The sequence below is a fragment of the Janthinobacterium sp. MP5059B genome, from assembly GCF_001758645.1.
GTDB classification, from domain to species: Bacteria; Pseudomonadota; Gammaproteobacteria; order Burkholderiales; family Burkholderiaceae_D; genus Janthinobacterium; species Janthinobacterium lividum.
In genome coordinates this window covers 1-348,938 of sequence record NZ_LRHX01000020.1, presented here as the reverse complement: position 1 = coordinate 348,938, position 348,938 = coordinate 1, and the positions used below count along the sequence as shown (strand labels likewise).

General features: G+C 61.9%; 315 protein-coding genes, 5 tRNA genes, 5 pseudogenes and 2 riboswitches. Of the genes and pseudogenes, 94 read left to right on the top strand and 231 right to left on the bottom strand.

What is annotated here, in order from left to right:
* From JAB1_RS25485 to JAB1_RS25465, 5 genes are all read right to left on the bottom strand, one after another.
* Positions 1–1,017 (bottom strand): nitroreductase family protein (locus tag JAB1_RS25485; protein WP_070282236.1); only part of this gene is annotated, 1,017 nt, incomplete at its 3' end.
* On the bottom strand, positions 1,018–1,887 hold the full coding sequence (locus JAB1_RS25480) for a ThiF family adenylyltransferase (RefSeq protein WP_034779294.1): 870 nt from the start codon (positions 1,885–1,887) through the stop codon (positions 1,018–1,020). It abuts the gene before it with no gap.
* Between the two features lie 86 nt (positions 1,888–1,973).
* Positions 1,974–3,557, bottom strand: a complete 1,584-nt coding sequence (locus JAB1_RS25475; RefSeq protein ID WP_070282234.1) for a methyl-accepting chemotaxis protein — start codon at positions 3,555–3,557, stop codon at positions 1,974–1,976.
* A 144-nt stretch (positions 3,558–3,701) separates the two neighbouring features.
* Positions 3,702–3,899, bottom strand: a complete 198-nt coding sequence (locus JAB1_RS25470) for a hypothetical protein (RefSeq protein WP_010399555.1) — start codon at positions 3,897–3,899, stop codon at positions 3,702–3,704.
* A 93-nt stretch (positions 3,900–3,992) separates the two neighbouring features.
* Entirely contained in the window at positions 3,993–6,827 is a 2,835-nt protein-coding gene (locus JAB1_RS25465) for an insulinase family protein (protein WP_070282233.1), read from the bottom strand.
* A 185-nt stretch (positions 6,828–7,012) separates the two neighbouring features.
* Positions 7,013–7,163: riboswitch (FMN riboswitch) on the top strand.
* Between the two features lie 95 nt (positions 7,164–7,258).
* Between JAB1_RS25465 and ribB the strand changes: the two genes are divergently transcribed.
* Positions 7,259–7,906, top strand: coding sequence for a 3,4-dihydroxy-2-butanone-4-phosphate synthase (gene ribB / locus JAB1_RS25460; RefSeq protein WP_034779300.1), 648 nt, complete (start codon positions 7,259–7,261; stop codon positions 7,904–7,906).
* Position 7,907: 1 nt separating this feature from the next.
* Here the strand turns inward: ribB and JAB1_RS25455 are convergent, their stop codons facing one another.
* A complete protein-coding gene (locus JAB1_RS25455) occupies positions 7,908–9,284 on the bottom strand; it encodes an MFS transporter (RefSeq protein WP_083299973.1) in 1,377 nt (458 codons plus the stop codon).
* 134 nt (positions 9,285–9,418) lie between these two features.
* Between JAB1_RS25455 and JAB1_RS25450 the strand changes: the two genes are divergently transcribed.
* The 5 genes from JAB1_RS25450 (at position 9,419) to JAB1_RS25430 (ending at position 14,342) form a co-directional block, all read left to right on the top strand.
* Positions 9,419–10,294 carry a LysR family transcriptional regulator gene (locus JAB1_RS25450; RefSeq protein ID WP_070282232.1) on the top strand — a complete coding sequence of 292 codons (876 nt, stop codon included), beginning with the start codon at positions 9,419–9,421 and terminating at the stop codon, positions 10,292–10,294.
* A 64-nt stretch (positions 10,295–10,358) separates the two neighbouring features.
* Positions 10,359–11,174, top strand: coding sequence for an ABC transporter permease (locus JAB1_RS25445; RefSeq protein ID WP_034779673.1), 816 nt, complete (start codon positions 10,359–10,361; stop codon positions 11,172–11,174).
* Between the two features lie 55 nt (positions 11,175–11,229).
* Positions 11,230–12,261: an MlaD family protein gene (locus tag JAB1_RS25440; protein WP_034779304.1), complete on the top strand. Its 1,032-nt coding sequence runs from the start codon at positions 11,230–11,232 to the stop codon at positions 12,259–12,261.
* On the top strand, positions 12,258–12,929 hold the full coding sequence (locus JAB1_RS25435; protein ID WP_070282231.1) for a hypothetical protein: 672 nt from the start codon (positions 12,258–12,260) through the stop codon (positions 12,927–12,929). Before JAB1_RS25440 ends, JAB1_RS25435 begins: the two co-directional genes overlap by 4 nt.
* A gap of 87 nt (positions 12,930–13,016) precedes the next feature.
* The gene (locus tag JAB1_RS25430; protein ID WP_070282230.1) at positions 13,017–14,342 is read left to right on the top strand and encodes an ATP-binding protein; all 1,326 of its coding nucleotides are present in this window, start codon (positions 13,017–13,019) and stop codon (positions 14,340–14,342) included.
* On the opposite strand, the gene JAB1_RS25425 is transcribed toward JAB1_RS25430, so the two are convergent.
* From JAB1_RS25425 to JAB1_RS25390, 8 genes are all read right to left on the bottom strand, one after another.
* Complete coding sequence (locus JAB1_RS25425; RefSeq protein ID WP_083299984.1) at positions 14,339–15,664, bottom strand: HD domain-containing phosphohydrolase; 1,326 nt, start codon at positions 15,662–15,664, stop codon at positions 14,339–14,341. The two genes, JAB1_RS25430 and JAB1_RS25425, sit on opposite strands and share 4 nt — an antisense overlap.
* Positions 15,665–15,678: 14 nt before the next feature.
* Positions 15,679–17,142 carry an ATP-binding protein gene (locus tag JAB1_RS25420; protein WP_070282228.1) on the bottom strand — a complete coding sequence of 488 codons (1,464 nt, stop codon included), beginning with the start codon at positions 17,140–17,142 and terminating at the stop codon, positions 15,679–15,681.
* Positions 17,143–17,156: 14 nt separating this feature from the next.
* Positions 17,157–17,996, bottom strand: a complete 840-nt coding sequence (locus JAB1_RS25415; RefSeq protein ID WP_070282227.1) for an HDOD domain-containing protein — start codon at positions 17,994–17,996, stop codon at positions 17,157–17,159.
* Positions 17,993–18,337, bottom strand: a complete 345-nt coding sequence (locus JAB1_RS25410) for a hypothetical protein (RefSeq protein ID WP_139144674.1) — start codon at positions 18,335–18,337, stop codon at positions 17,993–17,995. The genes JAB1_RS25415 and JAB1_RS25410 overlap by 4 nt, the downstream gene beginning before the upstream one ends.
* 8 nt (positions 18,338–18,345) lie before the next feature.
* On the bottom strand, positions 18,346–19,194 hold the full coding sequence (locus JAB1_RS25405) for a response regulator (protein WP_083299971.1): 849 nt from the start codon (positions 19,192–19,194) through the stop codon (positions 18,346–18,348).
* A 148-nt stretch (positions 19,195–19,342) separates the two neighbouring features.
* Positions 19,343–19,807 (bottom strand): hypothetical protein, encoded by a 465-nt coding sequence (locus JAB1_RS25400; RefSeq protein ID WP_070255424.1) that lies wholly within the window; start codon positions 19,805–19,807, stop codon positions 19,343–19,345.
* An 82-nt stretch (positions 19,808–19,889) separates the two neighbouring features.
* Positions 19,890–21,152 (bottom strand): DEAD/DEAH box helicase, encoded by a 1,263-nt coding sequence (locus tag JAB1_RS25395; RefSeq protein WP_070255428.1) that lies wholly within the window; start codon positions 21,150–21,152, stop codon positions 19,890–19,892.
* Positions 21,153–21,237: 85 nt separating this feature from the next.
* Positions 21,238–22,296: a DUF4105 domain-containing protein gene (locus JAB1_RS25390; protein ID WP_070282224.1), complete on the bottom strand. Its 1,059-nt coding sequence runs from the start codon at positions 22,294–22,296 to the stop codon at positions 21,238–21,240.
* Between the two features lie 172 nt (positions 22,297–22,468).
* On the opposite strand from JAB1_RS25390, the gene JAB1_RS25385 reads away from it, so the two are divergent.
* A complete protein-coding gene (locus JAB1_RS25385; protein WP_070282223.1) occupies positions 22,469–23,173 on the top strand; it encodes a hypothetical protein in 705 nt (234 codons plus the stop codon).
* Positions 23,174–23,215: 42 nt separating this feature from the next.
* Positions 23,216–23,578, top strand: a complete 363-nt coding sequence (locus JAB1_RS25380) for a glyoxalase superfamily protein (protein ID WP_070282222.1) — start codon at positions 23,216–23,218, stop codon at positions 23,576–23,578.
* A gap of 3 nt (positions 23,579–23,581) precedes the next feature.
* Here JAB1_RS25380 and JAB1_RS25375 read toward each other — a convergent pair whose 3' ends face one another.
* Positions 23,582–24,751, bottom strand: a complete 1,170-nt coding sequence (locus JAB1_RS25375; protein WP_070282221.1) for a mandelate racemase/muconate lactonizing enzyme family protein — start codon at positions 24,749–24,751, stop codon at positions 23,582–23,584.
* A 99-nt stretch (positions 24,752–24,850) separates the two neighbouring features.
* Here JAB1_RS25375 and JAB1_RS25370 point away from each other — a divergent pair, with 99 nt between their 5' ends.
* Both JAB1_RS25370 and motA read left to right on the top strand, forming a co-directional pair.
* A complete protein-coding gene (locus JAB1_RS25370; RefSeq protein ID WP_070282220.1) occupies positions 24,851–25,771 on the top strand; it encodes a LysR family transcriptional regulator in 921 nt (306 codons plus the stop codon).
* A 42-nt stretch (positions 25,772–25,813) separates the two neighbouring features.
* Positions 25,814–26,677, top strand: coding sequence for a flagellar motor stator protein MotA (motA, locus tag JAB1_RS25365; protein ID WP_034779327.1), 864 nt, complete (start codon positions 25,814–25,816; stop codon positions 26,675–26,677).
* Between the two features lie 27 nt (positions 26,678–26,704).
* On the opposite strand, the gene JAB1_RS25360 is transcribed toward motA, so the two are convergent.
* The 5 genes from JAB1_RS25360 to JAB1_RS25340 form a co-directional block, all read right to left on the bottom strand.
* Positions 26,705–27,103 (bottom strand): VOC family protein, encoded by a 399-nt coding sequence (locus JAB1_RS25360; RefSeq protein WP_034779330.1) that lies wholly within the window; start codon positions 27,101–27,103, stop codon positions 26,705–26,707.
* A 139-nt stretch (positions 27,104–27,242) separates the two neighbouring features.
* Positions 27,243–28,709 (bottom strand): PLP-dependent aminotransferase family protein, encoded by a 1,467-nt coding sequence (locus tag JAB1_RS25355; protein WP_070282219.1) that lies wholly within the window; start codon positions 28,707–28,709, stop codon positions 27,243–27,245.
* Positions 28,710–28,719: 10 nt separating this feature from the next.
* A complete protein-coding gene (locus JAB1_RS25350; RefSeq protein ID WP_070282218.1) occupies positions 28,720–29,304 on the bottom strand; it encodes a LysE family translocator in 585 nt (194 codons plus the stop codon).
* A 596-nt stretch (positions 29,305–29,900) separates the two neighbouring features.
* On the bottom strand, positions 29,901–30,326 hold the full coding sequence (locus JAB1_RS25345) for a GNAT family N-acetyltransferase (RefSeq protein WP_343216003.1): 426 nt from the start codon (positions 30,324–30,326) through the stop codon (positions 29,901–29,903).
* 133 nt (positions 30,327–30,459) lie between these two features.
* The gene (locus tag JAB1_RS25340) at positions 30,460–31,455 is read right to left on the bottom strand and encodes an AraC family transcriptional regulator (RefSeq protein ID WP_070282217.1); all 996 of its coding nucleotides are present in this window, start codon (positions 31,453–31,455) and stop codon (positions 30,460–30,462) included.
* A 59-nt stretch (positions 31,456–31,514) separates the two neighbouring features.
* Between JAB1_RS25340 and JAB1_RS25335 the strand changes: the two genes are divergently transcribed.
* Positions 31,515–32,768: an MFS transporter gene (locus tag JAB1_RS25335; protein WP_070282216.1), complete on the top strand. Its 1,254-nt coding sequence runs from the start codon at positions 31,515–31,517 to the stop codon at positions 32,766–32,768.
* Between the two features lie 129 nt (positions 32,769–32,897).
* Here the strand turns inward: JAB1_RS25335 and JAB1_RS25330 are convergent, their stop codons facing one another.
* Together JAB1_RS25330 and JAB1_RS25325 are read right to left on the bottom strand one after the other, a co-directional pair.
* Complete coding sequence (locus tag JAB1_RS25330; protein ID WP_099388680.1) at positions 32,898–34,715, bottom strand: DUF4153 domain-containing protein; 1,818 nt, start codon at positions 34,713–34,715, stop codon at positions 32,898–32,900.
* Positions 34,716–34,816: 101 nt separating this feature from the next.
* Entirely contained in the window at positions 34,817–35,254 is a 438-nt protein-coding gene (locus JAB1_RS25325) for a hypothetical protein (protein ID WP_070282214.1), read from the bottom strand.
* A gap of 82 nt (positions 35,255–35,336) precedes the next feature.
* On the opposite strand from JAB1_RS25325, the gene JAB1_RS25320 reads away from it, so the two are divergent.
* Together JAB1_RS25320 and JAB1_RS25315 are read left to right on the top strand one after the other, a co-directional pair.
* Positions 35,337–35,726 carry a MerR family transcriptional regulator gene (locus tag JAB1_RS25320; protein ID WP_070282213.1) on the top strand — a complete coding sequence of 130 codons (390 nt, stop codon included), beginning with the start codon at positions 35,337–35,339 and terminating at the stop codon, positions 35,724–35,726.
* 97 nt (positions 35,727–35,823) lie between these two features.
* On the top strand, positions 35,824–36,792 hold the full coding sequence (locus JAB1_RS25315; RefSeq protein WP_070282212.1) for an IS1595 family transposase: 969 nt from the start codon (positions 35,824–35,826) through the stop codon (positions 36,790–36,792).
* A 61-nt stretch (positions 36,793–36,853) separates the two neighbouring features.
* On the opposite strand, the gene JAB1_RS25310 is transcribed toward JAB1_RS25315, so the two are convergent.
* The 3 genes from JAB1_RS25310 to JAB1_RS25300 all read right to left on the bottom strand — a co-directional run bounded on the left by JAB1_RS25310 (position 36,854) and on the right by JAB1_RS25300 (position 39,410).
* Positions 36,854–37,495, bottom strand: coding sequence for a choice-of-anchor C family protein (locus tag JAB1_RS25310; protein ID WP_070282211.1), 642 nt, complete (start codon positions 37,493–37,495; stop codon positions 36,854–36,856).
* A 137-nt stretch (positions 37,496–37,632) separates the two neighbouring features.
* Positions 37,633–38,127: a ribonuclease E activity regulator RraA gene (gene rraA, locus JAB1_RS25305; RefSeq protein ID WP_034779352.1), complete on the bottom strand. Its 495-nt coding sequence runs from the start codon at positions 38,125–38,127 to the stop codon at positions 37,633–37,635.
* Between the two features lie 32 nt (positions 38,128–38,159).
* The gene (locus JAB1_RS25300; RefSeq protein WP_240317580.1) at positions 38,160–39,410 is read right to left on the bottom strand and encodes an MFS transporter; all 1,251 of its coding nucleotides are present in this window, start codon (positions 39,408–39,410) and stop codon (positions 38,160–38,162) included.
* A gap of 100 nt (positions 39,411–39,510) precedes the next feature.
* Here JAB1_RS25300 and JAB1_RS25295 point away from each other — a divergent pair, with 100 nt between their 5' ends.
* On the top strand, positions 39,511–40,311 hold the full coding sequence (locus tag JAB1_RS25295; protein ID WP_070282210.1) for a helix-turn-helix transcriptional regulator: 801 nt from the start codon (positions 39,511–39,513) through the stop codon (positions 40,309–40,311).
* A gap of 112 nt (positions 40,312–40,423) precedes the next feature.
* Here JAB1_RS25295 and fliD read toward each other — a convergent pair whose 3' ends face one another.
* From fliD to alr, 4 genes are all read right to left on the bottom strand, one after another.
* Positions 40,424–41,809, bottom strand: coding sequence for a flagellar filament capping protein FliD (fliD, locus tag JAB1_RS25290; protein WP_070255482.1), 1,386 nt, complete (start codon positions 41,807–41,809; stop codon positions 40,424–40,426).
* A gap of 229 nt (positions 41,810–42,038) precedes the next feature.
* Positions 42,039–42,359, bottom strand: coding sequence for a PilZ domain-containing protein (locus JAB1_RS25285; RefSeq protein ID WP_071653418.1), 321 nt, complete (start codon positions 42,357–42,359; stop codon positions 42,039–42,041).
* Positions 42,360–42,490: 131 nt separating this feature from the next.
* Entirely contained in the window at positions 42,491–43,867 is a 1,377-nt protein-coding gene (gene radA / locus JAB1_RS25280) for a DNA repair protein RadA (protein WP_070255485.1), read from the bottom strand.
* 69 nt (positions 43,868–43,936) lie between these two features.
* Positions 43,937–45,034 (bottom strand): alanine racemase, encoded by a 1,098-nt coding sequence (gene alr / locus JAB1_RS25275; RefSeq protein WP_070282209.1) that lies wholly within the window; start codon positions 45,032–45,034, stop codon positions 43,937–43,939.
* A 257-nt stretch (positions 45,035–45,291) separates the two neighbouring features.
* Here alr and lplT point away from each other — a divergent pair, with 257 nt between their 5' ends.
* Positions 45,292–46,554 carry a lysophospholipid transporter LplT gene (gene lplT, locus JAB1_RS25270; protein WP_034779369.1) on the top strand — a complete coding sequence of 421 codons (1,263 nt, stop codon included), beginning with the start codon at positions 45,292–45,294 and terminating at the stop codon, positions 46,552–46,554.
* A gap of 35 nt (positions 46,555–46,589) precedes the next feature.
* Here the strand turns inward: lplT and JAB1_RS25265 are convergent, their stop codons facing one another.
* The 4 genes from JAB1_RS25265 to tsaB are packed head-to-tail and all read right to left on the bottom strand — an operon-like array spanning position 46,590 to position 49,669.
* On the bottom strand, positions 46,590–47,546 hold the full coding sequence (locus tag JAB1_RS25265; RefSeq protein ID WP_070282272.1) for a DUF1853 family protein: 957 nt from the start codon (positions 47,544–47,546) through the stop codon (positions 46,590–46,592).
* A complete protein-coding gene (locus JAB1_RS25260; RefSeq protein ID WP_070282208.1) occupies positions 47,530–48,441 on the bottom strand; it encodes a uracil-DNA glycosylase in 912 nt (303 codons plus the stop codon). The genes JAB1_RS25265 and JAB1_RS25260 overlap by 17 nt, the downstream gene beginning before the upstream one ends.
* Positions 48,438–48,947: a ribosomal protein S18-alanine N-acetyltransferase gene (gene rimI, locus JAB1_RS25255; protein ID WP_070255497.1), complete on the bottom strand. Its 510-nt coding sequence runs from the start codon at positions 48,945–48,947 to the stop codon at positions 48,438–48,440. The genes JAB1_RS25260 and rimI overlap by 4 nt, the downstream gene beginning before the upstream one ends.
* Positions 48,944–49,669 carry a tRNA (adenosine(37)-N6)-threonylcarbamoyltransferase complex dimerization subunit type 1 TsaB gene (tsaB, locus tag JAB1_RS25250; protein WP_070282207.1) on the bottom strand — a complete coding sequence of 242 codons (726 nt, stop codon included), beginning with the start codon at positions 49,667–49,669 and terminating at the stop codon, positions 48,944–48,946. Before tsaB ends, rimI begins: the two co-directional genes overlap by 4 nt.
* A 224-nt stretch (positions 49,670–49,893) precedes the next feature.
* Here tsaB and dapC point away from each other — a divergent pair, with 224 nt between their 5' ends.
* From dapC to JAB1_RS25215, 7 genes are all read left to right on the top strand, one after another.
* A complete protein-coding gene (gene dapC, locus JAB1_RS25245) occupies positions 49,894–51,126 on the top strand; it encodes a succinyldiaminopimelate transaminase (protein WP_070255503.1) in 1,233 nt (410 codons plus the stop codon).
* 13 nt (positions 51,127–51,139) lie between these two features.
* The gene (gene dapD / locus JAB1_RS25240) at positions 51,140–51,967 is read left to right on the top strand and encodes a 2,3,4,5-tetrahydropyridine-2,6-dicarboxylate N-succinyltransferase (protein ID WP_070282206.1); all 828 of its coding nucleotides are present in this window, start codon (positions 51,140–51,142) and stop codon (positions 51,965–51,967) included.
* Between the two features lie 122 nt (positions 51,968–52,089).
* On the top strand, positions 52,090–53,637 hold the full coding sequence (locus JAB1_RS25235) for an FAD-dependent oxidoreductase (protein WP_071653417.1): 1,548 nt from the start codon (positions 52,090–52,092) through the stop codon (positions 53,635–53,637).
* 133 nt (positions 53,638–53,770) lie between these two features.
* Complete coding sequence (locus tag JAB1_RS25230; RefSeq protein ID WP_070282205.1) at positions 53,771–54,127, top strand: ArsC family reductase; 357 nt, start codon at positions 53,771–53,773, stop codon at positions 54,125–54,127.
* Between the two features lie 48 nt (positions 54,128–54,175).
* Positions 54,176–55,312, top strand: a complete 1,137-nt coding sequence (gene dapE, locus JAB1_RS25225) for a succinyl-diaminopimelate desuccinylase (protein ID WP_070282204.1) — start codon at positions 54,176–54,178, stop codon at positions 55,310–55,312.
* A 56-nt stretch (positions 55,313–55,368) separates the two neighbouring features.
* Complete coding sequence (gene prmB, locus JAB1_RS25220; protein ID WP_070282203.1) at positions 55,369–56,259, top strand: 50S ribosomal protein L3 N(5)-glutamine methyltransferase; 891 nt, start codon at positions 55,369–55,371, stop codon at positions 56,257–56,259.
* 138 nt (positions 56,260–56,397) lie between these two features.
* Positions 56,398–58,395: an ATP-binding cassette domain-containing protein gene (locus tag JAB1_RS25215; RefSeq protein ID WP_034779392.1), complete on the top strand. Its 1,998-nt coding sequence runs from the start codon at positions 56,398–56,400 to the stop codon at positions 58,393–58,395.
* A gap of 37 nt (positions 58,396–58,432) precedes the next feature.
* Here JAB1_RS25215 and JAB1_RS25210 read toward each other — a convergent pair whose 3' ends face one another.
* Complete coding sequence (locus tag JAB1_RS25210) at positions 58,433–58,915, bottom strand: chemotaxis protein CheW (protein ID WP_034779394.1); 483 nt, start codon at positions 58,913–58,915, stop codon at positions 58,433–58,435.
* Positions 58,916–59,110: 195 nt separating this feature from the next.
* Here JAB1_RS25210 and arfB point away from each other — a divergent pair, with 195 nt between their 5' ends.
* Positions 59,111–59,509: an alternative ribosome rescue aminoacyl-tRNA hydrolase ArfB gene (arfB, locus tag JAB1_RS25205; protein WP_034779396.1), complete on the top strand. Its 399-nt coding sequence runs from the start codon at positions 59,111–59,113 to the stop codon at positions 59,507–59,509.
* Here the strand turns inward: arfB and JAB1_RS25200 are convergent, their stop codons facing one another.
* Together JAB1_RS25200 and JAB1_RS25195 are read right to left on the bottom strand one after the other, a co-directional pair.
* Positions 59,510–61,369 carry a flagellar assembly protein A gene (locus JAB1_RS25200; RefSeq protein ID WP_083299964.1) on the bottom strand — a complete coding sequence of 620 codons (1,860 nt, stop codon included), beginning with the start codon at positions 61,367–61,369 and terminating at the stop codon, positions 59,510–59,512.
* Between the two features lie 158 nt (positions 61,370–61,527).
* Complete coding sequence (locus JAB1_RS25195) at positions 61,528–61,917, bottom strand: hypothetical protein (protein ID WP_070255514.1); 390 nt, start codon at positions 61,915–61,917, stop codon at positions 61,528–61,530.
* A 263-nt stretch (positions 61,918–62,180) separates the two neighbouring features.
* On the opposite strand from JAB1_RS25195, the gene ompR reads away from it, so the two are divergent.
* The gene (gene ompR / locus JAB1_RS25190) at positions 62,181–62,882 is read left to right on the top strand and encodes a two-component system response regulator OmpR (RefSeq protein WP_223278807.1); all 702 of its coding nucleotides are present in this window, start codon (positions 62,181–62,183) and stop codon (positions 62,880–62,882) included.
* Positions 62,883–62,895: 13 nt separating this feature from the next.
* Positions 62,896–64,254 carry a sensor histidine kinase gene (locus JAB1_RS25185; protein WP_070282202.1) on the top strand — a complete coding sequence of 453 codons (1,359 nt, stop codon included), beginning with the start codon at positions 62,896–62,898 and terminating at the stop codon, positions 64,252–64,254.
* A 125-nt stretch (positions 64,255–64,379) separates the two neighbouring features.
* On the opposite strand, the gene JAB1_RS25180 is transcribed toward JAB1_RS25185, so the two are convergent.
* Both JAB1_RS25180 and JAB1_RS25175 read right to left on the bottom strand, forming a co-directional pair.
* Complete coding sequence (locus tag JAB1_RS25180; protein WP_070282201.1) at positions 64,380–64,859, bottom strand: Imm26 family immunity protein; 480 nt, start codon at positions 64,857–64,859, stop codon at positions 64,380–64,382.
* Positions 64,860–64,952: 93 nt separating this feature from the next.
* Positions 64,953–65,258: a hypothetical protein gene (locus tag JAB1_RS25175; RefSeq protein WP_070282200.1), complete on the bottom strand. Its 306-nt coding sequence runs from the start codon at positions 65,256–65,258 to the stop codon at positions 64,953–64,955.
* A gap of 142 nt (positions 65,259–65,400) precedes the next feature.
* On the opposite strand from JAB1_RS25175, the gene JAB1_RS25170 reads away from it, so the two are divergent.
* Together JAB1_RS25170 and JAB1_RS25165 are read left to right on the top strand one after the other, a co-directional pair.
* Complete coding sequence (locus JAB1_RS25170) at positions 65,401–66,558, top strand: iron-containing alcohol dehydrogenase (protein WP_034779411.1); 1,158 nt, start codon at positions 65,401–65,403, stop codon at positions 66,556–66,558.
* Positions 66,559–66,636: 78 nt separating this feature from the next.
* Positions 66,637–66,734, top strand: a riboswitch (TPP riboswitch).
* Between the two features lie 85 nt (positions 66,735–66,819).
* Positions 66,820–68,997: a TonB-dependent siderophore receptor gene (locus tag JAB1_RS25165; RefSeq protein ID WP_070282199.1), complete on the top strand. Its 2,178-nt coding sequence runs from the start codon at positions 66,820–66,822 to the stop codon at positions 68,995–68,997.
* Here the strand turns inward: JAB1_RS25165 and JAB1_RS25160 are convergent, their stop codons facing one another.
* From JAB1_RS25160 to JAB1_RS25150, 3 genes are all read right to left on the bottom strand, one after another.
* Positions 68,998–69,546: an ATP-binding protein gene (locus tag JAB1_RS25160; protein WP_070282198.1), complete on the bottom strand. Its 549-nt coding sequence runs from the start codon at positions 69,544–69,546 to the stop codon at positions 68,998–69,000. It abuts the gene before it with no gap.
* Positions 69,546–70,157 (bottom strand): nicotinamide riboside transporter PnuC, encoded by a 612-nt coding sequence (gene pnuC, locus JAB1_RS25155; protein WP_070282197.1) that lies wholly within the window; start codon positions 70,155–70,157, stop codon positions 69,546–69,548. Before pnuC ends, JAB1_RS25160 begins: the two co-directional genes overlap by 1 nt.
* Positions 70,158–70,243: 86 nt before the next feature.
* On the bottom strand, positions 70,244–70,762 hold the full coding sequence (locus JAB1_RS25150; protein WP_070282196.1) for a DUF2867 domain-containing protein: 519 nt from the start codon (positions 70,760–70,762) through the stop codon (positions 70,244–70,246).
* 67 nt (positions 70,763–70,829) lie between these two features.
* On the opposite strand from JAB1_RS25150, the gene JAB1_RS25145 reads away from it, so the two are divergent.
* Entirely contained in the window at positions 70,830–71,477 is a 648-nt protein-coding gene (locus JAB1_RS25145) for a TetR/AcrR family transcriptional regulator (protein ID WP_070282195.1), read from the top strand.
* A 36-nt stretch (positions 71,478–71,513) separates the two neighbouring features.
* A complete protein-coding gene (locus JAB1_RS25140; protein ID WP_070282194.1) occupies positions 71,514–72,005 on the top strand; it encodes a hypothetical protein in 492 nt (163 codons plus the stop codon).
* A 27-nt stretch (positions 72,006–72,032) separates the two neighbouring features.
* On the opposite strand, the gene JAB1_RS25135 is transcribed toward JAB1_RS25140, so the two are convergent.
* The 14 genes from JAB1_RS25135 to JAB1_RS25070 all read right to left on the bottom strand — a co-directional run bounded on the left by JAB1_RS25135 (position 72,033) and on the right by JAB1_RS25070 (position 96,878).
* On the bottom strand, positions 72,033–72,566 hold the full coding sequence (locus tag JAB1_RS25135) for a hypothetical protein (RefSeq protein ID WP_070282193.1): 534 nt from the start codon (positions 72,564–72,566) through the stop codon (positions 72,033–72,035).
* A 111-nt stretch (positions 72,567–72,677) separates the two neighbouring features.
* The gene (locus tag JAB1_RS25130) at positions 72,678–74,840 is read right to left on the bottom strand and encodes a S46 family peptidase (protein WP_070282192.1); all 2,163 of its coding nucleotides are present in this window, start codon (positions 74,838–74,840) and stop codon (positions 72,678–72,680) included.
* Positions 74,841–74,912: 72 nt separating this feature from the next.
* Complete coding sequence (locus JAB1_RS25125) at positions 74,913–77,042, bottom strand: PAS domain S-box protein (protein WP_225317375.1); 2,130 nt, start codon at positions 77,040–77,042, stop codon at positions 74,913–74,915.
* Positions 77,039–79,651 carry a chemotaxis protein CheB gene (locus tag JAB1_RS25120; protein WP_070282191.1) on the bottom strand — a complete coding sequence of 871 codons (2,613 nt, stop codon included), beginning with the start codon at positions 79,649–79,651 and terminating at the stop codon, positions 77,039–77,041. The genes JAB1_RS25125 and JAB1_RS25120 overlap by 4 nt, the downstream gene beginning before the upstream one ends.
* A gap of 141 nt (positions 79,652–79,792) precedes the next feature.
* A complete protein-coding gene (locus tag JAB1_RS25115; RefSeq protein ID WP_070282190.1) occupies positions 79,793–81,214 on the bottom strand; it encodes an efflux transporter outer membrane subunit in 1,422 nt (473 codons plus the stop codon).
* The gene (locus JAB1_RS25110; protein WP_070282189.1) at positions 81,211–84,471 is read right to left on the bottom strand and encodes an efflux RND transporter permease subunit; all 3,261 of its coding nucleotides are present in this window, start codon (positions 84,469–84,471) and stop codon (positions 81,211–81,213) included. The genes JAB1_RS25115 and JAB1_RS25110 overlap by 4 nt, the downstream gene beginning before the upstream one ends.
* Entirely contained in the window at positions 84,468–87,587 is a 3,120-nt protein-coding gene (locus JAB1_RS25105; RefSeq protein WP_070282188.1) for an efflux RND transporter permease subunit, read from the bottom strand. The genes JAB1_RS25110 and JAB1_RS25105 overlap by 4 nt, the downstream gene beginning before the upstream one ends.
* A complete protein-coding gene (locus JAB1_RS25100) occupies positions 87,584–88,954 on the bottom strand; it encodes an efflux RND transporter periplasmic adaptor subunit (RefSeq protein WP_070282187.1) in 1,371 nt (456 codons plus the stop codon). The genes JAB1_RS25105 and JAB1_RS25100 overlap by 4 nt, the downstream gene beginning before the upstream one ends.
* Before the next feature lie 408 nt (positions 88,955–89,362).
* Positions 89,363–89,902 (bottom strand): GNAT family N-acetyltransferase, encoded by a 540-nt coding sequence (locus JAB1_RS25095; protein ID WP_070282263.1) that lies wholly within the window; start codon positions 89,900–89,902, stop codon positions 89,363–89,365.
* A 209-nt stretch (positions 89,903–90,111) separates the two neighbouring features.
* On the bottom strand, positions 90,112–91,986 hold the full coding sequence (gene sppA, locus JAB1_RS25090; protein WP_070282186.1) for a signal peptide peptidase SppA: 1,875 nt from the start codon (positions 91,984–91,986) through the stop codon (positions 90,112–90,114).
* A 75-nt stretch (positions 91,987–92,061) separates the two neighbouring features.
* The gene (locus JAB1_RS25085; RefSeq protein ID WP_070282261.1) at positions 92,062–93,540 is read right to left on the bottom strand and encodes a sodium:solute symporter; all 1,479 of its coding nucleotides are present in this window, start codon (positions 93,538–93,540) and stop codon (positions 92,062–92,064) included.
* Positions 93,541–93,638: 98 nt separating this feature from the next.
* A complete protein-coding gene (locus JAB1_RS25080) occupies positions 93,639–94,292 on the bottom strand; it encodes an SMI1/KNR4 family protein (RefSeq protein WP_217494321.1) in 654 nt (217 codons plus the stop codon).
* A gap of 63 nt (positions 94,293–94,355) precedes the next feature.
* Positions 94,356–95,573 (bottom strand): YeeE/YedE family protein, encoded by a 1,218-nt coding sequence (locus JAB1_RS25075; RefSeq protein ID WP_070282184.1) that lies wholly within the window; start codon positions 95,571–95,573, stop codon positions 94,356–94,358.
* Between the two features lie 93 nt (positions 95,574–95,666).
* Positions 95,667–96,878, bottom strand: coding sequence for an MFS transporter (locus tag JAB1_RS25070; protein ID WP_070282183.1), 1,212 nt, complete (start codon positions 96,876–96,878; stop codon positions 95,667–95,669).
* A gap of 144 nt (positions 96,879–97,022) precedes the next feature.
* Between JAB1_RS25070 and JAB1_RS25065 the strand changes: the two genes are divergently transcribed.
* Complete coding sequence (locus tag JAB1_RS25065) at positions 97,023–97,259, top strand: DUF3820 family protein (protein WP_034749909.1); 237 nt, start codon at positions 97,023–97,025, stop codon at positions 97,257–97,259.
* A 6-nt stretch (positions 97,260–97,265) separates the two neighbouring features.
* Here the strand turns inward: JAB1_RS25065 and JAB1_RS25060 are convergent, their stop codons facing one another.
* Positions 97,266–97,649 (bottom strand): glutaredoxin domain-containing protein, encoded by a 384-nt coding sequence (locus tag JAB1_RS25060; RefSeq protein ID WP_070282182.1) that lies wholly within the window; start codon positions 97,647–97,649, stop codon positions 97,266–97,268.
* Positions 97,650–97,772: 123 nt separating this feature from the next.
* Here JAB1_RS25060 and JAB1_RS25055 point away from each other — a divergent pair, with 123 nt between their 5' ends.
* Positions 97,773–98,300, top strand: a complete 528-nt coding sequence (locus JAB1_RS25055; RefSeq protein ID WP_070282181.1) for a hypothetical protein — start codon at positions 97,773–97,775, stop codon at positions 98,298–98,300.
* Positions 98,301–98,351: 51 nt separating this feature from the next.
* On the opposite strand, the gene JAB1_RS25050 is transcribed toward JAB1_RS25055, so the two are convergent.
* The 3 genes from JAB1_RS25050 to JAB1_RS25040 all read right to left on the bottom strand — a co-directional run bounded on the left by JAB1_RS25050 (position 98,352) and on the right by JAB1_RS25040 (position 100,391).
* Positions 98,352–98,996 (bottom strand): GNAT family N-acetyltransferase, encoded by a 645-nt coding sequence (locus tag JAB1_RS25050; protein WP_070282259.1) that lies wholly within the window; start codon positions 98,994–98,996, stop codon positions 98,352–98,354.
* Between the two features lie 68 nt (positions 98,997–99,064).
* On the bottom strand, positions 99,065–99,886 hold the full coding sequence (locus tag JAB1_RS25045) for an APH(3')-I family aminoglycoside O-phosphotransferase (RefSeq protein ID WP_070282180.1): 822 nt from the start codon (positions 99,884–99,886) through the stop codon (positions 99,065–99,067).
* 16 nt (positions 99,887–99,902) lie between these two features.
* Positions 99,903–100,391, bottom strand: coding sequence for an Lrp/AsnC family transcriptional regulator (locus JAB1_RS25040; RefSeq protein ID WP_070255798.1), 489 nt, complete (start codon positions 100,389–100,391; stop codon positions 99,903–99,905).
* A 77-nt stretch (positions 100,392–100,468) separates the two neighbouring features.
* Between JAB1_RS25040 and JAB1_RS25035 the strand changes: the two genes are divergently transcribed.
* A complete protein-coding gene (locus JAB1_RS25035) occupies positions 100,469–101,356 on the top strand; it encodes a DMT family transporter (RefSeq protein ID WP_070282179.1) in 888 nt (295 codons plus the stop codon).
* 3 nt (positions 101,357–101,359) lie between these two features.
* On the opposite strand, the gene JAB1_RS25030 is transcribed toward JAB1_RS25035, so the two are convergent.
* Entirely contained in the window at positions 101,360–102,583 is a 1,224-nt protein-coding gene (locus JAB1_RS25030) for an MFS transporter (RefSeq protein WP_070282178.1), read from the bottom strand.
* A gap of 98 nt (positions 102,584–102,681) precedes the next feature.
* Here JAB1_RS25030 and JAB1_RS25025 point away from each other — a divergent pair, with 98 nt between their 5' ends.
* Together JAB1_RS25025 and JAB1_RS25020 are read left to right on the top strand one after the other, a co-directional pair.
* Positions 102,682–103,590 (top strand): LysR family transcriptional regulator, encoded by a 909-nt coding sequence (locus JAB1_RS25025; RefSeq protein WP_070282177.1) that lies wholly within the window; start codon positions 102,682–102,684, stop codon positions 103,588–103,590.
* A gap of 73 nt (positions 103,591–103,663) precedes the next feature.
* Positions 103,664–104,197 carry a DUF4256 domain-containing protein gene (locus JAB1_RS25020; protein ID WP_070282176.1) on the top strand — a complete coding sequence of 178 codons (534 nt, stop codon included), beginning with the start codon at positions 103,664–103,666 and terminating at the stop codon, positions 104,195–104,197.
* Between the two features lie 11 nt (positions 104,198–104,208).
* Here the strand turns inward: JAB1_RS25020 and JAB1_RS25015 are convergent, their stop codons facing one another.
* Positions 104,209–106,365, bottom strand: coding sequence for an EAL domain-containing protein (locus JAB1_RS25015; RefSeq protein WP_070255576.1), 2,157 nt, complete (start codon positions 106,363–106,365; stop codon positions 104,209–104,211).
* 154 nt (positions 106,366–106,519) lie between these two features.
* Positions 106,520–107,446, bottom strand: coding sequence for a LysR family transcriptional regulator (locus JAB1_RS25010; RefSeq protein ID WP_070282175.1), 927 nt, complete (start codon positions 107,444–107,446; stop codon positions 106,520–106,522).
* 167 nt (positions 107,447–107,613) lie between these two features.
* On the opposite strand from JAB1_RS25010, the gene JAB1_RS25005 reads away from it, so the two are divergent.
* From JAB1_RS25005 to JAB1_RS24980, 6 genes are all read left to right on the top strand, one after another.
* Complete coding sequence (locus tag JAB1_RS25005; protein ID WP_034779472.1) at positions 107,614–108,315, top strand: pirin family protein; 702 nt, start codon at positions 107,614–107,616, stop codon at positions 108,313–108,315.
* Between the two features lie 28 nt (positions 108,316–108,343).
* Positions 108,344–108,730 carry a DoxX family protein gene (locus JAB1_RS25000; RefSeq protein WP_070282174.1) on the top strand — a complete coding sequence of 129 codons (387 nt, stop codon included), beginning with the start codon at positions 108,344–108,346 and terminating at the stop codon, positions 108,728–108,730.
* 156 nt (positions 108,731–108,886) lie between these two features.
* Complete coding sequence (locus JAB1_RS24995) at positions 108,887–111,130, top strand: PhoX family phosphatase (protein WP_070282173.1); 2,244 nt, start codon at positions 108,887–108,889, stop codon at positions 111,128–111,130.
* Positions 111,131–111,350: 220 nt separating this feature from the next.
* Positions 111,351–112,004, top strand: coding sequence for a GTP cyclohydrolase II (ribA, locus tag JAB1_RS24990; protein ID WP_034749940.1), 654 nt, complete (start codon positions 111,351–111,353; stop codon positions 112,002–112,004).
* Positions 112,005–112,073: 69 nt separating this feature from the next.
* Complete coding sequence (locus JAB1_RS24985; protein ID WP_070282172.1) at positions 112,074–113,474, top strand: serine protease; 1,401 nt, start codon at positions 112,074–112,076, stop codon at positions 113,472–113,474.
* On the top strand, positions 113,471–114,451 hold the full coding sequence (locus JAB1_RS24980) for an FHA domain-containing protein (protein ID WP_070282171.1): 981 nt from the start codon (positions 113,471–113,473) through the stop codon (positions 114,449–114,451). Before JAB1_RS24985 ends, JAB1_RS24980 begins: the two co-directional genes overlap by 4 nt.
* A 94-nt stretch (positions 114,452–114,545) precedes the next feature.
* Here JAB1_RS24980 and JAB1_RS24975 read toward each other — a convergent pair whose 3' ends face one another.
* Positions 114,546–115,202 (bottom strand): CCXG family PEP-CTERM protein, encoded by a 657-nt coding sequence (locus JAB1_RS24975; protein ID WP_034779740.1) that lies wholly within the window; start codon positions 115,200–115,202, stop codon positions 114,546–114,548.
* Positions 115,203–115,674: 472 nt separating this feature from the next.
* Here JAB1_RS24975 and JAB1_RS24970 point away from each other — a divergent pair, with 472 nt between their 5' ends.
* Positions 115,675–116,055: an MmcQ/YjbR family DNA-binding protein gene (locus JAB1_RS24970; RefSeq protein WP_225317377.1), complete on the top strand. Its 381-nt coding sequence runs from the start codon at positions 115,675–115,677 to the stop codon at positions 116,053–116,055.
* On the opposite strand, the gene JAB1_RS24965 is transcribed toward JAB1_RS24970, so the two are convergent.
* A complete protein-coding gene (locus tag JAB1_RS24965) occupies positions 116,056–116,676 on the bottom strand; it encodes a TetR/AcrR family transcriptional regulator (RefSeq protein WP_034779484.1) in 621 nt (206 codons plus the stop codon).
* 91 nt (positions 116,677–116,767) lie between these two features.
* Here JAB1_RS24965 and JAB1_RS24960 point away from each other — a divergent pair, with 91 nt between their 5' ends.
* Positions 116,768–117,982, top strand: coding sequence for an MFS transporter (locus JAB1_RS24960; protein ID WP_070282170.1), 1,215 nt, complete (start codon positions 116,768–116,770; stop codon positions 117,980–117,982).
* A gap of 3 nt (positions 117,983–117,985) precedes the next feature.
* On the opposite strand, the gene JAB1_RS24955 is transcribed toward JAB1_RS24960, so the two are convergent.
* The 34 genes from JAB1_RS24955 to rpsO all read right to left on the bottom strand — a co-directional run bounded on the left by JAB1_RS24955 (position 117,986) and on the right by rpsO (position 149,899).
* Positions 117,986–118,288, bottom strand: a complete 303-nt coding sequence (locus JAB1_RS24955) for a hypothetical protein (protein ID WP_070282169.1) — start codon at positions 118,286–118,288, stop codon at positions 117,986–117,988.
* Between the two features lie 57 nt (positions 118,289–118,345).
* A complete protein-coding gene (locus tag JAB1_RS24950) occupies positions 118,346–119,521 on the bottom strand; it encodes a PQQ-dependent sugar dehydrogenase (protein ID WP_070282257.1) in 1,176 nt (391 codons plus the stop codon).
* 113 nt (positions 119,522–119,634) lie between these two features.
* Entirely contained in the window at positions 119,635–121,611 is a 1,977-nt protein-coding gene (locus JAB1_RS24945) for a hypothetical protein (RefSeq protein ID WP_034779489.1), read from the bottom strand.
* Positions 121,612–121,822: 211 nt separating this feature from the next.
* Positions 121,823–122,323, bottom strand: coding sequence for a 2-C-methyl-D-erythritol 2,4-cyclodiphosphate synthase (gene ispF, locus JAB1_RS24940; protein WP_034779491.1), 501 nt, complete (start codon positions 122,321–122,323; stop codon positions 121,823–121,825).
* Positions 122,324–122,340: 17 nt separating this feature from the next.
* Entirely contained in the window at positions 122,341–123,042 is a 702-nt protein-coding gene (gene ispD, locus JAB1_RS24935) for a 2-C-methyl-D-erythritol 4-phosphate cytidylyltransferase (RefSeq protein WP_034779494.1), read from the bottom strand.
* A 12-nt stretch (positions 123,043–123,054) separates the two neighbouring features.
* Positions 123,055–123,750, bottom strand: a complete 696-nt coding sequence (locus JAB1_RS24930; protein ID WP_034779497.1) for a membrane protein — start codon at positions 123,748–123,750, stop codon at positions 123,055–123,057.
* Positions 123,751–123,758: 8 nt separating this feature from the next.
* Entirely contained in the window at positions 123,759–124,316 is a 558-nt protein-coding gene (locus tag JAB1_RS24925) for an NUDIX hydrolase (protein ID WP_070255807.1), read from the bottom strand.
* Between the two features lie 74 nt (positions 124,317–124,390).
* A complete protein-coding gene (locus JAB1_RS24920; protein ID WP_070282168.1) occupies positions 124,391–124,714 on the bottom strand; it encodes a DUF2818 family protein in 324 nt (107 codons plus the stop codon).
* A 3-nt stretch (positions 124,715–124,717) separates the two neighbouring features.
* Positions 124,718–126,220 carry an NADH-quinone oxidoreductase subunit NuoN gene (gene nuoN, locus JAB1_RS24915; protein ID WP_034779502.1) on the bottom strand — a complete coding sequence of 501 codons (1,503 nt, stop codon included), beginning with the start codon at positions 126,218–126,220 and terminating at the stop codon, positions 124,718–124,720.
* A gap of 16 nt (positions 126,221–126,236) precedes the next feature.
* Entirely contained in the window at positions 126,237–127,736 is a 1,500-nt protein-coding gene (locus JAB1_RS24910) for an NADH-quinone oxidoreductase subunit M (protein WP_034749975.1), read from the bottom strand.
* A 29-nt stretch (positions 127,737–127,765) separates the two neighbouring features.
* Positions 127,766–129,868 (bottom strand): NADH-quinone oxidoreductase subunit L, encoded by a 2,103-nt coding sequence (gene nuoL, locus JAB1_RS24905; RefSeq protein ID WP_070255607.1) that lies wholly within the window; start codon positions 129,866–129,868, stop codon positions 127,766–127,768.
* Positions 129,869–129,914: 46 nt separating this feature from the next.
* A complete protein-coding gene (nuoK, locus tag JAB1_RS24900) occupies positions 129,915–130,223 on the bottom strand; it encodes an NADH-quinone oxidoreductase subunit NuoK (protein WP_010399724.1) in 309 nt (102 codons plus the stop codon).
* Complete coding sequence (locus JAB1_RS24895) at positions 130,220–130,852, bottom strand: NADH-quinone oxidoreductase subunit J (protein WP_034779507.1); 633 nt, start codon at positions 130,850–130,852, stop codon at positions 130,220–130,222. The genes nuoK and JAB1_RS24895 overlap by 4 nt, the downstream gene beginning before the upstream one ends.
* Before the next feature lie 66 nt (positions 130,853–130,918).
* Positions 130,919–131,407, bottom strand: a complete 489-nt coding sequence (nuoI, locus tag JAB1_RS24890) for an NADH-quinone oxidoreductase subunit NuoI (RefSeq protein ID WP_010399726.1) — start codon at positions 131,405–131,407, stop codon at positions 130,919–130,921.
* A gap of 14 nt (positions 131,408–131,421) precedes the next feature.
* Positions 131,422–132,504, bottom strand: a complete 1,083-nt coding sequence (gene nuoH / locus JAB1_RS24885; protein WP_034779509.1) for an NADH-quinone oxidoreductase subunit NuoH — start codon at positions 132,502–132,504, stop codon at positions 131,422–131,424.
* The gene (gene nuoG, locus JAB1_RS24880) at positions 132,504–134,837 is read right to left on the bottom strand and encodes an NADH-quinone oxidoreductase subunit NuoG (protein WP_070282167.1); all 2,334 of its coding nucleotides are present in this window, start codon (positions 134,835–134,837) and stop codon (positions 132,504–132,506) included. The genes nuoH and nuoG overlap by 1 nt, the downstream gene beginning before the upstream one ends.
* 22 nt (positions 134,838–134,859) lie before the next feature.
* Positions 134,860–136,155 (bottom strand): NADH-quinone oxidoreductase subunit NuoF, encoded by a 1,296-nt coding sequence (gene nuoF / locus JAB1_RS24875; protein ID WP_010399729.1) that lies wholly within the window; start codon positions 136,153–136,155, stop codon positions 134,860–134,862.
* Positions 136,152–136,631 carry an NADH-quinone oxidoreductase subunit NuoE gene (gene nuoE / locus JAB1_RS24870; protein WP_034779513.1) on the bottom strand — a complete coding sequence of 160 codons (480 nt, stop codon included), beginning with the start codon at positions 136,629–136,631 and terminating at the stop codon, positions 136,152–136,154. Before nuoE ends, nuoF begins: the two co-directional genes overlap by 4 nt.
* A gap of 12 nt (positions 136,632–136,643) precedes the next feature.
* Positions 136,644–137,897, bottom strand: coding sequence for an NADH-quinone oxidoreductase subunit D (locus JAB1_RS24865; RefSeq protein WP_034749992.1), 1,254 nt, complete (start codon positions 137,895–137,897; stop codon positions 136,644–136,646).
* Positions 137,897–138,490: an NADH-quinone oxidoreductase subunit C gene (locus JAB1_RS24860; RefSeq protein WP_034779526.1), complete on the bottom strand. Its 594-nt coding sequence runs from the start codon at positions 138,488–138,490 to the stop codon at positions 137,897–137,899. The genes JAB1_RS24865 and JAB1_RS24860 overlap by 1 nt, the downstream gene beginning before the upstream one ends.
* 17 nt (positions 138,491–138,507) lie before the next feature.
* Entirely contained in the window at positions 138,508–138,984 is a 477-nt protein-coding gene (locus tag JAB1_RS24855) for an NADH-quinone oxidoreductase subunit B (protein ID WP_010399733.1), read from the bottom strand.
* Between the two features lie 3 nt (positions 138,985–138,987).
* Complete coding sequence (locus JAB1_RS24850; RefSeq protein ID WP_010399734.1) at positions 138,988–139,347, bottom strand: NADH-quinone oxidoreductase subunit A; 360 nt, start codon at positions 139,345–139,347, stop codon at positions 138,988–138,990.
* A gap of 177 nt (positions 139,348–139,524) precedes the next feature.
* Positions 139,525–139,609, bottom strand: a tRNA-Leu gene (locus JAB1_RS24845).
* Between the two features lie 191 nt (positions 139,610–139,800).
* Entirely contained in the window at positions 139,801–140,211 is a 411-nt protein-coding gene (gene secG, locus JAB1_RS24840; protein ID WP_070255615.1) for a preprotein translocase subunit SecG, read from the bottom strand.
* 28 nt (positions 140,212–140,239) lie between these two features.
* Positions 140,240–140,989, bottom strand: coding sequence for a triose-phosphate isomerase (gene tpiA / locus JAB1_RS24835; protein WP_071653416.1), 750 nt, complete (start codon positions 140,987–140,989; stop codon positions 140,240–140,242).
* A 72-nt stretch (positions 140,990–141,061) separates the two neighbouring features.
* Positions 141,062–142,042 (bottom strand): NAD(P)H-quinone oxidoreductase, encoded by a 981-nt coding sequence (locus tag JAB1_RS24830; RefSeq protein WP_070282165.1) that lies wholly within the window; start codon positions 142,040–142,042, stop codon positions 141,062–141,064.
* Positions 142,043–142,113: 71 nt separating this feature from the next.
* On the bottom strand, positions 142,114–142,722 hold the full coding sequence (locus JAB1_RS24825) for a tetratricopeptide repeat protein (protein ID WP_070255624.1): 609 nt from the start codon (positions 142,720–142,722) through the stop codon (positions 142,114–142,116).
* Positions 142,723–142,777: 55 nt separating this feature from the next.
* Positions 142,778–143,539: a DUF2807 domain-containing protein gene (locus tag JAB1_RS24820; protein ID WP_070282256.1), complete on the bottom strand. Its 762-nt coding sequence runs from the start codon at positions 143,537–143,539 to the stop codon at positions 142,778–142,780.
* Positions 143,540–143,648: 109 nt separating this feature from the next.
* Positions 143,649–143,858: a hypothetical protein gene (locus tag JAB1_RS24815; protein WP_034779538.1), complete on the bottom strand. Its 210-nt coding sequence runs from the start codon at positions 143,856–143,858 to the stop codon at positions 143,649–143,651.
* A gap of 151 nt (positions 143,859–144,009) precedes the next feature.
* Positions 144,010–145,953 carry a methyl-accepting chemotaxis protein gene (locus JAB1_RS24810; protein WP_070282163.1) on the bottom strand — a complete coding sequence of 648 codons (1,944 nt, stop codon included), beginning with the start codon at positions 145,951–145,953 and terminating at the stop codon, positions 144,010–144,012.
* A 121-nt stretch (positions 145,954–146,074) separates the two neighbouring features.
* A complete protein-coding gene (locus JAB1_RS24805) occupies positions 146,075–146,371 on the bottom strand; it encodes a hypothetical protein (protein WP_070282162.1) in 297 nt (98 codons plus the stop codon).
* A gap of 9 nt (positions 146,372–146,380) precedes the next feature.
* Entirely contained in the window at positions 146,381–147,076 is a 696-nt protein-coding gene (locus JAB1_RS24800) for a hypothetical protein (protein WP_070282161.1), read from the bottom strand.
* 215 nt (positions 147,077–147,291) lie between these two features.
* Positions 147,292–149,409, bottom strand: coding sequence for a polyribonucleotide nucleotidyltransferase (pnp, locus tag JAB1_RS24795; protein WP_010399742.1), 2,118 nt, complete (start codon positions 149,407–149,409; stop codon positions 147,292–147,294).
* 220 nt (positions 149,410–149,629) lie between these two features.
* A complete protein-coding gene (rpsO, locus tag JAB1_RS24790; RefSeq protein ID WP_010399743.1) occupies positions 149,630–149,899 on the bottom strand; it encodes a 30S ribosomal protein S15 in 270 nt (89 codons plus the stop codon).
* 185 nt (positions 149,900–150,084) lie between these two features.
* Between rpsO and bamE the strand changes: the two genes are divergently transcribed.
* Positions 150,085–150,582 (top strand): outer membrane protein assembly factor BamE, encoded by a 498-nt coding sequence (gene bamE / locus JAB1_RS24785; RefSeq protein WP_070282160.1) that lies wholly within the window; start codon positions 150,085–150,087, stop codon positions 150,580–150,582.
* 19 nt (positions 150,583–150,601) lie between these two features.
* Here bamE and JAB1_RS24780 read toward each other — a convergent pair whose 3' ends face one another.
* The 9 genes from JAB1_RS24780 to JAB1_RS24740 all read right to left on the bottom strand — a co-directional run bounded on the left by JAB1_RS24780 (position 150,602) and on the right by JAB1_RS24740 (position 160,341).
* On the bottom strand, positions 150,602–152,146 hold the full coding sequence (locus JAB1_RS24780) for a 2-isopropylmalate synthase (RefSeq protein WP_070282159.1): 1,545 nt from the start codon (positions 152,144–152,146) through the stop codon (positions 150,602–150,604).
* Positions 152,147–152,194: 48 nt separating this feature from the next.
* The gene (gene pssA / locus JAB1_RS24775; RefSeq protein WP_034779546.1) at positions 152,195–153,046 is read right to left on the bottom strand and encodes a CDP-diacylglycerol--serine O-phosphatidyltransferase; all 852 of its coding nucleotides are present in this window, start codon (positions 153,044–153,046) and stop codon (positions 152,195–152,197) included.
* Positions 153,047–153,201: 155 nt separating this feature from the next.
* Complete coding sequence (locus JAB1_RS24770) at positions 153,202–153,960, bottom strand: SIMPL domain-containing protein (protein WP_070282158.1); 759 nt, start codon at positions 153,958–153,960, stop codon at positions 153,202–153,204.
* 111 nt (positions 153,961–154,071) lie between these two features.
* On the bottom strand, positions 154,072–154,827 hold the full coding sequence (locus tag JAB1_RS24765) for an SIMPL domain-containing protein (protein WP_034779548.1): 756 nt from the start codon (positions 154,825–154,827) through the stop codon (positions 154,072–154,074).
* Between the two features lie 206 nt (positions 154,828–155,033).
* Positions 155,034–156,272 carry an MFS transporter gene (locus JAB1_RS24760; RefSeq protein WP_083299956.1) on the bottom strand — a complete coding sequence of 413 codons (1,239 nt, stop codon included), beginning with the start codon at positions 156,270–156,272 and terminating at the stop codon, positions 155,034–155,036.
* A gap of 192 nt (positions 156,273–156,464) precedes the next feature.
* Positions 156,465–156,875, bottom strand: coding sequence for a hypothetical protein (locus JAB1_RS24755; RefSeq protein WP_070282156.1), 411 nt, complete (start codon positions 156,873–156,875; stop codon positions 156,465–156,467).
* 150 nt (positions 156,876–157,025) lie between these two features.
* Positions 157,026–158,042, bottom strand: coding sequence for a ketol-acid reductoisomerase (ilvC, locus tag JAB1_RS24750; protein WP_034750044.1), 1,017 nt, complete (start codon positions 158,040–158,042; stop codon positions 157,026–157,028).
* A 74-nt stretch (positions 158,043–158,116) separates the two neighbouring features.
* On the bottom strand, positions 158,117–158,608 hold the full coding sequence (gene ilvN / locus JAB1_RS24745; protein ID WP_010399754.1) for an acetolactate synthase small subunit: 492 nt from the start codon (positions 158,606–158,608) through the stop codon (positions 158,117–158,119).
* Positions 158,609–158,610: 2 nt separating this feature from the next.
* A complete protein-coding gene (locus tag JAB1_RS24740) occupies positions 158,611–160,341 on the bottom strand; it encodes an acetolactate synthase 3 catalytic subunit (protein ID WP_052139969.1) in 1,731 nt (576 codons plus the stop codon).
* A 497-nt stretch (positions 160,342–160,838) separates the two neighbouring features.
* On the opposite strand from JAB1_RS24740, the gene JAB1_RS24735 reads away from it, so the two are divergent.
* From JAB1_RS24735 to JAB1_RS24715, 5 genes are all read left to right on the top strand, one after another.
* Complete coding sequence (locus tag JAB1_RS24735) at positions 160,839–161,408, top strand: RNA polymerase sigma factor (protein WP_034779551.1); 570 nt, start codon at positions 160,839–160,841, stop codon at positions 161,406–161,408.
* The gene (locus JAB1_RS24730) at positions 161,405–161,809 is read left to right on the top strand and encodes a DUF3619 family protein (protein ID WP_070282155.1); all 405 of its coding nucleotides are present in this window, start codon (positions 161,405–161,407) and stop codon (positions 161,807–161,809) included. Before JAB1_RS24735 ends, JAB1_RS24730 begins: the two co-directional genes overlap by 4 nt.
* 2 nt (positions 161,810–161,811) lie before the next feature.
* Positions 161,812–162,564, top strand: a complete 753-nt coding sequence (locus tag JAB1_RS24725; protein WP_070282154.1) for a DUF3106 domain-containing protein — start codon at positions 161,812–161,814, stop codon at positions 162,562–162,564.
* Complete coding sequence (locus JAB1_RS24720; protein WP_070282153.1) at positions 162,554–163,090, top strand: RDD family protein; 537 nt, start codon at positions 162,554–162,556, stop codon at positions 163,088–163,090. Before JAB1_RS24725 ends, JAB1_RS24720 begins: the two co-directional genes overlap by 11 nt.
* A 63-nt stretch (positions 163,091–163,153) precedes the next feature.
* Positions 163,154–163,582 (top strand): group III truncated hemoglobin, encoded by a 429-nt coding sequence (locus tag JAB1_RS24715; protein ID WP_070282152.1) that lies wholly within the window; start codon positions 163,154–163,156, stop codon positions 163,580–163,582.
* Here JAB1_RS24715 and JAB1_RS24710 read toward each other — a convergent pair.
* The 15 genes from JAB1_RS24710 to JAB1_RS24640 form a co-directional block, all read right to left on the bottom strand.
* Positions 163,579–164,337, bottom strand: coding sequence for an rRNA pseudouridine synthase (locus JAB1_RS24710; protein ID WP_070282151.1), 759 nt, complete (start codon positions 164,335–164,337; stop codon positions 163,579–163,581). The genes JAB1_RS24715 and JAB1_RS24710 overlap by 4 nt on opposite strands.
* Positions 164,338–164,500: 163 nt before the next feature.
* A complete protein-coding gene (locus tag JAB1_RS24705; protein ID WP_070282150.1) occupies positions 164,501–165,418 on the bottom strand; it encodes an SAM-dependent methyltransferase in 918 nt (305 codons plus the stop codon).
* Complete coding sequence (gene iscX, locus JAB1_RS24700) at positions 165,405–165,599, bottom strand: Fe-S cluster assembly protein IscX (RefSeq protein ID WP_070255671.1); 195 nt, start codon at positions 165,597–165,599, stop codon at positions 165,405–165,407. The genes JAB1_RS24705 and iscX overlap by 14 nt, the downstream gene beginning before the upstream one ends.
* A 1-nt stretch (position 165,600) precedes the next feature.
* Positions 165,601–165,942 (bottom strand): ISC system 2Fe-2S type ferredoxin, encoded by a 342-nt coding sequence (fdx, locus tag JAB1_RS24695; RefSeq protein ID WP_034750070.1) that lies wholly within the window; start codon positions 165,940–165,942, stop codon positions 165,601–165,603.
* A gap of 71 nt (positions 165,943–166,013) precedes the next feature.
* Complete coding sequence (gene hscA, locus JAB1_RS24690; protein WP_034779560.1) at positions 166,014–167,894, bottom strand: Fe-S protein assembly chaperone HscA; 1,881 nt, start codon at positions 167,892–167,894, stop codon at positions 166,014–166,016.
* A gap of 108 nt (positions 167,895–168,002) precedes the next feature.
* Positions 168,003–168,518, bottom strand: coding sequence for a Fe-S protein assembly co-chaperone HscB (gene hscB, locus JAB1_RS24685; RefSeq protein WP_070255677.1), 516 nt, complete (start codon positions 168,516–168,518; stop codon positions 168,003–168,005).
* A gap of 66 nt (positions 168,519–168,584) precedes the next feature.
* The gene (gene iscA, locus JAB1_RS24680) at positions 168,585–168,905 is read right to left on the bottom strand and encodes an iron-sulfur cluster assembly protein IscA (RefSeq protein WP_010399774.1); all 321 of its coding nucleotides are present in this window, start codon (positions 168,903–168,905) and stop codon (positions 168,585–168,587) included.
* Positions 168,906–169,062: 157 nt separating this feature from the next.
* The gene (gene iscU, locus JAB1_RS24675; protein ID WP_034750082.1) at positions 169,063–169,449 is read right to left on the bottom strand and encodes a Fe-S cluster assembly scaffold IscU; all 387 of its coding nucleotides are present in this window, start codon (positions 169,447–169,449) and stop codon (positions 169,063–169,065) included.
* 55 nt (positions 169,450–169,504) lie between these two features.
* Complete coding sequence (locus tag JAB1_RS24670; protein WP_275041781.1) at positions 169,505–170,731, bottom strand: IscS subfamily cysteine desulfurase; 1,227 nt, start codon at positions 170,729–170,731, stop codon at positions 169,505–169,507.
* Positions 170,732–170,801: 70 nt separating this feature from the next.
* A complete protein-coding gene (gene iscR / locus JAB1_RS24665; protein ID WP_034779566.1) occupies positions 170,802–171,278 on the bottom strand; it encodes a Fe-S cluster assembly transcriptional regulator IscR in 477 nt (158 codons plus the stop codon).
* 204 nt (positions 171,279–171,482) lie between these two features.
* The gene (locus JAB1_RS24660; protein ID WP_070282149.1) at positions 171,483–172,034 is read right to left on the bottom strand and encodes an NADAR family protein; all 552 of its coding nucleotides are present in this window, start codon (positions 172,032–172,034) and stop codon (positions 171,483–171,485) included.
* 38 nt (positions 172,035–172,072) lie between these two features.
* Positions 172,073–172,852 (bottom strand): uracil-DNA glycosylase, encoded by a 780-nt coding sequence (locus tag JAB1_RS24655; protein WP_070282148.1) that lies wholly within the window; start codon positions 172,850–172,852, stop codon positions 172,073–172,075.
* A gap of 137 nt (positions 172,853–172,989) precedes the next feature.
* Complete coding sequence (gene maiA / locus JAB1_RS24650) at positions 172,990–173,640, bottom strand: maleylacetoacetate isomerase (protein WP_070282147.1); 651 nt, start codon at positions 173,638–173,640, stop codon at positions 172,990–172,992.
* A 14-nt stretch (positions 173,641–173,654) separates the two neighbouring features.
* Complete coding sequence (locus JAB1_RS24645) at positions 173,655–174,677, bottom strand: fumarylacetoacetate hydrolase family protein (RefSeq protein ID WP_070282146.1); 1,023 nt, start codon at positions 174,675–174,677, stop codon at positions 173,655–173,657.
* Between the two features lie 60 nt (positions 174,678–174,737).
* Positions 174,738–175,271, bottom strand: coding sequence for a VOC family protein (locus tag JAB1_RS24640; RefSeq protein WP_070282145.1), 534 nt, complete (start codon positions 175,269–175,271; stop codon positions 174,738–174,740).
* A gap of 126 nt (positions 175,272–175,397) precedes the next feature.
* On the opposite strand from JAB1_RS24640, the gene JAB1_RS24635 reads away from it, so the two are divergent.
* On the top strand, positions 175,398–176,366 hold the full coding sequence (locus tag JAB1_RS24635; protein WP_070282144.1) for a LysR family transcriptional regulator: 969 nt from the start codon (positions 175,398–175,400) through the stop codon (positions 176,364–176,366).
* A 61-nt stretch (positions 176,367–176,427) separates the two neighbouring features.
* Entirely contained in the window at positions 176,428–177,018 is a 591-nt protein-coding gene (locus JAB1_RS24630) for a gamma-glutamylcyclotransferase (RefSeq protein WP_139144676.1), read from the top strand.
* 208 nt (positions 177,019–177,226) lie between these two features.
* On the opposite strand, the pseudogene JAB1_RS24625 reads toward JAB1_RS24630, so the two are convergent.
* Positions 177,227–178,108: pseudogene (locus JAB1_RS24625) on the bottom strand (PA0069 family radical SAM protein); the annotation flags it as partial.
* A gap of 649 nt (positions 178,109–178,757) precedes the next feature.
* On the opposite strand from JAB1_RS24625, the gene JAB1_RS29035 reads away from it, so the two are divergent.
* From JAB1_RS29035 to JAB1_RS29025, 3 genes are read left to right on the top strand one after another with little or no spacing between them, the layout of a single operon-like run.
* The gene (locus JAB1_RS29035; RefSeq protein ID WP_071653415.1) at positions 178,758–180,728 is read left to right on the top strand and encodes an N-6 DNA methylase; all 1,971 of its coding nucleotides are present in this window, start codon (positions 178,758–178,760) and stop codon (positions 180,726–180,728) included.
* A 32-nt stretch (positions 180,729–180,760) separates the two neighbouring features.
* A complete protein-coding gene (locus JAB1_RS29750) occupies positions 180,761–182,749 on the top strand; it encodes an ATP-binding protein (RefSeq protein WP_139144672.1) in 1,989 nt (662 codons plus the stop codon).
* Positions 182,742–184,310 (top strand): hypothetical protein, encoded by a 1,569-nt coding sequence (locus JAB1_RS29025; protein ID WP_071653413.1) that lies wholly within the window; start codon positions 182,742–182,744, stop codon positions 184,308–184,310. The genes JAB1_RS29750 and JAB1_RS29025 overlap by 8 nt, the downstream gene beginning before the upstream one ends.
* 584 nt (positions 184,311–184,894) lie before the next feature.
* Here the strand turns inward: JAB1_RS29025 and JAB1_RS29020 are convergent.
* A pseudogene (locus tag JAB1_RS29020) lies at positions 184,895–185,032 on the bottom strand (transposase); the annotation flags it as partial.
* Positions 185,033–185,206: 174 nt separating this feature from the next.
* Between JAB1_RS29020 and JAB1_RS29010 the strand changes: the two are divergent.
* A protein-coding gene (locus JAB1_RS29010; protein ID WP_139144670.1) for an IS5 family transposase occupies positions 185,207–186,011 on the top strand; the annotation gives its coding sequence in 2 pieces (ribosomal slippage) (positions 185,207–185,545 and positions 185,547–186,011; 804 coding nt in all).
* 48 nt (positions 186,012–186,059) lie between these two features.
* Here JAB1_RS29010 and JAB1_RS29745 read toward each other — a convergent pair.
* Positions 186,060–186,953 carry an HNH endonuclease gene (locus JAB1_RS29745; protein WP_139144669.1) on the bottom strand — a complete coding sequence of 298 codons (894 nt, stop codon included), beginning with the start codon at positions 186,951–186,953 and terminating at the stop codon, positions 186,060–186,062.
* A complete protein-coding gene (locus JAB1_RS29320; RefSeq protein ID WP_083299950.1) occupies positions 186,950–188,419 on the bottom strand; it encodes an AAA family ATPase in 1,470 nt (489 codons plus the stop codon). The genes JAB1_RS29745 and JAB1_RS29320 overlap by 4 nt, the downstream gene beginning before the upstream one ends.
* Positions 188,420–189,128: 709 nt before the next feature.
* Here JAB1_RS29320 and JAB1_RS29000 point away from each other — a divergent pair.
* A pseudogene (locus JAB1_RS29000) lies at positions 189,129–189,353 on the top strand (IS110 family transposase); the annotation flags it as partial.
* A 125-nt stretch (positions 189,354–189,478) separates the two neighbouring features.
* Here the strand turns inward: JAB1_RS29000 and JAB1_RS24605 are convergent.
* From JAB1_RS24605 to JAB1_RS24585, 6 genes and pseudogenes are all read right to left on the bottom strand, one after another.
* A complete protein-coding gene (locus JAB1_RS24605) occupies positions 189,479–190,855 on the bottom strand; it encodes a hypothetical protein (RefSeq protein ID WP_139144668.1) in 1,377 nt (458 codons plus the stop codon).
* Positions 190,856–191,223: 368 nt separating this feature from the next.
* Positions 191,224–191,427 (bottom strand): annotated as a pseudogene (locus JAB1_RS29740) (IS5/IS1182 family transposase); the annotation flags it as partial.
* Between the two features lie 102 nt (positions 191,428–191,529).
* Positions 191,530–192,444, bottom strand: coding sequence for a HEPN domain-containing protein (locus tag JAB1_RS29735; RefSeq protein ID WP_139144666.1), 915 nt, complete (start codon positions 192,442–192,444; stop codon positions 191,530–191,532).
* 305 nt (positions 192,445–192,749) lie between these two features.
* Entirely contained in the window at positions 192,750–193,949 is a 1,200-nt protein-coding gene (locus tag JAB1_RS28995) for a restriction endonuclease (RefSeq protein WP_071653410.1), read from the bottom strand.
* Positions 193,950–194,751: 802 nt separating this feature from the next.
* The gene (locus tag JAB1_RS24590) at positions 194,752–197,034 is read right to left on the bottom strand and encodes a restriction endonuclease (RefSeq protein WP_070282136.1); all 2,283 of its coding nucleotides are present in this window, start codon (positions 197,032–197,034) and stop codon (positions 194,752–194,754) included.
* A 5-nt stretch (positions 197,035–197,039) separates the two neighbouring features.
* Positions 197,040–199,205: a phage infection protein gene (locus tag JAB1_RS24585; RefSeq protein ID WP_070282135.1), complete on the bottom strand. Its 2,166-nt coding sequence runs from the start codon at positions 199,203–199,205 to the stop codon at positions 197,040–197,042.
* An 840-nt stretch (positions 199,206–200,045) separates the two neighbouring features.
* On the opposite strand from JAB1_RS24585, the gene JAB1_RS24575 reads away from it, so the two are divergent.
* Complete coding sequence (locus JAB1_RS24575) at positions 200,046–200,537, top strand: helix-turn-helix transcriptional regulator (RefSeq protein WP_070282133.1); 492 nt, start codon at positions 200,046–200,048, stop codon at positions 200,535–200,537.
* A 46-nt stretch (positions 200,538–200,583) separates the two neighbouring features.
* Here JAB1_RS24575 and JAB1_RS29725 read toward each other — a convergent pair whose 3' ends face one another.
* From JAB1_RS29725 to JAB1_RS24505, 16 genes and pseudogenes are all read right to left on the bottom strand, one after another.
* Positions 200,584–201,072 (bottom strand): hypothetical protein, encoded by a 489-nt coding sequence (locus tag JAB1_RS29725; RefSeq protein WP_139144664.1) that lies wholly within the window; start codon positions 201,070–201,072, stop codon positions 200,584–200,586.
* Positions 201,065–203,074 carry a site-specific integrase gene (locus JAB1_RS24570; RefSeq protein ID WP_254672248.1) on the bottom strand — a complete coding sequence of 670 codons (2,010 nt, stop codon included), beginning with the start codon at positions 203,072–203,074 and terminating at the stop codon, positions 201,065–201,067. The genes JAB1_RS29725 and JAB1_RS24570 overlap by 8 nt, the downstream gene beginning before the upstream one ends.
* Positions 203,075–203,261: 187 nt before the next feature.
* Complete coding sequence (locus JAB1_RS29720) at positions 203,262–205,142, bottom strand: hypothetical protein (RefSeq protein WP_071653408.1); 1,881 nt, start codon at positions 205,140–205,142, stop codon at positions 203,262–203,264.
* A 29-nt stretch (positions 205,143–205,171) separates the two neighbouring features.
* The gene (locus JAB1_RS28975) at positions 205,172–206,368 is read right to left on the bottom strand and encodes a site-specific integrase (protein ID WP_071653407.1); all 1,197 of its coding nucleotides are present in this window, start codon (positions 206,366–206,368) and stop codon (positions 205,172–205,174) included.
* A 182-nt stretch (positions 206,369–206,550) separates the two neighbouring features.
* A pseudogene (locus JAB1_RS24560) lies at positions 206,551–206,823 on the bottom strand (radical SAM protein); the annotation flags it as partial.
* Between the two features lie 128 nt (positions 206,824–206,951).
* On the bottom strand, positions 206,952–207,659 hold the full coding sequence (locus JAB1_RS24555; protein ID WP_083299947.1) for a tRNA-uridine aminocarboxypropyltransferase: 708 nt from the start codon (positions 207,657–207,659) through the stop codon (positions 206,952–206,954).
* Positions 207,660–207,730: 71 nt separating this feature from the next.
* Complete coding sequence (locus JAB1_RS24550) at positions 207,731–209,494, bottom strand: methyl-accepting chemotaxis protein (RefSeq protein WP_070282129.1); 1,764 nt, start codon at positions 209,492–209,494, stop codon at positions 207,731–207,733.
* Positions 209,495–209,757: 263 nt separating this feature from the next.
* Positions 209,758–210,270, bottom strand: coding sequence for a lipocalin family protein (locus JAB1_RS24545; RefSeq protein WP_070282252.1), 513 nt, complete (start codon positions 210,268–210,270; stop codon positions 209,758–209,760).
* 35 nt (positions 210,271–210,305) lie between these two features.
* Positions 210,306–211,097: a transporter substrate-binding domain-containing protein gene (locus JAB1_RS24540; protein ID WP_254672247.1), complete on the bottom strand. Its 792-nt coding sequence runs from the start codon at positions 211,095–211,097 to the stop codon at positions 210,306–210,308.
* 42 nt (positions 211,098–211,139) lie between these two features.
* Positions 211,140–212,171: a type VI secretion system protein TssA gene (tssA, locus tag JAB1_RS24535; RefSeq protein ID WP_070282127.1), complete on the bottom strand. Its 1,032-nt coding sequence runs from the start codon at positions 212,169–212,171 to the stop codon at positions 211,140–211,142.
* A 20-nt stretch (positions 212,172–212,191) separates the two neighbouring features.
* Positions 212,192–214,834 (bottom strand): type VI secretion system ATPase TssH, encoded by a 2,643-nt coding sequence (gene tssH / locus JAB1_RS24530; protein WP_070282126.1) that lies wholly within the window; start codon positions 214,832–214,834, stop codon positions 212,192–212,194.
* The gene (tssE, locus tag JAB1_RS24525) at positions 214,831–215,304 is read right to left on the bottom strand and encodes a type VI secretion system baseplate subunit TssE (RefSeq protein ID WP_035820620.1); all 474 of its coding nucleotides are present in this window, start codon (positions 215,302–215,304) and stop codon (positions 214,831–214,833) included. Before tssE ends, tssH begins: the two co-directional genes overlap by 4 nt.
* A 66-nt stretch (positions 215,305–215,370) precedes the next feature.
* Positions 215,371–215,862 carry a type VI secretion system tube protein Hcp gene (locus JAB1_RS24520; protein ID WP_034779593.1) on the bottom strand — a complete coding sequence of 164 codons (492 nt, stop codon included), beginning with the start codon at positions 215,860–215,862 and terminating at the stop codon, positions 215,371–215,373.
* Positions 215,863–215,893: 31 nt separating this feature from the next.
* On the bottom strand, positions 215,894–217,393 hold the full coding sequence (gene tssC / locus JAB1_RS24515) for a type VI secretion system contractile sheath large subunit (protein WP_070282125.1): 1,500 nt from the start codon (positions 217,391–217,393) through the stop codon (positions 215,894–215,896).
* Between the two features lies 1 nt (position 217,394).
* Positions 217,395–217,904 (bottom strand): type VI secretion system contractile sheath small subunit, encoded by a 510-nt coding sequence (gene tssB / locus JAB1_RS24510; RefSeq protein ID WP_070255715.1) that lies wholly within the window; start codon positions 217,902–217,904, stop codon positions 217,395–217,397.
* Between the two features lie 37 nt (positions 217,905–217,941).
* Positions 217,942–218,538 (bottom strand): tetratricopeptide repeat protein, encoded by a 597-nt coding sequence (locus tag JAB1_RS24505; protein WP_070282124.1) that lies wholly within the window; start codon positions 218,536–218,538, stop codon positions 217,942–217,944.
* Between the two features lie 278 nt (positions 218,539–218,816).
* On the opposite strand from JAB1_RS24505, the gene tssJ reads away from it, so the two are divergent.
* Genes tssJ through icmH form a run of 3 tightly spaced genes read left to right on the top strand, consistent with a single transcriptional unit; the run spans position 218,817 to position 221,619 of the window.
* The gene (gene tssJ, locus JAB1_RS24500) at positions 218,817–219,416 is read left to right on the top strand and encodes a type VI secretion system lipoprotein TssJ (protein WP_070282123.1); all 600 of its coding nucleotides are present in this window, start codon (positions 218,817–218,819) and stop codon (positions 219,414–219,416) included.
* A gap of 50 nt (positions 219,417–219,466) precedes the next feature.
* Positions 219,467–220,837 carry a type VI secretion system baseplate subunit TssK gene (tssK, locus tag JAB1_RS24495; protein WP_034779601.1) on the top strand — a complete coding sequence of 457 codons (1,371 nt, stop codon included), beginning with the start codon at positions 219,467–219,469 and terminating at the stop codon, positions 220,835–220,837.
* Positions 220,834–221,619, top strand: a complete 786-nt coding sequence (gene icmH / locus JAB1_RS24490; RefSeq protein ID WP_070282122.1) for a type IVB secretion system protein IcmH/DotU — start codon at positions 220,834–220,836, stop codon at positions 221,617–221,619. Before tssK ends, icmH begins: the two co-directional genes overlap by 4 nt.
* A gap of 127 nt (positions 221,620–221,746) precedes the next feature.
* Here icmH and JAB1_RS24485 read toward each other — a convergent pair whose 3' ends face one another.
* The 4 genes from JAB1_RS24485 to JAB1_RS24470 form a co-directional block, all read right to left on the bottom strand.
* On the bottom strand, positions 221,747–222,526 hold the full coding sequence (locus tag JAB1_RS24485) for an OmpA family protein (protein ID WP_070282121.1): 780 nt from the start codon (positions 222,524–222,526) through the stop codon (positions 221,747–221,749).
* A gap of 9 nt (positions 222,527–222,535) precedes the next feature.
* The gene (gene tagF / locus JAB1_RS24480; protein ID WP_070282120.1) at positions 222,536–223,516 is read right to left on the bottom strand and encodes a type VI secretion system-associated protein TagF; all 981 of its coding nucleotides are present in this window, start codon (positions 223,514–223,516) and stop codon (positions 222,536–222,538) included.
* The gene (tssM, locus tag JAB1_RS24475) at positions 223,513–227,343 is read right to left on the bottom strand and encodes a type VI secretion system membrane subunit TssM (RefSeq protein ID WP_070282119.1); all 3,831 of its coding nucleotides are present in this window, start codon (positions 227,341–227,343) and stop codon (positions 223,513–223,515) included. Before tssM ends, tagF begins: the two co-directional genes overlap by 4 nt.
* A gap of 217 nt (positions 227,344–227,560) precedes the next feature.
* Positions 227,561–228,400, bottom strand: coding sequence for a M15 family metallopeptidase (locus tag JAB1_RS24470; RefSeq protein ID WP_070282118.1), 840 nt, complete (start codon positions 228,398–228,400; stop codon positions 227,561–227,563).
* A gap of 135 nt (positions 228,401–228,535) precedes the next feature.
* On the opposite strand from JAB1_RS24470, the gene JAB1_RS24465 reads away from it, so the two are divergent.
* The gene (locus JAB1_RS24465) at positions 228,536–229,219 is read left to right on the top strand and encodes a hypothetical protein (RefSeq protein ID WP_139144663.1); all 684 of its coding nucleotides are present in this window, start codon (positions 228,536–228,538) and stop codon (positions 229,217–229,219) included.
* Positions 229,220–229,245: 26 nt separating this feature from the next.
* Here the strand turns inward: JAB1_RS24465 and JAB1_RS24460 are convergent, their stop codons facing one another.
* A complete protein-coding gene (locus tag JAB1_RS24460) occupies positions 229,246–229,623 on the bottom strand; it encodes a VOC family protein (protein ID WP_034787247.1) in 378 nt (125 codons plus the stop codon).
* Positions 229,620–230,411: an alpha/beta hydrolase gene (locus JAB1_RS24455; protein WP_070255744.1), complete on the bottom strand. Its 792-nt coding sequence runs from the start codon at positions 230,409–230,411 to the stop codon at positions 229,620–229,622. Before JAB1_RS24455 ends, JAB1_RS24460 begins: the two co-directional genes overlap by 4 nt.
* A 325-nt stretch (positions 230,412–230,736) precedes the next feature.
* On the opposite strand from JAB1_RS24455, the gene JAB1_RS24450 reads away from it, so the two are divergent.
* The gene (locus tag JAB1_RS24450; RefSeq protein ID WP_225317379.1) at positions 230,737–231,120 is read left to right on the top strand and encodes a hypothetical protein; all 384 of its coding nucleotides are present in this window, start codon (positions 230,737–230,739) and stop codon (positions 231,118–231,120) included.
* 160 nt (positions 231,121–231,280) lie between these two features.
* Here JAB1_RS24450 and JAB1_RS24445 read toward each other — a convergent pair.
* Positions 231,281–231,356 (bottom strand) — tRNA-Asn (locus JAB1_RS24445).
* 260 nt (positions 231,357–231,616) lie between these two features.
* On the opposite strand from JAB1_RS24445, the gene JAB1_RS24440 reads away from it, so the two are divergent.
* Positions 231,617–232,324 (top strand): GntR family transcriptional regulator, encoded by a 708-nt coding sequence (locus tag JAB1_RS24440; RefSeq protein ID WP_052140687.1) that lies wholly within the window; start codon positions 231,617–231,619, stop codon positions 232,322–232,324.
* Between the two features lie 242 nt (positions 232,325–232,566).
* On the opposite strand, the gene JAB1_RS24435 is transcribed toward JAB1_RS24440, so the two are convergent.
* The 6 genes from JAB1_RS24435 to JAB1_RS24410 all read right to left on the bottom strand — a co-directional run bounded on the left by JAB1_RS24435 (position 232,567) and on the right by JAB1_RS24410 (position 239,536).
* Positions 232,567–233,865, bottom strand: coding sequence for an NCS2 family permease (locus JAB1_RS24435; RefSeq protein WP_070282116.1), 1,299 nt, complete (start codon positions 233,863–233,865; stop codon positions 232,567–232,569).
* 71 nt (positions 233,866–233,936) lie between these two features.
* Complete coding sequence (locus JAB1_RS24430; protein WP_070282115.1) at positions 233,937–234,338, bottom strand: GtrA family protein; 402 nt, start codon at positions 234,336–234,338, stop codon at positions 233,937–233,939.
* Positions 234,339–234,616: 278 nt separating this feature from the next.
* Positions 234,617–236,077 carry a c-type cytochrome gene (locus JAB1_RS24425; protein ID WP_070282114.1) on the bottom strand — a complete coding sequence of 487 codons (1,461 nt, stop codon included), beginning with the start codon at positions 236,075–236,077 and terminating at the stop codon, positions 234,617–234,619.
* Positions 236,074–237,732: a GMC family oxidoreductase gene (locus JAB1_RS24420; RefSeq protein WP_070282113.1), complete on the bottom strand. Its 1,659-nt coding sequence runs from the start codon at positions 237,730–237,732 to the stop codon at positions 236,074–236,076. The genes JAB1_RS24425 and JAB1_RS24420 overlap by 4 nt, the downstream gene beginning before the upstream one ends.
* Positions 237,729–238,388, bottom strand: a complete 660-nt coding sequence (locus JAB1_RS24415) for a sugar dehydrogenase complex small subunit (protein WP_070282112.1) — start codon at positions 238,386–238,388, stop codon at positions 237,729–237,731. The genes JAB1_RS24420 and JAB1_RS24415 overlap by 4 nt, the downstream gene beginning before the upstream one ends.
* Positions 238,389–238,507: 119 nt before the next feature.
* Positions 238,508–239,536, bottom strand: coding sequence for a hypothetical protein (locus JAB1_RS24410; protein ID WP_070282111.1), 1,029 nt, complete (start codon positions 239,534–239,536; stop codon positions 238,508–238,510).
* 148 nt (positions 239,537–239,684) lie between these two features.
* Here JAB1_RS24410 and JAB1_RS24405 point away from each other — a divergent pair, with 148 nt between their 5' ends.
* The 4 genes from JAB1_RS24405 to JAB1_RS24390 all read left to right on the top strand — a co-directional run bounded on the left by JAB1_RS24405 (position 239,685) and on the right by JAB1_RS24390 (position 243,074).
* A complete protein-coding gene (locus tag JAB1_RS24405; RefSeq protein WP_070282110.1) occupies positions 239,685–240,203 on the top strand; it encodes a GNAT family N-acetyltransferase in 519 nt (172 codons plus the stop codon).
* Positions 240,188–240,934, top strand: a complete 747-nt coding sequence (locus tag JAB1_RS24400) for an aspartyl/asparaginyl beta-hydroxylase domain-containing protein (protein WP_070282109.1) — start codon at positions 240,188–240,190, stop codon at positions 240,932–240,934. Before JAB1_RS24405 ends, JAB1_RS24400 begins: the two co-directional genes overlap by 16 nt.
* Complete coding sequence (locus JAB1_RS24395) at positions 240,931–241,974, top strand: hypothetical protein (protein WP_070282108.1); 1,044 nt, start codon at positions 240,931–240,933, stop codon at positions 241,972–241,974. Before JAB1_RS24400 ends, JAB1_RS24395 begins: the two co-directional genes overlap by 4 nt.
* 131 nt (positions 241,975–242,105) lie before the next feature.
* Entirely contained in the window at positions 242,106–243,074 is a 969-nt protein-coding gene (locus tag JAB1_RS24390) for an alpha/beta hydrolase (RefSeq protein WP_070282107.1), read from the top strand.
* A 248-nt stretch (positions 243,075–243,322) separates the two neighbouring features.
* On the opposite strand, the gene JAB1_RS24385 is transcribed toward JAB1_RS24390, so the two are convergent.
* The 5 genes from JAB1_RS24385 to JAB1_RS24365 all read right to left on the bottom strand — a co-directional run bounded on the left by JAB1_RS24385 (position 243,323) and on the right by JAB1_RS24365 (position 245,575).
* Positions 243,323–243,398: transfer RNA gene (locus JAB1_RS24385), tRNA-Asn, on the bottom strand.
* A gap of 93 nt (positions 243,399–243,491) precedes the next feature.
* Positions 243,492–243,818 carry a Dabb family protein gene (locus JAB1_RS24380; protein ID WP_083299945.1) on the bottom strand — a complete coding sequence of 109 codons (327 nt, stop codon included), beginning with the start codon at positions 243,816–243,818 and terminating at the stop codon, positions 243,492–243,494.
* A 123-nt stretch (positions 243,819–243,941) separates the two neighbouring features.
* Positions 243,942–244,017 (bottom strand) — tRNA-Asn (locus JAB1_RS24375).
* 136 nt (positions 244,018–244,153) lie between these two features.
* Positions 244,154–244,229 (bottom strand) — tRNA-Asn (locus tag JAB1_RS24370).
* Between the two features lie 131 nt (positions 244,230–244,360).
* The gene (locus JAB1_RS24365; protein WP_170846314.1) at positions 244,361–245,575 is read right to left on the bottom strand and encodes an amino acid aminotransferase; all 1,215 of its coding nucleotides are present in this window, start codon (positions 245,573–245,575) and stop codon (positions 244,361–244,363) included.
* Between the two features lie 112 nt (positions 245,576–245,687).
* On the opposite strand from JAB1_RS24365, the gene uvrB reads away from it, so the two are divergent.
* Positions 245,688–247,775 (top strand): excinuclease ABC subunit UvrB, encoded by a 2,088-nt coding sequence (uvrB, locus tag JAB1_RS24360; RefSeq protein ID WP_034788988.1) that lies wholly within the window; start codon positions 245,688–245,690, stop codon positions 247,773–247,775.
* A gap of 24 nt (positions 247,776–247,799) precedes the next feature.
* Here uvrB and JAB1_RS24355 read toward each other — a convergent pair whose 3' ends face one another.
* Entirely contained in the window at positions 247,800–248,297 is a 498-nt protein-coding gene (locus JAB1_RS24355; RefSeq protein WP_244965275.1) for a DUF3224 domain-containing protein, read from the bottom strand.
* Positions 248,298–248,353: 56 nt separating this feature from the next.
* On the opposite strand from JAB1_RS24355, the gene JAB1_RS24350 reads away from it, so the two are divergent.
* The gene (locus tag JAB1_RS24350; RefSeq protein WP_244965276.1) at positions 248,354–249,196 is read left to right on the top strand and encodes a helix-turn-helix domain-containing protein; all 843 of its coding nucleotides are present in this window, start codon (positions 248,354–248,356) and stop codon (positions 249,194–249,196) included.
* On the opposite strand, the gene denD is transcribed toward JAB1_RS24350, so the two are convergent.
* Genes denD through JAB1_RS24320 form a run of 6 tightly spaced genes read right to left on the bottom strand, consistent with a single transcriptional unit; the run spans position 249,193 to position 255,172 of the window.
* A complete protein-coding gene (gene denD, locus JAB1_RS24345) occupies positions 249,193–250,170 on the bottom strand; it encodes a D-erythronate dehydrogenase (RefSeq protein ID WP_070282106.1) in 978 nt (325 codons plus the stop codon). The genes JAB1_RS24350 and denD overlap by 4 nt on opposite strands.
* 2 nt (positions 250,171–250,172) lie before the next feature.
* Positions 250,173–250,964 carry a 2-oxo-tetronate isomerase gene (gene otnI, locus JAB1_RS24340; protein WP_070282105.1) on the bottom strand — a complete coding sequence of 264 codons (792 nt, stop codon included), beginning with the start codon at positions 250,962–250,964 and terminating at the stop codon, positions 250,173–250,175.
* A 20-nt stretch (positions 250,965–250,984) separates the two neighbouring features.
* Positions 250,985–251,629, bottom strand: coding sequence for a 3-oxo-tetronate 4-phosphate decarboxylase (gene otnC, locus JAB1_RS24335; protein WP_070282104.1), 645 nt, complete (start codon positions 251,627–251,629; stop codon positions 250,985–250,987).
* A complete protein-coding gene (otnK, locus tag JAB1_RS24330) occupies positions 251,626–252,927 on the bottom strand; it encodes a 3-oxo-tetronate kinase (protein ID WP_083299943.1) in 1,302 nt (433 codons plus the stop codon). Before otnK ends, otnC begins: the two co-directional genes overlap by 4 nt.
* 20 nt (positions 252,928–252,947) lie before the next feature.
* Positions 252,948–253,847, bottom strand: coding sequence for an L-threonate dehydrogenase (gene ltnD / locus JAB1_RS24325; protein WP_070282102.1), 900 nt, complete (start codon positions 253,845–253,847; stop codon positions 252,948–252,950).
* A gap of 14 nt (positions 253,848–253,861) precedes the next feature.
* On the bottom strand, positions 253,862–255,172 hold the full coding sequence (locus JAB1_RS24320) for an MFS transporter (RefSeq protein WP_034789170.1): 1,311 nt from the start codon (positions 255,170–255,172) through the stop codon (positions 253,862–253,864).
* 208 nt (positions 255,173–255,380) lie between these two features.
* On the opposite strand from JAB1_RS24320, the gene JAB1_RS24315 reads away from it, so the two are divergent.
* Positions 255,381–256,193 (top strand): FadR/GntR family transcriptional regulator, encoded by an 813-nt coding sequence (locus JAB1_RS24315; RefSeq protein ID WP_034789005.1) that lies wholly within the window; start codon positions 255,381–255,383, stop codon positions 256,191–256,193.
* A gap of 8 nt (positions 256,194–256,201) precedes the next feature.
* On the opposite strand, the gene JAB1_RS24310 is transcribed toward JAB1_RS24315, so the two are convergent.
* Complete coding sequence (locus JAB1_RS24310; protein WP_070282101.1) at positions 256,202–256,828, bottom strand: flavin reductase family protein; 627 nt, start codon at positions 256,826–256,828, stop codon at positions 256,202–256,204.
* 202 nt (positions 256,829–257,030) lie between these two features.
* Between JAB1_RS24310 and JAB1_RS24305 the strand changes: the two genes are divergently transcribed.
* The 4 genes from JAB1_RS24305 to JAB1_RS24290 all read left to right on the top strand — a co-directional run bounded on the left by JAB1_RS24305 (position 257,031) and on the right by JAB1_RS24290 (position 261,131).
* Entirely contained in the window at positions 257,031–258,092 is a 1,062-nt protein-coding gene (locus JAB1_RS24305) for an AI-2E family transporter (protein ID WP_034789010.1), read from the top strand.
* Between the two features lie 293 nt (positions 258,093–258,385).
* Complete coding sequence (locus JAB1_RS24300) at positions 258,386–258,850, top strand: hypothetical protein (RefSeq protein WP_139144070.1); 465 nt, start codon at positions 258,386–258,388, stop codon at positions 258,848–258,850.
* A gap of 74 nt (positions 258,851–258,924) precedes the next feature.
* Complete coding sequence (locus JAB1_RS24295) at positions 258,925–260,352, top strand: hypothetical protein (protein ID WP_070282100.1); 1,428 nt, start codon at positions 258,925–258,927, stop codon at positions 260,350–260,352.
* 119 nt (positions 260,353–260,471) lie between these two features.
* On the top strand, positions 260,472–261,131 hold the full coding sequence (locus JAB1_RS24290; RefSeq protein WP_070282099.1) for a glutathione S-transferase family protein: 660 nt from the start codon (positions 260,472–260,474) through the stop codon (positions 261,129–261,131).
* Positions 261,132–261,150: 19 nt separating this feature from the next.
* On the opposite strand, the gene JAB1_RS24285 is transcribed toward JAB1_RS24290, so the two are convergent.
* The 19 genes from JAB1_RS24285 to ndk all read right to left on the bottom strand — a co-directional run bounded on the left by JAB1_RS24285 (position 261,151) and on the right by ndk (position 279,868).
* Positions 261,151–261,456 carry an NIPSNAP family protein gene (locus JAB1_RS24285; RefSeq protein ID WP_034789018.1) on the bottom strand — a complete coding sequence of 102 codons (306 nt, stop codon included), beginning with the start codon at positions 261,454–261,456 and terminating at the stop codon, positions 261,151–261,153.
* Entirely contained in the window at positions 261,453–262,406 is a 954-nt protein-coding gene (locus JAB1_RS24280; protein WP_139144662.1) for a WD40 repeat domain-containing protein, read from the bottom strand. The genes JAB1_RS24285 and JAB1_RS24280 overlap by 4 nt, the downstream gene beginning before the upstream one ends.
* Positions 262,376–262,885 (bottom strand): GNAT family N-acetyltransferase, encoded by a 510-nt coding sequence (locus JAB1_RS24275; RefSeq protein WP_070282097.1) that lies wholly within the window; start codon positions 262,883–262,885, stop codon positions 262,376–262,378. Before JAB1_RS24275 ends, JAB1_RS24280 begins: the two co-directional genes overlap by 31 nt.
* A 65-nt stretch (positions 262,886–262,950) precedes the next feature.
* Positions 262,951–263,496: a phosphoribosyltransferase family protein gene (locus JAB1_RS24270; protein ID WP_034752020.1), complete on the bottom strand. Its 546-nt coding sequence runs from the start codon at positions 263,494–263,496 to the stop codon at positions 262,951–262,953.
* Between the two features lie 66 nt (positions 263,497–263,562).
* Positions 263,563–264,876 (bottom strand): adenylosuccinate synthase, encoded by a 1,314-nt coding sequence (locus JAB1_RS24265; RefSeq protein ID WP_034789024.1) that lies wholly within the window; start codon positions 264,874–264,876, stop codon positions 263,563–263,565.
* Positions 264,877–264,879: 3 nt separating this feature from the next.
* A complete protein-coding gene (locus JAB1_RS24260; protein WP_070254058.1) occupies positions 264,880–266,040 on the bottom strand; it encodes an ATP phosphoribosyltransferase regulatory subunit in 1,161 nt (386 codons plus the stop codon).
* A gap of 270 nt (positions 266,041–266,310) precedes the next feature.
* A complete protein-coding gene (gene hflC, locus JAB1_RS24255) occupies positions 266,311–267,198 on the bottom strand; it encodes a protease modulator HflC (protein ID WP_034789029.1) in 888 nt (295 codons plus the stop codon).
* Positions 267,198–268,490 (bottom strand): FtsH protease activity modulator HflK, encoded by a 1,293-nt coding sequence (hflK, locus tag JAB1_RS24250; protein WP_070254060.1) that lies wholly within the window; start codon positions 268,488–268,490, stop codon positions 267,198–267,200. The genes hflC and hflK overlap by 1 nt, the downstream gene beginning before the upstream one ends.
* A 2-nt stretch (positions 268,491–268,492) precedes the next feature.
* On the bottom strand, positions 268,493–269,716 hold the full coding sequence (hflX, locus tag JAB1_RS24245; protein ID WP_034789035.1) for a GTPase HflX: 1,224 nt from the start codon (positions 269,714–269,716) through the stop codon (positions 268,493–268,495).
* Positions 269,717–269,830: 114 nt separating this feature from the next.
* On the bottom strand, positions 269,831–270,067 hold the full coding sequence (hfq, locus tag JAB1_RS24240; RefSeq protein WP_008450615.1) for an RNA chaperone Hfq: 237 nt from the start codon (positions 270,065–270,067) through the stop codon (positions 269,831–269,833).
* A gap of 241 nt (positions 270,068–270,308) precedes the next feature.
* Entirely contained in the window at positions 270,309–271,655 is a 1,347-nt protein-coding gene (gene der, locus JAB1_RS24235; RefSeq protein ID WP_034752028.1) for a ribosome biogenesis GTPase Der, read from the bottom strand.
* 4 nt (positions 271,656–271,659) lie between these two features.
* Positions 271,660–272,805 carry an outer membrane protein assembly factor BamB gene (gene bamB / locus JAB1_RS24230; protein WP_070282096.1) on the bottom strand — a complete coding sequence of 382 codons (1,146 nt, stop codon included), beginning with the start codon at positions 272,803–272,805 and terminating at the stop codon, positions 271,660–271,662.
* 85 nt (positions 272,806–272,890) lie between these two features.
* Positions 272,891–273,559 carry a tetratricopeptide repeat protein gene (locus JAB1_RS24225; RefSeq protein ID WP_034789040.1) on the bottom strand — a complete coding sequence of 223 codons (669 nt, stop codon included), beginning with the start codon at positions 273,557–273,559 and terminating at the stop codon, positions 272,891–272,893.
* 54 nt (positions 273,560–273,613) lie between these two features.
* Positions 273,614–274,975 (bottom strand): histidine--tRNA ligase, encoded by a 1,362-nt coding sequence (gene hisS / locus JAB1_RS24220; protein ID WP_034789042.1) that lies wholly within the window; start codon positions 274,973–274,975, stop codon positions 273,614–273,616.
* An 83-nt stretch (positions 274,976–275,058) separates the two neighbouring features.
* Positions 275,059–276,333, bottom strand: a complete 1,275-nt coding sequence (gene ispG, locus JAB1_RS24215; RefSeq protein ID WP_034789045.1) for a flavodoxin-dependent (E)-4-hydroxy-3-methylbut-2-enyl-diphosphate synthase — start codon at positions 276,331–276,333, stop codon at positions 275,059–275,061.
* A gap of 38 nt (positions 276,334–276,371) precedes the next feature.
* Positions 276,372–277,280 carry a helix-turn-helix domain-containing protein gene (locus tag JAB1_RS24210; RefSeq protein ID WP_343216002.1) on the bottom strand — a complete coding sequence of 303 codons (909 nt, stop codon included), beginning with the start codon at positions 277,278–277,280 and terminating at the stop codon, positions 276,372–276,374.
* 82 nt (positions 277,281–277,362) lie between these two features.
* Positions 277,363–278,139 (bottom strand): type IV pilus biogenesis/stability protein PilW, encoded by a 777-nt coding sequence (gene pilW / locus JAB1_RS24205; protein WP_254672245.1) that lies wholly within the window; start codon positions 278,137–278,139, stop codon positions 277,363–277,365.
* An 11-nt stretch (positions 278,140–278,150) separates the two neighbouring features.
* On the bottom strand, positions 278,151–279,326 hold the full coding sequence (gene rlmN, locus JAB1_RS24200) for a 23S rRNA (adenine(2503)-C(2))-methyltransferase RlmN (RefSeq protein WP_034752035.1): 1,176 nt from the start codon (positions 279,324–279,326) through the stop codon (positions 278,151–278,153).
* 125 nt (positions 279,327–279,451) lie between these two features.
* The gene (gene ndk / locus JAB1_RS24195; RefSeq protein WP_034752036.1) at positions 279,452–279,868 is read right to left on the bottom strand and encodes a nucleoside-diphosphate kinase; all 417 of its coding nucleotides are present in this window, start codon (positions 279,866–279,868) and stop codon (positions 279,452–279,454) included.
* A 221-nt stretch (positions 279,869–280,089) separates the two neighbouring features.
* On the opposite strand from ndk, the gene JAB1_RS24190 reads away from it, so the two are divergent.
* Entirely contained in the window at positions 280,090–280,776 is a 687-nt protein-coding gene (locus tag JAB1_RS24190) for a Bax inhibitor-1/YccA family protein (protein WP_034752039.1), read from the top strand.
* A 160-nt stretch (positions 280,777–280,936) separates the two neighbouring features.
* On the opposite strand, the gene JAB1_RS24185 is transcribed toward JAB1_RS24190, so the two are convergent.
* The 20 genes from JAB1_RS24185 to JAB1_RS24090 all read right to left on the bottom strand — a co-directional run bounded on the left by JAB1_RS24185 (position 280,937) and on the right by JAB1_RS24090 (position 307,112).
* Positions 280,937–281,782 carry a LysR family transcriptional regulator gene (locus JAB1_RS24185; protein WP_070282093.1) on the bottom strand — a complete coding sequence of 282 codons (846 nt, stop codon included), beginning with the start codon at positions 281,780–281,782 and terminating at the stop codon, positions 280,937–280,939.
* Between the two features lie 28 nt (positions 281,783–281,810).
* Positions 281,811–282,956: a cyclopropane fatty acyl phospholipid synthase gene (gene cfa / locus JAB1_RS24180; protein WP_139144675.1), complete on the bottom strand. Its 1,146-nt coding sequence runs from the start codon at positions 282,954–282,956 to the stop codon at positions 281,811–281,813.
* Between the two features lie 287 nt (positions 282,957–283,243).
* Positions 283,244–284,290: a cupin-like domain-containing protein gene (locus JAB1_RS24175; protein ID WP_080753777.1), complete on the bottom strand. Its 1,047-nt coding sequence runs from the start codon at positions 284,288–284,290 to the stop codon at positions 283,244–283,246.
* Positions 284,291–284,368: 78 nt separating this feature from the next.
* A complete protein-coding gene (locus JAB1_RS24170) occupies positions 284,369–286,312 on the bottom strand; it encodes a glycosyl hydrolase family 18 protein (RefSeq protein ID WP_275527777.1) in 1,944 nt (647 codons plus the stop codon).
* A 396-nt stretch (positions 286,313–286,708) separates the two neighbouring features.
* Positions 286,709–288,052, bottom strand: coding sequence for a 23S rRNA (uracil(1939)-C(5))-methyltransferase RlmD (gene rlmD / locus JAB1_RS24165; protein ID WP_070282092.1), 1,344 nt, complete (start codon positions 288,050–288,052; stop codon positions 286,709–286,711).
* A 238-nt stretch (positions 288,053–288,290) separates the two neighbouring features.
* The gene (rpoS, locus tag JAB1_RS24160) at positions 288,291–289,322 is read right to left on the bottom strand and encodes an RNA polymerase sigma factor RpoS (protein WP_070282091.1); all 1,032 of its coding nucleotides are present in this window, start codon (positions 289,320–289,322) and stop codon (positions 288,291–288,293) included.
* An 8-nt stretch (positions 289,323–289,330) separates the two neighbouring features.
* Complete coding sequence (locus JAB1_RS24155; RefSeq protein ID WP_070282090.1) at positions 289,331–290,254, bottom strand: peptidoglycan DD-metalloendopeptidase family protein; 924 nt, start codon at positions 290,252–290,254, stop codon at positions 289,331–289,333.
* A 42-nt stretch (positions 290,255–290,296) separates the two neighbouring features.
* A complete protein-coding gene (locus tag JAB1_RS24150; RefSeq protein ID WP_034789070.1) occupies positions 290,297–291,187 on the bottom strand; it encodes a protein-L-isoaspartate(D-aspartate) O-methyltransferase in 891 nt (296 codons plus the stop codon).
* A gap of 9 nt (positions 291,188–291,196) precedes the next feature.
* Complete coding sequence (gene surE, locus JAB1_RS24145) at positions 291,197–291,934, bottom strand: 5'/3'-nucleotidase SurE (protein WP_070282089.1); 738 nt, start codon at positions 291,932–291,934, stop codon at positions 291,197–291,199.
* Between the two features lie 94 nt (positions 291,935–292,028).
* Complete coding sequence (locus JAB1_RS24140; RefSeq protein ID WP_175445116.1) at positions 292,029–294,509, bottom strand: tetratricopeptide repeat protein; 2,481 nt, start codon at positions 294,507–294,509, stop codon at positions 292,029–292,031.
* Between the two features lie 19 nt (positions 294,510–294,528).
* Positions 294,529–295,134, bottom strand: coding sequence for a toll/interleukin-1 receptor domain-containing protein (locus JAB1_RS24135; protein WP_034752049.1), 606 nt, complete (start codon positions 295,132–295,134; stop codon positions 294,529–294,531).
* 270 nt (positions 295,135–295,404) lie between these two features.
* Positions 295,405–297,351 (bottom strand): ATP-dependent DNA helicase, encoded by a 1,947-nt coding sequence (locus JAB1_RS24130; RefSeq protein WP_230522201.1) that lies wholly within the window; start codon positions 297,349–297,351, stop codon positions 295,405–295,407.
* Between the two features lie 151 nt (positions 297,352–297,502).
* Positions 297,503–297,703: a DUF465 domain-containing protein gene (locus JAB1_RS24125; protein WP_034752051.1), complete on the bottom strand. Its 201-nt coding sequence runs from the start codon at positions 297,701–297,703 to the stop codon at positions 297,503–297,505.
* A 139-nt stretch (positions 297,704–297,842) separates the two neighbouring features.
* Positions 297,843–298,562 (bottom strand): hypothetical protein, encoded by a 720-nt coding sequence (locus JAB1_RS24120; RefSeq protein ID WP_225317386.1) that lies wholly within the window; start codon positions 298,560–298,562, stop codon positions 297,843–297,845.
* A 19-nt stretch (positions 298,563–298,581) separates the two neighbouring features.
* Positions 298,582–299,679 (bottom strand): cell division protein ZapE, encoded by a 1,098-nt coding sequence (gene zapE / locus JAB1_RS24115; RefSeq protein ID WP_034789077.1) that lies wholly within the window; start codon positions 299,677–299,679, stop codon positions 298,582–298,584.
* Positions 299,680–299,749: 70 nt separating this feature from the next.
* Positions 299,750–301,180: a dihydrolipoyl dehydrogenase gene (lpdA, locus tag JAB1_RS24110; RefSeq protein ID WP_070282088.1), complete on the bottom strand. Its 1,431-nt coding sequence runs from the start codon at positions 301,178–301,180 to the stop codon at positions 299,750–299,752.
* Positions 301,170–301,559 carry a PspC domain-containing protein gene (locus JAB1_RS24105; RefSeq protein WP_070282087.1) on the bottom strand — a complete coding sequence of 130 codons (390 nt, stop codon included), beginning with the start codon at positions 301,557–301,559 and terminating at the stop codon, positions 301,170–301,172. The genes lpdA and JAB1_RS24105 overlap by 11 nt, the downstream gene beginning before the upstream one ends.
* A 94-nt stretch (positions 301,560–301,653) precedes the next feature.
* Positions 301,654–302,910 (bottom strand): 2-oxoglutarate dehydrogenase complex dihydrolipoyllysine-residue succinyltransferase, encoded by a 1,257-nt coding sequence (odhB, locus tag JAB1_RS24100; protein WP_034789085.1) that lies wholly within the window; start codon positions 302,908–302,910, stop codon positions 301,654–301,656.
* Positions 302,911–303,027: 117 nt separating this feature from the next.
* Positions 303,028–305,880: a 2-oxoglutarate dehydrogenase E1 component gene (locus JAB1_RS24095; protein ID WP_034789088.1), complete on the bottom strand. Its 2,853-nt coding sequence runs from the start codon at positions 305,878–305,880 to the stop codon at positions 303,028–303,030.
* Positions 305,881–306,137: 257 nt separating this feature from the next.
* A complete protein-coding gene (locus JAB1_RS24090) occupies positions 306,138–307,112 on the bottom strand; it encodes a LysR family transcriptional regulator (RefSeq protein WP_070282086.1) in 975 nt (324 codons plus the stop codon).
* A gap of 116 nt (positions 307,113–307,228) precedes the next feature.
* On the opposite strand from JAB1_RS24090, the gene JAB1_RS24085 reads away from it, so the two are divergent.
* Positions 307,229–307,684, top strand: a complete 456-nt coding sequence (locus JAB1_RS24085) for a hypothetical protein (RefSeq protein ID WP_070254085.1) — start codon at positions 307,229–307,231, stop codon at positions 307,682–307,684.
* Between the two features lie 17 nt (positions 307,685–307,701).
* Here JAB1_RS24085 and JAB1_RS24080 read toward each other — a convergent pair whose 3' ends face one another.
* From JAB1_RS24080 to JAB1_RS24040, 9 genes are all read right to left on the bottom strand, one after another.
* Positions 307,702–308,244 carry an NAD(P)H-dependent oxidoreductase gene (locus tag JAB1_RS24080; protein ID WP_070282244.1) on the bottom strand — a complete coding sequence of 181 codons (543 nt, stop codon included), beginning with the start codon at positions 308,242–308,244 and terminating at the stop codon, positions 307,702–307,704.
* A 223-nt stretch (positions 308,245–308,467) separates the two neighbouring features.
* Positions 308,468–308,809, bottom strand: a complete 342-nt coding sequence (locus tag JAB1_RS24075) for a helix-turn-helix domain-containing protein (RefSeq protein ID WP_070254087.1) — start codon at positions 308,807–308,809, stop codon at positions 308,468–308,470.
* 124 nt (positions 308,810–308,933) lie between these two features.
* A complete protein-coding gene (gene gltA, locus JAB1_RS24070; RefSeq protein ID WP_035820759.1) occupies positions 308,934–310,235 on the bottom strand; it encodes a citrate synthase in 1,302 nt (433 codons plus the stop codon).
* 122 nt (positions 310,236–310,357) lie between these two features.
* A complete protein-coding gene (locus tag JAB1_RS24065; protein WP_034752073.1) occupies positions 310,358–310,639 on the bottom strand; it encodes a succinate dehydrogenase assembly factor 2 in 282 nt (93 codons plus the stop codon).
* A 116-nt stretch (positions 310,640–310,755) separates the two neighbouring features.
* Positions 310,756–311,466: a succinate dehydrogenase iron-sulfur subunit gene (locus tag JAB1_RS24060; protein ID WP_034789099.1), complete on the bottom strand. Its 711-nt coding sequence runs from the start codon at positions 311,464–311,466 to the stop codon at positions 310,756–310,758.
* 10 nt (positions 311,467–311,476) lie between these two features.
* The gene (sdhA, locus tag JAB1_RS24055) at positions 311,477–313,258 is read right to left on the bottom strand and encodes a succinate dehydrogenase flavoprotein subunit (protein ID WP_034789101.1); all 1,782 of its coding nucleotides are present in this window, start codon (positions 313,256–313,258) and stop codon (positions 311,477–311,479) included.
* 2 nt (positions 313,259–313,260) lie between these two features.
* Complete coding sequence (sdhD, locus tag JAB1_RS24050; protein ID WP_034789102.1) at positions 313,261–313,626, bottom strand: succinate dehydrogenase, hydrophobic membrane anchor protein; 366 nt, start codon at positions 313,624–313,626, stop codon at positions 313,261–313,263.
* Positions 313,626–314,048: a succinate dehydrogenase, cytochrome b556 subunit gene (gene sdhC, locus JAB1_RS24045; RefSeq protein ID WP_034789105.1), complete on the bottom strand. Its 423-nt coding sequence runs from the start codon at positions 314,046–314,048 to the stop codon at positions 313,626–313,628. The genes sdhD and sdhC overlap by 1 nt, the downstream gene beginning before the upstream one ends.
* Before the next feature lie 306 nt (positions 314,049–314,354).
* The gene (locus JAB1_RS24040) at positions 314,355–315,242 is read right to left on the bottom strand and encodes a GntR family transcriptional regulator (RefSeq protein ID WP_081345455.1); all 888 of its coding nucleotides are present in this window, start codon (positions 315,240–315,242) and stop codon (positions 314,355–314,357) included.
* Between the two features lie 305 nt (positions 315,243–315,547).
* Between JAB1_RS24040 and JAB1_RS24035 the strand changes: the two genes are divergently transcribed.
* The 5 genes from JAB1_RS24035 to JAB1_RS24015 all read left to right on the top strand — a co-directional run bounded on the left by JAB1_RS24035 (position 315,548) and on the right by JAB1_RS24015 (position 322,497).
* On the top strand, positions 315,548–316,537 hold the full coding sequence (locus tag JAB1_RS24035; protein WP_034789110.1) for a malate dehydrogenase: 990 nt from the start codon (positions 315,548–315,550) through the stop codon (positions 316,535–316,537).
* A 111-nt stretch (positions 316,538–316,648) separates the two neighbouring features.
* Positions 316,649–317,647 carry an aldolase/citrate lyase family protein gene (locus tag JAB1_RS24030; RefSeq protein WP_034789112.1) on the top strand — a complete coding sequence of 333 codons (999 nt, stop codon included), beginning with the start codon at positions 316,649–316,651 and terminating at the stop codon, positions 317,645–317,647.
* A 13-nt stretch (positions 317,648–317,660) separates the two neighbouring features.
* Positions 317,661–318,221, top strand: coding sequence for a hypothetical protein (locus tag JAB1_RS24025; RefSeq protein ID WP_034789113.1), 561 nt, complete (start codon positions 317,661–317,663; stop codon positions 318,219–318,221).
* A gap of 88 nt (positions 318,222–318,309) precedes the next feature.
* Positions 318,310–321,030 (top strand): aconitate hydratase AcnA, encoded by a 2,721-nt coding sequence (acnA, locus tag JAB1_RS24020; protein ID WP_070254090.1) that lies wholly within the window; start codon positions 318,310–318,312, stop codon positions 321,028–321,030.
* Positions 321,031–321,243: 213 nt separating this feature from the next.
* Positions 321,244–322,497 carry a DUF2863 family protein gene (locus tag JAB1_RS24015; RefSeq protein ID WP_070282085.1) on the top strand — a complete coding sequence of 418 codons (1,254 nt, stop codon included), beginning with the start codon at positions 321,244–321,246 and terminating at the stop codon, positions 322,495–322,497.
* A 169-nt stretch (positions 322,498–322,666) separates the two neighbouring features.
* Here JAB1_RS24015 and JAB1_RS24010 read toward each other — a convergent pair whose 3' ends face one another.
* On the bottom strand, positions 322,667–323,131 hold the full coding sequence (locus tag JAB1_RS24010) for a CYTH domain-containing protein (RefSeq protein WP_070282242.1): 465 nt from the start codon (positions 323,129–323,131) through the stop codon (positions 322,667–322,669).
* A 12-nt stretch (positions 323,132–323,143) separates the two neighbouring features.
* Complete coding sequence (locus JAB1_RS24005) at positions 323,144–324,265, bottom strand: M14-type cytosolic carboxypeptidase (protein WP_034789119.1); 1,122 nt, start codon at positions 324,263–324,265, stop codon at positions 323,144–323,146.
* A 461-nt stretch (positions 324,266–324,726) separates the two neighbouring features.
* Between JAB1_RS24005 and JAB1_RS24000 the strand changes: the two genes are divergently transcribed.
* Together JAB1_RS24000 and JAB1_RS23995 are read left to right on the top strand one after the other, a co-directional pair.
* On the top strand, positions 324,727–325,389 hold the full coding sequence (locus tag JAB1_RS24000) for a TetR/AcrR family transcriptional regulator (protein ID WP_070282084.1): 663 nt from the start codon (positions 324,727–324,729) through the stop codon (positions 325,387–325,389).
* A gap of 96 nt (positions 325,390–325,485) precedes the next feature.
* Complete coding sequence (locus JAB1_RS23995) at positions 325,486–325,857, top strand: hypothetical protein (protein ID WP_070282083.1); 372 nt, start codon at positions 325,486–325,488, stop codon at positions 325,855–325,857.
* Positions 325,858–325,926: 69 nt separating this feature from the next.
* On the opposite strand, the gene JAB1_RS23990 is transcribed toward JAB1_RS23995, so the two are convergent.
* Positions 325,927–327,420 carry an acetyl-CoA hydrolase/transferase family protein gene (locus tag JAB1_RS23990; protein ID WP_034789193.1) on the bottom strand — a complete coding sequence of 498 codons (1,494 nt, stop codon included), beginning with the start codon at positions 327,418–327,420 and terminating at the stop codon, positions 325,927–325,929.
* 159 nt (positions 327,421–327,579) lie between these two features.
* Between JAB1_RS23990 and JAB1_RS23985 the strand changes: the two genes are divergently transcribed.
* Positions 327,580–328,473 carry a LysR substrate-binding domain-containing protein gene (locus JAB1_RS23985; RefSeq protein WP_070282082.1) on the top strand — a complete coding sequence of 298 codons (894 nt, stop codon included), beginning with the start codon at positions 327,580–327,582 and terminating at the stop codon, positions 328,471–328,473.
* A 51-nt stretch (positions 328,474–328,524) separates the two neighbouring features.
* On the opposite strand, the gene fucP is transcribed toward JAB1_RS23985, so the two are convergent.
* Complete coding sequence (fucP, locus tag JAB1_RS23980) at positions 328,525–329,829, bottom strand: L-fucose:H+ symporter permease (protein ID WP_070282239.1); 1,305 nt, start codon at positions 329,827–329,829, stop codon at positions 328,525–328,527.
* Between the two features lie 436 nt (positions 329,830–330,265).
* Here fucP and JAB1_RS23975 point away from each other — a divergent pair, with 436 nt between their 5' ends.
* Both JAB1_RS23975 and JAB1_RS23970 read left to right on the top strand, forming a co-directional pair.
* On the top strand, positions 330,266–330,499 hold the full coding sequence (locus JAB1_RS23975) for a DUF3563 family protein (RefSeq protein ID WP_080698581.1): 234 nt from the start codon (positions 330,266–330,268) through the stop codon (positions 330,497–330,499).
* 99 nt (positions 330,500–330,598) lie between these two features.
* A complete protein-coding gene (locus JAB1_RS23970; RefSeq protein ID WP_070282238.1) occupies positions 330,599–331,126 on the top strand; it encodes an NADPH-dependent FMN reductase in 528 nt (175 codons plus the stop codon).
* Between the two features lie 58 nt (positions 331,127–331,184).
* On the opposite strand, the gene JAB1_RS23965 is transcribed toward JAB1_RS23970, so the two are convergent.
* The 4 genes from JAB1_RS23965 to JAB1_RS23950 form a co-directional block, all read right to left on the bottom strand.
* Positions 331,185–332,888, bottom strand: coding sequence for a lactate permease LctP family transporter (locus tag JAB1_RS23965; RefSeq protein ID WP_070282081.1), 1,704 nt, complete (start codon positions 332,886–332,888; stop codon positions 331,185–331,187).
* Between the two features lie 86 nt (positions 332,889–332,974).
* A complete protein-coding gene (locus tag JAB1_RS23960; RefSeq protein WP_070282080.1) occupies positions 332,975–334,420 on the bottom strand; it encodes a LutB/LldF family L-lactate oxidation iron-sulfur protein in 1,446 nt (481 codons plus the stop codon).
* Positions 334,417–335,133, bottom strand: a complete 717-nt coding sequence (locus JAB1_RS23955) for an LUD domain-containing protein (RefSeq protein WP_070282079.1) — start codon at positions 335,131–335,133, stop codon at positions 334,417–334,419. The genes JAB1_RS23960 and JAB1_RS23955 overlap by 4 nt, the downstream gene beginning before the upstream one ends.
* Positions 335,130–335,939 (bottom strand): (Fe-S)-binding protein, encoded by an 810-nt coding sequence (locus JAB1_RS23950; protein ID WP_070282078.1) that lies wholly within the window; start codon positions 335,937–335,939, stop codon positions 335,130–335,132. The genes JAB1_RS23955 and JAB1_RS23950 overlap by 4 nt, the downstream gene beginning before the upstream one ends.
* Positions 335,940–336,091: 152 nt before the next feature.
* Here JAB1_RS23950 and JAB1_RS23945 point away from each other — a divergent pair, with 152 nt between their 5' ends.
* The 9 genes from JAB1_RS23945 to JAB1_RS23905 all read left to right on the top strand — a co-directional run bounded on the left by JAB1_RS23945 (position 336,092) and on the right by JAB1_RS23905 (position 344,493).
* Positions 336,092–336,793, top strand: coding sequence for a FadR/GntR family transcriptional regulator (locus JAB1_RS23945; protein WP_225317387.1), 702 nt, complete (start codon positions 336,092–336,094; stop codon positions 336,791–336,793).
* 81 nt (positions 336,794–336,874) lie between these two features.
* Positions 336,875–337,297 (top strand): hypothetical protein, encoded by a 423-nt coding sequence (locus JAB1_RS23940; protein WP_070282076.1) that lies wholly within the window; start codon positions 336,875–336,877, stop codon positions 337,295–337,297.
* Between the two features lie 228 nt (positions 337,298–337,525).
* Positions 337,526–338,317 carry a TorF family putative porin gene (locus JAB1_RS23935; RefSeq protein ID WP_254672243.1) on the top strand — a complete coding sequence of 264 codons (792 nt, stop codon included), beginning with the start codon at positions 337,526–337,528 and terminating at the stop codon, positions 338,315–338,317.
* A 57-nt stretch (positions 338,318–338,374) separates the two neighbouring features.
* A complete protein-coding gene (locus JAB1_RS23930) occupies positions 338,375–340,459 on the top strand; it encodes a methyl-accepting chemotaxis protein (RefSeq protein ID WP_070282074.1) in 2,085 nt (694 codons plus the stop codon).
* A gap of 61 nt (positions 340,460–340,520) precedes the next feature.
* Positions 340,521–341,207 (top strand): hypothetical protein, encoded by a 687-nt coding sequence (locus JAB1_RS23925; protein WP_139144661.1) that lies wholly within the window; start codon positions 340,521–340,523, stop codon positions 341,205–341,207.
* 131 nt (positions 341,208–341,338) lie between these two features.
* Positions 341,339–342,367, top strand: a complete 1,029-nt coding sequence (locus tag JAB1_RS23920; RefSeq protein WP_070282072.1) for an acyl-CoA dehydrogenase — start codon at positions 341,339–341,341, stop codon at positions 342,365–342,367.
* Between the two features lies 1 nt (position 342,368).
* Complete coding sequence (locus tag JAB1_RS23915) at positions 342,369–343,139, top strand: PIG-L family deacetylase (protein WP_070282071.1); 771 nt, start codon at positions 342,369–342,371, stop codon at positions 343,137–343,139.
* Positions 343,136–343,780 carry a class I SAM-dependent methyltransferase gene (locus JAB1_RS23910; protein WP_254672242.1) on the top strand — a complete coding sequence of 215 codons (645 nt, stop codon included), beginning with the start codon at positions 343,136–343,138 and terminating at the stop codon, positions 343,778–343,780. The genes JAB1_RS23915 and JAB1_RS23910 overlap by 4 nt, the downstream gene beginning before the upstream one ends.
* Positions 343,777–344,493 carry a glycosyltransferase gene (locus JAB1_RS23905; protein WP_070282070.1) on the top strand — a complete coding sequence of 239 codons (717 nt, stop codon included), beginning with the start codon at positions 343,777–343,779 and terminating at the stop codon, positions 344,491–344,493. Before JAB1_RS23910 ends, JAB1_RS23905 begins: the two co-directional genes overlap by 4 nt.
* 67 nt (positions 344,494–344,560) lie before the next feature.
* Here JAB1_RS23905 and JAB1_RS23900 read toward each other — a convergent pair.
* Positions 344,561–348,938, bottom strand: a 4,378-nt coding sequence (locus JAB1_RS23900; protein ID WP_070282069.1) for a putative Ig domain-containing protein, incomplete at its 5' end; no start/stop codon positions are given.

Genomic DNA, 348,938 nt, shown 5'->3' with positions numbered 1-348,938 from the left:
GCGCCCGAGAAACACGGCCCGCTCAACCGCCGTGGCGCCCAGCACGGCCTGGCATTGCGCGGCCAGCTCCTGCGCCAGCTCCTGCATGCCATCGGTGCGCGAAAAAGTGCGCCGTTCGCGCACATAGCGGGCAAAGATCAGCGGCGTCAATTCCGGCTGCAATTGCAGGCCCAGCTGCGTGGCCGTCAGCCAGAAGCGCTGCATGGCGCGGCCAGCCGCCACGTAATCGTCGATGTGGCGCGGCGGCGCATCGGCCAGCAGCATGAAATGCGCGGCGCAATACAGGCCCGGCAGCAAGTCCATCTGCAGGCGCGGCGCGACGGTGCCAGCCAGCCAGGTATTGAAAAAATCCACGCGGCGCCAGCTGTGCATGACCCAGCGCATCAGGCGCGCGGTCATCGGGTCGACGCCGAGCGCCTGCTCCGGGATGCGGTCGCTGCTGAAGCGCGCGCCCCATTCGATGACGTCGCGGTGCACCTTGTGCGCCTCGGGCATGGTCAGGCGCAGCTTCGCATTGTCGAACATCAGGCGGGCGCAGGCCAGGCGCGCACGCCCGCCTTCGAACCACTGCACGCCGTACCCGGGCGGCAAGCTGGCCGCCAGCGCCGCCTTTTCGCTGGCGCGCAAGCTGCGCGTGCTGAGCCGGCGCCGCTGCACACTGCGCTGCGGCAAGCAGGCCGCCAGCGGGTCGGGCTGCATGCCGGGACTGTCGACCAGGCGCACATCGAAGGTGGGTAGCGTGTCGGGCATGGACAGACGCCGGCGCGCTTCCATGCGCAAGCCATGGCTGCTGGCCGCCAGTGCCATGCTTTCGAGCAAGGCACCGAGCGATAGCTGGCTGGGATGGCCGTCGAGGTCATACACGCAATGGCTGCGCGTATCGAAGCCATGCACGACCACGTGCCGCGGGTCCACGACTTCAAAGCGCCACGGCTGCGTGTTGTCGCCGCTGGGCGCCCAGCGCGCCTGGTCGAGGATGTTTTCCAGTACGGGATCGATCTGCGGTGCTTGCGCCATTTATGCCCCCTGCGCCGCGCGGCGCCGCTTGATGATGGCCATCGTCAGGCGCTGCAGCGGATGACGGTTGCCGCCCGGACGCCAGGTATGCACGAGCTTATTGCGGTAGGCGTCGAAATGCATGCCGTGCGGCGCCGCCATCACCTTGCCCCGCTTTAACAATATCTTCAAGGCTTCCGTGGCGGCCGCGCCCGCGCACAGCTGGCAGCCCATGATGGTCGACGGCCCGCGCCGCTCCTTCAGGTTGATGGCGGACGGGTCGACCAGATAGGGGCCGTGCAAGCCGGCCGGCGCCAATCCGACCAGGAAGCGCAAGGCTTTCTCTTCTTCTGGCAAGTCGCCCCAACCAAAATACTCTTCGAACGTCATGCCACCCGGCATAAAGCTGAGCACGGCCGTGCCCATGCCCAGCGGCGCGGCCGTGATGGCGGGGATGCCCAGGCGGGCGCACGTGGCGAAGGTAGCCTGGCGCGCGGGAAAGGCGAAGAAATCCAGGCCGTCCACATACAGGTCGACACCGGCAAAAAACTCGGCCAGGTTGCTGTCGTGTATACCGTCTGGAAATTGTTTAATCTCAAGTTCGGGATTGATATCCCGCGCCATCTGCGCCAGCACGGCCACCTTGGGCTGCCCCAGGGTGGAGACCATGGCGCCGGCCTGGCGGTTGAAGTTGGCGATATCGAAGGTATCGAAATCGGCGATATGAAAAGCGCCGATACCGAGCCGCGCCAGGGTCAGCAAATGCACGCCACCGACGCCGCCCATGCCGGCGATGGCCACGCGCTTGCCGCGCAAGCTATCCTGCTCCGCCTGCGTGACCCAGCCCAGGTTGCGGGCGAACGCCGCGTGATAGGAAAAACCGTCTGTCATGCTCACCTCTTCTGTGCGTCCAGTGCGGACGAAAAAGTTTGGACAGGTGAGCCGGGGTTAAGTTCCCCAGTGACAGAAAAAAGCGCTTAGCGCGTCAGGCGCCGCGCCGCAGGCACGCTGCGCTGTAGTGCTGCCGCTGCCGGCGCCACTGCACCCACCTTGAACACGCTGACGATCTGCGCCAGCCCCGCCGCCTGCTCGTTCATCGCTTGCGCCGCCGCCGACGCCTGCTCGACGAGGGCCGAGTTTTGCTGCGTCATGTTGTCCATCTCGACGATGGCCTGATTGATCTGCTCGATGCCGGCGCTTTGCTCGGCGCTGGCAGAGGAAATCTCGGCCACGATATCGGTCACATGCTGCACGCTGGAGACGACTTTTTCCATCGTCTCGCCCGCCAGCGCCACCAGTTTTTCACCGGCGCCCACTTGCTCGGCGGAACTGTCGATCAATTGCTTGATCTCCTTGGCGGCCGCAGCCGAACGCTGCGCCAGGTTGCGCACCTCGCTGGCGACGACGGCGAAGCCACGGCCCTGCTCGCCCGCGCGCGCCGCTTCCACGGCCGCATTCAGGGCCAGGATATTCGTCTGGAAGGCGATGCCGTCGATGACGGCGATGATGTCGCCGATCTTCTTCGACGAGGCATTGATGGCACCCATGGTGTCGACCACCTGGCTCACCACGCCGCCCGCCTGCGTCGCCACTTGCGAGGCAGAAATAGCCAGCTGGTTCGCCTGGCGCGCATTGTCCGCATTCTGGCGCACGGTCGAAGTCATTTCTTCCATGGTCGAGGCCGTCTCTTCCAGCGATCCCGCCTGCTGTTCCGTGCGCGCCGACAGGTCGTGGTTGCCGGAAGCGATCTCGCCCGATGCCGTGGAAATGGATTCCGCATCGTTGCGCACCTGGCTCACCAGATGGGCCAGGTTATCGCGCATGGCCTTGATGGCCATCAACAGACTGGACGTATCGCCGGGACGCGTATCGATCTGCGTCGTCAGGTCGCCCTGGGCGATTTGCGCCACGATGGCCGCTGCATAGTCGGGTTCGCCACCGAGCTGGCCCAGGATGCGGCGCAGCATCAGGGCCGCCAGGGCGCCCACCACCAGCATCAGCGCGCCGCCGATGGCCAGCAGCACGCCCGCCTGGGCCCAGAATTTGTGGTTGATGTCATCGATATACGTGCCTGTGCCGATCAGCCAATCCCACGGCGCAAATTTCACCACGGCATACATCTTCGCCACCGGGTCCTTCACGCCCGGACGTGTGCCGTCCGCCTGCACCAGGCCGATGCGGCTGGTGGCCAGGGCCGCGCGGTAGCGGTCGCCTGACTGCTTCATGTTCTTTTGCGGCACGCCGATGCGCGACGCATTCGGGTGCACGTACAGCAAGTCCGTGCTGAAATCGCGCACGAAATAATACATCTCGTCCTTGACGAAGCTGCCGATGGCCAGCTTGGCCTGCTGCTGCGCCTGTTCACGCGTGAGCTTGCCCGACTGTTCCAGCGCATACGCCTTTTCCACCGAGGCATTCGCCAATTCCACCAGCACCGTCAGCTGCTCCACCCTTTCCGCCATCATGGTCTGGCGCAAGGAATACAGGGAAAACGAGGCGATGAGGACGATGCCCAGCAAGGTGCTGAAACACAGGAGGAGAATGCGCGAACGGAGTGTCATGGGTGCCTGGGTAAAGAATAAAATGTGGAATTATAAACAATTTCCATATGGAAATCTTTTCAGAAAAGCAAAGCGGGCGGCGCTACCAGGCTGATGCCCGGCAGGCACCGCCCGCATATGTCTTGCTGAAGTCTGACTGAAAGGTCAGGCCAAGGCTTCCTTGGCTGCCTCTTCCGGCGTCAAGCCGTCGTAGAACTGGTCGGTAAACCACTCGACCTGCTCTTCGATGTGGTCCTGCGCCTGCGCCACGGTGGCGCCGCCCGCCACGAGGAAGCCTTCGACCTCGATACACCAGTTGATCAACTCCAGGGTTTCCGGATCGAGTTCTTCTTTCTTAGCCATCGTATTTCCTTGCTTGTTAAATTGCGATCACATCAATAAGCAGCAGTTTAACAGCTTCGCTACACTGCCGCCCCTGCAGTTCAACAATGAAGCTTACTTGGCTGCAACGTTTTTACGTTCCGGATACAGCACTACCTGCACATAATTGTGCATGTCCAGGTAGCGCTGCGCCGCCAGTTTCACGGCTTGCGGCGTGATGGCGCGCACGCGCTGCTCGTAGCGCAGGATGTGCGCGGGGTCGCGCCCCTGCGTTACCGAACCCATCAATTGGTTCATCCAGTAATTGTTTTCCCGCAAGGATTTCTGCTGGCGCGTGATCCAGTTCAGCTTGACCTTTTCCAGGTCCGCCGCGGATGGCCCGTCCGTCTTCATCTTGTTGATTTCGGCAAACGCCGCGGCGATCACCTTGTCCACGTTTTCCGGTCCGGTGGGCAAGTTCAAGGCCACGGAATAATGGCCGTACGGATGCTGGCCCATCGAGGTTTCAAAGCCGCCGCCATAGATCATGCTCATCTTTTCGCGCAGCACTTCGATGACTTTCAGGTTCAGCACCTCGCCCAGCGCCTGCAGGGTCAGCTTTTGCTCGTCCGAATACGCCACGTCGCCATTGAAGGTGATGGAAATCGTGCTTTTGGGCTCGCTGCCCATGTAGATATCCTTCTTGACGATCCCGGTCACCGGGCGCATGCCCACGTCGCGGTAGGCGTGCGGCACGTCGGCCACGGGCAAGGTGCCCAGGTAGCTGGCGATCAGGGGCTTGATCTTGTCGAGCTCGAAGCTGCCCGTGAAGATGAAGGTCATGCCGCGCGCGCTGGAAAAACGCTGGCGGAAGATTTCCAGCGAACGGTCCAGGCCCACCTTGTCGAAGTCGGCCACGCGCGGCACGCCATCGACGCGCGGGTTGTCGCCAAACATGGCGTGCTGGATGGCATCGTAAAACACGGCCTCCGGCTGCGCCATGCTGTTTTTCGCCAGGTCCTGCTGCTTGCCGATGAAGGACTGGTACAGGCCCGCATCCTTGCGCACATCGTTGAAATACAGGTACACCAGTTGCAGCATGGCTTCCACGTCGGCGCTGCTGGCCGAGCCGCCAAAGCCTTCGCTCAGTTCGCCCAGCGAAGCGCCCACGTTGACCGTCTTGCCGGCCAACACTTTCTGCAAGTCCAGCGGCGCCAGGTCTTTCAGGCCCATGCTGCCGACCACGGCGCTCGCGTAGCGGGCGTTGTAGATGTCGGCATCGCCAAACAGCGACTGGCCGCCGAAGCGCGTCGAGCCCATCAGCACCTGGTCATTCTTGAAGTCCGTGGGTTTAAGCAGCACGCGCACGCCATTGCCCAGGGTCAGTTCCGTCACGCCGATGGCGCTATTCAACTTTTCCGAGGCGATGCTGCCGCCGGCCGGCGGGCCGTCCATCAGCTTGCTGGCCAGGACTTTTTCCGTGCGCGGCTCGATGGTTTGCTGCTCGGCCTTCGCCACCGCGTCGAGCAATTGCTGCTGCGTCGGCACGCTGGCACCCGCTTTCGGCTCGGCGCCCATGAAAACCACCAGTTTCTTCTGCTGGTCGGGAATCACCTTGGCCACCGTCTCGTTGATTTCCTGCAGAGTTACCTGCGGCAAGAGTTCCTGCGCGTACAGCAATTCATTGGCGATGCCGGGGATGGCTTCCTGCTCCAGGAAGTTACGCGAATACTCGGCCACGAAACCCGCCGAGTCGGACTTGTCGCGCTCGCTGTACGCGCGCTCGTAATTGCGCAGCATGTTCTTGCGCGCGCGGTCCAGCTCATCCTGGCTGAAACCGAAGCGGCGCGCCCGCTCATCTTCCTGCACCAGCGCATCGACGGCCGGCTGCACGCCGCCCTTGCCCAACAAGGCATACGCGCTGAACGATTCATAGCCGCGCACCAGCTTGCCCATGCTGCTGCCGCCCTGGATGAACGGGGGATTGGCTTGCTGCGTCAATTCCTGCATGCGCGCGCTGAGCATTTGCCCATACAGGTTTTCGATCATCTGGCGGCGGTAGTCGGCAATGGTGACGGGCTCCTGCGCGACGCGGATCGGGTAGCGGATGAAGACGGTGTCGTCCGGCGCTTCCTTGTCCGTGATCACCAGCGCTTCCGTTTGCGAGCGCTGCGGCACTTCCGCATACAGGCGCGGACGCGGTTTCACGGGATTTTTCAGTTTGCCGAAATGCTGCTGGATCAGCTTTTCAGCCTGTTTCGGTTCCACATCACCGACCACCATCACGGCCATCAGGTCGGGACGGTACCAATCCTTGTAGAAACGCTTGATGGCTTCCGGCTTGAACGTTTTCAAAACGGATTCCTTGCCGATCGGCATGCGTTCCGCATAGCGCGAACCGTTCAGCAGCTTCGGATACAGATTCTTGTTCATGCGGTCGCTGGCGCCCTTGCCCAGGCGCGCCTCTTCCAGCACGATGCCGCGCTCGCTGTTGATGTCGGCCGGATTGAATTTCAAGCCATGCGCCCAGTCTTCCAGCACGAGAAAACCCTTTTCCAGGTTTTCCTTCTTATTCGTCGGAATCGGCAGCACGTACACGGTTTCATCAAAGCTCGTGTAGGCATTCAGGTCGGCGCCGAACTTCACGCCGATCGATTGCAGATAGGAAATCAGTTCATTGCGCTTGAAATGCGTGGAGCCATTGAAGGCCATGTGTTCCGTGAAATGGGCCAGGCCTTGCTGGTCGTCATCTTCCAGAATGGAACCGGCTTTCACCACCAGGCGCAATTCCACTTTTTGCGCGGGACGGGCATTTTTCTTGATGTAATAGGTCAAGCCGTTCGGCAGTTTTCCGACGGTAACTTCTGGTGCCAGCGGCAGGGGATCGCTCAAACGGATTTCCGCCTGGGCCATGCAGGCGCACGCCAGCAAGACAGCGCCCGAGATCAGGCGTAATTTACTCAGCTTCATGTATTCTCAACGGTAAGATTCAGTAAGCGTACCTTACACTGAAATCGTCTTTCCGCCATTAAAAACAGCTTAGGAAGAACTGCTTTCCCCAGGCAACTTTGCCGAATGACAAACTCAACAGTGCCCTGCCAGCTTCTTTCAATTGTGCTAAAGTATTGCCGCCGGTCATGTGGACCGGCACAACAATACGTCTTCGGGGCGGGGTGCGATTCCCCACCGGCGGTAAGACCGGCAACGGTCAAGCCCGCGAGCGCTTGTCAGGTTTCGCCTGATAAGGTCAGCAGATCTGGTGTGACTCCAGAGCCGACGGTATAGTCCGGATGAAAGAAGATGTGCAGTAAACGCGATGTCCGATCGACCTGTCGATACGGCCGGCTGCGTCTATTCGCTTGCCCTGCAGCGTTTTTCGCCTATGCGAGGAGCGTTTCACCATGTTAGTCAACAGCTACACCCTGCTTTCCAACGACCTGGAAGGTCGCATCCAATCCGCCCTGGCCGCCATGCGCGCCGGCATTCCCGTCATCCTGCTCGACGATTTCGATCGTGAAAACGAAGCCGATTTGATCCTGTCGGCCGAGAAATTGACGAACGAAACCATGGCCCTGCTGATCCGCGAATGCAGCGGCATCGTCTGCCTGTGCCTGCCGACGGACGTCGTCAGCGCGCTGGAATTGCCGCCCATGTCGTCCGACAATGGCAGCCGCTACGGCACGCCGTTCACGGTCTCCATCGAGGCGCGCGACGGCGTCACGACGGGCGTGTCGGCCGCCGACCGCGTGACCACCATCCGCGCCGCCATCGCCAAGGATGCCAAGCCATCCGACCTGGTGCGCCCTGGCCACGTGTTTCCCCTGCGCGCCGCGCCCGGTGGCGTGCTCGAGCGCCGTGGCCACACGGAAGGCTCCGTCGACCTGTCGCGCATGGCGGGCCTGAACCCGGCCGCCGTGCTGTGCGAGCTGATGAACCCGGACGGCACCATGATGCGCGGTGACGATATCGAACGCTTCGCCGAATTGCACGGCATGCCGATCCTCACCATCGAGGAACTGGTGGAGTGGCGCAGCACGCGCGAACAGTAAGCTAGCTTAAGGCGGCCACGGCCTTGGGCAAATGTACATGCTTGTACACGAGGCCCGCCGCCAGGCCATACGCGGCGGCAATCGTCGCGTAGGCCAGCGGCAAGCGCAGCGACCAGTCCGGCACCATGTGCAGGATGCTGCCGATCAGGGCCACCCCCACCAGCGCGCCGATCTGGCGGTTCGCATTCAGGGCCGCCGCCGCGCTGTTCGCATGCAGCTTGCCGGCCACCCGCATCACGGTGGCCGTCATGGCGGGAATGGCGATGCCGATGGCCACGTTCATGACGGCCGTGCCCAGCGCCAGCAACACGTACGGCGTACCCGGATGCAAACCCATCAGCAACAGCGCCATGCCAGCGCCCACCAGCAAGCCGGCCAGCATCGGCAGCCGCGTGCCATGCCGGGCCGCGATACCGCCTGCCATAAAGTTTCCCACCGTATAGGCCGCCATCATGGGCAGCAGGCGCAAGCCCGACTGCAAGGCATCGGCGCCGCCCGACTGCTGCAGGAACAGGCTCAATAGGAACAGCTGGCCGAACACGCAGAAATTGATCAGGAAACCCACGCCATTGGCCGCGCCAAAGCTGCTGCTGTGGAACAGTGCGCGCGGCAACAGCGGATGGCTGCCGCTGCGTTCGCGCCGCAGCAATTGCCCGGCGGACAGCACCGTCAAGGCCCCCGCCGCCAGCACGCCCGGCGACAGCCAGCCCAGCACGGGACCTTCGATCAGCACGAAACTGAGGCCAGCCAGCGCCGCCACGCCCAAGGCATGGCTGAGCAGCGACAGATCGCGCGGCTGGCGCGCCGGCGCGGCCAGCAGCACTTGCGCCATGACGATGGCCAGCACGCCGAGCGGCACATTCACCCAGAACACGCTGCGCCAGCCGAACTGGTGCACAAGTATGCCGCCGATCAAGGGGCCGGACGCGCCGGCCACGCCCACCAGTGCCGACCAGGCGCCCAGCATGCGCGTGCGCTCGCGCTCGTCTTCAAAGCTGTGCGTGAGCAAGCTCAGGGAACTGGGCATGAACAGGGCCGCGCCCGCCCCTTGCAGCAGGCGCGCCGCCGTCAGGAAATGCCCGTCGGGCGCGGCGCCGCACAGGATCGACCCGAGGAGGAAGACGCCCAGGCCGCCCTGGTACACGGCTTTCGGGCCGTAGCGGTCGGCCAGCGCGCCGCCCGCCAGCAGCAGCGCGGCAAACGTCAGGGTGTAGCCGTCGACCACCCAGACCAGGCCCGTCAGCGGTATGGCCAGGTCCAGCGCGATATCGGACAGGGCCACGTTGACGGCCGTGACGTCGATCATCGCCATGACGAAGCCGAACGCCAGGGTCAACAGGATGAAGCCGCTGGCGCGGCTCGGTGTGGGGGCGGACATGGTATTTCCTTGCAGGGACAGCGGGGCAGCCATTATGCGAGCGTTGCATGATGCAGTAAACAGGCATAAAATCAGCACTATGATGCAAAAATGCATCAAGATAACGACAGGGAAACAAGTCATGGACTGGGCTTATGGACTGGGATAACGCGCGCATCTTTCTGGCCATCGGCCGGGCCGGCACCCTGCGAGGCGCGGCGGCCCTGCTGCACATCGACCAGGCCACGTGCGGGCGCCGCCTGGCCGCGCTGGAAAGCTCGCTGGGCGCCACCCTGTTCCTGCGCACGCCGTCGGGTTACGTGCCCACGCCGGCCGGCGAACTGGCGCTCACGGCGGCCGAAGCCATGGAACGGGCGGCCGACAAGCTGCAGCGCGAGATGCAGGGCGTCGACAATCGTTTAAGCGGCCTGGTGCGCGTGGCCACCACCGACACCATGGCCAGCCATTTCGTCATCCGCGCCATGCAGCAGCTGCATGCGGCGCACCCGGACATCCGCATCGTGCTCAACGTGGCGCCAGCGCTGGCCAGCCTGACGCGGCGCGAAGCGGACCTGGCCGTGCGCGGCGTGCGTCCCACCGACCCGGACCTGATCTCGCGCCACCTCGTCAAGCGCAGCCTGGGCCTGTACGCGTCGAAAAGCTACCTGGCCGAACGGGGCGAACCCGTGCGCGGCACGGCGCTGGCCGGCCACGATATCGTCATCTACCACCATTCCGTGACGCCCCGCCATGCGGAGAAAATCGCCGGCGAACCCGTCGCCAACGCCCGGGTCGCCATGGAAGTGAACTCGGCGGCGATGCTGCAGGACGCCACGCGCGCGGGCCTGGGCGTGGCCGAACTGGCCACGCACCTGGGCGACATCGACCCGCAGCTCGTGCGCATCTGGCCCGAGCGGGCGGAAAGCTACGACGTGTGGCTGGTCATGCATGCCGACCTGAACCGTTCTGCCCGCGTACGGGCGGCGGCCGACGCGATTATCCACAGCGTCGCCAGCGTGGCCGGCCAATAGCGGGCCTGCCGTGCACTGCTGGACAATCGCTTGTATCGAACGCATCCAATGTTAAGATGCCATGATGACCCTATCCGTCTCCCTCATCATCAGCCTGCGCCGCCTGCACCGGGCCACCATGGCCTGGCTGGTCAGCTGGTGGCGCATGCTGCATTTCGCCATCCTCGTGTTTTCGCTGGCCCTGTCGCCATCGAGCTATAACCGCGACAACCGCCCCATCCTCGCGCACCGCCTGGTGACGAATACGGCGCCGAACCTCGTGTGGTTCAGCGTCGCCTGCGCGCTGGTCAGCCTGGTGCTGATACGCATCGTCGTCGTCAGCGCGCAAAGCTACGGCCTGTCGCGCTATGCGCTGGAAATGGTGGTGCGCGTGCTGGTGCTGGAACTGATACCGCTGACGGCCGCCCTGTTCGTGGCGCTGCGCCTGACCTTGCCCGACGGCATTGCGTTCGCGCAAATGCGCTCGTCCGGCATGCTCGAGAAAATGCAGCGCCAGGGCGTCGACCTGCTGCGCCGCGAATACTTTCCGCGTGTCATGTCGGGCATCTTCGCCGTGTGGATGCTGGCCATCGTCAGCTGCGTCACTTCGCTCATCCTCGCCTATGTCACCATCTACGGTTTTACGCCGTGGGCGCTGCAAGGCTACACGCGCGTCGTGGGGCAGATATTCAATCCGGCCGTGGCCCTGATCCTGATGCTCAAGGTCATCTTCTTCAGCTTTGCCGTGGCCCTGATCCCGCTGGCCTCCTCCTATTATCCGGAAGAGCCGCACGGCCGGCGCAACCGCCTGTGGGCCGCGCACGGTCTGTCCGAAATGCTGCGCCTGTTTTCCGTCATCCTGCTGGTCGAAGTGGCTTCGCTGATGGGCAATTACTACTGATGCCCCGCCCGCCACCGCCAGCGATCCCGAACCACCCATACGAGAGCCAGAAGCCATGAGCCAGAGCCAACCCCCGAATCCCGACCAGGTCGACGTCACGGCGCCCGCCGGTCTCACGCAAGATTCCGTGCTGCCCGCCCCGCCGCCCGTGCGCCACGCCGAACTGAAGGCGGCCATCCTGCTCGTCTTCATGTTCGTGCTGGTGGTCGGCTCCGTCGTCTACCTGATGTATGCGCGCGGCGCCTTCGAAGCCACGCAGACCTTGGTGCTGACGGCCGACGATTCCGACGGCGTCGGCGTGGGCGCCGACCTGACCTTTTCCGGCTTTCCCATCGGCCGCGTGCAACGCATCGAGCTGGCGCCGGACGGCCGCGCGCGCGTCATCATCGACGTGCCGAGAAAAGACGCGCACTGGCTGCGCACCAGCTCCATCTTCACCCTGGAACGTGGCATCGTGGGCGGCGCCAAGCTGCGCGCCTACAGCGGCATCCTGACGGACCCGCCGCTGCCCGACGACGCCACGCGCGACTTGCTGGTGGGCGACATGGCGGCGGAAATCCCCCGCCTGCTGGCCGCCGCCAAGGACTTGCTGAACAACGTAGCCAGCCTGACGGGCACCGATTCCGCGCTCGACGGCACCTTGCGCAATGTGCAGGCCGTCACCGGCAAGCTGAGCGGCCCAGGCGGCGCCATGGGCTTGCTGACGGGCGACGACAAGCAGTCGCGCCTGCTGGTCGAGCGGGCCAACGCCCTGCTGATCACGGCGGACCAGCTGGCCCGCCGCACGGATGGCCTGGTGGCGAATGCCGATACGCGCGTCTTCGGCGACAAGGGCGTGATGACGGATGCGCAGGCGACCATCGTGCAGCTGAACGCCCTGCTGGCCGACACCCGCAACAGCCTGAAAAAAGTCGACGCCGTGCTGGTCGAGGCGCAAGCCGTGGGCGCCAATGCCAAGGCGGCGACAGCCGACCTGGGTCCGCTGCGCGCCGACGTGGAAAGCAATCTGCGCAAGGTCGAGCAGCTGGTCAATGAAATCAACCGCAAATGGCCGTTCAAGCGCAATCCGGAGATCAAACTGCCATGAAAATATCCCGCCCCGCCATCGCCGCCCTGCTGTGCACCTTGCTCGCCGCCTGCTCCAGCGGCCCGCCCGTGCCGGACTGGAAAATGAATGCGCAAAGTTCCGTCGATCGTTTCCAGGCGGCCTACCTGGGCGGCAACGCCCTGGTCGAGCAGACGGAATTCCGGCGTGCCCGCAGCCAGGTGGCCGGCACGGGCAAGCTTGAACTCGTGGCGCGCATCGAACTGCTGCGCTGCGCCACGCGCGTGGCCAGCCTGGCGTTCGAGGACTGCAGCGGCTTTGACGCCCTGCAAGCCGACGCGACAGCCGCCGACCGCGCGTATGCGGCCTGGCTGGCAGGCAAGGCGCAGGCGGCCGACGTCGCCCTGCTGCCGGAAGCGCAGCGGGCGGCAGCCAGCGCCAGCTCCGACACGGCCGCCGCCAGCGCCGTGGCGGCCATCAAGGACCCGCTGTCGCAACTGGTGGCGGCCGGCGTGCTGCTGCGTGCCAGCCGCGCCACGCCGGAACTGCTCGATACGGCCGTGGCCACCGCCTCGGACCAGGGCTGGCGCCGGCCGCTGCTGGCGTGGCTGGGCGTGCAGCGCCTGCGCGCCGAACAGGCGGGCGACACGCAGGCGGCGCAGCGCATCGCGCGGCGCATGGCAATCGTCGAGCAGCCGCTGGCCCCCTGAGCGCGCCGATGCCGGCCCAAGGCAGGCGGAATCAGGCATAATCGAAGCAGGACGACAGCTATGCCGTGCAGGCAGCGAGGTGTGACGATGCAGTTCGAGGATTTCGACCTTTCCACTCACGATACCGGCCGGCATGCCGGGGCGGCGCCTGGCGATGATGCACCGGCCGCCACGGCCGTGCGCCTGCAATACCTGCTCGACAATACTCCCTCCATCATCTATTGCACCGTGCCCAGCGGCGACTTCAAGATGACGTTTGTCAGCAACAATGCCCTGAATGTGCTGGGCTACCAGCCCGAGGAGATGGTGGCCGACCCCAATTTCTGGTTTGACCATATCCACCCCGACGATGCGCCCGGGATTTTTTCCAGCCTGGCGCAGATCTTCGTCGAAGGCGCGCGCGCCTACGAATACCGCTTCCGCGTGCGCGACGGCAGCTATCTGTGGATGCACGACAGCCTGCGCCTCGTGCGCGACGAGCATGGCGTGCCGTTCGAGGTGATCGGCTCGCTGACGGACATCACGGAACGCAAGGGCATGGAAGCGATGCTGCAGGCGCGTGGCGAAGAGCAGCAACTACTGATCAGCAAGCTGCAGGAAGCGCACGACCAGTTGCTGCAATCGGAAAAGATGGCGTCCATCGGCCAGCTGGCGGCCGGCATCGCGCATGAAATCAATAACCCGATCGGCTTCGTCAATTCGAACATGAGCTCGCTGCAAGCCTATGTCGGCACCCTGTTCGACGTCATCGCCCAGTATGAGGCGGTGATGCGCGAGCCGCTCGACGGCCCGGCCCTGGCCGCGCACGTGGTCCAGGTCCGCGGCCAGGCCGACCTGGCCTTCCTGCAGGACGACATCGGCGACCTGGTGCGCGAATCGATGGATGGCCTCAAACGCGTGCGCGACATCGTGCAGGCGCTGAAGGATTTTTCCCACGTGGGCGAGACGGACTGGCAAGTGGCCAGTCTGCATGCGGGCCTGGACAGCACCCTGAATATCGTCGCCAACGAATTGAAATACAAGGCGCGCATCGAGAAGCAGTATGGCGAACTGCCGCCGATACTGTGCCTCGCCTCGCAGCTGAACCAGGTCTTCATGAACCTGCTCGTCAACGCGGGCCAGGCCATCAGCAGCGACGGCGTGATCAGCATCCGCACCGGCCATGCGGACGACTGGGTCTGGGTGGAGATCGGCGACACGGGCGCCGGCATCGCGCCCGAGCACCTGAACCGCATCTTCGAACCGTTCTTCACCACCAAGGCCGTCGGCAGCGGCACGGGCCTGGGCCTGTCGCTCTCATACGGCATCGTCAACAAGCACGGCGGACGCATCGACGTGGCCTCGGAGGTGGGCCGCGGCACGCGCTTTACCGTGCACCTGCCGCTGCAGCCGCCGGGCGCCACGAACGCCTAGGCTTCCTTCACGGGCGCATACACGCGGATGCTGAGGCGGCCGCCATTCTTGCTTTCGAAGTCGAGCAGCTGGGCGATCACGCGGGCCGTCAGCACGTGCTCGGCCGCCAGCAGCATCAGGCCATCGCGGCTGATCAGGTCGCGCGACAGCACCATCCCCGGTTCCAGCTGGCCCGACAGCACGGTCAGGTCGCGCGCCGGCGGTTCCGTCTCTTCCATGATGCTGCGGAAAGCGGCCACCACGGCCGGGTCGTAGCGCTTGCCGACGCTGTCGTAGATCAGGGTGCGGGCCTCTTCGGCGCGCAGGCTGCGCTGCACCATGGCGCCGATCTGCAAGCCGTCGTAATCGGACGCCAGCGCGAGGATGCGCGCCCCCATCGGAATGGCCAGGCCCACCAGGCCATCGGGAAAGCCGCCGCCGTCGAAGCGCTCGAGCTGCGAGCGCAGGATCACGGAGACGGCGCGCAGCTCCTCGAGCGCCATCAATAATTGTTCGGCGCGCAGCGGATGCTTGCGGAACGCGGCCAGCTGCTCGCCCGTCCAGGCGCTGGCCGGCAACTCCAGCACATCGTCGCTCAAACTGAGCTTGCCGATATCCTTGAGCAGGGCCGCGATGAACACGTCGCGCGCCTCCTGCCCTTCCAGGCCCAGCGCCTGCGCCAGCTTGCGCGACAGCTCGGCCACCCGCCGCGCATGGCCGGCCAGCTTGCCGCCGCGCATCTCGATCAGGTTGGAAAACACCTTGATCGTCGTTACGAACGTGGCCTTCAGGCGCTCGTTGGCCGCCTGCACTTCGTCGTGCGACTGCTTCAGCTGCTGCGTGCGCGTGGCCACCTTCGCTTCCAGGCTGGCGTTGAGCGCCTGCAGCTCCACGTTCTGGCTGGCCGTCAGCGCTTCCAGGCGCAGTTTTTCCTGCTCCAGCGCGCGCCGTTCCAGCGCATGGCGCACCACCAGCACGATATCGTTCTCGTCCCACGGCTTGGTCACGTAGCGGTATATCTCGCCCTGGTTGATGGCGTCGAGGATGGACTGGATGTCGGCATAGCCGGTCAGCAGCAATCGTATGGTGCCGGGCCAGCGCTGGCGTACCTGGGCCAGGAACTGCGCGCCATCCATGTGCGGCATGCGCATGTCGGAAATGACCAGGTCCACCGTCTCGCTCTCGAGCAGGGCCAGGCCGGCCGCGCCGCCATCGGCCGTCAGTACGCGGTAGCCGTGCGGGCGGAACAGCCGGCGCAGCGACGAGAGGATATTCGGTTCGTCATCGACGCACAGGATGGTGGGCGGCGCGGCCGCGGTGCTGGCGCTGGTACTGGTGCTCATGCTGTCCTGTTCGGTCATGGTGCGACGGCCTGCGCCTGGCGCACGGGCAAGGTGATGCGGAAGGTGGTGCCGCGGCCGATGATGCTGCGCACGTCGATGCGGCCGTGATGTTTCTGCACCGTGGTGTAGGCCAGCGACAGGCCCAGCCCCGTGCCCTTGCCGATGGCCTTGGTGGTGAAGAACGGGTCGAAGATGCGCGACAGGTGTTCGGGCGCGATGCCGCCGCCCGTGTCCTCGACCTCGATCCACACTTCCGTCGCGTTGTCGCTGCCCGTGCGCAGCGTGATGCATCCGCGCGCCTCGCCCATGGCGTGGGCCGCGTTGACGACCAGGTTCATGATTACCTGGTTCAGTTCGGAAGGCTGGCATTCGATATCGGGAATGTCGGCGTACTCGCGCACCACGTCGGCCTTGTACTTGACCTCGTTATTCACGATATTGAGCGTGGTGTCGATGCCCTGGCGCAGGTCGGCCCAGACCCACTCCTGGTGCGCATCCGTGCGCGAAAAATCCTTCAGGTCCTGCACGATGCGGCGCACGCGCGCAATGCCTTCCTTCGACTCGCCCATCAGCAGCGGAATGTCGGTGCGCAGGAAGTCCAGGTCGACCTGTTCGCGCAGCGCCCGCAGGCGCGCCGCCACCACGGGGTCGGCGACGGCCGGTTCCGCTTCCTCATAGGCGTCGAGCATGCTGAACAGGTCGTCCAGATACCCTTCCAGCGTGCCGACATTGGAAAACACATAGCCGATGGGATTGTTGATCTCGTGCGCCACGCCGGCGGCCAGCTGGCCGATCGAGGCCAGTTTTTCCGACTGCAGCAGTTTTTGCTGGGCCAGCGACAGCTTGCTGTTCAATTCCGTCAGGGCCAGGTTACGCTCGCGCAATTCGAGATCGGCGATCTGGCGCTGGCGGATATCGTCGGCCAGGCGCTCGTTCATGTCGGCCAGCTGGGCCGTGCGCTTGGCCACCAGGTGTTCCAGGTTGTCGTGCGCCTTGCGCAGCGCCAGTTCCGCAAGGCGCCGCTCGCTCACGTCGCGCAGGGTTTCGATGGCGCCCACCAGGCGTCCCTGGCGGTCGCGCAGGGGCGCCGCCGTGAAATGCAGCCAGTGGCCTTCGGGGCCGATATCGGCAAAGAAATCCTCGGCCTCAAAGGCGCCCGGGATCACGGGAGAGCGCTTCAGCTTGCCGAGGTAGAGGTCATTTTCGCCGAGCGCGATATCGTCGGCCACCAGCAGGTCGGCCAGGCAAGCGCGCGGCTGCGGATAAAACGCCTTCCAGTGGTCGCGCGTGCCGACCATCTCGGCGGCCGTAAAGCCCGTCAACTGTTCGCAGGCGCTGTTCCAGTGCGTGATCACGTGGTCCGTGTCGATGGCGAAAGTGGCCACGGGATGGCCATCGAAAAACGCCGACAGCGCGATGGAATCGCCCTGGCGGCGTTCCGGCGTGGCGGACAGTGCCTGCCCTGCGTCTGTTTCCATGGCCTGTATCCTGTTCATGCCAGCATGATCCGCGACATTTCATCGAAGGTGTGTTCCGTTTGCCGCAGCAGCGCCAGCCAGGCCTGCTCATCCAGCGCGACGCTGCGCCAGCCCGCGGGCGACAGGGGCGGCACCAGCGCATCGTCGACGCCGGCCAGGTCGAGCGCCAGGGCAACGGCATTGGCCAGATGCACGGCCAGCGGCAAGCCGCCCGCCTCCAGCCGGTCGATGGCGTGGTGGTCGGCCACCGCCTGCTGTATCGCCTCGGGAAACTTCCAGTAGGCGGCCAGGGCGCTGCCCACCTGCGCGTGGTCGATGCCGATGACGGCCAGTTCCGCCTCGGCCATCTGGCAGTCATGCGCCTGGCGGTGGCTGCGCACAAGCGCGTGCTCGGCCGGGAAGCGCGTCACCAGCACCAGGGTGCCCAGGTCGTGCAGCAGGCCGGCCGTGAACGCCGTTTCGGGATTGACGCGCAGGTGCGGCGCCAGCAGGCGCGCGGCAATGGCCGTGGCCAGCGAATGGCGCCAGAACGCCTGGAAATCGAAGCCGCCGCTGACGGGCGCGAAACTGCCCGTCAGCGCGCAGGCCGTGACGACGGTGCGGATGCTGTGAAAACCCAGCACGGAAACGGCTTGCGGAATGCTGGTGACCTTCGATTGCATGCCGTAGAACGAGGAGTTGGCGATGCGCAGGGTCTTCGCCGCCAGGGCCTGGTCCAGCTCGATCTTTTGCGCCAGCACATGCACGTCCGTGTCGTCCTGGTCCATGCTCGACAGCAGTTCCAGCACCACCACCGGCAGCGAAGGCAGTTCCTGTATCTGGCGGATGATGTGTTCAAAACTGAGCCGTGTCATGCCGCGCCCCCTTGCCGGTAGCGCTGCAGCAGCGCCAGCAGTTCCGCCCCTGCGGAATCGGGCGGCGTGGCGCGGAACAGCACGGCCAGCCGTTCCAGGCGGCGCGCCCGTTCCTGCTCGGCATGCGCCTGCGCGGCGGGGTCAATCGCCTCGTCCATGACGACATGGCAGCGCTCCACATTGCGCCTGCGCAAGGCCGTCAGGTTCGCCGCCGTCAGGGTGGCGCCCTGGGCCAGCAGCACCGCGCCGCTGGCGTCGCTCAGCGCCTGCGCCAGCACCATGCCTTCCTGCGCCTGCTCCATGGAAATCTCGCGTCCGCTGTCACTCACGCTTGTACTCACGCTTATGCTCATGTACCCGCTCCATGACGGCTCAGGGTGACCAGGCTGCCGCGCGAACGCGAATGCATGCCCATCGGATGGATCGCCACGGCATACGGCTGGCCATCGATGGCGGCCAGGCAAGGTGCGCCCTGCCCGTCGAACAGCTGCGGCAAGACGATCGCCGCTTCGTTGCCCAGCAGGGCCGCGCCCCGCTCGAACAGATTGGCCGCCGCCGCGTTGATGAAGGCGATCATGCCATCCTCATCGAGCCCGATCACGGGCAGCGGCAGAAATTGCAGCAATTCGCGCGCGATGCCCAGGCTGACTTCGTCGCGGCTGATCTGGTGCTGCTGCTGGCTCACCAGCGCCTGCATGGCGGCATTGGCTGCCGCCAGCGCCAGGTTGACCTCGCGCAACTGCGCATTGAGCCGCACATTGTCGTCATCGATGCCCTTCAGGCGAAAGGCTTCGGCGATATGCTCGCGCAGTTGATGGTCTTCCCATGGTTTGGTGAGGAACTTGAAGATGGCGCCCTCGTTGACGGCATCCGTGACGGCCTGCAACTCGGTATAACCCGACAGCATGATGCGGATGGTTTGCGGACACAGCAGCTTGGCCTTGCGCAGGAAGTCGGCGCCCAGCATGCCGGGCATGCGCTGGTCCGACACGATCACGTCGACGGCATGGCTGGCAAGCACCTCCAGCCCTTCCTGGCCGCTGCCCGCCGTCAGGATATGGTAGCCATCGCGCCGCAGCAGGCGCTTGAGGGAAGCGAGGATATTCGGCTCGTCATCGACCAGCAGCAAGGTGCGCGGTGGCGCCACGGCGTCCGCCGCCACAATCCCTGGCATACCCTGTTCGTCGTGCAAATCCATCGGACCATCCTCTCATCGCCGCGGCGATATCGGAGCTTGCCTGGAGGGGGGAATCTGCTACGCGGAACAGTCTTGCGAATCTTGCGCGGCAGCCAGCTTGCGTTGAAATTATACGACTAAATATTCCTGTATGGCATTTATCAGCTACCTATCCGCGCCGTGCCGGGCAAGGCGTATCGCGGTAAAACACAAAACCGCCCAGGCCGATGGCCTTGGTATCGGCTTTCACCCCATACACCAGCGTGCTCTTGTCCGCCTCGATACGCAGCAGGTTCATGTGTTGCACGATTTGCGCGTGCGACAGTTCCAGCGATGGCGTCGGCGCCAGTTGCAAACGCAGCTCGGAGGTGGCGCTGTCATACGCCCAGCGGCCCGGATTATAGAAGGCGAAGCCGCCATCGAAACGCAGGCTGCCATCCTTGAACTGGGTCAGGCAAATGCCGGGAAATTCGCTGGGCGGGTTGTACCAGGTGGCGGCCACGGCGGCATCGGCAGGCGTCTTGCCCGGCATCTGCATGCCGCTGCCATCACTTTTGCCGCCCATGCCGGCACAGCCTGCCAGCGCCAGCGCGCAAGCCAGGGTGCCCGCGCGCGTGATGAATGTCATGTGCATCAACAGTCCCCTTGCTTTATAGAAACATCATCTTAAAGCGGGACGGCCAGCCGTTCAAGCGGCTAGCGCACATAAGGGCGATTTAATTGCCCTCGGCCGCCTTCGCCGCCAGGGCTGCCGCTTCGCGCAATTTATCCTTCTTGCTCTTGCGCGCCCCCTTCACGCCGCCGTTCACCGTGTCCGTCACGGTGCTCACGGGCGCGGGCAGTTCCGTCGGTTCGAAGCCGGCCACCACTTCGCGCACGATGCGCAAGTCGTTGCGGTTTTCGATCAGGCGGAAATGCGCTTCCGTGTCGGCCGTCACGAAGCTGATGGCCGTGCCGCTTTCGCCGGCGCGGCCCGTGCGGCCGATGCGGTGCGTGTAGTCGACGGCCGAGCGGGGCAAGTCGTAATTGACGACGGCAGGCAGGCCGGCGATGTCGATGCCGCGCGCTGCCACGTCGGTGGCCACCAGCACCTGCAAGCGGCACGCCTTGAAGTCGGCCAGCAGCTGGCTGCGCGTGCCCTGGCTGAATTCGCCGTGGAAGGCGCCCACGTGCAAGCCCGCGCGCTGCAGCTTGTCGGCCACGTGTTCGGCCGCGTACTTGGTGGCGACAAACACCAGCACGCGCTCCCACTGCTGCTGCAGGATCAGGTAGCGCAGCAGCTGCGTGCGGCGCGGCACGTCGACCGTGATGGCCCGCTGCACGATGTCGGGCTTGTCCTGCGGTTCGGACGCCACTTCGATGCGCACGGGCTCCTTGAGCAGGCTGTCGGCCAGCGCCTGCACGCTGTCGGGGAAGGTGGCGGAGAAGAACAGGTTTTGCCGCTGCTTGGGCAGCAGCGCCAGGATGGCGTTGATCTCCTCGCTGAAGCCCATGTCGAGCAAACGGTCGGCTTCATCCAGGACGAACAGCGACACGCCGCCCAATTTGACGGCATTCTGGCGCACCAGGTCCAGCAAGCGGCCCGGCGTGGCGACGACGATATCGGCGCCGCCGCGCAAGTCCATCATCTGCGGATTGATCGACACGCCGCCGAACAGCACGGAAATCTTCAGTTTGATCGGCAGCGGCTTGGCCAGCGCGTGCACCGTCTGCCCCACCTGCGCCGCCAGCTCGCGCGTAGGCACGAGGATCAGCGCGCGCACCTGGCGCGGGCCGGAAACGGGCGCCATCAGCGCCTGCAGCAGCGGCAGCGCGTAGGCGGCCGTCTTGCCGGAACCCGTCTGCGCCGCGCCCAGCACGTCGCTGCCGCGCAGGATGGCGGGAATGGCGGCCGCCTGGATGGCCGTCGGCGCGGCATAGCCGGCCTTGTCGACGGCGCGGACCAGGGAGGGAATCAGACCCAGTGAGGAAAATGGCATAGCGGGCCTTCTTATTATTTAGTCATGAAGTGAGACCGGCCGCAATGTGCGGCCGGTCGGAATAGCGACAGTATAAAGCAGGCGCTTACTGCTTGGGCATTTGCAGCTTCGGGAAGCCTGCTTCGTCGTAGCCCGGCATGCCGCGCCGGATCGCGTGCGAAAAATCCGCATCGTCGTTGGCGGCGCGCGCGCGCGCCGTGATGTGGCCCCCTGTGCGCAGCTGCTGGAAGGTCAAGCCGGGCACCAGGCCTTTCACGTCGAACAGGTAGCGGTCCAGGTAGCCCGAGGCCATCAGCCGGTAATCGAGCGGCAGGCCCGGCACGATGCGGCGCACCATCTCGAAGACGATGGTGGTGCAGTTGGCCGTCAGGGTGTTGTAGAACTGCGGCGTGTTTTTCAGCGCCTGCGCCTCGTCCAGGTAGGCGAGGAACAGCGAGCGCATGGCCGCTTTCGGCATCATCACGCGGTACAGATGCATGTCCTCGCCCCGCGCATTCGTGCGCACGCGCAGGATGTCGCGCTCGTCGGCGGCGATCAGGCTCATCTCGAAATGCTTGAAGAAGCCGCCGATGGCGGAAAAGCTCTCGCCTTTTTCCTTGCGGATCTCGATGGAAAACGTCAAAAAGCGCCCGTCGGCAAAGCCGAATGAGATCAGGGTATGCGCGATATAGGGCCCCGTCCAGTACGACAGCGCCGTGTCCACCGTGCGCAGTTCGTCGAGGTCGTAGCTGCGCTGCTCCCACTTGACCGTGTAGTCGTCATCGCTGCGCCAGTCGAAATTGCGCACATTGTCCAGGGTGACGAGATTGCCCTTGAGCGTGCCCGTCACATTGCGCGCCACATCGTCGGCCCACACGCGCTGCTGTTTCGGCGTGATCAGGCTCCACCACAGGAGCAGCAGGATAAAACCGGCCGCATACGGCAGCAGCACGCGCGCATCGCCGCGCATCCACCACAGCGCGATGCTGGCCACGCCCAGCGCGCCCCACAGCAGCGCGCCGATGGCTTGCGCCGCCGTGCCGCCGGACAGCTGGTACCACAGCGCCAGTGCGCCCCACAGTGCGGTCAGCAGGAGAATCAGGGAAACGGCCATTTTGCCGATACTGCCCAGCACGGAGCGGGCACGCAGTGATAAGAAAGTCATGCCATGATTATAGGGGCAAGTACGGCGAGAGGTGAGTTCGGACAAGTATTGGCAAAGCCAGCCAGGCATGAAATATTGCTTGCATGGCAATTTACCTCATGAGAATATGTTGCAAAATGTATAGACAAGGCGTCCCATCTCACAGGGCTGCCTTGTCCTCCAGGGAGACACCTTGCAATCCAGTTCACTGTACGCCCTCGCCGGCAGCCTCAACTCCCTCTTCATCGTCGTCAGCCTGCTTGGTTTATGGTCGCAGCTGCAGAAAATCTGGCGGCGCAAGCACGACGCCAGCCTGGGCGCAGGCCAGGCGACGGACATCCTGTCGCTCAACCAGTTCACCGTCAGCTTCCTCGCCTACTGCGCCTTCTTCGTGTACGGCTATTCGATCACGCCCTTCAACCACTACATCGTCTGGCCGCGCCTGATCGCCTCGCTGATCGCGCTGGGCATCCTGTATGAAATCGACCGCGACCGCCACAGCCGGGCATCGCGCAACGCGCTGCTGGCCTGCGCGCTGCTGCTGGGTGCGGGCGTGGCGGGATTGCTGTTCGGCCCCACCTTCACGGATGAAAAGCGCGCGATCTCGCAAAGCCTGATCGTTGCCGTCACCGTGCTGCTGGCGCAGGGCTACGCGCACCAGATCCGCTTGATCTGGCGCTCGGGCAAGACGGGTGCCGTGTCCCTGAAAATGAGCCAGTTCATCCTGGCGATGGATGTCAGCACCATCTTCTTTGCCTGCGTCATGGGGCTGGAAACCGGCTGGCCCTTGCTGCTGCTGGCCTGCGTCAGCGCCACGACCAAATTGATCATCATGTGGCTGTTCCGCTGGGAGAAGGCCAGCCCCGCCGCGCGCATGAAACGGCAGGCGCTGGCCTGACGCTAGAATAGGAATCTTGCCACTTTTGTTGAAAGGGCCGCCATGCAGCTGTCCCCCGCCATCCCCATCCTGCGCAGCTTTTCCGAAGAAAAAACGCGCGAGTTCTACCTCGGTTTTCTCGGTTTTACCCTGGACTGGGAACACCGCTTCGCGCCCACCGCGCCGCTGTACCTGCAGGTGACGCGCGGTGATCTCGTGCTGCATCTGTCCGAGCACTACGGCGACTCCACGCCAGGCACGGCGCTCTTGATCCCCGTCGACGATATCGCCGCCCTGCACGCGGAGCTGCGCGACAAGGATTACCCGTATGCGCGGCCCGGCATCCGCGACGAGGACTGGGGCCGCATCCTGGAAGTGGCGGACCCGTTCGGCAACCGGCTGCGCTTCTGGCAAAGAACGCCATAGCGCTTACTGGCCGCTCAGGGCGCGCATTTCCGCATACAGGTTGGCCTTGCCCTCGAAGCCGATGCCGACCAGATCCGGCATGGTGATATGGCCGTTTTCCACGCGCACGCCATCGGGAAAACCGCCGAACGGCTGGAACAGATCGGGATACGATTCATTGCCGCCCAGGCCCAGGCCGGCCGCGATATTCAAGGACATCTGGTGGCCGCCGTGCGGAATGCAGCGGCTGCGCGACCAGCCGTGCTGGTGCAGCATATCCAGCGTGCGTAAATATTCCACCAGGCCGTAGCTGAGGGCGCAATCGAACTGCAGCCAGTCGCGGTCGGCGCGCATGCCGCCGTAGCGGATCAGGTTGCGCGCATCCTGCATGGAAAACAGGTTTTCGCCCGTCGCCATCGGCTTGTCGTAATAGCTGCGCAAGGTCGATTGCAGCTCGAAGTCGAGCGGGTCGCCCGCCTCTTCATACCAGAACAGGTCGTACTGGCGCAGCGCCTTGGCGTAGGCGATCGAGGTGTCGAGGTCGAAACGGCCGTTGGCATCCACGCACAGCTTTTGCCCATCCTGCAGCACTTCCATGATGGCGTCGATGCGACGCAGATCCTCGTCCAGCGAGGCGCCGCCGATCTTTTTCTTGACCACCGTGTAGCCGCGGTCGATATAGCTGCGCATCTCGTCCTGCAGCGCCGTCAGGCTCTGGCCCGGGTAGTAATAGCCGCCGGCCGCATACACGAAGACTTTTTTGTCCGGCACGCCCGTGCCGTGGCGTTCGGCCAGCAGCTGGAACAGCGGCTTGTTCTCGATCTTCGCCACGGCGTCCCAGATGGCCATGTCGATGGTGCCGATGGCCACCGAACGTTCGCCGTGGCCGCCCGGCTTTTCATTCGTGTACATGCAGTCCCACACCTTGTGCGGATCGAAATTGCTGCCATCCGCCGTGACGAGCGAAGCGGGATCGGCGTCGAGGATGCGGGGAATGAAGCGCTCGCGCATCAGCATGCCCTGGCCATAGCGGCCATTCGAATTGAAGCCGTAGCCGACGACGGGCTTGCCGTCGCGCATCACATCCGTGACGACGGCCACCAGGCTTAACGTCATCTTGCTGAAATCGATATAGGCGTTGCGGATGGGGGAAGAGATGGGGATGGTCTTTTCGCGGATTTCAACGATTTTCATGCGGGTCTCCTGGAGGTGAAAACAAGGACGCCAGCTTAACCGCGATATGAAACCGTATAATCGATATTAATTTAAACCATTCTTCACTTGAAGTTAATAATGAAAAGCGACGCCACCACGGAAATGGCCTTCTTTGTGTTGCTGGCCAAGCTGGGCAGCCTGTCGGCCACGGCGCGCGAGCTGGGCATCACGCCGCCCGCCGTCAGCAAGCGATTGATGCTGATGGAGCAGCGCCTGGGGGTGCGCTTGCTGAACCGCAGCACGCGGCGCATCAGCCTGACGGGCGACGGCGAAAGCTATCTGCAGCAGGCGCGGCAAATCCTCGACGATATCCGCGCCATGGAAGAGTCCCTGGCCAGCGGCAGCGCGGAGCCGAAAGGCTTGCTGCGCGTGAATGCCACGCTGGGTTTCGGCCGCACGGTGATCGCCCCCCTGCTGTCGCAATTTGCCCTGCGCCACCCGCAGCTGGAAGTGCAGCTGCAACTGACGGACAGCCCCATCAACCTGGTCGAGCAGGCGTACGACCTGGGCATCCGCTTCGGCGACTTGCCCGACACGCGCCTGTCGGCGCGCAAGATCATGTCGAACCGGCGCTTCCTGTGCGCCTCACCCGCCTACCTGCAGGCGCATGGCACGCCGCACACCCCGGACGAGCTGGCGCAGCACCGCTGCATCGTGCACCGGCAGAATGACGACGCCTACGGCATCTGGCGCCTGAGTAAAGGCCGCGCCACGCACACGGTGAAAGTGCGCGGCACGGTGGCCAGCAATGATGGCGACGTGGTGCTGGGCTGGGCGCTGGACGGGCACGGTATCCTGCTGCGCTCGGAATGGGACCTGGCCCGCTACCTCGACAGCGGCCGCCTGCGCGTGGTGCTGGCCGACTACGCGCTGGCGCCGGCCGACCTGTACGCCTATTATCCGAGCCGCCACCAGTTGCCCGCCAAAGTGCGCGCTTTTATCAATTTTCTCATCCAGCAGTTGCAGCCGGAAGCGGCCACGGCGGCCAAATCAGGTTAAACTACAATATTGCGATATGGCAATATTATGAAGGAGTAGGTTTTGCTAGTCATACTCGGATTTCTCGTCGTGCTGTTTTCCGTCTTTGGCGGCTTCGCCATGCAGGGGGGCCACCTGGGCGCCCTGTTCCAGCCGCTGGAACTGCTGATGATCGGCGGCGCGGCGCTGGGCACCTTCTTTGTCGGCAACGACGCCAAGGCCATCCGCGCCACGTTCGCCGCCCTGCCCACCCTGTTCCACGGCTCGCAATACACGAAGGCGCGCTATATGGAACTGATGGGGCTGATGTATGAAATCCTCAGCAAGATCCGCAAGGAAGGCTTGATGTCGGTCGAGGACGATATCGACGACCCTTACCGCAGCCCCATCTTCGTGAAATACCCGTACACGCTTGGTGACGAGCACATCCTGGAATTCATCACCGACTACCTGCGCCTGATGGTATCGGGCAATATGGATGCTTACCAGATCGAAAACCTGATGGATAACGAGATCGAGACGCACCATGAAGATGCGGAAATGCCGATCCAGACGATTTCGCAGCTGGCCGACGCCATGCCCGCCTTCGGCATCGTGGCCGCCGTGATGGGCGTGGTGCACACGATGGCGTCCGTCGGCTTGCCGCCGGCCGAGCTGGGTGTGCTGATCGCGCAGGCGCTGGTGGGCACCTTCATCGGCATCTTGCTGGCCTACGGTTTCATCGCGCCGCTGGCCAGCTTGCTGCGCCGCAAGCACCATGAAACGGCAAAGATGTACCAGTGCGTGAAAGTGACCTTGTTGGCCAGCCTGAACGGCTACGCTCCGGCGCTGGCCGTGGAATTCGGCCGCAAGGTCATTTCCGCCACAGAACGCCCCTCGTTCAGCGAACTGGAAAACCACGTGCGCCAGGTGCGCACGAAGAACTGATACGGCCTGTTCCGCTGACTCGGCGCGTCAGGCTTCCGGCGCCGTCCAGACCAGGTTCCACAGGTGGCCATCGATATCCTCGAAGCCCTGGTCATACATGAAACCATGGTCCTCGGGCGGATGCGGTATGCGGCCACCTGCGGCCTTGGCCCTGGCGATCAGGCTGTCCACCTCTTCCCGGCTTTCGCAGCTGAGGCAAATGACGACTTCATTGGCTTGCTTCGCATTCGCCACCGGCTTGCCGATCAGCGACTGGAAAAAGGCTTCGGTCGTCAGCATGGCCTGGATGCTGCCGTCGACGATATTCATGAACGCCGCGTTTTCGCCGCTGAAGCGGGGATCGAAGGCAAAGCCGAGGGCGGAAAAGAAGGCCCTGGACTTCTCCAGGTCCTTCACGGGCAGGTTCAGGATGATCTGTTTGTTCATGGCGCTTCCCTGATAAAAGTGGAATGGGCAACCGGTGCATCCTCCCTGCAACGGGAGATGGCACACACAATCGACACGCTGGCGAAAAAAGAGCCCCTCCAGAATATCAACAAATGACAAGGAAAGGCGCAGACCATGCTCAGGACTTGCCGCCGATGCCGGCAACGCCGCTGGCGCGGGCCAGGCTTGAGCGCGCGCCAGCCACCGCCCGCAGGCGTTCTTCCAGGTAGGCGCTCACACGGGGATGCTGGCTGAAGGCGACGTTGAAGCGGATGTGCTGGTCGGGCGTGTCGTTGGCCGAGAACGCGGCGCCGCGCATCAGCAGGATCTTGTTGCGGTAGGCGTCCTGTACCAGCAAGTCCACGTCCAGCCCTTCGGGCATGCTGCCCCACAGGAAAATGCCGGCGTCGCCGGGCTGCTCGAACAGCACGCCGGCCGCGCTCAATTGCCGCGTGCTGGCGTTGCGCGCCACCATGATCTTGCGTTGCAGCCGCTCCAGGTGCTTGCGCAGGTTGCCGGCCTTGAGCACTTCCAGCAAAACGTATTCGTTCAGCGCAGGCAGAGTCATGATGGCGTGGATCTTGGTGCGCATCAGCAACTTGAGCAGGGCGGGCGCCGCGGCCAGGTAGCCCATGCGCAGGGCCGGGCTCAGCGCCTTGCACAGGCTCGAGTAGTAGATCACGCCGTCCAGCCCGGACAACGATGCCAGCCGCGTGCTGTGGCCCTGCTGGAAATGGCCGTGCACGTCGTCTTCGGCGATCAGGAAGCCATGCTGCTGCGCCATGATCAGCACCTTGTGCAGGTTGGCGGCGCTGCTGCTCCACCCGGTGGGATTGTGCAAAGCCGTCTGCACGAACAGCAGGCGCGGACGGTGCGCGCGGCAGGCCGCTTCCAGTTCGTCCAGGTCGAGGCCATCGGGGCGGCGCTTGATGGGTACCAGGCGCACGCCGTCCTGGCGCAGCCTGCCGAACATCAGGAAGTATCCGGGGTCTTCCACCAGCACCGTATCGCCGGGCTGCAGAAACGTGCGGCAGATCAGGTCGATTGCATGGGTGCCGCCGAAAGTGGTGAGGATGTGGCTGGCGTCCGCAGCGATGCCGATGCCGCGCAACAGCAGCGCGATCTGCTCGCGCAGTTCGGCCAGCCCTTGCGGCGGACAGCGGGAGGCCATGCCGGCCGTGCTGCGCGCCAGGCCACGTTGCACGGCAGCCGCCGGCAGCGCGTCCTGCAGCCAGGTGGGCGGCAAGGCGCCGCTGCTGGCCAGCAGCACGCCCGGCCGCTGGTCGTTCACTTGCTGGCTCAGCCAAACCGGCTCCTGCTCCTGGCCCGCTTCCAGCGCCACCTCGTCGGGAATGGCGCGGCTGGCATCCGTTAGTGCGCAGACGAAGAAACCCGTCGTGCCGTGCGTATCGATGACGCCTGCGGCCACCAGCCTGTCATACGCCACCACCACGGTGTTGGTGCTGACCGCGAGCTGCGTGGCAAGCTGGCGGATCGACGGCAGCCTGGTCCCGCCAGGCAGGACGCGTTGCGCGATCTGCAGGCGCAATGCGGCCTCGATCTGCTTGAACAGGGCGATGGGGGAGGAGCGGTCGATGGCGAACATGGGTGGCAGTCTAGCGTAAAAACATCAGGGCGAGGAGCAGCAGGATGGCCCCCATCGCCAGATTGAATAGGCGCTGGTTGCGGGGCGCTTTCAGCACGCTGCGGATCGAGACGCCGAACAGCGCCCACATGGCGTTGCACGGCGTGCCCACCACGGTGCCGGTCACGGACACCAGCAGCGCGCTGGCCAGCATATTTCCCTGCGCAGGCATGAAGACCGACGCCATGGTGACCGCCTTGAGCCAGCTCTTGGGATTCAGCGCCTGAAACAGGGCCGCCTGCGCAAACGACACGGCCTTCGGCGCGCTGCTTCCGGCCACCGAGGCGCCAGCCAGCTTCCAGGCCAGGAATATCAGGTACAGCGCGCCCGCGATCCGCAGCACCTGCTGCGCCATCGGATACGCGACAAACACGCTGCCCAGCCCCACGCACATGAGCACGGTCTGCACGAAGATGCCGGCCTGGATGCCGAGGATCACCGGCAGCGCACCGCGATAGCCGAAGTTGGCACCGGTGGTGGCCAGCATGACATTGTTCGGCCCCGGCGTGGCGGACATCACAAAGCAATAGCTCATCAGGGGCAGCAGTTCGGTCATGGCAGGCAGTCGCAGCGTGGAGAAGGCCCCAGTCTAGAAGCGCGGCACGGCAGGGACAAGACACAAGGCGACGCGTACAAGCACATGCTGTATCAGTCGGACGACTGCTACAGCGGCGATACAGGCAGCCCTGCCCGGACAAACTCCACCGCAGGCGCGCAACGCAACTGGCGGATTGACAATTCGACTCAAGCGAGTCGAATTGTCATTTCGAAGGGGCTTCCACATTGGCTGGGATACCACCCCTTCATCAATGCCTGTCGAATAGCGCGTTCCACGACTGAGGGCGTAATAGCACGCGTAAAATTACCCAGCCAAATATCCGGACGTGCGATATCTGTTCTCACCAGAAGAGTGGTTCGGCCACCGTTTTCAGATGCAACTGCGAAAGACACATTCGTTTCCCCCATGGCCTGTGTATAGGCAGGCAGGCTGACCGACCATCGATATGACAAAGAATCGACAGTAATCCGGCGGCTTCCTTTTCTTGCAATGGACATGACATTTCCCATGATTCGGTGGCAGTCTCCAGCCGGCCATCTTCGTTGGCAGTTTTCGCCACAAAACGGAGGCTCATCTTTATTATAAATGGCGCTCTACATTTGATCCGGGCGCCTGGTGTCCATTTCGCATGGACGAATGTAATAATTGTCAAAGTCTCCTTCCTCGATCAATATAAATCCGTGACGCACATAGAAACGGTTTGAGCCGCTACCGCGCAGGGCTCCCACTCGAACCGGCAAACCAAGAGCGTTTGCCTCTTCGATAATACGAGCGAGAACAACGGCCCCGATACCATTGCCCTGGTTGTCTGGATGAATATAGAGGTGGTCGAGCAGCATGGCCTTTGGTTGCTGTTTGAGAACAACAAAGCCGACCCGTTTGCCTTCTGTTTCAATATGGCGTGTGTGCTCCGGCAAGAAGCCTGACAGAAACCTCTCTCTCGCTCGAACCGGATCGAATCTCCCCACCTGCATCAAGGCTATCGCGCATCGCCTCAATGCGAAGTGCGACAAGTTCATCCGCGTCGTCTTCCTGCGTCGGTGTAAACGTTACAAACGGTCTTTTCAATAACATATCAAAAATAAACCTTCCAGTAGCGAGGTTTGAAAAGTGGCGCGCCAATCAATATTTGCTCCCCGAAAGCTATTCTCCTCACAGCACTTCCCGATCGCGACCCGGTGGCCTGCCGATGACGCGCTTAAAAGCACGACTGAACGCGGCTTGAGATGTATAGCCAAGGCGTTGGGCAACGGCGTCGATGGACACTCTTTCGTGAGTGAGCAATTGTTTAGCAAGACGCATCCGCAGTTCCGTGGCATACCGCAGGGGCGGTACCCCGATGGTGGTTTGAAAGCGTCGTGCGAAGACAGAACGAGAGACATGAGACTCCGCAGCCAACTGTGCAACTGTCCATTCCCGTCCTGGCTGGCGGTGCAGCGCCAATATGGCAAGAGCGAGGCGCGGATCACGCAATGCGGCGAGGAGACCGGAGGCGCTTTCACAACCGCATTCAATCCAGCCGCGCACGATCATTGCTGCAGCAACCTCTGCCAGTCGAGCCAGAATGCCTGCAAAGCCAATACGACCGGCGCAGATTTCACGCTTCATTGAATCCAGCACAGGCAGCAAGCCCGGATAATCTTGCGCTTGCGTGTCGGCCACCATGACGGTTGGCATCAACTTACCGCCCCCCTGCATCCCGCCGAGATCGAATTCCATGCAGCCGTAAAAAATAATTGCACTGGGCACGGAGGCCGTACTGGGACATGTGTCGACTCCGCTAACGGCGTCACCAAGGGGCGCGACATCGAACTTGTCGATGTCCTGAAATGCAACGCCCGCATCCGATAGCAGCTGGTGCCTCCTGCCGTGCGGCATGAACACCGCGCTACCGGCGGACAGCTCATGCAACTCGCCATCATCCGTACATAGATAGGCAGTGCCAACAGCCACGAAGTGGAAGTAGGCGTGGCCTGGCTTGTCTTCAAAGCCTATGCCGAAAGCTGGACCGGTCTGAATGCGGCGGTACTGGACGCCACGCAGGCGCATCCCCATCAACAGTTCACTGACGAGACCAGAGGACGGGAAAACTTGATTCTTCTTGGGCATTTCAGGAGTTTCGATCAAAACATCAAGACTTGTCATCATAGATCATCCTGGGCTTTAGCTCTAGACTTTCGACTCTGATCGTTTTAGGAATGTTAGAGATGAACAATGATGTTTTGGGTAATGGGCAAACGCCCAACGCGAGCGATGCGTCTGTTGCAGAGCCAGCGGCAGCAGCATGGATGGCAGTGTTTTCACTGGCAATGGGCGTTTTCGGCCTCCTGACGGCGGAGTACCTGCCAGCCAGCCTATTGACCCCGATGGCCTTCGATCTTGGTGTGTCGGAGGCGCTGGCTGGTCAGGCAGTGACGGTGACGGCCGTCGTGGCCATGGTCGCCGGGCTTTCAGTGCCGCGCCTGACGCGTAGTTTTGACCGACGTGTCGTCTTGTTAGCTTTCACAGTGCTGATGATCGCTTCGAACTTGCTGGTGGCGTTATCGTCAAGCCTGACAGTTTTGTTGGTGATGCGCATTCTGCTGGGTGTCGCCTTGGGAGGCTTTTGGAGTATGGCCGCAGCCGTGGCTATGCGACTGGTGCCAGCAAAGTCAGTGCCGCGAGCGCTATCCATAATCTTCAGCGGTATCGCCATCGGGACGGTTGTTTCCGTACCGTTGGGCAGCTACTTGGGGGGGATATATGGCTGGCGCAGTGCATTTATAGCAGCCGCAGCTGTCGGAGGGCTAACACTGTTGTTTCAATTGTTCACACTGCCCCGTATGGCACCGCGCACGATGATGCGTACCCCGTCTGTACTGGCACTGCTGCGTCGCCCGGGGATCGGGATCGGGATGCTGGGCTGTGTACTTGCCCATACGGGGCAATACGCATTGTTCACCTATATTCGCCCCGCGCTTGAAAGCGTTGCCCATATTGATGTAAACAGTTTGTCTCTGATGCTCCTGGGTTTTGGTGTCGCCAACTTCATTGGCACGCTGCTGGCCGGCTGGCTAATGGAGCGTAGCCTGCATGCTACTTTAGTGAGCATGCCTGCGCTGGTGGGCTTGGCGGCATTCGGCATGATTTTACTGCCAGTCCAGGGAACCGGCCTGATGCTTTTGGTGGCCCTCTGGGGCTTGGCGTTCGGCGGCGTACCTGTCGCCTGGTCCAACTGGGTAGCTCGTGCCGTTCCGGATCAAGCGGAGACGGCTGGCGGCATGGTCGTCGCTGCGGTGCAATCCTCAATAGCTGCCGGCGCGGCATTGGGTGGCATGATGTTCGGGTTTGGTGGCGTCACAGGCGTTTTCATTATTGCTGGCGTTGTGATGCTGTTCGCTTCTCTCGTCATCGCTTTCAGAGTTCAAGTCGAACTGCCACAGGAAGACGCGACACTACCCGACACCGGCTCAACGATTTGAACAGTGTGTTGCGTTGAGCGATTGAATCCGCAGCCGCTACCGGGCAGTCTGCAGATTCAGTGCACGAAGTTGCTGCCTTCGGAACCAGCAAGAGGCTTGGTCCCGTGCGCCAAGTCCTCTCACTGCCATTTACGGAGTCGGCGCCGTCTCATCGGGGCAGCTGACCTCGTCCTCTGGCGTATATAAAGTCATCGGCACGCGCTGGCCGTCGACTTCCAGTTCGCGCACTTTCGGCGGCACCAGCTGGAATTCGCCCGCCTGCAGCTTCTCGCGCAGGGGCTTGCAGCGCAGGGCATCCGTGGGGATTTGCCCGCGCGCCGACCAGCTGCCGTCTTCCTTTTCCGCGAGCAACACCGACGAGGCGCGCGGGTCATTGCTGATCAGCAGTACGTCCTGCTTGCCATCGCCATCGAAATCGAGCAGATACGCGTCGCACTGCGGCCCTGCCCGCTTCAAGCAGGCGGGCAGGCGCCAGGCCGGGCTCACTTGCGTCCAATCCTGGCGCAGGAAACTCTCCGGCAACTTCGCCGTGGCCGGGCGCAGGGTCAGGTTGATCGACACGTCGCTCAGCGCGCCCGTCTCGTCGAGGCGGTTCTGGCGCTTGAGCATGGCGTCGGCGCGAGCCCGCACGATGGCCGCGTCAGGCCCCGTCGTGCGTTTGCTCAACTCCTGCAAGGCCGCCTGGCCATAGCGGGCGCCCTGGAAGCGCAGGTATTCGAAATCGAACTTGTCCACGCCAACCTTGCCGCTGTTCAGGCGCGCCATCTGGCTGGCCACGGAAATGCGCGCCGGGTCCGCCAGCGGCGAGAACAGGGCAAACAGCACCAGCAGGGTGACGCCGGCGGTGGCCACGTTGACGTTGGCGATCAGGTGCAGCCAGTCGCCATACTTGCTGGCCGCCCAGGCATAGCCGGCGGCGTAGCAGGTGGCGACCAGCAGGCAGGCGGCCGCGATCAGGCGGTCGGATGTCCAGCCGTGCGACATCACGCGCAGGGTCAGCGCATAGATGGCGATGCCCACCACCCACGGCAGCAGCAGGCAGGCCAGGCGCGTGCCCAGGCGGATGCCGCGCGCCACGCCATGGCCCACTTCGCCATTCTGGAAGGCGGCATTGATCAGCACCACCAGCACGCCGGCCATGCCCAGCAGCACGGACGCCGCATGGCGCGTGGCCCACAGGCGCTCGAAACCGATGAATGGCAAGGTCAGCAGGAAGCCGGAGACCAGCACGGCGGCGATCGGCATCAGCCACGACAGCAGCACCAGCAGCAAGGTGCGGATGCCGCGCACGATGGATGGGCGCACGTCCGTGATATGGATGGCAAACGAAAACGCGAAGCAGATGACGGGAATCACGAACCAGGCCTGGCCCAGCAGTTTTTTCAGGAAACTCAGCTTGATGAGCAGGAACAGCTGCCCACCCAGCCACAGCACCAGCCACAGGCCCAGCACGAACAGCAGGGAAAACAGCAGCTGGATGCCGAGCTTCCAGGCGATTTCAAAGTAGGTGGGATAGCGGGCGATGCGCTGGCCATCCTGGGCGCTGGCCAGCACCAGCGCGTGGGCGATATAGAAGCCCACCACGCAAAAACCGAACAACTGGGCGGAAATGACGCGCAGGGGAGCGCCCGGCTTGTAGTTGCCCCAGATTACGTGCTCGGCACCGCGCGCCACGTCATGCCAGGCCAGCACGGCCAGTACGACGGCAGCGCCCGCCATCCACAGCACGATGCGCTTCGCCGACATATGGCCCAGGCTGGATACCAGCAGGATCGGTAGCAGCAAGCTGATCAACATCAACGGACCCAGCAGATAGGCTTCCGTGGCGGGCCACACCTTGTCCTGGGCCGTGCTGTACAGCCAGTACAGCAGCAAGCCTTGCAGCAGGCCCGTCACCAGGCGCGTCACCGCGATGCGCGGCGCCACCACCGGATCGAGCAACGCCATGTTTTTTCCAGCGGCATCCTGCTGCATATTCATTCCCTTAGAGTCGTTCATTGCAGTCATTGTTGCACTGCGAGCACGGCCATTATTGCATTTCGTTATCGTCATCTCAACAGCGATTCGCGTGGATGCCCTTCCCGTCCACCTTCGCTGCGGCGCAATGGCAAGCTTTGCGCGAGGCCCCAGGCCAGTTCCGGCACGAGGAACAGCCACAGCAGGGGCTGGCCCGTCACCAGCAAGGCCCACGCCATCCAGGTGGAAAACAGGTAGCGGGCCACCGCGTCGTAGCGGCCGAAGCGCGGCTGCGGATCCAGCATGCGCAGCACCGACCAGACCATTACCACGCTGCCCATCATGCTGCTGATGAGCAAATGCAAGGGTTCGAACACTGGCAGTGGCGCGCCGCTCAGGGCCAGGTTGAGGGCGTTCAAGTGCTCGCGCATGAGCAGGAACGTCCACGGCGTGACAAACGCGGCCGTCATGAGCACATCGTAAATGGCGCTGGCGCGCACCAGGCGGCGGAAAGCAACAACAGATAACATGGGAACTCCTGTGTATGGAAAGCATTCATTCTCAAGGCTGGAGTACACTCCATGGTCAAGCATTTTATGAAGGAATATTTCCATGCAGATCGGCGAGATGGCGCAGGCGACGGGCTTGAGCCGCGATACCCTGCGCTTCTATGAAAAGCGGGGCTTGCTGCGCGCGCGGCGCGGCGCGAATGGCTACCGCGACTATCCGCCCGAGGCGGCGGACTGGCTGCGCTACCTGCGCACGGCGCAGCAGCTGGGTTTTACGCTGGCGGAAATCGAGGCCGACATGCCGCTGCTGGCCGGTGCAGGCGATCCGGCCATGGCGGACCTGCTGCGCGCGGCGCTGGCGCGCAAGCTGGCCGACATCGATGCGCGCATAGCCGGCTTGACGCAGCTGCGCGGCGAACTGGCGCGGCGGATGGAGCCACAGGCGGCCGCCTGTCCGTTGCGGGGAGATGCCGATGCAGCAACAGCCCCCTGAAAAACAAGGCTCTGTCACCGGTAAATAGGGGAACTGCCGGAATCTTTCCTGGGCTGTGTTGTCTGACTCTGCATAGTCACCATGCAGGGAGCAGCTCATGCAGGCAGCCGAATGGATCAGCTTTATCGCGCAGTTTGCGCAATTGAACCGACGCCAGCGGCAGGCAGGAATGCTCCTGCTGCGTGGCAACGCGCCAGACGACACGACTATCGTGCTGCTGGAAAGTGTGGCGCAGCCGCGCTTGGCCTGTCCCGCCTGCCACTCGTCTCACCTGCACCTGCATGGCCATGCGCACGGCCTGCAGCGCTACCGCTGCGTGCCTTGCGGGCGCACCTTCAATGCCTTGACGGGCACGCCGCTGGCCCGCTTGCGCCACAAGGCGCTGTGGCTCGAGTATGCCGATTGCCTGCTGGAGTCCAGGTCGGTACGCCAGGCCGCTCAGCAGCTGGGATTGCACCGCAACACCACTTTTCGCTGGCGCCACCGCTTTCTCAGCGTAGCCAGGACGGACCGGCCGCACGGTTTGCATGGCATCGCCGAGGCCGATGAATTGTATGTACTGGAATCGGAAAAGGGATCCAGGCAGATGACGCGTCCGGCCCGCCGCCGGGGCGGCCATGCCCGCCAACGCGGCATTTCCAATGAACAGGTCTGCATCCTGGTGGCGCGCGACCGCACAGGCCAGACCCTCGATTTCGTCACGGGAAAAGGGGCGTTGACGAAGGCACAGCTGCACCGTTGTTTGTTGCCCGTCATCGACAAGGATATCTTGCTGGTAACGGATGGCCATGCCGCCTACCGGGCGTTTGCCAGGGAAGCGGGCATCAGCCACCAGGCCGTCAACTTGCGCGCCGGCATCCGTGTGCAGGGTGCCGCCCACGTGCAGAACGTCAATGCGTATCACAGCCGCTTGCGGCAATGGCTGGGTCCGTTTCACGGCGTGGCGACGCGCTACCTGCCGAACTACCTGGGATGGCGCTGGATACTCGACGCCAGGCGCATCCGTTCACCAGAAACGTTATTGAAAGCAACGCTGGGAGCATTCCCACATCTGACGGTGACATAGCCAAAAACAAAAACCGCCTGGGCATGGCCGCAGGCGGTTTTGACGTGGCGCAAAGCTGGAATTACTTGGCGGCCTTGCGGCGGCGCAGGAAACCCATCAGGCCCAGGCCAGCCAGCAGCATGGCGTAGGTTTCCGGTTCCGGCACGGCGGCCATCACGGAAACATTGTCGATCACGGCGCCCGAGTAATTGTCGAACGGCGTACCGGCCTTGGCGACGCTGGCAAACGACAGGGTCGCCAGGCCAGTGGCAGCGGCCGTGAAGCTCAGCGTGTTGCTGTACAAGGTATTCGAGGCGGCAGCCGTCGAGTAGAAATCCCCGGCCACGCCGCCGAAATTGACGCTCACGCCCTGGCCTGCCGGGCCGCCGGAATTGCGCGCCATGTCAAAGCTCAGGTTATATGTCTGGCCGGCAACGACACTGAAATTTTGCGACAGGAAACCCGGACCTGGCGTGCCCAGCAAATCGATGCTGTAGCCGTCGATGGCGTTATACGCATTGCGGATCAGGTCGACGGAACTGGCACCCACGGTCCAGCCCGTGATGGCCGATGAACCGCTGTTGACGACTTTAAAGCCGCTGTCGAAGGTGTAACCGGAAGCGACCGTTTCAAAATTGCCATTCGCGATCAGGTTGACGGGGCTGGCGCTGGCGCTGCCGGCGACGAACAGGGCGACAACTGCGGCGATGGTGGCGATTTTCATGATCTGATTTCCTTACTTTATTGACATTAAAGTTACCTTAAGTGAAATCATATCCCAGCCATGATAAAAATCAAAGAACTTTGCAAAAATATATTTAATGTAGACAATTTGCAACGTATCCTCCAGAGAGGAATGCCTCAATCAAGTTCCTGGCGCGCCACCAGGATGCCGTCCGCATCGGCGTAGATCCAGTCGCCCGGATGCACGGCCACGCCACTGATCTGCACGCGCACGTCGCGCTGGCCGGCGCCCGTCTTGTTGCTCTTGCGCGGGTGCGTGGCCAGGGCGCGCACGCCGATCTGGCAGACATTGATTTCCTCGCTGTCGCGGATGCAGCCATCGACGACGATGCCGGCCCAGCCGTTGCTTTCGGCCAGCACGCCCAGCTGGCCGCCCACCAGCGCGCGGCGCAGGCTGCCGCCGCCATCGATCACCAGCACATGGCCGTGGCCCGGCGTTTCCAGGGTGCTGCGCACGAGCGCGTTGTCTTCGAACACATGCAAGGTGGTGGCGGGGCCGCTGAAACGCACGCGCTGGCCAAAGGCGCGGTACACGGGCGGCAGCACGGCCAGGGTGCCATCATCCAGCATGGCTGCATAGTCGTCGCACAGGTCGGTGGTGGCAAAGGTCATGGGAATTCCTTGAGTGGCAGATGGCAACGATTCTATGCCTTTTGCAGCGCCGCGGCGCGGGTTTTGCCGCCCACGCCCACGGCCGTGGCAATCGCCAGCGCCTGGAACACGCCGATGAAGACAAACAGCAGGGCCGGATGGTTGCCATCCATCAGCGCGCCAAAGAACAGGGGACCGACGGCCAGGCCGCTGTCGAGGCCCGAATACACGACGCCATACACGCGCCCGGTGGCATTCTTCGGCGCCGCCGCGCGTATCATCAGGTCGCGCGATGGCCCCGCCACGCCCGACATCAAGCCGATGGCGCCCATCAGCACCACCGCGCCCCAGGCCGGCACGACGGCCATGGCCAGCAGCACGGCCAGCAGCGCGGCGGCGGAAAAGGCGATGGCGACGTTACGGTCCGGCTGCTTGCTGCGCGCGCCCACCACGCCGCCGGCCAGCATGCCCACGGCCGAGGCCAGCATATAGGCCGTGTAAGCGCTGGTGGCCAGCGCCAGGCTCATGCCATACAGCTTGACGAGGGCCACGCTGGCAAAGCTCTGGATGCCGCCCAGGGCGATGGCCGTAATGAAGAAGAAGGCAAAGCACATCCACACGGCTGGCAAACGCAGAAAGTCCAGCGTGCCTTCGCCGCCGGCCGCCTGGCCTGGCGCAACCATTTTCACGGGCTCGGGGCGGATGGCGTGGCGGTTCAGGAACAGGATCAGCAGCACGCCAAACGGCAGCACGGCCGCGCATTGCAGCGCCACTCGCCAGTCATAATGGGTGGCAACATACGTCATGAACAGGGGCGCCAGGGCCCAGCCGATGTTGCCGCTGATGCCATGCACGGAAAAGCCGTAGGCCACGCGGGCCGCCGAAACGCGCTGGTTGAGGATCGTGTAGTCGGCTGGATGAAACACGCTGTTGCCCATACCGGCCAGCATGGCGCCCAGCATCAGCGCCGCATAGCTGTGCGCGGTCGACAGGGCCAGCGCCGACACGCCCAGCAAGAAGATGCCAGAAAACAACACGGCGCGGGCGCCAAAACGGTCGACGACAAAGCCGGCCAGCGCCTGCCCCACGCCCGAGATGATGAAGAATACCGTCATCAGCAGGCCCAGTTCCGCATACGACAGGTCGAAGGCCGGTTTCAGCCAGACGAACAGGGCCGCGAGGATCAGATGGTAGAAGTGCGACACGCCATGCGCCAGCCCCACCAGGGCAATGACGCGCGCATCGTTGCGCAGAGTTGGCGGTGAGTGCGGTGGCAAGTCCATTGCCGAGTTAGTTGTTATCATGTCATACCCTGTCTTATACTGGTGAAGCTCAAGTGTATGCAAAATACCATCGTCTGTTTTCCGACAGAACGACATAATTTATCGAATTAAGGCCAAGCTGATGGGTGTACCTATCCTCCACCATACCCGCATGTGTCCGCCACGGGAAGCGCCCAGCGCGACCATCCCCGTGACGATGGTCGCGCGCGACCTGCAAACCGATGAATTTCTCTTGCCGCACAGCCATCCATGGGGTCAGGTGACCATGGCGCTCGAAGGCGTGCTGCGCATCACCGCCAACAACAGCAGCTGGGTACTGCCGCCCATGCGCGCCATCTGGATCGCGCCCAACGTGGAGCATGCCGTCACGATACTGGAAAAAACCCGCTTGCGCCCCCTGTGCATCCATGCCGCGCGCGCGCCATTCGCGGGCCGCGACTGCAAGGTACTGGAAGTGTCGAACCTGCTGCGCCAGCTGATCATGGCGCTGGAACAGCTGGATCCGGGCCAGGAACCGGCGCGCGAGGCGCTGCTGGCCGAACTGATCCTTGATGAGTTGAAACGCTCGGCCACGCGCCCCATCCGCGTGCCCTTGCCCAGCGACAAGCGCCTGAAAACCCTGTGCGACAGTCTGATCGAGAAACCGGGTTCGCACCAGACCCTGGAACACTGGGCGCAGCAAGTCGGCGCCTCGGAGCGTACCCTGGCGCGGCTGTTCGAACGGGAATTGGGCATGAGTTTTGGCCAGTGGCGCCAGCAAGTGCGCCTGGCGCACGCGGCGCCCCTGATCGCGCGCGGCGTGCCGCTGTCGCAGGTGGCCGAAGAACTGGGCTACGCCAGCCAGTCGGCCTTTTCCGCCATGTTCAAGAAGACTTTCGGCAGTTCACCGTCGGCCTTCTTTGCCCAGGGCGACAGAATCTAGCCAACTGGAAAGCGCGCCGATACAGCGCTCAGGGCAAGGCGCAGCGCCGCAGGCAGTACGCTGGTACGGCAAGGCGATGCAACGCCGCCATGGGCGCTTTAGCGGTGCGCTCTTAAGCCATGAAGTCGAACAAGGAATTCTTGCCGGTATAACCAGGCAAGGCCGAGTTCGTTCCCATCTGTTCCTGGGCCGAATATGCTTTCACCAGCGCCTGCGCCTGGGCCGTCAGCGCCTTGGCCAGCACGGCTTTCTTGTTGGTGAGCGTAGTGATGTCCTTGCCGACCGTCTGCACTTCCTTGCGGATGATGCTCGTTTCGCCTGTCAGCTCGCCGATCTTGCTGACGAACTGGTCCGCCACACCCTTGCCGTTATTGGTAAACATCTTGCTGACGGCGTCCGGATCGGCCGCGATGGCGGCCTTGAGCTTTTTATCGTCCAGCACCAGTTCGCCGCTCTTGCCCAAGGTCACGCCGGCGCTGCCCAGCACCGACGATGGCACGCCCGTGCTGGCCGTGCGCAGCACCTGCTCCATCTGCGAACGCACCTGGCCCAGGGCCGTGTCGGACTTCAAATCGCCCTGCTGCAGACTCTGCAGCTTGCTGTTGAGTTCATTGTAGGCCGTGACGAAGCTGGCCACGTTGCTGGCGATCTGGCTGCTGTCCTTGGCGATGACGAGGTCCGTCGTGCCTTTTTTCTTCAATTCGATGGTGGCGCCCTCGACGGCCGTCGTCAGGGTATTCGTGGCGCTCTTGATTTCCTTGCCGTCAACGGTCAGCAGCGCATCCTGCGCGGCGGCCGTCTGCTGCATGCCCTTGCCGGCGCCGGGCGCATAGCTGAGCAAATTACTGACGGCCGCGTCGCCAGCCACGCTGATGCGCATGCTGCTGTCGGCGCCGCTCTTGCCGTTCAAGGCCAGTGAGTAGCCATCGGGGCCCTTGACCACGCTGGCATCGATACCCTGCTGCTTGAGCGCGGCGGCGATGCCGTCGAGACTATTGTTGCTGCTGTCAATCGTCAGCGAAATGATCTTGCCGCTGCCTGGCGTAAATTGCTTTCCGTCGGCCGAGCCCACTTCGATCTTCACCAGCGCGGGCGCGCCCGTGCCGATCGCCGCGCTCGAGGATTTCTGCGCACCGCTGAGCAAAGTCTGTCCCTGCGCCAGTTGCTTGACGTTCAGTTCATGGCTGCCGCTGGCGGCCTTGTCGGTGGTAGTGGCGCTCAGCACATCCTTGCTGCTGGACGTGGCCGACGTGGCCAGGCCGCTGCCGGCCATGTTCTTGGCCACGGTCTGAAATTTCGCCAGCGCCGATTGCAGCTGGCCCAGGCCCGAGAACTTGGCCTGGTCGCGCGCCAGGCTGGCGTTGAGCTTGACGACGCCCGTGTTTTGCGACTGCATCTGGCGCTCCACCTTCGCATACACATCGGCCGAGATATTGCCCTGCGTCGTCTGCTGCGTATTGTTGGTGTAGGCCCTGCTGTTGATGGTCGAATTAAACATGGTAGGCATTCCCGTCGGATGTAAGGTCATGGCGCACGGTTCAGGTCGTGACCGTGCTGCGCGAGAGACGGACGGCAGGCGCGCGTGGCGCGGCAAGGCCCCTCTTCTGGTTGATAATTATGCAGTATTACTGGAATATCAAAACAGCGAACAGAACAGGTTTTTCCTGACTGCAAACCCATATGCACCATTTTAGCGCATTTCACCTGCAGCACCCTCCCGGCTTGCCTCAGCGCATGAATTTCGAGATGGCGCTGCTGACGGCCATGTCCAACTGCAGGAAAGTGAGTCCCACCTTGAAACCTGCGCTGCTGAAAATGCAGTGCGAGACGGACACGCGCGCCTCGATGATGTGCGCCGCGCCATCGTAAAACAATTCGAACAGCACCTTGCCCTTCTTGCCTGTCGGCACCGGTTCCGCGATGACGGCCGCCATCCCGCCCGGCCCCACATCGAGGGTGCGCGCCGCCACGGGGCCCGCGCCATCCATTACCAACATCGCCTTGGCACGCAATATCTTGCGTGCGCCCTGCCTTTGCTCAACTGACACTGTATTCCGCTTCTCTATCAATTCATTGTCGATGCGGATTCATGGGGAGAATCCATCGGATAAATATTATAGTTCTAAACGGAAATTCTGTTTGACTTGTCTCAAGCTTGGCATTTAAACCATACCAACTTTTACTCGTGGTCGCGCAGCTTGTTGAACGCTTCGTCGATACGCTCGACGCCGATGACCTTGAGGCCTTCGATGACTTGCTTGGGCAAGTTCGACTTGGGCACCACGGCCAGGGTAAAGCCCAGCTTGGCCGCTTCGCGCAAGCGCTCCTGGCCCCGTGGCGCGGGGCGGATCTCACCGGCCAGCCCCACCTCGCCAAACACCACCAATCCCCGCGGCAAGGGCTTGTTGCGCATCGACGAGTTAATCGCCAGCAACACGGCCAGGTCGGCCGCCGGTTCCGTAATTTTGACACCGCCGACGGCGTTGATGAACACATCCTGGTCGAAGGCGGCGATGCCCGCATGGCGGTGCGCCACGGCCAGCAGCATGGCCAGGCGGTTTTGCTCCAGGCCGACGGACAGGCGGCGCGCGTTAGGCAAGTGGCTCGTGTCAACGAGGGCCTGGATTTCCACCAGCAGCGGGCGCGTGCCTTCCTGCGTCACCATCACACAGGAACCGGGCACCTGATTGTCGTGCTGCGACAGGAACAGGGCGGACGGGTTCGATACTCCCTTCAGGCCCTTTTCCGTCATGGCGAACACGCCCAGCTCATTGACGGCGCCGAAACGGTTCTTGATGGCGCGCACCAGGCGGAAGCTGGAGTGCGCGTCACCCTCGAAATACAGCACCGTGTCGACGATGTGCTCGAGCACGCGGGGACCGGCCAGCGCGCCCTCTTTCGTCACGTGGCCGACCAGAATGATGGTCACGCCCGTCTGCTTGGCCGCGCGCGTCAGCTGGGCCGCGCATTCGCGCACTTGCGCCACGGAACCGGGAGCCGAGCTGAGCGCGTCCGAATACACGGTCTGGATCGAGTCGATCACCACCACTTCCGGCTTCAGGTCGTTCAAGGTGGACAGGATCTTTTCCAGCTGGATCTCGGCCTGCAATTTGAGTTCCTTGGCGTCGATGACGAGGCGCTTGGCGCGCAGGGCGATCTGCGCGCCCGATTCCTCGCCGCTGACGTACAGCACGCGCTTGTGGTGCGACATATTGGCCAGCGCCTGCAGCAGCAGGGTCGACTTGCCGATGCCGGGGTCGCCGCCGATCAGCACAACGCCGCCCGCCACCATGCCGCCGCCCAGCACGCGGTCGAATTCCTCGATGCCCGTGCCGAAGCGGGGTACGTCGATGGCGTCGATATCGTCGAGCGACAGCACGGGCGCCGTCTGCGCCAGCGACATGTGCTGCGGGTTCGAATAGCGATTGTTGCCGCCCGTCTCGGGCAGGGTTTCCACCATGGTATTCCACTGGTTGCACGAGGTGCACTGCCCCATCCATTTGTTGCTGATGGCGCCGCAATCGCTGCAGGTGTAGATGGTCTTGACTTTTGCCATGGTGTACTTTGCCCGGGTAAGGTGAAACTGCTGTCTATATATACAGTATATACAAACAGCAGGCCGCCGTCACTGTGTCGCTTCGACCACGGGCACACGCGGCGCCAGTGCGCACATCAGCTCGTAGCCGATGGTGCCGGCAGCCAGGGCCACCTCGTCGATCGGCATGCCCTGGCCCCACAAGGTCACGGCGCTGCCAACTTTTGCACCGGGCACGTGCGTCAGATCGACCATCAGCATGTCCATCGACACCCTGCCGATGAGGCCCGTGCGCACGCCTTCGACCAGCACGGGCGTGCCTTCGGGCGCGTGGCGCGGGTAGCCATCCGCATAGCCGCAGGCCACCACGCCCACCTTGATATTGCCGGCCGCTTCGTAGCGGCTGCCATAGCCCACCACTTCGCCGGCGGCGATATCCTGGATGCCGATAATGCGGCTGCGCAAGGTCATGGTGGGCAGCAAGCCGAATGCCTGCGCCGATGTGCCGCCGGGAGCGCCGCTAGGCGTGCCGCCGTACAGCATGATGCCGGGGCGCACCCAATCGCTGTCCAGGTGGTGCAGCAGCACGCCTGCCGAATTGCACAGGCTGCGCGGCAGCGGGGTGCCTATGCTGGCCGCGCCCGCTTCGAAACGCAGCATCTGCTGGGCCAAAGGCAAGCGCGTGGGCGCCGCCTCGTCCGCATTGGCGAAATGCGTCATCAAGGTGATCGCGCCGATATGCGGGATGGCGCGCAGGCGCGCATATGCACCCGCCACGGCCTGCGGTGTGAAACCCAGGCGGTTCATGCCTGTATTCATTTTCAAGTGCACATCAATACTGTGCGGCAAGTGCGCCGCTGCCAGCATGGCGATCTGTTCTTCGCAATGCACGCTACCGTTCAATCCATATTGCGCCATGACCGGCAAATCGCTGGCATCAAAAAACCCTTCCAGCAGCAAGATGGGCTTGGTCCACCCCAGTTCGCGCAAGCGCACGGCATAATCGACCTCGACCAGCGCGAGGCCGTCAGCGTCAGAAAAGCCCCGCATGGCCCGTTCCAGGCCGTGGCCATAGGCGTTCGCCTTGACGACGGCCCACACCTTGGCGCCACGGGCGCCGGCACGGGCGCGCGCCAGATTGTGTTGCATGGCATCGAGATGGATGGTGGCGATAAGGGGCCTGGGCATATGCGTCGTTCACGGCGGGTGGGAAAGCCGTATTTTACCGGATGGGCTGGATGCGGGTCGGCAAGCCGGCAAGGGAATGCCTGCGATGGTCACCCAGGACAGCATGTACAAAATGCTCACATGTATGTGTATTTTTCTACGGCAGAAAAATTAAGCTTCGCTTAGACAAGACTATGCAAAGCAGCCCCTTCCAAACTTGGGGTTTGCCGTTTTTTCGTGGTATAAAGCAAGCCAGATATGATTTCAGGCATTCCAGAATGAATCGTGGTTTTTATACCATCATGGCGGCGCAGTTCTTTTCCTCGCTGGCAGATAACGCCCTCTTTTTTGTCGCCGTCGATTTATTGGTGTCCATGAAATCACCGGCGTGGATCACGCCGCTGCTCAAACTGTCATTCGTCCTGTTTTACGTGCTGTTGGCCGCTTTTGTCGGCGCCTTCGCGGATGCTCTGCCAAAAGGCAAGGTCATGTTCATTGCCAACATGGTCAAGATCTTCGGCTGCGCCCTCGTCTTCTTCCACGTACACCCGCTGCTGGCCTACGCCGTCGTCGGTTTTGGCGCGGCCGTGTACTCGCCCGCCAAGTACGGCATCCTGACGGAACTGCTGCCGCCGGAAAAGCTGGTGGCGGCGAATGGCTGGATCGAAGGCTTGACCGTCACCTCCATCATCCTCGGCACCGTCATGGGCGGCGCGCTCGTCAGCGGCCACGTGTCCGACATGCTGCTGTCCTTCGACTTCCCCCTGATCGACACGGGCATCACCAACAAGACGGAAGCGGCCCTGTGCGTGGTGGTCGGCATCTATGTGCTGGCAACCCTGGCCAACCTGAAGATTCCCGACACGGGCTGCGTGTATCCGCACCAGGAACGCAATCCTATCAAACTCATTACCGATTTTGCCAATTGCTATTCCATCCTGTGGAAAGACAAGTTGGGCCAGATCACCCTGGCCGTGACGACCCTGTTCTGGGGCGCTGGCGCCACCTTGCAACTGATCGTGCTGGAATGGGCCAAGCAATCGCTGAACATGCCCTTCGACAAGGCGACCAGCCTGGTGGGCGTGGTCGCCATCGGCGTGGCCGCCGGCGCCGTGCTGTCGGCACGTTTCATTCCACTGCGCAAATCGCTGACCGTCATTCCGCTGGGCATCGCCATGGGCGTGATCGTCATGATGATGACGCAAGTGCACTCCGTGTGGATCGCCTACCCGCTGCTGATACTGATCGGCGCCCTGTCCGGCTTCTTCGTCGTGCCTATGAATGCCCTGCTGCAACACCGTGGCCACGTGCTGATGAGCGCGGGCCATTCCATCGCCGTGCAGAACTTCAATGAAAACCTGTCGATTCTGACCATGCTGGCCGTGTACTCGATCATGATCCGCCTGCACCTGCCGCTGAACATCATCATCACCCTGTTCGGCCTGTTCGTCGCCGGCACCATGTACATGATCATGCGCAAGCACAAGCTGAACCAGGCCGAGCACGACAATTTATCGCTGATCGGCGAGCAAAAGCATTAATTTCGGGGGCTGACCCAGCGGATCAGCCCCCGGCATTACACTGGCAGCATGCCAGCCAGCCGCCGCGCGGCAGCCTGCTCCGTCCAGTCAGGCGGCACGACAAAACCACGCGTGCGCTCCACTTCCCAGCCTTCGACATTATCCACCGTGGCCACCATCACGGGTTGCGCCAGATCAAACAACTGTGCGCGCAAGGCATCCACGTCCAGCACTTCCACGTCGCGCCCCTTGAATGGCGCCAGCCATTGCAGGCGCGGCAGCACGACATAGCGCCGCGCCGGCAATTGCGCCGGCGTGCACCAGAAGCCGTGTCCATGTTCCTGGGAAATGCCGTCCATGGCGGGCGTGGCGTCCGATGGATAGAACAGCCAGCCCTTGACCAGTGCCTGCGCCGCGCGCACAGGTTGCGCCAGCAGGCTTTGCGCGGCCGGATGACGGGACAAGGCCAATTGCTTGTCGAGAATCTTGCGCATCTTCAAGCCCAGGGTGTCGGCCAGGTTGGGGCCGATCAAGTGGTTGAAAATACCGGGATCGGGCGCGCCTTCCAGCAGGTAGAACTTGGTGGCGAATTCCCAGTGCAGCAACGCGTCACCCTGCACCCCATCACGCAGCAAAAAATCGAACTCGCCCACCGTGTCGTTGCGGTTGACCTGCACTTGCAAGCCATGCGCTTGCAATAGTCCATGCTGCTCAAAATAAAAGGCCAGCAGCTTTTCAGCATACAGGCCCAGGCGGGAATAGAATTTCGGCCCCAGCGCCGCATCGAGCGGCGACGGATCATCCTGCAGCGCCCCCAGCCAGGCCGCCACAGTTGGCGTGACGGGCGCGAGGCTGGCGATGCGCCCGCCCCAGTGGGGGCTGGCCGGGTCCAGCAAGTCGGGCGAGTCCAGCAGCCAGGCCAGCGCACGCACGCGGGGGTGCGTCAGATGCCCCCAGCGCTGCTCGAAGCGGGCCTGGAAGGTGACGACGGCCGCATCACTCACCGTGCGAATCACCGTGCGTGCTTTTCGCCAGGCACAGGTCGGCCCAGGCGCGCGCCTTGGCCTTGCCCGTCTCGTCCTGCAACAACATTTCCGGATGGAAGGTGGCCACGACCGAGGCATTGCCCAATTGGCGCACCTTGCCACGCACGGGTTTTTCGCCCGGATTGATGCCGGCGGCGGCCATCGACCCCAGGGTCACGATGGTGCGCGGCTGCAGCAGGGCCAGTTCGCGGTCAAAGTACGGACGGCAGGCGGCGGACTCGGATTCAGTCGGCAAGCGCTCCTGGCCCGCCTCGTCCAGCGGACGGCATTTCAGCAAATGCGTGATGTACACGTCGCGACCCGCATCGACTTCGATGGCTTTCAGCATATTGTCGAGCAACTTGCCCTGCTCGCCCGGCAAGGCGCGCCCTTCGCGTTCTTCCGTGCGCGAGGGACTGCTGGCCAGCATCAGCCAAGCGCCCTGGCGGTCGCCACGACCCATGACGACGCCCTTGCGCGTCTTGCACAAGTCGCAGCGCGCGCACTTGGCGACGGCAGCCGTCAAGCCTTCCCAGTCGAGGGCGGCGATATCCGTATCGCTCAGCTGTTTGGCAGGCGGTGGTGGCGGCGCATCGTCGAACCAGGCCGTGTCGTCCGGCTCGGCGACGGGAACCGGTGTAGCGGCAACGGTGACGGGTACCTCAGCCTTCACCTCGGCGACCACTTCGGCGACGACCGCAGCGGCCACCTCGGCAACCACCTCAGTCACGGCTTGAGCGGCTTCGGCCATGGGAGCCGCCACGGCAACTTGCACCGCCACGGGAGCTTCGACGACATCAACGGCTTCGGGTGCGGCGCCCTGGCGCAAGCGCCACAGGGGACCGACGCCCATTTCATCGAGGAAAACGGCGCTGCGGCTCATAAGGTATAACGCATCACGATGGCGTCCTCACGTTGCGAGTTGCTGGCCGGATAGTATCCCTTGCGCCGGCCGATCTGTTCAAATCCATAGCGCTGGTAAATATCGAGCGCGCGCACGTTCGACGGGCGCACTTCCAGCAGCATGGATTCCATGCCCAGCTGGCGCGCGCAGGCGCAGGACTGATTCAACAGGAAGCGGCCCAGTCCCTGGCCCTGGATGGCGCCTTCGACGGCCACGTTGAGCAAGTGCGCTTCATCGACAACCAGCATCAGCAAAAAGTAGCCGAGCAGGGTGCCATCCACGTCGCGCAGCACCCAGGCAGGGTAGCCGCTCTTCAGGGAGTCGACGAAGTTGCCATGCGTCCAGGGATGCGGATACACGCGCTGCTCCAGCGCCAGCACCTCAAGCAGGTCCGCTTCGACCATGGGCTGATAGTCGAGGCGCAGCAAGTCCCAGCCTGCCGCGCTGCCATCCTGCGTCACTGCGTCCTTGCCCGCCTCCATCATTGTGCCGGCTCCGCGGCGGCCTTGGCCTGTTGCATCTCGTGCCGTTCCGCGCTCGTGTAGGCGATCTTGTTGCGCAAGTACAAAGGCTGCGCCTCGGCCGCCGTCACGAAATGTCCGGCGGCAAAGGCGATGCGCGCCAGTTGCGCCACTTGCACGGCATGCGGCATGATGGCCGCGTCAGCAGTCGCAGCGCATGGCAGCGCGGCCAGTGCTTCGGCATAGGCACTAAAGCCGTTGCCACAGCCGGCAACATCGCCTTGCGGCGCCACGCCGGCGGGCGCGCTCAGTGCCGGTGGCGAAACGAGCTGCAAGCCATCCTGGTAATCATATTGCGCCCAGTACACTTCGCCCATGCGGGCGTCAAGCACGGTCACGATGCGTTGCGCGCCATGCTGCTGGTGGCATGCCAGCGCCATGGCGTCGAGGGTGACAACGGGCACGACGGGCAGGCTGGCGCCATAGGCCAGGCCTTGCGCGATGCCGCAGGCCGTGCGCACGCCCGTAAACGAGCCGGGACCGGAGCCATAGGCGATGGCATCGACGTCGGCCAGGGTCACGCCCGCTTCAGCCAGCAATTCCTGCACCATCGGCAAGATGGACTGGGAATGGGTGCGCACGCCCGACGACGCGCGGGACAGGACGACATCGCCGCGCAGCAAGGCGCAGGAGGCGAGTTCGGACGAAGTTTCAATAGCAAGCAGAGTGGGAAGTAAGGTAGACATAGCGTATTTTACCTTGCCGCGCCATGGCGCGGCACTCCCCGCTGCGGCATGCCGTGGCAAGCCGGGCAACGATCAGGCCGGCGCGGCCCGATGCGGCTTGCACAGCGGGCCCGCGAGGACGGCTATAATGAAAGACGCAGCTTATTATTTGACCGGCATCAAGTCTGCCGCGCCAGTTAGTCGCTTAGCAACATCGTCTTTCCACTCTTGCCCTGGTCCGTTCCGTGAATCCACTTCTTGCTAAACTGCAACCATATCCCTTTGAAAAGCTGCGCCAGCTGTTTGCCGGCGTGACGGTCAACCCCGAGTATGCGCCCATCAGCCTGGGCATGGGCGAACCCAAGCACCCGACGCCGGCCTTCATCGAACAGGCATTGACCGACAATATCCATGGCCTGGCCAGCTATCCGACCACCATCGGCTCGGAAGCCTTGCGCACGGCCATTGCTGGTTGGCTGGAACGCCGCTACGGCATCCCCAAGCTCAATCCTGCCACGCAAATCCTGCCCGTGAACGGTTCGCGCGAAGCGCTGTTTGCGCTGGCGCAAACGGTGATCGACCCGTCGGCCGGCTCGCTGGTGATCAGCCCGAATCCGTTTTACCAGATCTATGAAGGCGCGGCCTACCTGGCTGGCGCCGAACCGTATTTCGTCAATTCCGACCCGGCGCGCAATTTCGGCTGCGACTACGACAGCGTGCCCGCGTCCGTGTGGGAAAAGGTCAAACTGCTGTTCCTGTGTTCGCCCGGCAACCCGACCGGTGCCGTGCTGACCCTGACGGACTGGGAACACCTGTTCGCCCTGTCCGAGCGCTACGATTTCGTCATCGCCGCCGACGAGTGCTATTCCGAGATCTACCACGGCGACACGCCCCCGCTGGGCGCGCTGCAGGCGGCGCACATGCTGGGCCTGTCCACCATCGAGCGCCCGTATGCGCGCCTGGTGGTGTTTTCCAGCCTGTCGAAGCGTTCGAACGTGCCGGGCATGCGCTCGGGCTTTGTTGCCGGCGACGCGGAAGTCCTGAAAAAATTCCTGCTTTACCGAACCTACCACGGCGGCGCCATGAGCCCTGCCGTGCAGGCGGCCTCCGTCGCGGCCTGGAACGACGAAACCCATGTCGAGGAAAATCGCGCCAAGTACCGCGCCAAGTTCGACGCCATCACGCCGCTGCTGCAATCGGTGATGGACGTGCAATTGCCGGACGCCGGCTTCTACCTGTGGGCCGACGTCAGCCGCACGGGACTGTCCGACACGCAATTCGCGCAACGCCTGTACGCCGAATATAATGTCACGGTATTGCCTGGCAGCTACCTGGCGCGCGACGCGCACGGCATCAATCCGGGCCGCAACCGCATCCGTATGGCCCTCGTGGCCGAAACGGCTGAAGGGCTGGAAGCAGCGTTGCGCATAGTAAAATTCTGCCAGCAGCTTTCCGCATCCGCATCAACCCCTACATAAACAAGACATCATCATGAGCCAACAACTGCAAAACATCATCGACCAGGCCTGGGAAAACCGCGCCGAGATCAATCCGGGCAACGGCACGGCCGAATTGCGCGACGCCGTCTCCCACGTCATCAATGGCCTGGACAACGGCAGCATCCGCGTGGCGGAAAAAACCTCGGGCGACTGGGTCGTCAACCAGTGGGTCAAGAAAGCCGTGCTGCTGTCGTTCCGCCTGGAAGACAACGTCGTCCTGCCATCGGACGGCACGATGCAGTTCTACGACAAGGTCCCGACCAAGTTCGCCAACTACACGAAGGAAGACTTCGCCAAGGGCGGTTTCCGCGTGGTGCCGCCAGCCGTCGCCCGCCGCGGCAGCTTCATCGCCAAGAACGTCGTGCTGATGCCGTCCTACGTCAACATCGGCGCCTACGTCGATGAAGGCGCCATGGTCGACACCTGGGCCACCGTCGGTTCCTGCGCGCAAATCGGCAAGAACGTCCACCTGTCCGGCGGCGTCGGCATCGGCGGCGTGCTGGAGCCTATGCAAGCGAACCCGACCATCATCGAAGACAACTGCTTCATCGGCGCCCGCTCGGAAATCGTCGAAGGCGTGATCGTCGAGGAAAACTCGGTCATCTCGATGGGCGTCTACATCGGCCAGTCGACCAAGATCTACGACCGCGCCACGGGCGAAGTGACGTACGGCCGCGTGCCAGCCGGCTCCGTCGTGGTCTCGGGCAACCTGCCATCGGAAGACGGCAAGTACTCGCTGTACTGCGCCGTGATCGTCAAGCGCGTGGATGCGAAAACGCGCGCCAAGACCGGCATCAACGAGTTGCTGCGCGGTATCTGATGACTGCGCCGTAAGGCGCACGTAGCACCGTGAATGTCCCGCTCCGGCGGGACATTTTCATTTCCGACCAGCAACTTCAATCGTCGCGCAGCCATGCCCCATCCTGTCCTATACTGGATGGCATGAATACTCCTCCCGTCTTGATCGTCGGCGCCGGTCCTACCGGCCTCATGCTTGCCTTGCGCCTGGCGCGCCATGGCGTCGATTGCCGCATCATCGACAGGAATAGCGGACCGGGCCAGGCCTCGCGGGCCATGGCCGTGCATGCGCGCACGCTGGAGTTTTACCAGCAGCTGGGCTTTGCCGACGAGCTGGTGCACCTGGGCATCAAGATCAATGCCATGCATATCCACGAAGGCGGCGAGGAGCTGGTGAAACTGGCGCTGGGCGAGATCGGCGAAGGGCTGAGCCCCTATCCTTTCGTGCTGAGCCTGCCGCAGGACGAGCATGAACGCTTCCTGATCAGCAAGCTGGCGGCGGCCGGCGTGCACGTGGAATGGAACGTGGCGCTCGACCTGTGGACGCAGGACGATAGCGAAGTGCAAGCCATCCTGCTGAACAATGGCGAACGCCAATATTGCACGTTTAACTATATTTGCGGCTGCGACGGCGCCCGCAGCAAGGTGCGCGAGATCGCCGGCTTTGCGTTCTCCGGCGGCACCTACGACCACCTGTATTACGTGGCCGACGCGCAAGTGGCCGGCAAGAATACGGACTTGCACGCCCACCTGGGCGCGAACTCGTTTGCGCTGATGCTGCCCGTGCGCACCAGCGGCATGCAGCGCCTGATCGGCATCCTGCCCGACCGCCCCTATGGCGCGCCGGCGCCCGTCTTCGACGACGTGCGGGAGCAGGTGCAAGCCTTGCTTGGCATCGAGGTCGAACACGTGAACTGGTTTTCCACGTATAAGGTGCACCACCGGGTGGCCGGACAATTCCGCGAACGGCGCTGTTTCATCCTCGGCGACGCGGCCCACCTGCACAGCCCCGTGGGCGGCCAGGGCATGAACACGGGCCTGGGCGACGCCGTCAACCTGGCCTGGAAACTGGCGCAAAAACTGCGGGGACAAAGCAACGACGCCCTGCTCGACACCTATGAAAGCGAGCGCATCGTGTTTGCCCGCAAGCTCGTCGCCACCACCGACCGGGCCTTCCAGGCCATCGTCGCGCAAGGCATGGCCGGGCAATTCCTGCGCCGCTGGCTGGTGCCGCACGCGCTGCCCTTCCTCTCCGGCTTCGCGCGCGCGCGCCGGCTGCTGTTCCGGACCGTGTCGCAAATCCAGATCAGCTATGAAGACAGCGCCCTTTCCGCCGGCCATGCGGAATACCTGCGCGGCGGCGACCGCCTGCCATGGTTCTCGGACGGCACGCAAGACAATTTCACGGCCTTGCGCAGCATGGATTGGCAATTGCACATCTATGGCGAAGCAGCGCCCGAACTGCTCGACGAAGCGCGCGTGCTGAAACTGCCCGTGCATTGCTATACCTATAACGTGGCCGCCAAACTGGCCGGCCTGGGCCGCGACGCGGCCTATCTCGTGCGCCCCGACGGCCACATCGCGCTGGCCCTGCACCTGCAGGAAAGCGGCGCCCTGCGCGCCTTGGCCTTGCGCCTTGGCCTGCATTTCGGTCCGGCCGAATCGGGCAAGGCGGCGCCACGGCCTGTGTAGGGCAAATCACTGGGGCGTGTTGCACTGCCGCATCGACTGCGCATCGACTGTATAATGGCGGCTACCATCGCATTTTTCCCTGGCGCAAGCGCCACGGTCAAGCGAACCGCATTCATTCCCCTTAGCCCTACCCATGACGACCATTACACTCTACGGTATCCCCAACTGCGATACCGTCAAAAAGGCCCGCACCTGGCTGGCCGCGCAACAACTCGATTTCACCTTCCACGACTTCAAGAAGCAGGGCCTGGAACGCGCCACGGTCGAAGCGTGGCTGCAGCAATTGCCGTGGGATGTGCTGGTCAACAAGAAAGGCACGACCTGGCGCGCCCTGTCCGACGAGCGCAAGGCGTCCACCGTCGATGCGGCAAGTGCCCTGGACCTGATGCTGGAAAACCCGTCCATCATCAAGCGCCCCGTGCTGGACAAGGATGGCCAGTTCAGCGTGGCGTTTTCCGATGCGCAGTACAAGACCCTTTTCTCGCTGTAACCATACTTAGTTGACCACCGGAACGATGTTGCCGGCACGACCTTACCCATGACCACCTCCAAAACCCTCGCCCTGACCGAAAAACTGATCGCCCTGTCTTCGGTCACGCCCGACGACAAGGGCTGCCAGCAGCACCTGATCGATATCCTCACGCCGCTGGGCTTTGTCTGCGAGACGATACAGTCGAACGACGTCACCAATCTGTGGGCGCGCCGTGGCACGACATCGCCCGTCTTCGTCTTTGCCGGGCATACGGACGTGGTGCCGACCGGTCCCGTCGAGCAATGGCGCTCGCTGCCCTTCATTCCCACGCACCGCGACGGCAAGCTGTACGGCCGTGGCGCGGCCGACATGAAGACCTCGATCGCCGCCATGGTGGTGGCTTGTGAGGAATTCATCGCCGCCACGCCCGGGCACACGGGCTCGATCGCCTTTCTGATCACGAGCGACGAGGAAGGCCCGGCCACGGATGGCACCGTCATCGTCTGCGAGCAGCTGAAGGCGCGCGGCGAGCAGATCGACTATTGCCTGGTGGGCGAGCCGACGTCGAGCGCACAGCTGGGCGACATGATCAAGAACGGCCGCCGCGGTTCGCTGTCGGGCCGGCTGACGATCAAGGGCGTGCAAGGCCATATCGCCTACCCGCACCTGGCAAAAAACCCGATTCACGAAGCGGCGCAGGCGCTGGCCGACCTGGTCGAGGAAAAATGGGATGCCGGCAACGAGTACTATTTGCCGACCTCGTGGCAAATGTCCAACATCAACGCGGGCACGGGCGCCAATAACGTGATTCCCGGCGACATGGTGATCGATTTTAATTTCCGTTTTTCCACGGCCAGCACTGCGGAAAACCTGCAGGAACGGGTCCACGCCATCCTCGACAAGCATGATTTGCAATACGATTTGCAGTGGACCCTGAGCGGCCTGCCCTTCCTCACGCCGCGCGGCACCTTGAGCGATGCGCTGTCCGCCGCCATCCTGGAAGAAACGGGCCTCGCGACGGAGCTGTCGACCACGGGCGGCACCTCGGATGGCCGGTTTATCGCGCAAATCTGCCCCCAAGTGATAGAATTCGGGCCGCCCAATGCCAGTATTCACAAGATCGACGAGCACATCGAACTGCGCCACATCGATCCTCTGAAGAATATTTACCGGCGCACGCTGGAGCATTTGCTGCCCGTCTGAACCAGAATACCGAGGCCCGTCACGGCGGGCCAGAACACCGTCTTTTCGAGAATGCCATGACCCCGAACCCGTTTTCCACGCCACGCGACCTGCTGCGCTACGCCGTTACCCGCTTTAATACCGCCAAGCTGTTTTTCGGCCACGGCAGCGCCGAAGCGTTCGACGAAGCGGCCTATCTGATCCTGCACACCTTGAAGTTGCCGCTCGACAAGCTCGAACCCTTCCTCGACGCCAAGCTGCTGCCGTCGGAAGTGGCCAGCGTGATGAGCGTCATCGACCGCCGCAGCATCGACCGCGTGCCGGCCGCCTACATCACCAAGGAAGGCTGGCTGGGCACGTATAACTTCTACGTCGACGAGCGCGTGATCGTGCCCCGCTCCTTCATCGCCGAACTGATCCCTGAATACTTCTCGCCATGGGTGGCGGAACCGGAAGCCGTGGAAAACATCCTGGAACTGTGCACCGGTTCGGGCTGCCTGGCTATCATGATGGCCGATGCCTTCCCGAACGCCGCAGTCGACGCCGTGGACATTTCCGCCGACGCGCTGGCCGTGGCCAAGCGCAACGTCGACACGTACAAATTGCAGGACCGCGTCACCCTGATCGAATCGGACCTGTACGCCAACGTGCCGGCCAAGAAATATGATTTGATCATCAGCAATCCGCCATACGTGAATTCCGCCTCGATGGGCGCCCTGCCCCAGGAATACCTGGCTGAACCGCAAATCGCCCTCGACGGCGGCAGCGACGGCATGGACCTGGTGCGCAAGATCATCGCCGGCGCGGCCGAGCGCCTGACGGACGACGGCATCCTGATGATTGAAATCGGCAACGAACGCGCATACGCCGAAGCGGCCTTCGGCGAGCTGGGCCTGACCTGGCTGACGACGAGCGCCGGCGACGACATGGTCTTCCTGCTGACGGCCGAGCAGTTGAAGCTGGTTTAATGGAATTGGTAGGTCGGATTAGCGTAGCGTAATCCGACATGCCTGTGCGGCACCCGTCGGATTACGTCCTTCGGACTAATCCGACCTACACGATGTTTTTACGGCGGGGGTCAAAGCCCAGCCTTTACAAAGAAAAAAATGATACGTTTCCTACAAGTAAGCCTGATGCGCGGCATCAAACCGTTGCTCGAACAAGTTGATGTCACCCTCAATCCGGGCGACAAGATCGGCCTGATCGGCGCCAATGGCGCGGGCAAATCGAGCCTGTTCGCCATGATGCGTGGCGAATTGCACCCTGACCAGGGCGAGATCGATTTCCCGGCCAAATGGCGCGTGGCTTACGTGGCGCAGGAAACGCCGCCGCTGGACCGTGCCGCGCTCGACTATGCAATCGACGGCGACGTCACCCTGCGCAAACTGGAAGCGGAACTGGCGCGCCTGGAATCGGAGCCTGCCACGTCGGAAAACGGTATCGCCATCGGCGAAATCTACAGCGCCATGGCCGATGCCGACGCGTATACCGTGCAATCGCGCGGCGAGCAATTGCTGCTGGGCCTGGGCTTCACCCTGGACCAGATGCAGCAACCGGTGGCCAGTTTCTCCGGCGGCTGGCGCATGCGTTTGAACCTGGCGCAAGCGCTGATGTGCCCATCCGACCTGCTGCTGCTCGATGAACCGACCAACCATTTGGATCTGGACGCCATCATCTGGCTGGAAGACTGGCTCAAGCGCTACGCCGGCACCCTGCTGATCATTTCCCATGACCGCGACTTCCTCGATGAAGTCGTCAACGTGGTCGTGCATATCGACGAACGCAAGCTGAAGCGCTATTCGGGCAACTACTCGAGCTTCGAGCGCCAACGCGCGGCGCAGATGATCCTGGCCGCCGGCGCGCTGGAAAAGCAGCAGCGCAAACGTGCCCATCTGGAATCGTTCGTGAACCGCTTCAAGGCGCAAGCCTCGAAGGCCCGCCAGGCGCAAAGCCGCATGAAGGCGCTGGCGAAGATGGAAGAGCTGGCGCCATTGCGCGCCGCCGCCGAATTCTCGTTCGAATTCCGCGAGCCGCTGTCGGCACCAAATCCGCTGCTGGTGATGGAAGACGTCGATGCGGGCTACAAGATCGAGAACGAAGCGACGGGCGAAATCACGCATAAAACCATCGTCAACGGCATCAAGTTTTCGCTGCAGATCGGCCAGCGCATCGGCCTGCTGGGCCAGAACGGCGCCGGCAAGTCGACCCTGATCAAGACCATCGCCGGCGAACTGATGCCGCTGACGGGCGACGCCACCATGGGCAAGGGCCTCAACATCGGCTACTTCGCCCAGCACCAGGTGGAAATGCTGCGCCACGACGAATCGCCGCTGTGGCATCTGGCCAAGATCGCCCCGACCGTGCGCGAGCAGGAACTGCGCAACTTCCTGGGCGGCTTCAACTTCCCCGGCAACATGGTCACCGCGTCGATCGCACCGTTCTCGGGCGGCGAAAAAGCCCGCCTGGCGCTGGCCCTGATCGTCTGGCAGCGTCCTAACCTGCTGCTGCTCGATGAACCGACCAATCACCTGGATCTGGAAACGCGCGAAGCGCTGACGGAAGCGCTGGCCCAGTTCGAAGGCACCCTGGTCGTCGTTTCCCATGATCGCCACTTGCTGCGCGCCACCACGGACGAATTCATCATCGTTGCCGACGGCAAGCTGCAACCGTTCGACGGCGACCTGGACGACTACAAGGATTGGCTGTTCAAGACCAAGCTGGGCAAGGGCACGGACGTGCTGCCGGCCGCCGGCAAGGCCAACAAGACCGATTTCCCCGTGACGTCTTCCGTCCCTGCGCCGGTAGCCGCCGTCCCTGCCGCGCCCGTGCGCGACAAGCGCAAGGAAGCGGAAGAGCGCCAAAAAACGGCCGCCCTGCGCAAACCGATCGAAAACAAGATCAAGCGCCAGGAAGAGCAGATCGCCAAGCGCAATGCGCAAAAGGCGGAAACCGACGCCAAGCTGGGCGAGCCGACCATCTACGACGCGGCCAACAAGGCCAAGCTCAAGCAATTGCTGGCCGACCAGACCTTCTTCACCAAGGACCTGGCGCAGCTGGAAGCGGAATGGCTGGACTTGCAGGATCAGTTAGAGAAACTGGGCTAACGCAAAACACAAAGACGACTCCCGGGTCGTCTTTTTTTTAGGCTGCCTGCATGGGACTGGGGCTGCGGATCGCCATCAGGCGGTCGATGTCGACGAGGATCAATCGGCGTCCCGCCACCGTGCCCAGGCCCAGCAGGTAATCGGCTTCCGCCTCGCCCAGGCCGGGCACGGCGGCGATGTCGCTGGCGGCCAGGCTGACGATATCGGTGACGCCATCGACCACCATGCCCATCACGCCATTGCTCAGCTGCAAAATGATCACGTCGGTGGCCGGGTCGGGCGCGCCGTGGGCGCTGCCGAACGCGGCGCGCATGTCGACGATGGGGATGATTACGCCGCGCGAAACGGCCACGCTGTGCAGCACTTCCCCTTCCGAGGAAAAACGGTCGAGTTCCTTCAGAGGACGCAGTTCCCGCACGCAACGATAATCGAGGCCGTATTCCAGGCCGCCCAGCCGGAAACTCAAGTACTGCGTCAGGTATTGGGTCGTTGCGGCGCCAGGCGTGGTCGTGGGCTGCATGGTGTTCCTTTCATCCGGTAGGCGCTGCCAGGATGCGCAGTGGCGCAACGTTGGCCCCATGCTAACCAGCATCGCCGCAGGCGGCGTTGAGAAACATCAACTTTCCCGGAAGGCAGCCTGGCCTCAGCGCCCGGCCTTGCGCCGGCGCAGCCATCTTCCCTTACAATACCCCCATCATTCCCCAACAGGCAGGCCATGCAACACCTCGTCAACCCCGCTGAAGTTGAATTTTCCGCCATCCGCGCCCAAGGCCCGGGCGGGCAGAACGTCAACAAGGTGTCCAGCGCCATCCATTTGCGCTTCCCCATCGCCGCCTCGTCGCTGCCGGAAGCGTACAAGGAACGGCTGCTGGCCCTGCGCGACAGCCGCATCAGCAAGGATGGCGTGCTGGTGCTCAAGGCGCAGCAGTCGCGCAGCCAGGAACAGAACAAGGAAGAAGCCTTGCGGCGCTTGCAGGAAATCATCGACAGCGTGACCTTCCTGCCCGCCGTGCGCCGCGCCACCAAGCCCACGCGCAGCTCGCAGCGGCGCCGTCTCGACAGCAAGAGCACGCACAGCGTCCTCAAACAATCTCGCGGCAAGGTTATCGACTGATCAGAGTGGCGGCTGGTAGGTCCAGTCCAGGCTGCCCGTGCTGTCCGCAAACACGGGCTGCGTGGCCGGCGTGGCGCTGCGCAGCAAGGCCTTGATTTCCTTCGGCGGCCGGTCGTAGACCTTGGCCGGTCCGGGCGGCACGACGAGGGCGCGCACCGTCGTCTCGCCATCAATCAGGCTCAGGGTGCAGCGCGACTGGCCCGCCGTTGCCTGCCGCTCCTGACGCAATTGTTCCACCAGCGCCAGCATCTGCGCGTGCAGGATTTCCGACTGTTTTACCTCCACGCGCAGCCGCGCCACCTCTTTCAGGACGGGAGCGATGCGCGCGGCCAGCTTGTCGTACTGTATCTGCTGCGTTGATTGCAGTTGCAATTCGCCACGCCGCAGCTGGCCCGCCAGGGTCAGGTAATTGCGTACCTCGGGCAATTGCGCGATGGCATCGATTTCCTGCTGGCGCTTGTGCTGCACCTGCAGGAATTGCGCCGCCTTCGCCAGGCTCTCGGCGATCTTTTGTTCCAGCGCACTCAAATCGGGCACCAGCGGGAACAGCAGCATCTCCACCTGCTTGCGGGGACCGGCGCTGCCGATGCGGATGGTGCGCGCCGCCACGGCGCAGCCTTCGGCCAGTTCGATGACGACCTCGTCGGCGATGATCTCGCAATTGCTGGCGCTGTCGATCACCACGCGCGTGCCGGCGATGACACAGCTTTCCGCGCGCTTCACATGCACTTCGCCGCTCAGCGCCTGCAGCACGGAGCCGGAAGCGACGCCCTCGACGCGCACGTCGCCATGCTCGTTGAAGGCCGTGCCGCCCACCAGGTTGCGCTGTAGCCATATTAATCCGCCATGCGAGTGCAAGTGGCCGTAGACGTCGCCATGGATGGTGATGTCGCTGCCGTCGAGCTGGCGCTGCTCCTGCACTTCGCCGTACTCCTCGTAGGCGGCGCTCAGCTTCAAATTGCCCGTCGTACGGCTGCTGACGCCTTCGCGGCTGACGATCTTGTTTTCGATGGACATCTTGCCTTGCTCATCGACATTCACATAGCCATCTTGCGTGGCCACGACGAAATCCCCATCGCTGAAATGCTCGACCGCCGTGCCTGGCCCCGCCACGGTGGCCAGGTCCAGTTCCAGCGGCGCGGGCGGCGGCAGCGCCTTGCCGGCCAGGTCGTAGCCGGGCAAGCCGGGAGTCCCCGGCAGCAGACGCAGCAGGCGCGCGTGTTTTTTTACTTGCGGAAAGCGGTTCTTGAAGCTGAGCAAATCCAGGCGGCCATCGGAGCGTTCGCGCGGCGCATCGTCGCGGTGGATGCCTTGCGACACTTCGACCAGCTGGGCGTCGCGCCCCGGCTGTGGTGGCAGCACCCTCGCCACCGTGATGCGCTCGGCCTTGCCGCTGGCGAGAATGGCGCGCACGGCCGCGCTATCGATGCCGTAGTGCACGCCCTTGCACCACAGGTCGGCCACCAGCTCGTCGAATTCGCGGCGCGCCGGCACCTGGCCGTCCGCGTCCGCAGGCAAGGCTTCAAAGTAAAATTCGGCGCTGTCGCCACGGATCTTGATTTGTTTGTACAGCGCACGGCGCGCGGGCGGGAATGGCGCCACGCGCACGGCGATGCGCAGCAGGGCATCGCCCTTGGGCGCGGCGCGGGGAGTAGGGGCATGAAACAGGGTCAGCAGGAACAAACCGTAATCGAGGCCGGCCAGCAGCTGGCCCGACTGGAACAGCTGCTCGACGGCGGTGCGCAGCTGCGCCGGCGCCAGCGACAGGTCAAGGAACACGCCCTCGTCGCGCTGGACCAGGCCGTGCGGCAAGCCGCCTGCGGGGACCGCATCCGGAACGGGTGTGTCGTCGTCGCTCACGCCTTGCCTCCCCCAGCAGCCATTTCAAAGAATTGCCTCCGTGCACTAGAACAATATCACGGGGCGGGGCCGTGTGCCTGACTGAGCAACAATGCATGCGGCCAGATGCAAACAGGGCCATGTCTTGCGAGATGGCCCTGTCGGAGGGGGATGGCTGCCTAGCGGCGCGGGGGATTCGAGTAAATGTCCTGCCCCACTTCGTTGATCTGGCGGCGCAGGTCGCGCCGTTCGTCGGGCGTCATGCGGCCCGTGCGGCGCGAGGCGTCGGCGCCTTCGTTGGCGCGGCGCTGCTCTTCTGCGCGCGTGTCGAAACTGCGTGCGTCACGCTGTTCGCGCAGTCGCGTATCATTGCTGTTGCTGCGCTGTACCTGTTCATACCGCTGGGCCTGCATTTGCTGCTGGTCGTCACGGCGTGGCGGCGGCTGGTTTTGCGCTGCCGCCAGACTGGCGGCAAACACGGAACAAACGGCAAATGCGGACAGCACGGTCGTACGTGCAGCAATAGCTGCGCTGGGAGCGGCGTGAATTTTTTTAGTAAAGATATTCATTGAGTTCCTCTTCCGCGATGCCGTATAAACTAAAGCTGATTTCCACTGTGGCCCCAGTGTATGATGCTTTACACGGTGCAGTAAGAGTAATTGGGTAAAGTTTGTAACACTTTGTAATGGGTCGCCACAGCCCCTTGCCGACGCCGCGCGAGGCGTTACTATAGCAACTAATATAAGATAACACGACACCCTAAATGACCACAACCTCCACTTCCGGCAGCAATACAACAACGCAATCGATCCACGGCCACCAGGCAAAAATCATGGTAGTCGATGACGATGTGCGCCTGCGCGACCTGCTGCGGCGCTACCTGACCGAACAGGGCTTCAATGTCTTCACGGCAGAGAGCGCGACGGCCATGAACAAACTGTGGCTGCGCGAACGCTACGACCTGCTGGTACTCGACCTGATGCTTCCGGGCGAAGACGGCCTGTCGATCTGCCGCCGCCTGCGCGGCGCGGGCGACCAGACGCCGATCATCATGCTGACGGCCAAGGGCGAGGACGTGGACCGCATCGTGGGCCTGGAAATGGGTGCCGACGATTATCTGCCGAAACCATTCAATCCGCGTGAACTGGTGGCCCGCATCGGCGCCGTGCTGCGCCGCAAGGGTCCCGATGAAATCCCGGGCGCACCGTCGGAAACGCCGCAAACCTTCGAATTCGGCGACTTCGTGCTGGACCTGGGCACGCGTACCCTGAAAAAGAATGGCGAAACAGTGCCGCTGACGACCGGTGAATTTTCGGTGCTGAAAGTGTTTGCCCGCCATGCGCGCCAGCCGCTGTCGCGCGAGAAACTCATGGAACTGGCGCGCGGCCGCGAATACGAAGTGTTCGACCGCAGCCTGGACGTGCAAATCTCGCGCCTGCGCAAACTCATCGAACCTGATCCGTCGAGCCCGCTGTTCATCCAGACCGTGTGGGGCTTAGGTTACGTCTTCATCCCGGACGGACAGCCGCGCTGATCGCAGGCGAGGCATGATGAAGCTTTTTCCCGATATCAGCCTGGCGCGGCTGAAAAGCGGCTTGTTCTGGCGCACCTTTTTGCTGCTCGGCACCTTGACCACGGTCAGCATGATCGCCTGGTTCAGCATGATTTCCTTCATCCAGCGCGAGCCGCAGGCGCAGCAGATTTCCGCCCAGATCATTTCCGTCGTTACCATCACGCATGCGGCACTGACGCACTCGGCTCCCGAGCTGCGGCGCGAGCTGCTGTTCGACCTCGTCAGCAATGAAGGCATCCGCATCTTCTCGCTGGAAGAGGACGACCGCATCGAGCCGCCGCCCGACAATTACCTGATGCCCGACATCGAGGCGCTGGTGAAGGCCAAGCTGGGCAAGGACACGCGCTTTTCCGCGCGCGTCAACGGCGTGGCCGGCTTCTGGGTCAGCTTCAAGATCGACGACGACGAGTACTGGCTGATGCTGGACCGGGAGCGCCTGCGCGGCCTGACGGGCTTCCAGTGGCTGGGCTGGGCCAGCCTGGTGTCGCTGCTGTCCCTGCTGGGCGCAGCCATCATTTCCAGCCTGATCAATCTGCCGCTGTCGCGTTTGACGGCGGCCGCGCGCGACATCGCCAAGGGCAAGCAGCCGGCGCCGCTGCCGGAAAAGGGTCCGATCGAAATCATCGAGGCGAACCGCAGCTTCAACCAGATGGTCGATGACCTGAAACAGGTGGAATCGGACCGCGCCGTGATTTTGGCCGGCATTTCGCACGATTTGCGCACGCCGCTGGCGCGCATGCAGCTGGAAGTGGAAATGGCGAACCTGTCGGACGAGGCGCGCGAAGGCATCCAGTCCGATATCGGGCAGATGGACGCCATCATCGGCCAGTTCCTCGACTACGCCAAGCCGACGGAAGCGTCGAGCTTTACGAATGTCGACCTGAGCGGCCTGCTCAGCGACATGACGCGCGAAGCCATGCGCCTGCCGGATGTGAAGATCAACGCCAGCATCGCCGACGGCGCGCATGCGATGGGCAACCCCACTGACCTGCGCCGCGTGCTGAACAACCTGATCGAGAATGCGCGCCGCTATGGCAAGACGCCGGGCAGCGACGTGACGGAAATCGACATCGCCTGCCAGGTGCGCACCAGCCACGGCGCGAAAAAGGTCATCATCGAAGTGCAAGACCACGGCACGGGCGTGCCGGCAGAAAAGATCGAGCAACTGATGAAGCCGTTCACCCGCCTCGATACGGCGCGCGGGCAGGCAAACGGCGCCGGCCTGGGCCTGGCCATCGTCGACCGCGTGCTGCTGCGCCATGGCGCCGAATTGCAAGTGCGCAACCGCGAAGGCGGCGGCCTCGCGTTTCAGATCAGCTTGCCAGCGGCGTAGGTCGGATCAGCGAGGCCTTGCCTCGCGTAATCCGACAACATTGTTGGCTGTTCCTGTCGGATTACGCGCCAGGCGCTAATCCGACCTACGCTACCGGCTCCGGCGTTTCCGCCGCCCGACAACGGTCAAGCGGACGCCTGCTCCTGCGCCAGCAATTTATTCATCAGCAATTCCGTCGCCCCGTAGCCGTACAGGGAATCGCTCTCCATGCCCGGCGTATCGAAGGGGATCGATTCCTCGCGGTTCAGCTTGGCAGGGTCGGCGTCCGCATAGCTGGCGCGCCAGGCGCGCTGCAAGGATTCATTGCGGCGGATAAAGGCCGGCATGGGCCAGGCGTCGCGCTCCCAGTGGAGGCTGTCACCCAGCAGGGGCCAGCGCTCGTTGAGCAGGGCCATGTCGCCCGTGCGCAGGCGACGTACGGCCTGTTCCGGCCGCAAGCCTTCCAGCTCATTGAGCGTCGGCAAGCTGTCGCGCTTCGGCCCGAACATATACGCCAGCATGATGCGCCCGGCAGGCGCCCTGCGCGCCACCACGCCGACGGCATAGCCGCCGCCCGGCAAGGGCACGGCAAACCAGCTGCCTTCTCGGTATGGTAATGATCTCATCGTTGCAAACTCCCCCAAAATCGTGTCCGGGGCACAGTCTACGCGAAACGATGCGAAAGTGGCGCATGGTACGCCACAGCAACAAACCAATAGTTACAATATTTTCTCGTCATAGTGATACTGGGCAACAATCGGCCCCGCCTTGAACAGCGCTTCCTTCATGGCCGCGTCCAGGCGCGCATCGCGACGGCGCATCCATTCGAGCAGCATGGCCGCTTCCTTGCGGCTGGTGTCGCCCGCATGCGCGAGCACGCGGCGCAGTTCCGGGTCCGTGCACGCCTCGAAACGCTGGCTGTTCAAGTCCAGTGCCTGCAGCGCGGCGATGGTGGCGCCGATGGCGCGGTGCATGTCGAGCGCGGTGGCCGGCAAGCCGGATTCTTCCAGTGGGACGTTGGTCATGCGCATTCCTTTTCGCGTGGTGGTGACATCGGCTGCATTCTCCACCGCGCGGGCGAAAAGCTCAAGCGTCCACGACACGTTTCCACCCGTTCGGCCATAATCATGGCTCAGCAACAGCCTAAACCCCAGCGGCAGGAGCCCCATGTTCAATTTCGACTTTTACAATCCGACGCAAATCCTCTTCGGCCAGGGCCAGATCGCCGCCATCACGGCGCTGATCCCGCCGCATGCCAGAGTGCTCATGACGTATGGCGGCGGCAGCATCAAGCAGAACGGCGTCTACGATGAAGTCAAGGCGGCGCTGGCCGGCCATACCTTGCTGGAATTTGCCGGCATCGAACCCAATCCCAGCTATGAAACCCTGATGCAGGCCGTGGCCATGGTGAAAAGCGAGCGCATCGATTTCCTGCTGGCCGTCGGCGGCGGTTCCGTGGTCGATGGCACCAAATTCATCGCCGCGGCCGCCCTGCATGAAGGCGAGGCGTGGGACATCCTGGCCAAAGGCGGCAAGATCGTCGAGGCCGCCCTGCCCTTCGGCACGGTATTGACGTTACCGGCCACGGGTTCCGAAATGAATGGCTCGGCCGTGATCACGCGCAAGGCCACGCAGGAAAAGCGCTCGTTCATGAGCCGCAAGGTGTATCCGAAATTCTCCGTGCTGGACCCGTCGAAAACGTTCACCTTGCCGCTGCGCCAGGTGGGCAATGGCGTCGTCGATGCGTTTGCGCATGTCATGGAACAGTATTTGACCTACCCCGTGAACGCGTCCGTGCAAGACCGCTTCGCCGAAGGCATTTTATTGACCCTGATCGAGGAAGGCCCGAAAGCCCTGTCGCACCCGGACGACTACGACGTGCGCGCCAACGTGATGTGGAGCGCCACACTGGCCTTGAACGGCCTGATCGGCGTGGGCGTGCCGCAGGACTGGTCCACGCACGCCATCGGCCACGAATTGACGGCCTTGTACGAGCTCGACCATGCGCAAACCCTGGCCATCATCCTGCCCAGCATGCTGCGCGTGCGCAAGCAGGCCAAGCGCGCCAAGCTGCTGCAATACGCGGCCCGCGTGTGGGGACTCGACGGCGGCGACGAGGATGGCCGCATCGAGGCCGCCATCGCGCGCACGGAATTCTTCTTCCGCCACATGGGCGTCAAGACGCGCCTGGCCGACTACGGCCTGAACCACGCCAGCGTGGATGCCGTCGTGTCCGCCCTGGAAGCGCACGGCATGACGGCGCTGGGCGAGCAGCGCGAAGTGACGCCCGCCGTCAGCCGCAAGGTGCTGGAACTGAGTCTGTAGCGCAGTTTGCAAATTCCAGCCACACTGTTGTAAAACGGTCAGCCAGGGGGACAGCTGGCCGTGGTTCATGCTAAGCTGTCATTTCGCTAGGGGTCCTGGAGTCGTTATCCGGGTGAGAGATACCCTTCGTACCTGATCTGGATAATGCCAGCGAAGGAAAGCGCAAAGTACCTCCCTCCTTTGATTGCTCCTGCGTTGGCGCCAGCCGAACAAGCAGCCTGCCGTGCTCTTTACAGAGACGGCTTGAACCACGAGCAATCTATGTCCACACCGAATTTATCTGCGCATTTTTCCCGTCCTGTACTGACCCTGGCGATCCTGCACGCGTTTGCCGCGCCTGCCTTTGCTGCGAACGACACCGCCGAAGCCGCTGACCCGCAGGCCCAAAACATGGCCGAAGTCGTCGTCACGGCCAGCAAGGCGCCGGCCGCCAAGCGCGCCTCCGTGGGCGGCTTTGCCGACGCGCCGCTGCTGCAGACACCGGCGTCCGTCACCGTCATTTCGCAAAAAGACATGCAGGACTTGCAGATCCGCAATCTCAGCGATGCCGTCAAGCTCGACGCCAGCATCAACGAGTCGTACAACGCCGTCGGCTACGCGGAACAGTTCACCATCCGCGGCTTCAAGCTCGACACGAACTCCAGCTACCGCAAGGATGGCGTGGCCATCCCTGGCGACACGCAAATTCCGCTGGAAAACAAGGAACGCATCGAAGTCTTAAAAGGCCTGGCCGGCTTGCAGGCAGGCGTGGCCGCGCCTGGCGGCGTGATCGACTTCATCGTCAAGCGTCCCACCGCCGCACCGCTGCGCAGCGTCACCGTGGAAGCGCGCGAACGGGGCACCGTGTATGGCGCCGTCGATCTGGGCGGACGCCTGGAAGACACGCGCTTCGGTTACCGCGTCAACGTGGCGGCCGAGCGCCTGCGTTCCTACATCAAGGGCGCGGACGGCAACCGTCGGTTCATTTCCGGCGCCTTCGACTGGCAGATTTCCCCGCAAGCGCTGCTGCAGCTCGACGCCGACTACCAGGACAAGGCGCAGGTCACGGCGCCCGGCTTCCAGCTGCTGAGCAACGGCAGCCTGCCGGCCAACGTCAGCGCCGACACCATGCTCAACAAGCAGCCGTGGACGCATCCGGTGGAAACCGTCACCAGCAACCTCGGCCTGCGCTTCCAGTACGCCTTCAATGATGACTGGCACGCCACCCTGTCCGCCAACCAGCACTCGTTCAAGCGCGACGACTACACGGCGTATCCGTATGGCTGCAGCCCGGAAAGCTGGGCGCCCGTCTTTTGCAGCAATGGCGATTTCTCCGTATGGGACTTCCGCAGCCTGGGCGAAACGAAAAAGCCGCTGAGCGCGCAAGCCATGATCCAGGGCAAGTTCGCCACCGGCAGCCTGCGCCACGAATTCACTGCCGGCGTGTCGTACTTCAACCGCAAGGACCGGGCCGGCAAGTACGTGTACGACGAAGTGGGCATCAGCAACATTTATCGCCCCGTCATCGTCGCGCCATCCGACGGCGTCACGGGCCCCGTGCGCCTGGTACGCAACGACAAGGAAAAATCCGTCTTCGTGCAAGACATCGTCAGCCTGGCGCCCAACTGGAAGCTGCATGGCGGCCTGCGCCACATCAATGTGGATGGCTACCAGTATGTGCTCAAGGCCGACACGGAAATCCGCGCCAAGCACGACTTCCTGTTGCCGAACGTGGCGCTGGTGTACAACCCGCAAGACAATATCGCCGTGTATGCATCGTATTCGCAGGGCATGGAGCACGGCGGCACGGCCGACCGCTACGCGGAAAACGCCAATGTGGAACTGACGCCGAGCCGCTCGAAGCAGGTCGAATTGGGCGTGAAGGCGGACCTGACGCAGGACTTCATGGTGGCCGCCACCCTGTTCCAGATCCGCAAGGGCCTGGAATTCAACCAGTACCTCGACAGCAGCATGAGCACCTACAACTTCGTGCGCGCGGGCCAGGCCCAGCACCGTGGCCTGGAATTGTCTGCCCAGGGCAAGGCATCGGCCAACCTGAACCTGGGCGCGTCCATCACGGCCCTGAACAGCCAGCAATCAGGCACGGGCAGTGCGGACTACGATGGCAAGCGCGTGCCCAACGTGCCGGCCTTCAAGGCGGCCGTGCACGCGGACTACGCCGTGCAGCAGGTGGCGGGCTTGAGCGTGAATGGCAGCTGGGAATATGCGGGCAAAAAGGCGTTTGAAAACAACAACACCACCTTCGTGCCTTCGTACAGCGTGTTCAACCTGGGCGCCGCCTGGGCCACGCGCCTGGCCGGCACGCCAGCCGTGCTGCGCGCCACCGTCAACAACGTGACGGACAAGTTCTACTGGCGCGATGTGACTCCGGAAGCAGGCGGCTACCTGTTCCCGGGTGCAAGCCGCACCTTGAAGGTGTCGGCGCAATTCGACTTTTAATTAAGTTGACGTAGAGGCAGGCGCCGCATCGAGCGCCTGCTGCAGCAAGGGCGCCGCCTGTTCCAGGCGCGCCTCCAGGCTGTCGTGCAGCACGTGGTAGGCGATGCCGCGCGCATCGAGCTCGTCGAGCAGATAGCGGTAGATCAGCTGGCGCACGGCTTCCGACTCGCGCTGCAAGCCGTCGGCTACCCACGGGCTGTCGGGCGCAGTCACCAACGTCAGATCGTACTGCGTGGCATCGGCCAGCGCCGCCAGCGGCGCATCGGCGCCATTGAAATAATGGCGGCTGTAGACCACCGTCATCAACGGCGTCGTATCGCAAAACAGGAAGTGGCGCGCCTGCGCGGTGGCGGCCGCTTCGCGTTCGACTTGCGTTCGCGCAATGCCAAACTGGTCGGCCGCGATGGGCACCCTGCCCTGCTTCTCGACAAATTCGCGCAAGTATTCCGGCACCCAGACGGTGCCGTAGCGTTCGGCCAGGGCGGCTGCCAGGGTCGACTTGCCCGACGATTCCGCGCCCAGGATGGCCACGCGCACGCAACGCTCCATCACTTGAGGACCATCGCGCTCGGCGCGGCCGGGGCCGACTTTCTCCACGCCAGCAAGCCGATGATGGCCATCACGACGAAGAAGGCATACAGCACGGCCGTCAGGGTCAGCCCCTTGTGCAGGTATAGCCAGACATACAGCACGTCGACGATGATCCAGGCGATCCAGTTTTCCAGTTTCTTGCGCGACAGCAGGAATTGCCCCACCAGGCTGCCTGCCGTGAGGAAACCGTCCGCGTGGGGCACGTCCGTATCCGTCGTCGTCAGCAGCCAGGCGATCAGCAGGAAACCGACCAGCCAGCCGGCGGCGCACGCCATCCAGCCGCGTCCATCGAGGCGCGTGACGGGCAAGGTCTTGCCGCCGCTGGCCGGGTGCAGCCACTGGTACCAGCCCCAGAACGAGACGCTGATAAACAGCAGTTGCAAGGCCATGTCGCCATACAGGCGCGATTCGAAAAACACGAAACCGTAGGCGGCCGAGGAAATGATGGCGAACAGCCACGCCCAGTGATTCTGGCGGATGTTCAGCGCAACGGTTGTCAATGCCAGGACAAAGGAAATCAGTTCAAGCGGCGTGGTGGCAAAACCCAGCAGGAGAAGCGTATCGTTCATGGGAATCGTGATGAGGCTGGTGGTGCAGTATGCAATACCAGCCATGAATAAGCAAGATTGCCCGCACCGCCGCAGCCCTTCCCTACTCAGGCAAAGCCCCCCTTGACGGCGCGCGCCAGCGTACGCCGCACGATCAGCTTGTGAAATGGCCGAATCACCAGGATGTAGGTACGCCCTATCCAGTTATGGCAATGCACGACGGTGGAAAAGGTAACGCTGCCATGCAGCCCCGCGTCCCGGTTGCGCAGCACGGACAAACGGAAGTCCAGGTGGCTATCGTCCTCGCCCACGATGATTTCATCATCGCTGACGGCAAAGATGCGGAAGATGCCGATGCGTCCATCAGGCTTGGCCGCCAGCTGTCTTGCCGTCTTGATGCCGAAGGGTGAGACTATCGTATCGCGCACCGCCAGCAGCCACTGCGCCCAGCGCGGCTGGCTGCATAGCACCACACGCGCCAGGGCCTGCATATCCATCTGCCGTACACCAGCGCTGGGCAGGCCGACGGCATACGCGTCGGCCAGGTTGCTGCCCGGATACAAGGGGGCGATGCTGGCGCCTGGCGGCAAGGCCACGGCGCATACCACGTTGCTTATCTCTTGCATGTGCTCTCCATGTGTTCAGTGATAACATGGCCATCATACACGACAATGTGAACAGCGATAACATAGAATGACAAGCACAAGTACTTACCATCACGGCAACCTGCGCGACACCCTGGTCGCCGCCACCATCGCCCAACTGGCGCAGCAAAGCGACGCCACCCTTTCCCTGCGCGAACTGGCGCGCACGGTGGGCGTGTCGATCGCCGCCGTGTACCGCCACTTCCCCAGCAAGGAAGCCTTGCTGGCCGACGTGGCGGCAGCCGGCTTCGCCAGCCTGATCGCCAAATGGGAGGCAGAACTGCCGCCGCAGGGCAGCCTGCCCTCCGAACAGCGTTTTCAGCTGCTGGGCCAGCAATACATCGAATTTGCCCTGGCCGCGCCAGCCCACTACCGGCTGATGTTCGAACACCAGGACGTGCGCCAGTTCCCCGCCCTGATGGAAGCGGCGCAAGCATGCTTCCAGTACGTGCTGCAGACGGCCGGCGCGGCCGTGCGCGAAGCGGGCCTCGACCCGCGCTGGGACAAGGCCGCCGCCAGCGCCGGCTGGTCGCTGGGCCATGGCTACGTGATGCTGCTGCTCAGTGGCCGCCTGGCCATGACGGACGGCGGCGACAATTTGTCGCCGGTGATGGTGCCGCGCTTTTTCCAGTTGCCGGTGGAGGCGTTGCGGCAGGCTGCCTTGCCAGGCGGGACAACCGCAATCAAGTCAGATTGACCCAGTGATCGGCGAGTGCCAACGTCAGGAACTTTCATGCGCAACATATCGATAGACACGCTCTCGGTGACCGCCAGGCAATGCATTGCCGTAAGCTGCCTGCAACGCTTTTGCCAGCGCTTTGACATTCACCATCCGGCGCTGTCCGCATTCGCCGGGCACGTGTGGAAGGTGGCGCAGCTCGCGCCTGGGGATTTTGCGGCATGGGAGCATGGTTTTGCTTCCCTGGCGGTGACCGGCATGGGCGACCCCTGGCCGGATGACATCCGCCTGGCCATGCCCGGGCACCTGCTCGGCACGCTGGAGCAGCTTGTCGGGCATGTACTGGAAACGAGCGCCTGCACCTGGTATGGCGATGACCTTCCGGCAAGCCGGAGGCAGCTGGAAGCCGTGCTTGATATCTGTGCCAGGCACGGCGTGGCGGCGCCACCGCTTGCGCACTATGTGCAGCACGATGCGGCGCTGCGCGGCGGCTGGGGGCCGATGCTGACGGACGGGGAAGTCAGGCGCTGGCAGGCCCTGCTATAGCGCGCGGCCTGCAATGGCGGCGGAGGCTCACGCCGGCAGGCCCTGGCGCACCTGGTCGAGCAGCCGCTCCTCTTCCTCCGTATCGGCGTCGATTTGCGTGACCACGGTCCAGAATTGCGGGCAGGTCCTGATCTGCTCGAACGCATGGCGCGTTTCAAGCCGCACCATGGTTTTTCTCAGGCTGTGCAGATAGCCCTCCTCGATGGCATCGAGCAGTTCGTCATCGGCAGCGTCGATCAGATCGAGCAGCGCGCCTTCGATCCTTGCATACCCCTCCTCCCACAGCTGGCCGATTTCCGGCACGTCGACTTCGATGCACTCGTTCGACCAGTCCGGAGGATAGTAATCGCGCTCCCGGTTGGCGGGATTGGTGTCAAGGCTCAGCGAAAGGGATGGGAACGATACGGCGTTGAAGGCAAAGGCGGAAAATGCCTGATCCTTGAACGCGGATGCGCCCAGCAAGGCCAGCGACGCGCTGGCCAGCTTGAAGCAGGTTTCTTCCACGTCGTAGGCAGTTTCAAATGTCTGCCAATCAAGGGGCAAAGCGGGAGTCGGGGGCATGGCGGGCCTGTCGGAAATGAATAAGGGTGAATGGGAATTATACGTGGCGCCGCCGCAAAAAAGCCGCATCGGCCCTGCGGCGGATGCGGCTTTTATCCCAGCTGGGAAAAATTACTTCTTGGCAGCCTTCGGATACTTGATGGTCATTTCCTGCAGCAAATTATCCGCATGGTCCACTTCCTTCATCACCCACAGCATGTAGCGGATGTCGAGGTGGATGGCGCGCGTGATGGCCGTGTCGAAGTACCAGTCCTTGGTGATCGATTCATACGTCGAATCGAAGTTCAGGCCGATCAATTCGCCGCGCTTGTTCATCACGGCCGAGCCGGAATTGCCGCCCGTGGTGTCGGCGCTGGTGAGGAAGTTGACGGGTACGGTGCCCAGCGCCGGATCGCGGAACTGGCCATAGCGTTTTTCCTTGACGGCGTCGAGCAGCGCTTGCGGTGCTTCGAACGGCGCCTTGCCCGTGACTTTCTCGACGATGCCTTCCACGGTCGTGAATGGACCCTTGGTGATGCCGTCGCGGGGCGAGTATGGCGAGACCGTGCCATACGTCACGCGCAGGGTCGAGTTGGCGTCAGGATAGACCGGCTTGCCTTGCGACTGTTTCCAGGCGATCACGGCTTGCATGTATTGCGGAATCACGCGCTCGAGGTTGCCGTCGATTTCCTTGCGGCGGTCTTCCAGCGCCATTTCCACGGGCTGCAGTTTGATGGCCAGCTGCATGAAGGCGTCGTCGGACTGGGCAACGGCAGCCTGGTCCTTGTCCAGCCAGGCCAGGCGCTTGGCCGTGTCGGCCAGCTGCGTCTGCTGGTACAGGGCCGCCACGGCGGCTGGCGCCGGCAGCAGCGCGTCCAGGCCTTGCGGATGGCTCTTCGCCGCCAGTTGCGCGTAGCGCTTCAGGCCCGCCTCAAAACGCGCCTGGTCGACCTTGTTGACATACGACTGTTCCAGGCGGGCCAGACGGGCCTTGATGAAAGCCAGGTCGCGCTGCTGGAAGCCCGATTCGCGCTCTGCGTCCGCCTTCTGGCGCTCCAGCGACAAACGGTAGAGGGTGCGCGCGCTTTTCAGCAAGTCGCTGTTGGTGGCCACGCTCCAGGCGAACTCTTCTTCGCTCAAGGCCATGTCGCTGGCGATCGCCGCGTCCAGTTCGGCCAGCAGGGTCGGCGACACGTTCGGCTGTTTCGCGTACCAGGTGCGGAACTCGGCATCCTGCACGTCCTTGATGGCGGCGATGTCCTTGCGCGCGAAACCATCGAGCAAGCCCTGGGTTTTCTTCAGCACATTGTTGATGCTTTTCACGACGCTCGCATAGCGCACGGCAGCGGCAGCGTCGCCATTCGTGGCGTCAGCCATCACGGCCAGGTCGGCTTGCAGTTCCGACACTTTCAAAGGGAAGGCCGTATCGCGCGCGAAGCGGATTTCCGCCGGCAGCTTGTAGCGGCTGGTGCGGCCGGGGTAGCCCGCCAGCAAGATACCGTCACCGGCTTTCAAGCCTTCGGCCGAGACCACCAGGAAATCCTTCGATTTGTACGGCACGTTGTCGGGCGACGGGTCGGCCGGACGGCCATCCTTGCCCACGTAGGCGCGCAGGAACGAATAATCGCCCGTGTGGCGCGGCCATTCGTAGTTGTCGATATCGCCGCCGAAGTTGCCGATCTTGTCCGATGGCGCGTACACGAGGCGCACGTCGCGTATCATCATCTGGCGGATGCGGTAGTACTCGAGGCCGCGGTGGAAGGCGGGCACGGAGCAGCGGTACATCTTGTCCGTTTCGCATTCCGCGATCAGGTCCTTGATGCGCTTTTCCACGGCTTCGTGGCGCGCGCGGCCGCTCATGTCGGCCGTCAAGCCTTTCAAGACGCGGTCGCTGACGTTCTCCACCTTGTCCGTCACATACACGAGGCTGTTCGGACCGCCCGGCAGCTCTGCGGCGCGCGTCTTGGCCAGGAAGCCGTTGGTGATGTAATTGTGTTCCGGCGTGGAATTGCGCTGCACGGCGCCATACGCGCAATGGTGGTTCGTCACCACCAGGCCGGCGTCGGAAACGAAAGCGGCCGAGCAGCCGCCCAGCGACACAATGGCGCTCATCGGGTGCTTGCTCAGGTCTGCCAGTTTTTCTGCAGGAATTTCGATGCCGACCCGTTTCAGTTCGGCTTTCAGCTGTGGCAGCTGGTGTGGTTGCCACTGCCCTTCGTCGGCGTGTGCGCCGGCGAACGCGCCCAACAAGGCGACTGGTAAAACGATTGTTTTGAACAAGATATGCCCCTCCATAAATAGCAGGCGAAAGTATAGCCTGTCCAGGCGGCATGAGTCGGCAAAAATTAACCCATTGCAATTTCTGTATCAGGCGGCCGGCCGCCCCGTCCCCTGCAAGGGAATCTGCAGGGCCAGGCGGCAACCGGCGCCCGATGCCGGCATGCCGACCTCGAATTGCCCGCCCAGCGCCGTCACCCGCTCGGCGATGCCGATCAGGCCGAAGCACTGTTTCTTGCGCTGCTGCTGCGGCGTGATGCCGATGCCGTTGTCGCTGATGACCATATACACGGCGCAGGCATCCGAGCTGAGTTCGATCTCCACCTGGCTGGCCTGGGCATGGCGCATGACGTTGCTGAGCGCTTCCTGCACGATGCGGAACAGCACGATCTCGACCTGGCTGCCGATGGAGGAAAACAATGCCTCGTCGCGTATCAGCAGCTGGCAAGCGATGCCGCTACGCTTGCGGAAGTCGCCCACCTGCCACTCGATGGCCGCTTGCAAGCCAAGGTCCAGCGCCATCGGGCGCAGCTCGTTCATGATGCCGCGCACGCTCTTGATGGTGGTGTCGACATTGCTGAGCACGGCGCCGACGCGGCGGTGCAGGCGCGGATGGGAACCTTCCGTGCGTGCGCTGAGCATGGAAATATCGATGCGCAGCGCCAGCAGGTTTTGCCCCAGCTCATCGTGGATATCGCGCGAGATGCGCTTGCGCTCGTCCTCCTTGGCCGTTTCCAGGTGCAGCGCCAGCTGGCGCAGCTGCGCATGCGACTGGCGCAGGGCGCCATCCATCAGCTTGCGTTCGGTGATATCCGTATGCGCCACCACCACGCGCAGCGGCCCTTCGCCGAGAAAGCGGCTGATCCTGGCCTGCGACCAGCGGGGGCCGGCGCGCGTGGCAAACTCATACTCGAGCGCAAACGTGTCCGCATTGCCGGCAATGACGGCGCGGATGCCGGCGGCCAGCTCGCGCCCGGCGCTGCGCTGCCAGCGCGGGTCCAGCTCGCAAAACTCCAGGTAATTCTGCGGTTTTTGCATCTGCCCGACAAAATCCAGGCACGCCTGGTTGGCATGCGCGACGCGGCCCGCCCGGTCCAGCACCAGCACGCGGTCAGTCAATGAATCGATGGTGGCGTGAAAGAAGCGCTCGGCATCGCGCAAGGCTTCCTGCGCCCGCTCGCGCTGGTGTACTTCCAGCTGCAGATGCTGGTTGGCCCGCAGCAATTCGGCCGTGCGGTCGACCACCCGCTGGTCCAGCTCGCGGTGCAGCTCGCGCAAGTCCGCCTCGGCCAGCTTGCGCTCGGTGATGTCGGAAAACACGCCGACAAAATGGCTGATCGCGCCATCCGGGCTGCGCATGGGCGTGATCGACAGCGACTCGACGAAGCGCTCGCCATTCTTGCGGCGGTTCACCAGTTCGCCATACCAGCTGCCATCCTGGTGCAGGCTGCGCCACATGGCTTCATAGAAATGCGGCAAATGCGTGCCGCCGCCGAGGAAGGACGGATCGCGGCCGATGGCTTCCTCCGCCTGGTAGCCGGTAATGGTGGTGAAAGCGGGATTGACGGAAATGATGCGGTTGGCACTGTCCGTCACCAGCACGCCTTCGCGGATACTGTCGAGTATCACAAAAGCGCGCCGCAAGGCCGATTCGCGCGCGTGCTCGTCGCCCAGGTCCGTCACCACCATGCGCGCCGTGGCGCTGTCCGCATCGTAATTGGCTTCGATGCGCACCATGCCGCTCATGCCACCCGCTTCGCCTTCGAACAATTGCGCTTCAAGCACCTGGCGCGCACCGTTGGTAAAGACCGCATCAAGGAAGCGGCGGAAGTCCCCTTGCGCCTGCGGCGCGACGAATTGCTCGAAACGCCGTCCCAACAGCCGGTTCTTGTCGCGCTGCAGCAAGCCGCAGGCCGCTACGTTGACGCGTGTGATGACACCCCCGCGCGCCAGCGAGAAATAGCTGACGGGCGCCTGCTCATACAGCTGCGCATAACGGTCGCGGCTGCTTTCAAATTCATTCTTCAGCTGCTCCAGTTCGGCCAGGGCCGCGCTCTGCATTTCCAGCTCGATCTGGCTGACCTGCAGCTCATGCAGCTGACGCATCACGTCTTCATTCGACTGCGGCGGGGCTACGGGCTGGCGCTGCTGCGCCGCCAATTGCCCGGCCTGCTCTCGCAATCTGGCCGGCCCGCTCTCCTCGTCGAATGGTTCGCTCATGACGCGCTCTCTCCTGCTTTCCCGTCTGCCACGGCGCCGGCCTGGATCTGGCGCAGCTGGGCTTCCAGTACCTTTGACTCGGTAATGTTAATAAAGGTCACGACCACGCCATCAATGACATTTTCCACCGTGCGGTACGGCATGATGCGCACGTTGTACCAGCGCCCGTTCTTGGTCTGCACCTGCCGCTCGCAAAACACCAGGCTGCGGATGACCTCCAGCGCGTCCACTTCCAGGTTCGGGTAGGCGAGGTCGTTGACGATGTCGCTGAGCGGACGGCGCAGGTCCGTCTGGATCAGCTTGTAGATTTGCGTGGCCGGCGCCGTGAAGCGGCGGATGCGCAGCTCGCTGTCGAGGAAAATGGTGGCGATATCGGTACTATTGAGCAGATTTTTCATGTCGCTGTTGACCAGCGACAAATCGTCGACCTTCGATTGCAGCTCCGCATTAACCGTGTACAGTTCTTCGTTCAACGACTGCATTTCTTCCTTCGAGGTAGTCAGCTCTTCGTTCGCCGATTGCAGCTCTTCATTGGTCGATTGCAATTCCTCGTTGGCCGATTTCAATTCTTCGCGCGAGGTCTGCATTTCATCGCGCACGGCCTGGATTTCATTGCGTGCCTGGATCAGCTGCTGTTCCAGTTCCAGCACCTTGGGATTCAGCGAGCGGCCCCGGCGCGGGGTGGCGGCCAGCGGCACGCTGGCAAACGTCACGAAGACCATGCCGCGCAGCGCTTCGGGCTGGCGCAAGGCTTCCGCCGTCAAATCCACGCCCTGCGCCTGCCCTGCGTGATCATTGAGCAGCAAGCCTTTCAGGCGTACCAGGCTGTCGCTTTGCAGCGCCTGCTTGATCAGGCCCGCCAGCTCGTAACGCAGGCCATCGCGCGCCATGGCGTGGATATTCCAGTTGGCCTTGCCTGCCGCCGGCTCCAGGAAGGCGCCCGTGCGCCCGTTGATATACAGGATGTCCCCATCCTGGTTCAGCAGCACGGCCGCAGGCGAATATTTCTGGAGCAATAATTGCTCGACATGGGATTGGATTTTTCCAGTCATGCTGACTTCTCTCGTGTCGCTGGGGGTAGGAGGAGTGGCCGACGATACCTTCGTGGGGAAGTACGTCAGCAAGCGCTGGCGCGCCAGGTTGTCGAGCCGGCGGTACAGCCGGGTCGACGTCGTCAGCGGCGCGAACAGCTCGGAAAAATGTCCGGGCGTGTCGGCGCTGCCCAACAGCAAAACGCCGTCGCGGTTCAAGGCGTAATGAAACAAGGGAATCAAACGCTGCTGCAACTTGGCATTGAGGTAGATCAACAGGTTGCGGCAGCACAGGATATCGAGCTTGGTAAACGGCGGATCGGAAATGATGTTTTGCTGGGCAAAGATGATCATGTTGCGGATCTCTTTCCTGACCAGGTAATCAGTCTTGTCCTGCAAGAAAAACCGTTCCAGGCGCTCGGCCGACACATCGCTGCTGATCGTTGGCGGAAACCGGCCCTGGCGCGCGCGGTCGATGGCGTCGGCCGACAGGTCGGTGGCAAAAATCTGCAGGCTGTACTTCGATGGCGGGTTGCTGCCGGCCACCACTTCATGGAAGACCATGGCCAGCGAATACGCTTCCTCTCCCGTGGAACAGGCAGGAATCCAGGCCTTGAACGCGCGCCCTTCCGGGTGGGCCGCCAGCATTTGCGGCAAGACCACCATTTTCAGGTATTCCCACACTTTCGGATCGCGGAAAAAATTCGTCACGCCGATCAGCAATTCCTTAAACAGCAAGTCGATTTCCACGCGATTGTTGCGCAGATAGGGAATGTACTCTTCCATCGATGTCATCTGGTACAAGCTCATGCGGCGCTCGATGCGGCGCAGGACCGTATTGACCTTGTAGTCCGAGAAGCTGTTGCCCGTATGTTCGGCCAGCAAGGCGACAATTTCCTGCAAAGAATTGCGTCCGCTCGGCTCCTTGCCCGGCAATTCCAGGAAACTGCTGCGAAACAGGTAACTGATGATCTTTTCCGGCATCTTGTCGGGAAAATCGACGAGGTCCACGGCGTCGGCGGCAATGGCGCTTTGCGGCATCATGTCGAACTTGGCCGTATCGGGATGCTGGGCCAGGGTCAGGCCACCGGCCTGCTTGATGGCCTGCAAGCCGCGCGTGCCGTCGCTGCCCATGCCCGACAGGATCACGCCCACGGCCAGTTCGCCCAGCTCGACCGCCAGACTCTCAAAGAAGGCGTTGATGGGCAAGCGGTGTCCGCGCAACTGCAGCGGTTCGCTGAGCAGGAAACGGCCCTTCGACAGGCCCAGGTCGGCATTCGACGGAATCACATAGATATGGTTGGGCCGCAATGACGCCTGGTGCGTGATTTCCGTGACGGGTATGCTGGTGGCCCGCTGCAGCAGTTCCGGCAACAGGGCTTTTTGCGTGGGATCAAGGTGCTGGATCACCACATAGGCGATGCCGCTTTCCAGCGGCACATGGGTCAGGAAAGCGACAATAGGGTCGAGTCCGCCAGCGGAAGCGCCAATGGCCACCACGGGAAAACCGATGGTGGGCGCTTCAGGAACAGTAGGCAGGCTGACCAGACTGGTTTTGCTGCGTTTGCGGGTTATCATCGTCTGCTAGAAACCAGCCTCGGCAAACCTTGCCATGGCCAGCAATTGATAATCTTGCATTCTAGCACTCAAGATGCGCGGCAAAACGCAAATTTGGCGCAGGGATTTGCCCTGCGCCAGCCTGCCCTTTACTCCCGCCCTCTACTGCGTCTGCGGCACATGCCAGCCGCCGCCCAGCGACTGGATCAGGGCCACGGCCGTCGTCTGGCGGTCCGCCTGCGCCTGCACCAGCGAACGGCGCGCCGACAGGGCCGTCACTTGCGCCGTCACCACGTCCGTATAGCCGACCTGGCCCGCGTTGTAGCGGTTCAGCATCTGCTGCTCGACCTGGTCGGCCGCCGATGACGCCTGCTGGCGCAAGGCCAGCTGCTCGGCCAGCGCGCGCGTGGCCGACAACTGGTCTTCCACGGCGCCAAAGGCGGACAGCACCGTCTGGCGGTAGCGCGCCACGGCCGCCTCATGCCCCGCCTTGGCCGCGTCCACGCTGGCCGTCGTGGCGCCCGCGTTGAACAGGGTTTGCGCGGCCGACACGCCCAGCGACCACAGGCTCGACGATGCATTGAACAGGTCGCCCACCTTGCTGGCGCCGGAACCGTAGGAACCCGTCAGGTTCAGGCTCGGATAGTAGGCGGAACGGGCGATGCCGATCTGCTCGTTGGCCACGGCCACCCTGCGCTCGGCGGCGGCGATGTCGGGACGGCGCTGCAGCAGGGTCGATGGCACGCCCAGCGGCACGTCCGGCACGGTCAGGGTCCACGGTGCCACGGCCAGACTGAAGTCGGATGGTGCGCGGCCCAAAAGGATGGCAATCGCGTGTTCGAGCTGGGCGCGCGCGCGCGTCTGGCTGGACAGGTCGATCTGCGCATTGGCCAGCTGCGTCTGCGCCTGCAGCAGGTCGGACTTGGCGGCGATGCCGGAATTGAAGCGGTTGCCGGTAATCTCGAGCACGCGCTTGTAGCCGTCGATCGTGGAATTGAGCAGCGCGATCTGCGCATCGCTCTGGCGCAGCGAAAAATAATTGGTGGCCAGCTCGCCCTGCGCCGACAGGCGGGCGGCGGCCAGGTCCGCCGCGCTGGCCGCGGCACTGGCGTCCGCCCCCGATACGCCCGCGCGCAGGCGGCCCCAGATATCCGGTTCCCACGAGGCGCCGATGGCGGCCTTGAAGTTGTTGTTCGTCTGCTGCTCGCCCCCGCCGCCGGAGCGGGCGCCGCTGCCCGTCAGGTTCACGGTGGGGAACAGCGAGGCGCGCTGTTCGCGCACCAGCGCGCGCGCCTGCTCGTAGGAAGCGATGGCGGCCGCCACGTTCTGGTTCGATACTTCAATGCTGTCGGCCAGCTGGTTCAGCTGCGCATCGCCGAACAGGGTCCACCACGGACCCCGTTCCAGCGTGTCGGCCGGCACGGCCGGCTGCCAGCCTGCCGCCTCCTTGAACGTTTGCGGCGCGGCGGCCGTCGGCGTTTCATACGCGGGGCTGACGGCGCAGCCGGCCAGCAGGACGGCAGCGGCCAGCGCCAGCAGGTGGCGCGCGGGAACGGTCGATACGATAGGTTTTACTTGCTTCATGATTGTGTGCTCGGGTTATCTGGCCCAGGAATGCGGCTCAATTGCTGCTCGTCGGCGCTGCGCGTGCGCAGCTTGTCGAGCAGGATGTAGACCACCGGGGTGGTCAGCAATGTGAGTAACTGGCTGGCAATCAGGCCACCGATGATGGCGACCCCCAAGGGCTGGCGTAGCTCTGACCCCTCGCCGAAACCGATCGCCAGCGGCAAGGCGCCAAGCGCCGCCGCCAGGGTGGTCATCAGAATGGGGCGGAAACGCAGCAAACATGCCTCGCGCACCGCCTCCACAGCTGTCAGCCCGCGCGAACGCTCGGCCTCCAGCGCGAAGTCGATGATCAATATAGCATTTTTCTTGACGATACCGATCAACAAAAACACGCCGATCAGGGCGATGATGGAAAACTCCATGCGGAACATCAGCAATGCCAGCACGGCGCCCACCCCTGCCGACGGCAAGGTAGACAGCACGGTGATCGGGTGGATCAGGCTTTCGTACAGGATGCCCAGCACGATATAGATCACCACGATGGCGGCCAGGATCAGCAGCGGCTGCTCCTTGTTGCTGTCCTGCGCGCTCTTCGCCGAGCCCTGGAAGCTGCCGCGCACATTCACGGGCATGCCGATTTCCGACTCCGCCTGGGCCACGGCAGCCTGCCCGTCGCTGAGCGGATAGCCGTCGGCCAGGTTGAACGACACGGTGGTGGCCAGCTCCCCTCCCTGGTGGTTGATCGACGTGGCCGTCGAGCTTTCGGCGAAGCTGCTGAACGACGACAGCGGCACCATGCGCGCCAGAGTCGTGGACAGGGCCGAACCGCTGGACGGGTCGCGCGCCGCCGTCGTGTTGGACGTCGTCGCGGCAACGCTGGTGGTGGCCGCAGCGGCGCTGGCGGCCGTCGTGCCGGTGGCGGCGACGGCGACGGCGGCCGCATTCGACGCCGGCACGTACACGGAGCGCAGCGCTTCCGGGCTTTGCGCATAGCGGGGCGCCACTTCCATGATCACGTGGTACTGGTTCAGCTCATCGTAGATGGTCGCCACCTGGCGCTGGCCGAAGCTGTTGTACAGCGCATTGTCGATATCCTTGACTTGCACGCCCAGCTGCGTGGCACGGTCCTTGTCGATGCTGACAAAGGTTTCCACGCCGTTTTCCGCCTGGTCCGTGTCCACGTCGATCAGGGCCGGCTGCATCTTCATCTGGTCGGCCAGCTTGGCCGCCCATTTCTTCAGGTCCGCCTGGTTGTCGCTGATCAGGGTGTACTGGTAGGTCGAATTGCTGGAACGCCCGCCCATGCGCAAATCCTGCACGGGGTTGAGGAATAGCGAGATGCCCGTCACCTTGGCCAGCTGCGGACGCAGGCGGGCGATCACGGCTTGCCCCTTGTCCGTGCGCTGCGACGCGGGTTTCAGGTCGATGAACATGAAGCCGCCCCCTGCCCTGCCGCCGCCCGTAAACCCCACGACGGTGGCGACGGCCGGATCGTCCTTGATGATGTCGACCAGCTGGCGCAATTTACTCTGCATGGCCTGGAACGAGATACTCTGGTCGGCGCGCATGCCGCCATTGATCTGGCCCGTATCCTGCTGCGGGAAGAAGCCCTTGGGCGCGGCCGCGAACAGGTACACGTTCAAGCCGACGACGAACACGAGGATGGTCATCACGAGCGCGGCACTGGACAGGGCCCAGTCCAGGCAATGCTCGTACACTTTCAGCATGCGCTCGAAGCCGCGTTCGAACCAGCGCGCGACAAGGCCCGGTGGCTTGTGCTGCTCACCGCTTTTCAGCAGCCAGGCGCACATCATCGGCGTGGTCGTCAGCGAAATGACCAGCGAAATCATCACGGCGGCCGACAGGGTCACGGCAAATTCGCGGAACAGGCGCCCCACCTGCCCGCCCATGAACAGCAGCGGGATGAAGACGGCCACCAGCGACAGGCTGATCGACAGCACCGTAAAGCCCACTTCGCGCGCGCCCAGCAGGGCCGCCTTGAGGCGGTCCATGCCCGCCTCGATGTGGCGCTGCGTGTTTTCCAGCACCACGATGGCATCGTCGACAACAAAGCCCGTGGCCACCGTGAGCGCCATCAGGGACAGATTGTTCAGGGAAAAGCCCAGCATGTACATCACGCCGAAGGTGCCCAGCAAGGAGACGATGGTGGCCACGGCCGGGATGATGGTGGCGCGCACGCTGCGCAAAAAGGCGCTGACCACCAGCACGACCAGCACGATGGAGAGGATCAGGGTGAACTCGATCTCGTGCAGGGACGAGCGGATGGAATTGGTGCTATCGGACGCCACCTGCAGCTTGATGTCGCCCGGCAGCTGCGCCTGCAGTTGCGGCAGCAGCGCGCGCACGCCGTCCACCGTGGCGATGACGTTGGCGCCCGGCTGGCGCGTGATCAGCACGATGACGGCCGGGTCGCCATTGAACAGGCCCAGGGTATTGTTGTTCTCCACGCCGTCGACCACCTCGGCCACGTCGTCGAGGCGGATGGCGGCGCCGTCGCGCCAGGCCACCACCAGGCTGCGGTAATCGGCGGCGCTGCGCCCGCCCGAAGCCGTCGTCGCACCCGAATAGATCTGCAGGCTGCGCTCGTCGCCGGAAATCGCCCCTTTCGGGCGGTTGGCGTTGCTGGCCTGGATGGCCGCGCGCACGTCTTCCATCGACACGGCATAGTGATTGAGCTGGTACGGCAACAGTTCCACGCGCACGGCCGGCAGCGAGCCGCCGCCCAGTTCCACGTCGCCCACGCCTTTGACTTGCGCCACCTTCTGCTGCACCAGGTTCGACACGGCATCGTAGATCTGGCCCGGCGTGCGCGTTTTCGACGTCAGCGCCAGGATGATCACGGGCGCGTCGGACGGATTGGCCTTGCGGTAGGTCGGGTTGCTGCGCAAGGTTGCTGGCAAGTCCACGCGCGAGGCGGCAATCGCGGCCTGCACTTCGCGCGCGGCCGAATCGATCTTGCGGTTCAAGTCAAACTGCAGGTTGATGCGCGCCGAGCCCGTGCCCGACGACGACGTCATCTCGTTCACGCCGGAGATCACGCCCAGGCGCCGTTCCAGCGGCGTGGCCACCGACGTGGCCATGGTCGCGGGACTGGCGCCGGGCAGGCTGGCGCTGACGGAAATGGTCGGATAATCGACCTGCGGCAGCGGCGAGACGGGCAGCACGAAAAAGGCGCCGATACCCGCCAGCGCGATGCCGATGGTCAGCAGCACGGTGGCGATGGGGCGCTTGACGAACGGTTCGGACAGGTTCACGCGGCGCTCCCCGCGTTATCGGCCGGCTTGTCCAGGCTCACGCCACGTGTCTTTGAAGCGAAACGCTGGCCCAGGCGGTCGAAGCCCAGGTAGATGACGGGCGTGGTAAACAGGGTGAGCACCTGGCTGACGATCAGGCCGCCGAAGATGGCCAGGCCCAGCGGACGGCGCAACTCGGCCCCTTCGCCCCAGCCCAGCATCAGCGGCACGGCCGCGAACAGCGCCGCCAGGGTCGTCATCAGGATGGGGCGGAAGCGCAGCAGCGCCGCCTGGTGAATGGCTTCCTGCGGGCTCTTGCCCTCGTCGCGCTCGGCCTCGATGGCGAAGTCGATCATCATGATGGCGTTCTTCTTGACGATGCCGATCAGGAGGATGATGCCGATGATGCCGATCACGCCCAGGTCCTGCCCGGAGAGCATCAGCGCCAGCAAGGCGCCCACGCCGGCCGAAGGCAGGGTCGACAGGATCGTCAGCGGGTGGATGTAGCTTTCATACAGCACGCCCAGCACGATGTACACGCAGACGACGGCGGCGAGAATCAGCCACAGCTGGTTCGACAGCGAGTTTTCATACGCGCCGGCCGCGCCGAGGAACGTCAACGTCACCGATGGCGGCAAGGCGATATCCTTTGCGGCCTGGCGGATGGCGTCGACGGCACTGCCCAGCGCCACGCCCTGCGTCGTATCGAAACCGAGGGTCGTGGCCGGGTATTGCGCCACGTGCGTGATCTGCAGCGGCGCCTGTTTTTCGCTGACGCTGGCAAAGGCGGACAGCGGCGTCGACTTGCCGGAACCCGTGCGCACGTGCAGGTCCGACAGGTCGGACGGCGTGGTGACAATGCCAGGCTGCGCTTCGAGGATCACGCGGTACTGGTTGGTTTCCGTGAAAATCGTCGAGATGATGCGCTGGCCGAAGGCGTTGTACAGCGCGTCGTCGACGGTAGCCGTGGTGACGGACATGCGCGCGGCGCTGTCGCGGTCAATCCCCACGGTGACGGCGGCGCCCGTGGCGCCCGCATCCGTGACGACGTTGCGCAGCTGCGATTTTTCGCGCATGCGCGCGGCCAGCTTGCCGGCCCACTCGGTGACGGTGGCCGTGTCGGCTCCTTCGAGCGACACGCGGTACTGCGTCGGGCCCGATTCCGCATCGATGGTCAGATCCTGCGTCGGCTGCAGATACAGGGTCACGCCGGCCACCTTGGCCACGCGGTTGCGCAGGCGCTCCATGATGTCATCCTGGTTGCCGCTGCGCGGACGCTTCAGGTTGATCAGCATGCTACCCGTATGCAGCATGGTGTTGTTGGCCGCATCCACGCCCACCAGGGAACTCAGGGTATCGACAGCGGGATCTTCCAGCAGCGCGCTGGCGGCAGCCTGCTGCAAGGCAGCCATGCGCTCGTACGAGACGGCTTGCGAAGTTTCGATGCGCGCCTTCAGCTGCCCCGTGTCCTGCGTGGGGAACAGGCCTTTCGGGATGGTGATATACAGGACGACGGTCAGCAGCAAGGTGGCCAGGGCCACCAGCAGGGTCAAGCCCTGGCGTTTCAGCACCCACACGAGCGCATGGTCGTACTGCACGATGACGCGGTCGAGAAAGGCCTGGATGCGCTGGCCCGTGGCGCTGACCTTTTCATCGGCGCGGCTTTTCAGCCAGCGCGCCGACATCATCGGCACCAGCGTGAGCGAGACCACGGCGGAAATCAGGATCGTGATGGCCAGGGTCATGGCAAATTCGCGGAACAGCCGGCCCACCACGTCGCCCATGAACAGCAGGGGAATCAGCACGGCGATCAGCGAGACCGTCAGCGAAATGATGGTAAAGCCGATCTGCGACGCGCCCTTCAGGGCGGCGGCCATCGGCGTTTCGCCCTCTTCGATGTAGCGGGCGATGTTTTCGATCATGACGATGGCGTCATCGACGACAAAGCCCGTGGCGATGGTCAGCGCCATCAGCGACAGGTTGTTCAGGCTGTAGCCGAGCAGATACATCACGCCGCAGGCGCCGATCAGCGAGATCGGCACGGACAGGCTGGCGATCACCGTGGCGCGCATGCTGTGCAAAAAAGCAAAGATCACCAGCACCACCAGCAGCACGGACAACAGCAGTTCCATTTCCACGTGTTCGACGGAAGCGCGGATGCCCGTCGTTCGGTCGCTCAGCACATCGAGCTTCATGGCCGCCGGCAGGCTGGCCTGCAAGTCCGGCAGCAGGGCCTTGATGGCGTCGACCGTCTTGATGACGTTGGCGCCGGGCTGGCGCTGCACGTTCAGGATGATGGCCGGCTGCTTGCCGGACCAGGCGCCCAGGCGCGTGTTTTCCGCACTGTCGACGACATTCGCCACGTCGGACAGGCGCACGGGCGCGCCATTTTTATAGGTGATGATCAGGCGCTTGTAGTCGTCCGCCGTGACCAGCTGGTCGTTGGCGTTGATGGTAAACGAGCGCGTGGGGCCGTCGAAACTGCCCTTGGCGCTGTTGACGTTGGCCGCCGCGATGGCCGTGCGCAGGCTGTCGAGGCCCAGGCCGTACGAGGCCAGCAATTTGGTGTCGCCCTGGATGCGCACGGCCGGACGCTGGCCGCCCGACAGCGAGACGAGGCCCACGCCATTGACCTGGCTGATCTTCAGCGCCAGGCGCGTGTTGACGATGTTCTGCACCTGCGTCAGCGGCATCGTGTCGGACGTGATGGCCAGGGTCAGCACGGGCGCGTCGGCCGGGTTGATCTTGGCGTACACGGGCGGCGCCGGCAAGTCCGTCGGCAGCAGCGAGCCGCCCGCGTTGATGGCCGCCTGCACTTCCTGCTCCGCCACGTCCAGGGTCTGGCCCAGGGTGAATTGCAGGGTGATGATGGAAACGCCGGCCGCGCTGGTGGAACTCATGCGCTGCAAGCCCGACATCTGCCCGAACTGGCGCTCCAGAGGCGCCGTCACCGTCTGCCCCATCACTTCCGGGCTCGCGCCCGGATACAGGGTCTGCACCTGGATGGTGGGGAAGTCCACCTGCGGCAAGGCGGCCAGCGGCAGGAACTTGAAGCCGACCAGCCCCGCCAGCACGATGGCCAGCATCAGCAGCGCCGTGGCGACGGGGCGCTGGATGAATGGCGTCGATGGACTCATTGCGCTGCGCCCTTCGCGGGGGTTGCAGCCGGTGCACTGGCCGGCGCAGATGCCGAGGCCGATGCGCTGGCCGCGCCGTCAGCGTGCTGGCGGCGGTGGCGGCGTTCGCCGTTGGCGGTTCCCGCGCCCCCTGCGCCGCCCATGGCAGGCTTGTCGCCCGCCAGGGTGACTTTCGCGCCTTCCTTCAGGCGGTCTGCGCCTTCCGTGATGACTTGTTCTCCCGCTTCCAGGCCGGCGCGGATTTCCACCATGTCGGTGGTGGCCTGGCCGCGCGTGACCATGCGCACGGTGACGGTTTTATCCGCTTTCAGCACGTAGACGAAGTCGCCATTATTGCTGTGACGCAGGGCCGTCACGGGCACCAGCACGGCGCCCGTGATATTGCCCAGCTCCAGGCGCACGTTGACGAACTGGCTGGGGAACAGGGCCATCTTGTCATTCGTGTAGCGGGCCTTGGCGCGCACGGTGCCCGTCTGTACGTCGACCTGGTTGTCCAGCGCGCTCAAGCTGCCCTTGTCCAGGGTATGCGTGCGCGTGCGGTCCAGCGCCAGCGCCGCCAGGGCCGAACCCGAATTCAGGCGCTCCTGGATGGTCTGCACCTTATCCTGCGGCACGGAGAATTCCACGTCGATGGGCGAGAGCTGCGTCACCACCACCACGCCGCCCGTATCGCCGGTGCTCACCAGGTTGCCGATGTCGACCACCTTCAGGCCCGCGCGCCCGCCGATCGGCGACACCACCTTGGTGTAGCCCAGGTTCAGCCGCGCCGTGCCTTCGGCCGCGCGGTCCGTCATGACGGTGCCTTCCAGCTGTTTCACCAGGGCGGCCTGCGTATCGACGTCCTGGCGCGCGATGGAATCCTGGCCCAGCAGGGTTTGATAGCGCTTCAGGGTCAGGCGCGCGTTTTCCAATTGCGCTTCATCGCGCTGGCGCTGGCCCGTGGCCTGCATCAGCGCCATCTCGAACTGGGCCGGGTCGATCTGCGCCACCACCTGGCCCGCCTTGACCATGCCGCCTTCCTTGAATTTCAATTCCTTCAAGATGCCCGACACTTGCGGGCGCACCGTCACGGTGGAGGCGGCCGTCACGGTGCCCAGCGCATCGAGCACCACGGGCAGGTCGGACTTGACAGCCGTGGCCACGCCCACGGTGGTCGAAGGGCCGCCGCGGCGCCCGCCCGGGCCGCCGGGCCCGCCGGCACCGCCGGGACCGCCCATGCCGGGGCCGCCCTGGGCGCTGGTGCCGGAGTGGGTCAGGTACCAGGCACCGCCCCCCAGCGCAGCCATCACGGCCAGCGCGATGACCGTGCCGACGATTTTCGAACGGCGGCTGCGCCGCGGGGTGTTGGGTGTTGTCTGCGAATCCATCGCTTATCCTTGTAGTGGCCGCTGGCACGGCGAGTCTGTGGCGCCGGCCGAGGTGGGACACACTCAGGCCGGACGACCGTTTTTCGGGGTTGTTTCGGTACAAAGCCGGGGGAGTCAAGAGCTGAAAGTCAGCTGAAAAAACATCGCTCCCTAGCGTGAAACGACTCTAGCATAGTCATGTAACTGTTTCATTTCTACTTGAAACAATTACACACAGCCTGGCAGGCATGGGAGGATCAGGCGGGCCGGCAGGCATGCCGCCCCTGTGGGGGAACGGTGGAAAAATCAGGCTTGCGGGGCGCCGCAGGCGGGCAACCGCGTGGCGAGGGCGACTCGCATGCAGATACAAACTCGCTACAAATCTCCCGCCAGCCGGCTTGACCTGGCGCCGCGCGGGGACGTTTGCGCTTACAGCGCCATGCCGAGGATGACATCCTGATAGTCGGTGCGGCCCACGCGGAAGGTGCGCCGGCCCACCTGCGCAAAGCCGCAGCGCATATAGAATGCCAGCGCATCGTGGTTTTCCGCGTACACGCCCAGCAGCACCCGCCCTGCCCCGCTGGCGCGTGCTTGGCTCAGCGCCGCCTGCATCAGGCGCTGGCCCACGCGCTGGCCCTGGAAGCGGTGCATCAGGTAGATGCGCTTGATTTCCAGGTCGTCCGGCCGCGGGTCGGCCACCGGCAAGCCGGCGGGGCTGAGCACCAGGTAGCCGACGGGCGCCCCGCCAGGCGTGGCCTCGGCCAGCCACAGGCGCATGGCCGGCAGCGCCAGCCAGTCGCGGTACAGCTGCGCGTCGTGCTGGCGCTGGCAATGGGCGATAACGTCGGCGCCATCGAGGATGCCCGCGAAGGCTTCCAGGAAGGTGGCCTGCCCCACCAGCGCCAGCGCCTGTTCATCACCCTTGGCGCACGGTCGGATGGTGATCGCCGTGTCAATTTCTCCGCTCATGTCGCTTGCCATGCCTTGCTCCTCATCGCTGTCCTGCATATGAAACAAGCCGGGCGAAGCCGGCTTGGGTATGTCATCTATATTGCCGTGTAACGCCTGACAAAATCGTAGCGAGCGAAGATGAGTTGTGACCGAGAAGCGGAGCTGTGCTTGAGCACAGTGAGCATCGCAGGCCGCAAATCATCGAGCGCAGTAGATTTGGTCAGGTGTTACTTGCCGCCGAGTGGCACTTCGCACAGGCAGTGCGTGAGGGCCATGAACGGTTTGTGCTCGCGCGTGATGCCCGACAGCCAGCTCAGCTCCTGCGCCATGCCCAGCGCCGCGTCGGCCGGCAAGCCGGTCGTGGCCAGGCCCAGTTTCACGTGCTCGCCCAGCCCCAGCGAGGCCATGGCCTTGGAGCCGAACATGCCGATCAGGCGGTCCACGTTCGACGTTTCCTGCTCCAGGTACGTCACGCGGTAGTCGGTACCCAGGTTGGCGCGCTTGGCCGCCGAGGCCAGCGCATCGCCATAGCTGCCAATGCGGTCGACCAGGTTGCGCTCCTTCGCCTGCAAGCCCGTCCAGACGCGGCCCTGCGCCACTTCATCGATCTTTTCCGGCGTCGTCTTGCGCGCCTTGGCGGCCAGGTTCAGGAAGTCGCCATACACGTGGTTGATCGAACCCTGGATCACTTGCGCAAAGCGGGGGTCCAGCGGACGCAACGGGTTGCCCGCGTCGGCCAGCCAGGTGGTCGGCGAGCCGGCCGTGTGGATGCCCAGCTTTTCCACCACCTTGTCGGCCGTCGGCAGAATCGCGAACACGCCGATGGAACCCGTGATGGTGGCCGCGTCGGCGATCACTTCATCGGACGAGGTGCTGATCCAGTAGCCGCCCGAAGCGGCCACGTTGCCCATCGAGACGACCACCGGTTTGCCGGCGGCGCGCGTCAGCTCCAGTTCGCGGCGGATCAATTCCGAGCCGAAGGCGCTGCCGCCCGGCGAATCGACGCGCAGCACGACGGCCTTGATCGACTTGTCTTCGCGTGCCTGGCGGATCAGGCGCGAGGTGGACAGGCCGCCGATGGAACCCGGTGCCGCGATGCCGTCGCCGATTTCACCGGAGGCGATGACCACGCCGACGGCGTCGCCGATGTGCACGGGGCGCAGGCGCGCCAGGTAATCGGCATAGTTCACTTGGCGGAAATTCGTGCCTTCCGTGTTCTTGGCGCCGCGCGCCATCATGAACTGGCGCAGTTCATCGCGCGTTTTCAGGCCGTCGACCAGCTTGGCGTCCAGCGACAGCTTGCCCAGGTCACCGCCGGCGGCCGTCATCAGCGCTGGCAGCGCATCGATCGATTGCATGATGGCGCCGGCCGGCAGCTTGCGCGCCTTTTCCACGTCCGTCGTATAGGTGGTCCACAGGCCATTGTTCAGGTAGCGGTCCGCTTCGGCCGCCGCTTCGGACGGGCCATTGGCGATGAAAGGCTCTGCCGCGCTTTTATACGTGCCCACTTTCAGCAGGTTCACCGTCACGCCCACTTTGTCGAGCGCGTCGCGGTAGTAATTGCGGTAGCGGCCAAAGCCTTCCAGCATGACGCCGCCCATCGGGTGCAGGAATACCTCGTCGGCCTTGGCCGCCACCAGGTACTGGCGCTGGTTGTAGCTCGAACCCCAGGCCGTGACTTTCTTGCCCGTGGCGCGGAAACGTTCCACGCCGGCCGCCACTTCGCGCAGCGAAGCGAGGCCTCCGCCCTGCAACTCGTCGAGCAGGATCACCATGGAGCCGATGTTCTTGTCCTTCGATGCCGTCTCGAGCACGGCCAGCACATCGCGCAGCTGCACGTTTTTCTTGACTTCGCCGCTGACATTGGCCAGCACCGCCTCGCGCACGCCGCCCGGGGTTTCCTCGACCAGCGGGCCTTGCAAGTCCAGCACCAGGGTGGTCTTTTCCGCCAGGGGCTTGGCGCCGCCGCCAAAGATGGCGATCAGGATGGCGATGACGATCAGCAGGAAAATCAGGTTGATGACCGCGCGGCGGGTGGCGTCCAGCGCGCGCCAGAATGCGCCAAAGCCGCGGCGCAGCGGCGGGAAGGGGTTGAGTGACATTGATGCTCCGTGAGGTTATGTACCTAAAGGAAATCAATATAGCTGAAAATGGCTGCGATCGTCTTGGGATTCGTCTTATTTTGACAAGTATTGCGCGCTTTGGGCGCCCTGCCCTGGCGGCGTGGAAATGAGGAACAGGCCGCCCAGCACGAGGGAACCATTCAGTATCAGCAATTCCAGGCCGATGCGGTAATGCTCGAACAGCAGCGCCTGCTCCCCTTCGATCAGCGCGCACAGCAGCGGCCCGGCCACAGCCACCAAAGGCACCCAGCGGTCGCGCACGCCACGCCGGCTGAGCAGGCCAAAAGCGAACAAGCCCAGCAGCGGACCATAGGTATAGCTGGCCAGCTTCAGGATCACGACTATCATGCTGGGATCATCGAGCCATTTGAAGGCCATGATCAGGATCAAAAACAGTGCGGCAAACCCCAGGTGCACGCGGCGGCGCCAGCGCATCTGCGCCGCCGGGCTCAAATCCCGCCTGCGCTGCACGCCGAGGATATCGATGCAGAAGGTGGACGTCAGCGCCGTCAACGCCCCGTCCACGCTGGGAAACAGGGCGGAAATGAGGGCGATGAAGAAGATCAGCTGCACCACGGCGGGGAAATGCCCGAGTACCACGGCGGGAAACAGTTTATCCCCTGTCGCGGTGACACCCGCCAGCGGCGCATACAGGTGCAGCAAGCCGCCGAGGAAGAGGAACAGCAGCAGCACGCCGGTCAGCACCACGGTCAGGCTGAGCATGTTCTTTTGCGAATCGCGCAAGGTCCGCACGGAAATGTTCTTTTGCATCATCTCCTGGTCCATGCCCGTCATGGCGATGGTGATGAACATGCCGGCAAGGATATGCTTCCAGACATAGGCGGGACTGTCCGGGTCGGTGGTGAAGATGCGCGTGAGGCCTTGCGCGCGCATGCGCTCGAGGCTGTCGATGAGCGACAGGTCCATCTCGCGCAGCAGGAACACGCTGCAAATCACGAGGCCCGCCAGCATGCACGCCGTTTGCAGGGTATCGGTCCAGACGATGGTCTTGACGCCGCCTTCATACGTGTACAGCAGGATCAGCAGCAGCACGACGCACGACGTCAGCCAGAATGGCACGCCCAGGCTATCGAGAATGGTCGCTTGCAGGATATTGACCACCAGATACAGCCGCGCCGTGGCGCCCAGCAGCCGCGACAGGATAAAAAACGCCGCCCCGCTCTGGTAGGAACGCCGCCCCAGGCGCAGTTCCAGGTAGCGGTAAATCGACGTGAGCTGCAGCCGGTAGTACAGCGGCAGCAAGATGAAGGTGATGGCCAGATAGCCCAGCACATAGCCGATCATCAGCTGGACATAGCCGAAACCATTGCTCCCCACGGCGCCGGGCACGCTGATGAAGGTCACGCCCGTAAGCGTCGTGCCCACCATGCCGAAGGCCACCAGCATCCAGTTGCTGTCCTTGTTGCCGATGAAAAAACTGTCGTTGGTGGCATGGCGCGACGTGCGCCACGCCACGGCCAGCAGGATCAGGAAATACGCGAGGACAACGGCAAACAGGATGAGGGGGGACATGGAGGATACGGCGATGAACAAGGTGGGCGGCAATATACACTGGATTGCCGCGCCTGTTGCTGGCGGGCGCCTAAAAACCGCGTCCGCTAACTGACCCGCTAGCCACCTGAGGCGGCCCGCACGGCATGCAAAGCGGCCAGCGCCGTTCTGAAATGCACATTCGGCGTTTCCTGGCAAAAGTTGTCTGCTGTGCCGCCACCACCCAGCAACGGGCTCGACAGCGGCGCATAATGCATGCCCTGGCGCAGTGGTCCCTGCCGGCTTTCCAGCGCCAGCAAGCGCCGCGCATCGACCAGGGCAAAGGGGTCCGTCAGCACCTGTTCAAACAATTCCTGTGCGCTATGCGCAATCACGAACGCCTCAAAGGTATCAATGGCGAACAGCACATAGAGCACACTGTTGCCGTCGTAGCGATAGCCGAGTTGATCGCCAAAACAGGTCTCGGCAAAGAACACGGGACCGCCCTCTGCAGGACAGGGGAAAATATCCGGCCAGAAATCTTTACGATTCCAGTCCTGAAACGAATCACGCGGCGCGGGTCCATCGCCATCACCAAAAACATACAGGTCATTACTGCCGAAATAGCCACCACCCACCTGCCGCAAGACTGCCGCAAGTTCTTCGGGCAAAGCCGCACCCAGCGCCTGCTCCGTAAAGGCGGCCATCTTGCCGGCATCGGCCGTCACCCGCTGCGCTGGGGGAAATGCGTGTAAAAACGCCTGGTACCTTACATCCATCCGTGCTGCTCCCATTCATGCATGCATCGCCCTCGCTGGCACTGGCCGGCGACGGACATTCAATCGGCAATTATAGAATCAGCAGCCGGTCGGTTTGACTTTCTCCACTTCCAGGCCGAACCACGGGCGCAAGCGCGTGCCGATGACGTTGCCCAGGAAGGCGCAGACCAGCCACAGCCAGCCGTGCAGGCTGCCCGAGACGATGCCGCTGAAATACGCGCCGATATTGCAGCCGTAGGCCAGGCGCGCGCCATAGCCGAGCAGCAAGCCGCCGACAACGGCGGCGATGATCGAGCGGCGCGGGATGCGCCATACGGGCGCGTAACGGCCGGCCAGCGCCGCCGCCAGCATGGCGCCCAGCACGATACCGATGTCCATCACGGAAGTCTTGTCTTGCGTCAACGGAGCGACCAGGGCGGCGGCATTCGCCTTGGTCGACCAGTAAGCCCAGCTGGTCGTGTCGATGCCGACCACGGAGGCGGCCTTGGCGCCCCACAGGGCGAACGCGGACGTCACGCCCCACGGCTTGCCCGACAGCGCCAGGGTGGCGAAGTTCAGCACAACGAGCGCAACGGCGCCCGCCACCAGCGGCCACGGGCCGTGCAGCCAGGGCGACGCCTGTGCCGGACGCAGTGGCGTGGCGACAAGCTTGCCATGGCGGCGCTTTTCCACCAGCACCGTGATGCCGGCGATCAGCGCGAAGACGATCCAGTTCAGCGCCAACGCGGGCGCCAGGCCCAGGGTCGTCACGAGGGAAATCGGCTGGAGCTGCGGCAGCGCCGTCCAGAACGGCATGTGCGCCGTGCCGATCACGGAGCCGACGATGAAGGCGGCCAGGGTGATGAGCATGCGCGTGCTGCCGCCCCCAACCGTGTACAGGGTGCCGGACGCGCAACCGCCGCCCAGCTGCATGCCGATGCCGAAGATGAAGGCGCCGAAGATGACGGAAGTGCCGGCGGGAGAAACGAGGCCCGCGACGGGCGTGCCGAACAGGGTGCCGGCCGACAGCGCGGGAAAGAACAGCGCCACGCCCACGGCCAGCATCAGCATTTGCGCGCGCAAGCCGTCGCCGCGGCCATCGGCGATGAAGACGCGCCAGGCGGACGTAAAACCGAAGGCCGCGTGATACAGGGTGATGCCGAGCAAGGCGCCCACCACATACAGCGCGGCCTGGTTGATGCCGACCGTGTGCGCCAGGTACCACGCGCCGAGCAGGATGAGCACAAGCGCAACGCCCAGCGGTTTCGGATTGATGGCGGCGCGCAAGCGCAGGGGTGACGTTGCTGTATCGGACATGGGGAGAATGGGCCAGAGGAAGGTAAGCCCTATTCTCGCCCGTTTTGATGTTTTCTGCCAGAAACTTACTGTACAGGCCGGGCCGCCAGAAATTTAATGCCCCACCGCATGGATCGACTTTTCACCGCCAGCACGCACGGGGATGGGATAGCGCCTATCCATCCGGCCGCTCAAGGCCGTCAAGCCGAACGCGCCCAGCACGACGAGGGCACCGATCCAGCCCGTGTGCACGAGACCCAGGTGTTCGACGATCAAGCCGCCGCCCCAGGCGCCGCCGGCGATGCCCAGGTTGAAAGCGGCAATATTCAGGCCCGAAGCCACATCGACGGCGCGGGGCGTGAAGTGCTCGGCTTGCTGCACGACATACACTTGCAGGCCCGCCACGTTACCGAAGGCCACGGCGCCCCACAGCAGCACGGTGATGACGACGAGCACGGGATGCGGCGCCGTGAAGGTCAACAGCAGCAAGACGGCCGCCAGCAGTAAAAAGATCAGTTTCAGGGCACTGACAGGGCCTTTCTTGTCGGCCAGCTTGCCGCCCCAGATATTGCCGAACGCCACGGACACGCCATACACGAGCATCACCACGCCCACGGCGCCCGCGCTGAAACCCGATACTTGCTGCAAAATCGGCGCCAAGTAGGTAAAGGCGATGAAGGAGCCGCCATAACCGACGGCCGTCATCGCATACACCAACAGCAGGCGCGGCTGGCCCAATACCTGCACTTGCTGCAGCAAGGACGCCGGTTTGCTGTGGGCGATATTCGATGGCACGTACAGCAGGCTGCCGATGAACGCCACGAGGCCCAGGGCCGAGACGGCGAGGAAGGTTTCGCGCCAGCCGAAATGCTGGCCGATGAAGGTGCCCAGCGGCACGCCCGTCACCAGGGCCACGGTCAGGCCCGTAAACATGATGGCAATTGCGCTTGCCGCCTTGTCCTTCGGCACCAGGGACGTGGCGATGGTCGAGCCGATGGAAAAGAACACGCCATGTGCCAGACCCGTCAGGATGCGGGCGATGACGAGGGTTTCGTAGCCGGGCGATTTCCACGCCAGCAAATTACCCAAAGTAAACAAGACCATCAGGGACAATAACAATGTTTTGCGCGGGATCTTGCCCGTCAGGGCCGTCAGCACGGGCGCGCCGACGGCGACGCCCAGCGCATACAGGCTGACCAGCAAGCCGGCCGATGGCAGGTTGACGCCCAGGTCCGCGGCGATGGTGGGCAACAGCCCGACGATGACAAACTCGGTGGTTCCGATGGCAAATGCGCTGAGGGTCAGCGCGAGCAAGGCAATGGGCATGGCAAACTCCGATAAATGATGTTGGCATGCAGTATCGGGGTTTTCTTTGTTTCGAAAAACACCTCATCAGGCAGAAGATAGTTGCGCACAAATCAACAATAGAGCGGTCTGCTACACTGGCCGCATCCACACGGGATCACCACCATGAATTCAGAAAAACTGGCGCTGCTGGTCACGCGCGAAATGCCATATGGGAAATATCAGGGACGCTTGCTGGCCGACTTGCCGGGCCACTACCTGGGCTGGTTCGCGCGCGAGGGCTTCCCCTCGGGCGAACTGGGCAGCTTGATTGCGCTGATGTACGAGCTCGATCACAACGATTTGCGCAGCTTGCTCGACCCCTTGCGCACGCGCAAATCGCCGTGGCGGCCTGGGGAATAAGGCAGGCTAAAACTGGCGCACCTTCTTTGCCAGCATGGCGCTGAACTCGCCATTTTCCACCAGCTTTTGCAGCTCGCTGGCGCCACCGATGAGCACACCGTTGACAAAGACCATGGGAAACGTGGGCCAGCCCGTCCACATCTTGAGGGCATTGCGGCGATGCCACTGGTTCAAATAGCTGCCGTATTGCAGGTACTGGTAGGGCGTGCCCAGCACGTCGAGGATCTTGCGCGCCTTGCGCGGAAACGGATTGAGCGCCATGCCGACCACCACCACCTGGTGCGCGGCGATGGCCGCCTGCACCTCGCGCACGATGTCCTTGTGTTTGCTGCCGATCAAGGGGCGGGCGGCGGGATGGATCTGGGCTTCGTCAAGGATGGCGCGGGTCATGAAAGTCCTGGGATGAGGGCACGTGGCGTGCGGATCACGCATTGTGCCATGCGCACTGCGTGGCGTGCGCTACACTGCGCCTCTTCTCTTCTTCACGTGAAATGTATGCCAGCAATCCATCCCATGCTTGAATGGCGCCGCACCCGCCGCCTGATCGGCTCGTTTCTGCTGGCGGCCAGCTGCGCCAGCGCCTTCGCCGCGGCCGATCCAGGCCTTGAAAGCGGTCTGATCCATGCGCTGCACCTGAAAAAAGGCACCACGGAAAGAGTCGGCACCTCGGGCAAGGCCATCGCCGCCTACATGCGCGAAGGCTACATCGGCAAGCACCCCGACCAGCGCGCCGACTACACCGATTACTACCTGCTGAAAAAGCCCGCCAGCTTCATGGGGCATGAATTGGTGCTCATCGAGGAAGAATACATCACGCAATACATCGGCTGCTGTGTCAGCCCCGGGGCCGGCGTGACGGTGAAGGTGCGCGGCAACACGCAGAAGCTGCAAGCGTTCGCCCGCGCCCAGCGCTGCACCTTGACCGACCCTGTCGATGTGCAACATGCGCTGAACGACGTCGCCATCAAGACCCGGATGCCGAAAGGCCATTACGCGTCATTGAGCTGCCGGGAACGCGATGCCGAGCGCGACGAGCCGTGAGCTGGGACCTGGCCTGCCAGCATCCACGTGCGGAAGGGCAATATCCTGGCCTTACATGATGGTTGCCGTCGAATACGGCGACTGAGTATGCCAACCCAGGCTCGCATACAATTTCGACCCATCTTCCGTTGCCACCAGCACCCGGCGCGCACCGCCCGACCTTTGCCTGGCAGCCAGCGCGGCCATCAGCGCCCGCCCCAGCCCCCGACGCCGGTGGCCGGCTTCGGTGACGATGCGGTCAAACACAAAAACGCCCGCATATTCGACGGCATGGCCACTGGCGACAACAGCGCCATCGCCGGTCAGAATGCGCGCCGTCGTGATGGCCTGCGACGTCGTGACGTCAAGCAGGTACCCGACCGGCAGAGCTGGCGCCTGCAACCTGCCTTCATGCGTCATGAAGAACCCTCCGGGTAGCAATTGCCATCGCTCCGGCAAGAGGCGGAGCAATTGTTCTCCAGAGCCACACATCTTGATGAAAATATGCGGATGCTCAATCGAGGCTGCCAGCACGCTGATGCCTGGCACAGGTCCCGAAAAAACATGGCGCCGGATTTCACCTGGCAAGCCCGTATCGACGCGCCACCCGCCGTGATCCGGCACGGGCAACGCCAAGCCACGGGCAATGGAACGTGCAGCCAGCCAGGCAGCAAGAAGGCCAGGCTCAAGCAGACGCGAATTTTCTTGCTCACCCATCATTCGGCTCCCACATTCATCCTGCTGATTCTCCCGGAACGCAGGCGGCGGCTACCCGCGGATCGCATTCAAAACAGCTCGTCGAGCAGCAAGTGATATTGCAGCTTGCCTTGATCGGCATCAAGGATCCCATATTGCCGCAACAACCTTTGCTGTAGCGAGGTGTCCAACTCACCGAGACCACGCCAGGCGATGGCCAGGTCCTGATAGCGGTCGGCAACGCCTGCCCGTCCCACATCGATGCAGCCGACGACGGCGCCTTCGTGCAGGAGGATATTGTCCAGCGAGAAATCGCCATGCGTGACGACGAGGTCGGGTGCGAGGGGTAGACACTCCTGCAGCGCCAGCCACACTTGCTCCGTTGTCCAGCCTGCCCGCCCGGCATCGAAATCGCCGGCATCGACCAGGCCCGCATCGATGCGCTGGCGCGCCTGGGGCAGCCGGGCAGCATGGCCGGCGTCGAACGGGCAGTCGCTCACGGGCAGCGCGTGCAGGCGGCGCAGGAAGGCCGCCAGCGCGTCGACCACGGCGAAGCCCAGCGCAGGGTTCGCTTCCAGCAGCGCTGACGCCGTTGTGCCTGGGATGGCCGTCATCAACAGCCATGCCTGCTCCGGGTCTGCCACGCGGGCGAACTCGACCACGGCAGGCACGGGCAGGTATTGCGCCAGCCAGCGCAGGCGCGCCAGTTCGTCGGCGATGTCGGTGGCGGCACAACCCCTGCCGTGCTTCAGGTAAAGGTCCGGCACACCGTCCCTGCCATGCAGGCGGTAGACGGCAGCGTCCGACTCGCCGCCGCTGTCGCGCGCCCATTGATAAGCAGCTACGGCGGCGGACAGGCTGGCGGGCATGGCTGCCGTCACGGCGGCTTGCTTGCTTTTGGATAGCTTCATCTGCCTGGCCTTTTCTCTATCCCAGCGGCACGTACAAGCCCATCTTGAGACAGGTCAAGGCCACCGAGGTGCGGTAGCGCCGGATATTGTCGTCGCCGCCGAACAGGCGTTCCGTCAGCGCTTCGTATTCGGCCATGCTGCTGGCGGTTATGATCAGCAGGTAGTCCGCCTCGCCCGTGATCCCGTAGCACTGCTGTATGGCAGGCTCGGCCATGATGCGCGCGCGCATGCCGGCCGTGCGCTGCGGGTGCTCGTCGTGCAAATGCACTTCCACCGTCAGGATCAGGGGGCGGCCCAGGCGGCTCGCGTCGAGCACGGCCACTTCATGACGGATCACGCCGCTCTCGCGCAGGCGGCGGATGCGCCGCTGCACGGCCGGTGCGGACAGGTGCACGGCCTGGGCGATTTCGCGCTGCGAGGTCGTGTTATCGCGCTGCAAGATGTCGAGGATCGCCAGGTCGAAGGTATCGAGGGCAAGGGAAGGCGTGAGCGAAAGTTGCGTCATGAAGGTCAAAATGCAGTGCAAATATCGGAGCAGACACAATAAACTTTCGCTATTCCGATATCAAGCCTTTTATCACCATGCCATTACGCCGCTATTCCTCGTTGATTCCCCTGCTGGCCATCCTCGGCTCAGTCACCTGCCTGGGACTAGGCACGTCATGGGCCAAGCACAGCCTGTTCCCGCTGGTGGGCGCACAGGGCACGACGGCCGTGCGCGTGGGCTTTTCCGCCTTGCTGCTGTTGCTGTTCTGGCGCCCGTGGCGCTGGCAGCTGAGCCGCGCCGACCTGCGCACCGTGGCCCTGTACGGCGCGGCGCTGGGCTTGACGAACCTGTGCTTCTACATGGCCTTGCGCACGATTCCGTTCGGTATCGCCGTGGCGATCGAGTTTTCCGGCCCGCTGGCCGTGGCCCTGCTCGCCTCGCGCCGCTCCATCGACTTCGTCTGGGTGGGCCTGGCCGTGGCGGGACTGGCGCTGCTGCTGCCGCTCGGCCACGACGTCAGCAACCTCGATCCTACCGGCGTGCTGTTCGCACTGGGCGCCGCCGTCTGCTGGGCCTCGTATATCGTCTTCGGCAAGCGCGCCAGCCATTTGCATGCGGGCCACTCCGTGTCGCTGGGCCTGGCCATGGCTGCCCTGGTGGTCGTGCCCGTCGGCGTGATGCACAGCGGCGCCGCCCTGCTCTCGCCTGTCGTGCTGGCCGTGGGGCTGGGCGTGGCCCTCATTTCCAGCGCCATCCCGATCTCGCTGGAAATGGTGGCCCTGAAGCGGCTGACGCCGCAAGCGTTCGGCATCATGAGCAGCATGGAACCGGCCGTGGCAGCCATGCTGGCGTACATCCTGCTCGACGAGCGCCTCGGTGCCCCGCAATGGCTGGCCATCGCCATGATCATGGCGGCATCGATGGGCAGCTCTTATATGGCGCAGCGCCAGAAACGGGCGCCGGCCGCCGCCGTGCATACCTGAACCTCAGTGCGCGGCAGCACCCGCCACATGGGCGGCCAGGTTCTTGCGCGCCAGCCACGCCAGCGGCAGCAAGGCGAGCAATGCGGCAGCCACGCCGGCCCACGGCGACGAGGCCATCAACTGGCGCGAGACCATCAGCGCCCCCAGCATGGAGCCGAAGGAAATGCCCAGATTGAACGCGGAAATGTTCAGGCCCGAAGCGAAATCGACGGCTTGCGGCGTATAGCGCTCGGCCGTGGCCAGCATGCCGGCCTGCAGGGCGGGCGACAGGCCGAAGGCGAACACGCCCCAGACGAACAGCATCGCCGTCATCATCCATGGCGAGCTGATGCTCAAGGCAACGCCCGCTTGCGTGACGGCCAGCAACAGCAGCATCGCACGCAAGGCCTTTTGCCAGCCCAGGTGGCTGGTCAGGTAGCCGCCCGCCAGGTTGCCGGCAAAGGTGGCGGCACCAAACACGATCAGCAAGGCGCTGGCCATGGTGGCGGAAAACCCCGTCACATCCGTCAGGATGGGCGTAATGAACGTGAACGCGGCAAAGCTGCTGCCAAAGCCAAACGTCGTCACCGCCATCATGGTCAGGATGGGGCCGCTGCCGAGGGCCGCCAGCTGCGTCATGGCCTTGCCGCCCTTGCCCTGCTGTAAGCCGGCCGGCAGCCAGCGCGCCATTGCCGCCAGACCCAGCGCAGCCAGTACGGCGACGGCAAAAAAGGGCAAGCGCCAGCCCATCAGGTTGCCGAGGAAGCTGCCGAACGGCACGCCGATCACCATGGCCAACGTCAGGCCCGCAAACATCACGGAAATCGCCCTGCCCGCCTGCGCCTTCTCCACCAGGCTGGCGGCCACGGTGGCGCCGATGGCAAAGTAGGTGCCGTGCGCCACGGCCGTGATGACCCGTCCCAGCAACAACAGTTCGAACGTGTGCGAAAAGGCGGCCAGCAGGTTGCCGGCCAGGAACACGCTCATCAGCCCCAGCAAGGCCGCCTTGCGCGGCAGGCGCGACATCAGCAGCACCAGCAGCGGCGTGCCGATGGCCAGCGCCAGCGCATACAGGCTCACCAGCGAGCCGGCCGATTCGATGGAAATGTGCAAATCCTTGGCAATGGTCGGCAGGATGCCGACGACGATGAATTCGGTGACGCCGATGGCAAAGGCGCCGACGGCCAGCGCCAGCACGCCGGGCGGCATCTTGCTGGCTGAAGGGGAAACAGGGCTTGCGGTGGTCATGGTATTTCTCCGGCAGAGTTCAAGCCAGCCAGTGTATCGATGGAAACGCTTTTGATATAGACTCCAATAATGGAAACACCTGTGAAATGGATTCAATAATGGCCAGGCAAGACATCAACCGCGCGTTCGAGATGGCCGTGTTTGTGGCCGTGGTGGAAACGGGCGCCTTTTCCGCCGCCGCGCGCCGCCTGGCCTTGACGCCGTCGGCCGTCAGCAAACTCGTCAATCGCCTGGAAGCGCGGCTCGGCGCCCGCTTGCTCCAGCGCAGCACGCGCCAGCTGCACACGACGCCCGAGGGCGACGCCTTCTTCGTGCAGTGCAAGCGCATCCTCGACGATATCAATGGCGCCGAGCGCGAAGCGGCCCAGGGCGCGGCGCCGCGCGGGCGCCTGCGCATCAACTGCTTCGTGCCGTTCGGCGTGCGCCATCTGCTGCCCATCCTGCCCGAATTCGCGCAGCGCTATCCCGACATCGTGCTTGACGTGGTGGTCAGCGATGCCATCGTCGACTTGCTGGAAGACCGCACGGACATCGCCATCCGCACGGGCAAGCTGAAGGAATCGAACCTGGTGGCGCGCAAGCTGGGTGAAGACGCGATGGTCGTGGTGGCGTCGCCTGCCTACGCGGCACGGCACGGCCTGCCGCGCACGCCGCAGGACTTATCCACGCACAATCTGCTGGCCTTCAATTTCCGCTGTCAGAACGAAACCTGGCCCTTTCTCGATGAGGCGGGCAACACCGTGCAGGTGGCGCCGCAGGGCAATACCTGCGTCAGCGATGGCGAAAGCATGCGCCAGCTGGTGCTGGCAGGCATGGGACTGGGACGCTTTTCGCGCCAGCACGTGCTGCGCGATATCGAGCAAGGCGATTTGATACCCGTGCTGCAGGACTACAATCCGGGCGACAAGGAACTCGTGCACGCCGTCTTCGTGGGACCGGGCTTGCAAGTGCCGGCCAGGGTGCGCGTGATGCTCGATTATCTGCTGGAAAAAGTGCAGCTGGGATGAGCGCCGCCCGGCCGCATCGCGTCTTATAATCGGCCCTATCGTTGATATCGTTAAAACTTCAGGGAGCCGCGTCATGCACGATGACTTGATCCACACCTTGCAAACCCGCTTCAGCCAGCACATGCACCGCCATGCGGACTTGACGTGGGACAGCGTGCTGGCGCGCTTGAAGGCCGCTCCCGCCAGCCTGGCGGTATTGCGGCAAATGGAAGACACGGGCGGCGAACCGGACGTCATCGGGCATGCCGGCGACACGGGCGCCGTCACGTTTTGCGATTGCTCCGCAGAAAGTCCCATCGGCCGGCGCAGCCTGTGTTTCGATGCCGCGGCCCTGGCCGCGCGCAAGGCCAACAAGCCGTGCGGCAGCGCCATGGCCATGGCGCAAGCGATGGGTATCGCATTGCTGACGCAGGCACAATACCGCCAGTTGCAGGAACTGGAACCGTTCGACCGCAAAACCTCGAGCTGGATCGCGACGCCGGACAGCATCCGGGCGCTGGGCGGCGCCCTGTTTTGCGACCGCCGCTATGAACAGGTCTTCGTCTACCACAATGGCGCCGAATCGTATTATGCGAGCCGGGGTTTCCGTGGACGACTCAAGGTCTGACAATCGCTGGCTCAGGCCAGCTCTTCCAGCCGCAACTGCCGGCCTTCATCGAACATCAGCTCGAACTCGGCCGCCGGCACGGCCGGGCTGAACAGATAGCCTTGCAACTGGTCGCAACCGAGTTCGCGCAGGAAGCGCATCTGTTCGGCCGTTTCCACCCCTTCGGCGACGATTTCCTGGCGCAACTGCTGCGCCATGGTGACGATGGCGCGGGCGATGGCGCAATCGTTTTCCTCGAAGGGCAAGCCGATGACGAAGGAGCGGTCGATTTTCAAGGTACTGATGGGAAATTTCTTCAGGTAGGCCAGGCTGGAATAGCCGGTGCCGAAGTCGTCCAGCGCCAGCGCCAGGCCCATGGCCACCAGCTGGTTCATGATGTCGATCACCTTGTCGGCGCCGCGCATCAACAGGCTTTCCGTGATTTCCAGCATGATCTGGTCGGGCCGCACGCCATAGCGTTCCAGCACGGCCGCTATGCGCGCGGGCAATTGTTCATCGAACTGGCGCGCCGACAGGTTGACGGCGATGGCCGGCATGTGCAGGCCCCGGTCTTCCCAGCTGCGGATCTGGCGGCACGCCTCGTCCAGCACCCAGGTGCCCAGCTCCAGGATCAAACTGGTTTCCTCGGCGACGGGGATGAAGACGCCGGGCGAGACCATGCCGCGCATCGGATGCTTCCAACGCAGCAAGGCTTCCGCGCCGACGATGCGCCCGCTCGCCAGGCTCACTTTCGGCTGGTAGTGCAATTCCAGCTCCTTGTCGCCCAAGGCCAGGCGCATTTCGCTTTCCAGCCGCAAATGTTCCTTGGCCCGGCGGTTCATGTCTTCGCGGTAAAACAGGAAGGTCGATTCGATGGTCTGGCTTGCCTTGGACACGGCCACGTCGGCAAAGCGGAACAGGGCCGGCGCTTCCAGGCCGTCTTCCGGATACACGGTGATGCCGATGCTGGCTCCCACGTGCAGGGCGTGCGTATCGATATTGATCGGCGCTTCGAGCAAATTGAGCAGCTTTTGCGCCACATTCGCCGCGTGTTCGCGCTTTTCGATATGCAGCAGGGCCACGACGAACTTGCTGTTGTCGACCCGCGCCAGGATGTCCGCGTCGCGCAGGGCGCCACGGAACAGCTGGCCGATGGCGATCACCAGCTGGTCGCCCACTTCATGGCCCAGCGTGTCGCTGATGGAACCGATGCGGCTGATGTCGATGACCATCAGCGCGCCATGCGTGCCCTGCCGTTTCGCTTCGGCCAGGCCCTGGTCGACCAATTGGTTCAGCAGGCAGCGGTTGGGCAAGCCCGTCAGGCTGTCATAGTTGGCCATGCGCTGCATGCGCGCTTCGGCATCCTTGTGCACCGAGATATCGGAAAACAGGGAAAACACGTGGCTGATCTCGCCGAATTCGTCGCGCACGACGCTGATGGTGACGTCTTGCGGGAACAGTTCGCCATTCTTGCGCTTGCCGATGATTTCGCCGCGCCAGGAGCCGTGTCCCCGCATGGCGGCGCGCACCTTGGCGCGGAAATCGGGGTCGTGCACGCCAGAACGCAGCAAGTCCGGCGTGCGGCCGATGGCTTCTGCCGGCGAATAGCCGGTGATGCGGCTGAAGGAACTGTTGATCGAGACGATGCGCTCTTCCGCATCCGTGATCAGCACGGCTTGCTCGCTGTCTTCGATGATGCGCGCGTGTAACCTGACCTTGTCCACGTCGGACAGCGGCTCGCTCATGGCCGACAGGCGCACGGCCATGCCGCACGCCTTGCCGGCCTGGTCGTGGATCACGTGGCGGTGCATGCGCAACCACGTCACCATGCCCGACTTCTTGCGCCGGCGCACATCGGTGGCCACGTCGCCCTGGGTGAAATGCAGTTCCAGCACGCTCGCTTCCGCGTCGTCTTCAGGATACAAAAACAGGATGTGCTGGCCCAGCGCTTCCAGTTCGGAATAGCCGAACATCTGTTCGGCCCCATGGTTCCAGCCGATCAAAAAGCCATCGGGATCGATTTCCAGCAAGGCGTCGGCCGGCGCCACGCGCACCACGGGGCGGCTGGCGCCGCGCAGCCGCTCCAGTTCTTCCTCCAGCCGCGCCATGGTGGCGGCCTGCTGCGGCCCCGCCTGTTCACGGGCATCCTGGGCCAGGCGCAGGCACAGCGCAACCTTCGCCTCAAGCATGGCAACCCCACTCTAGAGCCAGGTCAGGGGAACATATCAGGGGCGCTGCGGTGTGTGTAATCATCAAAATCCCACTATGGGGCATGGAGGTCGGGCGGGAAATACTGTGAATATGGTAACTTAAAAGTGTTGGCGTATGTCAACATTTTAAGGCCTACGCCGAATGGCCCGGCAGATGCTGCGCCAGGCGGGCAAACACATCCGGTTCGCGCATGCGCGCCATCCACCAGCGCAATGCCGCGCCATCCTCGCCCACTCGCCAGGCCAGGTAAAAAGTTTCCGACGGTTTCGGTTCTTCCACGGCCTTTTCTACCAGCAAGCCGCGCGCGATGGCGGCGCGGGCGCACGGCCCCGGCAGGAAGCCAAAACCCAGCCCCAGCACCTGGTAGTCGAACTTGACCTGCATGTTCGGCACGCTCAAGGCATCTTGCCCCAGCAGCAGCCCCACCGTGCGCGGCGCCATCTGGCGCGCCGAATCGGCCACCACCACGGCCCGGTACTGCTGCAGGTGGCCGCGCGACAAGGGTTCCCGCACCTGGGCCAGAGGATGCGTGGGCGCCACGGCAAAGACGAAGTCGAGCATGCCGATCGGCTGCGCGATATAGCCGCCGCCGGCCGGCCCGTCGCCGGGCGCGCCCACCAGCAAGTCGGCGCGCCGGTCCAGCAGCGCTTCCCACGTACCCGACAGGGTGTCCTGCGACAGGCGCAGGCGCGTCTGCTGCGCCACGTCGTAGAAGGCGCGCACGTCGTCGGCCAGGGCCACGGCGGAAAACATGGAGTCGATGCCGATGGACAATTCCGTTTCCCAGCCGGACGCCACCCTGCGCACGCGGTGCTCGAGGTCCTGCGCCGCCTTCAACAGATAACGGCCCTCCTTCAGCAATTCCTGGCCGGCCGCCGTCAGTATGACTTTCGGGCCATTGCGCTGGAACACTTGCACGCCCAGGTCGTCTTCCAGCTTGGCCACGGTATAGGAAATGGTGGACGGGACTTTATGCAACTCCTTGCCGGCCGACGAGAACGATCCGCGGCGGTCTATGGCGCCAACGATTTGCAGGGCTTCCAGGCTCAGTCTTAACATTCGATTTTTTCGATCATAGGTCGCAAGATTTTCCGTTTTTCTTTCTCTGCAGAGGGGCCTATACTTTGTTCATCGTACAGCGAGGGGCAGAAAAGACGCCACGGCACAGCGCCAGGCAACGGTCCTTCGAAATTATCGCACATTAACTTATAGAAACGGAGTCCACCATGTTACAGATTCGTCATAGCGAAGAACGCGGCGCCGCCAACCACGGCTGGCTCAATTCCCACCACAGCTTTTCCTTCGGCAGCTACCATGATCCGCTGCACATGGGCTTTGGCCCCTTGCTGGTGATCAATGAAGACCGGGTCACGCCAGGCCAGGGTTTCGGCACGCACGGCCACCGCGACATGGAAATCATTTCGTATGTGCTCGACGGCGCGCTGGAACACAAGGACAGCATGGGCACGGGCTCCGTCCTGCACTACGGCGATGTGCAGCGCATGAGCGCCGGCAGCGGCGTGCGCCACAGCGAGTTCAACCACTCGGCAACGGATGGCTTGCACTTCCTGCAGATCTGGATCCAGCCGAACGTGACGGGCATTCCGCCCAGCTATGAAGAGAAACACTTCACGCCGGAAAGCAAACGGGGCAAGCTGCGCCTGATCGCCTCGAGCGACGGCCGCCAGGGTTCCGTGCTGATCCACCAGAATGCGGCCATCTACGCCAGCATCCTGCAGGAAGGCGAACAGGCCGAACATGCGCTCGACGAAGGCCGCCTCGCCTATGTGCACCTGATCCGCGGCAGCCTGGTGGTCAACGGCACGCCATTGAAAGCGGGCGATGCGCTGAAACTGACGCAGGAAGCCAGCGTCATCATCACGCAGCCGGAAGACGCGGAATTCCTCGTCTTCGACTTACCCAAATAATTGATCAATATAGAAAAAGAGAAAAATCATGGAAAACAGAAGCAACGTCTTGCTGCCCCTCGGCCGTGCCGCCCTTGGCGTGCTGTTCTTTGTCTCGGGCTTGCTGAAAATCGGCGGCTTTACGGGCGTGGCCGGCTACATGGCCAGCCAGGGCTTGCCGATCGCCAATATTTTGCTGGTGGGCGTGATCGTGCTGGAAGTGGGCGGCGGCCTGCTGCTGATCACTGGCTGGCAGGCGCGCTGGGCGGCGCTGGCCCTGGCGCTGTTCCTGATCCCCACCACGCTGATCTTCCACGCCTTCTGGAGCGCCGACGCGGCCCACTTCCAGGACCAGTTGACGAATTTCCTGAAGAACCTGTCCATCTTCGGCGGCATGCTGTTGCTGGTGGAGCGCGGTTTTCGCCAGGCCAAATAAGGCCAAGGCTGCCTGACCGAACGGGCCCGTCATGGACGCGGCCCGCCGGGCCGGCAGCCTGTCACCGTTTTGTCATCAAGCTGACATGGCGCTGTCACATTCGACAACTATCATGCGGTTGCCTTTAAATCACGCAACCACAGGACATCGCAGCCCATGAACAAGCCCAACGATCTGGCCATCAGCGCCACCGATCTGAACGACATTGACAGCAACGCGTCCCACGACAACCACTTCAACAGCATCCTGAACGCCCGCCTGAGCCGCCGCAACTGGCTGCGCGGCAGCGCCGTCACGGCCGCTACCGCCGTCATGGGTTCGATGGGCCTGTCCGCTTGCGGCGGCGGTAGCGATGCGGTCGCCATCACGCCGACGCCAACGCCGACGCCCGAAAAACTGCTGGCCTTCACGGCCGTGCCGAAAAGCCTGGCCGACGTCGTGTCGGTGCCGGCCGGCTACACGGCCACCGCCCTGTATGCGCTGGGCGACTCGCTGCGCGCGGCGACGCCTGCCTACAAGAACGACGGCAGCGATACCGATTTCGACAACCGCGCCGGCGACCACCACGACGGCATGGAATACTACGGCCTCTCCGCCGCTGGCGCGCCGCTGGCGTCCGGCGCGGAACGGGGCTTGCTGGCCATGAACCACGAAGCGACCACGGACGAAAAACTGTCCTCGCACTTCCTGCACGTCAATGGCGGCACCACCACGCTGCCGCGTCCCGCCGCCGAAGTCGACAAGGAAGTGGCCGTCCACGGCCTGAGCGTGGTGGAAGTCAGGAAGACGGGCAGCGCCTGGGCCACCGTCAACGATTCCGCTTTCAACCGCCGCGTCACGCCGCTGACGGACATCGAGATTGCCGGCCCCGTACGCGGCAACGCCCTCGTGGTGACCAAGTATTCGCCGACCGGCACCAAGACGCGCGGCACCATCAACAACTGCGGCACGGGCAAGTCGCCATGGGGCAGCTACCTTTCCGGCGAAGAAAACTGGGCCGGCTATTTCACCCGCTCGGCCACCGACAATGCGGCGCGCGGCGACAAGTCCGTCGTTTCGCTGAATCGCTATGGCCGCAGCCAGGGCGGCGCCTCGCGCCACGGCTGGGAAACGGGCGGCAGCGACGACAAGTACGCGCGCTGGAACCTGAGCAAGATCGGCGCATCAAGCAACGGCAGCGACGACTACCGCAATGAATTGAACGGCATGGGCTACATCGTCGAAATGGACCCGTACGACAAGACCAAGGCTATCCGCAAGCGCACGGCCCTGGGCCGCTACGCGCATGAAAGCGCCGCCTTCAGCGTGCCGGCCGTGGGCCAGCAGCTGGCCGTCTACATGGGCGACGATTCGCGCAACGAATACATCTACAAGTTCGTCACGACCGCCGTCTGGGCCGCCGCGGACGCCAACCCGGCCGACCGCATGGCCACCGGCGACAAATACCTCGATTCGGGCAAGCTGTACGTGGCCAAGCTGGCCGCCGACGGCACGGGCCAGTGGATCGAGCTGGCCATGTCGAACGCGCTGATCCAGGCGTACAGCGCCTACAAGTTCGCCGACCTGGCCGACGTGCTGGTCAACGCCCGCCTGGCGGCCGACGCCGTGGGCGCGACGAAGATGGACCGTCCGGAATGGTGCTCGGTCAATCCTGCGAATGGCGAGATTTATTACACGCTGACCAACAACTCGAACCGCACCGTCAATCCGAGCGGCTCGTCGCAGCTGGCGCCGGACAGCGCCAATCCGCGCGCCTACACGGACATGAAGGGCAGCAGCGCGCAGAACGGCAATCCGAACGGCCACATCATCCGCTTCAAGGAAGGCACGGGCGCGGCCGCGGCCACCAGCTTTACCTGGGATGTCTACCTGTTTGGCGCCGAAAGCGGCGCCGACGCCAGCAAGATCAACCTGTCGAACCTGACGGCCGATCAGGATTTCTCGAGCCCGGACGGCCTGGCCTTCAGCCCGTACACGGGCATCTGCTGGATCCAGACCGACGATGGCGCCTACACGGATGTGACCAACTGCATGATGCTGGCGGCCATTCCCGGCAAGGTCGGCGATGGCGCCAAGTCCACCCTGAACTACGCGACGGCGGCCGGCGGCAACCTGGCGGTCGACACCTTCATCGGCAAGAAACCCACTGCCGACACGCTCAAGCGCTTCCTGGTGGGACCGGTCGGCTCGGAAATCACGGGCATCAGCGAAACGCCCGATGGCAAGACCATGTTCATCAACATCCAGCACCCGGGTGAAAACACCTCGCTGGCGAATATCGGCGATCCGTCCAAATACACGAGCCAGTGGCCGGCCAACGCCGGCTATGGCGCCGGCAAGCGTCCCCGCTCGGCCACCATCGTGATCACCAAGAACGACGGCGGACGCATCGGCAGTTGATGTCCCGTGCCTGGCGGCGGCATCCGCCAGGCAAAGCCAGCAGTTCACCTTGTAAAAGGAGGAAGTGTCCCTAAGTAAGGCTTATCACCAGACATTGCAACGACCGAATGGCAGCCAGGGAAAACGTTTCCCTGCTTTTTGGTATGATGGCAAGGCGCGCCGGCACCGGAGTGGTGTCGCGCGCCTTTTATTTTTGATAATTACTTATATGAGCACAACCATGCAAAGCGGCGCAGACATCCTGGCGACAGGCGAATTGGATTACACGACTTCCTGCGCACTGCCGACGCCGTGGGCCCAGTTCACCCTGCACGCCTTTGTCGAGCACGCCACGGGCAAGGAACACCTGGCCATGGTGCTGGGCGATATCGGCAACGGCGAACCGGTGCTGGCGCGCGTGCATTCCGAGTGCCTGACGGGCGACGTGCTGTTTTCCCAGCGCTGCGACTGCGGTGCCCAGCTCGAAGGCGCCCTGAAACGCATCGCCGAGGAAGGCCGCGGCATCTTGCTGTACCTGCGCCAGGAAGGGCGCGGCATCGGCCTGATCAACAAGATCCGCGCCTACCGCCTGCAAGAGGCGGGCGCCGACACGGTGCAGGCGAATGAACAGCTGGGCTTCAAGGCCGACGCGCGCAACTACACCTTGTGCAAACCCATGTTTGCGCAGTTCGGCATCCACAGCCTGCGCCTGATGACGAACAACCCGCGCAAGATCGCCGCCATGGAAGCGCTGGGCATCACGGTGGCCGAACGGGTGCCGCTGCTGGTCAACCGCAACGCCTTCAACCAGCATTACCTGAATACCAAGCAAAGCAAGCTCGGTCACATGATGACGCCGGAAACGGCACCGGCGCTGGAAGACGGCGCCCTGTAGTGCCCCGGGCCGGTGCGTGCTCGATACCGCGCCGCGCCGGCCGCGCTCCTGCTCACGCACAAAGGATGCATGAAATTATCTAACCTCGCCTTCTTGCTGGCCAGCCTGTGCGCTGCCGCAGGCGCCCACGCGGCCCCAGCGCCTGTACCTGCCGCGCAAGCCGCGGCCCCCACCGCTTCGACTCCCCCCATCAAGCCGCCGCCGGCCACCGCCGCGCCAGCCGCCACCGAACACGCAGCCCTGCCGCCGCCCTCCTCGGCCGCACAAAAGCTGTACACGGCCGCGCGCGCCGACATCCTGCAAGTGCGCGTGCTGCTGAAAAACGGCCGCACGCAGTCGTCCGTCGGCTCGGGCTTTTTGATCGGCACGGGCGACCTGGTGGTGAGCAACTATCACGTGGTCTCCCAGTTCGCCCTCGATCCGGACACCTATGTGGGCGAATGGGTCGACACGAGCGGCCAGCGGGGCAACGTGGAATTGCTGGCCGTCGACGTGCTGCACGACCTGGCGGTATTGCGCGTGAACCGCCATGGCACGGGCTTCTTCAAGATGCCGGAAGGGCTGGCGCCGCTGACGCAAGGCCAGTACCTGTATTCGATGGGCAACCCGCTGGACCTGGGCTTCGCCATTTCGGAAGGCTCGTACAACGGCGTCGTCACGCGCAGCTTCTACGACCAGCTGATGTTTACGGGACCGATCAATTCCGGCATGAGCGGCGGTCCCAGCGTGACCGCAAATGGCGACGTGGCCGGCGTGAACGTATCGAAACGCCTCGATGGCGAACTCGTCAGTTTTCTCGTGCCCGCCCGCTATGCCCAGCAATTGCTGGCCAAAGTGGCGCAGCAAGGCAAGCCGCCGAAGGACTTCAAGCCGCTGGTGACGGCGCAGCTGCTGGCGCACCAGGAAGTCATGCTGGCGCGCCTGCTCGACACGCCATTGAGCCTGAAAGCCATGGGCCCGTACCGCGTGCCCGTGCGCGAATCCAACCAGATGCGCTGCTGGGGCCGCTCCAACGTCAAGTCTGACAAGCCCTATATGCTCGACAACACCAGCTGCGCCATGGAATCGGCCATCTTCATCTCCGGCGCCCTGCAGACGGGGCAGGTGTCGATGCGCCACGAATTTTTGCGCAGCAGCGAACTGGGTCCGCTGCGCTTTTCCGAGCTGGCCAGTGCCTCGTTCAAGAATGAAAGTTTCGGCAGCTACAAGAGCGCGCACCTGACGGGCCCCCATTGCACTGAACAGTTCGTCAAGAACAAGACCTTACCCTTGCGCGCCGTCCTGTGCGTGCGCGCCTACCGCAAGTTTACGGGACTGTACGACTTCGCCCTGCTGGCCGCCAGCACCGATGAGCCATTGATGAGCCTGCAAAGCCGCATCGACGCGCGCGGCGTGTCCTACGCCAACGGCATGCGCGTCACGCGCACCTTCCTCGAAGCGCTGTCGCGGGAAAGCGGACGCAAGCCATGAAAGCACCATACTTCATCGAAATCCTCGCCGAGAATGGCGAAGTGCGGCAGCGCCAGCGCATGGCATCCCTGCCGATCCGCATCGGCCGCGGCTACGACAACGACTTCATCCTCGATGATGCGCATACGGCAGCCGCGCACGCCATTGTCGAAGACGACGGCACAGGCGGCCTGCTGCTGCGCGACCTGGGCAGCCAGAATGGCGTGATCCACCGGGGGCAGCGGCAACTGCAAGTGGCCATGACCGGCAACAGCATCGTACGCCTGGGCCACACGCGTCTGCGCGTGCGCGCCAGCGACCATCCCGTGGCGACCGAACTGGGCGACACCACCCGGCATGACTGGGAAGGCTTGCGCCCCGCCGTCGCCGGCCTGGCCATGATCGGCGCCTCGGCCGCCTTCAGCAACTGGCTCAGCGATGCGGACGCCTTCGACCCGATTTCCTACCTGATGATCATCGCCTACGCGCTGGCCGGCGGCCTCGTGTGGGCGTCGATCTGGGCCGTGGCAAACCGCCTGTTCGGCCATGTGGCGCGCTTCGGCCGCCACCTGTTCATCATCGGCTGCGGCTTGCTGGCCATGGAGGCGTGGGAACTGGGCAGCAACATGGCGGCGTATGCGCTGTCGCTGGAAGTGCTGACGCGCTACGGACGGCACATGTTCATCGTCATCGTCTGCGCCATGATCTACTACCATTTGTGCACGATCAAGCCGCAGCACCCGCGCCGCTTCGGCCTCGTTGCCGTCGTGCTGGCCATCCTTGGCTCGACCCTGATCCTGCTGAGCAATTTGCAGAGCAGCGGCCGCCTGGCCGACGAGCCGTACATGTCCGTGATCTACCCGCCGGCCTTACGCCTGAGCCCGGCTCACACGACGGACGCCTTCTTCCGCGATGCGGCCAGCCTGCAGCGCGCCGTCGATGCCGAGCGCGGCAAGGCGGCCAAGGGTGCCGACGAAGACGAAGACAGCGGCGATTAAGCCGCCGCCATGCAAAAAGCCCGCCGTGTCCTGACAGACCGGCGGGCTTTTTTTATCGCGCGCCATCAGGCGCGGCGAGGTCGGCGATACAAACTTAGAACTTGGATTCCTGCTTGCGGCGTGCCGTAAAGCCCAGCAAGCCCAGGCCGATCAGCAGCATGGCGTAGGTGGTTGGCTCTGGGACAGCCGAGATCAAGCCATCATTGGCGCCGAAGCTGACGAAATTGTTGTTGCCCGCCTTGAACTGCGCTTGCTGGCCGCCATCGCAGCAGCCTTCCAGGCCATAGATGCTCAGGGTATGGTTGCCGGCCGCCAGGGTGCTCGAACCGCTGAGGAACTGGCTGCCATTGTTGTAGTTGCCTGCCCACCACATGTCATTGCTCTTGAAATCCAGCGCCACGCCGTCGAGGAACAGGGCGCCGCCCTTGCCGAAATCGACGCCGCTGCGGAAGCTCCAGGTGCCCGCATCGGCCGCGCCGACGCCAAAGTTGATGACGGATTTGAAGGCGATGTTCGAGCCGCTGCCAAACAGGCCGCTGTTGTTGACGTTGTCATAGCTGGCAATCGTCGTCGAACCATAACCGGCGCCAGGCGTGGCCACGGCGGCATTCACAACGGACTGGTAGTCGGCGGCGGAGCTTTGCGCGCCGGCGCCCGAATAGCCGGTGGACAGGGTGATGGTACTGGCGTTCGCGTGGGCAAACACACCGACAGCGATCAGGGACAAAGCGATTTTAGGCAAGTTTTTCATGATGGTATCCAGTAAGTAAGTATTCAGTGGGCGCAGCAAGGGGCGCTGGAGCTGAATACACGCTGCATTGAGGCGTGTCGGCGTAGCGCTAGGGATTGCAGGAATGAGCGGTCGGGGGCATGGCTTCCGCGAAACAGCGCGGACTTGCGGCGTGCCATGGCGGCATTGCAAGCGTCCTGGAAAGGGTTCGGGTTCCCGGGACAAGGCCAGACAATTGACGGGTCAGGTAAGACGATGAAGCTATTCTAGCTCAAATTCCTTGGAAGAAAAGTATTTTTCTTTTAACCATGAAAGATATTTTTATGGCAAGCACCTGTCCAGCGGCAGAAAAACCCCATCCCTCACTCTGGAGCGGCGACCATGCGCGGCACGTGACGTGTCGCGGCTGCACCACAGACCAGTCCGTCAGTGTCGCATCTTGCGCATTTCTTTTCGCATGCCTCTGCACCACGGGGTGAAACAGCATGGCAAAATGCAGTCACGCTGCTATCTGTCCGATGAGGGGGAAAGAGGAATGGTCGACCTGGAAGAACTACGCTATCTGGCACTGTCGTTTCCCGACACCACCGAGGAAGAACACCACGACCGTCCGGCGTTCCGCGTGGGCGGGAAGATCTTTGCCACCCTGCCCGATGACGAGCACATCAACGTGCTGCTCGATGCGGAAGCGGCGCACATCGCCACCGTCATCACGCCATCGGGCTGCGAGAAACTCTGGTGGGGAGAACGCCTGGCTGGCATCACGGTGCGCCTGGCGGACGCCGAGCTGGACATGCTGGCCGCCGCCCTGACGGCCGCCTGGCGACGCAAGGCGCCCAGCGACTTGGCCAAGACCATCGCCCCGACAGGATAGTTACAGCGGCCAATTGCGCAGCAGCAATCCCACCATTTGCTGCAACTGCTCGCGCGATACGCCGGCCGCCGCCTGGATGGCCATGCCCTGCGACAGGGTCACGACAAAACGCGCCTGCTGCTCCGGGCAGGAATCGGGCGGCAAATCCCCCTCTTCCCTGGCGCGCCGCAAGCGGTCGCGCAGCTTGATTTCACCGCGCAGCCGGCGCGCAAACAATTCATCGCGGATCGGCAAGGCATCGTCGCTGCAGGCAAGCGCCGCATTGACGCCCATGCAGCCGTGCGGGCCATCGGGCATGGTTTGCGCGTCGACATATTGCGTCAGCAAGGCTTCCACCACCTGGCGCGCCGTCGGCTGTTCCAGCGCCGCGTCGAAGAACCGCATGCGCGTGTCGCTGTAGCGCTCGAGCGCCTTGTGGAACAATTGCTCCTTGTTGCCGAAGACGGCATACAGGCTGGGCCGGTTCATGCCCATGGCTTTCGTCAATTCCGGCAGGGAGCTGCCTTCATAACCCTTTTCCCAGAATACTTTCATGGCGCAATCGAGCGCCTGATCCGCGTCAAACGTGCGTGGCCGCCCCGTTTTCGCCTTGACCGCTTCCTCATTTTTATCTTGTTTCATACCGTTCGGTAAAAAATTATTGACAACACTGTCTGCCTTCCCTGATTATATACCGACCGGTTAAAAACCTCCCGGCTTTTCAGGAACCCCTATGCACACACCCTCCAACGCTTCTGGCGACGATACCACCGTGGCGCCATGGCTGGCCGTCTTATCGGTCGGCATCGGCGCCTTCGCCCTCGTCACCTCCGAATTCCTGCCCGTCGGCCTGCTGCCCGCCATGGCGGCCGAACTGGCCATCAGCAAGGGCCAGGCGGGGCTGATGATCACCACGCCCGGCATCGTTGCCGCGTTTGCCGCCATCTTTGTCACCGTCGGCTCGGGCCGCCTGGACCGCCGCATCGTGCTGCTGGCCCTCACGGCCCTGCTGGTGGCGTCGAACCTGCTGGTGGCGCTGGCGCCGTCGTATGCGTGGATACTGCTGGGCCGCGCCATGCTGGGCGTGGGCGTGGGCGGCTTCTGGGCCATCGGCAGCGCCATCGGCCCGCGCCTGGTGGCGCCGCAGCATGCGTCGCGCGCCATGTCCATCATCTTCGCCGGCGTCTCGCTGGGCACGGTGGCGGGCGTGCCGGCCGGTGCGCTGGTGGGCGAGCTGGTGGGCTGGCGGGTCGCTTTCGGCGCGGCCAGCGCCATTGCCGTACTGGTCTTCCTCGGCCAGCTGTTGCTGCTGCCCAAGCTGCCGCCGACGCAAGCCATCCGCCTGCGCCAGTTGCCGATGATTTTCGGCATCCGCAAGGCCAGGCTGGGCCTGATCGCCACAGCCATGATCTTCACGGGCCAGTTCGCCGCCTACACGTATATCGCGCCGTTCCTCACGCAAATCTCGCACCTGGCGGCCGGCACGGTCAGCGCCATGCTGCTCGTGTATGGCGCTTCCGGCTTCATCGGCAACCTCGCGGGCGGCTGGGCCGCCGGCCGCTACGAACGGGCCGCACTGATGGTGACGGGTGCCGTGCTGGGCTTGTCCACCCTGGCCCTGGCCGCGTTCGGCAGCCATTCGCTTACCGCCATGCTGCTGGTGGCCGTGTGGGGTTTCGGTTTCGGCGCCATGCCGATCGCCGTGCAGACGTGGATGTTCAAGGCGGCGCCACACTTGATGGAAGGCAGCAGCGCGCTGTTTGTCGCCATCGTGCAAGTGTCGCTGGCGTCGGGCGCCTTGCTGGGAGGCATGGCCGTCGACCGGCTGGGGGTATCGAGCGCGATGGTGGTCGGCGGCCTGTTCGCCCTCGGCTGCGCCTTGACGATCGCCATCTTTGGCAAGCCGCAGGCCAGCCCCAAGGCTGGCGCGGCCTGCGTCACATCGTAGGAATCAAATGCGGCCGCGGCGGAATTCGCCAAGGAATTTCGTCACTTCGGCCGGCGTCATCACGACGTCCGCATCGCCGTGATACGCATACAGGAAGGGCGTGCCGCCCAGGCGGTCCGTCAGCTTGGCAAAGAGCAGAAAGCGGCTGCCCAGCGGGTAGCGCTGCAGGTCGACCAGACGGCGCGAGCACTGCACGGCCAGTTCGGGCGAAAAAGCCTGGCCCGGCACGGGGCGGATTTCCACACGGCCATCAATAGCGCGCGATTCGACGGCAACGTGCCGGTATGCATAAGTATCACGGGCCATGCCGCCACCTTGAATGAAGTAAAGGCGCCATCTTAAGCGAAGATGACGCCTGCCGTGCTACTGCGCCACGATGCGCAGCAAACGGCCATTGTCTTCATCCGTCAGCGCATACAGATAGCCGTCCGGCCCCTGGCGCACGTCGCGCACGCGCGCGCCGATGGCCAGGCGGTCCTGCCCCGTCACCTTGCCGCTGGCATCGACGGCGATGCGGCGGATATCCTTGGCCGCCAGGCCGCCGCTGAAGATGCTGCCGCGCCAGGCGGCAATCTTGTCGCCCGTGTAGACGGCCAGGCCCGACGGTGCCGGCGACGGCACCCAGGCCACGCTCGGATTGAGCATGCCGGCCACTTCGTGCTTGCCGACGGGCTCATGCGTTTTGTAGTCGGCGCCATAGCCTTGCAGCGGCCAGCCGTAGTTGCCTCCCGCCACCACCAGATTCAGCTCATCGCCGCCATATGGACCGTGTTCCGTGGCCCACACGCGACCGGAAACGGGATCGAGCGCCAATCCCTGCACGTTGCGGTGGCCGTACGACCAGATTTCCGGCAAGGCACCCTTGGCCGCCAGCGGGTTGCCAGGTGCCGGCTTGCCGTCTTCCGTCAGGCGCAGGATGGAACCCTGGTGCGTGGCCAGATTCTGTGCCTGCTCGCGCGCCAGGCGGTCGCCGATGCGCAGCGGCGGGTTGCCGCCATCGGCCACGCTCATCAGTAAAGTGCCGTCCGGCAGCCACAGCAGGCGCGAACCGAAATGCTGGCCGCCGCTCTTGTCCGTAGCCACCTTGAACAGGGTCTGGATGCCCGTCACCTTCTTGCCGTCGAACACGCCGCGCACCAGGGTCGTGCGGTTGGCGTCATTGTTGCCGGTCGACACCGTCATGTAGACGCGCTGCTGCGCCTTGCCCGCATCCTGCGGGTGCAGGACGATATCGAGCAAGCCGCCCTGCCCGCCTGTAAACACCTTGGGCATGCCTTCCAGCGCCACATCGGTAAAAGTCTTTCCATTCAGCAGATGCAATGTTCCCTGCTTGCTGGTGACGAGCGCGCGCCCCTCGCCCAGCCAGGCGATGCCCCACGGCTGGCGCACGCCCTGCGCGACGGTCTCGGCCTTCCAACCCTGTTTCGCGGCAGGCGGCTCGCCCGTGGCTTGCAGTTCAGCGTGGGCAGGCATGGCCAAGGCCGCGAAGGCCCCCAGCAGCAGGGCGGTGGCAAGGCGTGTGCGCTTGATGGTTGGCATCGGGAATTCTCCTGTGTCGTCAATAAAAAAAGCGGCCGCGATGGTCTTTGCCATCGCGCCGCCTTTAAAAATAGCACAGATTGCACGGCGGACGCGCCGCCGCGTCCATACGATCAGCGATACACCAGATAGTACTTGGCGCGCGCGGTGCCCTTCTGCGCGCCGCCCGTCTGCACCAGCGCCACCGGATCGCCGGCGGCCGTGTGGAAGATACCTATGCCGTAGCTGGGTTCGCCACCGATGTACGGCAAGCTGACATTACCATCCGGGAACAACAGTTCTCCGCTAAACCGCCTGTAACTGGCTTCGTAGATCACATTGCTGACCGGATAGCCATAATTGTACGATGTCTCCAGGACCAGCGCTTCCGCCTTGGTGGGCGAGTAACTCATCGACAACACGCTACTCCCATCCGTACTGAGGATAAAGCGACCGACATATTTCAGCGTATCGGTACTGAAATACGTACCAGCAGCCGTAAACAGCAGATCTTCCTTGGAAGACAAGAAGAACGGAGCCCCCGACGGGTAGTCGAGATAGGTGTGGTCATTGGACAGAACGGCATTGCTTTGCGGGTCTATGTCAAAGTACGTGATAGCGGATGTATATCCCTGCGCCACGAATGCCTTGTTTTTGGATGCCGCAAAAACGCCACGCAACGCTCCATAGAGGACATAGTAAGAATTAAGTCCTGGAAGGACCTGGCCAGTACGCCCGTTGATCACACTAACAGCGGCTCGCGGCGATGTGCCGACAGAAGAGCCCGTCAGGAAGACGATGCCAGCATTGGTCGTGAATACCTCTGTCTGCGTACCGTCTGTGCCTGTAGAACGCAGCAGTTGCCCTGCCACCAGGTCAACCAGGCTGACCACGCCTTCATGCAATACGGCAGCCAGCTTGCCGTCCGGACTCAAATTAAACGACTTGACCGAGGTTGGCAGACTGATGCTCGTAGTGACGCCATCAACCGGATTGGTGATTTTCAAGGCATCAGGATCAGCACTGACCATGACCAGGCGATCGAGTCCCTTGCTGTAACGTACTTCCTGCGGCGTGAAAGGCAAGGCCACGACACTATAGGATGCGATGACGGCATTGAACTTCAGATAGGCCACCGCTGTCTGCCGACCGTTGCTGACCGTCAAGGACAGCATATAGGCGCCCGCCACGTCCGGAGTGAACGATGGTATTGCGGTCGATGCTGCGGCCAGCGCGGCAACAGAACCGGCCGGCCGGCTGTCGACCGCCCAGGCATAAGTCAATTGCGCGCCACCCTCGTCATAGCTGAGAATGCCGCTGGTGACCAGCGGCTGGCCGACGGGGACGGTTTGGTTGTTGCGGCTGACCACCGCGACCGTGCCCTGGATCACGCCCATCGGCATGCTGTTGTTGGCATCGAACTGGTACACCGTTTCGGCATACGCGCCCTTGCCGTCCGCGCCGCGGGCGCGCACTTTGTACAGGCCCAGCACATCGGGCGAGAAACGCGCCGTTTGACCGCTGACAAACAGCAGGGACGTACTGCCAGCTGGCTTCTGGATCAGTTCCCACGTCGTGCTCACCTTGTCGCCATCGGCATCGGTACTGCCCGTAGCATCAAGCACGATGCCGGAACCTGCCGAGACACTCACAGCATCCTTGACTAGCGGCTGCGCCGTAAACGTCGCATTGACCACCACCACCGCATTCGGCACCCGGTTATTCACCAGCACGGTGGCATTCTTTTCCGCAAAACCGCCCTTGCCATTCGTCACGCGCAGCTTGAAGACATAGGTGCCCAGCGCGTCGGGCTGGAAGTTCAGTTTCGGGGTCGAGACGGCGCCCATGTTCAAGCCGCTGCCGGCAGGTTTCGAGACCATGCTCCAGGCAAAGCTCAGCGTCCCGCCGTCGCCATCCTTGCTGCTACCGGCATCGAGTTCAATCTGTCCACCCATGCTGCCGATGGCATCGGCACCTTCTGCCGCCGCCGACACGGCACCGGCAAACAGGATGGCCGGCTGCGGCACGACCACCACGGGCGGCGGCGCCGCAGTTTCACTGCCACCGCCACCGCCGCCGCCACACCCGGCCAGCATGGCCATGGCCAACATACCCGCTCCCAACCAGCGCGCGGCTGGTCCCTGCATACGACTACGCATATGATTCCGTTCTTTCAATATTTCCCGTGGTTATAAAGTGACGTCTTGTCGCGTCCGAAAAAGCGGACAAATATTATCATGACAATAACGTTAAATTTTCACCAAATTTCAATTTGGAAATATTAATTTTCAGGAATCCTTAAAAAGGAGCTGCCGGGTATGCTCAGGCGCGCAGCAGCAAGGCCACGGCTTCGGCCGCGATGCCTTCTTCACGGCCCAGGTAGCCCAGTTTTTCATTTGTCTTGGCCTTGATGTTGACCTGGCCCACGCTCACGCCCAGGTCTTCGGCCACGTTGGCGCACATGGCGGCGATGTGCGGCGCCATTTTCGGGCGCTGGGCGATGATGGTGGCGTCGATATTGCCGATGATATAACCGGTCGCTTGCACGCGGCGCGCGGCCTCGCGCAGCAGGGTACGCGAATCGGCGCCCTTGAACTGCGCGTCCGTGTCGGGGAAATGGCGGCCGATGTCGCCCAGCGCGGCGGCGCCAAAGATGGCGTCCGTAATCGCGTGCAGCAATACGTCTGCATCGGAATGGCCGAGCAAGCCCAGGTGATGGGGGATTTTCACGCCGCCGATGATCAGGTCGCGGTTTTCCACCAGCGCGTGGCAGTCATAGCCCTGGCCGATGCGGAAAGGCAGTACGGGAGTCGTTGTGTTCATGCGGGTCTCTCTGGAATTCAAGGGTTGGCCAAATACAGTTCGGCCGTGTATATGTCGCGCGGCAAGGTTACCTTCAGGTTGCGCGGGTGGCCTTCGACCAGCATGGGCGCCAGGCCCAGCGCTTCGACGGCGCTGGCGTCGTCCGTGATCGCTTGCGGGTCGGGCGCTTCGGATAAGGCTTGGTGCAGCAAGGCATAGCTGAACATCTGCGGCGTCTGCGCCAGCCATAGATGGTCGCGCGGCACCGTCTGCGCCGACAGGCCGTCCTGCCCCGCCCGCTTGACGGTATCGACCACGGGCAAGGCCAGCAAGCCGCCGGCCGGGTGGTCGCCCACCTCGCCGATGAGCTTTTCGATCAGCGCCGGCGTCAGGCCGGGACGCGCCGCGTCGTGCACCAGCACCTGGTCGTGGGCACCGATGCTGCCGTGCACGGCCTGCAAGCCGTTCAGGATCGTCTCCATGCGCGTGGCGCCGCCGCAGCGCAGCACAGTGACGCCCTGCTCCGGCACGACCGTATCAATCACGCTATCCTCCGCGCTGACGACGACATACGTGTGCGCGATCAGGGGGCTGGCGAGAAAGGCGTCGAGCGCGTGGCGCAGCATGGGTTTGCCGGCGATAGGTAAATATTGCTTGGGACTGCCCGCTTCCATGCGCGCGCCCACGCCGGCGGCGGGGATCAGCGCAAAATAACGGACGGTGTTCGGTGCTGCTGTCATGCCATTCCTTATCTAGTTGGCGGGCGCTGCCTTGCCCGCCAGGATGTTCTGGATTTCGCCCTTGCACGCCTTGCCCAGGCGCGCATATTCTTGCGGAGAATCGATGGACGCCTGCAAGGTTTCCACCTTGCGCATTTCAGCCTTGATATACGGCAACCAGCCCGTGTCGATCTCGCGCGCCAGCGCCGCCTTGGCCGTGCCGCTGGGCGCATACAGGGGCCGCGCCTCGAAGCGTTTGGCCAGCGCCGCGCGCACGGTCTTTTCCACGCGCGGCAAATGTTCCATATAGGTCCTCATGTGCCGCAGCTCGTGCGCGAGTATCTCATCATACGCGCAAGTGCCGGGGGCAAACTCGCGGCCGATATAGATCACCACGGGCGCATACGTGAGGGACACGGTAATCTGCGGCGCCACGCATTCATAGCCGCTGGCCGGGTCTTGCAGCATGGGACCGGCCAGGGCGATGGCCACGCGCGAATCCGTCTTCGTCAATCCCAGTACCCAGGTATTGGCGCGCGCCGTGCCCTTCATCACGGTCAGGGCCTTGTACGGCAGATGCGTGTCGATGCTGTAGCCATTCTGCTGCGCCGTCAGCACGGACACCGTCTTGCTGATCGTGTCTTCGCAGCGCACCTGGAACGGCGTGCGCGCGGCCCCGTGTGCGCCCAGGCTGGCAGACGCCAGCAGCAGGAAGATCACCGTGCGCATGTGCGGAATCAGGCCGGTTGCCAGGCGCCGCTGGTGATCTTGTCGAGCCAGAAAATGCCGATGACGGTTTTCACGTCCGTGATGGTGCCATCCTTGACCCAGTCGAGCAGCTGCGGCACCGTGGCCGTAAACGTTTCCAGGAATTCGCCCTCGTCGAGCTGGCGTTCGCCGGCCACCAGGCCGCGCGCCAGGAACAGCTCCAGGTGTTCATCGGAATAGGCGATGGCATTATGGATGGTGGAGACGAATTGCCAGTCGCTGGCCGTGTAGCCCGTCTCTTCCAGCAATTCGCGCTGGGCGCAGGCCAGGTGCGATTCGCCCGCGTCGATCTTGCCGGCCGGGAATTCAATGAAGACCCGGTCCAGCGGATAGCGGTACTGGCGTTCCATCAGCACCGTGCCATCGTCGAGCAGCGGCAGGATCACGACGGCACCCGGATGCAGGACGAATTCGCGCGCCGTGATCTTGCCGTCCGGCAGCGCAACCCGGTCGCGCTGCACGCGCAGGAAGCCGCCCTGATAGACGAGCTCGCCGTCCACCTTGGTTTCAGTTAAATTCATATCCATGCGTTCAGTATCCATACCTTGATTATGCTCAATAAAAAAAACGGCGCCAGAGGCGCCGCTTTCGGTCGATGGGGCTAGTGTCGTTTGCGCAGGTAGCGTGTGACAAAGCCTGGGAAAGCCAGCACCAGGAACAGGCAGCCGGTGATGGCATAGAACTCCCACGTCTGCGGGAAAGCGTTGCCGATGCGCGCTTCGAGCGCGAACGCCACGGCGCCGACGATGAAGTACAGAATCACCATCTCCAGCAGACGCAGCGCCAGCGGCTTGCGCCAGCCCTGCTCTGCTTGCGCCACCCTTTTCAGGGGCACGGCGGCAAACAGTTTCTCGTTCAGGAAAGGCAGGTTGGCGCCCAGGATGCCCAGGGCGATCACCAGCCAGCTCGAGGCGGTGACATCCATCGGTCAGGACGCCAGCGTCTTGGTGATGGCGGTCGCGCAGGCTGCCAGGATGCTGTTAGGCATCACACCCAGCGCCAGGACGAACACGCCGTTCAGGGCCAGCACGACGCGCATGTCGCCATGCACGACCAGCACATTGCCGTCCGTCGGCTCGTCGAACCACATCATTTTCACGACGCGCAGGTAGTAGAAGGCGCCGATCAGCGAGAACAGCACGGCAGCGATGGTCAGCCACAGCTGGCCCGTCGCCAGCACGGAAGCGAGCACCGAGTACTTGGCCATGAAGCCCATCAGCGGCGGCACGCCGGCCAGCGAGAACATGAACAGGGTCATCACCAGCGCGAAGATCGGGCTGCGTTTACCCAGGCCCTTGAAGTCGGCCAGTTCGTCTGCTTCGAAACCATTACGTGCCAACAACATGATCACGCCGAAGGTACCCAGGGTGGTGAACACGTAGGTAATGACGTAGTACATCGAGGCGCCGTAGGCGGTGGCTGCGCCAGCCGCGTTCAGGGTGTTGTTCGGTGCATCCACGGTACCGGACAGCAGGCCCAGCAGAACGAAGCCCATTTGTGCGATGGTCGAGTACGCCAACATACGCTTCAGGTTGGTTTGCGCGATGGCGGTGAAGTTGCCGATCGCCAGCGACATCACGGCCAGCACCAGCAGCATTTGCTGCCAGTCATGTGCCATCGGCAGCAAGCCTTCGGCCAGCAAGCGCAGGGTGATGGCGAAGGCGGCCAGTTTCGGCGCCGCGCCCAGCAGCAGGGTCACGGCCGTCGGCGAACCTTGATACACGTCAGGCACCCACATGTGGAATGGCACGACGCCCAGTTTGAAGGCCAGGCCGGCAACGAGGAACACCAGGCCGAAGACCATGATGGTGCCGTTGGTCTTGCCGTTTTCCAGCGCCACGCGCAGTTCGCCCAGGTCCAGGGTGCCGGAGGCGCCGTACAGCATCGAGATACCGTACAACATGAAACCGGAGGCCAGCGCGCCCAGGATGAAGTATTTCATGGCCGCTTCCGTGGCCTTGGCATTGTCACGGCGCAAGGCGATCAGTGCGTACAGCGACAGCGACATCAGTTCCAGACCCAGGTAGATGATCAGGAAGTTGTTGGCCGAGATCATGATCATCTGGCCCAGCAGTGCAAACAGGGCCAGCACGTAGAACTCGCCGCCCAGGTTACCCGACAGCATGCTGCGGTCGGTGGCATAGGCGCGCGAGTAGATCAGGGTCAGCGCCACGGCGCCGTACGAGAACAGTTTCAACAGCTGCGACATCGGGTCCGACACGAACATGTTGTGAAACGTGTAGACGGTGGTGCCCGCATTGAAGTCGCCCACGGTCAGCAAGGCGCAGCCGGCCAGGGTCAGCAGCGACAGCGCATAGGTGATCGAACGCTTCGCCGCAGGCAAGAACATATCGATCAGCAAGAGCGCCGACGTGGCGATCAGCAGAAAGATTTCCGCGTACAGCGGTACCAGATTAGGTGCATTAGTCATGTTATCGGTCTTCTATTTAAGGCAACTTGCTGGTGGCGACATGCTGCAGCAGGTCAGCAACCGAAGTTTGCATCGTGTCGGTGAACGGGGCTGGGTACAGACCCATCACGAGCACGGCGATGGCCAGCACAGCAAGCATGAAGAATTCACGTTTGTTGATGTCGGTCAGTTCGGCCACATGCTTGTTCTTGATCTTGCCGAACACCACGCGCTTGGCCATCCACAGCGAGTACGCCGCGCCCCAGATCAGTGCCGTTGCAGCCAGCAGACCGATCCAGAAGTTGTATTTCACCGCGCCCAGGATCACCATGAACTCGCCGACGAAGCCGGACGTGGCAGGCAGACCGCAGTTGGCCATCGAGAACAGCACGAAGAAGGCGGCAAATTTCGGCATGCGGTTCACGACGCCGCCGTAGTCGGCGATGTTGCGGGTATGCATGCGGTCATACAGCACGCCGATGCACAGGAACATGGCGCCGGAGATGAAGCCGTGCGAGACCATCTGCACGATACCGCCCTGCACCGAGATGTCATTGAACATGAAGAAGCCCAGGGTCACGAAACCCATGTGCGCGATCGACGAATAGGCGACCAGTTTTTTCATGTCTGTTTGCACCAGGGCAACCAGACCGATGTAGATCACGGCGATCAGCGACAAGGCGATCATGAAGCCCGACAGGTAGTGGCTGGCGTCCGGCGTGATCGGCAGCGAGAAACGCAGGAAACCGTAGGCGCCCAGTTTCAGCATGATGGCGGCCAGCACGGCGGAACCGCCCGTTGGCGCTTCCACGTGGACGTCCGGCAACCACGTGTGGACGGGGAACATCGGCACCTTGACGGCAAACGCCATCAGGAAGGCCAGGAAGATAAAGATCTGCTCGTTCATCGTCAGCTTGAACGCATGCCAGGCCAGGATGTCGAAGGTGCCCGACACATTGCGCAGGTAGATGATGGCAACCAGGGTCAGCAGCGAACCGAAGAAGGTGTACAGGAAGAACTTGAACGACGCGTACACGCGGTTCGAACCGCCCCAGATACCGATGATGATGAACATCGGGATCAGGGTTGCTTCAAAGAAGAAGTAGAACAGCAAGCCGTCCAGCGCGCAGAACACGCCGATCATCAGGCCTGACAGGATCAGGAACGAGCCCATGTACTGGGCGATGCGCTTCTCGATCACTTGCCAAGCGGAAATGACGACGATGACGGTGATGAACGCCGTCAGTGGCACGAACCACAACGACAGGCCGTCGATACCCAGCGAGTACCAGATATTGAAGGTTTCAATCCACGGTGCTTTTTCGACGAATTGCATGCCGTGCGCGGCGTTGTCGAAATGCTGGATCAGCGGCAAGGTGCACAGCATGCTGAGCACGGCGCCAGCCAGCGACAGCCAGCGGGTAAAGCCCGCTTTGCTGTCACGGCCGAGAGCCAGGATCAGGACGCCGCAAATGATCGGCACCCAGATCGACAGACTCAGGTAAGGAGGTAGTGTAGAAATCGTAGACTGCATCATGGTTCTCAGTATTCTTTTATCAGGTCAGCTTACTTAGCGGGCCAGAATGGCAGGAAATAGATCAGGAAGCCCAGCACGCCCAGGATCATCACGAATGCATAGTGATAGATGTAGCCGGTCTGCAGCACTCGCGACAGCGAGGACAGCCAGGCGACGACCTTGGCGCTACCGTTGACCAGCAGGCCATCGATCAGCTTCTTGTCACCGAAGTTCCACAGGCCATTACCCAGCAAGCGGGCACCGCCGGCGAACACGACTTCATTGAACTTGTCCATGTAGTACTTGTTGTCCAGCAGGGTGTGGATCGCGTGGAACTTGGCAAAGAACCAGGCCGGTACACGCGGGTTGACCATGTAGCAGTAGTAGGCTGCCACCACGCCGGACAATGCCAGCCAGAACGGTGCCGTCGACAGGCCGTGGATCGCCATCGCCATTGCGCCGTGGAATTCATGCGACAACTCTTCCATTGCTGGATGGTTTTCGCCCACAAAAATCACGCCCTTGAAGAAATCGCCATGCAGCATCGGGCCGATCGTCAGGTAGCCGATGATCAGCGAAGGAATCGCCAGCATCACCAGCGGGAACCATACGACGAATGGGGACTCGTGCGGCTTCTGGCCAGGTTCCAGACCGTGGTGCGCGTGGTCGTCTTCCTCTTCTTCATGACCATGGTCGTCATGTGCATCGCCGTGCGCGCCATGGGCCGCTTTCGGTGCGTGATGGTCGTCATGGCCATGCGCATGCGCCTGGCCGAAACGTTCCTTGCCATGGAAGACGAGGAAATACATGCGGAACGAGTAGAAGGCGGTGACGAACACGCCAGCCAACACGGCGAACTGGGCAAAGCCAGCGCCCCAGATGTGCGTCGCTTCGACGGCTTCGATGATGCTGTCTTTCGAGTAGAAACCGGAGAACAGCGGCGTGCCGATCAGGGCCAGCGAACCGATCAGGGAAGTGATCCACGTGATTGGCATGTACTTGCGCAGGCCGCCCATGTTGCGGATATCCTGGTCGTGGTGCATGCCGATGATGACGGAACCGGCGCCCAGGAACAGCAGTGCCTTGAAGAATGCGTGCGTCATCAGGTGGAACACGGCCACGGAGTACGCGGACGAACCCAGCGCCACGGTCATGTAACCGAGCTGCGACAGCGTCGAGTAAGCGACGACGCGCTTGATGTCGTTCTGGATGATGCCCAGGAAGCCCATGAACAGCGCCGTGATGGAGCCGATCACCAGGATGAAGGACAGTGCCGTGTCGGACAGTTCGAACAGCGGCGACATGCGCGAGACCATGAAGATACCGGCCGTCACCATCGTCGCGGCGTGGATCAGTGCCGAAATCGGGGTAGGACCTTCCATCGAGTCAGGCAGCCACACGTGCAGCGGGAACTGCGCCGACTTGCCCATCGCGCCGATGAACAGGCAGATGCAGGCAACGGTCAGCAGGGCCCAGTCGGTGCCTGGCAGGCTCAGCAGCGCCAGTTCGTCTTTCTTGGCGAATACTTCCTGGTAGTTCATGGTGCCGGCGTAGGCCAGCAGCAGGCCGATGCCGAGGATGAAGCCGAAGTCGCCCACGCGGTTGACGAGGAAAGCCTTCATGTTGGCCACGATGGCCGTCGGACGCTGGTACCAGAAACCGATCAGCAGGTAGGAAACCAGGCCCACGGCTTCCCAACCGAAGAACAGTTGCAGGAAGTTGTTGGCCATGACCAGCATCAGCATCGAGAAGGTGAACAGCGAGATGTAGGCGAAGAAGCGGTTGTAGCCTTCGTCGTCCTTCATGTAGCCGATCGTGTAGATGTGCACCATCAGGGAGACGAAGGTGACCACGCACATCATCATCGCCGACAGCGAATCGATCTGGAAGCCCACTTCCATCTTCAGGGTGCCGATCGTCATCCAGTTATAGATCGTGCCATTGAATGTCGCGCCATCCATCACTGCCAGCAGTGTCTGCACGGACAGGATGAACGCAATCAGTACGCCCAGGATCGTCGCGGTATGCGACGTCTTGCGTCCGACCAAATTACCCAGGAACTGGGTGCCAAGCAAACCTGCAATCGCGGCACCGGCCAGCGGCGCCAGCGGTACGGCAAGAAGGAGGTTAGGGTTGAGGAGTTGCCCCGCCATGATGAACCTTAATCGTTATTATTCGAGAGATCGAGTCTGAAAAACATCAGCCTTTGAGGCTGTCCAGGTCTTCGACGTTGATGGTATCCAGATTACGGAACATCACCACCAGAATAGCCAGACCGATAGCCGACTCAGCGGCGGCAACCGTCAGGATGAAGAAAACGAAGATCTGACCGGCCGCGTCGCCCATGAAATGGGAGAACGCGATGAAATTCATATTCACCGCCAGCAGCATCAATTCGATTGCCATCAGCAATACGATGATGTTCTTGCGGTTCAGGAAAATACCGACGATCGAGATTGCGAACAGGATCGCGCCCAGGACCAGAAAATGTGTGAGCGATAATGTCATGGTGCCTCCTTAACTTCCGGCTCAGCCGCAGGACGCTCGACGACCGCGTCCATCTTGATGATCTTCAGGCGGTCGTTGCGCTTGACGCGCACGGCATCGCCTGGAGCAAAGTGCTTGGTGTCCTTGCGTTTGCGCAAAGTCAGTGCGACCGCGGCAACGATGGCCACCAGCAGCACGACGGCAGCGATCTCGAAGGCGAACACATATTTCGTGTAGATCAGCAGGCCCAGTTCCTTGGTGCCGCCCAGGTTGACGTTCACCGGAGCGATGCTAGGCGCAAAGTTGCGGAAACCGTGCCACAGGACAGCGGCCATTTCCAGCACGATGATCACGCCCACCGTCACGGACAGTGGCAGATAGCCCCAGAAACCTTCGCGCATGCGGTCGATATTGATATCGAGCATCATGACCACGAAGAGGAACAGCACCATCACGGCGCCGACATACACCAATACCAGCACGATGGCCAGGAATTCAGCTTGCAGCAGCATCCAGATGCCCGCTGCGGAAAAGAAGGACAGTACCAGGAACAGTACTGCGTGGACCGGATTACGGGCCGTGATGACGCGCGTCGCTGCCAGAATCAAGATCAGCGCGAAGGCGTAAAACAAAATTGTTTTAAAGTCCATAAAAAACCCAATAGACGTACAGATGAACGAGGGGCGCGCCGCAGCTGGTCAGCTGCGGCGCATCCATCAGCGATAAGGTGCGTCGGCGGCGCGCGCAGCGGCGATGTCATTTTCATAACGATCACCCACGGCCAGCAACATCTCTTTCGTGTAATACAAATCCCCGCGTTTCTCGCCGTGGTATTCCAGGATTTGCGTCTCGACGATCGAATCGACCGGGCAGGACTCTTCGCAGAAACCGCAGAAGATGCACTTGGTCAAGTCAATATCGTAACGCGTGGTGCGGCGCGAGCCGTCGTCACGCTGTTCCGATTCGATCGTGATGGCCATCGCCGGGCAAACCGCTTCGCACAGTTTGCAGGCGATGCAACGTTCCTCGCCGTTCGGGTAGCGGCGCAGCGCGTGCAAGCCACGGAAACGCGGCGAGATCGGTGTCTTCTCTTCCGGGAATTGCACCGTGATCTTGCGCGAAAACATGTACTTGCCTGTCAACGCCATGCCCTTGATCAGCTCGCCTAACAAGAGGCTGCTGAAGAAATCTTTTACCTTATCCATTCGTATGCACTCTCTTACTTCCAAATATTCCAGGATGTCTGCATCCAGGCAGCGACGAAGACCAGGTAGACCAGCGTCAACGGGATAAACACTTTCCAGCCGAGGCGCATGATCTGGTCATAACGGTAGCGTGGGAAAGTACCGCGCACCCAGATGAACACCGACACGATGAAGAAGGTCTTGGCGAACAGCCAGAAGAAGCCGCCGAAACCACCCCAGAACTCAAGGAAAGCAAATGGTGCGGACCAGCCACCGAGGAACATGATCGAAGCCAGGGCGCCGATCAGGATCATGTTGGCGTATTCGGCCAGCATGAACATGGCGTAGGCCATGCCCGAGTACTCGACCATGTGGCCGGCGACGATTTCCGACTCGCCTTCGACGACGTCGAACGGGTGACGGTTGGCTTCAGCCAGGCCCGACACCAGGTAGATGACGAACATCGGCAGCAGCGGCAACCAGTTCCACGACATGAAGTTCACGCCCTTGTCGGCGAAGAAGCCGATTTGCTGGCCGCTGACGATGTCGATGAAGTTCAGGCTGCCCGAGACCATCAGCACGATGACCATCACGAAGCCCATCGGGATTTCATACGAAATCATCTGTGCCGAAGCGCGCATGGCGCCCATGAACGAGTACTTCGAGTTCGAGGCCCAGCCGGCGATGATGATGCCGTAGACTTCCATCGAGGTAATCGCCAGCAGCATCAGCAAGCCTGCGTTGACATTGGCCAGTACGGCTTGCGGACCGAACGGCACGACCGACCAGGCGGCCAGGGCCGGCATGATGGTCATGATCGGGCCGATCACGAACAGGCCCTTGGCGGCCTTGGACGGGATGATGATCTCTTTGAACAAGAGTTTCAGCGCATCGGCGATCGGTTGCAGCAAGCCCAGCGGGCCCACGCGGTTCGGGCCGACGCGGATCTGGATCCAGCCGATCAGCTTGCGTTCCCACAAGGTCAGGTAGGCAACCAGGCCCATCAGCGGCAGCAGTACACACAGGATCTTGATCAGGGTCCAGAAGAACGGCCACGAGCCGCCCAGCAAATCCTGGCCGCTGCTGTTGATGACGTTTACAAATTCAGGCAGAGCCATCAGATTTTCCCCTCTGCTGTTTCAACTGTGATGTCACCGAACATGCCGCCCAGGCTAGCCGTCGAGGCATGCGCCGCCGACACTTTGACCACATTGGCTGGCAGGCCGGCATGGAGTGCCGCCACCAGGATGGCGCTGCCGGAGCCTTGCGCCACTTTGACCTTGTCGCCCGCCTTGATGCCCAGCTTGTCAGCCAGCGCCAGGGACAGGTGCGCTTGCGGTGCGGCGCCATCGACCGTGCGCAGCAGCGGTTCGGAGCGGCGCACGAGCGCGTCGGCGAAGTAGATCGGCACGTCGGCGATGCGTTGCAGCGCAGGCGAAGCCGGTGCGTAGCTTGCCGCTTCCGGCGCGTTCTTGGCGATGTTGTTCAGCTGTGCCGACAGATCGGTCACGCCGGCGCCAAACGCTTCGTCGCGGATTGCTTCGGAAGTGTCGTAGTCGAAACCGGCCAGGCCCAGGATGTTGCCCAGGACGCGCAGCACTTTCCAGGCTGGACGGGTTTCCGCCAGGGGTTTCACGGTGCCGTTGAAGCTTTGCGCGCGGCCTTCGCAGTTGACGAAGGTGCCCGAGGTTTCAGCGAACGGAGCGATCGGCAGCAAGACATCGGCGTAATCCATGCCGTGCTTGAAGGCCGACATCGCCACGACCATGTCGGCGCCATCCAAGGCGGCGCGGGCCGCTTGTGGATTGGCAGCGTCGAGTTCCGGCTCGGCGTGCAGCAGCACGTAGGCTTTTTTCGGCGCGGCAAAGGCAGCTTGCACATTGGCGCGCGGCTTGGCGACCAGGTGCGCGCCAACCGTGTTGGCCGCTTCCGTCAGGTAGCCGAGCTTGGCGCCCGTCTGTTCGGCGATCCATTGCGCGGCAGCATGCAATTGCGACGCTTGCGGGTGTTGCGTTGCCGCGTTACCCAGCAGTACGGCGCCGTGGTCGCCAGCCATCAGGCTGGCGGCAATCGCAACGGCCACGTCCGAAGCGGCGATCGCTTCAAAACCGGCTGGCGCGGCGATTTCTTTGGCTTTGGCAACGGCGACGACCACTTCCGACAAGGCCGCCAGCCAATCGCCAGGCGCGACGATCATCTTGTTGGCGATGGTGATCAATTGATCATCGTCGGAGGCGTGCAGGATCGACAGCTTGGCGCCGCCCTTGACGGACGCGCGCAAACGCGTGGCCAGCAATGGGTGGTCCTTGCGCAGGAACGAGCCGATGACGAAGGCGCGCTTGATCTGGCCAAATTCGTTGATCGGCATGCCCAGCCATGGCTTGACGCCAGCGTCCAGCGCGAAGTCGGTCTGGCGCAGGCGGAAGTCGACGTGCTCGGAACCGAGACCGTTGACCACTTTTTGCAGCAGTACCAGCTCTTCGACGGTCGAATGCGGCGTTGCCAGCGCGGCGATGGCGTCAGCGCCATGCTCGTGCTTGATGTTTTTCAGGCCGTGCGCCACGTATTCCAGCGCCGTTTGCCAATCGACTTCTTTCCACTCGTTGCCTTGTTTCAGCATCGGGGACGTCAGGCGTTCGGCGCTGTCCAGCGCTTCGTACGAGAAACGGTCCTTGTCCGAGATCCAGCACTCGTTGACGGCTTCGTTTTCCAGAGGCAATACGCGCTTGACCTTGCCAGCTTTCACTTGCACGATCAGGTTCGCGCCCAGGCCGTCATGCGGGCTGACCGATTTGCGGCGCGACAGTTCCCACGTACGGGCGCTGTAGCGGAACGGCTTCGAGGTCAGTGCGCCGACCGGGCACAGGTCGATCATGTTGCCCGACAGTTCGGAGTCGACCGTCTGGCCGACGAAGGACACGATTTCCGAGTGTTCGCCGCGGCCGATCATGCCCAGCTCCATCACGCCAGCCACTTCCTGGCCAAAGCGTACGCAGCGGGTGCACTGGATGCAGCGCGACATTTCTTGCATGGACACCAGCGGACCGGCTTCCTTCGGCTGCACGACGCGCTTGTCTTCCTTGTAGCGCGATTCGCTCTTGCCGTAACCCACGGCCAAGTCTTGCAACTGGCATTCGCCGCCCTGATCGCAGATAGGGCAATCGAGCGGGTGGTTAATCAGCAAGAATTCCATGACCGACTTTTGCGCCTGCACAGCTTTATCGCTGGCGGAGCGCACGATCATGCCGGCACTGACCGGGGTCGCACAAGCGGGCAAAGGCTTGGGCGCCTTTTCCACTTCGACCAGGCACATGCGGCAGTTCGCTGCGATCGACAATTTCTTGTGATAGCAGAAGTGCGGAATGTAGGTTCCCAATTTGTTGGCGGCGTCCATCACCATGCTACCAGCAGGGACTTCGACTTTTTTGCCGTCTATTTCGATTTCAACCATGGTGATCGTTACCTGACGCAGCTTAGATATATGCGGGCACTAAGCAATGCTTGTGCTCGATATGATATTCAAATTCTTCACGGAAATTCTTAATGAAGGCCCGTACCGGCATGGCAGCCGCATCGCCCAGCGCGCAAATGGTGCGGCCCTGGATGTTGTCGGCGATCGAGTTGAGCATGTCCAGGTCGTCTGGACGACCCTGCCCCTGCTCGATGCGGTGCACCATGCGGTACATCCAGCCTGTGCCTTCACGGCAAGGCGTACACTGGCCGCACGATTCTTCAAAGTAGAAGTAGGACAGGCGTTCCAGCGCCTTTACCATGCAGCGTGTTTCGTCCATCACGATGACGGCGCCCGAACCCAACATCGAACCGGCTTTCGCGATCGAGTCGTAGTCCAGGTCGGTCTGCATCATGATGTCGCCGCGGATCACCGGAGCGGACGAACCGCCAGGGATCACGGCCTTGATCTTTTTGCCACCGCGCATGCCGCCTGCCAGTTCCAGCAGGGTCGCAAACGGGGTGCCGAGCGGCACTTCGTAGTTGCCCGGTTTTTCCACGTCGCCCGAGATCGAGAAGATCTTCGAACCGCCATTGTTCGGCTTGCCCATCGCCAGGTATTTCTCTGGGCCGATGTTCAGCACGAATGGCACGGCCGCAAAGGTTTCCGTGTTGTTGATCGTCGTCGGCTTGCCGTACAGGCCAAACGAGGCAGGGAAAGGCGGCTTGAAGCGCGGCTGGCCTTTCTTGCCTTCCAGCGATTCCAGCAGGGCCGTTTCTTCGCCGCAGATGTAGGCGCCATAACCATGGTGCGCATGCAACTGGAACGAGAACTCGCTGCCCATGATCTTGTCGCCCAGGAAACCGGCGGCGCGCGCCTCTTCCAGCGCTTCTTCGAAACGCAGGTATTCCTGGAAGATCTCGCCGTGGATATAGTTGTAACCCACGGTGATGCCCATCGCGTAAGCGCCAATGGCCATGCCTTCGATCAGGGCATGGGGATTGTAACGAATGATGTCGCGGTCCTTGAAAGTGCCCGGTTCGCCTTCATCTGTATTGCAGACGAGGTATTTTTGACCCGGGAACTGGCGCGGCATGAAGCTCCACTTCAAGCCGGTAGGGAAACCCGCGCCGCCACGGCCGCGCAAGGACGAAGCCTTGAGGTCGGCGATGATCTGTTCCGGCGTGATTTTCTCTTCCAGGATACGCCGCAGGGCACTGTAGCCGCCGCGGTTCACATAATCTTGCAAATGCCAGTTCTTGCCATCCAGATCCTTCAGGATCAATGGATCGATATGGCGGTTGTGGAGTGACGTCATTTCTTGAGTTCCTCCAGCATGGCGTCGATTTTCTCGTTCGACATCCAGCTGCACATGGTTTTATTGCTGACCAGCAAGACAGGCGCATCGCCGCACGCACCCATGCACTCGCCTTCAACCAGGGTGAACTGGCCGTCAGGGGTGGTTTCGCGGAAATCGATACCCAGCTTCTGCTTCAGGTAGTCTGCAGCGCGCACGCCGCCCGACAGGGCGCATGGCAGGTTGGTGCACACGGTGATCTTGTGCTTGCCCACGGGTTTCACGTTGTACATATTGTAGAACGTGGCCACTTCCTGCACGGCAATCGCCGGCATGCCGATGTAATCGGCCAGTTCCTTCATGGTTTCCGGTGCCAGCCAGCCCAGTTCATCCTGGGCATGGGCCAGCGCGGCCATGACGGCGGATTGACGCTGGTCGGCCGGGTACTTGGCCAACTCACGGTCAATTTTCTTATAGCATTGCTCTGATAACAACATACTTTTTGCCTCTTAGCGGTCAATACTGCCGAACACGATATCTTGCGTCCCGATGATGGTCACGGCGTCGGCAAGCATGTGCCCACGCGCCATCTCGTCGAGCGACTGCAAGTGGGCGTAGTCTGGCGCGCGCAGTTTCATGCGGTACGGCTTGTTGGCGCCATCGGACACCAGGTACACGCCGAACTCGCCCTTCGGATGCTCCACGGCACTGTAGGCCTCGCCTGGCGGCACGTGGAAACCTTCCGTAAACAGCTTGAAGTGGTGAATCAGCGATTCCATGTTGGTCTTCATGTCGACGCGGCCCGGAGGCGCCACCTTGCGGTTGCTGGTCATGACAGGACCTTCATTGTTGCGCAGCCACTCCACGCATTGCTTGATGATGCGGTTCGACTGGCGCAGCTCTTCCACGCGGACCAGATAGCGGTCGTAGCAATCGCCGTTGGTGCCGATAGGAATGTCGAAGTCCATCAGGTCGTACACTTCGTACGGCTGTTTCTTGCGCAAATCCCACTGCACGCCCGAGCCGCGCAGCATGGCGCCCGTAAAGCCCATGGCCAGCGCATCTTCCGGCGAGACCACGCCGATGCCGACGGTACGCTGTTTCCAGATACGGTTGTCGGTCAGCAGGGTTTCGTACTCGTCCACGGAGTTCGGGAAACGGCGCGCGAAGTCTTCGATGAAGTCCAGCAGGGAACCCTGGCGGTTTTCATTCAGCTTGCCGATGGCCTTGGCGTTGCGGATGATCGACGCCTTGTGCTGCGGCATCGCGTCCGGCAGGTCGCGGTACACGCCGCCCGGACGGTAGTAGGCTGCGTGCATGCGCGCGCCCGACACTGCCTCGTAGGCGTCGAACAAGTCTTCGCGGTCGCGGAAGCAATACAGGAACGGGCCCATGGCGCCAACGTCCAGCGCGTGGGTGCCGAGCCACATCAGGTGATTCAGGATGCGCGTCATCTCGTCGAACATGACGCGGATGTATTGCGCGCGCAGCGGTACTTCCAGGCCCAGCATCTTTTCGATGGCCATCACGTACGCATGTTCATTGCACATCATTGACACATAGTCGAGACGGTCCATGTACGGCACGGATTGCAGGTAGGTCTTCTGTTCGGCCAGCTTTTCGGTGGCGCGGTGCAGCAGGCCGATATGCGGGTCGGCACGCTGGATGACTTCGCCGTCCATCTCCAGCACCAGGCGCAGCACACCGTGCGCGGCCGGATGCTGCGGTCCAAAGTTCAGGGTGTAGTTCTTAATCTCAGCCATTATTTCATCCCGTAATGTTCTTCGCGGATCACGCGCGGCACGTTTTCCCGCGGCTCGATCGTCACGGGCTGGTAAATCACGCGCTTTTGTTCCGGATCGTAGCGCATCTCGACATAGCCGGAGACGGGGAAATCCTTGCGGAACGGATGGCCGATGAAACCGTAGTCGGTCAGCAGGCGGCGCAAGTCGTTGTGGCCTTCGAAGAGGATGCCCAGCAGGTCGAATGCTTCGCGCTCGTACCAGTTGACGGCGCGCCAGATGCCCACCACGGAAGGCAGCAGCGGCATGTCGTCGTCCGGCGCGAACACGCGCACGCGCACGCGCCAGTTGTGCTTGACCGACAGCAAGTGCGACACGGCCGCGAAACGCAGACCATCCCAGCTACCGTCGCCATAGGTCGAATAGTCGACGCCGCACAGGTCGAGCAGCTGCTCGAAATGCAGGGTCGGATCGTCGCGCAAGGTCTGCATCACGGCCAGGTAGTCCTCGGCCTTGACGACCAGGGTGACTTCGCCCAGCGCAACCGTCGTGCTAACGCGATCGCCCAGGGCAGTGCCGAGGGCGTTTTGCAATACTTCTAAATGTGTTGTCATAATCTGAAGCGGCCCCGTTAGCGTGCGATCGTGCTGGTACGCTTGATCTTGTTCTGCAACTGCATGATGCCGTACAGCAAGGCTTCAGCGGTCGGAGGACAGCCAGGCACATACACGTCGACGGGCACGATGCGGTCGCAACCGCGCACCACGGAATAGGAGTAATGGTAGTACCCGCCGCCATTGGCGCAGGAACCCATCGAGATGACCCAGCGTGGCTCTGCCATCTGGTCGTAGACCTTGCGCAGGGCCGGCGCCATCTTGTTGCACAGGGTGCCGGCAACGATCATGACATCGGACTGACGCGGCGACGGACGAAACACGACGCCGAAACGGTCCATATCGTAGCGGGCTGCGCCCACATGCATCATTTCGACCGCACAGCAGGCCAGACCGAACGTCATCGGGAACATAGACCCGGTGCGCGCCCAGTTGATCAGCTTGTCGGCCGAGGTGGTGATGAAACCTTCGCTTAATACGCCTTCAATAGCCATGGCTTATTCCCAGTCAAGGGCACCTTTCTTCCAAATGTACCAAAATCCGACCACGAATTCAGCGATGAACACCATCATCGTGACGAAACCGGCCCAGCCCAGGTCGCGCATTGCAACGCCCCATGGGAAAAAGAATGCCGTTTCCAGATCGAACAAAATAAACAGGATTGCGACCAGATAGTAGCGCACATCAAATTTCATGCGCGCGTCTTCGAATGCTTCAAAGCCACATTCGTACGGGGAGAGTTTTGCTGCGTCAGGCTTGTTAGGACCTAACAGGCGCCCCAGGAGCTGGGGAGCGATACCGACACCAAGGCCGATAATAATGAACAGCAGGACGGGGAAGTAATTTTCGAGGTTCACGATTGATGAGCTTATATTGAACGATCGGTTAAATGAGGACGCTGCGATCATTTGCAGCGTATCTAACGCACGACCCCAATCAAAGCTAAGACCAGGATCGAACGACACATCCTCGTAAAAAAAGCCAGCAACTTTGTACGAGCCATGGCTCGTGCGCCGTTGCTGGCTTCTGATTTCTGGTGCCGACGACGAGACTCGAACTCGTACAGCTTTCGCCACTACCCCCTCAAGATAGCGTGTCTACCAATTTCACCACGTCGGCGGTAAGGCCCGTATTCTACTCTGCTTTGCCGCTAAAGTTAATGCACAAATGCATCAAAACACAGATAAAAACGATAAATTTTTACATCTTCCAGCACGTCACGATTTTTTCCTGCCGCACTGCTAAAACATTGAGCAATAATCTGCCCGTAATGAGAATTACTCTCGATGAGGTATCGAGTTAATACAGAATTACTTCGGAATCGCGCCGGCCGGGGTGCTGGCAACCGGTGCCGCCGCCGCTGGAGCGCTGGCCGCTGGTGCCGCAGGGGCTGCTGGCACCGTCGTCGGGATCGCGCCCGCGCCGGTGACCGGCACTGGCTTGACGACTTTATCCATCACGCCGCCGCCCACCGTGGTGGCGCGCTGATTGGCCATCAGCGACAGAGCCAGGGTGGCGCCGAAGAAGATCGCGGCGGCAACGCCCGTCGATTTCGACATGAAGTTCGACGAACCCGTCGCACCGAACAGGCTGCCCGAGGCGCCCGAACCGAAGGCGGCGCCCATGTCGGCGCCCTTGCCGTGCTGCAGCAACACCAGCGCGATAATCGACAATGCCGAAATAACCTGTACTACCACTACCAGATTGAACATCATGTTCATTGCAATTCCATTCTTAGTTTAAATTAATTCAATCAGCGGCGTGAATAATTGCCAGGAAATCCGCCGCCTTCAATGCTGCCCCACCGATCAGACCGCCATCGATATCCGGCATCGCCATCAATTCTTTTGCGTTCTCCGGCTTCATGCTGCCGCCGTACAGGATTTGCACGCCGGCGGCCGCTACCGCATTCTTTGCCACCAGTTGGGCGCGCAATACCTGATGCACGTCCTGCGCCATTTGCGGCGTGGCGGTCTTGCCCGTGCCGATGGCCCAGACTGGCTCATAGGCCAGCACCAGTTTCGCCACGTCGTCGGCGGAAATCGCCGCCAGCACGGCGCCCAGCTGCTGCGCCACGACGGCATTGGTCTGGCCCGCTTCGCGCTGCGCCAGGGTTTCGCCGATGCAGACGATAGGCGTGATGCCTGCCGCCAGCGCGGCAACCGTCTTGGCCGCCACTTGCGCATCGCTCTCGCCATGGTAGGCGCGGCGCTCGGAATGCCCGATCACCACGTAGCCGCAGCCAAAATCCTGCAGCATGGCGGTCGAGATTTCTCCCGTGTAGGCGCCGCCGGCATGCGCGGACACATCCTGCGCGCCCCAGCCAAGAGCCGTGCCTGCCAATTGCGCCTGGCACTGCGCCAGATACGGCGCAGGCACACAGACGGCGCTGGCGGCGCCAGAGGCAGCCAGGCCAGCAACTATTTCAGACAATAACACCGCGTTCGAGGTGCGACTGCCGTTCATTTTCCAATTTCCGACGACGAGTTTGCGACGCATAGTAGCCTAAATTCTAATAACCCGTCATTCTAACTCCGGCACCGATGCCGGTCAAACAGGCAGTGCCCCGTTTCAGGCAACTTGCAACATGATCTTGCCCACGTGCGTGCTCGCTTCCATCAAGGCATGCGCCTCGTTGGCTTTTTCCAACGGGAAAGTTTGATAGATCACGGGCTTGATCTTGCCCGCTTCGATCAGCGGCCAGACGGTCGCGCGCAGATGGTTGGCGATGGCCGCCTTGAAGGCGACCGAACGGGGGCGCAGGGTGGAACCCGTCACCGTCAGGCGACGGCGCAGCAAGCTACCCAGGTCCAGTTCCGCCCTGGTGCCGCCCTGCACGGCGATCAGGCCGATGCGGCCATCGTCGGCCAGGCAATCGATTTCGCGCGGCAGGTAGTCGCCGCCCACCATGTCGAGGATGACGTCGACGCCCTTGCCCTCAGTCAATTCCTTGACGACGGCGACGAAATCTTCCGTGCGGTAATTGATGCCCCGCTCGGCGCCCAGGGCCTCGCAGGCGCGCGCCTTCTCGTCGCTACCCGCCGTGGCAAACACGCGGTGACCGAGCGCGGACGCCAACTGGATGGCCGTCACGCCAATGCCGGACGTGCCGCCCTGCACCAATAACGTTTCGCCATCGGCCAGCGCGCAGCGGTCGAAGACATTGCTCCAGACGGTAAAGAAATTCTCGGGCAGGGACGCGCCTTCCAGCGCCGTCAAGCCTTTCGGCAAAGGCAGGCACTGGCCGGCGGGCGCGGCGCAGTATTCGGCATAGCCGCCGCCCTGCACCAGTGCGCAGACCAGGTCGCCTTTCTTGAATGCGGTGCTGGTGAAATCGCCATCGACAACTTCACCCGCCACTTCCAGGCCCGGCAAGTCCGACGCGCCGGCTGGCGGCGCGTATTTGCCCAGGCGCTGCAGCACGTCGGGACGGTTGATGCCGGCCGCGTGCACCTTGATCAGCAGTTCGCCCGCCTTATATTGCGGCATGGGACGTTCGGCGATCTGCAAAACGTCGGCGGGACCTGGCTGGCTGATGGCAACTGCACGCATGGCGGGACTCTTTCAAGGGAAAACGGCGATTGTACGCCAAGCCGCCAGCCCTTGCAGAGCACCGCTTCCCCTTAGGCGCCGCCCGTCTTCGACTGCCGCGGCAATGGCGTACCCGGCTTCCATTTTGCCGACAGGGCTTGCCCTTCCTCGACTTGCTCATGCGTCATCTTGCGCACCACGGCGGCGCGCTGGTCGGCCGCATTCGCGTTGCCATTCGCGGCCGCCAGGTTCCACAGCATGTAGGCGATGACATTATCCTGCTGCACGCCGCCCATGTGGTAGCGGTACATCAGGCCCAGCACCTGCTGTGCCTCGGCATGGTTCTGCTCGGCCGCCTTGCGGAACCAGCCGACGGCCTGCTTGTGGTCTTGCAGCACGGCATTGCCCGTGTAATACATGGCGCCCACCACATACTGGGCGTCGGCCTTGCCCTGCTCGGCCGCCTTGCGGTGCCAGAACATGGCTTGCTTGTAATCCTGCGGCAAGCCCCGTCCCATGTAATACATCAAGCCCAGCAAGTGCTGGGCATCGGCACTGCCGGTCTTAGCCAGTGGCAATATTTCCTTGTAGGCGAGCGCGTAATTCTTGTTGTTGTAGGCGCTGGCGCCTTCGGCGAAGCCAGCCCGTGCGGGTAGCTGTATCGTCAACAGCATGAGTAATGTAATGATCAGTTTTTTCATCGGAATGGGATGTGGTCTGACTGCTTTTTCTTATCCTGCCTTGGGCAGGATCCCCTTACTTCCAGCTAACTTTGCCCAGGCCCTCGACGCTGACATCGCGGTTGACCGGCTTGCCGTACACCACCACCGAACCGAGCCCGCTCAAATTCAGCTTGGCATTCGTATGGGCATTCACCGTGGCATTACCGAGGCCGCTCAATTCCAGGTTGACGGCGTCCGCTTCGAACTGCTGTGCATTCAGGCTGCCCAGGCCACCCAGGCTGGCTTTCAGGAGCCGCCCGCGTCCGCCCAGCATCACCGAACCGGCGCCCTGCAAGTCCAGCTCGGCCCGCTCATTGTTACCTATCCATATCTGCATGCTGCCCACGCCGCCCAGGCTGGCATTGAGCTTGCGGTAATCGCCCACCAGCTTGATGCTGCCCGCCCCTTCCAGCGACAGGGTCAGTTCCTCGCCCTTGAACCCCGTGATGTCCGTGCTGCCAAAACCTTCCGAGCTCAGTTCGCGCAAATTCGGCAAGACCAGGTCGGCGCGGATCGACGAAGGGCCGATCTTGAAGCCGCGCACTTCCGTTTCGATGTGCAGGGTGTCGCCGCTTTGCGCCGTGCTGACATCGGCGATATAGCGCTTGTCGGCCGTGATGCTCAGCGAAGGCACGTTGCCCTGGCGAATGCGCACTTCCATCACGCCATCGAGCTTGACGCGCACCACGCGGGCGTCGACGTTGCGCATTTCCAGCAAGCGGGTCTCGGCGGCCGCGCCGCGCACCAGGCCCAAAGTCGCCAGGAACAGCAGCGCCAGTTGCAGTGTCTTTTTCATGTAATGCATCCTCGGTATCTTGTTTTTATGTGCCGCGGCGCTCTCGTGGAGCTCCCGCGCATTGCCACTGTCTGCCACTGTAGCAGCAGCAAAAATTGCTGACAATCAATTATGCGAAACGGGCTTTTTCGGCGGCGTTCAGGCGCTTGGCCTTGACGACCACCACGTGCATGGCAGCCTTGCCCGCTGGCGCGGCCAGGGTGGCGGTGGAGCTGGCCACTTGCAGGGCCGGGGCGGCCGGGGCGATGGCGTAGCAGCTGGCGCTGACCAGGATGGCGGCGGCAACGGCAATGACTTCCATGTTTTTAGCGACGTTCATGTTGTTCTCCTCGGGTGTCTGGCAGTGGGCTTGCGGTATGTGATCACTATAGCCATACCGCCCCCGGCAGACACGCCGATTGCGACGAACTGCGCTTTTGGCAGGCTGGCCTGACAAAAACGCGGATGAACGTCGATTTACTGCTGCGCGCTTAAAACTCCTCCCACTCGTCAGCGCCGGACTTGGCCGCCTTGACGGGCCTGGCCGGCGACAGCGCGCGGGCCGGCGCGCGCGGCGCGGGAGCAACAGGCTTGGCCTTGAGGCGCGTCACGGACGCCGGTGCCGCAGCTGGCGCATCGCCCAGGCGGAACATGCCGACGGCTTGCGCCAGGTCCACGGCCTGCTCCTGCAGGCTTTCCGCGGCGGCGGCGGCCTGCTCGACAAGGGCCGCGTTTTGCTGCGTCATGGTATCCATGTGCGTGACGGCCGTATTGATCTCGCCGATGCCGGCGCTCTGTTCGCGGCTGGCCACCGTGATCTCGCTCATGATGGTGGTCAATTGCTGCACCGACGCCACCACCTGGTCCATGGTCTGGCCTGCTTCATCGACGAGGCGCCCGCCGGCATCCACTTTTTCCACCGAGTCGCCGATCAATTCCTTGATTTCCTTGGCCGCGCCAGCGGAGCGTTGCGCCAGGTTGCGCACTTCGGACGCCACCACGGCAAAGCCCCTGCCCTGCTCGCCCGCGCGCGCCGCCTCGACGGCCGCGTTCAGGGCCAGGATATTCGTCTGGAAGGCGATGCCGTCGATGACGCCGATGATGTCGACAATCTTGCGCGAACTTTCCTGGATGCCGGCCATGGTGCCGACCACTTGCTGCACCACGCGGCCACCCTTGGCCGCCACTTCCGAGGCGGATACGGCCAGCTCATTGGCCGCATGCGCGTTTTCCGCATTCTGCTTGACGGTCGACGTCAGCTCATCCATCGAACTGGCTGTTTCCTCTAGCGCGCCCGCCTGCGCTTCCGTGCGCGAGGACAGGTCGGCATTGCCGGCGGCAATATCGGCCGATTCGCTGCGCACCAGGGTGCTGATGCTGCGGATCTGCACCAGCACGGTGGCGATTTTTTCGACAAACAAGTTAAACGCCTTGGCGATCTGCGCCAGCTCATCCGAGCCTTCCGCGTCGAGGCGGCTGGTCAGGTCGCCGTCGCCCGTGGCGATCGCTTCCATCGCATCGCGCACCAGGCCCAGACGGCGCAAGGCGCGCGCCACCAGCGCGCTCAATACCGTGGCGGCCAGGGCCAGCACCAGCAAGGCCGTCAAGGCCGAGGCGCGCAGCATGGAAGTCAATGCTTGCGTCGCCTCTGCCCGGTCGAGCACGGTGGCCAGCAACCAGTCGCTGCCCGGCACCTTACTTACATGCAAGATGCCGTCACGCTCGCCCAGGCGAATGGCGGCGCCATCGCCGCTCTTTTCAATATCGGCCAGCGCCTGCGCGCTCAGGCCCGGATCGAGCTCGGCCAGGGGCTTCAAGGTCAGCTTGCCGTCCGGGTGGGCGATGATCTTGCCGCCGCCATCGACGAGGAAGGCATAGCTGGACGCCGTCGGCTTGATCGATGCGACGTTTTGCACCACGGCATCCATCATCACGTCGGCCGCCAGCACGCCCGTCACGCTGCCCTTGCCGCCCAGCGGCTCGGCAAACGTCACCACCAGCTTGCCCGTGCTGGCGCCGATATACGGCGCCGTAATGACGGGGCCGCCCGCTTCGGACGCCAGCTTGTACCAGGGCCGCGCCGTGGGATCATAGTCTGCGGCGCGCTTGCGCTCTTGCGAAAAGACGGCGTGCTTGTCGGCAAAGCCGATATACGCCATGTCAAACGTGCCCGCCTGTTCGGCCGCCTTCAGGGCCGGCAGCGGATCGGCCGCCGTGGCGCCCTGCTTGAGCGAGCCCACGACGGCTTGCTTGGAACGCAGCCATTCGGCGATGGCCGCGGCATGGCTGTGCGACAACTGCAGCATCTGCGTGTCGAGCGCGGCCAGGGTGCTTGAGCGCGTAGTGAAGAAATTGGCGATGGCAACGGCCAGCATGGCCAGCACGACGATGGAAACGGCGATGGCGATCAGCCGCGCCTTAAGGGAGGACAACATGGTGCATCCAATAAAAAAGAGAAAATCGGGAGGGATGCGCCATGGTCGATGAATAAGATTTTGTCGTCAAGCAATACTGACAGTCAATTACCCATAAACAACAATTGATACCATATATTAATTACAGCTCGCCGCGCAGCTTGCGCAGGGCCGGCGATTCACCACCCGTCGCTTCGATGCGGAAACGGGCAAATGCCTGCTCCAGTTCGGGGTACTGGCGCAAGCCGCCTTCCGTAAAGTAGCGCCCGCCGGGAATGTCACCCCACGGCAGCGGCGCGCTCAAGGCCCCGCTGCCCGCCAGGGCCAGCAGCGGCTCCAGCGCGCTGCGCAGGTCGGCCACCTCCCCATCGGCAGGCGCCAGCCGGGCCAGCAATTGCTCCAGTTCGGCGGCATGGGCTTGCAAACGCTGTTGATCCATCATCTCTCCTTAATTCTTGATCGTGCCGATCAGCACGGGGGCCGACCACAGGCTGCGGTTGGGCAATAGATACTGCTGCGCCCCACCCTTGCGCCGTACCAGCCCACCCAGCTCTTGCGTCGGCGCCACCTGGCTGACGAACACGTTGACAGTGCCCTTGGGCATGATCTGATACACATCATACAGCGGCGCCTCGCTCTTCAAGGGCAAGCCGAAACAGTCTGCCAGGCTGGCGCACTGGCCCGACGCCAGCTGCAATTGCGCGCTGGTGGTGAAATATGGCGAGTACGGCGACACATTCTGGCCATGCGGCACGATTTTTACCAGCGCGGCCGACATGGCTTGCAAATCGGGCAAGGTGCTGCCGGAAGCAAGCTGCTCGACGGCGCGCGCGTAAATCGTTTCGGCCGGGGCGGCGGGATCGGCGGCGCGCAGTTCGCGCAGGAATTGCCGGCCCGGTGCGCTGTCCAGGTAGGGATCGATCGCTTCACGCCGCAATCCCGCCGTCTTGAAGGTGCTGAGGTCATCGATTTCGCGCGCATGCACGGCGCGCAAGGCGTCGAGGTCTTGCGCCGGCATGGCCGCGGACGCGGCGGCGATGGGAATCGGCAGCGGCACCGGCGTGGGTGCATTGTCAAGCTGTGCCCGGACACCGGGCGCGACGGCAAGCAGAAAGGCGGCGGCCAGCCCGCAGAATGTGCGCATGCTGCATCTCCTTGGAAGACTCGTTCAGGGGAAGGTCCCACCCCGAATCTACAGAGAGCAGCAACGGCCGATACGCGCTGGATCAAGGCAGATGCACAAATCGGCAAACACCTTCGATACAGCGCAAACGCGTCATAAAAAAAACCGCCAGGGCTTGCGCGCCAGCGGTTTTTAAGCATGCGGCCGAAGCCGCACTCAGGCGTACCTGAAGGACATCAAGCGGCTGGCGCTTCGTTGCCTTCGGCAGCTTTCATCGACAGTTTCAGGCGGCCGCGGTCGTCTGTTTCCAGAACTTTTACACGCACCAGCTGGCCTTCTTTCAGGTAGTCGGCCACGGCGTTGACGCGCTCGTTGGCAATCTGCGAAATGTGCAGCAAGCCGTCCTTGCCTGGCATGACTTGCACGATGGCGCCGAAGTCCAGCAGTTTCAGCACGGTGCCTTCGTAGGTCTTGCCCACTTCGACGGAAGCGGTCAGTTCTTCGATGCGGCGCTTGGCTTCCTGGCCAGCAGCAGCGTCGACGGAAGCGATGGTGACCACGCCTTCGTCGCTGATGTCGATCTGGGTGCCCGTCTCTTCGGTCAGCGCGCGGATCACGGCGCCGCCCTTGCCGATCACGTCACGGATTTTTTCCGGGTTGATCTTGATGGTGATCAGACGCGGTGCGAAATCGGACAGTTCGGTTTTGACGTGCGGCATGGCTTTTTGCATTTCGCCCAGGATGTGCTCGCGGCCTTCCTTGGCTTGCGCCAGTGCCACTTGCATGATTTCCTTGGTGATGCCCATGATCTTGATGTCCATCTGCAGCGCCGTGATACCGTTGCGGGTACCGGCTACCTTGAAGTCCATGTCGCCCAGGTGATCTTCGTCGCCCAGGATGTCGGACAGCACGGCAAACTTGCCGCCTTCCTTGATCAAGCCCATGGCGATACCGGCCACGTGTTCTTTCATCGGCACGCCGGCGTCCATCAGTGCCAGGCAGCCGCCGCACACGGAAGCCATCGACGAGGAACCGTTCGATTCCGTGATTTCCGATACCAGGCGCACCGAGTAGCTGAACTCTTCAGCTGCTGGCAGGGCGGCGATCAGCGCGCGCTTTGCCAGGCGGCCGTGGCCGATTTCACGGCGTTTTGGCGTACCGACACGGCCCGTTTCGCCGGTGGCGAACGGAGGCATGTTGTAATGCAGCATGAACGAATCGGTGAACTCGCCCATCAGCGCATCGATCTTCTGGCTGTCGCGGGCGGTGCCCAGGGTAGCCACGACCAGCGCTTGCGTTTCGCCGCGCGTGAACAGGGCCGAACCGTGGGTGCGTGGCAGCACGCTGGTGCGGATCGAGATCGGACGCACGGTGCGCGTGTCGCGGCCGTCGATGCGTGGCTCGCCGTCCAGGATTTGCGTACGCACGATTTTCGCTTCGATGTCGAACAGGATGTTGTTGACTTCGGCGCTGTCGATGGACGCGCCGCCGGCGGCAGCCGCTTCGGCCGACAGGTCGGCGATCACTTCCGACGTCGCTGCTTTCAGCTTGGCCGTACGCTCTTGCTTGTCCTTGGTTTGATACGCGTCATTGATCTTGGCGTTGGCGAAATGCGCGACGCGGGCGATCAGTGCTTCGTTTTTCGGCGCAGGCGCCCATTCCACTTCCGGCTTGCCGCCGTCACGCACCAGGTCGTGAATCGCGTCGATGACGACTTTCATCTGGTCGTGGCCGAAGACCACGGCGCCCAGCATGATTTCTTCGGACAGCTGTTTCGCTTCCGATTCGACCATCAGCACGGCCGTTTCGGTACCGGCGACAACCAGGTCCATTTCCGACGTTTTCAACTGCTGGACGGTCGGGTTCAGGATGTACTGGCCATTGGCGTAACCGACGCGCGCTGCGCCGATAGGACCGTTGAAAGGCACGCCCGATACGCACAGGGCGGCCGAGGCGCCGATCATGGCGGCGATGTCCGGATCGATTTCAGGGTTGACCGACAACACGTGAATGATGACTTGCACTTCATTCAGGTAGCCTTCCGGGAACAGAGGACGGATAGGACGGTCGATCAAACGGGATGTCAGTGTTTCTTTTTCGGAAGGACGGCCTTCGCGCTTGAAAAAACCGCCCGGGATTTTACCGGCAGCATAGGTTTTCTCGACATAATCAACCGTCAAAGGGAAGAAATCCTGGCCTGGCTTGGCATCTTTGCGTGCCACTACCGTTGCCAGAACGACGGTATCTTCGATCGACACCAGCACTGCGCCGGATGCCTGACGTGCGATTTCGCCGGTTTCCAGGGTCACTTGGTGTTGACCGTACTGGAAGGTTTTCGTAACTTTGTTAAACATGGGGTATCCCTTTTCTAATTGCCGACAGATTTTCAGGGGCTGTCGTTCACCTCACCACAGGCGGCAGAAACATCGTTGCCACCTTTACTACTTTACTTTTAAAACATGATATCGGGAGAGAATACTGTACTTCTCGATATAAATCCGGAATTCAAATGACAAAATGCCCGCGTCAGCGAACTGGCGCAGGCATTTCTGTATAAACCTTGTACGGCAAAAATTACTTGCGCAGACCAAGTTTAGCGATCAGGTCGCGATAACGGGTAGCGTCTTTAGCCTTCAGGTAGGACAACAGGCTCTTACGACGGTTGACCATCATGATCAGGCCGCGGCGGGAGTGGTGATCTTTCGAGTGGGCTTTGAAGTGGCCGTTCAGTTCGTTGATGCGAGCTGTCAGCAGTGCAACTTGCACTTCAGGGGAGCCGGTGTCGTTTTGACCACGTGCGTTGTCCGCGATGATAGCGGCTTTGTTGATGTTTTCTACTGTCATGATAAACCTTTCACATGCGGTGCACAGAGTCTGAACCCTATCCACCGTGAACTACGATTATTAAAATACTGGCCTATGCTTCCAACCAGACGCGCAAGTATATCGGAAAAAAGCCCGCCTGTATCCTGCCGTGCGGCCTTTTCTCGGTGCATGATAGGATTTTCCTGCATTTCAGGAGGTCAAACATGAAAAAACTGCTCAAATCAGCAACACCGCTGCTGTTTGCCGCACTGGCCGGCTGCGCCAGCTGGAACGCTCCGCCGCCCCAGCCGGGCGAACCGCGCGCCGCCGTTGAAGCGCGCCTGGGCCGGCCGACGAATATCTATCAATTGCCCACCGGGTCTGAACTGGAATACGCGACGGGACCGTACGGCCAGTACACGTACATGGCCCGCTTCGGCCCCGATGACAAGCTAATTTCCTACGAGCAAGTGCTCGACACGCCGGGCTTTGCCCGCATCAAGGTGGGTGTGTCGACCCAGCAAGACGTGCTGCACACCCTGGGCCGCCCGACGGAAACATCGTACCTGTCGCTGCCGAAACTGCATGTCTGGTCCTACCGCTACAAGGAATCGGGCGTCTGGGATTCCATGATGCACGTGCATTTCGACCACGACGGCATCGTGCGCATGATGATGAACGGGCCCGATCCAGCCAAGGAAGAGCGGCGCTTTTTCTGGTGACAGATTGCCAGCGTCCCTCTTACGGCTGGGGATCGATGCGCTCATCCTTGGCGTGCAGTTTATTTAACGCCGACAGATACGCCTTGGCCGAGGCGACGATGATGTCCGGGTCGGCGCCCACGCCGTTGACGATGCGCCCGTCGCGCGACAGGCGCATGGTGACTTCGCCCTGCGACTGCGTGCCCGTGCTGATGGCATTGACGGAGAACAAGACCAGTTCCGCGCCGCTGGCGGCCGCGCTTTCGATGGCGTTGACCGTGGCGTCGACGGGGCCGTCGCCCCGCCCTTCGCAGCTCAGTTGCTTGCCGCCGACGAGAAATTCCACGCGCGCATGCGGCACGGTGCCCGTCGTCGACTGCTGCGTCAGTGAAATGAAACGGTAGTGCTCACTTTCCTGCGCCTGCTGTTCTTCGCTGACGAGAGCCATGATGTCTTCGTCGAAGATCTCGGATTTCCGGTCCGCCAGTTCCTTGAAGCGGATGAAGGCGGCGTTGACTTCCGCTTCCGATTCCAGCGCGATGCCCAGCTCGTGCAGCCGCTGCTTGAAGGCATTGCGGCCCGACAGCTTGCCGAGGACGATCTTGTTGGCCGTCCAGCCCACGTCTTCGGCGCGCATGATTTCATACGTCTCGCGCGCCTTCAAGATGCCATCCTGGTGGATGCCAGACGCGTGCGCAAAGGCGTTCGCGCCGACGACGGCCTTGTTCGGCTGCACGGCAAAGCCCGTGATTTGCGACACCATCTTGGATGCGGCCACGATTTGCGTCGTATCGATGCCCACCGTCAAGTTGTAATAGGCGGCGCGCGTGCGCAGCGCCATCACCACTTCTTCCAGCGCCGTGTTGCCGGCCCGCTCGCCGAGGCCATTGACGGTACACTCGATCTGCCGCGCGCCGCCGATCATGACGCCGGCCAGCGAATTGGCCACAGCCAGGCCCAAGTCGTTATGGCAATGCACGGACCAGATGGCTTTATCGGAGTTCGGGATGCGTTCGCGCAAGCGCTTGATGGTATTGCCGAAGATCTCCGGCACGGCGTAACCGACCGTGTCAGGGAAATTGATGGTGGTGGCGCCCTCGGCGATCACGCCCTCCAGCACGCGGCAAAGGAAATCCTCGTCGGAGCGGCTGCCGTCTTCGGGGCTGAATTCGATGTCGTCCGTGAACTGGCGGGCAAAGCGCACGGCGTTCTGCGCCTGCAGCAAGACTTCCTCGGGCGTCATGCGCAGCTTCATCTGCATGTGCAGGGGCGAGGTGGCGATAAAAGTGTGGATGCGCTTGCGCTCGGCCGGTTGCAGGGCTTCGGCGGCGCGGGCGATGTCGCGGTCGTTGGCGCGCGACAGCGAACAGATGGTGGACTCGCGCACGGCGCCGGCAATCGCCCGTATCGACTCGAAATCGCCCTGGGAGGCAGCGGCGAAGCCCGCTTCGATCACGTCGACCTTCATGCGTTCGAGCTGCTTGGCGATGCGCAGCTTTTCCTCGCGCGTCATGGAAGCGCCCGGCGATTGCTCGCCGTCGCGCAAGGTGGTGTCAAAAATGATGAGTCGGTTGCTGGTGTTCATGGCTGCTCCTGGCTGGCTGAAGACTGGCGACGCTACCGACTCAGCGCATCAATGCTCGGGGTCGGTCTGGATGATGCTGACGGGCTTGCCCTTCGCCATGCGCCAGAAAAACACGGCGTAGCCGGACAGGCCATAGGCGACGAAGATCGGGAACAGCACTTTCGGCGGATCGATGGAAATGAGCGCAAAGAACAATGCCAGCAGGAATACCACGATAAAGGGCACGGACTTGCGGAAATTCACATCCTTGAAACTGTAGAACGGCACGTTGGTGACCATGGTCAGGCCGGAGAACAGGGCGATCGTCCACGAGACCCAGGCCAGCTGGTTGCCGGCAAATTCCAGGTCGTTCATCAGCAAGATGAAACCGGCCACCATGGCCGCCGCCGCCGGGCTGGGCAAGCCCTGGAAGAAGCGCTTGTCGACCACGGCGATATTCGTGTTGAAGCGTGCCAGGCGCAAGGCGGCGCCGGCGCAATACACGAAGGCTGCCAGCCAGCCCAGCTTGCCCATGCCGCGCAGCGACCATTCATAGATTACCAGCGCCGGCGCGGCGCCGAACGACACCATGTCGGACAGGCTGTCGTACTGGGCGCCGAATTCGCTCTGCGTATTCGTCAGGCGGGCGATGCGGCCGTCGAGGCCGTCGAGGATCATGGCGATGAAGATGGCCCAGGCTGCGTGTTCGAATTTCTGGTTCATGGCCATGACGATGGCGTAGAAGCCGCAAAACAGGGCTGCCGTCGTGAAGGCATTCGGCAACAGATAGATGCCGCGGCGGCGCAAGGTTTTCTTGCCAGTGCCATCGGTCACCGGCTGGCGCACGAATTTGCTGAAGCGGGACGCTTTGGATACTGCGGGGGTGCCGTTCTTGCCTCTACGACGGGGGAAGTTTGCCATGTTGTTCCATATCTTGTGTACTGCGGGGATTCGGTGCCAGATGGCAGGCGCATTCGTCTTGCGGCATGCGCCTGCCGATGTTGCCATTATAGAGGAGCCACCGCCAAAGAAAAGCGCGGCGGCGTCAAGCTGGCAATATTGACGCCGATACTATCCTATTTGAACTTGATCTTCGCCACCAGGCCCATGTTCAGGGTCGTTTCGCCCGCTTCGAAACTCGGTTCGGCCACCTGGTTGCCGCCATAGCCCATGGCATCGGCGCTCATGCTGGCGCGCGCACCGGTAATGTTGACGCGCTGCGCGTAGTTGCCCGAACCTTCGAAATCGATGGTGTCGATCACGGCGTCATTGACATTGCGGCCCATGGCGCCGGCGATGGCGGCCACGCGCTCGTTCAAGTTCTTGTACGCGGCCGCGATGCGCTGGTCGTCGAGCTTGCGGATGGTGGCGGGCGCCAGGCCGAAATTCAGGCGGTTCAGGGTCAGCACGCCTTGCGCCGCGGACACGGTTTTCGGCAAGGCGGCCAGGTTGGTCGTCGTCACCTGCAGATACTGGCCCACTCGCCAGCCGGTCGGCACACGCGGCTTGGCGGCGACGCCTGGCGGCAGGGGCGCCGTTTCCGGATACACGGCATACGTGTAGTAGCCCTGGGTCTTCAGCACGGCTTGCGGATCGGCTTTCTTGACGATGGCCGCGCCCTGGTTCATCTTCTGGTTCACGCGTGAGGCGGCGGCCGCCTTGTCCTTGTCCTGCTCTTCGATGGCCAGGGTGACGGTCACCTGGTCGTTCGCATGCACCACTTCGCCGTTGGCGGGCACCACCACGAGGGTGCCGGAGGTGGGCAGGGCCTGGGCTTGTGCGCTCAGGGCAACGGTAGCGGCGACGGTAGCCAGCATAGCTTTCATGACGGTCATAGTGTTCTCCTGGAAAATAGTGGGACAAAAACGACCATGGGGCCAACAGCCCCATGATCTTTACAACATGCTAACGCGGAAGCATTTCCGCGCGACTCAGCTTACTTGAGCTTACTTGAACTTGACCTTGCCGACGACGCGCATGTCGAGCGTCGTTTCGCCCGGCTCGAAGCTTGGTTCGGCAACGGTGCTGTCTTCAGCCATCTTGGCGCTGCGCATCATCATCGGCGCGGCGGCGGCACGGTTTTCAGTGACATAGTTGCCCGAACCTTCGAAGTCCACCGTATCGAGCACGGCGTCGGAAACGTTGCGGCCCATGGCCTTGGCGATGGCGGCCACGCGTTCGTTGAGGTTCTTATACGTGGCGGCGATGCGCTGATCGTCCAGCAGACGGATGGTTTCCGGCTTCAGGCCGAAATTCAAGCCGTTCAAGGTCAGCACGCCTTGCGCCGCCGACACGGTTTTTGGCAGGGACGCCAGGTTGGCCGTCGTCACTTCCAGGTACTGGCCCACGCGCCAGGCCGTTGGCAGGCGCGGCTTGGCAACGGCGCCAGCCGGCAATGGACGCTCTTCAGGATACACGGGATAGGTGTAATAGCCGTACGATTTCAAGGCTGCCGATGGATCGGCCTGCTTGACGATGGCGATACCCTTGTTCATCTTCTGGTTGACTCTCGACGCGGCGGCAGCCTTGTCCTTGTCCTGTTCTTCGACGGCCAGGGTAGCGACCACCTGGTCATTGACATGCTTGACTTCGCCAAACGCGGGTACGACCACCAGGGTGCCGTTGGTCGGCAGGGATTGGGCTTGTGCGCTCAGGGCAACGGTGGCGGCGGCGGCAACAAGGACGGATTTCATCACGGTCATGGGGGTACTCCTAGGTAGTTAATATGGCTGACAGCCAGCGAAGGGGACGCTTTTGCCATCCCTTTCGCCTGAGAAACTTGTCAAACTGTGTAGATTCTAACGCCTCATTCATTCCTGTGGCGCAAATTAACAAATCGTCACAAAATGTGCTTGCCAGTCACATCTGCTCACATTTCAACACACCGACATTCAAAATAACAATGTTATTAGTGACCGTGCACTGCGCCGCCGCTGCGCCGGCCCGGCTTGAAACTGTGCCGGTGCGCGCGCCAGGCGATGGTCAGTGCCACCATCAGCAAGGCCAGCATGGCCCAGGGGAACGACGCCGCGCCATAGCCGTCGAGCAGCATGCCGCCCGCCAGGCCGCCGCCCGCGATGGCCACGTTCCAGATGGTCGCCACCATGGCCTGTGCCACATCCATGCCGTCGCCAGCCGCGTCCGCCGACGCCGTCTGCAGCAAGGTGCCGGCGCCGCCAAAGGTGATGCCCCAGATGGCCATGCTGACATAGATGACGATCGGGGAGTCCATCGCCAGGCCCAGCGCCACCATCACGAGGGCAAACGCGGCGATGCAGCCAAGCACGAGCGGGCGCAGCCAGCGGTCGATCAGCTGGCTGACCAGCCAGATGCCGGCCAGCGAGCCCACGCCATACACGAGCAGCACCAGGTCGACGCGGGGGCGCAAGCCGGACGGCGCCAGGAACGGCGCGATGTAGGTATACAGAATGTTATGCGCCAGCATCCAGGCAACGATGACGGCCAAGATCGGCCGCACGCCCGGCGTCATGAACACCTGACGGATCGACAGGCGTTCGCCATTCTTTTGCCCCGGATAATCGGGCACGGCCAGCAACACCCACGCGACCAGCACCACGGCCATGCCGGACATGATGCCGAAGATGCTGCGCCAGCCCAGCACGCCACCCATCAGGGTGCCTAGCGGCACGCCCAGCGACAGGGCCAGCGGCGTGCCGATCATGGCAATGGCCATCGCCCTGCCCTGCTGTTCGACGCTGACCATGCGGCGCGCGTATCCGGCCATCAAGCCCCAGGCCAGGCCAGCGGCCATGCCGGTGACGAAGCGCGAGGCCAGGGCGACCATATAGTTGGGCGACAGGGCCGTCGCCGTATTGAAGATCAAGAAGCCGATGATGGCCAGCAGCAAGACATTGCGCCGGCGCCAGCCGCTCGTCAGGGCCGTCAGGGGAATCGCCGTCAGGATCGAGCCGATGGCGTAGACGGTCACCAGCTGGCCCGTCATGACTTCGGAAATATGCAGGTCCCGGGCAATCTGCGGCAGCAAGCCGGCCGGCAAGGTTTCCGACAGGAGGGCGAGAAACGCCGTCATGGCCAGGGCCAGCAAGGCCAGGACGGGAAGCCGTTCGGAAACGGAGGATTCAGCAGCGCCCGGCATGGGTACTGTGGCGGTAATGCGGTCAGTCATAGGGGTCCTTCAGGTTGCGCAAGCGGCTGATCAATTAGCGCCTGGCGTGCTACAAAAGCGGTGATGCGCGTTGCGGTCGGCAGATACCGAAACAGATGCAGTCCATAGGAAACTGCAAAGGAAGGGCGGAATTATATAGGAGGCGGGCGAAAAGCGTGCGCGCCAAGACAGCCGTGCTTGAACCGGCAGTGCTCAAGCTGGTGTCATGCAGGCATCATTGGCCGCCTTGCGCGGCGAAAACCAGGCATTCGATTTCGGACTGTACAGGAAGGCGCAGATGACGGCGAACGTCAGCGCGCCAGGCAAGACGTTCATCTTCAGCGGCACGGTCGCCAGGCAGAATGCAGTGTCGATTACGCCCCACACCAGATACACAGTGCGCGCGCCACGCTGCCGTTGCAGCATGGCCAGCGCTGCCACCAGGGTAATGCCCTGGCTGAAGAGCAAAATCGCGTATTGCACCTCGGCGGGAATCACGCCGTCCCCCATTGCGGCCAGCATGGCGGGATCGTGGCGGCCGAGGAAAGCCGACGCCAGCGCTAATAGCGAGCCGATGACCAGAAACCAGCAGCTGATGGCAACCGAGACGGGGCGCTTGACCACATGAAGATTACCGATAAAAACTTTAGAAAAAACAAGCATGGTGCTGACGGTATTATTGAGTGGGCCTGATTGTAACGGATGTTGCCTGCCAGGCGCCTGCGCACAAAAAAAGCCGGCTTGCGCCGGCTTCTTGTGAGGAACTATGACTGCTTAGTTCTTCGACTGGTCAACCATCTTGTTCTTGGCGATCCAAGGCATCATGGCGCGCAGTTTCGCGCCCACTTCTTCGATCTGGTGCTCGGACGTCAGGCGGCGGCGCGAGATCAGGGTCGGTGCGCCTGCCTTGTTTTCCAGGATGAAGCTCTTTGCGTATTCGCCCGTTTGAATGTCTTTCAGGCATTGACGCATCGCATCCTTGGTGGCCGAGGTCACGACCTTGGGACCGGTCACGTATTCACCGTATTCGGCGTTGTTCGAGATCGAGTAGTTCATGTTGGCGATGCCGCCTTCATAGATCAGGTCGACGATCAGTTTCAGTTCGTGCAGGCACTCGAAGTAGGCCATTTCAGGCGCGTAACCGGCTTCCGTCAGGGTTTCGAAGCCGGCCTTGATCAGTTCCACGGCACCGCCGCACAGCACGGCTTGTTCGCCGAACAGATCCGTTTCAGTTTCTTCGCGGAAGTTCGTTTCGATGATGCCGGCACGGCCGCCGCCGTTGGCCGAGGCGTACGACAGGGCGATATCGCGTGCGATGCCCGATTTGTCCTGGTACACGGCGATCAGGTGGGGCACGCCGCCGCCCTGGGTGTAGGTGGCGCGGACGGTGTGGCCCGGGGCTTTCGGCGCGACCATGATCACGTCCAGGTCGGCGCGTGGCACGACTTGGCCGTAATGCACGTTGAAGCCGTGGGCGAAGGCCAGGACGGCGCCTTGCTTGGCGAACGGGGCGATGTTTTCGTTGTAGACCTGGGCGATGTTTTCATCCGGCAACAGAATCATGATGACGTCGGCTGCTTTCACGGCGTCGTTGACTTCCGCTACTTTCAAGCCCGCTTGCTCGACCTTGGTCCACGAAGCGCCGCCCTTGCGCAGGCCGACGGTGACGTTGACGCCCGAATCGTTCAGGTTTTGTGCGTGTGCATGGCCTTGCGAACCGTAGCCGATGATGGCAACGTTTTTGCCTTTGATCAAGGAGAGGTCAGCGTCTTTGTCGTAAAAAACTTTCATGGTATTTCCTATAATTTGATGATGCGTTGTTGTTTTAAATGCGGCGCCAGGGCCGCGTAGAGCTGCTTGTCTTTTTATACTTTGAGGATGCGTTCGCCGCGGCCGATGCCGGAACCACCCGTGCGGACGGTTTCCAGGATGGCGGCGCGGTCGATCGAATCGATGAACGCGTCGAGCTTGACCTTGTTGCCGGTCAGTTCGATCGTGTACGTCTTTTCGGTGACATCGATGATGCGGCCACGGAAGATATCGGCGGTGCGCTTCATTTCCTCACGCTCCTTGCCCACGGCACGAACCTTGATCAGCATCAACTCGCGTTCGATATGCTGGCCTTCGGTCAGGTCCACCACCTTCACCACTTCGATCAGGCGGTTCAGGTGCTTGGTGATCTGCTCGATGATGTCGTCCGAGCCGCTGGTGACGATGGTCATGCGCGACAGGGTCGAGTCTTCCGTCGGCGCCACGGTCAACGTTTCGATGTTGTAGCCGCGTGCCGAGAACAGGCCCACCACGCGCGACAGGGCGCCCGCTTCGTTTTCCAGCAAGACAGAAATAATATGGCGCATGATTAGAGGTCCTCCGAGCCGAGCATCATTTCGGATAGGCCTTTGCCGGCTTTCACCATGGGCCACACGTTTTCGGACTGGTCGGTAATGAAGTTCATGAATACCAGCCTGTCTTTCATGCCAAACGCCTCTTTCAGGGCGCCGTCGACGTCGCCCGGTTTTTCAATTCTCATGCCCACGTGTCCGTAGGCTTCAGCCAGCTTCTCGAAGTCGGGCAGCGAATCCATGTACGACTCGGAATAGCGTGAACCGTAATCGATTTCCTGCCACTGGCGCACCATGCCGAGGAAACGGTTGTTGAGCATGATGATCTTCGGCGTCAAATGATACTGCTTGCACGTCGCCAATTCCTGGATGCACATCTGGATCGAACCTTCGCCCGTGATGCAGGCAACGGTGGCGTCCGGATTGGCCATCTGCACGCCCATGGCATACGGCAAGCCGACACCCATGGTGCCCAGGCCGCCGGAATTGATCCAGCGGCGCGGCTTGTCGAAGCCATAATATTGCGCAGCCCACATCTGGTGCTGGCCCACGTCGGACGTGATGAAGGCGTCGCCCTTGGTGATCTGGAATACCTTTTCCACCACCGCTTGCGGCTTGATGACCAGGTCGGAGGTCGGGTATTTCAGGCATTCGCGGCCACGCCATTCGGCGATCTGCTTCCACCAGTTGCTCAATGCATTGACGTTCGGCTTGGCTTCGGCCGCGTCCAGTTGCGCCAGGAATTCGATCAGCACATCCTTGACGTTGCCGACGATGGGAATATCGACCTTCACGCGCTTGGAAATCGACGATGGATCGATGTCCACGTGGATGATCTTGCGCGGATGCGAAGCGAAATGTTTCGGGTTGCCGATCACGCGGTCATCGAAACGGGCGCCGATGGCGATCAGGACGTCGCAGTTCTGCATCGCCATGTTCGCTTCATAGGTGCCGTGCATGCCGGGCATGCCGACATACTGCTCGCTCGAGGCGCGGTAGCCGCCCAGGCCCATCAAGGTGTTGGTGCATGGGAAACCCAGGCGGTCGACCAGCTTGTTCAGCTCGGCCGAGGCATTTGCCAGGATCACGCCGCCGCCCGTGTAGATCATCGGACGTTCCGCTTGCAGCAGCAATTGGACGGCCTTGCGGATCTGGCCCGAATGGCCCTTGTCGACGGGACGGTAGGAACGCATCTCGACTTCCTTCGGATAGTCGAAATGGCATTTGTGCATGCTGATATCCTTGGGGATATCGACCAGCACGGGTCCCGGACGGCCGGTACGGGCGATGAAGAAAGCCTTCTTGATCGTCGCTGCCAGGTCCTTGACGTCCTTGACGAGGAAGTTGTGCTTGACCACGGGGCGGGTGATGCCGACCGTGTCGCATTCCTGGAACGCATCCTGCCCGATGGCGTGGCTCGGCACCTGGCCGGAGATCACGACCATGGGAATCGAGTCCATGTACGCGGTGGACAGGCCCGTGACGGCATTCGTGACGCCCGGACCGGACGTGACGATGGCGACACCGACCTTGTTCGAGCTGCGCGAATAGGCATCGGCGGCGTGGATCGCGGCCTGCTCGTGGCGTACCAGGATATGCTGGAATTTGTTTTGCTGGAAGATGGCGTCGTAGATGTAGAGTACGGCTCCGCCCGGGTATCCAAAGACGTGCTCGACGCCCTCTTCAGCCAGACAGCGCACGACAATTTCTGCGCCCGTAATTGGTCCTGCTGCTGCTTCGGTATTCATGAAACATTCCTTTCAAGGTCCATTGGAGATTGATCGGATGTTCTTTCCTGACGAAGTTCGCCGTGCGCGACAGTGCTCCTGCTTCCCTTTTCATGCGGTCACGACATTTCTTTGGGCACCCATAGATACCTTACAAAACAACGCTTAACGCAACTCGTTTGGCCGGAGTTTCTGTGGCGCCTGTACGAACCGCTCGCGCTTGTGGCGCGGGTTAGAACAAACTGCCTACAAATGAAAGCGCGTCTTGCCGCGGATGGCCTTGTGTGCCGGTCGCGACCTGACCATAGGGCTTTGGGGTGTTCAAAGCGTCCCATACGTTATCGCGTTGCACCATTATGGTCAAGGAAAATGTCAGCGCTGCTGCCTTTTTGCTCACCCGATATGCAAAAACCATGCGGAAACGCACATTTTTTGCTAGCATGCGCTCAGTTTACGAAAAGCAGTCCCGCCTCCTCTCCGCCCACAGCACACGCAGCCGTTAGCTCGCCCCATACCGCATGGCAACAGACAAAGAATTATCCGACTTTCTAGAAAATGTCGAGCGGCGCGCTTTCAAGCAGGCCGCCTACGCGGTCCGCAAGGAAGAATCGGCACTCGACATCGTGCAGGACGCCATGATCAAGCTGGCCGAAAAGTACGGCGACAAGCCGGCCGCCGAGCTGCCGATGTTGTTCCAGCGCATCTTGCAAAACACCATACTCGACTATTTCCGTCGCGAAAAAGTGCGCAACACCTGGGTCAGCCTCTTCTCCGGCATGAAGCCCTCGGGCGACGAGCATGAGGATTTTGATATACTTGATACTTATGAATCGGAACAGGGCTCCAGCGCCGCCGAATCCTCGGCCGACCAGGTCGAACGCGCGCAAATCCTTGATTTGATTGATGCAGAGGTACAAAAACTGCCCTCACGTCAACGCGAAGCCTTCCTCATGCGTTATTGGCAGGACATGGATGTGGCTGAAACAGCGGAAGCGATGGGTTGCTCCGAAGGTAGCGTGAAAACACATTGCTCTAGAGCTACCCACACGCTCGCCGAATCGCTGAAAGCCAAGGGAATTAAATTATGAACACCGACGATCTCAATTTCGCTTACAAAGTGCGCCATGCACTGAACGAAAAACTCGACGACCTGCCCGCATCGGCCACCGATCGCCTGGCAGCGGCACGCAAACTGGCCCTGTCGCGCAAGAAGGCGGACGCGCCCGCCGCCGTCACCGTGCGCCAGAATGTGTTCGCCGGCGCGGCCAGCAGCCTGTTTGTCGAACCGCTGTCGTGGCTGGGCCGCATGAGCGTCATCATCCCCCTGCTGCTGCTGGTCGGCGGCATGGTGGGCATCTATCAGTTTGAGCAGGAACAACATATTGCCGAACTGGCAGAAATCGACGCCGCCGTGCTGTCGGACGAACTGCCGCTCTCCGCCTACATGGACCATGGCTTCAACGCCTACCTGACGAAACGCGAGCAATAAACATGGCACGCTCGAGCGTACGCAAAGGCTGGCTGGCTGGCGGCATCGGCTTGGGTGCCTGCGCCCTCGCTGGCGCCGCCTGGGTAGGCGCGCAGCAACATGCCGCTCCCGTCGCCCCTCCCGTGGCGGCCGCGCCCGTGGTGGCGCCGCCCCCGGCCCCGGCCGCCAAGCCCGGCTCCCCCCGCACGGCAGGCAAAGGCGGCACGCCGAAGGCCGGCGAGAATCCATCGTGGAACAAGCTGTCGCGCGCGCAGCAGGAAGCCCTGCAGCCGCTGGCGGGCGAATGGAACAAGCTGGAAGCCTTGCGCAAGCAGAAATGGCTCGATATCGCCAGCCGTTTTGCCTCCATGACGCCGGACGAGCAAACCCGCGTGCATGAACGCATGCGCGAATGGGTCAAGCTGACGCCGGAACAGCGCCGCCTCGTGCGCGAAAACTATACGCGCACGAAGAAGATTGATCCGGGTCAAAAAACCGCGCAATGGGAGCAATACCAGCAATTGCCGGAAGATCAAAAGAAAAAGCTGGCGACGGAACTCGTGCCGAAGAAACCGCTGGGCAAAGTGCCCGCGATCAATTCCAACACGAGCAAGCCGCCCGTGCTCATGGCGCCCGCCACGCCAGCAGCGCCTGTCGCCGCCGTGCCCGTCCTGCCGCCCGCTCCCGCAGCGCCGGCAGTGCCGGCAAGCGATCCTGCCGCCGTGCCAGTCACGCCACCTACCACGCCTGCCCCACTGCCAACCAATGTCAAATAGCACGCCTGCCGCCAGCATCACTTCCCATCCCACGATCAAGCGTCGCCTGATTTCCATGGTGTACGAGTCGCTGCTGGCCCTGGCCGTGCTGTTCCTGCCCTTCCTGCTGTTTGAACTGGCCGTGCAAGGCGCGCATACGCCGTTGACGGAACACATGCGCCAATGCCTGGCCTTCCTCGTCATGGGGGCGTATTTCATCCATCAATGGAGCCGCGAAGGGCAAACCCTGGCCATGAAGACGTGGCGTTTGCAACTGGTACTGCCGGGCCATGCTCACGTGCCGCTGCGCGTAGCCGCGTACCGTTACGTCCTGTCATGGATATGGCTGCTGCCAGCGCTCGTGGCGGCGTATGCCTTCGACCTGCAGCACTGGACTGCCCTGGGTGCCATCGGCATCGGCATCCTGGCCTGGTCAAGCACGGCCCTGTTCACGGGCAATGGGCAATTCCTGCACGACAAGCTGGTCGGCACGCAGATCGTCCAATTGCCAGCCCCCGCAAAGAAGTCGAAGAAAGTCGCCGCCTGAGTTTTTGCGCGGCTTGACCTGGGTCATTGAAGCGCCACGGGGGCTCTGCGATCATGGCATGCCATGAATAATACCGCCCCCCTCCCCCACACACGCTTCGCCCCCTACCGCGAGGAAGTCTGCAGCGAAGACGAAGTCAAGCATCTCGTCCACACCTTTTATGCGGCCGCGCGCGACGACGCCATGCTGGGTCCCATCTTTGCCGCCGAGGTCAAGGATTGGGATGCCCATCTGGCAACATTAATCGATTTCTGGTCAGGCTTGCTGCGCGGCACCATGCGCTACCACGGCAAGCCGTTGGCCCAGCACGCGCAAATGGAAAATTTGACGCCCTGCATGTTCCGCCGCTGGCTGACCCTGTTCTTCGCCACGACCGAGAGCATGGGCAATGCGGCCCTGCAAGAGAAGGCCGATACCATCGCCTTGAATATTGCCGAACGGCTATGGAAAAGCTTTGCGGAAAGCCATTCCATCGTGGCGCCGCAGCTTTAGAAGCGTTCGTAGCCCTGCAGATATCGCCATTGCCCCACGGGCATGGCGCCCATCGAAATGCGGCCGATGCGCAGCCGTTTCATGGCGACCACGTCCAGTCCCACCATCTTGCACATATGGGCGATCTGACCCGGCTGCACGTTTTTCAGGGCAAAGCGCAAACGCGTTTCATTTTGCCAGCTGACCTTGATCGGCGGCAAAGGCTTGCCATTGAAGGGCAGGCCGTGATTGAGCAGCGCCAGGCCATTCTCGGCGATGGCGCCCGACACTTCCACGATGAATTCCTGCTCCACCGTTTTCGCTTCGTCGACCAGCTTGCGGGCGACGCGGAAATCCTGCGTGAATACCAGCAAGCCGGACGCCATGGTCTCGAGCGGGTTGGTGATGGTCAGGCCGATCAGGTGGCGCTTGAGAAAGCGCGTGACGGAGCTGGGCGCCACATTTTCCGGTGTGAAAATCTCTTCGGGACGCAAACAGCTCAATGCCGGTTTCCCCTCGCTGCCCACGCCACCGTTGATCCCGGCCGGCTTGTGCAGCAAGATCGTCACGGGCGGCATTTCTTCCAGGGTCGCATTCGGCAGCAGCACCACCGTTTGATTGTCGGCCACGCGCGCGCCCGACTCTTCCACCAGCACGCCATCGACCGTCACCCAGCCGCCCTCGATATACAGCTCGGCCTCGCGGCGCGAACAGGGCACGTCTTCAGACAGGCGCTTGGCCAGGCGGACGGTGGGCATTTCAATAGGTGTGGTCATGGGAAGGCGCAAAAAGCAAGAGGAGGAGAAAGCCGGTATTGTAACCGACCCGCTCCTCCCCTCTTGTTGATTGCGCAGGTGGTTGTCGGATTACGCTGCGCTAATCCGACCTACGTGGCGCATCAGGCAGGTTGGATTAGCGGCTTGCCGCGTAATCCAACAATCAGGCCGTGGCCTTGGCCAATTCCTCGGCAAAGAAACGGTGCCCCATCTCTTCCAGGCCCAGGGTTTGCAGCACTTCCTGCAAGCGCTCCGTCGGGCGCTGGCGCGGCAAGTTCTTGTAACTGGCGATGATCAGCTCATTCTTCATCGAATGCTCCCAGCCCACCAGTTCCGTCACGCTGACCTGGTAGCCGTGCGCTTCCAGCTGCAGACAGCGCAGCACGTTGGTGATCTGGCTGCCGAATTCACGCGTGTGCAGCGGGTGACGCCACAGTTCCGTCAAGACATTCTTGCCCAGGCTCTTGCCCTTGTTCTTCTTCAATACGGAGGCGACTTCCGCCTGGCAACATGGCACCAGCACCATGAACTTCGCCTTCTTCTTCAAGGCGAAGTGGATGGCGTCGTCGGTGGCCGTATTGCACGCGTGCAAGGCCGTGACGATGTCGATCTGCTGCGGCAGCAAGGTCGATTCCGTCGATTCGGCTACGGACAGCGGCAAGAACGACATGCCGGGGAACTTGAATTTCTTGGCCAGCTCCTGCGAACGCTGCACCAGTTCTTCGCGCGTCTCGATGCCGTAGATGTGCGAACCGTCGTTGCCGTTCTTGAAGAACAGGTCGTACAGGATGAAGCCCAGGTAGGACTTGCCGGCGCCGTGGTCGACCAGCGAGACGCCAGGGTGATCGAGCTGCACTTCGCGCAGCAGCGGCTCGATGAACTGCGTCAGGTGATATACCTGTTTCAACTTGCGGCGGCTGTCCTGGTTCATCTTGCCGTCGCGCGTCAGGATGTGCAATTCCTGCAGCAAGGCGACCGACTGGCCATCCTTGATCTCAGGCATGTTGCTGGCGGCCGTGATGACGTCTTTCGGCGCAGCGGCTACGGTGGCGGCGGTTGCCGCGCCCTTAACGCGCTTCATCGATCCACGCCATCTGTATCGCTTCGAGCACTTTTTCGCCGCCGCGCGTGTGGTCATCGTCGAAGCCGTCCAGTTCCACCACCCAGTTGTGCAGGTCGGTGAAACGCACAGTCAGGGGATCGATGTCCGGATGCGCGTCGAACAAAGCCTCGGCGATCACGTGAATGTCGGACCATTTCATGTTAGTGGCTGCCTTCGCTGACCTGGTTGATCGTGTATTTCGGGATTTCGACGACGAGGTCGGCCTCGGCCACGATGGATTGGCACGACAGGCGCGACACGGCTTCCAGGCCCCAGGCCTTGTCCAGCATGTCCTCTTCCAGTTCCGTCGCTTCGTTCAAGGATTCGATGCCTTCGCGCACCAGCACGTGGCAGGTGGTGCAGGCACACGATTTTTCGCAGGCGTGCTCGATGTCGATGTCGTTTTCCAGCAGGATGTCGCAGATGGACTTGCCGGCAGGTGCTTCGATGACGGCGCCGTCCGGGCAAAGCTTGGCGTGCGGCAGGATAACGATTTGTGGCATGGTGTCTTCTTTCAGTCTGTCATTCGGGGCGCGGCCGCGGCATGTGCCTGCGGCGCGCATGTCAATTATCTTTAAACGACTTGATCCAGCGATTTGCCGGTCAGTGCCGTGCGCACGCTGCGGTCCATGCGGCGCGAGGCGAAATCCTCGGTGCCGTCGGCGAGCGCCTCGATCGCCAGCTTCAAGGCCTGGTGGTCGATGGCGCCGCTTTGCGATTGCGCAATAGCGTCACGCACCTTGTTCATCAAGCCATCCACGGTGACGCGTTCGGCGTCATCGAGCAAGCCGCCGTCTTCATCGAGCGCCGACTGCGTGGCCAGCAGGATGCGTTCCGCTTCCACCTGCTCTTCGCGCAGCGCGCGCGCCACCATGTCGACGTCGGCCGAGGTGTACGAATCCTGCAGCATGCGGGCGATGTCATCGTCGCCCAGGCCATACGCCGGCTTGACGCTGATCGACGCTTCCACGCCCGAGCGCAGTTCGCGCGCCGAGACGGACAGCAAGCCGTCCGCATCGACCTGATAGGTGATGCGGATGCGCGCGGCGCCCGCCACCATCGGCGGAATGCCGCGCAATTCGAAGCGCGCCAGCGAACGGCAATCGCTCACCAGTTCGCGCTCGCCCTGCAGCACGTGCACGGCCAGCGCCGTCTGGCCATCCTTGAATGTCGTGAATTCCTGGGCTCTGGCGCACGGGATGGTCGAATTGCGCGGGATGATTTTTTCCACCAGCCCGCCCATGGTCTCGATGCCCAGCGACAGCGGGATCACGTCCAGCAACAGCCAGTCGTCGCCGGCGGCGCGATTGCCTGCCAGTAAGTTCGCCTGGATGGCCGCGCCCAGCGCCACCACTTTGTCCGGGTCGATATTCGCGTGCGGCGTCGTGTGGAAGAATTCGCTGACGGCGCGCTGCACGTGCGGCATGCGCGTGGCGCCGCCCACCATCACCACGCCGTCGACGTCGTCCGCATCCACGTTCGCGTCGCGCAAGGCTTTCTTGATGGCGTTCATGGTTTTCACTACCAGGTGCGAAGTCATGGCGGCGAATTCTTCGGCCGTGATGCGCAGATGGATTTCTTCGCCCGAGTTCAGCTTGGCGTCGATCGTCGTTTCCGACTTGGTCGACAGCAATTCCTTGATCTCGCGCGCCTTGACCATCAGGATGGCCGTGTCTTCGTCCGACAGCGGCGCCAGCTTGGCATGCTCGCTGATCCAGCAGAACAGGCGGCGGTCGAAATCGTCGCCGCCCAGGGCCGAGTCGCCGCCCGTGGACAGCACTTCGAAGACGCCCTTGCTCAGTTTCAGGATCGAGATGTCAAAGGTACCGCCGCCCAGGTCATACACGGCGTACACGCCTTCGGACGCGTTGTCGAGGCCATACGCGATGGCGGCGGCCGTCGGCTCGCTCAGCAGGCGCAGCACGTTGATGCCGGCCAGCTGCGCCGCATCCTTGGTTGCCTGGCGCTGTGCATCGTCAAAGTAGGCTGGCACGGTGATCACGGCGCCCACCAGGTCGTCGCCGAGCGAATCTTCCGCGCGCTGGCGCAGGGTGGCGAGGATTTGCGCCGACACTTCGACGGGGCTTTTCACGCCGGCCACGGTTTTCAGCTGCACCATGCCAGGCGTATCCTGGAAGTCGTACGGCAGGTTTTCCGCGTAGGCGATGTCTGCCAGGCCGCGGCCCATGAAGCGTTTCACGGAAACGATGGTGTTCTTCGGGTCGGTGGTTTGCGCGGCCAGGGCCTTGTAGCCGATGTTGGCGTGGCCGTTCGGCAGGTAGCGCACGACGGAGGGCAGCAGGGAGCGCCCGTCTTCGTCGTTGAGCACCTCGGGGATGCTGTTGCGGACGGTGGCGACCAGGGAGTTGGTGGTGCCAAGATCGATGCCGACGGCCAGGCGGTGCTGGTGCGGCGCGGTCGACATGCCTGGTTCGGAAATTTGCAGAAGTGCCATTGTATTCGTGCCTCGATTAATTTTTTGCGTGATGCAGTTGATGCCTGACGCGCATTATAAGTCGCGGGCCAGACTGGCGCTTGGCACGCCGGTCAAGCGATCGCCTGGTCAAGCCTCGATGGCCTCATAGGCAAAACGCACTTCCTCGCCGAATTTGTCGAGGAACATCAGGGCGCGCACGCTTTGCGCGGCATTCGCGTAGTCGGCCGCGTCCAGCTGGGCCGCCACCTGGGCCAGCAAGGCCTTGCGTTCGCCGCGCAGCTGGCGGTCCAGGGCGTCGAGCGCGTCGGCATCCTTGCCGGCGCGGGCGTCGCCCAGCTCTTCGCGCCATTCCATCTGCTGCATCAGGAAGCTGACGGGCATGGCCGTGTTCGACTCCGTCTGCAGGTCGACGCCATTGAGTTCGCACAGGTATTGCGCGCGCTTTTGCGGGCTTTTCAGGGTTTGATAGGCTTCATTGGCGCGCGTGGCCCATTGCATCGCCACGCGCTTTTCAGCGCTGCTGGCGTTGATGAAACGGTCCGGGTGGACCTTGCCCTGCACGTCGCGGTAGGCAGAGTCGAGCGCGCTCATGTCGAGCGAGAACTGCGCCGGCAACTGGAATAATTCGAAGTGGTTTTGCATAATGGTCGGTGGTCGCTGTACCGCAATCGATGGGTACAGCGCACCGACCGGGGTCTTGCCAGCTGTTTAAATCCTGAAGGACTCGCCGCAGCCGCAGGCGTCTTTTTCGTTCGGATTGTGGAACTTGAAGCCTTCGTTCAAGCCTTCGCGCGCGAAATCGAGCTCCGTGCCGTCGATGTAAGGCAGGCTTTTCGGGTCGACGAAGACTTTCACGCCGTGCGATTCGAAGACGCTGTCTTCGGCCGCCACTTCATCGACATACTCAAGCTTGTAAGCCAGGCCCGAGCAGCCCGTGGTCCGCACGCCAAAGCGCAGGCCCATGCCCTTGCCGCGCCGTTCGATATAACGGTTGATGTGTTTCGCCGCTTTTTCGGTCAGTGTGATCATGTATTTCTCCGCTCCTGTTCCCACATGGGAACAGGTATCAAAATCCAACAAATTCTAGAGTGCCTGAAAAACGTTCAGGGCAAGGCGCATTGCCGAAGGCAGTACGACTAGTACGACAAGGCAATGCAACGCAGCCATGGGCGTTTTCTCAGGCGCTCTACGCTGCCGGATGGCGGGTCTGGTAGTCCAGCACTGCCGCCTTGATGGCGTCTTCCGCCAGGATGGAGCAGTGGATCTTCACTGGCGGCAGGGCCAGTTCTTCGGCGATCTGCGTGTTCTTGATGGCCAGTGCCTGGTCCAGGGTCTTGCCCTTGACCCATTCGGTCACCAGCGAGCTCGAGGCGATGGCCGAACCGCAGCCGTAGGTCTTGAATTTCGCGTCTTCGATCAGGCCATCGGCGCCGACCTTGATCTGCAGTTTCATCACGTCGCCGCAGGCAGGCGCGCCTACCATGCCGGTGCCGATGGTTTCATCACCCTTGTCGAAAGCGCCCACGTTGCGCGGGTTTTCGTAGTGATCGAGTACTTTGTCCGAGTAAGCCATTTTGATGCTCCTTAAATATTCTTGCCGGCCCCGTCAACAGGGGCCAGGGTGTTGGTTAGTGGGCAGCCCATTGGATGGAATTGATATCGATGCCATCTTTAAACATGTCCCACAGCGGCGACAGGTCGCGCAGCTTGTGTACTTTCGATTTCAGCAGGTTCACGGCGAAGTCGATGTCTTCCTCGGTCGAGAAGCGGCCGATGGTGAAGCGGATCGAGCTGTGCGCCAGTTCGTCGCTGCGGCCCAGGGCGCGCAGCACGTACGATGGTTCCAGGCTGGCCGAGGTGCAGGCCGAACCGGACGACACGGCAATATCCTTGATCGCCATGATCAGCGACTCGCCTTCAACGTAGTTGAAGCTCACGTTCAGGTTGTGCGGCACGCGGTGATCCATGTCGCCGTTGATGTAGACTTCTTCGATCTCTTGCAAGCCCTTGGCCAGGCGGTCGCGCAAGGCCTTGATGCGGCCGATTTCGCTGTCCATTTCTTCCTTGGCGATACGGAACGCTTCGCCCATGCCGACGATCTGGTGCGTAGGCAGGGTGCCCGAACGCAGGCCGCGCTCATGGCCGCCACCGTGCATCTGCGCTTCCAGGCGCACGCGCGGCTTGCGGCAGACGTACAGGGCGCCCACGCCTTTCGGTCCGTAGGTTTTATGTGCCGTGAAGGTCATCAGGTCGACCTTGGTCTTTTGCAGGTCGATGACGACCTTGCCCGTCGCTTGCGCAGCATCGCAATGGAAGATGATGCCTTTCGAGCGGCAGAACACGCCGATTTCGTCGATCGGCTGAATCACGCCGATTTCGTTATTCACCAGCATGACCGACACGAGGATGGTGTCCGGGCGCACGGCCGCGGCCAGCTGCTCGACGGTGATCAGGCCGTTGTCCTGAGGTTCCAGGTAGGTCGCTTCAAAGCCGATGCGTTCCAGTTCGCGCACCGTGTCCAGCACCGATTTGTGCTCGGTCTTGACGGTGATGATGTGCTTGCCCTTGGTCTTGTAGAACTGTGCCGCGCCCTTGATGGCCAGGTTGTTGCTTTCCGTCGCGCCGGACGTCCAGATGATTTCGCGCGGATCGGCGTTCACCAGGGCCGCCACGTAGCCGCGTGCCTCTTCCACGGCTTTTTCCGCCGTCCAGCCATACATGTGGCTGCGCGATGCCGGATTGCCGAACTGCTCGCGCAGGTACGGAATCATCTTGTCGGCGACGCGTGGATCGATCGGCGTGGTGGCCGAGTAATCCATGTAGATCGGGAAATGCGGTGCGGTTTCAAAGTGCACTTGGCCTACGTTTTTTTCTGGGGCGTTCATCAATAACTCCTGCAATCAGCAACTGGTATTTTTGTCATTATCAACCGAGGGCGGCGTGGTTACGGTGCATCACCATCACGCTTTGTTCGGCAATCTTTTGTCTCTGCTGGTCGACCAGGTCCTGCAAGGACACAGAATCCAGATAATCGACCATTTTTTCGTTGAGTGTGGACCACAATTCATGCGTCATGCAGCGCGCACCCGTGGCCGCATCGGCGCCGTGGCAATGTTCCTTGCCGCCGCACTGCGTGGCGTCCAGCGGTTCGTCGACGGCGATGATGATGTCGGCCACCGTCACCTTGTCTGCACGGCGCGCCAGGCTGTAGCCGCCGCCGGGACCGCGGATCGACTCGACGATCTCATGCCGGCGCAGCTTGCCGAACAGCTGTTCCAGGTAGGACAGGGAAATCGACTGCCGCTGGCTGATGCCGGACAAGGTGACCGGTCCCTTGCCCTGGCGCAGGGCAAGATCGATCATCGCTGTCACGGCAAAACGGCCTTTTGTAGTCAGACGCATACATCCTCTGGTCAACTGGTTTAAAATATTGCGGTTTTTCAACTCCTCAAACCCCGAGTAGTTGAATGATTTAGTCAAGTATAACAAATTCGGCGGGGTTTGTCAGAGCGCCCCTCGATGACCACAGGGCTGGAAGGGGCATGGCCGGCCGCGCCAGGCGCGGCGGCATCAGGAAAACAACAGTCGGGAAATCGCAGGGCGTTCTCAGCCCCGTAAGGCGGTCCGCACTTTCATCAGTTCAAACCCCAGCAGGTTCAAGCCGTCCCAAGTGGCGGGGTCCAGGATGCGCGGATTGTCCGACGCCAGGCCCACACCCCAGATGCGGTCGACTGGACTGGCTTCGACGATGACGCGCTCGCCCGTGCCCAGCAAGAACTTGCGCAGCGCGGCCTTTTGCGAGAACTTGGCAAAATTGCCATCGAAGACGATGCCGGCACGTGCCGCTTCCCATACTTTGGCGTCAAAGTTCGCCACTTCGCGTCCCAGCTTTTTCACTTCCGACGGCCGCTCGGCCGCCACGATGCGCGCCTGGACGGCCGTGTCGCCAAACAGGGCCGCCTTTTGCGCCATCATGTAGTGCTCGGCCGTCGCATACGTCACGCCGGCCAGGCTGAACGGCGACGGAAACCACTGGCTGAAGCAGCTTTTGTCGGCCACCTGCGGCTGCGCCGGCGTGTGGCCCCAGAAATACAGATAGTCGGGCACGCCGCCCGCCGCGATCCACGCCTTCAATTCTTCCACGTTACTGATTTGCATATTCCCCGCACTTCCGCCAGACAGGCGATGATTCAAGCTCAAGCACGCAATAGTTGCATCGGGCCAAACAAGGCCTGCATGTCACGATTGCCGATAAAGGACAGATTATACGGATGTTCCGCCGTCACCTGCGGCAAGGATGCGGCCACCGGCAGGCGTTTGATGAGCTCGGCGATCTTGCCCCACAGCACCAGTTGCGGCGTGACCGCCCCGCCCTGCTGCGCCAGCGCTTCCAGCACCACCTGCAGGAAAGGCAGCCAGCCGCGCGCATCCTGCACGGGCGGCACGTGGGAACGGAACACCAGCGCCGCGTTGAGCAGCAAGAAGCCCTGCTCCGTCATCTTGCGCTGCAAGTCGGGCAGGGTCTGGATCACGCCGCTGCCCGGCAGCTGCGCGGCGGCCGCCACGGGCGCCATGGCCACGCCGGACGTGTCGCCACCCTGCAACTGGCCATCGGCCACCAGCAGCATCTTCATGAAGTTGCGCAGGGACGTGGCGCGGTTGACGGGCTTCGACAGGCCCGTCGCCGACCACAGGCTGCCGACGGCGCCATCCATGAAGCACACGCCCGTGGCGCTGTCGGCGCGCGGATACGGCCCCTCGCCCACCAGCACGTAGCGCACCTGTGCCAGCGGCAAGGCAAAGGCGGCAAACAGCCGGCCCTGCGTAGGCAGGTAATCGTCGACGGCCAGCGCCGGCAGGTAGGCGGGATCGGCCTCCATCACGGCCTGCAAGCCGCGCAGGAGGATGGGACGCCAGGAAGCGTGCGCCAGGGACAGGGCATCGGTGATGCTGGCAGGAACGATTGTTGCGGTCATGGGGCGTGAAGTATTTGGGCAAACGCAAATTGTAGCCTACCGACAAGCTGGTACTGACTGCCCAAAATCAAGCACGCATAAAAAAGCCCCGGCCTGCATGCTGGCCGGGGCGGTTAGCGGCTTGACGCGGATCAAACTTATTCTGCGTCAGGCTGCTGCGACGGATGCGCGGCGGCAAACGCAGGCAAGCCAGTGCAATGCGCGTGAATGCGCGCCACGCGCGGGTACGGCGCCAGGTCGATGGCGAAACGCTGTGCATTGAATAACTGCGGCACCAGGCAGCAGTCGGCCATCGTCGGGCTGCCACCATGGCAGAACAGGCCCGTGCCGGCCGGGTCGCCCTGCGCCAGCAGCGCTTCCACGGCCGCCAGTCCCTCGGCCATCCAGTGGCGGTACCACTCCTGCTTGGCCTCGTCCGACAGCCCCAGGGTATTTTTCAGGTATTTCAAAACGCGCAGATTCGTCAGCGGATGGGCGTCGCAGGCGATGGCCAGCGCCAGCGCGCGCACCCTGGCGCGTCCCAGCGCATCGGCCGGCAGCAGCGGCACGGCTGGCCGCGTCTCGTCCAGGTACTCGAGCATCGCCAGCGACTGCGTCAGGATGGCGCCACCGTCATCGAGGGCAGGCACCAGCGCCGACGGGTTGACGGCGCGGTAGGCGGGCAGCAGTTGCTGGCCGCCGTCCTGCAGCAGATGCACGGGGATGCTGTCGTAGGCGATGCCCTTCAAATTGAGGGCGATGCGCACGCGGTAGGCGGCCGAACTGCGGAAATAGGTGTACAGCTTCATGGGGCGCCCTCCCCTCAGGCGCGGCCGGCGTACAGGGCAACGGTCTGCTCGATGCTGCCGAAGATGCTGGCACCGGCCGCGTCGCGCATCTCGATGCGCACCGTGTCGCCGAACTTCAGGTAGGCCGTCTTCGGCGCGCCGTGTTCGATGGTTTCATACATGCGCACCTCGGCCAGGCAGCAGTAACCGACTCCGCCGTTCTCGATGCTGGAGCCAAACAGGTTGCCCTGCTTGTTCGACACGGTGCCGGAACCGACGATGGTGCCGGCGCCCAGTTCGCGCGTCCTGGCCGCATGCGCCACCAACTGGGCAAAGTTGAACGTCATGTCTTCGCCCGCATTCGGCTTGCCGAACGGTTTGTCGTTCAGGTCCACCAGCAGCGGCAGGTGCAGCTTGCTGTCCGCCCAGTCGGCACCCAGTTCATCGGGCGTGACGGCGACGGGCGAAAACGCGCTGGCCGCTTTCGACTGGAAGAAACCGAAACCCTTGGCCAGTTCGCCCGGGATCAGGTTGCGCAGCGAGACGTCGTTGACCAGCATGACCAGGCGGATCGCCTGCGCCGCGTCGTCCACGCTGGCGCCCATGGCCACGTCGCCCGTAATCACCGCCACTTCCGCTTCCAGGTCGATGCCCCACTCTTCGGACAGCGCGAAGATCGGGTCGCGCGGACCGATAAAGCTGTCGGAACCGCCCTGGTACATCAGCGGGTCCGTGTAGAACGAAGCTGGCACTTCCGCGTTGCGCGCCTTGCGCACCAGCTCCACGTGGTTGATATAGGCGGAACCGTCGGCCCACTGGTAGGCGCGCGGCAGCGGCGAGTGGCACAGCGCCGCGTCAAAGGGCTGGGCGTCCGGCGCCTTGCCTGCATTCAGGTCGGCGTAGGCAAGTTCGAGCTTGGGCGCGACGGCGTCCCAGTTGTCGAGCGCTGCCTGCAGGGTGGGCGCGATGGCGGCCACGCGCTGGTACTGGCGCAGGTCGCGGCTGACGAGGATCAGGGCGCCGTCGCGGCTGCCGTTTTTCAGGGTTGCGAGTTTCATGGTGTTCCTTGTTCTGTGTATTTCAGAGAGTGTCGGTCTGCAGCATTCAATCTGCTGCGCTCAGGCTTCCGCCGGCGCGTGCATCCAGGCGGCGTGTTTCGGCGCGCGGCGCGTCTGCGACCATTCTTCCAGCATTTCCCATTTGACGGCGTCCAGTTTGGCCATCATTTCAGGCGTGCCCACGTTGGCCGCCAGTTCCAGGCGGTGGCCGTTAGGGTCGAAGAAATAGATCGACTGGAAGATGGCGTGATTCACGGGACCGAGCACCTCGATGCCGCCGGCCACCAGGCGTTCCTTGGCGGCCAGCAGTTCGTCCATGCTGCCCACTTCCAGCGCCAGGTGCTGCACCCAGGCCGGGGTATTGCGGTCGCGGTCCATCGGCGGCTGCGTCGGCAGCTCGAAGAAGGCCAGCACATTGCCCTGGCCTGCGTTGAGGAAGACGTGCATGTACGGGTCCGGCGCCTTGGTCGACGGCACCAGGTCTTCCGCGATGGCGAGGACGAAATTCATGTTCAAATGCTTGACGTACCACTCGACGGTCTTCTTCGCGTCGATGCAGCGGTAGGCGACGTGGTGGATTTGCTTGATCTTCATGTGCTTGTCTCCAATGGATGGCGCCCTGGGCGCAATGGCTGGCCTGTTTTTCAGCTTTTCACCATTAGAATCGAGTTCCAGCTATCATACAAACAATTTTTAACCATTGATTTATCGGATTATCTTATGAGTCCCAGCCTGCGGCAGATGCGCGCCTTCGTGGCACTGGCCAAGACCGGCAGTTTTACCCTGGCCGCCGAATACCTGCACGTGACGCAGTCCGCCTTGAGCGGTTTGATCAAGGAACTGGAAAGCGTGCTGGGCGTGCGCGTGGTCGAGCGCAGCACGCGCAAGACGCAGCTGTCCGAAATCGGCCGCGAACTGTATCCGCTGTTTGAAAAGATGATCGAAGACCTCGATGGCGCCATGGCTGGCATCGCCCAGCGCAAGGCCCTGAAGACAGGCCTGGTGCGCATTGCCGCGCCGCAGATGATGGCGTGCACCCTGCTGCCGGAAGTGATCGCCGCCTACCGGCAGGCGCACCCGGACGTGCAGCTGCGCCTCGTCGACTGCCCCGTGGAAAACGTGTCGGCGCGCGTCTTCAGCGGCGAAGTCGATTTCGGCATCGGCCCCGAACGCGATCCGACGGCGGAAATCGCCGCGCAAGTGCTGTTCGAAATGCCCTTCGTGCTGGTCTACCCCGAGCAGCATCCGCTGCGGCAGAAAGAGCGCGTCACCTGGGCCGACGTGGGCGACTACCCGTTCATTTCGCTGCAGGGCCAGTTCACGGAACGCCTGCTGCGCGACATGCACGGCGCGTTTCGCGAATTGTCGCTCAATCCCTACAATGAAGTGACGTTCATGACGACGGCGCTGGCCATGGTCAGCGCCAACCTGGGCATCACGGTCTGCCTGCCGTACGCGGAACCGATGGTCAAACTATATAATTTGCACATGCGCGCCCTGCACGAGCCGGAACTGACGCGACGCTTTTTCGTGTACACGAAGACGGGACGTTCGCTGTCGCCGGCGGCCGAAAGCTTCATGGCCTTCCTGTTCCAGTTCGTCGAGACGCACGAATGGAACGTGGGGGCGAACAGCGGCGCAGCACGTGTGGCCTTGCCTGCGGACGGTTCGGCCGCCGCCCCTTTATAATGGCGCATCACTCCATACCGCCCGCACCATGACCCAAGCTGCCCTGAACGAGCTGTCGTCCATCGACGCCGCCACCATCGCCATCAACCAGCGCATGAACAAATTCGATGGCCACGCACAGGTCTGGCTGTTCGGCTATGGCTCGCTGATCTACAAGGCCGATTTCCCCTACATCGAGCGCCGCCCGGCCAGCATCGCCGGCTGGACGCGGCGCTTCTGGCAAGGTTCGCACGACCACCGGGGCACGCCGATGGCGCCAGGCCGGGTCGCGACCATCGTGCCGCAGGCAGGCGCCGTGTGCGACGGCATGGCCTATCTGATCACGCCCGAAGTCTTCGCCCACCTCGACCACCGCGAAAAGAACGGCTACCTGCGTTTAGCTACCGACATCACCTTCGACGATGGCAGCAAGGTCGAAGGCCTGGTGTACATCGCCAACGAGGAAAACGCCGCCTTCCTCGGTGCCGCTCCGGAACTGGACATCGCGCGCCAGATCGCCCGTTCAAACGGCCCCAGCGGCCCGAACAGCGAATACCTGCTGCACCTGGCCAGCGCCCTGCGCGAGCTGGGCAAGAGCGATCCCCATGTCTTTTCCATCGAACAACATCTGGCACAGATGCAGACACAGACACAGGATAACGCGGCAGGATAGCGCCCCAGCAGGATAGCGCCCCAACATAGCACCGCACGTCAGCACCGCGGCACCCTCCGGTACCCGGGCAAGACCTTGTCTCCGGGTTCCCGGACGGCGGCACATCATTCCCGGCAACCTGCGGCAATCCCCCGGCCGCAGATCAGCGTCGCCCGCCTTTCAGCTCGTGAGCGCGCCCCAGCATTCTCGGCCGTGACAATGACTTAACTTAAAACAAATCCAGCTGTCCTGCATTGCCATTTTTTACTTTCGCGCCCAGCGGCGGCACCACCAGCGGGCGGCGGAACTGCGTGCAATCGAGCTGCTTGAAGCGGCCGCCCTTGCCATGCAAGCCCAGCCGGTGCACGGCTTTTTCAAAGCGCTGGCGGATGAGGTCGGCCCATACGCCTTCCCCCCGCATGCGCGCACCGAACGCGCTGTCGTAATCCTTGCCGCCGCGCATTTCGCGCACCCGGTTCATCACGCGCTGGGCCCGTTCGGGGAAGTGCGCTTCCAGCCATTGCTGGAACAGCGGACTCACTTCCCACGGCAGGCGCAGCACCACGTAATGGGCGTGGATGGCGCCCGCGTCCCGCACGGCTTCGAGCAACTGCTCGATTTCCGGTTCCGTCACGAACGGGATGATGGGCGCGATGCTCACGCCCACGGGGATGCCCGCCTCCGTCAGGGTGCGGATCGTGCGCAAGCGTCGCGCCGGGGCGGCAGCGCGCGGTTCCAGGGTGCGCGCGATGGCCGGGTCGAGCGTGGTGACAGTGACGGCCACGGCGGCCAGGCGCCGGGCCGCCATGGGAGCCAGAATGTCGATATCGCGCTCGATCAGCGACGATTTCGTGATCAGCGCCACGGGGTGGTCGCATTCGTGCAGCACTTCCAGCACGCGCCGCGTCAGTTGCCGTTCGCGTTCGCACGGCTGATACGCATCCGTGTTCACGCCCAGAGCGATCGGTTCCGGCACATAGGAGGGCTTGGCCAGTTCGCGCCGCAAGAGTTCGGGGGCGTTCACCTTGGCGTAGATGCGGCTTTCGAAGTCCAGGCCCGGCGATAGCCCCAGATAACTGTGCGTGGGGCGGGCAAAGCAATAGATGCAGCCCCGAATTAAGCCGACTTGAATTGTTCACCAACTCGGATTCTAACCTATGAAAATGGGTCAAACTCCAAATTCGATGTGTTCATGAACATTTTTCAGTCGTGTTTGCTGAGCTATGACTACATCACTGGCGGCTCGCCCCGCTTACGGAGTCGCTTCTTGCACCCACGTCCCCTGAATGCAACCGGCGGAACGATCTCGACGACAACCAGGCGATTGATTCGCCAGGCACGCCTCTGGCGCGGAACATGGCCATGGTGCGACGAGGCACGTGATCACACGAGACTAAACACCCAACAAACACCATAACCGGCAATCATGATTTAGATATAATTTACATTTTTTTGCAATCAAATTAGTTATCACGACATCACGCCCCAAATTCGATCAACGTCCTTGGCAACCGGCTCATCATTGCAACCTCGCCAACATCGTTGAAATGCACTACAAAAGCGTACAAAACCATAGCATGCCAATTAGCTGAATTTTCTAAGGCACTTGAAAAATAGATAGATCTGTAAGCCAATAAAATACACTGATACACTGATACACTAGGTCAAAAAGTAAGGCGGATGATCGCTATTTCTGATCAGCTCGCAAAAAAAGCGATACTTCTGATTTACTACCCAAAGCTATTCATTGCAGAGAAAACATGAACACCGTGCAACAAAAGGAAGTCATAAATGCCACGTTGGAATGGGTCGCAACACTAGATGCAGCACTCACAAGCGTCATGTCACGAAGTGATTCCAATGCGCTGATCCGTGAGATCTTTGCTACCTTGCTCTTGCTACGCTGGACCGATCTGCACGATCTCGATGAGGAAGCGCTGGCGGCTATCGAGGACCGTCCCCCACATACATTTCTGCCACAGGCGCTTCAATGGCGCCACTGGGCTCATCCGAAGCACACACCCTCCGTCATTAAAAAATTACACGATTTGATTAACTACTTGGAAAATTTGCCAGGTAAAAATGAGTATTCGGAATTGGGTTTGCTACGAGCATTAGCCCGTCCGTTGCGCCGCATATTAGCGGCGAACTTAGTCGATCTTATCGGCTTCATTTCCTGGGTGACTAACTTGCCATGTGAAGGGCAGCGCGACCGTCAAGTATTGTTGGAAGTACTGGATCAGGTGATCGCCGATACGGGCAATTCCTACGACGGTATGTTCTCTACTCCCGTCAATATCGCGCGACTTGTTGTAGCGCTGGCAAATCCACAACTCGACGAGCGAATCTACGATCCGTGCTTTGGAACTGGAAATTTTTTGGTGGCCGCTTGGCAGTACACAGAACGGAACCTTGTCGCACAGCTTCGCAAAAGCAATGTGAGAGAGGTGACGGGCGTAGAGATTAATGACCGGGTGTTCTTCATCGGTATGACCCGTATGCTTTTAGCGGGCATCAGCAGTCCACATCTTGAATTGGCTAACAGCCTAGAACTCGAGTTGTTCAGTCCCCACTTCCTAGATAAATTCGATTTAGTACTTGCCAATCCACCTATTGGCGCCAAGACCAATCGCGAGCGTTGGCGCTACAACCACTTCGCCTTCCCCACCAATGACAGCACGGGCCTATTTGTGCAGCACGCATTGTCTCAACTAAAGCCCAATGGACGAGCGGTGATCGCTGTGCCAGAGGGATTTTTGTTCCGCGGCGGTGCAGATCGTGAATTGCGACGACACCTTTTAGAGCAAGGTCAGGTAGAAGCGGTAATAGGCTTGCCAGCTGGCGCATTCGCTCCATACACTAGGATTCGGGGTAGTCTGCTTGTGTTAAGCAAACAAGGAGGTGCAAGTCAGGTACAAATGGCAGATGCTAGCAACTTCTTTGAGCAGTCGCCTGGAGGCAAAGTACTGACCATCCACGCAGAAATTGCACAACAGCTAGCCAATGAAATTCGACTTACCAAGTTGGGTAAACAGGGGCTTCTGTCAGATGTCAGCGGAGGTACCGCGGGCGTTGGAAAGCGGCCGCATTCGGTATGGAAGGTTTCCATTGAAGAACTCGCCGAAGCAGATTGGGATTTATCACCACGACGTCGTGAAAAAGGAGGGCTGCATACACTTTTGGGGAACATCAAAGAGGCATTAGGAGAGTCGGGCGAAGTAGCTTCGCTCTCAGATGTGGCAAAAGTGATCACTGGGAGATTCATTAGATCCGTTGACTTACTTGATGTCGCACCCTTGGCGCACGCGGTGGGATACGTGCGCATCAAAGATTTAAGTCAAGGCAAAGTGAGCCGGCCATCAAGCTGGTTGAGACCAGAAGTAGCTGATCAGGAACAGCGCTGGAGCTTGCTACTCGGTGACGTTCTAATTTCAAAATCCGGCACAATCGGCAAGGCGGCCTTAGTACATAACGAATCGATCGGATCGATTGCGGCTAGCAGCCTCTATGTCCTGCAAACAGATCAGGAACGACTAGACCCCGGATTTCTGCTGGCCTATCTCGCAAGCCCCTCCTGTCAAAATTGGTTGTCAGCGCAATCACGCGGAGCAGTAAGCCAATATCTCAATCGGGCTGTATTCGATGCCTTACCAATACCATTGCCCCCGTTGCAAAAAATGCAAAAGCCAGCGCGGCAGCACAGTTCCAAGAATTCGGCACTGATGCATTAGTTTTCCTAACGCACGCTTTCGGCAGTAGCAAATTGGACAAACTGACTACCTGGATGGCTGATTTGCATGGGAAAATACCTCGTTTTTCGCCAGGCTTGGACGAAACGCCTTCGATCAGTTTACTGGAGCCGATAGAGGCCCTGGTAGATATAGCATGGGTCTGGCCCGATCTGGACCAACTAAACCAACAGACAGGTCATTGGCTTCTGCCACTTGCTAAAATCCTTATTCGGTTAAAAGGCGTGTATAAAATGCCGCCTGGACCAGGATTATTATATAAATTAGAAGAAACAAAATCAGGTGCATCAATTTTTCTGGAACAAAGCACGGGTTACCTGCCGCTGGAGTCTCAGGCTAGAGCTATAACAGAAGGCTTAAGAACGTGGATTAATTATTTAATAATTGATTTTGATTTTACCAATCGACTAGAAATGCGAGCAGTACCTACCTCGCTTTTAGCCGGCACATTTTCAGAATTTTCTGTAGAGATCCAAAGCAAGAGTGTTTTACCACTTCTCAATTTGAGAATAGAAACAATACCGCACTGGGGTAGTGCTGAGGTACCTTATCTCGCGGAGCAAGGACGGTTCACCCTAAATCTACGTGGCGATGTACCGCAGCAAGCTGAGCAACTTTCGCTACGCTTCCAATGGCATGCCACTACCCTATCAACATTGTCTGTCGGGAGCACTATCGAACTTGCAATCCGCGTGGTGAAACCCGAGCAAGCCTCTATGCAATTTGCTAGCAACCTGGGCAGTAGTCCTTACGTGACTGGTAGCCCATTAGAGCCCAAGCATGGCCACAATGTTTTCTATGGGCGAGAAAATCTAATTGGCCAGATTAGTCGTCAAATCGCCACCCACGGCAATGTGGTTCTGCTCGAAGGTAATCGCCGGGCCGGTAAGACCTCAATTTTGAAGCATCTGGAAGGATACTCTACCACTCCAGGCTGGCTGGCAGTTTATGCCAGCTTACAAGGAGCTGAAGGGTCGGCACAAGCCGTTGGTGTACCAACGGAAGGGGTGTTCCGCGAAATAGCTCGCAGCATTGCCGTTGCGCTGAGCAAACTGTCTATTGATGTACCGCTACCCAACGGACAGACACTTTCCGCTGGCAAGCCAGCACTGGGAGTGGCACAGGCTTGCCGGGAAGGCATCAGCATAGGAACTCCTTTCCATGACTTTCGCGAGTATCTGGAAGTAGTGTTGGCCGTTCTCGAACCATTGGGACTTGGATTGGTGTTAATGCTCGACGAATTCGATAAGTTGCAAGAGGGCATTGACAGCGGGGTGACCTCACCACAAGTACCAGACAACATTCGTTTCATGATTCAGTCCTATCCAAAGTTCTCGGCAATTCTGACTGGGTCACGCCGACTGAAGCGAATGCGCGAAGAGTACTGGTCCGCGCTTTATGGCTTGGGAACCAGTTTCTCAGTGACAGTGCTTGATCCGGAAAGTGCGCGCAAGGTAATTATCGAGCCTGTGCGCGATCGACTAACCTTTTCGCGGGAGGCGATCGAACGATTGATTGAAGTCACAGCACGTCATCCTTACCTGATGCAATGTCTGTGTAACAGAGTATTCGACTACGCAGTACAGACAATGAGCCGGTCAATCACGGTCAGCGTTGTTAACGATACCGTCCATGGACTAGTACGTGACAACGAACATTTCGCTAGCCTTTGGGATTACGCCGCCCGCGGCCCGAAAACTGGCCGTCATCGCCGACATATGATCCTGTTGTTATGTGCGTTGAGCTTTAAACAAGGAACGCATGTCGACTTTGGCACGCTGCACGAGCAATTGACGCAAGTCGGCGTGGAAGTTAATGACGAGGCTTTAGATACCGATTTAAGCTACCTCCGTGAGCTGGAGCTAATCGATTTTTCAGGCGAAATTGGCGATGGCGAATATCGATTGGCCATTCCAATGATGGCGGAATGGATTGAGCAACAACAAGATGCCGACGTGGTATCCAGCCACGCACGCGCAGAAGCAGAGGAAGAAAATGTCTGACAATCAATTCCCCATACTGGGAACGTTCGTACCACCAATGCTAGGACGCATGGCTATTATGCAAAGGATGACAACAGCGCTAACCAAAGCTGTACCTGATCATCTACAAGTCGTCGGCCCGCGGTTTGCGGGCAAGACGGTGCTTTTGCATGCGTTAGCTACACGATTAAAAGAAGAGGATTCACCTTACTCAGTCGTCCTAATATGGGATCTCGGTCATCAAACACCTGGGACAGATACACTGTTCATGCAAAATTTGGCACGTGAGCTTTCTACTGCACTGCGGAATAGCCACTCTGACTACGCTGATTTTTTGGACTGCACAAAAGACAATCCATACCAAGATATTGTCGAGGTCCTAGACCTGCTGAGCACCGATGGGGTCAAAGTATTAGTGATCATGGATGGTTTTGACAAACCGCTATCTAATGGTAAATTAACGCGTAATTTATGGGATCAGCTACGGGATCTAGCGCTCAAATCGAGCTTACGATTGGTCACTGCTAGTCGTCGCACACTGCGCGATCTGATCCGCCATCCGGATGCACAAACCAGCGATTTCTGGGGCATCTTTGATCCGAGTCCGGTGCGTGTCGGATGCTTTAATGAGCATGACCTGAAAACTGTACTGGCAACAATGCCCGAACGCACGTTCGAAATTGGCGCCGAAACAGAGTTGTGGAATGCTTCAAATGGTTATCCAGTACTCTTGCTTGATATTCTCAACGCCGTTTGCGAGATAGGCACACCTGGCTCCGTGACCCAAGTAGCCATTAATTCTGCGTGCGATAGAGTTTTTCCAACAGTGCGTGACAAGCTTGATGCGCTTTGGTTCGATTGTCCGCCTTCCTGCCAGGATCTTTTGAGGCGGGTTTTGGAGGATGAGGTCATTGCGCGTACTGGGATTCCGACAGCCGACATCGAAGTTCTAACAGAAAGAGGGTTCGTGCATGAGACGTCAAATAAACTTAAGAGGCCAAATCGTTTGTTAGGGCGTTATCTCGCGGATCAGCCACATGAAGGTAATGCACTCGTTCGATTATTTGGAACTGATGAGGCGTATCGAAAGAACCTCAAGGGTGTCTTAGAACGCCGAATTGCACAACTCGTAGGTACCGACACAACTTTAAAGCGATATCTTGAACGTAGTACTGAGGACATGCCAGATCATCCAGATATTCTTCTTGGCAATATCCGCGGCATCGTCAATCAAGCGTTTGAACTGATCTGGAATGCTGAGATACCAAATAGACAGATCCCATCTGGATGGATGGCAATCTGGAAGCGCAATAATGAGCGCAGAGTTGAAGAGTGGGAAACAACATTCCCCCAGGGTGTACATCGCGTGCGCTTGCTAAATATTATGACAGGTACAGACAAAAGTGCCTCGTGCGCAAGATATGTAACAAAGACAACCTATGTGCTTATAAACGCCGTGCACGGCTTTGGCGACTTTGGACAACACCGAGAAGGAGTACCTGTCAATACAGGCACGGCGTATGCTGCGTTGCATCTTTGCATAGAACTTGCCACTGAGCTTACAAGTAATTTGCCTAAGTAAGAGTTAGAGAGTGACGGATCTATGTTAGCGCACCAAGGGAGGGACTGATCGGCAGGAACCGTCCAGCACGCCGATCGGAACAGGAGGGCACGGCAAGGCTTTATCAGCGCGCTACATGCTGACCGGACGGACCTACGCATTACGGAGTAAATGTGACCCTCTAGGTGCAATTGGGCCGTCCCGACTGTCAGCACGATCACTCCAGTGTTCTCAGTTGCTGGGTCTGCTGCTCTAGGGCACATTGCATTTTCAGGTGGAGTTTCGGACACCGTGATCGGAAACAGTTGGCAAACCATTGCTGGATTCTGCAATGGCAAATTTGCAAACTGCTTATGCCAGGCGAAAACCTAATTGGCATTGACGTTGAATTCGCAGGCAGCCTGCGAAACCGAGACAGCCAGACACCAGTATGATTTAGCAGTTCAAGCCGAAGAACTAACAAGCCCCCTTGAACTAAAGAACTCAATCATCTGTGAACTGAACAAAAGACTTGCCAAGCAATGCGCTGAGGCGCGAATTCATACAATTAGATGAGAATGCTTCTATGTCCGATGCTCGCTAGACTTCTGACGTCAGAAATATTTACCCGTGCGCGCCACCCACAACACTGCATCGACAAACAGGCGGTTACTCACGCCCCGACGCCCATGATCCCCAGCCTTACCACACATAAGAGGCGCTATACGTTCCCATTGATCATCCCGTAACAACATCCGCCACATCCTTGTTCGCCCAAAGCTAAGGATATAAACACAAATCACAAAAAGTTACCCCCCCCCCCCGCACAAAAAAATCATGGCGCGTCGATTAAGAACGCCTAACAAAACGTCGTCCAGAGAAACAAACGGCCCCGAAGCTGGTCAAACCCACCTGACATTGTTTTCGGGAACCGCGCCATGGCCAAAGCCCTTCTTCCTGACGACCTGTGGGCGCTGATTCAGCCATTGCCGCCAGCATATCGTCCTTCCCCCAAAGGCGGGCGCCCTCGCATTGACGACCGCGCCGCCTTGACCGGTATCCTGTTCGTCCTCAAGACCGGCTTGCCTTGGGAATATCTTCCCCGTGAACTCGGTTGCGGCAGCGGCATGAGTTGCTGGCGGCGCCTGCATGCATGGCAACAGGCAGGTGTGTGGCAACGCATCCATGACGCTATGCTGCAGCACTTGCGGGAATACGACCAGATTCAGTGGGAACGCGCCAGTGTCGACTCGGCCAGCGTGCCATCCACCCCTCGGCGGACAGCATACCGGCCCCAATCCCACCGACCGCGGCAAGCTCGGATGCAATCACCATCTGCTCGTCAATCAACGCGGTCTGCCTCTGGTGGCGAGCATATCAGGGGCTCAGGTACATGATTCCCGCATGCTGGTTCCCCTGCTTGAGGCCGTTCCTTCAGTAGCGGGGCTTGTCGGCCGTCCACGCAAACGTCTTGCCAAACTGCATGCCAACAAGGCCTATGCTTCGCGCGCCCATCGGGCCTGGTTGCGTAGCCGCGGCATCGTTCCACACATAGCCCGCTACGGCATTGAGTCACGCGAACGCCTGGGTAAATGGCGCTGGGTGGTCGAACGCACGCTGGGCTGGCTGCACCGCTTCCGCCGATTACGCATCCGCTACGAGCGCCGTGCCGATATCCACCAGGCATTCCTCTCGCTTGCCTCCATACTCATCTGCTGGAGATACATTCAGCGGTTTTGTTAGGCGTTCTTAATCTTAAGCATATACGCTTAAAGTCTCGTAAATTTCTGGCTAAAGTCCGCCTATCACTATTTGAGGAATAAGAGGCTTGACGCTGACGTAGTATGCATGTCTCCACGAATTTTCTGGATTTACGAGAATCTTATCGTCTATAAAAGATGTAAGCGCTTTGGTTTTTTGCATAGGTGTATTCTTGGACTCAAGTTTAATTTTTATTTCTTTCAATTCAATAAGCGCGGCTTTTGTCTTATATCGATGATTTAGATTCATTAAAACAAAGTGTCGTTCAAGCAGGTCGGAAAGCGGAAGTCCCGGAATAATTGAGAAATCTGCCGTAATTGCTTTGTGCTTGTAAACGCACGTAGCGACAAGAAACTTCGCCACCGGCAATTTGTTTAGGAATGGATTTATGACTCGCTGCGCCGCTCCGTTTCCCCAGTGTGTTTTTTTATAGATTGAGTTGCAAAAGCTGCACGCCATCACTAAATTTTGTAATGATATGGAAAACTCGGGAAATTCAGACCTTGGTAGATAGTGATCGATACTCCCTACAGTGTCAACCCCGCAATATGGGCAAATATGTCCAGAGAAATCCTCGTTCAGTTTCTTTTTCTCTTCAGCAACTATCGCTGATCTACTGTCATATAGATCATAATAATATTCATGCTCATCTTTTTTGGCTAATTTTCTTGGCGTCGCCTTTACTAAAACAGCACCTGATGCATCCTTAACTGCTTTGATTGCCTTCGCCGCCTTTTGCCCTTTTTTTAAACCTAAAGGCGCTGCAGAATTGCCGTTAATATTGAAAATGTAATTATTTAAAGCAATCTCAACTATAATCTGTTGAGAAACTAGAAATTTCCTTTTTTCTCCTGTGGCTTTGTTTATTGCCGATTTAAAAAAAGTAAGATCATCGGCGATGGTTCTTATAGGTAGATTTTTCATTCTGGTATCATGCTCAAGTAAAAGCTCCGTGCCTCTGAACTCAAAGGCATACCAAGTTCTTTCTCAACTTCTTTTATTTTTACTGATCGCGTAGCAAGGTCGTTCAAAATGTGAACATAACTAGGCATCTCGAAGGATAGGCCGAATATCTCATTCGTTAATGTGTCCACGCTCGTTCCGTAAGATTCGATTCGTAGAGGTGTCACGCTGGTTTGTCCGTCAATCTTCGAAACTACCTTCACGCATTTTGCAGGGACTTCCTGTATAACAACCGGCGAGTGAGTGGAGATAACTGCAAACGAATTTTTATCTACTAGCATCGCTCGTAGCACATGAAGGAATGCTGAAAGAAGAGTGGGGTGAAGATGATTTTCAGGCTCATCTATTACTACTAAGGAGCCGTCTATTAGCTCTGAATAAAGACTGGTCAGCATTGACAGAGTCGCCTTATGTCCTGCACCTAGCCTGCGGAATTTTGTGCGCGAAGAATTATCGGTTAGATCATTGCTATTTAAAAAATCGGATTCACGGAGGATAGGGGCCATAATTTCCGCCCATCGCTCATATCGATTTTCTTTTTTTAGTTGCTGCAGAGAATTTGTAAATCTACGTGCAAAAGCTACTGGGCCTGCAATTTTAGTTAGATCGTTGGAATCAGAAACTTTCTCCCTGAGGCCGATATAAGCGTATCTTAATTCCTCAGTAATGTGCTCCTTTCGACTTCTATTTGCAGGTACGCTAATCTGCCCAGGAAGGAAAAATCGATCAAAAATACTATAGGAAACTACCACTACTTTTTTTACTCGGTCTCGGCCCGACACCTCGATTTGGTTCTCCCCTAGACCGAGAAGTCCGCTCACGAAGTTTGCTAATAGCTGAGTTTTCCCTGCTCCGTTCACACCAATAATTGCATTGATATTCGCAGGAATTCTTGATTTGCTACTAAAACTAAACTGACACTCGGTCGCTAGTTGTGCCGAGTTCAGATGACTTTCAAATGTTAGATGAAGAGATGTGTCGTTCGCCAAGTTTTTTAGATTTGCAAGTGAAAGTGGCCCTAGGAAACGCGTCAGAGAAAAAGAGTAAGAACGCTCCCCTTCTGCAACGTTCATTGCCTTATCTGATATAGTCACGTCGTTCAACGCTAGGAGCACTTGCTTTTTTAATGAGTCTCCCAATTCACCCAAATTGTCGTAGTAGGAATTCGATTGGCCAAGCGAAAAATAATCTGGCTCAAGCTTCGGAAATTCGGATGGTAGCTCTGTACGCCCAGCTAACTGGCCCGCCGACGCTATCTTAACAGTGCCAATTAACTGACGGGATAGATTTTTATTTTTGTGATAATATAAAGTAAAGGATGTGAGCAGCCCATAGTCATCCCACTTGGCTCGACCAAGGTAAAAGTGAGGGTAGTGTGGTTGCTCTAAATGGTTAGAGCCAATGTAGAAAATAAGTTTATTTTTCATATGAATAGTGAATTATATTATTTTTGGAGATTCTCACTCCTGTTGTCCAATTAGTGGGCGAAAAGAATGATGGCGTTCCGTATATTGCCTGCAGCGATTACCCCTCAGCCGGTATTTTTGGTCATCAGGTGAACAAGTGCTTTAAAAAAAGTGACGGTTGTTGCTGTCAATATAACAAACTTGACCGCATGCAAAACTCACTAATTCCCACTTCTTATCGAACGCTAACAATATCCAGTGGCTTCTCCATCAGCCGAACATGCTCCCTGGCAAAGACTCGAGGGCCCTGACCTGGTGTCCTTTCCGCAGGGTGCGTCGCGCTTTAAAACAAACTTTGCTGGGCCGCCCCCCCTCTTTCATCAGACTCAGCATTTTCCGCCGGAGGAACCTTTGGTGCCGGATAGGCATTCAACTCTTCCGGGACACACAGTTTAATCAACGCCCTGCCAAACTCTGGATTTGTTGAGCTTAGCCAGTCATCGTAGTTCTCTGGTCTCAAGATCGCCACGCCTCGCTTCTCTTCGTTCGCCTGATGGAACCTACATAGCAACGGGTGGTCATCCGAGTTCAATGTGAAGTGTTTAAAAGCGTTCGATATGGTGCGATCCTCATCTTCCCGAGTCCACCACATCCCGGGTAGCCCGAATGGGTCTTGGATAGCGACTTCCAGGGCCCAGCGTTCGTGGTCAAGGGACGATCCTGCGGCGCTCATCCATCACGACGAGGAAATAAAGTGCTCAAGCGAGCGCTATTCCTGTCGGCCTTTGCGGCGCTACGGGATCCAATATCGCGGGTTTACTATGCTCGAAAAATCAACCAAGGCAAACGCCACAACCAAGCGCTGATCGCTCTCGCCAGGCGGCGCTGCGACGTGATGTACGCCATGATGCGAGATGGGACACCTTATTGCCCCGCGCCTCTCACAACTGCTTGACAAAGGACATAGGGACACCCCCCTGACGCCATCGCGTTTCGTTTTTCCGCTGACACCACGCGCGTGGTGCTGATGGCCACAACCGGCGGCAATATCAGAAGCGAGGCGTAAGCCGAGGCCCCTGTTCAATCACAATGACAAAACGGGCAACACCATCCGCTGGACGTGACAATCGACTCGTAAAGCATCGATTTCCGTTCGAGATTAACGTTGTGAACCTCGCCGTAACGCTTGCAAGCAGACTTGACTTCGGTATGCGGATGAGCGAATTTTTTGTGCCCAGGATTGGAGGCCGCAATCAGTAACGGGCGCGGGAACTCGGGCAACGTATTCAGCAGACCGCGTAGTTGCATGCGCCTGGTATCATAGTTATGTCGAGACCCATGATGCGGCAACATCAGTGTCGTTACCAGTGGCAACTCCCGGCGGTAATGGTCGACGAACTCTTCTAGAGCCGCCGCAGTATGCAAGTGCATATCGCCGGTGCCCATCCAGCCGACATTTCGCTGCTGCTGGTCGCACATTGCCAAAGCTGGCAGATTATGGCGTCGTACAAACCACTGCCGCCTGACCGATACATCCGCCGCTGGGCCTGCATACAGGCATAAAGACGCGCTATTGTAACCCTGGAAATCTTCGATTTTTGCGTAGAGTTTTTTCAACAGGAAGTTAATGCTGACGTCCTTCCTGATGCTGGCAACGGAAATGTCGTAATCGGTAAGTATGCGCCGAGCGTCCACTGCGAGGACCGGAGTCTTCAGAGCGAGGACAATACCATCCTTGAAAGTAGAGCCGCCGTTCATCCCCAGTAATGCCAGGTTACGGATTGCGTCACGCAGGGGCTGCAATTCGGGCAAGTTCCATATATTATTGATCTGTACTGGGATCGCCCATTCCGGTGAAAAGAAACGGAACTTCCAGTCGATATCCTGCAACTGCACATCGCGATCATGCGACCAGCCCATCCTTGGCGCCTCGCCAGTCAACCTCACACCCTCTTCTAACAAGTCAGAAACTGGCGGCAGGTCATCGGGGGACAGGGGTGGCAGTTCTGCGCCGAGATCCGCAGCATCAGTCGGGCGACGGGTTACGATACGAACGCGCCCGTATGCGCCAGCGTACAGCTTGCCTGCAACCAGAACAGAGTTCAGTTCGTCACTGGTCAGCGTGGTCGACGCGGATGCAACCAACTTCACCAGCATGAGGAACATCGTCACTGGCAAATTGACATGGGGCAAGAAGACATTAGCAAACTTAATTCCCTGATCCTCAAGCTGGGAAACGCCATTAATGTGGTCATCGTCCAAGTGGGAGATGACAAGCCAATCGAAGTTGACCGTTGCGAGAACATAGTCTGCGATAAGTTTATCGCGATGATGTTCAGTGGCGCCGCCACAGTCATAAATCATGTTGAATTCATCGGCGCCGGTATTAATCCGCGACCAGTTAAAGCCACCTTGCCCAATCGGGAGCTGCCATCGTTCCACTTCAAATTTTCTCATGTGTGTAATCACCCGTTGATCGATCTGGGTGGAACTATATCGTTTCTCAGAGAAAACTAACTCTCCAAAAATCACACCAGAAGAACTTCAATGGCTGAGTCAATAATGTCAGCATGTCGGCGACATTGGTGCGGGGCACTGGCCGGCTGGGTGTGGGGCCCGCAGCTCCGGTTTGCGTTACAGTCGGAGGATTCTTAGGGAAACGCTGATCAATTCAGTTTCTAACGTTTCCAAGGCGATGTAACTGCGTCGACAAACAGGCGGTTATTCACACCCCGGCGCCACGGTCCCCAGCCTTACCACACATCAGCGGCGCTATGCGTTTCAGCGACAGCATTGTCGTGACAGTTTCCACGTCGGCTACCTGCGCCGCGTATCTTCATCGAGCGAGCATCAGGATCAGTGAGCGATATCTGCGTTTCTCCGCTCGCATCGAGCTTCGCTTCGATTTCCTTGAGCGTGGCCATCTGCGACTTCAACGCTGCAATCTTGTCGTTGAGCCTGGCACTGCGCGCTTGCGCCGTTGCGGGTTCGTGCCTTTCTGCAGTGTCGAGTTCTACTAGGTAGCGGCTACCGTGCCGATTTCGTTTACACAGTTCTACGTTCATACACGGCCTGGACCGATTGCGGTTGTCGCCAGCCGATTACGCCCCATATCGACCACACTGTTTATCTTACTCCAGAAGCTCTGCTAACAAGTCATCTTCACTTGGCATCCCCCCTCGCTCAGTAATCGCGCCGATACAGTCTGTTAGTAGACTCCACGCATCAAGCCAGTCCTGCAATCCTGGATCGAATCTCGCCCCATGAGCAATCTTGCTACGAAGGTCGTAAGCCTTTTTAACCCGCCTGTGATAATCGCGACGGTCACAGGTTCTGGCATTCAACTGCGCCATGTATAACGCAACACGGAACGAAACTTCCGTAGTGAAGCGCGGAAAGATGGACTCAAGTGCCGTCCAAATATGCAGGATCGATTGGGAGACTGACGAAAGCTTCGGGGCGTCAATCATAGCCATTTCTAGCGCTAACAACGCGGAATTCTTGGCGGTCACGTTCAACCATTGGTTGGCAAACTTGGCCGCATCATAAAACGACTTTGCGGAGATATCGCGCTTATCATTGATCGTCTTACAATCAAACGATAGTTCGTGCGCCCAGACTTCCACAGTGTGTTCGCCAGATTTAATGCCCGTTCGCATCTCCTCAGGAAATTTATCCAACCACACACCGCTATCACGACTGTTGATCCCAGAATATTCATTGATCGAATGGTTGGTGATGAATGGTGAAAGAAAAGGAGACATACCGTTTCTATATAAAGCTACTTGTAATGCGCGAAATTTTTCTACGGCCTCCGCAATTTTCTCGACGTTGGACACTCGAACTTCGAGATTGCAGTGAGCTAAGAAAATGTCCATTGCTTGGTAAGGAAGATGAACCTTATGCTTTGTAGCAAGCGTTGCGAGATCGAATGGAGTAGTTTTCCACTTTCGTTTCGATAAAGAGAAATAGCCAAGATTTAATTCGCCCTCTTCAAAACATGGATTCAAAAAGAGAATTGGAAAATGATAAGAGTTGTCAATCACAGGATTCTCGACAAATGTTGGATATTGTATAATTTATGTGCCAAGCGTAAGTGCTTTGGCACGATGGGAACTATCTGTGACAGAAGCAATGCCTGCCGAGAACGGACCGAATTTGCACACACGTGCTCATGCTCGCACATTAAATTTACGTGAGCGGATCATGTCCTAGGAAATAAAGTTAAACTGCTGCGCATCCGGCAAAACCGACTCGATGTAACACGCAATCGGCAATTCGTCACAGTCCGGTTTTTGCCGGTTACCGTCATTGCCAGGTTCCGCCCCATTACGGACATCGGTTTAAAATTTCAGTCAAGCCAACTAAAGTGCTCGGGCTCTCCATTCCAAGGGGTGTAAAGATTTTTCCCATCCCAATAACTAACGCGCCCATTCCTTATTATACGTTTTGCGCGATGAACACTCTCCGCTTTAAGAAGCCCAATTGAGGTATGGTCTAACACTGGTACTTCTGTTCCTTCTTGTTGGTAGCCATCGTGATTGACTATTTTTTTTCCTAACATCATCAGCAGCGCCGCATGCTTGCTTTCTTTAATCACTAGAGCAAAAGCGTTAAGTACCATGGTAACTCCAGTACTCGCATGCACCAAGCGCGCATCCCGCTTTTTGGCAACATCCTTAACGATTCGGCTAACCGCGTGTGACGAAACTAGCGAAGACTTATCGGCAATTACGCCGGCATTTGCCTTGGCACACCAATTAATGACATCCGCACGTTCAGCAAGCTTCAATTTACCTCTTGTACGTATGGAAAAATTCCTCGCTCCCGGTAGATAGCTAGATGTCGTGACAAAAAGTGATTTATCTGCTTCCTCGACTTCGCTGATGCCATAAAGAGCGGCCACATCTGTCAAGCCAATCTTATTTTTCAAGGCATACTTCTTGGCTTGAACAAATGTCAAGATATCGCCGAGTGGGGCCTTTTGCCACAACCGAATATCGATACCTCCATCCGCTCGTCCGGGCCCAAGGATTGCTTCGAATCCTTGGTTTTGAAAGATGCGGAACAGAAGAACTTCAAATTCCCTCCATTCAAGTCGATGCAAATCATCTGGACGATTAGCAAAATGGCCGTAAAGCTCTTCATAAACGTCCGCTGTGTCTTCATTGATGAGACTACATACCCATTTCCAATGAAAGTATCGGCCAAAAGCTTCGCATAGTTCATCGCCCTCGGCATAGATTCCGATTGTTACCCCGTCAAGATTTTCATAATGATATCCAAGGCGATTCAGCAACTTTCTGAACTCAATTTCATACCTTCCGGAATCCCCGCCGTTAAGAACATTATAAAAATCACTCCCGTCAATTACCAGAAGTGTAATGTAGTAAGGCTCTTCTGGCTCGCTATCATGATGGTTTAAACAAGAGGTAAAAGCACAGTCTCGCCATAAATCTCTTTTCTTTGCCCATCGCTGAACCTCCGATTGGATATTTTTAATTTCAAGTTCGAGATCATTGTCAGACCATTGTTTTACGATTAAGTTCATATATGAGTAGATTGCAGGTTATCAATGGCATATGAGCGAAATTTCTGCGAATGGCTATCTTTTGATTCAAACAAAAATCGCCGACAATGTTAATATGTACAGCAAGACCAAGTAGGAAAATTTCCACGGCAAAGGCCGGTTTTTTTATTTAAGTACGTCATGAAACATGGCGTGGCCGCCTGGTTTTGGCCGTATCCGGCCCATAAGCTACGATACCATGTTGTACAAATGAAAATCCAGTAAATTTCCACATCACCTTCCTCACGCCGCCGATGCTCTTTATACGCATAGTAGAGTTCTATTCAGGAGATCTATCATGAAATATCAAGCACAATTTTTTGGTCAACCTACACCATGGAACAAGGGAAAATTAGTCGGGCAAAAAGCGCCGCTGCGCGTAAGCGAAATCTGGGCAATTCGCGTTCGCCAGGAAATCTACCGGAGAATGCGCGACTTACGGCCTGCGCCCACTGGGCGAGGAAGTGGCCGAACAACTGGAGTTCGAGCAACATCGACAGGTGCGCCTGCGTCAAAGCCACACTGCCACTGTCGTTGAGGCCAGACGAAGGGACTACGCTCGAGCCGCTTTGCCAACAGGCACAGGCCATCGGCGCTCCACTACCGCACCTTAGCCATGTCGCCGCACCGGCCCCGGAACAAGAACACGTAACCGCTGAACGGGTCTTCGGCCAACGCCGTCTGTGCCTTGCACGTTGGCGTCGCAGAAGGAATGCGCCAGTTTGGGACGCAAATGGCGGATCACGCGTAAGCTGGCCGACACGAGGGTATGTTATCTTGCACGCTATTCGTCGATGTCATCGAAGATGCTTCGCCTCGGCACAGCATCAGTTGTAGCCGTTTCCTCGGTTTCCAATTCTTCGTAGCTTGTTGCGTCAGACTGCCTCTTCTTCATTGATTCGATCTTACCCTCAATGGCAAACTTGAATTTCTCTGTTGTCGTAACTACGGAATCATCGTAGCCATCCTCGCCGTAGATAGATTCATTTTCTTCGTAAATTCGTTCCACAAGCCTAAGTATGTCGTAGAACGCATCATCAACGTCATCGTCGGTATCCCAGTTTAATTCGATGTCATCCAATATTTCGTCTACGTTCGAGTAAATTTCATCCTTTTGTTTCTCAAGGAGCTTTGCGTTTTCTTCTAGCGTAAGTAGCTCTCCAATTAAGTTTCCATCGACAAAACAATTTGAAAAATTGGCTTCGGAAAGTAACACAACCCGCCTCACAGCGGCGAGCCTTACTTCGTTTGACAGGGACTTGGCCTTATTCAGGCGAGAAAGAATAATCAAAGCACTGTCGTAAGGGTTTGCGATCTGAATGAGCCCAACCAAAAGTGCCGCCACCTCTTCTTCCCTAAAGAATTGTTGTATGAACTCTACCGAGCATCTTGCAGCGAGAAAGGCGACTAGCGGCCGCGTCAGAGCCTTTTCTTCTCCATCCGGTGCTATTAGCCTGAGAACCCGCCCAAACATGGCTCGTGGCACCACCAGCTTCACCCCCTCAATATTCATATCTCCGCAGCTAATCTCCTCTACCAGCATTTCTTTGCTTACCCCCGACAAATAGATATCGATCAGCTCCGGATTGCTTGCTACGACCGACGCGAACGCGTCGCGGATCGTCGGGTGGCGAAATTGCCATGCCTGTCCGTCTGACCCCGAGGCCTTTCGCAGCAGGGAATCATCCAGCGACGATAGCGCGGCTTTGACGTCGCCGATGTTTGACTGCATCGCCGCGACGGTGTCGATTACAGAAGGATCTAACCTGGAAAGCGGGATGGGCAAGTTACCGCCGTTTGCAAATACCACGGCCAGGGCAGCCCGTTCCGCGTTGGCTAGGCCCTTCACGATGTCTTCCATCACCGGGCGCGGATTGGTGAAAAAATCCTCGACTCCCGACTGGGTTAGAGAAAGCCTTGAAGTAAGCTGCGGATTCGAAAATCTTCTGGCAATTTCTGGAAGGAATTTCGGCGTAGCTGCCGCCATTGGGAGGAACTGCTTTACTCTGCGTCTGAAGTCTTTTGACTGCTTACCGAGCTTGAGATGGTTGTACAGCATCATTGACCGCTCTGACTCGGAGAGCTTCTCAACTTCGATAGTCACGCGGTTGTCCTTGAAGAGTTCAAACTTGTGAATGTTTAGTTGGTTCTGGGCCGCTCGAAAAATATAGCTCCGTGAAGTGAAGACTATTCGGGCACCTCCATGGATAGCAGCCTTGAGTTTGGGCAACCTTTGGTTCCATTCCTGAACCCTTCGGAAATCGTAATGGTTGGAGCCGAATGCGTCGTCCACCCAAAAGAACTGCTTGGGCTCGTCCGGATTCCACTTGCTATCGAGGTCTTCCGGACAACTGAGGATCAGGGTTTGCAGATCCCACTCATCCGCTGCCGAGAGGGCCATCAAGTTGGCGATCATGGTCTTGCCGCTCGCGGGCTCGCCGATGAGCATTACAAATCCATGCGCCTTTAGCGCGTGCGCACACTTCCTGTAAGCCTCTGTCGGAACGAAGCACGCCAAATCGGGTACATTGGAATCCAGAACCGATCTGGCTTGCCGATAGGCTTGATGCGTGATGATTTGGGTAAGGTCGCCCAAACCGTAGATTCGCGGGACCAAGCGGCGCAAGCTCGGATTCTCGACTATTTCCTTGTTGACCCACTCGGCCCCGAAAACAAGGGCTTTCTTCGCCCCGGCAGATTCGAATCTTTCCTGTAACTTCTCAGCAGCTCCCGATGCTATTGGGTAGTTAGTAAAGAAAAGATATACGTCCGCAAGGCCAGCCTCCGCGAGCCTCTGGATTTTGGGAAGTTCGGCATCGACCACTGACTTAGGCAAGGATGCAGTGGCCTTCCCTGTGTGCTTGCATTGAACAGAGAAACTGCCGGAGTATAACTCGCCACCGGTTTGGGGTTTCCAAGAACCATAGAACGCGCCGTCTCGGCCTCCGTCGGCACCGTCTGAGAACGACTGGTACGTTTGGCCCATCGTTGCCTTTAGCACACAACCGACAAGGTCCTCGAAGGCTTTCCAGCCAAGCTTATGCAAATCGAATGTGAGTGGTGGCATCTATACTATTTCAGGTTAAGTACGTCAGAATACAGCTGCCTCAGGTGTTCGTCCGACATGTCCATTATTGGCTCGTACATGAAGGAGTTGAGGTGGATGTTCTCGGGAGTCATCAAGATGACCTGCCCGATGGTTTCCAGCGCTGTGTCCTCGCTTGGGAACAGCTCTTGGAATTTCTTCAGCAGCTCGGGAGTCTGATTGCCTCTGATCGCAACCACGAAGGCCGCATCGTTGATCTTTTCGACTATGAACTTTTCGACTGCTAGCCGGATCGCGATTGACAAGACGATCTTGTTCTCGAAGTTGATTCCAGCGGCGGCGGCAAGACAAGCCTGGGCTTGCTCATGAATAGAATCGACGACGGGCTTTGCGCCTTCGTTGGAAGTGCCGTTCTTGTTAAACAGCGCGTTGTAGATAGCATCAAGCCGGTCATGGGTGATACCCAGTGTGTCGGCCTTCCAGTGCAACAGGGACGTAAGCTCTAGGAATCCGGCGTCATTTCCCCCGCGCGTGTATTCGATAAGGTTGCGGAGAAATGGTATGCAGGCGATTCGCCTTTTTGGATCACCAAAGAAATTGGGTTTCCAATCCTTGATGAAGATGTTCCTTATCCCGACGGCTTGCTCCAGCGTTATTCCCGCTTGACTCTTCGAAACCATCAGGCAACAGCTGCGATGCACGAACCTGCTTTCTACCGTCCGGAAAAAGTCGAAATTGTGGGTCAGGATGAGCATCTGGAAACACGCTTCTTCGGAAAGGTCTTTCAGATACTGAATGATCGCGTACTTGTTCTTGTAATCGAACGAATCGGCGATGTCATCAACTATCAGCAGGGTTTGCTGCCCGGCGATCCTCCTGGCTTCGGTCTCGAAAATAATGTTCAGGATATAAAGCGCCTTCCTCTCCCCGGTACTAAGCACTTTCATGAGCGACGGTTTGTCGACCGTGGCGCTCTCCTCCCCATCCTTAAAGGTGAAGCTGAGGGTCAGGAGAGAATCCTTCCCAAGGACGATTGACGTTCTGTTCTTTGCTTCAACCTTGAACGGCACGGTGAACCGTCGATTGAAAATATCGATCACCGTCTCCCACTGGGTTCGCTCGCCGACCGCCTGAGCCTCAATTTCCAAGACTCCTTTTTCGGCGGCTTTGAGGGCTTCGGTCAACCCGTTGAACGAATCCACTCTCGCACGCAGATAGGAGATCAGCACCTTTTTCTTGAAGGCGCCCACGTCCGCCAATTCCATAAGTAATTCCTCGTGGGCCGCCAAATAGCCGTCAAATTCGCGGACCGCTTCGTTCTTCGTGATGAGCTTCGTGATCTCCTCGAATTTCTTCCGCAGCTCCTTGTCCTCCGAAATCTTCTCCTTTTCGGCGGCGACCAAATCCTCAAGCTCTTTCGCGCTGCCGATCTCGCGTTTCTCGCCTGAGTTCAGGCTAATGGAATGTTTGGCCCCAAAGAATCCGTTCGAATTCAGGCTCTTCGCCACCGTACTTGCGTTGTAGTAGTCGAATCCACCTTTCTTGAAGTAGGGCGAGTTAGCCAGCAGTTCATTGTATTTTTTTATGTAGAGGTCAATCGCGGTCCTGGTATCTTCCGTCCCAAGGAATTTCAATACATGGTCATTAAAGACGACGTCGTACGGAACATCCTTGAAAGCAACGTCCTGTTCGGCGTAGACCTCATCCGCAACGCTTAGCAGCGCAGAATGGAAGGCGTCGTCTCGCTGCAAGATGCACTGGGAGATTTCTTTCCCCATGTCGCGCTTGGACCCGGCTTGCGACTTTAACGCCTTCAGCAGTTCGGCTGTGGTCCTATCCACGTCGGCATACAGTTGTTCGTATGCCTTTCGCAGTGTCGCATTTACCAGGAGCGTTGATGTTTTCTCCGAATGAGCGAACTGCTCGTTGTATGGCATGACCACGAAAACGCTTTCCTTTGGGCAGGGGATACCGTTCCCATCAGCTATCACACGCTTTGGGACTCGCGATGGGAATACTCGATCTTGTGAAGCGACATCATTCACGACATCCTGGAACGTATTCGCAAAAGATGACTTCATCGCTCCGTTCGGCGCGTAAATCGCGTAGGACCTGTAGACAGAAAAATCGAATTGATGCGTCAGCCTCTTGATTCCGTAACAATTCTCGAGGTCTACGTTTAATTGATCCATATCGTGATTTCCTAGCGAAATATCCATCGAAAAATGTACCTTGGCATTGTTTGCATACTATTATGAAACATCGCAAAGCAACCATATTTACAGGGAAATTACGAAAAACGCTATACTTATAGGCAAGGACACTACAATCTTGGCCAAGGATCGTGATGGGCGAAAAGTGTCAGGCATCACCATAGTAACCAAAATTTACCCAACCCAATATGGCAACAGGCCAAACACGCTGCAAAGAATTTGTAATCTAGTTGTGCGAATGAGCATTCCTCAGACTTTGGACATCCTCCCTCCCTACCCCGAATCCGATAAAAACAAGGAGTCCTGTGACTTCCTCATAGTATGCGGCGAGCACATCATCACTTCGGTCAATGAAGACGAGTGCCTGAACACGGTTGTACAGATATGGTCTGCAATGATCAGCTCGTATAACGTCGATTCCGCGATGCTGGCCCCGGTGCGCCAACTGAACAACTGATTCGTGTTGATCTTGAGCTCACGGGCGATCAGCGAAACGGAGGCGCCATTGATCTGCGTACGTGCCACAGAGGCACGCTTGAATTCATCGCTGTGACGGCGATATGATCCACGTTTCGTCCTGGCTGCAACTGGTTGAATTATTGTGTCCATAAATGAATTTGTGGACACAATCAATTTGTACCCCAAACTCAATCATGGCATCGCGCGGTGCCCAAGGGTAGACGGCGGTGAGCCGACGCTTACCCACAGCAGCACAGTTGCCTCGGTAGAGACAGCCTGCGTGCTAAATCAGTAAGTCTAAAGAGGATAGGCAGTACAAATGGATATAAAATATTTTATACATCCACGGAGCGCCAGCTTATGAATATTTTCGAAGTTGGCCAGGTAGTCCGCACTCGTCGCCTAGCACTGGGGATGACGCAGCAACGCCTGGCTAAGTTAGCAGGTCTGTCGCGTCAGACAGTGCAGAAGTTGGAAACTGGAGCCATTGGCGATTTGAGTTTCGGGCGCCTGGTTAAACTGCTTGGAGTACTTGGACTCAGTTTCACCCCGCCATCGATCAATGCTAGGGAGCAAAAAAACGGTTTGTGGATGGCGGCAAAAAACTCTAGCGTTAGTTACAGGGGCGAACTCAATAGTGAACAGCTGCAGCACGCTTTGGCTACCGGCCAAGTACCGGATAACCATGCATCCCATTTATTGCACTTCTTAGACGAAACACCCCTACCGGTAGTGGTGATGGCGGTCGAGGAAACCGCACATTTGGAAGCCGTCTCACCCGCGCGCATTTGGGCGTGCGTCGCCCAATTGGCCCGTCAGTTAGGCAGCGTACGTGACGATCTTTGGTTGTAACTGCCGCTACTACAGACAAGGAAAGACAAAGCTCTAAGACTATATACTACGTGGATTCAGCATCTGAACTAGGTACAATCTTTACAGCAGTAGACACCTTGCTAAGGGCTTTCAGCGCGCGCGATTCTGACGCCTTTGCCGATGCAGCTACCTTCTCGGCCTTTACACGAGCATGAAAATGGATAAGAGCCTCAACTTGGTATTTTTTCACCTGGCTTATCAGTTCAGTTTTGTCTGCGCGCAATTTTTTGACTAGTTCGCTATAGGTGGCAGGTAATCCTTTCCCCCCAGCCTTAGCCTGCTTAATAAGCTCCCTAGTAGCAGGATATCTACAGCATTTTTCTAGTGCTATTAAAGTTCTAGATCTTCCAGCCTCCATCGCGACAGAACTGAAATTTATTTTCAAAACACCGTGATCTAAGTCCTTCTTAAGCTCCCGGTTCTTTGGCTCTCCTTTTTGGAGCCGCGAGAGTGCATCCCGAAAGTCCTGCTCAATAGGGTCCAATGCGGGTGGGCTCTGCTTTAATTTAGGCATTTTCCGCCTCCCATGCTAATTCGACCTTTGCCTGAAGATCCTCACGGTCAGTTCCGAACTTCCTCAAAATGCTATCGGCTTGTGCTGCCCTAAATTTGATAACTCGAAATTCCGATTCGGCCGATTGTATCCTCTCACTCGCTCGAATTGAAATCATTGAGTCAACGTAGCGGCCTACCCAAAACCGTTCATGACTTCTGTCTATAATTGCGCATGCACAGCCAGCACATAAGCTCGGTTCTCTAGTCGCTGTGTTCGGTACATTTCGAATCCATACAGGAGTATCGGTGGCGTCTTGACAGCGCATCTCACTTCTCCGAATCGGTGCGCAATTTGCATGCTGAGAAAAGAACAGTTGAAGCTGGTTTTCATCTGCCCATGCTTCAACTTTTTTCCATTTTTCTGAAAGCGGCAGATCAATAGTTTCAACCTTTAGCTGGGTGGTAGCTTCATTTAACCGCCCCCCCATCCTACCCGCCAAAGCGGATTGCCCCGTTACCAACTCAAAAATCACGCTATTGCGTTTCTGACGTGCCACAGAATCCAATGACTCAACAAGCAGGGGGTTATTTCCAATATAACCACCTTCCGTAATTGCTAGGTTTGAATGGTGATACTGCATTTGTATTGCTGGCAGTAGTTTTGGATCACAACCCAAGACATAACTGGCCCAAGTTTTCCTTAACATATGGGAGCGGAAAGGTGCACCTTTCCCAGCCCTCCATTCCACCAGGTCGTTATCAAAGGCCATTGCTTTGCTGGTGTCCGGTAAGCCAGATAGATCTACCCAGTTCTCAATGAAACGACGCATTGAGGCATTTACTTTCGAAGCGATCGGTGCCAATAATACCGCTGCCTTTGTCGGTAGAGCAAAACCCGATAGAGTAGACAATACAAGCCTGTTAGTGGCAGCGCGCTCCCGCCAAGGCTCAGTTAGTTTATTCAAAATTACTAGGGCGCGAACGGCTTCCGGCAACTCAGTGTCACCAATCGAACGCATGCCGAGCACCCAATCGACTTCACGCTGCATTCCATCGTCCGTCTTGGACAGGGTGGTTCTAATCACAAACCATTCATACAATCCTGTACGGCTATTCTCGATTCTTACCCCCACCGGCAGAGTCGAGCTTACATCTATTCCTGCCGATATCCCCAAAATTTCAGAAATTCTCATTCCTGTAGTCCCCTGCACAAGAAGCAAGCATGCATCTCGAACAGCCTCGTACAACTGCCTAACTCGGAATTGCGCATCGCTTTGTTTGCCAACACTACCTTCTAAGCTGATGTCCAGAGGCTCATGCCACGGCTTAGCTTCGCCTTCGATTGTAGAAAATACAAAGTTGTCGAAAAATTTACTTGTGCGACGTAGGCGTGCAGTCTTACCGCCACCGGCCAACTGAGTACGCGTTCCACCTCTTCCGTTATCAACGATGACCACATTCCCAGCAGTGCGATCATCAACAACCTCAATCAACCGAATAACATCATTCGCGGGCGCTCCAAGAAACCATGACGCTTTATTCAGGAGAGGAATCGCGACCTCATCAGGGATAGGTCTTACCCAGCCTATCGCAAGTGTCGAAATTCGCTTGGCGAGGGCCGCCCCACCATCTCCTCCATATGGATGGGACACTAATGAAGCAATTCCAAACTTCTGAAGTTGTACGCGCTGATTCCACAAATCAATCAACAATTGCAAAGCAATTCGCGCTGTCGACTCCCGAATTTCACCGTCATGGGCCTTTTCTGATATGTAGCGAGGCAAGGACTCAAAATACTCCAGGCAAACTGCCGGGGAAAGTTCCTCCGGCGAATGTAGGCCGTTCTCCGCAATCCAAGACGCAAACCACTTGATTGCCTGCTGAAGAGACCCAAACATCCCTGCTGCTGGAAAATTTCCATCAGCCGGAAGCTTTACTCGGACAAGGATTAAGAGTTTTATCCACCAAATGCGTCTGGAATGCTGCTTATCTGTGAGCCGAGACCCATCATGCAACATCATATCCCAGTTTATTGTACAAGTTGACCTAGATTGCCCAGGAACGCGCGATGGTTCATACCACTTGGAATCTCCGAAAACGTTAAGAGACGTTACGGGTATATTGAGAAGCTCCTCAGGAGACATAAGATGTAACTTCTTCGTCAATGAAGGATCTATCGTACTATTTCGAGTATTTGCAAGCCCCATTTCAACCCACCATTGGTAAAGAAATCTTGAATTTATTCGACTGTTCAGCAATTTCACTAGGAACCAGAGTCAATAATTCTCGAAGGTCTGCCAGTACCGGCCCCCACCTTTCAATCCATGTCTGAGCGCTCATGTTGGGCTGACTCTTAAAAATCGCCCGATCTAACGCGTAATAATAGGCCACGCTTACGGGATCATGAGGGCGAGCACCACTTAGAGGGCAAGCTGGACAGCCGCCATAGTCTGTGCAAAGCTTTCCGCCTAGTTGATTTGGTCTAGGCGAACTTAATGGGTCCAAACAAATAAATCCAGGAGTCGCAGCTCCCTTGTCGTGACCAGGTTCTAGCCTGCGAGGATCTATATCACCTTTTGTGTTGTACCATCGCTCACGCAGCATGATTATCTGGCCAACCTTTTCGCGATAGCGACTCCTAATAGCGGAACTAGTGTAATGTGTCCATGTAGTACCCGGGTGCCGATGGTTTCCAACCTTCTGTGCAGCTTCCAACCCTCCATCCATTAATTGCACCATCTCCAAAATGGTTGGCCGGAGCTGTCCGAGGGTAAATTTCTTTAACTTATTTTGATTAATAAATCGCTCTAGGCTATTTCTCCAGCCCATATCTGCCGAGGCATTCTCATTCCCTCCATTTCTAGATCCAAAACCTTTTGTACTACGGTCACCAGCACGTTCTGGAACAAAAATAAATAACCGATCTGAGTGATCTCTCGGAGCAGAAGATCTAATTCTTGCACATATCTCATCAAGCATAAGAAGTATTCGCTTTAATGATAAATCTCGTGAAACGCTACTTTCCGCCTCAAGAAGGCGAACTAAATCTGCTGAGGCACGGCCTTTGGAACCGATTATTTCGATAGCTGGAGTTCCACTCTGATCTCTATTAAAATCAATTAATGCTCGCTCAAGCGTCAAGACGGTATCAGGATTAAATACGCACGATATAGCAAGCAACAATACAAATGGCACCATATCTCTTGGGTTCGGTTGAAAATATCGAACAACATTTCCCATCGAATGAATTGATAGAATTGCCGATCCAAGAGATCTATTAATTTTTCTAATTTCCTCCAACTCAGGAATCTCTCCTGGAAAAATCTCATCAACCTTCGCCAAACAAATTGATAAATCTCTAAAATCGCCTCGATTACCTTTCTCCATCCGCAATGGATCAATTAGTTTAGCCTGTCCCTCCTTCACCAGTCTTTTACCATGCTCCCAATATGCCTCAATTTCCACGATCTCTTTTTCTGCACATTCGATTATAGAAACCAAATTATCCATAGAAATGGTTTTGGTAGGATCAAATCTATTTCTCTTGACTCCACTAGGTGGAATTCTCTCCGCAATCCTCAATGCTTCAGCGTGAAATTCACCGCTTTTAATAGCAGAAAAAACACCTCTCAGTCGTCCTAACCCCTTGGAAATTGAGCTAGGATTTAGATTTCCCTCCTTACAAGACTTCTTTAGCCAGTATTTAAAGGAAAGAAGGAAATCATCGTCAATATCACAAGACGATATCAACCTTGAATTAGTCTCCCTCAGAAAACTAAAAAAAGTCCTATTTAATACTCTACATCCCTCAGCACGAGTCACAACAGATTTATTTGCACCCGACCTTAACAATCCCTCCTCAAAAATTGGGCGCAGATTTTTAAACTCAAGCAAAAAACTAATATTATTTCTTCTGCACTCCAATCCACAGTCACGCGGAAATACAGCAAACAGTTGCTCCACCTTCGTTTCCGGATGAATAACCAACTCGACGCGATTCGAGTTAAACCTCTTTAAGGTGCCACTCTCGGCTGCACGGCGCCGCGATTGTTTAGCAACTAATGCTGCGGATGAGGCCTTTTTCATCATGGATGTTAAATCCTAAATTAATTATTAATTTAATACAGATCGATCATCTTCCTGATATTTAGCAAGCCTGGGCTTTGATGAAAAAGGTGAACGTGGCGAAGATAAATGTCAATTGTAGTTTGAAGACTGCTGTGACCTAGTTGTGCTTGGATCTTTTTCCAAGGTTCAGGATTGCCATTCTTCACTTCCGCATGATAGGTCAAGACCGCATAGGTATGGCGGAGGTCATGAAAACTATGATCAGCGGACTTAGCCTCGAATACTTCAAACGTCTCAGTATTCTGTTTTTGAACCGTGCTGATCAAACCGAGAGCAAAGCATGCGGCTCGTATGATGCTTTGGACCGCATCGACTGAAATGGGATTACCTCTCCGCGACGAAGATATATGGGCTAAAAAAAGTTGAGCATTACGAGTATGTTTCTTTCCATTTGCAGATTTAAGGCTTGCTGCACGTTCAGTATTGATATATTCGACAACATCAATAACCAACCACGTTGGAATAGCGCATTGGCGCGTCTTTCCGCCCTTTCCAAGTACTTGTAGTCGCAAGTCTACATAAGGGGTACTAGGGTCAAAACTTAAACTGAGAAACTGGAACGTTGTAAGAGAAAGCACTTCTGATATTCTCAGGCCTACCACCCAGCCTAAGTCTGCAATCAGTCTATCCCTGCAAGGTCTCAGATCGCCGTTCCGGTTTGAAGCTTGTGGTCCGAGATGGTTTATCAGTTTTTTAAGATTACTTACGCTTATTGGATGAATAACTGAACTAGGACGAACTTTCGGCAAATCTGTATCTTCACCCTCTGCCCCCAAGTCTCCTTCATACCAACCTCTGTTTTGTGAAAACTGATAGAACTTTCTTACTACGGCCATAGTATCCGAAACCCCTTTTGCACCAAATACTTGTCCGGTATTCGCAGAAATACTACTAAGATAGCTATCTCTAAAATCTAGCCGAATAGATGCATCCGCATATCTCCAATGGATTTCACTTGCCTGCAAAAATTGAAACCAAGATTTTAGAGAGTAAGCAACTTTCTCCCAGGTGCTTGGGAGCGCGCGCCGAGTAAAAACATATTTCTCTGAAAGAAATATGGTAGGTTCCTCAAAAATCGCTACTTCTGTTTCTGACTCCAGAAAGAAAAAAGGTTGCCCGACCTGTAGCGGAGAATGTGAGTCATCAGACTTTACCAAGATCAATTCTCGCTTAAGAAATGTATCCATAGTCTCCCTACAAAGTGCCCTCAATCATAACCAATTCCAAAACATAGACAACCGATTTTTCTTTAAAAATCAATAAATAAATATAATATTGAAAATAATTTCACTATTGAAAACATTGCTAACTAGATACAACACCGACTGCCTCTCAAAGGTATACACAAAAAATCTTTACTCGGCATAACATGTTCGCAGCCCCGGTATGGATTCAGCGATACGTTGAACGGCAAATCGGGCGAAGCATTGCGCGTGAGGATGGTGCGCGCCTGCTCGTCGCTGACCTGCGTCTTCCAGCCCGGCGCCGGCGCCTCTCCAGCCGCCTCTCCAGCCTCCTCATCCAGGCCTCCCACGCTCCAGCCGTCATCGAAACCGGCGCGCGCGTGCACCTCGTAGCGACCTTGCAGGTTCGAGACTGCCCCGCGCCCCTTCCGGGCTTTCAGCGATTGCGGCGGCAACATGGCTTGCCCGGCGAAGCTGTCATCGTGCTCTGGAATGATTGCTTTCATGAACGGCCCCATCAACTGTATATACGTACAGTATACTATGCCGCTGCGCGGGCAAGATCAAGGGCTGGCGTGATGCCGTTTCACGCTTTTTCACCGTGCGGCATGACATAACTCAACTGCTGCGCGACAAAACCGTCAAATGCCGCGATCAGGGGAACGAAGCGGTCCGCGTCCTGCTCCAACTGCATGAGGGCATAGCACGTCGCCTCCAGGGTCGATAACTGGTCTGGGGCGTGCGCCTTGCGGATCAGGTAATGGGAAGCGGGCGTATCGCGCAGGGGCAGGCGCGGCAGCTGTTGCAACGGGGGATTCAGATACAGCATCTTGCGGCTCTTGCGCCAGGTAGCATCCAGCACCACCAGCCGCAACCGGGCCGAGAATCGGGCCGGATCGAGCAAGATGGCAGGGTCGAGCGCTGGCGGCGGCGCGATGTCCAGCGAGCGGTCGCCGGGCGTCTCCGGGTACAGCAGCACATTATGCTTGTCTGCCAGCAAATCGGCGAGCGTATCCGGGGCAAACTGCTCGCCCGTCAACATGCGGCTGTTGGGCAGGCTCAGGTGCAGCAAGCGGGCACTGCCCTTGGCATTGTGAACTTCCAGCGGATGCTGCAGGATCAGCACTTCCACCGCGTGGGAAACGGGAGCGATCCAGCGGCAGATGCAGCTGGATGCGGCGCGCAGGCAGGCTGGGCAGCGCGCCCGTTTGGCGGGTTCCGCCAGGGAGGGCGAGGCAGCGGCAGGGCTGGAGATAGCGCTGGAAATCGGGCTGGAGGTACGGCGGGTAGTCATGGCGGAGCGCGTTCGCGGCTGTCTTCAAGCCGCGATTGTAGCGCCCACGCCATGCCAAGGGGAATCTGCGCTTAAAACTCTTCCCATTCGTCGGCGCCCGACGCCACCGGCGCCTTCGGCACGCGTGCGCGCGCAGCTTCCGCTTGCGCCGCCTTGCCCGGCGCGGGCGCGGCTACGGTTGCCGCCGGCGCACGGTGCCTGGCAGGCTGGATGGCGGGTGCAGGTCGAGTGGCAGATTTTGCTGGCGCAGACGCTGTCACGGACAGACCAGCACTGGCCGAAACATAGTGCTGCGTTGCATCGAGCTTGAACAGGCCCACCACGTCAGCCAGCTTGGCCGCCTGTTCCTGCATGGATTCGGCCGCCGCGGCCGCTTCTTCCACCAAGGCCGCGTTTTGCTGCGTCACCTGGTCCATCTGGCCGATGGCCTGGTTGACCTGCTCGATGCCGGCGCGCTGCTCATCGCTGGCGTCGGTAATCTGGTTCATGATCTGCGTCACATGGCTGATGCTTTGCACGATCTCGTCCATGGTACGGCCCGCCTTGTCCACCAGTTGCGAACCGGCCTCGACCTTTTGCACGGAATCGTCGATCAAACCCTTGATTTCCTTGGCCGCCGCACTGGAACGCTGCGCCAGGTTGCGCACCTCGGACGCCACGACGGCAAACCCACGGCCCTGCTCACCGGCTCTGGCCGCTTCCACGGCCGCATTCAGGGCCAGGATATTCGTCTGGAAGGCGATGGCGTCGATGACGCTGATGATGTCGACAATCTTGCGCGAGGAATCGTTGATCGAGCCCATGGTACTGACCACTTCCGACACCACCACGCCGCCCTTGCTGGCGATCTGCGACGCGTCGATGGCCAGCTGGTTGGCGCTGCGCGCATTGTCCGCATTGAGTTTCACGGTGGACGTCAGTTCTTCCATGGAAGACGCCGTCTCTTCCAGCGAACTGGCCTGCTCTTCCGTGCGTGACGACAGGTCCAGGTTGCCGGCGGCAATTTCGCTCGACGCCGTGCTGATCGATTCCGTGCCCGCGCGCACCTGGCCCACGATACTGACCAGTTTATCGTTCATGTTTTTCAGCGCATGCATCAATTGCCCTGTCTCATCGCGGCTTTCCACGATAATATGGCTGGTCAGGTCGCCGGCGGAAACGGCTTCCGCCACTTCGACGGCACGCGTGATGGGGCGCGTGATCGAGCGCGTGATCCAGTAGGCGCAGGCGATGCCCAGCAAGATGGCCACCACGCCCAGCGAGATCAACAGCATGCGGCCATTCTCGTAGCGCGAACGGATTTGCGCGGCCGTTTCATCGAGCAATTTGGCTTCCAGCAATTCCAGCTTCTTCAGCGACGCCAGGTAGATGTCGCGCTTGACGGCCATGTCGCCTTCGTACAGGCGCTTGCCCAGTTCCAGGTCGCCCGCATTCTTGGCCTTGAACACATTCTTGCGCACTTCCGTGTAGGCCTTGCGCGTGCTCAGCACTTCCTGGTACAGCGCCTGCTCGTCCGCGCTCAGTTCGCTCTTGCCGATATCGTTCTGGATTTCCGTGGCGCGTGCAGACGAGACCGCCATTTCCTGTTCAAACTGCTTCTGGTGTTCGGGATCGCTGACTTTCCAGGCGGCCGCCGTGCGCGCCGCATTGACCTCGATGACCTTGGTCCATTCACCGATCAGGCGCTCGTTGCGCACCTTGACGTTGACGAGCGCATCGGTTTCCTTGCTGGCGCTTTGCATCTGCACGATGCCCACCACGGTCAGGCTGGTCAACAGGAGCAGGACAGCGGCAAAACCGCCACCGAGACGTACGCCGATTTTGAGGTTTTTCATTGCGTGATTCCTATCTGAAGAAAAACGATGCACAGACGCCACGAAACCGACCTACTGCTACGTATCATATAGCAGGCATCTGCCGTGCGGCAATCACGAGCGGTGGCGCAACGGACACTCGCCACCGGAATGGCAGCGCGCCGCAGCGCACTACTTTGGAGCAGATTGTGAGTGAATCAGAGTGGTATTGCAAGAAATAACATGCAGAAAAGCAACAGCCAGAAGGCGGTATGCCGCCACGAACGGGCGGCAGGCAAGCAAGGTCAGTTTTGCTTTACATAGATCAATTTTGACGTATCGAAACCCAGGCCAGCGGCTTTCTCTACCAGGCGCTGCTGCAAGGCCGGGTCCATGGTTGGCGTGCGCGACAGCAACCAGAAGTAAGACTTGTCGGGGCCGCTGATCATGGAATAGCTGTAATTTTGCTGGTCGAGGTCGAAGACGATGTAGGAACCATAGAAGGGACCAAAAAACGACACCTTCAGGTAGCCCACGTCTTTCTTGTCGACGAAATACGCCTTGCCTTCCGCATCCTTCCAGACAGCGTCCGCATCCTTGTAGCCGCGGTTGAGCACTTTCAGGCCGCCATCCTGACGCAGGCTGTAATCGGCCGTCACCTGGCTCAGGCCCCGCTCGAAGGAATGATCGAGGCGCGCGATCTCATACCATTTGCCCAGATAGCGGGCCGTGTCGAAGTTATTGACGGGATGAATATTCTCGGGCCGGCCCACACAGCCGGCCAGCACGAGCACACACAGGAACAGCATTTTTTTCATGGTCTTCTCCATCGGGTGAAATCAAGGTTGCAACGTCAGGGTTGCAATGCGTGGTCGACGATGCGGCGGATCGCGCCATTGTTCTGCATGCGCACGATGGCGGCATTGAATTGTTCGATAAAATCATCGCGATACGGGTAGGCGGCAGGCCGGCGTTCCGTAAAACCCAGGTGGCCCTGCTGGCTGGCCAGCTGTGCGGTTTCGTGTATCGCCTGCATCGGCGTGCCCGGCGGCCCCTCGCGCCGGATGCGCTGCAATTCCCACTGCGCCGACAGGCGGTCGCTGACATAGCAATCGATGCGCCCGCGCATCAGCTTGAGCAGATTCGTGCGCGTGCCCTTGGCCGTATCGAACACGATGCTGGCCGCTTGAACGGCAGCCGTCAGCTTTGCATCGCCCAGCAAAAAACCCGCGTTCACGCCGATGTGCAGGCCGCCGTAATCGGCGGGCCACTGCCGCAGCGTGCGTTTGGCCAGCACGTCCTGGTTGCACAGCACCACCAGCTGCTCCATCAGCAGCGGCACGGAATAGCGCACATACGGCCGCTCGCTGCGCCACGAATACGGTGGATACAGGGCAAACGCCTCGCCCGTCTGCAGCATCAGCACGCCCCGTTTCCAGGGCACGGGGCGCAGCTGCACCGCATACTGCGGCATCGATTGCACGGCTTCGCGCACGATCTCCGTGTAGATACCTTTCATCTGGCCATGTTCAACATAGGAGTACGGCGGATAATCATCGTCGCCATAAATCACCAGGGGCACCGCAGCTCCGGCCCGCGCGCTGGCGGCGATGAACAGGCATAACGCGGCAGGAAAAAAGAGCATTCTGAACATGCCCGAAGAGTAGCATGGAAGGGGCAAACGCCATCATCCGTTTGCGCTGTTCGTGCCCAGCATGTCGTCGAGCTGCGCCAGGGTGGCGGAGTCCTTCACGACGGCGCGCAGCCACAGGTGCAACGGCAGCTCGCCCCAGCTGGCGGCCTTCTCGGCCAGGTAGGCGACGGGGCTGTGCGGCTCCGTGCGGCGGAAGAAATCGGCGACCTGACGCAGCTGGGCCAGCGCTTGCTGGCGCTGCACGATGGCGCCCCCGCTGCCGCCAGCGCCCTGGCCAGCGGAGGGCGGCGCGCCGGCAAGATCCGCGCCTGGCGACAGCGGCGCGATGAAGTGAATGGCGTTTTCCAGCGCTTCGCGCGCGGCGCGAAAACTCGGGCCATCAGCGCCGAAACGCGCATCGACGCTGCGCTCGAACGCCAGCAGCGACTGCATGCAGTACTGCGCATCGGCCAGCAAGCCGTCGGAAAAGGCGCGCGTGCTCCTTTGCCGCGCCGCCTCCATCTGCGCCAGGGTCGCCCCTTCGTCGTGCCGCGTATCGCCCCAGCCCTGATCCGCTGCGCCTTGCGCCAGGCTGGCGGCCGCGCGCTGGCGCGCCGCATCGAAATCCTGCGATGAAAACAGGCCATCTGCGCCTTCGGTCAGCGGGATCTCGCGCAGCAGCTGCGGCGTGCGTGACAGCAGCCAGAAGACATTGCCGATGCGCTGTTCCTGGTCGCCCTCTTCCGCCAGCGGGTACAGGCCATCCCAGTATCGCTCGCACAGGCCGGCCAGCAGCGCATAGCCATCGCCCAGGCCACGGAAGTGGCGCGTCTTCGCATGCGCCTCGGCCAGCCACACGGCGACGCGCAAATCCTTGCTGCGCACCGCGATCAGCTGTTCGCAGCGCGTCGCCACGAAAGGCCAGTCGGCTTCCTTCAGCGCCGTCACCCACTCGCCCTGGTCCAGGGTGGGATCATCGTGCTGGCGCGCGCGCGCGATGGCGTCGAGCTCCTGGCTGAAGGTGAGGTCTTCGCCGCATGGGCTGACGGCGCTGACGGGGTGCAGCAACTGCTCCAGATTGAACATGGCGCTCTCCGGAAGATGGATTATCGGATCGTGTACTTGAACTGTCCCTGCTTGTTCGCGCTGACGCGTATCGACGCCACCGGCTCGCCTCCTGCCATGCGCGCCAGCACCGCTTCGGCGATCGCCGGCAGCAAGCTGCCATTGAGTATCTGGTCGACATTGCGCGCGCCCGAATCGACCTCGGTGCAGCGCGCCAGCACGGCGTCGACCAGGCCCGCGTCATGGCTGAACTGCGCCTGGTGGTTGCGCGCGATGCGCGCGCCTATCCGCGCCAGCTTCAGCACGATGATCTCGGCCAGCACCGCGTCGTTCAGGGGATAGAAGGGCAGCACCTTCAGGCGCCCCAGCAAGGCCGGCTTGAAGTGCGCCACCAGTTGCGGGCGCACCAGTTCTTCCAGCGCGGCCGGCGTGGGCAAGTCCTGCGCCGCCCGGTTCAGGCAGGCGGCCATCATGGCGCCCGAACCGAGGTTCGAGGTGGCGATGATGATGGTGTTGCGAAAGTCGACTTCGCGCCCTTCCGCATCATCGAGCACGCCCTTGTCGAACACCTGGAAGAACAGTTCCAGCACGTCGGGATGGGCTTTTTCCGCTTCATCGAGCAGCACCACGCTGTAGGGCTGGCGCCGCACGGCTTCCGTCAGCACGCCGCCCTCTCCGTAACCGACATAGCCGGGCGGCGAGCCTTTCAGGCCGGCCACGCTGTGCGCTTCCTGGTACTCGCTCATGTTGATGGTAATGAGCTTGCGCTCGCCCCCATACAGCAGGTCGGCCAGCGCCAGCGCCGTTTCCGTCTTGCCCGTGCCGGACGGTCCCGTGAACAAAAACACGGCTTTCGGCTTGTTCGGGTCGTCCAGGCTGGCGCGCGCCGTGCGCACGCGCTGCGCCACCGCCTCGATGACGTGGTCTTGTCCCAGCACCCGTTCGCGCAGCGCCCCATCCAGGGTCAGCACCGTGCGGATCTCGTCCTTGAGCATTTTTCCCAGCGGGATGCCGGTCCAGCCGGCGACGATGCCGGCCACCACCTGCGCATCGACTTCCAGCGGCGACAGCGGCGCCTCCCCCTGCAGGGCCGCCAGTTCTTCCTTCAGCGCCAGCAGGCGCGCCGCGCCGATCTCGCCCGGCCGTTCGCCGCGCAACTGCGCGCGCAGCTCGCCGATCTGCGCCACCAGCGCCTTTTCGCGCTCCCAGCGCTGCGCCAGCGCCGCGACCACCACTTGCCCGTCTTCATGCTCGCGCCGCAGCTGCGCCAGGCGGGCAGCGCCGGCTTTATCGGGCACTTCGCCATCGGCCGCCTCGCGGGCCAGGGCGGCGATTTCCGCGCCGACGCGTTCCTGGCGCCGGTGCGCGTTTTCCAGCTGCGCCGGCGTGGCGCGCTGGCCCAGCGCCACCTTGGCACATGCCGTGTCGAGCACGCTGATGGCCTTGTCGGGCAGCTGTCGCCCGCTGATGTAGCGGTGCGACAGGCGCACCGCCTCGACGAGGGCGGCATCGCGCACACGGATGCCGAAATGGCGCTCCATCAGCGGCGCCATGGCGCGCAGCATGGCGCAGGCGATGTCTTCGCTCGGCTCTTCCACCTTCACCACCTGGAAGCGCCGGGCCAGCGCCGCATCCTTTTCAAAATACTTTTTGTACTCGCTCCAGGTGGTGGCGGCAATCGTGCGCAGGGCGCCGCGCGCCAGCGCCGGTTTCAGCAGATTGGCCGCATCGTTCTGCCCCGCCTGGCCGCCGGCGCCAATCATGGTGTGCGCCTCGTCGATGAAGAGGATGACCGGATGCGGGCTTTTCGCCACCTCGTCGATGACATTCTTCAGACGGCTTTCGAATTCCCCCTTCACGCTGGCGCCGGCCTGCAGCAAGCCCATGTCGAGCGCGTGGATGTGCGCGCCCTGCAGCACCTCGGGCACGTCGCCGGCGGCGATGCGCAAGGCCAGGCCTTCCACCACGGCCGTCTTGCCCACGCCCGCCTCGCCCGTGAGAATCGGATTGTTCTGGCGCCGGCGCAGCAGGATATCGACGGCCTGGCGTATCTCCGCCTCGCGGCCGATCACGGGATCGAGCTTGCCGTCGCGCGCCAGCTGCGTCAGGTCGGTGGTGAACTGGTCCAGCGCCGGGGTTTTGCTGGCCAGGGCAGTCAGCGGGTCGCAAGGTGTTTCGGAAGGCTGCGGCACTGCCGCGCTTTCCTGCTCGCCGGAGCCGGCCGTCAGCTTGTCCGGATGGTGTTTCAATTGCTCCACGCTGAAACGGGCGAACAGCTTCGAGCCGCGGTACGCGAGCTGCGACAGCTCCGGTTCCGTCAGCAGCGCCAGCAACAGGTGGCGGCTGCGGATAGGCCCCGGCTGCGCCGTGTCCAGCGAGGCAATCAGCCACGCGTGTTCGAACAGCAGCGGCAAATGGGGAGAGAACACGGGTGTGCGCGCACTGCCCGTCCTGAAGCTGCCGATCTCGCGGCGCAGGTCCGCCTCCAGCGCCGTCAGGCTGATTTCGCTGCGCCGCGCGATGGTGACGAAATCGCTGCGCTCCTGTTCCAGCAAGGCCAAAAACAGGTGTTCGATATCGACTTCGTACTGGCCCAGGCCCACGCAGATGGCGGCGGCACGGGTGGCGGCCGTGCGCGCCGTGTCGTTGAATTTGGCAATCAGGGTTTTCAGGTTGTTGCTCATGCGGCGGCTCCCTTGCGGTTGATCGAATAGCGCAGCGACGACGGCTGCAGCACGGCGTCGAAATTGACCGTCTCGCCGCCAGACCTCACGGCCAGGGTGCCGCTGATCACAAAGCCGACCCGGTTGATGGCGCCCGCTTCGCGCTCCAGGCGGGCGCGCACATTGCGCAGGCGCGGCTCGTGGCGTTCGATGGCCGCCTTCAGCGCCGCGCAGATGCGGGCGCGGTCATCGCTGCTGGACAAGCACATGCCGGCGAAATCGATCAGGCCATAGTTGACGATGGATGCCGCGCATTCCGGATAGGCGTCGAGCGCGCCGGGCGGCAGGGCCACGCGCGTGTTGAGCAGCTCTTCCAGGTCGCGCGCCACCGCATCCTTCAATTGTTCCAGCGACAGGCGCACCGCCACGCCGCCCGCCGCACCGCCGTCGCCCATCAGGCGGTCGAACAGGCCAGGTACATAACTGTCCATGCGCTCTCCTGAAAAGTCGGCGCGGCGCGCGGGCGAAGGTGGCCGCCGCGCGCCGCGCACCATGGATCAAGCCACGCGGTTCGCGGCAAGGTCCCAGCCGCCCGAGGTATTGCCGCCGGCGCCGCCCGTCACTTTTTGCTGCGTGTATTTCCACTTCACTTTCGAGAACTTGAAGCCGACGTGTTCACCGAGGATATCGCCCTCTTCCACGTTCGGCGTCACGGCGCCGATCAGCACATTCTCGATTTCGATTTCAAAATACTTGACGCGCTCGCCCTGACCGTCGGCGCGCATGAATTCGAAGCGCGCCTTGGGGATGGTCTTGCCGGCCGAGCAGGTCTGCAGCAGCACCGGCGAGGCCAGGTCGGCCAGCTTGGAGATGACGATGTCCTTGTGCTCGCAGCGTTCGGCCGTGTGGCCGCCGCCCGTCGATGCGGTGGCGGACTTCGGCTGCGCGACGCTCCAGCTGACCGATTTGCATTCGATCCAGTCCTTGTGCTTGTCATCGGTGGACTCGCCCTTGATGCCGTCTATCTGCAGATATACATCGATTGCCATGGTGTGCTCCTCTGGTTGAAAGATGAGTGGATCAGGAATTGGTCGACTTCGGCAACTCCGCGACCAGTCGGAGCGAAACGGATAATTCGTCAAGCTGGAAGTGCGGCCGCAGGAACGACACGGCGCGGTACACGCCGGGCCGGCCCGGCACTTCATGCACCTGTACCGAGGCCTCGCGCAGCGGAAACTGCGCCTTCTGTTCCTGGCTGGCGTTATCGTCGAGCAGCACGTACTGCATCAGCCAGCGGTTCAGAAAATCTTCCACGTTGGAGGCGGCGGCAAAGCTGCCAATCTTGTCGCGCATCATGGCCTTCATGTAGTGGGCGATGCGCGAAACGGCAAAGATGTACTGCAATTGGGATGACAGCACCGCGTTCGCGTTGGCCGCGGCGCTGTTGTACTTGCGGCTTTTCTGCGCCGACTGCGCGCCAAAAAACGCCGCATACGCCGTGTTCTTGCAGTGCACCAGCGAGATGAAGCCCAGGTCCGACAATTCCTTTTCGCGGCGGTCGGTGATCGCCACTTCGGCCGGGCATTTCAGGGCCACGTCGCCCTCGTCCGTCTTGAAGGTGTGGGTCGGCAGGTTGTCCACCAGGCCGCCGCCCTCCACGCCGCGGATGGCGGCGCACCAGCCGTAGTCGGCAAAGGCGCTCGTCAGCTTGCAGCCGAACGCATACGCTGCGTTACACCACAGGTATTTGTGATGATCGCTGCCATCGACTTCCTCGACAAAGTTAAAACCTTCGACCGTGGTGCCATCGACGGGATTGAACGGCAGGCGGCCCAGGAAGCGGGGCAAGGTCAGGCCGACATAGCGCGCATCCTCGGATTCGCGGAAGGCTTTCCATTTCGCGTACTCGATGGTGTCGAACACCTTGGCCAGGTCGCGCGGCTTGCCCAGGTCGCCGTAGCTTTCCAGGCCAAACAGTTCCGGCGCGGCCGAGGCGATGAACGGCGCGTGCGCGGCGGCGGCGATGTGCGACATCTGCTCGACGAAATACATGTCTTCCGGCTGGCGCGAGATGGCGAAGTCGCCCAGCAGCGCGGCGAATGGCGCGCCGCCGAAGGTGCCGAATTCCTCTTCATACACCTTCTTGAACATGCTGCTCTGGTCGAACTCCAGCGCGGCCTGGAAATCCTTCACCAGTTCGCGCTTGGTGGCGTTGAACATGCGGATCTGCAGGCGCGTGCCCGTATCGGAATTGCCGACCAGGTAGCGCAGTCCCGTCCAGCTTTGCTCAAGCTGCTGGAACGGCGCCGCATGCATGATTTCGCTGAGCTGGGTGGAGATCAGGCGGTCGATTTCCGCCACGCGCCCGTCCAGGGTGGCCGACAGGCTGCTGGACATCAGCACCGTGCCATCGAGCACCTGTGCCACCAGCTCCGAGATCAGGTCGCGCGCACGCGCATGTTCGGCGCCGGACTTGGCGACGCGGCTTTGCTCTACGATCTGGTCCAGCAAATCGGTGGCGGCCGGCGCATCGGATGCGGATACAGCGAGGGATTCTGGGGCTTCTGCCTGGGCGCTCATCTCAATCCTCCTGCGCCGGGAACTGCGGTTTCAGAGTGGCCAGGCTGTCCGTGTTGTTCAGCACTTCCGTCAGCAAGTCTTCCAGCTTGTCGTTGCCGGCCAGCTTGTTGCGCAGGTCGGCCAGCTTGGTGCGCGCCTCGAGCAGCTTGCGCAGGGGCGCCACCTGGCGCACCACCGATTCGGGGCGGAAGTCGTCCATCGAGCGGAAATGCAGATCGACGGCGAACGTGCCGCCCGCCTCGCTGAGGCGGTTCGGCACGGCGAAACGCGCCACCGGCGCCACGCCGGCCAGCACTTCGTCGAAGTTATCGCGGTCGAGGGCGACGAACTTGCGGTCCTTCAGGCGCTTTTTCTCGCTGTCCGGATTGCCGCCAAAATCGCCCAGCACGCCGACCACGAAGGGCAGCTCCTTGTTTTCAATCGCGTCGCCGATCTCGACGTCATAGGTCATTTGCACGCGCGGCGCGCGTATCTTCTGCAGGCGTTTCTGCACGCTGTCGGACTTGGGCATGTCGCTTCCTTTGCAAGGGGATGGTGGGGATGCTCGCTTACTTCAAGCCGCTGAACGGATCGGCCACGCTTGCCGGCGCTGCCGCGCCCTTCGCCGCCGGCGTGCCGGAGCCGGACATGGCAGCGCGCTTGCCGGCCGCCGGCGGGCGCTTGGCCGGCGGCACCAGCACGTCTTCGCCGATGCTCGCGCGCAGCAGCTTGGCCAGGTCCTGCGCTTCCGAGCGCAGCGAACCATTCAGATTGTTTTGCCGCGACAGGTCGGACAGCGCCTTGCCGGACAAACGCAAGCCGCTGACGGCGACGATGCTGTTGGCGACCTTGTCGTCCGGGTCGCGTTCCAGCGCTTCGAGCGCATGGCCGATGGCGTCGCCGTACTGGCCGCGGTCGAACTTCATTTGCGCCATTTGCAGCCATGGCGCCTTGTCGGCCGGGTAACTGCTGCCGCCGGCCTTGAGCAGGGTCATGGCGCGCTCGTACTGGCCGGCACGCGCAGCCGCATCGGCATCGCTCATCACTTGCGCCAGGGTCGGCGCGGCAGGTTTTTGGGGCGCCGGCTGTTCTGGCGTGGCGCAGGCGGTCAGCATCAGGGCGCTGGCGAGGCAGGCAATACGGGGCAACATGGTGGCTGGCTTCATCGGGGCATTCCTTCACGTGGAGGACGCTACCGCAGGGAAAGATGGGCGGCGCCTTGGTGGAGGCCATTATTGATCGCCAATTTTTTTGCCAAATTGAGATTAATCAGCAAAGAAGAAGTTCCACATCACAGCCGCGCGCAGCGACATGAATCCTGATCTGGCGCAGTAATTATCTTGATCGCAGGCGGACTTTGTGCCAACGCAAGCGGGTCGCCCCTGCATGCGCTTAAATGACTGCAACACTTTTATTTCCACCGCTCACCTTGCAAAGATCACCCATGCCATTTGACGCCCCGCTCCGCCGCCTGGCCCACGCCACCGCGCCACTGCTGCCGGCCCTTCTGCTGGCCGGCTGTGCGGGCGGCGCCATCGGCACCCTGGCCAACGCGGCGCTGCAAGTGGCCGGCGTAGCCAAGCCGCCAGTGGAACTGCCCGACGCGCAAAAGCCGCCGCGCAATGTCAGCATCCGCCTGCATGCGGCGCAGCGCCTCAACACGGATGCCGACGGCCGGCCGCTGGCGCTGGTGGCGCGCATCTACAAGCTGCGCCAGCGCGCCGCCTTCGAGCAGGCGCCCTACGACAGCTTCCTCGACGCGCAGCGTGAAAAGACCGCGCTGGGCGCCGACCTGATGGAAGTGAAGGAAGTGCTGCTGGTGCCGGGCCAGCGCTACGAAGTGCAGGAAAAAGTCAGCAAGGAGGCATATTTCATCGGCGTGGTGGCCCTGTTCCGCGCGCCTGCGGTACAGCGCTGGCGCGCCACCTTTGTCGCCGCGGACGCGGAACGCGGCGGCATCACCGTCGGCCTGCACGCCTGCGCGCTCAGCGTCGCCAGCATGAATAGCGGCATGGCGCCGCTGGCTGCCCTGCGCTGCCAGTAGCGCAGGGCAGCCAGGCACACCGGCACGCCACACATTCAAGGAGAAACGAGATGGGCATGGCAGCGAAAATCTTGTGGGGAGAGGGCCTGTTCCTGCGGCCGCAGCATTTCCAGCGCCAGGACCAGTATCACGAAGCACGCCTGCATCACACGGCCAGCGCGCTGCATCCCTACCTGTGGGGCGTGGCGCACATGGCGTGGGACCTGGCGGCGCTGAAGACGGGCACCTTGCGCCTGCATGCCCTGTCGGCGATCTTCCGCGACGGCGAAGTGTTCGAGTCGCTGGGCGACGGCGCGCCCGGCAGCGATACCCTGCCCCCGCCGGTGGACCTGGAAGCGCTGCCGCCGGCGGTGCAGGAAGTGACGTATTACGCGGCGCTGCCCATCCTCAACCGCGAAGGCATGAATTACACGGCGCAGGCATCGACGGCAGGCATGCCGGCGGCCACGCGCTTTGCGCACGCCATGCGCGCCACGCCCGACCTGTTTACGGAGTCCGCCGTGGCCGACGTGGCCTACCTGAAGAAGACCGTGCGGCTGATTCCCGACAGCGAAGCGCGCGGCTCCTACGATTGCCTGCCGCTGATCGCCCTGCGGCGCACGGTATCGGGCGGCTTCGAACCCGTGCCCTCGTTCATGGCCCCCAGCCTGGCCATCGCCGGCGCGCCGCGCCTGCAGGGCGTGCTGGAACACCTGCTCGACGCCTTGCAGGCGAAGGTGAGCGCGCTGCACGGCCACCACCGCGAACCGAGCCGCAACGTGATCGAGTTCCGCTCCGGCGACGTGTCCTCGTTCTGGCTGCTGCACACGGTCAGCACGGCCGCCGCCGCGCTGATGCACTATGTGCGCCATCCGGCCCTGCATCCGGAGCGCCTGTACGAAGCGCTGCTGGGACTGGCGGGCGGCCTGCTCAGCTACTCCAAGCATTACACCCTGGCCAGCCTGCCCGCCTACGACCACGCGCAACCGGGCGCCTGCTTCGACGCCATCGACGGCATCATCCGCGAACTGCTCGACACCGTCATCTCGTCGAAGTATTTTTCCATCGCCCTGCTCGAGGACCAGCCGTCGTACTACCTGGGCAAGCTCGATTCGGGCAAGATCGACCAGCACACCACCTTGTACCTGGCGATCCGCGCCGCCATGCCCGCCATCGAACTGGTGGACGTGGTGCCGCTGCGCGTGAAAGTGGGCGCGCCCGACGACGTGGAAAAATGCGTGCTCACGGCCATGCCCGGCCTGAAACTGTCGCATGCGCCGCAAGTGCCGGCCGCCATTCCCGTGCGCCCCGACACCTATTATTTTGCGATTGAAAACCGTGGCGTGTTATATGAACAGATGCTCAAGGCGCAGTCGATCTCCGTGTATGTGCCGGCCGGCATACGCGACCTGCAGCTGGAACTGATCGCGGTGACGGCATGAGCCAGCTCATCGAACGGCGCGCAGCGCCCTCCCTGCTGGGACAACGCGGTTCCGCCCCAACCGGCAGCAGCCGCCATGCCGGCAGCGCCCTGCTGGACCTGATGCACGAAGGCTTTTATATGCTGTTCATGCTGAAGCACGGTTCGGCACCCGGCGACGAGCAAAGCTTCATGGACCGCATCACGGCCTTCCTCGACGACTTCGAGCGCGAAGCAAAAAAGATCCGCGCCGATGGCGACGATATCGAGGCAGCCAAGTATGCGTTTTGCGCGGCCGTCGATGAAATCATCCTGGCTTCGCCTTTCGCCCTGCGCAAGCAGTGGGAGCGGCGCCCGCTGCAGCTGCTGATCTTTGGCGACCAGCTGGCCGGCGAACACTTTTTCGACCGGCTCGACGCCTTGCGCGGCAAGGGCGCCATGCGCGTGCAGGCGCTGCAGGTCTTCCACATGTGTTTATTGCTGGGATTCCAGGGCAAGTATGCGATCGACGGCGGCGAAAAACTCAGCTACCTGACGGCGCGCCTGGGCGACGAGATCGCCCACATCAAGGGCAAGAGCCGTGGCTTCGCGCCGCGCGCGGAACGCCCCGACCAGGTGGTCAACAAGCGCGGCAGCGACGTGCCGCTGTGGGCGCTGTCGAGCTTTTTCGCCCTGCTGGCCATCTGCGCCTACCTGGGCCTGAAAACCCATCTGACGCGCGGCACGCAAACGACCCTGGCCGCGTATGCGGACCTGGTCAAGCTGGCGCCGCGCCCGGCGCATCTGACCATCACCCTGCCCTGAACACCTCACAGAACCTACTGCGCGTCGAGATTTGCGGCCTGCGATGCTCAATGTGCATTCGCACACCTGCGCTTCTCGGCCACAACTCTCATCCGCTCGCTACGGTTCTGTGAGGTGTCAAGCCAATCTATTGCGCAATACGGAACTCGATGCGCCGGTTCCTCGCCCGGCCATCGGCCGTGGCGTTGCTGGCCACGGGACGGTCCGGTCCCTGGCCCGACACCAGCACCGAATCGGCCGCGACGCCCTTGCTGGCCAGGTAGGCGCGCACAGCTTCGGCGCGCGCCTGGCTCAGGGCCACATTGCTGGCGCGCAGGCCCGTGTCGTCCGTGTGGCCGATCACCTCCACCTTGCGACCCCGCAGCCTGAGCATGGCGGCCGCCATCTCGTCGAGGATGGCCAGGCCCGCCGGCGTGATGGACGCCTTGCCGCTGTCGAATTCGATGATGCGTTTGTCCAGCGCCGCATCGAGCAAGCCCTGTTCCGCCTCCGCCGCCTTGACCCGCAAGCCGTTGTTGACGACGTAGGTGGGATTGAGGCTGGTGGCGATGTCGCTGGCGATCTGCTGGCGCTGCGCCTCGTTCGCCACTTCGCCGCGCACGCTGACGTTGTTGCCATCGATACTGATCTGCCCCCGTGAAATCAGCTTCAGGTGCGGCGCGATCAGCTTGTGCACGTAGGCGTTCCAGTTGGCCGGCACGGCCACGCTGCCGATGGCGATCTGGTCGACCACGCGCTCGGCGCCATACAGTTCGCGCAGGCGGGCCAGCACGGCCGCCTTGCCCGCCTCGTCGGCCAGGGTGCCCGTGACAAGGATCTGCCCCGGCATCGGTGTCTGGGGCGCTTGCGCCTGCGCGTGGCAGGGCGCGGTGGCGGCAAGCAGCAGCAGAATGACAGGATATTTCATCGCAATCCTTCAGACAAAGGTATCGGCAAACATGGCGCAGGCCGAGCGCAGCGACAGCTGTTCCTGCTGCAGGCAGGCGGAAAAACGGCGCAGGGCCGCATCGCGTCCCAGCTGCTCCTCGACCCAGTCCAGCTGATCGAACACGATCAGCCGTTCGCAGCCGGCCTGCGGATCGATCAGCGCGCGCAAGCCATGCGGGTCGGCGCCGCAAAAGCCGATCACCAGCACGGGCGCCTCGTCGAGGTGGGAAAAGAACAGCGCCAGTTCGAAATCGGCCAGGCTCAGAAAAGGCGCGATCAGGTGCAGCCACAAGCTGGCCACCAGGTCGCGCAGCTGCGCGTCCTGCGGGAGCGGCAGCACCAGGCTTTTTTCCAGGCGCGGCAAGCCGCTCTGGCGCACCGGCTGCAGCAGCATGCCCAGGCCCAGCAGCAGTTCGCGCACCGTCACGGGAAACGCGGGCGATGCCAGCAGCGTCTGCAAGCCGTGCACCGTCTGCGCCTGCAAGAAGGCAGCCAGCCGCGCCGCATGATCAGGTGCCGCCGGTTCGACTTCGACCACGTTGCCGGCCAGCGCCAGCAGGGCCGGCCCCGGTTCGGCGCTGGCCACGATGCCTTGCGACAGCTGCTCCACCCGCTGCCACAGCGGCGCCAGCGCCAGCGGGCTGCAAGCGACAAAGGTCTCCGCGTCATCGACTTCCAGCGCGCCCATGGCCATGAAGGGAAAGCGCCGCAACGACTGGTCATTGCTCGCTTCCAGGCGCCCGGCGATGGCGCGGCGGCTGCGCGTGCCGACGAAGGCAAAGCGCAGCGGCGGCAAGGCGTCGTAATTGAGCTTCCAGCGCGGTTCCACCGTCAGGGCAGCCATGACCTGCGCCAGCCAGTCGTCGAGCAGCTGCACCAGCGCGTGATTGTCGCAAGCCTTGATGAAGTCGCCCCGTGCGGGAATCTTGCCAAAGTAGCCGAGGCGCACCTGCTGCGCCGCGCGCATCATGGCGAAACTCCGGGCATGACTGCGGCGGCGATGGCCTGCGCGGGAGACGCGGCAGAAGCACCGGGCGCGCCGACGATCGTCTCGGGCAGCTGCATGCCGCGAAAGCCCTGCTCCTGCACCGCCGTGGCGGATCCCGCGCCCGTCGTCTCGGCGCTGCTGGTGATTTTCAGGTCGACCGCCACGGCCACCTCGCCGCGCGCCCAGCGCAGTTCGAACACGCCGCCCTCCTTGCGCTTCTTGGCCGCCGCGTCGATCATGCGCTTCAAGCCGAATTGCCCCGGCTCGTTGAACAGTTCCACCGTGCGCCCGTCGAAGGTGACGGCCGTGATGCGCGCGCCCTGCTGGCCCGCTGCGCCTTGCGGACCCGGATGGACCATGTTCGTCCACTGTGCCGGGGTGTTGCGGTAGCGCAGCTGCTGGCCGTCGATCTCCACCGTGTATTCCAGGGTGCCCGGCGCGGGCGATGGCTGGATCTGGAAGACGGTTTGCGCCGCCGTCGACGTGGCTGCCACGCCGCCCGCGCCCAGCGGCGCGATCCAGCCGGGGAAACGCGCCACCACCTGCGGCGACAGGCTGATGCCCATGTCGGCCCAGGTGCGCGGCGCCAGCACGTCGCCGCGCCGCACCACCAGCGGACCCATGGACGTGGTGACGAATTTCGCCACCAGGCCTTCCGGGCCGAAGAACTGGCCAATTTCCAGGTTGCTCGCCTCGATGCGCGCCGTGGGCGCGAACGGATATTTGTTGGCCAGCGATTTCTGGAACGGTTCGTACACCTGCGCCGCCCAGGTCTTGTTGATATCGAGTTCGGCCGGCGCGACGATGACGGCAAAGGTCTGCATCAGCGGGCGCACGAGAATGGGACGAATCGCCTGCTTTTGCGCGTCGCTCATCCCCGTGAGCACCTGCTCGTCGACCAGTTTCAGGGCGTCGGCCAGTTCGGAACCGCTGCCCTCCAGGGTCTGCTGCATGAACTGGCGCGCGCCCGGCCCCGCGTCGCCCTGGTTCTTCAGCTGGTTCAAACGGCTGCGCAGTTTCGACAGCGCCTCCAGGTAGGCGCGCATCAGGGACGCATTGTCGTCCCTGGCCGCCACCAGCTTGCCCACGCCGGCAAATTCGCGCCCCACGGGACCCATGGACTTGTCCAGGCGGGCCGGCTCGATCTGCGCATGGAGAGCGGGACTGGCCGTCAGCGGCGACGGCGCGCGGCGCAGCACGGTTTCCTTGAACCAGGCGACGATTCCCCGCTCGGCCTGGCGCAATTGGGCATTCTGCAGCGCCGGGTTGTCCCACGAGGTTTCCTGATAGATGGTCGTCAGCAGCTTGGCAATCGGCGACGACTGCGGGTCGCCCAGGCGGTTCATCGCCTGCACGGCGCCGTCGAAGCCTTTCAGGTCGGCGACGGCCACGCCCTGCACGAATTTTTGCCACTCGCGCGCATAGTCGGCCTTGTACATGGCCACCAGGTTTTTCTCGATCTGCTCGGGACTGCCTTCCAGGGTCAGGTCGTCGGTGGAAGCGCTTTTCAGCACCCAGTCGGCGCTTTGCAGCTCGCGGTTGGCGGCATCGCGGAATGCGCCCTCGACGAACTTTTCCCAGGCCTGGCGCGTAAAGGCGCCGGAGACGGCGTAACTGCCCGCCAGCAGCGCCTGATCCTGTTCGCCGACGATGCGCGCCACCGTCATGCCGGGAAAGCGCGTCGAGGCGCGCGCCTTGACGTCGGCATACACGCGCTCGCGCGCCGGCATGCCGCGCACCACGCGGCGCAGGTTTTCGCGCGCCTGGTCGACCAGCGCCAGCTTCTGCTCGATGCGCGGCCAGGACGGATCGCCGATCTGCGCCAGGTAGAACGTCAGCAGCCGTTCGGCGCTGCGTATCATCTGCTCGCGCGGCATGGCGCCCCGGTTGCCCTCCAGCCAGGCACGCCAGAAACGCGTCAGCTGGTCATTCAGGTGGCTGCTTTCCGCATGCGTCTTATCGGCCAGCATCAGATAGGTTTTCAGCGCGTTATAGGCATCTTCCACATTCGTCGCGCTGGCCGCCTGGTACTGGATGCTGCGCGGTGCCGCGGGCGCTGCTGGCGCGGCGGCCGGCGTCTGCGGCGTGCGCGCCGTGGGCTGCAGCTGGTCCGCGCTGGCGTTCATTTCAAACAGCAAGGCTTCCAGCGCGCCCGCCACGGGGCCGAGCATGACCTGGCGCGCACCGGCAAAATACTCCTCGCGCAGTTTGCGTTCAAGCAGCTCACCCTGGTACAGGCCCAGGCGCAGGGACCACGGCCGTTGCGTGCGGTACGCTTCCAGCTGCTCGATGCGGTCCTGCAAGATCTCGAGCGCTTCCAGGCGCGACTGCAAGTCCAGGCGCCGCTCCTGCAGCTTCACCACTTTATTCAAATCGGCCTCGACGTTGGCCACCAGTTGCCGGTTGCCCAGGTAGGACCAGCTCCAGCCGCCCAGGCAGGCGCCCAGCGACACCGTGGCGGCAAAGAACACGGCATATTTGAAGCGCAGCTTGGCGCGGTTGGCATAGTTGGCCACCAGGTGCTTGTCGGCAAAAATCACCTTGCGGAACAGCTCCAGCAGGAAATAGCCATGCTGGCGCGCGCCAGACGGCGCCGCGGCCGGGGCCGGCGCGAAGGCCAGGTCGAAGCGGCGCGCCACCTGCTGCGAGGAGGCACTGACGGGCTCGCCTTCCTGCAGCGCGCTGGTAAAGTAAAAGCCGCGGAACACGGGCTGGAACTGGAACGGGTTTTCCTCGAACAGGGTGGCGATGAAGGCGCGCAAGGCCGGCTTGATGGCGGCAAATTCCAGCGGAAAGGTAAAGATGCCGGGCGCCATCGTCTTGCGTTGCCGGTGCGCCATGTTGGCCAGGCTCAGTTCCGTCAAGCCATCGTGCAATTCATCGAAACCCTGGTCGAAAAACGCCAGCAAATCGGCCGTGGGCAACTTGCGCTGGTAGGGCATGGTGGCGCCCCAGACACGCTCGCGCTCGCTGCGCTCGGCATCCGCGAAAAACTCCGTGAAGCCGGCGATCAGGTCCGCCTTGGTAAACACAATGTACAGGGGCGCGAACACTTCCAGGCGTTCGATGACGTCCTGCACGCGCTTGCGCAGGCTGCGCGCCAGTTGCATGCCGACATCAGGGTCGCCTTTCAATTCGGCGATGCTGACGGCGATGAGGATGCCGTTGATGGGCGCCTTGCGCCGGTATTTTTTCAGCAGGTCGAGAAAGCCGAACCACTCGCCGCGGTGCTCGTCGACGACGGAGTAGCGTCCCGCCGTGTCGAGCACGATGCCGTCCGTGGTGAAAAACCAGTCGCAGTTGCGCGTGCCGCCCACGCCTTGCACGATCTTGCCGTCGGCAAAGGGAAACTGCAGGCCCGAATGCAGGATGGCGCTGCTCTTGCCGGCGGCCGGATTGCCAATGATCATGTACCACGGCAGTTCGTACAAGGCGGCGGCGCCCGATTTGATGCCCAGCTTGGACGTCTTGATGGTCTCGATGGCGGCCAGCATGCCCGTGCGCACGGCGTCGAGTTCACCCCGCTGGGTGCTGCCGGCCGTGGATGCCGAAGCGGCTTGCGCGGCGGCGATCTCGGCTTCGTTGAGGATGGCCTGCCCCAGCGCCTGCGCATCGCGCCGCGCGCGGCGCCGGCGCCACAGCCACAGGCCCAGCCACGTGACCAAGGCCAGCAGCAGCAAGGCCAGGGCCCAGACCAGCGCCACTTCCAGCACCTCGGCGCCCAGGTACAGGAACACGGCCAGCGCCATGAAGCCGAGGATGGTCAGATTGCGGCTGTCGGTGAGGAAATGCCAGATTCGTCGCAGCATGATGAGCCCAGGGTGAGGTCGCAAAGCAGGAGGAACGCCGCCGTGCAGCGAGGCGGATTCGGCCCATGCTGACAGCAATGCGGCGCGCCTTTGTTGACATATGACAAGTACCAGGTGCCAGCGCGCGGCAGGCGCTGGCCTGCCATTGACGCCGCGCAAGCAAGCTTGCAGCGGTGAAAATCAGGCCGAAACCCGGCGCTAGAATGACTGGCGCGGCTTACTTGCCCAGCACACGCGGTTGCGGCAATTCCGTGTGGCCAAAATCCATCATGGTCCAACGCCCGCCCCAGCGCAGGCCCACCGATTCGGCCGTCACGCCATATAAACGGTAGCCGCGCATGGCCCAGGCATTTTTTTCAGAAATGATGAGCTTTCCTTCATGCATGAATGCGCAATCGGCCGCCAGGCCATACTGGTGATAGCTTTGAAACGCCCTCGCGTTCGTCACGTTCGGGCCGGCCGCCGCCAATTGATCCTGGCGCGCAGGGCTGCGATAGCCTTCCAGCAAGACCATGTCGTAGCCATGCACGTCTTTCATGATCTTGAAGACCAGCAGCAGGCGCTGCGCGAAATCGTGGTCGAGCAATTGCCAGTTGCGGCTGGCGCCGCCCAGCAGCGGGCGCAGCTGCGTTACTTCCGCCGTGGAAAACAGCAGCGGCGGCAAAGCCGGCGGCGGCACCAGCTGCTCGCCCTTCAGCAAATCGCTGACCTGGTCATTGATCGCGTGTTGCTGGTCGGCATAGCCGCGCAAGGCGATGCGGTCGCTGGACAGCCAGGCCAGCAGCGGCGGCACGATGACCAGCACGCTGCCCGCCAGACTCAGCCAGCGATGCAGCCACAGCAGCTGCCAGGCGCGCGCCATGCCCGAGCCCGTTTGCCGCTGCACGCGTTGCCACTGCGCGCCGCTGCCGCCCTTCAGGTGCTGCGCGCGCCGCTGCATGCGCCAGCCCAGGTTGACGAGCGTGTGCAGCACGATGGCGCGGCCGCCGGGAAACAGCAGCAGCCAGCAGGCAAGACAGGCGAGCAGGAAATACATCAAGACCAGGGCGACGAACATGGGCGCTCCGTGACGGGAATAGCGGGGGCCGGGCAGCATGCTCGGCGGCATCGCTAGATCGTAGGCGTCCGCGGCCCGCATGAGCGCGGTTTACATCAAGGTCAGTCGAGTTTGTTCCACTGCGGAGGTGATATTTTGTCTTTACTGAAAAACGGGGATGGCCAGGCGCGCAGCCCTGACCTGTTGAGCAAGACCGGCGCGGCTGGCGCGCGCATCGAAGGCAAGGGCATCCTGTCGCAGCTCGAACACGGCATCGCCGCGCCTGTGGCCAGGCCTGCACTGCGCTGGCGCCCCGGCTGGCGGCACGGGGCCGCTGGCGCGCTGTGCCTGGCGGTGCTGATCACGGCCGTTCTCGCGTATGACACGGACGTCCTGCCCCTGCCGCCGGCGCCCGTCACGGCCGTGACTGAGGCTCCGCCCGCAATGCCGGCGCCAACGGTGCCGCCGCACGCGTCGCAGGCGGCCACCATCGTCAATACGGCGGGACCGCCCTTGCCTGCGATGGCCGCCACGACAGCAAGCGCACCGCACAAGGCGCTACCGCCCGTGCGCCAGGCCGGCCCGCGCCCTCAGGGACCGAGGCCGGTTGCCGCGCCCGGCGACAGCGACGTAACCTTGCTGACGGCGATGGTGGCCCATGCGCACCGGCAAGAAAGCACGGCGGCGCCCTTGCGCGACGTGGTGCTGCGCCAGCGGGAGGGGGAACAGGAAACGGCGGGACTGTTGCGGCGCTGTCAGCAGCTGGGCCTGATCGAAGGCATGTTGTGCCGCTCGCGCATCTGCTCGGGCCGCTGGGACAGCGATCCCGCCTGCCATTGATGGGGGTTGCCGGCGGTTGACGAACCTCAGGCGCGCTCGGACACTTCGATCAGGTTGCGGTCCGGGTCGCGCAGATACACAGAGCGGATGGGCCAATTGGCGCCCGTGCGGGCCACCGGTCCCTCCTCGATGCCAATCCCCAGCGCCGCCAGGTGGGCGATGAACGCGTCCAGCGGCACGGCGGCGATGAAGCACAGGTCCAGCGAGCCGGGCGTGGGCAAGTCCGCCTTGGGCAGGAATTCCTTGCCGGCCTCATGCAGGTTGATTTTTTGCGCGCCAAACTTGAAGGCATGGCGGCCGGCGCCAAACGTTTCCAGCTGCATGCCCAGCACGCGCGTATAGAAATCGATGCAGGCGGGTTTGTCGCGGGTGGTCAATACCAGGTGATCCAGGTGGTCTATCATACAGTTCTCGGGTGAGTGGCCGCGTCCATGCGGCCTTGCAAAAAACCTTCCATCAGCGCCAGCAGTGCCTGCGGCTGCTCCTGGTGCGGCGTATGGCCGCACTGCTCGACAATGGCGGGCACGGCGTTGAGCGCCTGCGCCACGATCGTGTCGACCTGGGCCGCGCTGCCGTACTGGTCCTCGCTGCCCTGCACCACCAGCGCCGGACATTCGACGGAGGGCAGCAGGTATTCGATGTTCCAGAACTGGAAACCATAACTGAGCCAGGTATCCGACCAGGCCTTGAAGATGGTCTCCGTCTTGTCGCCATGGTATTTCGCCAGCGCGCGCAGCTTGCCCGCGCCAAACGCCGCATCCGCCACGCGTATGCCATCGAGCGTGATGCCCTCGACAAACACGTGCGCCGCTTCGGTGATAATGCCGCGCAAGCGCGGTGGCTGCTGCGCCGCATAGATCAGGGCAATGCTGCCGCCATCGGAGTGGCCGACGAGAAAATGGTCCTGTCCCGGCAGCAGTGCCGCGAGCACCTGCGGCAGCTCGCACAGCGCGTAGTCGTGCAAATAATGGAGTTGGCGGCGCGCCGCCAGCGGCGACGACTGCCCATAGCCATGGCGGTCATACAGCAAGCCGCGGCACCCCGTCGCCTGGCATAGCTGCGCGGGGAAATCTTTCCACATCGCACAGCAACCGAGTCCCTCGTGCAGGAATACCAGGCAAGGCTTGGCGGGGTCGCCTTCGATCAATTCGTAATAGATATCGGTTTCGGCACTCAGGTTCAGTATCGGCATGGGCTAGGCTCGCATCGGCAGGTCGGCTGGACCTATTGTGCCATTGTCCTGCACGGCATGCGTGGCGCCCCGTAAAAATAGCCTGCTGGAAAAGATATTCCCACCTGCCTGCAAGGTGTTTGCGCCAGCACAAGTGAGCGCCGTTTTTCCGGCGGCGCCGCGCGCTTTTTGCCCGCGCGTTTGCCTAGAATGGCTTACTCCAACAGCATGGAGCAGACGGCTACCTTATCAGCCAGGACGTGACACTGGCCGTCACGGCAACAGATAAGGCGTCTTGCCGCACGACGACAGGCGCGGCGTCCAAACTATCGATCAGGAGTACATCATGGAAATGAAAGTAGAACACCGCACCGGCAGCAACCTGGCACTGGAAGAAACCGATGCGCCGATGGAACAGGAAGGCAAGAGTGCAAAAGGCGCGGCAGCACAAGACTTGAACCTGAGCCCCGCCGCCTTCACCACCTATTACACGTGGACGGCCAATGGCGTGCATCCTTCGGTCAACTTCGCCAATGCCAACGTGAAGGCCAATTCGCGCGTATTGCTCAACATCAGCGAGTATGCCGCGACGCCACAGGACCGTTTCATCGGCGCCGCCCGCATGGCCGTGTACAACATCGCACCGTATAACGGCGGTTTCCGGGCCTGGGTGGATATCTCGTGGGGCAGCCCGCTGAAGGTGCGCTTCGACGTGTTTGTGGATCCCTGATCCGGGAAACACTGCGCGCGCCCCCGCCACCAGCGGGCCGGCATCGCGCACGTCGCCAAGGCACTGAAGAACTGAAGCAATGGCCAGCGCGAACGGGAAACCGTGCGCGCATGACAAAAGGGCCACGTGTTGCCACGTGGCCCTTTGCTGCTGCTTGTTCTGGCTCCCCGACCTGGACTCGAACCAGGGACCTGCGGATTAACAGTCCGTCGCTCTACCAACTGAGCTATCAGGGAAAGGAGGCCGAATTATATACGTCAAAATTTCCCATGTCCAGTTTCAATCTGCATGGCCAGCAAAACAGGCCGCCAGCGAGCCAGCCTCGCCAGATGGCAGGGTCCGTCTGCGCTGCGCCACGCAAGATAGTAGAATAGCCAGGCCTTAGCGACACGCAAGGCGCACAACCGCATGCCGGCAGCGGGGCGTCAACCACGCCGCCACGCGGACATGCGCTTGCAAGGTTCGCCTTGCCCCTGGCTTACTGCTCTCATCCGACATGACAGAATCAAGCGCAACCCTGGTGGACCAACCCGGCAGCGGCGACAGCTCGGCGGAAATTGCCGAGCATATGGCGGCCGCCATCGTGGCGCGCCAATTGCCGCCCGGCACGCGGCTGCGCGAGGAGGCGCTGTGCCGGCTGTATGGCGTCAGCCGCACCAAGATCCGCGCCGCCCTGCTGATACTCTCGAAAGACAAACTCATACGCATGGTGCCCGACAAGGGCGCCTTCGTCAGCCAGCCAACGGAGGCGGAGGCACGCGACATCTTTGCCGCGCGGCGCATCATCGAGGCGGCCCTGGCGCGCGAATTCGTCGCGCGGGCCAAAGCTGCCGACTACCGGATGCTGGAGCGGCACCTGAAAGCGGAACGCCAGGCGCTGGCAAGGGACACGCCGCTGCGCTCACAACTGCTGGGCGACTTCCACGTATTGCTGGCCGATATCGCCGGCAACGCCGTGCTGCGCGACATCGTGCGCGAACTCGTGGGCCGCAGCTCGCTCATCACCATGCTGTACCAGTCCGGCCACGACGCGGCCTGCTCGTGCGACGAACACGGCCGCTTTCTCGACGCGGCGCGCAGCGGCGACGCCGACCTGGCGGCGCGCCTGATGGTCGAGCACCTGGCGCATGTGGAAGCGGCGTTGCGCTTCGACGGCAGCGCCGGCGACCACAAGAAAGACCTGGTAGCCGCGCTGCTGATGTAAGAGCCTATCCCAGTAGGGAGCGTCTTCTGCTGGCAGCGGATCAGGAGCGCGGACAAGGCGTGAGGAGGACGCGTGGCGAGCCACGCAACGACGAACAACGCAGTCCCCGCTTTTGAGTGGCGCCAGCAGCGGATGTATTCATCTACTGGGATAGGTTCTCAGCCGCCCATCAAAAAAGGCCGCCGATGCGGATGCACGGGCGGCCTTGTCATTGCTGCGGCAACTGCTTGCCGGCAAACTTGCTATTCGCCCAGATAGATAAACTTGAACAGGAAGATGGCGGCGATGATGTAAGCCACCACCGATACCTGCTTGCCCTTGCCCGTCAACAGTTTCAAGACGGCATAGGTGATGAAGCCGAACGCGACGCCGCTGGCCACGGAATAGGTAAACGGCATCATCAGCGCCGTGATGGCGGCAGGAATGCTTTCCGTGCTGTCATCCCAGTCGATGAAGGTCAGTTCGCGCAGCATCAGGCAGGCCACGTACAGCAGCGCGGGCGCCGTCGCGTACGGCGGCACCGTGTGCGCCAGCGGGGCGAAGAACAGGCTGCCCAGGAACAGCAGCGCGACGGCGACGGCCGTCAAGCCGGTGCGGCCGCCCGCTTGCACGCCGGCAGCGCTTTCCACGAAGGCCGTCGTGCTCGACGTACCCAGACAGGCGCCGGCGGCAATCGCCGTGCTGTCGGCCAGCAAGGCCTTGTTCATGCGTTCCATCTTGCCGTCTTTCAACAAGCCGGCACGGTTGGCCACGCCCATCAAGGTGCCCGTCGCATCAAACAATTCCACCAGGAAAAACACCAGCACCACGTTGACGATGCCGATCGACAGCGCGCCCATGATGTCGAGCTTGAACAAGGTCGGCTCGATGGCGGGCGGCGCCGAAACGATGCCGTTGAACTGGTTGCCGCCAAAGAAGAAGCTGGCGACGGTGATGGTGAGAATGCCGATCAGGATGGCGCCCGGCACTTTCAGGCGGTCCAGCGCGACGATGATGAAGAAACCGAGGATGGCCAGGATGGGCGCCGCCTGATGCAGGTCGCCCAGGGCGATGATGGTGGCCGGGTTCGACACCACCACGCCCGCGCTTTTCAGGGAAATGATGGCCAGGAACAGGCCGATACCGACCGTGATGGCCGTGCGCAGCGCGGGCGGGATGCTGTTGATGATCATTTCGCGCACCTTGAACAGGCTGACGAGGATGAACAGGCAGCCGGAAATGAAGACGGCGCCCAGCGCCACTTCCCAGCTCATGCCCATGCCCTTGACCACCGTGTACGAGAAGTACGCATTCAGGCCCATGCCCGGCGCCAGCGCGATCGGGTAGTTCGCATACAGGCCCATGATCAGGGTGCCGATGGCGGCCGCCAGGCAGGTGGCGACAAAAACGGAGTCTTTCGGCATGCCCGCGTCGCCGAGGATGGACGGGTTGACGAAGATGATGTAGGCCATCGTCAGGAACGTGGTCAGGCCGGCCAGCAGCTCCGTGCGCACATTGGTCCCGTTGTCCTTCAGTTTGAAATAGCGTTCCAGGAACTGCATGATTAACCCCTTGTTTTGGTAAAACCGGGCGCCTGCGTGTGGCCAGGGCGCCTCTTTTTATGACGAAATGACTACTTTCCCGCTACGCCGGCCGGCTTGAAGGCCCACCAGCGGCTGCCCGCGAAATTCCAGACCAGTCCGATGCCCGTCGCCAGCACCTGCGCCAGCCAGTAATACCAGCCCAGGTGGTGTACCAGCAGCCACATCAGGCCCGTATTGATGCACCAGCCGATGCCCAGCAAGGTGAAATACTTGGAAGCCGCCTCGCCATGGCCCTTGTCGCTTTTAAACGTGAAAAAGTAATTGAGGAGGTAGTTGACGACGGAACCGAGGATGTAGCCGATGCCGGACGCGGCGGCGGCGCTGATGCCGCCCCATTCCACGCCGCCCCACAGCACGCTGTATTGCACGGCCGTGCCGGAAGCGCCGACGGCGGCGAAACGTAAAAATTGGTGATGCAGGGAATGGGACATTGTCAATTTTCAAATAAGACGAAAACAATCGCCAGGATCAGGCCAGAATAAAAAATGGCTACGATTGCTCGTAACCATTTTTCAGCCTGCATTTTACTGCAAGTTGCGCCCAACGTTCATATTCGCCGCCGTTTAGACACTTACAACGCCTAACAAAACCGTAGCGAGCGGAAGGAAGTTGTGGTTGAGAAGCGCAACTGTACGAAGTACGGGGCCGCCGAGGCAGTGAGCATCGCAGACCGCAAATTACGACGCGCAGCAGGTTTTGATAGGCGTACTTATTCCTTGCGCTGGCGGCGCCTGCGCAGCCACACGAACAGCGCGATCAGCAGCAAGATTCCCACGATGCCGCCCGGTAGCATGAAGGGCTGTGCACGCGCCAGCACGGGCTTCTCGCCGCCGCTGCGCGCCTGCGCCACATACGCGGGCGTGACGGATACATCCGGGTTGCCGTACTGTTTCAATACGTAATTGGCGATAGCGGCGATCTGCTCGTCCGTCAATGGCTGCACGTAGGAACGCTGGTCGAAACGGGGCATGAACGCTTCGTGTTCTTCCCCTTCGATCTTGCGCTCGACGCCGAACAACATGGCCGAGACCAGATTGGCCGGCGTGTTGCCGCCCGTCGCCGTGTTGTGGAACAGGGCGGGATACGCCTGCCCCGTGCTGCCGGCGCCGCTGGCCGAATGGCAGCTGGCGCAGTAGCCGGAAAACAGCACGGCGCCACTGTTGAGCGAATGGTGCTCGGTGGACCCGGCCATGCCGCGCAGCAGCGGCTCTTCGCTGGCGGCGCTGCCATGGCTGAAGGCAGCTTTCGTTTGCCCCGGCGCGCGCACGGGCGGCACCGTGCGCAGCCAGGCCACGATGGCCGCCACGTCGTCGTCGCGCAAAAATTGCAGGCTGTTCTGGATGGCTTCGGCCATGCCGCCCGCCGCCTGCCCCTTGCCTTCCACGTGGCCCGTCTTCAGGTAGGCCGTGAGTTCCGCATCCGTCCACGCGCCGATGCCGCTGACCTTGTCGGACGTGATGTTCGGCGCATGCCAGGAACCAAGCGACGCGCCGGCCAGGGTCTGGCTGCCGATTTCCGCCATCAGCGCGTTGCGCGGCGTGTGGCAGGCGCTGCAGTGCGCCAGGCCTTCGGCCAGGTAGGCGCCGCGGTTGATCTGCGCGCTCTTCGCCGCGTCCGGCACGAAGCGTTTATTGTCAAGGAACAAGGTATTCCAGCCCAGCATCGACAGGCGCACATTGAACGGGAATGGCAGGGCCGTCTGGCGCGCCGGCTCGTCGACGGGCTTGACGGCCTGCATGAAGTAATAATACAGGTCGCCCACGTCCGCATCCGTCAGCTGCGCATAGCTGGTGTAGGGCATGGCCGGATAGAGATGGCTGCCGTCGGCGCGCACGCCTTCGCGCAGCGCGCGCGCAAAGTCGGCTTCCGTGTAGTGGCCGATGCCGCCTTGTTTCGACGGCGTGATGTTCGTCGCGTAAATCGTGCCCAGCGGCGAATCGATGGCATAGCCACCCGCATACGGCTTGCCGCCCGCTGCCGTATGGCAAGCCATGCAATCGGCCGCGATGGCCAGGTAGCGGCCCCGTTCCAGGCGCGCATCGGGACTGGCAGCCGCAGGCGCGGCCGGGCGGTCCGGCGTCAGGGTGACAGGCGGTGCCGGTGGCACAGCGTGGGCGGCCAGCGGCAAGCCGGCCACCAGCGCCAGGCTCAGTAATAAACGGCGCATCATGCTGCCTCCCTTGCCAGGGTGCGGGCGATGTCGTCGGCCGCGCGCAAGCCGAGCGCGGCCATGCTGAGGGTGGTGTTGACCACGCTGGCCGACGGCATGGCGCCGCCGCCCGGCAGCCACAGGTTGGCGTGATCGTGGGCACGGCAATTGCCGTCGACCACGGAATCGGCGCGATTGGAACCCATGATGACGCCGCCCATGATGTGGTTATTCGCGTTCAGGCTCTCGGTGATATGGAATTCCACGGCGCCGAACAGCTTGCCGATGTGCTCGAGCTGCGCATGCGCGGCCTTCGCGCCAGCGCGCACGTAATCGCCCACGTCATAATAAATGTCGGGACAGGCCAGGCCCAGCGGGTCCTTGCGCGTCTTGCTCAAGGTCAAGCGGTTATGCGCTTCGGGCAGCGGTTCCAGGCTGATCGACAAGTCCACGCCAAACGCGGCGCGGCGGCGGATTTCATCGTCGAGGTCCTTGCCCACCAGGCCCAGCTTCAACGACTGCTGCGTAGCGGGTCCGACGCGGGTGATATTGTTCAGGATCATCTTGTTGGCCGAATACTGCGCGCGGAAGGCACCGTCGCGCGGGCCCACCAGGCAGCTGCTCTGCGCAGGACCACGGCCCGTCCAGATCGGTTCATTGGCGAGGAAAGTACAGTGGAAACCCGAGTGGTCCATCATGTTGCGGCCGACTTGATCGGAACTGTTGGCGATGCCGTTCGGATTGTTCTGGTTGGCCGCCAGCAGCAGCAAACGCGGTGTTTCAATGCCGTTGCAGGCAATCACGAAAGCCTTGCCCGTCGCCATATGCGACTGTTTCTTCGCGTCATACCAGTGCACGGCCGTCACGCGGTTGTTCTGGTCCGTGTCGATGCGGTAGACGACGGCCTCGGCCAGCACGCCCGCGCCCTTCAGCTCGGCCCGCTCCACGTGATGGATGCCGTTGTACATGGCGCCGATGGGGCAGATCGGCTGGCAATTGTTATTGCCGCAGCACGTCGGGCGGCCCTGCCATGGGCGCGTCGAACGGCCTTGCGGGATCGGCACGGAGCGGTAGCCGTGCGGGTTGACCACTTCGGCGAAGCGCTTGTCGCCATAGCCCCAGGGCACCATGTCCATCGGGTACGGCGCGCTGCGTTCGCTGGGCGATTGCAAGGCGGGATCGTTGGGGCCGGCCACGCCCATTTCCTGTTCGGCGCGGCAATAGTACGGTTCCAGCTCATCGTAGGAAATGGCCCAGTCGCGCCCCACTCCATAATCGCTTTTCATGCGCATGTCGGACGGCAAATGGCGCCAGCACGACGCGGCCCAGTGCCAGGTGGTGCCGCCCACCGTGCGCAGATAGCCCTGCTGGAAACTGCTGCCGCTGGGGCCGGACAATTCCACGTAGTTATTCTTCGGGAAATACAGCGGCGCGGGCGCGTTGTCCGCCTGCGGATACAGGCCCTGGAAGTCGGAGCCGACGCGGTTCTCGAACGGCATGTTGCGCCAGTTTTCCACGGCTTGGCCACGCTCGATGCGCAGGCCCGCTTCCAGCATGATCACGGAATGGCCCTGCGCGGCCAGCTGGTCGGCCATCATGGCGCCGACGACGCCAGTACCGACGATGACGACATCGGCGACGACGTCGCCATTACTCTTGAATTGGGGTGATTTCATTTTGCTTGCTTGCCTTTCGGTTCGGGAGTGCCGGTGGTGGCCGGGGCCGGTACGGGTTTTGGCGCCACGGGCGCGGAGACGCGCACGGCCGGCGGCGCCTTCAGCCACCACAGGGGGCCGTAATTGCAATAGGTCGGCACGACCTGGCCATCGGCCACCGTGCGGTACATCAACGCTTCCGCATACGCGACGACGATGGACTTCGTGCCCTGCGCCGCGTTGCCGGCGATAGTGCCCGTGTACCAGGCGGCAACGATGGCCAGCGCCAGCTCGCGCAAGCCGGCGTCCGCGGCGGTAGCGGCCGCCAGCAGGGCTTTCGCTTCCTGGCCCGTGACGAGCAGCGCGCCCAGTTGCGGCAAGCGCTCGGCAAAGCCGGGCACGTTCGTGCGCATGGCTTGCTCGATGCGCGCCGCCGTGTCGGCGGACAAATCGCGGTGGCCCGTGATCGTTTGCGACAAGGTGTAGAACAGCATCGTGACGGGCGCCAGGCCGGGTGCCGGAGCGCTGGCCGGCGCCTGCATGGCGGCGGACAGGGGATTGCTCCAGAAACCTGCCTGCGCCAGCAAGGCGGCCAGGCCGATCAGGGCGTGGCGGCGGCTGATGCGGGGAAGGGATGAAACGGATGTTGCAGATGGTTCGCTGCCTGGATGGTTCATGAGACTCCCGCAAGACTTGTTGTTTTATTGACTTCGATGATTGCGCTACATTGCATTTGCGCATAGATGGAACCGGTTCCATATTATCCTACAGAAGTAAATTGTCTGCCAATGAAGTATTACGACTGAGATACTGGCTGGTGCAATTCCTGGATGGATTCAGGCGTGTCGCGCACGCTGAACGCCAGTCCCGGCTGGCCGCCCAGGCGGTAATGGAAGTCGAGCACGCTGCCGCCAGCCAGGGCCGGCTTGCCCGGCAGGGCCAGGGGCAGGTTCAGGCTGCAGTCATGGTCGCCCAGGATGATGTCGCCATGCACGCGGATGCGCGTCAGCAGGCGCGGCGCCTGCTCCAGCACGTCAGGCAGGCGGATGCTGGCGGCCGGCAAGCTGTCGCCCTGCTCGTCCTGCCTGCCCTGCCAGGCGCGCAAGGCGTCACCATCGAGGGCAAACACGCGGCCCCAGTCGGTGCACGGCGCATCCGGCGCGCGCCGGTCCAGACCCAGGTGCACGGTGACGGATGCCGGCAGCAGCGCCGCAGCAGGCGCTTGCGCGTGCAGATTGCGCAGGATGGCCACCTGCGGCTCCTTGCCCAGCGCCGTATTCATGGTTTCGCTGACGATCACGTCCGGCATGGCGCCGCCAGCAATGCGGTAGGCGGCCGCGTCGGCGCAAATGTATGCCGTGACATGGCGATCCAGGCCCAGGCTTGCAATCAGTTCGCGCGCATAGGCCAGGGTCTCGGCATGCACATCAAGGATGACAAACTGCACCAAATCCGCATCCAGCACGGCCATCACAGGCAGGGCAAGCAAGGCGAACGGGCCGCAGCCCGCATACAGCACGCGCACGGGCCGGCCACCGCTCACCTCCAGGCGCTCGCGCACGGCCAGGGCCAGGCCCTGGATGAAGGCAGCGCTGCGGTACGGCTCGCGCGCACACAGGCCCGCCTGCATGGGCGAGATGGCCCAGCCGCTGGGAAGAAAGCTTTCGCCATCGCGCAAACCGTCCTGCCGGTCCATGGGCAGGCGCGAATGGCGTTCGACGAGCTGGCGCAGCTGCACCGTTTCGCCGACCAGGCTTGCCAGCGAGCGCTGCGGATCGCACAGCGCAGCCGCGATGGCGGCCAGTTCCGCGCGTGCCGGATTCATGCGAGACTCCACTGGGAAGGCGGGATAAAGACAGAATGCATGGCGGCTTCCTTGAAATGATTGCAAGTACGCGGAAAAATTGGCAGCATAGCAAATAACTGTACGCCTGTTAATTTATCTCCAGCCGCAAACACCTACCGGAGCATCGATGCACGCCTTGCCGCTTTCCGACCTCACCCTCGTCCTCGCCAGCCTGCCCGCCCCCTACCAGTTGCGCGTCCAGCGCGACGGCGACGATGGCTTTGCCGCCGCGCTGTACAGTTCCACACGCGGCGACTTGCGCCAGATGCCGGCCGAGCCCGCCGTCATCGAACAGCTGATCGCCATGCAGCAGCGCATGCAAAGCCACGGCTACCGCCAGGCCTATCCGCACGCCGTGTACCTGGTGCTGCAGCACGGCGTTACCCCCATCGGCCGCCTGATCCTGGACCGCCAGGATCAGGTGCTGCACCTGGTCGACATCGCCATCCTGCCCGCCGCGCAAGGCCAGGGCGCCGGCAGCGCCGTGCTGCGCGGCCTGCAGGCGCAAGCGGGCGCGGAACAATGGCAGATCCACCTTGCGGTCAACAAAAGCAACGCCGCCGCGCGCGCCCTGTACCAGCGGCTGGGCTTTCGCCTGCGCGGGGAAAACGAGGTGCAGGAGCAATTGGAATGGAGTGCGCCATAGTGCCGGCGCAGCATATCCCCAGCAGCTGGCTGCAGCTGCCGCTGCACTTCGACGTGGCGCGCATGCAGGACGACAGCGACCAGTTCGCCGCGGACGAGTGGATCAGCCATTTCAATACGGGCGCCTACGACCAGGGCTGGAGCTGCGTGCCGCTGCGCTCGCCCGGCGGCGCAGCCGACAACATCATGCCCGTCGACGGCGCCGCCTACGCAGACACGCCGCAACTGGCGCGCTGCCCCTGCCTGCGCGAAGTGCTCGCCAGCTTCGCATGCGAGATCCGCGCCGCGCGCCTGATGGCGCTGGCGCCGGGCGCCATCATCCGCGCGCACCGCGACGCCGGCACGTCGCTGGCCGATGGCTTGATCCGCATCCACATCCCCATCCACACTTCGCCGCAGGTGCTGTTTACCATCGATGGTGAAACTGTCCACTTCACGGCTGGCCACGCCTGGTACATGGACGCCAGCTGCCTGCACGCGGTGCACAACCGGGGCACGACGCCGCGCATCCACCTCGTGCTCGACTGCATCAGCAATCCCTGGCTCGAAGCGCTGTTCGCCTCGGCCGGCTTCGTGCCGAAAGCGCCCCACAGGTATGGCGACCCCGGCATCCACGATGGCAATGTGCGGGCCGTCATCGCCCAGCTGCGATTGTCGCCCTCGCCTGTCAGCCTGGCACTGGCCAGGGAATTGGCCGCCCTGGCCGCCTTGGCAGACGGGAGCGCGCCGTGAGCGCCGCGCCGGGCCTGGCCCAGCAAGAACGCCTGCTGGCCAGGGGCGAGACGGTGGCATGGCACGAGGGCATGGATCTGCGCGGCTGGTATCCGCTGTACGTGGAGCGCGGCGATGCGCTGGCGGACGCTGCCATGTGCTGGCGCGAGCTGGGAGAAACGGCTTTCAGCGACGCCTTCTTTGTCAATACGCTGACGCGCCAGCCGCACGAGGAGCGCCGCGTCTGCCGCACGCCGCTGGCCGCGCTGGCGACACTCGGCGATTGCCTGGCGCCCGACGCCTTCATCTTCCACGTCTCGCGCTGCGGCTCAACCCTGCTGAGCCAGCTGTTGGCGTCGTTGCCGCAATGCATAGTCATGTCCGAGCCGCCCGTTATCGACTCGCTGCTGCGCCTGCATTACGACAGCGGCGACCCGGCGGCCAGCATCACCCTGCTGCGCCAGGCCATCCTGGCACTGGGCCAGCGCCGCTCCGGCGAAGAATCACACTTCATCATCAAGTTCGACTGCTGGCACATCCACAGCCTGGACTTGCTGCGGCAAGCATTTCCCGGCACGCCCTGCCTGTTCGTCTACCGCGAACCGCTGGCCGTGCTCGCCTCGCACCAGCGCCAGCGCGGGCCGCAAATGGTGCCCGGCATGCTGCACCCGGCACAGCTGCCGCTGCCCGCGCACCAGCTGGCGCCGGGCGATATCGACGGTTATACGGGCCTGGTGCTGGCCAGCCTGCTCAACGCCGCCCTGTCCCATGCGGCCGCCGGCCAGTTGCAGTTAATTGACTACAAGCAATTGCCAGGCATCCTCTTCAGCGATTTATTGGCCCGCTTCGGCATCGCCACTACAGCGACGCAGTTGCAAGCGATGCGCGCGCGCGGCGGCGTGCATGCGAAATACGGCACCGTCTACCACGGCGATCCGCCAGTGCCAGCAGCAGACGGCCTGGCCGCCATCGCCGCGCAATTGCAACCGGGCTATCTGGCGCTGGAAGCGTTGCGGCTGCATGCCGGGCAAGCCAATGACTTCCATGAAACCCAACTCTGACAAGGAGGCATGTCGACGTACCCGCTGAAGACCATGCGATAGATAGCTGTTCAACTACGGCGCAATCCCCCCGTGCAATGCGCCGCCCTCACAAGCAACCTGAAACTGACCCTCACACCATGATAAAAAAAATGACATTGGCAGTGCTCTTGACCACCCTGATTCCCTTCTACGCATGCCAGGCGCAAACCACGGCGGAAGCGAAACCGGCTTCCGCGGAAGTCACCACCACCCTGACACCCGATATTGGCGGCATCAAGCAAGTGGTGGAAATCAGGACGGACGACGCGAACAAGCCCGTGCTGCTGTTTTTATCCGGCGGCCCGGGAAGCTCCATGATCAAGGGGGCGGATGCCTTCACGAATCTCCTGAAAAGCAGATTTACGATTGTGCAATGGGACCAGCGGGATGCCGGAAAAACCTTGAAACTGAATCCCTCCCCCTCGCAGCCATCCGTCGGGCAGATGGAGCAGGACACGTATCAAGTCATCCAGTTTCTGCGCAAAGAGTTAAAGCAGGACAAAATATACTTGCTGGGCAGTTCCTGGGGCAACGTCTTGGGCTTTGATATCGTCAAGCGTCACCCGGAACTGCTGCATGCCTATTTCGCGTCGAATCCTGTCGTGAGCCAGCTGGAAAGCGAGAAGGAATTGCTGCAAGCCTTGAAAGTGCATTTCAAGGACAATGCCGTCGCCAGCCAGGAGCTGAACAGTATCAATTTTCCATTTGCAAGTGACGAAAGCATGTTTTATTTAAGGAAATGGCTTTTTTACAAGGATGGCAAGGCATTTGCGACGAGCGAAGGTTTCAAGACGGGTTTTCTGCAATGGTCAAAAACCTGGTCGCCCGTCTGGAACGAGGTCATGAACATTGATTTGCCCAAGACCTTGAAGAGCGTTGACTGCCCCGTGTATTTCTTCGTCGGCAAAAACGATATCCAGACCTCGACCAGGATCACGCAAGCGTATTTCGAGACCTTGACGGCGCCAAGGAAGGGCTTGTTTTTCTTCGAGCATTCCGGGCATCAGATACACCAGGATGAACCGGTGCAATTTCAAGAAGCCATCATCAAGACATTCGATGCGACTGCCAAGTTCTGATACGGCGCCCCATGACATGGGGCCCTTTCCGAGGGCCGACAGACTGGCCGGCGCACTGCCGGCCTAGTCGCCGGCAATGCTCGCCGCGGCCTTGCCGATCAGCGACGCCACCGCGCGGGCTTGCGAAGTGTAAATGGCATGGCTGGCGGCAACTTCGACCACCGCCGAGCGACACGGGCGTCGCACGCGGGTCCTGCAACGCAAAAAGCCCAACCGGTGAAGGCTGGGCTTTTTGCTACTGCGTGTTCTGGCTCCCCGACCTGGACTCGAACCAGGGACCTGCGGATTAACAGTCCGTCGCTCTACCAACTGAGCTATCAGGGAAAAGAGGCCGCATTCTATAGGGTAAATTTTACGATGTCCAGATTTCCCCCAGAAAAATGTGTATTTTCCCGGCGCTACCCTGCCTGGCAGCGGTCAGCCGGGATGCTCTTGCGGATAGTAGTCAAAGACCAGCACGCGACCCAGCCATGGCTTGAGCTGCTCGACAAAGGCCAGGTGGGCCGCATGGCTCAGATACACGTCGCGCGCGCCGGCGTCATCGAAGGTCAGGGTAAAGCAATCGGTAAAGCCATCGTCGAGGCCTTCCGGGCTGACGTTCGGCCCCCATTCAAATTGCCGCACGCCGGGAATGCGGTGTTTCAGCTGGGAAAACTCGTAGACGAGCTCGGCGTGCTTGGCAGACGTGATGCCATCGAGGAAGTCGCACAGGACGATATGGCGCAAGGCAGAGGTACAAGTCATGGGAAGGCGCTCCTGAAGTGATGCATTCAGGATAGCGCAAAACGCGATAACGCACCGGCCGTCCCTGCGGGCTGCGGCAGAAAACAAAAAAGGCCATGTTTTTCAACATGGCCTTCCGAATTCTGGCTCCCCGACCTGGACTCGAACCAGGGACCTGCGGATTAACAGTCCGTCGCTCTACCAACTGAGCTATCAGGGAAAAGAGGCCGTATTATATAGGCCAAACTTGGCGCTGTCCAGATTTCCACAGGGAAAATCTTATCTTGCCCTGGCACCCATGCCAGGCGGCGCAATAACAAAAAAGGCCACGTTTTTCAACGTGGCCTTCCGAATTCTGGCTCCCCGACCTGGACTCGAACCAGGGACCTGCGGATTAACAGTCCGTCGCTCTACCAACTGAGCTATCAGGGAAAAGAGGCAATATTATATGTCGCTTGTTCCATATTTGCAAGACTGATACTGCATCTACACAAACACGGCCATCGCCGACTTTCTACCGCCATCAGCGCCGCACTTGCATGCAGCGCCGAAGAAGCAAGATCTTAAAGCACTTTGGCGATCGCGTCAATAACGATGTCGATATTGCGCGAATTCAATGCTGCCACGCAAATACGGCCCGTGTCGACGGCGTAGATCGACTGCTCGCGCAGCGATGCCACCTGCTCCTTGGTGAGACCGGAGTACGAGAACATGCCGATTTGCTGGCGCACGAATTCGAAGTCATGGGCTGGCGCCTTGGCTTTCAGCTTTTCCACGAAGGCATTGCGCATTTCGCGGATGCGCACGCGCATGCCGGCCAGTTCCTCTTCCCACAGCTGGCGCAGTTCCGGCGTGGCCAGGACGGTGGCGACCACCTTGCCGCCGTGTACTGGCGGGTTCGAGTAATTGGTGCGCACGACGCGCTTCAGCTGCGACAGCAGGCGGGCCGCTTCGTCGGCGCTGGCGGCGACGACGCTCAGGGCGCCCACGCGTTCGCCATACAGCGAGAACGATTTCGAGAACGAGTTCGATACCAGCAGCGGGCCGCCCGCGTCGGCGAAGCGGCGCACCACGGCGCCATCTTCGGCGATGCCGTTGGCGAAGCCTTGATACGCCATGTCCAGGAATGGCACCAGGCCGCGCGAGGTCACCACGCTGATGATCTGATCCCACTGGGCCACGCTCAGGTCGGCGCCGGTCGGGTTGTGGCAGCAGGCGTGCAGCACGACGATGGAGCCGGCTGGCATGGCGTTCAGGCTGGCCAGCATGCCGTCGAAGTTCACGCCATGGGTGGCGGCATCGTAGTAGGTGTAGTTATTCACGACGAAACCGGCGTTTTCAAACAGCGCGCGGTGGTTTTCCCAGCTCGGGTCGCTGATGTAGACCTGGGCACCCGGCGCGAAGCGCTGCAGGAAGTCGGCACCGATCTTCAATGCGCCCGTGCCGCCGATGGCTTGCACGGTCACGGCGCGGCGCTCTTGAATTACGGCGCTATCGGCGCCAAATACGAGTTCTTGCACCGCCTTGTCGTAGGCAGCGAGGCCTTCGATCGGCAGATAGGTGCGTGGCGCCGCCTGTTCGATCAGGATGGCTTCTGCCTTGCGTACGCAAGCTAACAGAGGCACCTTGCCGTTGTCGTCATAATAGACGCCAACGCCCAGATTGATTTTGGCGGGATTCTGGTCCGCGTTAAATGCTTCGGTGATGCCCAGGATCGGGTCGCGTGGGGCCATCTCGATGGCGCTAAACAGACTGGCAGAAACAGTTGGGTTCGTCATGATAAGATTGGATTCGATTGGAAGCAGGTTCACAGCGGAGTTGTAGACAGCGCCCCAAAATACAACGCCAGGGCCGCCAGCAGAGCACTATTCTAACAAAGGTCTGATTCACATGCCCGAATTATCTACCGCCAGCGAGGCGGAAAGCGCAATTATCTCTTTCCCGGACTCCCCCTTCAAGCTGCACCAGCCCTTCCCTCCGGCCGGTGACCAGCCCACGGCAATCGACCAGTTATCAGAGGGGATTGCCGACGGACTGGCCTTCCAGACCCTGCTGGGCGTGACCGGTTCGGGCAAGACCTACACCATGGCCAACGTCATCGCGCGCATGGGCCGGCCAGCCATCGTCTTCGCGCCGAACAAGACCCTGGCGGCGCAGCTGTACAGCGAATTCCGCGACTTTTTCCCGCAAAACGCGGTCGAGTACTTCGTCAGCTACTACGACTACTACCAGCCGGAAGCCTATGTGCCGCAGCGCGACCTGTTCATCGAAAAGGACTCGTCGATCAACGAACATATCGAGCAGATGCGCCTGTCATGCACCAAGTCGCTGATGGAGCGGCGCGACGTCATCATCGTCGCCACCGTCTCGGCCATCTACGGTATCGGCAATCCGAACGAGTACCACCAGATGATTTTGACCCTGCGCGTCAAGGACAGGGTCGCGCAGCGCGACGTCATCGCGCGCCTGATCCAGATGCAGTACACGCGCAATGAGGTCGACTTCGGCCGCGGCACCTTCCGCGTGCGCGGCGATACTATCGACATCTTCCCCGCCGAGCATGCGGAGCTGGCCGTGCGCCTGGAAATGTTCGACGACGAGATCGAATCGATCCAGCTGTTCGACCCGCTGACGGGCAGAGTGCGTCAGAAAATCCCCCGCTTCACCGTGTACCCGGGCTCGCACTACGTGACGCCCCGCTCCACCGTGCTGCGCGCCGTCGAGACCATCAAGGACGAGCTGCGCGAGCGCCTCGAGTTCTTCCGCAAGGAGAATAAACTGATCGAAGAGCAGCGGCTGGAGCAGCGCACGCGCTTCGACCTGGAAATGATGGCGGAAATCGGTTTCACCAAGGGTATCGAGAACTACTCGCGCCACCTGTCCGGCGCGCTGCCGGGCGAGCCGCCGCCGACCCTGGTCGACTACCTGCCGCCCGACGCCCTGATGTTCCTCGACGAGTCGCACGTGCTGACGGGCCAGCTGAGCGCCATGTACAACGGCGACCGTTCGCGCAAGACGAATCTGGTCGACTACGGCTTCCGCCTGCCGTCGGCACTCGACAACCGGCCATTGAAATTCGAGGAATTCGAACAGAAGATGCGCCAGACCGTGTTCGTCTCGGCCACGCCGGCCGAATACGAAAAGAGCCATTCCGACCAGGTGGTCGAGCAGGTCGTGCGCCCGACCGGTCTGGTCGACCCGCAGATCATCGTGCGCCCCGCCAGCAGCCAGGTGGACGACCTGATGTCGGAAATCGTCGAGCGCATCAAGAAGGACGAGCGCGTGCTGGTGACGACCCTGACCAAGCGCATGTCGGAACAATTGACGGAATACCTGGGCGACCATGGCATCAAGGTGCGCTACCTGCACAGCGATATCGAGACGGTGGAGCGCGTGGAAATCCTGCGCGACCTGCGCCTGGGCACCTTCGACGTGTTGGTGGGGATCAATCTGCTGCGCGAGGGTCTCGACTTGCCGGAAGTGTCGCTGGTCGCCATCCTCGACGCGGACAAGGAAGGCTTCTTGCGCTCCGAGCGCAGCCTGATCCAGACCATCGGCCGCGCCGCGCGTAACCTGAACGGCACGGCGATCCTGTACGGCGACCGCATCACGGACTCCATGCGCCGCGCCATCGACGAGACGGAACGCCGCCGCGCCAAGCAGATCGCCTTCAATACGGCCAACAACATCATCCCGATCGGTGTCAAGAAATCGATCCGCGAAATGATCGACGGCGTCTACAGCCCGCAGGAAGCGCGCGAAACCCTGCAAGTGGCGCAGGAAGCGGCCAAGTTCGAAGCCATGAGCGAGAAACAGGTCAGCAAGGAAATCAAGCGCCTGGAAAAACTGATGGTCGACCACGCCAAGAACCTGGAGTTCGAAAAGGCGGCGCAGGTGCGCGACCAGCTGCACGTCCTCAAGCAGCAGCTGTTCGGCGCGCCCGGCACCGACAATGTGGCGTCGATCCTGGGCAAATAAACGGCTATCCGTGCCTTGGCTGGCCTACGGCTGCGGCAGCGAATAGTCGATGTCGTAGAAATGCTGGCCATTGACGATGCGGATGGCCAGCGTGCCGCTGATGCCCGTCAGCTGCCCCGTGCCGGAATGCGGCACGATCACGATGGACAGCTGCTGCTTGCCATCGGCCATCGTACCCGCATGCTGCGCCACGAAGCTGCCTTCCCTGCCCTGCAGTACGCCCGTGATGGCTTCCATGGCGACATAAGCGGCCGCGCCCCTGGTGTCGGTGACGGCATTGAGCATCTCGCCCGTGGCAGTGGCGACCAGGTCGCCGGCATAGACTTTGTCGAGCAGTACCTTGCCCAAGGTCGTGCGCCCGGAGCGCTGCGGCGCCGCAGATGGCGTCATGGTGATGCTAAAACTTCCTGTGGCGTGCACATGCATGCGATGATCCCCTTCCGCAAACGAGGCGGCGCCGGCTGGCGCCACCGATAGACAACATGCGGCCAGCACCAGGCCCGGCAAGCTGTGTGATTTCATGATTCCCCTTCAATCGATGCGAGAGAAGCAGCTTAAGGCAGCGCAGGAGACAAATATTGGATAAAACCGACAGCACGCGCAATGTGCTCGCCGCGCGCGGCCAGGCGCCGAAAGGCATCGTCGACCCGCAGGCAGCGGCGCGCCGCATACGGCTGGCGACCTATCCGCCGGCTGGCGCGCTGGCGCCGTTCGTCGAGTATTTCTGGGTCGTGGAATGGGACAGGCAGGGCTGCGCGCCGCAGACGCAGCGCGTGCTGCCCTACCCGAACGCCCACCTGGTGTTCGAGCTTGGGCGCACCGCCATCCATGGCGTGGTGCGCGGCGCCTTTGACAGGCCCTTGATTGGTGCAGGCAAGGTGCTGGGCGTGCGTTTTGCGCCGGGCGGCCTGCGCCCGTTCATCACTCAGCCCTTATCGTCGTTCACCGATACGACCATCGCCGCCGATGCCCTGCTGGACATGCCGGCTGCGCAAGCCGAGGCGCGGGTACTGCGGCAAGCCGGCGATACGGCCATGGTGGCGCAGGCACAGGCGCTGCTGCAGGCAAGGCTGCCGCAAGTCGATGACGCCGCCCTGCTGGCCGCCAGGCTGACTGCCGCGGCGGCGGCCCGCAACGGCCCGGCGAGCGTGGCGCAGTTGTGCGAAAAGATGGCCATCGGCGAACGCCGGCTGCAGCGCCTGTTCGCCAACTACGTGGGCGTGCCGCCGAAATGGGTGATCCAGCGCTACCGCCTGCAGGAAGCGATCTGGCGCCTGGCGCAGCCCGATGCGCCCGACCTGGCCAGCCTGGCGCATGAACTGGGCTTTTTTGACCAGGCCCATTTCAGCCGCAGTTTTGCTGAACTGGTGGGCAGTACGCCGCTCGACTATCGCCGCTCGCAGCTGGCGACAGTCGCCTAGCCGGCCGCTTTCATGTCGTCGACATACGCACGGATGATGGCGGCGAAATCCGCATCGGCCGTCAAACCCAGCGCTTCGGCCCGTGCCGTATCCCAGGCACCGGGCCAGCTCTTGACGATGCGCTCGACGGCAGGATCGGGCGCGTAGCTGATGCGGGCCGCCACTTCGCTGCCGGCCACGGCTTCGAGTGCGGCGATCATTTCGCCCACGCTCACGCTCAAGCCCGGCAAGTTCACCGTGCGGCTGGCGCCAAACGCCTCGCCCGCCAATTCATGGCCGGCGATCAGGGAAGCGATGGCGCCGCGCGGCGACAGCAGCCACAATCGCAAATCGGTGGACACGGGGCAAACGGCCGCCTCGCCATTCAGGGGTTCGCGGATGATGCCGCTGGCGAACGACGACGCCGCCTTGTTCGGTTTGCCCGGGCGCACGCTGATGGTCGGCAAGCGCAGCACGCGGCCATCGACAAAGCCGCGGCGGCTGTAATCGTTGAGCAGCAGCTCGCCGATGGCCTTTTGCGCGCCGTATGACGACTGCGGGTTCAACGCCGTCGTATCCTGCACCACGTCCGGCAGCTTGCCGCCATACACGGCCACGGAACTGGTAAACACCACTTTCGGCTTGTGTCCCAGTTCGCGGCAGATATCGAGCAGCAAACGCGACGCATCGAGGTTGATGCGCATGCCCAGCTCGAAATCGGCTTCCGCCTGGCCGCTGACGATGGCGGCCAGGTGGAAGATCGAGCTTGTCTGCGCATCGATGGTGGCGCGCATCAGGGCACCGTCGGCGATGTCGCCCGTGACGACTGTTACGCGCGCATCGTTGAAGTCATGCGCAGCCACCACGTCGACCAATAACAGCTCGCTGATCGTTTGCAACTGGCCCTGGCTGTCCGTCAGCTGGCCTTGCGCCAGCAACTGGCGCGCCAGGCGCTGTCCCAGGAAACCGGCGCCGCCGGTAATGAGTACTTTCATCTTCATGCTCCTTGTTTGTTGTTGTAAGCGGCGAGCCAGCCCAGGCCATCTTCGGTGCGCCCGCGCGGACGGTATTCGCAGCCGATCCAGCCCTCGTAGCCCAGGTCATCCAGCAGCGTGAATAAATACGGGTAATTGACTTCGCCATCGTCCGGTTCATTGCGGGCCGGGACGCTGGCGATCTGCACATGGCCGATGCCGTCGAAGTTGTTCCTGAACGTCATGGCGATATCGCCCTCGACGATCTGCGTGTGATAAAAATCCATCTGTACCTTGACGTTGGACGCGCCCGACTCCAGGCGCAGCGCATGGCCCTGCGCCTGCGTGACGAGGAAGTAGCCGGGCATGTCGCGTCCGTTGATCGGTTCGATCAAGAGCTCGATGCCATGCTCGCCCACGGCCCTGGCCGCGTACTGCAGATTGGCCAGGTAGGTGGCGCGGTGCAGGGCAAGGTCGGCGCCCACGGGCAGCAAGCCCGCCATCATGTGCACGCGCGGGGTGCCCAGCGCCAGCGCGTATTCGATGGCGCGCGCCACGCCTGTGCGGAATTCCGCTTCGCGGCCCGGCAGCGAAGCGATGCCCCGCTCACCGGCCGCCCAGTCGCCCGGCGGCAGGTTGAACAGCACGTTCTGCAAGCCGTGCTCGCGCAGCCATCCCGCGACTTCCTGCGGCGCGTAATCGTAAGGGAACAGAAATTCGACGCCCTGGAAACCCGCTTGCGCGGCGGCGGCAAAGCGCTGCGGGAAGGGCACTTCATTGAACATCATGGTCAGGTTGGCGGCAAAGCGGGGCATGCGGTATCTCCTTGGGAATCTTATAGTTCGAGTTTGAACGTGTGCTTCAGGTCGGCGATCTGCGCCGCGTCGAGCGGGCGCGTGGGCACGTCGCGCAGAAGCAGGAACAGCTTGGCCGTCTCTTCCAGTTCCTCGGCCGCATACACGGCCGCTTCCAGGCTCGTGCCAGAGACGACGGGACCGTGATTGGCCAGCAGCACGGCCGAATGCTTGCGCGCCATGGCGCCAATCGCGCCCGCCAGCGCCGGGTCGCCCGGCCGGTGATATGGCACCAGGGGCAAGCGCCCCACCTTCATCACGAAATATGGCGTCAGGGGTGGAATGCAGTCGTCATGGTTCAAGCCGCACATGCACGACACGGCCGCCGAATGCGTCGAGTGCAAATGCACGATGGCGCCGGCACCACCCCGCTCCGCATACATGGCGCGGTGCAGGAATGCCTCTTTTGACGGCGGCGCGCCGCTGATCAAGTTGCCGTCCCAGTCCAGCTTTGACAATTGCGCCGGATCGAGCCGCCCCAGGCTGGCATTCGTTGGCGTGAGCAGCCAGCCGTCGGACAGGCGCACGCTCAGGTTGCCGCTGCTGCCGGCCGTCAAGCCCCGCTCGAACAGCGACTTGCCAAAGTCGACGATCAGCTCGCGCTGGCGCGATTCCGTGCTGCTCATGCCAGCACCTGCCAGGCCTTGCTGAAGAAATCCACCGTGCCGAAATTGCCGGACTTGAGGGCCAGCGCCAACGGCGCCGCGCCATCTTCGCCCAGCGCCGGCAAGGCTTGCGTCCACGGCACGCCAGGATCGATCTCGGGCCCGATGCGCAAACCCGCCACGCCCAGCGCTTTTACTACCGCGCCCGACGTTTCGCCGCCAGCGACGATCAGCTGGCCCACGCCGAGGCGCACCAGCCCCTGCGCGATGGCGGCCAGGGTTTCCTCGACCAGGGCGCCGGCCCGCTCCACGCCCAGTTGCGCCTGCACGGCGCGCACGGCGTCCGGCGTGGCCGTGGCGTAGATCAGCACCGGGCCTTGCGCCAGGTGCGCGCCGGCCCAGGCCAGGGCTTGCTCCACGACGGCGTCGACCACCTCGCCACCGGCAGCCAGCTGCAAAGGGTCGACGTGGAACGATGGCGCCAGTTCGCGCAAGTGCGCCACCTGCTGCTGCGTGGCCACGGAGCAGCTGCCCGAGATCACGGCACGCAAGCCCGTCGGTGGGGGCAAACGCCCCGCCTGGCCCGCAGGCGATGGCGCCAACTGGCCCCGCTGGCGGAAATTCTGTGGCAGTCCCAGGGCGATGCCGGAGCCGCCCGTGATCAGTTTCAGGTCGGCGCAGGCGGCGCCGATGGCTTCCAGGTCGCGGTTCGAGACGGCATCGACGACGGCGAAATGGCAGCCCTGGCCACGCAAGTCCGTAAAACGCTGGGCGATGGCGGCGGCGCCCTTCTCCACCACGGAGAAATCGGCCAGGCCTACCTTGGCTTGCACCTGCTGCTGCAGCACGCGTACCAGGTTCGAATCCGTCATCGGCGTCAATGGATGGTCGCGCATGCCAGATTCGGCCAGCGGCACGTCGCCGACGAACAGGTTGCCCTTGTAGATGGTGCGGCCGTTGGCGGGGAACGCCGGGCAGGCAATCGTAAAATCCGTGTCGAGCGCCCGCATCAGCGCCTCGGCCACGGGGCCGATATTGCCGCGCGGCGTGGAGTCGAACGTGGAGCAGTACTTGAAGTAAAACTGCCTGCATCCGGCCTGCTGCAGCCAGGCCAGCGCAGCCAGCGATTCAGCCACCGCCTCCTCGGGCGCATTCGTGCGCGACTTGAGGGCGATGACGACGGCGTCGACATCGGCTGGCGGCGGACCTTGCGGCACGCCGATCAGCTGCACCGTGCGCATGCCGGCCTTGACCAGCATGCCGGCCAGGTCGGTGCCACCCGTGAAATCGTCGGCGATACATCCCAGTAGTACGGTCATGATTGTTCCTTTTTATTCAGTTACGCTTTCGCCGGCAGATCGATGCCCGGGAAAGTCTTGATGACGGCCGAGTCGTCCTCGCCGCCAAAGCCTGCCGCCGACGCCTGCATGAACATCTGGTGCGCCGTGGCCGACAGGGGCAGCGGGAACACGCTTTTTTTCGCGTAATCGAGCACGATGCCCAAATCCTTGACGAAGATATTCACGGCCGACAGCGGCGCGTAGTCGCCTTTCAAAATATGCGGCACCCGGTTCTGGAACATCCAGGAACTGCCGGCGCTGTTCGAAATGACTTCGTACAGGGCGTCCGGGTCGCAGCCGGCACGCAGGCCCAGCGCCATCGCTTCGGCCGCGGCGGCGATGTGCACCCCGGCCAGCAACTGGTTGATCATCTTGACTTTCGAACCCTGCCCCGGCTGTTCGCCCAGACGGTACAGCTTTGCACAGATGGCGTCGAAAATCCCGGCGCAAGCGTCGAACGCATCGGGCGCGCCGGCCGCCATCACCGACATCTCGCCGGCAGCCGCCTTGGCCGCGCCGCCGGAAATAGGCGCGTCGATGAAGCGCAGCCCCATGGCCGCCAGGCGCGCTCCGAGCGCCTCGGCAAACTCGGGCGCCACGGTGGCGCAAGCGATCACCACGCTGCCCGGCGCCAGGCTGGCCGCCGCGCCGTGTTCGCCAAACAGCACGGCCTCCGTCTGCTGCGCATTGACCACAACGATCAGCAAGGCTTGCACCTGCGCCGCCAGCGCGGCGGGAGACTGCGCCGCATGAGCACCCTGGCCGGCCAGCGTCTGCACGGTTTCCGGACGCACGTCGCAGGCATGCACGTCGAAGCCCGCGCGCAGCAACGATTGCGCGATGCCCATGCCCATGGCGCCCAGGCCGATCACGCCCACTTTTTTGATTGCTACGTTCATCTTCTACTCCAGTTTTATTTGTTCACCAGCTTGGCCGGCACGCGCATGATGATGATGGCGCCAATCACCAGGATGCCGGCCAGCAGGTAGATGGCGATGTCGGTCGACTGTGTCAGGTCCTTGATGGAACCGATCATGTACGGCGCCGCGAAACCGGCCAGATTGCCCACCGAGTTGATGGCGGCGATGCCGGCGGCGGCCGAGACGCCACCGAGGAAAGCCGTCGGCAAGCTCCAGAACATGGGCGAGGCGGCCAGGATGCCGCCGGCGGCGATCGTCAGGAAGAAGATGGCCCAGCCCGTGTTGTGGGCGCCGGCCAGCGCGCTGCAGACGATGGCGGCGGCGCCCACCACGAGCGGGATGGCCATGTGCCAGCGGCGTTCGCGGTATTTGTCCGAACTGCGGCCCAGCAGGATCATCGACGCCACGGCTACCGAGTACGGGATCGCCGTGAACAGGCCGATATTGAGCACGCCCGTCACGCCGGCCGCCTTGATCAGGCTGGGCAGCCAGAAGGTCAGCGAATACTGGCCCATCACGCAGCAGAAATAAATCAGAGCCATGACCCAGATGCGCGGGTCGGCAAACATGGCGCGGATCGACGGGTGCGAGACCTTGCCCTGCGCTTCCGTGGCGATGCGCTGTTCGAGGATGACTTTTTCATCTTCCGTCAGCCACTTCGCGGCGCGGATGCTGTTATCGAGGTACAGCAGCACGGCCACGCCCATCAGCGCGGCGGGAATCGCTTCGAGCACGAACATCCACTGCCAGCCCGCATAGCCGTGCCAGCCGGCGAAGGTTTCCATGATCCAGCCCGACAGGGGGCCGCCGATCAGGCCCGCGACGGGAATGGCGGCCATGAAGGTGCACACCATGCGCGCGCGGCGCTCGGACGGATACCAGTAGGTCAGATACAGGATGATGCCGGGGAAAAAGCCCGCTTCGGCGATGCCGAGCAGGAAGCGCATGACGTAGAACTGGGTTGGCGTGGTGACGAACATGAAGGCGCCCGAGATGATGGCCCAGGTGATCATGATGCGGGCGATCCACACGCGCGCGCCGATCTTGTGCAGCATCACATTGCTGGGCACCTCGAACAGGAAGTAGCCAAGGAAGAACACGCCCGCACCCAGGCCATACACGGTTTCGGAAAACTGCAGGTCGGCCAGCATTTGCAGCTTGGCGAAGCCCACGTTCACACGGTCGAGATAAGCGACGATGTAGCACAGCATGAGGAAGGGAATGATGCGCCAGGTCACCTTGCGGTAGACGGCGTCATCGATGGTTTTCTGGCTTGCGGCCGCGCCGGCCGGCTGGCCCGGCATTGTCTGTGACACTTCCATGCTTGTCTCCTGATCACTGGGGGATCGACCGTGCCGGGTTTTTATGGTCCACCGGTGGTGGCTGGCAACTTGTCTAAAATTTGTATGGATGTATATTATGTGTGTGTTTTATGTGTGTCAAGCTGTATATTCCATATAATGGCAAGCAGGCAATCCCCATTTGAAAACCGTTAGCGCAAGGATGCACCCGATGGACCGCACGTTCAGCTTCACCCTTCCCGCGCCGGAGCCCGCCGCGGGCAGCTTCACCACCGGCACCCTGGGTGCGCGCGTGGCGGCACGGCTGCGCCAGCAGCTCCACCACGATGGCCTGGCCGGCGGCACGCGTTTGCCGTCGGAGCAAGCCATGGCCAGCCACTTCGGCGTCAGCCGCACGGTGCTGCGCGAAGCCATCGCCCTGCTGCAGGCGGACGGCATCCTCGTCACGCGCAAGGGCAGCGGCACGTTCGTGTGCGCGCAGGATGGCGCGAAGGCCGGGGAGCGGGGCGATGCGCTGACGGAGCAATCGGTGCAATCGCTGCTGAACCTGATCGAAGTGCGCCAGGGACTGGAAGCGGAAATCGCCGCGCTGGCAGCCGTGCGGCGCACGCCGGGCCAGCTGGCCGACATCGAACACGCGCTGCGGCGCATCGAGGAAGCCGTGGCGGCCGGCGTCGATGGCGTGGAAGAAGACGTGCGCCTGCACCTGTGCATCGCCGAGGCGACGGGCAACCCTTACTGGCCGAAGTTTGTTGCCATGTTCGCCGACCCGATCCGCTCGGCCGTCAAGGTGACGCGCGCGAATGAAGCGCGGCGCACGGACTTTTCCATCGAAGTGCGGCGCGAACATGAAAAGATCGTGCAGGCGATTGCCGACGGCGACCCGCAGCGGGCGCGCCAGGCGGCCATGGAACACATGCAGCATGCGGCCGAACGCGTGCGCCTGGCCGACCGCGAATTCTGGCGCGGCGACGGCGGCGCGCTGGCCCGCACCCTGGGACGCGATCCCATCATGCAGAAATAAATCCTGGCTCAGGGATAGCTGGGCCGGCGCATGTGGAACAAGCTGTCCGGTCCGATCTCGAAATAATCGGCCGGACCGCCGCCGCGCAATATCGGCGCCGCTGCCGCGGTGTCGTACACGCCATCGGTCAGCAGGTGGCGCGCGATATGTACGCCCACCACTTCCCCCAGCACCAGCCAGCTGCCGACACCAGCGCCATTGACGCCCTGCAGCTCGATGATCTGCGTGCGCCGGCATTCGAAGGACACGGGGCTTTCGGCCACGCGCGGCACATTCACGATGCGCGAGGCGGCCGGCGTCAGGCCGGCCAGCGCGAATTCATCGACCTCGGGCGGCGCCGGCGCGCAGCTGGCATTCATCGCCTCGGCCAGCGGCCGGGTTGCCAGGTTCCACACGAATTCACCCGTCTGCTCGATATTGCGCAAGGTATCCTTGCGGCCGATGCTGGAAAAACCGATCAGCGGCGGGTGGTAATTGAAGGCGTTGAAAAAGCTGTACGGCGCCAGGTTGAGCACGCCCTCGCCGCTGCGCGAAGCGATCCAGCCGATGGGCCGTGGCCCCACGATGGCGTTGAAGGGATCATGCGGCAGGCCGTGGCCCTGTGCAGGTTCATAAAAGTGAATGTTGTCGGCCACGCGCGTTCCTGAAGTCCAAGTCAAAGGCGCCCGGGATGGAACGCCTGGAGCGACAGCTTACTGGAATTGCCGCTGCCGTGTTGCCAGCCCGCCGGCGCCAGGCGCGCTCGCGCACAGACTGCCAAGGCACAATTGTATGGCGCGCCGCACCACGCCTCGCTTATGATGGGACAACTCAACCCTTATCATTACGCTACCGCCCATGCATACTCTCACGCTGCACCAGAAAGTGTTCTTGCTCCTCCTGAGCATCGTCACCATCGGCTTCGGCTGGATACTGGCGCCGTATGCGGGCGCCATCTTCTGGGGCGTCGTCCTGGCGATCCTGTTCGCGCCCGTGTACCGCTGGCTGCTGCTGAAAACGAAGGGCCGCGCAGGCCTGGCGTCGCTGCTGACCTTGCTGCTGATCATCGTCATCGTGATCCTGCCGCTGTCGCTCATTTCCGTGTCGCTCGTGAATCAGGCGGCCAGCGTCGTGGAAATGGTACGTTCGGGTGAAATCACGGTCGCCATGTTCTTCAATAAAATCATGGCGGTGCTGCCGCAATGGCTGATCAATTTGCTCGACCGCTTCAACCTGACCAGCCTGGCCAGCCTGCAGGACAAGCTGGCCGAGGGCGCCACACAGGTGAGCCAGGTGGTGGCCGTGAAAGCCATCAATGTGGGCCTGTACACCTTTGAATTCCTCACCAGCCTGTGCATCATGCTGTACCTGCTGTTTTTCCTCATGCGCGATGGCTCCGCCCTGTCAGCCCGTATCAAGGGCGCCGTGCCGCTGAGCCGAAAATACAAGCAGCGCCTGTTCACCAATTTCACCACGGTGATCCGCGCCACGGTGAAAGGCAACATCCTCGTGGCGATCGCTCAGGGCGCCCTCGGCGGCCTGGCGTTCTGGTTCCTGGACGTGCCCGCGCCCCTGCTGTGGGCCGTGCTGATGGCCTTCCTGTCGCTGCTGCCGGCCGTCGGTGCCGCCCTCGTCTGGGCGCCCGTGGCCGTCTACTTCCTGGCCACGGGCGCCATCTGGCAAGGCGCAGGCCTGGCCGCCTTCGGCGTCTTCGTCATCGGCCTGGTCGACAACGTGCTGCGCCCCATCCTGGTCGGCAAGGACACCAAGATGCCTGACTACGTGGTGCTGTTGTCGACCGTGGGCGGCATGGCCCTGTTTGGCCTGAACGGCTTCGTCATCGGCCCCGTGGTGGCGGCCCTGTTCATCGCCTCGTGGGATCTGTTCGTCTCGGCCAGCGAATTCCAGGCCGAGGATTGAGGCGTGGCAATCGGGAGCGTCAGCGTCCCATCCTGCAAAAATAATGGCGATGGAACCCGGCTTGCCGGCGGCGCCACTTGCGCTTCCAGAAACAGGCCGGAACAGCCTGGCGGCAGAGTGTCCGCCGGTGCTGGCCAGCCTCGGCAACTATCCACATGAGACCGGATTTCATATCGACTATCATGTTGCAATAGTGTGCATTTAGCAACAAATGCGAAAATATAGCTTTTGACGCAGTGGGCGCCGCGGCGTAGTGTCGGTCCTCCCGACAACCACGTAATGAGGAGCCTCCCATGGCAAATCCACTGTGCTTAATGATGCCGGCGCTACCCGGCACCAATCCGACCGCCATCGCCGCAACATTGGTGGAATTCCAGGCGAAGATCAATGCCGCCCTCACCGAGATCGGTACCGTGCACTTTGCCCGCTTCACCCTGCTGGACCGCTCCCAGCCCAATCTGCTGCCCAACATTCAATCGGCAGGCACTTCCGATAGTCTGATCATCGGCGTGATCACCGAGTATGACGGCAACTTCAACGACTACATCGAAGATTTCGTGGGCCAACTGGGCGAGGTGTTCGACGCGCTGCTGCAATTTGTCGTGGGCGGCAAGGCGCTGATTCCTGTTGCCAACCATGTGGCCGCATTTGAAGCCTTCATCACGGCCAACGACGCCGCGCAGCACGTGCCCAATAACGGCCTGTATAGCGCCTATCCGCAGACCGTCCAGAAAATCATCGCCGCATTCCGAACCTGAGCCGAAAGCCACGCCGGGGCTGCGCAAGCGGCCCCACCACCCTGCCAGCCACCACCCCAGCCCCCGGAGACAGCATGGCCGATTCCACTATCGATTACGACGACGTGCAAGGCACGATCCTGCGCGGCTACCGCGTCAACTTGGCGCGCCATTTCATCTTCAGCATCACGGATGCGGCGCAGGCACGGCGCACCATCGCGGCTCTGCTCGACGGCAGCGACGGCTTGCCGTCCATTACCACCGCGCGGCACATCCACCCCAAGCCGCCCTGCTTCCTGAACCTCAGCTTTACCGCTCCTGGCCTGTCGGCGCTGGGCGTTGCCGCGACCGACCTGACCACCTTTGACCAGGCATTTCAACGGGGCGCGGCCGATCCGGCCAGCGTCACTGCCGTGGGCGACGTGGGCGACAGCGCCCCCGAGCACTGGCTCGGCAACCTGGGGCCGGCTACCCAGCATGGCCAGGTGCATGCGCTGCTGAGCCTGTGGGTCAGCGAATCGACGGAAGTGCTACAGGCGACCTCGGCCACACTACGCCGCGCCTTTGCCGCCGGCTGGCGCGAACTGTATGCGCATGACGGCGTGGCCCTGCCAGACAACCGCGTACATTTCGGCTACCGCGACAGCATCGCCCAGCCCGACGTCGATGGCGCCCCGCAGCGCAAGCGCGAACACGACCCTGACCCGCTCAACAGCGTGAAGACGGGGGAATTCCTGCTCGGCTATCCGAATGAAAACGGCGGCACCTACCAGGTGCAGCCGCCGCAGCTATCGACCAATGGCAGTTATGCCGCCTTCCGCATCCTGGAGCAGGACGTGCCCCTGTTCGACAGCATCCTGAGCCAGGGCGCGGCCAGTTCCGGACTCACGACCGAAATGGTGGCCGCCAAGATGTGCGGGCGCTGGCGCAACGGCAATCCGCTCGTGCTCAGGCCGGACGAGGCCGGGCCCGTGCTGCCGGACGCCAGCCTGAACCGCTTTCACTATGTCGATGGGCAGCCGGAACTCGATGACACGCTGGGCCTGAAATGCCCGATCGGCGCGCACATCCGGCGCAATAATCCGCGCGACGAAGCCGTCGTGGGCGCCTCCGCCCGCCACCACCGCATCGTGCGGCGCGCCATGCCCTACGGCAGCGAATATGATCCGGCAGCGCCCATCGCAGCGCAGCGCGGCCTGGTCGGCTATTTCATCAATGCCAGCCTGCGCAATCAGTTCGAATTCCTGATGAAGCAATGGAACAATGACGATGCCTTCGTCAAATCGGCCGTCGGCCCGGCCGGTCCCGAGGCGGGCGATGCCACGTTCAACATCAGCGGCCAGGACGTATTCCTGGGCATCAACGACCCGGCCGTCAGTTCCTTCACCTTGCCCGGCGTGGGCGCGAAGGGAAGCGGCAATACCGAACTGCAGCATTTCTCGCGCAGCGTCATCACGCGTGGCGGCGTGTATTGCTTCTTCCCCAGCATCACGGGATTGCGCTACCTGGCGAACCTCGGCTAGGCGGGCGCGCCACGGAGGCAAGCGGGAACGGCGCGGACCGCTTGCATTGCTCCTGTCATTGCACTATCGTTGGCATACGCGCGTGTTGCCAACCTTTCACAATGACAGGAGTTCCCACCGTGTCGCTGATCCTCTACGGCCACCCCTTTTCCTCGTACACGCAGAAGGTGCTCATCGCGCTGTACGAGAACGCCATCCCGTTCTCCTTCCGCTGCCTGGCGCCGGACATGCCGCAGCACCTGCAGCAATGGCTGGAACGCTGGCCGCTGCGCAAGTTTCCGCTGCTGGTGGACGGCGAGCGCAACGTCGCCGAGACCAGCATCATCATCGAATACCTGCAACTGGCCCATCCCGGTCCGCTGCGCCTGCTGCCGGACGATCCGATGCAGGCGCTGGACGTGCGTTTTCTCGACCGCTATTTCGACCTGCACGTCATGACACCAGTGCAGCATGCCGTCGGCGCAGCCCTGACTGGCGACCTGGCAAAGACCCGCGAAGGCCGCGCGTTTGCCGGCGAAAAGCTGGACCTCGCCTACGCCTGGCTGGAAGAGCACCTGGCCGGCAGGACGTGGGCCGCCGGCGACCACTTCAGCCTGGCCGACTGCGCCGCCGCCCCCGCGCTGTTCTATGCGGACTGGACCCAGCCGATACCCGCGACGCTGCCCCTGCTGCGCGCCTACCGCGCGCGCCTGCTGGCCCGCCCATCGTTCGCCCGGGCGGTGGAAGAGGCGCGCCCATACCGCCACCTCTTCCCCCTGGGCGCACCGCAGCGCGACTGACCTTGTTCAGTAAACCTGTTCAGCCAAACACGGGGCGGAAAAAACTGCGCTCGTAGCTGACGATGCAGCGCGTCTCTTCCGCATAGCGAAAGGCGGCCTGGCATTCGGCATCCTGCATCGAGTCGCTGCGGTACTGCTCGTACAAGGCCAGGCTGGGGAACGAGAACATGGCCAGGGCCACGTTGCTGGCACCTTCCGATGGCAGGAAATAGCCGTGATGCTGGCCGCCGAAGCGTTCGACCAGCGGTATCCACAGCTTGCCGTAGGCTTCAAATTCCCGCAATTTATACGGATCGATGATGTAGCGCAGGTAGCAGGTGATCATGAGTCTTCCTTTTGTAAATTCAGTTCCATCAGCATGCCCGCTTCCCAGGAGCCGATGACGGCCAGTGGCGTGCCAGGCAAGAAGTCCAGCGCGCAGGGATAGGCAACGGCGTGTTCGGCAAGCACGCCGAGTCCCGGCCAGGCGTAGAACAGCAGCTTGCCCTTGCCGATGCGGCCCAGCGCGCTGCCGTCGGGCAGCCAGCGCAAGGCGTCGCCCGTGCCGCCGCCCGCCTCCACGGGCACCGTGGCCAGCCGGCGGCCATCATCCAGCGCATGCACGGACAGAGACTCTTGGCCGTCAGCGTAATGCAGCACTGCCAGATGCTCGCCATCGGGCGACGGCGCGCATGACGCCAGCTTCGGCAGCGACAGCACCACGCGGCCGGCGCCCGCCTGCAGCGGCCAGTCCCACACGCTGCAATAGTCGGGCGGCTGCACTTGTCCCTCTTCCACCGATTTGACACCATGCAGGAGCAGCAAACGCCGTCCGCCATCGATAGCCCACATGCCGCGCAGCATCTCGCCCGGGTGCGCTTGCGTGAAAAGCGCCTCGCCCGTCTGCGCGTCGCGCACCCGCAGGCGGCCATCCCAGCCGCCGTCGGCAAGATACTGCCCGCAAGGCGACCACGCGGGACCGCAGCCTTCGCCATCCTTCTTGTTCTGGAAGTTGAAGGTCAGCTGGCCCGATTGCACATCCACCACGGCCAGCTGGCCCGTCGTGCTCTTGATGGCCAGCCGGCTGCCGTCGGGCGAGAAGGCCATGCCCGACATGTGCGCGATGAATTTGCCGCGCCACAGTTTGGTCCGTGCCGCCACGTCCCACAGCACCAGGTCGCGCCCCAGCACGGCCAGGCGCGTGCCATCGGGTGAAAACTGCACGCCGTAGCTGCAGCCCAGCTTCAAGGGCTTGCGCGTCGCCGTCACGGGCGTGCCAGGCGGTACACGACGCAATCGAGGTCGTAATGGCGCCCCATGCCCACGTATTGCATGCCCAGGCGCGTCATGACCTTGATCGAAGCGGCATTGTCCGGATGGGCCACGGCTACCACTGCGGGCGCGCCGACGACATCGAAGGCATGTGCGACGATGGCGGCAGCCGCCTCGCTGGCATAGCCCTGGCCCCAGCCTGTACGCGCCAGGCGCCAGCCGATTTCATGCGGTTTAGTCTTGTCGCCATCGAGATGCTGCAGGCAAGCCATGCCCACCATCTCGCCATCATCGAGGCGTATCAGCGCCCACCACGAATAGCCCCACTCGGCCCAGCGGCCCGTGATGCGCGTGACGGCCGCGCGCGTGTTCTCTTCCGTCTCGGGCTGGCCTGCGTTCAGATAGGTCATCACCTCGGGATCCGTGTTGAGCGTGCGCATGCGCTCGTAGTGGTTTTCCGTGATCGGTTCCAGGCGCAGACGCGCCGTCGTCAGTATGGTCATCGCATTTCCTTGGACGAAAAAAAAGACGATACACGATCGTCTTTTTTTTGCAAGCGCACACGCAATTACTTGCCTGCTTCGCCCTTCTTGATCCACGCCGCCAGTTGGTGCGGACGCAGGCCATCGTAGTCTTCGAACGGCTGGTGGATCCACGGATTGTGCGGCAGTTCGTCCAGGAAGTAGTCAGGACGCACGACGGAGCAGCCTTTCAGCCAGATCACGGCCGATTTGACTTCGGTCACGTCAGGGAAGTTTTCCTTCAGGTGACGCGTGACCTTGTCCAAGGTGACGCCGGAATCGGCCAGGTCGTCGACCAGCAGGATGCGGCCAGCCAGCGGGCCCTTGGTCATGGTCATGTACTTGGCGATATCGAGGTCGCCGCGCACCGTGCCCGCGTCTTCGCGGTAGGAGCTGGTCGACAGGATGGCCAACGGCAAATCAAAAATGCGCGAGAACACGTCGCCGGGACGCACGCCGCCGCGCGCCAGGCACAATACCTGGTCAAATTTCCAGCCCGATTCGTAGACCTTGAGCGCCAGGCGCTCGATCAGGCGGTGGTATTCTTCCCAGTTGACCCAGAGATGTTGATCGTTCGATTGTGGGGTAGTCATGATAGTGGAATCTTATTATTAGCGTGATTAAAAAAATCCGCCTTGCGGCGGATTGTGTCCAGCAGCTTACTCGAATGGATGGCGCAGCACGATCGTTTCTTCACGATCCGGACCGGTCGAAACCATGTCCACCGGCACGCCGACCAGTTCTTCGATGCGCTTGATGTAAGCGCGCGCCGTTGCCGGCAGGGCCGCCAGCGATTTCGCGCCGACCGTGCTTTCCGTCCAGCCTGGCATCTCTTCGTACACAGGTACACAACGGGCGGCTTCTTCGGCGCCCGATGGGAAGATGTCCGTAGCCACGCCGTCGATGGTGTAGCCGGTGCACAGTTTCAGCGTTTCGATACCATCCAGTACGTCCAGCTTGGTCAGGCACATGCCCGTCACGCCGTTGATCTGCACGGAGCGGCGCAGCAAGGCAGCGTCGAACCAGCCGCAGCGGCGGGCACGGCCCGTCACGGTGCCGAATTCATGGCCGACTTGCGCCAGGTGGTGGCCGACGCCCGCATCCGTTGGCAGTTCCGACGGGAACGGGCCGGAGCCGACGCGCGTCGTGTAAGCCTTGGTGATGCCAAGGATGTAGTGCAGCATGCCAGGACCGACGCCCGAACCGGCGGCGGCATTGCCAGCCACGCAGTTCGACGAGGTGACGAACGGATAGGTGCCGTGGTCGACGTCGAGCAGGGAACCCTGTGCGCCTTCGAACAGCAGGTTCGCGCCAGCCTTGTGCGCCTTGTACAGCGCGCTCGACACGTCGGTGACCATCGGGCGCAGGCGTGGCACATAGGCCAGCGCGTCGTCGAGGGTCTTCTGGTAATCGATTCGCGGAGCTTTCAGGTAGTGCTCCAGCACGAAGTTGTGGTAATCGAGGTTTTCCGCCAGTTTTTCAGCGAAACGGCTCTCGTTCAGCAGGTCGGCGACGCGGATGGCGCGGCGCGCCACCTTGTCTTCGTAGGCCGGGCCGATGCCCTTGCCGGTGGTGCCGATCTTGGCCGCGCCGCGCGCAGCTTCACGGGCCAGGTCGAGTGCCGAGTGGTAAGGCAGGATCACCGGTGCGGCGTCCGACACTTTCAGGCGCGAGGCGACTTCGACGCCGACGGCTTCCAGCTTGTCGATTTCGCGCAGTACGTCCGGCACGGAAACGACCACGCCGTTACCGATGTAGCAGGCGACGCCTGGACGCATGATGCCCGACGGGATCAGCTGCAGCGCGGTTTTCACGCCACCGATGACCAGCGTGTGGCCTGCATTGTGGCCGCCCTGGAAGCGCACCACACCCTGGGCGTGATCGGTCAACCAATCGACGATCTTGCCTTTACCTTCATCGCCCCATTGGGTGCCGATGACAACAACGTTCTTTGCCATAATTTTCTTTGACATCACTCAACCTAAGTTTTTAAGAATCCAGCTACTACCATTATCGGCAAGTACCAGCACGCGATCGCACTCGAACTCGTCTTGTTCATTACTGTGACCCGGCATACTCTGGATCACGACCTCGCCCGCCTTGCGCAACTCGGCGATTTTTTCCTTCAATTCTGGCGCGCTGCCCCACGGCGCGCGGATCGAATGCTTCCGTTCCGCGGTCGGCAACAGGCGCGCCAGTTCGCGCAAATCGAGCGAGAAGCCGGTCGCGGGACGAGCCCGGCCGAACGCTTCGCCGACGTGGTCATAACGGCCGCCGCGCGCAACCGCGTTCGGCAAGCCAGGTACATACAGCGCAAACATCGCGCCACTTTCATATTGGTAGCCGCGCAGGTCGGCCAGGTCGATCGCCACTTCGGCGCGGCCCAGCGCAGAGCCTGCCAGCGCGGCCAGTTCGGCCAGCGCCTTGAGCACGCCCGGCAGCGGCGGCAGCACTTCGCGCGCACGCGCCAGCACGTCGATGTCGCCATACAGGTTCGGCAAGGCCAGCAGCGCATCGCGCGTCACGGCGTCATAGCCGGCCGTGAGGGCGCGCAGGCCCGGCGCATCTTTCGCGCGCAGCAGTGTGTACAGCGCAGCTTCGTCGCGCTCGGCATTGGCGTCTTGCGCAATGATAGCGCGCAACAGGCCGACGTGCGACAAATCCAGCCGTACCGCGTCGAATCCGGCCAGTGCCAGCGAAGCGAGCGCCAGTTCCTGGATCTCGGCATCCGCTTCCAGGCCGGCGTGGCCATAGATTTCGGCGCCGATCTGCAGCGGCTCGCGGGTGGCGTGCAGGCCCGACGGACGGGTATGCAGCACGCTGCCGGCGTAGCACAGGCGGGTGACGGTGGCACGGTTGAGCAGGTGCGCGTCGATGCGCGCCACTTGCGTCGTCATGTCGGCGCGCAGGCCGAGCATGCGGCCCGACAGCTGGTCGACCAGTTTGAACGTGCGCAGGTCGGTATCCTTGCCAGCGCCAGTCATCAGCGATTCCAGATACTCGAGCAGCGGCGGCATCACCAGTTCATATCCGTACAGACGGAAATTATCCAGCATGAGGCGGCGCAGCTCTTCGATCTTGCGCGCTTCCGACGGCAGAACATCGGCAATATTTTCGGGCAAAAGCCAATTCGGCATGAGGGAGCGAGATACGGAAGAAAGTTGAAAAAATGCATCATGCGAGGCAGCGGCAGGCGCGCCAGGCAAGAGGCCGAACCTGATATTTTACGCGAAAACACGGGCCTTTAGGGATAAGTTGTCCGAAACGCTGCCGCACAGCCCTAAAAACACCGCATTTTACGCCTTCCCACAACAGCGTGCCGGTCACAAAAAAACGGGGCCGGCATTGACGCCGGCCCCGCTGCTGCCGCCCCCGTCCTTGCGGCCGGGCGCAGTGTGGATGCTGCCTTACTTCTTGGCCGAACCGGCTGCGCCGCCGCCCTTGAAGTACTTGAAGAATTCCGAACTCGGATCGACCACCATCACGTCGCCCTTGTCCTTGAACGTGGCGCGGTAGGCTTCCAGGCTACGGTAAAACTTGTAGAACTCCGGATTCCTGCCAAACGCTTCCGCATAGATCTGCGATGCCTTGGCATCGCCCTCGCCGCGGATCTTCTCGGCTTCGCGATACGCTTCGGCCAGGATCACCGTGCGCTGCTTGTCGGCGTCGGCACGGATTTTCTCGGAGTCGGCCGAACCGGTCGAACGCAGCTCATTGGCCACGCGCACGCGCTCAGACTTCATGCGCTCGTACACGGAGTTGTTGATCTGCTCGACGTAGTCGACGCGTTTCAGGCGCACGTCGACGATTTCCACGCCGATGGCCTTGGCTTCCGCCGAGACCTTCGCCAGGATCGCTTCCATCACCTTGCCGCGCTGGCCCGAGATCACTTCGCGCACGGTGCGCTTGGTGATTTCATCGTTCAGCGCTGCCTTGACGATTTGCGACATGCGGTTGCGGGCCGGCTTTTCATCGCCGCCAAAGCTGCGGAAATACAGCCGCGGGTCAGCGATGCGCCATTTCACATACGCGTCGACGAGGATGTTCTTCTTTTCGGCCGTGATGAAGCGTTCCGGTTCCGGCGTATCCAGGGTCAGGATGCGCTTGTCCAGGTACAGCACGTTCTGGAACGGCGGCGGCAGCTTGAAATACAGGCCCGGCGTGCTGATGACTTCCTTGACTTCACCGAGGGCGAAGACGACCGCATACTTACGCTGGTCGACCACGAACACGGTCGAGGACAAGAGCATGATCGCGATAAAGCCCGCGATCAGGGCGGCTACGATACGGTTCATTAGCGGCTCTCCCGTTCACGCGAAGAGCGGCTGTCGCGGCGCGTATTGACTTCTACTGTCGGCATGGCTTCCTGTGGCAAAACGGTGTTGGCTGCGGGTGTCGCGGCAGCACGGGCGGCGGCAGCGGCGGCATCGGTGGCAGCCGTCTGGGCGATCAGCTTGTCGAGCGGCAGGTACAGCAGATTGCTGCCCGTCTTCGCGTCAACCATGACCTTGCTGGCACTGCTGAACACTTGCTGCATCGTTTCGAGGTACATGCGGTCGCGCGTGACAACCGGCGCCTTCTGGTACTCGACCAGCACCTGCTTGAAGCGCGAAGCATTACCCGCGGCGTTCTCGGTCACCATCGCGCTGTACGCGGCCGCTTCCTCCATCAGGCGGAATGCGGCGCCGCGGGCTTTTGGAATGACGTCGTTGGCGTAAGCCTGGCCTTCATTCTTCTGGCGCTCGCGGTCCTGGCCTGCCTTGACGGCATCGTCGAAGGCGGCTTGCACCTGCTCCGGCGGCTGCACGGCCTGCATCGTCACGTTGGTGATGACGGCGCCGACCTTGTAGCGGTCGAGAATCTGCTGCATCAGCTGCTGCGTATCGTAAGCCACCTTTTCGCGGCCCTCGTACAGCACGAAGTCCATCTTGCTGCGGCCGACGACTTCGCGGATCGCCGTTTCGGCGACCTGGCGCAGGGTGTCTTCCTGGTCGCGCGTGTTGAACAGCCACGCCACGGGATCCTTCAGGGTGTATTGCACCGCGAACTGGATGTCGATGATGTTTTCATCGTCCGTCAGCATCAGCGACTCGCTGGCCTGCTTGTTGCGCAGCGACTGGCGGTAACCCACTTCCACCGTGCGCACCTGCGACACGTTGACGGTTTCGTCGGTCTGGAACGGGTACGGCCAGCGCCAGTTGAAACCGGCCGGCGTGGTGTGGCTGTACTTGCCGAACGTGAGCACGACGCCGTTCTGGCCCTCTTGCACGATGAAGGCGCCGCTGGCGAGCCAGATGAAGACGGCGATCACGCCGACCACGCCGGCGGTGATGCCGGCGCCCTTCATGTCGGGACGCGGACCACCGCCGCCACCGTTGTTATTGCCGCCGTTGTCGGGACGGTTCTTCTGTCCGAAAAAGGCGTTCAGGCGCTGATTGAAATCGCGCCACAACTGATCGAGGTCCGGCGGACCTTCGCCGGGCTTTTTGCCTTCTTGGGCTTTCTTGCCGTCGTCCTTGCGATTGCCCCAGCGGGGATCGTTCAGGGACAACTTCAAGCCTGTTTTTTTGAGTAGGGAGACAAGCATAACTATCGTGTTCCGACTTGGGAGTGGGTGGAAATCCTATCGTCCTCGCCAGGCTCTTTGTCCTGGTCCGGGGCGGCGCCATCGTGCTGGTCGTACTGACCGTCAAACTGATCTTCCTGCGGTGCTTCATCGTTCTGATACAGGTGGGCCGAACCGGGCGCCTTCCTAGCCATCTCGACAATCGCATCGCGCAGCAGGTCGAGCCCGCTGCCCTTCTGCGCACTGACGAACACGCGACTGATCGTAGCATATTCGTCGCGCTCCACCGAAGGCTCCAGCCCGGCCGCATCGATCTTGTTCCACACGAGGATTTGCGGAATATGATCGGCGCCGATCTCTTTCAAGACCAGGTTGACCTGCTCGATCTGCTCCATGCGCACCGGCGACGCGGCGTCGACGACATGCAGCAGCAAATCGGCATGGATGGTTTCTTCAAGCGTGGCGCGGAATGCCGCCACCAGCTGGTGCGGCAGTTCGCGCACGAAGCCGACCGTGTCGGAGATCACCACGTTACCCACTTCCTGGCCCAGGTAAACCCGGCGCGAGGTGGTGTCGAGGGTGGCGAACAACTGGTCGGCGACATACACGCCGGCCTTGGTCACGGCATTGAACAAGGTCGACTTGCCGGCATTGGTATAGCCGACCAGGGACACCGAGAATGTGTGATTGCGGCCGCGCGCGCGGCGCTGCGTTTCGCGCTGCTTGTGCAGCTTTTCCAGACGGGCGCGCAAGGCCTTGACGCGGTCGCCGATCAGCCGACGGTCGGTCTCGAGCTGCGTCTCGCCGGGACCGCGCAAGCCGATACCGCCCTTTTGCCGCTCAAGGTGGGTCCAGCCGCGGATCAGGCGCGTGGCCAGATGCTGCAGCTGTGCCAGTTCGACTTGCAGCTTGCCCTCGTGGCTCTTGGCGCGTTGCGCGAAGATGTCGAGGATCAGGCTGGTACGGTCGAGCACGCGCACATTCAGGCGCTTTTCCAGATTGCGCTGCTGGGCAGGTGAGAGGGCATGGTTGAAAATGACGATTTCCAGGCCATCGTTGACGACGACGTCGCCAATTTCATCGGCCTTGCCGCTGCCGACGAAATACGCGGAATCGGGACTGGATCGCTTGGCCGTGATGGTGGAAATCGGGTCCGCGCCAGCCGAACGCGACAGCAGCATGAGTTCCTCCATGCTGGCGGCGAAGTCGCTGTGACCGAAGTCAACCCCGACTAGTGCCGCGCGCATGATGGCATCTGATGAGTTGCGGCGGACGCCGACGCCGATGCAAACGCATCAGCGCCGCTGGCGCGGACGGGGGCGATAGAGGGTGAAAGGCGCTGGGCCGTCAAGCTCAACGCTTTACTCCGCTTCAGATTCAATATTGAGATTGACGGCACGGGCCGGCACCACTGTCGAGATGGCATGCTTGTACACCATCTGTGTCACCGTATTGCGCAGCAATACGACATATTGATCGAACGATTCGATATGGCCCTGCAATTTAATGCCATTGACCAGGTAAATCGAGACAGGAACATGCTCTTTGCGTAATGCATTGAGGAATGGGTCTTGTAACAGTTGCCCTTTGTTGCTCATAACAGCTCCGTTGTTTATGTTGTTGTGTAAGAATTGGAGGCGACTCGCTTGATTTCAAGTGCTCTCACACCTTTCAAAGAAAGAAAGATGCGTCATAGCTACTGTAACCTGTTTTCGCGATCGCTGTCGCGCATGGCGCATTAACACTTTATTATTCTCGTGCAAAAGCCATTGAATTGGCTGTCGGCGCCGCATTATCTCTGCGGCGCCTTAATATGCACTTAATTCAGCATTTAAATCATTACTTGCTTGGCGTGCGTGCAAACGGGTTTTTACCCGTGCGCAGTTCGATGCGCAGCGGCGTGCCGACCAACGCAAACGTATCGCGGAAATGTTTTTCCAGATAGCGTTTGTAAGGATCGCCAACGGCGTCGAGCGCATTGCCGTGAATAACGATCACAGGCGGGTTCATGCCGCCCTGGTGAGCGTAGCGCAACTTCGGACGAATCGACCCCTTGCGGCGCGGCTCCTGCTTCTCCACCGCCTCGATCAGGGCACGCGTCAGCTTCGGTGTCGACAGGTCGCACATGGCGGCCGCATACGCGGCGTTGAGCGACTTCATCAGCGGACCGATATTGGTGCCCTTCAGCGCCGAAATGAAATGCATCTGCGCGAACGACAGGAAATCGAGCTTGCGGTCGATATCGATCTTGATTTCATCGCGCTCGTGCGATTGCAAGCCATCCCATTTATTCACGGCCACCACCAGTGCGCGGCCCGATTCCAGGATAAAGCCGGCGATATGCGCGTCCTGTTCCGAGATATCCTGCTGCGCGTCGAGCATCAGCACGACCACGTTGGCTTCGGAAATCGACTGCAGCGTTTTCACCACCGAGAATTTCTCGATCGCTTCAAACACCTTGCCGCGGCGGCGGATACCGGCCGTGTCGATCAAGGTGTATTGCTGGCCATCGCGCTCGAACGGGATTTCGATCGAATCGCGCGTCGTGCCCGGCATGTCGAAGGCGATCACGCGCTCTTCGCCCAGCAGCGTGTTAATCAGCGTCGACTTGCCCACGTTCGGACGGCCGACGAGGGCGATCTTGATGCCGCGGTCGGTCTTTTCCAGCTCTTCAGGCTCATCCGGACGCTGCGCGAACGCCAGGTCCAGCATCACTTCGACGAGGTCGTTGACGCCGTCGCCGTGCGCCGACGAGATCGCATACGGATCGCCCATGCCCAATTCATAGAATTCGGACACGACGGCCGTGTAGCGCATGCCTTCGCTTTTGTTAACCACCAGCAAGACCGGGCGGCCGCTCTTGCGCAGGAAGTCAACGATGGTCTTGTCATGCGGGGTCAGGCCCTGACGGCCGTCCACGATGAACACCACCACGTCGGCCTCGGCCACGGCCTGCTTGGTCTGCAGTGCCATCTGGTGCATGATGCCTTCCTTGGCGACGGGTTCGAAACCACCCGTATCGATGACCAGGAAGGGACGTTCGCCGACACGGCCTTCGCCATAGTGACGATCGCGCGTCAACCCAGGCAAATCCGCCACCAGCGCATCGCGCGAGCGGGTCAGACGATTGAATAAAGTCGATTTCCCAACATTGGGTCGACCTACTAGTGCAATTACCGGCTTCATTGTATTACTCGACCGCGAGAGCGGTCACTGTCCCTGATTGGGTTTGAAAAATCAAATTCGAACCGGCAACAACGGGAGCCGAAACAATCGGGCTACCGTCGGTGCTGACACGACCTATTAATGCGCCATCTTCCCGTGACAGGAAGTGGATGTAACCTTGATAGTCACCGACGGCAACGCTGCGGCCGTAGGAGGCAGGCGTCGACAGGCGGCGGCGCGCCAGCGCCTCATTCTTCCAGGCGCTCTGGCCGCCTTCGCGGCTGAACGCCACGACGGCGCCCTGGGCGTCGGCAACAAACACAAAACGCTGGTCGACGGCCACGCCCACATCGGACGAGATCGGCTTGGTCCAGCGCGGCACGCCCGTGGCGGCATCGAAGCAGCCCGCCTTGCCCTGGTACGTGACGGCGCACACTTCGCCTTCGAATACCACCGGTGCGCCGGCGATATCGGAAACGCGTTCCAGTTCGGTGGCGCCGCGCGGTTCGCTGACGACGATCTCCCAGCGTACCACACCGGTGGCCGCCGTCAGAGCCAGCAGCTTGCCGCCTGGCTGGGCCACGTAGATGTTCGCGCCGCCCAGCACCATGCCCGGCGCATTGCGCAAGGTCAAGGCCGGCGTGGCGCGCTGCACCGTCCACTTGCGTTCGCCCGTCTTGGCGTCGAAGCCGACGATGCGGTTGTCCACGCTGCGCACCGCCACCACGCCCTGCCCTACGACGGGCGCCGTCAAGACTTCGCTGGACGCCTGAGCCTTCCACAGCTGCTTGCCGTCGGCATCGAACGCCAGCACGGCGCCCTTGGCGGCGCCCACGGCCACCAGCGTGCCATCGCTGCCGGCGCTGGACGTGATGTCGCTGCCGGCCTTGACGCGCCACGTCTCACGGCCGCTGGCCGCGTCCAGGCGCGCCAGCGCGCCATCGGCGCTGACCACGTACAGGCTGTTGCCGGCCAGCGCAGGCGTGAAGGCGTAGACGCCGGCCTTGCCGATCGAATACTTCCAGGCGTCGCGCACGGCGATGCTCGATTTTAACTCGACCAGCTTGGCCGGTTCGACTTTCGGATCTTTCGAGGCGAACGGGTTCCAGGACGAGCAACCGGCCATCAGGGCCAACAGACTTGCAGCTACCAGCTTTTCAGTGACACGCATAAGTGTTATCCAACCTTTTTCTTGTACTTGTAAGGGCAAGGCAGGCGGCGCACAACGCCGCCCGGCCACGCCGTCAGTGTTCCTGTCAGGCGGCAGCCTTGTCAGCCTTGGCCTTGTCTTCCGGTACCGTACCGCCGATCGCTTCCAGTTTGACCTGGATCAATTGACGGCCTGGATTGTTCTTGTCCGTCGCTGCCAGAGCGGCCAGGTAAGCCGTGCGTGCCTCGGCCAGCTTGTTTTGCGCCACCAGGACGTCGCCCTTGCGGTCGGCCACGGCGCCGGCAAATTGCGCCACGGAAGCCGTCGCCAGCACTTTCAGCGCTTCATCGTAGGCTTTTTCATCCAGCAGGACGCCAGCCAGGCGCAGCTTGGCGATGGATTTGTACTCTTCCGTGCCGTGCTCGGCCACCCATTGCAGCTGGGTCTTGGCCGTTTTCAGGTCATTCGCATCGAACGCCACCTTGGCCGCAGCCAGGGCGCTCATCTGCGCATACGCCGTGCCGCTGAAACGCGATTGCATGTCGCCAGCCGCGCGCATCACCTTGGCGGTGTCCTTGGCGGCGATGGCGTTTTGCAGTTCATCGTACAGCTGGCCCGCTTGCGCAGCCTGCGTGCGCTGGTAGTACTGCCAGCCAGCCCAGCCGCTGTAGCCTGCCAGCGCCACGATCAGGACCCAGGAGGTCAGATTGCCATTGCGCTGCCACCAGGCCTTGAGGGTTGCCAGTTGTTCTTGTTCTTCGTGATCGTATGCCATGGGTCGTCAGTTTTAATGAGTAGTTGATCGAGGGTAGTACGGTCTTACTGCAAATCAATGGTGGTGATGCACGTGGCCGCCAGGACCGTGGTCATGGCCGCAATCGTGGTCGCCGATGATCTGGTCCACCACGTAATCGACGACATCGTCGAACGGCACCGTGTTCTGCTGCGCGCCGGCATCGGCTTCGCGCATGGCTTTCACCGTAGCGACGTTATTGGCGATTTCATCGTCGCCCATGATCACGGCAAACGCCGCGCCGCTGGCGTCGGCCTTTTTCATTTGCGTCTTGAAGCTGCCGCCACCGTTGCTCGCTGCGCAATGTAGCACAACGTCCAGGCCCGCATCGCGAATCCGCTCGGCCAGCACGAAAGCTTGCAAGCCTGCCTGCTCGCCCTGGTGCACCAGGTAGACGTCGCACTGGGCCGGCTGCTCGGGCTCGGCCGCGTCTTTCATCAGCAATACCAGGCGTTCGACGCCCATGCCAAAACCGACGGCGGGCGTCGATTTGCCGCCGAACATTTCCACCATGCCGTCATAGCGGCCACCGGCGCAGACCGTGCCTTGCGCGCCCAGCTTGTCGCTGACCCACTCGAACACCGTGCGGTTGTAGTAATCGAGGCCGCGCACCAGACGTGGATTGATGGTGAACGGGATATTGTTGTGGTTCAATATCTTCTGCACGCCGTGGAAGTGGGCCAGCGATTCCTCGCCCAGGTAGTCCAGCAGCTTCGGCGCGCCATTGACCAGGTCCTGCATCGCAGGGTTCTTGGTGTCGAGGATGCGCAGCGGATTGCTGTGCAGGCGGCGCTTGGCTTCTTCGTCGAGCAGCTCGCTGTGGCTTTCCAGGTAGGCGATCAGGTCGGCGCGGTGGCGCAGGCGCTCGGCCGCATCGCCGATCGAGTTCAGTTCCAGGCGGATGCCTTCCAGGCCCAGGTCATCCCACAGGCGGCGCGACAGCATGATGATCTCGGCGTCGATATCCGGGCCCGTGAAACCGATGGCTTCCACGCCGAACTGGTGGAACTGGCGGTAGCGGCCCTTTTGCGGACGCTCATGGCGGAACATCTGGCCCTTGTACCACAGGCGTTTCGGGCCTTCGTAGACGAGGTTGTGCTCGACCACGGCGCGCACCACGCCGGCCGTGCCTTCAGGACGCAGGGTCAGGTTGTCGCCGTTCATCGAATCGGTGAACGAATACATTTCCTTTTCCACGATATCGGTCACGGCGCCGATGGCGCGCGCGAACAATTTCGTTTCTTCCACGATCGGCGTGCGGATTTGCTGGAAGCCATAGCTTTGCAGCACGGATTGCGCCGTGTTTTCAAACAATTCCCACAGCGGGGCATCGGCTGGCAGGACATCGTTCATGCCCTTCACGCCTGTAATTTTTTCTGCTTTTTTATTTTCTGACATAGTGTTCTTCTTTGCTTTAACTTGATTGTCGGATGACGCGCTTCGCGCCTCGGCGGCCCCGCTAATCCGACCTACCCGACCGATTACGCGGCAACCGGCGCGGTCTTGCCATAATGGCTTTTAACATAATTCAAGACGATGTCCTGGAATTCCTCGACGATGCGTTCGCCGCGCAGGGTAACGACTTTTTCGCCGTCGACAAACACGGGCGCGGCAGGCGACTCGCCCGTGCCGGGCAGGCTGATGCCGATGTTCGCATGCTTCGATTCGCCGGGGCCGTTGACGATGCAGCCCATCACGGCCACGTTCATCGCTTCCACGCCCGGATACGATTTCTTCCATTCCGGCATCTGCTCGCGCAGATACGTCTGGATGTTGTCAGCCAGCTCCTGGAAGGTGGTCGACGTCGTGCGGCCGCAGCCTGGGCAAGCGATGACCATGGGCGCGAACTTGCGCAAGCCCATGGTTTGCAGGATTTCCTGGCCGACGATGACTTCGCGCGTGCGGTCGCCGCCCGGTTCGGGTGTGAGCGAAATGCGGATGGTGTCGCCGATGCCTTCCTGCAGCAGCACGGCCAGGGCCGCGGTGGACGCCACGATGCCCTTGCTGCCCATGCCCGCTTCCGTCAAACCCAGGTGCAGCGGATAGTCGCAGCGCTGCGCCAGTTCGCGGTACACGGCGATCAGGTCCTGCACGCCCGAAACCTTGCACGACAGAATGATCTTGTCGCGCGCCAGACCCAGTTCTTCGGCGCGCACGGCATTTTCAATCGCCGACGTCACCAGCGCTTCATACATGACGGCTTGCGCCGGCCACGGTTCGGCGCGGCCCGCGTTTTCATCCATGATGCGCGCCAGCAAGGCCTGGTCCAGGCTGCCCCAGTTCACGCCGATGCGCACCGGCTTGTCGTAGCGGCAAGCCGCCTCGATCATTTGCGCGAATTGCGTATCGCGCTTGGCGCCCTTGCCCACGTTGCCCGGGTTGATGCGGTACTTCGACAGCGCGCGTGCGCAATCGGGGTAATCGTTGAGCAGGGTATGGCCGTTATAGTGAAAATCGCCCACCAGCGGCACGTCGATGTCCATCTTGTCGAGCTGCTCGCGGATGTAGGGCACGGCTGCGGCCGCTTCAGGACGGTCCACCGTCAGGCGCACCAGCTCCGAACCGGCACGCGCCAGTTCCTTGATCTGGATCGCCGTGCCGATGGCGTCGGCCGTATCCGTGTTCGTCATCGACTGCACCACCACGGGGGCGTCGCCGCCCACCCAGATCTGGCGCTGGCCGTGCGCGATCAGCACCTTGCGGCTGTCGCGACGGCCAGATGGACCGGAGCCGATCGCTGTTTTCGAGGTAGCCATAATATTATCTTCTGAGTTTGCTTGAACGGTTACTGCAATTATTTGATGCTGACACGAGAAATCGTGCCGCCGGCAACGGTCGGCAGATCCAGCTTGGCGCCGCGCAAGGTTGCCTGCACGACACCCGGCTTGCCTACCACCAGGGTGGCCGGTCCCGTGATATCGAACGTTTCCGTGCTGCCCGCCTTGACCATGCGCGAAATCAGCGGCGTGCTGCCGGGGCGGCGGATTTCCACCCAGGAATCCTGCTCGACCTTCAGCACCAGCGCATTCGCGCCCACGGCAGCTGCAGCCGCGGGCGGCGTGACGGCAGGCGTCGCCGCTGGAGCGGGCGCGGGCACGGCGGCTGGCGGCACTACGGCAGCGGCCGGCGCCGAAGCGACGGCGGCCGGTGCGCCCGTCTGCGTATCGTTGCCTGGCGGCGGCGGCACGGAAATCAGGGGCACGGACGGCGACTGCACGGGCGTCAAGTCCTGGCCCGGCTTGATCAGGGTCGTTTCCACGGGGCCCACTTCCGCATGCGCCGTTTCTTTCCCGGCCTGCGAGGACAGCAGGCCGGCCGGCACATAACCGAGTTTATACGCGCCAAAGGCGGCCGCCACGACGACAGCCACGGCGCCGGCGATCCAGAGGGGAGTCTGGTTCGACGAGCGCTGCGTCATCGACGGGAAGCGCGATTCGGAAAACGTGGCGGAAATTTCACGCCGCACGGGCGCGGCCGGGTCCTGCTGCGCTGGCGCCGGATGGACTTCGATCATGGCCACCAGCGGCGCCGCGTCGAGACGCACCACCTTGGCGTAGGCGCGCACGAAACCGCGCACCACGGCCAGATTCGGCAAAGCCGCCATGTCGCCCTCTTCCAGCGCGATCACCTGGCGCGGCGCCAGCTTGAGCTGGTCGGCCACCTGCTCCACCGGCCAGCCCAGCGCTTCGCGCTGCGCTTTCAACTGTGCGCCTGCCAACGCAAGATTGCCCTGGGGCTGCTGCTGAGGCGTTTCTGCCCACTCTGAATTCATTGGTATCCCTGTCTCACTCATCAAACGCCCCATTTTGATAAGCAGCATATTCGGGGGAGCCGGAATGGTGGTTGCGCAACAGCGCCCCCAGGCCAGCTTCCGCACCCGCATCCCCGAGCTTATGCTGCACCTTGATCCCGAGCCACAGCACATCGGCCGTCTGGCCCTCCATTGTCGCTACTTTACCGAGCCGCTCAAGGTAATGAGCCGCTTGCCGGTAGTCTTGCTGTTGGTAATACACGCGCACCAGGCCGACATAGGTAATTGCCGCGCCAGGTGCGATGCGCTCCGCCTTGAGCCAGTAGCCGGCGGCGCGCGGGTAATCTTTCATGACCAGGCTGCACGCCGCCGCATTATGCAGCGCCAGTTCAGGCGTGCCATAGGTGACATCTTGCAATGCGGCATCAAAATACGCCAACGACTGCGCCGCGCGCCCGGTCTGGCACAGAAACAGGCCATAATTATTGCTCAACTCGGGATTGTGGGGCGCAAGGCGCAATGCGTAAAGAAAATCTTTTTCAGCAGCCACGGGTTGGCGCATAGCAGCAAAAATCAGGGCGCGCATGCCGCGCACCTGGGCGTTGCCCGGTGCCAGCTGCACCGCCTGCTCCGCTTCCGCCAACGCCACCACAAACTGGTCTTGCATATAATAGGCGCTGGCCAACTGCAAGCGCAAGGCGGCGCGCTGCTCGACAGATGCAGCCTGCTCCTTGTCTGCGGTGGAAGCACAGCCGGCCAGCAGCACGCCCAGGCTGACAACAGCCACGGCAAGTACGCCAGGATAAGCCATGCTTCCCCGCATCAGGAGCGGATCTCCACGATCTTGCCGAAATTGGCGCCAAATTTCTGTTGATACTCAGTCATCTTTTCCATGCGCTCCTGCACCCGGGTGCGGTCCTTGACTTCGCCGGCCAGCTGGCCGCAGGCCGCATCGATATCGTCGCCGCGCGTCTTGCGCACGGTGGTGATGATGCCGCCATCCATGAGCACCTGGGCAAACGCCTTGATGCGCGGGTTTTTCGAGCGGAACAGGCCCGACTCGGGGAAAGGATTGAACGGGATCAGGTTGAACTTGCAGTTCACGCCGAACTCGCGGTCTTGCACCAGCGCCAGCAGTTCGCGCGCATGCTCGTCGCTGTCGTTGACGCCGTCCAGCATGCAGTACTCGAAGGTGATGAAGTCGCGCGGGGCAAATTCCAGGTAGCGCTTGCAGGCCGCCATCAATTCCTTCAGCGGATACTTCTTGTTCAGTGGAATCAGCCCGTCGCGCAAGGCGTCGTTCGAGGCGTGCAGCGAGACGGCCAGGGCCACCGGCACTTCCTGCGACAGCTTGTCCATCATCGGCACCACGCCCGACGTCGACAGGGTCACGCGGCGGCGCGACAGGCCGTAGGCGTTGTCGTCAAGCATCAATTTCAGGGCAGTGACGGTCGGCTCAAAGTTCAGCAGGGGCTCGCCCATGCCCATCATCACCACGTTGGTGATCTGGCGCTCGCCTTTCGGGCCCGGTTCGATGCCCTTGGTGCGGCGCAATTCGAACTCCGCCATCCACAGCTGGCCGATGATTTCGCCCACGGACAGGTTGCGGTTGAAGCCTTGCTTGCCCGTCGAGCAGAAACGGCAGTTCACGGCGCAGCCGGCCTGGGTCGAGATGCACAGGGTGCCGCGGTTTTCTTCCGGAATGAACACGGTTTCCACGGCATTGCCATTGCCCACGTCGACCAGCCACTTGCGCGTGCCATCCGTCGACGTGTGGTCGCTGATGATGGCCGGGGCGCGCACTTCGGCGCGCGTGGCCAGCTTGTCGCGCAGCGACTTGGCCAGATCCGTCATGGCGTCGAAATCGGAAGCGCCGAACTGATGTATCCAACGTTGCAATTGTTTCGCACGAAACGGTTTCTCTCCCAACTCGGCGCAGTAGGCGATGAGTTGCGCGGGATCGAGGTCCAGCAAGTTGGTGAGGGTCGTCGTATTCATGATCTTGTCTATTCTAAAAATCCGTCCCCGCGCGCATCCGGAGCGAAAACTCCACAGCGCAGCGGGAACAGGGGGTGATAAGTTATTTCACAGATAACGCCAGGAAATAACGTTATCTAAGGCAATTAAGCCTTCAGTTCTGGGAAGAAGTAAGCGATTTCCACTTTAGCAGCTTCGACAGCGTCGGAACCGTGTACGGCGTTAGCGTCGATCGAATCGGCGAAATCGGCGCGGATCGTGCCTTTTTCTGCTTTCTTCGGATCGGTCGCGCCCATCAGGTCACGGTGGGCCAGAACGGCGTTTTCGCCTTCCAGGGCTTGGATCATGACTGGACCGGAAACCATGAAGTCGACCAGATCCTTGAAAAAGCCGCGTTCTTTGTGCGCTGCGTAGAAGCCTTCAGCTTGTTCGCGCGACAGTTGGGTCATGCGTGCTGCAACGATTTTCAGGCCAGCGTTTTCAAAACGGGAGTAGATTTGACCGATTACGTTTTTTGCAACTGCGTCTGGTTTGATGATCGACAGGGTGCGTTCGATTGCCATGTGTGAAAACTCCAATAAAAAGTAAGGTTTAAAACGGTAAATTGATAACTCAATCAACCTTTGATTTTACCATACTCCACCCCATATCACCCAGATAGGCAGGGGGCATCTTGCCGCCCTGCCCCCGTTTAATGAAATCTTAAGCTGCTTTTTTGGCAAATTCCGGCCCTCATGCTATCCTTGGGTAAAGCAGTAATTTGAATTGACAACACGGAGGCACTATGAATCAGAACATGCAACGCACCTTTGACCTGTCGGGGGGCATGCAGCAAGTCCGCCATCAGGTCTTGCGCAACACTTACTGGCTGCTGGCGCTGTCCATGATCCCGACCGTGCTGGGCGCCTTCATTGGCGTGCAGATGCATTTGCCGATGCTGACCGGCGGCATGGGTTTCATCATCTTCATGGCCGTCGCTTTCGGCTTCATGTACGCGATTGAGAAGACCAAGAACTCGGGCCTCGGCGTCGCCGTCCTGCTCGGCTTTACCTTCTTCATGGGCCTGATGCTCACGCCTATCCTGACGCGCACGCTCGGCTACTCGAATGGCGGCATGCTGATCATGACGGCATTCGGCGGCACGGCCACCATCCTGGCCGTGATGGCCACGATCGCCACGGTTTCGAAGCGCGACTTCTCGGCCATGGGCAAATGGCTGTTCGCCGGCGTGATCGTGCTGATCCTGGCATCGGTAGCGAACATTTTCCTGGGCCTGTCGGCACTGTCGATCGTGATCTCCATGGTCGCCATCGCCATCTTCTCGGCCTACATCCTGTATGACGTGCAGCAAATCATCAACGGCGGCGAGACCAACTACATCTCGGCCACCCTGCGCATCTACCTGGACGTGTACAACATCTTCACCAGCCTGTTGTCCCTGCTGGGCTTCGCCGGCGGCAGCCGCGACTAAGCGCTAACGCAAAAACGCCCAGGGCGGCGTTGCAGTGCCTCGCCGTACTAGTCGTACTGTCTTCGGCACCGCGCCTTGCCCTGAACGTTTTATGCGCTGCGCTTATGCGCATTAAAAATGAAAGCCGACCCTCGGGTCGGCTTTTTTACGTCTGTCGCACCTATTTGCCCCTCTCCGCCACCTCCAGCAGGCAGGCGCGGGCGCGGTCCAGGGTCGGGTTGTCGCGCTGGGCCGCGTAGACGGCGTAGGCGGAATGCGAGAATTCGGGCGCGTCGCGCACGCGGAACAAGAGCCCCGCATCGAGATAGGGTTGCGCGCTGCCGATGCGAAAGTAACTGGTACCGCCCACGTCCAGCAGATACACGAGGGCCAGCGGCCCCAGCGAGATCGAGACGGGCGGGCTGCTCAGCTCCGGGTAGGCCGCCTGGTGATTGGCCGCGAAGCTGGGGCCCCAGTCCACATACACATACGTGTCGGCATGCATCTGCCCATCAGCGCGCGTGGTCACCATCACCAGCTTTTCCTCGGCCAGCAATTCGCTGGCCAGGCCCGGGCGCTGCGGCGGGTTGTACAGCACGGCCAGGTCCAGCGAGCCGTCATGCACCGCGTCGAGCAGGCGCGCGGGGCTGTCGACTTCCGCGCGCAAGGCGATCTGGGGACAGTCGCGGCTCATGCGTATCAGCCAGTCGCCGAGCAGCGGCTGCCACAGGCTCAGCTCGCAGCCGATGCTGACGGCGTCGTCGCGCCCCGGCGGCAAGGCCACCTGGTGGCGCGCCCGCTCCCACACCTGCACCATGGTGGCCGCATGGCGCATGAAGCGCTCGCCGGCCGACGTCAGGCGCGCGCCCGCCTTGTTGCGCACGAACAGCTGGCGCCCCAGTTGCTGCTCCAGCGAGCGGATGCGGGCGCTGACGGCCGTCTGCGTCACGTGCATGCGTTCAGCGGCCATGATGAAACTGCCGCAGGACGCCACTTCCAGGAAAGTACGCGCTTGATTGATATCCATCAATCCATCATATCAGTTGCCGCACATCTCAACTGACACGCTCGTAGCCGCCCAGCACGCCCTGCTTGGCCAGCACCCATTGCCACAGCTGCAGGTCGCGCGCGCGGAAGGCGCCGGCGCAGGACAGCAGATAGTAGGACCACATGCGGTGGAAGCGCTCGCCCAGCTGGGCGGCAAAGCGCGGCCACGCCTGCTCGAAATTCGCATGCCAGGCCATCAGGGTCTTGTCGTAGTCGGCGCCGAAGTTATGCAAGTCCTCGGCCACGAACAGATCATCGATGGCGTCGCCGATCTGGCCGAGCGACGGCAAGTCGCCATTCGGGAAGATGTATTTGTCGATCCACGGATCGCACGTGGAATGGCGCTTGTTCTTGCCGATCGTGTGCAGCAGGAACAGACCGTCGTCTTCCAGGCAGCGGTGCGCCACTTCCATGAAGGTGCGGTGGTTCTTGCGCCCCACGTGCTCGAACATGCCGATGCTGACGATGCGGTCGAATTTTTCATCCGTGTCGCGGTAGTCCTGCAGGCGGAAGTCCAGGTGCTCGCCACCCGGCATGCCGCGCGCATACGCTGCCTGCTCCTTCGAGATCGTCACGCCCACGCACCGCACCTGGTATTTCTCCGCCGCATAGCGCATGAAGCTGCCCCAGCCGCAACCGATATCGAGCACGCGCATGCCCGGTTCCAGGCGCAGCTTGCGGCAGATCAGATCGAGCTTGGCTTCCTGCGCCTCGGCCAGGTTGCCGGCATCCTTCCAGTAGCCGCAGGTATACGTCATGCGCGGATCGAGCATGGCCGCATAGAAGGCATTGCCCAGGTCGTAGTGCTCCTTGCCCACCATCCAGGCGCGGCGCTCCGTCTGCAGGTTGAACAGGCGCGCAGTCAGCGCATGGAAGGCCAGACGCATGGGGCGCACGTCGTCGGCCACTCTGGCGCGCAGCAAATGGCAAAAGAATTCATCAAGCTGGTTCGCGTCCCAGTCGCCATCCATGTACGCTTCGCCGAGGCCCAGGTTGCCGCTGGCGAAGGCGCGCTCCGGTACGCCCGGTTTGCGCAGCTGCATGTCCCAGGCGGCGCGGCCATTCAAATGGATGTCGGCCTTCGCCAGCAATTCGGCCGCTTCGCGCGTCAGCCGCGTGTCCAGCGTGACTTTCGATGTGTGCTGCAACTGCATAGATGCTTGTGTCGTGTGCTGCGTGTTCATGCCCTGCCGCCTCCAGATGGTTGTCGGTGCTGGCGCGCCGGCAAGTCCACTCCGCGGCCCGGCGCCGCGCCAGCCATAAAATTATCCGCCCGCCATCGCCATCTGGATAATGAAACATCATGGCCATTCATATCAAAATATTTGCTGTGAAATGATTTGAATCAATTTTTTCATGGAAATATTTTTTGCACGAAACGCTCTGAAGCATGAAAAAAGCCGCCTGTACGGCGGCTGTTCGCGGCAGCTTAGCCCCACGATCAAAAGTCGTGATTCGGCGGATACTTGCTGTAAAAATCGTTATCCCATTTGAAGTTGGTAAACGCCACCGTCATCGATATGTCGAGCGCTTCGACGAAATGCCAGCAGCCGACGGGCAGGAACAGTATCTCGCCCGGCGCCAGCACGCATTCGCGCACCTGCACGTCCGCCATCAGCGGATAGCGCTGCAGGTCGATATCGCGCCCGTCGACGGGCGTAAAACAGTGGCGCTGGTTGTACACCCGCGCCACCTCGCAGGCGGCCATGATGCGCAGCCGCTTGCGCCCTTGTACCTGCGCCATGAAGTTGTTCGTCAGGTCGTGGTGGAATGGCGTCACCGTGCCGGCCGGGCCAAACCATAAAAAACCCGTGGGGCCGCCACTCTGCTCCAGGTATTCGGGCAGCTGGCCGATATCGTCCCACAGCTCGCGCAGCGCCTGCCGGTTCTGCGAATTGTTATTCGCCGTCATGTAGAAATCGTTGGTCGCGCCGCTGCCCTCGACCAGACTGGCGTACTCGCCAAACGCCATCTTGCGCTTGTGGGCCACGCTGTTCATTTCGTACTGCGCATCCGCCTCGCGGCCGAACTGCACTTCCACTTCGCGCTGCGCGTAATGCTCGCGGAAATAGGCCGGGCTCCACTTGGCCATGGCGGGCCAGTCGTCCATCATGCCCGTGATGATCACGGGCTGGTTGGTGGAATAGAACTCCGTCAGGAACTCGTGCGCCGTCAGTTTCTCGCGGCGGGGAATCTCGGGTGGACGCAACTGGTTCAGCTTGCGCTGGATGTCGATCACCCAGTCGCGCTTGGCCAGCCGGTTCGACAGGCGCACGGCGCCGGCCAGGTAGGGACTCTGCAGCGCCAGCTCCACTTCGCGGCGCGCCAGGGGCTCCGTAATGCCCGCCTTTTGCAGCACCGGCATCAGCGCCGACGGGTGGCTGCCCAGCATGAGGTTTTCCGCGATCCAGCTGCGCCATTCGCGGCTCAGCTCCTGTTCCGGCTGCTGTTCTTTCTGCTTGATTCCGAATGTCGATACCGCCGCCATCGCCCGTCTCCTGTTTTTTATGTGAACAAGCGGCCGGGCAGCGTATGCCGCCCGGCCGCCTCCTACTCTAGCGCAGTATTACCGCACCTTCCACACCTCGGTTGCCAGCACGCCATTCGCGTCGCCATCGAGTTCCCACGAGAACGCGCCACGCAAGCCCTGGTCCTTCACATATTTCACCTTGGTGCCGATGACGGTCGGGTCATCATAGCTCCACCACTGGCCGCCCGCCCCCGTGTACAGGTACAGCTGCTTGGTCACGGGATGGTAGTAGCGCGTGCCAGCCTTGGCCACGAGGATTTTATAGTCCTCGATGCCCGACTCGTACGTGCCCGGCGCCGTGCCCGTGGCCGCCTGGTACAGGCCATCGCCATTCGGCCCCGGCGCCACGCCCGTCCAGCCGCGGCCATAGAACGGTATGCCCAGCAGCAGCTTGTCGCGCGGCACGCCGGCGGCAATCATGTACTGCACCGCCTTGTCACCCACGTATTCACGCGCCATGCCCGTCGACGGATCGGCAGGGTCGGCAAACAGCTGGGCGTTGAAGTTGGTGCTGTTTTCCCAGCCGCCGTGGAAGTCGTAGGTCATCAGGTTGATCCAATCCATGTACTGCGAGTACAGGGCCGGCTCCGTGTTGTCGATCTTGTCCTTGCCGGCACCGACAGCGGCCGTCAACAGGTAGCGCTTGCCGTTGGCTGCACCGAGCGCATCGAGCTGGCTGCGGAATTCCGCCATCAGCAAGGTGAAGTTGCGCTTGTCGTTGGGGCTGACAGTGTTGTACGGCTGGCCGCCGCCGACCGGATATTCCCAGTCGATGTCGATGCCGTCAAAGATGTTGGCCGCCGCGCCCACGCCACCGCGACCGCCCTGCACCGGCAGGTTACCCTTGATGTAGATATCGATGCAGGAACGCACCATCTGCTTGCGCAGCGCATCGGTGGCCGAACCGACGGAGAAGTTCTTCGACCAGCTCCAGCCGCCCAGCGAGATGAACAATTTCAGGTTCGGGTGCGCCGCCTTGAGTTTTCTCAGCTGCAGGAAGTTGCCCGACAACGGTGCATCCCAAGGAATCGCCTGGCCATCGACGGTGCGCTTCGGCGTGCGGATGTAGTCGGCCTCGGCATCGCCGCCCGTGCCCGCGTCCGGCGAATTCGGATTCGTCGCACCCGGCTCCGTCTTGGTGATCATGGCGCATTCATAGCCGCCGTTTTTCGGATAGATGTTGCCGAAGGCATAGTTGATGAAAGTCAGCTTGTCGGCCACGCCACTCGTGTGCACGTTCGCCACTTCATAGTCGCGGCCATACACGCCCCACTGCGCAAAATAGGAGCCGACTTCGCGGCCCGTTGGCGTTGGGGTAGGTGTTGGAGTTGGAGTCGGCGTCGGTGTCGGCGTCGGTGTCGGCGTTGGTGTCGGTGTTGGAGTAGGCGTCGGGGTTGGAGTAGGTGTCGGTGTCGGTGTCGGCGTGGTACTGCAGATCTCCAGACTGGTCCACGGCTTGCCCGTGCCGGCGGCGCCGCTGCTGGTCGACGGATTGTCGCCCTGCGTCCAGTAGTTGGCGCGGTAATTCGTGCCCGCATAACTGACGGTGGCGCCCGCGCTGTAAGCCGTGCCGGCCACCCACGCCAGCGCGCAGGTGCCGCCGGTTGGCGTTGGTGTCGGAGTGGGCGTCGGGTTCGGCGTAGGCGCCGGTGTCGGGGTTGGCGTGGGAGTTGGAGTCGGCGTTGGGGTGGGAGTCGGCGTGGTGCCACCGTCGCAGGTGCCGCCGGCACTCCACAGGCTCGGCGTGGAAACGGGATTCCAACCCGAGCCCACGTGATCCGTCTGCGTCACCAGGGCCGTGTAGTTGGCGCCCAGGTAGGTGACCACCGTGCCCGCGTTATACGTGCCGCCCTCTTGCCACGGCACGCAAGCGACCACGGTACTGGCCGCCAGCAATTGCGACCCAGCCGGCGCGCCGGCGTCACCGCCACCACCGCCGCATGCCGCCAGCACGCCACCGCTGGCCAGACATACCATCATGTTCCTGATCGTTTTTTTGAGTATTAAATTTTCCACGTTGTCTCCTGTTCAGGTTTGCGGAAATACCACTTTGCTTCAATGAAGAGCTACCCTGTGATTTTGTTTTTTGCAGTTGCAAGAACAGCATGCTGCTGAAAAAATAGGCGGTCAAGTGGTTTTGAAGTGGCCTCGAAGTGGGCAATACCACTTTGCGCAAGAAGCGCAGCGGCGGAGGCAAATGGCGTGTTGTCCTACTGGACAATGAAAAAACGGCAGAGGAAGGATGTAAAAAGACGCTGGATCGGGAAAAGACAGACCAGTTTTATAACACGCTGTAAGTGGTATTGGGGGAGCTCGCGGCGCCGCTGAACGCGGCAGCGGCGGGTGCCTGCCTGGCCACCCGCCGCGCGGCACTACTTATTGAGGCAAATCAAAGACCGCCATCGATTCCACGTGGGAAGTATGCGGGAACATGTTCACCACGCCCGCCTTGCTCAGCACATAACCGGCTTCCAGCGCCAGGATGCCGGCGTCACGCGCCAGGGTGGACGGGCTGCACGACACATACACGATGCGTTTCGGCAGCAGGTCCGGACGCACTTGCGACAGGCCGACCAGTGCCTGGCACAGGGCCATGGCGCCATCGCGCGGCGGGTCGACGAGGATGCGGTCGAACTTGCCCAGCGCGATCAGGTCGTCCGTCGTCACTTCGAACAGGTTGCGCGTCGAGAACGAGGTTTTTTCCGCCAGGCCATTGGCCAGCGCGTTTTCCAGCGCCCGCTCCGTCAGGGTGGTACTGCCTTCGATACCAACCACCTCGCTGCCCTGCGTGGCCAGCGGCAAGGTGAAATTGCCCAGGCCGCAGAACAGGTCGGCCACGCGGTCTGTCGGCTGCACTTCCAGCAAACGCAAGGCTTTCGACACCAGCACGCGATTGATGTGGTGGTTCACCTGCGTGAAATCGACGGGCTTGAACGGCATCTTGACGCCGAATTCCGGCAGCAGGTAATGCAATTGCTTGTCCAGCGGATAGAACGGCACGGCCGTTTCCGGGCCCTTGACTTGCAGCCACCATTGCACGCCGTACTCGTCGGCAAAGGCCTTCAGTTTCGTTTCATCGTCCGCCGTCAACGGCGCCATGATGCGCAAGACCATGGCGGTCACGTCTTCGCCCACGGCCAGTTCGATCTGCGGCATCTGGTCGAAGATCGACAGCGAAGCAATCAATCCGCGCAGCGGCAGCAGCATGGCCGAGATGTGTGGCGGCAAGATCTCGCAGCTATCCATGTCGGCCACGAAAGCCGATTTCTTTTCATGGAAGCCCACCAGCACGGCGTCCTTCTTCTTGACGTGGCGCACGGACAGGCGCGCGCGGTAGCGGTAGCCCCAGGTCGGGCCATACATGGGGCGCATGATGCTTTGCGGACGCACCTTGCCGATATGCCACAAGTTGTCTTCCAGCACGCGCTGCTTGATCGCCACCTGCGCCGACGGCTCCAGATGCTGCATCGAGCAGCCGCCGCAATTGTCGAAATGCTTGCACTTGGGCGTCACGCGCATCGACGATTCGCGGTGCAGCGCCGTCATGCGGGCCATTTCCCAGTTCTTCTTTTTCTTGAACGTCACAAAGCTGACGCGCTCGCCCGGCAATGCGCCTTCGACAAACACAACCTTGCCCGGCGAGCCGTCTTCGTTCTCAATATGGCCAACGCCACGGGCGTCCATGTCGAGCGATTTGATTTCGATGATATTTTCTTGCATAGCGATCAATAGGTAAGAGTGGGCCAGGACGCAGGGCCGCGCTGGAACTTGAAAGAATGGGGAAAGGTCAGGCGCCGCGAGCGGGGCGTATGATAGCAGATCGCGACAGGCAAAAGCCGCTCAAGCCCGCACCGGGCAGCAAGCCTGAGAAAATGCGCAGGGCAAGGCGCGTGGCCGAAGACAGTACGACAGTACGGCGAGGCCATGCAACGCCGCCATGGGCGTTTTATCAGACTTGCTACAGTAAGGAGTCGCGCACGACGCCGCGTGCCGCCATAGCCCGTTTGAGCTTGATCAAGGCCTCTTGCTGGATCTGGCGCACGCGTTCGCGCGTCACGCCCATTTCCTCGGCCAGGGTTTCCAGGGTGGCAGGATCGTCGTTGTCGAGGCCGAAACGGCGCATGATGACCACGCGCTGCTTGTCGGGCAGCTTGGTCAGCCAGTCGCGCACCAGCACCGTCATTTCATGGTGCTCCGCGCGCGCGTCAGGACCGTCTTCGCTGGCGCCGGGCAACATGTCCATCAGCGACGATTGCGGGTCGTTGTCGAGCGGCGCGTCGAGCGAAGTGGCGTGCTCGGACAGGGCCAGGATATCCTGCACCTCTTCCACTGGTCGGCCCACCAGGTGGGCGATGTCTTCCGCCGTGGCATCCTTGCCATCGTGGTGCTGGGCTTCCAGGTGGTACTTGCCGCGCAGAATTTGATTCAGTTCGCGCACCATGTGCACGGGCAGGCGCACCGTGCGCGCCTGGTTCATGATGGCGCGCTCGATGCTCTGGCGTATCCACCAGGTGGCGTAGGTGGAAAAACGGAAACCGCGCTCGGGCTCGAACTTGTCGATGGCCCGCATCAGGCCGATGTTGCCCTCCTCGATCATGTCGAGCAACACCACGCCGCGGTTGATGTAATGCTTGGCGATCGACACGACCAGGCGCAGGTTGTGCTCGATCATGGTTTGCCGGGCTTCGAAATTGCCCTGCTTGGCGAGGGTGGCGTAATGCACCTCTTGCGCCGCCGTCAGCAGGGGCCGCGTGCCGATCTGGTTCAGATAGTGCTGCGTGGTATCGGTCGACAGCTCGGCCGCCAGCACTTTTTTCAGTTCATCGACACTTTCAACCAGCACGCTGACGCTGGCCACCTCGCCGCCCTCGCCCGCGTCGACGGCGTCAATGCCGTCGAGTTCGCCGACATCGTCCGTCACGACTTCGTCTGCCCCTTCTTCCGGGGGTTCCGGGTCATCGTCCAGCTGATCGTGCGGCGCGTGTGTCATTGCTTTACCTAACGGTTAGGCAGGAATTTCGAAGGGTCGACAGGCTTGCCCTGCTGGCGGATTTCAAAGTGCAGCTTCACGCGGTCGGCATCGGAATCGCCCATTTCGGCGATGGCCTGGCCTTTGTTGACGTTCTGCCCTTCCTTCACCAGGATGCTGCGGTTATGCGCATACGCCGACAATAAACTATTACTGTGCTTCACGATGACAAGATTACCATAACCACGGATTCCGCTCCCGGCATACATGACTTTTCCCGCGCCGGCGGCCACCACCTGCTGGCCCGCCTTGCCGGCGATATCCACGCCCTTGTTCTTGCCTTCGTCGAAAGTGCCGATGACCTTGCCTTCGGAAGGCCACATCCAGCTGATTTTCTCGTCGCCGGGCGCCGATGCCGCAGGGGCTGCCGCGGCGGCGGCCGGTGCGGTGGCGACGGCTGCCGCCGGCGCTGGCGCTGGCGCAGGCTTGACGTCGCTGCTGCCGCCATCGGCGCGCAATTCGGCCAGGGTGGCGTCGGAATACGCGCGCTTCTCGCCGCGCGGACCCGTTTTCTTCGGCACGACAGGCGCGGCCGGCTTGACTTCCGTCACTGGCGGCATGACGATGGCCGACGTTTGCGCGCCGCCCGTGTCGCCATTTGGCGGCAACACGCGCAGCACCTGGTCGACCTTGATGTCGTTCGGGTTGCTCAAGTCATTCCAGGCCACCAGGTCGCGGTAATTCTGCCCGTGCTCGAGGGCGATACGCAACAGGGTGTCGCCACGCTTGACCGTGTAATAAGCCGGGTCGCGGTCGCGCGGATCGCTGGCTGCGGCGCTGCTGCTCGATGGCTGGCGCTCCACGACGGGCGCCTGGACGCCCGTGGTGCCGCAACCGCTCAACAGCGCGGCCAAGGTGATGCTACATAGAAGTATGTTACTTTTCTTAATCATTCGCATGTAATTGTATGTCCTGCTTGCTAGCTGATCCGGGGATCATATGGTGCCCGGGCGCAAAGGTACGAAATGGCAATCTTCCAGGGTTTGGCTAGTCCATTCCATTTTCCCCACCCGGGTAATGAGTTGTAAGTGTTGCAATTTAGCCCCCACCGGCGCAACCAGACGCCCGCCGGGCGCCAGCTGTTCCAGCAGGGCTTGCGGGACTTCCAGGCCGGCTGCGGCAAGGATGATCCCGTCGAAGGGCGCCGCCTGCGGCAGGCCAAGCATACCATCTCCGTACTGCAAGCGCAGATTTGACACGCGCAGCGGACGCAGATTGGCCTTCGCCAGCTCATGCAGGGGCCGGATGCGCTCGATCGAATACACCTCTTTCGCCACCAGCGACAGCACTGCCGCCTGGTAGCCGCAGCCCGTGCCGATTTCCAGCACGCGCTGCAGGCTGCCGCCTTGGCGCATCACTTCGATCATGCGCGCCACGATGTACGGCTGCGAAATGGTCTGGTGGTGGCCGATGGGCAAGGAGGCGTCGATATACGCCTGCGACGCCAGCGCCTCGTCCATGAACATGTGGCGCGGCACGGCTTGCAGGGCGTCGAGCACCACCTGGTCCTTGACGCCCTGCTTCGCCACGCGGGCTACCATGGCCCGGCGCACGGCCTCCGAGACGAGCGGGTTTTGTCGCGGCGGCGATACCACCGCAGGCTGCGCCCGCTCATTGGCGATGGCCTGGGCGCGCGACGGCGCGATGGCCGCATGCGTGCCGTACGGCTGCGCCACGCCCCGCGCCGCGTTTTGCGCCGCATTCTGCGTGGCCGTCTGCGGCGTGGCGATCCTGGACTGGGCCAGCGACTGTCCCCCGCCCTGCCTGGCGGGCTTGCCGGCCAGCGAATCGAGGGTAAGGGGAAAGGTACGCGGCTTATCGGTCATAGTGAGCGCTCATGCTAGGCCTTTTGCCAGTGCATCGAGTTGGGTGGTATGGGTCAGGTCGATCTGCAGCGGCGTGATCGATACTTGTCCATGCTCAACGGCATGGAAGTCCGTGCCCGGACCGCCTTCCTTGGCCGCGCCGGCAGGACCGATCCAGAAGATTTCACGGCCACGAGGGTCGAGCGCGCGGATCACGGGCTCGGCCGAATGGCGCTTGCCCAGGCGCGTGGCCACCAGGCCTTGCATTTGCTCGTAAGGGATGGCCGGGATATTCACATTCAGCAGATACGGTTTCTGCAGGGCGTCAAACTGGCGCTCGACGATTTCCCTGGCCACGCGGGCGGCCGCGTCCAGGTTGGCCCAGCCGAACTGCGACTGGGAAAAGGCGATGGCGGGAATGCCGAACAGATAGCCTTCCGTGGCGGCCGCCACGGTACCCGAATACAGGGTGTCGTCGCCCATGTTGGGGCCGTTGTTGATGCCGGATACCACCAGGTCGGGGCGCTCGATGAGCATGCCCGTCAGCGCCACGTGCACGCAATCGGTGGGCGTGCCGTTGACGAAGTAAAAGCCGTTGACGGCCTTGTGCACGGACAGGGGCCGGTCCAGGGACAGCGAATTGGATGCGCCCGAACGGTTGCTGTCGGGCGCCACCACGACGATGTCGGCAATGTGTGCGAGCGCGTCGGCCAAGGCCGCCAGGCCTGGCGCCAGGTAACCGTCGTCGTTACTGATAAGAATTCTCATAACGGGATTTTACCCGAAGCGATGCCAACACTGCGCATGCCGCACGCCGATAGACAGCATTATTTGTGCTGCCGCGCGGACATGGCGCGCCGCATCAGCGCTGCTCGATGCGCGCTTCCGACAACGCCCCTTCCAGCGCCTGCACTTCATCTTCCTGCAAGGCCAGCAAGGCATTCAGGTCGCCTTGCAATTTGTACATTCTTTTCAGCTGCGCCATGCCGCGCCTGCGCAGCTTGCCAGGTACGCCCGGGCGCAGCAGGCAGGACTTCAGATGTTCGGCCAGTTCGCCCGCCTGCGCATACTGTTCGCGTTCTATCATGCCTTGCAACATCGAGATCATGCTGGCCAGGGTATCCGGCTCGGCCCCTTCGTGCCCGTTGGCGCGGCCGGCCAGGATGGTTTCCTGCAAATGCCGCGCACCGTCCAGCACGCTGTCCGCATGCCCCGTGACGGGCGCGTTCAAGAGCCGGTCGCTGCCGCTGAGCACGGCGTCTTCCAGCAGGCGCGCGGCCGCGCTGTCACCCTGCTGCTGCAGGGTGCCGGCCAATTGTGTCTTGCTGTGCAAGGTATCGAGGTGGTCTTCGCCCAGCAGGCGCGCATGCACTTCCAGCACCTGCTCCTGCACGCTGCGCGCCGCATCGAGTTCACCGCGCCGCAGCAGCGCCTCGGCCAGCTTGCGCTGGCTCATCAGGGTTTCCGGATGGTCGAGCCCGCGCGTGCGCTCGCGCGCCGCCACCTGGTCTTCATGCAACTGGCGCGCGCCGGCCCAGTCACCCTGCCCGGCCACGATATCGGCCAGCAAATCGCGCGTGGCCAGGGTGGCCGCATGGTCGCTGCCCAGGCGCCGCTCCTGCGCCTGCAGCACGGCAGCGAACAGGCGCCGCGCCCCTTCCAGGTCGCCTTCGCGCCCCAAGGCCTGCGCCAGGGCCAGCTTGCTGCGCAAGGTATCGCCATGCTCGGCGCCAAACAGGCGCTCGCGCGCCGCCACCACCGTGGACAGCACTTGCTGCGCCTGCGCCAGCCGGCCCATGCGCAGCAAGGTGGCGGCGCGGCCATCCATCGCTTCCAGGGTCAGCGGATGCTCGCCGCCCAGCTGGCGCGCATGGCTTGCCAGCACGGCATCCTGCAGCAGCAGCGCCGCCGCCAGCTCCCCCTGCAGCAACAGGGTTTTCGCCAGGCAGGCGCGGGCAGCCAAGGTGTCGGGATGCTCGCTGCCCAGCACGCGCTCGCGCACGTCGAGCACGTCTTCTTCCAAGAAGCGGGCTTCATCGAGTTTGCCCAGCTGGCGCAGCAGGCGCGCCATGCCGCTCTTGCAGGACAGGCTGTCGGGATGCTCCTCGCCCAGCAGGCGCACGCGGATCTCGACGCTCTGGCGGAAGGCGTCGAGCGCCTGCCCGCTGCGTCCATCCTTGCGGTACAGCTCGCCCAGACGGGCCAGGTCGCGCGCCAGCGGCAGGGCCACGGCGCGGCCCGGTTCGGCCAGCAAGGCCTGGCGCGCTTCGCTGATGGCCCCCAGCAAGGCGATTTCACGGCTCGATTGCCAGGGGAAGTAGCCGCCCGTCAGCCAGTGCAAAAAAGCCTCGAAGGTGCGCGTGAGGGAAAAGCGGTCGCCGCCCTGGTCGATGCGCACGGCCAACTGCTCGCCGTAGGCAAAGGTTTTCGTCTGCTGCAGCTGGACTTCGTCGAAATAGCTGTCGAGGGCGATCTGCGGCAAGCCGTAGGAAGCGCGCAGCAGGCGCTCGAACATGGGCTGGAAGCCGGCGATGCCCTTGTGCGCGTCGCCGCGGCGCCACTCGGCGCGCTGCGCGCCATCGCCCATTTCTATGCGCGAGGGCAAGGGGTACACGAGCAGCGGACGCTGTTCGTCTTCATGGCTGCGGCGGTACTCGATGGCCCGCGTGACGAGCGCATCGACGCCTTCCAGGCTTTGCCGGTTCGGCGTGAAGACCACCACCAGCTTTTTCGGCAGCAAGGTGGTGCAGATGCCGGCGCTGTCCGTGCGCCCCGTGCGCGAATCGACCAGCACATAGCGGAAATGCTGGGCCAGGGTGTCGGCGAAGCAGCGGAACAGGGCCGGGCACGTGTCGAACAGCTGATCCCAGCGCATCTGCGCCAGGCGCTCGCTGTAGCTGGCGTCGAAGCGTCCCGCGCGCATCAGGTACAGCGGGCTGCCCTGGTCGACGCGCACCACGTACTGCTGCCAGTCGATGGCGTCGAGCACGCGCTGGGCCAGCGCCGCATCCTCGCGCCCCCCATCTTCACGCCCCCTGGCCTGCCCGCCGGCGCGTCCGCCCGCCGTTTCCAGGCTGATGCGCTCAAGCTGCTGGCGACACGCTTCGAAGAACTCGAGCACGCCCGGCCGCTCCTCGTGCTGCTCGAAATAATGGTGCAGGCCCGGCGCTTCCATGTCCCAGTCCAGCATCAGCACGGGCACGCTGGCGTTCTCACGGCGCGCCAGCAGGACGGCGATGTTCGACAGGGCCATGGTGCGGCCGGTACCGCCCTTGTAGGAATAGAAGGTGACGACTTCGCCAGGGGCGCTCAAAGGCGGCAGGGAGAGGCGTTGGCATTCCATGACAGGACCTTTTACGTGATTAACGCGGAAAGTGGGGAGGCGGAATGGCGCGCCATTCCGGTGGAATATCGGGCAACACGAAACGGCTGCAATCGTGGCCGGGCGGTGTTGACCGCTTGAGCAAGTGGTAATGCGTGGCGATGCGCTGCACGATGCGTTCGATATCGGGCAGGTATTGCGGATTCGATTTCAGGTCGCCGCTGGCCAGGGTGTAGCCGGAAAAATCGACATACAGGCCCGACTCCGTGATTTGCGGCGGCAAGCCGTCCGGATGGCGCGTCATGATGATGGGGATGATCAAGTGGCTAGGCAGTTCATACCAGGCGCGCCGCTCCTGTTCGATCAGCTGCATGGCGGCAAATTCGCGCCGCGTATAGCCGTGCGCTTCATATTTGGGCGTGTACAGCACGATCATGCAGACGCTCTGGCACATGGCGCGCGCCACGCGCAGGTCGATATCGTCGCCGCCACCCAGCTGCTCGCTGTCGATGAACAGGACTTCCTCGCGGTCCAGGTGCGGCTCCAGATAGCACGCCAGCGCCTCGATGAGGTCATTCTTGAACTTGTTCATGAACGCATACTGGCCGTGCGCGTAGCTCAAGAAACAGCCGTAGCGGATCTCCATGGCATCCCCCTGTTCCCCGTGCGGCCTGCCATCGCCGCGCCTTGATCCTGCAAGGCATGAGCTCACTGTAGACCGCTCGGCAACAAGCCTGTTTGCGCTGGCACAAAGATGTGTCTGGCGTCCTGGACATGAAGAAAAAAGCCAGAAACTGGCGTGATCGCGCCGATTTCTGGCATGCCAGGCGCGCAAGGCGGCGCCGCGCATAAAACGCTACTCGCTTGATAACAAAGGGAAATACGCCGGCGCGCGGACGGCGCCGGCAAGCCGGGCTTAAGCGCCCTTGGCGGGCAGGCTGCGGAAGAACTCCACCACTTCGGCGGTGTCGCGCGTGCGCTTGAACGGCGGCAGGCTTTGCCAGATGCGCTTGCCGTACGGCTTGGAAATGAGGCGCGGATCGCAGATCATCAGCACGCCACGGTCGCCCTCGTCGCGGATCAGACGGCCCGCGCCCTGCTTCAGGTTGATGATGGCCTCCGGCAGCGAGTGGTGCATGAAACCATTCTTGCCCTGCTTTTCCATCACTTCGATGCGCGCGGCCAGCACGGGATCGTCGGGCGGCGCGAACGGCAGCTTATCGATGATCACCAGGGATAAGGCATCGCCGCGCACGTCGACGCCTTCCCAGAAGCTCTGGCTACCGATCAGCACGCCATTGCCGGCCGCGCGGAACTGGTCCAGCAATTCCGTGCGGCCCTTTTCTCCCTGTACGAACAGGGGGAAGTTCAGACCGCGCTGCTTGAATTCATCGGCCAGGCGCTCGGCGGCCCGCTTGACGGCGCGCAAGGTGGTGCACAGGAAGAAGGTGCGCCCGCCCGCCGCCTCAATGATGGGCAGGGCGCAGTCGATGACGGCATCCGTGTAGCCCAGCGAGTTCGGTTGCGGCAGGTTTTGCGGCACGAACAGCAAGCCTTGCTGGCCATAGTCGAACGGACTCGGCCACGTGTGCGACGGTTCGCCCGTCAAACCCATCTGTTCGGAAAAATGCTTGAAATCGTTTTTCACGGCCAGGGTGGCGGACGTGAAAATCCAGCTGCGCGGCGTGCCTTCGCGCTGGTTGTTGAAGATCGGCGCGATCGACAATGGCGTTTTATGCAACTGCAAGGAACTGGAAAACGCTTCCACCCAGAACACGGCTTCTTCGCCGGCCGCTACCTTGGCCTTCGGATCGAACTTCCAGCCGCTCAGCTGCTGCGCCAGTTCGACGCCGCGCACGCGACACTGCTCCAGGGTTTCCGCCCGTTCCGCCTGGGTTTCCAGCACGGCCACCATGCCGTCAAGCTCATCCTTGAGGGTGTCGAGCGCGGGGAAGAAATCGCTCGACGGGGCGATCTGCGGCAGGGACAGGCGCACGATATCCTGCGGGAAGGTCAAACGCAGGTCGCGCGCCGCCTTTTCCACCACCGTGACCGTCTTGGCCCAGTCGATGCCGCGCGCATGCGCCAACCCTTCGGCCAGCACGTCGCGGCACAGTTCCAGGATTTGCGAAGTCGACACCGTGTTACCAAAGAATAAAGTGGCCGTATCGGGCAGCTGGTGCGCCTCATCGAAGATGATGGTGTTGGCCGATGGCAGCAATTCCGCCACGCCCGTGTCCTTCAGGGCCACGTCGGCAAAGAACAGGTGATGGTTGACCACCACCACGTCGGCCTGCTGGGCTTCCTTGCGGGCCTTCATGACGAAACAATCCTGGTAATACTGGCACTCGGCGCCCATGCAGGTGTCGCGCGTGGACGTCACCAGATTCCAGATCATGGCGTTTTCCGGCACCTTGGTCAGTTCCGCCTTGTCGCCCGAGCTGGTCATCTTGATGAAGCGCGAGATTTCGCGCAGATGGCCCACGTCGTCGCGCGACGTCATGCGGCCGTTTTGCAGGGTGCGTTCCAGGTGGTAATGGCAGACGTAGTTCGAGCGGCCTTTCAGCAAGGCGACGGAAACGGGCGCCTGCAGCGCGGCGCGCACGGTGGGTATATCGCGCAGGAACAATTGATCCTGCAAGTTCTTGGTACCGGTGGATACAATGGTCTTGCCGCCCCACATCAGGGCCGGCACCAGGTAGGCAAAGGTCTTGCCGGTGCCCGTGCCTGCCTCGGCGATCAGGGTCGTCTGGCTGTCGATGGCGCTGGCGATGGCTTTCGCCATCTCCGTTTGCGAACGGCGCGGCTTGTAGCTGCCCACCGCCGGACCGAGCGGGCCGCCGGCGCCAAACAGGCGCTCGATGTCGGCATCATGCTTGCCAGGCGCCGCCTGGGGTTCGGCTGGCAGACTGACTGGCAGATCGGCAGGCTGGCCATCTGGACTTGCGGGCAATAAATTGTGATCGGTCAAAATATACTTAGGTGAAGGCTGGACTGGACGCTACTGGCGCCCCTCAGGCGGGAACGTCGGGCACCAACTGCATTTTCAGCAAGGTGATGTGATCCTTCAATTGCAATTTGCGCTTTTTCAGGCGGCGCAGCTGCAGCTCGTCATGGTGGCCATCGAGTATCAGCAACTCGATGACGGCATCGAGGTCGCGGTGTTCCACGTTGAGTTCAATCAGGCGCCGCTCTATTTGCTGTGCATCGCTCATGTGTTGCGTTCCAGGCAGTGTTGGTAACAGTAATGGGAAACCGGCGCGCGCAGCGTACACAGGCAGCCATAGTGCGTAGTTTAACCTGCCGCGCGCGTTAGGGCACGCCATTTCCGGCATGCCCCCTGCGCGGCAGGTCTTATTTGGCAGGCGGCACAGGCACAGCCACGGCCGGCGTGCTGGCAGCGGCGGCAGCCGCCTTGGCAGCCTTGGCCTGCGCTTCGGCCTGACGCTCGGCCAGGCGTTGCGCCACGCGTTTCTGGCGTGCCACGGCATCCGCCTGTTTTTTCGCATACTGCGCTTCACGGGCCGCGCGGCGCGGCGCTTCGGCGGCATCGGCGGCGGCCTGTTTCGCCATCTTCGCCGCGTGCTCGGCTTCGCGCTCGGCCACGCTCTTGCCTTGCGCCTTCGGTGGCGCCGGCTCGGGTGCGACCACTTTCACGGGCTTGGGCACGGCCGCGGCGCGCTGCTCGGCATCGAGGCGCGCACTTTCCTGCGTCCGGGCCAGGTCGATATCGCGCAGGCGCACGGATTCGGCCCGCTTGAAGTAATTCGCTTCCGCGTCGACGGCACGCAGGCGCACGAGGATCAGGCGACGCTTTTCCTTGGCCTGGTCCAGGCAGTTATTCACGAAAAACTTGTTGTAGCACTCGAGTTCGCGCGCGGCAAACTCATTTTCCGCCGCCTCGCGCTCGCTGGCCGACTGCTTCAGCTTGGCGTCCGCTTCTTCCACCGACAAGGTGGCGGGCACCTGCGGCGCGCCGACCTCATCCAATGCTGCGCTACCCTGATGCGCGCAGGCGGACAACGCCAGGGCAAGGCCCAGCGCCGCGCCCAGCTTGTATAGTGTATTTGCCATCATGTTCCTTATCCCTGCCTCAAACGATCGCGTCGGCCGCGCCGCGCTGTTCTTTTTCCATGTATTCGCGCGATTGCATCTCGATGATACGCGAAACGGTGCGGTGAAACTCATTGGCCAGCATGCCGTTCGTGTACAGCTCGTCAGGCGGCACTTCGGCTGACATGATCAGCTTGACCTTCTGGTCATAAAACACGTCGATCAGCCACGTAAAGCGGCGCGCTTCGGACGACTGCGCCGCCGACATGGCCGGTATGCCGGACAATATCACCGTATGAAAGCGGCTGGCGATTTCCAGATAATCATTTTGCGAGCGGGGACCGCCGCACAGGGTGGCGAAATCGAACCAGATGATGCCGCCGGCGCGGCGCAGGCAATGGATTTCGCGGCTCTCGATGCGGATGCGCGCGTCTTCATCGGCCGTCTCGGCGATGCGTGTGTAAGCGTCGCGCAGGGCTTTGTCGGTGTCCGCGCCGAGCGGCGTGTAGTAGCTTTCCACCTGCTCCAGCGCGCGGCCGCGGTAATCGACGCCGGCGTCCACGTTCATCACGTCGAGCTTGTCCTTGAGCAGCGCGATGGTCGGCAGCATGCGGTCACGGTGCAAGCCATCCGGATACAGCAGGTCCGGGTCGTAATTCGAAGTCATGATGAAGGACACGCCATTGGCGAACAGGGCCGACAGCAGGTTGTACAGGATCATCGCGTCGGCGATGTCGGAGACGTGGAATTCATCGAAACAGATCAAACGGTATTTCTTGGCGATGCGCTTGGCCACCTCGTCGAGCGGGTCGGCCACGCCTTTCAATTCATCGAGCTGCTGGTGCACGCCGCGCATGAATTCGTGGAAGTGCAGGCGCGTCTTGCGCACCAGGGGCACGACCGAGTAAAAACTGTCCATCAGGAACGATTTGCCGCGCCCCACCCCACCCCACATATACACGCCTTTCGGCACGGCAGGACGGTTCAGCAGGCGCTTGAAGGTGCTCGAGCGCTGGCCCTTGTAGGCCACCCACTCGTCATAGCACAGCTGCAGGCGGTCGACCGCGCGCCGCTGGGCGGCATCGGCCTTGAAATCACGCTTCTGCAGCGCGTGCTGGTAAAACTCTTCTACGTTCATGGGATTCGCTTTAACGCACAAGGGCGCCGGCGGAAAAAATCCGCGAGCGCCCCTGTAGGACTAACTACAATTAAAAGTTCAACGTGCGCTTGTCAACCGCCAGTGCCGCTTCCTTGGTCGCTTCCGACAGGGATGGGTGCGCGTGGCAGATGCGCGCGATGTCTTCGGCCGAGGCCTTGAATTCCATCGCCACGACGGCTTCGGAAATCAGCTCGGACGCCATCGGGCCGACGATGTGCACGCCGAGGATTTCATCGGTCGTCGCATCGGCCAGGAATTTCACCATGCCCGAGGTGTCGCCCAGCGCGCGCGCACGGCCGTTGGCCATGAACGGGAAGGTGCCAGCCTTGTAGGCAATGCCTTCGGCCTTCAGGGTTTGCTCGGTCTTGCCGACCCACGCGATTTCCGGCGAGGTGTAGATCACCCAGGGAATCGTGTTGAAGTTGGTGTGGCCATGCTGGCCGGCGATACGCTCGGCCACGGCAACGCCTTCCTCTTCCGCCTTGTGCGCCAGCATCGGGCCGCGCACGACGTCGCCCACCGCCCATACGTTCGGCAGGTTGGTCTTGCAGTCGCCGTCGACGGCGATGAAGCCGCGCTCGTCCAGCTGCAGGCCGACCTTGTCGGCACCCAGGCCATTCGTGTTCGGCGTGCGGCCGATCGAGATGATCAGTTTGTCGAACACGGCTTTTTGCGCTTCGCCCTTGGCGTCCACGAATTCCACGGTGACGTCTTTCTTGCCCGGCGTAATCGCACCGATCTTGCAACCGAGGTTGATCTTCAAGCCTTGCTTGGTGAACAGCTTCGACGCTTCCTTGGCGATCTGCTCGTCAACGGCGCCCAGGAAGACCGGCAGGCCTTCCAGCACGGTGACGTCGGAACCCAGGCGGCGCCATACGCTGCCCATTTCCAGGCCGATCACGCCGGCGCCGATGACGCCCAGCTTGGCTGGAACGGCGTCGATGGCCAGTGCGCCCGTGTTCGACAGGATCAGTTTCTCGTCGAATGGTGCGCCCGGCAGTTCGCGCGCGTTCGAACCCGTGGCGATGACCACGTGCTTGGCCGTCAGGGTTTCGTTGGCTTCGCCCGTCACGCTGATCTCATACGCGCCAGCGGCGGCGGCAGCGAAAGCGGCGCGGCCGTGGAAGAAGGCGATCTTGTTCTTCTTGAACAGGTACAGGATGCCGTCGTTGTTTTGCTTGACGACGGTGTCCTTGCGCTTGAGCATCTGGCCCAGGTTCAGCTTCAGGCCGGCGACATCGATGCCGTGCTCGGCGAAGCTGTGGCCCGCGTGTTCGAAATGCTCGGACGATTGCAGCAGCGCTTTCGACGGGATGCAGCCGACGTTGGTGCAGGTACCGCCAGGAGCGGCGCCGCCCTTGGCGTTCGACCACTCGTCGACGCAGGCGACGGAAAAGCCCAGCTGCGCTGCGCGGATGGCGGCGATGTAGCCGCCAGGGCCCGCACCGATGACAACTACGTCAAATTGTTTAGTACTCATGTTTTGTTATTCCAATCTCTTCGTCTGGTACGAAAATCCACAATAGAAGGTAAATCACCACGCCGAAGCCGAAGGTCAATGTAAACAGGACGAAGACGAGGCGCCAGATCCACGCTTCCATGCCGGAAGCGCGGCCCAGGCCGCCGCAGACGCCGCCAAGCCAGCGGTCGTTGCGCGAACGGCGCAGGCGGTTGAATTCCTGCACCAGGTCGTTCGCCGGGCCGGCCGCCGCATCGGCGCCGGCGCCGGACGTGCTGTCCGGCTTGTCCAGGTTGATATTGCTCAGGAGCTTGGCTTTCGCTTGCGCAAATTCCGCGTCGCTCAGGGCACCTGCCAGGTGCAACTCGTGCAGACGCTTGATTTCTTCAGAGACGTTCATGGGAATCCTCTTTCATTGAGATCAGCCAGCTGCGTCTTCTGGCAAGGGGTATCAGCTACATTGCCCCGGCGGCGACGCCGGGGGGCTACGGTGCTTACAGGTCCAGCAGCAGGCGTGCAGGATCTTCCAGCGCTTCTTTCATCGCCACCAGGCCCAGGACGGCTTCGCGGCCGTCGATGATGCGGTGGTCGTAGGACATGGCCAGGTAGTTCATCGGACGTACCACGATCTGGCCGTTTTCCACGACAGCGCGGTCCTTGGTCGCATGCACGCCCAGGATGGCCGATTGTGGCGGGTTGATGATCGGGGTCGACAGCATGGAGCCGAAGGTACCGCCGTTCGAGATCGAGAACGTGCCGCCCGTCAGGTCGTCCAGGGTCAGCTTGCCTTCCTTGGCTTTCGCGCCGAATTCACCGATTTTTTTCTCGATGTCGGCGATCGACAGCTGGTCCGCGTTGCGGATGATAGGCACGACCAGGCCGCGTGGCGAACCGACAGCGATACCGATGTCGAAGTAGCCGTGGTAGACGATGTCGTTGCCGTCAACGGAGGCATTGATGATCGGGTATTTTTTCAGGGCGGCGACGGCGGCCTTGACGAAGAAGGACATGAAGCCCAGCTTGACGCCGTGCTCTTTCTCGAACTTGTCCTTGTACTTGTTGCGCAGGTCGATGACCGGCTGCATGTTCACTTCATTGAACGTGGTCAGGATGGCGTTCGTCGATTGCGATTGCAGCAGGCGCTCGGCGATACGTGCGCGCAGGCGGCTCATCGGCACGCGCTCTTCAGGGCGGTCGCCCAGGCTGGCGGCCGACGGCGTGGCAACTTGTTGCAGCGCTGGCTTGGCAGCGGCTGGCGCCAGTGGCGCGACAGCTGGCTTGGCGGAAGCGGCCAGGGCGTCGCCCTTGGTCACGCGGCCGTCTTTGCCGGAACCGGCGACGTCGCCAGCGGACAGGCCTTTTTCGGACAGGATCTTGGCAGCGGCAGGCATGGCGACATCGCCTTTGGTCGCAGCGGCTGGCGCCGTAGCGTTAGCCGTGTCTTGCGCTGCAGCAGCCAGGGCTGGCGCGGCAACGGCCGACACTTCCATCGGGCTGACCTTGGCCGAGCCGTCGGTGTCGATGATGGCGATGACTTCGCCGGCGACGACGGTAGCGCCGTTATCCTTGATGATCTGCACGATCACGCCAGCGGCAGGCGCCGGCAGTTCCAGCACCACTTTATCGGTTTCGATATCGATCATGTTTTCGTCGCGCGCAACTGGTTCGCCGACTTTCTTGTGCCATGCCAGCAGGGTCGCTTCTGCAACCGATTCCGACAACTGGGGAACTTTGACTTCGATTTGTGCCATGTAAAACTCCGTTTATTTTGTTATTGCGGCGCCGCCCCTGCGTAGCAAGGGCGGCGCTCCGTCACGATGTATGCGAACAGGCGCCATGCATGCGCATGGCGCCCGCTATCCTGCCACTTACTTGGTCAGGATAAAACCCTTCAGCTTCGAGAATGCCGTTTCCAGCAGATCTTTTTGCTGGGCGTAGTGCTTGTCATAGTAACCGACAGCAGGCGACGCCGAAGCAGGACGGCCGGCGTAGGCCAGACGCTGACCCGATTCCAGGCCTTCGAAGATGTTGTGCTGGATCTGGAACCAGGCGCCCTGGTTTTGCGGCTCGTCCTGCGCCCAGACGACTTCGACCAGGTTCGGGAACTTCTTCAGTTCGGCAGCGAACGACTTGTGCGGGAACGGATACAGCTGTTCCAGGCGCACGATGGCCGTGTCGGTCTGGCCGCGTGTCTTGCGTGCGTTGACCAGGTCATAGTAGACCTTGCCCGAGCAGGCGACCACGCGCTTGACTTTCTTGGCGTCGATTTTGTCGTCGACTTCGCCGATGACGGTCTGGAAACCACCCTTGGCCAGGTCGGTCAGCGGCGAACCGGCATCCTTGTTGCGCAACAGCGACTTCGGCGTCAGGATGACCAGCGGCTTGCGGAACTGGCGCACCATCTGGCGGCGCAGCAAATGGAAGATCTGCGAAGCCGTCGTCGGCTGCACCACTTGCATGTTGTTGTCTGCGCACAGCTGCAGGAAGCGTTCCGGACGCGCGGACGAGTGCTCAGGACCCTGGCCTTCGTAACCGTGCGGCAGCATCATGACCAGGCCAGAAGCGCGGCCCCACTTCACTTCGCCGGAGCTGATGAATTGGTCAATCACCACTTGCGCGCCGTTGGCGAAGTCGCCGAACTGGGCTTCCCAGATCGTCAGCGTGTTCGGTTCAGCGGTCGAGTAGCCGTATTCGAAGGCCAGTACGGCTTCTTCGGACAGCACCGAGTCGATGACGGTGAACGGCGCCTGATTGTCCGACACGTTTTGCAGCGGAATGTAGGTACCTGCATCCCAACGCTCGCGGTTCTGGTCATGCAAGACGGCGTGGCGGTGCACGAAGGTGCCGCGGCCGGCATCCTGGCCCGTCAGGCGGATGGCGTAGCCGGACGATACCAGCGATGCGTAGGCCAGGTGTTCGCCCATGCCCCAGTCCAGGTTCATTTCGCCACGGCCCATGGTGCCACGGTCGCCCAGTACTTTTTCAACCAGCGAGTGGACCTTGAAGTCTTCCGGCACGGTGGTGATGCGGGTGGCCAGGCGTTTCAGTTCCGTCATCGGCACGGCGGTATCGGCCGAATCGGTCCATTTCTTGTTCAGGAACGGCAGCCAGTCGACGGCGTACTTGTTCTTGAAGTTCGAGATGACCGGATCGACGGTATGCTTGCCGGCGTCCATGGCGTCGCGGAATGCGGCCACCATCTTGTCGCCGCCATCGGCAGGGATCACGCCTTGCGCTACCAGCTTGTCCGCGTACAGCTTGCGGGTGCCTGGATGCTGGCCGATCTTCTTGTACATCAGTGGCTGCGTCAGTGCCGGCGTATCTTGCTCGTTGTGGCCAAGCTTGCGGTAGCAGATGATGTCGAGGACGATGTCCTTCTTGAATTCCATGCGGTAGTCGAGCGCGATCTGCGTCGCCAGCACCACGGCTTCCGGATCATCGGCGTTGATGTGCAGGACCGGTGCTTCGATCATCTTGACGACGTCCGAGCAGTACAGGGTCGAGCGGGCATCGCGCGGATCCGAGGTGGTGAAACCGATCTGGTTGTTGATCACGATATGCACCGTGCCGCCCGTGTGGTAGCCACGGGTTTGCGCCAGATTCAGCGTTTCCATGACCACGCCCTGACCGGCGAAAGCGGCATCGCCGTGCACCAGGATAGGCAGCACTTGCGCGCCCTGCGCGTCGCCGCGGCGATCCATGCGGGCCTTGACGGAACCTTCGACCACAGGGTTGACGATTTCCAGGTGCGACGGGTTGAACGCCAGCGACAGGTGGACCGGGCCGCCCGCGGTGGAGATGTCCGACGAGAAGCCTTGATGGTACTTCACGTCGCCGGCAGGCAGGTCGTCGCCATGCTTGCCTTCGAATTCTTCGAACAGTTCCTGCGGCGCCTTGCCCAGGGTGTTCACCAGCACGTTCAGGCGGCCGCGGTGAGCCATGCCGATAACGATTTCCTGCACGCCTTTTTCGCCGGCGCGCTGGATGGTTTCATCCATCGAGGCGATGAAGGTTTCGCCGCCTTCCAGGGAGAAGCGCTTCTGGCCCACGTAACGGGTGTGCAGATAGCGTTCCAGGCCTTCAGCCGCGGTCAGGCGGTCGAGGATGTGGATTTTTTTCTCTGGGGTGAAATTCGGGGTGGAGCGGATCGCTTCCAGTTTCTCTTGCAGCCAGCGCTTTTCGGCCGGGTCGGAGATGTACATGAATTCGGCGCCGATCGAACGCGTGTAGGTATCGCGCAGATAGTTCAGCAGATCGCGCAGGGTGGCGGTCTCGGGGCCAAAATAGGTATTGCTGATGTTGAACACGGTGTCCATGTCCGCGTCGGTGAAGCCGTAGAAGCTCGGTTCCAGTTCCGGGATCATCGGACGTTCCTGGCGTTGCAGCGGATCCAGGTTGGCCCAGTGCGAACCGAGGTAGCGGTAAGCGGCGATCAGCTGCGTGGCGGCGACGCGCTTGCGGCCCATTTCAGCATCGAAGGAAGCGGTCACTGTGCGGATCGGACCTGCTTTTGCGCGCTCGGCGAACGAGGCGACGACGGAGGCATGCGCCACGTCAGGCTTGTTGGTGCCATCGACGGCAGGCACGTGCTGCATTGCGTCGAAGTAGGAACGCCAGTTATCGGGTACCGAGCCTGGATTGTTCAGATACGCCTCGTACAGGTCTTCCACGTACGGAGCATTCCCACCGAACAGGTAGGAGTTGGTCGTTAATTGCTGCATATATTGCTCACCTTTCTTCGCGCTTCGCGAGGAATTAGCGGGTTAATCTAACCTTCCGCGACACGGCCTGACCGGTTAGCGGATTGCACATCAAGTTGTGGGGAAGGGCTTTTTTATTGCACCAGCATTCTGCATACCGTCATTTAGAATAGCACGCGGTATTGTAACGCAACAACGCCTAGTTGAATTTTATTTGGCAAGCAAATGTAAGCTCTGTTGTTGATTTTCCCGGGCTTGCAAGCCTGTCACTGTTATGCTTACAACACATCGGCGACCCTGCCGGCGTGCCGCTTGCGCCCAACTGGTCTGCCCGGCAACGGCGCCGCCGCGATGGCCGCCAGCCAATCGGGATCGCCGGCAAACCACTCCACCAGGAAGTCGAGCATGGTGCGCAGCAGGGGCGACATGTGCTGGCGCGAGGTGTAGACGCCGTAGATGCCCATGTCCTGCGGCTGGTACGCGGGCAAGAGCTCCACCAGCTGCCCGCTGGCGATCAGCGGCGTGACCGAAAAGCGCGGCTGCATGGCGATGCCCGCCCCCGCCACCGTGGCCACCAGCAGGACCAGCGATTCATTCGCCGACAGGCGGCCGCTGACGGGGACAGTGAGCGCTTCCCCGTCATGCGTAAACTGCCACAGGCTCTTGCCGAAATACGTGTACGTCAGGCAGTTGTGCAGGGCCAGGTCTTGCGCCCGGCGCGGCGTGCCGTGCGCCGCCAGGTACGATGGTGCGGCGCACACCACCGAGGCGCAGCTGGCCAGCTGGCGCGCGATCAGGTTAGGCTCGAGCGCGTTGGTGATGCGGATCGCCAGGTCGATGCGCTGCTCCACCAGGTTGACGGCGCGGTTCTCCATCTGCAGGTCGACGGCGGCGCGCGGGTAGCGCCGCAGGTAAGCGGTTACTGCGCCAGCCAGCGCCGTCTGCGCCAGGGATTGCGAACAGGTGATGCGCAACAAGCCGTGCGGCGTATCGAGGCCCTCGGGCGAAGTGACGGCCATGGCGCCAGCCACTTCCAGCATCTGCCGGCAGCGCGCCAGGGTGGCATCGCCCGCATCCGTCAGGCTCAGCCGGCGCGTGGTGCGATGCAACAGCCGCGCCCCCGCCCACTGCTCCATTTCGGCCAGGTAGCGCGTCACCATGGCGCGCGACATGTCGAGCGCTTCGCTGGCGGCCACCATGCTGCCACGCTCGGCGATGGCGACGAATACTTGTGCGGCGGTGATGCGGTCCATGCGGTGCTCCCTTGATTCGTCCGATCCATGCAACTAAGTATTGCAATCTACCCTATTTCTCGCGCCTGGTCGAAAGGATAATATGCGACAAGAGCATCCAATGCAGAAAGAATAATATGTTTGCACGCGCCGCCCGCCCCTCCCGCACGCTGGAGACCTTCCGCCTGGATGTGCTGGGCCGCGCACCGTCCACTTCGCTGCTGCTGAGCGGCATGGCGGACGCCATCCTCGTCAACACCCAGTTCCTGCGCGGCGATGCAGCGCAGTTAGCGCACACCATCGCCGCCAGCGGCAAGCGCCTGACCACCATCTATATCAGCGCGGCCGAACCGCAAGCCTATTTCGGCCTGGGCGTGCTGCAGCAAGCCTTTCCGCAGGCCCGCATCCTCGCCAGCGGCGCCACGGTCGAGGCGATTCGCCGCCAGGCCGGCGCCAGAGTCGCCCACTGGGGCGGCATCCTCAAGCACAATGCGCCGCACCGCATCGTCATGCCCCAGCCCTATGAGGGCGACAGCCTGCAACTGGAAGGTCGGCACGTCGCCCTGCGCCACCTGGAAGCGGCCTTCAACTGACACGACGCAGGCCTGCCCTACAACGCCCCCAGGAAGCGCTCGTATTCTTGCGCGCTGCGCGCCAGCCGATCGGCATAGCCCGCTTCCTTCGGCCCGTCTTCCGCGCCATAGAAGGCAAAGAAGCGGCGGTTGTCGGCGCCGATGTACGCCAGGGTGACATCGAACGGCGCCAGCAGCTGCGCCAGGGTGACGTTCCACCTGCCTTCCGGCGTGAAATCCTCCTCGCGGATGCCGGCCGTGACGGCCAGCGCCACTTTACGGCCCCTGAAGGCATCGCCGCCCGTGCCGTAAGCCCAGCCATACGCCAGCACCTCGTCGAGCCACCGCTTCAGCAAGGGCGGACAGTTGAACCAGTAGACGGAGAATTGCAGGACCACATTGGCGTGCGCCTCCACCAGCGCCTGCTCGCGCGCCACGTCGATGTTTCCATCCGGATAAGCCTGGTGCACGTCGTGGATGGTGTAACGGTCGGGATACTGCGCCAGCTCCTGCAGCCAGCGCTTGTTGGCGACTGACGTATCGATGGAGGGATGGAAGACGATAACGAGGGTTTTCATCATGCTGCTTTCCTGAAAATGGATGGACGCACCAGCCCGCCTGAACAGAAAAGCAGGCAAGCCGGTACCCTGCCCCGTGGCACGCGGCATGTGGCCACGCGCCTGCAGGGGCAAAAACAGCATAACCATGCCGAGTACTTTTCACAAGTACGCACATTTACTACCCATACAGTAAGAAAAGTAAGCTGGAAGGCCGTGAAAAGACGTTTGGCCATGCGCATCCGCCTCAGGCTGGCTGGTGCCGTTCGCCCCACGCGCACAAGGTATGCAGCACGGGGATCAGCGAGGCGCCCTTGCTGGAAAGCGAATATTCCACCTTGGGCGGCACTTGCGGATATTCCTTGCGGACGATCAGCCCATCGGCCTCCAGCTCCTTCAGCACGACGCTGAGGGTCTTGAAGGCGATGCCGCCGAGATGGCGCTTGAGTTCGTTATGCCGCAGCACGGTGTTTTCCGCCAGCGCATACAGGATCAGCATCTTGTATTTGCCGCCGATCAGCGACAAGGTATAACCAAATGCCGTATCGCCCAGGGCCACGCCGCTGGGCGCGCAGATTTCTTCATTCATCGCGTTGCACTTCCTGTTGAACCAGGATCCGAGCATAACAGCACGGCGGCCCTGGCTTGCATCGAACACGCACATAAAAAAACGGGCCGAAGCCCGTTTTTTGTTTGCTTGATACCGCTCTGGATTAACGCTTGTCCAGTGGCAGTACTTCGCGCGTGGTCGAACCGACGAACAGCTGGCGCGGACGGCCGATTTTTTGCTCTGGGTCGGCGATCATTTCGTTCCACTGGGCGATCCAGCCGATCGTACGGGCCATAGCGAAGATACCGGTGAACAGCGACACAGGGATGCCCAGCGCCGATTGCACGATGCCCGAGTAGAAGTCGACGTTCGGGTACAGTTTGCGCGACACGAAGTATTCGTCGTTCAGTGCAATCTTTTCCAGTTCCATCGCCAGCTTGAACAGCGGATCGTCTTGCAGACCCAGTTCTTGCAGCACTTCGTAGCAGGTTTCACGCATCAGCTTGGCGCGTGGATCGAAGTTCTTATACACGCGGTGGCCAAAGCCCATCAGCTTGACGCCGGAGTTCTTGTCCTTGACTTGCTCGATGAAGGCAGGGATGTTCTCGACGGTGCCGATTTCCTTCAGCATGTTCAGTGCCGCTTCGTTGGCGCCGCCGTGGGCAGGGCCCCACAGGCAGGCGATACCGGCAGCGATACAGGCGAACGGGTTGGCGCCCGACGAACCGGCCAGACGGACGGTCGATGTCGATGCGTTTTGCTCGTGGTCCGCGTGCAGGATCAGGATGCGGTCCAGGGCGCGCACCAGCACGTCGTTGACCTTGTACTCTTCGCACGGGTTGGCGAACATCATGTGCATGAAGTTGGCGCTGTACGACAGGTCGTTGCGTGGGTACACGAACGGTTGGCCGACCGAGTACTTGTAGGTCATGGCGACCAGGGTTGGCATCTTGGCAATCAGGCGGATGGCCGACACTTCGCGGTGACGCGGGTCGTTGATGTCCAGCGAGTCATGGTAGAACGATGCCAGCGCGCCGACGGTGCCCACCAGGACCGACATCGGATGCGCGTCGCGGCGGAAGCCACGGAAGAAGAATTGCATCTGTTCGTGCACCATCGTGTGCTTGGTGACGGTGTCGACGAACTTGGCTTTTTGCGCCGCGTTCGGCAATTCGCCGTTCAGCAGCAGGTAGCACGATTCCATGAAGTCGGCGTTGACGGCCAACTGTTCGATCGGGTAACCGCGGTACAGCAGCTCGCCCTTGTCGCCGTCGATGTAGGTGATCGACGAGTTGCAGGCGGCCGTCGACATAAAGCCTGGGTCGTAGGTGAACTTGCCGCTACCGGCGTACAGTTTGCGGATGTCGATGACGTCCGGGCCAACCGTGCCTTTGTAGATTGGAAATTCAAGCGATGGGCTGCCATCGGAGAACGACAGGGTAGCTTTTGTGTCAGAGATATTCATGGGCTCTTCCTTCTCGGGAGTGAGTCGAAATTAAAATCAAAAATTCTGGCTGCAATTCGCACCGCAATTCGGCAGTGCTACAGCGCGCCACTCGCACCGTTTGCAATATATCGCCCAGGCGTCTAGGCAATGCGCAGTCGTTGCAGCAGTGCGCGCACATGCGGCAGATCGACTTCGCCTTCCGGCTCTTTACGGGCCAGTACCAGATCCATTAACGCATTGTCCGATAAATCCAGCAAACGCGTCAGCGCGTCAACTTCTTCATCGGTCAATTCGGTTTCATACGCATCGAGAAAACGGGTCAGGATAATGTCGTTTTCCAGCAGGCCACGGCGTGAACGCCAGCGCAGGCGGGCGCGGTTGGCCGGGTCGGCCTGATGCGAGGACAAAATTGATTCTGTCATTTGGTTTACCACTTTACGTGTGCCTTGCGGCACGGTGCTGCTTTGCAGGCGCCGCCTGCAGGCAAGAGAGGATACCCTCTTCCCGCAAACGGCGCCCGGCGGACGCGATCAGGGGATCAGATCGCGCGGCGGACCATCAATTCCTTGATCTTGCCAATCGCCTTGTTCGGGTTCAACCCTTTCGGGCAGACGTCGACGCAGTTCATGATCGAATGGCAGCGGAACAGGCGGTACGGGTCTTCCAGGTTGTCCAGACGCGCACCGGTGGCTTCGTCGCGCGAATCGGCGATGAAGCGGTAGGCTTGCAGCAGGCCGGCCGGGCCGACGAACTTGTCCGGATTCCACCAGAACGACGGGCACGACGTGGAGCAGCATGCGCACAGGATGCACTCGTACAGGCCATCGAGTTCTTCGCGCTGTTCCGGCGACTGCAGGCGTTCTTTTTCAGGCGGGATCGAGTCGTTGATCAGGAAAGGCTTGATCGAATCGTACTGCTTGAAAAATTGCGTCATGTCGACGATCAGGTCGCGGATGACTGGCAAACCTGGCAACGGACGCAGCACGATAGGCTCCGACAGTTCGTTCAGGTTGGTGGTGCATGCCAGGCCGTTCTTGCCGTTGATGTTCATCGCGTCCGAACCGCACACGCCTTCGCGGCACGAGCGGCGCAGGGCCAGCGAGTCATCGACGTCCGACTTGATGCGCTGCAGTGCGTCGAGCAGCATCTTGTCGGTGTCTTTCAGTTCGACCGTCAGGTCTTGCATGTAAGGCTTGGCATCCTGGTCAGGATCGTAGCGGTAGATTTTGAATTTGAGAGTGCGTGCCATGTTCTGACCTTTAGAAAGTACGTGGTTTTGGCTTGAAGGTATCGACCGTCAGCGGTTTGGTCACGACTGGCTTGTATTCCAGGCGGTTGCCTTCCGAGTACCACAGCGTGTGCTTCATCCAGTTGTCGTCGTCGCGGGTCGGGTGATCATCCTGGGCGTGGGCGCCGCGCGATTCCTTGCGGGCTGCTGCCGAGACGATGGTCGCTTTCGCCGTTTCGATCAGGTTGTCCAGCTCCAGCGCTTCCACGCGGGCCGTGTTGAACACCATCGATTTGTCCTTGAACGAGACGTGCTTGCGGCGCTCGTCAAGCTTCATGATTTCGATCACGCCCTGGTCCAGCATCGCGTCGGTACGGAACACGCCACAGTACTTCTGCATGGTGGCGCGGATCTCGTTCGCCACGCCCTGCACGGTTTCCGTGCCGGTCGAGTTTTCCAGGCGCGCCAGGCGGCCCATGGCGAAATCGGCGGCGTCGGCTGGCAAAGGCTTGTTTTCCTTGGCTTTCAGGCCGCTGTTGACGATGTGGTTGCCGGCCGCGCGGCCGAAGACCACCAGGTCGAGCAGCGAGTTCGTGCCCAGGCGGTTGGCGCCGTGCACGGAGACGCAGGCGCATTCGCCGATCGCGTACAGGCCGTTGACGACTTTCGCCGAATTGTCCGGACCGGTCGGGGTGACGACCTGGCCGTGGATGTTCGTCGGAATGCCGCCCATCTGGTAGTGAATCGTCGGCACGACAGGAATCGGTTCCTTGGTGGCGTCGACGTTGGCGAACTTGTGGCCAATTTCCAGGATCGACGGCAGGCGCTTGGCGATGGTGTCGGCGCCGATATGGCGCAGGTCCAGCATCACGTGATCCTTGTTCGGACCGCAGCCGCGGCCTTCCTTGATTTCCTGGTCCATCGAACGCGAAACGAAGTCGCGCGGCGCCAGATCCTTCAAGGTTGGCGCATAGCGCTCCATGAAGCGTTCGCCTTCGCTATTGATCAGGATGCCGCCTTCGCCGCGCACGCCTTCGGTGATCAATACGCCCGCGCCGGCCACGCCGGTCGGGTGGAACTGCCAGAATTCCATGTCTTGCAGCGGCAGGCCGGCGCGTGCCGCCATGCCCATGCCGTCGCCGGTGTTGATGAAGGCATTGGTCGACGCGGCAAAGATACGGCCTGCGCCGCCCGTTGCCATGACCGTCGTTTTTGCTTCCAGGATCATGCATTCGCCGGTTTCCATTTCCAGCGCAACAACACCGATCACGTCGCCGTCGGCGTCACGGATCAGATCGAGTGCCATCCATTCGACGAAGAAGTGCGTACGGGCGCGGACGTTGCGCTGGTACAGGGTGTGCAACAGGGCGTGACCGGTACGGTCGGCTGCCGCGCAAGCGCGCTGCACCGGCTTTTCGCCGAAGTGGGCCGTGTGGCCGCCGAAAGGACGCTGATAGATGGTGCCGTCAGGGTTGCGGTCGAATGGCATGCCGAAGTGTTCCAGCTCGTACACGACCTTCGGTGCTTCGCGGCACATGAATTCGATGGCATCCTGGTCGCCCAGATAGTCGCCGCCCTTGACGGTGTCGAACATATGCCAGAACCAGTTGTCTTCGGCCATGTTGCCGAGCGACGCGCCGATACCGCCCTGCGCCGCAACGGTGTGCGAGCGGGTCGGGAAAACTTTCGACAGGACAGCGACGTTCAGACCGGCTTCAGCCAGCTGCAACGACGCGCGCATGCCGGAACCGCCGGCGCCAACGATTACCGCATCAAAGCGGCGGGTAGGGATTGCAGATTTATATGCTGCCACGATTACACACTCCAGAGTATCTGTACCGTCCAGCCGGCACAAGCGATCAACCACAGCATGGTGGCAATTTGCAGGGTCATGCGGAGGCCAACGCTTTTCACGTAGTCCATCCAGATATTGCGTACGCCGACCCATGCGTGGTAGAACAGGGCGACAAACGTCACCAGGCTGAATAATTTGAACCATTGCTGTGCAAACAATCCTGCCCAGCCTTCATAGCTGAAGTTGCTGCCGGTCAGGAAGGCGATCAGCAGGATGGCGACGTAGGCCACCATGACGAGGGCGGTGACGCGTTGCGCCAGCCAGTCGCGCAAGCCGTAATGGGCGCCGACGACGAGGCGTTTCGGTCCGATGTTATTGTTTGCCATTAAAATACTCCAAACAGTTTCAAAGCGACCAGAGCGGTCAGTACCAGGCTGATCACCAGAACGAACTTGGCGGTATTGCGCGCGGGCTCTTTCTCGGCGGCGACGTGCACGTCCATGAGCAAGTGGCGGATGCCGGCGCAGAAGTGATGCAGGAAGGCCCAGACCAGACCCAGCGTGATCAGCTTGACGAACCAGTGCGAGGCGATGCCCTGGAAGTAGGCGTAGGACATTTCGGAACGCAGGCTCAGTTCCAGCATGTACAGGATGCACGGCAGCAGGGCGAAAATGATGATGCCGCTGATACGATGCAGGATCGAGACGATGGCGCCGATCGCCATGCGGTAGTTCGACAATTCGGTAACATGGATGTTACGGAATTGCGGCCGTTCTTTTTTTGGTACTTCTCTTACGGCTTCAGACATAACAAAAACCTCCCCTTTGAATTTCAACTAAATATTGAAGCCGCGATTTTCGCCGATTTTCGCAACCCATACCAATATCTATTGTTACATATAACCAAAATGGTTTTTTACTACAAAATACCGCGCTACTTTCCGTAGTTCACGTAATTTAATTACAGAATCGCCGGCAAAACACGGCCCGCCGGGGCGGGCCATGCTGTCGCTGCGCTTTCCGTTGTCTCCGTTGCCCGCCTTGCGGCAGGCATCTTGCAAGCGATGCACTTCAGCCTTGCTGCTTGTTCGGACGCCCACGGGCGCCCCGCCGCTTCAGCTGAGTTCATTCTGATAATGATGGCGACTGGTCAGGTACAGGCCCCGGCGCAGTTCGACCGGCTTGTCGCCGTAGGTAAACGACACGCGCTCGGAACTGAGCAGGGGCGTGCCGAGGTCGATATTTAACAATTGCGCGGCGCCCGCGTCGGCGCACACGGCGCGGATCTGCTCGGACGCGCGTATCATGCGCGTGCCAAATTCCGTTTCAAACAGACCGTACATGGGGCCCTTGTATTCCACCAGGCGTTCGGCCGTCAGGCCCTTGAAGATCAGACCGGGCAGCCACAGCTCTTCAACGATGGTCGGCACGCCGTCGAAATACTGCACGCGCTTGATGAAGATGACGGCGTCGCCGGACTTCAGGTCCATCAGGCGCGCCACGTCGGCTGGCGCGCGCACGCGCTTGACTTCGATAAACTTGCTTTCAGGGTAATGCGGTACACCTTCGTCCGGCACCAGGCGCAGGAAGCGGAAATGCGCGCGCGCCTCATGGTGGGTGGAAACGAAGGTGCCCTTGCCCTGGCGCCGCATGACGAGATTCTCGGCGGCCAGCTCATCGATGGCCTTGCGCACCGTGCCCTGGCTGACCTTGAAGCGCCCCGCCAGCTCGACTTCGCTGGGAATGAGCTCGCCCGGCTTCCATTCGCCCGATTGCAGGCTTTGCGTGATGAGCGCCTTGATCTGCTGGTACAGGGGGCTGAAGGTGGGCGATGCAGTTGCGGCAGGCGCGGCCACGGCAGCAGTGGTATTCACGCTGGCAACAGGGGTGGCGGCAGTGCCGGCCGCTGCGGCAACGGGCGTGGCCGGGGTGCCCGCGGTCGGACTGACCGCCCCGCTTGCAGCAGTGGCATTGTTGGTCAGATTGGACGAGGCGGAATTCATAGTCCGACATTTCAACACAAATCACTGCCCGCGTCCAGTAAAAGACTCGCAGTTATCTGTCTTATATAAGACATAAGATATGATTGACAGATGCAGATCAGGGGCCTAAACTGCCCTCGATAAAACTTGTGAGCCAGCGTTTTATGTTGTCGGCCAGCCACTCTGGCCTCGTGCAGCACAAGCGTGACGGCAGCGTACACCAGCAATTCGGTGGCGCGGGCCGGTTTTGGTATCATTATAGTTTTTCCGGATAAGCGTAAGCCCAGCTTCAAGCCCGTTTTCTTTCCCATTTTTGGAGATTCATCATGGCTAAAACCCCAATGCGTGTTGCAGTGACCGGCGCCGCCGGCCAGATCGGCTACGCCCTGTTGTTCCGCATCGCCAATGGCGACATGCTCGGCAAAGACCAGCCTGTCATCTTGCAACTGCTTGAAATCCCGGACGAAAAAGCCCAGAAGGCGCTCAAGGGCGTGATGATGGAAATCGACGACTGCGCATTCCCGCTGCTGACGGAAATGACCGCCCACTCCGATCCGCTGACCGCATTCAAGGATGTCGACGTGGCCGTACTGGTTGGCGCGCGTCCACGCGGCCCAGGCATGGAACGCAAGGACCTGCTGGAAGCGAACGCCCAGATCTTCACGGTGCAAGGCAAGGCGCTCGACGCCGTCGCTTCGCGCAATGTCAAAGTGCTGGTGGTCGGCAACCCTGCCAACACCAACGCCTACATCGCCATGAAATCGGCGCCATCGCTGCCAGCGAAAAACTTCACCGCCATGCTGCGCCTGGACCACAACCGCGCGCTGTCGCAAGTCGCTGCCAAGACCGGCACCGCCGTGAAAGACATCGAGAAGCTGACCGTGTGGGGCAACCACTCGCCAACGATGTACGCCGACTACCGCTTCGCCACCGTGAACGGCAAGGCTGTGAAAGACCTGATCAACGACCAGGAATGGAACGCCAACACCTTCCTGCCAACCGTCGGCAAGCGCGGCGCCGCCATCATCGAAGCGCGCGGCCTGTCGTCGGCAGCGTCGGCAGCGAACGCCGCCATCGACCACATCCATGACTGGATGCTGGGCACCGCCGGCAAGTGGACCACCATGGGCGTTCCTTCGGATGGCTCGTATGGCATTCCTGAAGGCACCGTGTTCGGCTTCCCTGTCACCACCGACAACGGTGAGTACACCATCGTTCAAGGTCTGGAAATCGATGCATTCTCGCAAGAGCGCATCAACCTGACCCTGAAAGAACTGACCGAAGAGCGCGAAGGCGTGAAACACCTGCTGGCCTAAGTCCAGTTTTGGCGGCGCGGCAATGCGCCGCCCGCCAAAGAAGGCCGCCCTGCGAGATTCGCGGCGCGGCTGTTTTATCAAGTAGTTTTTACCTGCAGAAATGCCTTAAGCATGCACCCTTCCGAGGTTTTATTCCAAGGCAAACGCCAGCCGCTGTTGCTCGCCGCTTGCGACCACTACGCCGGCTCTGAAAAGCTGATGCGTAAATCGATTGCTTTGCAACAAGAGCTTGGCCCCCTGTTCGACATCACGTTCGACTGCGAAGACGGCGCCAGCGCCGGCAATGAAGAATCCCACGCTTTGATGATCGCGGGCCTGCTGGCCAGCGACGAGAACCAGTTCAACCGCATCGGCGTGCGCGTGCACGACGTCGACAGCCCGTTTTTCGCGCGCGACGTGGAAATCATCTGCACCGCCGCCTCGCGTCTGGCCTACATCGCCGTGCCCAAGGTGGGCGGCGTGCAGGATGCCATGCTGGCCATCGACCTGATCAACCTGCACGCGCGCCGCGCCGGCCGCGACAACCTGCCCGTGCACATCCTGATCGAGACGCATGGCGCGCTGCGCGACGCCTATGCGATCGCCGCCCTGCCCCAGGTCGAATGCCTGTCCTTCGGCATCATGGATTTCGTTTCGGCCCATTACGGCGCCATTCCCGCCGCCGCCATGCGCACGCCGGGCCAGTTCACGCACCCGCTGGTGGTGCGCGCCAAGCTGGAAGTGGCGGCCGCCTGCCATGCGCACGGCAAGGTGCCGTCGCACAACGTGACGACGGACGTGCGCGATTCGGCCGTGGTGGCCAACGATGCCCAGCGCGCAACAGCCGAGTTCGGCTACACGCGCATGTGGAGCATCCACCCGGACCAGATCAAGCCCATCATCAAGGCCTTCACCCCGCGCCTGTCCGAAGTCAACGAGGCCAGCAACATCCTGAATGAAGCGCTGCGCGCCAACTGGGGACCGATTGCGCAAAATGGCCGCTTGCACGACCGCGCCAGCTACCGATATTATTGGACCGTTTTGCAACGCGCCAAACTGGCAGGCCTCGGCCTGCCCGAGGCGGCCGCTGCATTACTCAACGCCCCCTCTTCCAGCACCACTGAAAACTGACAGGAATTACACGATGTCCCTCTCCAAATTAGCAATTGCCTGCAGCGTCGCGCTGGGCGCCATGACCCTCACGCTGGCGCCAGCCAGCTTCGCCGCCACGGATACCAAGGAAGCGGCAAACGCCAAGGCGGTCAAAGCCAAGGCCAAGCCGAAAGCCAAGGCCACCAAGGCAAAGGCTGCCGCCAAGGAAGCGCATCCGCTGGCCATGTCCATGGTCGACAAGGAAGAGTCCGACGAGCCGGACACCGCGGGTTCGGCCTCCACCGATTTCAATTGTGAACTTGGTAATAAAATTACCATCTACACCAATGCTACTGACGACAAACACATCGCCCTGCGCTGGAAGAAGCGCCTGCACCGCCTGAGCCGCGTTGGCACCACCACCGGCGCCAACCGCTTCGAGAACCGTTTATACGGTCTCGTCTGGATCGGCATCCCGGCCAAAGGCATGCTGCTCGATTCCAAGCAGGGCCGCCAACTGGCCAATGAATGCAAGGATGCAGAGCAAGCCAAGCCGGCGGCAGTGGTGGAAGCGGCGCCATCGCTGGGCGTGCTGCCGGCCACCGGCGGCTGATGTGCGTAGCAAGGGCCTCTTCGGGGGCTCAGTCATGTTTTGTAATTTGAATAATCAATAAATAGACGATACCCAACAAGGAGAGGTCATGTCCCGCAACACTCTGAACACGCTCAAGGACTTTAATATTTCGGATAGCAAGAAGGGCAAGCTGTACTCCCTGCCTGCACTGGAAAAAAGCCTGGGCATCAATGTCTCCCGCCTGCCAGTGTCGATTCGCATCGTGCTCGAATCGGTATTGCGCAACTGCGACGGCAAAAAAGTCACCGAAGAACACGTCAAGCAATTGGCGAGCTGGGGCCCGACCGCCGAGCGCACCGACGAGATCCCGTTCGTAGTGGCGCGCGTCGTGCTGCAAGACTTCACCGGCGTACCGCTGCTGGCCGACCTGGCAGCCATGCGCAACGTGGCCGCCAAGATGGGCATCAACGCCAAGAAGATCGAACCACTGGTGCCAGTCGACCTGGTGGTCGATCACTCGGTGACCATCGATCACTACCGCGAAAAGAAAGCGCTGGACCTGAACATGAAACTGGAATTCTCGCGTAACAACGAGCGTTACCAGTTCATGAAATGGGGCATGCAGGCATTCGACACCTTCGGCGTCGTGCCACCAGGCTTCGGCATCGTCCACCAGGTCAACCTGGAATACCTGGCGCGCGGCGTGCACCACGCAGGCAAGAAAGCCGGCGACGTGTACTACCCTGACACCCTGGTCGGCACCGACTCGCACACCACCATGATCAACGGCATCGGCGTGGTCGGCTGGGGCGTGGGCGGCATCGAGGCGGAAGCCGGCATGCTGGGCCAACCGGTCTACTTCCTGACGCCTGACGTCATCGGCGTGAACCTGTCGGGTGCGCTGCGCGAAGGCTGCACCGCCACCGACCTGGTACTGACCATCACCGAATTGCTGCGCAAAGAAAAAGTCGTCGGCAAGTTCGTCGAATTCTTCGGCGAAGGCACCGAGTCGCTGACCCTGACTGACCGCGCGACGATCGCCAACATGGCACCGGAATACGGCGCCACCATGGGCTTCTTCCCGGTCGACGAAGCCACCATCGATTACTTCAAGGGCACCGGCCGCAGCAAGGCTGAAATCGCCGCGTTCGAAGGCTACTTCAAGGCGCAAAACCTGTTCGGCGTGCCAAAAGCCGGCGAGATCGACTACACCCGCGTGGTGGAACTGAACCTGGCCACGGTCGCTCCGTCGCTGGCCGGCCCGAAGCGCCCGCAAGACCGTATCGAAATCGGCAACGTGAAAGCGAACTTCGCCGAGCTGTTCGCCAAGCCAACCACGGAAAACGGCTTCAACAAGAACCCGGCCGACCTGGCTGCCGTGTACGAAACGACGAACGGCGTGAAAGTGTCGAACGGCGACGTGCTGATCGCCGCGATCACCTCGTGCACCAACACCTCGAACCCGAGCGTGATGCTGGCTGCCGGCCTGCTGGCCAAGAAAGCCGTGGAAGCCGGCCTGAAAGTCGCTCCGCACATCAAGACCTCGCTGGCCCCCGGCTCGCGCGTCGTGACCGAGTACCTGACGGCTGCCGGCCTGCTGCCATACCTGGAAAAACTGGGCTTCGGCGTGACCGCCTACGGCTGCACCACCTGTATCGGCAATGCGGGCGACCTGACGCCTGAGCTGAACGCCGCCATTGCCACGCACGACATCGTCGCGTCGGCCGTACTGTCGGGCAACCGCAACTTCGAAGCGCGTATTCACCCGAACATCCGCTCGAACTTCCTGGCTTCGCCACCGCTGGTCGTCGCTTACGCCATCGCCGGCAACATGACGCGCGACCTGATGACGGAACCTGTCGGCAAGGGCAAGGGCGGCAAGGATATCTACCTGGGCGACATCTGGCCGACCTCGGCTGAAGTCTCGGCCATGATGAAATTCGCCATGAACGCCAAGGTGTTCAAGGACAACTACGCCGACGTCAAGGGCGCACCAGGCAAGCTGTGGGAAAAAGTCACGACCGTGTCCGGTCAAGTCTACAACTGGCCGAAATCGACCTACATCGCGGAACCACCGTTCTTCGACAACTTCTCGATGACGCCAGCGGCAGTGGCCACCGGCATCGAAGGCGCGCGCGCACTGGGCGTGTTCGGCGATTCCATCACCACCGACCACATCTCGCCAGCCGGCTCGATCCAGGAAAACGGTCCTGCAGGCAAGTGGCTGAAGGAAAACGGCGTCCTGAAAGCGGACTTCAACTCCTACGGCTCGCGTCGCGGCAACCATGAAATCATGATGCGCGGCACGTTCGCCAACGTGCGTATCAAAAACCGCATGATCCCTGCCAAGGCGGACGGTTCGGCGGTCGAAGGCGGCATCACGATTCACCAGCCTTCCGGCGAACAGATGTCGATCTACGACGCAGCGATGAAATATGTTGCTGAAGGCACGCCAACCATGGTCTTCGGCGGCGAAGAGTACGGTACGGGCTCGTCGCGCGACTGGGCGGCAAAAGGTACGCAACTGCTGGGCGTGAAAGCCGTGATCACCCGTTCGTTCGAGCGTATTCACCGCTCGAACCTGGTGGGCATGGGCGTGTTGCCGCTGCAATTCATCGGCGACGACAGCGTGCAAACCCTGGGCATCACCGGCAATGAAACCTTCGACCTGAAAGGCCTCGAAGGCGAAATCAAGCCACAGCAACTGGCCACCCTGGTGATCCACCGCGCCGACGGCACCAGCGTCGACGTGAAAGTGCTGCTGCGCATCGATACGCCGATCGAAGTCGATTACTACAAGCATGGCGGTATCCTGCCATTCGTGTTGCGTCAACTGCTGGCCGAGTAATCAGCCCAGCTGTGAGGTAAGATAAAAGCGCCGGTTCCGACCGGCGCTTTTTTTCGTCCCTGCGCCCCGTTCCGACTTGAAATTCCGACTATTGGCATGATCTGAGGATAGCTTACGTATTGCGTGCGGCTGAATCCTCTACAATACGGTTATAAGGGTTTATCATTGTTTGACTGATCCATTTTTTTCACTTTCCGAGACTCTTATCCCGCCATGCGTCGTCCTTCCAAAGATTCATCCCATAAACTGACTGCCGACAGCCAGCGCCTGGTCACCTTTGCCCAGGCGATCGTACAGGCAGCCAGCCGTCTCGAAGAGCGGTCCTGGGAACACAGCCTGGATACGCAGCTCCAGAAATTACTCAAAACCGGCCACCAGGACACTATCGACAACACCCTGGGCAGCCTGTTCAAGGAAGACTTGAACGCCTACGACGTGCTGATGGACTGCGTTGAAGCCGTCAGCGAATCGACCGTCGTCGTACATGACGACGTGCGCTACGACGCCCTGCTGGTCGCCGTGCCCATCCTCGCGTGGACGCGCTTTTCCATCGCCTCCGGCCCCATGGCCGGCGACGCGCACGGCGTGCTGTCGGCGCATTTCGCCGCCCACCTGCTGGCCGATGGCACGAAGATGGCCATGGCGCCCACCCTGTATTCGATCGACCAGCTGCCGCGCAGCCACGTCGAGACCTATGCCAAGACGCAAAAGCTGGCACTGGCCGCCCTGAAAGGCACGGCCGTCAAGCCGTCGGCCAAAGAGGCGGAAACGGCGCCCTTCCTGGCCGACACGCGCTATCTGCTGGTGGCCGTGGTGGCCCCTGCTGGCGCACCGCTGTTCCGCTGGCAGACGCCGTCGAGCCAGCTCGACTTCATCGCCGAGCGCAGCGCCGCCCTGGAACAATGGCGCACGCAGGCCACGCCGACGATTGCCCGCCTGCTGCCCGGCTGCGGCCTGGAATTGCTGCTGCCGGAAGCGTATTACGTGGCCTGCCGCGAAGCGGACAAGCTGATACGCCCCGTCTCCGTGCGCGCCGCCGTGCACTACCTGACGCACACGCTGGCCATCGAGCCGTCGGAACTGCGCGCCGTCATCGCCGGTTTCGGCGAGGAAGCGGCCGATGGCCAGGTGGACGAGTACCGCATCGCCTTCACCCTGCGCCAGGCGCCGGACGTGATCTACGGCATCGTCTGGCCTTTATATGGCCAGGAAGACGAGGATGGCACGCCGATCGAAGGCCTGATCCAGGTCGGCATCGCCGCGCTGGACAAGCAAAAGACGCCCGTCGATGAAATCATCGAGCACCTGAACGCCGCCGGCGTGACGCAGATCAAGCGCCACGCGGAACGCTTTGTCGGTGAATACTGCGACGATTGCGGAGCGCCCCTGTTTGCCGATCCCGTGGGCGAGCTGGCGCATGCGGAAATGCCGGAAGATACGCCGCAAGGCACGGAACACTTCCATTGATGCTGTAACGGTGTTGTCGGATTACGCGCTGCGCGCTAATCCGACCTACGCTGCTGGCATAGGCCGTAGGTCGGATTAGCCGGTACGGCGTAGTCCGACAACACCCCTGATGCAAAAAAGGCGGAATCGAGGTTCCGCCTTTTTCATTACAACGTCCAGTAATCCACCATCACCACTGTGAAAACGGGTGGCGAATCAGGTTGGCGTTGTAGTAGCGCGCGTCGCCCGATACTTCCGCGCCGATCCAGTCGGGCTTCTCGAACGGCTGGTCTTCCGAGGCCAGTTCGATCTCGGCCACCACCAGGCCCGCATTCGCGCCCAGGAACTCGTCGACTTCCCACACCATGCCCGCATGTTCGATGCGGTGGCGGACCTTTTCGATCAGCGGCTGTTCGCACAGGCCGTCGAGCAGCTCGGCCGCATCGGCCAGCGGAATCGGATACTCCCACTCGCCGCGCGTCGCGCCCACGTTCGCGCCCTTGATGGTCAGCATCGCCTGCTCGCCTTCGATGCGCACGCGCACCACGCGCTCGCGCGCGGACGACAGATAGCCCTGGCGCAACAGGACCGCCTGGCCCAGGCCGCGCCAGGCGTCGCCGGCAAGCAAAAATTTACGCTCGATCTCGATACCCATGAACAACGCCGTTCAATCCAGCGACAGCAGGATAGGCTGCAGCATGGCCGCGCCCAGGGCCGCGCTGCGCGCGCCGTTCCAGCCGACGGCCGGATCCGGCAAGTCGGCGTTTTCCTTGAACGGCATTTCCAGCGTCAGCGCCAGGCAGCCGAAGTGGTGGCCGATGTATTTCGACGCCAGGGTCAGCATGTCCGATTTGTACTTGCTGGCCGCATAGCCGAACTTGTCCTGGAAATCGGGGCTGGCCTGCTTGTAGCGCTCGATGAAGGCCTTCTGGTGCGCCGCTTGCGCCGGCGTGAAGTTTTCCAGCATTTCATTGCCGGCCACAAAGTTGTACGGCAGCGCTTCGTCGCCGTGGATGTCGAAGAACATGTCGACGCCCGTTTCATGGATCTTGTTTTTCACGCACAGCACTTCCGGGCTCGATTCCAGCGAAGGCGTCATCCATTCGCGGTTCAGGTTGGCGCCTGCCGCATTCGTGCGCAGATTGCCGCGGATGGAGCCGTCCGGGTTCATGTTCGGCACGATGTGGAACACGGCGCGCTGCAGCAGTTTGCGCGCGATCGGGTTGGCATCGTCCAGCAGCGAGTCGATCAAGCCTTCGACGAACCATTCGGCCATCGATTCGCCCGGATGCTGGCGCGCGATGACCCAGATCTTCTTTTCCGCCTGCGGGTTGCCGATGGTCACCATGTTCATGTCGCGGCCGTCGACCGTGCTGCCCAGGTCGGACACGCGCGCCAGCGGATGCTCGGCCACTTCGCCCAGCAGGCGCAGATGGCGTTCCCACGAATACGGCTCGAAATAGGCGTAATACACGCTGTCGAGTTCCGGCGTGTGCGAGATCGTCATGACCTGGCCGTCGAACGAGGTCGGCACGCGGAACCAGTTTTCGCTGTCGTAGCTGGCCACGGCCTGGTAGTCTTCGTAGCCGGCCGGATAGGTGGCCTGGCCCGCGTTCAGGAAACGCATCGTGCATGCCTGGCCACGCGCGCCCTGCAGGCGGAAGTGGAACCACTGGTGGATGTCGGCGTGGCTATCCTTGCGCAAGTTCAGGTCGATGGCGCCGGCACTGGTGGCGCTCACCACGTCGATGGCGCCCGAGTCGAAGTTCTGGCTGATTTTAATGGTCATGTAATGATCCCGTCCGAATGTAAGTGTTCCGGCGTTGCCTCGTGGGCTGGCGCCGGCGCGCTAAGTAACCCCCAATAAATTCTTCTGATTTCTAGTCTCCACAATCGGCGCGCTGCTATGTTGCCCACCGCTAGCAGTGCTCGCACTGCGTCGCGGCGAGCGCCTTGCATCGCATCCGCTTCTGTTCGCTATAAATTCACAATAATTTCCCGGGGATTACTTAAAAACGCAGTGTAAGCTATCCCGCTATTTTCCGCCCTTTGGGCCCGTTCGCAAAGCCTGCCCAGGCGATTTGTGCACCAATCCGGGGCATCGATGGAAAAGTGACGGGCAAAAGCGCGAAAAATCGGTCAGCTGTTGCATCTACCGGACAAAAAACTGATTTGTAACAGCCGCTGACACATTGGCGCTCAATCGCCCCCCTATAATTCTTGCTTTCATAGAGTCGCCAGGAAAGAGTCGTGGACAAGAAGTTAACTAATATCCAGGAAAGAAAGTTACGCGAGGCTCAGGCGCGGCGCGAGCACATCATCGACGTCGTCAAAGATCTCATCAAGAAAGGAGGCGCGCGCGCCGTCTCCATCCGCAAGGTAGCCGAGGCGGCCGGCTTTTCCACCACCGTCGTGTACGCCCTGTTCCGCGACAAGGCCACCCTGATCGCCCAGGCCATGGACAAGGACTTGCTGGAACTGGTGCGCGCCATGCGCACGGCCTGCGCCGCCAGCACTGAGCCGTGGGAACGCATCCGCCTGGTCGGCCGCGCCTACATCGAGTACGGCTTTCAGCATCCCGACGAATATTCGCTGATCTTCATGGAGCTGCGTCCGCATGCGGAGCTCGACGCCGTCGAAGTCGAACACGGCAATATCGAGCAGGATCCGTACGCCTATGCGCTGCACCTGTTCGGCGAACTGGCGCAGGCGGGCCTGGTGCGCCAGGACGAGCCGGCGCTGCACACGATGACGCAAATCTTCTGGCAATCGCTGCACGGCCTCGTCTCGCTGCGCATCGTCATGGATGCGGGCGACCCATGGACGCCGCACCCGGAAATGAACGCGCATATCGACGACTTGCTGGCCGTGGTCACGGCAGGCATCCGTTTACGCTTTGCACCGGCTTCCTGACGTTTGATCCAGCGCAAACCGTCCCGACAGAAAAGGCGGACAGTGGAGTGCAGCCGCCTGCGCTGGTGCAGCGCGGCTCGCGCGAAGGAGGGCGAGATGAACGAAGCCTATGCCACGGACCAGCTTGACAAACAGCAAGGCCCGCACAATGCTGTACGCATGGAAGCGCGCCTGACAAAACTGGAAACGGACCGGGAACATGACCGGCAATGGTTCAAGACCCTGGAACAGCGTCTTGGCGACGGTCTCGACAATGTACGTACGGAGTTGCGCGACGAATCGCAGTTGCTGCGCGCCGACCTGACGCAGTTTCGCGGCGACTTGCGCGGCGACTGCCACGCCTTGCGCACGGAACTGGGCGACATCCGCAAGCACATGCACACCCACTTCCTGTGGTTCATGGGGATACAGGCCACCACCACGTTTGCCCTGCTGGGCCTGGGCGCCAAGGCGCTGCATATGTACTGAGGAAAAACAAAAAGGCAGGCGCGGTGCAACACCGCCCTGCCCTGCCTGTCCTGAGGTTAGCGAAGCCTGCTACGCTGCCAGCATGCTCTGCGTTTCCTGATAGCGCGTATGCCACGACAGCGCCTGCTCCAGGATGTGCGGCGTATGGCCGCCACGCTGACATGCCGCGTCATAATAAGCACGCAGTTGCGCGCGGTAATCGGGATGCGTGCAGCGCTCGATGATCAGCGGCGCCCGTTCGCGCGGCGCCAGTCCGCGCAAGTCCGCAAAACCCCACTCCGTCACCAGCACGTCGACGTCATGCTCCGTATGGTCGACATGCGAGACCATCGGCACGACGCTGGAAATGCGCCCGCCCTTGGCCGCCGATTTCGACACGAACATCGACACTTGCCCATTGCGCGCAAAGTCGCCCGAGCCGCCGATGCCGTTCATCATGTGCGTGCCGCACACGTGCGTGGAATTGACGTTGCCGTAGATATCGAACTCGAGCGCCGTGTTCAGGGCGATGATGCCCAGGCGGCGCACGATCTCGGGATGGTTGCTGATCTCTTGCGGGCGCAGCACGATCTTCGAGCGGTAATGGTCGATATTGTCCATCAGCTTCTGGTGCACGGCGGCCGACAGGGTGATCGACGAGGCCGAGGCAAACGCCAGCTGGCCCGAATCGAGCAGCTCGATGGCGCTGTCCTGCAGCACTTCCGAATACATCGTCATGTTCTGGAAGGGCGAGCCGATCAGGCCATGCAGCACGGCGTTGGCGATGGTGCCGATGCCCGCCTGCAGGGGCAGCAGTTCCGGGCCCATGCGCCCGGCCGCCACTTCGCCTTCGAGAAAAGCGATCACGTGGCCGGCGATGGCCTGCGTTTCCGCGTCGGGCGGCAAGGCGTTCGACGGGCTGTCGGGGCTGTCCGTGATGACGATGGCGGCGATGCGGGCCGGGTCGATGGCGATGGCCGTGCTGCCCAGGCGCTGGTCCACGCGCGTGAGCGGTATCGGCTCGCGGCCCGGCAAGGTTTGCGGTATATAAATGTCATGCAAGCCTTCCAGCGCCAGCGGCGTGGACAGGTTGATTTCGATGATGACTTGCGTGGCCTGCTGGGCAAAGGCAGCGGAGTTGCCCACCGACATGGTCGGGATGATGGCGCCGGCGGCCGTGATGGCCGTCGCTTCGATGACGGCGATGTCGACGGCGGCCAGGTTGCCCGAACGCAGCTGCTCGGCCGTTTCCGACAGGTGCTGGTCGATGAACATGACTTCGCCGTTGTTGATCTTGCCGCGCAAGACGGGGTCGACCTGGAACGGCATGCGGCGCGCCAGCACGCCCGCCTCGGCCATCAGGCCGTCGCTGCCATTGCCCAGTGAAGCGCCCGTGATCAGGGTCAGGCTCAATGGATCTTGCAGGGCGCGTTCGGCCAGCGCGCGCGGCAAGGCCTTGGCGTCGCCGGCACGGGTAAAGCCGCTCATGCCGACACGCATGCCGTTGTGGAACAATTTGGCTGCCTCATCGGCGCTCATGATTTTGCTGAGCAAGCCTGGGTGGCGGATACGGTCCTCGTACATCGTGATGCTCCTGATATTCTTAATATTCTCAAACTGGATGGCTGTCATACACCAGCCCCATAAGTGGTTTCAGTATAAAATCCCGTCCACATGCATGGCATGAATTAATTTCGTCACATCCAGTCGATATTTTCATGCCCTGCCAACGCTGAGCCCCTCTTGGATATCCGTTCCCTGCGCTATTTCGTCGAAACCGTGCGCCTGTCGAGCTTTACGCAGGCGGCCGAGTCGCTGCATCTGACCCAGTCGACCATCAGCAAGATGGTGCGCCAGCTGGAAGACGAGGTGGGCGCCCAGCTGCTGGTGCGCGACGGGCGCAAGCTGACCCTGACGGACACGGGCCGCATCGTCTACCAGCACGGCCAGGAGATGCTGGCCAATATGCGCCAGCTGACTCTGGAAGTGCGCGACACCCAGGCCTTGCAGCGCGGCAGTCTGGCGGTCGGCATCCCGCCCATGATCAACGTGCTGTTTACGCCCGTATTAAAAGCCTTTCGAGCGCGCCATCCGAACATCAGCCTGACCCTGCAGGAAGACACGGGCCAGCAGATCGAGCGCAAGGTGGCGGGGGGCGAGCTGGAAATCGGCATGACGGTGCTGCCGGCCGACCCGGAACTCGACCTCGTGGCGGTGGAAGTGGCCAACTACCCGATCTGGGCCCTGGCCGAGCCGGGCACGTTCCAGAAAAACCGCACGACACTGCCATTCAAGGCGCTGGCCGAGCTGCCGCTGGTGTTATTGAAGGATGATTTCGCCCTCACGCGCAGCCTGCGCCAGCATTTCGCGCAGGCCGGCTTCACGCCGACCATCGCCGCGCAGAGCGGCCAGTGGGACTGGCTGGTGGCGATGGCCTCGGCGGGCCTGGGCGTGGCCCTGCTGCCCGAGCCGTTCATCCACCGCCTGGCCGACGAACGGCTGGAGGCGGTGCGCATCGTCGAACCGGAAGTGGCATGGCAGGTCGCGCATGTCTGGAGCGGACGTTATCTGTCGCACGCGGCGCGCGCCTGGCTCGAGGTATGCCAGGACGTGCTGGGCACGCCGTTCGCGCACTGACGTAAAAAAGGGTGGCCGAGGCCACCCTTTTGATTGATCACGCCACTTTGCTTATTTGGCGGCATCGTCCTTGTACATGCTGGCGTATTTCCAGCCGAAGTACAGGATGAAGGTGTAGCACAGGGCCGGCACGAGGAAGGACAGCTGCAGGTTGATGTGGTCGGCCAGGAAGCCCTGGATAAACGGCACGATGGCGCCGCCGACGATGGCCATGCACAGGATGCCCGAACCTTGACCCGTTTGCGCGCCCAGCTTGTTCAGGGCCATGCTGAAGATGGTCGGGAACATGATGGAGTTGAACAGGCCGACGGCGATCAGTGCCCACATGGCCGTGTGACCGCTGGAGAACACGGCGACGAGGATCAGCCCGATGACGACGGTGGCGTTGAAGGCCAGGGTCTTGCCCGGGCTGACATAGCGCATCACGGCAAAGCCGACGAAACGGCCCAGCATGGCGCCACCCCAGTAATAGCTGACGAAATAGGCGGCATCGGCGTGGCTGAGGCCAGCGATATGGCTCTCGCCGAGGAAGTTGATCAGGAAGCTGCCGATGCTGACCTCACCGCCCACATACAGGAAGATGGCCAGCGCGCCCAGCACCAGGTGGCGGTGCGACCAGATCGAAACCTTGTGGCCATCCTGCGCCACGGCAGCCGCATCATCCGCGTGCGAAATCTTCGGCAATTTTGCCAGCGCGAACAGCACGGCCAGTATCACCAGGGTGGCGGCCAGCACCAGGTACGGGCCTTGCACGGAAGCCGCTTCCTTGGCGCGGTAAGCCAGTTGCTCGGCTGCCGGCAGCAGGTCGAACTGCTGCACCGTCAGCACGGTGCCCGACAAAATCAGCATGCCGCCCAGGGCCGGCGCCACGGTGGTGCCCAGCGCGTTGAACGCCTGCGTCAGAGTCAGGCGGCTCGACGCCGTCTGCGGGTCGCCCAGTTCCGTCACGTACGGATTGGCCGCCACCTGCAGCACGGTGATGCCGGCCGCCAGGATGAAGAAGGACAAGAGGAACAGCGCATAGCTGCCGGTGGACGCCGGGTAGAACATGGCGCAGCCGGCGGCCGCGATCAGCAGGCCGGCGACGACGCCGCGCTGGTAGCCGATCTTCTTGATCAGCATGCCAGCCGGCAGCGAGACGATGGCGTAGGCGCCAAAGAAGCAGAACTGCACCAGCATCGCCTGGACATAGGTCAAGGTGTAGATCGAGCGCAGATGGGGAATCAGCACATCATTGAGCGATGTCAGCAATCCCCACATGAAAAACAGCACCGTGACAATGATCAGGGCGCCTGTATTGTTTTGCGTGCCGGCCCGTGCGGACGGTACGCCCTGGCCTTGCTTTACGTATTCCATACCTTCTCCATTTTTCAATTCCAAGTTGATCGCGCCAGGCATGGAAGCGTTTCCACCCGGGCAGCGCCAGGACGCGCAAGCGCCACGCAGATATCAGCGTGGGCCATGACTGCCATCAACGATAGAGGGGCAGGCATGGCACGTCTCGCGCGCGGCAGGCGCACGGCCGACCGTTTCTCGTCAGAACGATGTCTTGTGGGCGCGGCACGCCTGCGGGCTGCGTCTGAAAACAACATCCAGGACAAAAACGTCTTGTAGTAAAACTACGATACTGCGCCAGCATTATGCCTTAAAGCCCCGTATTGCGCAGCTTTCCCGCCTGTTATTTAAAAAATGAATAGCTGACATTTGAAATCAAAAGTAGCCTTATAACTTGGAAACGCTATACTTATATTGCAGTGCAGCACAACGCGGCACGCCACACAAGGAGTCTGCCATGTCTACCGCATTTACTTACCACACCACGCAAAACAGCAATATCGTCGCCACCCTCGTTCACGCCGCCAAGCGCGTGGGCGCCTGGCTGAACCAAAGCAGCGACCGCCGCGAGCGCGCTTACGAAGAAGCCTACCTGGCCGAATCGACCGACCGCTACGACCTGGAATACCGCATGCGCGAACTGGCCCGCGCCAACCCGCAGCCAAGCTGGATGAGCGGCCTGAGCCGTTAATCAGTACTGCAGCACGCAGCCCATCATCGGCTGTAGCAACAACGATAGCGCCATCCTGCTCGCCTTGCGCTTGAGCACAGGATGGGCTATACAGGCGGGATGCAAACGCCCATTACCATCCTCGCCATCGCTGGCAGCCTGCGCGCCGCCTCGCTGAACACCGCCCTGCTGCACGCCATCGCAGGGCTTGCCCCAGCGCTATTCGAGATCCGCATCTATCCCGGACTCGGTGAATTACCCCTGTTCAATCCCGACCTCGACGCCGACAGCCTGCCGGCCGTGACGGCCCTGCGCGACGCCATCCTGGCGGCCGATGTGCTGATGCTGGCCAGCCCCGAGTACGCGCACGGCGTGAGCGGCCCCATGAAAAATGGGCTGGACTGGATGGTGGGAAATGAATCGTTCATCGACAAGCCGCTGGTGTTGCTGAACGCCTCGCCGCGCGCCACGCATGCGCAGGCGGCCTTGCGCGAAACGGTACGCACCATGTCGGCGCGGCTGATCGACGAAGCCTGCATCAGCCTGCCCCTGCTGGGGTCGGGTCTCGATGCGGAGGGTATCGCCGCGGACCCGGCATTGCGCCGGGCCATCCTCGATATGTTGCAGTGCATCAGGTCATTTTCATGACCTTCTGCACGTTTTACTATCATTTCATCTAGTTTTACTACGTACTTCTACGGATCGCTCAGTGCGGGATCATGCCGGTGAACACGTACGCCTGCAGCATGGTGATGATGCCGATGATCACGGCAAACAGCAGGCTGTGCTTCAAGGTAAAGCGGAACAGGTCCGATTCCTTGCCCACCAGGCCAGTGGCGGCGCAGGCGACGGCGATCGACTGGGGCGAAATCATCTTGCCCGTCACGCCACCCGTCGTATTGGCCGCCACCAGCAAGGTATCGGACACGCCGATCTGGTGCGCCGTGGTGTTTTGCAGGGAGCAGAACAAGGCATTCGACGACGTATCGGACCCCGTCAGGAACACGCCCAGCCAGCCCAGGAACGGCGAGAAGAACGGAAACGCGGCGCCGCTGCCAGCCAGCAGCAGGGCCAGGGTGGACGACATGCCAGAATAGTTGGCAACGAAGGCAAACGCCAGCACCAGGCCGATCGACAGCACGGGACGGCGCAATTCCACGAGCGTTTCCACGAAGGCCTTGATGCCATCGCGCGGCTTCATGCGCAGCATCCACATCGACAGCACGGCCGTCAGCAAGATCGCCGTGCCCACGGCCGACAGCAGGTCGAGCTTGAAGACGGCGTCATACGCTTTCGGTGCGGTGACGATGGGCATCGTCTTGATCACCAGCTGGTCCAGGTAAGGCACGTGGATCTTGACGACCAGGCTGGATAACGCGCCGCCGGCGGCGAACAGGGACTTGAAGCCGGGCAGGCTCCAGACGGTGACGATGGCCGTCAGCAGGCCGAACGGCGCCCAGGCGCGCGCCGTTTGTGCCAAGGTATAGGGCGAGGCGGCGCGGCTGCCGCTGCCGCGCAAGTCCGCACTGCCTGCGCCGCCAAAACCGGACAGCGCAGCGGCGCCGCCGCCGACGGCGTTGACCACCTTGGCATTCTTCGGCTGCCACACTTTCAGGAACAGGGTCAGCGACACCAGGCTGACGAGGGCCGAAGTGATGTCCGGCAGCTCCGGCCCGATATGGTTGGACGTGAAATACTGGGTAACGGCAAAGCTGGCGCCCGTCACCAGGGCGGCCGGCCACACCTCGCGCACGCCGCGCACGCCATCCATCATGAACACCAGCCAGAATGGCACGGCCAGCGACAGCAGCGGCAGCTGGCGGCCCGCCATGGCGCCGATCAGGAAGGGGTCGATGCCCGTCACCTGGCCCGCCACGATGATGGGGATGCCCATGGCGCCAAAAGCCACGGGCGCCGTATTGGCGATCAGGCACAGGCCCGCCGCATACAGCGGGTTGAAGCCCAGGCCCACCAGCAACGCCGAGGTGATGGCCACGGGCGCGCCGAAACCGGCCGCCCCTTCCAGGAAGGCGCCGAAGGCAAAGCCGATCAGCAGCACCTGCAAGCGCTGGTCATCCGTCACCGACAGCACGGAGGCGCGGATGATCTCGATCTGCCCCGTCTTGACGACGATCTTGTACAGGAAGACGGCCGTGACGATGATCCAGGCGATGGGCCACAAGCCATACGCGAAGCCGTAGCCGGCCGCCGCCAGCGCCTGCGGCACGGGCATGCCGTACGCAAAAATCGCCACGACCAGCGCCAGCGCCAGGGTGACGGCGGCCGCCACGTGTCCCTTGATGCGCAGCGCGGCCAGGGCGATGAAGAAGAAAATGATGGGAACGGCTGCCGCCAGCGACGACAGCCACAGGCTGCCGAGCGGTGTATAAAGTTGGGTCCAGGTTTGCATGTCGGGTCTCCTCCGGTGGATGCGGGTTAAGTGAAAAAACGGCTTTGCTGTATTTTTTGCGGCGTATTTTTCTGTGGAAGCCGGTGCTACTCTTCCTGGCCCCGCGCATTCAGCAGGTCGGCCAGGCTGCGCGGCGCCGGCGTCAACGGCTTGCGGTGCTGCGTCCAGCCCAGTTGCGCGCGCGGCGTCAGCATCCGCAGGCGCGTGGCGGCCCAGCGGAACAGGCGGTAGCTGGCGGGGCGCGCGAAGGCGCCGCTCCAGAAACGCCAGATCAGGCTTTCGCCACGGCTGAACTTGGCGCCCTGGCCGCGCAGCGGATGCGCCACCTGCTCGCCGGGATTGCGATTGGCCTCCGTGCGCAGGCGCACCAGCAATTGAGGAATCGGGATGCGCACGGGGCACACTTCGCCGCAGGCGCCGCACAGGCTCGATGCGGTGGCCAGGTCCGCCGTCGCAGCTAGGCCCAGCAAGTGGGGCGAAATGATCTTGCCGATCGGCCCTGGATACGTGGTGCCGTAGGCGTGGCCGCCGATGCGCGTGTAGACGGGACAGTGGTTCATGCAGGCGCCGCAGCGGATGCATTGCAGGGTGGCGCGCAGTTGCTCGTCCGCGTAAGCCTGGCTGCGGCCGTTGTCGAGCAAGACCAGGTGCACTTCGCGCGGCCCATCCTGTTCACCGGCGCGGCGCGGGCCGGAAATCAGGTTGAAATACGTGGTGACGGCCTGGCCCGTGGCAGAACGCGTCAGCAAGCTGGCCAGCGGCACGATATGTTCCAGCTTGGCCACCACTTTTTCCATGCCCATGATGGCGATGTGGATCTCCTGCACGGACGTCGTCAGCCGGCCATTGCCCTCGTTTTCCACCAGCCACAGGGTGCCCGTGTCGGCTGCCGCGAAGTTCACGCCGGACAGGCCGATGTCCGCCTCGACAAACGCCTGGCGCAGGGCGCGCCGCCCCGTCTGGATCAGGCTGTCGACGTCTTCCGTGTAGGGCGCGTCGGGAATATGCTCGGCGAACAGGCCGGCGATATCGGCTTTCGTCTTGTGAATCGCCGGCATGACGATGTGCGACGGCTTTTCGCCAGCCAGCTGCACGATGTACTCGCCCATGTCCGACTCCAGGCACGTCATGCCGCGCGCTTCCAGGTAGTGATTGAGCTCGATCTCCTCGCTGGCCATCGACTTGCCCTTGATGAAGCGCGTCGCCCGGTTCCTTTCCGCGATGGCATGGATGATGGCGTTGGCCTGTTCGCCATCCTCGGCCCAGTGCACCTGCACGCCGGCCGCCGTCAGCTTGTCTTCCAGCTGCACCAGCAAATCGGGCAGGCGCGCCAGCGCATGCTGGCGCACGGCTTCGCCGATGTCGCGCAGGCGTTCCAGTTCGTCGCCGTCGGGGAACTGGGCGCTGCGCTTGTCCTGTAAAAAATCCATGGCGCCGCGAAAGCTCTGGCGCAACTTCGGGTCGTCCAGCGCGGCGCGGGCGCGCGCATGAAAGTCGGCCGGCTTGACGAATTGCAGTGGCTTGGCGTTCATGGCTGGCCTCCTTCCTGAACTGGCAAGTCATCGATGATCAGCACCCACAGCCAGCGCGGGCCGTGCGCGCCATAAGCAAGGGTTTGCTGGATGTCGGACGTTTTCGACGGACCCGACACGAGCACCAGGTTGGCCGGCATGCCGTCGGCCCAGCGCTCGGCGCGCGCCGCCGCATGCAAGTCCACGTGCAGGGTGCTGGCATACACGAGGCAGACATGCAGGGGCGGCGCCAGCGATACCGTGCGCGGCGTGGCCGCGTCGGGCGCGATGACCAGGGTACCCGTGGCGGCAATGCCGGAACGGGCGACGGTAAAACCGGCATCGACGGTATCGAACAATTCGCCCTTCCATTGCGCCAGCGGACGCTCGAAAGACAGCGCGGCCACGCCGTCCGGCAAGGCGGCCTGCAAGGCCAATCCTTCCCTGCTATCGGCATCCATCAGCAGGCGGTGCACGCCATGCGCACAGAGGCGCTGCGCCAGCAAGGCTGGCCAGGCATCGCTGCTCACGCAGTCGACTTCCGCATGCGCGGCGCGCAAGGCTGCCTGCAGGGCGGCGATCCTGTCCCGTGCCGGCAGCGGTGCTGCGGCGCGGCGCGCCGAATAGTGCCTGTCGATGGCGGCATCGATGGCCTCCACCGCTTCGGGCGCGGAAGGCGCGGCGGCGCGCAGGCGTCCCAGCATGCGCTCGCGGGCCGTCAAGATCGCGCTCATGCCGCGCCTCCCGTGCGGCGCCACAAAAAGCTGGCCAGGTGTTCGACGGGCAGCGGCGCGCCCTGATGCTGCGCGGCGTGGCCGATGTTGAGCAGGCAGCCGCAGTCGGCCGAGACGAGACGGTCGCAGCCCGTGGCGCAGGCCGAGGCGATCTTGTCGCTGACCATGGCGCCGGAAATGTCCGGGTGCTTCAATGAAAACGTGCCGCCGAAGCCGCAGCATTCCGATTCGCGCTGGTGTTCGATGCGCGTCACGCCGGGCAAGGCGTCAAGCAGGGCCACGCCGTGCACCCGCGTGCCCATCTCGCGGCGCGCCCCGCACGAGGTATGCAGCACCACGTTTTCATCGGCCTGTCCGGGATTGGCCAGGGCCAGGCCGGCCAGGTCGAGCTGCAGCACGCAGACGAGAAATTCGCTCAGTTCATACACGCGCTCGGCCAGTTCGGCAGCTTTGGGACCGGCCACCGGGTCGTCCCGGAACAGCTGCGGCCAGTGGTGGCGCATCATGCCGGCGCAGGAACCGGATGGCACGATCACTGGCCATGGCTGCGCAAACAGGTCCAGCTGGGCGCGGGCCACGGCGCGCGCCTGCTCCGGGTTGCCGCTGCTGTAGGCGGGCTGGCCACAGCAGCTCTGGCCGCGCGGATAATGCACCAGCAAGCCCTCCCGCTCCAGCAGGCGCACCGCGTCGAGCCCCGCCTGCGGCACGAACAGGTCGACCAGGCAGGTGGCGAACAGGTACACCTGGAGCGGCGCATGTGGGTAGTGGCGTGGAGCGTGGCGCGGCTGGCGCGGGTCTGGCTGCATGAGTGTGTCTCCCCGGCGCTCTGTGTGTTGCTGCGGCGCCGCTGTGTATTGTTAAGAATGACCGGTTCACGCATAATTCCAGCTTCCGCAAACCACTTCAAATTGCTCGGACCACTTTAAAACAACACCGGAAGACAGCGATGGCGACAGGCATGCAAACGCGGGGCAGGGTCGAGATGGTGATGCGCAGGCTGGAAACGTCCCTGCTGGACGGCAGCTTGCCGGCGGGTGCGCAGTTGCCGGCAGAACGCCTGCTGGCGCTGCAATATGGGGTCTCGCGCAATACCGTGCGCGAAGCGGTGCAGCGGCTGGCGGCGCGGGGACTGGTGCGCAGCCGGCGCGGCGCGGGCGTGTTCGTGACGGATCAGTTGCGCACGGGCATGGCTTCGCCGTGGAGCCAGCTGGTGGCGGACCACCCTGCCCTGCGCGACGACATCCTGGAATTTCGCCGCGTGCTGGAAGGAGCGACGGCCTACTTTGCGGCGCAGCGGGCCAGCGGCGACGAACGCGCGCAGATCATGGCGCTGCTGGCCGAGCTGGAACAGGCGCGCGCCAGCGACGACAAGCACGGCGAGGCGCAGGCCGATGCACGGCTGCATGAAGTCATCGCGCAAGCGTCGCACAACACCATGTTTTTACACCTGCACACCAGCATCATCGGCATGCTGCGCGAACACATCACCATCAATGGCACGGGCTTGCGCCAGCAGGATGACGCCACTTCGCTGCACCTGCTGTCGCAGCACCGCACCCTGTGCGAGGCCATCTGCGCCAGCCAGCCCGAGGAAGCGCGCACGGCCATGCAAAGCCACATCGATTTCGTGCGCACGCGCGTCACCAGCGACGACGATTGAGGCCACTGGTAGGACCAGTAGATGAGCACAGTGGCCGCAAAAACTGCTACCATCGCGCGCCGCCACTTCTGCCAGCCTCACATGACCGTCCTCGTCCACACCCACCCGCTGGTGCTCCAGCTGGAAAACGACTTGCTGCCCCTGTTCCGCGCCGCCCTGCCGCCACTCGCGGCCGCCGTGCCACGGGCGCTCGCCTCCGTGTTCGCCTTTTCCAGCGGTACGGCCAACGCTTTCCAGGATTATCACTTCGGCATTTCCTGCCTGCTCGCGGACGTGCCCGACGATGCCCCGGAAGAAGTCGCCCTGCTGGTCAGCGTCACGGGCCTCGACGCCGGCGCCCGGCTGGGCGCACAGGTTGTCTGGGGCCAGCCATCGGGCCTGGTGGAAATGCAGGCCGAACTGCAGGCCGACGACATGCAAGCCTTGCATGCTGCCCTGCCCGGCCTGCTGGCCAGCCTGCGACAGGCAGCCAGCCGTGGCGGGCCGAGTGTGACAGGAGCATGAAAAAGTGCCAGGAAACAACAACTTACGCTTTCCGCAGCGCAACTTTGTTGACTTCCACTAGCCCCAGCCCCTATCCTTTCAGTTACGTTTGGTGAGAATGTGTGCATGTTCATGCGAGCATGCCCGCAAGCCGCCTTGCCCCCACAAAAGTCCATTCCGCATTTTTATTGCAACCATCAGGGCAACGCGCCTGGACGGCCGCTGCCAGCAAATACGGAGCTGACTGCCATGCCATCGCACCACCATTTTCCTGCAACACCCTTGCTCGGCTGCCTCCTCCTGCTGGCCGCCCTGCCCGTACAGGCGCAGATGACGGACAGCCCTGCCGCCACCTTCAGCGCCAACGCCAGCCTCACTTCGCAATACATTTCGCGCGGCTTTCGCCAGACCTGGGGCAAACCCGCCCTGCAGGCGGGCGCCGACTACGCGCACCCGAGCGGCTGGTCGCTGGGCACCTGGGCTTCCACCGTCAGCGACCGCTATATCGAGGATGCGACCATCGAATGGGACCTGTACGGCGGCTACAGCGGCACGGTGGGAGAACTGGGCTACAGCCTGCTCGCGTATTACTACAAGTATCCGGGCGCCGTCTACCGCGCCACGGGTGTCAAGTACGACTATGGCGAACTGTCGCTGGGCCTCAGCTACAAGATGCTGTACGCCAAATACAACCATACCGTCACGCGCGACTTCTTTGGCATCACGCATGCGCGCGGCACGGGTTACCTCGACGTGGGCGCGAATGTCGACCTGGGCAATGCCTGGACCTTGAACCTGCACGCCGGCAATGGCCGGGTGGCGGGCACGGGCAATGCCATCTGGAACTGGCGCGACGCCAAGATCGGCGTCACCAGGGCCTTCGACGGCGGCTGGAGCGCCAGCGCCGCCATCACGCGCGCCTGGGGCGCCACCGATGCCTACGACCATTACACCCTGGGCATCCCGAATGCGGCCGGCCAGTTCGACACATCGAATCCCGCCGCGGCCACCGTCGTGCTGGCCGTCAGCAAGACCTTCTAGGCGCGCTACCCGCGACGCCCATGACACCGATATCCATCCCCATCAAGGAACAGCCTCATGCAACTCTCACTCAACAGTAAAATCTGCGTCGCCGCCACCGCGCTCGCCGTCCTCAGCCTGGGCGTCACGGCGGCCGTGATCGGCTACAAGAGCAGCGCCAGCGCCGAAGCGGCCGCGCTGGACCTGGCGCGCACGTCGGCGCGCGAAGTGGCCGGCGCGCTGCAGGCGCGCATCGCCAGCAACCTGTCCAGCGTGTCCAGCCTGGCCGGCGCCATGCGCGGCACCAAAAGCGCCAGCCTGCCCCTGCAGCGCGAGCAGATCAATGAGCTGACCAAGGCGACGCTGACCAGTTCGGAAGACTTGCTCGGTTCGGCCGTGACGTGGGAGCCGAACGCGCTCGACGGCAAGGATGCGGATTTCGCCAACCAGAAGCCGTACTACGACGCCAGCGGCCGCTTCATGCCCTACTGGACGCGCGGTGCCGGCGGCAAGCTACAAGTCGAACCCATCGTCTTCGACCCGAAACCGGGCGCCAACGACTGGTACGACGTGCCCAAGCGCACCGGCAAGACGTTTTTCACGGAACCGTATATCTACCCCGTCGATGGCAAGAACGTGCTGATGGCTTCGCTGGTGGCGCCCATCATGATCGACGGCAGCTTCAAGGGCACGGCGAGTGCCGACTTCATGCTCACGCGCCTGGCGAAAATCCTGGCCGACCTGAAAGTGATCGAAGGCGGCAAGCTGGCCCTGATCTCGAATGGCGGCCTGTACGCCAGCCACCCCGTGCCCGAACGCCTGGGCAAGAAGGCGGACGACGTGCCGGCCGCCGGCCTGGAGAAGGTGCGCCAGGGCCAGCCATATGAATACGAGGACGACAAGGGCTACATCCACTTGCTGCAGCCGCTGCAGATCCACCCCGATATCGCCCCGTGGAGCGTGGAACTGAACTTCCCGAAAAGCGTGGCCACGGCCTCGGCGCGCGACCTGATGATCTACACCCTGATCGTCGCCCTGCTGTGCGCGGCGGCCACGGCCGGCATTTTGATCCTCGTCGTCAACCAGCTAACGCGTCCATTGCGCACCCTGGGCCGCACCATGACGGATTTGTCGAGCGGCGACGCCGACCTGCGCGTCAAGCTGGAAGTCAAGGGCACCGACGAGCTGGCCGTCATCGGCAAGGGTTTCAACGCCTTCGTGGAAAAGATCCATGCCGTGCTGCTGCAAGTGCAAGCCAGCGCCGACAACGTGGCCCGTGCCAGCGCTGAAATTGCGCAAGGCAATAACGACCTGTCGGCCCGCACGGAACAGCAAGCCAGTTCGCTGGAAGAGACGGCCGCCTCGGTGGAAGAGCTGACGGGCACCGTCAAGGAAAACGCCGACCATGCGCGCCAGGCGAATCAGCTGGCCGCCTCGGCGTCGGACGTGGCGCAAAAGAGCGGCGAAGTGGTCGGCAAGGTGATCGAAACGATGACCTCGATCAATGATTCGTCGAACAAGATCGTCGACATCATCAGCGTCATCGACGGCATCGCCTTCCAGACGAATATCCTGGCCCTGAACGCGGCAGTGGAAGCGGCGCGCGCGGGCGAACAGGGGCGCGGTTTCGCCGTCGTCGCCACGGAAGTGCGCAACCTGGCGCAGCGCTCCGCGGCGGCAGCGAAGGAAATCAAGCTGCTGATCGACGATTCCGTGGGCAAGGTGGCCGTCGGCAGCAAGCTTGTCGATGAGGCGGGCGCCACCATGGAACAGGTGGTCGACAGCGTACGCAAGGTGACCGCCATCATGGCCGACATCAGCGTCGCCACCACCGAGCAAAGCGACGGCATCGCGCAAGTGAACCAGGCGCTGGCGCAGATGGATGGCGTGACGCAGCAAAACGCGGCCCTCGTCGAGGAAGCGGCAGCGGCCGCCGAAAGCCTGCAAGACCAGGCCAGCCATTTGGCCGAGGTGGTCAGCGTGTTCAAGCTGGGCGCGCAGCAACAGGCGGCGGTGCCGGCAGTAAAGACCGTGGCTGCGCCGCGCACGCCGCCAGCCGTCAAGGCGCCGCCGCCAGGCAAGCGCCTCGCCTCGATCAAGCCGGCGCCAGCGGAAAGAACGCAAGCCAAGACGCCGGCAGGCGATGACTGGGAAGAGTTTTAAGCCGGCCTTTCCTGCCGGCAGCGAGTTACTCTTGATTTAAATCAAGTCACGAATACATTCGGTGAGAATTGCCCCTCATCCATCCTTTTATACTGTTGCCGCGCTCACGGCACGCATGCTTGCCGGAATAAAAGGATGGGGCATGAAAAAAATAGTGGCAGTCTTATTGGCATCAAGCACCGCACTGCTGGCAGGTTGTGGCGGCGGCAGCGGCGATGCAGGCAATTCCAATGCTGGATCGGCGCTGGCTCCCTATGTCGGTACCTGGCAAGCGCCATGCGATGGACACGAGCGCGAGATCATGGTCGTCGCAGCCAAAGCCGATGGCAGCGGCGCCATGGAACTCAGTTCCACCACCGAAATCTATCTCAAGACCGGCTGCGGCGGCACCTTGCTGGGGACGGAAACCATGACGGCAAAGATCAGCGCGACACCGGATGGCGTGGTCGACGTTCTGGTCAAACTGACGGAAAATGGTGCCGCGAGCAACGTGCGCATCGACAAGCTGAACCTGTCCATTCCCGCCTATGCATTCAACGTCACGGGGCCTGGCGTGCAATACGTGAAGAAAGATGGCAAACAGCAATGGTGCATCGAATATGAAGGCGGCTCCACCTGCCTGCTCGACGAAGGCATGCGCCCGGCGCAAACCATCAAAGGTGGCATCGTCTTGCGCGACAACAACCTCTACACCTTCTCGCATAACGGCACCGCTTATGAACCCGACATGCTATATGTAAAAAAATAAGCGCGTAACTTGCTGCGGAGCCCGTGGCCCCGCAGCTTCAGCGCCTCGCGTCCGTTAGCGAACATATGTGTATAATCGAACATACATTGCGAAAATAGAAAGCTATTCTGTTGAAAAAACAGGAGCTTGCCATGTCGCCCATCGCCTTTACGCTGCCATCCCACGCCGAGCTGAACGCCTTGCTGCGGCCACACGACAGCACTTTCTCCCCCGTCGAAGGCTTGCGCCGCTTGCGCGAGGCGGGACTGGACCAGCTGCCCCTGCCCGGCCACGGCGCCACTCTGCAGCGCTGGCAAATGCTGGCCGCCATCGCCGCCATCGACCTCTCCCTGCTCAAGCTGTATGAAGGCCATACCGATGCGCTCGCCATCCTGGCGGAAATCGATGGCCCCGGCGTGCCGGCCGGCAGCAGCTGGGGTGTCTGGTGTGCGGAAATGCCGGGCGCGCGCGTCCGCTTGCAGCAGGCAGCCGATGGCCGCTATGTGCTCGATGGACGCAAGGCATGGTGTTCCGGCGCGAATGGCCTCAGCCACGCCTTGATCAGCTGCTGGAATGAGGACGGCCAGGCTTGCCTGGCCTCCGTGGCCCTGTCGCAGCCGGGTGTGCACGTCACGGACGAAGGCTGGCAAGCCGTCGGCATGCTCGCCTGCGCCAGCGTCGACGTGACCTTTTCCGCCGCGCGCGCCTTTCCCGTGGGTGCGCCGGGCGCGTATCTGCAGCGCCCCGGTTTCTGGCATGGCGGCGCCGGCATCGCGGCCGCCTGGTATGGCGCGGCCTGCGCCGTCGCCAGCCACCTGCATGCGCGCGCGCAACACGCCGCCCCCGATCCCGTCCGCCTGGCGCAACTGGGGAAAATCGATTGCGCGCTGCGCGCCGCCGGCGCCCTGCTGCGCGAAGGCGCCGCCGAAATCGACGCACAGCCGCAGCGCGACGTCATGGGCCTGGCGCTGCGCCTGCGCCTGGCGGTGGAAGATGCCGCCACCCTGGTCCTGCACCTGGCCACGCGTGCCCTCGGCGCCGGCCCCCTGTGCCGCGATGCCCGCTTCGCCCGCCTGGTGGCCGACTTGCCCGTCTTCCTGCGCCAAAGCCATGCGGAACGCGATCAGGCCGTGCTGGGCGGCATCGTCGCCGGTGCCGAAGACCATCCCTGGGCGCTCTGACATGCCCGCCCATCCCGATACGCATGCGCGCCGCATCGAAGGCCGCGGCACGCCGGACGACGTCTGGCTATCCTGGCCGGGGCTGAACGACATCCCCGCCATCGGCGCCCACACACTGGTGCCGCCGGGATCGCGCGCCGTCATCGTCGCGCCCCATCCCGACGATGAAATCCTCGCCTGCGGCGGCTTGCTGCAGCTGCTGGCGGCGCAGGGCAGCGAACTGCTGTTCGTCGCCGTCACCGATGGCGACGCCAGCCACCCGGGCTCCCCACTCTGGCCGCAGGAACGCCTGCGCCGTGTGCGTCCGCAGGAATCCGCGCAGGCGCTGCAGGTACTGGGGCTAACGTCGCCCGCGTGGCTGCGCCTGCACCTGCCCGATGGCAGTGGAGAAGCCATGACCCCGCAGCTGAGCACGACCCTGACAAAGCAGCTGCGTCCCGGCGACACGGTGTTTACCACCTGGCGCCTGGATGGCCACCCGGACCATGAAGCCTGTGGCTGGTCCTGCGCTGCGGCATGCTCGGCCAGCGGCGCCACCCTGGTGGAAATGCCCGTCTGGGGCTGGCACTGGGCCGCGCCCGGCGATGCGCGCGTACCATGGCACCGCGCGCATCGCCTGCCATTGCCGGACCCGATCCTGCAGCGCAAACGCGCCGCCCTGCGCTGCTTCGCCAGCCAGATGGATGCCGATCCGTCTACCGGCCGTCCCGCCATCGTGGCTGGCGATGCCTTGCAGCGCCTGCTGCACGCCTGCGAAGTGTATTTTCTATGAGCGCCTCGTCCATGCCAGACGACCAGCGCGGCAGCTATTTCGAACAGCTGTACCGCCAGGATGCCGACCCGTGGCTGGTGCGCCAGCGCTGGTACGAGGAGCGCAAGCGGGCCCTGCTGCTGGCCAGCCTGCCCCAGCAGCGCTACCGCCACGCGTATGAACCGGGCTGCGGCAACGGCGAATTGACGGTCGAACTGGCACGGCGCTGCGAGCGCCTGCTGGCGGCCGATCTCTCGGCCGAAGCGTTGCGCCTGGCCCGCCAGCGCCTGCAGGACGCGGAACAGGATGCGCATGTCACCCTCGCACAGCACCGGCTGCCGCAGGACTGGCCGCGCATCCCGCCCGGCGCCGGGAAATTCGACCTGATCGTCTTCAGCGAGATCGCCTATTACCTGTCGCCGGAAGAACTGGCGCGCGTGGTCGAACACAGCATCGCCAGCCTGGCGCCGGGCGGCAGCATCGTCGCCTGCCACTGGCGCGCGCCGTTTGCGCAGCGCATCATCTCGACCGTGCGCGTGCATGCGGTCTTCCAGGACGCGCACGGTCTGCACCGGGTGCTGCGCCACGAGGAAACCGACTTCCTGCTGGAGATCTGGTCGAACGATGCGCGCTCGGTGGCGCAACGCGAGGGCTTCGCATGATAGGCGTGGTCGTTCCCGTACATGACGAGGAAGCGTGCCTGGGCGACTGCCTGGCGGCGCTGCGCTTTGCCGCCACCTGCCCGCTGCTGTCTGGCGAAGCCGTCAGCATCGTCATCGTGCTCGACGCCTGCAGCGACCAGTCGCAGCGCATCGTGCTGGCGCACGCCATGCAGGCAGATCTGCGCTGGCGCCTCGACTGCATCGCCGTCAATGCCCATAACGTGGGCGCCGCACGTGCCGCCGGCGCGCAGCTGCTGCTGCAGCAAGGCGCACGCTGGCTGGCATTTACGGATGCGGACACGCGCGTCTCGCCCTCCTGGCTGAGTACCCAGCTGGGCTTGAACGCCGATGCCGTCTGCGGCACGGTGGCCGTGGACGACTGGTCGCCGCACGGGGCCAACGCCGATGCGCTGCGTGAACACTACGCCCGCACCTACACCGACGCCGACGGCCACCGCCACATCCATGGTGCCAACTTCGGCGTACGCGCCAGTGCCTACCTGCGCGCCGGCGGCTTCGCGCCATTGGCTTGCAGCGAAGACGTGGCCATGGTGGCGGCCCTGCAAGAATCCGGTGCGCACATCGCCTGGAGCGCCGCGCCGCGCGTCACGACCAGTGCCCGCCGCCATGCCAGGGCACGCGGCGGCTTTGGCGACACCTTGCTGCAGGTGGTGGCGGCGATGGAACAGCCCCCGCTCCTCACGCTGACATAGCCAAAAAAAATCGCCGGACCGGATGGACTCCGGGCCGGCGATCAGGGCTGGCCTGAAAGCTAACTGATTACTTGAGCGGCATGGCAATGCCGAACATCACCGACTGGCTACGTCCGCTATCCATGTTCAGATTGCTGTTGTAGTCCAGGGTAATGGTCATGCCGTTCGACAGCAGCAGTTTCACGCCCAGCCCCGCCGTCCAGTTGCCCGTCTGCTGCGGTACCGTGCGGATCACGTACACGGGGCCGTCGGCCGCCAGGTCGGCATAGGCCAGGCGCGCATCGTCAGCGCCCTGGAACTGGTGCCGGTACTCGAGCCGCGCACGCGGGAACCACGTGCCCAGGCCACCCACATAGATGCCCTCGGCCCGCACGCCCAGCGCGCCGATGCGCGAACGCACCGTCTGCTTGAAGTAGCTCAGCGCGTTGATGCCCGCCGCCTTCTCCGTGTACGGATCGAGCTTGGCCGACATCAGTTCCACCCGGCCATATGGCGACCACATCCACGTTTCCTGGCGCATCTCGATGCCGCCCACCAGCGCGCCGAACACTTGCTTGCCGTCGCGCTCACCGGTGGCGAAACCGCTGCCATCGGTGAGGTAGCGCGACGCATCGTATTGCAGGGTACCGTAGCCGAGCACGCCGTCAAGGAAGACACCCTTGCTCGGACGCAGGCTGCCATACACGGCCGCCACGGCGCTGTCGGCCGTGCTGCGGCTGCCGTTCTGGCCCACGTCGCTGCGGTCATGGCTGAAACCGGCGCCCACGCCCAGGGTCGCCAGGTCGCTGATGCGGTAATCGCCACCCACGCTCACGCCGTTGGTGCGGAAACGGAAGCCCGTGTCGCGGCCATTCACATAGTGCTGGCCGAAGTCCACGGCACCGCCGAGCCACAGCGCCAGGGCCTGCTTCTGCGTGTCCGGACGCTGCGGCATGTCCGGCAAGCCGTTCGTGGCGCCGCTGACATCCACCTGTTGCCGCTCGCTGCTGAAACCGGCATCAGGCTGGCGCAGGGACGCTTTGCGCATGAACGGTTTCACGGCCGTGCCGAACACGCGGTCAGCTTCCTGCTCCTGCCAGCGCGCCAGCGCCGCCGTCGGGTTGCCGCTGTCGTTCGGCGGCGTCAGGCTCAGGCCAAAGCTGGAACGTCCCCAGCCGTCGCCATGCAGGCTTTCCAGGCGCTGCGTGAAGTTCGACAGCTGCGCGCTGGCGAAACGCCGCGCCGCATCGGCTTGCGCCGCCTGCAAACCGATCACTTCCGGATCGACCGACGGGTCGCGGCGCGCCGTCACCGTCACATTGACCACGCCCGGCTTCGAGGTGGCAAAGGCATTGCTCAGGGTGTAGCTGACCACGGCGGCGCCGGCAAACTTGCCCGAGGCCGCAAAGCTCAGCTGGTACGACGGCTTGCCGGCCGTGCCCACGTCGCGCACCACCGCCTTGCCCGCCTCCGCCGGTGCCACGCTCAATACATTCGCCGCCGTGAACGGACCGCCCGTGGCGCCCGCCGTCAGGTCCACATTGACCGTCAGGCCGGCCACCACCGTGGCGCTCTGGCTAGCCACCTGCGGCATCGGATTGACGGAAATCGTCGACGTCACCGGCGCCGAAGTGCCGAACACGTTCGACACGGTGTAGCCGATGCTGATCTGGCCGCTGGTATTGATGCCTGGCGTGTAGACGATGTCCATGCCATTCACCACCGCCGTGCCGCTGGCCGGCTGCGTCGTGATGGCCACTGCCGTGAATGGTCCGCCCGTGGCGCCTTGCGTCACGGGCAGGGTCACCGGCGTGCCCGCCAATACCGTGACCGTCTTGGCGACAGGTACCGGCACCGGCTGCGGCGCCACCGTCACACTGACCGTCGCGGGCGCGGACGTGCCGCCCGGCCCGGTCGCCGTGTAGCTGAAGGCGTCAGGACCGAAGTAGTTCGCATTCGGCACATACGTCACCTTGAAGGAGCGGCCGCTGCCGCCCCCCGCCGCGCCGCTCGCCACCACCGTGACGCGCCCATGCTGCGGCGGCGTGACGATGGTCACATCCGTGATCGGGCTGCCATCCGTGGAAGCGATGGTCAGGCTCACTTCCTGGTTGGCCGAGGTCGTCGCCGTTTCATTCGGCACCGGCGGCGGCGCCTGGTTCACTTGCAGGGTCAACGCTTGCTGCACCGTGAACTGGTGCGCGTCCTTCGCTTGCAAGGTGAAGTTGTAGCTGCCCGCCACCGTTGGCGTGCCGCTGACGATGCCGGTCGCCGCATTGAGCACCAGGCCCGTTGGCAAGGCGCCGCCGCTCACGGAGTACGCATACGGCGCGATGCCGCCGGCCGCCGTGAATGTCTGGCTATACGCGTCGCCGGCACGGATTGGCGCCAGGCTGGCCGGCGTCAGTGTCAGGACCGGTGCCGCCACTGCCAGGGTATAGCTGTTGCTCGCGCTGAATGGCGCGCCCACGCCCGTGCTGCTGTCGGTGACCTTGATGCTGAACGGGAAGCTGCCCGCCACATTCGTCGTGCCGGACAGTACGCCCGTGGCCCCGTTCAGGCTCAGGCCCGCAGGCAAGGTACCGCTGCTGACGCTGAAGGTGTACGGCGCCGTGCCGCCCGCTGCCGAGAGGGTCGCGCTGTAGGCCGCTTCCGCCGTTGGATTCGGCAAGGTCGCTGGCGTCAGGCTGACCGTCGCCGAAGACACCACCAGCGTATAGCTTTGCGTGCCGGTGAACTGGTGCGCATCGGCCGCCTGCACGGTCAAGGTAAAACTGCCGGCTGCCGTTGGCGTGCCGCTCAGCAAGCCGCTGCTGCTCAAGGCGAGGCCCGCTGGCAGGCTGCCGCCCGACACCGTATACGCATAGGGAGCGACGCCGCCGCTGGCCGACAGTGGCTGGCTGTACGCCGTGGCCACTGTCGCCGCCGGCAGCGTTGCCGGCGTGAGCGTGATCGTCGGCGCACCGACGTTCACGGTATAGCTGTTGGTGGCGCTGAATGGTGCACCCGTGCCCGTGCTGCTGTCCGTGACCTTGATACTGAACGGGAAACTGCCCGCCACATTCGTCGTGCCGGACAGTACGCCCGTGGCCGCATTCAGGCTCAGGCCAGCGGGCAAGGTACCGCTGCTGACGCTGAAGGTGTACGGCGCCGTGCCGCCCGCTGCCGTCAGCGTCGTAGTGTAGACCGCTTCCGCCGTTGGATTCGGCAAGGTGGCCGGCGTCAGGCTGACCGTGGCCGAGGACACCACCAGGGTATAGCTTTGCGTGCCGGTGAACTGGTGCGCATCGGCCGCCTGTACGGTCACGGTGAAATTGCCGCCCGCCGTTGGGGTACCGCTGAGCAGACCACTGCTGCTCAGCGTCAGACCCGCAGGCAGGCTGCCAGCCGACACTGTGTAGGCATAGGGAGCGACGCCGCCGCTGGCCGACAATTGCTGGCTATACGCCGTGGCCACTTTCGGCGCCGCCAGCGAACCTGGCGTCACCGAGATTACGGGGGCAACGACTATCAAGGTATAGCTGTTGCTGGCGCTGAACGGTGCCCCCGCGCCGGTGCTGCTGTCCGCAACCTTGATGCTGACAGGGAAGCTGCCGGCCACATTGGTCGTACCGGACAACACGCCGGTGGCCGCATTCAGGCTCAGGCCGACAGGCAAGGTGCCGCTGGTCACGCTGTAGGTATACGGCGCCGTGCCGCCCGTCGCCGCCAGGGTCGCAGTGTAGGCTGCCTCCGCCGTCGGATTGGGCAAGGTGGCCGGGGTCAGGCTGACGCTAGGATTGCCTACTGTGACCGTCACTGTGGCTGACGCAGACGTGCCGCCGGCATTGCTGGCCGTATAGGTAAAACTGTCTGGCCCGGCATAGCCTGCCGTCGGCGTGTAGGTGATGCTCGTGCCGCTGACCGTCGCCGTGCCGTGGCCGGCGGCGGAGGCCACCGCCACCGACGTCGCCGTACCGCCGCTCAGGTTCAGGGTGATCGGATTGGCGCTGCTGCCATATGCAACGCTGGCGCTGACGGCGCCGGCAATGGGCACGCTGGGCGTCACCGTGATCGTCACGACGGCAGCTGCCGACGTGCCGCCAGCATTGCTGGCCGTGTAAGAGAAGCTGTCCGGCCCGGAATAACCTGCCGCCGGCGTGTAAGTGATGCTGGTGCCGCTGACCGTCGCCGTGCCGTGGCCGGCGGCGGAGGCTACCGCCACCGACGTCGCCGCGCCGCCGCTCAGGTTCAGGGTGATCGGATTGGCACTGCTGCCATACGCCACCGTCGCACTGACGGCGCCGGCAACGGGCACGCTGGGCGTTACCGTGATCGTCACGATGGCTTCCGCCGACGTGCCGCCACCATTGCTGGCCGTGTAGGAGAAGCTGTCCGGCCCGGAATAACCTGCCGCAGGCGTGTAAGTAATGCTGGTGCCGCTGACCGTCGCCGTGCCGTGGCCGGCGCCGTCAGTGCGACGGTGG

Bases quoted from the DNA above. Each gene is read 5' to 3' on its own strand.
- JAB1_RS25480 (WP_034779294.1), bottom strand. From the start codon at position 1,887: ATGACAGACGGTTTTTCCTATCACGCGGCGTTCGCCCGCAACCTGGGC.
- JAB1_RS25475 (WP_070282234.1), bottom strand. From the start codon at position 3,557: ATGACACTCCGTTCGCGCATTCTCCTCCTGTGTTTCAGCACCTTGCTG.
- JAB1_RS25470 (WP_010399555.1), bottom strand. From the start codon at position 3,899: ATGGCTAAGAAAGAAGAACTCGATCCGGAAACCCTGGAGTTGATCAAC.
- JAB1_RS25465 (WP_070282233.1), bottom strand. From the start codon at position 6,827: ATGAAGCTGAGTAAATTACGCCTGATCTCGGGCGCTGTCTTGCTGGCG.
- ribB (WP_034779300.1), top strand. From the start codon at position 7,259: ATGTTAGTCAACAGCTACACCCTGCTTTCCAACGACCTGGAAGGTCGC.
- JAB1_RS25455 (WP_083299973.1), bottom strand. From the start codon at position 9,284: ATGTCCGCCCCCACACCGAGCCGCGCCAGCGGCTTCATCCTGTTGACC.
- JAB1_RS25450 (WP_070282232.1), top strand. From the start codon at position 9,419: ATGGACTGGGATAACGCGCGCATCTTTCTGGCCATCGGCCGGGCCGGC.
- JAB1_RS25445 (WP_034779673.1), top strand. From the start codon at position 10,359: ATGACCCTATCCGTCTCCCTCATCATCAGCCTGCGCCGCCTGCACCGG.
- JAB1_RS25440 (WP_034779304.1), top strand. From the start codon at position 11,230: ATGAGCCAGAGCCAACCCCCGAATCCCGACCAGGTCGACGTCACGGCG.
- JAB1_RS25435 (WP_070282231.1), top strand. From the start codon at position 12,258: ATGAAAATATCCCGCCCCGCCATCGCCGCCCTGCTGTGCACCTTGCTC.
- JAB1_RS25430 (WP_070282230.1), top strand. From the start codon at position 13,017: ATGCAGTTCGAGGATTTCGACCTTTCCACTCACGATACCGGCCGGCAT.
- JAB1_RS25425 (WP_083299984.1), bottom strand. From the start codon at position 15,664: ATGAGCACCAGTACCAGCGCCAGCACCGCGGCCGCGCCGCCCACCATC.
- JAB1_RS25420 (WP_070282228.1), bottom strand. From the start codon at position 17,142: ATGGAAACAGACGCAGGGCAGGCACTGTCCGCCACGCCGGAACGCCGC.
- JAB1_RS25415 (WP_070282227.1), bottom strand. From the start codon at position 17,996: ATGACACGGCTCAGTTTTGAACACATCATCCGCCAGATACAGGAACTG.
- JAB1_RS25405 (WP_083299971.1), bottom strand. From the start codon at position 19,194: ATGGATTTGCACGACGAACAGGGTATGCCAGGGATTGTGGCGGCGGAC.
- JAB1_RS25400 (WP_070255424.1), bottom strand. From the start codon at position 19,807: ATGCACATGACATTCATCACGCGCGCGGGCACCCTGGCTTGCGCGCTG.
- JAB1_RS25395 (WP_070255428.1), bottom strand. From the start codon at position 21,152: ATGCCATTTTCCTCACTGGGTCTGATTCCCTCCCTGGTCCGCGCCGTC.
- JAB1_RS25390 (WP_070282224.1), bottom strand. From the start codon at position 22,296: ATGACTTTCTTATCACTGCGTGCCCGCTCCGTGCTGGGCAGTATCGGC.
- JAB1_RS25380 (WP_070282222.1), top strand. From the start codon at position 23,216: ATGCAGCTGTCCCCCGCCATCCCCATCCTGCGCAGCTTTTCCGAAGAA.
- JAB1_RS25375 (WP_070282221.1), bottom strand. From the start codon at position 24,751: ATGAAAATCGTTGAAATCCGCGAAAAGACCATCCCCATCTCTTCCCCC.
- JAB1_RS25370 (WP_070282220.1), top strand. From the start codon at position 24,851: ATGAAAAGCGACGCCACCACGGAAATGGCCTTCTTTGTGTTGCTGGCC.
- JAB1_RS25360 (WP_034779330.1), bottom strand. From the start codon at position 27,103: ATGAACAAACAGATCATCCTGAACCTGCCCGTGAAGGACCTGGAGAAG.
- JAB1_RS25355 (WP_070282219.1), bottom strand. From the start codon at position 28,709: ATGTTCGCCATCGACCGCTCCTCCCCCATCGCCCTGTTCAAGCAGATC.
- JAB1_RS25350 (WP_070282218.1), bottom strand. From the start codon at position 29,304: ATGACCGAACTGCTGCCCCTGATGAGCTATTGCTTTGTGATGTCCGCC.
- JAB1_RS25345 (WP_343216003.1), bottom strand. From the start codon at position 30,326: ATGAACTTGTCGCACTTCGCATTGAGGCGATGCGCGATAGCCTTGATG.
- JAB1_RS25340 (WP_070282217.1), bottom strand. From the start codon at position 31,455: ATGATGACAAGTCTTGATGTTTTGATCGAAACTCCTGAAATGCCCAAG.
- JAB1_RS25335 (WP_070282216.1), top strand. From the start codon at position 31,515: ATGAACAATGATGTTTTGGGTAATGGGCAAACGCCCAACGCGAGCGAT.
- JAB1_RS25330 (WP_099388680.1), bottom strand. From the start codon at position 34,715: ATGGCGTTGCTCGATCCGGTGGTGGCGCCGCGCATCGCGGTGACGCGC.
- JAB1_RS25325 (WP_070282214.1), bottom strand. From the start codon at position 35,254: ATGTTATCTGTTGTTGCTTTCCGCCGCCTGGTGCGCGCCAGCGCCATT.
- JAB1_RS25320 (WP_070282213.1), top strand. From the start codon at position 35,337: ATGCAGATCGGCGAGATGGCGCAGGCGACGGGCTTGAGCCGCGATACC.
- JAB1_RS25315 (WP_070282212.1), top strand. From the start codon at position 35,824: ATGCAGGCAGCCGAATGGATCAGCTTTATCGCGCAGTTTGCGCAATTG.
- JAB1_RS25310 (WP_070282211.1), bottom strand. From the start codon at position 37,495: ATGAAAATCGCCACCATCGCCGCAGTTGTCGCCCTGTTCGTCGCCGGC.
- rraA (WP_034779352.1), bottom strand. From the start codon at position 38,127: ATGACCTTTGCCACCACCGACCTGTGCGACGACTATGCAGCCATGCTG.
- JAB1_RS25300 (WP_240317580.1), bottom strand. From the start codon at position 39,410: ATGATAACAACTAACTCGGCAATGGACTTGCCACCGCACTCACCGCCA.
- JAB1_RS25295 (WP_070282210.1), top strand. From the start codon at position 39,511: ATGGGTGTACCTATCCTCCACCATACCCGCATGTGTCCGCCACGGGAA.
- fliD (WP_070255482.1), bottom strand. From the start codon at position 41,809: ATGTTTAATTCGACCATCAACAGCAGGGCCTACACCAACAATACGCAG.
- radA (WP_070255485.1), bottom strand. From the start codon at position 43,867: ATGGCAAAAGTCAAGACCATCTACACCTGCAGCGATTGCGGCGCCATC.
- alr (WP_070282209.1), bottom strand. From the start codon at position 45,034: ATGCCCAGGCCCCTTATCGCCACCATCCATCTCGATGCCATGCAACAC.
- lplT (WP_034779369.1), top strand. From the start codon at position 45,292: ATGAATCGTGGTTTTTATACCATCATGGCGGCGCAGTTCTTTTCCTCG.
- JAB1_RS25260 (WP_070282208.1), bottom strand. From the start codon at position 48,441: ATGAGCCGCAGCGCCGTTTTCCTCGATGAAATGGGCGTCGGTCCCCTG.
- rimI (WP_070255497.1), bottom strand. From the start codon at position 48,947: ATGATGGAGGCGGGCAAGGACGCAGTGACGCAGGATGGCAGCGCGGCA.
- tsaB (WP_070282207.1), bottom strand. From the start codon at position 49,669: ATGTCTACCTTACTTCCCACTCTGCTTGCTATTGAAACTTCGTCCGAA.
- dapD (WP_070282206.1), top strand. From the start codon at position 51,140: ATGAGCCAACAACTGCAAAACATCATCGACCAGGCCTGGGAAAACCGC.
- JAB1_RS25235 (WP_071653417.1), top strand. From the start codon at position 52,090: ATGAATACTCCTCCCGTCTTGATCGTCGGCGCCGGTCCTACCGGCCTC.
- JAB1_RS25230 (WP_070282205.1), top strand. From the start codon at position 53,771: ATGACGACCATTACACTCTACGGTATCCCCAACTGCGATACCGTCAAA.
- dapE (WP_070282204.1), top strand. From the start codon at position 54,176: ATGACCACCTCCAAAACCCTCGCCCTGACCGAAAAACTGATCGCCCTG.
- prmB (WP_070282203.1), top strand. From the start codon at position 55,369: ATGACCCCGAACCCGTTTTCCACGCCACGCGACCTGCTGCGCTACGCC.
- JAB1_RS25215 (WP_034779392.1), top strand. From the start codon at position 56,398: ATGATACGTTTCCTACAAGTAAGCCTGATGCGCGGCATCAAACCGTTG.
- JAB1_RS25210 (WP_034779394.1), bottom strand. From the start codon at position 58,915: ATGCAGCCCACGACCACGCCTGGCGCCGCAACGACCCAATACCTGACG.
- arfB (WP_034779396.1), top strand. From the start codon at position 59,111: ATGCAACACCTCGTCAACCCCGCTGAAGTTGAATTTTCCGCCATCCGC.
- JAB1_RS25195 (WP_070255514.1), bottom strand. From the start codon at position 61,917: ATGAATATCTTTACTAAAAAAATTCACGCCGCTCCCAGCGCAGCTATT.
- ompR (WP_223278807.1), top strand. From the start codon at position 62,181: ATGGTAGTCGATGACGATGTGCGCCTGCGCGACCTGCTGCGGCGCTAC.
- JAB1_RS25185 (WP_070282202.1), top strand. From the start codon at position 62,896: ATGATGAAGCTTTTTCCCGATATCAGCCTGGCGCGGCTGAAAAGCGGC.
- JAB1_RS25180 (WP_070282201.1), bottom strand. From the start codon at position 64,859: ATGAGATCATTACCATACCGAGAAGGCAGCTGGTTTGCCGTGCCCTTG.
- JAB1_RS25175 (WP_070282200.1), bottom strand. From the start codon at position 65,258: ATGACCAACGTCCCACTGGAAGAATCCGGCTTGCCGGCCACCGCGCTC.
- JAB1_RS25170 (WP_034779411.1), top strand. From the start codon at position 65,401: ATGTTCAATTTCGACTTTTACAATCCGACGCAAATCCTCTTCGGCCAG.
- JAB1_RS25165 (WP_070282199.1), top strand. From the start codon at position 66,820: ATGTCCACACCGAATTTATCTGCGCATTTTTCCCGTCCTGTACTGACC.
- JAB1_RS25160 (WP_070282198.1), bottom strand. From the start codon at position 69,546: ATGGAGCGTTGCGTGCGCGTGGCCATCCTGGGCGCGGAATCGTCGGGC.
- pnuC (WP_070282197.1), bottom strand. From the start codon at position 70,157: ATGAACGATACGCTTCTCCTGCTGGGTTTTGCCACCACGCCGCTTGAA.
- JAB1_RS25150 (WP_070282196.1), bottom strand. From the start codon at position 70,762: ATGCAAGAGATAAGCAACGTGGTATGCGCCGTGGCCTTGCCGCCAGGC.
- JAB1_RS25145 (WP_070282195.1), top strand. From the start codon at position 70,830: ATGACAAGCACAAGTACTTACCATCACGGCAACCTGCGCGACACCCTG.
- JAB1_RS25140 (WP_070282194.1), top strand. From the start codon at position 71,514: ATGCGCAACATATCGATAGACACGCTCTCGGTGACCGCCAGGCAATGC.
- JAB1_RS25135 (WP_070282193.1), bottom strand. From the start codon at position 72,566: ATGCCCCCGACTCCCGCTTTGCCCCTTGATTGGCAGACATTTGAAACT.
- JAB1_RS25130 (WP_070282192.1), bottom strand. From the start codon at position 74,840: ATGGAGGGGCATATCTTGTTCAAAACAATCGTTTTACCAGTCGCCTTG.
- JAB1_RS25125 (WP_225317375.1), bottom strand. From the start codon at position 77,042: ATGAGCGAACCATTCGACGAGGAGAGCGGGCCGGCCAGATTGCGAGAG.
- JAB1_RS25120 (WP_070282191.1), bottom strand. From the start codon at position 79,651: ATGATAACCCGCAAACGCAGCAAAACCAGTCTGGTCAGCCTGCCTACT.
- JAB1_RS25115 (WP_070282190.1), bottom strand. From the start codon at position 81,214: ATGAAGCAAGTAAAACCTATCGTATCGACCGTTCCCGCGCGCCACCTG.
- JAB1_RS25105 (WP_070282188.1), bottom strand. From the start codon at position 87,587: ATGAGTCCATCGACGCCATTCATCCAGCGCCCCGTCGCCACGGCGCTG.
- JAB1_RS25100 (WP_070282187.1), bottom strand. From the start codon at position 88,954: ATGGATTCGCAGACAACACCCAACACCCCGCGGCGCAGCCGCCGTTCG.
- JAB1_RS25095 (WP_070282263.1), bottom strand. From the start codon at position 89,902: ATGAGCGGAGAAATTGACACGGCGATCACCATCCGACCGTGCGCCAAG.
- sppA (WP_070282186.1), bottom strand. From the start codon at position 91,986: ATGTCACTCAACCCCTTCCCGCCGCTGCGCCGCGGCTTTGGCGCATTC.
- JAB1_RS25085 (WP_070282261.1), bottom strand. From the start codon at position 93,540: ATGTCCCCCCTCATCCTGTTTGCCGTTGTCCTCGCGTATTTCCTGATC.
- JAB1_RS25080 (WP_217494321.1), bottom strand. From the start codon at position 94,292: ATGGGAGCAGCACGGATGGATGTAAGGTACCAGGCGTTTTTACACGCA.
- JAB1_RS25075 (WP_070282184.1), bottom strand. From the start codon at position 95,573: ATGTCCGATACAGCAACGTCACCCCTGCGCTTGCGCGCCGCCATCAAT.
- JAB1_RS25070 (WP_070282183.1), bottom strand. From the start codon at position 96,878: ATGCCCATTGCCTTGCTCGCGCTGACCCTCAGCGCATTTGCCATCGGA.
- JAB1_RS25065 (WP_034749909.1), top strand. From the start codon at position 97,023: ATGAATTCAGAAAAACTGGCGCTGCTGGTCACGCGCGAAATGCCATAT.
- JAB1_RS25060 (WP_070282182.1), bottom strand. From the start codon at position 97,649: ATGACCCGCGCCATCCTTGACGAAGCCCAGATCCATCCCGCCGCCCGC.
- JAB1_RS25055 (WP_070282181.1), top strand. From the start codon at position 97,773: ATGCTTGAATGGCGCCGCACCCGCCGCCTGATCGGCTCGTTTCTGCTG.
- JAB1_RS25050 (WP_070282259.1), bottom strand. From the start codon at position 98,996: ATGGGTGAGCAAGAAAATTCGCGTCTGCTTGAGCCTGGCCTTCTTGCT.
- JAB1_RS25045 (WP_070282180.1), bottom strand. From the start codon at position 99,886: ATGAAGCTATCCAAAAGCAAGCAAGCCGCCGTGACGGCAGCCATGCCC.
- JAB1_RS25040 (WP_070255798.1), bottom strand. From the start codon at position 100,391: ATGACGCAACTTTCGCTCACGCCTTCCCTTGCCCTCGATACCTTCGAC.
- JAB1_RS25035 (WP_070282179.1), top strand. From the start codon at position 100,469: ATGCCATTACGCCGCTATTCCTCGTTGATTCCCCTGCTGGCCATCCTC.
- JAB1_RS25030 (WP_070282178.1), bottom strand. From the start codon at position 102,583: ATGACCACCGCAAGCCCTGTTTCCCCTTCAGCCAGCAAGATGCCGCCC.
- JAB1_RS25025 (WP_070282177.1), top strand. From the start codon at position 102,682: ATGGCCAGGCAAGACATCAACCGCGCGTTCGAGATGGCCGTGTTTGTG.
- JAB1_RS25020 (WP_070282176.1), top strand. From the start codon at position 103,664: ATGCACGATGACTTGATCCACACCTTGCAAACCCGCTTCAGCCAGCAC.
- JAB1_RS25015 (WP_070255576.1), bottom strand. From the start codon at position 106,365: ATGCTTGAGGCGAAGGTTGCGCTGTGCCTGCGCCTGGCCCAGGATGCC.
- JAB1_RS25010 (WP_070282175.1), bottom strand. From the start codon at position 107,446: ATGTTAAGACTGAGCCTGGAAGCCCTGCAAATCGTTGGCGCCATAGAC.
- JAB1_RS25005 (WP_034779472.1), top strand. From the start codon at position 107,614: ATGTTACAGATTCGTCATAGCGAAGAACGCGGCGCCGCCAACCACGGC.
- JAB1_RS25000 (WP_070282174.1), top strand. From the start codon at position 108,344: ATGGAAAACAGAAGCAACGTCTTGCTGCCCCTCGGCCGTGCCGCCCTT.
- JAB1_RS24995 (WP_070282173.1), top strand. From the start codon at position 108,887: ATGAACAAGCCCAACGATCTGGCCATCAGCGCCACCGATCTGAACGAC.
- ribA (WP_034749940.1), top strand. From the start codon at position 111,351: ATGCAAAGCGGCGCAGACATCCTGGCGACAGGCGAATTGGATTACACG.
- JAB1_RS24985 (WP_070282172.1), top strand. From the start codon at position 112,074: ATGAAATTATCTAACCTCGCCTTCTTGCTGGCCAGCCTGTGCGCTGCC.
- JAB1_RS24980 (WP_070282171.1), top strand. From the start codon at position 113,471: ATGAAAGCACCATACTTCATCGAAATCCTCGCCGAGAATGGCGAAGTG.
- JAB1_RS24975 (WP_034779740.1), bottom strand. From the start codon at position 115,202: ATGAAAAACTTGCCTAAAATCGCTTTGTCCCTGATCGCTGTCGGTGTG.
- JAB1_RS24970 (WP_225317377.1), top strand. From the start codon at position 115,675: ATGCAGTCACGCTGCTATCTGTCCGATGAGGGGGAAAGAGGAATGGTC.
- JAB1_RS24965 (WP_034779484.1), bottom strand. From the start codon at position 116,676: ATGAAACAAGATAAAAATGAGGAAGCGGTCAAGGCGAAAACGGGGCGG.
- JAB1_RS24960 (WP_070282170.1), top strand. From the start codon at position 116,768: ATGCACACACCCTCCAACGCTTCTGGCGACGATACCACCGTGGCGCCA.
- JAB1_RS24955 (WP_070282169.1), bottom strand. From the start codon at position 118,288: ATGGCCCGTGATACTTATGCATACCGGCACGTTGCCGTCGAATCGCGC.
- JAB1_RS24950 (WP_070282257.1), bottom strand. From the start codon at position 119,521: ATGCCAACCATCAAGCGCACACGCCTTGCCACCGCCCTGCTGCTGGGG.
- JAB1_RS24945 (WP_034779489.1), bottom strand. From the start codon at position 121,611: ATGTTGGCCATGGCCATGCTGGCCGGGTGTGGCGGCGGCGGTGGCGGT.
- ispF (WP_034779491.1), bottom strand. From the start codon at position 122,323: ATGAACACAACGACTCCCGTACTGCCTTTCCGCATCGGCCAGGGCTAT.
- ispD (WP_034779494.1), bottom strand. From the start codon at position 123,042: ATGACAGCAGCACCGAACACCGTCCGTTATTTTGCGCTGATCCCCGCC.
- JAB1_RS24930 (WP_034779497.1), bottom strand. From the start codon at position 123,750: ATGCGCACGGTGATCTTCCTGCTGCTGGCGTCTGCCAGCCTGGGCGCA.
- JAB1_RS24925 (WP_070255807.1), bottom strand. From the start codon at position 124,316: ATGGATATGAATTTAACTGAAACCAAGGTGGACGGCGAGCTCGTCTAT.
- JAB1_RS24920 (WP_070282168.1), bottom strand. From the start codon at position 124,714: ATGGATGTCACCGCCTCGAGCTGGCTGGTGATCGCCCTGGGCATCCTG.
- nuoN (WP_034779502.1), bottom strand. From the start codon at position 126,220: ATGACTAATGCACCTAATCTGGTACCGCTGTACGCGGAAATCTTTCTG.
- JAB1_RS24910 (WP_034749975.1), bottom strand. From the start codon at position 127,736: ATGATGCAGTCTACGATTTCTACACTACCTCCTTACCTGAGTCTGTCG.
- nuoL (WP_070255607.1), bottom strand. From the start codon at position 129,868: ATGGCGGGGCAACTCCTCAACCCTAACCTCCTTCTTGCCGTACCGCTG.
- nuoK (WP_010399724.1), bottom strand. From the start codon at position 130,223: ATGACATTATCGCTCACACATTTTCTGGTCCTGGGCGCGATCCTGTTC.
- JAB1_RS24895 (WP_034779507.1), bottom strand. From the start codon at position 130,852: ATGGACTTTAAAACAATTTTGTTTTACGCCTTCGCGCTGATCTTGATT.
- nuoI (WP_010399726.1), bottom strand. From the start codon at position 131,407: ATGGATAAGGTAAAAGATTTCTTCAGCAGCCTCTTGTTAGGCGAGCTG.
- nuoH (WP_034779509.1), bottom strand. From the start codon at position 132,504: ATGGCTCTGCCTGAATTTGTAAACGTCATCAACAGCAGCGGCCAGGAT.
- nuoG (WP_070282167.1), bottom strand. From the start codon at position 134,837: ATGGTTGAAATCGAAATAGACGGCAAAAAAGTCGAAGTCCCTGCTGGT.
- nuoF (WP_010399729.1), bottom strand. From the start codon at position 136,155: ATGACGTCACTCCACAACCGCCATATCGATCCATTGATCCTGAAGGAT.
- nuoE (WP_034779513.1), bottom strand. From the start codon at position 136,631: ATGTTGTTATCAGAGCAATGCTATAAGAAAATTGACCGTGAGTTGGCC.
- JAB1_RS24865 (WP_034749992.1), bottom strand. From the start codon at position 137,897: ATGGCTGAGATTAAGAACTACACCCTGAACTTTGGACCGCAGCATCCG.
- JAB1_RS24860 (WP_034779526.1), bottom strand. From the start codon at position 138,490: ATGACAACACATTTAGAAGTATTGCAAAACGCCCTCGGCACTGCCCTG.
- JAB1_RS24855 (WP_010399733.1), bottom strand. From the start codon at position 138,984: ATGGCTATTGAAGGCGTATTAAGCGAAGGTTTCATCACCACCTCGGCC.
- secG (WP_070255615.1), bottom strand. From the start codon at position 140,211: ATGAACATGATGTTCAATCTGGTAGTGGTAGTACAGGTTATTTCGGCA.
- tpiA (WP_071653416.1), bottom strand. From the start codon at position 140,989: ATGCGTCGCAAACTCGTCGTCGGAAATTGGAAAATGAACGGCAGTCGC.
- JAB1_RS24830 (WP_070282165.1), bottom strand. From the start codon at position 142,042: ATGCGTGCAGTTGCCATCAGCCAGCCAGGTCCCGCCGACGTTTTGCAG.
- JAB1_RS24825 (WP_070255624.1), bottom strand. From the start codon at position 142,722: ATGAAAAAACTGATCATTACATTACTCATGCTGTTGACGATACAGCTA.
- JAB1_RS24820 (WP_070282256.1), bottom strand. From the start codon at position 143,539: ATGAAAAAGACACTGCAACTGGCGCTGCTGTTCCTGGCGACTTTGGGC.
- JAB1_RS24815 (WP_034779538.1), bottom strand. From the start codon at position 143,858: ATGAACGTCGCTAAAAACATGGAAGTCATTGCCGTTGCCGCCGCCATC.
- JAB1_RS24810 (WP_070282163.1), bottom strand. From the start codon at position 145,953: ATGTTGTCCTCCCTTAAGGCGCGGCTGATCGCCATCGCCGTTTCCATC.
- JAB1_RS24805 (WP_070282162.1), bottom strand. From the start codon at position 146,371: ATGGATCAACAGCGTTTGCAAGCCCATGCCGCCGAACTGGAGCAATTG.
- JAB1_RS24800 (WP_070282161.1), bottom strand. From the start codon at position 147,076: ATGCGCACATTCTGCGGGCTGGCCGCCGCCTTTCTGCTTGCCGTCGCG.
- pnp (WP_010399742.1), bottom strand. From the start codon at position 149,409: ATGTTTAACAAAGTTACGAAAACCTTCCAGTACGGTCAACACCAAGTG.
- rpsO (WP_010399743.1), bottom strand. From the start codon at position 149,899: ATGACAGTAGAAAACATCAACAAAGCCGCTATCATCGCGGACAACGCA.
- bamE (WP_070282160.1), top strand. From the start codon at position 150,085: ATGAAAAAACTGCTCAAATCAGCAACACCGCTGCTGTTTGCCGCACTG.
- JAB1_RS24780 (WP_070282159.1), bottom strand. From the start codon at position 152,146: ATGAACACCAGCAACCGACTCATCATTTTTGACACCACCTTGCGCGAC.
- pssA (WP_034779546.1), bottom strand. From the start codon at position 153,046: ATGGCAAACTTCCCCCGTCGTAGAGGCAAGAACGGCACCCCCGCAGTA.
- JAB1_RS24770 (WP_070282158.1), bottom strand. From the start codon at position 153,960: ATGACCGTCATGAAAGCTATGCTGGCTACCGTCGCCGCTACCGTTGCC.
- JAB1_RS24765 (WP_034779548.1), bottom strand. From the start codon at position 154,827: ATGACCGTGATGAAATCCGTCCTTGTTGCCGCCGCCGCCACCGTTGCC.
- JAB1_RS24760 (WP_083299956.1), bottom strand. From the start codon at position 156,272: ATGACTGACCGCATTACCGCCACAGTACCCATGCCGGGCGCTGCTGAA.
- ilvC (WP_034750044.1), bottom strand. From the start codon at position 158,042: ATGAAAGTTTTTTACGACAAAGACGCTGACCTCTCCTTGATCAAAGGC.
- ilvN (WP_010399754.1), bottom strand. From the start codon at position 158,608: ATGCGCCATATTATTTCTGTCTTGCTGGAAAACGAAGCGGGCGCCCTG.
- JAB1_RS24740 (WP_052139969.1), bottom strand. From the start codon at position 160,341: ATGAATACCGAAGCAGCAGCAGGACCAATTACGGGCGCAGAAATTGTC.
- JAB1_RS24735 (WP_034779551.1), top strand. From the start codon at position 160,839: ATGGCAACAGACAAAGAATTATCCGACTTTCTAGAAAATGTCGAGCGG.
- JAB1_RS24730 (WP_070282155.1), top strand. From the start codon at position 161,405: ATGAACACCGACGATCTCAATTTCGCTTACAAAGTGCGCCATGCACTG.
- JAB1_RS24725 (WP_070282154.1), top strand. From the start codon at position 161,812: ATGGCACGCTCGAGCGTACGCAAAGGCTGGCTGGCTGGCGGCATCGGC.
- JAB1_RS24720 (WP_070282153.1), top strand. From the start codon at position 162,554: ATGTCAAATAGCACGCCTGCCGCCAGCATCACTTCCCATCCCACGATC.
- JAB1_RS24715 (WP_070282152.1), top strand. From the start codon at position 163,154: ATGAATAATACCGCCCCCCTCCCCCACACACGCTTCGCCCCCTACCGC.
- JAB1_RS24710 (WP_070282151.1), bottom strand. From the start codon at position 164,337: ATGACCACACCTATTGAAATGCCCACCGTCCGCCTGGCCAAGCGCCTG.
- JAB1_RS24705 (WP_070282150.1), bottom strand. From the start codon at position 165,418: ATGAAGCGCGTTAAGGGCGCGGCAACCGCCGCCACCGTAGCCGCTGCG.
- iscX (WP_070255671.1), bottom strand. From the start codon at position 165,599: ATGAAATGGTCCGACATTCACGTGATCGCCGAGGCTTTGTTCGACGCG.
- fdx (WP_034750070.1), bottom strand. From the start codon at position 165,942: ATGCCACAAATCGTTATCCTGCCGCACGCCAAGCTTTGCCCGGACGGC.
- hscA (WP_034779560.1), bottom strand. From the start codon at position 167,894: ATGGCACTTCTGCAAATTTCCGAACCAGGCATGTCGACCGCGCCGCAC.
- hscB (WP_070255677.1), bottom strand. From the start codon at position 168,518: ATGCAAAACCACTTCGAATTATTCCAGTTGCCGGCGCAGTTCTCGCTC.
- iscA (WP_010399774.1), bottom strand. From the start codon at position 168,905: ATGATCACACTGACCGAAAAAGCGGCGAAACACATCAACCGTTATATC.
- iscU (WP_034750082.1), bottom strand. From the start codon at position 169,449: ATGGCTTACTCGGACAAAGTACTCGATCACTACGAAAACCCGCGCAAC.
- iscR (WP_034779566.1), bottom strand. From the start codon at position 171,278: ATGCGTCTGACTACAAAAGGCCGTTTTGCCGTGACAGCGATGATCGAT.
- JAB1_RS24660 (WP_070282149.1), bottom strand. From the start codon at position 172,034: ATGCAAATCAGTAACGTGGAAGAATTGAAGGCGTGGATCGCGGCGGGC.
- JAB1_RS24655 (WP_070282148.1), bottom strand. From the start codon at position 172,852: ATGACCGCAACAATCGTTCCTGCCAGCATCACCGATGCCCTGTCCCTG.
- maiA (WP_070282147.1), bottom strand. From the start codon at position 173,640: ATGAAGCTGTACACCTATTTCCGCAGTTCGGCCGCCTACCGCGTGCGC.
- JAB1_RS24645 (WP_070282146.1), bottom strand. From the start codon at position 174,677: ATGAAACTCGCAACCCTGAAAAACGGCAGCCGCGACGGCGCCCTGATC.
- JAB1_RS24640 (WP_070282145.1), bottom strand. From the start codon at position 175,271: ATGAAGATCAAGCAAATCCACCACGTCGCCTACCGCTGCATCGACGCG.
- JAB1_RS24635 (WP_070282144.1), top strand. From the start codon at position 175,398: ATGAGTCCCAGCCTGCGGCAGATGCGCGCCTTCGTGGCACTGGCCAAG.
- JAB1_RS29035 (WP_071653415.1), top strand. From the start codon at position 178,758: ATGAACACCGTGCAACAAAAGGAAGTCATAAATGCCACGTTGGAATGG.
- JAB1_RS29025 (WP_071653413.1), top strand. From the start codon at position 182,742: ATGTCTGACAATCAATTCCCCATACTGGGAACGTTCGTACCACCAATG.
- JAB1_RS29745 (WP_139144669.1), bottom strand. From the start codon at position 186,953: ATGAAAAATCTACCTATAAGAACCATCGCCGATGATCTTACTTTTTTT.
- JAB1_RS29320 (WP_083299950.1), bottom strand. From the start codon at position 188,419: ATGAAAAATAAACTTATTTTCTACATTGGCTCTAACCATTTAGAGCAA.
- JAB1_RS24605 (WP_139144668.1), bottom strand. From the start codon at position 190,855: ATGAGAAAATTTGAAGTGGAACGATGGCAGCTCCCGATTGGGCAAGGT.
- JAB1_RS28995 (WP_071653410.1), bottom strand. From the start codon at position 193,949: ATGAACTTAATCGTAAAACAATGGTCTGACAATGATCTCGAACTTGAA.
- JAB1_RS24590 (WP_070282136.1), bottom strand. From the start codon at position 197,034: ATGCCACCACTCACATTCGATTTGCATAAGCTTGGCTGGAAAGCCTTC.
- JAB1_RS24585 (WP_070282135.1), bottom strand. From the start codon at position 199,205: ATGGATCAATTAAACGTAGACCTCGAGAATTGTTACGGAATCAAGAGG.
- JAB1_RS24575 (WP_070282133.1), top strand. From the start codon at position 200,046: ATGAATATTTTCGAAGTTGGCCAGGTAGTCCGCACTCGTCGCCTAGCA.
- JAB1_RS29725 (WP_139144664.1), bottom strand. From the start codon at position 201,072: ATGCCTAAATTAAAGCAGAGCCCACCCGCATTGGACCCTATTGAGCAG.
- JAB1_RS24570 (WP_254672248.1), bottom strand. From the start codon at position 203,074: ATGATGTTGCATGATGGGTCTCGGCTCACAGATAAGCAGCATTCCAGA.
- JAB1_RS29720 (WP_071653408.1), bottom strand. From the start codon at position 205,142: ATGATGAAAAAGGCCTCATCCGCAGCATTAGTTGCTAAACAATCGCGG.
- JAB1_RS28975 (WP_071653407.1), bottom strand. From the start codon at position 206,368: ATGGATACATTTCTTAAGCGAGAATTGATCTTGGTAAAGTCTGATGAC.
- JAB1_RS24555 (WP_083299947.1), bottom strand. From the start codon at position 207,659: ATGACTACCCGCCGTACCTCCAGCCCGATTTCCAGCGCTATCTCCAGC.
- JAB1_RS24550 (WP_070282129.1), bottom strand. From the start codon at position 209,494: ATGAAAAACCTCAAAATCGGCGTACGTCTCGGTGGCGGTTTTGCCGCT.
- JAB1_RS24545 (WP_070282252.1), bottom strand. From the start codon at position 210,270: ATGAAAAAAATGCTGTTCCTGTGTGTGCTCGTGCTGGCCGGCTGTGTG.
- JAB1_RS24540 (WP_254672247.1), bottom strand. From the start codon at position 211,097: ATGCTCTTTTTTCCTGCCGCGTTATGCCTGTTCATCGCCGCCAGCGCG.
- tssA (WP_070282127.1), bottom strand. From the start codon at position 212,171: ATGTTCAATCTGGAGCAGTTGCTGCACCCCGTCAGCGCCGTCAGCCCA.
- tssH (WP_070282126.1), bottom strand. From the start codon at position 214,834: ATGAGCAACAACCTGAAAACCCTGATTGCCAAATTCAACGACACGGCG.
- tssE (WP_035820620.1), bottom strand. From the start codon at position 215,304: ATGGACAGTTATGTACCTGGCCTGTTCGACCGCCTGATGGGCGACGGC.
- JAB1_RS24520 (WP_034779593.1), bottom strand. From the start codon at position 215,862: ATGGCAATCGATGTATATCTGCAGATAGACGGCATCAAGGGCGAGTCC.
- tssC (WP_070282125.1), bottom strand. From the start codon at position 217,393: ATGAGCGCCCAGGCAGAAGCCCCAGAATCCCTCGCTGTATCCGCATCC.
- tssB (WP_070255715.1), bottom strand. From the start codon at position 217,904: ATGCCCAAGTCCGACAGCGTGCAGAAACGCCTGCAGAAGATACGCGCG.
- JAB1_RS24505 (WP_070282124.1), bottom strand. From the start codon at position 218,538: ATGAAGCCAGCCACCATGTTGCCCCGTATTGCCTGCCTCGCCAGCGCC.
- tssJ (WP_070282123.1), top strand. From the start codon at position 218,817: ATGCCATTTGACGCCCCGCTCCGCCGCCTGGCCCACGCCACCGCGCCA.
- tssK (WP_034779601.1), top strand. From the start codon at position 219,467: ATGGGCATGGCAGCGAAAATCTTGTGGGGAGAGGGCCTGTTCCTGCGG.
- icmH (WP_070282122.1), top strand. From the start codon at position 220,834: ATGAGCCAGCTCATCGAACGGCGCGCAGCGCCCTCCCTGCTGGGACAA.
- JAB1_RS24485 (WP_070282121.1), bottom strand. From the start codon at position 222,526: ATGAAATATCCTGTCATTCTGCTGCTGCTTGCCGCCACCGCGCCCTGC.
- tagF (WP_070282120.1), bottom strand. From the start codon at position 223,516: ATGATGCGCGCGGCGCAGCAGGTGCGCCTCGGCTACTTTGGCAAGATT.
- tssM (WP_070282119.1), bottom strand. From the start codon at position 227,343: ATGCTGCGACGAATCTGGCATTTCCTCACCGACAGCCGCAATCTGACC.
- JAB1_RS24470 (WP_070282118.1), bottom strand. From the start codon at position 228,400: ATGTTCGTCGCCCTGGTCTTGATGTATTTCCTGCTCGCCTGTCTTGCC.
- JAB1_RS24460 (WP_034787247.1), bottom strand. From the start codon at position 229,623: ATGATAGACCACCTGGATCACCTGGTATTGACCACCCGCGACAAACCC.
- JAB1_RS24455 (WP_070255744.1), bottom strand. From the start codon at position 230,411: ATGCCGATACTGAACCTGAGTGCCGAAACCGATATCTATTACGAATTG.
- JAB1_RS24450 (WP_225317379.1), top strand. From the start codon at position 230,737: ATGGAAATGAAAGTAGAACACCGCACCGGCAGCAACCTGGCACTGGAA.
- JAB1_RS24440 (WP_052140687.1), top strand. From the start codon at position 231,617: ATGACAGAATCAAGCGCAACCCTGGTGGACCAACCCGGCAGCGGCGAC.
- JAB1_RS24435 (WP_070282116.1), bottom strand. From the start codon at position 233,865: ATGCAGTTCCTGGAACGCTATTTCAAACTGAAGGACAACGGGACCAAT.
- JAB1_RS24430 (WP_070282115.1), bottom strand. From the start codon at position 234,338: ATGTCCCATTCCCTGCATCACCAATTTTTACGTTTCGCCGCCGTCGGC.
- JAB1_RS24425 (WP_070282114.1), bottom strand. From the start codon at position 236,077: ATGATGCGCCGTTTATTACTGAGCCTGGCGCTGGTGGCCGGCTTGCCG.
- JAB1_RS24420 (WP_070282113.1), bottom strand. From the start codon at position 237,732: ATGAAATCACCCCAATTCAAGAGTAATGGCGACGTCGTCGCCGATGTC.
- JAB1_RS24415 (WP_070282112.1), bottom strand. From the start codon at position 238,388: ATGAACCATCCAGGCAGCGAACCATCTGCAACATCCGTTTCATCCCTT.
- JAB1_RS24410 (WP_070282111.1), bottom strand. From the start codon at position 239,536: ATGAATCCGGCACGCGCGGAACTGGCCGCCATCGCGGCTGCGCTGTGC.
- JAB1_RS24405 (WP_070282110.1), top strand. From the start codon at position 239,685: ATGCACGCCTTGCCGCTTTCCGACCTCACCCTCGTCCTCGCCAGCCTG.
- JAB1_RS24400 (WP_070282109.1), top strand. From the start codon at position 240,188: ATGGAGTGCGCCATAGTGCCGGCGCAGCATATCCCCAGCAGCTGGCTG.
- JAB1_RS24390 (WP_070282107.1), top strand. From the start codon at position 242,106: ATGACATTGGCAGTGCTCTTGACCACCCTGATTCCCTTCTACGCATGC.
- JAB1_RS24380 (WP_083299945.1), bottom strand. From the start codon at position 243,818: ATGACTTGTACCTCTGCCTTGCGCCATATCGTCCTGTGCGACTTCCTC.
- JAB1_RS24365 (WP_170846314.1), bottom strand. From the start codon at position 245,575: ATGACGAACCCAACTGTTTCTGCCAGTCTGTTTAGCGCCATCGAGATG.
- uvrB (WP_034788988.1), top strand. From the start codon at position 245,688: ATGCCCGAATTATCTACCGCCAGCGAGGCGGAAAGCGCAATTATCTCT.
- JAB1_RS24355 (WP_244965275.1), bottom strand. From the start codon at position 248,297: ATGAAATCACACAGCTTGCCGGGCCTGGTGCTGGCCGCATGTTGTCTA.
- denD (WP_070282106.1), bottom strand. From the start codon at position 250,170: ATGAAAGTACTCATTACCGGCGGCGCCGGTTTCCTGGGACAGCGCCTG.
- otnI (WP_070282105.1), bottom strand. From the start codon at position 250,964: ATGCCCCGCTTTGCCGCCAACCTGACCATGATGTTCAATGAAGTGCCC.
- otnC (WP_070282104.1), bottom strand. From the start codon at position 251,629: ATGAGCAGCACGGAATCGCGCCAGCGCGAGCTGATCGTCGACTTTGGC.
- otnK (WP_083299943.1), bottom strand. From the start codon at position 252,927: ATGACCGTACTACTGGGATGTATCGCCGACGATTTCACGGGTGGCACC.
- ltnD (WP_070282102.1), bottom strand. From the start codon at position 253,847: ATGAACGTAGCAATCAAAAAAGTGGGCGTGATCGGCCTGGGCGCCATG.
- JAB1_RS24320 (WP_034789170.1), bottom strand. From the start codon at position 255,172: ATGCCGGGCCAGCCGGCCGGCGCGGCCGCAAGCCAGAAAACCATCGAT.
- JAB1_RS24315 (WP_034789005.1), top strand. From the start codon at position 255,381: ATGGACCGCACGTTCAGCTTCACCCTTCCCGCGCCGGAGCCCGCCGCG.
- JAB1_RS24305 (WP_034789010.1), top strand. From the start codon at position 257,031: ATGCATACTCTCACGCTGCACCAGAAAGTGTTCTTGCTCCTCCTGAGC.
- JAB1_RS24300 (WP_139144070.1), top strand. From the start codon at position 258,386: ATGGCAAATCCACTGTGCTTAATGATGCCGGCGCTACCCGGCACCAAT.
- JAB1_RS24295 (WP_070282100.1), top strand. From the start codon at position 258,925: ATGGCCGATTCCACTATCGATTACGACGACGTGCAAGGCACGATCCTG.
- JAB1_RS24285 (WP_034789018.1), bottom strand. From the start codon at position 261,456: ATGATCACCTGCTACCTGCGCTACATCATCGATCCGTATAAATTGCGG.
- JAB1_RS24275 (WP_070282097.1), bottom strand. From the start codon at position 262,885: ATGACCATACTGACGACGGCGCGTCTGCGCCTGGAACCGATCACGGAA.
- JAB1_RS24270 (WP_034752020.1), bottom strand. From the start codon at position 263,496: ATGACTACCCCACAATCGAACGATCAACATCTCTGGGTCAACTGGGAA.
- JAB1_RS24265 (WP_034789024.1), bottom strand. From the start codon at position 264,876: ATGTCAAAGAAAATTATGGCAAAGAACGTTGTTGTCATCGGCACCCAA.
- JAB1_RS24260 (WP_070254058.1), bottom strand. From the start codon at position 266,040: ATGCCGAATTGGCTTTTGCCCGAAAATATTGCCGATGTTCTGCCGTCG.
- hflC (WP_034789029.1), bottom strand. From the start codon at position 267,198: ATGAACCGTATCGTAGCCGCCCTGATCGCGGGCTTTATCGCGATCATG.
- hflK (WP_070254060.1), bottom strand. From the start codon at position 268,490: ATGCTTGTCTCCCTACTCAAAAAAACAGGCTTGAAGTTGTCCCTGAAC.
- hflX (WP_034789035.1), bottom strand. From the start codon at position 269,716: ATGCGCGCGGCACTAGTCGGGGTTGACTTCGGTCACAGCGACTTCGCC.
- hfq (WP_008450615.1), bottom strand. From the start codon at position 270,067: ATGAGCAACAAAGGGCAACTGTTACAAGACCCATTCCTCAATGCATTA.
- der (WP_034752028.1), bottom strand. From the start codon at position 271,655: ATGAAGCCGGTAATTGCACTAGTAGGTCGACCCAATGTTGGGAAATCG.
- bamB (WP_070282096.1), bottom strand. From the start codon at position 272,805: ATGCGTGTCACTGAAAAGCTGGTAGCTGCAAGTCTGTTGGCCCTGATG.
- JAB1_RS24225 (WP_034789040.1), bottom strand. From the start codon at position 273,559: ATGGCATACGATCACGAAGAACAAGAACAACTGGCAACCCTCAAGGCC.
- hisS (WP_034789042.1), bottom strand. From the start codon at position 274,975: ATGTCAGAAAATAAAAAAGCAGAAAAAATTACAGGCGTGAAGGGCATG.
- ispG (WP_034789045.1), bottom strand. From the start codon at position 276,333: ATGGCTACCTCGAAAACAGCGATCGGCTCCGGTCCATCTGGCCGTCGC.
- pilW (WP_254672245.1), bottom strand. From the start codon at position 278,139: ATGGCTTATCCTGGCGTACTTGCCGTGGCTGTTGTCAGCCTGGGCGTG.
- rlmN (WP_034752035.1), bottom strand. From the start codon at position 279,326: ATGAATACGACGACCCTCACCAACTTGCTGGACCTCGATCCCGCGCAA.
- ndk (WP_034752036.1), bottom strand. From the start codon at position 279,868: ATGGCAATCGAACGCACCCTGTCGATCATCAAACCAGACGCAGTTGCA.
- JAB1_RS24190 (WP_034752039.1), top strand. From the start codon at position 280,090: ATGAATCAGAACATGCAACGCACCTTTGACCTGTCGGGGGGCATGCAG.
- JAB1_RS24185 (WP_070282093.1), bottom strand. From the start codon at position 281,782: ATGGATATCAATCAAGCGCGTACTTTCCTGGAAGTGGCGTCCTGCGGC.
- cfa (WP_139144675.1), bottom strand. From the start codon at position 282,956: ATGCAGTTGCAGCACACATCGAAAGTCACGCTGGACACGCGGCTGACG.
- JAB1_RS24175 (WP_080753777.1), bottom strand. From the start codon at position 284,290: ATGGCGGCGGTATCGACATTCGGAATCAAGCAGAAAGAACAGCAGCCG.
- JAB1_RS24170 (WP_275527777.1), bottom strand. From the start codon at position 286,312: ATGATGGTATGTCTGGCCAGCGGTGGCGTGCTGGCGGCATGCGGCGGT.
- rlmD (WP_070282092.1), bottom strand. From the start codon at position 288,052: ATGCAAGAAAATATCATCGAAATCAAATCGCTCGACATGGACGCCCGT.
- rpoS (WP_070282091.1), bottom strand. From the start codon at position 289,322: ATGACACACGCGCCGCACGATCAGCTGGACGATGACCCGGAACCCCCG.
- JAB1_RS24155 (WP_070282090.1), bottom strand. From the start codon at position 290,254: ATGATTAAGAAAAGTAACATACTTCTATGTAGCATCACCTTGGCCGCG.
- JAB1_RS24150 (WP_034789070.1), bottom strand. From the start codon at position 291,187: ATGACCGATAAGCCGCGTACCTTTCCCCTTACCCTCGATTCGCTGGCC.
- surE (WP_070282089.1), bottom strand. From the start codon at position 291,934: ATGAGAATTCTTATCAGTAACGACGACGGTTACCTGGCGCCAGGCCTG.
- JAB1_RS24140 (WP_175445116.1), bottom strand. From the start codon at position 294,509: ATGGAATGCCAACGCCTCTCCCTGCCGCCTTTGAGCGCCCCTGGCGAA.
- JAB1_RS24135 (WP_034752049.1), bottom strand. From the start codon at position 295,134: ATGGAGATCCGCTACGGCTGTTTCTTGAGCTACGCGCACGGCCAGTAT.
- JAB1_RS24125 (WP_034752051.1), bottom strand. From the start codon at position 297,703: ATGAGCGATGCACAGCAAATAGAGCGGCGCCTGATTGAACTCAACGTG.
- JAB1_RS24120 (WP_225317386.1), bottom strand. From the start codon at position 298,562: ATGGCAAATACACTATACAAGCTGGGCGCGGCGCTGGGCCTTGCCCTG.
- zapE (WP_034789077.1), bottom strand. From the start codon at position 299,679: ATGAACGTAGAAGAGTTTTACCAGCACGCGCTGCAGAAGCGTGATTTC.
- lpdA (WP_070282088.1), bottom strand. From the start codon at position 301,180: ATGAGTACTAAACAATTTGACGTAGTTGTCATCGGTGCGGGCCCTGGC.
- JAB1_RS24105 (WP_070282087.1), bottom strand. From the start codon at position 301,559: ATGAACGTCTCTGAAGAAATCAAGCGTCTGCACGAGTTGCACCTGGCA.
- odhB (WP_034789085.1), bottom strand. From the start codon at position 302,910: ATGGCACAAATCGAAGTCAAAGTTCCCCAGTTGTCGGAATCGGTTGCA.
- JAB1_RS24095 (WP_034789088.1), bottom strand. From the start codon at position 305,880: ATGCAGCAATTAACGACCAACTCCTACCTGTTCGGTGGGAATGCTCCG.
- JAB1_RS24090 (WP_070282086.1), bottom strand. From the start codon at position 307,112: ATGGACCGCATCACCGCCGCACAAGTATTCGTCGCCATCGCCGAGCGT.
- JAB1_RS24085 (WP_070254085.1), top strand. From the start codon at position 307,229: ATGTTTGCACGCGCCGCCCGCCCCTCCCGCACGCTGGAGACCTTCCGC.
- JAB1_RS24080 (WP_070282244.1), bottom strand. From the start codon at position 308,244: ATGATGAAAACCCTCGTTATCGTCTTCCATCCCTCCATCGATACGTCA.
- JAB1_RS24075 (WP_070254087.1), bottom strand. From the start codon at position 308,809: ATGAATGAAGAAATCTGCGCGCCCAGCGGCGTGGCCCTGGGCGATACG.
- gltA (WP_035820759.1), bottom strand. From the start codon at position 310,235: ATGAATATCTCTGACACAAAAGCTACCCTGTCGTTCTCCGATGGCAGC.
- JAB1_RS24065 (WP_034752073.1), bottom strand. From the start codon at position 310,639: ATGACAGAATCAATTTTGTCCTCGCATCAGGCCGACCCGGCCAACCGC.
- JAB1_RS24060 (WP_034789099.1), bottom strand. From the start codon at position 311,466: ATGGCACGCACTCTCAAATTCAAAATCTACCGCTACGATCCTGACCAG.
- sdhD (WP_034789102.1), bottom strand. From the start codon at position 313,626: ATGGCAAACAATAACATCGGACCGAAACGCCTCGTCGTCGGCGCCCAT.
- sdhC (WP_034789105.1), bottom strand. From the start codon at position 314,048: ATGTCTGAAGCCGTAAGAGAAGTACCAAAAAAAGAACGGCCGCAATTC.
- JAB1_RS24040 (WP_081345455.1), bottom strand. From the start codon at position 315,242: ATGAATTCCGCCTCGTCCAATCTGACCAACAATGCCACTGCTGCAAGC.
- JAB1_RS24035 (WP_034789110.1), top strand. From the start codon at position 315,548: ATGGCTAAAACCCCAATGCGTGTTGCAGTGACCGGCGCCGCCGGCCAG.
- JAB1_RS24030 (WP_034789112.1), top strand. From the start codon at position 316,649: ATGCACCCTTCCGAGGTTTTATTCCAAGGCAAACGCCAGCCGCTGTTG.
- JAB1_RS24025 (WP_034789113.1), top strand. From the start codon at position 317,661: ATGTCCCTCTCCAAATTAGCAATTGCCTGCAGCGTCGCGCTGGGCGCC.
- acnA (WP_070254090.1), top strand. From the start codon at position 318,310: ATGTCCCGCAACACTCTGAACACGCTCAAGGACTTTAATATTTCGGAT.
- JAB1_RS24015 (WP_070282085.1), top strand. From the start codon at position 321,244: ATGCGTCGTCCTTCCAAAGATTCATCCCATAAACTGACTGCCGACAGC.
- JAB1_RS24010 (WP_070282242.1), bottom strand. From the start codon at position 323,131: ATGGGTATCGAGATCGAGCGTAAATTTTTGCTTGCCGGCGACGCCTGG.
- JAB1_RS24005 (WP_034789119.1), bottom strand. From the start codon at position 324,265: ATGACCATTAAAATCAGCCAGAACTTCGACTCGGGCGCCATCGACGTG.
- JAB1_RS23995 (WP_070282083.1), top strand. From the start codon at position 325,486: ATGAACGAAGCCTATGCCACGGACCAGCTTGACAAACAGCAAGGCCCG.
- JAB1_RS23990 (WP_034789193.1), bottom strand. From the start codon at position 327,420: ATGTACGAGGACCGTATCCGCCACCCAGGCTTGCTCAGCAAAATCATG.
- fucP (WP_070282239.1), bottom strand. From the start codon at position 329,829: ATGGAATACGTAAAGCAAGGCCAGGGCGTACCGTCCGCACGGGCCGGC.
- JAB1_RS23975 (WP_080698581.1), top strand. From the start codon at position 330,266: ATGTCTACCGCATTTACTTACCACACCACGCAAAACAGCAATATCGTC.
- JAB1_RS23970 (WP_070282238.1), top strand. From the start codon at position 330,599: ATGCAAACGCCCATTACCATCCTCGCCATCGCTGGCAGCCTGCGCGCC.
- JAB1_RS23965 (WP_070282081.1), bottom strand. From the start codon at position 332,888: ATGCAAACCTGGACCCAACTTTATACACCGCTCGGCAGCCTGTGGCTG.
- JAB1_RS23960 (WP_070282080.1), bottom strand. From the start codon at position 334,420: ATGAACGCCAAGCCACTGCAATTCGTCAAGCCGGCCGACTTTCATGCG.
- JAB1_RS23955 (WP_070282079.1), bottom strand. From the start codon at position 335,133: ATGAGCGCGATCTTGACGGCCCGCGAGCGCATGCTGGGACGCCTGCGC.
- JAB1_RS23950 (WP_070282078.1), bottom strand. From the start codon at position 335,939: ATGCAGCCAGACCCGCGCCAGCCGCGCCACGCTCCACGCCACTACCCA.
- JAB1_RS23945 (WP_225317387.1), top strand. From the start codon at position 336,092: ATGCAAACGCGGGGCAGGGTCGAGATGGTGATGCGCAGGCTGGAAACG.
- JAB1_RS23940 (WP_070282076.1), top strand. From the start codon at position 336,875: ATGACCGTCCTCGTCCACACCCACCCGCTGGTGCTCCAGCTGGAAAAC.
- JAB1_RS23935 (WP_254672243.1), top strand. From the start codon at position 337,526: ATGCCATCGCACCACCATTTTCCTGCAACACCCTTGCTCGGCTGCCTC.
- JAB1_RS23930 (WP_070282074.1), top strand. From the start codon at position 338,375: ATGCAACTCTCACTCAACAGTAAAATCTGCGTCGCCGCCACCGCGCTC.
- JAB1_RS23920 (WP_070282072.1), top strand. From the start codon at position 341,339: ATGTCGCCCATCGCCTTTACGCTGCCATCCCACGCCGAGCTGAACGCC.
- JAB1_RS23915 (WP_070282071.1), top strand. From the start codon at position 342,369: ATGCCCGCCCATCCCGATACGCATGCGCGCCGCATCGAAGGCCGCGGC.
- JAB1_RS23910 (WP_254672242.1), top strand. From the start codon at position 343,136: ATGAGCGCCTCGTCCATGCCAGACGACCAGCGCGGCAGCTATTTCGAA.
- JAB1_RS23905 (WP_070282070.1), top strand. From the start codon at position 343,777: ATGATAGGCGTGGTCGTTCCCGTACATGACGAGGAAGCGTGCCTGGGC.